The sequence below is a fragment of the Halorubrum miltondacostae genome (assembly GCF_041379815.1).
Taxonomy (GTDB): domain Archaea; phylum Halobacteriota; class Halobacteria; order Halobacteriales; family Haloferacaceae; genus Halorubrum; species Halorubrum miltondacostae.
The window spans coordinates 435,788-863,054 of the sequence record NZ_JBEDNY010000001.1 but is presented as its reverse complement, the minus strand read 5'-3'; the positions used below and the strand labels follow the sequence as shown (position 1 = coordinate 863,054).

Here is a 427,267-nt window from a genome sequence, read left to right as displayed (position 1 = left end):
CCGCGAGCCGCGTCCGCGACGTGAGCGAGGTGTTCGCCGACCCCCAGATCGAGGCGCGCGGGATGCTCGCCGAGGCCGAACACCCGACCGCGGGCACGGTGCGGTTCCCCGGCTCGCCGATGCACTTCTCGCGGACCCCGACGACCGTCCGCCGCCATCCGCCGGCGCTCGGCGAGCACACGGAGTCGGTGTTACGGGAGTACGGATACGACGCGGGCGACGTCGACGAACTCCGAGCGCGCGGCGCGATTCCGGAGCCGAAATAAAAAGCCGAGCGGCGGGGACGGCCCTTACAGGATGCCGGCCTGCTCGGCGCGCGCGACGATGCCGCGGGCCATCTTGTCCGTCGCCTCGTCGACCATCTCGCCGTCGACCGAGACGGCGCCCCTGCCCTGTTCTTTTGCCTCCGCGTAGGCGTCGACGATCCGGCGGGCCTTCTCGGCCTCCTCGGGAGAGGGTGCGAACGTCTCGTTCGCGGGCTCGATCTGGCTCGGGTGGATCGCCCACTTGCCGTCACAGCCCAGTTGGCTCGCCCACCGACAGGAGTCGCGGAACCCGTCCGTGTTCTCGATGTCGGCGTAGGGGCCGTCGATCACCTGGAGCCCCTGCGCCTTCGCCGCGTGGGCGATGCGCGCGAGCTGGTAGTGCCAGTAGTGACCGGGGTAGCCGCCGCCGGAGCCGATGGTGAGGCCGGCGGCGCCGACGTTCGCGGTGTAGTCGCCGGGGCCGAAGACGAGCGACTCTAACCGGTCGCTCGCGCGGGCGATGTCGGCGACCTTCGTCATCGCTTCCGGGGACTCGATCTGCGCCTGGAGGCCGATCTCGCCGACCCGCAGATCGTTGTTCGTCTCGACCTGCGTCAGCAGGTTGTCGACGGTGGCGACCGTCTCCGGGTTGTTCGCCATCGGCACCATGATCGTGTCGAGGTGTTCGCCGGCCCGTCCGACGACCTCGATCACGTCGTCGTAGAACCACCGGGTGTCGACGCCGTTCATCCGGTAACAGGGCCGGGTGTCGGACCAGTCGTACTCGATCAGGCCCTCGATGGCGTTCTCGCGGGCCTCGATCTTCTCGGACGGCGCCACCGAGTCCTCTAGGTCGATGAACGCCTCGTCGGCCCCGGAGTCGGGCGCCCGCTCGATCATCTTCGGGTCGGAGCCCGGCGTCGCCAGCTGGCTCCGCCGGAGCGTGACGTCGTCCGGCCCGCCCATCAGTCGTCACCTCCCTCGGAGGCGGTGATCGGGTCGTTCTCCTCCTCGGTGAAGCCGGCCGACTCCTCCTGGCGCTTCCGGGCCTCGGGGTCGAACTCGGCCTCGATGTCCTGATACCGCGGGACGAAGGAAAGCTCGTGGTGGCTCTCGGTCTCGTGGCCGATGTAGCGCTCCTCGAGGTCGAACTGCGCCGCCTCGTCGTTCTCGGCGATGTTCGCGAAGTCCTCGTAGGCGGCGTGCGCGCCGGAGTGGAGCCCGTACAGCGTGATGAAGATATACTGGTAGCCCAGGTCGCCGAGCTCCTCGAAGGTGAGCGGGTCCTCCTCGGCGCCCCACTCGAACGACGAGGAGTAATTGAACGCCAGATCGAGGTCCGGGTGGGTCTCGTGGATCGTCTCGGCGTACTCGACCGCGTCCTCGCGGGACGGGTCGGGCATCTCCGGCCAGACGAGGTCGACGCCGGCGTCGGCGTAGATCCGCCCGCGTTCGAGGTGCTCCTCCCAGTCGCCGTTGGCGGAGCCGTACGCGTCGGTGCGGGCGATGATCACCGTGTCCTCGCTCTGCTTGGCGTCGACGGCGGCCTCGAAGCGCGAGCGCGCCTGCTCGCGGGAGACGATCTGCTTACCGGCGATGTGCCCGCAGCGCTTCGGCGAGGTCTGGTCCTCGATGTGGACGGCGGCGACGCCGGCCTTCTCGTACTCGCGGACCGCGCGCCGGACGTTGTGGACGCCCCCGTAGCCGGTGTCGCAATCGGCGATGACGGGGAGGTTCGTCGCCTCGGCCATGCGTTTCGCGTTCTCGACCATCTCGGACATCGTGACCATCTCCAGGTCGGGGAAGCCGAACTGGCCGAGGACGGTGGAGTAGCCGCTCATGTAGGCCGCGTCGAGCCCGGCCATCTCGGCGAGGCGGGCGTCGAGCGCGTGGTAGATCCCGGGCGCGAACGTGTACTCCTGCTCGTCGAACAGCTCGCGGAGTCGGCGGCCGGCCGGGTTGTCGATATCTCTGGTGAAGACGTCGTCGTCGAGTTCGTTGGGATTCATCGAGTTACTGCGTGGCGTCGTCTGCGGTGCGGTTCGGCGCGGCGGAGCGCCCGCCGGCGCGGCGAGCGGCGGGCGCGAACGCGGTGGCGTCCGGGCGCGGGCCGTCGCCGGTCCCGCTCATCGGAACGGCGCGGCGTGGCGACTCCTCGGCGTTCGCGGAGCTGTCGCGGGGACGGCGCGTCGCGTTCGCCGTCATCGCGACCCCCCGTCGGTCCGCGTCCGCGAAGCAGGGCGCAGGTCGGGGACCAGCGGCGCGTCGCGCTCGTCGTCCGTCGGGCGGCGGGCGGGTCGAGGAGCGTCGGTCGTCTGCGGCGAGCCGGACGACCGCGTCTGCGTCGCTCGCCGGGTCGTGATCGTCGGGACCAGCGGCGCGCCGGCCTCCTCGGTCAGCGGGGTGCGGCCGGGGATGGTCCGCGGAGAAGTGGTCGGGTCGGACCGATCGGTCGCGCTCGTCCGGTCGGTCGAGTCCGAATCGGTCGGTCGGTCGGTCGTGGTGTCGGTGCGTCGGGTCGTGTCGTCGGGAGTGTCGTTAGGCGTCGTCATCGGGTCGTGTGGGCGGTTGCGGCGGTCGTCTGGTGATCACGTCTGTGCGGCGGCCGGCTGCGTGTCCGTGTACGGATACTGCCATTGCGACCGAAACAAATCGGAGGAAGATAATAAACATAATGATTGATAATGATAATATTCGTTATGTTGTTTTACTCGATTAAATGTTCCATGACAACACGCACCACGATAACCCCGGCCGCCCCCCGACGCGCCCGAGCCGAATCCCGCGAACGCGCCGGGGGCGCCGGTGAAATCGACGGCGGCAGCCGGGACCGATCGCTTATTGGCCTCGCCGCGCGGAGCGTAGGTAGTGAACGAGCGCGACGCCCTCCGGGCCCTCGCGGCCGACCTCCCGCACGCCGGCGACGACGCCGCCGTCCTCGACGAGACGGTGATCACGACGGACATGCTCCACGAGCGGACCGACTTCCCGCCCGGCACGACGCGGTACACCGCCGGCTGGCGCGCGGTCGGCGCGTCGCTCTCGGACGTGGCCGCGATGGGCGCGGCCGCACGGGCCGCAGTCGCCGTCTACGCCGACGCCGCGTTCGACCCCGAGGATCTGGACCGGTTCGTCGCCGGCGCGGTCGACGTCTGCGAGGCGGTCGACGCCGAATACGTGGGCGGGGACCTCGACGAGCACGTCGAGTTCACGACCGCGACCACCGCCGTCGGGCGCGTGACCGACGCCGGCCCCGTCACCCGAGACGGGGCGCGGCCGGGCGACGCCCTCTGCGTCACCGGCGAGTGGGGGCGGTCCGCGGCGGCGCTGCGGTTGTTCGAGCGCGGCGACGGAGAGTCGATCGAGCGCGCCAACGAGCTGTTCAGGTTCACGCCGCGGGTCGCGGACGGGCTGACGCTAGCGGGGACGGCGACCGCGATGATGGACTCTTCGGACGGGCTGGCGCGGTCGTGTCACCAGCTCGCCGAGGCGAGCGGCGTGGGGATTGAGTTGGAGCGCGAGGCGGTTCCGGTCCACCCCGCGGTCGACGAGGTCGCCGACGGGGAAGACGAGCGGTTCGAACTCGCGGCGCACTTCGGCGAGGACTTCGAGTTGCTCTGTGCGGTGCCGGAAGCGGAGGTGTCGGCGGTCAGCGAAGCGTGTCCGGCGGGGCTCACGCGGGTCGGTACGGTGAGAGAGGCGACGGACGACGAGGAGCGTCCGCGCGTCATCGCCGACGGCGACCCGCTGCCCGACCGCGGGTTCACGCACGGCGACGGGTAAGCCGTCGGCGGCTCGGCGTCTGGGCTGTCAGGCGGATGGCGTTATAAATAGTCGATCGACACTGCCACCGCCTCGCGGCTGCCCCTTCGACCCCCGCCCCGCAACGCACCGCAACCGCGGCCTCACACCTCCCCAACCTCGTCGGGCGCGTCCGTCGGACTCCCGACGGTCGTCCTCGTCGCGCCCGACTCCCTCGCACGCGCTCCTCCCGGCCGCCGTTGGCGGCCACTCGTCGGCGCGCGCCAGCGGAAAAAATTCGTCGCTTCTCGCGGTCCCTACCGCAGGAACTCGATCGCCGCGCCCTGCCCGAAGCCGACGCAGAGCGTCGCGAGCCCGCGGTCGGCGTCGCGCTTCTGCATCTCGTGGAGCAGCGTGACGGGGAGCCGCGCGCCGGACGCGCCGAGCGGGTGGCCGAGCGCGATGGCCCCGCCGTTGACGTTGTACTGGTCCTCGTCGATGCCCAGCTCCCGGCGCGAGTACTCGCACTGGGAGGCGAACGCCTCGTTCAGCTCGACGAGGTCGTAGTCGTCGATGTCGGTGCCGGCGCGCTCCAGCAGGCCGCGGGTGGCGGGCACCGGACCGATCCCCATGACGGTGGGGTCGACGCCGGCGACCGCGTTCGTGCCGACCTCGGCGAGCACGTCGAGGCCGTGCTCCTCGGCGAACGCCTTACTCGTGACCACGGTCAGCGACGCGCCGTCGGAGATCTGCGAGGAGTTGCCCGCGGTGACGCTGCCGTCGCCGGTGAAGGCGGGGGGCAGGTCGGCGAGCTTCTCGGCGGTCGTGTCGGGGCGGATCCCCTCGTCCGCCTCGACGAGGCCGTCCTCGGTCTCGACGGGGACGATCTCGTCGTCGAAGCGGCCCGACTCGGTCGCCTCGGCGGCGCGCTGGTGGCTGCGAGCGGCGTACTCGTCTTGCGCCTCGCGGCTCACGTCGTACTCCTCGGCGACCTTCTCGGCGGTCATCCCCATCTGGAGCTGGAAGATGTTGTACTGCTCCGACAGCTCGGGGTGGAGGTGCTCGTAGGAGTCGCCGTCCATCGGCACGCGGCTCATGTTCTCGACGCCGCCCGCGATGATACACTCGCGGTTCCCCGCCGCGATGGCGTCGGACGCCGAGATGACCGCCTGCATCGAGGAGGCGCACCAGCGGTTGATCGAGGTGGCGGGCACCGACTCGCCCAGGTCGGAGAGGAGCGCGATGACGCGCGCGACGTTGTTGTCCTGCTCGGTCCGCTGCTGTGCGACCCCCCACATCAGGTCGTCGACGTGGTCGCTCGTCAGCCCCGTCTCCGCGAGCGCGTGGTCGATGAGCGTCGTCGAGAGGTCCTCGCTGCGGACGTCTTCGTAGACGCCGCCGTCTTTCCCCTGCGGGGTTCGGTAGGCGGCCGCGATCACGGGCGTGGTCTCGTCTGTCATGAACGATCACAGGCCCGACGCCGTATTAAAACGCCGTGGAACGAGCGAGAATCGATCCGAAGTTTATCGTTTATCCGGACGGCCGCGACGCCGCGACAGGGCGCATCACTCCGTCAGCAGACTCTCGCCGGTCATCTCGGCGGGCGCCTCGCGGTCCATCAGGTCGAGCAGCGTGGGCGCGATGTCGCAGAGCGAGCCGCCCTCGCGGACCCGCTTCCCGCCGTCGTCGCCGTCGGGCGTCAGGTAGACGAACGGGACCGGGTTATACGTGTGAGCGGTGTGGGGGTCGTCCACCGTGCCCATGTCGTCGGCGTTGCCGTGGTCGGCGGTGACGAACGCGTGCGCGCCGGCGTCGGCGACCGCCGAGAGCAGCCGGTCGAGCTGGGCGTCGACGGCCTCGACCGCCTCGACGGCGGCGTCGAAGTCGCCCGTGTGGCCCACCATGTCCGGGTTCGCGTAGTTCAAAACGAGCAGGTCGGGATCGTCCGAGGCGATCGTCTCGACGGCCTCGTCGGTCACCCCGGGCGCGGACATCGCCGGTTGGAGGTCGTACGTCGGGACGTCCGGGCTCTCGACGATCGTCCGGATCTCGCCCGGGAACTCCACCTCGCGGCCGCCGTTGAGGAAGTAGGTGACGTGGGGGTACTTCTCCGACTCGGCGATCCGGAGTTGGGTGCCGTCGGCGTCCGCGACGACCTCGCCGATCGTGTTCGCGGGGATCTCCGGCGGGAACGCGACCGGGAAGTCGAACGTCTCGTCGTACTCGGTCATGGTCGTCAGCCGGACGTCGGGCTGGTCGAGGTCGAACGCCCAGTCGGGCCGGGTGCCGGTCAGCATCCGGACGAGCTGGCGGGCGCGGTCCGCGCGGAAGTTGAAGAAGATCACCGTGTCGCCGTCGGCGAGGGCGGGCTCGTCGGCGACGAGCGTCGGCTCGACGAACTCGTCGGTCTCGCCGCGGGCGTGCGCCTCGCGGGCGGCGGCGACCGCGCTCTCGGCCTCGTGTGGGGCCTCGCGGGCGACGACGGCGTCGTACGCCTTCTTCGTCCGCTCCCAGTTCTCGTCGCGGTCCATCGCGTGGTACCGGCCGGTGACGGTCGCGACGTGGCCGGTGCCGCGCTCGTCGGCCTTCTCGGTCACGTCGGCGAGGAACTCGTCGGCGATCTCCGGGGCGGTGTCGCGCCCGTCGGTGAACGCGTGGCTCGTCGCCGGGACGCCAGCGTCGGCCGCGGCGTCGATCAGCGCGAGCAGGTGCTCCACGTCCGAGTGGACGCCGCCGTCGGAGATGAGCCCCATGAAGTGGACGCGGCCGCCGGTCGACGCCGCGTGGTCGAGCGCGTCCGCGACCGCGTCGTTGTCGGCAAGCGACCCCTCCGCGAGCGCGTCGGTGATCCGGGTGTACGCCTGCTTGACCACGCGACCGGCGCCGATGTTGAGGTGGCCGACCTCCGAGTTCCCCATCTGTCCCTCCGGGAGTCCGACGCGGCGGCCGTGGACCACGAGGCGGCCGTCCGCCCCGCGCTCCGTCGCCGCGTCGAACGTGGGCGTCTCGGCCGCTTTCACGGCGTCGCGGCGGTCGTGGTCGCCGAGCCCCCAGCCGTCGAGGATGACGAGTGCCGTCTCCATACCCCAGCGTGCCGCCCGGCGGGTAATTACCCTTCGATGAGCGCAACCGCCCTCGCCGCCGGCGCGGCCGTTCCATCGGTCGATCGGCGGCGATGTCGTCCGGTCGCCGGAAGCCAGCCTTTTATACGCGGAACGCTAACCACACGTTAATGGACTCCGCGGTACTGCTCGATCTTCTCGGGAACGAGAACCGGCGGCGTATCCTCCGGCTTCTCGCCACCAAGCCGTGTTACGTCACGGAGATCTCGGAGTACCTCGACGTGAGCCCGAAGGCGGTGATCGACCACCTGCGGAAGCTGGAGCAGGCCGGTCTCGTCGAGTCGACGACGGACGACCAGCGGCGCAAGTACTTCCGGATCGCGCGCAGCCTCCGGCTGGAAGTGAGCGTCTCGCCGTACGGCTTTGGCGCGAAGAGCGCGTATCCGGCGAAGAACAGCCTTGACATGTCCGGGCGCTGCCCGCACCTCTCGATCGAGACCCCGGACGGCTCGGGGGAGACCGGCGACCTCGCCGACCTCGCCGAGGAGTACACGCGCCTCCAAGACCTCGACCGCGAACTCTCGCTCGCCCAGCGGTGGGTTCAGGGCCGAGTCGAGGACACGCTCGCCGAGATCGACGAGCGGCTCGGCGGACAGGCAGACAGCCGCTTCTTCGCGGCCGTCCTCGCCGCGGTGATCGAGACGGACGGCACCCCTACGGCGGTCGCCGACGAGGTCGGCGCGCGGCCGTCGACGGTCGAGGGGGCGCTCCGCCGGCTCTCCGACGTGGGCGTCGTCGCCCGCGACGCGGACGGGTATCGGCTCCGCTGACGGGAGCCCTCACCGCTGACGGCGGCCCGGTCGGCGCTTTCCGCGAACCGATCCAGCGAACACGGCCGTTTCCGGAACCTTTTGGCGCGCCGCGGGGAGAGGGCAGACGTGAGCCGTCTCAGAAACCTCTCGCTGTTCCTCGTCCTCGCCGCCGTCTGGGGATCCGCGTTCGTCGCGATCAAGGCGGGGCTGGCGTACTTCCCGCCGGTGCTGTTCGCGGCGTTCCGGTACGACGTGGCCGGCTTGGTGATGCTCGCGTACGCGGCGTACGCGGTCGACGAACCGCTCCCTCACGGCCGCGACCAATGGCTGGAAGTCGTCTCCGGCGCCGTCTTCATCATCGCCGCCTACCACGCGTTCCTCTTCGTCGGCGAGACCGACCCAGCGGTGACGAGCGGGGTCGCGGCGGTCATCGTCAGCCTCTCGCCGCTGTTGACCACGGTGTTCGCGCGCGCCTTCCTCCCCGCCGAGCGGCTGACCGCCGTCGGCGCGCTCGGGCTCGGGATCGGGCTCGTCGGCGCGGTCGTCCTCGCGAACCCGGACCCTGCGAACCTCACCGGCGGCGGCACGGTCGCGAAGCTCCTCGTGCTACTCGCGGCGGCCTCGTTCGCGCTCGGCTCCGTCCTCTCGCGGGCCTCCGAGGCCGACATCTCCATCGAGACGATGGAGGCGTGGTCGATGCTGCTCGGCGCGGGGATCATGCACGTCGTCGCGCTCGCGCTCGGCGAGTCGGTCGCCGACGCGGTCTGGACGACGGAGTCGCTGCTCGCCTTAGGCTACCTCTCGGTCGTCGCCAGCGGGATCGGGTTCCTCGTCTACTTCGACCTGCTCGACCGGCTCGGCCCGATCGAGATCAACCTCGTCTCCTACGTCGCGCCGGTGTTCGCCGCGCTCGTCGGCTGGCTCGTCCTCGACGAGGGGATCACCGTCACCACGGTCGCCGGCTTCCTGATCATCTGCGTCGGGTTCACGCTGGTGAAACGCGACGCGATCCGCGCGGAACTGCGCGCGACCGGCGCGTTCGGCTGACCGTCGCGACCGCAACGGAGCGAGAGACTCCGTCACGTCGCCCCCGCCGCAACAGCCTTTCCCCCGGGGCGACGACCTCTGTGCCGTGAGCGCCGACCAGATCGATCCGCAGGCGAAGCGCGTCGCCGCCCGCCAGTCGCGGATCCCCCTCCCGCACGGCCGCTACCGGCTGAAACTGCTCCGGCTGCTGATCCGCCCCCTGATGCGGCTCCGGAACCGCGACCCGCCGAGCGTCGGCGCGACAGAGTCGATCGCCCTCCCCGGCCCCGCGGGCGACCTCGACGCCCGGCTGTACCTCCCCGCCGGCGACCCGCCGTTTTCGACGGTCGTCTTCTTCCACGGCGGCGGGTTCGTCCTCGGGAGCGTCGAGACCCACGACTGGCTCTGCCGTCACCTCACCCGAGAGAGCGGCTGCGCGGTGCTGTCCGTCGAGTACCGGCTCGCGCCCGAACACCCGTTCCCGGCCGCGGTCGAGGACGCGTACGCCGCCGTCGAGTGGGCCGCGGAGTCGACGGACCGGCTCCGGGGGACGGGCGACCTCGCGGTCGCGGGCGACTCGGCCGGCGGGAACCTCGCCGCCGTGACCGCGCTGATGGCCGCCGAGCGGGACGATCCGGAGATAGCCCACCAGGCGCTCCTGTACCCCGGCATCGGCGTCGACCCCGAGCAGGCGTCGATCAGAGAGCACGGCGGGATCGTCCTCTCACGGGCGGACGTCGAGTGGTTCTCAGAGTCCTACTACGGGAGCGACGTCCACCGGCGAAACCCGTACGCCGACCCGATCAACGCCGGCGACCTCTGCGGCGTCGCGCCCGCGACAGTCGTCACCGCGGGCTTTGACCCCCTCCGCGACGGCGGGCGGGCGTACGCCGAGCGGCTGGTCGCGGACGGCGTCGCGACGCGGTACGAGAACTACCCGGCGATGGTTCACGGCTTCATGACGATGGAAGATCGTCGACCGGGCGCGCGAGGCGATCGCGGCCGTCGGCGACGACCTCGCCGACGCGCTCGACGCCTGAGCGTGCTCGCCCGCCGGCGCGACGCCCGGTGTGCGAACAGTTCCCGAGCCGGCGGTGGAGTTTATCCGGGCGGCGACGACTCGTCGCACGTGTTCCCCGAGACCATCGAGACGGAGCGACTCCGGTTGACGGTGCGGAGCCCCGAGACCGTCGATCTCGACGAGTGCTACCGGATCTGCTCGTCGGACCCCGGCATCGACGAGGTGACTGAGTACGTCACCTGGAGCCCCCACGAGACGAAGAAGGAGACGCTGGAGTTCCTCGAACGCGGTCGCGAGCGCTTCGACGACGGCGAGGCCGCGAGCTACGTGATCCGGCCGCGCGAGGGCGAGGACGGGGCGGGCGAGATCGCCGGCTTCGGTGGGTTCGGGGTCGACTGGGAGAAGCGGACCGCGACGCTCGGCACGTGGCTCCGCAAGCGGTTCTGGGGGCGCGGCTACTCCGGCGAGCGCGCCGCCGCGCTCGTCGAGGTCGCGTTCGAGGACCTCGATCTCGACGTGGTCGCCGTGAGCCACCACCCGGACAACGACCAGTCGCGGCGCGCCATCGAGAAGTACGTCGACCGACTCGGCGGCCGGCGCGAGGGCCTGCTTCGGAACCACCTGACCTTCTTCGACGGCAGCGTCCACGACGAGGTGCGATACACCATCTCGCAGTCGGAGTGGCGGGAGGCGACCGGCTGATCCGTCCGCGTCCCCGGCAGCGGCCCTAAGCGGCCGCGACCGCGATCGTTTCGCGTTCCGATCCGACCCAACAAACACTTATGACCGCCGAAACGACCCCAAGCGCATGTCATCACCAGCCAGCGGCGGAGCAAACGCGACAGGGGCGGAACGCGACCTCGGCCGCGGTGCGGTCGTCGGGGCGGCCGCAGGCGCGGTGTCGTACGTCCTCGGCTACCTCGTCGTCTACGTCACCCAGAGCGGGCGGGTCGAGGAGGGACTGTCCGGGATCAACTTCTTCGCCGACCTGTTCGGCGGCCACACCATCTCGGTGTGGCGCGGCGTCGGCTGGGTGTTCTACAACGCGCACTTCGTCGACGTCGACGTGCCGTCGCTCGTCGGCGCCCCCCGGTCGGTGAACTTCATCTCGCAGAGCGACGGCGGGTTCACCTACCTGTACGTCGTGTCGCCGCTGCTCCTCCTCGTCGCCGGAGTCGCGATAGCGCGCGCCGCCGGGGCGACGACGCCGGCCGACGGCGCGCAGTCCGGGGCGCTCGCCGTCGCCGGCTACTTCCCGCTCGCGGTGGTCGGGGCCTTCCTGTTTCGGTACGCCGTCGGCGACGGCGGGAGCGTCGCACCGACGCTCGTCACGGCGGCGCTGCTCGCGGGGCTCGTCTACCCGGTCGTCTTCGGCGCCATCGGCGGGGCCGCGGCCGGGGCCACGGGCGAGTGAGCGGCGCGCCGACCCGCCCTCAGTACGACTCGCCCTCGGGGTCGAAGCGGTCGCCGTACTCGCGGACCGGGTCGACGGGCTGGCCCCCGTCCGTCTCGGGCGCGACGTAGTCGACGAACGACTCGACGTCCGGCTCGCGGACGCGCACCTCGACGTCGATCTCGCCCAGTTCGTCCGGCTCGCCGACCGCGAAGTTGACGACGCCCTCGAGCGCCGCCTGCTTCTTCAGCGAGAAGGCGAACCCCTCCTCGGTGCGGTTCTGTAGGAACACCCGACGGGCGGTGTCGAGGATCTCCTGCTCGTGGAGGACGTCGGAGAAGGCGTCGAGGCTGTGGGTCTCGGAGACGAGGCGGCCCTCCTCGTGGACCGGGTCCGCGTCCGGGAAGACGTTCTCGACGGCGTCCGCGACCCGGTCGGTCACCTCGGTGTCGTGGACGGGCGTCTCGATCCGGACGTCGACGCTGTAGATCACGCGCCGTCACCTCCGGTGTCGATCGGGTCGGCAGCGTCGACGCCCAACACCTCGCGCATTCGGTCGCGGAACATCGCGAGGCTGTCGGTGTTGTCGATCTCGACGTCGGCCCGTTCGAGCGTCTCCCCGAGGCCGAGGCCGAGCTCACGCTCGTCGCGCTCGCGGAGCGCCTCCAAGTCGGAGTCGGAGTCGTCGCGGCCGCGCTCGCCCAGTCGCTCGGCGCGGAGTTCGAACGGCGCGCGGATCGCGACGAGCGTGAAGTCGTCGCCGAACGCCTCGCGGAAGCGTTCGAGCTCGACGGTGGAGCGGAGGCCGTCGACGAGGACGGTGTCGCCGCGGTCGCTCTCGGCCGCGGCCTCGCGGATCCGTGGGAGCGTCCGCGCGGCGATGGCGTCGTCGCCCTCCTCCTCGCGGAGCGTGCCGGCCATCCGCCCGTGGTGCTGCGCCGGGTCGAGCCCGCGGCGGCGACACTCGGCGCGGATCACGTCGCCCATGACGACGACGGGGATCCCGGCCGCCTCGGCCACGTTCGCCGCCTCCCCCTTCCCGCTGCCTGGGAGGCCGACGGTTCCAATAACGTTCATTACCGGTCGCTACTCCGCTCGCGGACTTAGGTCTGCTGTTGGGCTCCGAACCGGTGCGAACCACGGCCGTTTTTTAGATGGGGCGAATCAGAACTGAGTGAGGGCACGTAGCTCAGCCAGGATAGAGCGTCGGACTTCTAATCCGATGGCCGTGGGTTCGAATCCCACCGTGCTCGTCATCTGCGAAGAAGTTGTTTCAGTTCTCAGTCCGCCGCAGGCGGCGTCCCGAGATACTTCTCGTTCAGTTCGTACTCGCCGTCCTCGCCCTCGACGAGGTACTCGCCGTAGTAGGGGACGCGGTTCGCGACCACTTCCTCGAACGTCTCCGCGATCTCTGCGCGCGTCATCTCGCCCATCGACCGGAGGTCGTCGTTGCGGTTGAGACACCCCTTCAGGTACCCCTCGTGGGTGACGCGGACGCGGCCGCAGTTGGCGCAGAACTCCTCGTTCTCGACGGGGTCGACGATCTCGACCATCCCGCCCGTGTCGTCGTCGCTCGCCTCGCCGACGAAGTAGCGCTTCCGGTCGTGCATCTCGCGGTGTTCGACCCGGTCGGCCTTCTCGGCGAGCCAGTCGTGGACGCGCCCGATGTCGACGTTCCACTCCGGCCTGCCGGTCAGCTCCGGCATGTACTGGATGAGCTGGAGCTGGAGCCCGTCGTTGTCGGCGACATGCTCGACCATCTCCTCGACGTAGCCCGCGGTGTGCGTGAACACGACCATGTTGAGCTTCACCGGATCGAGCCCGGCGTCGACCGCGGCCCTGACGCCTTCGAGGACCTGCTCGTACGCGCCGGACTTCGTCACCTCGGCGAAGTCGTCCGGGTCGAGCGCGTCCTGCGAGACGTTGACGCGGTCGAGGCCCGCGGCCTTCAGGTCCGCGGCGCGCCCGGGGAGGAACGTGCCGTTCGTCGTCATCGACACCTCCATCGAGTCGGGCGTGCGCTCGATGATCTCCGCTAAGTCCTGACGGAGCATCGGCTCGCCGCCGGTGAACTTCACGGCGTCGACGCCGTACCCCTCGACGACCTCCAGGAAGCGGACCACGTCGTCGGCGCTCATCTCTGCGTCGCTCGGCTCCATCGGCCCGCGCGTGTCGCCTAACCCCTCGTTGTGACAGTAGACGCAGTCGAAGTTACACCGGTCGGTAAGCGAGATCCGCACCCCCGTCACCTCCCGTCCGAAGTCGTCCGCGAGTGGGCCGGCCATGGAAGACAGGAACGACCACGCGCGCTTAAATATCCGGGTCGTTCGTGCGGGTGCGTAACAGTCGGCGGTTACGTCGGAACTGTTCCCTGACCGATCGGTGGTTACGATTTCGGCGCCGCGCGCCGGTCACAGCGACAGGCGGAGCCCGTCGGCCGCGGTCCGCACCTCGCCGTCGAAGCCCGCCTCACGGACGCTCTCTTCCAGCTCGCGCTCACGACCGCCGGTGTGCGGGTAGAGGTGCGAGAGCAGGAGCGTCCCGACCTCGGCCCCCGCGAGTGACTCGCCGAGGCTCGTCGGCGTCGGGTGGTTCGACACGTCGACATCGTCCGGGAACGAGCAGTCGTGGACGAGGAGGTCGGCCCCGTCCGCGAACCGCCCCATCCCCGCGAACGCCTCGGTGTCGCCGGAGAGCGCGACCGGCCCGTCGGCGGGCGGGTCGTCGGAACTCGGCGGCGAGAAGCGGTAAGCGAGCCCGTCCATCGAGTGGCGCGTCTCGCGGGCCGCGACGTCGAATCCGCCCGCGGCGAACGGGCGCGCGGTCGACACCTCGCGGACGGCGAGGTCGATCCGCCCGTCAAGGTAGTCGTGGACGTCGAGCAGCCCGTCGACGAGCGACTTCGTCCCCGCCGGTCCGACGACCTCCAAGTGCTCCTCGCCCGCGAGCCAGCGGGCCTTCAACAGCGGGAGGAGCGCCGCGACGTGATCGAGATGGTGATGCGTGAGCAGGACCGTCGAGACGCCTTCGTAACCGACGTCCGTGCCCGCCAGCCGCTGGAGGACGCCGCTGCCACAGTCGACGAGGAGCGACCGGTCGCCGTCGGCGAGGAGGTAGCCGGCCTGCGCGCGGTCGGGGACCGACATCGCGCTGCCGGACCCGAGGACGGTGAGTTCCATGTCGACCGTTCTCGGCCGGACCTACCTAATTCGGTCGGAGCGGCGGCGGAGCGCGGCGCGGCCCCGCCCGCCCGGTCACTTGATGAGGAACACCGGGACCGACGCGTCGTCGGCGACGCGGTCGGAGACGCTCCCGAGCGACCGAATGCGCTCGCGCGGCGACTTCCCCTCCGGGCTCATCACGATCACGTCGACCCCCGCCTCGTCGGCGTAGGAGACGATCTCGGCGTCGGGCGTGCCGTGGACGACGTGCGTCTCGACCTCGAGCCCGGCCTCGGCGGCCGCGTCGGCGACAGCGCCGACCGCGGTCTCGCCCTGCGCCTCGAGGTCCGCGACGACCTCGTCGTGGAGCTCGCCGGAGTTTGCGGTCGTGACGCGTTGATCGACGACGTACAGCGCGTGGACCGTCGCGTCGTGGTCCGTCGCGAGCCGCACCGCGTGATCGAGCGCGCGGTCGACCGCCTCGCTCCCGTCCGTCGGCACCAGGATGTCGTCGTACATGGGTCGACGTTCGCCCGGCCGTGGCTTAACGATAGGGCCTCGGCGTCGGACTCCGGGAGCGCCGCGCAGGGAGAAAGAGGACCTGTCATGCGCGGCGGCGACGACGAGGGCGGCCCTGGAGGCGGGGACCGAGGCGCGCTACTCGCCGCGCCAGCGGCCGCCGATCGCCTCGCGCCGCATGCTGTTCGCCTCGCCGTCGCGGAAGACGCTGACGCGACCGGTCTCCTCGCTCAGGGTCACCGTCGCCACGACCTCCGGCCGGACGGAGGTCTCGATGGCGCTCATGTGTCGCGACCCCATCCACGGCTCGTAGCTCACGTCGTCGACCAGGTCGGCCTCCTCGTCGCGGGCGCCCAGGTCGCGGAAGCGGACCATCTGCGACTCGATCTCGCCGTCGACCGCGACGACGACGCCGCCGTCCTGCGCGACGCTCACCGACTCGGCCGCGGCTGCGAGCGTGTCCTCGTCGAAGACGGACAGGCAGGTATCGCGCGGCCAGCGGTTGTCCCCCATCGGGTCCGCGTACGCGCCGTAGTCGCTGTCGCCGATGACCGCGAAGTACAGCCCGGGCCCCTTCACGTGCGGTTCCTCCCACCCGTCGAAGGAGACGCTGACGTGTTCGGCGCAGTAGGTCAGCCGGTCGACGACCTCGCACACCCGCTCGTGGTCGCCGTACTCGATTGCGAGGTCGCTCATCGGCGTCGCTCCACCCGGTCCGGTCGTCCGCTGCGATTACCGCCGTCGGTCACGATCGGAAGGAGGACTCCCCGGTATATAAGCGCAGCCGAGTCGATCGGGACCCCGCCGAAGCCGAGCCGGCGAGGGCGGGCGGGGAACCGGCGCGCCCGCTCACGACCGTCGCCACTCGGTGAACAGCCGCGTGTCGAACCGGTCGGCGCGGACGAGACCGACGCCGAAGGCGGCCGCGACCGCGGCGGGCAGGAGGTTCCCGAACCAGAGGTTGATCCCGCCCCAGAGGATCACGAAGCTCACCATGTCGTCGAGCATGAACTCGCAGTCGCGGAGGCGCTCGCGGATCCCCGCCGTCGAGAAGGCCCGGTCGAGGGTGACGACGGCGACGACCGCCGACAGCACCCACCCGGCGTAGTTCGAGAGGGGGACGCCGTAGAACGCGCCGCCGCCGAAGTTCCAGAATCCCAGCGAGACCGCGCCGGGGTCCAACACGACGTCCATCGCGACGACGACCGGGATCACCGTCGCCAGCCGGACCCACACGCTGTCCGCGCGCGGCCCGAGCAGGAGCAGGCACAGCAGGTACGCGTTCATCACGAGCGGGATGAAGAACACGGGGAGCGCCACCGGCACGCCCCCGAGCATCGGCCCGAGGTCGACGGTGTACGCGAACTCGCCGTACGGCCACCCGGTTGCGACGCCGACCGACTCGATGAGGTACGTGTACGCCATCAGCACGCCGATCCAGCCGAGCGCGCGGCGGTCGATCGTCGGCAGCACGCCGATGACGAGCGGCGAGCGCATCACGATCACGCCGAACAGCACGAACCACGGGTGGAACGCGAACGGCTCGGGCACCCACCCCTCGGCGCTGCCGACGAGCGCGATCGCTCCCACGAGCGGGAAGACGACGGCGATGGTGAAGCGGTTCTCGCGGACGAGCCGGTCGAGCAGCGTCTCCGCCTCGTCTCGCGTGTTCGGCGCGCGTTCGCGGAGCGCGTCGAGCCGCGAGCCGGTCGTCGCGGCGGCGGTCGTCCCCGCCGACCCCGCCCGGTCGCCGTCGCTCACGGCAGCGCCTCCCAGAGCGGGTACACCCGCCAGAGGCCGCCCATCGACAGCAGCGTGCCGACGACGGTGTTCAGCGCCGGGAACCACCAGTACGCGCGGTCGACCGAGACGGAGGAGCGCGCGACCCACGCGACGAACACGGGGTACACGCCGAGCAGCGCCCCGAGGCGGGCGTCGACGAGCCAGAACGCGCCGGCGGCGGCGGTCCACGCCGCGAAGCAGTAGCCGTACGTCGGCCCCTCGCCGAGCAGCGTCGCGGTCGTGTCGATCCCCGCCGCGCGGTCCGGCTCGATGTCCGGGATCGCGGAGAACGTGTGCATCCCCATCGTCCAGAGCCACGCGCCGGCCAGCGCCGCGAACGGCGGGTGCGCCCCCGCGACCGTCGCGTACGCCGCGGCGCCCGGGAGGGCGTACAGCCCGTTCGACAGCGAGTCGAGCAACGGCGTCGTCTTGAACCGGGCCGGCGGCGCGCTGTACCCGACCGCGAGGACGAGGAAGCCGAGCAGGTACGGCCACGCGACGCGGGGCGTCATCGCGAGCGTCACGAGCCCCAGCGCGCCGGACGCGACGACGGCGCCGATCACTAGTCTGCTCCCCTGCCACCGCGCCTCGCGACCCTCCTTCTTCGGATTCAGCTCGTCGATGTCGGCGTCGAACACGTCGTTGACGCCGTAGAGGAAGACGTTTGCCGGCACGAGGAAGTACGCCGCGAGCGCGACCGTGACGGGCGTGAACAGCTCGCCCACGTCGCCGATGCCGTAGGTGACACCGACGGCGACCGGGCCGGCGAGGTAGAGCCAGAAGCGCGGCCGCGACAGCACCAGCAGGTAGCGGAGCCCCTCGCTCCCGCCACTGGCGGACCGGTTCCGGTCCTCCTCGACGGGGGGGCTCTGTCCGTCCTCGACGGATCGATTCTGGTCGCTCACGGCGGAGATCACACGTCGTCGTCGCGCATCGCTTCCGCGGTCAGCTGTCCGCTGATCAGGCACATCGGGACGCCAATGCCGGGCGTGGTCGTCGAGCCGGTGAAGTAGAGCCCGTCGACCGCGTCGGAGGTGTGCGACGGGCGCAGCAGCGACGTCTGCGTGAGGGTGTGCGCCAGCCCCAGCGCGCTGCCCGCGTAGCTGTTGTACCGGTCCGCGAAGTCGTCGACCGAGAACGTCTCCTCGACGACGACCCGGCCGCGGAGATCGGTCCCGGTGTTCTCCGCGATGTCGTCGATCACGAGGTCGCGGTAGCGGTTCCGGATCTCCGGCGTGTCGGTCAGCCCGGGCGCGATCGGCACCAACGCGAAGAGGTTGCTGTGGCCCTCCGGCGCGACCGTGTCGTCGGTCTTCGAGGGGACACAGAGGTAGTAAGCGGGGTCGTCGGGCCACTCGGGATCGTCGAAGATCTGCTCGAAGTGCTCGTCCCAGTCGGTCGGGAGAACGAGCGTGTGGTGTTCGAGGTCCGGCACGTCGCCCTCGACGCCGAGGTACAGCAGGAACGCCGAGGGCGCGTACGTCCGCGAGCCCCAGTACTCCTCGGTGTACTGGCGCTTCCGTTCGGGGAGGAGCTCCTGCTCGGTGTGCGCGTAGTCGGCGTCGGAGACGACGCGGTCGGCGAGGTAGCGCTCGCCGTCCTCGGTGTCGACCGCGAACGCGCCGTACCGGCCCTCGATCCCCGCCACCTCGGCGTCGGTGACGAACTCGACGCCGAGGTCCTCGGCGAGCTCGACGATGCCGTCGACGACCCCCCCGATCCCGCCCTCGGGGTAGTAGACGCCCATGTTGTAGTCGACGTGGCTCATCAGGTTGTACAGCGCCGGCGTGTTCGTCGGCGACCCGCCGAGGAACACCAGTGTGTACTGCATCAGCTGCTGGAGCTTCGGGTGGTCGAAGTAGTCCTCGACGTGTCCCTGCATCTTGCCCAGCAGCGAGAGCCCCCACGAGTAGCGCATCACGTCGGTGTCCACGTAGTCGCGGAGCCGCGGACGGTCCTCGTAGACGAAGTGCTCCATCCCGATCTCGTAGGTCCGCTCGGACTCCTCGAGGTACGCGTCGAACGCCTCGCCTGCGCCCGGCTCGTACGACTCGAATATCTCCCGGTTCGCGTCGCGGTCGGGCAGCACGTCGACCTTGTCCCCGTCCTTCCAGAACACGCGGTAGTGCGGGTCGAGCCGCTCCAGCTCGTAGAACTCGTCGGGCGACCGCCCGAAGTGGCCGAAGAATCGCTCGAAGACGTCCGGCATCAGGTACCACGACGGCCCCATGTCGAACCGAAAGCCGTTGACTTCGAGCCGGCTGGCGCGGCCGCCGAGCTGCTCGTTCTTCTCCAACAGGGTAACGTCCGCGCCGGCCTCCGCTAGGTAACAGGCCGTCGAGAGCCCGCCGAATCCGCCGCCGATAACGACGACGGACTCGTCGGCAACGCCGTCGATGTCCGGGACCACGTCCATACACGATCCTAGGGACGGCTCCGGTATAAATCCGGTCAGACGCGTCGCGGGACGGTCCCGGACACGTTCGGTCGGCGGGGTTGTGACGACGGCCGCGGGGCGATCGTAACGACGGCGACGGGGCGGTCGCGAGGGCGGCGACGGAACTCGTCGCGCGGCCCACCCGCGAGAGCGGAGGCGGCGGAGACGCCCGAAGTGGATACCACTAAGTCGCCGACGCGCGTAGTCGTCGTCACATGGATCTGACGGTCGCGATCACCGGAGCAACGAGCGGGATCGGGCGAGCCGTCGCCGAGGCGTTCGTCGACGAGGGGGCATTCGTCGCCGTCTCCGGACGCGACGGCGAGGCCGTCGATCGGACCGTCGCGGCACTGAACGGCGCGGGCGACGACCCGGACGCCGAGGCCGAGAGCGACGCGGACGCCGGAGACGGCTCGCCGGCCGACGACGCCGAGCGCGGCACAGCGTGGGGGGACCGCGTCGACGTGCGCGACGAGTTCGACCTCGAACGCTTCTTCGAGCGCGCCGCCCGCGAGGCCCGTCCGATAGACGTCGTGTTCGCGAACGCCGGCGTGTTCCACGGCGCGCCGGGCGAGCGGCCGACGACCGAGATCACCTACGCCGACTACGACGACACGATGCGGACGAACGCGCGCGGCGTGTTCGCCACCGTCACCGAGGCGGTCCCGCACCTCGCCGACGACGCGCGCGTCCTCGTGCCGTCGGGCGCGGTCGCGACCGAATCAAAGCCGGGGATGGGCGCGTACGCCGTCTCGAAGGCGGCCGCCGAGGCGGTCGCGCGCGGCTTCGCCGCCGACCTCGACGCGACCGTCGGCGTCGTCGACCCCGGCCTCGTCGCCACGGACCTCACCGGGAAGGAGCGCGCCCGCGACCCCGAGAGCGTCGCGCCGCTGTTCGTCTGGGCCGCCACCGAGGCCCCGGCCGAGGACCTGAACGGCGGCCGGATCGGGCTGCGCGAGTGGAAGACCGCGACGCGGTAGCGAGGGGACTGACCTCGCGGCCCGACCACCGAGAGTTATGCCGCGGTCGGTCGAACGGAAGGTATGCCACTCGCGGACCCCGACCTCACGGGCTCGACGGCCTTCGTCACCGGAACGACTCGCGGCATCGGCAAGCAGATCGCGCTCGCGCTCGCTGACCACGGCTGTAACGTCGTCTCGACGGGCAAGACGACCGACGCGGACGATTCCGAACTGGAGGGGTCGATCGAGCAGACGGCCCAGGAAGTGCGCGAGCGCGGTCCCGAGGCGCTGGCGCTCGAACTCGACCTCCGCGATGAGGACCGCGTCGAGGAAGTCGTCGAGGCGGCGATCGACCACTTCGGCGAAATCGATATCGTGATCAACAACGCGAGCGCCATCCAGCTGGCGAACGTCGCCGACTTGCCGGCGGACCGGTTCGATCTCCTGACGGACGTGAACGTCCGCGGGACCCACCTCGTCGCGCACGCCTTCGCCGACCACCTCGTGGACCAAGACGAGGCGTGGCTGCTGTCGAACTCGCCGCCGATCGTGACCGACCGTTCGCCGGGCAAGGCGCCGTACGCGTGGTCGAAGCTCGGCATGTCGTTCATTACGCTATCGCTCGCCGAGGAGCTGGCGAGCGACGACGTCGGCTGTAACACGTTCTGGCCGGTGACAACGATCGACACCCGCGCGACGCGCTACTTCGGGCTCGGGACTGAGGACGACTGGCGGACCCCCGAGGTCGTCTCCGACGCGGTCCTCGAGATCCTCGCGCGCGACCCCGCGGAGTGTACGGGCAACAGCTTCTACGACGAGTACCTGCTCCGCGAGGCGGGCGTCACCGACTTCTCGGCGTACAACGTCACCGAGGGCGACCCGGCCCCGATGTCGGCGCGGCTGTTCGCGCCCAAGTTCGAGCGCGAGGACTGATCGAGTCGACTCACTCCGCGACCGCCGCTCGCAGCGCCTCGGTCGCCGCCGCCGGGTCCGACGCGGCCGTGATCGCCGACAGCGCCGCCACGCCGGTCGCGCCCGCCTCGACAACGGGCGCAGCGTTGCTCGCGTCGACGCCGCCGATGCCGATCACCGGAATGTCGACCGCGTCCGCGACCGCGGCGATCCGCTCAGTTCCAATCCCGTCGCGGTCGCCGGAGACATCCTTCGAGTCGGTGCCGTAGACGGCCCCGACGCCGAGGTAGTCGGCCCCCGCGGCCGCGGCCTCGTGCGCCTGTTCGACCGTCGAGGCAGAGACGCCGACGACGGCCGAGTCGCCGAGCCGCTCGCGGGCGACCGACACCGGGAGGTCCGTCTGCCCGAGGTGGACCCCGTCCGCGTCTATCGCGGCGGCGAGGTCGATCCGGTCGTTCACGAGCAGGGGCACCTCCGCGTCCGCGGTCAGTTCCCGGAGCCGGAGCCCCGTCTCGTACCGCTCGCGGTCGCTCACACCCTTGTCGCGGAGCTGGACGACATCGACGCCGCCGTCGAGCGCGGCCGCGACGACCTCGGGGGTCGACCGGCCCGCGGACCGGTTCGCCGCCGTGACGAGGTACGCCCGCCACTCGGTGATATTCATTTGTAGTACAGTCGGATGGTCGGAGGAAAAACGGTTGCGCTCCGGGGGCGCCTCCCGCCGGGACGGACAGACACAAACCGGCTCGCCCCGTACCGATGCTCAATGCTATCTCGGCTCCGGGAGTTACTCGCCCGCGTCGTCGCGGCGGTCGCGGGCGCGCTCGACCGGGCCGGCGTCATCGATCGGTCGCGGCTCGACGAGACGATGGGGCTCGCGTGGCCCCGGATCGTGACCGGGTTCGCGATTATGTCGAAGAACACCGTCGACCTCGCGGTGATCGGCTACGCGGTCGGGGTGTCGGCGGTCGCGGGGATGGGGTTCGCGTTCGCGTACTGGCAGCTAGCGAAGTTCGTCTCCATCGGGCTCGCGGGCGGCACCGTCTCGCTCGTCTCGCAGAACTACGGCGGCGACGAGCGCGGCCGGGCGGGCCTCGTCGTCAAGCAGTCCCTGATCGTGGCCGCGCTGCTGGTCGCGCCCATCGTCGCCGGCTACGTCCTCGGCGCGGAGCGGCTGATCGCGCTCGTTGGCGGCGAGGGGGCGGCGCTGTCCGCCGGGACCACCTACCTCGCCGTCACCGCGCCGGCACTCGCCTTCGAGTTCTTCAACATGATCGCCAGCCGGACGTACGCCGGCGTCGGCGATACCCGCACGCCGATGGTCGCGCGCGCCGGCGGCGCGCTGTTGAACGTCGTCCTCACCGGGTGGCTCGTCCTCGGCGCGGGCCTCGGCGTGTTCGGCGCGGGGCTCGGCACCGCCATCTCCATCGCCGCCGTCGGCCTCGTCCTCGCGTGGGGGATGACCGGGCGGTCGTACTTCGGCCGCGGCGCGTCCCCGGTCCCGGTCGGGCGCGCCGGGCCGTGGTTCGACGCCGGGCTGAGCCGGCAGCTCCTCCGGGTGTCCGCGCCACTCATCGCGCGACGCGTCGCCGAGGGGGTCGTCGTCTTCCCGCTGCTGTGGATCGGGTCGTCCTTCGGCTCCGCGACGGTCGCCGCCCTTGAGGTCGGCCGCCGGGTCAGGGCGCTGCTCGGCAGCTTCAGCTGGGGGTTCTCCATCGCCGCGAGCACGCTCGTCGGCCAGCGGCTCGGCGCGGGCGAGGAGTCGCTCGCGACCGCGTACGGTCGCGACGTGATCGCGCTGTCGGCGGTCGTCTACGTCCTCGCGTCGGCCGCGGTGATCGCCGCCGCCACGCCGATCGCCGGCGTCTTCGTGGACGACCCGGCCGCGGTGAGCGCGACCGCGGCGTTCGTCGTCGCGGCGGCGATCTCGGCGGTGCCGCTCGGCGTCGACGGCTCGGTCACGGGGTCGCTTCGCGGCGCAGGCGATACGCGCTGGCCCTTCCTCGCGTCAATGGTCGGGCTGTACGTCTTCGCGCTCCCCGTCGCCCTGGTCGGCCTCGCGACGCCGCTCGGCGTCGGCGGGCTGTACGCGGCACTAGTGGCGGAGAAGCTCGTTCCCGCCGGCCTGAACGGCTACCGGTTCCGGTCGAACCGGTGGCAGGCGGTCAGCCGGCGGTACCGGCCCGACGCGGGCGAGGTAGAGGAGGAGGTCGGGTAGGGCTACTCGTTGGCGACGTCCTCGATCACTTCGACGCTCCCGGTGAGCTGGCGGTGGACGTACGGCATGTCGATGCCCGCGTCGTCGAACGCCTCCTTCACCGCGGTGACGTACTCGGAGCGCACGCGGACGAAGTCGCCGCGGTCGGGGTCGGCAATCCACCAGCGCGACTGGAGCCCGACGGCGGAGTCGCCGAGCTCGACGAGCCGGACCGAGACGCCCGGATCGTCGAGGATCTCCTCGTGGGCCTCGGCCTTCGCGACGATGATGTCGGTCGCCTCCTCGATGTCGTCGTCGTAGCCGATCCCGAAGACGAACTTCTGACGGAGCGTGTCGTAGGCGACGGGGTTCGTCACCGCGTTGTTCGCGAGGTCACCGTTCGGGACGGTGACGAGCTCGTTGTCGAAGGTCCGGACCCGCGAGACTCGGAGGTCGATCTCCTCGACGCGGCCGGACTCACCGTCCCACTGGATCCAGTCGCCGACCTCGAACGGCTTGTCCTTCAGGATGAACACGCCGGCGACGAAGTTGCCGAGGAGGTCCTGCGCCGCGAAGCCGACGGCGAGCGCGATGGCGCCGCCGAACACCGCGAACGCCGAGAGGAAGCCGCCGTAGCCGGCGACCGCGAAGCCGATGGCGATCGCCGCCACCCAGACCACGGCGTTGAGCACGTTCGTCCCGAGGCTCACCACCGCCTCGTCGAACCCGCGCGACCTGCCGATCCGCCGAAGCCCCGGAATGACGACGTACTTGCTGAGCAGCAGCACGGCCAGGAACCCGGCGACGAACCCGACCACCGACGTCGCTATCGCCGCGACGTCGACCGCGTTCGTGACCGCGTCGAGCTGTAAGAGATACATCACCCGCCCCTTCACGAGACTATATAAAGAAGCTACTGGCGGCGCGGTTGTTTACGCCTGGTGTGGCCGTCCGGTCGGCGTATTCTGTCGTCACGGCGTGACAGTTCGGTCGATGTGAGCCGCCGCGCCGATCCGGACACGCAGATCAGTCGCTCCGCACGGCGAGCGGGCCGTCGCCGCGAGCGACCGCGCGCAGCCGGCGCCCGTGGACGTCGTCCGCCGCGATCCGCTCGCGCACCGCGGGCGGGATCCACGCCTCGTGACCGTCTGATTCGGGTGCCGACTCGACCCCGGCCGGGCGGATCTCGTCGGGGAGGTACCGCGCGTACGTCGGGAGGCGCTCGCGGAGCGGGACGCCGCCGGCGTCGGCGACCGCTTCGAGCCCGCGGAGGTCGGGCCACTCGTAGGCCGGGTTGATGTAGTCGTCCGTCACCGGCGAGACGCCGCCGAGGTCGTCGATCCCGCAGTCGACGAGGTCCGCCGCCGGCGAGAGGTTCGGCGGCACCTGGACGGACACCTCCGGCGGGAGCGCCGCGCGGGCCATCGCCACGACCCGGCGCATCGTCGCGAGGTCGGGCTTCGGGAAGTCGGAGCGCTCGTTGGGGACGACGTTCTGGACGATCACCTCCTGGACGTGGCCGTACCGCTCGTGGAGCGCCCGGATCGCGAGCAGGCTCTCGGCGCGGTCGCGCCAGTCCTCGCCGATCCCGACCAGGATGCCGGTCGTGAACGGGACGCCCTGCCGGCCCGCCGCGCGGATCGTGTTGAGCCGCTGGCCGGGCGTCTTCCGCCGGCCGCCGCTGTGCGCGTCGACGTCGGCGGTCGTCTCCAGCATGACGCCCATCGAGGCGTTCACCTCGCGGAGGGCGGCGAACTGCGACTCGGTCAGGTCGCCGGGGTTCGAGTGCGGGAGCAGCCCCTCCTCCAAGGCGATCTCGCAGGCCCGGTAGAGATACTCGTGGATCGAGTCGAACCCCAACTCGGTGAGCGTCTCGTGGATCTCCGTGTACCGGTCGTCCGGCTCGTCGCCGAACGTGAACAGCGCCTCCGTACAGCCCGCGTCGGCGCCGACGCGGCACTGCTCGCGCACCTCCTCGGGCGACAGCAGCGACGCCTCCCCGGGGACGTCGTAGTAGGTACAGTACGTACACGTGTATCGACACGCCGTGGTGAGGGGAATGAAGACGTTCCGCGCGAAGGTGAGCCGGTCGGCGACGTCGACGTCGCTCGGGCGGACGGAGAGCAGCCGCTCGACCGCCCGCTCGTCGATCGCGACGTCGACCCCGTACTCGTCGGCCCCGGCGAACACGCTCGTCCCTCGCGGTCGGCGTTCAAAAAGGATCCCGGTTGCGGATCCCCCGGCGATACCTGATCTGGTTACGTCGGCTGTTGACTGTTCGCGGGGTCGGTTCCACCGTGATTACTCCCGGACCACCGTCACGCGGCCCTCGGACGCGTCGAGCGCGAAGCCGGCCTCGCGGAGCCACGCCGCCGACCGCCCCTCGCCGTGGATCAGGACCTCCGCGAGGTCCACGGGCTCGTCGACGTCGGTACCGAGCCGCTGCGAGTCGACCGCGGCGAACGCCGCGCCGATTTCGGCCGCGATCTCGCGGTGGTCGAGGTACGACGCGCCGTGGTAGTCCACGCGGAAGTCCGGGTGCGAGGCGACGAACGCGTTCGTCCCGCCGCCGCGTCCCGGGACGACGGCGACGTCGGCCTCGCGGCCGGCCGCGAAGAGCCGGCCGAGCGCCGCCGGGGTCGCGAGCGCGAGGTCCGCCATCACGACGGCGACAGGCTCGGGAGCCTCGTCTGGCCCTGTCTCGTCATCGTGTCCGAGCCGCGCGTCGAGCGCCGCGTTGACGGCGTCGGTGAGCGGGCGGTCGTCGACGGTAACCGGCCGGTCGACGTCGACCGGATCGGTGGCGAGGACTCGCGGTTCGCCGCCGGCGGCGGAGACGGCGTCAAGCACGTCGTCGAGCATCGCCCGGGCGAACCCCGCGCGTTCGTCAGGGGAGAGCGCGTCGGAGAGTCGCGACTTCGGGCGGTCGGTCGAAAAGGGAACGATGACCTCCATCGCGAGCGGCGGCGGCGCTTAGAACAGGGACTCCAGCTCGTCGCTGTCGTCGCTGACGAGGTCGTCGAGGTTGTCGTCGCTCTCCTCGCGGATCTCGTCTAAGTTGTCCTGCGCCTCGATGGCGACCTGCTGGAGCTCCTTGATCCGCGGGACGTTCGTGACGCCCGCGAGCAGGATGACCGTCGCGACGAAGCCGGCCCCGCGGTACGGGTAGTCCCCGCCGCGGACCTCCATCGATCCGGTCTGCTCTTCGAGCCACTTCCGCCCGCGCTCGATACCCTTCCGGTTGAGGTACTCCGGCGGCCCTGCGAGCACGAGCAGCGCGCGCTCCGCGCCCTCGATTTCGCAGGGGAGCGTAAGGCGGCCGAGCGCCGCCTTGCGGACGAGGCTGGTGATCCGGTTCGTGGTGTGTGCGCTGTCGAGCTCCTCGTCGTTGCCGTCGTTGCGGAGCCGCGAGAGCAGCCCGCCCGAGGAGCGCTCCTCGACCTCCTCCTCGGCGTAGCCGACCGTGGAGACGCCGCCGCCCGAGAGCGTGTTGATGATCTCCGAGGAGTCGACGACACTCTCCGCGACCTCCTGTCCTTGCCGGATCTCGCCGGCCCCGAAGAGGATGCCGAACCGCCGGACGATCTCCTCGTTGATCTCCTCGTAGCCGCCCTGGACGGACTCGCCCGTCTTCCGCCAGGCGTCGTTGTCGAACACCATCAGGTTGTCCACCTCGCGGACGAACGTCTGGAACGAGCGGGCTGCGTTGAGGGTGTAGATGCCCCCCTCGTCGCTGCCCGGCAGGATCCCGAGCCCGTACACCGGCTCGGTGTAGATCCGCTTGAGGTGTTTCGCGAGCACCGGCGCGCCGCCGGAGCCCGTGCCGCCGCCGAGCCCGGCGACGACGAGGAACGCGTCGACCTCGTGGACCGGGATCGAGTCGATCGCGCCCTGGACCTCGTCGATGTCCTCCTCCGCGATCTCCGCGCCGAGCTCGTTGTCTGCGCCCACGCCGTGGCCCTTCACGCGCGACTGGCCAATGAGGACGCGCTGGTCCTCGGCGATGTGTTCGAGCCCCATCAGGTCCGCCTTCGCCGTGTTGACGGCCGCGGCCGCTCGAACGATCTCGGAGCCCGTCCGCTTATCATACTCCAAGAACTTGTCAACTACTTTACCCCCCGCCTGGCCGAATCCGATCATTGCGAGTTTCATCGTGTGCTCCCTCCGCGTTTGAGATGAACAGAGCGTGATCTCGTATATAAGCCTTCGGTTGCCGTTACCAGCGTTGAGAGCAGGACCGTTGACACGTTCGCGATCCCGGTCATCGGATCCCGAGGTGTTCGCCGAGCGTGGTCAGGTCCGTCTGGTCAACGCCGAACGCTCCGACGTCGCTGTCGGCGGTCGTGTTGTCGAACTTCAGCGAGCGGTACTGGTCCGCCCCCATCGGAAACCCGGGCACCGCGCCGAGGACGGAGAGGCCGATCTTCGCGAGCGGCATCGGGAGCGGGACGATGGTGACGCCCTGCTGCTCGGCCTCGTAGACGAAGTCCGTCACCTGCCGGAGCGTGAGCACCTCCGGGCCCCCGATCTCGTAGGTCTCGCCGACGTGTTCGTCGTCGGTCACCGCGGCGGCGATCATCGGGACGAGGTCCTCCACGTGGATCGGCTGGAACCGCGTCTTCCCGCCGCCCGGGAGGGGGTACAGCGGGACGCCCGGCGCGAACATCCCTTTCAGGCGCTTGGTGAACGAGACGAACTCGCCGCCCTCGCCGAAGACGACGGAGGGGCGGAAGATGGTCCAGTCGAGGTCGCTGTCGCGGACGATCTCTTCTGCTTCGCCCTTGGCGCGGATGTAGGCGGTGTCGCCGTTCGGGTCCGCGCCGAGCGCGCTCAGCTGGACGAACCCGTCGACGCCGCCGTCCTCCGCCGCGCGGACGAGGTTCTCCGTGCCGCCGCGGTGGATCCGGTCGTGCATCCGGTTGCCGCCGTCAGGCTCGAACAGCGGCGAGAGCGCGACTAGGTTCACCACCGCGTCGTGGTCGTCGACGGCCGACTCCACGGAGTCGTAGTCGGTCACGTCACCGCTGACGCCCGTGACCCCGTCCGGCGTGTCGCCGGGCGAGCGGGAGAGAGCAGTCACCGCGTGGCCGTCGTCCGCGAGCGCGCGACAGAGATACGATCCGATGAAGCCGGTCCCCCCGGCTACCAACACGTTCATACGAACTGTGTCGCGTGGAAGGCCCGTAAACCTACCGCGGCGTCTGACGCGCCCCGAGATCGGCCGCGGAGACCGGCAGACTGCGGCGCGATCAGTCGGACGATTCCTCGTCGCCGATCGGGACCGTCAACACCGGCACAGGGGCCGTGCGGAGCGTCCGCTCGGCGACGCTCCCGAGCAGGTACCGGCCCGCGCCGGTCCGGCCGTGCGTCCCCATCGCGACGAGGTCCACGCCGGCGTCGTCGACGTACGCCCCGATGCCGCGAGGGGCCGAGGCGGCGACCTCGACGGCCCCGACCGCCTCCAGGCCGGCGTCCTCGACGCGCTCGACGTCCTCGGCGACCGCGTCGTCCGCGTACTCGGTGAGGACGTCCACCTCGACGTGGTCGCCGATGCCGATCCCGCCGGTGTCGACGACCGAGAGGACGTGGACGGTCGCGCCCGCACGCTTCGCGACCGGGATCGCTCGGTCGAGCGCGGCGGTCGCGGCCGGGCTGCCGTCGGTCGGCACCAAGACGTCCTCGTACGGGTACGGGACTTCTTCGTCGCCCGGGCGGAGGGCCAACACCGGCACCGGCGACTGCCGGACGACGCGCTCGGTCGTGCTGCCGACGATGCGTTCGACGCCCTGCCGGCCCCGCGTGGACATCGCGACGAGGTCGGCGTCGACCTCCGTGGCGAACGCGGCGACCGTCTCTGGGACGCCGCCCTGCCGGACCGCCGTCTCCGCCTCGACGCCGCGGTCGGCGGCGCGGGCGGCCGCGTCTGCGACGATCGATTCGCCCTCCCGTTCCAACACGTCGACCACGTCACCGCCGATCCGGGTCACGCTGTCGCGGGTGCTGTCCGCGACGTGGAGGAGGTGGACGGTCGCGTCGTGGTCGGCGGCGACCGCCAGGACGTGCTCGAACGCCGCTGCGGCCGCGCCGCTGCCGTCGGTGGGGACGCAGATCCGGTCGAACATGCGGGCACCGTCGCGGCCGCGGGTGAAAAGGGCTCGCGTCCGAACGGCGGCACGCACCGGTCGTGACGCGCGCGGCGCGGACTGCGGACAGAGGCGCGGTTACGCCGAGTCGTCAGGGGACTCCCCGGGGCCGTCGGGCCCGTCTCCGCCGGCGGCCGAGCCCCCCACGCCGTCGCGTCGCGTGACCCGCACGGTCGAGATACGCGCGCCGTCGACGGCGGTGACCTCGAAGGCGAACCCCGCCGCCTCGGCGATGTCGCCGACCTCCGGCGAGCGCCCGATTCGGTCGAGGACGTACCCGCCGAGGGTCTCGTAGCCGTCGCCGCTGAGATCGGTGCCGAGCGCGTCGTTGACGTCGACGAGCGCGACCGACCCGTCGGCCTCGTGCGTCCGGTCGTCGGTCCGCCGGATCGTGTGGCGGTCGTCGGCCACATCGAACTCGTCGCGGAGGTCGCCGACGAGCGCCTCGGCGACGTCCTCGACGGTGGCGATCCCCTCGAACGCGCCCCACTCGTCGATCACCGTCGCCATCTGCCGGCGCTCGTCGCGGAACTGGACGAGGAGGTCGCTCGCGCTCGTCGTCTCCGGGACCACGAGGATCTCCCGCGCCAGGTCGCTCGCGGTCGCGTCCTCGTCGCCGTCGGCGGTCGCGCGGAGCACGTCCTTCGCGTCGACGAAGCCGACGACGCGGTCGGCGTCGGCGCGGTCGACGACCGGGTACCGGGTGTGGCCGGCGCCGAGGACCGTCTCGCGGACCGCCGACAGCGACGCGTTCGCGGACAGCGAGACCACGTCGGGCCGGGGGACCATCAGCTCGCGGGCCGCGGTGTCGTCGAGCTCGAAGACGCCCTCGATCATCGCGACCTCCGACTCGTCGACATGGCCGGCCTCGCCGGCCCGCGCTAACACGCGCCGGATCTCGCGCTCCTCGAGCGTCTCGTCGCTCTCCGAGGCGGGCGGGACGCCGATCAGGCCGGTGAAGGCGTTCGCCGTGCCGTTGAACACCGCGATGCCGGGCGAAAAGATCAGGTACGCCAGCTTCATCGGCGGCGCGAGCAGTAGCGAGACCCGCTCCGCCTGCGCGATGGCGATGGTCTTCGGCGCGAGCTCACCGAAGACGACGTGGAGGAACGTGATGAAGGAGAACCCGATCCCGAACGCGACGAGGTGGACCAGTCCCTCCGGCAGGAGCGGCCCCAGAACGGGCTCGATGAGCGCCGCGACGGCGGGCTCGCCGATCCACCCGAGGCCGAGCGACGCGAGCGTGATGCCGAGCTGGGTCGCCGCGAGGTAGTCGTCGAGGTTGCGCATCACCTCGCCGAGCGTCTCCGCGCCCGCCTTCTCCTCCTCGGCCAGCTGTTCGACCGAGGTGACCCGGATCCTGACGAACGCGAACTCCGAGGCGACAAAGAAGCCGTTCAAGACGACCAGTATCATTGCGGCCGCCACCCGCGAGAGCGAGACGGCGACGGCTACCATCCGTGCCCCCCGGACGCGCGACGGATCGACTCGCCGGCGGTCCCGCGTGTGTCGACGGTCATGGCTGGCGTTCTCGGAGGGATCACTAAAAAGGGCGGGCGGACGCCTCGCCGAAAAACGGGCCGCCCGGCCGGACCCGGGTCGTTTATTCCTCGCCGTCGCGGAACGCCACCATGCTGATCACGCTGGAGGGGATCGACGGGAGCGGCAAGACGACGGTCTGGGAGGCGCTCCACGACGTGTACCCCGACGCGACGTTCACCCGGGAACCCACCGACAGTTGGTACGGGGAGGCGGTAGGGCGCTCGATGGCCGACGCGGACGCGGACCCGCTCGCGGAGCTGTTCCTGTACACCGCCGACCACGCGAACCACCTCTCCGAGACGGTCCGGCCGGCGCTCGCGGACGGGGACCTCGTGATCTCCGACCGCTACTCGGACTCGCGGTTCGCCTACCAGGGGGCGACGCTCGCGCGCGCCGACGCCGGAGTCCAACGGCCGCTGGAGTACGTCCGCGGGATCCACGCCGCGTTCTCGCGCCCGCCGGACGCGACGATCTACCTCGACTTAGACCCCGAGACCGCGGCCGAGCGATCCGGTCGCACCGACAAGTTCGAGCGGGACGGCTACCTCGCGGCCGTGCGCGACAACTACGAGCGCCTGATCGACGCCGACCCCGGTCGGTTCCACCGGGTCGACGCCACGCGCTCGCCGGAGGACGTGATCGCGCGAGTCGAGTCGCTCGTCGCGAATCTGATCGACCGCTGACGCGCCGCGCTCGGCGCCGTCAGCGCGTGTCCGGCAGCTCGTACTCGTCGGGCGAGGGGACGTAGAGGTAATCGATCGCGACGCCCAGCGCCAGCGGGAGGCCGACGGTCAGCGCCAGTAGGATGGTCGAACTGCCGACGTTGATGCCGGTGCCGACCCCGAGCGCGCCCGTGAAGACGATCGTGGAGACGAGGAGCAGGAGGGGCGTCAACACGAGCGTGTACACGACCGACCCCCACGAGGTCGAGAGTTGGATCCGGAAGAACCGGGTCGCGACCCCGGCGAGGAACGTGTGGAACGCGACCAGCGCGAGGAGGCTGCCGAACCCGAACAGCGCGAGCATGGTCGCCGTACGGGCCCCCGCCACTTCCCCCTATCGACCTCAGATGGGACCGCCGCCGCCCTGCTGCCGCGCGGCGGAGAGCAGGTCGGAGACGGGGGCGGTATACTCGTAGCCGGGGATCACGCCCTGGACGTACGTCCCTTCGACGAAGTCGATCAGCGCGCCCGCGTCGTCGACGCCGCGCCGCTCGTTGATGTCCGCGAGCGCGTAGGTGACCGTTATCTCGTCGCCCTCGCGCTCGACGGTCGGGTCGAAATCACGGTCCTTGCGCGTGACGCCGCCGACGTCGACGGCGCGGCGCTCGAACGTGTCTGCCCAGCCGTCCGCCACCACGTCCGCCACCTCGTCGGCGGTGACCGCGGAGAGCGTCGGCACGCGGACGGTGACGGTGAAGCGGATCCGCCCCTCGTCTGCGGGTTCGGCCCGGACGCGCCCGTCGAACGCGGTCGTCGTCGAGACCCAGCCGTCGCCGTCGCGCTCGAACGACCCGTGGTCGCCGAACGCGCGCCGGACTCGGCCGGGGAGTTCGTCGGCGGCGTCGTCGTCCTCGGTTTCGGTCATACCGATCGGAGGCGACGCGGCCTGAAAAGCCGCTCGCGTCGCCCGCGCGACCCGGACCTCGTGCCCCGTCATCGATACGGGCACTGCGAGCCGGTACGTTGGCCTCTTTTGTGCGTCGACCGACGAGACGAGGTATGGCAGATCGGTTTCGCTCCACGGAGGGACTGATCGACGCGCTCGCGGACGCCGAGTTCGACCGGCCGCCGGCGCTCGTGAGCAACGCGCACATCACCGGCCTCGGCGTCGCGCGCGCCCTCGACGCCCACGGCGTGCCAGTCATCGCGCTCGACCGGGCGGGGGGCGACGCGGGGTCGGGCGACGCCGTCGCCCACGACGGGCTCGCGCCCCCCTCGGACGCGGTCGACTATGCGGGGGCGGTGACGTACCCGCTCGACGACCTCGACGGGTTCCGCGAGGACGTGGAGGCGATCGTCGACGCCGCGGGCACCGAGGCCGTCGCGTTCGGCTGTATGGACGAGTGGGCGCTGTCGTACGCGGAGGCCGACCCCGACGGCGTCCGGCTCCCGTTCGCGGGGAGCGACACGCTCGACGACGTGTTGAACAAGTCGGAGCTGTACGCGACCTGCGAGGCGCTCGGGGTGCCCTACCCGGAGACGTACCGGCTCGAGGCGACGGCGGCGAGCGGGACCCGCGAGGCGGACGCCACGGTCGACGAGGCGGCCGACGCGCTCGGCTTCCCGCTGGTGGTGAAACCCGAGCTCAAGCGCGACTTCGAGGAGGCGTTCGGCACCAACGTGATCGAGGTCGCGGACCGCGGGGAGTTCGAGGACGTCGTCGCGGCCGCGGCAGACGAGGAGATCGCGGTGATGGCGCAGAAGCGCGTCGACATCGCGACCGGCCGAGACCACTCGCTGGCCTCTTACGTCCCCCCGTCCGGGAGCGACGACGCGCTCGCGGTGGTCGGCAACGCGGCGGTGCGGTACCCGCGCAACTTCGGCACCTCCTGTCTCGTCGAGACGGCCGACGAGCCGGCCATCGAGGAGCGCGCGCTCGCCGTGCTCGACGACGCCGGCTACCACGGGATCAGCGAGGCGGAGTTCGTCTACGACACCGACCGCGAGGAGTTCCTGCTGCTCGACGTCAACACCCGGCCGTGGAAGTGGATCTCGATGCCGGTCGCCGCGGGCGCGAACCTCCCGATGGCCGCCTACGCCGCCGTCACCGACGCGACCTACGAGTCCGACGGCGTCGAGCCGACTCGGTGGGTGTACCTCCGCGACTACCTCTCGCTGCTCGCGGGCGACGACGCGTTCTGGGACCAGCTCTCGGCCGCCGACTGGCGGCGGCTCGTCTCCGGCGCGTTCGAACGCGAAGGGAACCTGACGACCGGCGTCTACCACCCCTCCGACCCCGGGCCGGCGGCGAAGCTGTTCGAGACGGAGTTCGTCGACCGCGAGTACTACTGCTCCTGTTAGCCGACGGCGTTCTGAACGAGAGAGCGGGTCAGACTTGGTCGCCGACCGAGCCGTCCCCGACGGGGATTTCCCAGAGGAGGATAGCCGCGGCCCCGACGACGAGGACGACCCCGGCGACGCCCAGCGCGAACAGCGGAGAAGCGGCGTCGGACACGACGCCGCTCCCGAGTTGGAACGGCACGACCGCGAGGCCGCTGACCATCGCCATCGCGCTCAGGACGGTCGCGCGACCGAGCGACTCGACCCGGTCGTTGACGTACTGGCCGGCGAACGACCGCGTGACGTCTGACACGCCCCGAATCAGGAGGAACGTCGGAACGGCGAGCACCGGGACGAAGTACATGCCGACCAGCGCGCCGCCGACGGCGAACGGGAGGACGAGGAACCACGTCCGCAGCCCGATCCGCTCTCGGATCGCTCCCGTGTAGTAGGTGAGCACCGCGCCGACGAGGCTGTACGCCGCGTAGAACCACCCCAGCAGGGATTCGACCCGTGGCTGCGGGACCCCGAGGTCGAGAACGACGGTCTCGAAGATCGGCTGGAGGAAGACGAACACGAGGTACGTGACCGCGGCGTACAGGACGTAGTAGTACAGTAGCAGCGACCGCAGCCGACGGCGCGAGAGGACGTCCCGCACGATGCGGACCGTCCGTCGGAGGCTCAGGTTTTCCGAGGCGGTCTCCTCGTACGTCTCTGGCTCGTCGAGCGTGAGCAGCACTAGGGCGCCGAGGCTCGTCACGCCCGCCGCGACGAACCACGGGTACGAGAGGTCGACGCTCCCGAGATACCCGCCCGAGACCGCCGCGACGGCCCCGACGGCCAACGCGGCCGACTCCCCGCGCCCCCGGACGCGAGCGAACTCGTCCTCGGAGAGGTCGTCGGTGAGCGTGTCGTAGAGCCAGGCGTCCTCGCTCCCGGAGCGGAAATTGTACCCTAACGACCAGCAGACGTAGAGCCCGGCCAGCGGGAGGAACGAGCTCGACAGCCCGATACCGAGGAGCGTCACGGAGATGAGCGCGGTCCCGATGAGGAGGCTGTTGCGTCGCCCGATCCGGTCGCCGACGTAGCCGGTCGGGATCTCGCCGAACAGTGTCGTCAGGTTATACAGCGCCTCCAGAACGGCGATCTGTGTGAAAGAAATCCCCTGCGCTAAGAAGAAGAGGTACATGATCGGCCGGTAGAACTCGACCGCCTTCGTCGCCTTGTAGGCGTAGTACTTCAGGATCGGTCCGGAGAGCGACTCCCGAAGTCCACCGCCAGTGCGACCGGCCATGCGTGTGATGACCGACGAGGAGCCGAGAGGAGTATCCTGTTATTACGGGATCCCCCGGGCGGCACATATACCGGAGGAAATGGCCGGTACATCCGCTCGCCGATGGCTCGGGACACGGGAGCGTCGCCGCCGTTCCGTGACTGACACGCTGGCTGCGCGGCCGTCCGCGTCCGACGCGGTTCGGTTGCGCGGCGCGACGCGTCTCGAACCTCGACCGCGACCACAGAACACAACGATTAGTTCACCCCCCGACGCAGTGCGAGTATGGACTTCTTCGAGACGCTCGCGGACCGGATCGACGCCGTCGACAGCGTCGTCTCGGTCGGGCTCGACCCCGACCCGAGCCGCCTCCCCGACGCCGTGGCCGACGCCGACCTCCCGCGGTGGGCGTTCAACCGCCGGATCATTGACGCGACACACGAGCACGCCGCCTGCTACAAGCCGAACGCCGCCTTCTACGAGGACCCCGACGGCTGGCGCGCGCTCCGCGAGACCGCCGCGTACGCGGAGGGGAAGGGCGTCCCCGTCCTGCTCGACGCGAAGCGCGGCGACATCGGCAACACCGCGCGGCGCTACGCCGAGATCCTTGACCACGTCGACGCGATCACGGTGAACCCGTACCTCGGGCGCGACTCGCTCCAGCCGTTCCTCGACCGCGCGGACAAGGGCGTGTTCGCGCTCTGTCGGACCTCGAACCCGGGCGGCGCGGACCTCCAGGACCTCGAACTCGCCTCCGGCGAACCGCTCTACGAGCGCGTCGCTGCCCTCGCCGACGTGTGGAACGCGAACGGCAACGTCGGGCTCGTCGTGGGTGCGACGACGCCCGACGAGCTGGAGACGGTCCGCGAGATCGTCCCGGAGATCCCGTTCCTCGTGCCCGGCGTCGGCGCGCAGGGTGGCGACGCCGAGGCCGCGGTCGAGCACGGACTCGCGTCGCGACCGGACCTCCCGGTCGACGTCGGGCTCGTGAACTCCTCGCGCGGGATCATCTTCGCCGGCGAGGAGTCGAGCCGCCCCGACGACGAGGCGACGTACTTCGGCGCCGCGGGCGACGCGGCGAAGCGACTCAAGAAGCGGCTGAACCGACACCGCTGAGCCGCCCCGTCGTGGCGCGTTAGCTCCGCCCGGCGTCGCAGGCGGAACAGGCGCGGGCCGATCCGTTCCAGTGGTCGTCGCAGACGGCGCGCCCGCAGCGGTCGCAGGCGTGGTCCGCGGTCGCCGCCTCGCAGACCTGACAGAGTCCGGTGAGGCTCACGGCGGCCATTGTGTCGCACGGCTTATGACGGTCGGGGGTGACCCTCACCCATGCGCCAGTTCGTCGTCATCGGCCGCGACGTGCCCACCGACCCGGACGCAGTCTCGCTGTCGGACATTCCGGGAGCCGGCCGGCTCGACCTCTGCTGCCGGTGCGTGAGCGCCGGCGTCTTCCTCTCGCACGGCATCCGCGAGTCGGTCCGCGTCCACCTGGTAGTCGCCGACGAGTTCACCGTCACCTTCGACGCCGACAGCCTCCGCCACCTCCACCCCGACGAGCGCAACATTGCCGCCCGGGTCCGCGACGCGCTCGCCGCGCGCGACGAGGCGATCGGTCACATACCAGCCGACGTCTCTCCGGGCGTCGAACTCCGTCGGATGGGGCTCGACGCGACGCTCGATCGGCTCGTCCGCGACGGCGGACGGGGGCCCGACGGGACGCTCGTCCAACTCCACGAGGACGGCGACCCCCTCGTCGACGCCGCGCCCCTGACGGACCCCGTGTTCGTGCTCTCGGATCACCACGACTTCGCGCCGGACGAGGCGGCCGCCGTCGACGAGCGCGCCGATCGCCGGCTCCGCGTCGGTCCCGAACTCCTCCACGCTGACCACGCGATCACGGTCGTCCACAACTGGCTCGACACGGACGGGTACACCGACTACTGACCGCCATGCCGATACGAGACCCCGACCGAGAGACGACGACCGCGCCCGACACGGACCCGCGCTTCGACGTCCCACTGCGCGGGATCGCGGTCGACCCCGAAACGCGCTGCGCGCACTGGGACGCCCCCGTCGACGTGGTCGCGCTCCGGTTCGGCTGCTGTGAGGCGTACTACCCCTGCGACGCCTGCCACGACGCAGCTGCGGACCACGAGGCGGTCCCGTGGCCCCGCGAGCGCTTCGACGAGCCAGCGGTGCTGTGCGGCGTCTGCCGGACAACGCTCACCGCGAGGGGGTACCTCGACGGAGGTGACGCCTGTCCCGCGTGTGGTGCCGCATTCAATCCCGGCTGCCGGAAGCACCGCGATCGGTACTTCGAGGACTAACTCCGCGGACGGGGACGAGGGCGAACAGGGAGAGTCGGGTGACCATCCGCACGAAGATTCGTTCCTCGCGGTCGCTACTCTAGGACGCCCAGATCCTTCGCGTGACGCTCGAGGTGGCCGTTCGCTCGCACGTCGGCCTCGGAGAGTTCGAGCGTTCGGACCTCGTACTCGTTTTCCCGGTTGTCGTACCGGACGTAGCCGAAGTTCACGAACTCGCGGCGCAGGTGGATCGGCTCGGCGAAGTGCTCGCCGATGCGGCGGGTGAACGCCTCCTTTCCGTAGACCTCGCCGACCTCGAACTCCCGGTCGAGCAGTTCCTCCAAGACGAGGATCTTGAGCGCGCTGTTGCCCGGCATCGAGTCGTTCCGGCGGTGCTTCTCGAACACCGTCTCCCGGTCCCGATCGAAGTCGAGTGTCATGGAACCGAAACGCCCGATCGCGAGATAAGCGTTCGGTACGTGTGGGAGTCTACCCCGCGGACCGACTCGAACGGACGCACCCGACTGCCCCCCTTTCGGAAGGATTAAAAGAACGAACGGCCTTCTCCCGAGTGCGGGCCGGTGGGGTAGCTTGGTATCCTTCGGCCTTCGGGTGGCCGTAACCACGATTCAAATTCGTGCCGGCCCACTTCTCCCGCATTTTCCGTCGACTACCGTCACATACCGAGTTCCCGTGAGAGTCCGGGCCGTCCCGCTGCGGAGTGAGGTCCTCTGGCTGTCCCGAGACTACCCCGAAAGCCATCGCGTCGGATCCGATCGCCGTAGCGGTGGTTCCACCGTCGGTATCGCCGGGCAGTTCGCCAGCGACAACACCCGAGAACTTCGATCCGAGGCCCGTTGCGTCGGGGGCGCGGCGAAGCGTCCGAGACGGACGAGATCGGCGTCGCGTCGGCAGCGTCTTACTATATATCATTCTTGAACTAACGCACCAAGATTCGGTCCGATCGGTACCTCGAACCAACCCGCCGAATCCGGCTTTTTTTCCGTTTAGAGCCCCTCTAGATCGATAGTTAGAATGTCGATCGATAACCCGAATCGAGCCGCCGCCTCGTCGATCGAAGTCTTACATGTCGACGACGATCCGGCGCTTCTCGATCTGACCGAGTCGTTCTTAGAGCGGGAACTCGGCAACGTCGAGATCATCACCGTGGCCAGCCCCGATGAGGTGCTCGACACGCTTGACGAACAGTCCGTCCACTGCGTCGTGAGCGACTACGAGATGCCCCAAATGGACGGGCTCGAACTGCTCGACGCCGTCCGCGACCACTACGCCGACCTCCCGTTCATCCTCTACACGGGGAAAGGAAGCGAGGAGATCGCGGCGCAGGCGATCAACGCCGGCGTCACCGGGTACCTCCAGAAGGGCGGCCCGGACCAGCACCGCCGCCTAGCGAACCGCGTCAAGCACGCCGCGACGGAGTACCGCGCCCAGATCGAGTCGGAGCGGTACTCGACGGTACTCCGGGCGCTCGACTATCCGATCTACGTCGTGAACGATGAAGCGGAGTTCGAGTACGTCAACGAGGCGTTCCTCGACCTCGTCGGCTACGACCGAGACGAGGTCATCGGCAGCCTGCCGGGCAAGATCAAGACCGACGAAGGGGTCCGACGAGCGAACGACATGCTCGCGACGATCGTCTCCAGTACGGGACCGGAGACGCAGCAGTTCCGGGTGAACATCCACACGAAGGACGGCGACATAGTGCCGTGTTACGACCACATGGCGGCGCTCCCGTTCGACGACGAGTTCCGCGGGTCCGTGGGGATCCTCCGGGACGCGACGCGCGAACAGCAGCAGCGCGAAGAGCTCGTCAGGCAGAACGAGCGGCTCGACGAGTTCACCTCGATCGTGTCGCACGACCTCCGAACGCCGCTCCAGAACGCGAAGACTGCGGCGGAACTGGCTCGCGCCGAAGGCGACGCGACGCACTTCGAGTCCCTCGACCGGGAACACGAGCGGATGGAGCAGATGATCGACGAGCTCCGCACGCTCGCGAAGGAAGGCGAGTCGGTGTCGGAGACCGGGCCGGTCGACGTTGGGGCGCTCGCCGCGGAGGCGTGGAAGCCGTTCGGCTGTCCGGCCGACACGTTCGAAGTGGTCGACGACGAGATCACCGTCTCCGGTGAGCAGTCCCGAGTGCGTCGGCTCTTGGAGAATCTCCTCCGCAACGTCGACGAGCACTGCGGCTCGCCAGTCACCGTGACCGTCGGCGCGTCCGCAGACGGCTTCTACGTCGCCGACGACGGGCCGGGGCTCAGTGAGGCCGACCGGCAGCAGGTCTTTGAGGCGGGGTACACGACCGCCACGGACGGGACCGGGTTCGGACTGGCAATCGTCGAACGCATCGTCGACGCCCACGGGTGGGATATCTCGGTGGGCGACAGCGCGAGCGGCGGCGTCCGGTTCGACGTGACCGTCGACCCGGCGGCGCCCGTGACCGACGGCGCGGTCGTCTCGTCGTAGGGAGTCTCGGCAACCGCGCCGCATGGAACACCCTGCCGCCGGTGATCCGCCGACGGACCGACCCGATTGAAGGAGTTGGGCGACGACCGATCAATAGATGTCAACCGACACCGTCGCGGGCGTCGACTGGGCGGGCGGCGCGTGGCTGGCCGTCCTGCTGAGAGAGGACGGCCAGCCGGAGTGCTGTCTCGAACGCGACCTCGAAGCGCTGTGGAACGGCGACGCCGGCGTCGACCGAATCCTCGTCGACGTGCCGATCGGTCTGCCCCACGACGCGGAGACGTTGGCGGCCCGCGAGGCCGTCGACTCGGCCGCGCGCTCGGCGGCCGAGCGTCCGAGCAGCGTGTTCCCCGTCCCTTCGCGGGGCGCGTGCGAGGCGGCCAAGGACGGCGCGGATTACGAGACCGTGAGCGAGCAGAACCGGGCCGACCTCGGCAAGGGGCTCAGCCGCCAGTCGTACCACATCGCGCCGGCCGTCGGCGAGGTCGACGCGTTCCTCCGGCGCGATGAGGCGGCCAGCGAGCGGGTGATGGAGGCCCACCCCGAGGTGTGCTTCCGCGGGCTCAACGGCCGACGGCTCGACCGCTCGAAGACCACGGCCCCGGGCGTCGGCGAGCGGCTCGACGCGCTCGATGGTCACCTCGACGATCCGGGCGCCGCACTCGGGCGGATCTGTCGCCGGCTCGCGGACGTGCCCGACGACGTCGCGAACGAGTCGGATCCCACCGTCGACGACGCCGTCGACGCGCTCGGGCTGGCGGTCGTCGCGAACCGCCCGGCCGAGGAGCTCCGGTTCCTGCCGGGCGACGCGGACCACCAGGACGGCGAGGGAATCCCGATGCGGATGGCGTACTGGAGCCCGGAGCCGCTGGCGTGACGCGCCTGGCGTCGCCGCACTCGCCGGTGGCTCGCCCGACCTCCGCGTCGCTCCGACCGCGGCGTTGGTAAGGTTCAAGACCCTCTGTCACGCGCTACGACACGAATGAAACTCTTCTCCTCGCGGGCGGACCGCCGGCGGGGTATCGCGGCTGCGGTCGGCGTCGCGGTCCTCGCGGTCGGGCTCTACGTCCTCGTGAGCCGGTACGCCGGTTTCATCACCGACACGGCGGCCCTCCGGGCGTGGCTCGACCAGTTCGGGATCTTCGCCCCCATCGTCTTCATCGGTCTCCAAGCCCTCCAAGTGATCGTCGCCCCGATTCCAGGACAGGTCGTCGCGCTGGTCGCGGGCTACCTCTTCGGCCCGCTCGCCGGGACGATGTACAGCCTCACCGGCGTGCTCATCGGCAGCGCGGTCGCCTTCTCGCTCTCGAAGCGGTTTGGCCGGTCCTTCGTGGAGCGAGTCATCCATGAGGACGTGATCGCCCGCTTCGACGGCTTCGTCGACACCGTGGGCGTCCCCGGGCTGTTCGCGTTCGTCATCATCCCCGGACTCCCGGACGACGCCATCTGCTTCCTGAGCGGGCTCACCAAGTGGTCGCTGCCGACGTTCATGGCCGTCATCGCCGTCGGGCGACTGCCGGCGTACGTGTTGACCGTGTACGCCGGGGGCGAACTGGCGAGCGGCCGGTTCCTCTCGGCGATGGCGCTCATCGGGCTGGTTGTGGCCGCGTCCGCGATCGGCTACTACAAGCAGGACGCGGTGCGCGACCTCGTCGAGCGGTTCGAGCCGCGACTCCCCTTCTGAGGGGCTGGAACGGGCTCTCCGGGCTCAGCCCCACGTCCACTGCGCGTCGAGCACGAACCGGTAGAGCCCGCTAACGAGGATCGCGGCCACGTTCGCGATCAGGTACAGCACCCCGGCCCACTCGACGAGCGCAGCGAGCACGCCGAGCTGGATCGGGATCGCGGTGCCGCGGACGAGGTTCGTCTTCAGCAGTCCGGCGAGGTACTCCGAAGCGCCCGTGTTCCGGCTCGCGCGGAACGTCCAGGCGTTGTTGAGCACGTACGAGCAGACGATTGTGATTTCGATCGCGATCGCCGCGCCGACGATGTAGTTGAGCCCCGCGGTGTCGACGAACAGCCACAGGAGCGCCAGCTGGAGCCCCGCGGTGAGCGCGCCGACGACCACGAACCGGCGCATCTGGACCGCGATCGGCCCGCTGGCGAGGTCGCGGAGGACCGCTCGGATCATCACTTGTACCCGAGCGCTTCGAGGCGGGCTTCGAGGTCCTCGTCAACCTCGTCGTCGCCGCGCTCGGCGGCCGCGGCCTCCACCGCGTCGCCGCGTTCACGGAGCAGCTCCGCGTGGGCGTCGACGATCGGCGCAAACCGGTCGATGACCGACTGCGCCCGGTCGTCCGGGTCCGTCGCGAGGTTCTCCTGTTGGGTCGGGTCGGCGGGCCGGTGGTACAGCTCCCGTTCGTCGGCGGCGACGTTCTCGATGTACGTCCAGTCGTCGTCGCGCACGCTCACAAACAGGTCGCCGTCGGACAGCGACCGGGGGATCGGCTGCTGGGTCACGTCCTCGCCGCGGACGGTCACCGAGACGACTGGGTCCGTCTCCGACTCCTCGCCGTCTTCTTGGGCGCCCTCGTCACCGCGGAGCGCCGGCAGGACCGACTCGCCGTGCCACTCCGGCGACGGGTCGACGCCGAGCAGGTCCGCGACCGTGGGCGGGATCGCGTCGAGCCCCACGTGTCCGTCGACGCGGCCGCCGTCGAGTCCGGGGACGTCCGCCACGAAGGGGACGTGGATCAGCTCGTCGTACAGTTTCGGGTAGTGAGCGAGGTGGCCGTGTTCCTGGAACTCCTCGCCGTGGTCCCCGGCGAGCAGCACCGCGGTATCGTCGGCGACGCCGGCGTCGTCGAGGGCGTCGAGCAGCCGCCCGATGCTGGCGTCGACCTGTCGCACGGTCGCCTGGTACAGCGTCCGGAGCTCGCGGAGGGTCCGCTCGCCGACCTCGAGGCCGAGGCTGGTCCGAGCGTGCGCGTGAAGCATCTGGTGGGTGCCGACGATGCCGTCGGACACCTCGCGGATGTACCGCGGCGCGGGAACGTACGGCGTGTGCGTGTCCATGTAGTGGACCCACAGGAAGAACGGCTCGTCGGTGTCGTCGACGAATCCGGTCGCGGCGTCTTCGACGTCGAACATGCGCGAGGCGTCGAGAAACGGTCGGTCGTCGTCGTCGCCGCGGAGTTTCGACCCCAGCCGGCGGACCGGCGAGCTCGCAAGCTGGATCCACGCCTCCACGGTCGGGTGGGCGGCGAGGTACCGACTGTAGACGTTGGAGCCGACGCTCGTGACGAACGGCTCGAACTCGTCGAACCCGTCGGGGTACCCCCAGTGGTCGGTGAGGAACCCGTTCGCGGCGTTGAAACCGCCGGTCGCGATCCCGGCGTCCGAGAGCACCTCCGCGAGCGTGTCGCCCTCGTCGACGCCGATCTCCCCGCTCCGGGCGAACACCGGCTCCGAGGCGAGGATCGACGGGAACGAGAAGGGCGTCCAGTTCCCGGTCGCGAACGCGCGGTCGAACACGGTCCCGTCGGCGGCGAGCCCGTCGATCACCGGGGAATGCCGATCGACGTCATTCGGGGAGACCGCGTCCGCGCGCAGCGAGTCCACCGTCACGAGGACGACGTTGGAGACGAGGGCGCCGTCACTCGACGCGTTTGCGTCCGCCGCTGAAGTGTTCAACGAGTCGGAAATCATTGGATACGGTGCGAATCCGCGGAGAACGCGCTCGCCACGGGCGAACTTCGGGATCCGCCTATATACCAGAACTTGCGGTTGCCAGCGTCATGAGGATTTCGATCGCCCGCATCGGCGGGGAACGTACCTATTTGTCGAAGCCCGCGCACGGTATCGGTATGGACGACGCGCTCACGGGCCGGCCGGTCGGCGAGGCGACGCTGCCGGAACCGGTCCCCGACGACGAGGTCCCGGAGTCGATCCCCGCCGAGTCCCGGGCGATCGAGACGAACGGTGTGCCGCTTCACGTCGTCGAGGCCGGCCCCGAAGACGGGAAGCTCTTGATCCTACTCCACGGCTTCCCGGAGTTCTGGTACGGCTGGCACGAGGCGATCGCCCCCCTCGCGAACGCTGGCTACCGGGTCGTGGTCCCCGACCAACGCGGCTATAACTGCTCCGCGAAGCCGCCGGCGGTCGACGACTACCGGATCGACGAGCTCGCGCGCGACATTGTCGGCCTGATCGACGCCTACGACCGGGAGACGGCCGCCGTCGCCGGGCACGACTGGGGCGCGGCGGTGGCGTGGTGGCTCGCGCTCCACCACGAGGACCGCCTCTCGGAGCTGGTCGCGGTCAACGTCCCGCACCCGAGCGTCTTCGAGCGCGCGCTCCGCACCTCGTGGGACCAGCGGCTCAAGAGCTGGTACATGCTGGCGTTCCAGCTTCCCAAGCTCCCAGAGGCGGTCGCCAGCGCGGGGAACTGGCGGCTCGCGACGAACGCGCTGCGCGACACGAGCGCGCCCGGCAGCTTCACCGACGAGGACCTGCGGCGGTATCGCCGGGCGTGGAACCGCGACGGCGCGTTCGAGGCGATGGTGAACTGGTATCGCGCCATCGTCCGCGACCGGCCCGAGCCGGACAAGACGGAGGTGTCCGTCCCGACGCTCGTAATCTGGGGCGCGCAGGACCAGTTCCTCGCGCGCCGACTCGCCCACGAGAGCGTCGACCGCTGCGCCGACGGTCGCCTGCTCGCGATCGAGGAAGCGAGCCACTGGGTCGTCCACGAACACCCGCACCGCGTCGCCGAGGCCATCGCCGATCACGCGGACCCCCTGCCCCCGGGCGCGCGGGAGTGAGTCGAATCCGGGTCGCACAGCGACCGGACAGCGCCACACTTTCGATTCGGTCTCTCGCCCGTTTTGAGCACTCAGCGACCCGTGTCTCGAATACTGTCCTCAGCTTATCGCCACAAAGGTTATATTTGCCCTCCACCAAAGGACAGATATGAGTAAACACTTCGAAGACGCACGGTACTACCTCGGTCGAGCGGCGGAACACGCGAAGGCGGGCGTCGTGGAGGAGCTTGAGCCCGTCGAGACACGGGTGAAAGAGCTCGTCGGCCGCGAAGACGAGGAGCCGGAACCGGAGCCGTCGCGGCTGGACAAGCTCCAAGCGGACCTGAAGGACCTCGAAGAGCGCGCCGAGGGCGAGGCGCGCGAGGCGGTCGCGTCCGCCCGGAAGCGCGTCGCCGAGTACCGCGGCAAAGACACCGCCGCGGAGTAGTCGCGCCGCGGTCCCTACCGGATCGGCGGCTCCGGCCCAGTGGTCTCGTCGCCGCCGATCCGCTCCGCAGCGGGCACCACCGTGTACTCGATACCCGCTTCCTCGAACAGCGACCGCGCCCGCCGGATCCCCCGTTCGGCGTTGACGTCCATGGCGCGGTAGTGCCGGATCGGATGTCGGATCCACGACGGCTCCCAGTGGGCGTACACGTCCGTCGTCGAGCGGTCCGGCCCGGCGTACAGCGAGAGGTGGAGCTGATCGTCGCTGGCGAGCGCGCCCTTCGGGTACCACGCCCAGCTGGCGACGGTCGTCTCTGGCGGCATCTCGTAGTCGCGGTACTTCAGCGAGGAGACGAGATTCTGGACGAAACCGATCCGATGGAGCTGCGCCTTGACGATCGGGTACGGCTCGTGGAGCGTGAACGCGTACTGCTCGCGTGGCGTCTCCCGCTCGGCGTAGAGTCCGACGAGCGAAGGGGTGCGTGGAGGAGGCTCGCGACGTTCTGTCGGACGCGTTCGAGGAAGCGGAGTTCGTGTTTCATACCATGTCGTGCGGGCGACTCCGAAATGAAGCTTCGGCGTAAGGTAACTCTTAAGTCCGGAGGTCGGATACTCCGAAGCGAGCGGGTTGGTGGTCTAGCTAGGTTATGACGGCTCCTTCACACGGAGCAGGCCGGCGGTTCGAATCCGCCCCAACCCATACGTAGTACGCACGGATTATAACCGTGCGATTTGTTCTGTTTCAGACCTTCTAGTGCCCGGATAGTGATTTCAGGCCGTATTTTCGGGGGCCGGAAAGTTCCTAACTCAACCAGCTTCTGTAGCCTGGTCGCCTCCGTCTAAGGATCATGTTACATCATTCAGTTTGAGTGAGAAGTATCTGGTGGCGTCCCGGACCTCCGCGCGCGGGCCAGTGTATTACCCCCATGTAGGAAACGGACGTCTCTATCCAAATCTCGACACGCTCGTTGGGAAGGGGCTCGTCGAGAAGTTTGATATAAATCAAAAACGTACGATGGGATCCGGAATTACGGACGCGCTGTTTGCGTTGTTCTCAAAGAGCGGGTTCGCTGACCGCTTGGTTTGGGGGGCAGTCAATTCGTAGATGCTCGCAGAGTTAGATACTCTCAATAACATCAGAGATGGACTCCACGACTTCGGTCGGCTGGTACGCAAACTCGGTAATCTCGTCACGGTCGGTCGAGCCTGTGAGAACGAGATACGTGGTCAAACCGGCCTCGATACCGGCCACGACGTCTGTGTCCATGCGATCGCCGATCATCGCTGTCGACTCGGAGTGAGCGTTGATTCGGTTCAGGCCGCTTCGAATCATGATCGGGTTGGGCTTGCCAATGAAGTACGGTTCTTGGCCGGTCGCTTCCGTGAGGAACGCGGCGACTGACCCCGTCGCTGGAAGTGGTCCCTCCGGTGAGGGGGCAGTCGCATCTGGGTTCGTTGCGATGAACCGGGCCCCTTGGTCGATCAGTCGGAGCGCGGTTGTGAAGTCCTGAAACGAATACGTGCGGCTCTCGCCCAGAACCACAAAATCCGGGTCGGAATCGGTCAGTGTGTACCCAACGTCGTGAAGCGCTGTCTCCAGTCCCGCTTCGCCGATGACGTACGCCGAAGCGTTCGGCGCTTGGTTGGACAGAAACTGTGCCGTAGCCGTGGCCGAGGTCCAGATCCGCTCTTCGGGGATATCGAGCCCGACATCCGAGAGACGCGCCGATAAATCGCGCCGTGAATAGATTGAATTGTTAGTAAGCACCAGAAACTCTCGCTTCTCCGCTCGGAGGCGGGCGATGAACTCTTGAGCTCCGGGGAGAGCGACCTCTTCGCGTACTAGTACTCCGTCCATGTCGATCAGCCACGTTTCTGGCTGGTCCTCTGTGTTAGACATACTCTATGGAAGCGTATGTGAAGTGATGTCTGCGACTTACTTGAAACCTCTCAGCAGCGATTCTATCGTTCGACTTTCGTCGTGATACTCACGGCGGATCAGCGTCGACGATGGTCGATATCCGGGCGTTCTCCTTGAGGTTGATCCCGGCGCCGCCGACCGACAGTGGAACTCGCGGGAGCGACACGACATGGAGCGTGGGGTGAAAGGCCCCCCGCTCTAACAGAGCGGCCCGCGTCTGGACGGTGAATCGCAGGTCATCCCCGGGGATCGACTCGTTGTACTCGACGAGGTACGTGCCGGGGTCGAGCGACCACCACCCGTACTCGTCGTCCGGAGACTGCTTCTCGCACTCTCGGGGTTCGGAGGCGGCAGCCTCGAGTTCGCCGCCGCCGAAGTCGACACGACCCGGACCGGTGACCTCGTAGATTTCAGCGACTGTTAGATCAACCCCGTCCCCGCCGGTCTGGGTTGGTTCGTGGACGATACCGTCGAGATAATTCGTGTATTCCGGCATTGAAGAGTGATAGGGTGTGACGCACCTAAATGCCGGTGGCCCTCACAGGAGGCGTATTTGGATTACACAGTAACACACTCGCCGAAGACGGCCTCGGCGGGGCCCGTGCGGTGTTTCACCATCGACATCAGTATCGAGAGAAGTTCTTGTCTGGGTAGACCCGCCCATCCGCAAGGTCCACGACATCCAGAGTTGCCAACCGACTCAACCGCGCAGTTGCGTCCTCCTCGTCGACTCCTAGTTCGACCGCCCGTGAGAGCACTCACTCGCGCGTCGGGACCGATTCGATGAGACTGTCGTCATCTACCACCACCTCCTCGGCGATGATGGCTCTCAGAACTGCGCCGTGTTCGCGTTTTGAATTCGTGCGGTCCTGATCGGTCCACTCCACTGAGAGGGTCCCATCGGTATTGACGTGCGACACGACGAACCCGTCGGGAAGCGTTTCGGTCAACGCGGCGAACAGTGCCGCACGGTCAAATCGCGCTTTGAAGCGGTACCGGTGCCCGTCCGGCGACTGTTCCGTCACTTCGACGCTCGCCCCACGCTGCTCGGTGGCATCGGTTACTGCCGCTGCCAGCCGCCGATCTCCACGCCTGTTTTATCGCGCTTCTTTGCCGCCTCAGCCGCCTCGCTCGACAACGCTTCGTACGTCTCCATCTACTCGTGTAACGGCCTATCGTCCATACACGTCCACCCGAGGCCAGCGGATTACGTTTTGTGCCGTGGATTCGTCTCCCGTATCAACCAACGCAGCTATGACATATGACAGAACCGTTGGGATCTTCTCACGAAAGCTCCGTGCGTAGTTCTGGAGGCCTAACTGCTGGTGTTAGCATGTCCGGACCAGAGTGACCTCGTTGCCGTGGCCAAGCGACTCTCTCCACGCACGGGGGCATGTCGTGTTTGGTTAATGGAAGCCGATATTTGCGGGGTCGGTGTCACGATCCAACGATATCTCAAGAATACCGTTGTTGAGACTCCACTCTGTCGACTGGTCGTCGACGTACGACGGCAGGTCGACGCGTGTCACGACCGGCCGAGGCGTAACGGCGGCGTAGATCGCGACGGTACGCCCATCACATTGGATCTTGATGTCGTCTGCCGTAACGTCGGGGAGTTCAGCGACCACTCGGATCTCGTCGTCATACTCGTGGACGTCGACGGGTGCGTCGTCACCGCCGGCCATCCCAGCTAGCAGATCCTCGATTCCGCCAAACGAACGACCGAACGGATCCTCGTCATCGTCTGAGTTCCGTCTCATTACAGTATATACGAGAGGTACGCCGATAAGCCTTCGGCGCAGTGCTGTGACTGCGAGAGTCTCAATAGCTGGCTTCGTCTGTCTCGACGCCGCCACACCGTTTCTCCCCGTGGAGGAATGTTGCCACTAGTTCATTTACCTGTTGAGGCCCTAGCACCTGTATGGGATCCATTGACGCAGATACGGTGATGATCGGAGCCGGTGTGGTCCTCAGTCTGCTGGCGTTTATCGAGGTTTACACCACTTGGAGGCGGACCCAAGAACACGAGGATATCGAAGGTGGCGATGACTAGTTGTCGGAGAAGAAAAAAGCGCTATAGAGTGGCTGAGCGTGCCACTAACGCCACTGAGGGAAACTCCTATACCCCTTGGGGTACTTGTTAGTACGTGGACGAATCAGACGAAACTGCGACTGAACTGGTAGACGACATTGAGACCGGCGGTCTGGGGACAGCCGTGATCGCATCGATCGGGTCGGTCGCGCTCGCACTGTACTTCTACTACGTCCGTGGGGACAAACAGCGAGGCCAATTCGTCGGTCTTTGGCCAACAACGATCCTCGCCGTGGCGTCGTACTTCAAGCTCGAAGAGATCAAACAGAAGCTCGACGAACTCAGCGAGTAAGCCGCTTCACTGATACCGACACGTATTCAGTAGCGAGACGGTCTCAGGCCACTTCGCATTGATAATGACAGCAACAGAGTCCGATAGCGTCCTTAGTGATGGCCAGTGGTTCGCAATACTCATGATTGCACTCTCGGTTCTACTCTTTATTCTAATTCGCCGAGATGAAACGGACACCTGACTAGGACCGCTTCTTCAAACAGATTTCATCTAAAAAGCCGGCCGAAGAGAACTGCGAAGTGACTTGTTTTCGAGAGCGTCGTAGACTTCTTGACTTGAATTTTGGTACTACGAATTATGATATACTCAACTGCCGCTGGGCTGTCAGGTCGTTTGTCAGCGCGGGGACTACGACCACACTGGTCGAGACCGCACCCATTGGGGTCGCGACCGCAGCGAGACACAGTATGAGTGCGGACAGCTTTCGTCACAGATCAACGTCGTCAGATTCCCTCTGGCCGGAAATCGATACACAATTCCAAGTATAATATATCTAATCTATTCTTTTGATGCGGTACGTCGTATCTAATGTCACATCAAGATTCACCTGGTATCGGAGCAATGCTTTGATCGGCATGGATTGGAAATTGACGGGGTGGGGTTCGCTCTGAGTCTCGTCGGCATCGTGCTAGCGGCAGATCTGAGCTCTTCTGGGCCGACGTTTCCAACCAGTCCGCTGGGTCTGGTCGGCTGGGCTTTGCTGCTCGCCGGGCTTGTGGGGATGCGACTCAGTCTCGGCGACGGTCGGTGAGTGTCTCCGGCTGTGGCTAACACTCCTCAAAATGGGCCGTCAATTCGTCGGAAAGTTGATCTCAGGCTACTACCTCCATCCCGACCGGACAGGGGCCGAGAGAGTTCGGTAGTAAAGCGCGCATTATACATTATGCAATATTGGTACTTGACACGTAGCGAGCAGAAGTCCACCCCTTCAGGGTGGCTGTAAACGACAACACGGCCCTAGCAGTCTATGACTGTATTGAGCTCGTCAGATTCATAACATTTCCGAAGTCGTGAGCGTCCGGACTCTCGATCGACGAAGCGATCCATACTGTCGAGTGGCCAGAAAGTGTATAAACGCGGCAAATAACCGATTCCAGAATCGGCTCATCTGGAATTGACTGTTGTGAGATCATCTATTGCCGGACTACATTTTACCGACCAACGGAGAGTCGGTCTGGCGTCCAAACAGAACCCCCGGCCGAGAGTCAGTCGTCGGCAGGAGACGCCTCAGCCTGCCCCTGCCAGAGATTCGCATATGTACCGTTGCTCGCAACCAGTTCCGCGTGAACCCCCTGTTCGACGATCTGGCCCTGATCCATCACGACGATCTCATCGGCGTTTTGAATCGTCGACAGCCGGTGAGCAATGATGAACGCGGTCCGCTCCTCGACCAACCGTTCAAGGCTCTCTTGGATCAGTTCTTCGGTCTCCGTGTCAACGTCCGATGTGGCCTCGTCGAAAACGATGATCTCGGGATCGTTGAGCAGTGCGCGAGCGATGGCGAGGCGCTGCCGCTGGCCGCCAGAGAGTTTGACACCTCGCTCACCAACTTGGGTGTCGTACCCGTTGGGGAGGTCTGTGATGAACTCGTCGGCCGCGGCGGCCTCAGCCGCCCGCTCAACCTGGTCGCGGGCGCTCTCGTCGGGACCGTCCGACCACTCGGAGTCGAGTATCTCGCGGTCGCCGTATGCAATATTCTCCGCGACGGTTCCCGAGAATAGGTACGGATTCTGCTCGACAATGGCGATAGCGTCCCGTAACGACTGGAGGTCGTACTCCCGGACGTCGGTCCCGTCGACCCGGACTGTACCGTCATTGACATCGTGGAACCGGGGAATGAGTTTCAACAGTGTTGATTTCCCGGCTCCGGTTGCCCCGGCAAGCCCGATCGTCGTTCCCGACGGCACATCGAGTGAGACGTCTTGAAGGACCGGCTCGCGATCTCCGTAGGCGAAGGTAACGTCCTCGAACGTGACCTCTCCGTCGATCGAATCGAGGACGTGCGCTTCGTCGGGGCTGGTAATTGTGGGCTCGCGGTCGAGCAGCCCGAACACGCGCTCGGCGCTGGACTTCGCGAGCTGGTACTTGTTCGCTGACTTCCCGACCCGACGCATCGGCGAGTACAGCCGCCGCAACAGGAGGAAAAAGAGCGCGAATCCGCCGAGGGTGAGCGCCCCTGCCTCACCAGGAACGCCTGTAATGATGTCGGTCCCACCGATGTAGAGCACGAGGACGAACACGACGCCGGTCAACAGCCGTAATGTCGCGAAGAACCCGCGTCGAATTCGCAGCGCTGCGACCTTCTCGTCGTGGTACGCTTCGCTCTGCTCGGCGACCCGACCGTGCTCGAAGCTGTATCGGTCGAACGCCTTGATCACCGCGGCACCGCCGAGGTTATTCTCAAGCCGCGTGTTCAGCCGCGCGACGGTCTCGCGGATTGACTTGTACCGAGGCTCGATCCAGGTGAGAAACTGGCTGCTCGCCAGTCCGATGACCGGAACCGGTGCGAGCGCAATGAGCGCCAACTTCGGCGAGTACGTCCAGAGAATGATCGCAATGCCGCCGACCGTTGCGACGACGCGGATGAGTTGTCGAAACTCCGTGTTGAGGAACTGCTCGAGCCGATTGATGTCGCTGTTGAGAATCGACATCATTCCGCCGGTCTGATGATCAGCGAAGAAACCCATCGAGAGCTGCTGAAGGTGGTCGTACGTGTCGTTCCGCAGATCACGTTGGACCTTCTGCGCAGTCGCTTGAAGCAGATACCGGGAGACAAACCGAGCGACCGACCGGACCACGTACGCGAGCACCGCGATGAGCACGAGCTGTTCGAGTACCGCGAGGCGAGCTGCTTCGCCGGTGATCTCGCCCGGCGGCAGCAAGCCAACGTCAGTCAACAGCCCCGCGTCAGCCGACCCACGGATCGCTCGATCGATGGCAGCTGCGACAACAATCGGCGGCACTAGTCGGGCGAACCGAGTGAGGAACGCCGCAAGCACGCCGAGCGTGAGAGTCGGCCAGTAGCGTTTGGCGTAGCCGAGCAAACTCAGCATCGGGTGACCGTCTACGTTCTCGCGAACGTGTTCAAACCCACCGTGGTCGTCTGTCACTATCTGCGGTAACGCTCTCGCGTACAAGTATCCGATGACATGACGCTGTTACGCCGGCGTCTCGACTCGGTATCGTGAGCGATCTCTCTAAGAGGGCCAACCCTGTTACACCGATAACACTAAGTGGTAAGATGTAAAGTATACTTTACTGTAAAGCGTGGTTGACACCGCGTGTGTGACACCATGACCGATCGACTCAACCGCCCAGTCCGGGTCCCACTGCCCGTGGCTGGTCAGCGAGGTGAGCCCGCATGATCGAACTTGACACCGCCGCCGCCCTCGGCTACATACTGGTGCTGTTCGCCGTCGCGGTATACGCTGAGCGGCGGCTCGAGGCATTCGACCCGCTGTGGAGCGCTCCCGGGTGGATCCGCACCGTCATCGCCAGCCTCGCGATAGGTGGTCCCTGGCTGGTGTACTTCGCCGACCTACTGCCCGTCTCAGATGGTGCTGTCGCCTACGCGGTCGTGCTAACCGCCACGACGGTACTGTGGCTGGCCGCCGACCGGGCGGTCGGTGTCGCTACCCAGGGAGGTGCCGGTGCCTGCTGACGCTGCCGGCCAGTCAGGTGACGACTGGCTCGCGACTCGGACGCGCTACCGCCGGCTGTCGATGGGATCGCTGTTCGGCGGAATCGTCGGCTTACTTATCATCGACGCCATCGGGCCGCCCCTGGCTGCCGTCGTCGTCTACTGGCTGGGCTTTGTCGGGTTCTTTACAATCCGACGGCTGGCCCCAATGCCACTGTTTGACGAGCGTGACCAAGCCTTAGAGCGCCGCGCCAGCTACGACAGCCTCCGTGTGGTCGGGGCCGCGCTCATCATCGGGGCACCGTCGGCTGCCGCCCTCGAGCAGATGGGTCGGCTAACCGTCCCGCCGGTCGTCGACGGGGCACTGATTGGCATCGCAGCCACCTTCGGCGTCTTCGGGCTCACATACCTCGCCCGGCGGTACGCATGAGAAATGATGTCCGCGAGCACCGGGAGGCTGCGGGCCTTAGTCAGGGGGACCTCGCTGCCGCTTTAGCGGTGTCCCGGCAGACGGTCAACGCCATCGAGCGGGAACGCTACGATCCCTCGATCGAACTCGCGTTCAAACTCGCACGGTTCTTTGACTGCCATATCGATGAGCTGTTCGACCCCGATCTCGATTGGGAACCACCGGAGGGGTAACTCACCTCGCCGGTGGCCACCGTGACCGAGACACGCCCCATCTCTCGTGCGCAGTTTGATTCGCCAACAGCGGACACGTGGAACACGCCAGAGAGCCGTGGTTCAGACCACGGACACGATACAGAGCATCGCGTGTCGGAGGTCGCCGTTCCGAGCCGGGGGACATGGCGTATCGGCGAGGACGGCGGTCCAGATGGCCGACCGCGGTTCGCACAGCGGCTCGGCGATCACTCGAACTTGCTGAAGAGAACACCCCTCGAGGATCGGATCCGCGCGCCGCTATATTCCGCGCAGCGTCCGCCACTTCGCGGCGACGAACCCCGCCACGATGAACGCAAACCCGACGACGGTCGCGGGCGTCACTTCCTGCCCGAGCACGAGCCAGCCCGCCAGCGCCGCGAACACGGGAATCACGTACTCGATGAAACTCATCTCGATGGGGCCGAGGTCGTCCAGCAACATGAAGTAGAGCAGGAAGCCGCCGACGCCGGCGACCGCGGAGAGGTACGCGAGCGCGGCGAGCGCGGACGGCGTCCACGTGGCGGCCGCGAACGACTGGCCGGGGAGCGCGAGCACGGCGACGTGGAGGACGACGGCGCCGACGCCCATCATCCACGCCTGCGTCGAGAGGAACGGCATCGACGGCGAGCGGCTGTGCGTGACGACCGCGGCGACGGCGAACGCGAGCGCGGCCCCAAGCACGAGCGAGACGCCGAGGACGCTGTCCACGATGTTCGTGGGGTTGGGGTCGGCGATGACGACGACCCCCGCGAACCCGAGCGCGACGCCCAGCGCGGTGGCGGCGGTGAACTCCTCGTCCGTGGCGGCGAGCCGCGTGAGCGCAGGCGTCACCACGGGAACGAGGCCCAACAGCACGGCGGCGACCCCGCCCGCGACGTACCGCTGGCCTGCGAAGAGGAACGCGTGGTGCGCGCCGATGGTGAGCGCGCCGCCGACGAGCACGTAGACGAAGTCGTCTCGTGTCCGGGGGCGGACGTCCGCTCCGGAGGCGAACACGGCGGCGAACAGCAGCGCGGCGGCGACGTCGAAGCGCACCGCCGCGAACGGCACAGCAGGCAGATCGACCAGGCCGACGTCCGTCGCCATGAACGCCGTTCCCCAGACGGCACACAGGAGCAGGAACCGGCCGGCCGTCCCGTAGCGACTCATTCACGCGGAGGTCGCCGCCAACGGCGAAGTATGCGTCGAACCACTCCGACGCTCGGGGCGGTCCGCGTCTACGTCGTGCGATCGTATCGTCGCGCATTCTCTGCGTACAAGTGAACCACGCCGAGAAGCAACTAAAGTTGTATTAGGAAAATCTCAATTTGCTTCTGGGGCGCTGAGAACCGCACCTATCGCACGTATCGCGGCTGATCGACAACAAGACTTTATTTACGGCAGTTGAATGCCGGGTAATGGGAGACCCAGCGGGTGGCGGATCGCCGGACGTCCTCGAGAACAAGCGGAACGCGACCCGGTATCAGATCCTCGTGGAGATCGCGGCCCGCCAGCCGGCCGTGAGCCAGGGCGAGATCGCGGACGCGATCGGCGTGACCTCGCAGGCGGTCAGCGATTACGTCCGCGACCTCGCCGAGGCCGACTACGTGGAGAAGGGAGGGCGGGGTCGGTACGAGGTGACGAAGGAGGGGGTCGACTGGCTCATCTCTCGGACGGACGACCTAGAGGCGTACCTCGAGCGGGTGAACTCCGACGTCCTCGGCAGCGTCGAGGTCGACGCCGCCATCGCGCTCGACGACGTCGCGGAAGGCAGCGAAGTCGGGTTGGTGATGCGCGACGGCGTCCTCCACGCCAACCCCGCTGGTGGGACGGCGACCGCGGTCAGCGTCACGAGCGCCGCGGCGGGCGAGGCCGTCGGGGTCGCCGACTTCGAAGGCGTCGTCGACTACGAGACGGGGAGCGTCTCGGTGCTTCCCGTCCCGACCGTCACCGACGACGACCACCTGACTCCGGACGTGGTCTCGACGCACGTCCCGGACGAGGGGCTCGTCGCGGTCGCCGGCACGGAGGCGTACGCGCTCGTCTCGCGGAGCGACACCTCGCCGGACATCCGGTTCGGGACCGCGGAGGGCGTCGCCGAGGCGGGGATGCTCGGCCTCGACGTGCTCCTCGTCGCGGTGACCGACGAGATCCCGCGACACACCTCCAAGCTCCGCGATCGGAACGTCCCGCACCGGGTGCTGGACTCGGATGCGTTTTAGCCCCTCTACGAACATCGAAAGAAAGCGCCATCGAGGAGGACTCTCTCGGTCGCGATCACTCCTGTGTGACGCCGGCGACGGTCACGTACAGGCCGAACGTCGCGATTATCGTCCCGCCGAGCTGCGTGCCGGCGGTCGGAAGGACCCCGACGTCGGGGTAGAGCAGCGGCGCGAGCATGAACCAGCCCCCGAATATCGTCGTCAGCACGGCCGGCGGAAGGCTGGGCGTTCCCGCCGCCCGCAGGAGTTGGAGACTCCGCGCCGCGAACACGACCCCGAGCAGGCCGCTCGAACTGATGCTTCCGGCGAACGCGTTGGACGTCCCAAGCAGCAGCGGCAGGACGGCGACCCCGGCACACGCGAGGAGGCAGACGGCCGACGACGCCAACATGAACCGCGACGGGTGGTGTTCGCTCACGTCCGGACACTCGGCACCGGCCCAATTAATTCCACTGGCGAGGTCAGGCGCGCCCGCGGCGCGCGACGAATCCGTGGGCTTTCACCCGTCACGCGCGAACGGACTCGCGTGTCTCAGGACCAGTCCCGCCCGTCCGCTTCCGGGCTCGACGTGCTGATCTCCGGCGGCTCGATGGGTGGACTCTTCACCGGCATCGCGCTTGCGCGCTCGGGCCACAGCCCGACGATCTACGAGCGGTCGGCGGGAGCGCTCGAGAGCCGCGGCGGCGGTATCGTCGCCCAGCAGAACATCCGCCGGTTTCTCGCCGACCACGACGTCGTCGACCCGGACGCGATCACCACGCGGTCGCACGAGCGTCGGTTCCTCACGGAGAGCGGCGACGTCGAGCGCGCCGCGCCCGAGACGATGGTGTTCACGTCGTGGGACGCGCTCTATCGGCAGCTCCGCGACGCCTTCCCCGACGAGCGGTACCGAACCGGGGCGAAGATCACGAGCGTCTCGCCCGAGGCGGCCACCGCCACGATCGCCGACGAGGCGGAGCGGGCGGCGGACCTGGTCGTCGCCGCCGAGGGCGGTCAGTCGACGACGCGCGCGCAGCTGTATCCGGACGCGGAGCCGGAGTTCGCCTCCTACCTCGCGTGGCGCGGCGTCGTCGACGAAGCGGCCCTCTCGACCGCGTGCGTCGAGGCGTTCGACGGCACGTTCACCTTCTACCAAGGAGCCGACCACCTCATCCTCGCGTACTTCATTCCGGGCGCGGACGGCGAGACTGAGCCGGGGTCCCGCCGGCTCAATTGGGTATGGTACGATACCCTCGACGGCCGGGACCGCGAGGCGATATTCACCGACACGAGCGGCACCGAACGACGCCTCTCCGTCGCACCGGGCCGGCTGCGCGATCCGGTTCGCCGCCGACAGCGCGAGCGCGCGGCGACGCTGCCGCCCGTGTTCGAGACGCTCGTCGGTGAGACGCCGGACCTCTTCGTCCAGGCGATATACGACCTGACGGTGCCGTCGATGGTCGCGGATCGGGCGTGTCTGCTCGGCGACGCCGCGTTCGTCGCCCGTCCGCACACGGCCGCCGGGACGGCGAAGTCGGCGGGCGACGCGACCGCGCTCGCAGACGCCTTGGCGAGTCACGAGTCGGTCGACGATGCGCTCGCGGCGTGGAACCAGAGGCGCACCGAGTACGGCACTGCGCTCGTCGATCGGGGGAAGAAGATGGGAGACGAGCGGCTGAACCTACGCTGAATGGGACGCGACGCCGTGACCAGTGTGCCGGCGTCCGGATCGGTCGTTACCGGTCTCTGAACTCGACCGTGTAGCCGTTCTCGCGAAGTGCCTCGACGAGGTCGTCCCCTTGCTCGATCGTGAACTCGTGGAACGAGTTGGTGGGACTGTCCGCCGAGTACAGGTCCGAGTCGATGTTGTCCGGGACCTCGTTCTGGTGAGTATCTTCTTGGACGACGACCGGCTGGCTGGGAACGTGAGGAGAACCGCTATCTTCTGGCATTTGAACACCTATCCTTACGACTGTTCGGGCATTTGAATTCCGATCTCGGCCCGTCGGGCCGCGTCAGGCGAACGTCAGCGTCTCGTTCGTGATGTCGATGTCGTCTGGGTTGCCGTTGAAGATTCCGTACGAACCGGCGATACCGATCTGCTTTCGGTAGAGGATCGAGCCCGACGGCTCGTGGACCATCTGGAGGCGGATCCGGTCGGCGTCGGGGTAGTTACCGTCGTCGCCGGCCAGCCGACACGCCACGTTGACGTCGGTACAGTTGACGTCGCCCGGAATCGTGTTTCCGTCTTGGTTGTTGTGGACGACGGTCAGCCCGACGCTCTCGCCGGGGCGCAGCGACCGGTTGAGCGTTCCGGTGACCCGCTGGTTCCCGTGGTCGAGGGAGACGACGATCCCGTCGGCTTCGACGGTCTCGCCGGCGGTGTTCGTGAGCGTGATCTCCCACCGAAGCTCCTCGTAGTCCGGGGCCGAAGCGGGCGCTTCCTCGAACGTCAGACCGAGCGCGGCGAAGGTGGGCCGCTCTCCGAGGTCGTCCGTGATCCCGATCGCGAACACGCCGCCGACGGCCGCGAGGACGACGGTGATCGGGACGATCAACACGACGCCGACGACCGGGGTGGCCGTGCGGTCCTCGTTCGCTCCGGCCGGTTCGTCCATTGTACCGCATTTTGTCAATAGAACGATGACAATTGTGTTCTGACTCGCGCGGACTCAGCTCGGACCAATCGACGGCGGCGAGGTGGTGGGGCCGGACACACCAACTAACTTATAATCCAGCACGGAATGAATCACGGCACGGAGGACAGAGTGTGGCACAGGAGTTTCTGATCCCGCTCGTCGCCGGTATCATCGGACTCGGCGTCCTCGCGCAGATTCTCGCCGCCCGGCTCCGCGTCCCGAGCATCATCTTCTTCCTGCTCGTCGGGGTGACCATCGGCCGGCCGGGGCTCGGAATCGTGACGAGTGAGACCTTCGGCGACTCGCTCCCGGCGATCGTCGGGCTCGCGGTCGCGATCATCGTCTTCGAGGGGGCATTCCACCTCGAGTTCGAGCGCATCCAGCAGGCTCCGAGGGCCGCGGTCCGCCTCGTCACGGTCGGGGCCGGCATCGCGCTGGTCGGGACCGCCGTGGCCGTCCGGTTCCTCGAGGGGCTCCCGTGGGAGCTCTCGTTCGTGATCGGCGCGCTGCTCGTCGCCACCGGGCCGACAGTCATCTCGCCGATTCTGGAGGTCGTCCCCGTCAGAGACCAGGTCGCGGCCGTCTTGGAGACCGAGGGGATCGTCAACGACGTGACGGCGGCGATCACGGCGGTCGTGCTCTTCGAGACGGTGAACCCCACGGTCGCCGGCGAGGGGTTGATTCAGGGGTTCGCGCTCCGCCTCGGGGAAGGACTGCTCGTCGGCCTCGTCGTCGCGGGCATCCTCTACTACCTGCTCCGGTACGTCGACCTCTCGCCCGGGGCCGCGCCGCGGAACGCCCGGCTGCTCGCGCTCGCCGGCGCGCTCGCCGCGTACGCGGGGGCGAACCAACTTGCGAGCGAGGCCGGCGTCGCCGCCGCCGCCACCGCCGGCCTCGTCCTCGGGAACGTGGACATCCCGTACAAGGAGGAGATAACCGACTTCAAGGGCGACATCACGCTGCTCGTGCTGGCGTTCGTGTTCATCGCGCTCGCCGCGCAGCTCCCCCCCGCGGCGATATTCGACGTCGGGCTCGCGGGGCTCGGCGTGGTTGTCGTGGTCGCGGTGGTGATCCGGCCGCTGCTCGTGTTCGTCTCGACCGTCGGCGACCGGTTCACCTTCGCCGAGCGACTGTTCATCAGCGCGATCGGGCCGCGCGGGATCATCCCCGCGTCGGTCGCGACGCTGTTCGCCACCGAGCTCCGGGCGGCCGCCACGGAGCTCAACGACCCCGCGCTGGCACAGCAGGCGGACCTGCTGATCGGGACGGTGTTCCTCGTCATCTTCGTGACCGCCCTCGTCCAGGGCGGGCTGGCGCGGTACATCGCGCAGTACCTCAACGTGATACCCATGAGAGTCATCATCGTCGGAGGCGGACAGGTGGGCCGCGCGCTCGCCGAGCGCCTCGAAGACCGCGGCGAAAACGTCGTCATCGTCGAGGAGGACGAGGCGACGGTCGAATCGCTCCGCAACGACGGCTTCGCCGCCGTGATCGGCGACGGGACGGACACGGAGGTGTTGCGCAAGTCCGGCGCCGAGAACGCGAAGATCCTCGTCGCGGCCTCCGGAGATGACGACACGAACCTGCTCGTCGCGCAGCTCTCGAAGACGAACTTCGGCATCGAGAAGATCCTCGCGAAGGCGAACAACTCCGATAACGTCGACGCGTTCGAAGACCTCGGCGTGAGCACGATCTCCGCCGCGATGTCGGCCGCGTGGGCCCTCGACAACCAGATCGAGCGGCCGGACCTCGCCCACTGGATGACCGACATCGGGGAGACCGGCGACGTCCAGCAACTCAAAGTCACCAACGAGGAACTGATCGGCAAGAGCGTCCGCGAGGTCGGCCCGATGCTCCCGGACGGCTGCCTCATCGCCGTCCTCAGCGACGGTGACAGCGAGTCGGTCGCCGTGCCGAGCGCGGACACCGTCCTCAACCGCGGCGACCACGTCACGCTGCTCGGCCGACGCGAGGCCGTCCGAGAGGGGATGACGTTGGTCCAGTCCGACTGATCCGGGCCGCGCCCCGCACGACTGACGACGCCTTCGGACCGATTCGGACCTCGGCACGCGGCCGGGCCGTCGGCCCCCCTCGGTCGACCTACTGTACCTTCGAACTCGACGCCCGAGAGAGGAGAACGACCGCGACCGCCCCGAGGGCGAGCGCGAGGCCGAGCAACACCGCCACCCCGGGGACGAGCGTGTTCATCGCGCCCTCGAAGCGCGACACCTCGATCACCGTCATCACGTCGCGGTCGAGCATCAGTGCCCGCGCCGTATCGACGCCGTACGTGACGGGGTTGAACCGAGCGAACGTCTGAATCCAACTCGGGAGCGTCTCCAACGGGAGGAACGCGCTGGAGAGGAAGAGGAGCGGGAACTGGAGCAGGTTCGCGGCGATGATCGTCGACTCCTGGTCTTTGGTGATCACCGCGATCGAGTTCGACAGCGAGACGAACCACAGAGAGAAGAGGATGCCGACGCCGACGATGGCGACCGCGCCCGGGACTCCGGTCGCGATGTCGGCCCCGAGCGCGACGCCGAGTCCGAGGATGATGCTGACCTGAATCGCGATCCGGAACACCTCGGCGGCCGTCTTCCCGACGAACACCGCGGTCCGGTTCATCGGCGAGACGAGCACCTTCTCGAACATCCCGTTCTCGATGTCGTTGACCAGGCCGATACCCGAGGTGACCGCCGCCGCGAGCGACACTTGGACCGCGATGGCGGGCACGAGGTACGTCTCGTAGGAAATCCCCGGGATGCCGCGGTTGACCGCCCCGCCGGCCACCTGGCCGAACACCTCGGTGAAGAGGACGAGGAAGATGACCGGCTGCGCGAGCGACACCACGAGGACGAAGGGGTTCCGCACCGCCTTGAGGTTCCACCGCTTGAAGTTGACCCAGACGTCGCCGACGAAGCCGTTCGACGAGCGCCGGGGCGAGCCGTCCGCGGTCGCCGTTCCGTCAGCGTCTGGCGCGCTCATCGTCTGCCCCCCAGTTCGGTGTCGCTCTCGACCTCGACGTTCTCGCCGGTGATAGAGAGGAACACGTCGTCGAGCGTCGGCGATCGGACGTTGAACCCGATCACTCGGACGTCCGCGTCGCGCAGGGCCACGAGCAGGTCGGTCCCGCGTTCGCGGGCCTCGCGGCTCGTCACCGCGAGCCCGCCCTCGGTCGGCTCGACGCTCCCCGCCTCGAACAGTCCGGTCTCGCGTGCCAGTGAGGCGGCCCGTTCGGGATCGACGTCCTCGTCGAGGTCGACCTCCAGGATCTCGCCGCCGACGCGACGCTTGAGGTCGGCCGGCGACCCCTCGGAGACGATGTCGCCGTCGAGGATGACCGCGAGCCGATCGCAGAGCTGGTCGGCCTCCTCCAAGTACTGCGTCGTCAGGAAGATGGTCGTCCCGCGGTCGTTGATCCGCTCGAAGTAGTCCCACAGGCGGTTGCGCGCCTTCGGGTCCAGCCCGGTCGTCGGCTCGTCGAGGAACACGAGCGGCGGGCGGTGGACGAGCGCGGTGGCGGCGTCGAGGCGCTTTTTCATCCCCCCGGAGAACTCCTCGGCGCGCTTGTCGCGGACGTCAGACAGGTCGACGAGGTCGAGCAGTTCGTCGATCCGTTCGTCCCTGTCGCCGCGCGGGACGCCGTAGGCCTCGCAGGCGAACCGAATGTTCTCCTCGGCCGTGAGCTCGGGGTCGACGCTCGTCTCCTGAGCCATGTATCCGATGGACTGCCGGACTCGCGCGGGGTCGGCGGTGACGTCGAACCCGTTGACTCGTGCCTCGCCGCTGGTCGGCAACAGCAGCGTCGCGAACACCTTGATCGTCGTCGTCTTTCCGGCGCCGTTCGGGCCGAGGAACCCGAAGAACTCGCCCGCCGGAACCGTCAGGTCGACCCCGCGGACGGCCTCGGTGCCGTCGGCGTAGGTCAGTTGAAGCCCGTCGACATCGATGGCCGACGCCCCCGCCGCGTCGTCTCCATCTCCCGCCGCGTCGGAGGGCGCGTCCCGCGTTTCGGCCCCTCCGTCGGTTCGTGCTCCGGAAGGGGTCGATGGTGGTGCCATGGGGACCACTACGAGGAGCGGGGATTAATACTCTCGACCGCAGCGGAGACGGGCGGCCGGAGCATTCCGTCGCGAGTTCGAGTCCTCCGGCGACGCGCGGCTCCGTACCGGCCGCCGCGCTGCGTTCGCCGGCTCCGTGGCCGGTCGGCGGCTCACACCGAGGAGAAGTACGACTGCCCGAATCGAAGGAGGTCGCGGTCGAACTCCTCCGGGTCGTCGATCCGAAAGTGGAAGAGTCGGTTCCGCATGTCGCCGATCTCGAGTACGAGCTCGCGGATCACGTCCTGCTGGTCGTCGAAGATCGGCTCGAACTCCGCCCAGTGGATGGAGATGAACTGGGCGTAGTGCGCGTAGCTACAGTGGTCGACTGACGCCGGCGTCGGCAGCGGGTGGTCCTCGTCGAATGTCGCCGCCAGCTCGTCCGACAGCGCGTCACCCAACGCCCGCGCGAGGATCTCGCGCAGCCGCATCTCGATCGACTCGATCAGCAGGAACGGTTCGAGCATCCGCTTCAACCGCGTCAGGAGGTCGTAGTCCGTCAGGATGTGCCACCCCTCGCCCCTGTCGACGACGATGTACGTGTGCTCCGCGAGCGCGTCGAACACCGCGAGGACGGCTTCGTCCTCGCTGACCGTGTGCGCGTCCTCGACCGCCGCCCCGACCGAGACTTTGTCCAGCGTCTTGTGGCCCACGTCCAGCTGGTGGAACGCGAGCAGCGTGCGGACGACCGACCGGTAGGTGACGATCCCGACGAGCTCGCCGTCGCGTTCGACGCCGACCTGCGTGTACCCGTTCTCGAACATCCGGCGGAGCGCCGATTCGAGCGCGAGGTCGTACCGGACGGTGCGCAGTCGGTTGTCGATCGGGAGGTCTGCGATCGTGTACATGGATAGCTGTCGTGTCGTCGGGTGGAAAGTTACGCGCTTTCACGCGGCCGCGTCGTCGGTTCGCTAATCACGCCGGAGCTCTGAGTCGACGTACGAGGCGATGGAGACGCGCGTCGCCGCCGCGGCGCCCTCGCGGCCAGTCGTCGCGCGGGCGTACATCGCGCCGTTGACCGTCGCGAGGATGTGCTCCGCGACCCGCGACGGGTCGACGTCGCGGAACGTCCCCTCCTCGATGCCGCGCTCGACGATGTCTCGGATGGTGGCCGCCAACCGTTCGTCGATCCGCGTGAACTGCTCGCGGAACACCCCGTTCGTCACGGCCTGCGACCGGAGCCCGACCAGCACGGCTTGGAGCTGGCGCTGCTCCTCGTCGGGCTGGAGCGGCAGCAGCTTCTCGACGACGTGTTCGAGGTCGGCGGTCGGTTCATCGCCGGTCTCGGTCGCGACCGTCGCTTCGAACCGGTCGACGGCGAACTCGAGGAACGCGACCAAGAGGTCGTCCTTGGCGTCGTAGTGGTAGTAGATGGCGGCCTTGGACTTCCCGAGCTCCGCGGCGATCCGCGAGATCGACAGCCCGGCGTAGCCGTGTTCGAGCAGCGCCCGGTACGTCGCCTCCATGATCTCCTCTTCGGCGGCGCTCCAGTCACGCTCGGGCGCGTCGGTGACCATCGTCAGTCCGACCTCCGCTCGGTCGTCCGCCCGCCGTCGGCGGGGTCGACGGCCTCGAGTTCGGTCGTACACCAGTGACAGAACCCGATGTCCGGGTCGACCGGCTTCCCGCAGGCGGGACAGGCCGGCGATTCGTCGACAGCCGTCGCCGCCGTCGCTCCCGCCGCGTCGGCCGCCCGAGTGCCGGTCCGACGGCGCTCGGCGTTCGCGACGAGGTAAGCGTCGACGACGCTGGCGCCGCTGACGAAGACGATCGGGAGCAGCGAGAACGGGTCGGCGAGCGTTCCGGATCTCAGCGCGGACAGCGCCGACTCGGGGACGAACAGGACCGTCGCCGCGTAGGTGGCCGCGAGCCAGCCGATCGCGCGGACCCAGCGCCGGAGGTACAGGTGGCCGAGCCCGGTGGCCAACGTCCCCAACAGGGCGGCGAGCAGCGGATTCTTTCGGAGCGAGACGCGTGCCATGTCGTGTACTGAACGTTCGGTAGGTAAAAGCGCTTCGTCCGTGTCGCGACGCGTGAGTCGAAGCGCGGCCCCGGACACCACTTGATCGCCAAATAATCGCTTTTTGGGTCGTTAATAGCGCTAGATCCGAAATCGAGATGCCGGCGAGAACGCCTCGCGTTCGGTGACGGCCCCGGCCGAAAAGCTGTTACTTACCGAACGTTCAGTAAGGCCACGGGCGAACCGACGCCCTCGACCGAACCATGACCCGCGAAACCCGATCCGCCGACGAATCGACGGCACCGTGGCACGACCGCCAGCTCGCTCACTGGGACGACGAGTCGTCCCTCTACGAGGCCGTCACCGACGCCGTGTCGAGCGCCACCGGGACGGCCCGCTCGACGGTCGCATCTCAGTACGACCGGGCGCATGCGGTCGCCCTCAGCCGGCTGTTCGGCGAGAACGAGGGGACGGCGACGCCCTCGACCGGGGTCGTCAAGTTCGTCCTCTCCGAGTGCGTCGTGTCGGTCCACAGCAGCGGACAGGTCTCGGTCAGTCCCGTCGACGAGACGGCCGCCGCGGACGCCTGAGCGGCTGGCTACGCTACCCCGCGGCGATGCGCGACGCGCCGATGAACCGCATCGCCGACCCCGAGGGGATCGCCGGCGCGGTCGCGTTCCTCCGTTCGTCGGACGACTCCGCAATCACGAGGCACACGGTCCCGGTCGACGGCGGACAGGCCGCGGACTGGATCGGCGGCCCGCGGGCTCCGGAGCGGGCGGAAATCAAGAGTGACCGCGACGCCTCCTCAGAAGGTGATGACTTCGTAATCGTCATCGACGAGCGACCGGACGCTCGGGTGGCCGTCGTACTCGGCGAGGGTGGCTAGCCCGGCATCGGAGACCGCGTCCGCGACGTCGAACGCGCTCGCGCAGTAGTCACAGACCGCCGCGTCGTCGCGGACCGCCTGGAACAGCTCGTGGTAGTCGCTCTCCTCATCTTCCAACTCCGGGATCCACTGCGTCCCGGCCCCGTCGAAAATGAGCTTCAGCTCGTCGCCGTCGGTCTCGGCGAACTCCTTAGCAGCCTCCAAGGCGTTCGCGAGGCGACCGTAGTCGGCGTGCGACTCGTTCCCGGCGAGGATCACGATTGCGGCTTTTGCCATCGTGATTCCCCGTAACTCGCAGGCATAAAAGACCCGCTCGCGGCTGTGCGTTCGCGGCGTCGGAACGGCGACCGACTAAGCGGACGACGAGCGCGGGCCGTCTTCCGTCGCGCTCGGTGTCCACGCGTCTAGTGTCATCAGTCGCGAAGGACCGTCGGCCGCTCCCGCGTCACCAGTCCCGAGACACCGGCGTCTCGCTCGCGTCCACGTTCGACAGGAGCCACGCCGCGGCGTCGGCGAGCGCGTCGTCGTCGGTGGCGGTCACTTTCAGCCGGTTGTGGTCCGCCTCGCGGTCGGGGTAACAGCCGACGGCGACGTCGAACCGCTCCATCGCCTCCCGCAACGCGGAGACGATGTTGGACTCGGGCTCGACGGTGTAGAGGAAGCGTGAGCGGCGGTCCCCCGCGAACTCGTTGGCGACCGCCTCGAACGTCGCCTTCAGCTCGTCCGGGATGCCGGGCATGACGTAGACGTTCTCGACCACGCAGCCGGGCGCGAGCCCCGCGTCGGTCACGAGCGGGCGGCTCCCCTCGGGGACCGCCGCCTCCGCGTCGACGTCGACGTCGAACTCGCGGTCGGGGACCCGCTCGCGGATGGCGGCCAGCCGCCGCTCGACGGACTCGCGCGTGAGGTCGGTGGGGGCCATCTCGCGGTCGAACGCGTCCGCGACCGCCTCCATCGTCACGTCGTCGGGCGTGCTGCCGATGCCGCCCGTCACGATCACGGCGTCGAAGTCGGCAGCGTACTCCCGGACGCGGTCGGCGATCTCCCCCCTGTCGTCCGGGATCGAGAGGATCCGCGGCACGGCGACGCCGCGCTCGCTCAGCTCCGCGGCGAGCCAGTTGGCGTTCGTGTTCACCGTGTCGCCCGAGAGCAGTTCGTCCCCCACCGTGATCAGCGCGACCTCCATCGACGTGCCGTACGGTCGGGCGACGGATGTACGTTTCCCGCGACCGAGCGGGCGGTGCGAGGGCTCGCGTCGGCACCGACCAGAAAGGATAACCATTCGATCCGTATACCCCGATTCATGGCCCTCCACGCAGTCGAAGACCTCGAGGAAGCGTTCGGCGTCACCCGGGAGTTCCTGACGCCCGTCACCCCGCGCCGCTGGCTGACGCTCGCGGTCGTCACGCTCTTCGTCGGCGGCGGCGTGAGTTTCCCGACGACGCAGTTCGGCACGTCGACGACGTCCGGAGACATCCCGGTCGGTGAGGTTCCGTCAGCACTCCCGGCCGACCTGCTGACGGTCGCCGTCGCAGTCGTCGGCGTCGGACTGCTGCTCCTCGCCGCGGTCGCGCTGATCGGATCGGTCATGGAGTTCGTGCTGATCGAGTCGCTCCGCACCGGCGAGGTGACGCTCCGGCGCTACTGGCGCCGGCGGTGGCGGCAGGGGCTCCGCCTGTTCGGGTTCCGGCTCGCGATCGGACTCCCGACGCTCGCGCTGTTCGGCGGCTGGGCCGCGCTGCTCGTCGTGCCGGTCCTCACCGGGCGCGACCCCGGGTTCTCCGCCGCGGCGTTTTTGATCGGGATCCCCCTGTTGGGTCTCGTCAGCGTCGCCCACGCGTTGGTGTCGGGGTTCACGACCGTGTTCGTCGTGCCGCTCATGATCCAGTCGGACTCGGGCGTCCTCGCGGCGTGGCGTCGCCTCTGGCCGTCGGTCAGGCGTTCGTGGAAACAGTACGTGGCGTACGTCGTGGTCGCGTTCCTGTTGACGGTCGCGACCGGGATCGTCGTCTCGGTCGCCGTCGGTATCGTCGCGGTCGTGCTCCTCGTCCCCGTCCTCGTCGCGGCCGGGGTCGTCCACGCGACCGTCTCGGTGACGTCGCCGATCGGACTGGTCGTCCTCGTTCCGCTCGCAGTGCTGTTCGGCGTCGCGGTGCTCACCGCCGGAGCGCTCGCGCAAGTCCCGGTCGTGACGTACCTCCGGTCCCACGCGCTGCTCGTGCTCGGCGACGTCGAGGAGTCGTTCGACGTCCTCGCCGATCGGCGGCCGTCGGGCGCGAACCCGTGACGAGTCCGGCTCAGCGACACCACGCTACTCGGGGCCGAACGCTGCGGACGGGACGACCGTTCCCGCGGGCGGTCGTCTCGGGGCGTCGGAACGGGTCGCGACCGAGACAACTCGGCGAACCCTGCCGAACAGCCGCCCCGATCAAAACAGCGACTCCAACTCCCCGTCGCTGTCCATCAGATCCGCGAAGCGGTCCTCGCTCTCGTCGGTGATCTCTCCCATGTTCTGTTGGGCCTCGATCGCGACCTGCTGAAGCTCTTTGACCCGCGGGACGTTCGTTACCCCGCCGAGCAGGACGAGCGCCGCGACCGTTCCCTCGCCGCGCCGCGGGTAGTCGCCGCCGCGGACCTCCATCGAGCCGGTCTGCTCTTCGAGCCACTTGCGACCGTGTTCGATACCCTTCCGGTTGAGGTACGTCGGCGGCCCGGCGACGACGAGCAACGCGCGCTCCGTGCCGCTCACCTCGCAGGGCAGGGTGAGCCGACCGAGCGTCGCTTTCCGGACGAGACTCGTGACCCGATTGGTGGCCTCCGTGCTGTCGATCCCGGGGTTCGAATCGTCGCGGAGCCGCGACAGCAACCCCGACCGCTTCGGTTCGTCCACCTCGACGTCGGCGTACCCCAGCGACGAGATGCCGCCGCCTTTGAGCGTGTTGATTATCTCGGAGGAGTCGACCACGCTCTCGGCGACGTCGCTCCCCTCGGTGATTTCGCCGGCGCTGAACAGCACGCCGAACCGCTGGACCAGCTCCCGGTTGATCGCGTCGAACCCCTCCCCGACTGACTCGCCCGAACTGCGCCACGCGTCGTTGTCGAACAACATGAGGTTGTCCACCTCGTCGACGAACGTCTTGAGCGATCGGGCGGCGTTCAGGGTGTAGATCCCGCCCTCGTCGCGACCGGGCAGGATGCCGAGCCCGTACACGGGTTCGGTGTAGATCCGTTTGAGATTCTTCGCGATCACGGGTGCGCCGCCCGACCCCGTCCCGCCGCCGAGCCCGGCGACGACGAGGAACGCGTCGATCTCGTGGACCGGCACCGAGTCGAGCGCTCCTTGAATCTCGTCGATGTCCTCCTCGGCCACTTCCGCACCCAGTTCGTTGTCCGCACCCACGCCGTGGCCCTTGACCCGCGACTGCCCGATCAGGATCCGGCGGTCAGCCGGGAGGCGGTCGATACCGTCGAGATCCGCCTTCGCCGTGTTGACCGCGATCGCTCCCCGAACGATGTCCGCGCCCGTCTCCGCGTCGTAGGTCAGGAACTCGTCGACCACCTTCCCGCCCGCCTGTCCGACCCCGATCAGTGCGAGTTTCATGTGAACACACCACACGCATCTACGCGGCTCACACTGATAAAGCTTCGAAGCCCGATCCAATCCAAATTATAATGAAGGACGGCGGCATCGCTTGGGAGGTGACACGTGACACCACGCGCCGCGCGGTCCTCGCGAGCGTCCTCGCGGCTGGCAGCGCCGGGCTGGCGGCGAGCGACGCGGCCGACCTCCTCGATTCGTTCGCGCCGCTGTCGGGCGGGGCGTGGGACGCCGCCGACCGCTCCCTCCCGGAGACCGTCGAGAGCCCGCACGGGGCGGCGACGGTCGCCCGCGACGAGTTCGGCGTCCCGCAGATCGAGGCGGACGAGGAGCCGGCGGCGTACTTCGCGGTCGGCTACTGTCAGGCGTTCGACCGGCTGTTCGCGATGGACCTCCAGCGCCGGGTGATGCGGGGGCGCCTCTCGGAGGTGATCGGCGAGGCGACGCTCGACAGCGACGAGTTCAACGTCGCGATGGGGTTCGCCGACGCGGCCGCGGCCACGTGGGACGTCGTCGCGGAGACGCGCGCCGGCCCGCTCGTCGAGGCGTTCGCGGACGGCGTCAACGCCGCGATGGACGACCTGCCGCTCCCGCTGGAGTTCGAGCTCATCGGCTACGAGCCGGAGCCGTGGACGCCGGTCGACTCGATACTGATGGAGAAACAGATCTCATGGACGCTCACCGGCGACTTCGGCGAGCTGCGGCGGGCGCTGGTCGCCGAGCGGCTGGGCGCGGAGCACGCGGCGACGCTGTTCCCGACACGGTACGACCACGACGACACGATCCTCGACGGGACCGAGACGCGGTTGGGCGGGAGCGCCGAGCGCGTCCGCGGGGCGAGCGAGCGCGCCGTGAACGGCGGGTCGAGCGGCTCGGTCGACCCTGTCGACCCCGAGCTTGCCGGCTGGCTCTCCGGCTTCGAGTCGCCGACGGGCGTCGGCTCGAACAGCTGGGTTGTCTCCGGGGAGCGGACCGCGAGCGGGACGCCGATCGTCGCGTACGACCCGCACCTCTCGCTCCAAGCGCCGCCGCTGTGGTACGAGCAGTCGGTCGACACCCCCGAGCGCTCGGTGCGGGGCGCGACGTTCTCAGGGGTTCCATTCGTCATCGCGGGCGCGAACGACCGCGGTACGTGGTCGTTTACCAACCTCGGCGCCGACGTGCTGGACTGTTATCGGTACGACATCGACGACGCGGGCGACCGCTACCGGTACGACGGCGAGTGGCGGCCCTTCGAGACCGACGAGCGCGAGACGATCCCGGTCGCCGGCGGCGAGGACCGGGAGGTCCGCGTGCGACGCACCGTCCACGGCCCTCTGATCGAACGCGAGGGGGAGACGGTCGGCGTCGCGTGGACCGGCCACACCGCGACGCGGACCACGGTCGCCATCGAGGCGTACGGGCGAAGCGGGGGGATCGACGACCTGCTCGACGCGACGCGCGACTTCGACCTGCCGACCCAGAATCTCGTGTACGCGGACGCCGACGGTCGGACTCTCTACTTCGCGACCGGGCGGCTGCCGATCCGCCGCACCGACGGGGAGGTCGTCGACGGCGACCGGATCTTCGACGGCTCCGCGGGCGAGGGCGACTGGAGCGGCTTCGAACCCTTCGGCGAGTCCTCATGGGAGGGGTTCGTCCCCTTCGCGGAGAAGCCGCACGCGATCGACCCCGACGTCCTCTCGACCGCCAACCAGCGCCCGATCGACGACCCGACCCACTACGTCGGCGTCAGTTACGCGGCCCCGTACCGCGGGTCCCGGATCGCCGACCGGCTCGACGCGGCGGTCGACGGCGAGGGGTCGACCGACCCCGACTTCCACCGCGCCCTCCAGAACGACGTGCGCGACGGGCGCGGCCCGGAGCTGGTCCCCGAGCTGGTCGCCGCGGTCCGTGACCGCGACGACCCGGATCCGTCGCTCGTCGACGCCGCAGAGAACCTCGACGAGTGGGACTACCGGATGCGGCGCGATTCGCGCGCCGCGCTGCTGTTCGCCCGCTACCTCCCGCACTTCCGCGAGCGAGTCTTCGGCCCGAGATTCTCCGACGCCGACCTCGGCGAGGGGTACTACCCGAGCGACTGGACGCTCGCGCGGCTCCCCGACGGCGACCCACTCTTCGACGGGCGGTCGCGGGCCGCCCTCGCCGTGAGGGCGCTCCGCGACGCGCTCGACGAGGTCGGGGCGGAGGGGTGGGAGGCGTACGGCGACTACAACACCACGCGGGCGATGACTCACCCGGTCGGCGGCGAAGCGCCGTTCCTGAACTACGAGGAGCTGCCGGCGGACGGCTCGCCGGCGACCGTGAAGAACTACCGCGTCGGCTCCGCGGTCGGGTCGAGCTGGCGGATGGTCGTGCGCCCGGGAACGGACGCGAGGGCGGTCCTCCCGGGCGGGAACTCCGGCGACTACTTCTCCGATCACTACGACGATCAGCTCCGGCGGTGGCTCGGCAACGACCAGCGGCCGATGCCGCTCGGCGCGGGCGGCGAGCCAGCGGTGCGGTTCGAGCCGTCGACGGAGGGGTCGCAGTGAGCGACTCCTCGTCGCGTCCGGCCGACGCGCCGTCTGCGGGCGACCCGTCGTCTCCCGCGGACTCCCCGTCGCTCCTCGACCGCGTCCGGACGGAACCCCGACCGCACGCGGCCGCGCTCGTCGCCGCGGTCGGGGTCGGCGTCGCGCTCGCGCTCGTCCACTGGGTCGGGCTGATCGCCGCAGGGGCGCTCGCGTCGCTCGTCGCCCCGACGGTCCGCCGCGGGGTCGGCTACGCGCTCGGGGCGGGGGTGGTCGCCCTCGCGGCGTTCGCGGTCTCACTCGGGCCGTCGGCCGGTGCGGTGCCGGGGATGCGCCCGGTTGTCTACGTCGCGGTCGGCGCGGGGCTGGCGCTCCCCCTGTTCGGCTCGCTCGCGCGCGCTGTCGTCCCGTGAGCGAGCTCGCGGTGACCGAGTCATAGTCCAGGCGCTCTACCTCGGCGCTCTCGTCCGTCTCCACGTCCCCCGTGTTGCGGGTCCCGCTGGGCTCGAACAACATGATCTCGGCCTCGGGCTCGGCGACCGGACGGTGTTCGGTCCCGCGCGGAACGACCGTGAACTCCCCCGCCTCTAACACCGCGTCGTCCGCCTCACGGAACTCGATCCGGAGCCGCCCGGAGTGGACGAGGAACAGCTCGTCGGCCGCCTCGTGGCTGTGCCAGACGAACTCGCCGTCCGCCTTCGCGAGCTTGACCGCCTGCCCGTTGAGTTCGCCCGCGAGCCGCGGGGACCACGTCTCGTCGAACGAGTCGAACGCGTCGGTGAGAGAGACCGGCTTCATACCGTCGGTCGGCGACGGAGCGGTAAAATCGCTGTCCACCGACGCGACCGATCCCGCGGCCACAGTCGGCCGAGCCCCGGCGGTGATATATACCGCTCCGGAGCGGTGCCGTCCCTTCCGGACGGCAGCGGACGCCTCATATAAGCGTTTACGGGGGGCCTGAGCGTGCCGCGACGTATGCCAGCGACCCACGCGGACGGCGGCAGCGATCCGGTTCGGGCGGCGCGAGCGGCGCTCCGAGTCGAGCGGCGCCGGGTCGTCGACGAGCGGGAAGCGTTCCGCGCGTTCGGGGCCCGCGTGTCGTCGATCCCGGACGAGAGCGTGGACTCCGGCCCGGCCGACCCCGCCGCGGCCGACAGGTTCGCCGGCGTGGGCGGCGCGGCCGGTGGCGCAGTCGGCGGGTCGGGGGGCGGAGCCGCGTCGCCGGGCTCCCGGCTGGTCGCGGTGCGCGACGCGTACCGCGCCACGGTGATGTCGGTCCCGCACTACGAGACGGAGTACGATGACACATACGAGCGGAGCGTCGCCGAGGAGTTCGGCCCGGAGCTCGCCTACGCGCTCACCCGGACGAACCGTTTCCACGAGGAGTACAAAGAGTCGCTGCTGAGCGCCGTCGAGACCGCGGTCCGAGATCGCGAGGCGTTCCTCGACGCCGTCGAGTCGGAGATCGAGTCGGTCCAGCGCGCGGGCTCCCGGCTCGATCCGATCCGGAGCGAGGTCGGCGCGATCGAGGACGAGATCGGTCTCACCGGGAGTGAGGGAACCGACGGAGCGGGCGTCGACGACTACGGGTTCGGTGCGCTCGACGCCTGCCGGACCCGGACCGGGGCGCTTCGCGACGACTGCGACCGGATCGCCGCGCGCCGCCAGCGCGTCCTCGCCGAACACGAGCGCCGGCTCGCGACCGATCACCTCGACCTGCCAGCGTACTGCTATCAGGGCCTCGACGTCACCTACCCGGTGCTCGCCGCCGTCGGGGCGCTCGGCGACCGCCTGACGTCACTTCGGTCCCGGATCGAGCGGGCCATGGGTCGGGGGTGATGACGGAGCCGCCGAGGGGGAAGTAGCTGCGACATCTGTCGAGTAGAGGGCCAGAGAAACCAGAATACGTCCGGGCGTCAGGTTAATGATCGTTCACAATATATGGTACCATATGTCATGTAGAATCACCTGTAACGAGTGCGAGCTCGACCGGTGGCTCGACGACTGCGTGACCGCTCACAAGCTGGCGAAGGAACACGAGGCCCGCTACGCCGACCACTGGATCACGCTTCAGGATCCCCCCGAGGACGACGCCGTCCCCGGACACGTCCAGCAGTCGGGGTCGGGATAGTCGTGACCGAGACCGCCGACGGTGTGCCGTCCGTCCCCGATTCGACGGATCGGGTCAGCCGCGGCCACCCGCGCGCCCGAAGGCTTCATTCCCGACACCGCCGAGGAGTGACCGCCGAGCGGTCGAACAGTGATGTATGAAGCAGCCGGTGTTCTGCTTCGACAGAGACAAGACGGTGGACCTGCGGCCGCCGGAGCGCGGGCGGGCGGTGCCGCTGGCTTGGATCCAGTTCTACGCGCATCGCACGGACCACGACGTCTGGGCGACGGGGAACCCGCGGCTCTGCCGCGAGGCGGGGATCCCCTCACCGCGCGAGGCCCGAGAGCTGCTCGTCGCCGCCGGTCGGGAACCGGTCGCGCCGTACGACCGGATGAACAGCGGCCGGATCGACCGGCTCCGCCTCCTCGATCAACTGTACGCGGAGAGCTACGACCGGGAAGCGCGGTTCGTCGTCGTCGACGACACCGACGTCACCGAGTACACCGACGGTCGGCCCTGGACGTACTACGGCCCGACGGAGTTCGTCGAGGCCGTGGAGGGCGGAGCTTATCCAGAGCCGGACCCCGGAGCGGTTCGCGGGGACTCGTACGGCGACCCGGAGCGCGGCGACCGATACCGAGCGCAGCTGAACGAGTTCGAACGGCGCCTCTCGAAGTAAGGCGAACCGCGCGTGCCGCGCCCGGCCCGTCAGCGGACGTGAGTATAAATGCGGGACCGCCCTGTACCCGGCATGGAGTGGCAAGGGGATCCCCATTCGGACCTTCCCTTCGAGGAGTGGAAGCGGACGAAGCGCCTCCAACGGCCGACGGACCCGTTCACCGTACGGCGGGTCGACCCCGACCGGATCCAACACGTGACCGTCTACACCGACACGGTCGACAAGGCGCAGGACGGCGAGCGACACCCGGTCTTCACGCCGGCGGACGCTCGGTTCGCCGGCTTCTTTCGGACCGCCGAAGCGGGAGCGGTGCGCCGTGGCGAGTGGGACCGCCGTCTGCTCCCCTTCGACGAGTACCTTCCGTACGTTGGGCTCCGCCGACACTTCGTCGACGGCGTCGACTGGGAGGACACGCGGTACTACCGGAACATCGTCGACTGTATCACCGGCGGATCCCCGCTGTGGGGCTGTGAGACCGAGGCGGAGTTCCGCGACCGCTGCGGGGACATCGACCGGCTGTACGACCGCATCGACCGCGAGGGGTACCGACCAGCGAGCGAACTGCGCGAGGGCAAACTCCGGTACGACGAGATCGCGGTCAACGTCGGGCGCGACGGACACCTCCTGTTCAACGACGGCAAGCACCGCCTCTCGATGGCCAAGCTGTGCGACGTGGACGATGTCCCCGTCCGGGTGATCGTTCGCCACCAGGGGTGGGTCGCCGAATCGGACCGCGAGTTCCCGTCGGAGTGACGGCTTCGAGGCCGCGGTCGGGGCGGGGGCGGTCCCCGGAACCCGCGTGCGGTCCGGTGTAACGGGCCGGCGGCGGCTATCGGCCGGCAGGCGAGGAGCGGTCAGGCGTAGCCGAGTTCCTCCAGCCGCTCTCGGATTTCCGGATCGACGGGGCCGGTCTCGTCGCCGTCGCGGTTGTCGGGGACCTCCTCGCGGAGCGCGGCCAGCTCCTCCTGCGGGGTCTCGGTCGGCGACTCGCCGGTCTCGATCCATCCCTCGTCGCTCTGGAAGCCGTAGTAGCCGTCCGCGACCAGCCCCCGGTACTCGACGTCGACGGCGTCGATCGCGGCGGGCGCGTAGCCACGCTCGCGAAGCGCCTCGCGCCGCATCGACGCGATACCGTTGTACTCGGTGAGATACGTCACCCCCCGATCGCCGTTCGCCGTCCGGAGGTCGCGGCCGCGGCGGTTCGGCCCGGTACCGTCGGCGAGCGCCAGCACGGTGTGGTAGACGTCGAGGAGCGAGACCGGGGCATCGACGCGCTCATCCGAGAATTCCGGGCCGGTGACGACCAGCGGGACGTTCGTCACCTCGGAGTAGAGGCCGTACCCGTGTTCCCAGACGCCGTGTTCGCCGAACAGCTCGCCGTGGTCGCCGAGGGTGATGACGTAGTCGAACCGCGCCGACAGCGCCTCGAACGCCTCGCGGTAGACGTCGCTTAGATACCGCACGCAGTCCTCGTACGCGGCCCGCGCGCGCTCCGGATCCGGCCCCGTGTGCTCCCGGTCGACGCCGTCCGCCAGCGCCTCGTCGGGGTCGTCGAACCGGTTGCGAAGCGTCGCCTCGAACGCCGGGCCGAGATCGTACGTGCCGCTCGACCGATACGCCGGAGGGGCGCGGTACGGCTGATGCGCCTCCATGAGGTTCGCGAACAGGAACGTGGGCCCCGACGGGGAGAGCGACCGGGCCAGGTCGCGGAACCGACCGGCCCCGGCGTCGCTGTCGCCCAGCGGGGTCCCCGTGACCGCCTCCGCCAAGCCGAACCGAAGCGACCGTCCGGTGTCGTAGTCGCCGCGCAGCGCCGCGGCCGCGCCGGTCAGATACGCCAGTCGCGGGTGTTCGTTCTCCTCCAGGTGTCGGTACCAGTTGAACACCGACGCGGTCGGGTACTCGGTGTCCCGAGTCCCGTCGAACACGTCGAATCCGCGATCGTACCCGTACGCCGGCGAGACGTTGATGTTCGCCGAGAAGGCGCGCGTTCGGTAGCCCGCCGCCGAGAGCTGTTCGGCGAGGGTCCGCTCGGGCGTCGAGAGCGCCCAGTCAGCGACCGTCACGTCCGCCTCGCTGGGATACATGCCGGTGAACAGGGAGGCGTGTGCGCCGCCCGTCCAGTGACTCGTCGAGTACGCGGCGTCGAACCACGTCCCCGGGAGCCACTCGAACGCCTCCCCGAACGCGTCCGCCCGGACCGTATCCAGCACCACGACCGCGATGTTCGTCACGGGTGTCCTATCTGACCGGCGCGGATATATATGCCACGTCGGTCCCTCCAGACCGTCCGGACGGAACGGGTGATTACGATTCGGACTAACAACAGAACTGATCCCATATATGGGGGTATGTTTTATTTAATTCGATACACTATAACAGTTAGTAGTGACAAACACCAGAGGTACCGTCCGTATTTCAGTCATTCAGTTAGACGAGTACGGGCCGTGGACGGTCGAACCGTCGCCGCGACGGGAAACGGACCTACAGGCGCTCCAAGCGCGTCTGTACGCCGACTTCGCCGATTTTGTCGGCCGCAGCGACGGCTACGCGTTCTTCAATCGGTTCGACAACATGCTCGGCATCGCCAACGGTATCGATGTCGCGGAGTACGAGCGGTTCCAAGAGCGCGTCCGCAACCAATACCCGATCACCGTCAGCGTCGGCGTCGGAGAGGGGGAAACGCCGGTCCGCGCGGTGGAAGTGGCGAGCCAACAGCTCCAAGACGCGGGGAGCGCCCAAGACCCCGACCGGCGAGAGGTCCTCAGCGCCGGGGACACGAGCGACTCGGCCGGTCACGTCACCGTCGGACACTTCGACATCGTCGACGTGACGGAGTCGTTCACCGACACGGAACACGCGGCGACGGCCGGACTCACGATCCAGCAATCGATGATCGCGCTCAAACAGCGGCTCCTCTCCGAACACGATAGTATCGCCCAGTTCGTCGGGGGAGACAACATGATCGCCGTCTGTCCGCAGTTGAGCGAGGACGCGTTCGGCGACGTCGTCGACCACGTGAACGAGCAAACCGGCATCGAGTTCCAAGTTGGCATCGGCTCGGGACCGACGGCCCACAGCGCGGGCGACCGGGCGAAGGAGGCGCTCGAACACTGCCGAGAGACCGGGACGAGAGTCCACGAAGCCACGACGATACAGCAACAGGCGACGGATGACTGAACGGGCGCTCGTGTTCACCGACGAGCGAGAGGTCACCATCGAGGCGACCGAGACGGCGGAGCCGGCCGCGGACCAGGTGACCGTCGACGCGCACCTGTCGGCCATCAGTTCGGGGACCGAACTACTGGTCTACCGAGGCCAGGCCCCGTCGGGCATTACGGCCGACTCGTCGTTGAAGACGCTAGACGGCGACCTCTCGTTCCCGCTTCGGTACGGCTACTCGCTGGTCGGAAGCGTCGTCGACGCCGGGGAGGACGTCGACGACGCGTGGGTGGACCGGGAGGTCATCGCCTTCCACCCCCACCAGACGCGGTTCAACGCCACGACGGACTGTCTGATCCCCCTGCCGCCGGACCTCGAACGGCGAGCGGGCGCCCTGTTCCCGTCGGCGGAGACGGCCACGAACTTCCTGCTCGACGGCGCACCGAAGATCGGCGAACGGGTAGTCGTGTTCGGGGCCGGCGTTATCGGCCTCTGTACGATCCGCCTGCTCGCGGAGTTCCCCCTTGACTCGCTGGTCGTCGTCGAACCGCGCGCCTCGCGGCGCGACTTGGCGCGGGAGTTCGGCGCCGACGAGGTGGTCCCGCCGGGGAACGCCGGCGCCCCGTTCGAGTCCGTCGACGACGACCACGCGGGCGCAGACCTCGTGTACGAGCTCTCGGGGCGGCCGGACACGCTCAATGACGCGATAGATGTCGTCGGATACGACGGCCGGATCGTCGTCGGATCGTGGTACGGGTCCAAGCAGTCGGCGCTCCGACTCGGGGGGTCGTTCCACCGCGACCGCATCGACGTCATCTCGAGTCAAGTGAGCACGATCGACCCGACGTTGCGCGGTCGGTGGTCGAAGGACCGTCGCACGGATACCGCTCTCGACGCCCTCCGGACAGTCGACCACGAAGCGCTGATCACCGACGAGATACCCTTCGAGCGGGCCGGAGACGCCTACGAGCGACTCGACGAGGCGCCCGAGGGGACGGTCCAAGTGCTCCTCTCATACGACTAATACATGCCAGCAACCGATAGATCCGATACGCGCGACGGGACGCACGGACTGATGGTCAAGCGGGAGTTCATCGCACAGCACTACCTGACGGTCCCGGACCCGGAGCCGCCGGAGGGAGACGTCCACAGTCACCGATTCACCGTGGAGGTCGAGTTCGCGGCCGACTCGCTGGCCGAGTACGGCTACCTCGTGAACATTAACCAGGTAGAGTCGCTCCTCGACGATATCGAGGCGCGGTACCGCGATACGCTGCTCAACGACCTCTCGGAGTTTGATGGGCGGAACCCCAGCGTCGAGCACTTCGCTCGGATCGTCTGTGAGCGATTCTGTGAGGACCTCGACGACGACAATCCGGACGAGGTCACCGTCCGGATCTGGGAGGACGACCTCGCGTGGGCGAGCTACCGGGCGGCGATATGAACCACGCGCAGATCCGGTACCTAGAGGCCAAACACAGCGTCGACGAGCGATCGCGCTCGCGCAGGGTCGCGGACCGGTTGTTCGAGGCCCTCCCGGCGTCGCCGACGGTCGGCGAAGCCGGAGCGGGGACCGGAGCGGCGGTACCGTGGCTGCTCGAACGGGGGGTGGCCGCCGGGTCGTACAGAGGGGTCGACCTGTCGCCGACGGTGGTCGCTCACGCGCAGCGGACCCGACCGGCCGCGCTCCGGTATCGCGGGTACGACGCCGTCGACACCGAGAGCGGCGGGACCGTCGGCGACTTCCGGTTCGGATTCGAAGTGGGCGACGCGCTCGAGGTCCTCCGGGAGCAGAATCACGACCTCGTCGTCGCCCAGCAGTTCATGGATCTCGTCCCGCTGGAGTCGGCCGTCGACGCGTTGACAGCGGCGGCCGGGGACGGCGGCCTCGTGTACTGTCCGCTGACGTTCGACGGTGTGACCGTCTTCCAGCCGGACCACCCCGCCGACGACGAGATACAGCGGGCCTATCACGAGGCGATCGACGACGACGCCGACCGCGAGACGCAGGCGGGGCGGCACCTCCTCGAGGAGTTCCGCGACCGGGCCGGGTCGCTGCTCGCCGCCGACGCATCCGACGCCATCGTCCGTCCCCGAAACGGCGGGTATCCAGCCGACGAGCGCTACTTCCTGAGCTGCTTGCTCGGGTTCGTCGAGGAGTCGGTACAGCCGGACGCGGTTCCGGCGGTCGGCGACTGGCTGTCGGCGAGGCGCGACCAGCTGGCTGACGGGCGGCTCTCCTACGTCGGACACAGGTACGACTTCCTGTACAGAGCGTCGACCGAGAAGGAGTAAGACGGCGTTCTCCGACCGCGTCGTCGAGGCGTCCTCGCCGGCCCGTCGGTTAATGACGCGCGGGGTTCGGCGGATTTGGCGCGGGTGCCGTCCCGGACCCGGTCGGTCCTGTGTCGCCCCCAGAACCGGGCGTCCAGCGGTCGCAGCCGCGAGCGCATCGGCCGGCGCCGGAACGAAGCGCCGACGGTGTCGGGACAGGTCCCGAAGGGGGACCGGCGAAGGCCGCCGGCCACGATACCGACCGCCGCGGACCGATCCTTCTAATCGCGCGCGGCCGAACAGTCGCCCATGACCGAGGACCTCGGCACGCCGGTGTTGGATGACCACCTCCACCTCGACCCCCGACACGGCCGCGGGATCGAGGCCGTCGAGGAGTTCGTCCGGCTCGGTGGCACCCACCTGCTCGTGGTGAACAAACCCTCGTGGCTGCTGGGCGTCGAGCCGGACGAGCCGGAGGACTTCCGGGCTGTCTTCGAGGAGACGCTGGAGACCGTCGCAGCCGCGACGGACGTCCTCCCAGGACGCGCGTGGCCCGTCCTGGGGGTCCACCCCGGGCTGATCAGCCGGTTCGTCGACGAGCGCGACTTCGAGCCCGAGGCCGCCCGCGACCTCATGCGCGGCGGGCTGGAAGTCGCGAGCGAGTACGTCGCCGACGGCGACGCGCTCGCGCTTAAGTCCGGTCGCCCGCACTACGACGTGAGCGACGCGGTGTGGGCGGCGTCGAACGCGGTCACGCGGCGGGCGTTCGAACTGGGCGCGGAGGTCGACTGCGCGGTCCAGCTCCACACCGAGGCCACCGAGGACCTGACCGACTTGGCCGCGGTCGCGGAGGAGGCAGGCCTCGACCCCTCGCGCGTCGTCAAACACTACGCGGCCGGCGAACTGGCGGGCGTCACCCCGAGCGTGATGAGCGACAAGGAGCGGCTAGAACGCGCCGCCGCGGCGGGCGAGCCGTTCCTGATGGAGACCGACTTCGTCGACGACCCGGACCGGCCGGGGATGGTTCTCGGGCCGAAGACCGTCCCGCGCCGGGTGCGCTGGCTGCTGGAGGCGGGTCACGACGAGGCGGTCCGCCGGGCGCACGTCGAGACCCCCCGAGCCGTGTACGGGATCGACACCGAGGCGACGCTGGAGCGCGAGGCCTGAATCCGACGATTCACGCGAGTGAGACGCCCTCTCGGGCGGCGATCGATAGGAAAGGCATTTGAGTTGGCCGGGCGACGTACGGGACATGACCGACGACGACGCCGTTGAAACGTTCTATACCGACGAACGCTGGCAGAACTGGCTCGACAGGCTCGCCGAGGAGGACCTCGACCCCGAGAACGAGGACTCCGCGCGGCTCCTCTTAAACCTCCAAGACGACGCCGCGATCGCCGTGGCGAAGGTGCTCGCCGCGTTCGACGACGACCGCATCGACGAGGACCGCGCCGTCGAGGAGGTCCGCGACATCCGCGACATCGTCCTCGCCGACGTCGAGTTCGACGACGAGGACAAGGTGATGCTGATCGACGGCGTCCAGACCTCGCTCGTCCCCGTGTTCTACGCGGCCGAGGAGTACCTCGTCGGCGGCGTCGTCGAGGGCGACGTGAGCGAGTTCGTGCGCGCGGCCGCCGAGGCCGAGGGGGGCGACGACCTCGACGCCGCGCTCGGCTACGTCGTCCAGGCCGGGACGCGCGTCGTCGACGGCGAGGCCCTCGACATCGAGCTCGTCGAGGATCTGGAGTACGGGCTCGTCTCCGAGTGGGTCAACGGGCTCGACTCGCTCCAGTCGGCCATCCAGGACCCGGAAGTCGTCGAAGAAGAGGACTGACGGCGTCGGCCGACCGTCCCCGCGCCCCCGATCCGCCTCCCCGCCCTCCGCTCGTCCGAGGTAAACCGTTTTGCGCACGCGCCACGTCCGGACCGTATGGTCTCCCTCGCGGCCGGACTGGCGATCGCGCTGCTCGTCGCCTGGACGGCCAGCGCCTTCGTCCCGTTCGTGCCGAGCGGCGTCCTCGCCGCGCTCACCGTCGTCGGGTACGCGTACACCACCGGCTTCGTCGAGCCGGGCCTCGCCGCGCTCGTCGCGCTCGTTCTCGTCTCCCTTCTCGCCTCCGCCGTGGACCTCCTGTCCGGCATGGTCTCCGGGCGGCTTGGCGGCGCGTCGACCCGGACCGTCGTCGTCGGCACGCTGGTCGGTATCGCGTTGCTGATCCCGCTCGGCCCGATCGGACTCGTCGTCGGGCTGGCCGGGACCGTCTTCGCCGTCGCCCTCTACGGGAACGGCGACGACCCCGAGGCCGCCGCCCGGCAGGCGGCGTACGCCGCCGTCGGCGTCCTCGCCAGCGCGTTCGTCCAAGCGGTGATCCTGGCGAGCGTCGCGGTCGTGTTCGCGCTCGCCGTCTGGTGAGGGAAAGAGAGGGGGCGGAACGGCGGCGTTGCCGCCTCGTCAGGGCAGTGTTTAGATAAGCTGATTCCATGCGAAGGCGAACGCTTGTAACCAATTTTCGGCGGTGCTTGGTTCTGCGTGGCTAAACGTGTTTGAGAAATGGTGAGTTCGGCGTTTTACTTCGCGGAAGACACGTTCGACGGAATTCCGATTCCCATGTGTGACGTGTTGGAATCGGAGCCCGTGGCGATGGCAGGCCGTATGTAACCACGGCGCACCGTCGACGAGAAAGATCGCGTTGTCAACCTGATGTTTCTCACGCAGTTCTGAGAGAAACATCGAGGAAATTGCGCTGGTTCTCGTCGGATAGAGCTTCACATGGAGCAGCCGGTTCGTGTCGGGATCGACAGCAGCGTACAGCCAATACTGCTCAGAATTGAGCTGAATCACGGTCTCATCGACCGCAACGTGATTCGGATCGGCACCATCAGTCGGCTGTAGATCGGCTTTCTGTACCCACCGATGGACGGTGGTCCGATGGCGATCGACACCCAACCTCTCAAGAATTGAAACGGTATCCGAAAGTGATAGACCGGCTAAATGGAGTCGGATACCGAGCTTCATCGCCGGCTCGGGTGTCGCCTCTCGTTCCAGAAAATCTAATTCGATACAACCGCTATCGCCGCTGAGGCGGTCGAAACTGAGCATGAACCACTCGACCTTTTGACCGCCTCATCCTTCGACCTTATCTCAACACCGCCCGTCAGGCCGCCACGGAGAATAAGAGGAGATTGTGCGCCGCCGGCCCGAGCCCCATCGCCGCAACGAAGCCGAGGAGGAGGTACCCCTCCGCCGGCGTCTCCCGGACGTACGCCGCGAACAGCCAGACAACCGCGGTCGCGACCGCGAGCTTCACCAGGAGGAAGAGCCACCCCTCGCCCAGCACCGGCATCGACGGGAGCCCGCCGACTTCGAGCAGGATCCGCGAGACCGGCGTGCGCTCGCCGAAGCCGAGCTGCGTCGTGCCGACCGCGGTCGAGACGCCGTCGAGCGCGTGCCCGAACACGGCGAGGGCACCGACCCCGCCGGTGACCGCGGCCTCCGGTCGGAGGCGCGTCAGGCCGAGCCAGGCGAGGGCGGCGACCGGGAGGGTAAGCGCGAGCGCCGCCGCCGACCAGCGCGCGCCGGCCGGGGAGAGGCCGCTCCCGACCGCGGCCGCGACGACTGGGACGAGACAGAGCGCGCCGGCGGCCGCGAGGGTCGTCGGCACGCGGTCCGGCCGGGCGGCGTCGACGGCGAGCCACGCCGCGCCCGCGAGCGACCCGACCGTGAGGTAGACCGTCGGCGAGCCCGCGAACGGCGCGAGGAGCGACGGGAGCGCGTCGACGACGTAGAGGACGTGGGCCGCGGAGCCGAGCGCCATCCACGGGGCGAGCGCGAGCACGCGCCGCCCGGTGACGCGCGGGCGTCGACGGCGGAGCGCGGCGACGACCCCGCCGGTCGCGAGCAGGACGACGAGGAGGTGCGGGAGCGGCGGCAGGGTCGTGCCCGCCGGAAGGAGGCCGCCGACCATCAGACGGACAGGACCGGCTGGCTCGCGTACAGCAGGACGTACTCGGCGGCCTTCCCGAGCACCTCGCCGGGGTCGCCGGAGACCGGCTCGCGCGGGACGACGATGAAGTCCGACTCCAGCTCCTCGGCCGTGTCGAGGACGACACTGCCGGGGTGGACGGTCTTCACCGACGTGGAGAAGCCGTAGGCGATGGAGTTGCTGTGGCTCACCCCGGCCGACTCCGCGCGACGGGCGACGGAGTCGGTGAACGCCTCGGAGTCGTCGGCCACCTCGCTCTCGTCGACCACGCCGTGGTCGATCGCGCGGACGACATCCTCGTCTAAGACGTACAGCGCGTGGACGCTCGCCTCGTACTCGCTTGCGAGCGCGATGGCGTAATCGACCGCCTCGTGTGACTCCTCGCTGCCGTCGACGGGCACGAGGACGAGGTCGATGTCGAGATCGGTCATACGCGGGTCGTCGGCGGGGGAGGTCAAAAAGCCCGCCCAATACCCGCGGACGGTCCCGCCCGAACCGCCGGCGTCAGTCTCCCCCGCGGAACGGGTCCAGCGACGGCGTCCAGTCGTACTCGCGGTACCGGACGCGCGGGGCCGCGTCCTCGTCGATCACGCCGTATCGGCGGAGCCGCTCACGGATCCCGCTCGTCCCGCCGAAGTCGCCGCGGTACCACAGCATGAGCCGCGGCACCCGGGCGGTCCCGTCCGCGACGACCGTCTCGCTCCGCAGGTACGTCTCGGCGGCGTGGTCGAGCCGCTCGTCGATCGTCGCCGGCTCGTAGGCGAAGACGACGGGACAGGCGGCGGCCCCGCAGTTGAGCGCGAAGTGGATCCGGGGGTCCGGCTCGGCGACGCGGTGCCGGCGGACGAACGCCGACGGGAACGGGTCGGGCAGGTAGCCGAGGCCGTACTTCCACTTCGAGCGGCGCAGGATCCCGTGCTCGATCTCGTCGAGGCTCAGGTCGGTCCCGGCGACGGAGACGAGCGGCGCGCCGAAGAAGCGGCGTCGGTCCGACAGCCGCGTCGGGTCGTCGAGGAGGGCGTCGCCGGTGGCGGCGTTGTAGACGTTGATCCAGAACGAGAGTCGCTCCGGGGCGTCGAGGGCGTCCAGCGCGGCCGGCGGCAAGGCGTCGAGCCGTCGCCGAGCCGCGTCGACCTCCCCGTCCGTCCGAACGGCGCGAAGGAACTCCCGCGCGGCGTCGGCCGGAGCGGGGTCGGTGGCCGCGTCGCTCCGGCCTCCGACGGACGAGCTGGCGGTCTCCCTCTCGTCGGTCGCGCCGCGTTCGGCCATGCCGTGCGAACGTGCCCCACAGACCTATATGTGGCCCTGTTCCGCGCGCGGCGCGTCACACCGGCTGCCAGTTTATGCCGCGTGAGTGCGTAGCGGAGCGCATGAGCGACGCCCAGAAGTCCGCCAATGCGGTCCCCGACTTCGAGTTACCCAACGCGGGGGCGGGTCCCGACCCGTTCGCCCTCTCCGCCGCGGCCGCGGACCCCGACACCGACGCGGTCGTGCTCCTGTTCCAGCGGGACTACCACTGCGGGAACTGCCGCAAGCAGGTCCAAGCGATCGCCGACCGGTACGGAGAGTTCGAGGCCCTGAACGCAACGGTCGTCTCCGTGCTCCCCGAGCCGGTAGACAGAGCGCGGTCGTGGCAGGAGTCGTACGACCTGCCGTTCGCGCTGCTCGCCGACCCCGGGGCGGACGTGAGCGACGCGTACGACCAGCCCGTGCGGTTCGGGATCCTCGGGTCGCTCCACGACCTCGTGGGGCGGATGCCGGTGGCGTTGGTCCTCGACGTCCGCGCCGGCGAGCCGGTCGTCGCGTACACGTACGAGGGCCGGATGCCCGCCGACCGCGCCGAGGTCGAGGACCTGCTGGCCGAGGTCCGCGCGCTGGGCGACGACTGACCGATGGACCGGCGCGTGCCCGCCGCGCTCTGGCGGCTCTCGCGGCCGTCACAGCTCGCGCTGATCGCCCTCGTGTACGCGCTCGGCGTCGCGATGGCGTACGGCCGCGGCCACAGCGGGACTGCGGGCATGTCGCGGGTCTGGTTCGGCCTGGCCGCACTGCTGCCGATCGCGGCGAGCGTCCACTACGCGAACGAGTACGCCGACGTCGAGACCGACGCGCTGACTGACCGCACCCCGTTCTCTGGCGGGAGCGGCGCGCTGGTCGAGACCGGCCTCCCGCGGGGGCTTGCGCTGCGCGCCGGGGTCGTCGCCGGCGGAGTCGGGCTCGTCCTCGTGGGGTTCGGAATCGCGAGCGAAAGAACCGGACTCACTGGCGAGCCCGTCTTACCCCTGACGGCCGCGGCGCTCTTGATCGGGATCCTCGCGGTCGGCTGGCAGTACTCGGTCGGGCCGCTCCGCCTCACGTGGAACGGGCTGGGAGCCCCGACGAACGCGCTCCTCGGGGGCGTCGCGCTCCCGCTGTACGGGTTCGCGGTCGTCGCCGGCGAGGTCACGCTCCCTGCCGCGCTCGCGACACTCCCGTTCGGGATCGCGGTGTTCGTGAACCTCTTAGAGACGACGTGGCCCGACCGGCGGGCGGACGCCGCGGTCGGGAAGCGGACCCTCGCCACGCGCTGGTCGCCCCGGCGGCTCCGGGCCGCGTACGGGGTCGGTGGCGCCGCCGCCGCGGTCGTGACCGTCGCACTCGCCGGACGGGTGCTCCCGCCGGTCGTTACCGGGGCGACGCTGCTCCCGCTGGTCGGACTCGTCCCCGGCTATCGGCGCTTCACGCGGCGGGACGAGCCGCTGCCCGCGGTGGCGACGATGGTCGCGCTGGCGGCCGCGACGACGGTCGCGTGGGGACTCGTCGCGGTCGGGATCGGTCCGGGCGCGTAGCGTGGTCGTGAGCGCCGATCCCACCCCGCTCAGTACCGGGAGAGCTCCCGCTGATCGGCCTCCCGGCGCTCGGCGGGCGGGACGTTCGTCGCGACGATCTCGTCGACCGCGTCGCGGCTATCGGCGTCGCTGTTGATGGCGCGGGTCGCGTCCTCGCGGTCGACGCGGAAGCCCGCGTCGGCGTACGCGTCGTACATCACGCCGCTGTTCGAGAGCACGACCCACACGCCGGCGTCGTCGAGTTCGGCCGCGACGTCAAGCAGGCGGCGCTGGTCCTCGCGGTCGAACCCCGACGCGCTGTACTCGTTGAAGTTCGCCGTCGCGCTCATTGGCTCGTACGGTGGGTCAAAGTAGACCAGATCGCCCGACTCTGCGGCGTCGAGGACGTACGCGAAGTCGCCTTGGCGGAGCTCGGTGTCGATGAGGAGGTCGCTCGCTCGGCGGACGCGCTCGCGCTGGACCCAGTCTGGGTCGGCGTACCGACCGATCGGGACGTTGAACCCGCCGTCCGCGTTCTCCCGGTAGAGCCCGTTGTAACAGGTCCGGTTGAGGTAGCACAGCAGCGCCGCCTCCTCGAGCGGGTCGAACTCGCCCTCGTACGGGCGGCGGTTGAACCGCGCACGCTGCTGGTAGTAGTAGGCGTCCACCTCGCGCCCCCGGGCCGTCTCCTCGGCGTACGGGAGGGCGGGATCGGGGTCGCTCTCGGGGTCGTCGAACGAGGCGAGCCGGGCGATCAGCTCGTCGGGACGGTCGCAGACCTGCTCGTAAAAGTTCACGAGCCGCGGGTTCGCGTCGTTGATCGTGGCGCGTGGCGGCTCCAGGTCGAAGAAGACGGCGCCGCCGCCGACGAACGGCTCGTGGTACCGGCCGAACTCGGCCGGGAAGCGGGCGTACAGCTCGTCGAGCAGCTGCCGCTTCCCGCCGGCCCACTTCAGGATCGGTTCGGCCATCGCTGTCGGGTGTCGCCCGCGCCGAAGGATAAACGTCTCGGGCCGCGTCCGCGGCGGTCAGTCGTCGGAGGGCTCCGGGTCCGGCATCGGCAGGTCGGCGACGTGACTCGCCGCCTCCTCGAAGTTCGGCCCGGGCTCGATGGTGCCGGCCTCGCGGTCCCACTCGATGTAGCCCGCCTCCTCCAGCGCCGGGAGATGCGTCTCGCGGAGCTCGGCGGCGATCTCGTCGCCCCGTCCGCGGACGCGCAGGTCGGCGACCGTCTCTACGGTTCCGTCGGCGAGGCCGGCGAGCACGCGCCCGCGCTCCGGCGATCCGACGGCGGTCGCTGAATCGGTGGTGGGGGTGTCGAGTGTCATCGTGTCTGTCCGTATCTGCGGAATCGGTCGGAGCGAAATAAAAGCACCGGCGAACGCGGTCCGCACCGCCGTCCCGGCGCGGGATCGCTCGATCGAGCGTGAGAACCGCACCGTCGGGCCGCGGGACCCCCGCCGGCCCCGCGAGCGCGAACCACGACTGACACGTTCCGGTGACCGCGGGTTTTGCGGCAGCCCGTGCCGCAAATTCACAGATAGTTGAGAAGTGTACCAACGAGTAACATGGCACACCTTACACCCCATTAACAACCGTTTCAGATGATTTACGTGAGTGTACCATGGTAACACTTCTCAAAACTTATTTGGAAGGTGAAAGGTTTTAGTCGTCGGGGTGCGTACGATGAGATATGTACCAAGGCTCCATCACCGCCTCGGAGACGCACCGACCGATCGGCTCCGAGTCGCCGCCAGCCGGGCGCTCGCCCCTGGGGACCCTCGTGTTCCTCGCGCTTGTCATCGCCCCGTTCGTCGCGTTCGCGTACCCCGTCGCGACCGTCGCGCTGCTGACCGGGACCGTCGCGCTCGCCGTCCTCTCGCGGTCCATCCTGCGGACCCTGCGCCGGCGCAGCGGTCGGGTCCAGACGCTCACGCTCCCCGGCCTGGGGACCGTCGAGTACCGCATCACGACGAACTGATCGCCCCGGCCGCGGGCCGGCGGCTCGCCGAATCGCTTTTCGAAAAACTTCCGTTCTCACAGCGGCGACGCCGCGAGCAGACGCGACGTCGCCTGTCGTTCCTCTACAGCCCGTACGCCACGTGCTCGCCCACGTCGAGCCCGTTCGCGAGGGCGGCGTGGAGCCGCCCCTCGCCCGCGACCCAGTCCCCGAGCAGATAGAGCCCCGCGCCGCGCGCCGAGTCGACGGGGCCACGGTCGACGCCCTCGTCTGGGAGCGCGTAGCGCCACCCCTGGTGGTCAGTCCACGCGGGGTCCGCCAGCCGCTCGTCGCCGACGATGTCGGCGGCGTGGTCCGCGAGCGCGGCGACGTTCTCCGCGGGGTCGTCGTCGTAGTGCTCGGTCGACCACGCGCCGCTGGCTTGGACGACGAGCAGCGTCTCGCCGTCGGGGACGTGCCCGGCCTTACACTCCTCGCGCGAGATCCAGCCGACCGGGTGCTCCTTGTCGGTGTTGACGAGCGCGTAGTACGGCACGTCGAGCGCGAACGGGTAGCGCAACACCGCGGTCCAGACGCTGCCGTACGCGACGTCGCCGACCGCCTCGACGAGCGTCTCGCGGAGTGGGTCGTCCCACACGGCCGTCCGGAGGAGCTCCGCCGTCTGCGGGGCCGGCGGATTCAGGAGGAGGACGTCGAACGGGCCGTGGGTCTCGCCGTCCGCGTCGTCGAGCTCCCACCGGTCCTCGGAGCGCGTCCGCCGGACCGTCTCGACGCGGGTCCGCCGGTGGACGGTCGCGTCGGTGCGACCGAACAGGCGCTTCGCGATCTGGGTGAGCCCCCGTCGGTAGCTCCACTTGTGCTCGTCGGCGTCGCGGCCCGGCGACACCGTCTCGTCGGCGTCGAAGGTGTACACCGGCTCCGTCACGTCGACGAGCCCCTCGTCGTCGAGCGTCTCGGTGATCAGCTCGACGACGCGGTCGTTGTCGCTCTTCAGATAGTTCGCCCCGTAGTCGTACGTGAGGTCGTCGTGGCGGCGGGTCGCCGCGCGCCCGCAGAGCCCGCCCGACTTCTCTAACACGGTCACGTCCGCGTCGGGCACGGTCCTGTCGATGACGAACGCCGCCGCGGCCGCCCCCGCGCCCGCGCCGACGATGCCTACGTCTGTCACACCGATCGTTGGGGCCGGGACCACTTAACCGGTCGCGTGCGGCGGAAGGGACGAGACGCTCGCTGGGACAGCGACTCGAAGAGAGAGACGATCAGTCGTCGTCCGGACCGACGATCACGACCGGGGCGTCGACGCCGCGCCGGACGCGGCTCGGGACCGGCTCGGGGCGAAGCAGGCGGTCCAGCCCGGTGCGGTCGGCGGAGCCGACCACGACGAGGTCGGCGTCGTGGGCGGCGGCGAAGTCGATCGCCTCACGGTGGGGCGTGCCGTAGCGGAACCACTTCTCAACGGCGACGCCGGCCGCCGCGCCGGCGGCCTCGGCGCCCTCCACGATCCGCTCGCCGTCGCGCTCGCGCCGCTCGACGACTAGGTCCCAGTGCTCGGTGGTGTCGACGACGTAGAGCGCGTCAACCGTCGCCCCGTGGGCGGCCGCGAGGTCGACGGCGGTCGACACCGCCGCGTCGTCGCCCGGGCCGCCGGTCGTGACCGCGAGCACGCGTTCGAAGCGCCCCGTCTCGGCGGGCGAGGCGGTGCGGTCGGTGTCGCGGGGCGCGGTCGAGGGGTCGGCGGCGTCGATGTCGGTAGACATGGGATGGATGCGGGCCGTCACTTGGACGTCCGTGAAGTACGTATATTGGTTAGAGCGGGCTCCTCTTAACAATTTTCGACAGGATAGACGATTATCATAATTTATCCCCGGACCCGTCGGCCCGCGATCCAGTTGGGCCTCGCCTCCAACGACGCGTTTTAATCGGTCAGTCCAGACAGTACCGGTACGAACGCGACCGGCGGTCCCGGCGTCGCGGTCCGAGAGACACGACATGACACCGACCACCACCACGCGATCGACGGACGGGGACGATGGCTGAAAACGGGGCGGACGGCGGCGGCGCGGGTGACGAGTCGACCGGGGGGATGGACTACGCCGCGCGCGCGGCCGAGACCCTCGGCTTCTCGCGCTGGTGGCAGATCGCCGCCGCGGCCGGGATGATGGCCGCGGTGAGCCCGTACCAGTACGTCTGGTCGTCCATTTCCCCGGCGCTCTCGGAGAGCCTCGACATCGCGCTGCCGGCGCTGGGCGCGGTGTTCTCGTTTTATGTCGTGTTCCAGTCGCTCTCGCAGTTCCCCGCCGGCAAGTGGCGCGACAGCCGGGGTCCGGGGGCGCTCACATTCCTCGCCGCGCTGCTCGCGGGCGGCGGGTACATCGGACTCGCGTACGCGACGAGTCTCTGGCAGCTGTACCTGCTGTACTCGCTGGGCGCGATCGGCGTTGGCATCGTCTACACCGTCGCGGTTAACACCGCGGTCAAGTGGTTCCCGGACCGGACGGGGCTGACGACCGGTGTCGGGACGATGGCGTTCGCGGCCGGGAGCGCCCTCGTCGTCCCGTACGTGCGGGCGAACGACTCCGCGGCAGCGTACAGCAGCGTGCTCCGCAACATCGGGATCGGCATCCTCGTCGTAACGCTCGTCGGCTCGTTCCTCCTCCGGGACCCGCCGACCGACTGGCTGGACCGCGCGGACGACGACAGCGACGACGAGGGGCTCGCCGCCTCGATCCGCGGGCGGAACTACTCGACGCGCGAGATGCTCTCGACGTGGCAGTTCTGGCTGCTGTACGCGATGTTCATCGCGATGGCGAGCGCGGACCTCCTCGTCATCGCCAACGTGGTCCGGTTCGCGGAGAACTTCGGCCTCGCGGCGTTGATCGCGACGCTGTCGGCGACGCTTCTCCCGATCGCCGCGGGGGTCTCGCGGCTGATCCTCGGCGAGGCGACCGACCGGTTCGACCGCAAGCGCGTGATGGCCGGCTCGTTCCTCCTCGCCGGGCTGTTTCGGCTCGGCCTCGTCGCCGCCGGCGAGGTGGGCAACGGCGCCGTCTTCGTCGCGTGCGTCCTCGGCGCGATGTTCTTTTCCTCGCCGCTGTACGTGTTCTTCCCGTCGATGCTGGCCGACTACTACGGCGCGGCCAACTCCTCGGGCAACTACGCGGTCCTGTACACCGCAAAGGTCGGCGGCGGCGTGTTCTCCGGTACCGTCGCCGGCTACCTCGTCGCGACGCTCGGGTGGACGCCGACGTTCGCCCTCGGCGGCGCGCTGGCGGTCGCCGCGGGGCTGGCGGTGTTCGTCCTCCGGCCGCCGAGCGGCTCCGGTCTGCGCTCGACGGACCCGGCGGCGGCGGACTGACCGATGTCGTTTCGGGCGACTACGCGCTCGACCGCGCCGCCCGCCGGACTGCGACCGACCAGAGCCCGACTGCGACCCCGCCGGCCGCGAGCACCGCGTTGACGCCGGGCGGGCCGAGCGAGAACGGCGTGAACGCGGGCGCGATCGAGACGTGGAGCGCGACGCCAGCCGCGCCGGCGCCGACGACGGACCGCGGCCCCCAAGCCCGCGAGTCGGGCCGCCGCTCCGTCGCGGCGAGGCCTCGGTCGCCGGAGGCGACGAGGACGTGACCGGCGGCGAGCACGACCCCGAGGGCGACCGACCCGCCGAGGTCGACGGCGACGCTCGTCTCGAACGCGCGGTACCAGTAGACGTGCGCGAGCCGCGCGGCCGCGCCGAGCGCCAGGGCGAGCGCGAGGTCGACGACGACGGCCGCGACGCGGCGCGGCGTCACGGGAGCGTTCCGACCACGGCGTAAAAGGGGTCCCCGCCCGGGCGCTCTGCGATCCGGTCCGTCACGTCGAACCCGCTGGCCGCGAGGTAGCGCTCGACGAGGTCGGCCCGCTCGTCCATCGAAGCGGCCCGCCACGCGCGGACGGCCTTCGTCGGGAACATCCGGTTGGAGAAGCTGACGACGACCGTCCCGCCGGGCGAGAGGACCCGGGCGAGCTCCTCGAACACGGGGCCGGGATACTGGAGGTACTGGACCGACAGCGCACAGCAGACGGCATCGAAGGCGTCGTCGGCGAACGGGAGCGACTGATCTCGGTTGAAGTCGCGTACGACATACTCGTCGAGGCGGTCGTTCTCGGCCAACTCGGCCTCGTTGAGCCCGTGGCCGACGACCCGGTCGTAGTCGGTGTCGGGCAGGTGCGAGACCCAGCTACTCATCGCGTCGAGGACGCGGTCGCCGGGGTCGGTCACAGACGCGTACAGCGCGGTCAGCCGCTCTAAGAAGGCGTCGTCGGCGTGGGTGACGAACCGCGGCTCAGCGTAGAACGTCCCGTCGGGGCGGTCGTCCCGCTTGCGCCGGTCGCGGTCCGAGAGGACGGTGGTCACGATACCGGGATCAGGGGCGCCGGGAGTAAGAGGGCGTCGGCGCCGGGAGATGTCGTGGCTCCGTGGCTCGCCGCGGAACGCTCCCGCTGCGGTCCGCCGCGGTCGACCGCCCGCCTGCCCCCACCGGACGGCTTTTTTCGCCGAGCGGTTTACTGTCTGGTAATGGACTCCACCGCCGCGGCCGACGGCGACCTCTTTCCCGCGCCCCGCTCCGAGGTCTTTCGAGATCAGGGCAAGTTCCGCACGCGGTTCAACTTCCCTGGGCGGAACCTCCCGGACCACGACGACCACGGGTACGGCCCGCTCTCGACGGTCGTCGAGTCGTTCATGGACCCCGGCACGCTGATCCGGATACACCAGCACCGCGACGAGGAGATCGTCTCGTGGGTGCCCGCGGGCGTGATGCGCCACGACGACCGCGAGGGGAACGAACTCGTCACGGACGCCGAACACCTCCTCGTGATGAACGCCGGATCGGGCTTCTGGCACGCCGAGGAGACGCTCGCCGACGACCCACCGCTGCGGATGCTCCAGATATTCGTCCGCCCGCACGACCTCGGGTTGGAGCCCGGGATCCAGCACGGCCCGCTGCCGGACCCCGATCCCAGCGAGTGGCGGCGCGTGTTCGCGCCCGCGGGGTCTGACCACCCGTTCACCGTGCGCAACGCGGTCGACTGCTACGACGTCCGCCTCAACGCGGACGCGAGCGCGACGCTCCCCGAGATCGAGGGGCGCGACGCCTACGTGTACGTGTTCGAGGGGTCGGCCGAGGTCGGTGACGCCGCGCTCTCGGAGACGGAGAGCGCCCTGTGGACCGGCGACAGCGCGCCGCCGACCGTGACCGCGGGCGACGACGGGGCGACCGTCGTGGCGTTCCTCGTCGACCCAGACGCGCCGGTGACGCGACAGGGGACGATCGGGCGGTAGGGTCGGCGCCGGACCGGAACCGACCGCGTCGACCACGGTCCGCGTCGGTCGGAAAGCCTCAACTCCCGCCCCGCCGAACGCGGCGTATGCGCACCCCGCTCGCGGCCGTCGGGCTCGTCGCGCTCGGCGTCTGCCTGATGGCGAACCCGCTGTTCCTCCCGGTCGCGGTCGGCGAGCCCGACCCCGCCTACACGCACACGGTCCAGCCGGTCGGCGCGGACGCGGTCGCCGGCCTCGACTCGCCGGCGGCCGAGGCGCGGAACGGCTCCGACCTCGACGCGGTCGTCGCGTACGACGACCTCGACCCGGCTGCCCGAGCGGCGTTCGACCGCGCCCGCGACGCTCCCGAGGGCGGGTTCGGCGTCGAGGACCCCGACGAGCGCGTCGACTCGCTGGCGTACCCGACGGACCCGAGGCTGGGGGACGGGCTGCTGATCGTCGAGCGCGACGGCGAGCGGTACGAGCTCTGGACCCGAACGGTCGAGCGAGAGTCAGACGTCGTCCTAGTCCAGCGGGTCCTCGTCCAGCCGATCGCGTTCCTCGCCGGGTTCCTCGCGGTCGTCGCCGGGGCCGCGGTCGCGCTGCGGGGGCGGCTCGGCGGCGAGTGACGAGACGGGGTCGCGGCGGCGAGTGACAAATCGCGTCCGGCGCGAGGGCGACCCGCCGGACTGCGACCTCACTCTTCGGCCGTCGACGCGGGCGTCGGCTGACCCACCGGCTCGGGCGCGTCGCTCGCCTCGATCGCGCGGCGGGTCGGCTCGCCAATCTCGACGAGGTGACACAGGGGGTTGCCGGGGTAGACGACCGGGTTCTCCAGCAGGCCGATCAGGAGCCCCGTGAACGGGGCCTCCACCGCGACCGCGTCCTGCTTGAACGGGTTGGTGATCGTCGCGATGCGGTCGCCCTCGCGGACGAGCGAGCCGCTCTCGAAGTGGGTGTCGACGATGCCGCCGGAGTCGGCGCGCAGCCACGTCTTCTCGCCCGCGCCGGCGACGATGGTGCGCCAACCGGGCCAGCGCACCGTGTCGGTCTCCAAGAGGCCGTACTCCGCGAAGACGGAGCGCACGCCGGCGAGCGCGTCGTCGATCAGCGGGCGCTGGAACCGGTGGGCCTCGCCCATCTCGATCGTGATCGTGGGGATGTCGGCGGCGGTCGCCTCGCCGCGGAGCGTGCCGCTCGGCCCGTCGCTGTCGATCACCACCTTGGAGCCGAACGCCAGCGCGAGCCGGTGGACCGCCTCGTCGGTCATGTCGGCGCGGACGTGGAGCATGTTCGTCCGGCCGCGCGTGGAGGTGTGGAAGTCGAGTCCGAAGTCGCACGGCGCGATGAAGTTCTCGTAGATCTGGTGGGCCATCCGCTTCGAGCTCGTGGAGCCGGGCTTGCCGGGGAACGACCGGTTCAGGTCGCGGTCGTAGACGGGGAGGTACCGCTGTTGGGCGATGAAGCCGGGGACGTTGAGGACGGGGAGACAGACCAGGGTCCCGGCGAGGTCAGTCAGGTCCCACTCGTGGGCGACCTCGCGGACGACCTCGATCCCGTTGAGCTCGTCGCCGTGGGCCGCGGCGGTGAGGAAGGCGGTCGGCCCGTCGCGCTCGCCGTTGACGATGGTGACCGGGATCCGGACGGGGTCGCCGAGGTACGTCTCGCTGATCCCGTAGCGGATGTTCTGCGTTTCGCCGGGCGGCACCGCCCCGCCGTTGTACGTGAACGCCCGGTCGTCGCTCATGCCTCACCGCAGCGCGGCGTCGGGTATATATATGGCGACCGGCCGACCCGCGGTCTCACGGGCCAGAACCGATCGGCGCGACTTTTACGTCGGCCCGCGCAGGGACACGTATGAGTTCGGACTCGGTTCGGGTGGGAGTGCTGTCGCTACACAACAGCAAGGAGACGAAGGCGATCTGTAACGCCGTCGAGGACCTCGGCCACGAGCCCGTGTGGCTCCGCGAGGAGAACGCGGCGGTCAGCGTCGAGGACGGCGACGTCGCCGTCGAGCCCGCGGTCGACGTGATCGCGAACCGGCTGCTCCTGTCGAACACCGACCAGCCCGCGGAGCTGCTGGGGCTGGCGGCGACGTTCGAGCGCATCCGGCCGATGCTGAACGAGCCGAACGCAGTGCTGGCGTCGATCCACAAGTTCGCCACGGCCGCGACGCTCGCCGACTGGAACATCCGCGTGCCCGACGCGCTGCTCGCGCTGTCGAACGACCGCCTCAACGAGGGCCGCGAGCGGTTCGGCGACGTGGGCGTGTACAAGACCGCGATCGGCACCCACGGCGGCGGGACGTGGAAGGTCGACCTCACCGAGCGCGTGAACCCGAAGGTCGGCAACCGGCAGGCGTTCCTCCAGAAGCTCATCGACCGCGACGACGAGAAGCACCGCGACCTGCGGGTGTACGTCGTCGGCGACGAGATTGTCGGCTCGATGTACCGCTACGCGCCCGAGGGCGACTGGCGGACCAACGTCGCGCTGGGCGGCGCGGTGGAGGACGCCACGGACGACATGCCGCAGGAGGCCGCCGACACGGCCCTCTACGCGGCCGAGGTGATGGACCTCGACTACGCCGGCGTCGACCTCGTCGAGGGGTACGACGGCTGGTACGTCCTCGAGGTGAACCCCACGGCCGGGTTCAAAGGGCTGTTCGAGGCGACCGGCACCAGCCCGGCCCCGCACATCGCGAAGCTGGCGATCGAGACGGTCGGCGGCGAGGTCGACGACGAGGCGGTCGAACGCGTCGCTGCGACCCTCGACGACTCGCGGCCGTCCTGCGCCCCGGCCCCGAAGCCGACCCCCTCCGAACAGCCCGACATCGGCTACATCGAGGAGGTCGTCGTCACCGGCACCTCGGGCTCCACGCAGGCGCTCGCGAAGTCGGACACGGGCGCGACACGGACGAGCATCGACACCCAACTGGCCGCCGAGATCGGCGCCGGCCCGATCAAGAGCATGACGCGGGTCAAGTCGGGCAGCGTGAAGGGCGGCAAGGCCCGCCCCGTCGTCGACCTCGTCATCGGCATCGGCGGCAACCAGCACACCGTCACCGCGAGCGTCGAGGACCGCGGCCACATGGAGTACCCGCTGCTGCTCGGCCGCGACATCCTCACCGACTACCGGGTCGACGTGCGGCGGCGCGCCGACACCGACGAGACCGAGCGCGGCGAGGCGGGCGAGATCCTCGAAGAGGAGGAGTAGACCGTTCCAAAGCCGGCGAACCGGTTCTCGCGGTCGTCTGACAAAAGTATAAGACCGAGGCTGTCGAGGACTGGACACATGGTGAAGAGTACGGTTCGGTTCCCCGAGCCGGTCGTCGAGGAGATCGAATCGCTCGTCGAGGAGGGGCAGTTCGAGAGCAAATCGGAGTTCTACCGATTCTCCGCCGACTACGTGCTCTCCCGGACGCTCGACGAGTACGACCCGCAGACGATCGACTACGACGCGATCGAGGCGGAGGTGATCCCCGACACGGAGCGGGAGCTCGGCGGCGACGCCGACGCGGACGGACCGCCGTTCTTCGACTCCGTCGCGTTCGTCCGGAAGCTCGCGCTCCGCGGGAATTTCAGCGACGCCGAGGACTTCATCGACCACCAGTACGTGCCGGGCGACCGCCACGCCGTCCTCTTGGAGGAGCTCCTCCGGCTGTACCGCGAGGACGCGGCGAGTGACGAGCCGGCGCCGGCCGCCGACCCCGAGCCGGAGCCGCCGAGCCGGAACCGGTAACCCCGAACCACCGACCTGGAACGAACCCGGACCGCCTTCTCACCGAGCGACCTAACTCAGGACTCGTACTCCGCCCAGACGTACCGCGTCCCGTAGCTCCGGTACGGCCGCCACGCCTCGCCGATCTCCCGCATCTCCGCGCGCGACAGCGACTCGCCGTCGTTGTACACCCGCTCGATCCCCTTTCGAACCGCGAGGTCGCCGAGCGGGAGCACGTCCTCGCGCCCGAGCGCGAAGATTAGGTACATCCGTGCTGTCCACTCGCCGACGCCTTTGATCGCGGTGAGTCGGTCGACGACCACCTCGTCGCTTACGCCCGCCAGCGCCTCTCGGGTGAAGTCGCGCTCGTCGTCGTGGAACGCGACGGCGACGTTGCGCAGGTACTCGACCTTCGTGCCGCTGAGCCCGGCCTCGCGCAGGGCCGCCTCGTCGGCCGGGAGGACGCGGTCCGGGGTTGGGTCGCCGCCCAACACGCCCACGAACCGCTCGTGGATGGCCGCCGCGGAGGCGGTCGAGAGCTGCTGATTCACGATCGAGGTACAGAGCCGCGCGAACTCGTCGTCAGCGGCCGCGACGTCGAGCGGACCGTGCCGGTCGACCAGCGTCGCCATCGTCGGGTCCTCGCACAGGGTCGCCGCGACCGGACCGGTCGAGTCCGCGGGCGACTCGGCCTCGGTCGAGTCGGCAGCGCCGTCGACTCCGTCGTCCATGTCGACATCTGAGGACCGCAGGCACGAGTAGGATCCGGTCGGGCCGCCTCCGGGCACGCGGTCGTGAGCGCCCGTCCGCGTCGATAAACTTACAGTTCGTTTTACGTTTGGAAGATGAAAACGTTCAACCATGACGGTTCCGACTCTCCGGTATGCAGCTCGAAGACGTCCAGCGCGTGACGGTGCTCGGTGCCGGAAACATGGGCCACGGCATCGCGGAAGTGGCCGCGCTCGCCGGCTACGACGTGTCCCTCCGCGACATCAACGAGGAGCTCGTCCAGAAGGGGTACGACCAGATCGAGTGGTCGCTCGGGAAGCTCGCCGAGAAGGACCGGATCGGTGACGACGAGGCGGACGCCGCGCTCGACCGCGTCGACGCGTTCGTCGAACTCGAGGACGCGCTCGACGGCGCCGACGTCGTCGTCGAGGTTGTCCCGGAGAAGATGTCGATCAAGAAGGACGTGTACGACGACGTCGTCGCGCACGCGCCCGACGAGGCCGTCTTCGTCACCAACACCTCCAGCCTCTCTATCACCGAGCTGTCGGAGGTCACTGACCGCCCCGAGCGATTCTGCGGGATGCACTTCTTCAACCCGCCGGTGCGGATGGACCTCGTCGAGGTCATCTCCGGGAAGCACACGAGCGAGGAGACGCTCGAACTGATCGAGGGGCTCGCGGAGTCGATGGGGAAGACCCCCGTCCGGGTCCGGAAGGACAGCCCCGGCTTCATCGTCAACCGCATCCTCGTCCCGCTGATGAACGAGGCGGCGTGGATCGTCGAGTCCGGCGACGCGACGATGGAGGCGGTCGACTCCACGACCAAGTTCGACATGGGCCTGCCGATGGGCTCGTTCGAACTCGCCGACCAGGTCGGCATCGACGTGGGCTACCATGTGCTGGAGTACATGCACGAGGTCCTCGGCGACGCCTACCGGCCCTGCCCGCTGCTCGGCGAGAAGGTCGAGGCGGAAGACCTCGGCAAGAAGACCGGCAAGGGGTTCTACGACTACGAGGACGGCGACGGCGCGCAGATCCCGAGCGACGCGCTCGACGACGACGTGCGCCGCCGCCTGCTCGCGGTGATGGCCAACGAGACGGCCGGCCTGATCGGCAACGACGTGGCCGACGCCGACGACATCGACGAGGCGGTCAAGCTCGGCGCCGGCTTCCCCGACGGCCCGGCGAAGCTGGCAGACGAGGAGGGGCTCGACGCCCTCGTCGAGACGCTTGACGCGCTCGCCGAGGAGACCGGCGAGGCGCGCTACGAGGCGACCGACTACCTCCGCGAGGCCGCAGAGTCCGGGGGCTTCCGGGGCGACGCCGGGGGCGCCGGCGACGCGGAGCGCGGGCCAACGTTCGAGGTGCTGAACGTCGACGTCGACGCCGACGCGCGGGTCGGGCACGTCGAGATCGACCGCCCGCACCGGATGAACACGATCAGCGGCGACGTGCTCGACGAGCTCGCCGACGCGATCGACCTGCTCGACGGCGACGACGACGTCCGGGCGATCCTGCTCTCCGGCGCGGGCGACCGCGCCTTCTCCGCCGGCGCGGACGTCCAGAGCATGGCCGCCGGCGGTGCGGACCCGATCCACGCCGTCGAGCTCTCTCGACAGGGCCAGCAGACGTTCGGTAAGTTCGAGGAGTCGGACAAGCCCGTGATCGCCGCCATCGACGGCTACTGCCTCGGCGGCGGGATGGAACTCGCGACGGCGGCGGACATGCGGATCGCCTCCGAGCGCTCCGAACTCGGCCAGCCGGAGCTCGACCTCGGGCTGCTCCCGGGCTGGGGCGGCACGCAGCGGCTCGCGCGGGTCGTCGGCGAGGGGCGCGCGAAGGAGATCATCCTCACCGCCGACCGCTACGACGCCGAGACGATGGCCGATTACGGCTTCGTCAACGAGGTCGTCCCGGGCGACGAACTCGACGAGCGGGCGCAGGAGCTGGCCGAGCAGCTCGCGGGCGGCCCGCCGATCGCCCAGAAGTACATGAAGCGCGCGATCCACGCCGGCCGCACCGACAACGAGGCCGGCCTCGAAGTCGAGGCGATGGGCTTCGGCCACGTGATGAACACCGACGACCTCATCGAGGGCGTCACGGCGTTCATGGGCGACGGCGAGCCCGAGTTCGAAGGGAAGTAACGGCGCGACCCGGGCGGCTCACTCCGTGAGTCGCGCCGTGAATAACGTCCAGCGCGCGTCGTCGCCGTCGGCGAGCGAGTCGTCGACCGTCGACTCGCGTTCGACGACGAAGCCGGCGTTCCGGAGGTGTCGCCGGGTCGCCTCGGCACCCGCGATGTGCCACTGCATCTCGACGCCGGTGTCGAGCCAGTCCGGATTCTCGCCGTGCCACGGTTCCGGCCCCTCCGAGCAGAGGAGTCTGCCGCCCTCGCCGAGGACGCGGGCGAACTCGTCGACTGCGGTCTGGTGTTCGCCCTCCGGAACGTGGATCAGCGAGTGGTAGGCCGTCACCGCGTCGAAGGCGTCGTCGCGGAACGGAAGCCCAATCACATCACCCTGCGCGAGCGACGCCGCGGGAGCGTTCTCGGCGGCCAGCGTCAGCTGCGTGCGCGAGAGGTCGACGCCGACGGCGGTCGCAGCCTCACTCAGCGCCCGGAGGACGGGCGTTCCCTGCCCGCAGCCGGCGTCGAGGACGCGCGCGTCCGGCGACAGCGACGCGCGGAACCGATCGAGGACGGCTCGGCCGCGGCCGTCCTCGACGCGGTCGGCCGCGTACGTCGACGCGAGGTCGTCGTACCCGCGGCGGACGACGTTTTTGTCCACCATGTGCGGAGACACTCGCGGCGGTCGGTTGAACGCTTCGGTGGTCGGAGGGTCGCGGTCCGACCGTCTCGGGTGTTCGGTGCCGCTCAAGGCAGGTCACAGCGGCGTGTCGGCCGCCGCGGCTACCTGCCTGCCGACGCTGGCGATGAGGTAGGCGACGGCGGCGATGAAGAGGGCGACCCCGACGACGTCGGAGACGCCGGGAAGCGCGGACTCGACGAACGCGGGGAGCGTCGTCGCACCGGACAGCGGGACGAGGATCAGGGCGACGCCTCGGCGGAGGGAGCGGGTCGGCTCTGCCATGGTAGCGGTGAGCGCAACGCGGAGAGTAATGTGCGTGACGGTCGGGATCCGTCGCGACCCGTCGCGGTCGCCCCCGTTTCAGACGTAGCCTTCCTCGACGAGGAGTTCGCCGTTGAGCAGCGAGGCGCCGGCCGCGCCGCGGATCGTGTTGTGCGCGAGGCAGTTGTACTTCGCGCCGGCGTCGGTCGTCTGGACGCCGCCGGCGACGATCCCCATCCCGTCCGCGTACGTGCGGTCGAGGCGGGGCTGCGGGCGCTCGGGGTCGTCGTCGCCGAACACCTTGATCAGCTGGTCGGGCGAGCTGGGGAGGTCGCCGACGCCCTCGAACGAGCGCATCGCCTCCCGGAGGTCCGCCGGCGAGGGGTCGTCGGCGAACTCGGCGAAGACGTTCTCGAGGTGGCCGTCGAGCGTGGGGATCCGGTTACAGGAGGCGGCCACGTCGGCGTCATGGAGGGCGACTTCCGCGCCGTCGAACTCGCCGAGCAGCTTGCGCGACTCCGTCTCCATCTTGTCTTCCTCGCCGCCGATGTGGGGGATGGCGTTGTCGATGATCTCCATCGAGGTGACGCCGGAGTAGCCGGCGCCCGAGACCGCCTGGAGCGTCGAGACGCGGACGCTCTCCAGGCCGAACTCGTCGACCGCGGCCAGGGTGGGGACCATCGTGATCGTCGAGCAGTTGGGGTTCTTCACGAGGGCGCCGTCCCAGCCCCGCTCGTCGCGCTGGACCTCGATGAGGCCGAGGTGGTCCGGGTTGATCTCGGGGATCGTGAGCGGTACGTCCGCGGCCATGCGATCGTTCGAGGAGTTCGAGGAGACGACGTAGCCCTCCTCGAGGAAGGCGGGTTCGACCTCGGCCGCGACACCGGAGGGGAGCGACGAGAAGAGGAGGTCGATGTCGTCGCCCGCGACGCCGGCGGGGGTCGTCTCGGCGACCTCCATCTCGGCGACGTCGTCGGGGATGGGCGTGTCGACGCGCCACTTTGCGGCCTCGCGGTAGCTCTTCCCCGCGCTCTCTGCGCTCGCGGTGACCGCGGCGAGCTCGAAGGTCGGGTGGTCGTCGAGCAACTGGATGAACCGCTGGCCGACCGCGCCGGTCGCGCCGAGGATGCCGACTCGTACAGACATTGCGCGTGGGTCCGTGACAGGGACGTAAGTGCGTTCGGATAGGCGTCGATACCGCCGGTCGCGGCGCGTCGCCGCCCGAATCGAGTGAGGTGCGAGGGCCGCGCGCGGCGTCGCTCGCGGAGCAGGAGCGTTAAGCCGCTCGGGGCGGTACTTCCCGCCGCGCGCCATCAGTCCCCGCCCGAGTACTCCCCGATGGGAGCGATGACAGCGCGGAGAACCCAGGCGCGTCACACCGGTCGCTGACGCGACCCGCCCGTCGCCGCGCAGGCGACCGCCCGCCACGAGGGTTTCCCGGTCGACGCGGCACGCCGCCGGAGATGAGACCGGTCGTTAGTGTTGCGGGCGACACCGAACTCCCGAACAGCGACAGCGTCAGTCACTCCGAGTCCCGCAGCACCAGCGGTCCGATGGCGAGCGTCCGCTTCGCGAGGGTGAGCACCCGGAGCACGTACGCGACGAACAGCGAGAACGGGAGCAGGGCGACCGCGAACGCGCCCCCGACGACGAGCGTCACGTGGGCGATCCCGAGCGTGCTCCCGGGGAACGTACCGGCGTCGACGACCGTCACCATCGCCCCCGCGACGACCAGCGCCGGGACCGCGGCGTAGAGGATGAGCCGCGAGAGGTCGATCAGCGCCCACTGGAAGTACAGCGTCTTCACGTGTTCGCGGGCGGGGCCGAACAGCGACAGCGCCTCCCGGAGCCCGTCAAGTCGGTCGCGCTCCGCGTCGGTGAGGGCGTCGCCGTGCTCGTCCGCGATGCGCTCGACCCGGCCGAGCTTCCGGCCGTAGTCGAAGTCGAGGGCGGCGAACACCACGTCGAAGGAGCCGAACTCGGCCCCGTCGAGTCGGCCGCGCACAGCGTCCGCGTTGCCGACGACCCCCGCGGCGAACTCGTCGACGTCCGCCGCGACGCCCGTCTCGTCGGCGTCGCTCTCGTCGGCGCGCTCGCGGACCGACTCGCGGAGGGCGCGAGCGCGCCCCGTCGCGGCCGCGAGGAGCGCGTCGAGGAAGGCGGCGGGGTCGGTCGGCGGGGGCTCGCCGGTCAGATCGGCGACGGAGTCGCGGACTGCGAGCGTGTCGTCCATTCGCTCCTGCTGGTCTCCGAGCGGGCCGTTCTCCTGCGTGAGCACGAGCTGTCCGATCGTGACGACGAGCGTCGCACCCGTGACGATCGCTGTGATCGTCGAGGCGAACAGCGTCTCGATCGGGTCGCTCGCCCCGACTTTCCCGGCGAGCGACGGGGAGAGGGAGGTCGCCGCGGCGACGAACGCGACGAAGACGGCGAGCGTCAGGACGCCCGCGACGACGAGGCGGTTCGCGCGCAACAGCAGCCAGAGCTTCGCTCGGTTCTCGTCGGCGCGCTCGCGCATCGTGTCCGCGGTGTCCGCGCTCTCGCGGCGCTCGGGTCCGTCCGGGCTCGCCTCGGATCCCGCGGCTCCGCTCATCGCGCTCCGGCGGTCGGCGCGCGGTCGTCGTCGAGACCGGCCGCGTCGACCCCGCGGGTCGCGGCCGAACCGACACCTGCGCTCGCTCGGCGCGGACCGAGGCGCTCCACCGCGGACTCCGGGTACATGCTGCCGGACACGACAGGGCGCGGTGGAATAAATGTATGCGGCGGTCGATGACCCGCGCGTCCGCGGACGCCCTCGAGCCGTCGACAGTCCGGTTCGGTCCGAGCCGACCGTGAGGCCGGACGCAACCCACAACCCGCCACTCGCCGAAGGAGTGGTATGTCGACAGCCGCCGACCTCGACGTCACGCTGGTCCGCAACGCCACGCTCCTCGCGACCGTCAACGGGACGACGTTCCTCGTCGACCCGTTGCTCGCACCCGAGGGGGCGCTCCCGCCGATCGACGACACGCCGAACGACCGGAACAACCCGCTCGTCCCGCTGCCCGACGCCGACCTGTCGCACGACGCGGTGGTCGTCACGCACCGGCACCCCGACCACTTCGACGACGCGGCGAGAGAGCGACTCGACGCGGACGTGCCGCTGTTCTGCCAGCCCGCGGAGGCGGAGGCGTTCGCCGAGGACGGGTTCACCGACGTGCGACCCGTCGCGGACGAGGCGGCGTTCGATGGCGTCACGCTCCACCGGACGCCCGGTCGCCACGGGCACGGGAAACTGGCCGAGCAGATGGGGCCGGTCTCCGGGTTCGTCTTCGAGGGCGAAGAGACGCTGTACCTCGCCGGCGACACGGTCTGGTACGAGCCGGTCGCGGAGACGCTCGGGGAGTTCGATCCCGACGCAGTCGTCCTCAACGGGGGTGCGGCCCGGTTCAACCAAGGGGAGCCGATCACGATGGGAGTAGCGGACGTCGCGGCCGTGCGCGAGGCCACCGACGCCGCCGTCGCCGTGGTCCACATGGAGGCGATCAACCACTGTCTACTCTCGCGCGAGGAGCTGCGGGCGGCGACTGAGGACGTGCGCGTGCCGGAGGACGGCGAGCGGATCGAGTTCTGAGGCGGGCGGGGGAACCGTTTGGCCGCTCGTCGGAGACCTCTCTGCGTGAACGAACCACGTGGCGGAACCCGATGCCACGCCCGCTCGGAGGGTCGGCGGTGACACGAGCGCAGCCAGGAGAGCAACTGGTCGGGGCGTACCTTCGCGTCGTCGAAGAGTGCGATCTGGTCACGCACAACCAGCGCTCCATGGAGCGAGGCGACCAGATGGAGCTCGACGTGCTGGGGGTCAAGTCGACCCCCGAGGGACAGCGGATCGTCGCCTGCGAAGTCGTCACGCACCTCGACGGTCAGCTGTACTCCGGGACCCCCTCGACTGACGAGTGGGCCGAGTACGGCAACGCCAGCTACCAGTATAGCCTAGAGCAGATCTCCGAGAAGTTCGAGCGTGTCGTCGGTTACCTCGACGTCGTGTTCGACGACCTCTCGCTGGCTGAAATCCAATTGTAGTCCCCGTACGTCAGCGTGGGACACCAGACCGACGGGCTCGCCGAGGTCGTCGAACGCACCGAGTCGGCTCACGAACCCGCCGTCCGGCTGGTGATCGACGACGACTACACGGACCGAATCGCGGAGCTTCGCGACGCCGCAGGGTCGTCCTCGAAGGACTACAGCGAGACGGGGTTCCGGTACCTACAGACCCTCGAAGGGATGCGATAGCCCCGGCTGAGAGGAGGGAAGACGAGCGGTGAGATGCGAGCCGCGAGAAGGTCCGGGTGCGAGAATCGAACCCGCGTCTCAGCCTCCACAAGGCTGAAGGATAGTCCACTACCCTAACCCGGACACGCGTCGTCAACTACCCCGCTTCGATAAATAACGGTTACGACTCCCGGACGGGCGTGGCATCGAGTGGCGTCCGCAGCGGATCGCCCCGCCCACGGGATACGCCCCGAGGAATTGGTCACCGCGTCGCTTTTGAGGGCTGCGGGCGTACGAACTGCTAACTGTGGCCTTTACCGACAAGATCTACGTGAAGAACCACCGGCAGCTCGCCTCCCAGCTGGAGGCGAACATCCCGAAGGGGGCGTTCGCCGGCGCGACCCTCGACCTGCTGTTCACCGGCGACGGCCTCTCGAAGCTCGACGAGACGAGCCGCGACCGCGTCCTCGACTTCGCCGAGGACTTCCTCGACTGTAACTGCGACGCGAACCCCTACTGCGGCTGTCCCGAGGAGAAGTTCATGCGCTACGTCCTCGAACTGCGCGCCGAGGGGCTCGGCCCGCAGGCCATCGTCGACGTGATGACCGACGACTACATGGTGTACGCGTACACCGGCGACGTGCTCTCCTTCCTCGACGACTCCGTGCGAAAGCTGGAGGCCGTCGAGACCCTCGCGGACGTCGACGGGAACGAGGAGATGTCCGAGCGGGCCCGGAGGGCGAAGCGGGAGCTGTCCGGGTGAGCGTCCGCGCTCGTCGCACGACGCGCGAGTAATTCGACCGACCGTCGCCGTCCGACGACCCGCGGGTCCGCTTCCCGGTGGCGGGGAGCGGCCGAACGGTCTAAGTGCGCGCACGCCCGAATTCGGCTAATGAGTCTTCGGCCCGCGTGGCTAACGTTCAGGCGATACGCGGCGGCGACGACGGGGATGACGCTCGTCCTCTTCTCGCTCGGCGTCTACACCGCGGCGACCGGCTCGGGGCTGGCGTGTCAGGCCCAGTGGCCGCTGTGTTCCGACCAGCTGATCCCGGCGCTCACGATCAACCCCGACTTCATCGAGTGGTTCCACCGGGCGTGGGCGATGGTCACCGGCTTCCTCATCGTTGGGGTCGCCGGGTGGACCTGGCTCGGCTCCGGGTTCGACCGCCGGACTCGACTGGCCGCGACGCTGGCGGTCGCAATCCTCCCGGTACAGATCACGGTCGGCGCGATCACCGTCACCCTCAGCGGCCTCGTCCCCGGCGGGTATACGGTGTCGACCCACGCCGCACACCTGTCCGTGGCGCTGACGATCTTCACGCTGCTGGCGCTCGCGACCATCTGGGGCGGCGGGCGCGGGAACGCGCGGCTGCTCCGCGCGGCCGCGGGCATCGCACTCGCCGGGATCGTCGCCAGCGCGCTCTTCTCGCGGGCGGTCCCGTTCCTCACCTACGCGCCGCCGGCCCAGGCCGCCTTCTACGTCACCGGGCTCGCCGGCCACCTCGGGCTCGTCGCGACGATCGCTTACGCGACGGAGGCGGTCCGGTCGAGTTACGACGGGCTCGGCGCGGGCACCGCGAAGGCCGTCCGCGCGCTCGCGGTCGGGTCGATTGGCGCGCTCGTCGGCACGCTGCTGCTCGGCCGCGACCTCGTGTTGTACACCGCGACGTGGCAGCAGATCAACCTCGTCGCGCTGGGCGTCGCGGTCGCGCTCGCTGCGGGCGCGGCGTGGACGCTCCGCGGGGCAGACGAGGTGCGCGACGGCTCCGTGCCGATCGGCGGCGACTGATCGGGCCGCTCGCCGTCGCGTGGCGGCCGCGATCGAATCGGCGTCTCTCCTGAACGACCCTGTCAGACCCCCGCAGTTCGGCAAATATTGCTACCCCGCGGCCGAAACGTTGAAACCGTGATCAACCGACGGACGGTGTATGGACGAAAACCGTGCTGTGAACCGGCGACAGTACCTGACCGCGGTCGGTGCGAGTGGCCTGGCGGCCACCGCAGGCTGTATCGGCGGCGGCGGGGGCGGCGGCGAGACGATCACCATCGGCTCCGACATCCCGTACGCGCCCTTCGAGTACCGCAACGAAGCGGGCGACCTCATCGGATTCGACGTCGAGATCGCCGAGGCCGTGTTCGGCGAACAGCTCGACATGGACTACGAGTTCCAGGAGACCTCCTTCGACGGGATCATCGCGTCGCTGAACAACGCGAATTTCCGCGTGATCATGAGCGCGATGACGATCAACGAGTCGCGCGCCGAGCGGGTCGACTTCTCGGACCCGTACTTCACCGCGTACCAGACCGTCCTCCTCTTAGAGGGCAGCGACATCGGCTCCCGCGAGGACCTCCAAGGCACGGCCGTTGGCGTCCAGCGCGGGACGACCGGCGAGGCCGCCGCCGAGGACCTCCAGGAGGAGTTCGACGGCGACCTCCAGATCGAGAGCTACGACCAGATTAACGGCGCGTTCGACGCGCTGCTCAACAATCAGGTGGACGCAGTCATCAACGACAACACCGTGAGCGCCTCGTTCGCCGCAGAGAACGAGGAGGTCGTCTTCCTCGAGGGCGACGGCGTCGCGGCCGACCGCGACAACGCGCCGCCGTACCTCACGCTGACCATCGAGGAGTACGGGATCGCGTTCCGGCAGGACGACGACGACTTCCGAGAGGAGGTCAACGGAGCCCTCGCGACGATCCGCGAGAATGGCACGTACGAAGAGATCTACAACGAGTACTTCGACGGCTGAGTCTCCGGACCTCGCCGTTTCTACCTGACATCACATGGCAACACAGACAGAATCGGAGTCGAGCGGCGGCGGCGTACTGATGCGCGACCGGCTGGTGAAGCGGGTCGGCGAGGTGGCCGCCGGGGGGTTCGTGTTGGCCATCGGGGGGCTCTTAGCCTGGATCCTCTCGACGCAGGTCAACTACGACCTGCTCGCCTCGCCGCTCATTGCGCGGCGATTCGCGGAGGCGTTCTTCCTGGTCGTCCAGATCGTCGTGATCTCGAGTCTCCTCTCCGTGTCGCTCGGCGTCCTCGTTGGGCTCGGCCGGATCTCGACGTCGAACGTCACCGGACGGATCGCGAAGGGGTACGTCGAGTTCTTCCGCGGCACGCCCCTCCTGTTCCAGCTGTTCGTCATCTACTTCGGCGTCCCCCGACTCTGGGCGACCGGCGAGTTCCCCTTCTCGGACTGGGCGATCCCGGCCGCGATCATCGGACTCACGCTGAACCACGGGGCGTACGTCGGCGAGGCGATCCGCGGCGGGATCGACGCCGTCCCGAACGGCCAGATGGAGGCGGCGCGGTCGCTCGGGATGTCGCGCGTGATGGCGCTGCGGCAGGTCGTCCTCCCGCAGGCGTGGCGCAACGCGCTCGCGGCCATCGGCAACGACCAGATCATCCTCGTGAAAGACACCTCGCTGCTGACCGTTATCGCCGTCCCGGAGATCATGAGCGTGTTCCGAAATATCAACAGCAACCAACTGGACCCGTGGACCCCGCTCGTGTGGGTGTGCGTGCTCTACCTCGCGATCACGATGTCGATGAGCCAGCTCGTCAACGGACTGGAGCGCCGGTCGGACTGGGGGTCCGACAGCCGCATGTTCGGCCGGCTGTCGGGGCTCGGCTCCGGCGACGACGACGACGGAGGTGAGGAGGCGTGACCGGTCCGCTCGTCGAGTTCGACGGGGTCGACAAGTCGTTCGGCGACACGCAGGTGCTGTACGACGTCGACGTCGACGTCGACGAAGGCGAGGTCGTCGTCGTCATCGGACCGTCCGGGTCCGGGAAATCGACGCTGCTCCGATGTGCGAATCGGTTGGAGGAGATCCAGGGCGGCGACATCCGGCTCGACGGTCAGTCGGTGATCGAGACGGACGTCAACGAGATCCGACAGCAGATCGGGATGGTGTTCCAGTCGTTCAACCTCTTCCCGCACAAGACCGCGCTGGAGAACGTCGCGCTCGCGCCGGAAAAGGTGAAAGGCGAGCCGGAGGGCGAGGCGAAACGGGCGGCGGCCGACCTCCTCGACCGGGTCGGGCTCGCCGATCAGGCCGAGTCGTACCCGGGCGCGCTCTCGGGCGGCCAACAACAGCGCGTCGCCATCGCCCGCGCGCTCGCGATGGAGCCACGGGTGATGCTGTTCGACGAGGTCACGAGCGCCCTGGACCCCGAACTCGTCGGCGAGGTGCTCGACGTGATCGAGGGGCTCGCGGCCGACGGGATGACGATGGTCCTCGTCACCCACGAGATGGGGTTCGCCCGCGAGGTCGGCGACCGCATCGTCCTGATGGCCGACGGCCGGGTCGTCGAGCGGACGGAGACGCGGTCCTTCTTCGACGAGCCGTCGACGAATCGCGGCCAGCAGTTCCTCTCGCGGCTGCTGTAGGGTCGGGCCGCGCTCAGAACTCGGTCACGACCTCGACGCCCCGCACGTCGTACTCATCCATTGCGGCGAGTCGGTCAGAGATCTCCGACAGGGACAGCTCGCGGGCGACCAGCCCGCCGGGGTCGATCCCCGTCGCCTCGATCAGCGCGAACAGATCCGGGTAGCTCGTCGGCGGCATCCCCCGCGACCCGAGGAACGAGATCTCCCACCGGGTCATCCAGTCGGTCGGGAGCGACACCTCGCCGCGTTCGGCGTCAGTCGTGAGCCCGACCTGGACGTGTGTGCCCCGTGGACGCAGCGACCGGACGGAGTTGCGGCAGGTCTCCGCGATCCCGAGGGCGTCGAGCGAGACGTCCGCTCCCCCGTCGGTCAGGTCGCGAACGCGCTCGGGAACGGTTCCGGCCGTCCCGCCGTCCTCGGTCGCCGCGCCCGCGTCGGCCGCGGTCGGGTTCACGGTCTCGGCGGCGCCCAGATCGCGAGCGAGCGAGAGGGCCGCGTCGTCGACGTCGACGGCGATCACGCGCGCCCCGAGCGCCGCGGCGATCTGGACCGCGGAGAGGCCGACGCCCCCGCACCCGTGGACGGCGACGGCGTCGCCGCCGCCGACGGTCGTCCGCTCGGCGAGCGCGTGGTACGCGGTCATGTACCGACAGCCGAGCGCCGCGGCCGCGGTCGCGCCCAGCCACTCGGGGCGCTCGACGAGGTTGTAGTCGGCCGCCGGGACCGCCACGCGCTCCGCGAAGGCGCCCGGGGCGGCGGCCTCGAACCCCAGCGCGCGCCCGTCCTCGCAGACGTTGCCGGCTCCGCGGCGGCAGTGCGGACAGGTGCCGTCGCCGAGCGAGAAAGGGACGACCACGCGGTCGCCGGGGCGGAACCGGTCGACCTCGTCGCCGACGGCGACGACCTCGCCGGCCGGTTCGTGGCCGAGCACTTGGCCGCGCGAGACGCGGTCGTCCGCCCACTCGCCGTGGCCGGACCACGCGTGCCAGTCGCTGCGGCAGACGCCACAGGCGTCGACGCGGACGACGGCACCGTCGGACGCGGGTTCGGGGTCGGGAAGCTCGCGGACCGCAAGCGGCTCGCCGTAGTCTCGCAGGATCGCTGCGCGCATGCGTCGATCCACCGGGGGAACCGACAAAGGTCTCCCGGGAATCTCGACCGTATCCGGATTATTTCGCACTTTTTCGACTTGATCTCAGCGCATGACAAGTGATAGGCGAGTAAGGTTTATCATGTCCCAGTCGACTCGTTGACACGTGTCGCGACCGATGCAACGGCGCCCCGGGATCGCGTATCGACGGCCCGGGGCCGACCCCGCCCGGTTTGTGATCGAGGCCTCCGGGGAGCCGCGGCTGGACGCGCCGGAGCGCCCCGACGGCGGCTGGCTGGACTGCGTGGCCGAGGAGGACCGGGAGCGGCTGCGAGAGGCGCTGCGGAACGGCGGCCCGGTCGACGTCGTGTACCGAGTCGCCGCCGACGGGGAGCCGCAGTGGGTCCACGAGCGCGGGCGGCGGACGGAGAACGGCGACGTGGAGGGGTACCTCTTCCTCGCCGACGAGCGCGTCGAGCGCCGAAGGCGGCTGGAGCGACAGCGGGAACAGCTCGAGGAGTTCGCGAGCGTCGTGAGCCACGACCTCCGGAGCCCGCTCTCCGTGGCGGTCGGCAACGTCGAGTTGGCCGACGAGCTCGGCAACGACGCGTCGTCCGAGCGGCTGGACCGCGCGCTCGACGCGCTCAACCGCATGGACGACCTCATCAGCCACCTCCTGACGCTGGCCCGCGAGGGCAAGACGGTCCAGACCGCCGAGCCGACCGACCTCCGGTCGGTCGTCGATCGCGCGTGGGGGACCGTCGGCGAAGCGTCCGACGCCGCGCTCATCGTCGAGGGGTCCCTCGGGACGGTAACGTGCGACGCCGACAGGCTCCGGCAGGCACTCGAGAACCTCTTTCGGAACGCGATCGAACACGGGACCCCCGACGAGGCCGACCGCGCCGGCGGTGACGAGGCCGACGACCGCGTCGCGCCCGGGACGTTCGCCTCGCGAGAGGGGTCGCAGACCGACGAGGCTTCCGCCGACCCCGACGACGTCGCGGTCTGTATCCGGGTCGGCCGGACGGACGAAGGGCTCTACGTCGCGGACAACGGTCCGGGGATCCCCCCCGAGCAGCGAAACGACGTCTTCGAGCCGGGGCACACGACCGCGCCCGACGGGACGGGCTTCGGGCTCGCCATCGTCGAACGGATCGCGGAGGCGCACGAGTGGACCGTCTCGGTGACGGAAAGTCGCGAGGGCGGCGCGCGGTTCGAGTTCTGCTGCGCGGAGTCGATCGAGGCCGCGGGGGCGAGCGACGGCGGCTCGGGGCCGAGTTCGCCGTGCCTCAGTGGCGGCGGGAACCGGTGACCGACGCCCGCGGTCGGCTCACATGAAGTCCGTGAGCCCGGCCTGATCGTCGTCTTCCTCGTCGTCGGTCGGCTCGTCAGCGGCCGCGCCGTCCGCCGACGCGGGCTGCTCGGTTTCGGCCGCGGTTTCGCCGGCGCCGTCGCCCGCCAACTCGTCGGCCGCGACCGGGTCGACCTCGTCGTCCCCGCGGTCCGCCTGTCCGAGCGCGAACGCGCCGTCTGCGTGCTCCTCGATCAGTTCCTCGCGCCGGGCCTGCGCGTCCTCGACGATGGACGCTACCTTGTTCGTCGACTCGCCGGAACCGGTGACGAAGGCAACGCCTTCCTCGTCGAGGTCGTAGGCCGCCGCCATCGCGACGGTCAGCTCGCGCGGTTTACAGTGATGGGTGACCGCCTGAAGGAACGGCAACACCTCGCGTCTGGCGGTCGCGACGCTACACCCGCTCGCGGCCGCGATCTTCCCGACGACCTCGTCCGCGGTCGCGTCTGAGGACGACCAGAACTGTGGACGGCCGTACCGTGTCCACCCGCCCTTCTCACCGTCGCGGGCGGCCGCGACCCCGGCGGCCGCGTTGTCGGTCGCGTACCGCCAGTAGGAGTAGTTCTGCGTGGCGCGGACGCGGCCGAGCCACACGTCGGCGTTCGCGAGGAAGTCGTACGCGCGGACCGCCTCCGCCGGCTCGTACACGTCGAGGAGGTTGTTCTCGATCCACGCCGTCAGGTCGTCGGGCGTCTCGTCGACGGCGTACGCCGACTGGAGCGCCTCCTCGGCAGACTCCTCTTTCAGCACGGCGTCGAGGAACGGGAAGAGTCCGAGCGCCTTGTCTCGGTCGCCGGTGACGACGTCCGCGACCGTGATCGAGTCGCGACCCTGCGTGGCGGCCTGGAGGTCGTTGATCGCGCCGCGCAGGTCGCCGCGGTTCCCCTCAGCGATCCGCTGGAGGGCATCGGACTCGAACTCGATCCCCTCCTTGCGGCAGACGTCGCGGAGGACGGGAACGATGGAACGCGCGGAGACGTCGCGGAACTCGATCTCTTGGGTCGCGTTCCGGAGCCCGCGCGACATGTCGTAGTAGTCGTTGGCGATGAGCACGATGGGCTGGCCGGACTCCTTGACCAGCTTCGTGATCGCCGAGGCGCCGCCGCGGTCGTAGTTGCCGTGGATGTTGTCGGCCTCGTCCACGATGACGAGCTGCCGCGAGGCGGTGTCGCCGCCCGCCACGCCGCCGCCGGCCGCGCTCCCGCCCAGCGTGGCGTTGCGCGCCGCGCGCCCGGCGAACCGCTCGATGACGTCGGCGGTGCGCTGGTCGGAGGCGTTCAGCTCCACCGTCTCCCACTCCATGTCGTTCGCGAGCGCGTGCGCCGCGCTCGTCTTCCCGACGCCGGGGCTACCGTGGAGGACGACCGCCTCGCGGTGGTCGTCCCATGAGCGGGCCCACTCCGCGAACGCGTCCCGGGCCTTGTCGTTGCCGCGCACCTCCGAGAGCGTGCTCGGGCGGTACTTCTCCGTCCAGTCGGGCATTACCGAAGCAAGGAGCGAGCCGCGTTTAGTGGTTGCGGAGCGGTGGCCGAGCGGGCCGGCGGCGGCGGGGCTCGCCGATCGATTTTCGACTCTGGTATTCGCGTCAGCAAGTACATAAGGGCGGTCCGCGACGTCCCGGCCAACCAGCAGCCGACCGCACGGAGCCTATCCCTCGACGGTGAGTCCGGGCGCTCCGCCTCGCGTTCGTCGGTGACCCGCTGGATTCACTGTATGAAATCACGCACCCACTCCGACGCGGACGACCGCGCGGTGAGTCCCGTTATCGGCGTCATCCTGATGGTCGCGATCACTGTCATCCTCGCCGCCGTCATCGGGACGTTCGTGCTCGGTCTCGGCGACCAGCTTGGCCCCACCGCGCCGCAGGCGACGTTCACCGTCGACGGCAACAACTCGTCGGTTGTCAACGTCACGAAAAACGGCGGGGAGACGCTCGACACGAGCGATCTGACGCTCTCGATCGACGGCACGCGGGCGAGCAGTAGCATCAATGACGGCGACTGGCAGACGGGAGAACGGAAGTCGCTGAACTACAGCAGCATCAGCCCCGCCCCGAGCGGCGAGGCCACCGTCCGGATCGTCCACGACCCGAGCGGGAACTCCATCTTCGAAACCGCGTGGGACTTCAGCTGATCGCGTAGACTCCCCACTGTCGCTCTCGACATCGGTTTTTCGGCGCGCTACGGGAACGGACGGCGTCCGATAGCGGGTCGTCCGCGGTCGAACACCCCCGATCGAGCCGTCGCTCCAGAAGCGAGCCCTTCCGCGGGAACCGATTACGAATCCCCGTCGGAGGGCGGCCGCTCCGAGAGCCGATCGAACCGGTCCTGGGCCGCCTCCGCGCGGCGCTCCGTCCGTTCGGGCTCGTACGTGGCGGAGTCGAGACGTCCGCCGCTGACCGTCACCGAGAGGACCGCGTCCGCGTGGCGTCCGTCCGACGGGAGCTGCGCGGCGTCCACCACCGCGTTCCCCACCTCCTCGCCGTCGCGTTCGAAGAATGCGGTCGCCAGGCCGTCCTCGACGTTGTCGACGACCGCGGTGTACTCGCCGTCGGGGAGGTCGACGTCGGTCACTCGTAGCTCACCTCCAAGACGCGTTCCCCGTCGGCGTCCGAGAGTGTCACCGTGTCGCCGGCGTTGTTCCAGATCGGCGACCCCGACCCCCAATACAGTTCGGTGGTGGTGTCGATCCCGCCCCCCGTCCGGAGCGTCACCGTCGCGCCCGCGTCGAGCGTGAAGCCTGACGGGAACCCGTAGCTCCGGCTCGCCTCGTCCGCGACGGTCCACCCGGACAGGTCGACCGGATCGTCGCCCGCGTTCTCGAAGACGACGTACTCGCCGTTCAGGTTCTCGCCCTCGTCGCCCTCGGCGTCCGCGTTGATCGCCGCGACCTCGATGGTCGCGGTCGGATCGGTCGACGTCGTCTCGTTTTCGTCGTCGCTCTCGTCGGTCTCATCTCCGGAGCTGTCGTCGACCGGATCGCCGCCGAGCCGGTCGCGTTCGACGGCGTCGTCGCCCGCGTCCAGTTCGATCGGCTCGCCGTCGCGGAGCGTTAGCGGGTCCGTGAGCGCGTCGCGCTGCGTCCGCACGGAGACGCCGTTGCCGTCGCTCACGAGGACGATCGACCCGTGCGTGGCGGTCCAGTAGGTCGGGAGCGACCGATCCGCGAACCGCTGGAGCACCTCCTCCGTCGGGTGGCCGTAGCGCGAGTCGTACGCGCTCGAGACGACGATCGCCTCCGGCGCGACCGCGTCGATGAACGAGCCGCTCGACGAGCTCGACGATCCGTGATGGCCGGCCTTCAGCACGGTCGACCGCAGCTCCGACCCGTACGCGTCGACCAGATACGCCTCCTGATCGTCCTCGGCGTCACCGGACAGGAGGAAGCTCGTCTCCCCGTAGGTGAGCTTGAGGACGATGCTGTTCTCGTTGCGGGCTTCGCCCTCGAGGTACGGGTCGGGCGGACCGAGCACGTCGACATCGACCGCGCCGAACTGGATCGCGTCGCCCTCGCGTGTCTCGTACAGCGTCACGTCGTGTTCCTCGACGGCGTCGAGGTACTCGGCGTAGGTCTGCGTGCTGGCGGCGATACCGGGGTCGTAGACGGCACCGACCCCCTCCGCCTCCGTCTGGTAGTGTTCGATGATCGCCGCGTTGCCGCCGATGTGGTCCGCGTCGTTGTGCGAGACGACGAGGTGGTCGATCCGGTCGATCCCGTGCCGCCGGAGGTACGCCAACACGTACTCGCCGTCGTCGTTGTAGTGGCCCGTGTCGACGAGCATCGTCTCTCCGTCCGGCCCGAGGACAAGCGTGCTGACCGACTGCCCGACGTTGATGTAGTGGATCTCGACGGTGTCGTTCGCCGCCTCGACCGTCGCGTCGTCGCCCGCGTCCGGCCCCGTCGGCGCCTGCTCGCCGGGGACCGCGCCGGCGCAGCCCACGAGAAAGACGATCCCCACGACGAGGAGGACGGGGAACGCACCGCCCGTTCGTTTCATGTTTCGTTAACATGTTACGGGGGCAAAGAGGTACGCATCTGTTGGCGATCCACACGTGAACGAATCGGATACGGGCCGCGGGCTCCGTGACAGACGGTAATCGGCGGAAAGGGGGCTCCCGTTTCCCGATTGCCGCCATCGGTCGCACCGATTCTGTCGGAATCCGCCGTGTTTTCAGGCGCGACACGCCAGCGTTCGATCATGACCGCGAACGCGACGGTCGACTTCGATCTGCTGGCGCGGTTGACGGACGCCCCCGGTCCGGCCGGGTACGAGGACCGCGTGCGCGACGTCGTGCGCGACGAACTCCCGCCCGTCGACGCCGTGCGGACGGACGCGATGGGGAACGTCGTCGCGACCGTCCGCGGGAGCGCGGACCCCGACTACGAGGTGCTTGTCGCCGCGCACATGGACGAGATCGGGCTCATCGTGAGCGACGTCGACGACGACGGCTTCCTCTCCGTCGAGTCCCTCGGCGGCTGGAACCCGGACGCGCTCCGCGGGCACCCGGTCACCGTCCACACGCGGGAGGGCGACTACGACGGCGTGATCGGCATCACCGCCGCGCACACCGCCGCCGACGAGGCGCCGGACGACTGGACGCTCGACGACGCGCACGTCTTCACCGGGCTCGACCCCGAGGAGGCGAACCGCCGGTTCGGCGTCGGCGACGTCGTGACCTTCGACAGCGACCTGCGAGAGATCGGCGAGTGCGTCTCCGGTTCCTCACTGGACGACCGCGCGGGCGTGTACGTCATGTTGGAGACCGCGAGACGTGCGGACCCAGACGTGACCGTCCACTACGCCGCGACGGTCCAAGAGGAGGTCGGCCTACGCGGCGCGACCGCCCTGGGAGTGGACGTCGACCCCGACCTCGTGGTCGCGCTCGACGGGACGCTGGAGCAGTCGTATCCGGGGGTCGACCCGTCGAACGCGATCTCGGCGCTCGGCGACGGCGTCGGGATCAAGCGGAAAGACGCGACCGTCATTACGACCCCGAGCGTCGTGGAACGGTTCGAGTCCGTCGCCGAGAGCCGCGACATCCGCTTCCAGCGCGAGGTGTCCTGGAACATCGGGACCGACACCGGTGGGCTCCAGACCACCGGCGGCGCGCGGCCGGTCGGAGCGCTCTCGATCCCCGTTCGCTACCATCACTCCGCCGTCGAAACGGCGAACGTGAACGACATCGAGGCCGCCGTCGACCTCCTCACCGCCTTCCTCGACACCGAGAGCGGAACTCTCCGGTGAGCACAGAAGCGACGTGCCGGCGAGCGGAAGGGCCGGAGCGGCGTGCGACACGTCGCCGCCGTCGAAGTCTCGCGGTGTCGGCGGGTCTGCGGCCCGCGACCGACTACGGAGGATACGTCCGTCAGCCGCGATCGTCGGTGGTCTCGCAGGCGTTGGGATTCGTCGTGTACCAGACGGACACGTCACCCGTGCGGGACCGTTGGACGCCTCCGATGTGGACGTTCAGTCCGAGACACGACGCGTGCACCTCGCCGAAGTCGAACGCCTCCCACTCCGAAGTCGGTTGGTCGTCGCGCCACGCATAGAGCAGGCACCCCTCGACCTGGGTCGGGAACCCTTCGAAGGAGCCACTGCCGGCCGCCGCTACGCTCGAGGAATCGTCCGCTTCCGGTTCGGCCGCCGAGACGTCCATCTCCGTCCAGTACAGCGGCTCCTCGTCGTCGAGTATCGCGACCGAGACGGTGTGGGGTCGAAAGTCGAGGTTCTCCACTTCGATCTCGCCGAGCCTGAGGGCAGGGGACGCGCCACGGTCGAGCGTACTACACCCCGCGAGGCCGGCGACGATCGCGCTTCCGCCCGTTTGGAGGGCCTTCCGACGGGTCAGGCGGGCCATAATATTGAATGGATAAACGCGGAGAAAAAGTTCGTGGCTGACGAGGTAGGGCGAGGTAGCCGACGGTGCCTGAAGGTCCTGCGAGGCCCTCTCGGTGACGATTCGTGTCTGTGCGCACGGCCGTATCTACGCGACGAGTAGCCGATTCGTATATGTCCGCACGACCGACGACGAGCTGGTCGTTTTCGGACGGTCCGCGAAAAATTTCGTATGGGACCGCTGAGCGGCCGCTAGACGGGATATAAGCTTCGTTTATCGCTTTGTTTATCATTGTAAATCCTCGAATTGGCTGCGTCGGTTTTCCAGGCGCTTCATGTCCGCACTGAAGTCGTAGTGCTGCCGCACGGTCTCCGGCGTCGCGTCGACGCGCTCCGCCACGTCCTCAACCGAAATCCCCTGCTCCCGCATGTTGTAGATCGTCCCCGTCCGGATGCGGTGGGGCGAGTGGGTCGACGGACAACCGCTCTCGTAGCCGTGTTCCAAGAAATCGTAGTCGTCCGGATCACGGTCGTGGGGACAGTCGCCGATCAGGCAGGGCTGCGTCATCATGTACATCCACCGGCGGACACTCGCATCTGTCGGGCGACCCTGAACCGTCGTGACGAGCGGCTCGCGGTCCGCGTCGTCGGTCTTGTCGATCCGCTTCGTCTCGATGTAGTCGCGGAGTACCTCGACCTCCTCGGCCGTGAGCGAGACGACGCGCTGGCTCTTCAGGTGGTTTTTCAGTCGCGTCCCGGACTCCAGGCGGCTCACCATGTACAGGTGCGGGCCGATCTCATCGGGGAGGTACTCCGTCTCTGTGTAGCCCCACTGATCCGTCTCGTAGGCGTCCTCATCGTCGGGTTTGTAGTATGTGGTGGCCTTTACGAGGACGGTGTTGGATGTACCGCTGTGGGTCCTGCCAGATTTCTTGATCCTCAGAGGGACGTGCTGAACACAGAGCATAGAGTTAGCACCGAACTCGGAGTCGTGAGTCGGGGTTGACGGCAGAGACAGGGAGCGGCCATCGTTCTCGGTTGTTCACAGAGATTATGACTCCCGAATCCAGTTCACCGGATATGTCTCTTAGTACGGATACGCTCCTCTTCAGCATCGTGCTGATGCTGTTTGGCGTTCAGACCGCGTTACCGGTAACCGAAGGCGGGGCAAGCTTCCTGTTCGCCGGACTCGGCCTCGCTGTCCTGGCACTAGTTGGGAGTGTCGTTATGTCCATACGGGACGCAGACACCTGAGCAACGGGTGAGGAGAACGTAGAGCGGTAAGCTACTCTCTTGTGCCGTAGCCCGCGTGAAGGAGCGTCGACGGTTGCCGACTACAGCCTCTGTACTGACCATAGCAAGCCAACCGTGACATCTATTGAGGATTTCAACAGTGCCAGAAATCATACATTTTGGCTGGGTGTGGTCAGTACAGAGCACGTGGATAGCGGCTTTGCTTAGAGCGACACGGCGTCTCTCCTAATCATGGCAATATTTTTAGCCTATCCGGTGGGAAATGGCTCGTGTATGCCTTCTCGCGGGTCAATACTCCTTGAGGAGATGGTATGGCCAGAAGTTGAATCGGCGCTCAAAAACGGCACACGGACCGCGATAGTCTCCGTTGGCTCGATCGAACAGCACGGCCCCCATCTACCGCTGAATATGGACACACTGGATGGTGACGAACTCGCCCGACGTATCGCAGAGACACTGGGAGATGCGCTTGCTGCGCCGACAATTCGGCCCGGCTGCTCGGGTCACCACATGGAGTTCCCTGGGACAATTACAATCCCGCCTGAGACACTGATGGATGTGGTCCGGGGATACTGCCGATCACTCGATGAACACGGCTTCGAGGAGATCGTCTTAGTCCCGACGCACGGCGGAAACTTCGCCCCTGTCAAGACTGTCGCACCCGATATCGGTCGAGAAATTGACGCTACGGTGATTCCACTCGCCGACCTCGATGAACACATGCGATTACTGAACGACGGCCTGAGCGAGGCGGGGATCGATTACGATCAGGATGTGATTCACGCTGGGGCTGCCGAGACAGCGGTGGTGTTAGCGATAAACGAGGATCTCGTCAGAGTGGAGAACATCGCATCTGGTACTGAAGGGCCAATCTCTATGAGCCGGCTTCTCAGTGACGGATTCAAATCAATCACCGAAAACGGTGTACTCGGAGATCCGACTAAAGCGACCGCTGAGGCTGGTGAAACGATTATACAAAAAGTAGTGGACACCTACGTTAATCACATCGAGACCGAACGCCGGTCAGTCTAACCGGTGACCAATATTCAGAATTCGTTCGTCGGAGTCATGTGATAACGGGTTGTTCATCGGTCGGTGTTTAGTGTTGCCACAGTAGCCCGAGATCAGTATAATAGCTCACCCGGATCTGTACTGACGGCTGTTTCACACCAGAAAAACATATTAATTTCGTAGCTCCAAGTGCTGCCAGCCTGAGACTGAAACGATGTCTGGTGAGATTCGGAAGCTACGAGACCTCGGCAACGGAAGCGGCGGGATGGCCATCCCGAAGGAGACACCCCGGAGTTGGGGTCTCATCGACGACGATGATAACGTAGTTGACGCACACCTCCTCGTCTCTCAGTCCGACGAGACGATTACGGTCAAGCCGATCGGGGTCAATACCGGCGATTCCTCAGAGGAATCCCCAGTTCCAAAACGGTCCGGTGGGCGCTCGATCCCCGCTTCGAAGGCAGACCTGTAGCTCTTTTTCATTCGCATACTTGCCTGACGGACTACTGATACAGTAGTTGATCTAAACGGAGCAGGGAGCGGGCGTTATCGATCGCACGTCCGCTCCGGCTGCCACGAGAGCTACGAGAATCTATCCACCGCTTGACCACTCACTCGTCGCCACAAATGCGACCCTCCATCCCGCGGGGGGTGGGGGGCTGGCGTACACGCCCGCGCGCAATCTCCCCATCACCGCGGTTCGCCGAGATTCTTCGCGCTGATTGAAATCAAAATCTCAGCTCTGTTGAAATCGTTAACAGGAGACATGTTCTTGGAGACGTGCTGAATATGGGGCGCGAGTCGGCCACAATTAATACGTATCGGCGACTACGTCTTAGGTCACCGAGGTAGTTCACTCAGGTGGCTACCCAACAGGTATAACGGACCGCCGGAAACGAGAAGCAGCACAGACGCACCACCAGCTAGAAACGAGTACGAACTAGGTGGAATCGAGCCGCGGTTGAGGGTTATAAAAGCAAACACAGCAGCGAAGATGATACCACATTCTACCAGTAGAGTCAGCCACCGTCGCCGTCTCGGTTCGATTGTTCCCACAGCAAACTGTGTACTCATGCCGAGGCAGCCGATAAGCGTCCACCCCAGAGATCGAGGAAATTCAACTTCGCCGACTCGGAGTCGATAAGAGAGTATTGTCACTCCCAGTGCCATCGCAGAAGCGATGGTACCCATGCGGATAGCCCGTCCGCTCGTGAGTGTCTGTGGCTGCTCCTGTCGCCATAGCCACGCAGCGATGAGTGCTACCAGACTGCTCAGGAGCGCCCCAATTATCAGAGCGATGTACTGAACTATACCTGAGATTCCCCATCCAGCCGGCAGAAGGCGGACGATTACCCCAAAACCATATCCGAATACGGTGATCGATAGTACGAACACTGCGATGAGGAGTGTATAGGTACGTCTAAGAACCGCCTGACGTTGTGGCGGAGGGCCAGTTGAGTTCTCCATATCGCGCTCCACGATGCGCGGATATTGCCCGTTGTTAAGTGTCTTGTGAATAAAATGAACATCGTGATACATGTACCCTCTAATATTCAGCACGGCACATCTGTCAGGTCCTAATCAATCATATGAATCTACTTATTTGTAGATCGAGCTGTGTGGAACTTTACGCGAACCCCTTAATCAACTACATCGCAACTGACAGAGTTCTAGTAGTTAGCAACGTCACTGCTGAATACAGAGCGCGAGTCGGTCAGCGCCATCAGCACTGTTTCACGATCAGCTATACTTGTCTCAGCGGCGGGTACGCAAACACCGCAATTTTTGAGTGTTACCGGAGATAAGACACTTGATGCCTTCCATTATCGATGAGACTGTGTTCGACGAGCCTTCCAGAGGGCTTGGACTGGTTTTTCTCTGTGGCGCACTTCTGATAGCCGGGCAGCAAGCGTACTACGTCATTCTAAAAGGGGCAACGCTTTATTATGCCACACTATTTATTGGTGCTGGGATGGCCCTCTCCGGTATTGCCGAGTCCTTGCCGAGGTCTCGACGACGGGCTTCTGGTACTCTGCGACTCACAGCGATCGCTGTACTGGCGAGCATTCTCGTGATCGGCTTTGTCAGGCCCGAACTCCTCTTAGTGTGATTGAGCCGGTCAGGTTGAGTTCACCGCTCTTGTAAGGAGTTCATCCGCACGGAGGATTCATTAGGAGTGACCGAAAAGACAAGAGGTGAAGTTGCTACACGCACCCTCCATATCTCGTACAAGACTACTGACAGACTGTGGAGATCTGGCGTCTGACACCGTCACGCGATTCACTTCAACCTGACACCTCTACTTAACGGCTTACTCCTGTTCTCCACACCGATTCTGTTCCCACTCCTGACGGGCAATACTATAGTGGACAGTATCGTGCGATTCTCCGTCCATGAATCTCAGTATTCAGCACTACCTTGCTCAATTGTCGCTTTCAAATACAGTTCGACTATTTATATACGCTCTTAGGTAGTACAATGTTGATACGGTGTGGTCTTGCGGTTTTGCCAACTGATTACAGTGGCATGAGTGGAATTCAAACCACGCGTTCACCGGCTCAAACAGTGGTCTGTGGCTCTCGACGAAGCCCGGCCCCAGATATCAACAACCTGCTTCCCAGGAGCGATCAAACAAATTTGGCAGGCACAGATATCTGTGCATATCCAACTGGCTCAAAGAGTGCTATTCGTTCAGTACCTCAACATCAAACTTCGAGTGCCATTTGTACCGTCGGCCTCCCCAAACGAATGTGTCCCGAGCGAAAGCATACAGACCTAATGGGACAGCGGCTACGAGTGCTGGTACCGTTAGCAGTAGTGAGACTCGTCGAACCCCGAAGCTAGCCATTGTACCGGCTGTCAGTAGTGTTAGTACCACCGCGAGGAGCGGGAAGAGAACACAGCCGATGAGAGCGGCGACCAACACACCAAACGAGAACTTCGCTACCGTTGGATCATGCGTAGCGAAAATCTGATTGAACCGGATATGTCGTTCAAGTGTCTGTCGGAGACTTCCACCCATCGGTACCCTGCGCACGCGCTGAACTGAATTCACATCGGTGTGTTCCCCGAGGAGTCCATCGTCGCTGATCGTCTGACGGAGTTCCGAGAGGAACCTTGCCCCGTCAAGATCACTTCTGTCAAATATGACAGCCCCGCCCCAGGCGTGATCACCTATGTAGGTCCCGAGTGTGCCACCAAGGGCGTAAATAGGTTCTAATAGGACCGCAAGCGGATCCTGACCCACAAACGATGGCAGCTCCGTCGTCGGACCGTATTCAGCGTAGTCCTGGTGGAGTTGATTGAGCCAGTTGGACGGATGGTGAAAATCGTCGTCGGTCCAGACGAGACGGTCGTGATTGGCAGCCTCCATCCCAGCAGCGATGGCATTCGCCTTCCCGGAACACCTGACAGGGTCGCCAGCACAAATCAATCGAACGCTGTCCGGGAGCCCCTCTCTGCTCGAGACCGAGTCGTCCTCGTTGTCGTGGATGATTAGCAGTTCGTCTTTAGGCCTCAATTGTGCGGCGACTTCATCACAGGCGTCAGTCCAAGAAACGGTTGGGAGGAGTACGCTTGTAGGCGTGCGTGTCTCTCTGTTCGCCATCCTACTCGAAACTTGAGCGCGGATGTGCATGGTAGTTTCTTATGACTTCTCTGACTGAAGCTAGACAAAAAGCCCAGAGCAGCACAACTTATATTGACGAAACGAGGGATGGCCCACCTACAGTGTCCGACGTGCGAGATCCCGAAGCGCTCGCAGACCTACTCGGTGACGAGTGTGCACGCACGATTCTCATCGAGGCCAAGAAGGAGCCGTGCTCGGCGGCAGAGCTCAGCGACTGCGCCGGGGTCTCGGAGCCGACAGTCTACCGCCGACTCGAACGGCTCCGCGAGTATGACCTGGTGACAGAAGACATCCAACCAGTCACCGACGGAAAGAATTACAAGCTTTATCGGACAGAACTCGATGGCATTGAACTCGATCTCAGCGAGGATGGATTCGAGATTACCGTCTCACGTCGGGAGCGGATGGCCGAGCGTTTCACACGGTTCGTAGAGGGGAGCTGATATGCTCGAAGTACTACAGATCGATTTCGACACGCTGCGAACCATTCGTCAGGCGAGTGAACTAGTCCCGATGATCCTCGGACTGGCGATTAGTTATCTCGCCTACACTGCATATCAGCAAAACCAGAGTCGTCCGATGTTGTACGTCGCGATCGGCTTCATGCTGGTGTTGTTCGTTCAAGCCCCGCTTGGTTTGGTACTGATCTACCTGCTGGAGCTTCCAACGCCGGTTCTCAACATCATCGTTCAGGTACCCGAGTTCATCGGTCTAGGACTGATTCTATACGGGCTGTGGGTGCCGCGTCATGACTGACTTGCTGGCTCAGATCCGTGTCTGTGGCAACGGTCGAACGAGTACTGATCGTGTATTATCTTGGATGAATCCTTGCGTATCGCCCGTTTGAAGCTCAACCAGATCAGACGACCGCGGCGATGTCGACGCTGGCCACGGTTTTATACCGGATGGAGCGTCGTACAGAGACTCTACATGTGAGAGGGTATCGAAATTCTCCGACGAAGTCCGTCCAGCAGTTCCGGAAGTGCGTTGGCTTCAGCGAGTGAAGCCAGCAAAACCGCCCTTTTCCCATGTCTCCGTACATCCAAGTGTCGATGACCGAAGCAGATACCGACACCAACTTCGAACGAACTACGTCCCGGCCGGCCGATGACGACCGGCGAGTCAGTCGCGGTGGAATCACAGGACACGTTGTCTCCGTGCTGTGGAATCGAACCGAGAATCGCCCCCGTGCTCTTTGGCGCGTCCTCGGAGTGTACGTGGCCGCACTCGTAGGTATTTTTATACTCCCGGCGGTGGCGCTGGCGGGGACCGAACTCCCGCCGTCGGTGTCCTCAGTCGCGACTAACCTGATCGCTACCCTTACTGGACTCCTTGTGGCGGTTGGCGTCGCGAAGTATGTCGACCGGCGACCGTTGACCGACTACGGACTCGCGTTCGGCCGGTCGTGGCTGAAGGACTTCGGCGCTGGCAGCGTCATCGCCCTGGCGGGGATGGGGGTGGCACTCCCCGTGAGTCTGCTCGCCGGGTGGGCGACCATCTCCGAGCTGTTCTCGGGTGGCACTGGCGCGAACGTGCTGCCGTTCACCATCGCGTTCGGTGTGTACACCATCAACTGGGTGTTTGTGGCCTTCTGGGAAGAGCTGGTCTTTCGAGGCCTCATTCTGACAAGTGCCGTCGAAGGACTTCGGAGTCGGTGGCTCTCCGACCGTGGCGCGGTCGTGGCAGGGGTAGTGGCGTCCTCGTTGATCTTCACTACTGGGCACTTCCCGGGGTCGCTGGGAGCGTTCGGATTCCGGATGGTGCTGGGGGTCCTCCTCGGCGCCGCGTACGTGTGGACCGACTCGCTGGCACTGCCAATCGGTCTCCATTTCCTGATCAACTTCGGGATGAACAACATCTACGGCCTGTCAAACGTCGTTGGGGCTGCGGAAGCAGCGATGCTGATCCGTCCGGCGTTCACCGGGCCATCACAGTTCGTACAGGCGTACGGGGCAGTCAACGGCGCAGCGGTACTCTGCGTTGCTGCGCTCACCGTCGGATACGTTCTCCTCCGGAACGGCAACCTCAGCTCGCAGCTGTCGTCAACGTATCTGTGGGGTGAGTAATTTGGATATGTCTGGAGGAGGACGCTCGGACTCACCAGCGGTCAGGATTATCGGGGGTATTGTGGCACTGATTGCTGTCGCCGGCCACCTGTTTTTCGGGTGGTCTTGGGGGACGGGGGGCGCTGTTCCCACAGCGATTGGCACGATTGTTGCGGTCTCGGTAATCCGATGGTCATTGTACAAAATCGGGTCAGAGTGGGCTACATGAAGTAGTTCCGGCCTCACGAGTTTTGTTCAGATCCGAACAAACGTACTCGTCGTGTCGAACTCGGTTATAATCGTAGTGATGTTTTTCAGATAGCGCCGTCGCTAGGGTCAGCGCATACCGATAAATCGTTACGATCGACCGAATGAGACGTCTGGCTATGGAAGTTGATCCCCTCGACTTCGTTGAGCGGTGTCGGCAGCTAGTCAAACTCCTGCCCGGTAGAAACACGATACGAAGATCGGACCGCAGGTCGTCCGCCGGAATGCGGACGACCTGCCATCTGTCGCGGCTGACGAAGGGTTCCACAACTGAATCACGAAATGCGAGTTCTACCCCAGCCTCGGTCAGTACAGAGAATGGGTTGGTTATCTTGAAATTCGGTGGATACGATGCTCTGCCGGTTTGAGCGTCCAAACAGAGCGTATGTCCGAAATCGCCGTTCGACCCATCGGGTACGTCAGAGACGACCCTATCATTCGGCGGATCGGCGAGCGAAAGCTGTATTTGGGAAACAAGCACGCGGCAGACTCTGGGCAGTACGACCAGTCGTTTCGGTACGTGGTCTCAGTCTCAACGGATGACTATCCACTGACGACACACCATCATCCGCTGGACGATGGGCCGGGCAACGACTGGATAGTATTCGAGCGGGCTGTCGATACGGCTCGCAGGCTCTACCGGCAGGAAGGCTCGGTCCTAATTCACTGTACAGCAGGCATTTCCCGGAGCAGTACGATTATCGCGACAGTGCTCGCTGCTGAGGGAAGCAAATCCCTTCGCGAGTCACTTTCGGCTGTCCTACAAGCACGGCCAACTGCAACGCCCCATCCAGCACTCCACGAGTTGGCAGTTGTATATCTAGCAGCTCGAGCGTAACTCTGGTTTGCTGATTATAACCTCTATATTCAGTACGGCACATCTGTCAGGTCCTAATCAATCATATGAATCCATCTATTTGTAGATTGAGCCGTGTGGAACTGTACGCGAATCCGGTAATCAACTACACGGCTGATAATAGAGTTCTAGTAGTTCGCAAAGTTGCTGCTGAATACAGGGCGCGAGTCTTACAGATCTGTATGGCCGGAATCCGGCAGTAGGCAGGAGGCCGGAGTTACCGATGCGGGGTATTGAAATAGCCCGTGATAAGATATATACATATGATAGGGCGGCTGCCATTGGGGCCGCAGAAGTGGTTGGCGCGATTGCGCTCGTCGTTACGACGTTCACCGTGCCCGCGTTCGCTGATATGGCGCTTGTATGGCGGGTTCTCGCCGTCTTCACGGCTATCGAAGGCGGTAACAGACTATACAGCGACACCGGCTTCTGAGCGCTCTATGCGAATTAACAGAGTTCTAATCGCTTTTGACTACTGCGTAGAGAAGTACCACAACCGCTCCACCCATCAGCGCAAGCCCTCCTATCCCTGCCGTCGTATCGATGCCACCCTGTGATGACAAGCCCATTCCCACCACAGACAGCGCTAATCCGACGACGGTTAATTCTTCTACTCGGGTCGTTTCCTCTGTCATCGTATATTCGCTGATAAGGGTCGTTTCATAATAAGCATTGTCTCACCGTTACACACTCTGAAACGGGCGTGAGGCCGCAAACGTGCGTTGCTGAGCTTATCCTCTATATTCAGCACGCTACACATGTCAGATACTACTTAATCATTGGAATCTACCTATCTGTAAATCGAACTGTGTGGAACTACACGCGAAGCCCGTATTCGGCTACCGATAGCGTCCAAATCTCTCCCAAATCCACCCATCAGACCCCAATTTTACACGGTTTTTGGTAGCGTTGGCTTGTAATGCCTACTATGCGACTCGACGATTACCCCCAACGCGACGGGAAGCGGGTCTGGCTCAGCCAGAGCGACGAGAGTAACGAAGTCGCAGCTCTCATCGACGAGGCGAAGTCTCCAGAACAAGAGATAGCCTTTCGGCTCGGCGCGCAGGCCGGCCTCCGTCGCGAAGAGATCGCGAGCGTCACTCCGAATGATTTCAGACATGCTCCCGATGGCTTCCTGCGGGTGTGGAATGACTATGCGAAGCGGCGAAATACCGCGAGACACCAATCCCAGAGGAATTAGCCAGCTCCGTTCGAACTCTCTCGTATGAATGCGACCCCGACGAGTCTGTGGTCAGCGTCGAGCCGAACTCGATTTACCGCTGGGTGAAGCGAGCTGGCGAGCGCCGGTACGCCGCGACCGGCGACGAGGGATGGACTTATTTTGACGTTCACGACCTCCGTCGGACTTGGGGTGGTCACCTTCTATGGGACTGCGGTGTTCTCCCTGCCGTCGTGATGAGCTTCGGTGGGTGGGAGGATTGGGAGACGTTCCGCGACCACTATCTTGGAGAGATGTCTCCCGCGGCTGCGGAGCGTGAGCGTGAGAAGATCTCGTACATCTCAGGCAGTAGTAAGAGTGAGACGGATTCTGGTCCCGTCTTTGAGCCGACTGTACAGACACAATCCCCGTATTAGCTCCGCTTCAGTGTCGTCTCTAATTTTTACCAGATACCGTTGGGTTATCCGTCCTCCTGAGGTTCAGGGAAATCAGAAGCAGATAGCAGCGCACTTGCAATATCGGCATTTAATGTATCTAGTACTGCCACAGCTGGTCCGCTGACGAGAACCGCAGCAGACTGTTCATTGGTGTTTTCCACAGTAAATCCCTCAGCATCTGCTGCGTACGTTCGCACATCCTCAATTGCGGTCGAAACAATCTCTTCCCGAGTATCGCGGAACTCTGCCTGGCCGTCTTCTTGTGAGAGATTTCCCTCCTGAACACGCGCTCCAATCTCTTCTCGCGCTTCTTGTATCGCTTCCTGAACGGCAAGTGCGATCGTTATTCTTGTCCTGCCATTGTCGCTAGTTGCGCCTTCCCCATCGTCAGTCTGTTCGGTTGCGCTATTGTCTAACCCCGCAAGGTCACCGCACCCGGCGAGTCCAAGTGTGGACCCAGTCACAGCTGCTGCCAGCACCTCTCGTCTTGGAGTATCCATTACATTTCATTACTTTCTGGTTCACTTGTCGGTTTCGTTGATGCTCGAATCCAGCGTACAAATACTACCAGCTCAAAAACAGCGAGCTAAAGCTTGGATTCTATCCAAAGAACCCCAAACTCGTCTTAGAGGTTGTCACACCCCCGGTCAGGAGCACGAACCGCTCACTCACAATCGTAGACCTCCGGTTCGAGCCACGCCCGTGCGTCGCACAGTCGGTTCCAGCCGGCCACGGCGGTCTCCGCTCCGCGGAAGAGCCCATACATCAGGCTCGCTGCGACGAGGTAGAACGTCGCGAGGAACGGGTAGACCACCAGTAGCGGCGCGAGTCGAGCTCGGCCGTAGGCCGTACGCTCTCGCCACTCACTCCGCAGGTGCGCGATGTCTAGCCGGACGCCGTCGACGATAGCGACGAACGCGTCCTCGAGTTGCTCATTCTCCGACATCGGTCACCCCCACAAGAGTTCACGCTTGGTTGACTGCGACATTGTTCTGAGGAATCCGATGCTCAGTGCGTACCCGGCAAAGAGCGCCGCCAGCGCTCCGACGAGTACGATGTATCGGCCCGTTCCGATCGCGGAGATGTACCCGGCGAAGAGCCCGCCGACTGCCGCGAGCATCGGCCCCTGATGAAGCATCTGCTCGTCGATCACCCTCACGCCGTATCACCTCCGACAGCGTTCTCACCGTCTCCCGTACCGGCGAAGCGTCCAGTCGTCTTCGCGATGCTCTCCGGCGCGCCGTCGAGCGTCTCTTCCAGCTCCTCGGCGGAGATCCCCGCCGGCGCTTCCACAACTACCGAGACATCACCTTTCTCGACGATCGCTAGGGCCCGATCGCCGGTCACGTCGACGTCGAGGACTGCCGGATGTTCGGTCGCCGCTGTTTCCGGCGTCTTCCTCGTAGCAACTCTGCCGTCCATCGTGAGCCCGCTGCGGCTCTCCGCCGATGTGGAGTCCGGTTCAGTCATCGGTAGGCCCCACGGAGAAGCCACTCTCGCTTCCGGACTCGTAGATAGTTGCTTTGCTCTCTCCCTCTTCTGCCATGAACAGGAGTTCGTCGCCGCCTTCGAGCCCCCATTCGTTCGCGAGCGCCTTCGGGATCGTGACACTGTAGCTCCCGTCACCGTCCTGAACTCGCCGTCCTTCCGCTAGGAGGTGCGTGATACCGCCGTCCTTGTGGCCTTCTGTCTTACTCATCGTTGGATCCTCCACAGAGCGCTTTGCCAGCTGTACACCCGTTGTAGCGGCACTTCGAACAGAATCGCAACCCGCCGTTCCCCCCGTCGCACGCGGGGCACTCGCAGTCGCGCGACGAATGCCGCTCTCGCCGTTTCTGTCCAGTACGGTTGGTTAACCCGGGAGCAGTCCCGACGGCCGCACGAGCCGATTCTACCCGGCTCATGCTTCCCTCCAGTAGTCGACCACGTGACTCGGGTTCTTGTCGTCGTGTTCCCACGGGTCCGAGTCACCGACTTCCAGGAGCTGCGTCGCCGTCTCTTCACACGTACGGCAATACGTCGAGAGGATCCGCCGCTCGTCGACGTCGACCTCGTGGGGTTCGGGCGAGTAGTCACGCGACTTCTCGACATCTTCGATCGCCGGCGGTTCCGAGTCGTTCCTCCAGCCGTACGGCGCAGAGACCCGCGGCGTCATCGTTCCACCTCGGCGCTCGCCAGCTCGTCGAGCCGGTCGCGCGGGTCGCCTCCGTCCGTCGCCGCTTCCGACGGCGCCGACGATGTCTCAGGCGTTGGTCCTTGCTCGGGAGCGTTCAGCAGCTCTCCGTCCCGGCGCCCGACCACGAGCCAGACTTCCTCGTACTCCCAGTCCTTCCAGAGCAGGTTCTCGTTGACGAGTGGCTTGATAACCCGCGACAGCACGCCCGCCTTCGGGATGTTCAGCTTGTTCGCCAGCACCGACTCCGCGGTCCCGATCTCGATACGGCCGCCAACGTCGGTCCAGTCGACGAGTTCCCAGTAGCCTTCCAAGGCCTTCGTGGGGACGTCGACCGCGTCGAGGTCCGTCTCCGCTTCCGTCTCGCTCACATCGGCGAGCCTGTCGAGCGCGTACCGGACCGCGTCCGCCATCGAGCCGTGTTCTTGTTTAGCCTCTTGGAGCGCTTTGAGCCGCTTTTCATCGCGGATCGGCGCCTTCGCGACGCGTTCCTCTTCAGTCATCGAGCATCACCCCCGGTCTCCTCGTCGTCGTTCGGGAGCTGCGGCGCGACCGCGTACTCCACGCGATCCTCGAATTGTACCTTGATCGGCTTGTCCTGGCCGAACCGGATCACCACATCGTTCTTAACATGTATCCGGTCGCAGATGTCCGGCCAGAACCACGAACTGAACCGCGCGCTGTCGAGCGCCGTCTCGATCACAACGTCTTCGATCGTCGTCTTCCACGGCGTGTCCCGGCTCGACACCTCGATGTCGTTGAGGTCCGCGTCGAACACGAACCCGTGGTCAGTCGCACCGCAGGCACCGCCGACCGCACCGCAGAACTCCCAGCCCCGCATCCGGGCGGTCGTTCCATACTCGACGTCGATCCAGCGTTGCGACCGCGTCGCCGACACCGGTCGGATGTCCAGCGTCTCGGCGAGCGGCGGCTCTTTGAGCGTCAGTTCCTCGGCGGCCCGGTCGATCTCGATCTCGATGTCCTGACCGCTCACGAGGAACCCCGGCTGGAAGTCGTTGAGCGCGTCGACGCGGGCACCGACTTCGCAGTGCGCACCGGCCGTTTCGATCTTCTCTCCCGGAACGACGCTCCGGCCCATCGCGACGTGCGACTTGTCGAGTGCTCGCCCAACGATTCCAGACGGGTGGAACTCGATAACCGCCCAGTCGGCGAGCGTTTCGAGGTCCTCCAGTAGCATCCAGATGTCCTCGGCGGGAACCTCGTAGGTCGTGTTCCAGCCGTCGTCGCCGAAGGTCATCGCCTCGGGAGCGGCGGAGCGCTCGGACTCGTCGACGAGGCTCATGCCGCCACCCCGCTACGCCTGCGGACACCCGCGAGGCCGCATAATGCGCACCAGCGCGCGCGCCGCGTCTAAGTTTGCGCGCACATCCACGCCCACGCTGCGAGGACACCGATTTTCCGACACCCCCGTACGTCCGTACGGTTCGGCAGATTCGAGAGTAGAGGGGCCAGAGACGCCCATAAATTCCGAACCGCCACCGTACGGGTGGGTAGTCCGACCGTACGGTTCGTACGCTCCAGTTGATCCAGTTGAAACGGGGGTCATCGGTCACCACCTCGGCGGCCACCGTCGGCCATCGCACTCTCGATGTGGTAATCAGACCGAGCGGTCCCGATGTCATCGGCCGCGAAGATCGCGACCACGTCGCCGTAGAGATCCTCAATGCCGCCGAATACCGCCTTTCGGACCGTACACTGGTGAGCGCACGGCTCGTCGGAGTTGTTGTACTTGCGCGCCGGACACTGCTCTCCGTTCTGAGCAATCACACATTCGCCGACGAGGGCTCCGTGGTCTCGCTGGAGCGTGACGAGGTGCGCGTCTTCGCTGTCCGGCAGCGTGACGAGCCACGTGTTCCAAGCCCGCCGCTCGATCAGTGCCGCCTTCGGATCAGCGCGCTCCCAGCTCGCGCTCTCGGCGTCGCGCTGCCGTTTGAAGTCCAGCGGGGCGGTCCCGCTCGGCGCCGTCTCCTGCCGCTCTGTGTCGCTCTGCTCGCTGCTCTCACAGCGTGGACAGTACTCCCTCGGAACGTCGTAACTCGTGTCTTCGACGAGCGTGACTGACGGGTGAACCGGTCAGGTTCCCGTCATGATAGACCTCCGTAACAGCGGCCAAGCTGGCCGGTTTCGGGCAGTTCGTGTAAAATTTCGTATGGGACCGCTGAGAGTCGAACTCAGGTCATACGGACCCCATCCGCATAGGATACCACTACCCCACGGTCCCTGACTACACGCTGAGAAACGATGGTCCGGTAATTAAGGACTTCGCTTCACTTCTCGTCGGCCTCGCGCGGGACCACGAGGTCGCCGTCGTCGCGGACCGCGAGGCTCCCGATCGGGTCGCCCTCGTAGGCGGCCAACCCCTCGGCGCGACCGAGGACGTACCCGTCGTCGTCGGCGCGGACCGTGGCGCGCTCCGTCCCCGCGGCGTCGACCACGTCTGCGAGGACGTCGCCCTCGGCGAACGAGTCCCCGGCCGCGACGCGGTGGCGAACGAGACCGGCGGCGTCGGTCGTCGGCCCGCGGAAGCGGCGCACGGGGAACTCGACGGGAGCCGAGTCGACGCCGACCCCGGGCTCGCCGACCGGCTCGGGCACGGCGCTGCCGTTGAGGAGCCCCAGTTCGACCGCGACGCCGACCACGCCCGCGACGCCGGCGTCGAGGAGGCCGTCGTCAACGACGCTGTGCGCGCCCAGCTCCGCCGTGAACGCCGGGATCCCCGCCTCGTTGAGCACGGCTCCGGCTGTCGACCGCTGGAGGCTCTCCTCGACGTACTCGGCCGCGGGATACTCCCTGACCACCGGCAGCCCGAATGCGTCGACGATCCGGCCGAGCGTCTCGGAGAGGGCGGCCGCCTCGTCCTCGGTCCGGCGGTCGCCGTAGAGGACGCGGTCGCGGATCGCGAAGGGCTCGCTGCCGACGCCGGCGGTGTGACAGTCGATCAGCGCGTCCGCGGCGGCGTCGGTGCCGACCGTCTCGACGGCGAACTCGCTCGCGTCGTCCGGCCGCTCGCCCGTGATCGCGGCGTACAGTCGGGCGTCGATGCGCTCCTGGAGCTCGGCCGGACGGGCCGACTCCGCGTCGGCGTCCGGGAAGTGACGGTTCGGGTCCTCGTCGCCGTAGTACGTCTCCCTCGAGTTCCGACGCAGTCCGGCCGGGGAGACCACGGGGACCGCGACCACCGCGCCGGCGAGGTCCGCGAGGCACTCGCCGAGGGCCGCGATCGCGTCTTGGACGACCGCGACTCCAGTTGCCTCGTCACCGTGGACGCCGCCCGTGAGCCACAGCGTGGGTCCGTCCGCGGCGCCGTTCGCGACCGCGACCGGGAGTCGCTCCGCGCCGCCGGTCGGCAGGTCGGCGATCGTTAGCCACCCGCGGTCGAGCGTCCCGGGCTCGGCGCTCGCGCTCCCGACGGCTAGCACTTCGTCTCCGTCCGCGTCCGGCTCTTCCATGTCTACAACCGGGACGGCGGCGTCATAAAAGAACGCGCTCGAGGTCGACGACGGTCCCGCTCTCGGCGTCCGGGTCGCCGACCACGTGCCCGAGGCAGACCGCGGTGCCGTCCGGGGTGAAGCAGGCGACGAGCGAGGGGTCAGAGGCCGCGACGTCGCCGCTCGTTCCGTCGCCGTCCGCGTCGATCGGCGCGTCGCCGTCGGTCGGCGCGTCACCTCGGAGTCCCGCTGGGAGCGCCGCGTCGTCGACGTCGATCACTCCGGGCGCGTACACCGGCGCGCCGGTCGCGACGTTGCGGGCGGCGGAGCGCGCGACCGTCACCGCGGGGAGGTGCGTCAGCGCGTCCTCCGCCGGGCGGACCACATCGCGGAGCATCTCCTCGTCGCCGTCCTCGGCCCACGCGAGCGCGTCCACGAGGTCTTGGAGCGTGCGGAGGTCGCGGTCGTCGAACGGGTCGGTGGCGCTGCGTCGGAGGTGGCCCATGTGCGCGCCGATGCCCGCCGCGAGCCCGATATCGTGACACAGCTTCCGCACGTACGTCCCCGACTCACAGCGGATCCGGAGAAGCGCCCGCCGGTCGGCGACTTCTAACAGGTCCAGCTCGTGGACCGTGCGCGTGCGCAGCCGGCGGCTCACGGCGCTCTTCCGCGGCGGCTTCTGGTAGATCTCGTCCTCGAACTCCGCGACAACCTCGTGGAAGTCGGCAGGCGGCGGGCCGTGGATCTCCAGCACCGCGACGTACTCCTTCGCGCCCTCGAGGAACACCTGCGCCATGCGCGTCGCGTCGCCGGTCAGCGTGGGGAGACAGCCGGTGACCTTCGGGTCCAGCGTGCCCGAGTGAGCGACGCCGCCGGTCGGCGGCCCCTCGGGGTCGAGCGCGGCGAGCGTCCCGTCTATCGCGTCGCGCACCCACGCCGACACCTGGTGCGAGGATGGACCGGCGGGCTTGTCGAGGTTGACGACGCCGAACCGCAGCAGCTCCGGGACCGACCGCTCGCCGGGCGGGGCCCTGAGCGGGTCGGCGTCGGTGTCGGAAGCGTCTGTCATGCGGGAGTAGGGTGCGGGGTCAGAAGTCGTATGCGACGCCCTCGACCGGGGACTTCCCCTCGTCGTCGGCGGGGTCGTACGCCTCGACGGTGGCGACGAGGACGTCCAGGAAGCGTTCGGGGCCCCAGCGGGCGGTGTTGTACGCGGCGTCGTAGATCGAGAGGTCCTCGATGTCGATGTTGTAGTACTCCCGGTACCGCTTGCGTTCGGAGGCCTCGCGGCGCTTCGTTTCCGTCCGCGCGCGGTCAACGCCCTTCGCCTCGCGCTCGGCGATCCGTTCGGCGCGGACCGACAGCGGCGCGTCGAACCAGAACCGGAAGTCGGCGTGCTCGGCCGCGAGCCAGCCGGCGAGCCGCGATTCGAGGACCACGTCGTCGCGCTCGACGGCGATCTCGCGGAGTCGACGGTCGAGGTCACGGTCGATCTGCGGGTCCTCCTCGGCGAACTCGTTGAACTCGACCGGCGTCATGTCGCGTTCGGCCGCCATCTCACGGAAGATATCGCCGCCGGAGACGTGCCCGAGACCGAGCGCGTCCGCCAGTTGCACGGCGTTGGTGCTCTTCCCGCTCCCCGGCGGGCCAGAGACGGTGATCAACATATCACCAATCCGCGGGTGTCGTTCAAAACGGTTGTCGTTCCGCGCCGCGACGCCGCGGTCGGCGAGCCGGCGTCGACGCACCGCCGAACGCTTTCACCGATCGGAGTCCGCGGTCGCGGCCGTCATCGACCAGACCGCGACGAGGCCGAGCAGGAGCGCGGGGACGAGCGGGAGCGCCAGGTACGTCGCGAAGAAGGGGAGCCCGAACCAGCCCGCGACGTAAGGGTACGCGTAGATGATCCCAGGGATGACGAGGACGCAGGTGAAGAGGACGGCCGTCAGCGCCCACCCCTTGCGGCCGAAGCCGTCGGCCGCCGGTTCGTCGGTGGGGGCCGTCGGTCCCCGCGAGTCGTCGCCGTCGCTCGCGTCGGCGTCCTCGGTTCCGGGGACGTGGACGTACCCGCCGTCGGGGGTACCCTCGCCGGTCGCGTCCGCGTCGGCGTCGGTCTCAGAGCTCACTATCTGGTTTAACGACCACTTTGCCAAAGCCCTCACGGTTCTCTATCATCTCGTGTGCGCGCGCCGCCTCGCTCATCGGGAGCACCTCTTGGACGCGGGGCTCGAAGGTCCCGTCCCACACCAACTCCAAGACGTCGTCGACCTCGCCGGGCGTCGCCATCGTCGAACCGAGCACCGACAGCTGGTTCCAGAAGATGCGGTTGAGTCCGGCGCCTGGGTTCGGGCCGGTGGTCGCGCCGCAGGTGACGAGGCGGCCGCCCTTCGCCATCGACTTCAGCGAGTTCGGGTAGGTGGCCTCGCCGACGTGGTCGACGACGACGTCGACGCCGCGCTTGCCGGTGCGTGCGGCGATCTCGTCCGCGAAGTCGTTCGCCTCGTAGTCGATCACGTGGTCCGCGCCGCAGTCCTCGGCGTGCGAGAGCTTCGCCTCGGTGGAGGCGGTCGCGAACACCTCGCAGCCGGCGTGGTCGGCGATCTGGACCGCCGCGTGGCCGACGCCCCCGGACGCGCCGAGGACGAGCACTTTCTCGCCCGCCTCGATGTCGGCGCGCGTTTGGAGCATCCGCCACGCGGTCTGGAAGACGAGCGACGCGGAGCCGGCGACCTCCCAGTCGACGTCGTCGGGGACGGCGACGAGGTTCGCCGCCGGGACGGTCGCCTTCTCGGCGTGGACGCCGCGGACGTGCTCGCCGATGATGTGGAAGGAGACGCACAGGGACTCCTCGCCGTTGCGACAGAACTCGCAGTCGCCGCAGGAGACGCCCGCGCTGACAGCGACGTGGTCGCCCGGCTCGAAGCGCGTCACGTCCTCGCCGACGGCCTCGACGACGCCCGCCGCGTCGCTGCCGGGGATGTGCGGCATCTCGACGTCGATGCCGGGCACCCCGCGCCGCGTCCAGACGTCGAGGTGGTTCAACGCACCTGCCTTGATGTCGACGAGCACCTCGCCGCGGCCAGGGTCGGGGTCGGGGAACTCGCCGTACTCGATCACGTCGCGGTCGCCGTGGTCGGCGAACTGAACGGCCTTCATGTCCGGACCCTCCCCCGGGATCCACTAAACAGTACGCCTCACGGAAACGAGCGGTGCGCCGCGGGAACCGCCGACAGCTAGCGGGAACAGACAACGGCCAGCGGGAGCCGATGGTGGTCAGCAGGGGCTTCCGGCGGCTCGAGAGGAGCGGTTCACGGGACCGTGCGAACCGCCCACAGCGACCCGACCGTTCCGTGATGTTTAAGTACTGAAGGGCGGAGTTTACGAACGCACGAACTGTAGGGGCGTCGGGCCCCGAGTCCGAGAGGGCGATGATACAACGCGGGTTGCGGTAGCCAAGCCTGGCCCAAGGCGCAGGGTTGCTAACTCTGTGGCGTCACTGCCTCCGGGGTTCGAATCCCCGCCGCAACGCTCGAACGGACGAGTACCGCCGGATTCGCGCCGGTAGGACTCACCACAACCAACACATGAGCACGGAAGAATCACAGGACGACTCGCCGGAGGAGGAGGAGGAAGACCTCCAGTACTTCGTTCGGATCGGGGGCGCGGACCTCGACGGAACGAAGACGGTCGAGCGAAGCCTGTCCGAACTCGACGGCATCGGCACGCGCACGGCGCGGCTGGTCGCCGAGAAGGCCGACGTGGACAGAAACGCCACGTTCGGGCTCCTCGACGAGGATGACATCGACGCGGTGGTCGACATCGCCGAGAACCTCGAAGACCACGTCCCGTCGTGGATGACGAACCGACAGAACGACTTCTTCACCGGAGAGACGACGCACCTCGTCGGCACCGACGTCAACGAGAAGCGCCGTCACGACATCAACCGGATGAAGATCATCGAATCGTACAAGGGCGTGCGCCACAAGCGCGGGCAGAAGGTCCGCGGGCAGCGCACCAAGTCCACGGGTCGCTCGGAGGGGACCATCGGGGTCAACGTCGAGGAGATCCGCGAGGAGATGGCGGACGACGAGGGCGGTGACGACGAATGAGTACCGGAAAGAACACCAAGGGCTACGAGACGCCGAACCACCCGTACCAGGGCGAGCGCATCGCCGAGGAGTCCGACCTCCTCTCGCGGTACGGTCTGAAGAACAAAGAGGAGTTCTGGCGCGCCCAGTCCGAGCTGCGCAACATGCGCCGAGAGGCCCGACGGCTGCTCGGCGAGGCGCAGGGTGACGTCGAGGCCGCCCAGGACGCCGGCGCGGAGTTCGTTACGCGGCTCCGCCGGATCGGCATCCTCGGCGACAACGACAACATCTCGGCGGTCCTGTCGCTCGACGTGACCGACCTGCTGGAGCGTCGCCTCCAGACGGTCGTCTACCGACAGGGCTTCGCCTCCTCGACCCAGCAGGCCCGCCAGTTCATCGTCCACGGCCACATCACCGTCAACGGCGCCCGCGTCACGCGCCCGTCGGTGAAGGTGGACGTCGACGACGAGGGCGCCATCGCCTTCGACGAGACGAGCCCGCTCGCGGACGATCTCCACCCCGAGCGCGCGGAGTCACAGGAGTAACCAATCATGAGTGAATCCGAGGACGGAAAGTGGGGCATCGCCCACGTATACGCGTCGTTCAACAACACGCTCATTACGGTCACCGACGAGACGGGCGCCGAGACGATCGCTAAGTCGTCCGGCGGCACCGTGGTGAAGCAGAACCGCGACGAGGCGTCGCCGTACGCCGCCATGCAGATGGCGGAGGTCGTCGCCGAGCGCGTCAAGGACGCCGGTCTGGAGGGCGTGCACGTTCGCGTGCGCGGCCCCGGCGGCAACCTCAACAAGTCCACCGGCCCCGGTGCGCAGGCGACGATCCGCGCGCTCTCGCGTGCGGGCGTCGAGATCGGGCGCATCGAGGACGTCACGCCGATCCCGCACGACGGGACGAAGGCGCCGAAGAACAAGCGAGTCTGACATGACCGAAGACGAATTCGACGTCCAGTACGTCGAACGGGACGAACGCAGCGCGCGGGTGCTGATCCGCGGGCTCACGCCGGCGTTCGCCAACGGCATCCGCCGCGCGATGATCGCCGACGTCCCGACGTTCTCGATCGACACGGTCCAGTTCGTCGAGAACTCCTCGGTCATGTTCGACGAGATGATCGGACTCCGACTGGGGCTCGTGCCCCTGACGACGCCGCTCGACGACTTCGAAATCGGCGACGAGGTCACCCTCGCGCTCGACGTCGAAGGCCCGGCGACGGCGTACTCCGGCGACATCGAGAGCAGCGACCCGCTCGTCGAGGTCGCCGACGACAACGTCCCGATCATCGAGCTGAAGGAGGGACAGCGCCTCGAGTTCGAGGCCACGGCGGTGTTAGACACCGGTAAGGAGCACGCCAAACACCAGGGCGGCGTCTCCGTCGGCTACCGCCACCTCCAGCGCGTCACGGTCGAGGGCGACCGCGGCGAGTTCGACGACGACGAGCCGAACATCCTCCGCGGCGTCATCGAGACGCCGGACGGGGAGATCGAGCTCACCGACGAGTTCGACAACGACCTCTCGGAACGGTTCCCCGGGAAGGAGGTCGCGGTCGAGGACGTGCCGGGCGCGTTCGTCTTCCACATCGAGACGGACGGCTCGTTCAGCGTCGAGGAACTGCTGCTTCGCGCGATCGGCTCCATCGAGGAGCGCGCGGACGAACTACAGACGAAAGTCGCAGTATAAGGAAATGACGGCCCTTCGAACCAACCCCCTGACCGTCGCCCCCGCCGCCAGCCGCGGCGCCGCTCCGACCGGCGGAGCGCCCGCGGCCGACGCGGCGGACGGCGGGACCGAAAGTGGTTTGAAGGGAGCCGGAATATGGTGGAGTGTACGCAGGGATAGCCAAGTCAGGCCAACGGCGCAGCGTTCAGGGCGCTGTCCTGTAGAGGTCCGCAGGTTCAAATCCTGCTCCCTGCACTCCGTTTTCCACGAACTCTCCGTTCAGGAGGGACAGCTATGAGTAGCAAGACGAATCCGAAACTACAGAACCTCATCGCCGATCTGAAGTCGGTCTCGCGTGACTCCGGTGCCAACGTGTGGCAGGACGTCGCCGACCGACTGGAGAAGCCACGGCGCACGCACGCTGAGGTCAACCTGGGCCGCATCGAGCGGTACGCTCAGGAAGACGAGACGGTCGTCGTCCCCGGCAAGGTGCTGGGCAGCGGTGTGCTCGAAACGAACGTTACCGTCGCCGCCGTCGACTTCTCCGGGACCGCCCGGACGAAGATCGACCAGGCCGGCGAAGCGGTAACGCTTGAACAGTTCATCGAACAGAACCCCGAAGGAAGCAACGTGCGGGTGATCCGATGAGTCTCGCGAAGATCGACGCGGACGTCGTCGTCGACGCCCGCGACTGTATCCTCGGTCGCGTCTCCTCGGAGGTCGCCCAGCGCGTCCTCGCCGGGGAGACCGTCGCCGTCGTCAACGCCGAGCGCGCCGTCATCACCGGCAACGAGGAGGCGACGATGGAGACGTACCACAAGCGCGCGGAGCTCGGTTCGGACAGCGGTCCGTACTACCCCAAGCGCCCCGACCGCATCTTCAAGCGTGCCATCCGCGGCATGCTGCCGTACAAGTCGGAGGACGGTCGTGAGGCGTTCTCGAACGTGCGCGTGTACGTCGAGAACCCCTACGAGCGCGACGAGGACGTCGAGAGCGTCGTCCTCGACGGCACCTCGCTCGACCGCCTCTCGAACATCAAATTCACGACCCTCGGAGCGATCTCCGAGTCTCTGGGAGCCAACGTCACATGGTAACGAACACCTCAGGCAAGAAGAAGACGGCCGTCGCCCGCGCCACCGTGCGCGAGGGTGAGGGTCGCGTGCGTATCAACTCCCAGCCAGTCGAGCTGGTCGAACCGGAGCAGGCGCGGCTCAAGATGCTCGAGCCGTTCCGCATCGCGGGCGAGGAGCTCCGCGACGGCGTCGACATCGACATCGACGTCGAGGGCGGCGGCTTCAGCGGCCAGGCGGACGCGACGCGGACCGCCATCGCCCGCGGCCTCGTCCAGCACCTCGGCGACGCGGAGCTGCGCGACGCGTACATGAACTTCGACCGCACCCTGCTGGTCAACGACGTGCGCCAGTCCGAACCCAAGAAGTGGGGCGGACCCGGCGCTCGCGCTCGCTACCAGAAGTCCTACCGCTGAGGTGATCCAGTCATGATGATCCCCGTCCGGTGTTTCACGTGCGGCAACGTCGTGGGTGAACACTGGGAAGAGTTCAAAGAGCGGGCTCGCGAGGGCGACGAAGACCCCGGCGAGGTGCTCGACGACCTCGGGGTCGACCGGCACTGCTGCCGGCGCATGCTGGTGAGCCACCGCGACCTCGTAGACGTCGTCTCGCCGTACCAGTAACCATGTCAGGACAGCGATACAATCGATACGAGAAGGCCCGCATCCTCGGCGCGCGAGCGCTGCAGGTGTCCTACGGGGCGCCCGTGCTGATCGACACGGACCAGACGGAGCCGATTCTCGTCGCCGCGGAAGAGTACGACGCGGGCGCGCTCCCGTTCACGGTGCGGAGGGAATCCAACTAATGACCCGAATTACCAGCGTCTCGCTGCGTCGCGTGCTCGACTCGCGCGGAAACCCGACGGTCGAGGCCGACGTGCTCACCGAGTCCGGCGGCTTCGGCCGCGGGGCGGCGCCCAGCGGGGCCTCGACCGGCGAGTACGAAGCGATCGAACTCCCGGCGAGCGAGTCCATCGCGAAGGCCCGCGAACACGCGGTCCCGCGCCTCGAGGGCGTCTACGCCGGCGACCAGCGCGCGGTCGACAACGCCTTGCGCGGCGCCGACGGGACGGACGACTTCTCCGCCATCGGCGCGAACAGCGCCGTCGCCATCTCGATGGCGGCCGCGAAGGCCGCCGCCGACGTGCTCGGCGCGCCGCTGTACCAGCACCTCGGCGGCGCGTTCCGCGGCGAGAACTTCCCGATCCCGCTCGGCAACGTCGTCGGCGGCGGGGAGCACGCCAAGGAGGCGACCCACATCCAGGAGTTCCTCGCGGCACCCGTGGGCGCGCCGAGCGTCTCGGAGGCCGTCTTCGCGAACGCCGCGGTCCATGCGGCGGTCGCGGACGTCCTCGACGAGCGCGGCGTCCCCGCGGCGAAGGGCGACGAGGGCGCGTGGGCGCCCCCCATCTCGGACGCGGACGCGTTCGAGGTCGTCGACGAGGCGGTCGACCGGGTCGAGGACGAGGTGGGCTTCGAGATCCGCTTCGGCCTCGATATGGCCGCCGCCGAACTGTACGACGACGACGCCGAGGCGTACGTCTACGGCGACGAGACAAAGTCGGCCGACGAGCAGATCGAGTACGTCGCCGGCCTCGTCGACGAGTACGACCTCGCGTACGTCGAGGACCCGCTCGACGAGAACGACTACGAGGCGTTCGCGGAGCTGACCGACCGGGTCGGCGACCGGACGCTGATCTGCGGCGACGACCTGTTCGTCACCAACGTCGAGCGGCTTCAGGACGGCATCGACGCCGGCGCGGCAAACAGCATCCTCATCAAGCCGAACCAGATCGGGACGCTGTCGGACGCGTTCGACGCCGTCGAGCTCGCCGCCCGCAACGGGTACGAGACGGTCATCTCCCACCGTTCGGGCGAGACCGAGGACACCACCATCGCACACCTCGCCGTGGCGACCGACGCCGGCTACATCAAGACTGGCACGGTCGGCGGCGAGCGAACCGCCAAGCTGAACGAACTGGTCCGCATCGCGGACGACGCGGTATGACGGGCCCACACCACGCATGAGCGAAGACAACGACGCGGTCGAACTCGACGACGACGCGGAGACCGAGGCGGTCGACGCGGCGGTCGAGGAGGAGGCCGACACGACCGAGGAACCGACCGCCGACGCGGCTGCCGAGGGGGCGTCCGCCGACGCCGAGCCCGAAGCACCCGCCGACGCCGAGAGCGAGGCCGCCGACGAGGAGGAGGACGCCTCCCCGTTCGACGACGACGTCATGCCGGACGACGACGTCGACCTGCTGATCCCCGTCGAGGACTACCTCTCCGCTGGTGTCCACATCGGGACCCAGCAGAAGACGAAGGACATGGAGCGGTTCATCCACCGCGTCCGCGACGACGGGCTCTACGTCCTCGACGTGAGCCTCACTGACCAGCGGATCCGCACGGCCGCGGACTTCCTCGCGAACTACAACCCCGAGCAGATCCTCGTCACGTCCTCGCGGCAGTACGGTCGGTTCCCGGCCGAGAAGTTCGCGGACGCCATCGGCGCCCGCGCCCGCACCGGGCGCTTCATCCCGGGCACGCTGACGAACCCCGACTACGCCGGCTACATCGAGCCGGACGTCGTCGTGGTCACCGACCCGATCGGCGACGCGCAGGCCGTCAAGGAGGCCATCACCGTCGGCATCCCGGTGATCGCGATGTGCGACTCCAACAACCAGCTGTCGAACGTCGACCTCGTCATCCCGACGAACAACAAGGGTCGGCGCGCGCTGTCGGTCGTCTACTGGCTCCTCGCCAACGAGACGCTCGACCGGCGCGGCACCGACACCGTGTTCGCCCTCGAGGACTTCGAGGACGAGCTCTAAGCCGGTCGCTTTTTGCGTTCACGTTCCCGTTTCGTTCGGTCAACGCCCGCTAGCTACTGGTTTCCGCCTGGCAGCCGTCGGGAGCCGCACCGCCGGAAAAGTGTTATCGTCAGACGATGTCGGGCGTAAACGGATACGAGTACACCTTCCCGTCGTTGGCCTTCACCGTGCCGACGAGGACCAAGACCAGGTCGGCGACCGCGATGATCGGGAACAGCAGGAGGCCGACGAACACGAAGCTGAGGGCGCCGGCGATCATGAGCGCGACGAAGACGATGATCTGGAAGTTCAGCGAGTTCTTCGCGTTCTGTTCGACGAGCTCGTCGCCGTCGTCGGCGAGAATCAGGAAGAGTATCGGCCCGAGGAAGGAGGCGAAGAGGGCCGACGCGTGCGACAGCGCCGCCAGCGTCGTGTCGCCCTCGACGGTGTCGCCCTCGGCGGTCGCGTCGACGGTCTCGGTGGACTCGGTTGCCATAGCGATGGAGTTTCGCAGCGGATTGATAAGTGTTGGGAGAGTGTGACACGACCGCAGCCCGCGCTCAGTCGGCCGTCGATGCCTCGTCGCCGGCGGTCTCGTCCGCCGCCGGAACGTCGTGCGTCCACCGCGGCTCGATCTCTCGGTTCGCCATCACGACGCGGTCACCGCCGTCAGTGTCGATCCGCGTCTTCCGGAGCTCGATGACGGCGACGGTGCCGGTCACCCCCTTGGCGTCGACGCGCTAGCCGACGTTGAAGTCGGGGTCCCGCAGGAGGTAGACGCCCGCCACCGTGTCCTCGATCATCTCGGAGAGCGCGTACGAGACGCCCAGGGCGATGAACCCGACGGCGGTGCCGAGGCTCGCGGCGATGTCGTCCATGCCGACGACCTTCAGGAACGTGAGCGCGACGCCGAACCAGAGGAAGACGGCGACGAGCGTGACGATGAGGTCGCCGACCAGCTCGCGGTCGCCGACGTACAGTCGTTCGATCGACCGCCGGACGACGGAGAGGACGACCCTGACCGTCAGGTACGCCAGCGCGAGGAAGATCAGCCCCGAGAGCAGCCGCGGGGCCGCGACGACGAGCCCCTGGACGAAGTTCGAGAGCGACGGGGAGACGAGCGACGGGATCTGCGTCATGCCGAACCGCACACGGTCGGGGGTGGAAAAGGTAGGGGCGACCCGGCGGCGTTAGTCGGCGTCGCCCTCGTTTGGCGGGGACTCGAATCGCGCCGCCGAGACCGTTCTCGTCCACGCGCGCCCACGGCACGGGCGGCTCGACCGCGTCGAGTTCCGCGTCGAGCGCCTCGAGCCGCTCGCCGAACCGGTCGTCCCAGCCCGGGCCGTCGGCGAGCGCGTCGGCGCGGGCCGCCACCGCGGCCTCGAAGTCGTCGAGCCGCTCACCTCGGATCAGCGGCGCGTCGTCGAGCGGACCGCCCGCGACCGGGTCGGGATGTCAGTTGCCGCCGAGTCGGAGACGGCGACGACGGTTCGGATCATGCTGGACTCGGGAGAGGTCTCGGTGAGCCAGTCCCTCCGACAGCTGGCGTTCACCGTGCGATCGATACACTGCGACGCGGTCGAGGCCCTGGCGACGGCCCCCGACGCCTCGCCGATTGGCTCCCGCGACGGGCATGTCGACCGCCTCGCCGCGATGATCGATCGGTCGGTCTCCCGCGGTATGGCGGACCTGCGGGAGGTCGACGCGCTCGGGACGACGCGGCCGGCGCTGTTCGAGTCGTGGACGGCGATGCGCGAGCTGTGCCGCTTCCGCGAGGCGGCGGCGGAAGTCGGCCGCGCCGCGGCGTCGCTCGATGGCCCGCCGGCGGAGCCGCGCCTAAAGACGCGCCGCGACGTCGGCCGCGCGGTCCGGGAGGTGGTGGCCGACGGGGTGAGCGTCGCCCTCGGCGACGCGGGCGCCAACGTCGCCCGAGCCGCGCTCGAAGGCCTGCGTCGGATTCGCGACGAGCTCGACGCGCTCGACCGGGCGGGCGCGGACGCGGCCGAACTCCGGCGGGCTTCCCGCGCGCTGCGGCGGACCGCGGATCGCGGAGGGGACGTGACGGAGATCGGGCTGCGGCGGGCGGTGCGGCGTCGGGAGCCGATACGCGACCGCGAGCCGGGGCCGGCGAACCGGTAGGCGCGGGGCGCGCCAAGCGCAACGCCTGTAAGCGCGGGGAGAGAGGGGACTCGTATGACCGTTTGCGAGGCGCCGGGGAAGGTGTACCTCTTCGGCGAACACGCCGTCGTCTACGGCGAGCCGGCCGTACCGGCGGCGATCGAGCGACGCGCCACGGTGACCGCCGAGCCGCGCGACGACGACCACGTGCGCGTCGAGGCCGAGGACCTCTCCCTGGACGGGTTCACCGTCGAGTACGCAGGCGGGAGGGGCGAGCGGCCCGACATCGATGTGCCGACTCCGCTCGTCGAGGCCGCGATGGGCTACGTCGACGCCGCCGTCGAGCAGGCGCGCGAGGCCGCCGACGCGCCCGACGCCGGCTTCGACATCACCGTCCAGAGCGACATCCCGCTCGGCGCGGGGCTCGGTTCGTCCGCGGCCGTGGTCGTGGCCGGCATCGACGCCGCGACCCGCGCGCTCGGCGAGCCCCTCGACCGCCGCGAGCTGGCCGAGCGGGCGTATCGAGCCGAGTTCGAGGTCCAGGACGGGCAGGCGTCGCGCGCCGACACGTTCTGCTCGACGATGGGCGGCGCGGTGCGGGTCGCGGGCGACGACTGCGAGCCGATCGACGCGCCGAACCTCCCGTTCGTCGTCGGCTTCGACGGGGGCGCGGGCGACACCGGGGAGCTCGTCGCCGGCGTCCGCGAACTGCGGGCGGAACACGAGTTCGCCGCGGACACCGTGGAGTCCATCGGCGACCTCGTCCGGACGGGCGAAGCGTTGCTCGCCGAAGCCGACGCCGAGAGCGACCCGGAGCCGGCGCTGCTCGCGGAGCTGGGCGAGCTGATGGACTTCAACCACGGACTGTTGGCTGCGCTCGGCGTCTCCGCCCGCTCGCTCGACGCGATGGTGTGGGCCGCGCGGGACGCGGGGGCCCACGGCGCGAAGCTCACCGGCGCGGGCGGCGGCGGCTGTATCGTCGCCTTGGACGAGAGCGACGCGACCGAGACCGCGCTCTCGTTCACGCAGGGCTGCGAGGAGGCGTTCCGCGCGGAGCTGGCGACCGAGGGCGTCCGGGTGGTGGAGCCGTGACGGGGGGCGGCGCCAGCGAGTCCGCGCCCCCGGTCGTCCTCAAGCTCGGTGGGAGCCTGATCACGGAGAAGGACCGCCCTGAGACGGTAGACGAGTCGGCGCTCGCCGACGCCTGCGACGCCGTGGCCGACGCGCTCGAAGCGGGCGCGGTCGATCGGCTCGTCGTCGTCCACGGCGGCGGGAGCTTCGGCCATCACCACGCCAGCGAACACGGGGTGTCGACGACCGCCGGGACGCGCGATGTCGACGCGGTGGCCGCGATCCACGGGGCGATGAAGCAGCTGAACACGCGCGTCTTGGAGCGGCTCCGCGAGCGCGGCGTGCCCGCGGTCCCGGTCCACCCGCTGTCGCTCGCGGCGCGGGCCGAGGGCGTCGACGGTGGGCTCGACCTCCCGCTCGGGTCGACGGCGACGCTGCTGGCCGAGGGGTTCGTCCCGGTCCTCCACGGCGACGGCGTGGTGACGGCCGGCGACGGGGTGACGGTCGTCTCGGGCGACGAGCTGGTCGTCGAGCTGGCCGCGGGGCTCGGCGCGCGCCGCGTGGGCGTCTGCTCGACGGTCCCCGGCGTGCTCGACGGCGACCGGGAGGTGATCCCCGCGGTCGACGACTTCACCTCGGTCGCGGACGCGCTCGGCGCGAGCGACGCCACCGACGTCTCCGGCGGGATGGCCGCGAAGGTGCGGGAGCTGCTCGCGCTCGACGCGCCGGCGTACGTGTTCGGGGGCGACGGGCTGTCGCCGTTCCTGCGCGGCGAGGGCGCGGGAACCCGGATCGACTGAGCGCGCGACAGCGGGCGCGCCGCGGGCGCGTCGGGGAAGGCCGTTCGGCCCCGTACAGAACCCTTATTCGACCCACGGCCCTCCCATCGGGCATGAACGAATCGGACGTGCGGGAGCGCCTCGCGGACGTGCGCGACCCCGACCTCGGCGGCGACATCGTCTCGCTCGGACTGGTGAACGACGTCGCGGTCGACGAGGCGGACGGGACGGTCCACGTGTCGCTCGCGCTCGGCGCCCCCTTCTCGCCGAACGAGTCCGCCATCGCCGACGACGTGCGTGACGCGCTCGCGGACGCCGACCTCGACGTCGAGCTGTCGGCGTCGATCCCCGAGGACCTCTCCGCCGACGAGCAGGTTCTCCCGGGCGTCCAGAACGTGATCGCGGTCGCCTCCGGGAAGGGCGGCGTCGGGAAGTCGACCGTCGCGGTGAACCTCGCCGCGGGACTGTCGGCGCTCGGCGCCCGGGTCGGGCTGTTCGACGCCGACGTGTACGGCCCGAACGTGCCGCGGATGGTGTCGGCCGAGCAGCGGCCCGAGACCGACGGCGAGACGATCGTCCCGCCGGAGCGGTTCGGGGTGAAGCTGATGAGCATGGACTTCCTCACCGGCGAGGACGACCCGGTCATCTGGCGCGGGCCGATGGTCCACAAGATCATCACGCAGCTCGTCGAGGACGTGGAGTGGGGCGAGCTCGACTACCTCGTGATGGACCTCCCGCCGGGGACGGGCGACACCCAGCTCACCATCCTCCAGACGCTGCCGCTGACGGGGGCCGTGATCGTCACGACCCCGCAGGACGTGGCGCTCGACGACGCGGTGAAGGGGCTCCGCATGTTCGGCAAACACGATACGAACGTCCTCGGCATCGCGGAGAACATGGCCGGGTTCCGCTGTCCGGACTGCGGCGGGTTCCACGAGATATTCGGCTCCGGCGGCGGGAAGGGGCTCGCCGCGGACCACGACCTCCCGTTCCTCGGCGGGATCCCGCTCGACCCGGCGGTCAGGACCGGCGGCGACGACGGCGAGCCGGTCGTCTTGGAGGACGGCGAGACCGCGGACTCGTTCAAAGTGCTCGTCGAGAACGTCGCGAACAACGCCGGCGTCGTCCGTCGTCGCGGGGTGAGCGGCGGGCGATGACCGACGCGGACGACGACCGCGAGGACCCCCTCGCGGCCGCGGGCGTCGACCCGGTGGTCCCAGAGGACGCGTCGGGCACGGAGATCCCGGCCGACACGGAGGTGCGGGAGTTCCTCCGCGAGGTGGCGGCGGACGTACGCGGCGATAGCTCGGAGAGCAAGCAGCTCTCGGCGATCCTCTACCGGGTCTCGGACCTGTACGACGCCGAGGAAGAGACGTCGCCGGAAGAGATATACCTCAACGTCCGGCATATCATGCGTATCAAAGCAGAGGGCGGGCTGCGTCGCTGAGGCCGCCGCGCCAACCCCCCTCCCGACCGCCAGAGTGAGCTCGGCGGCGACTGAATGCCCCGGCATGGACCTGACGACCGCGCTCGACGCCCGCGACGCGACCGTCTGCGTCGTCGGTGCGGGCGGGAAGAGGTCGACGCTGTTCGCGCTCGCGGACCGCCTCAACCGACCGGTGGTGACCGCGACCGTCCGGATACCGATCTTCGACGACCGGGTCGCCGCGGTGCGCGTGACAGATGACCTGGTGACTGCGGTCGACGGGGCCGGCGACGGCGACTGGCCGCTGGGGCTGGTCTCGGAGCGCGAGCGGTCTGACCGCTACCTCGGGTACGACGCGGACACGGTCGCCGAGGTCGCCGACGCCGCGCCCGGCGCGACGCTGGTGAAGGCGGACGGGGCACGCCTCCGCGAGTTCAAGCCGCCGGCCGACCACGAGCCGCAGATCCCGGCGAACGTGGACGTCGTCGCGCCGGTCGCGAGCGCGCAGGTGGTCTGCGAACCGCTCACCGAGGAGCTGGTCCACCGGCCGGAGGAAGTCGCCGCGATCACCGGCCGCGAGGTCGGCGACGAGATACGCCCCGCCGACGTGGCGACCGTCCTCGCGAGCCCGGCCGGCGGGCTGAAGGGCGTCCCGGGCGGCGCGACCGCGATCCCGATCGTGAACAAAGTCGACGACGAGGCGGACGCCAATGCGGCGCGGGCGGTGGCCGGGGAGATCCTCATGCGTGCGAACGTCCCGCGCGTCCTCCTCACGCGGCTGACCGCGGACGACCCACTCGTCGAGGTCGTGGAGTAGCACCGGCGGTCGGGTCGGGATCGAGAAGTCCTCGTCAGATCTGCTCCGCCAGTATCGTCTCGCCCTCGTGGCGAACGACGACGCGCTCCGGGACGGCCGCCTCGACGAACGCGACGGCGATCTCGTAAGGATGCGGCTGAGCGATGTCCGGGCACACCTCCTCCTCCCAGTCGGGATCGTCCTCGGTGGTCAGCCGGAACAGTAGGCGGTCGGGCGTCAGGTCGGCCTCGATCAGGTCGACGCGGTAGCAGTCGCGCGAGCCGTCGAGCAGCCGGCCCCTGACGGTGAGCCGCAGCGGGTCGGCGTCGAGCGCCCGGAGCAGTACGGCGGCGCCCCACGGACTCGGCTCGTCGGACCCGAACTCGCCCGTGTGCTCCCGACGGAACGTCACCTCGGCGCCGTCGATCATCGTCGGGCCGTCGCCCCACAGCGGCGTGGGACAGCCCGCGAGCGAGGCAGTCGAGACGGCGGTCGCGGACGCGAGGAGGGCTCTGCGGCGCACGTCGGGCACAACAGCAAACGGCCTGAAGTGCTTTTTGCGGCCGACGCCCATTCGACTCCGCTCAGTCGTCGCCGGGGGCGGCCTCGCCCTCGCCCTCCGAGCCGCCGTCCGCCGAGGCCTCGGCGTCGGTCGGCCCGAACTCGAACTCGTCGACCGCGTCCTCGGCGCGCGTCTCGCCTCCGTCGCCGTCACCGACCGCATTCGCGTCGCCGCCGACCGGACCTTCACCGTCTGCGACCTCGGACCCGGACTCCGCGGCCGCCGCCTCGCGGGCCTCGAACTCGTCGGCCAGCGTCCGGAGCTCGTCGGCGCGCGACGACAGCGACTCCGCGCTCGCCGAGATCTGTCCGATCGCCGCGGTCTGCTCCTCCGCGGCGGCGGAGACGTTCTGCGCCTCGCTCGCGGTCTCGGCGCTCACCTCCGCGACCTCGTCGATCATCGAGACGGTCTCTTGCGTCGACTCCGCCTGCTGGTCGGTGGCCTCGTTGATGGACTGGACGCCCGCGTTGGCGTCGTCGATGCTGTCGACGATCGTCTCGAGCGTGGCGACGGTCTCCTCGACCACCGCCCGCCCCGCCTCAACGTCGTCCTCCATCGCAAACATCCCCTCCGCGACCGACTCCGTGGAGGCCTCGACGCCCGCGATCAGCTCCTCGACTTCGGTGGTCGCGTCCGCGGTCTCCTCCGCGAGATCCTTCACCTCGCGGGCGACGACCGCGAAGCCGGAGCCGGCCTCGCCGGCGCGGGCGGCCTCGATGGAGGCGTTCAGCGCGAGGATGTTCGTCTGCTCGGCGATGTCGTCGATGAGGTCGACCACCTCGCCGATGCGCTCGACCTCGTCGCGCAGCTCGCGCATTTCCTCGACGGTGTGGCCGACCTCGTCGTCGATCCGGTCCATCCGCTCGATCGCTTCGCCGGCGTCGTCGCGGCCCGCCGCGCCGGTCTCGGCGATCTCGGCCGACTGCTGTGCCAGCTCGTCGGTCGAGGAGGCGATCTCCTCGACGGTGGCCGAGAGGTCGTCCAGCTCGGCGACCGCGGTCGCGAGCGTCTCCTCCTGGCGCTCGGTCCCGACCGAGATCTCCTCGATGCTGTCGGCGACGTCGACGCTCGTCGACTCCACCTCCTCCGCGGAGGCGGTCACCTCGGAGCTCCGCTCGCCGACCGTCTCGGCGGCGTCCTGGATGCCGACGACGAGCGCCTCCAACTGCTCAAGCGTCTCGTTGAGCGACTCGGCGATCGCCGTCATCGCCTCGCTCTCGCTCTCGGGGTCGAGCCGGCGGGTGAGGTCGCCGTCGGCGACCGCGTCGATGGTCGCCTCGTACTCGTCCGCCTTCGTCTCCAGGTGCGTCGACAGCGACTCCGCCTCCTCGCGGGCCGTGGCGGCCTCCTCGGCGGACTCCTCGACGGCCGCGATCTGCTCGCGCATCGTCTCCCGGATGCGGTCGAACAGCGCCGAGAGCTGGCCGAACTCGTCGGTCCGGGTGCGTTCGATGTCTACGTCGAGGTCGCCGGCCTCGATCGCCTCGGCGTACCCCCGCAGGTCGTCGACGGAGCCGTTCACGTCGCGGACGACGAACCCGCCCACCGCGAGCAGCCCGACGACGGAGATGGCGATCAGGAGTAGGACGGTCCGCGTGACGTCGCCGACGGTCCCGTAGACCTGGCTTTCCGGGGCCGCGACGACGACGGCCCACGGCTTGGTGTCGATCGGCGCGGTCGCCGTGGCGACAGCCGACCCGTTCACGACCGTCTGCTCGTCGTCAGTGACGTCGACCGCGACCGTCTCGGTGACCTCGGTCTTCAGGTGCGAGAGCTCCTCGATGAGGAAGTAGTCGTTCAAGATCGCGTCGCTGTTCGACGCTAGGGCGACTTTCCCGGTCCGCGTGGAGACGACCTGCATGTTCCCGCCGTCGACGGGCGACGTCAGGAGCGCCCCGCGATCGGAGAGATCGACGGTGATGACGATCGCCTTCCCGGGCACGTTGTTGATCGGGCTGACGAAGCCGAGGTGGTTCTCGCCGTCCTGCTTGTACGGCTCGAACGATCGGACATCGTTCGCGTTGGCGAACGCCGCCGGCCCGACCGCCCACGGTCGCTCCGACTCGGTGTACGTCGTTCCCTCCGTGCTCGGCGACGTGCTCACGGTCACCTCGTTCGACACCATGTCGTAGTAGTGGACCTCGACCACGTACTCGGGGAGCATGTCGGCGTTAGCCCGAAGTTCGTCTCGTATCCGTCCCTCGCTGGACGACTGGACGCCCGAGGACGACGAGACCCGGCGAGTGTACCCGTTCATGTCCTCGACGAACCCGTCGATCCCCTGGGCCTCGCGCTCGGCGGAGCTCATCATCGCCTCGCGCGCGTCCGACTCGACGCTGCCCTGGACTTGGTCGACGGCAAGCGCGCCCGCGCCGAGCAACACCGCGGAGACGACGACGACTGCCGCCGCGATTTTGAACGCGTATCGGCCGCGGAGACGATCGAAGAGGCGCTGGAGGAGACGTGTTCCGTCGTCGGCTGGCATATCTCGCTGTTCCGACAGCCACACATAAACGCCAGCAGCAAAATATCAGTTCAGAGAATTAGAGATGAAACCTCGGACGGTCGTCACACTCGTTGGAGACAGTCCCGATCGAACTGGACGCGCGCCCGGCGACGAGTGGGCACCGCGGCGACCGGGGTCAGAGATCGACCGGCGCGGGCAGACATCGATCGGGGGTCGGAGACCGACCGCCGCATCCGAAACCACTATGCCCGATCCGGCGAATCCACCGGTATGGACTGGCCACACGACCCCGACGGCGAGCAGGGGAGCGAGGGCATGCGGCAGTACGGCCACGCCGTGCTCGCGAAGAAGATCGACGAGGAGGAGGACTTCCCGCTGACCGCGGCGGAGTACGTCGAGCAGTACGGCGACCACCCGATCCGGATCGACTTCGAGACGGTCGTCTCGGTCGAGGAGATCTTCGAGCACGTCGAGCAGGAGGAGTTCGCCGACTTCGTCGAGTTCCATCAGGAGCTGGGTCGCGCGATGCGCGAGAACGGGTACTGGTTCTACGAGGGGGCGGACCAGTTCGTCGACGGCAGCGCCTGAGTACTCGACCGCAAACGGAATCACCGGTGGAGCTGGACGTTCTTCTCGCTATTCGGACGTGTAATTGCGAATGGGTACCGACGTAGCGACAGCGACCACCTCCAAAGCCCCAGCCGGGAGGACTCGCGCGGCTTGCTGCGCGCCTCGCTCGCGGTGCTCGCTGCGGTGCTTGCTACGCCGTGCTTCGTCCTCCCGGCTGCCCCTTTGAGTCCCACCCCTCCGGAAGACGTTCCTGCTCGCTTCGCTGCGCGGGCTGCGACTTCCGTGCTCCCGCTCGCTTTGCTCGCGGGAACGCACAGCACCGCAGCCTCACGCCTCCCCAGCCTCGTCGCTCGCTTCGCTCGCGACTCCCTCGCGCGTGCGACTCGCGCCCTGCGGGCACTCGTCGGCACGCGCCGCCGCAGTTCGTTTTCGTCGCTCAACCGACCCTCGACCGTTTTAAGAACGCCCGGGGCAAGCGACCCACCATGGACCACGAGCGGATCGCCGTTCTCGCCCACGAGAAGTTCCCCGACCGCGCGAAGACCGCGCTCGGCGTGCTGCGCTACGGCGACCAGGACGTCCAGGCCGTCCTCGACCGCGACCGCGCCGGCGACCGCGTGAACGACCACGTCCCGGACGTCGCGGACGCGCCGATCGTCGCGTCGTTCGACGAGGCGCACGCGGCGGCCGACGGCGACCTGGACGCCCTCTACATCGGGATCGCCCCAATCGGCGGCGGCTTCGACGAGTCGTGGCGGTCGGACGTCGAGGCCGCGATCGAGGCGGGCTGCGACGTGGTGAGCGGCCTTCACTACTTCCTCAACGAGGATGACGAGCTGGCCGCGCTCGCCGCCGAACACGGCGTCGACCTCGTCGACGTGCGCGAGCCGGACGACGACCTCACGGTCGCGACGGGCGCGTCCGGCGACGTCGACGCCGACGTGCTGCTCACGGTCGGCACCGACTGCTCGGTCGGGAAGATGACCGCCTCGCTGGAGATCGTCGCGGCCGCCCGCGACCGGGGGATCGACGCCGCGTTCGTCCCCACGGGCCAGACCGGGATCATGATCGCCGGCTGGGGGAACCCGATCGACCGGGTCGTCTCGGACTTCACCGCCGGGGCTGTCGAAGAGATGCTCGTCGAGGTCGGCGACGACCGCGACCTGCTCGTCGTCGAGGGCCAGGGGAGCATCGTCCACCCCGCCTACTCGGCGGTCACCTGCGGCATCCTCCACGGGTCGATGGCGGACGGGCTCGTCCTCTGTCACGCCGCGGGCCGCGAGGTCGTCCACGGCTACGAGGAGTTCGCCCTTCCGCCGCTCGCGGACTACGTCGACCTCTGCGAGGACCTGGCGACGCCGGTTCACGAGACGAGCGTCGTCGCGGGCGCGGTCAACACGAAGGACATCGCCGACGACGACGCGGCCGCCGAGGCGGTCGCCGCGTTCGCCGCCGAGACCGGCGTCCCCGCGACCGACCCCGTGCGACACGGCGCGGGAGCCATCGTCGACGCCGCCGTCGACGCCGGACTGGGCGCGGGCGACGCCGCGGACGCCGAATCGGAGGTCGACGGGGAGGGAGCGACCGAATGAGCCTCGACGCCGAGTTCGAGCGGTCCTCGCTGCCACTTGAGAACGCGTTCACCATCTCGCGAGGGACCCAGACGACCGCCGAGAACGTGATCGTCCGGGTGACGGACGACGCGGGGATGACCGGGGTCGGCGGCGCGGCGCCGTCGACTCACTACGGCGAGACGGCCGACACGGTCGCGGCCGTCCTGCCGGACCTCCTCGACGCGGTCGAGCGCGTCGGCGACCCCCACGCAGTCCACGAGATCGAGGCGGAACTGCGGGGGGTCGTGAACGGCAACCCCGCCGCTCGCTGCGCCGTCTCGATAGCGGTCCACGACCTCGCGGCGAAGCGGCTCGGCGTCCCTCTCCACCGCCTGTGGGGGCTCGACCCGAGCGACGCGCCGAAGACGTCGTTCACGATCGGCTTAGACGAGACCGACCGCGTGCGCGAGAAGGCGGCCGACGCCGTCGCGGCGGGCCACGACGTGTTGAAGATCAAGCTCGGCACCGACCGCGACCGGGAGCTGATAGACGCGGTCCGCGAGGCGGCGCCCGACGCCCGGCTCCGCGTCGACGCGAACGAGGCGTGGACGCCGAAGGAGGCGGTCGCGAAGAGCGCGTGGCTCGCCGACTGCGACGTGGAGTTCGTCGAGCAGCCCGTCTCGGCCGACGACCCGGAGGGGCTCCGGTACGTCTACGAGCGCGCCGAACTGCCGATCGCCGCCGACGAGTCCTGCGTGACCGCGGCGGACCTGCCCGCGATCGCCGACCGCTGTGACATCGCGAACCTGAAGCTGATGAAGGCCGGGAGCCTCTCCGAGGCGCGGCGGGTGATCGCCGCCGCGCGAGCGCATGGCCTCGAGGTGATGTGCGGCTGTATGATCGAGTCGAACGCCTCCATCGCGGCGGCGGCGCAGCTCGCGCCTCTGCTGGACTACGCCGACCTCGACGGCTCGCTGCTGCTCGCCAAGGACCCGTACGAGGGCGTCGAACTCGCGGACGGCGAGATACGGCTCACCGAGCAGGACCGCGCGGGGACCGGCGCGCGTCCGGCGTCGGAGTAAGTCGGTTAGAAGCGAGGGAGGGGGAAACGCGGAGACCGCGGAGATCGCGAGGACCGAACGCGGGTCGGTCGCAGTCTCAGTTCCGTGGTTCGTCGGCCGTCGAGTCGGACTCCTCCACTTCGACGTCGAGCTCCTCGTCGAGGTTGGCGTCCGAATCGCCGCCGTCGAGGTCGCTCTCTAAGTCGTCAGAGTCGATCTCCGCCTCGATGTCCGAGAGCTCGGCGTCGACGTCCTCGTCGCTGACGGCGGTGTCGCCGTTCGACGACTCGCCCTTCCCGAGCTCGCCTTTCAGCGTCTCCAGCTCGGCGTCGACCTCGCTGTTCGTCGAGAGGCTCTCCAGCTCGCGGTCGATGCTGTCCTTGTCGGAGAGCGCGTCCTCGAACGCGCCGGAGTCCTCCAGCTCGTCCATCGCCTCGGAGCGCGCCTCCATCTCCTCGGTGCGCTCCTCGGCGCGTTCGATGGAGCGGCTCACGTCCTCCATCTCGTCGCCGACGCCCGTCATCGCTTCCGAGACGCGGGAGGACGCCTCGGCCGCCTCGTAGCGGGCCTTCATCGTCTCCTTCTTCGTGCGGAACTCCTCGATGCGGTTCTGGAGCTTGTTCTTCTTCTCGACCAGCTGCTCTTGGGTGTCGTTCAGCTCGGCGATCTGGCCCTCCAGCTCCTCGATCTGGGCCATCTTCGACTTCTTCTTCTCGAGCGCCTTCCGCGCGAGATCGTCGCGGTCCTGCTGGACCGCCTCGCGGGCCTGGCGGTTGTGCTTCTCGACGTTCTCTTCGAGCTTACGCTGCTGGATCTCCAAGCGCTTCTTTTGAGTCGTCAGGTCGGCGATGCCCTGTTTGACGTCTTGGAGCTCGTCGCGCATCTGTTCGTACGAGTAATCGAGCGACTCCGTCGGGTCCTCCGCCCGGTTGAGGAGGGAGTTCACCTTCGAGCGGATGACGTAGGAGGCGCGAGAGAGGATTCCCATGTCCCATTATACGCGTTCCACCCGTTAAAACCTCATGCGGTTCGCGGCGCAGCGCCGGCGTCCGCGGCGGGAACGCGTGGCGGTCCTCAGAGACGGGTGCCTCCGACACCCGAGCGCCGCGGCGACCGTCCTGAACACTTATTCCGAGCGTCGGTGTAGCCGTGCGCATGGACATCGGCGTGCTGACCGTTCCCCTCGGCGGCGAACCGATCGACGACGCGGCCGCGTACCTCGCCGACCTCGGGGTCGACGCCGTCGAGCTCGGCGTCGGCGGGTGGCCCGGCGAGGACCACGTCGACCGCGGAGCGCTCCTCGACGACGGGGCGGCGCGGGAGGAGCTGCTCGCGCTGCTCGACGACCGCGGGCTCCGGATCTCGGCGCTGGCGACGCACAATAACCCGCTCCACCCCGATGAAGACCGGGCCGCGACCGCCGACCGCGAGCTGCGCGAGGCGATCGAACTGGCCGACCTGCTCGGCGTCGACACGGTCACTTGCTTCTCCGGGCTCCCGGCGGGCGCGCCCGGCGACTCGACGCCGAACTGGGTGACCGCGCCGTGGCCGACCGAACACGCCGACGCGCTCGACTACCAGTGGGACGAGGCCGCGATCCCGTACTGGCGCGATGTGGCGGCCCACGCCGACCACCACGGCGTCGACGTGGCGATCGAGATGCACCCGAACATGCTGGTGTACGAGCCGACCGGACTGGTCGCGCTCCGCGAGGCGACCAACGACCGGATCGGGGCCAACTTCGACCCCTCGCACCTCTATTGGCAGGGGATCGACGCGACGGAGGCGATCCGGTTCCTCGGCGAGCGCGACGCGATCCACCACGTCCACGCGAAAGACACCAAGGTGTACGAGGCCCGGAGCCGCGTGAAGGGCGTCCTCGACACGACGGGCTACGCCGAGGAGGCCGACCGGTCGTGGCTGTTCCGGTCGATCGGCTACGGACACGGCGAAGGACACTGGAAGGACGTGGTCTCGACGCTCCGGATGGTCGGGTACGAGGGGGCGCTGTCGATCGAACACGAGGACTCGCTCACGTCGGCGCGAGAGGGGTTAGAGAAGGCCGTCGACATGTTGGACCGCGCGGTGTTCGAGACGGAACCGGGCGACGCGTACTGGACGGAGTGAGGCGGAGAACGATCCGATGACACGAGAACCACTGAATATCGGCGTGTTGGGGTATCGATTCATGGGCAAGGCGCACGCGAACGCGATGGCGCGGCTCGCGATGTTCTTCCCGGACGCACCAGACATCGAGCGGCACACGCTCGTCGGGCGCGACGAGGCGGCGCTCGCGGACGCGGCCGAGCGGTTCGGCTTCGCGCACACCGCGACCGACTGGGAGGCCGCGATCGACGAGGTGGACGTCTTCTACAACCTCGGCCCGAACCACGTCCACGCGGAGCCGTCGATCGCGGCCCTCGAAGCGGGGGTCCCCGTCCTCTGTGAGAAGCCGCTCGCGCCGACGCTGGAGGAGGCGGCGGCGATGCGCGACGCGGCTGCCGCGACGGGCGTCACCGCCGGCACGGCGTTCAACTACCGATTCGTCCCAGCGATCCGACACGCCAGAGAGCTGATCGCGGCCGGCGAGCTGGGCGAGATCCGACAGGTCCGCGGGCGCTACCTCCAGGACTGGCTCGTCGACCCCGAAGCGCCGTGGGCGTGGCGGATGGACGCCGAGATGGCCGGGTCCGGCGCGCTCGGCGACCTCGGCGCGCACACGATCGACCTCGCGAGGTTTCTCGTCGGGGACCGGGTCGGCGGGGTCGACCGCGTCTCGGGCCAGCTGACGACGTTCGTCGACGAGCGGCCTGTCTACGACGAGGAGGGGGCGGTCGTGGAGCATCGGGACGTCACCGTCGACGACGCGTACAGCGCGCAGGTCGAGTACGAGTCGGGTGCGACCGGGACCTTCGAGGCGAGTCGAGTCGCCGCGGGGCACAAGAACGACCACGCGATCGCGGTCCACGGGACCGAGGGGAGCTTGAAATTCTCCTTAGAGCGGCTCAACGAACTGGAAGTGCTACGCGCGGGGAACCGCGGCTACGAGACGGTGCTCGTCACCGAGGAGTCGGACCCGTACATCGACCGCTGGTGGCCCCCCGGCCACTTGATCGGGTGGGAGCACACGTTCGTCCACGAGAACTACGAGTTCCTCTCGGCGGTCGCCGACGGCGACGCGTTCGAACCGTCGTTCGAAGCCGGGTACGCGGTCCAACGGGTCCTCGCGGCGGTCGAGCGCGCCGCCGAGCGGGGCGAGTGGGTCGCGGTCGAATGAGCGCTTGGCGGCGGCGAAACCGGGGGACCACGACCTGCGCCGCGCCGTCGTCCCGGATTCAGACGCCGACCGCGCCGCCGGGCGTGCTCCCGCCGTTCTCCTCGCTCCACTCGTCGATCGCGGAGTCCTCGCCGTCGTAGCTCCCCAGCGTCTCTTGATTGTCGAACGCGACCGGCTCCCAGACGATGTCGAAGTTCTCGTTGCCCGTCGCGTTCGGGACGGGAACTTTGTCACCCGGCCTGACGACGCCGTCGCCGGGCCACGCGCCGAACTGGACGTTCCCGTCGGGGTCCTCGCCGCGGACGTACAGCTCCTCGGCCGGGACCGGCTCGGGGCCGAGCGCGACGACGACGATGGTGCCGTTCTCCTGCTGGCCCTCGAACTCGGCGTCCGGCGGGGCCACGCCGTCGATGAGACCGAACACCGCCGCGCCGACGATGGCGAGCAGCAGCACGACAACCCCGACGAGCAGCCCCGTCCCCGCCAGCGGGGTGAACCCGCGCTCGTCGTCTCGGAACGCAACCATTCAAGCGACACTCAGACTGGACCGGTATAAGCGTTTCCGGACCACGTATCAGCGCTGATAAGATTGGTCGCGTCGTGCCTGCCGACCCGGGACCGCGCCCGGGCCGAACCGGAAGCGGGTTATTCCGCGCGACCGAATTCCGACCGTGTCTGGGATGAGCGATTCGTCGGGCGGTCGCCCCCGCGGACTGCGCGGGGTCGCGCGGACCTGGGTCGAGGTGCTCGTTCGGCCGCGGCGCGCGTTCGTGAACGGGATCACGCCCGGCGACCAAGCGCCGGCGCTGACGTTCGCGGTCGCCGTCGCCGCCGCGTTCACGCTCGGGTGGATCGTCTCCGACCCCGGAGCGGTGCCGGGCGTCGTTCCCTCTTCGCCGGCGCTCTCGGGGCTCGTCACCCTGCTCGTCGTGATGGCGCTCGCGGCGCCGGTCGGCCTCCACCTGACGGCCGCGATCGCGACCGTCGGGGTCGTGGTGGCGAGCGTCGAGTTCGCGGACGGGCTCGGGTTCCGCGAGCGCGGCGGGGTGAGCGAGACGGTCCAGGTCGTCGCGTACGCGAGCTCGCCGATGGCGCTGGCCGGACCGGTGATACCCGAGCTCAGGCTCGTCTGCGGCGCGTACGCCGCGGTGCTGCTGTTCGTCGGGTTCCGCGCGGTCCACGGCCTCTCCCCGATCCGGACGATCGCGGCCGCCCTCCCGCCGGCGGCGCTCGGCTACGGCGTCGGCTACCGCGTCGTGGCCGCGGCGCGGACGCTGCTCGGCGCGTGACGTGAGGCCGGCGCTCGCCTCGCGCTCGTCGAGCGGCCAGCGGGGTTTCGACAACCGTTTTAGGCCCGAGACTCTCGGTGTATTCAAATGGGATCCTGTATCATTTGTGGCACCGACGTCGGGGGCGGTCGGGTCTGCGACTCGCATCAAGAAGACGTCGTGTTCGACTTCCGTGGCGACGCTCCCGACGATCTGGTTCCGAGCCGTTTCTACCGCGGCGTCGTCGACGGGTACGCCGAGTTCGGCGTGTTCGTCGACCTCGCGCCGGGCGTCACCGGACTGCTCCACCGCTCCGAGCTCGACCGTCGCCTCGACAGCCTCGATTGGGAGCCGGGCGACGACGTGTTCGTCCAGGTGAAGGGCGTCCGCGACAACGGCAACGTCGACCTCGGCTGGTCGATCCGGCAGGCCGACCGCGAGTTCCGCGGCGTCCTGATCCAGGAGTCGTCCGGCGAACACCTTCCCGACGAGGAGCTTGACGGCGACGACGATGCGGCCGCAGCAGACGACGATGGCGACGGCCCGGAGTCCGCCGACGCGGACGCGCCGGAAACCGACGCAGAACCCGACGCGCCGGTCGACGAGACCGACGACGCTACGGAGGTGGACGAGGCCGAAGAACTTGACGACGGCGCCGGCGAGACGGACGACGGCGACGAGGAGCCGGTCGAATCCAAGACGACGAACGCTCACGAATCGGACGCGACCGCGGACGAAGCGACGACCGCGGACGAAGAGGAGTTCGACGAGGTCGACGCGGACGAGTCTGACGCGGACGAGCCGGAGCCCGAACGCGTGTCGATCACAACGCTCGGCGACGCGGTCGGCGACGCGGTCCGGATCGAAGGCGAGGTCGTCGGCGTCCGCCAGACCGGCGGCCCGACCGTGTTCGAGGTCAGCGACGAGACGGGCGCGGTCGACGTGGCCGCGTTCGTCGAGCCGGGCGTCCGGGCGTACCCGGATGTCGAGGTCGGCGACGCGGTGCGGGTCGACGGCGAGGTCGAGAGCCACCGCGGCGACATCCAGGTCGAGTCCGACGCGCTCGTCCTCCTCGAGGGCGAGGACGCCGAGACGGTCCGCCGCCGCCTCGCAGAGGCGCTCACCGACGAGGCGCGCCCCGAGGGGCTCCAGCCGCTGGCCGGCGACGAGACGGTCGCCGAGCTCGCTGACGGGCTGCTCGACGCCGCCGAGGCGGTCCGCCGCGCGGTCCTCGAGTCCCGCCCGATCGTCGTGCGCCACCCGGCGACCGCCGACGGCTACGTCGCGGGCGCCGCGGTCGAGCGCGCCGTCCTCCCGCTGATTCGCGACGAGCACGCGAAGAGCGACGCGGAGTACCACTACTTCACCCGCCGCCCGCTCGACGAGCCGGTGTACGGGATGGACGCGGCCACCAACGACGCGACGCGGATGCTCCAGGACCGCGACCGCCACGACGAGAAGCTCCCGCTGTTCCTCCTCGTCGGGGCCGGCTCGACGACGGAGTCCGCCGACGGTATCGACCTGCTGTCGGTGTACGGGGTCGACGCGGTCGTCGTCGACGCCGCGGTCGCCGACCCCGAGACACGGGACGCGGTGGACACGCTGGTCTCGCCGGAGCTGGCCGACGTCGACGGCGACGAGACGCTCTCGACGGGCGCGCTCGTCACCTCGCTGGCGTCCGCGATCAACGACGAGGTCCGCGCCGACCTGCGCCACCTCCCGGCGGTGAGCTACTGGGCGGACGCCCCCGAGCGGTACGTCGACCTCGCGCGCGACGCGGGCTACGACGCCGAGCGCGTCGCCGAGCTCCGCGAGGCGGTCGCGCTGGAGGCGTACTACCAGTCGTACCAGGACAAGCGCGAGCTGATCGCCGACCTCCTGTTCTCGGACGGCGGCGACCTCGCGGCGCACGTCTCCGAGCAGTTCCGCGAGAAGCTGGAGACCGAGGTCGAGACGGCGGACGCGAACGTTGTGACCGAGGCGGTCGACGGCGTCGAGTTCGCGCTGCTGGACACCGACGGCTACACCCACCGGTACGATTTCCCGCCGACGCCGCTCCTCTTAGACGACCTCCACCGCCGCCGCGCCGACGGCGAGCCGTTCGCGACGGTCGGCGTCGGCACCGACGAGCTGTACGTCCGCACGACCGCTGACGTCTCCGTCCGCGACGTGGCCGCCCGCGCGGCCGAGCTCGCGCCGGCGGCGGACGTCGCCACCGCCGGCGTCCGCGAAGGGAAGATCGAGTTCCTCTCCGGCGAGCGCGACGCCGTCGAGGACGCCGTCGTCGCCGCCGTCGCCGAGTCGTTCTGAGGCGCTTCCCGGTCCGTTTTCTCGGCCGCAACCCGGTCAGCGGCGCGTGAACGGTCCCGGCGGGAGGATGAGGTCGTCGAGCTCCGGCCGCTGTTTCACGTTGAACACGACCGACAGCTCGTCGGTCAGCGGGTAGCCGTTACAGGAGAGCCGGAACCCCCGCTCGGCGAGGTCGTCGGGCATGATGTGGTCCGTCGGCTGCGAGAGGTCGCCCTCGGCGAGGTAGACGGCGCAGTTCGCGCAGGCGCCGCCGCGACACGAGAAGGGCCACGCGAAGCCGCTGCGCTCGGCCGCCTCCAGCAGGCTCTCACCGGGGTGGACGAGCAGCCGGCCGTGGGCGTCGGGGCCGAGGTCGGCGTGGGCGGCCTTCCGGAACAGCTCGTCGTCGTCGAGCGACCAGCCGTAGTCCACGACGGCCTCGTAGTCGAGGAACTCGACGCGGGTCGATCGCGGCTCGCGGGCGGCGTCATCTTCGGTGAGGTCGACGCCCGCCGGGTCGACCCCGTCGTCGCTGCCCTCGCCGTTCCCGTCGCGCTCCGACAGCTCCCGGTAGGCGCGGCGGACGAGCTGGAACTCCTCGGTCGACCCCCCCTGGTCCGGGTGCGCGCGCTTCACGCGCTCGCGGTAGGCCCGTTCGACCGCCTCGTCGTCGGCGTCCTCGTCGACGTCCAACACCTCGAACGGGGAGACCATTCAGACACCACTCCGTACGCGCGTGACGCACATAAACTGCCCAGAAGTCGGCAGGCGGAGCGGCGCGGCTCGGTGGACGCCGCCGCCCGGGCGCCGGCGGACCGCGGTTCTGGGGCGATCCGACCGGCACGGTCGGCAGTCAGTCCGGCCGCCTCCAGAGTCGGCGCAACCCGCCGACGCCGAGCAGGCGGTCCGCTCCGGAGCGGAGTAGGGCCTCCACCGCGCCGGCCCCCATCGCGAGCGCGAACAGCAGCGGCCAGACGGTTAGGTGCGAGGTGAGCGGGTGGAGATGCGTCCCGACGGCCCACCGGAAGGCGGTCGAGGCGAGCGACAGGGCGGTCACGAGGAGCGGCGACGCGACGGACGCCCGACCGAGCAGGTACAGCGGGACGGCCGCGGTCAGCCAGAGCCCGCCGAGCGCGTAACCGACCCCGGCAGCCGTCGAGCCCGGGTCGCCGTCGAAGTACACGCCGTTAGAGACCATCCACGAGAGGACGCCGACGGCGTAGACCGCGCCTCCGGCGGCGGCGACCGCGGGGAGGCCGAGGCGGCGGGAGCGCATGTGCGTGCCGTTCGGCCGGTCGGAACTTGAATCGTGTCGCCGTGCGGCGTGCGCCTCGTTCCCGTCGGGGAGGCCGCGCTCGCCCGTCCACGCCGACGGCTCCGCGAGTCGATCATTTAAGCGTCGCGGCGACGACCGATCGGTAATGGGAAACGCCGATCTGCGCGACCTCGCGTCGATCCGCGACGTCCCCTTCGCGGAGCTCGAAGGGTCGGTCGTCGCCGTCGACGCGCACAACTGGCTGTACCGGTACCTCACGACGACTGTCAAGTGGACGTCGGACGAGAAGTACACCACGGCCGACGGGGTCGAGGTCGCGAACCTCGTCGGGGTCGTCCAGGGGCTCCCGAAGTTCTTCGAGCATGACCTCATTCCGGTGATGGTGTTCGACGGCGCGGTCACCGACCTGAAGGCCGACGAGGTGGCCGAGCGGCGCGAGAAGCGCGAGGCGGCCGAGGAACGCAAGGCGGCCGCCGAGGAGCGCGGCGACGCGGTCGAGGCCGCGCGCCTCGAGGCCCGCACCCAGCGGCTCACCGACACGATACAGGAGACGACCCGCGAGCTCCTCGAGCGCCTCGACGTGCCGGTCGTCGAGGCGCCCGCGGAGGGGGAGGCGCAGTGCGCGCGGATGGCCGCGGCCGGGACCGTCGACCACGCCGGCAGCGAGGACTACGACACGCTGCTGTTCGGCGCGCCGACGACCCTCCGGCAGCTGACGAGCAAGGGCGACCCGGAGCTGATGGACCTCGCGGCGACCCTGGAGGACCTCGGTCTCGACCGGCAGGGGCTCGTCGACGTCGCGATGCTTTGTGGCACCGACTTCAACGAAGGTGTCCGCGGGATCGGGCCGAAGACGGCGGTGAAGGCCGTCACGGAGCACGGCGACCTCTGGGGCGTCCTCGACGCCCGCGACGCCGAGATCCCGAACGCCGAGGCGATCCGCGAGCTGTTCATGGACCCGCCGGCGACGAAGGTCGCGATCGATACGGACGTGAACCCGGACGTGCCCGCCGCCCGCGAGTACGTCGTCGACGAGTGGGGCGTCGCGGCCGACGAGGTCGAGCGGGGGTTCGAGCGCATCGCCGAGTCGCAGGTCCAGACCGGCCTCGACCGGTGGACGTGACGGGCCGCGGCGCGCGGATCTGACCGGACGGTCCGGGGCGGCGTGTAACGGCTCGACCGCCGCGAACACACCTTTTATTCCCTCGTCGTCAGTAGGGTGAAACACACGTGTCGCGGACCGCCTCCCGATCGCGGACGCCGGCGGTGGCCGGCCGTCGAGTCGTCGCCGTCGACGACTCTGTCGGCCCGGTGACCTCGCGGGCCGGCGTCCGAGCGGGCCGCGGCGACTCTGACCAATGAGCTTCGACGTTCCCGACGACAGACGGTACTTGGAATCGCACGAGTGGGCGACGACCGGAGACACGGTTCGGATCGGCGTCTCCGATTTCGCGCAGGACGAACTGGGCGACGTGGTGTTCGTCGAACTCCCCGCGGTCGGCGACGAGGTCGCTGCCGGCGAGGCGTTCGGCGTCGTCGAGTCGATCAAGGCCGTCTCGGACCTGTACGCGCCCGTCGCGGGCGAAGTCGTCGCGGTCAACGAGGAGCTGTTCGATCGCCCGGAGCTCGTCAACGAGGACCCGTACGACGAGGGCTGGATGCTCGAGGTCGCGCCCGCAGAGGGAGGCGACGCCGAGGGGCTCCTCGACGCCGACGAGTACGACGACCAGATCGCCTGACCGCCCCCGACGCGACCCCGGGGCGGGCGACGGCCCCGGTCGAACCACTACCCGGACACACGATCATGACCACGCCATCTTCCGACTCCACGCGACCCGTGGACCGACGACCCGCGACCCGAGGAGCCACCGACGACCGACCGACAGATTGCGGACGGAGCGGGACGAACCGATGAGCCGGGCCGACGGCACGCCGTACGCGCCCCACACCGACGCGGAGACCGCGGCGATGCTGGCGGCCATCGGTGTTGACGACGAGGAGGCGCTGTTCGACATCCCCGAGTCGGTCGCCTTCGACGGCGACTTCGGGATCGAGCCGCGGACGGAACGCGAGATCCGCGACGAGTGCGCGCGGATCTTCGAGCGCAACGACGACCTCACGGAGTTCCTCGGCCGGGGCCACTACGCCCACTACGTGCCGAGCGTCGTCGACCACCTCTCGGACCGCGCCGAGTTCCTCACGAGCTACACCCAGTACCAGCCGGAGGTGTCGCAGGGGTTCCTCCAAGCGCTGTTCGAGTACCAGTCGATGCTCGTCGAGCTCACCGGACTCGACGTCGCGAACTGCTCGATGTACGACGCCGCGACCGCGCTCGGCGAGGCCGCGACGCTCGCGGACCGCGTCCGGTCCACGTCGGGCGACACCGTCCTCGTGCCCGAGCAGCTCCGCGAGGGGAAGCGAGCGGTGCTGGAGAACTACTGCGACGGGGCCGACCTGACCGTCGAGACGTACCCGATGGCCGACGGCACCGCCGACGTCGACGCGATCGCCGACCGCGCGGGCGACGACGTCGTCATGCTGTACGCGGAGAGCCCGACCGTCCGCGGCTGCCTCGAGGAGCGGCTCGCGGCGATCGGCGACGTCGCCGACGAGACGGACGCGCTGTTCGCGCTCGGCTCCGACGTCGTCGCGCTGTCGGTCCTCGAGTCGCCTGCGGCGGTCGGCGCTGACGTCGTCGTCGGCGAGGCCGGCTCGCTCGGGCTGCCGACCAGCTACGGGATGGGGCTCGGTCTCTTCGCCTGCCGCGACGACTTCCTGCGGCAGGTCCCGGGCCGGCTCGTGGGCGCGAGCGAGGACGCGAACGGCGACCGCGCGTACACGCTGACGCTCCAGACGCGCGAGCAGCACATCCGCAAGGAGCGGGCCACCTCGAACATCTGTACGAACCAGGCGTGGGTCGCGCTCCGCGCGGCGATCCACGCGGCGACGCTCGGGCCGGACGGCCTCGTCGACCTCGCGAACGACTGCGTCCGCGAGGCCGAGGCGCTGGCGGCCCGGATCGACGACCTGTCGGGCGCGGCCGCGCCCGTCCACGAGCGACATCACTTCCGCGAGTTCGCGGTCCGCGTCGACCAGCCCGCCCCGGCCGTCGCCGAGGACCTGGAGGCCGAGGGGTTCGCGGTCCACGCGATCGACGACCACCTGCTCCAGGTGTGCGTCACGGACCTGAACGCCGGGCGGACGGACGGCCTCGTCGCGGCCTTCGAGGAGGTGCTCTGATGATCCACGACCAAGCGAACTACGAGCGAGGCGACGAGGACGTCCGGGAGCCGCTGCTCTCGGAGAAGGGCCAGGAGACGGTCGACGTGCGCGAGGACTCTCCGCTTCCGGACGACCTGACCCGCGAAGAGCTGACGCTGCCGAACCCCTCGGAACCCGAGACGGCCCGTCACTACACCCGGCTCTCGCAGATGAACTGGGCGATCGACGCGGGGCCGTACCCGCTGGGGAGCTGTACGATGAAGTACAACCCCAAGTTCACCGAGGACGTGGCGGCCGACCCGAACGCCGCCGTCCACCCCGACCGCTCCGCCCGCTCCGCGCAGGGGAACCTCGAACTCCAGTACCGGTTACAGGAGGCCCTCGCCGACATCGGCGGGATGGACGCCGTCACGCTCCAGCCGCCCGCGGGCGCGGCGGGGGAGCTGACCGGGATCCTCGTCACGAAGGCGTACCACGAGCACCTCGGGAACGACCGCTCGGAGGTGGTGATCCCGGCGTCGGCCCACGGGACGAACTTCGCCACCGCCGCGACCGCCGGCTACGACGTGGTCGAGCTGCCCTCCGGCGAGGACGGCCGGGTCGACCTCGAGGCGCTGGAGGCGGCCGTCGGCGAGGACACCGCCGCGCTCATGCTCACGAACCCGAACACGGTGGGGCTCTTCGAGCGCGATATCACCGAGATCGCCGACATCGTCCACGACGCCGGCGGTCTGCTCTACTACGACGGCGCGAACCTCAACGCGCTGCTCGGCCGCGGCCGGCCCGGCGACATGGGGTTCGACGTGATGCACTACAACGTCCACAAGACGTTCGCGACTCCCCACGGCGGCGGCGGTCCCGGGGCCGGCCCGGTCGGCGTCGTCGACGAGCTGGCCCCGTTCCTCCCGACGCCACGGGTGCGCGAGTCGACGGCGGGGTCGGGATACGAACGTTTCGAGCCGGCCCACACGATCGGGCGGGTCCACGGCTTCGCGGGCAACTGGCTCGTGCTGATCAAGGCGTACGCGTACATCGCTCGCCTCGGCGACGAGGGGCTCGCCGACGCGGCGGCGAAGGCCGTCCTCAACGCGAACTACCTCGCCGATCGGATCGACCTCGACGTGCCGCACGGTCCCTTCCACCACGAGTTCGCGGCGACCGCGGGCGACCGCGACGCCGCCGACGTCGCCAAGCGCATGCTCGACTTCGGCGTCCACCCGCCGACGACGAAGTGGCCGGAGATGGTGCCGGAGGCGATGCTGACCGAGCCGACGGAGATCGAGGGGCAGTCCTCGCTCGACGACCTCGCGGAGGCGTTCAACCTCGCGTACGCCGACACCGACGAGGCGCTCGACGCGGCCCCGAACCGCACGGCGGCGGCCCGGATCGACCAGGTCGGCGCCGCGCGGGACCCGCGGCTCTCTTGGCAGGCGCTCGACGGGGAGTAAGCCGCTCGAACGCCCGCGCCCGACTAGTCGGCGTCGAGCTTGTCGGCGTCGCCGTCGTCGGCGTCGAGCGCGACCGCGCCGGAGGGCGATCGGTTCACCGCCGCCCTCCCTTCGATGTCCGGGCCCGGGGCGAACGGCCCGTCGCCGTCGACGAACCGCCGCATCACGCGCCCCTCCGCGCGGTGGAGCGTCTCGCTACAGGTCGACTTCGCGATGTCGTTCGCCGCCGCCAGCTCCGTGAGCGTACAGCGGCGCGGCGTGTCGTAGTACCCCGCCCGGACCGCCTCGAAGACGAGCTCGCGCTGCGCCTCGGTGAGCGTCCGATCGGAGCCGTCGGTGCCGGTCGCGGCGACCCCCACCGTCACGCCGTCGCTCGCGAGCCGCCGGCCGAACGCCTCGATCCGATCCTGGTCCCCAACGACTGTCACGGTCGCGCGGCCGTCCGCGGCCTCTACCGCCGATTCGATCGGGAGGCCGACCGCCCGCGCCGCGGGGAGGTACGCGGGAGCCTCGCCGACGACCCGGAGCGTGCGGACGTCGCCGCGGCGCCGGACCGCCGTCACGCGTTCGACGCGGTCGTGGTCGGCGAGCGCGCGCTCGACGCGGTCCCTGTCGGTGCCGCCGACGAGCACGGTCGCGGCCGCGTTGCCGTTGGTCTCTACCCGGTCGTCGACGCCGGGGCCGCCCGCGTCGTCGACCGCGATCGTCTCCGCGACCCGGAGCGTCGCCGAGGGGACGGCCCGCGAGGCGTCCCCGAGCCACGAGCCGGTCGGGAGGTCCAGTCGCAGTTCCGTTCGGCTCATCGCTTCCACCTCGGCTCGGTCGACGGCTCGGCCGCGGTCGCTGGGTCGGGCATTTCGCGTAACCGTAGGACTGCGGGCCCCCTCGGCGTACCGCTTCATACGTTTCGGACGTAAGTACCCGCCGCGACCACAGCACCGAAGGTGCCGGCGTGCGAGCGCGTCGCCATGGAGACGACAGACGCGTTCGTCGGTCTCACCTGCGTCGACTGCGGGGCGACGTTCGACGCGGAGACGGCGACGCACCGGTGTCCCGACTGCGACGGCATCCTCGACCCCGACTACGACTACGATCGGATCGACCTGACGCCGGAGACGCTCGACGCCCGCCCCGAGGGGTCGATGTGGCGGTACGACGAACTCCTCCCGTTCCCGGCCGAGACCGCGGTGTCGCTCGGCGAGGGGGCGACGCCGCTCGTGGAGTGTCCGGGACTCGCGGACGCGATGGGCGTCGGTCGCGTGCTCCTGAAAGACGAGGGCGCGAACCCCACGGGGACGTTCAAGGACCGCGGGCAAGCGGCCGCCATGACGGCGGCGCGCGAGCACGGCGCGAGCGAGGTCGCCCTGAACAGCGCGGGCAACGCGGGGCAGGCGGCCGCGGCGTACGCGGCCCGCGCCGACCTCGACGCGCACGTGTTCCTCCCCTCGCGGGCGGGGTTCACGCAGAAGGCGATGACGGAGGTCCACGGCGCGGACCTGACCGTCACGGACCCGGTGGACGGCGGCTCCCAGATCGGCGACGCCGGGGCGGCCTACGCCGAGGCGATGGACGACCACCCCGAGTGGTACTCGACGAAGACGTTCGTCACGCCGTACCGCCACGAGGGGAAGAAGACGATGGCGCTGGAGTTCTTGGCGCAGCTCGACTGGGAGGCCCCGGACGCCGTCGTCTACCCGACCGGCGGTGGCGTCGGGCTGGTCGGGATACACAAGGCCGCCCAGGAGGCCAGAGATCTGGGGTGGACCGAGGAGCTGGTGCCGATGTACGCCGCGCAGGCCGCGGGCTGCGCCCCGGTCGTCCGCGCCTACGAGTCGGGTGCGGAGCGCCACGAGCCGCTCGCGAACGACAAGGTCGACACGGCGTGCAACGGCATCGCGATCCCGGACCCGGGGGCGAGCCACCTCATTTTGGAGGCGATCCGCGAGTCCGACGGCGGAGCCGTGGCGACGACGGACCGCGAGATCCTCGACGCCGCCATCGAGGTCGCGCGCGCCGAGGGGCTAGAGATGGGCGCGACCTGCGCCGCCGCCGCGTCCGGGGCGTTCGAACTGGCGGACCGGGGCGAGTTCGGCCCCGACGACACCGTCGTCCTCCTCAACACCGGCGCGGGCAACAAGGACGTGGACGCGCTGCGCGCGCACCTCGGCGAGCGGGAGGCCGAGGCGGACGAGGGCGACGGAGCCTGAGCTCGCGGGCAGCGTCGATTCCGGTCGCCCTACGTCTCCCAGTAGTCGACGTCGTCGTCGGCGTCGTAGTACCCGGACAGCGAGCGCTCTTCGCGGCCGCCGGGCGGCGACCCGACGAAGACGCCGAACGTCCCCGAGTCGGGATACACCGTCACGTCCGGCTCGGTCATCGTCGACAGCACGAGGTAGCGCACGGGTTCGTCGCCCTCGTTGACGACGCGGTGCGCGCCCGACTCGTCGGCCGCGAAGGAGACGTAGTCGCCGGCCGCGATCGACTCCGTCTCGCCCCCGCGACGGAGGGTGGCCTCGCCGGCGAGGACGTAGAGGGCCTCCTCGTTGGCGGTGTGATAGTGGTACGGCCACGACTTCGCTCCGGCGGGGAGCTCGTAGAGGCTACAGCCGATCGCCTCGCCGTCGGCCGCTTCGGCCAGCTGTTTCCGCCGGAATCGGGTCTCGCCGCGGTCCGTCTCGCTCCAGTCGAGGTCGGCTTCGTTGACGCGTCCCATGACCGCGCCACTCCGCCCGCCGGCAAAAGGTTCGGGGACGTGCCCGGCGTCTCGGCCGCGATATACGATGGTGTGACGACGATTGCGGGCGCGGCGGCGGCGTGACGACGCTCACTCGTGGACGAATCGGAGCCGAGGTCGCCCGGTGAACCGGAACCACTACGGCGGGCGGTCGCCACCCCTCGCGCATGGAACTCGGGGTCATCGGACTCGGACGGATGGGGCAGATCGTCGCGGACCGGTCGCTGGCGGCCGGCCACGACGTGGTCGCGTTCGACCTCTCGGCGGAGGCGACCGCGGAGGCGGCTGAGAACGGCGCGGAGCCCGCGGACAGCGTGGCGGACCTCTGCGAGCGGCTGGACGGCGGCGACGGGGGAGGCGGGGACGGTGGCAAGCGGATCTGGCTGATGGTCCCCGCGGGCGACGCGGTCGACGCCACGCTCGCCGACTTGGAGCCGCACCTCGACGCCGACGACGTCGTGGTCGACGGCGGCAACTCCCACTTCGAGGAGTCCACGCGGCGCGCCGCGGCGACCGACGCCGCGTACCTCGACTGCGGCACCTCCGGCGGCCCGGCGAGCGCGGAGGCGGGATTCTCGCTGATGATCGGCGGTCCGGCGTGGGCCTACGAGACGATGGTCCCCGTCTTCGACGCGGTGGCGACCGGGCCCGACGGCCACGACCGCATGGGCGAGTCCGGGTCGGGCCACTACGTGAAGATGGTCCACAACGGCGTCGAGTACGCGCTGATGCAGGCGTACGGCGAGGGGTTCGAGCTGCTCGCCGACGGGCGCTACGACCTCGACATGGAGTCGGTCGCGCGCACGTGGAACAACGGCGCGGTGATCCGGTCGTGGCTCTTGGAGCTCTGCGAGGAGGCGTTCCGCGAAGAGGGGTCGGACCTCGGCGACGTGGCGGACCGCGTCGCGGGCGGTTCGACGGGCACGTGGACCGTCGAGGAGGCGCTCGAACAGGAGGTCCCGGTGCCGATCATCTATCAGGCGCTCTCGGAGCGGTTCGACTCGCGCAACGAGGGCCGCTTCTCGCGGCGGCTCGCGAACCGCCTGCGGTACGGGTTCGGCCGCCACGAGGTCGCGCGGCGCGACGACGCGTAGCCCGTCCGGCGGCCACGACGGCGGCACCGACCCGGTCACACTCCCGTCGCGGCAAGAAGTCTTGCTCAAGCGACACGTATTACTGATAGCTGTCCGATATTTTGGATCGTGCTCGACCTCGCCTTCACGGGTCGACGGTACCTCGTCCGCCTCTCAGACGGTCCCGCACAGATCCGGGACCTCGTCGAGGAGTTCGAGCACTCCAGGTCGACGGTCAATCGCGCGGTCCGGGCCCTCGAAGAGGGCGGCCTCATCGAGCGCGGGACGGACGGCTACGAGGCGACGTACGCCGGCCGGATCCTCCTCGACACCGTCGACGAGGCGTCCGCGATCGCGGAGGTGGTCGAGGCGTCCGACGGCGTCTTCAACGAGCTCCCGTCGGCGCCGCGCAACCACCGGTTCTTCGCGGACGCCGAGCTGGTGACGATAGCCGACACCTCGCCGGCGACGGTGCTGACTCGGCTCCGCCGCGTCGCCGAGGCGGCCGACCGGTTCCGAGGGGCGTCGGTCGCCGCCAATGACGAGGGGTTCGTCTCGACGCTGTACCGACGCACCGTCGCTGAGGAGTCGCTCGAACTGTCGTTCGTCCTGACGGAGCGGGTCGCGGATTACCTAGCCGCCGAGAGCCCCGAGCGAGCGCGCTCCATCGTCGACGCCGGGGTGGAGATGAGCGTCGTCACCGACCTCCCGTTCGCGTGGTACCTGAGTACCGTCGAGGACCGCACGACGGCATACCTCGCGATCCACGGCGATAGGGGCAATTTCCTTGGGTACGCGGCCAACGACGACCCGGACGCGGTCGGCTGGCTCGCCGGCCTGTTCGACGCCCAACACGAACGCGGGACGCCGCTGGCGGCGTACTACCAGTCGGGCGACGGCGACGCGCTCGGGGGCTGACGGGCGTTCGAGCCGAATCTCAGCGCGCGTGAGCCACGGGAAACGCTTATATATAGCTATGGTAGAGACTAACACGCACAGAATGTTCGAGCGATTTTCGAGCGGTTACTACCTGGGGGAACTGTACGTGGAACCCCACGACGGCGAGCGCGCCGTCATCCGGCGGGCGGACCACGAACACGTCAACGAGCAGCTGTACGCGGACGGCGACGGCGTCGAGCGACTCGACGCCCCGCTCGTCATGAAAGTCGACGGCGGCCACATTCCGGTCGGCGGCGACGACGACGTACCGAGCGGCACGCTCGCGATTCCCCAAGGACTCGCCGACGAGACGCTCCCGGACCGGCGGAACGTGCTGTTGGCGGACGCCGACCGCGCCGAGACGCTCCTCCGCTGGGAGGGGTGGGAGCCGTTCGTGAACGCGTAGGACGACGACGCGTTTCTGGGGGAGTCACGAACGGCGAAGGCCGCGGCGGCAGCGCTCGGACATCGAGAGGAGCGGGCCCGTCCGTCGAGTCGAATTGCGCCTGGGACCGACCGCCATAGCGACCGCGTCGGCGGGAGAATGGTTCGAGCATCTGGTCGCGGACCCCTCCGGAGCCGCCTGGTCGGGCACTCGTGTTATTATGCCGGTTCGGCTCGTGTCAACGGTATGGCGCTCGCGCTCTCGGCCGAAGCGGTGGCGACTGTCGCGGTCGTCGTCGCAGTCGCGGGCGCCGTCAACGGGGTCGCGGGGTTCGGCTTCGCGGTCGTGGGGACGACGGTGCTCGCGTCGACGCTCGACCCGGCGGCCGCCGTCGCGTTCATGATCGTCCCGATGTTCGCCGTGAACGTCGCCCTCGTCGGAGAGCTCACGCTCGAGGAGCTGCGGACCTGCGGGGCCAGGTTCGCACCGCTGCTCGTGGCCGCGCTCGTCGGCACCCTCGCGGGGATGGCGCTGCTCGATCGCCTCCCGGTGGCTCCCCTGCGCGTCCTGCTCGGCGTCGTCTCGCTCGGGTTCGTAGCGACCGCACAGCGCGCGGTCCCGCTCCCGTCGCTGCCGACCTCGGCCGACCGCGGGCGCGCCGAAGGACCGCTCGTCATGGGGGCAGTGGGCGTCGTCTCCGGCGTCCTGTTCGGCGCGACGAACGTCGGCGTCCAACTGGTCGCGTTCGTCCGGAGCTTCGACCTCTCGCACGGGGTGTTCGTCGGGGTCGTGGCGCTGGTATTCGTCGGGATCAACGGCCTTCGCGTCGGGGCCGCGGGCGCGCTCGGACTCTACCCGGACGCCGCGTTCGCGCTCGCGTCGGCCGCCGCCGCGGTCCCCGCGGTCGCCGGCGTCGCCGTCGGGACTCGCCTCCGAGACCGCGTGAGTGAGCGGCTCCGGCGGGGGATCGTCCTCGGCCTCCTCACGATCATCGGGATCCGGCTGATGCTCGGCGGCGCGGGCGTCGCCTGACCGGTGTCATCGTCGCTCCGCCGGGGTCGTCGCCGGTCAGTCGACTGCGGCCTCGATGTCGCGGACGACGGACAGCACCGCCCGCCACTGCTCGACCGTTCCGGGTGGCTCGCGGTCGGCGGTCCCGATCCGATCGGTGATCGACCGTCGGACCGCCTGCGGGTCGTCGATCCGGCGGAGTTCGAGGTCCGGCCCGCCGGCGACTTCGACCGTGACCGTGCCGTACCCGAACGCCGAACCGGTCACCGACTGGCTGTACGCCGTGTTCTGTACCTGTGCCAGCCCGACGCGACGGACCGTTCGACCGAGCACACCCCGTTTCGACCAGATCGCTCGGGTCGTGACCACGTAGTCGGTCCGTGTGACGCGGAGCAGTTCCCAGCCGGCGATGCCGACGCCCAGCGGGCTCGCCGCGGCGATGCGCGGGTCGACCGCGGCCGCCGCGAGGAGCGCGACAGCGACGGTCGCGACGCCGACGACGCCCCCGCCGAGCGCCGCCGACAGCCGCGGGCGGCCCGTCCAGACGACTGTCTCGTCGTCGTGTCGAAACCACCAGTCGCCGGTCATCGGTCCTCGCGCGCCGTCTCCGACGCGGTCCGGTCGGTGCCGACGTCCTCGCCGGTCGCGATCGGCGTCTCCACGTCGCCGCCGGTACCGTCGTCGGTGACCGCGGAGCGGATCGCGCGGAGTTCGACGAGGATTTCGGCGAGCACGTCGTCGGCGTCGCCGTCGCCGTCGGCGCTGTCCCGCTTTCGGGCGTCGATCTCCCTGGCGATCAGCTCCTGGACCGACGCCGGATCCGGAATGCTCCGGAACCGGAGCTCGACGCCGGAGCCGCCGGCGGTGCTGACCTCGACCGACCCGTACCCGAGCGACGAACCGATGGCCGACTGCGAGTAGGAGATGTTCTGTACCTTCTCGAACCCGATCTGTTTCACGTCCCGCGAGAGGATGCCCCGCTTGCTGTAAAGCCCCTTGTTCGTGACGACGTAGTTCGTGTTCTTGTACTGGAGGTAGCTCGCGGCGACGATCGGGATCCCGATGAGGACGAGCGACAGGGGAATGCCGACGAGGAGCGCCGGGACGACGCTGTACTTGTGCGGCGTGCTCGCCCAACGGATCTCCTCGTCGTCCTCGAGCGACAGCCAGTCGAGGTCGAGGTCGGCGGTGACGCCGGTGCCGGTCTTCGGTTCTTCCTGGAGGGACGGAGACGACATGTCTCCCGAGGCGTCGGGAACCCTCAAAACGGTGGCGGAGACGCACCGAATGGGTCACGCGCGACGCGAGCGACGCGAACGCGGCGGCGAACGGCCGCGCTGGAGACGGCGTCGGACGGTGGCGCGACGCGCTGACGGCCCGGAGAGCGGCGTCCGTCTCCGCCGCAGACGCACCTTTTAGGTCGCGGGAGAGCGGCGTTCGGGTATGATCGACAGGCTGCTCGGGCGCGCCGAGTTGAAGGAGCGCATCGAGGAGTTAGAAGAGGAGAAGCGTCACCTCGAACGCCGCGCCGAGGCCGAGGAGGAGCGCCGGTCCGACGCGGTCGCCGACCGGCAGCGCGCCGAGGAGCGCGTGAACGATCTTGAACACCGGATCGAGTCGCTAGAGGAGCGGGTGGAGCGCGCCGAAGGGACGGAGGAGACGGTCGATTTTCGCCGCGTGAGCGACCGCAGCGGCGCGCGGCTGGCGGATGCCCTCGACCGCTTTCGAGCGGTCGAGAGCACCGACGAGGAGGGGCTGCTCACGGCGTATGTGCCGGACGGCGACTCCGTCCCGGCGAGCGTCGCCGACTGGTTCGGGGACCGCACCGCGCTCGTCCGGCGCGCGGCCCCGGCCGTCGTCCTCGCCGACGACACGGGCGCGGTGAGCGCCGCGCTGACGCCGCCGGTCGAGCCCGAGCCGTTCGATCGGTGGGACGACCGGTTCCGGCTCGACGACGCGTGGTTCCGCCCAACCGGCCGCTTCGCGTTCGCCGTCGTCCGGTCCGACACCTTCGCCGTCGGCACGTACGAGGGCGACGAACGGGTCGCCTTCGAGGGGTTCACCACCGACGTGAAGGAGGCGCACTCGAAGGGCGGCTTCTCGCAGGGGCGCTTCGAGCGCCGCCGGGAGGGGCAGATCGACGACCATCTCGGCCGGGCCGACGAGGCGCTCGCCGGGGTCGCGGCGGAGGGCGACCTCGACCGCGTGATCGTCGTCGGCGAGCGCAGCGTGTTGGGGCGCGTACGCGATCGCGCCGACGTCACCGACGTGTCGGACGCCACCGGGAAGCCGGAGGCGGCGCTCAACGACGCGTTCCGCGACTTCTGGCGGGTGCGGATCCGCGCGATCTGATCCGGTGGCGACCGCTTCGCGTCAGAACGGGCTCTCGGGCCCCTCGTCGGGGTCGCCGGCGGCCGGCTCGTCCGACGCGGGCAGGTCGCCGATCTCCTGCTCCCACGCCTCGATGCCGCCGCGGAGGCTCTCGACGCGCGCCTCCTGGGTCCCCTCGTAGCTACCGATGAGCTGGGCCGCCTGCTGGCTGGCGACGCCGTGGGGGCAGACGGTGACGATGCGGTCGCTGTCTTCGAGTTCGGCGACCCGGTTCGTCAGCTCCGGGAACGGGATACACTCGCTGTCGGGGAGGTGGCCCCGATCGAACGCGCGCTGGTCGCGGATGTCGACGATGCGGAGCGACTCGTCGGCGGAGCCGTCGTCGCGCGCGTCTAGCAGCGCCGACAGCTCCTCGGGATCGATTTCGCCGTCCATCAGTTGAGCGGCGCGATGCTGGCCGTCAAGACGGCTCGATCGTCGGTGTCGTTGCGTGCGCCGTGGACCGCGCCGCGCGCGTTCTCCACCACGGCCGGGGCCGCGAGCGACTCTTCCTCGCCGTCGCGGATCACGGTCGGCTCGCCCTCCACGACGTGGAACACGTTCGTGGCGTCGGCGTGTTCGTGCGGCTCGACCGTCGCGTCCGGGCCGAGGACGAACGCCTTCACGAGCACGTCGTCGGTGACGACGAGCTCGGCCGTCTCGACCGCGCCGCGATCCGGGTCGAGATCGGCGACCGCCGCCGCGTAACTGTCGAGTGTCATACCCGTACGTGGCGCGGGACGGGGAAAAATCGCGCGTTCGGCCGCGGGCGACGGGGCTCAGTATGTCGGCGACTCCTCGGGCTCGCCGTCGCGCGCGTTGACGGCCCGTCCGAGCGTGAAGAGGAGGTCCGAGAGTCGGTTGAGATAGGTGACGACCGCCTCGTTGATCGGTTCCGAGCGCGCCAGGTCGACGACGCGCCGCTCCGCGCGCCGGACCACGGCGCGCGCGTGGTGGAGCGCCGCCCCCGCCTCGCCGCCGCCCGGGAGGATGAACGACTGGAGCGGCTCCAGTTCCTCGTCGAACGCGTCGATGCGGTCCTCCAGCGTCGCGGTGTGGTCGCTCTCGACCTGGGGGTCGTCCGGGTCGGGGTCGGGGTTCGCGAGGTCCGCCTGGACGATGTGGAGGTGGTTCTGGATCGTCTCCAGCAGGTCGTCGACATCGTCGTGGCCCGTGGGCCGGACCGTCCCGAGCAGGGCGTTCGCCTCGTCGACGGAGCCGTACGCCTCGATGCGGTGGCTCGACTTCGACACCCGGCTCATGTCCCGGAGGTCGGTCTCCCCCTCGTCGCCGCGGCCGGTGTAGATGCTCATGCGAGGGTCCTCTCGACGTACTCGACGATGTTCGCGCTCTCCGCCATCGTCACGCCGTGTTCCTCGTCGACGAGGACGGGGACACCGCGCTGGCCGCTGACGCGCTTGACCTCGTTGCGGGCCGAGTGGAGCGCGTCGACCCACTCCGTCTCGTACGCGACGCCGGCGTCGTCGAGCGCGTCTGCCGCCTTCTCGCACCACGGACACCCGTCGAGGGCGTACAGTCGAACGGTCATACCGATCGATCCGTCCGCGGAGTCAAGAAGGTGTGCGTCCGTCGGCGGCCGCGGGGCGCGCTCTCGGCTCACCGTCTCGGCGCTCGTCGTCTCGGCGGTCGTCGGGTGAGCGCTCGCCGGCTCAGAGGTCGTGGTACGACTCCATCGCGGTGCGGTGCGACTCGGGGATCGGGGCGGGCTCACCCGTCTCCGGGTCCAGCGCGACGATCGTCGCCTCGGCCTCCGCGGCGACCGCGTCGCCGACGCGGATCTCGTGGGTCATCGTCGCGCTCGACCGACCCAGGTCGGCGAGCTCGACGGTCACGGTCACGTCGTCGTCGGGCAGTTCGATCGGCCGGCGGAAGTCGATCGACAGGGACGCCAGCACGTTCGATGACTGGGAGATGTCGACGTCGAGCACGTCGCGGAAGTACCGCGTCCGGGCCTGCTCGACGTACGTCGCGTAGACGGCGTTGTTGACGTGGCCCAGCGCGTCGATGTCGCGGAACCGCACGTCGATGTCCACGGTGTAAGGTGCCATGTCCGACCCACTGGCGGGGACCCTATGTAGCCATCGAGACCCGGCTCGCTTCGGTCTCGCCCGCGACCGCGGAGCGCCCGGACGATGTGTAATAATAAAGCGGCTGTACCACGACACGCCGGTATGAACGACGGAGCGATCGACGAGGTCGACAGCGCGATCCTGTACGCGCTCCAGGAGGACGCCCGAAACGCCTCGTCCGGGGACATCGCGGAGCGGACCGGCACCTCGGACAGCACCGTCCGCAAGCGCATCCAACGGCTGGAGTCGGAGGGCGTGATCAAGGGATACAGCGCCAGCGTCGACTACCAGCGCTCGGGGTACCCCCTCCGGATGCTGCTGTACTGTACCGCTTCCATCCCGGAGCGGGGCGAGCTCATCCCCGACATCCTCGACATCGACGGCGTCGTGTCGGTCCAAGAGCTGGTCACCGGCGAGCAGAACCTCCTCGTGACGGTCGTGGGCGAGTCGGACAGCGACATCACGCCCGTGGCGCAGGCGCTCCTCGACATGGGCGTCACCGTCGCCGACGAGGTGCTCGTGCGGACCCACGAGACGACGCCCTTCGGGAAGTTCGACGCCGAGCGTCACGGCGACGAGTGAGCGGGGCGAGGCGGTCGACGGAAGAGCGGAGAGGCGGTCGGGCGAGGGGCCCGGTCAGACGACGACGCGCTCGACGTCGAGCGCCGTCGCCCGCCGGACGACCGCGCGAACCGGGTCAACCGAGCCGGCGAGATTGTCCGAGTCGCCGTCGAGGACGAGCAGCGCCGCCCGCCGGTCGGGCTCGATGACGCCGCAGTCCAGCCCGGCGATCTCGGCCCCGGCGGCGGTCGCCATCCGCAGCACCTCCTCGGCGGTCACGTCGAACCGCATCTCGGCGTCCGCCATCTCCCGGAACATCGACGGCGGGTTCAGCATGACGTTGTCGGTGCCGAGCGCGACGGTCGTGTGGTCGAGCAGCTCGCGCAGCGGCGCTTTGCCGACGTCGAGCACCGCGTTCGCCCGCGGGCAGACCGCGACGGGGACCGACGCCTCCGCGACGCGTTCCAGGTGGTCCCCCTCGGCGTGGACCATGTGGACGAGCAGGTCCGGGTCCAAGTCGAGCGCGGGGTGGATGTCGGTCGCGTCCGGTTCGCCGGCGTGGATCGCGAAGGGGGCGTCGCGCTCCTCGCAGGCGGCCCGCTCTGCGGCGAAATCGTCGTCGTTCGCGCCGGAGGCCCCGTAGCCGTCGGTGACGTCGAGGACTGCGGGGTCGCCGCTCCCGAAGACGAACGGGTCGACGTCGACGCCCGCCGCCGCGTCGCGGAGCGCCCGCGCGCCGGCCGGGCCCGACTCGCGGAAGTCCAGACAGGACACCGTCCCGGTCTGCGCCATGAGCCGGAGCGTCCGCCGCATCGCGGACACGAGCTCGTCGCGGTCGGCGGCCGCCAGCCGGCGGTGTTTCAGGCTGTCCGGCGGCGCGACCGCCTCGTCGAGCGAGAGGCCGACGGCCGCATCCTTCGCGACGGAGTCGCCCAAGTGCGTGTGTGCGTTGACGAACGCCGGCACCACGATGGCCGAGGAGTCCGTTTCCGTCTCCTCGACCGCCTCGATCCGCCCCTCGTCGACGACGACGCGTCCCCGGACGGGATCGAACGACTCTCCGACGAGGACGGTCCCCGAGACTTCTTCCATACCCTCCCTCCGGTCCGAGGAACGATATGATTTCCTGAGTGGAGATCGCGAGCGATTCGGGAAGCGGGCCGGGGAGAGACGACTCCCTCGGCGGCCGCCCAGCCGACGCGGGATAACCATAACGTTCTATAATGCGCTTTATTCGAACGTTTTGTGAATAGAAGCAGATTTAATACACATAGTGTTCTCAAAGAGTAGTAGATGCGACCGAATCCGGATTCAGGCGCGTCGCCTGAGCCGGGAGCGGTCGCGTGACGGACTGAACGATGTCAGGACGCACCTCGAAACCGACGGTCGGAGCGCTCCGGGAGACGACGGACACATCGTCTGTCCCCGCCGCACTAACGTGGCTCGCGTGGTCGCTGTTCGCCGCGAGCCTCGCCGTGCTGGCGGTCCGACTCCGACTCGGCGGGCCGTGGGAGCTCCCCGGCGTGCTCGCCGTCGACGGCCTCACCGTCCTGTTGTGGCTGGTGGTGACGTTCTTCAGCGGCATCGTTCACAGCTACTCCCGGCGCTACATGGCCGGGGACGCCCACGAGACGAAGTTCTTCGGCACCGTCTTCGCGTTCACGCTCGCCGTGATGGCCCTCGTCGCGGCCGACCACCTCGCGCTGTTCTGGCTGTGCTGGCTGGCGATGGGACTCCTGATGGCGGGCCTCGTGGGGACCGCCGAGGGGTGGCCGCAGGCGCGCGCCGCCGCGAGCGTCGCCCGGCGGTCCTTCCTCGCCAGCAGCGCGCTCCTCGGCGTCGCCCTGACCGCGCTGTGGTGGGCCACCGGCGCGACGACGGTCTCCGGGATCGCCGCGAACGCCGACGCCCTCGGCGGGCCCGCGTGGCTCGTCGCCGCGGGCGCGCTGGTCCTCGCGGCGATGATCCAGTCGGCGCTCGTCCCGTTCCACGGCTGGCTCCTCTCCTCGATGACCGCGCCCACGCCCGCCTCGGCGCTGATGCACGCCGGGTTCGTCAACGCGGGCGGGATCCTGCTGACCCGCTTCGCGCCCGTCGTGACCGTCGAGACGTGGCTCATGCTCGGCATCGTGGTCGTCGGCGCGACGAGCGCCCTCGCGGGGAAGCTGCTCAAGACCGTCCGCTCGGACGTGAAGGGCGAACTCGGCTGCTCGACGATCGGACAGATGGGCTTCATGATCGTTCAGGCCGGGCTCGGCTTCTTCGCCGCCGCGGTCACGCACCTCGTGTTACACGGCTTCTACAAGGCGTATCACTTCCTCAGCGCGGGCGGCGAGGTGGAGCGCGCCGCGCCGACCGAGACCGAGTCGGCGGGAACGACAGTCGTCGGGGCCGCAGTCGCGCTGGTGACCGGGGTCGCCGGCGGCGCGACGTTCGCGGTGCTGACTGGGAAGGGGACGAGCCTCGACAGCGGCCTGCTGCTGGCCGGGTTCGTCGCGCTCACGACGCTCCACGCGGCCCGGAGCGCCGCCCGTCACGCCACCTCGTCGAGGCCGGCGCGCTACGCGGTGGTCCCGCTGGTCGCCCTCCCGGCCATCGCGGTGTACGCGCTCGCCTACCAGGCCGTCTCGGGGCTCCTCGCCGGGCTCCCACTGGTCTCCGCGCCGACCGAACTGACCGCGCTCCACGCGCTCGTCGCGGTCGCCTTCCTCGCGGCGTACCTCGCGATCGACACCGGCGTCTACGAGCGCAGCGAGCGCCTCTACGTCGCGCTGTTGAACGCCGGACGGCCCGCTCCGGACACTGTCGTGACCGCCACGGAGGAGTACGATGAGTACTGACAACGCGGTCGACGCCGCGGTCGACGAGGCGGCGAGCAGCGTCGGCTCGGTCTGGCCGATCCACTCGTTCGTCACCGCGAACCCCCTCTCCGGCTTCGAGGACCGCCCGTTCGAGGAGGCCGTGAGCCGGGCGGCCGACCGCTTCGGCGGCCGCGGCTATCCGCGCGCCGAGACGTTCCGGGCGGCGCTCGACGAGGGTCGGATCGACCGCGAGCGGCTCGACGCGGAACTGATCGAGCGCGGGTTCGACGCCGATACCGAACGCCTGCTGGAGCGGCTGGCGGCCGCGGAAGAGGCGGACGAGCCGGACGAAGCCGGCGAGAGAGCGCAAACGGACTCCGCGGCGGAGCGCGTCGACCGCGTGCTGACGAAGTGGCTGTCCGCCTTCCTCGACGAGGGGCGCGCGGAGTGGTCGATGCCGAACCGCGAGGCGGGCTTCTACGACGCGTTCCGGTCGGTGGCGGCGTACGACGACGAGGTCCCGGACGGAGGCCTCGTCGCCGACCTGCCGGACGCCCCCACCGAGGCGATCGAGGCCGCGCTGGACGCGTACCCGAGAGACCAGTGGGAGCCGATCTTCGAGGCGCAGTTCGCCGCGCTCCCCGGCTGGACCGGGCTGCTCAAGCGGCGCGCCGCCGACGACGGTGCGTGGCAGTCCGCGTACCCGATCACGCTGACCGGCTACCTCGCGGTGCGGCTCGCGCTGGCGGACGCCTTCGACACCGACCTCTCGCCGCCGCCCGAGGCGGACGCCGGGGAACTGGCTGCGAGCGACGAGATCGCCGCGGCGTTCCTGAGCGCGTGGGAGGCCGGCTACCGCGGCGAGCTCGTCGACCGCGTCGCCGCCGAGAGCGAGGGGCTCGACGGGAGCGACGCCCTCGACGAGGGCGACGACGCGGAGCGGCCGGCCGCCCAGCTCGTCTTCTGTATCGACACGCGCTCGGAGGTGATCCGCCGGCACGTCGAGGCGACCGGCGACTACGAAACGCACGGCTACGCCGGCTTCTTCGGCGTCCCGATCGAGTACCGCGGGTACGACGCCGCGGTGTCCGTCGACGCCTGTCCGCCCATCCTCGACCCGCAACATCGCGTCTCGGAGGTCCCGACGGACGGCGAGACGCGGGCGAGCCGCGACCGTCTCACGAGCATCCGCGAGACCGCCGAGTCGGTGATCGAGACGCTGCGCTCGAACCCCGCGACCGCGTTCAGCTTCGTCGAGGGGGCCGGGAGCGGGTACGGGCTCGCGCTCGCGGCGCGCACGCTCCTCCCCGGTCGGGTGTACGACTTCCTCGCGAGCGCGGACGACGCGGTGCCGGACGATCACGAGTTCTGCGAACCGGGCCTCCACGGGGAGGACGACGCCTCCGACGGGCTCCCCGTCGGGCTGACCCATGAGGAGCGGGTCGAGTACGCCGCGACCGCGTTCGAACTCATGGGATGGGAGGCGTTCGGCCGCCTCGTCGTCTTCACCGGCCACGCGGCCGAGACGGCGAACAACCCCCATGGGTCGAGCCTGGACTGCGGCGCGTGCGCCGGCAACCCCGGCGGGCCGAACGCCCGCGTCCTCGCGGCGATCTGTAACGACCCCGCGGTCAGGGACGGGCTGCGCGAGCGCGGCCACGACGTGCCCGACGACACCGTCTTCCTCGCCGCCGAGCACAACACGACGACCGACGAGGTCGAGCTGTACGACGGCGGCGTGCCCGACTCGCACGCGGGCGACGTGGAGCGGCTGCGCGCGGACCTCGACGTCGCCCGGAAGCGCGCGACAGCCGAGCGCGTCGGGCTCGGGTCGTCGACCGCCGACGCCACGAGCGTGCGGGAGGCCGAGCGCCGCGCCGGCGACTGGGCCGAGACGCGCCCCGAGTGGGGGTTGGCCGGCAACGCCGGGTTCGTGATCGGCCCCCGGGAGCTGACGAGCGACCTCGACCTCGACGGGCGCGCCTTCCTCCACTCGTACGACTGGGCGACCGACCCCGACGGCGACGCCCTCGAGGCGATCCTCGCCGGGCCGATGGTCGTCACGCAGTGGATCAACGCGCAGTACTACTTCTCGACGGTGGACAACGCGGCGTACGGGAGCGGCTCGAAGGTGACGCAAAACCCCGTCGGTAACGTCGGCGTCTACCAAGGGAACGGGGGCGACCTGATGACGGGCCTGCCGCTCCAGTCGGTCAAGGCCGCCGCCGACACGCCGTACCACCAGCCACTCCGCCTCTCGACGGTCGTCCACGCGCCCGTCGACCGCGTGATGGACGTGCTCGCCGACAACGGCGCGGTGGCCGAACTCCTGGACAACGACTGGCTCTCGCTGACGGTCGTCGACCCCACGCGGGACCACCGCGCGTTCCGCTACGACGAGGAACTGGCGTGGACGCCTGCGTCCGATGACGCCGAGCCGCGGTCGGCGCCGACGAAGCCCCCGGCCGCCGCCGACGACTGAGGGGGTCGGCCCCTTGCGAACCCGACGTTTCGTCGCGCGAACCCGTCCGCCATCGCGGGCGCGCGGCGAGCGGAGAGATCAGACGCCCGGCACGCCGAACGCGCTGATACCGAGCCCCAGCACGCCGTTCAGGACGGCGATGACGACCAGCGCCGCGGCCCACGCGACCAGCCCCATGATCGCCGCATCCATCCAGCCGCCCGGGTAGCGCCAGTTGATCACCCACACCCACGCGACCAGCGCGACCGCGGACCCGATCAGCGGGATCAGCGATCCGATTGCCCAGGCGACGGCGCCGAGCAGCGCGGTGACGACCGCGTGCGAGTAGTCGTCGACGTCCGCGACGATGCGACCGCTGACGTAGATGCCCAGTCCGCCGACCAGCAGCGCGACGACGAACGAGACGATCGCTCCGAGAACCATGCGGACGCCTCGCGGCTCGGGCGGAAATAACGGGGGGACAGCGTCAGTCTCGGTGATACGTTCCGCGCGGGTCACCGGAGCGGTGGCGCGGGTCGGCCGGCGCCGGTCAGTAGAGCAGTTCGTCGTCGTTCTCGATCATGTACAGCGACCGGGCGGCGATGTTGACCGCGTGGTCGCCGACGCGCTCGAGGTCGCGGATCGTGAGGAGCAGCCGCGAGACGTTCTGCATCGTTCCCTCGACGTCCGCGTCCTCACGGAGCTCGTCGCGCTCGATGAGGTCGCGGACGACGAGGTCGCTCGCTGCCTCGCAGGCGGCGTCGAGGTCGTCGTCCGACTCGGCGACGGCGTAGCAGCGCTCGGGGTCCGACTCCGCGTACGCGTCCATCGCGTCCTGGAGCATCGCCAGCGTGTCGTCGCCGATCCGCTGGACGTCGACGTCGGGGAACACCTCTCGGTCGGCCTGCTTGGCGTACTCGCCGAGGTTCGTCGCCAGGTCCGCGATCCGCTCAAGGTCGGTGATGATCTTGAACGAGGCCGCGATGAACCGCAGGTCCCCCGCGACCGGCTGCTGGAGCGCGATGAGGTCCGTACACTGCCCCTCCAGCTCGAGATAGAGGTCGTTGATCTCGGCGTCGCCGGCGATCACTTCTTCGCCCAGCTCCGCGTCCTGGCGTTCGAGGGCGTCGAGCCCCTTCCGAAGGCGCTCGGCGACGACCTCGCTCATGTAGAGGACGTCGTCGCGGAGGTTTTCGAGCTTCGTCTGGTACTGTTCGCGTGGCATCGTGTTGGCGTATCCGCCTCGCCGGACGCACAAAAACACGTCGGCGGGAGGCCTCCGCCGCCCCGGATCGGCCTCCCCGATCGCGTCAGTGACGCGTTCGCGAGCGCGACCTCGGTCGAAGCGTTCAAACCCTGCCGCGACGACGACCCGGATATGCGGAACTTGGAAGACTTCGTGGTCGACGAGAACGAGGAGGTGCTCGCGCCCGCCGTCGTGATATCGACGATCGCGCTCCTCGCGGTGTTCGTCGCCGGCGTGCTGGTCTTCGCGGTCGGTCTCGTCGCCTGACCGGTCCCACCGCCGCGACCTCCGGCGGCGGCGACCGACCGGCGAGAGACCGCCGCGTCCACGGCGTTTTTCACACCCCCGGGTGACGGTGCCCGTATGGCCCACCGGATCCTCGCCGACCTCCTCGACCGCAACGACGACCACGTCGCTGCGCTCTCCCCCGGCGCGTTCGACGGGCACCACGAGGGGCAGCGTCCCGGCGTCGTCTCCGTCTGCTGTTCCGACTCCCGCGTCTCGCAGGAGGGGATGTTTGCGGTCGAGGAGCCGGGCGTCCTCTTCACCTCCGGAGCCATCGGCAACGCCGTCAGCACGGTCGTCGACGGCGAGCGCGTCCTCGACGGGAGCGTGGCGTACCCGCTCCGGCACACCCACACCGAGGTCCTCGCGGTGGTCGGCCACACCGGGTGCGGCGCGGTCGAGGCCGGACTCGACGACCCCGCCGTGGTCGGCGAGTCGGAAGCAGAGGGGAGCGACGGCGAAGGGGGCGGCGACGAGGCGGACTCGGACGGCGACGCCCGTGCCTCGGTCCGTGACCGCCTCGTCGAGTACAACGTCCACGAGCAGGTCGCGTTCGCTCGCGACCGCGAGGAGGCGGCCGACGCGACGGTGTACGGGTTCGTCTACGACCTCCACGGGGTCTACGGCGACCGCGAGGGGACGGTCTACCTGGTGAACGCCGACGGCGAGCGGGACCCCGAAGCGCTGCGCGACCTCGTCGGCGATGCGCGCGCCGGCCACGTGGCGACGCTCCTGAAACGGTAGGCGGCGCGTTCCCCGCATTCGACAACCGTTTCACGGCGACGCCCGAAAGGGGTTCAAATGGACCGACGCGTCCTGTTCGCGACGCTGATCCTGCTGGCCGGCGGCGCGACCGGGGTCGGCGTGGCGCTGTTCGCGTTCGTCGGCGTCGACGACGCCGCGACGGAGGCCACGGTGGTCTGGGAGTCCGAACCGGCGGCCGGCGACGACGGCAGCGGGGCCGTGGTCGCGACCGTCGACGGCGACCCGCTCCTCCTCCGCCCCGCCGTCGAGAACGGGTCGCGGGTCGTCAGCGCGACGGTCGCCGGGACCGACGAGACGGCCTGGACCGCCCCGATCTCTGGCCCGGACGCGGAGCGCGGCGGCGGCGACGTCTCCGGGGACGCGGACGGCAACGACTCCGACGGGAGCGGTGACGGGCCCGTCGGGGTCAGCGGACTCACCGCGGCCACGCTCGGCGGCGACCCGGTGGTCGCGCTCACGACGGCACGCGGCGAACTGGTCGTCGTCGACGCGACGGACGGGACGGAGCGGTTCGCGGTCGAGCTCGGCGGTCCCTCCGGACTCCGACCCGCCGTCGGCGACCTCACCGGCGACGGGAGCCGCGAGGTCGCGGCGGTCACGACCGACGGAGGCGTCCGCGTCGTCGACGGCGAGGGCGGCGCGGTCGTCGAGGCCTCGCTGTCGGGCGAGATCGACCGGCGGCCGCTCCTCGTCGAGCCCGACGCCGGGGACGGCGAGCGGGGCGGGCTCGCGGTCCTGACGACCGCGGGAAGCCCCGCGACCGTCCACATGCTCGACGGGCGCGGGCAGACGCGCTGGACGGCCGCGCCGAGCGTGAACCCGCTGAGCTGGAACGCGGCGGACAGCCGTGACGGACCGGTACTCGCGCTCGGCGGGGCAAATGGGAACATCGAGACCCTCGAGACGAGCGACGGGTCGGACCGGTACGAGGTCAAGCTCCAAGACCGCCCGGTCGCGGTCGGGGACGCGGACCCCGGTCGAGTGTACGTCGGCGGCTCCGGGAGCGTGTGGGCGGTCGACCTGCTCGACGGCGAGGTGGTCTGGAAACAGCAGTACGGCGCGTCGACCCGGATCACGGAACCGCGCATGGGTGACGTCGACGGCGACGGCGAGATCACGCCGATCGTAGTCAACCGCGACGGCGAGGTGCTCGCGATGACCCAGACCGGCGAGGTGATCACGCGGTTCGACGCTGGGGACGTCGTCGTCTACGGCGGCCCCCTGTTCGCCGACGTCACGGGTGACGGGGACGACGAGGTGATCGTGGTCGCGGACGACGGGACCGCGATCGCGGTCGACGTCTGAGCCGGCGGCGTCGTTCGCGACCACTTATAAACGACCGTTCTTCGAGGATCGACCGACAGCGGCCGGCCTCGCCTCGGCGTTCACCGGAAACGCGGTGTGTCGACGGAGCGAGGGCTCGGCGGGGAAGCAAGCGGCGAAAAGTGAGATGTCCGAGAGCGGCGCGTCAGTGGTCCTCTTCCTCGTACACCCACGCGGCGGTGTCGAGGTCGTAGTCGACGAGTTCCTCGTCGTCGAAGAACAGGTCGATCTCGCGCTCGTTCGCGCCCTCGTCCTCGTGGTCCGACGCGTGGATCACGTTGTGGCCGAGGTCTAAGCCGAAGTCGCCGCGGATCGTGCCCGGGGCGGACTCGGCGGGGTCGGTCTCGCCGACCATCGCGCGGACCTGTCGGGTCGCGTCCGCGCCCTCCCACACCATCGCGAAGACGGGGCCGGAGGTGATGAACTCGACGAGGCCGTCGAAGAACGGCTTGTCCTCGTGTTCACCGTAGTGGTCCTTCGCGAGCTCCTCGTCGAGCTGGACGAACTTGCCGCCGACGAGCTTGAGCCCGCGGTCCTCGAAGCGGGAGACGATCTCGCCGATGAGACCGCGCTGGACGCCGTCGGGCTTCACCATCACGAAGGTGCGCTCGTCGTGGTGGCTCACTGCTCGTCGCCTCCGGCTCGGTGACCCTCCTCGGTCCACTCGACGTCGCGCGCCTCGCGGCCGAGGAAGTAGTTCTTCTCCGCCTTCGAGTCGACGAAGTGGAGCACGGTGCCGTCCTTCTTAACGAACATCGTCCCCGTGCCGGGTTCGATCTCCTCACCGCTGTAATCGCAGGTGCGTGTCTCGACCATTGGTTATCGGCCTCCGATGGAGTCGGCGTCGCGCTGGGTCTCCCGCAGCTGGAGCACGTCGCCCAGACGGACGGGACCCAGGACGTTCCGGGTGATGATCCGGCCCTGGTTCGATCCCTCCTGGATGCGGCACTTGACCTGCATGGCCTCGCCGTGCATCCCGGTCTTGCCGACGACCTCGATGACCTCCGCGGTCGTCGAGTCGCCGGTGCCCTCTTCTGCGCTCATGGGAGGTTATCGGAGCTCCGCGACCTTCTCGCCGATGTCCTCGACGTCGTCGGCGGCGTCGCCGGCGTCGACGACGGCGGCGGCGGCCGAGCCGACCTCGAGGCCGGCGGCCTGCCCGACCTCGTCCTGGGTGTCGACGAAGGCGACGGGGATCCCCTTCTCCTCGGCGAGCTCGGGGAGGTGCATCACGATCTCCTCGGGGGAGACGTCCTCGGCGACGATGACGAGGTCGGCGTTGCCGCGCTCGACGGCCTTGGTGGTCTCGTTGGTTCCTTTCTTCACGGTACCGGTGTCTCGGGCGACCTCGAGCGCTTCGAGGGATCGCTCCGCGAGGTCTGCTGGGGTGTCGTAGTCTACGTAAACGGGCATATGTTGTTCACCTGTCCTCCGTGCGGGCTCGCGTGCCCGTCCCGTGGTCGGTCCCTAACGGAACGGCACATCATCAACCCCACAGAGGCTGTGCCCCGTGGTAGTCAGGACATGCATAAAAGCGCTTTCAATGTCTCGTGCGTGTGCGAGCGGGAGTCACGGGGCGAGATCGCGGGCAGGACCGGCGGCGGCGCGGTCGCCGCCGCACCCCGCGCGACGGGCGCGGCGACACTCCGCGCTTTTTATGCGTCGCTCGGTCCTCAGTCCACACAACGAATGGTCCGTCTCGTTCACTACTCCGACATCGAGAACGTCTTCGACGCTCCGGAGCGGGCGGCGCGCCTCGCCGGCCGCGTCCGGTCGCTCTCGGGCCCCGACGCCGCGGTTGTCGGCACGGGCGACACGACCGCGCCGGGCGTCCTCTCGCTGGTCGCGACCGGCAGGCAGGTCCTCGACTTCTACGAGGCGACCGACACCGTCTTCGACACGTTCGGCAACCACGAGTTCGACTACGGCCCCGACGCGTGCCGCGACTTCGTCGCCGACGCGCCCGCGACATTCGTCTCCGCGAACGTCCGCGACGAGAAAGGCGATCCGTTCGGCCGCGACGAGGGTGTCGTCCCGTGGGCGACCCACGAGGTCGACGGCGAGACGATCGGGTTCGTCGGCGTCACCGACCCAGCGACGGACTCGCTGAACCCGATGGCCGCCGACCTCTCGTTCGACGACCCCGTTTCGGCCGCGCGCGACGCGCTCGCCGAGATGCGCGCCATGGTCGCGGAACGCGAAGAGACAGCGGGAGCGGGCGGCGACGCGCTCGATCACGTCGTCGTCCTCTCGCACCTCGGCGCGGGCGACGACAACCTCGCCCGCGAGCTCGATGTCGACGCGATCGCCGGCGGGCACGTCCACAGCCGCCGGAACGAGGTCGTCGCGGACACGCTGCTGGTCCGGCCCGGCGTCAACGGGGAGACGGTGGCCGAGATCGACCTCAGCGCCGACCCGCCGACCGCGACGCTCCACGAGCCCGACGGGGCCGACCCCGCGCCCGGCCTGGCGGACGCGCTCGCCGAGCGGATGGCCGCGGCGGACCTCGACGAGACCATCGACGTCGTCGACCGCCCGATCGAGCGGTCGGGCGACGTGGTCCACGGCGGGGAGTGCCGCGTCGGCAACTTCGTCGCGGACGCGTTCCGGTGGGTCCACGACGCCGACGTGGGGCTGTCGAACGCGGGCGGGCTCCGACAGGGAGACCCGTGGGCGGGCGACGTGACGAAGGCGGACCTGATCTCCCTGATCCCGTTCGAGGAGCCGGTGGCGCTCGCGTCGGTCAGCGGGGCGGAGCTCCAGGAGGTGTTCCGCGAGATGGCCGCGCCCGACGTGGACTTCGGCGAGGACGACTGGTGGCACGGGCACGTCTCGAACGCCCGCGTCGTCTGGGACGACGACGCGGAGCTGATCTTGGAGGCCACCGTCGACGGCGAGCCGGTCGATCCGGACGAACGCTACACGGTCGCCGTCTCGGAGTACCTGCTCCACTCCGAACACGAGTTCCCGACGCTCGCCCAGCGCCACCGGATCGACGAGGCGGACATCCAGTACGAAGTGCTGGCGGCGTTCGCCCGTGAGCACGGTATCGCCCCCGAGGTCGAGGGACGAATCGAGATCCGGAACCGCGCCGCCGCGGCGGACGACGACTGAAAGGGCGGCGCCGGCCCCGCGACCGCCACCGGCCGGGACGCCGGGCCGCAAACGGCGAGTCGGTTCTCGAACCGCTGAGAGGATTTAAACGGGGTTGGCCCGTGTGTACATATACCATATGGACGCGCTCGACGAGGTGCTCGAGAAGTACGCGACGAGCCAGCACCTCATGGATCACATCAGATACACCGCCGAGTCGCTGAGCATGGAGTTCGATAAGTGGGGCGAACAGTACGTGAGCGGCCCCAGTCTCTACATCCTTATCGTCGCGGACGTGAACTTCGCGGAGTACACAGACCCCCTCGGCGACAACGAGTGGCCGGTCGACCGCTGCCGGATCGTCACCGAGTCGCGCGACGTGTTCACGAACGTCGCTCGGGACGTGGCGTTCAGCCGGGACGGGGCCGTCATCGTGACCGGCGACGGCACCGTTCAGCGACAGATGGTGCGGGTCCGGAACCCCTCTCGGGGCGAGGTCGAGGAACTCGAGGCCCTCGAGTTCCCCGACTGGATGGGGACCAAACACATGAGCGCCCTAGAGACCTCGCTCCGCGACGACGTCCTCTGGGGAATCACGCTCAGCGAGGAGGACGGACGCGTTACGACGTTCCTGAACGGTACGTACCAGGACTACCCCCGCGACGAGATCGGGGGTCGGTGGCGACCCGAGACGTAGGCGGACACCGCACCGAGCGACGACCGCGAGGTTTCGGCGGGACCGTGCGCGTCCGTCGCCGCCCCGGCTACTCGAGGTCGACCTCGACGTCTCGCTGGAGGCCGGCCGCCTTCACCGTGTTGTACAGCAGCATCGCGCGCGTCATCGGCCCGACGCCGCCGGGGACCGGCGTGATCGCCCCCGCGACATCCTTCGCGGACTCGTAGTCCACGTCGCCGACCAGTTCGTACCCCTTCTCCGTGTCGGCGTCGACGCGGTTGATCCCGACGTCGAGCACGGTCGCGCCCGCCTTCAGCATCGAGCCGTCGACGAACTCCGGGAGGCCGGCGGCCGCGACGACGAGATCGGCGCCGGCCAGCTTCGCCTCAAGGTCCTCGGTCCGGGAATGGCAGACAGTCGTCGTCGCGTTCCCGGTCGGCGACTTCTGGATCAGCAGGTTCGCCATCGGCTTGCCGACGATGTCGGAGCGCCCGACGACGACGGCGTCCGCGCCCTCCGTCTCCACGTCGTAGGCGTCGAGCAGCTTCTGGACGCCGTGGGGCGTACAGGGCTTGAACCGCGCGTCGCCCGCGACGAGGCGGCCGACGTTCTCCGGGTGGAAGCCGTCGACGTCCTTCTCGGGGGCGACCCGCCGGAGGACGGTCCGCTTGTCGACGTGGTCCGGGAGCGGGAGCTGGACCAAGACCCCGTGGACGTCGTCGCGCTCGTTGAGGTCGTCGATCGTCTCGTACAACTCCGCGGCGGGGGCGTCCGCGTCGATCTCGACGTGGAAGCTCTCGATACCGACCTCCTCGCAGTCGCGCTGCTTCATCGAGACGTACGTCTCGCTCGCGGGGTCGTCGCTCATCAGCACCGTGGCGAGCCCCGGCTCGACGCCCGCGTCGGACAGCCGCGACACCTCGTCGGCGACCGCGCCGCGCACGTCCGCCGCGACCGACTCCCCGTCGATGATCTCCGTCATGGACGAATCTCGTCGCCCCCGAGGTAAAAGTGAACCGGGATCGTGCGTATCGAGTCCGAATCAAACACAATTTGATCCGTACATGTGGATCATCTACTCCGGGAACAGTTCCGCCTCGCGCTCGACCGCGTCGATGGCGGCGACCTCCGCGTCGGTCAGTTCGAGGTCCGCCGCGGCGAGGTTGGCGCGGAGGTGGGCCGCGCTCGACGCTTTCGGCACCGCGACCACCGGCTCCTTCGCGGTCGCCCACGCGATCGCGACCGCCTCGGGCGTCGCGTCGTGCGCCGCGGCGACCTCGGTGACGGCGTCGACCTCCCCGACCCGCCCGTCGGCGAGCGGCGAGTACGCGACGACCGTGTAGCCGTGTTCGCGGGCGTGATCGAGCAACTCCGGCCGGTAGAACAGCGGGTGGAGCTCCGTCTGGTGGGCCGCGGGCGGTCGTCCGAGGACGTCGATCGCGCGGTCGAGGTCAGCGACCTCGAAGTTCGAGACGCCGACGTTCCGCACGGGGCCCTCGTCGACCAGCCGGTCGAGCGCGGACAGCGTCGCCTCGGGGTCGTAGTCGCCGCGGGGTCGGTGGACGTACAGGAGGTCGATGGCGTCGATTCCGAGCCGGTCCGCGCTCTCACGGGCCGCGGGCGCGACGTCCGCGGCCGCGAGGTCGTCGATCCACAGCTTCGTCGCGACGGTCAGGTCCTCACGATCGACGTCGGCGTCGGCGAGGCCGGCGGCGAGCCCCTCGCCGACGACCGCCTCGTTCTCGTAGATGCGGGCGGTGTCGAGGTGGCGGTAGCCGACGGAGAGCGCCGTCGCGACCGCGTCCGGATCGTCGATCCCCATCGTCCCGAGACCGACCGGCGGGAGTTCCATGCGAACAGCTCGCGCGAGCCGAGACAAAAACGGTTCGAACCGCGCGCCGCCGTCACACCGTCACCGACACGGACCGCTCGAGGACCTCGTACCCCTGCGCGGCGAGCGCCTCGGCGTAGTACCGCTCGGCGACCCACCCCTGCGGGAGCCGCCGGAGGTCGAGCCGCCGCGTCGGCCGCAGTTCGAGGTCGACGACGGTCCCGCCGTCGGCCGTCTCGCGGACCGTCGCCGCGTACGAGGCCCACGGCCGGCCCTCCGCCGTCCCCTCGATCTCGACCGTCGCGACCGGCGTGCGGTCGGAGTCGCGCGCGCCGGCTCCCTCGCCCTCTGCCGCGACCCGCTCTCGCACGTCGGTAGAGAGGTCGAGTTCGACCGATTTGAGCCCGAGGAGGGAGGAGAACTCGTAGGTCGCGACCGTCCCGGAAGCGCTTCCGTCGGTAGCGGTGTCGGCTGAGTTCGGCGCGTCGTCGCTCCGAACCTCGTCGGCGACGCCCCACTGGAACGCGAGGATCGGCGGTTCCGCCGACGCGAACTGGCCGACGACAGCCGCGGGCGGCGCGTCCGTCCGGAGGCGTGCCGAGCCGCGCCGTCGAAACGCAGGCACGCGGAGGGCGACGACGAGGACGATGCCGACCGCCATCCCGGGCCAGAACGAGAGGGCGGCGACCGCTGCGAGGAACGCGGCGACGACGAGCAGGGCGAGGGTCCAGCTGACGGCGCGCTCCGCGCGGCGGTAGCGAGCCACGACGGACCGCACGTTCGACGCGTCTGTGTCCGAGGGCTGACTCGCGGAGGGAGAGGGCATCGTCCGCGTTTCGGCGACCGATCACATGTCCGTTTTGGTCGCGCGGCCGTCGGGCGGTCGCCGGCCGGTCAGACCTTTCCGTCCGGATCGGCCGGCGCTCGTCCACAGATGCTCACGAGGTCGTGGAGGTCGTCGATCTCGTAAGTCGGGTGACAGTCCAGCTCGGTCGACCGGCGATGGGGGCGACGGAGGAACGCGGAGTCGATGCCGGCGTTGTCGGCCGCGCGGACGTCGGACTCGTTGTCACCGACGAACAGCGCCGTCTCCGCGCCGAGGTCCTCGAGGGCGCGCTCGATGTAGTACGGGGAGGGCTTCTTCCGCGAGAGGCTCGCCACCGAGGGCTCGCGGCCGTACGCGACCTCGAAGTGACCCGCGAGCCCGAAGTGGTCGAGGAGGGCGTCGACGGTCGCCTGCTGGTTCGAGGAGACGACGCCGAGCGACGCGTCCAGCACGCGGACGGCGTCGACGTCGTCGTACGGTGTCTTCTGGCCCTTGCGGGCGGCGTCGATCTGCGCCGCGGCCGCGGTCTCGTCTCTGACCCGCCAGAACTCCGCCGGGTCCACCCCGTACCGCTCGCAGATGTCCGTCAGCGTCGCGGGGTCGACGCCGACGGCGACGTCGTCGACGTGGGCGAGGTCCGGGTCCTCGACGCCGAGGCTCACGAACGCGTCCCAAGCCGCCTCGCGGAGCGTGTCGAACGGCGTCCGCCCGATCAACACCCCGTCGTTGTCGAGGACGATGGCGTCGTACACGCATCCCTGTGGGTCGGTAACGGGCAAAAAGGTTTCACACGCCGAAAAGCCGGAGGAAGAGCCCGGCGAGCACCGCGAGCGCGCCGGCGATCGCCCCGACGAATGGGATCGGCACCGGGAGCGGGATCACGATCAGCGCGACGCCGAGCGCGATCAGCGCGGTCGAGAGCTTCGCGAGAACGCTTCGCCGTCGCCGCTCAAATACTTTCAGGCGGATTGCGACCGGTCGACGACGGCACCCGTCTCGTGCGACGCCTCCCGCACTTTCAATACCCGGCCCGTCGAACGTTCAGGCTGGACCATGAACATCTCTGATATCGCAGTGCCGGAATACGTCGAGGTCGACATCGACGAGCGACTCGCCAAGGTCCGTTCTATCTTCGAGCGAGAGAACCCGAAGGGGATCATCGTCGTCGAGGACGGCGATTACGCCGGCGTCGTCGGCGAGAAGCAGCTCATGCGCTCGCGCATGGAGGACGACACGAAGGTGTCGGCGGTGATGAAGCCGGCGCCCTCCGTCGACCGCCACGAGGACGTCCGCGAGACTGCTCGGCTCCTCGTCGAGGGCGACGTGAAGATCGCCCCCGTCTACGAGGGCGAGAAGCTCTTCGGCATCGTCACGGTCGACCAGATCCTCGAGGCCGTCCTCGACAGTCTCGACGCGATCACCGTCGGCCAGATCGCCACCGAAGACGTGATCGGCATCGGCGAGACCGAGAGCGTCGGGCGGGCGATCAACCGGCTCCGCGAGAACGGCGTCTCCCGGCTCCCGGTCCTCGACGAGGACGGCGACCTCGTCGGCGTCGTCACCACGAACGACATCGTCGAGTTCGTCGTCCGCGACCAGGAGCGACAGGGCAGCGGCGACCGCGCCGGCGACATCGATCGGATGCTCGACATCCCCGTCTACGACATCATGTCGAGCCCCGTCGTCACGGCGGCGAACGACGAGACCGCGCAGGCGGTCGTCCAGCGGATGTTCGACAACGATGTCTCTGGGCTCGTCATCACGCCCGAGGGCGCGGACACCGTCGCCGGGATGGTGACGAAGACCGACGTGCTGCGCGCGCTCACGTTCACCGAGCAGGACTCGATGGACGTCCAGATCACCAACGTCGACCTGCTGGAGGGGACCTCCCGCGAACACATCGTCGAGTCCATCGAGCAGGTCGCGGACAAGTACGCCGACATGCACGTCATCCACGCGCACGTCCGGCTCCACGCCCACAAGGAGAAGCTCCGCGGCACGCCCCTGATCCAGTGTCAGATCCGCCTCCGCACCAACGAGGGGCAGGTCGGCGGCTCCGGCGAGGGGTACGGCGCCGAACACGCCTTCCACGTCGCGCTCGACAAACTGGAGCGGAACGTCCTGGAGATCAAGGGCGTCAACGCCGACGAGGAGTACCGCGGCCAGCTCCTCCGGAAGCTCGGCGACCTGTGAGCCGGTAACGCGTCCGACGACGCTCGACGGTTCCGGCCGTATTTTTCGCGCGTCGTCTCTGCCGCGACAGCCGCGTGACCGCGCAGCGCTCAGAAGCCCGAGCGGAGCCGCGCGAACGGCGCCGTCGCGAGAGATGGCTCACCGGTCGGCCGGAGGAAAATGCGAATTCCCTCTCGGCAGGCGATCACGCGTCCGTGCCCTCGGCGAGCCCGTCGCCGACGATCCGGAAGGTCGCGGTGTCGCCGGCGGCCTTCGAGCGGTGCTTCTCGAGCGTCACCCGGCGGTTCCCGCCGCGGAACCGGTCGACGCGGACGATGGCCCCGGTCCAGTGGTTGAGGGTGTTGCCACCGAGCGCGCGGTCACGGTCGCCGTCCGGGTCGGTGAACACCTGGTTCGTGATGACGACGGCGACATCGTGCCGGCGGGCCAGAGAGAGGAGGTGCGTCACCTGCTTGGCGACCTTCCGGAGCGACTCGCCGCCCTCGGTGTCGCCGGCGCGTTCCAGCCGGTAGAAGCCGGTCGCGGAGTCTAACACGATCAGCTCAACCTCTTCGGCGAGCTCCTCGGCGTCGCGGACGGCCTCACGCTGGTCGTCGAAGTCGTACGCCTCCGAGATCACCAGTCGAGAGGCGATCGAATCGACCGTCTCGTCGGTGTCCGGGTCGTCGGCGCGCCCCGCGGCCAACTGCTCGAAGCGGTCGATGGAGAGCCCCTCGGTGTCGATGTAGAGGGCGCGGTCGCCGCCGGCCGCGACCTCCACCGCGGCCGCGAGCGCGAGGTTCGTCTTTCCGGCGGCCGGCGGCCCGTACACCTGGGTGACGACGCCCCGCTCGAAGCCGCCGCCCAACAGCTCGTCGACCGGCCGACAGCCGATCGGGATCGGATCGCTCACTGCGAGGCGCTTCGCCCGCGCTCGTATTTAAACGGTCGATCACACCGGCAGACGCGTCGCGGTGCGTCGTCCGCGACGCGCGGCCGTCGCTCGTCGAGGTGTAATAAGTGTGAGAGAAACGGAGATGGCGTCGATCACGTCGAGCGACCGCCGAAATCCGGTAGTGCGTGCGGACGCGCCGTCCGCGGTGTGGGGGTTAGTTGCGGACGAGGTTCGTCGCGCGCGGTCCCTTGGGGGACGACTCGATGTCGAACTCCACTTCCTGACCCTCCTCGAGGTCCGGGCCGCCGACGTCTTCCATGTGGAAGAACACGTCTTCGTCGTCGTCGAGGTCGCCGTCGTCAGTCGAGATGAAACCGTAGCCGCCAGTGTCGTTGAAGAAATCAACCTTACCGTTTGCCATTGCGAATAAACGTACAGCCGGTTAGGGCATAACCCTTGCGAGGGCCGCGTTACCACGGAGGTTCCGGACGTTCGTCAACCGCGAATACGCCGGAGACGTCCGCCTTTCGGCCGCATTGCTGGCGTTCGAGAGCGCGGTCATATTCAGCGCGTGCCAGCAGCCGCGGGGTTCATTTACGAGCGACCACGTAGGTCGGGCAACGACATGGACCGCCGCCACTTCCTCCGCTCGCTCGCCGCCACCGGGACCGCCGCCGGGGCGACCGCCACGGCCGGCTGCGCCGGCGTCCTCGGCGATTCGGGGCCGCTCGGTGACGACGACGGGACGGTCCTCGGCCCGCCGGAACAGACCCGCGGCGAGCCGGTCCACCCGATCCACGGCGACGAGATGCCCGAGTTCACCGTCCCGGACCCGATATCGGGCGAGGAGATATCCACGGCGGCGTTCGAGGGCGAGCGCGCGTTCCTGTGGACGTCCTTCTACACCAACTGCCCCGACGGCGTCTGTCCCGCTCTCATCCTCCGCCTCCGTCGCGTCCAGGAGGTCGCGGCCGAGGAGGGGTTCGGCGACGAGGCCGCCTTCCTCCCGCTGACGTTCGACCCCGAGCGCGACACGGCGGACATGCTCCGCGAGTACGCCGCCCAGCGCGGGGTCGACCTCGACGCCGGCAACTGGCACTTCCTCCGCCCCGAGTCCTACGAGGCGGGCGTGGAACTGATGGACGAGAACTTCGGGCTCAAGATCGAGAAGACCGACGCCGAGGGGTACGAGAACCTCGAGTACGCGTTCCCGCACTACGGGCTCATCCTGCTCGTGAACGAGCGGGGGATCGTCGAGCGGTCGTACCCGCGCGGGCCGGCCACCGACGTCGAACGGATCGTCGACGACTTCCGGCGGGTGGTCACGGCGTGAGGCGGCGGGACCTCGTCGCCGGGCTCGCGAGCGTCGCGGTGCTCGGCGGGGCGGGCGCGGTCGCGACCGGCGGGGTCCCGGGCTCGCTCGGCGGCGGTCCGAGCGACGGCGACGGCTCGACCGGCGGCGACGGTTCGGAACCGATCGAGCCGGTGACGCTCGACACCGTCGAGGCGCCCGGGAGCCGCGACGGCGAGGTGACGCTCCCCGCCCCCGACCGCCCCACGTTCGTCGACTTCTTCGGGACGTGGTGTCCGCCCTGCGCCGAGCAGATGCCGGCCCTCGCGGCGGCCAACGACCGGATCGGCGACGAGGTGCTGTTCGTCTCCGTGACGACGGAGCCCGTCGGCGACGCGGTCAGCGAGGAGACGGTTACGGACTGGTGGCGCGAGAACGGGGGCGACTGGCTCGTCGCCGCCGACGTCTCGGCCGAACTGGCGGCGCGCCTCGACGTCGGCAGCTACCCGAGCGCCCGCGCCGTCGACGCCTCCGGGCGCGTCAGGTGGGCCACCTCCGGGACGCACACCACCGAGGAGTTCGTCGCGGGCATCGAGCGCGCGCTCGACCGATGACGGGGCGTTCCGACCGATGACCCGACGGGGTAAGCGATGACCGACGTCTCGCTCGCGACGAACGTCCCGTTCGCCGTGACCGCGGGCGTGGCGACGTTCTTCTCGCCGTGCGCCTACCCGCTCTTGCCCGGCTACGTCGGCTTCTACGTGAACTCCGTCGACGCCGACTCGGCGTCGGTCGTCGGGGCGGGAGCCCGCGGCGTCGCGGCCGCGGTCGGCGTGTTGGCGACGTTCGCGCTGCTCGCCGGGGCCACCGTCCGGGTCGGCTACTCGACGCTGTCGAACATCACCGTCTTCGAGACGCTCGTCGGCGGGCTGCTGATCGCCTTCGGACTCCTCGTCGTCGCCGGGCGCTCGCCGTCGATCTCCGTGCCGCTGCCCGAGCGGCGGGCGAGCGTGTTCGGGTTCGGGCTCTTCGGCGCGGGGTACGCGCTGGCCGGCGCGGGCTGCGTCGCGCCGGTGTTCCTCGGCGTCGTGGCCCGCGCCATCGCGCTGCCCCCGGAGGCGGCGGCGCTCGTCCTCGGCACCTACGCCGGCACCGTCGCCGTCCTGATGGCAGCGACCACCGTCGCGACCGGCGTCGGCCTCCTCAGCAACGCCAACCGGGTGATGGCCCACGCCGGGCTGCTGAAGCGGATCGCCGGCGGCGTGATGGTGGTCGCGGGGATCGGACAGCTGTACCTCGCGCTGGTCGTGTACTGACGGCGCGGTCGGGATCTGGACCGCAGAAGGTCGGAGCCGCGGGAGACCCGTCGAGTCGTGCGGTTCCGTCCCACGTCTCCCGTAGATTCTTAACCGATTGCGCGGAAACTCCGGATAGCCGAACCGAGACGGTTCGGTCCCCGCACCATGGATCTCGATCAGTTCACCGCCGAGAACGCACCGACAGAGAGCGCGGAACCGTTCCAGCGCGAGAACAGCTACACCTTAGACGTCGAGGTCGCCGGCACCGTCATGGCGAAGGCGGGCTCGATGGTCGCGTACACGGGCGATGTCTCGTTCACCGGGAAGGCCTCCGCCGAGGGGGGAATCACCGGCTTCCTCAAGGAGGCCGCCACCGGCGAGGGGACGCCGATCATGGCCGTCGAGGGCGACGGGCACGTCTACTTCGCCGACGACGGCAAGAAAGTACAAGTGGTCGAGCTCGACGCCGGCGAGTCGATCACGGTCAACGGCGAGGACGTGCTCGCCTTCGAGGAGTCGCTCTCGTACGAGATCAACACCATCGACAGCCTCGCCGGCGCGCTCGCCGGCGGCTTCAGCAACGTCTACCTCGAGGGGCCGGGGTACGTCGCGATCACCACCCACGGCGACCCCATCGTCTTGGAACCGCCGGTCGCGACCGACCCGAGCGCGACCGTCGCGTGGGGCGGCACGTCCCCGGACGTCGAGGTCAACCGCAGCCTCTCGGACATGATCGGACAGGAGTCCGGCGAGCGCTACCAGATGCGCTTCGACGGCGACGGCGGCTTCGTCGTGGTCCAGCCGCGAGAAGAGCACGTCTGAGCCGGAGCCGAGTCGCCGACCGGCGGCTCCGTCTTACCGCGCCGCCAGCCAGTCGATGAAGTCGCCGGAGAGGAACCCGGCGTAGTCGACGATCCCGAGGTACAGCGAGACGATCACGACGACTACGATCGGGACCCGAACGGCCCAGATCCACGCGTCGTCGAGGCCCCCGATGTCCGCGATCCCTTTCCCGAGTTCGTCGCGGCCGAACTCCGGCACGACCCAGCCGACGAACACCGCGAGCAGCAGCGACCCGAGGACGAGCAGGATGCCGTCCGCGAACCCGTCGTACAGGCTGAGGAAGATGGAGTCGATGGTCACCGGGACCCCGAGCAGGAAGACCGCGGTTCCGACCGCGGCCGCCGCCGGGACCCGGGCGACGCCGACCTCGTCGATGAGGTAGGAGACGAGCACTTCGAGAATGCTGATCGCCGACGAGAGCGCGGCGATGCCCACCATGGCGAAGAAGAAAACGCCGAGGATACGACCCCCGGGGATGCCCGCGAACGCCGCGGTGAGGCTCACGAATATCGCGCCGGGGCCGCCCGTGCCCGGCTCGATGCCGACGGTGAAGAGGACCGGGAAGACGACGAAGCCGACGAGGACCGCGACGAGCGTGTCGAGCGTCGCGATGATGGCGGCGTCGGACGCGAGGTTGCGGTCCTCCCCGAGGTAGGAGGCGTAGGTGATCATCGCACCCATGCCGAGCGAGAGCGTAAAGAACGCCTGGCCCGCAGCAGCCGGCAGGATCTCGGTCCAGTTCGCCGCTATCGTGCCGAAGTCCGGCGAGAGGTAGTATGCGTACGCCGCGCTCGCGGCGTCGAGGGTGAAGCCGTAGGCGGCCAGCCCGAGGAGCAGCACGAGGATGGCGGGGACCATCACCTTCACGCTCAGTTCGATCCCGCGCCTGACGCCGGCGGCGATGATGCCGATAACGAGCAGCATGAAGAGAGCGTGGAAGACGAGCGTGTCGAGGCCGGTCGCCACCGTCCGGTACAGCGTCTCCGCCGCCGCCGGATCGGCGCGGGTGAATCCCTCGGTGATGCCGATGAGGGTGTATCGGAGGAACCAGCCCGCGACGACGCTGTAGTACGAGAGAATGACGAAGCCGGTGACGACGAACAGCCAGCCGGCGGACGACCACGCGCCGCTCCCCAGTTCACGCAGCGCGCCGACGGGGTTCCGCTCCGTGCGACGCCCGATGACGAACTCGACGAGGATCGCCGGGAAGCCGATCAGCGCGACGAACGCCAGATACGTGATCAGAAACGACGAGCCCCCGTACTGACCGGTGATGAACGGGAACCGCCAGATGTTACCCAGCCCGACCGCGCTCCCGACCGCGGCGAGGATGAACCCCGCCCGCGTCGCCCACGTCTCGCGTGCCATTGGTGTCGGAGAGAGACGCCCTCCCGTGTAAAAACGTGTCTCTCCGGGGCTGTTACTGCTGATCATCAAACATGATCAATCGGTCACCGTCGCGGCATCGGAGACCGCCGCCGTCGCCCGTCCGCGCCGGTTCGCCGGGCGGTCCGGCCACGCGTCGGGGACCGTGAATTTAATAGCCGGACAGGGACCTCACGAGGTATGGAACGCGTAGACGTCGCGATCGTGGGCGGCGGGCCGGCCGGGTCGTCCGCGGCGCACGCGGCCGCGACCGGCGGGGCGAACGCCCTGGTCGTCGAGAAGGGAGTCCCCCGGGCCGACCGCGACGGCCTCGGTCCCGACTCGACCGACGCGGCCGGCATCTTGGATTACTGGGTGGACATCATGGGGATCCACCCCGACGAGTTCGACGACGAGGTCGTCCAGCGCGAGCTGACCCGCGCCGAGTTCCGCGGGCCCGACGAGTCGGCGACGCTGACCTCGACCGGCATCGACTCCTCGTACGAAAAGTTCGGGTACACCTTCCAGCGCGCGCGGTTCGACGACTGGCTCCGCGACCGGGCCGAGGAGGCGGGGGCCGAGTACCGCGTCGGGACCTCCGTCCGCGGCGTCGACACGGACCTCTCGATGGCGCCCGGCGACGAAGACCCCCGTCACGCGATCGAGCTCGCCGACGGCGGCACCGTCGGCGCCGACTTCGTCGTCCTCGCCGACGGGCCGCAGCGGACGGTGACGAACCAAGTCCTCGACGAGTACCTGCCCGCGGACGCGCAGGCCTCCGAGCGGCTGGCCTCACGGACCGCGAACCACATCGCGTACCAGGAGTACCGGCGCGTCCCAGAGGAGGTGTTCGAGGAGGTCGAGGACGCGCTCGTCTTCTGGTGGGGCGTGATGCCGGGCGAGACCGCGTACCCGTGGATCTTCCCCAACGCGGACCGCGTCTGCCGGGTCGGGCTGACGATGCCGATCGGCCTCGACATCGACGAGGTAAACGCCTCGGAGTACGCCCTCCTCCGCGAGGACGACGGGTCGATCCCGCAGGGCGGCGAGTACATCCGGCGGCTGCTAGAGTGGCAGTACGGCGACGAGTACGACGTCGAGGAAGACTTCCCGCTCGTCGAGGAGGCCGGCAAGCGGGGCGGGACGGAGACGTACCCGATCTCCTCCACCCGGCCGATCGACTCGCCCGTCGGGGCCGGCGTCGCAGTCGTGGGCGGCGCGATGGGGACCACCTCGGCGTTCCACGAGGGCGGCGACCACGTGGCGGTGCGGACCGGTGCCATCGCGGGCGAGCTCGCCGCGGAGGGCGACATGGCCGCGTACAACCGCCGCTGGAAGGAGGCGATCGGCGACGAGGTCGTCCGCAACGTGACGATGGCGGACATGGTCGCCGACTACGAGCCGGCCGACTGGAACCGCGTCATCGGCGCGGCCGACGCGATGCTCGCCGCCGAGACCGGCGACGACCTCCTCTCGCAGCCGTACCGCTCCGGGTGGGAGTCGCTGAAGCTGCTGGTCGGGTACAAGTGGAACAAGCGACGGGTGAAGAAGGGGTACGTCGGCATCGACGAGACCGAGTACGTTTATTGACGCGTCGTCCAGCCGGCGCCGCGCAGTCGCGCGTGACCGACAGGGTGGTCGCGCGGACGCCGGAGCCGGTCGCTACCGGATGACGGGGGCCGACAGCTCGACCGGCTCGTCGTCGATCCCCGCCACGTCGACCGGCTCGGCCTCATGGGTCGGCCACCGGCCGGTCTTCGTGAGCCGTTCGGTCAGGTCCGGCGCGACGAGGTGCGTGTCCTCGCTCTTGGTTCCGCGAACGGTCGGATTCCACGCGTAGCCCATCGGCCGCCGGACCGGCTCGTCGCCGTCGGGCGTGGCGATCCACTCCCGGCCCGCGAACCCGGCGGCGCCGCCCTGGTGGTGCCGTTTCCACTCGTCCGGGAAGCCGACGGCGTCGTACGCCTCCTGGACGGCCGCGAAGACATCGCCCGCGGTGTCCGGCGCGTCGTCGCCGTCGTCCGAGAGCGTCCCGGCCGCGGCGGCCTCGGTGGCTCGGATCGCGGTCGCCTCGACGCGCGCGGCGGCGCGGTGGCGCTCCTCGAACCAGTCCGGGGCGTCGAAGGCGACGGTGCGCGTCAGTGAGGCGTACAGTCCCGCGCGCTCGCCGGTGACCGAGACGAGCGCGTAGTCGCCGAGCGTGGCGTCTGTCGGCGTGTAGTGGCGGTACGTCTGCGCCCGCTCCGCGCCGCCGACGAGCACGACCGGCGTGTCCACGTCGCGGGAGGCGAGCGAGATGTCGATGCCGGCCGCGACCTCGTACTCGGGATCCTCGGGTTCGAGGTTCCGGCAGACGGTCTCGACGGCGGCCGCGACCTCGCGGCCAAGCTCGCGGCATCGCTCGACGTCGTCATCGGTGAGCGGCTGCCGGAGGCGCCCTCCGTCGACTGCCTCGAACCCCGGAACGTCGAAGTCGGCGGCCGCCGGTGCGGGGGACTGCTCGGCGACCGCCTCCGCGAGCGAGTCGGCGTACCACGGGAACGACTCGACCGCGAACGCGTCCGGGAGCTCCTCGTCGACGAGCCGGTCCGCCTCGATCTCGTCGGTGATCACGCGGAGTTCGCCGTCGTAGCCGGCGGCCGCGACGCCGGTCGTCGCGTCGGCGTCGACGACGTTGTCGCCGCCGGTGAGCCACGCGAACCCGTTCGGGCGCGCGAACCAGACCGCTTCGAGCCCGCGCTCGTCGAGGTACGCGTCGAGCCTGTCCGTTCGGGCAGCGAGGTCGACCATACGACCAGACTCTCAGCGAGTCAGTAAAACCGGTCGGAACCCGGCCGGCGCGCGCACCCCGACCGGCGCGGATCGGTCGGGAGCCGGAGCGGATCGACCGCTCGACGACCGTCGGCTCCGCGATCGTCGCTCCGCCGTCTCCCGATCGATCGCGGCCGACGGGGCCGGCGGAGCGGCGCGAAACGAAAGGTTCAATTACGTCCCACGGAAACGACGAGATGCGTCAGTAAGCCCCTGCGGGTTGGTAGTCTAGTCCGGTTATGACACCTCCTTGACATGGAGGAGGCCGGCAGTTCAAATCTGCCCCAACCCACCTTCTTGCGGCCGAAACCACACGACTCCGAGCGAAATCTCTCCCGGCAGATCCCCGTTCGGTCCGCGGCGCATACCAAGCTATATTCCGGCAAGTGATAGTGTCTGATCATGACGGATCGAACCCGGAAGGACGTCGTCAAGATCGGGGCGACCGGAATCGTCACTGGCGTGGCCGGTTGTAGCGGGGCGATTCCGGAAGACGTCGCCCGACGGGCGGTCGATGGAAATACGCCGAGCGGCGAACCACCGGAACTGGACGACTTCTCTGACGCGGAGTTGGATCGGGCCAGATCGGTGGGTGAGGACGCCCGAGCGGCGGTCGCGGTGATCAGGGGAAATAACGGACAGGGCGGGACCGCGTGGTTCCTCGACGACGGACGGCTCATAACGAACAGCCACGTTGTCGCCGGCAGCGATTCGTTCGAGGCGTGGCCGATGGAGGGCGAGAAGTTCGAACCCGAACTCGTCGGCACGTCGGACCACATGAACCAGCCGTATCACGACGTGGCCGTCCTCGAAACCGATTTCTCGCCGGCGAACCGGCTCTCCCTCGGCGAGTCGGACTCGGTCGATGAGGGACAGCCGCTCGTTCAGGTCGGCCACCCGTTCGCGATCGGCAACTGGGTGGTGTCGATCGGGCGGTACGTCGAACCCGGCTTCGGGGAGACGCTGCTCACTTCTGTCCCCTCGCTCAGCGGCAACAGCGGCGGTCCGTTGCTGACGCTCGACGGCAGCGTCGTCGGGATCACGACCGGTGGGACCCCCCGCGATCAACTCGGCTCGACGCGGCCGGAGCCGGTCGACCTCACGGTCCACGAGGAGTTCACCGACTACGAGTGGACGACCCACGACCGCACCTCGGTGATCCGGCGGTACGTCGAGGAGTTCTGACCCGCCGCGAGCGGGGGAGCCTCACGGCGTCGGTCGGGGGTGGCTAATGAGAAGTTTCTTTTACTTCACCCCGGAGAATAGCGGTAGATGAGTGACCGAGGCGGTCGATCGCGGGACCGGGGCGAATCGCCGACTTCGAACGGTGACGCGGCGGATTCGCTCGCGCCGACGCCTCCGAGTTCGACCGCCGCGGCCGACGACGGCGAAGGGACGAGCGGGCGACTGGTCGTCGTCTGCGGGCTCCCCGGCGTCGGCAAGACGACCGTCGCCGAGCGGATCGCCGCCCACGTCGACGGGCGGGTCCGCCGGACGGACGTGATACGCAAGGAGCTGTTCGACGAGCCCGAGTACACCGACGACGAGACGGAGGCCGTCTACGCCGAACTCCTCGCGCGCGCCGGCGAGGACGTGGCCGGCGGGGAGGCGGTCGTCCTCGACGCCACCTTCGCGGACGCCCGATTCCGGGCGGACGCCCGCGAGGCGGCCGCCGCGGCCGCGGCCGAGTTCGACCTCGTGGAGGTGGCCTGCGACGAGGCGGTCGTCGAGCGCCGGATCGAGCGCCGGGACGGGATCAGCGACGCCGACTTCGAGATCCACCTCCACTTCAAGGAGTTGTTCGACGGCGTCGCGGCCGACCACGTCGTCGTGGACAACTCCGGCACGGAGGCGGAGACGTTCGCGCAGGTCGACGCGGCGTTCGGCGGGGCGGCGTCGAGCGGCGATGGACCGGAGGGGCGGGGGGACCGCTCCGCGACGCTCTCGGACGCCGAGTGAGCGCCGTCGGTCCCGCCCTAGTGGCGTGGGAACAGATCGCGTGACGGGGGCACACACGCGTCTCCCATCACTTATACGGGCGAGCGCACTACGGATGGTATGAGCGAAGAATCCGGGCGGAAGAACCTCCGCATGCCCAACGACGACGAAGTGTTCGCCGTGGTGACCGAGCACCTCGGCGGCAACCACGTTCAGCTGCGCTGCGCCGACGGCGAAGAGCGACTCGGTCGGATCCCCGGCCGAATGAAGTATCGAACGTGGATCAGCGAGGGCGACGTCGTCCTCGCCGAACCGTGGGACTGGCAGGACGAGAAGGCGAACGTCGAGTGGCGGTACTCGGACGAGGACGCCGACCAGCTCCGCCGCGAAGGCCACATCCAGTAATCGAGCGCGCCGGTCGACCTCAGCGTCGGCCGCCTGCGAACCGTCTCTTCTGTCTCTTTCGGACGCGAACTCGACGAGCGATTGCTCAGCCGGTCGCCGCGGAGCACCGGGCGCCGAGCGCGGCCGCGCCGGCTCGGGTCGCCGCGCGATCGCCCGCAGTTCGCGCAACGCTTCTTCGTAGTATTGTGTTTTCTATCCAAAACCGTTATTACGGCGAGGCGCGTAGTCGGTGGTATGAGTTCGACAGAAGCCGCCCCGGCGGAGCCGATTCAGCTGGCCGACACCGACGCGTTCGACGCGCACGTCGCGGACCACGACGTGGTCCTCGTCGACTTCTACGCCGACTGGTGCGGCCCGTGTCAGATGATGGAAACGGCCGTCGAGGCGGTCGCGAACGACACCGACGCGGCGGTGCTGAAGGTCGACGTCGACGTCCACCAGGGCCTCGCCGGCAAGTTCGGTGTCCAGGGGATCCCGACGCTGCTCGTGTTCGCCGACGGCGAACCGGTCGAGCGGATGGTCGGCGCACAGACCGAGCAGGCGCTGACCGACGCGGTCGCCGACGCCGACGCCTGAACCGAGAGGCGCAGCCCGCGGCCACGCGGAAACCGACATCATGAGAACGATCCAACTCGACGCCGACGGTATGACCCCGAGAGAGCTCCGCGCGGACGTCCCCGCCCTCAGCGACGCGGCGTACTTCAACTACGGTGCGCACGGACCGAGCCCCGAGTACGTCGTCGAGGCGGCCGCCTCGTTCATCGAGGACCACGAGTTCGGCTCGGCGACGACCGACCCGTACGAACACGCCTTCGGGACGTACGACCGGGTGCGCGAGCGGATCGCGGCGTTCGTCGGCGCCGAGCCCGCGGAGATCGCGCTGACGGAGAGCACGACGGACGGGATCAACCGCGTCGCCGACGCGATCGACTGGGAGCCGGGCGACGTGGTCGTTCGGACCGACCTCGAACACCCGGCCGGCGTCCTCCCGTGGAAGCGCCTCGAACGCGAGGGCGTCGAGGTCCGCGTCCTCGAGACGGAAGACGGCCGCCTCGGCCGCGACGAATACGCCGAGGCGGTGGCCGACGCCCGCCTCGTCTGCTTCAGCGCGATCACTTGGACGCACGGCACGCGCCTCCCCGTCGCCGACCTCGTGGCGGTCGCGAACGACGCCGGCGCGTTCACCCTCGTCGACGCGGTCCAGTCGCCCGGACAGATGCCGATGGACGTGACCGAGTGGGGGGCCGACGCGGTCGCGGCGGCCGGCCACAAGTGGACGCTCGGTCCGTGGGGGGCCGGCTTCCTCTACGTCGACCGCGACGCCGCCGAGGGGCTCGAACCGCGCGCGGTCGGCTACCGGAGCGTCGCGGACCCGACCGGCGGCGAGATCGAGTTCAAACCCGCCGCGGAGCGGTTCGAGATCGGGACGACGACGGCCGCGGCGCACGTCGGCCTCGTCGAGGCGCTCGACGCGATCGAGGCCGTCGGCGTCGACGCGATCCAGTCCCGGATCGCGTCGCTCACCGACCGGCTCAAGGCGGGCGTCCCCGAGGGGCGACTCCTCAGCCCGCGGGAGCACGAGTCGGGGCTCGTCACGGTCGACGTCGACGACCCCGAGGCGACCGTCGAGCGGCTCGCGGCCGACGACATCGTCGTCCGGTCGCTGCCGCATCCGGACGGGATCCGGGTGTCGGTCCACGCGGTCTCGACGGAGGCGGAGATCGACCGGCTCCTCGACGCGTTGGAGCCGGAGTGGTGAGCCGCGGCGGGCGGTCTCCCGGTCCCGGGTCGGCGACGGACGCCACTCGACCGGACGCGTTTTAGTGCTCGACGGGCAAGACTGCGCATGGGATTCCACACGTTCGACGCCGACCAGGCGGAGGGGCTGGAGCGACCCGGGCGCTACCGCTGGGTGTCCGCCGAAGAGCTGATCGGGCCGCTGGTCGAGGCCGACGCCGCGGACGTCGCCGACCTCGGCAGCGGCACCGGGTTCTACACCGACGACGTGGCGCCGCACGTCGAGACCCTCTACGGCGTCGACGTCCAGTCCGAGATGCACGAGTACTACCGCGAGAAGGGCGTCCCGGAGAACGTCGAGCTCGTCGCGAGCGACGTCTCGGACCTGCCGTTCGACGACGACGAGCTCGACGGGGCCGTCTCCACGATGACGTACCACGAGTTCGCGAGCGACGCGGCGCTGGCGGAGGTCGCCCGCGTCGTGCGGTCGGGCGGCGTCGTCGTCACGTTCGACTGGAGCGGCGACGGCCCGGGCGATCACGGGCCGCCGGTCGACGAGCGGTTCTCGCCCGCGGAGGCGACCGCGGCGTTCGAGGCGGCGGGGTTCGAGGTCGTCTCGGCCGCGGGCCGCACCGAGACGTTCGGCGTCGTCGCGCGAGCGCCGTAGTCGCCCCGGGTCGGATCCGCTAAACGACTGTCTCAGAGTCGGAGTCGAACGTTCGTGAAGAAATAGCGTTACGTGCGTCCGGCTCGTAGGCGAGGTATGTCCGTCCGTGTCCGACCGACCGTCGTCGCCGCGCTCGCCCTGCTCGCGACGCTCGCCGCGCGACCGGCCGCGGCCCACGTCGACTACGTCACCGAGGAGTCGGGCGAGCCCCTCGACGCGGTGGCGTTCACCGCGGAGGTCCTGTCCGACCCGTTCAACGCGGCGCTGTTCGCGGGGTCCGGAGTCCTCGCGCTCGCCGGGCTGGCGGTGTACCTCTGGGTGCGCCCCACCATCGTCGACATCGTCGTCCTCCGCGAGAAGCTCGCCGGCTACGGCGACCTCGTCCCGTGGATGCTGCGCCTCGCCGTCGGGCTCCCGCTCGTCGGCGCCGGCTTCGAGGGGTACCTCTTCGCGCCGACGCTCGCGTTCGACACCGGCTCGAGCTCGCTCCTCCGAGTGCTGTTCATCGGGCTCGGCTTCTTCATCCTCTTCGGGCTGGCGACGCGGATCACCGCGACGGTCGGCCTGCTGACGTACGCGTGGGTGTTCCTCGCGGTCGACCCCCTCGTCTTCCTCGCCGTGGAGTACGTCCCGGTGTTCCTCGCGCTGCTGATCCTCGGCGGCGGCCGGCCGAGTGCCGACGACATGCTGCTGGCGGTCGCGAGCACGCCCGGATCGTACTACGGTCGGGTCGACCCCGTCCAGTACCTGAAGTCGTTCCTCGACCGGACGACCGCCCCGCTGCGGCGCTACGTCCCGACGGTGCTCCGGGTCGGGATGGGCGTCTCGTTCGTCTACCTCGGGTTCATCCAGAAGCTGGCCGACCCCGGCAGCGCGCTTCAGGTCGTCGAGAAGTACGACCTCACGGCGGTCGTCCCGGTCGACCCGGGGCTGTGGGTCGTCGGCGCGGGCGTGACCGAGATCGCCGTGGGGATCGCGCTGATCGCCGGCTTCTTCACCCGCGGCGCGGCCGCGCTCTCGTTCGTGCTGTTCACGACGACGCTGTTCGGGCTCCCGGACGACCCGGTCCTCGCGCACGTGGCGCTGTTCGGCATGGCGTCGGCGGTGTTCACGCTCGGGTCCGGGCCGCTTGCGTTCGACTACTGGTTCGGACGCCCCGCGCTCGACGAGGACGAGTCGGCGGTCGCGGCCGACTGACCGCGTCGGCCCGCGACGGCGGTCGGGGACCGCCGCCCCCGCCTCGCCGGCGGTTTTTAAGTGACTCTCGCGCGGTCAGAGTAATATGCGAGTGGACCTCGGCAACGCCCTGGAGACGACCCCGGGGCTCACGACGGAGACGCTGGACCGGCTCGACGACCGCGTCGCGGCCGCGCACGAGGGGATCGCGGCCGGAATGGCCGACGACGAGTTCGGGTACGCCGCCCTCACCCTGCCCGAGACCGCGGACCCGGACGCGATTCGCTCCGCGGTCGACGGGTTCGACCGCCCCGAGGCGGTGCTGACGGTCGGGATCGGCGGCAGCGCGCTCGGCGCGGCGACGCTGTCGAACGCCTTGGAGAGCGACGTCGACGCGTACGTCCTCGACAACGTCGACCCCGACGAGACGCGGCGCCTGCTCGCGGACCTCCCGCTCGGCGACACGGTCGTCAACGTGGTCTCGAAGTCGGGAACGACCGCGGAGACGCTCGCGAACTTCCTCGTCGTCCGCGAGGCGATGGCCGACGCGGGCGTCGACTGGACCGAGCGCACCCTCGTCACCACGGGCGAGTCGGGGAACCTCCGCGAACTGGCCGACCGCCATGGCCTTCCGTCGCTCCCGGTCCCCGACGGCGTCCCCGGGCGCTTCTCGGCGCTGTCGACGGTGGGGCTCGCGGTCGCGGCGCTCCAGGGCCACGACATCGAGGCCGTCCTCGCGGGCGGCCGCGACGGGATGGACGCGCTCGCCGGGTCGCTGTACGACTCGCCCGCGTACGCCTACGGCGCGGCGACGTACGCGCTCGCGGAGCGCGGCGCGCTCACCAACGCCGTGATGCCGTACGCCGAGTCGCTGGAGACGTTCGCGGAGTGGTTCGCCCAGCTGTGGGCCGAGAGCCTCGGGAAGGACGGGCTCGGACAGACCCCGGCGCGCGCGCTCGGCGCGACCGACCAGCACTCCCAACTCCAGCTGTACCGCGCCGGCCCGCCGGACAAGCTGGTGACGCTCGTGCGCCCGACCGAGCGCGCCGACGCGCCGATCCCCGAGACGGACCTCGACGGGCTCGCGTACCTCGGCGGCTCGTCGCTCGGCGGCCTGCTCGACGCCGAGTTCGAGGCGACCGAGGCGAGCCTCGCGGCGGCCGGCGTCCCCAACGTGCGCGTCGAGATCGACCGCGTCGACGAGCGGGCGCTCGGCGAACTCCTGTTCGGGATGGAGGCGGCCTGCGTGCTGTACGGCGAGCTCGCGAGCGTTTCGACGTTCACGCAGCCCGCCGTCGAGTGGGGGAAGAAGGCGGCCCGCGGGCTGCTCGGCGGCGGCGACTTCGACGAGGCCGACGCGGTCGCGGAGAAGCGCGAGCTCCGGATCGACTGAGGGGGGCGACCGCCGGGCGAGAGACCGGCGACGCGGTCCCCTTCCGGTGCGTCTAAAGCCCCGCGAGCCGTGGCTCCGGCAATGAGCGACGACCCCTCTGGGAGCGCCGTCGGCGAGCGGGTGTTCCGCGTCGCGAGCGCGCTGTTCGCGATCGTGTTCGCGCTGCTCGTCGCCAGCGCGATCACCGCCCCGGGCGCGGACCTCGCCGCCTCCCTCGGCCTGGTGTCGGAGGACACGACCGGCTACCGACTGCTCCGGACGCTGCTCCAGTTCGCCGGGTTCGCGGTCGCCGCCGTCGGCTACCTCGCGATCACCGGCGAGTGGGAGATCGCCCGTGTCTCCCGGCCCGACGCCCGCGAAGCAGCGATCATCGTCGGCGGCGGCGTCCTCCTGTTCGCGTTCCAGTACGGGGCCCTCCTGCTGCTCGATCAGGTCGGGCTCTCGACCGGGCAGAACCAGGCGGTCGTCCCCGCCGGCGACCCGGTGGTCTACTACCTCGCGATGATCGCCGTGTCGCTCGCGGTGGTCGGCCCGGTCGAGGAGCTGCTGTTCCGCGGCGTCGTCCAGGGCGGCGTCCGGCGCGCGTTCGACGCCGTCCCCGCGGTGCTCATCGCGAGCCTCGCGTTCGGCCTGATCCACCTCCCCTCGGTCTCCGGGACGATGGTCGAGCAGTGGGCGTACGTCGGCGTCGTGATCGTGTTGGGGTCGGTCCTCGGCGCGCTCTACGAGTGGACGGACAACGTGGTGGTGCCGGGGCTGGTCCACGGCATCTACAACGCGATCACCTACGCGGTGCTGCTCGCGCAGGCGGTGTAGCCCGCCGGCGCGGGCCGTTCAGAAGTCGGCCTTCCCCCACCGGAGGTCGTCGTAGGTCGCCTGCTGGTCGCTGCCGAGCCGTTCCTCGAACTTCCGGCGGAGCGCCGCCTTCTCGCTGGCGGAGATGCGCGCCAGCGCGTCCGCCTTCGAGACCGGCTCCGGCGGCCCGCGGGTCGCCGCCACCTCCGCGACCACCTGCCGGGTGAGCCGCTCACGGGTCGCCACGTCGCGGGTGAAGGCGTACGGCGCCTCCAGCTTGTACGTCACGTCGGTCCGCGGGTCGTAGACGATCATGAACGTGGGCTCGTACAGCTCGGGGTCGAGCTCGCGGTCGACGCCGAGCGCGTCGCCGTCCGCGGCCATCGGCGCGTCCGCGCCGCCGCGGCTCCGGAACCACGTCGTGAACGTGAGGTCGTCGTCGAGGCGGGCGCCGCGGTCGGCGCCGCCGCGACCGTCGTCGCCGCCGATCCCCGCGTCGCCGCCCGGTTCGCGCCGCTCCAGCAGCCGGGTGAACAGCGCGGTGTCGTCGGGCCACGGCGACTCGACGCCGGCGCGCGAGAGCGCGCGGGTGGCGGTCGCGCTCGCGGGGTTCTTGACGAACCCGGCCAGCGGCACATCGCGTTCGACGAACCGCTCGACGAGCCGGACGTACTGCTCGACGACCGCGCGGGGCTTCGCCTCGCGAGCGAGCGCGCCGAGTTCGGGGTCGCGGTCGGCCCAGGTGAACAGCTCCTTCGGGTAGACTGGCCCGTCAAGGACGAGGAGGTCGTCGACGCGGTCGGCGTGGTCGAGCGCGTGGGTCCCCTCCGCGAGGTACAGGGCGAGCGCGTGGACGACCCGCTCCGCGTAGCGGTTCACCCGCGGGACGTGGAGCACGCGCTGTTTGGTGTGGCCCTCGTCGCGGCGGGTCCACTCGCTGTCGAAGCCCGCGGTCGAGTCGCCCGCGTGGACCGTGGCGACGATGGTCCGGTCGCGGTGGAGGTCGAGGTCCGTCGGCGAGCTCGCCATCGCCGCGTGCGCGACGTCGACGACGAGGCCGTTCTTGAACGTCGTGGGGTTGATCGTCCCCGAGTCGAGCCCGTGGACCGTCTCGAACGGGCGCTCCGCGAGCGCCACGTCGTCGATGGCGGCCCGGCGGCGCTCGTGGTCGCCGAACGCTTCGAGCACGACCCGGCCGTCGCGGCGCAGCTCGGGGAGCCACTCCCGCCAGACGCGCTCGGCGAGGTCGTCGTGGTCCGTCGCGTCCACGTCGCCGCCGATGCCGTACGCGAGCTGGGCGATGTTCTCGACGTGGATCGGATCGAGCGTCACGACCGTACGGCGGGCCGGGCCGATATAAAAGGCGTCGGCCGCCGCGGTCGGCGGTGTCGCCGGTCGAGCGCCCGCGGGTCGGCGGGTCGGATCGGCCGGATAGACGAACCAGTTCGACTATCATCGAAGAAGCAGCAAAGATAGCTGGTTGCGGTACGGCGCCCGGTACGAGATAGTTCAGGCGGTTATCACGTCTGAGAGCCGCCGAACAGGGGTATCAGCAATAATACTTAGAGACGATGGACTTTTATGCCATACGACAATCAGCGGGTATGGCAGAGACTGCGACCGGGGTCGACTCGGAGGGATCGGGCGGGCTGGCGGAGAGCGTGCGGGACGTGATCCGCTACATTCCGGACGGCACCTCGATGCCGGAAGAAATGTGGGAGCCGCGGCATCGGAACATCTTGATTCTGATCGCCGTACAGGTACCGTTGCTAGTCGGTCTCGGCCTCTACAACGGCACGGAGTCCGTCACGGGCGCACAGATCCCAGCGACGCCGCTGTGGATGCTCGGCGCGTTCGTCGCCGTCATCCTCGGCACCGGCGCGCTGGCGAACTGGTCGCGGCTCAGCCGCCGCCAGCGGTCGGTGCTCACGGCGTTCAGCCTGATAACCGTCTCGATGGCGCTGGTGAAGCTGTCGGGCGGGTACATCGAGGCGCACTTCAGCTTCTTCGTGTTCGTCGGGGTGCTCGCGCTGTACGAAGACTGGGTTCCGTTCGCCATCGGCGTCGGCTACGTGGCGGTCGGGCACGGCGCGTTCAGCCTCATCGACTCGAGCCTCGTCTACAACCACACCGCGGCGATCGAGAACCCGATCGTCTGGGGCGGCATTCACGCGTTCTTCGTGCTCGGGCTCGTCGGCGCGCTGATGGTCAACTGGTACTCGATCGAGAAGTCGCGCGAGGCGGCGCGCGAGCAGCTCGCGCTGGCGGAGCAGAAGCAGTCGGAGATCCAGGACGTCGAGGCCGCGAAGGCGGAGGTCGAGGAGCGTCGCGAGGAGGTCGAGCGGTTGAACAGCCACCTCGAGACGAAGGCCGACGCCTACAGCGCGGCGATGAACCGGGCCGCCGACGGCGACCTGACCGTTCGCCTCGACGCCGAAAGCGAGAGCGAGGCGATGGCGAAGATCGGCGCGGCGTTCAACGGCATGATTGACGACATCGACGACGCGATGGGGGAGGTCCGGTCGTTCGCCCAGCAGGTGTCGGACGCGAGCGAGAACACGGTCGACGGCGTCGAGACCGCGGCCGACCGAAGCGAGGCCGTGAGCCAGTCGGTCGGCGAGATCGCCGAGGGCGCCGACGAGCAGCGCGAGATGCTGCGGCAGGTGTCCGACGAGATGAACGACCTCTCGGCCACGATCGAGGAGGTGGCCTCCTCGACGCAGACCGTCGTCGAGGTCGCGGAACAGACCGCCGACATCGCCGACGAGGGCGAGGAGACCGCCGACGCCGCGATCGAGCGCGTCGAGGAGTCACGCGAGGCGCTCGACTCCGCCGCGGAGACCGTCCAGAAGCTGGACAACCGGATGGAGGACATCGGCGAGATCGTCGACCTCATCGGCGACATCGCCGAGCAGACGAACCTGCTCGCGCTCAACGCCAACATCGAGGCCGCCCGCGCGGGCGGGAGCGGCGGCGGGAGCGACGGGTTCGCGGTCGTCGCCGACGAGGTGAAACAGCTCGCCGAGGAGACCCAGGACGCGGCCACGGAGATCGAGGATCTCATCGGCGCGACGCAGTCGCAGACCGACGGGACGGTGAAGGCGGTCCGGAGCGCCGAAGAGAACATCGCCGCGGGCGCGGAGGCGGTCGACGACGCCGCGGACGCGTTCGCGCGGGTGTCCGATAACGCCGCGGAGGCCGGCGAGGGGATCCGGGAGATCAGCCGGGCGACCGACGACCAGGCGGCCAGCACGGAGGAGACCGTCTCGATGGCCGAGGAGGTCGCGGACATCAGCCAGTCGACGGCCGACGAGGCCGACGCGGTCGCCGAGGCGGCCGACGAGCAGCTGACCGCGATGAGCGCGGCGACGACCGAGGCTGGTTCGCTCGCGCAGCAGGCGGAGCGGCTCGGCGCGCTCGTGCGCGACTTCGACGTCTCCAGCGAGGGGGTCGACCCTGACGGCTCGCCCGGACCGAACGTCGCGGTCGGCGACGGCGGGCAGCCCGAGTAGTCACGGAGAACCGAGGCGGCTTTTTTTGGAGGCAGTCGTCAGGGGCGTCGCGGAGCGACGCGGCGCGTCAGTCGGTCGTCGACTCGCGTCGGAGCGTTTCGAGGACCGCCAGCGCGCGCTTCACCTGTGCGGCGTCCTCGACGAACACCAGCGTCCGGGGCGGTCGCACCGCCTTCGGGCGGACGCGGAGGTCGGCCTCCCTCGCCGCCGTCGCGACCGCGTCCGGGGCGGCCGTCGCCTCGATCCGGACGCGGTCCGGCTGGACGTACACTTCCGCGACGTGGTCGGCGCGCTCGTCTCCGCCGTCCGAGCCGCCGCGCTCGCGGGCGATCCGGTACGCCAGCGCGCCGTCGGCCGCGGGCTCGACGTCGCGGTCGGCGTCGACGACGGTCAGCCCGCGGAGCCGGCTCTCGTTGCCCGTCACCTCCGAGGCGAGCAGCTGGGCGAGCCTGACGCCGTCGGTGAGGCGGTCCGTCACCATCTCAGGCCGCCCCCGGGTCGTCGACGTCGGTCGGATCGGCCCCGTCGTCGGCGGTCTCCTCGTCGGTCGCCGCGCCGAGATCCTCGCGCACGTCGGCCGCGAGGCGGTCGACCGTCGCACCCTGCTCGCGGGCGTAGAGGACCGCTGCGGCCTCGATGGTGACCGCTAGCGCGCGCTGGCGCTCGTTGATCGCGGCGACCGCGCGCTGCTTCTCGACGCCCGCGGCGACGATGGCGTCGAGCGCGCTCTCGAAGGTGGACTGCTCTCGGAGGACCGACTCGTCCGGGACGAACCCCTCGGGGACGGTCACCTCGGCCGGGTCGAATTGGAGGACCAGGTCGCCGTCCTCGGACGCGAGCAGACCGCGGCCCACGGCGACGTCGACGAGCCGCTTCGCCTGGTCGGGCGAGAACCACTCCCGCTCCAGCGACAGCGCGACAACGAACTCCCCCTGTCCGAGCCGGTCCTGGGCCCGGGCCTTGAACGGGGCGGCGACGGCGACCTCCAGACTCATACGGAACGGACGGATCGGCGGGCCCGTAAACGTGTCGAACGCGGGGTCGATCCGGCCGGGCGCGCCTCAGTCGTCGCCGCCCGGAGTCGCGGCGGCGGTCTCGCTCGCCTCGCCGCCAGCGTCGGCGGGGGTCGGACTCGCGTCGATCGTGTAGCCGGTCGCGGCCATGGCGAACAGCACAAGCGGCGAGAGGAACGCGAACAGGTAGTACGGCGCGTACTCCAGGGTCGGCACGCCGGTGACGCTTGCCATGTACACCGCGCCCGCGTGCCACGGGAACAGCGCGCCGGTCGGCGTCCCAGCGGCCTCGACGGCGCGGGAGAGCTGGTCGGTGTCGAGGCCGAACTCGTCGTAGGTGTTCCGGAGCGTGACGCTCGGGAGGACGATGCTCATGTACTGCTGCGCGGTGAGTGCGTTGATGACGATCGCGGAGACGCCGGTGCCGGCGACGAGCGCGCCGGGGCTCCGCACGGCGGACGTGAACGCGTGGGCGATCACCGCGAGGACGCCCGTGCGCTCTAGGATGCCGCCGAGCGCGAGCGCGGCGACGACGACTGTGATGGTCCACGCGGAGCCCGTGAGCCCGCCGGTCGCGAGGAGGTCGTTGACGAGCGTCGACCCCGATTCCGGGGCGGTGCCGTACATGAACGTCTCCCACGCGGCGACGAAGCCGACTCCCTGGACGAGGATCGTCGTGAGCGCGCCGGCGAACACGCCGGCGACGAGCGTCGGGAGGGCGGCGTAGCCGCGCAGCGCCAGCCCGAAGGTGACGACCAGCGGAATGAACGCGACGACGGTGATCGCGTACGTCTCGCCGAGCGCGCCCTGTATCTCCGCGATCCGGCCAGCCGGGATGGACCCGCTCGCGCGGAGCCCGAGCGCCGTGAACCCGAGCACGGCGAGCCCGAAGGCGATCGCCGTGCCGGTCCGCATCCGGCGGATGTGCCCGTAGAGGTCGGTGTTCGCGACGCCCGCCGCGAGGTTCGTGGTGTCGGAGAGCGGTGACTGCTTGTCGCCCGCGTACGCGCCCGAGAGGACCGCGCCGACCGTCATCGGGGCGGGGACGCCGAGCCCCGCGCCGATGCCGACGAAGGCGACGCCGAGCGTCCCCACCGTCGTCCACGAGGAACCGATGGCGAACGCGACGACCGCGGCGACGACCGCCGCCGCCGGGAGGAACGTCGTCGGCGAGAGGATCTCCAGGCCGTAGTACATCAGGCCGGGGATCGTGCCGGCGCTGACCCACGTCGCGATCAGCCCGTAGATGGTGAAGATGATGAGGAGCGCCTGAAGCCCCATGACGAGGCCGTTCGCGATCCCGTCGAACAGTTCGTCCCAGTCGTAGCCGAGCCAGAGGCCGAACGCGCCGACGAAGGCGATACTCCACAGGAGCGGTGGGTGCGGGTCGAGGCCGAGGACGGCCGAGCCGATGCCGAGGAACGCCACGACGGCGAGGACCGGGACCAGCGCCGCCGCGAGGCTCGGGCGGCGGTCTGGGTCGAGGTCGTCGTACGCCGTCGGAGTGAACGAGCGTGCCATATCCGGCTGTATTCGTTTGAAGCATAAGTATGGCTCGAAATATGCGTGTGATAGATACGGATAGATCTTGCCGGTTGCGGTCGGCTGCTCACGCGGTTCCCGCGGCAGTCCCCGCGTCAGACCGTGTGCCGCCGTGTCGCGGGGGTCCGCGAACGGACGCTCTTATACGCGTCGGCGGCGAAGCCGGTGTAACATGATATTCGAGGGCCTCCCGACGACTCCGCGCTCCGAGGAGCTCGTCGACAAGGCGTTCTCGCGGGCGGCGCGGGCCGGCCGCGCGAAGCGCGGCCATGAGGCGCAGGAGTCGATGTTACGGACTGCCGGCAACGTGCTCTCGGACAACTTAGAGAACGTCGTCACCTCGTGGCCGGACTTCGGCTTCGACGTCGACCCGTTCTACTACGAGCTCGCGGACGCGCTCGTCGACGTCGACCGCCTCCGCCAGGCGCTCTCGCAGGTGATGTGGGCCAGCCGCCAGATCGAGGACCTCCGCGATGAGTACACCACGAAGGTCCGGAACTCCGACGTGGACACCGCGCGGAAACACCGCAAGCAGGCGTTCGCCCGCATGGCGGACGTCATGGACCAGATCGAAGACGACCTGCGCTACATCGGCGACTCCCGGGACCAGCTGAGGGTGCTGCCGGACGTCAAGCCCGACGAGCCGGCCGTCGTCGTCGCCGGCTACCCGAACGTCGGGAAGTCGTCGTTCGTCAACCGGGTCACCCGCGCGTCGAACCAGATCGCGGAGTACCCGTTCACGACGAAGGGCGTCCAGATCGGGCACTTCGAACGCGACCACGTCCGGTACCAGATCGTCGACACGCCCGGGCTCTTAGACCGCCCGGAGGACGAGCGCAACGACATCGAGCGGCAGGCGGTGAGCGCCCTCGAACACCTCGCGGACGCCGTGGTCTTCGTCATCGACCCCTCGGGCGACTGCGGCTACCCGCTCGAGGTCCAGCTCGAGCTCCGCGAGGAGGCCCGCGAGCTGTTCGGCGCGGACGTGCCGCTGCTCACGGTGGCGAACAAACACGACCGCTTCGAGGCGGTCAAGGCGGAGTCGGTCGACGCGACGATGAGCGTCACGGAGGACGAGAACGTCGAGGGCGTCCTCGACATGGCCGTCGACGCGGTCGGCTACGAGCCCGACCTCCCCACGCGCGACGGGGAGTAGTCGACAGGCTCGGCGACGACGGTCGAAAAACGAGGTTTTTTCGCGGCGTTACTCCGGAACCGCTTCGTACACGACGTTCACCGTGACGCGGACGCTCACGTCGCCGCTCTCGACGGCGGTCGAGGCGCCGCCGTCGCCGCCGGCCGCCGCGTCGTACGACTCGGCCACGTACGGGCTCGACCGCGACTGCGCCGTCGACACCTCGTAGACGCCGGAGACCTCCAGTCCGCTCGCGTTGGCGAGCGCGGCCGCGTCGTCGTCGGCGTTCGACATCGCCTGGTCGATCGCCTGCTCGCGGACCTCGCGCTCCGTCTCCTCGGTCAGCCCGAACTGGATCCGCTGGACCTGGTCCGCGCCCGCGTCGACCGCGACGTCGATCACCTCGCCGACGGCGTCGACGTCGTCGACCTCGATCGCGTACTGGTGGACGCCCTCGTACCGCGTCCGGTTCGGGTCGTCGCGGGTCTCGTAGCTCTCGCGGACGTCGTACTGCTCGGTCCGGATCGCGTCGTCGGCGAGCCCCCACTCCGTCAAGGCCGCCCGGAGCTCCTCGTCGCCGGCGGCCAACTCGTCGCGGACCGCCTGCGCGTCGGACCCGGTCGCGGTGACGCCGACCCGGAGCGTGGCGCGGTCCGGCGTCGACGTCGCCTCGCCGGCGGCCGTCACTTCGATACTCCGTTCCAGTTGCGCCTCGTCGCCGTCCGTCGGGGTCGCGGTCCCCGCGAACCCCGCGCAGCCGGCCAACGCGACGAGCGCCGCGATGCCGATGAGTGCCGTCAGTCGTCTGTCCATACGCGACCGTTCGTCGGCGGCCGGCTATAAGACGACGATAACGCAAAGAGCCGTTTTTCCTATCGCCCGTCGTCGCGGTCGGGGGCTTCGTCCGCCTCGGCCTCCTCGTCGGCGGCGTGGTGGTCCGCGATGAAGGCGTCGTCGAGGTGCGGCTGCTCGTCGGTGGGAGCGTCGGCCTCGTCGGGCGACGCTGCGGCGCGGGCGCCATCGGCCGCGTCGCGGGCGTCGTTCGAGTCGCCGCCGTCGCCGTGGGCGTCGCCGTCGGGGGCTGCATCGACCTCGCGGGGCTCGCCGGACCGCACGTCGGTCCCCTGGGAGCGCTCCGACTCGCGCTCGATGCCGCCGGACACGGCGACGTCGCGGCGACCCGACCCGAACAGTCGCTCGCGCAGCGACCGGCTGCTGGGTCGCTCGGTGAGCAGCACCGAGGCGTCGACGTCGTGGATCACGTCGAGGTGAAGCGAGTTCGAGACGAGCCGTGAGAGCAGCCCCTTCTCCGTGGCCCCGATGATGACCAGCGTCTTGTCGGCGGCCGCCCGGCAGATGCCGTCCTCCACGTCGCCGCCGTCGTCGACGACGAGCTCCGCGTCGTCGAGGTCGTGTTCCGCCGCCCACTCGGCGAGGAACGCCTCGCCGCGCGCCCTGCCGTCCGGGCCGTCCACCACGTGGAGCAGCGTCACCTCAGCCCCGGTGGTCTCGGCGAGCACCTTCGCCACCTCGGCGCTGAGGTCGGAGTCCGGCCCGCCGGAGGTCGGGATGAGGATCCGCGAGGTGTCGAGCTCGCGCTCGTTGAGGATGAGGAAGTCGCAGGGGAGCTGGTTGGTGAGCTCGTCGATGGGGCGCTCGGCGCGGGCGGCGCTCCAGAGCTGGTCGTCGCCCCAGCCCATCAGCACGGCGTCCGGGCGGGTCCGGCGCGCCATGTTGAACACCTCCTCGAACGAGCGGTGCGAGACGACCGTCGACGTCGACACCTCCACCTCGTGTTCGGCCGCCGTCGAGCGCAGGTTCGCCATCCCCTCGGCGGAGGCGTCCGCGATGCGCTGCCCGGCGTCGCCCGAAGACAGCGACATCCGCTCCGGCGCTTGGACGACGTGGACGATGTGGACGACGCCGTCCTCGTGGCTGCTCGCGAGCCGCGCCGCCAGCTCGACTATCGGGCCGTCGGTCCGGGGGTTCGTGATCGGCACCATGACGCGGTACCCCTCGCCCGCGAACAGCGTCGCCTCGGTGGCGTCGAGTATGGGGACGTACGAGCGCCCGGCCGCGCGGCCGAACACCCACTCGGGGACCGTCAGGCGACGGCTCACGCCCTCGAAGCGCGCCTCCTCGAGGCGCTCCTCGCTGGTCTGGAAGTAGTTGACGAGCGTGACCAACACGATCCCGCCGAGCGTGTTCCCGATCAGCACCGGAATCACGAACCCGACGATCCCGGAGTAGAGGCTGAGCTCCGCGCCGTACAGCGGGATGTCGTGCTGGAAGAACAGGTAGAGGACCTCGGTGAAGGAGACGACCACGTGGAACAGGTCGCCGAGCGGGATCGCGAGGAACGCGAGGTAGACGACCAGCATCCGGCTCACCGAGTCGGTGGAAGCGAAGCCGACCCAGACGACGCCGGCGACGATCAGCCCCGCCATCGCGGCCTTGAAGAACAGCGGTACGGTGCCGACTTTGAACCCACCTTCCGAGATGTACCGCGCCGCGTCGACGGTGTCGCCCGTGAAGACGCCGCCGTACGACAGCACGAGCGCGCCGATCCCGCCGCCGACGAAGTTGCCCGCGAGCACGATCGTCCAGTGGCGAAGGAGCGTCGGGAGGCTCGCGAGCCGTTCGAGCGTGAGCGCCACTGGCGGGAGGGTGTTCTCGGTGTACAGCTGGTAGCCGCCGATGATGATGTAGATGAACCCGAGCGGGTACAACAGGACGCTCAGGATGGGGTCGCGGCCGGTCGCCGCCGTCAGCGACGCGTACAGCATGAACGTGATCGTGATCGCCAGCCCGGCGGCGAGGCCGCTGAAGAACAGCTCGCGGCTCCCCGAGGTCACCTCCTCGTCCGCGGCCGCAATGATCCGCTGGAACACCTCGTCGGAGGAGAACCGGTCCCGGACGGCCTCGCCGACCGCGGGCGCGCCGCTCCGGGACCGCTCGACGACTTCCCGCATCGAGTCGTCGTCAGGTTGCGTGGAATCCGTCACTGGCCGAGGCCACGGCGGCCCAATAAAAAGCCCTTACTCTTCGGATCACGTCGCCGCGAGAGCGGACGACGGCGGCAGGAGCGGTGCGCCGCCCTCAGGCGCGCTCGACGGTCACCGTCCGGACCTCGACGCGGACCGACCTCCCGACGACCGCCTCGATCCGGCCGTCGAGCGCAGGCGCGATCCCCGCCACGGTGCCGTCGGGCGGCGCGCCGACCGTAACCACCACCCGGTCGGTCTCCAGGGGCGGCACCGTCCCGGAGCGCTCCATCGTGAGCTCGAGCAGCTCGAACTCCGAGTCCAGCGCCGTCAGCTCGTCGGTCGCGGCGGCGCGGATGTCGGCCTCGGTGGTCGAGGCGACGTAGGAGTCGTAGGTGACGCCGCCGAGGAACACCGACAACAGCGCGATGGCGACCACCAGCACGGCGGCGCGTTTGACGAACGCGGCGCGCGCGTCGTCCTCGCGGAACCACCGCTGCGGCCGGTAGCCCTCGTACCACAGCATCACCAGCGCGGAGAGGTTGATCGAGAGGACGTTCACCGCCACGATGATGCCCGCGCCGAGCACGAGCCGCGGGATCCGGAAGGCGATCCCGATGCCGACCGCGGCCGCCGGCGGAATGAGCGCCACCGCGATCATCACGCCGACGAGGGTCGCCGAGACGCCCGTCATCAGCGAGACGATGCCCGCGACGCCGGCCCCGACGGCGACGACCAACACGAGGGCGTTCGGGGCGAGCCGCTCGGACACCTCCGCGAGTTCGAGCGGGTCGAGTCCGGGCGGGACCAGGGCGAGCGAGCGCAGCGCGAACGCGAACAGCGTGGCGGCGAACACGGCCACGACGACGCCGAGCACCTGCATCCGCACGCCGCGGCGGAACAGCGCCTCGTCGTCGACGACGGTGCCGATGGCGGCCGACATCGCCGGCCCGATGAGCGGCGCGATCACCATCGAGCCGACCACGGTGGCGGGCGAGTCGAGCAGCAGCCCCGCCGTGGCGATCACGGCCGAGATGACGGTCATCAGCACGTACGTCCCCAGCCCGGAGGCGAGATCGTCCGCCTTCGCCTGAAGCTCCTCCCGAGAGATGCGGTCGCCGCTCCGCTCCGCGTCGGCCTCGTACTCCTCCTCGAGCGCGTCGAACCGGCGCGAGATGACCGTCTCGGCCGCGACGATGACCGTGTAGGTGCTCTCGTCGATCCCCGCCTCCCGCAGTCGGTCGAGGACCGGCTCGACGGCGGCGGTCGGCAGCGGGAACGTCGCGACCGCGGTGTACTCCCGACCGCTCGTCTCGTCGGTGACGACGTAGTCGACCCCCTCGTCGTCGAGCGCGCGGACGACCGCCGCCCGCTTGCCCGCCGGAATCATGACCTGAACGAGTCGCACGGTCGCCGGTCGCGCCGACGGTTCTTATAGGATCGGCACGCCGCGAGCCGCCCGGGCCACGAGAAACGGAACTTTAATGCGCGAATCGCTCGCACCTCCAGCCAAGAATGATCTCGCCGCTGGTCATCGACACGTTCCTGCTCGACTACCACCTCGGGCACGTCATACTGTTCGGGCTCGTCGTCTCGCTTCTGGGTGCCGCGCCGCTGAAGTCGCAGAAGGCCATCGCGTCGATCTTGGCGGTGTTCGGGGTCGTCTTCCTGATGGCGCCGTACACGACGATGCCGCCGACGTTCATCCTCCTCGGCATCCCGCTCGTCCTCATCGGTGCGCTGCTGTGGACGATGGCCCGCTGAGCCCGCCGGACGGAACGCCCGACTGAACCCTGCCCGACGCGCCCGCTCTCTCCTCTCCTCCCGCCGACCGTGTTCGGCGCCGTCGCGGTCCCACTATCTGTTCGATCCCGCTCCTTTTTGCCCCACCGGGGACACTGCCCGCCATGGTAACGGTACGGGCCCCCGCGACGAGCGCGAACCTCGGGAGCGGCTTCGACGTGTTCGGGGCGGCCCTCTCGCGGCCGGCCGACGTCGTCACGGTCGAGAAGGCGGCCGAGACGACGATCGAGGTCACGGGCGTCGGCGCGCAGTACATCCCGGAGGACCCCGAAAAGAACACGGTCGGCGCCGTCGTTGAGGCGCTCGACGCGCCGGCGCGAATCCACATCGATAAGGGCGTGCGCCCGGCATCCGGGCTCGGCTCCTCCGCCGCGAGCGCCGCGGGCGCGGCCGTCGCGCTCAACCGACTGTACGACCGCGGGCTCTCGCGGGAGGAGCTGGTCCCGATCGCCGCGGAGGGCGAGGCCGTCGTCTCCGGGGTCGCGCACGCGGACAACGTCGCCCCCTCGATCCTCGGCGGGTTCACCGTGACGACGGCCGAGGGGACCCACTCGGTCGACGCCGCCGTCCCGCTCGTCGTCTGCCTGCCCGACGTCGCGGTCTCGACCCGCGACGCGCGCCGCGTCGTCCCCGAGACCGCCTCGATAGAGGACCTCGTCGAGACGGTCGGCAACGCGGCGACACTGGCGGTCGGCATGTGTCGCTCGGACCCGGACCTCGTCGGCCTCGGGATGACGGACCCGGTAGTCACGCCCGAGCGCGCCCGCCTCATCACCGGCTACGACGACGTGCGCGAGCGCGCCTTCGACGCCGGCGCGACGGGCGTCACCGTCAGCGGCGCGGGCCCCGCGGTGATCGCGGCCTGCCGCGAGCGCGACCGCCGCGGCGTCGCCGCCGAGATGATCGACGCCTTCGCCGGCGCCGGGATCGAGGCGCGGGCGTACCAGACCCGGATCGGCCGCGGCTCGACGGTCATCGACGACTGACCGCCGCGCGCTCGTCGGCGACCGAACCGGCGGTTCTCCCCCCTGCCCGTATTTTGACCGAGCGACAGCGCCGGGTGCGGAAGAGATATATGAGTAAAAAAAGCATAGGTTTAGACGAGTCAAACAATTGGATGTGATCTCTATTCATGACACCTGAGAGCGACGACGGGCGATCGGTGACGCGGCGCGAGGCGGTACGCGCCGGGGCGGTGACGGCGCTGGCGGGCGTCGCCGGCTGTTCGTCGCTGCCCGGCGCGCCGGTGGGGACCGGGGGCGCGAGAAGCGACGACGAGGGACCGGTCGCCGTGGCCTCCTTCTTCAGCTTCTTTGACTTCGGGCGGCAGGTCGCCGAGGGGACCCCGCTGACCGTCGAGAACCTCGTTCCGACGGGGCTCCACGGTCACGGCTGGGACCCGAACTCGAGTATCACCCGACGGATCATCGAGGCGGACGCGTTCGTCCACGTCGGCGAGGATTTCCAGCCCTGGGCGGACCGCGCCATCGAGACGATGGAGGCCGACAGCGCGGACACTACACTGTTGAACGTCCGCGAAGGGATCGAGCTCGTCGACCTCGCGGCGTCGCTCGACCGCGACGAGGAGGGCGTCGGCGCACAGCGAGGCAAGGATCCGCACTTCTGGTTGGACCCGCGGCGCGCGAAGCGCTCGGTCGACAACATCGCGAACGGGTTCTCGGAGCTCGTCCCCGACCACGCAGATCAGATCCGACAGAACGCGGAGGCGTACAAGACCGACGTCCTCGACCGCATCGACGCGGACTACGAGGCCATCTTCGATCGGGCCGAGCGGGACGTCGTCCAGCTCGCCGCGCACAACGCCTTCCAGTACATCGGCGAGCGGTACGGCGTCCGGATGCGACCGCTCGTCACCAACCTCGCGGCGAGCGGCGACGTCAAGCCCGCGGACGTCCGCGAGGCGACGCGCGTCATCCGCGAGAACGACATCCGGTACATCGCGAACGGCGTCTTCGAGTCGCAGCGACCGGCCCAACAGCTCCTCCGTGAGACCGACGTCGAGGCGTACTTCCCGGTCACGCCGTACGCGGGAGTGCGCGAGGAGTGGGTCGCGGAGAACTGGGGGTACGAGGAGATCGCGTACAACGTCAACATGCCCACGTTCAAGATCGTCCTCGGTACCGAGACGCCCGAGGCCGCAGCGCCGACCGACGGGTGGGTCGAACAGTGGCGGAACTTCGAACCGGTATGAGCGCGAACGAGACGGACCCCGCGACCGGTGCGAGCGCGGCGTCCGACGCCGGGGCGAGCGGTCCGGTCATCGACCTCTCCGGCGTCACGTTCGGCTACACGGCGACGCCGGTCGTCGAGGACGTGTCGCTGACCGTCGACTCCGGCGAGTACGTCGCCGTCGTGGGGCCGAACGGCTCGGGGAAGTCGACCCTGATGCGACTGATGCTGGGCTTGCTGGGCCCCGACGCCGGAGCGGCGCGGCTGTTCGGCGAGGACGCGGCCCGGTTCGACGACGGCGAGCGCGTCGGCTACGTCGCACAGCAGGCCACCGCCGCGGAGGAGATGCCGATCACCGTCCGCGAGGTGGTGAAGATGGGTCGGTTCCCGTACGTCGCTGTGGGGAACCTCCCCGGCGGCGGGGCTGGGGTCGTCGACGAGCTGTTCGACGACCCGGTCGGTACGGCGCGCCGGACCGCCAACGCCGTCTCGGGACGGCTCACCGCCGCCGACTGGCGGATCGTCGACGACGCGCTCGCGACGGTCGGCATGAGCGCGTTCGCCGACCGCCGCATTGGGCAGCTCTCCGGCGGGCAGCGCCAGCGGGTGTTCATCGCCCGGGCGCTGGCCGGCGAGGCCGACCTGCTCGTGTTGGACGAGCCGACAGTCGGCGTCGACGCCGAGTCGGTCGACGCGTTCTACGACCTGCTCGACGCGCTCAACGCCGCGGGGATCACCGTGCTCCTCATCGAGCACGACCTCAGCGCGGTCGTCGAGCACGCCGACCGCGTCGTCTGTCTGAACCGCGAGATGTACTTCGACGGTCCGGCCGACGAGTTCGTGGAGAGCGACGCGCTGGCGCGGGCGTTCGGCGCCGGGGCGCGCTTCCTCGCGGGGGGCGGCGAATGAGCGACCCGGTGACCGCCGCGCTCGCGGCGTGGCTGCTCGCCGCGGTGAACCAGTCGGCGGCGCTGGCGCTTCAGGGCGGTCTCGCCGGCGTCGGCGAAACCGTTTTCGGCGCGCTCCTCTGGGTGTTAGACCAGTGGTACTGGCTGATGGACTGGGCGCACTACCTCACCGGGCTAGAGATGCTGAACCCCCGGTACCGGTACATGCAGCGGGCGGTGCTGGTCGGGCTCTGCGTCGGCGTGATGGCGCCGCTCATCGGCACCTTCCTCGTTCACCGACAGCTCGCGCTCATCGGCGACGCGCTGGCGCACACGGCGTTCGCGGGGGTCGCCGTGGGGCTGTTCCTCAACGCCGTCATCGACCTGGGGGTGTCGCCGTACCTCACCGCCGTCGTCGTGGCGATGATCGCGGCGCTGTTCATCGAGCTCATCTCCGAGACGACGGACGCGTACAACGACGTCTCGATGGCGATCGTCCTCTCGACGGGCTTCGCGCTGGGGACGACGCTCATCAGCATCAACGCCGGCGGGCTCGCGGTCGGGGTGAACCAGTTCCTCTTCGGAAGCCTCTCGACGGTGTCGCCCCAGAGCGCGGGGATCCTGCTCGCGCTGTTCGCCGTCATCGTCGGCACGGTGGCGCTGACGCGCAACCAGCTCCTCTACGTGACTTTCGACGAGACCGCGGCCGCCGTCTCCGGGATCTCCGTCAACTGGTACAACCGCGTGATGGTGATGCTGACGGCGATGGTCGTCGTGGGCGCGATGCAGATCATGGGCGTCATCCTCGTCGCGGCGATGCTCGTCGTGCCCGTGGCGGGCGCGACGCAGGTCTCGCGCAGCTTCACCGAGTCGATCGTCGTCTCGGTCGTGCTGGCGGAGCTCGCGGTCCTCCTCGGAATCGGCGTCGCCTACTACGGCGGCGTCACCGCGGGTGGGGTCATCGTCCTCGTCGCGGTCGCGATCTACGTCTGCGCGGTCGGAGTCGGGAAGCTCCAGTCCGTCCGCGGCGAGGCGGAGACCCCCGAGATGGGGAGCATCGAGACCGACGGCGTCGAGGCCGACGCCGGAGCGAGGGGTGACTGAGCCGTGACCGGGGACGGAGACCGCGGCGACGCCGACGCAGGCGACGAGACCCCCAAGCGGAGGGCGTCCTCGGAGGTGATCAGCGCGGTCATGGAGGACTACATAAAAGCGATCTACGCGATCGAGCGCGACACCGGCGAGCGGGTGTCGACCTCCGCGCTCGCCGACTACCTCGACGTCACCGCGCCGACCGTCTCCTCGATGATCAAGAAGTTGGCGGAGCGCGGGCTGGTGGACCGGGAGGAGTACAAGGGGGTGACGCTCACCGACGAGGGCGAGGTCGTGGCCCTCGAGATCCTCAGACACCACCGGCTCCTGGAGTCGTTCCTGACCGAGCAGCTCGACTACAGCTGGGTCGACGTCCACGACGAGGCCGACCGGCTCGAACACCACGTCTCCGAGAAGCTGAGCGACCGCATCGCCGAGGCGCTTGGCAACCCGCCGGTCGACCCGCACGGCGACCCGATCCCCGACGCCGACCTCTCGCTCCCCGAGGCGGGCGACGCCGTCCGACTCGTCGACGCGGAGGAGGGCGACCGGGTCGTCGTCCAGCGCGTCCGGCATCAGGGAGACGCCGAACTGCGCTACCTCGCTGACGCGGGGGTCTGGCCGGGCGCGGAGCTCGTGGTCGTCGACGTCGCGCCGTTCGACATGCTCACCGTCGAGACGCCGTCGGCCGAGCAGAGCCTCCCGGCCGACGTCGCGCGCCTCATCGAGGTCGAGCCGGCGACCGACGACAAGGCCGCCTGACGCGGGTCTCGCCGGGCTCGGTCGGCTCCGTCGGAGCGCCGGTCGGCGACCGGGCGACCGGAATCCTGAACAGCGCAGCGCCGCAAGGACGACACGAGATGGACCGGGAGATACCGGAGGACGCGGCCGTCGTGCTCTTCGACGGCGTCTGTAACCTCTGTAACGGGTTCGTCCAGTTCGTCCTCCCCCGCGACCCGGAGGGGAAGTACCGCTTCGCCTCGCTCCAGTCGGACGTCGGCCGGGCGTTGCTCGCGGAACACGACCTGCCGACCGACGAGCTGGAGTCTATCGTCCTGATCGAAGGCGGGGAGGCCTACGTGAAGTCGGCGGCGGTCCTCCGCATCGCGGCCGGGCTCGGCTGGCCGTACGGGCTGCTCTCGCCGTTCCGATACGTCCCGGCCGCGGTCCGGGACGGCGTGTACGACGTCGTCGCCGACCACCGGTACCAGTGGTTCGGGAAGAAGGACCGGTGTATGATGCCGTCAGGCGACGTCGAGTCGCGCTTTCTGGAGTAGCTCGCGCTCTCCGGAGCGAGCCGCAGGCCAGAAGACGAGCCGCGTCCCGGCCTCGGTCACTCCGTTCCGGTGCGCTCGTAGGTGACGAACGCGAGGTCGCCCTCCGTCTCTCGCGCGCGCTCGACCCAGGCGTCGGCGTCCCACTCCGGGAACCGCGTATCGCCCGCCGGCCGCTCGGGGATCTCGGTGATCACCATCCCGTCGGCGCGGCCGAGAAGCGCCTCGTAGACGGTCGCGCCGCCGATGACGTAGACGGTCTCGACGCCGCGGTCGGTCGCGTCCGCCGCGGCGCGGGAGACTGCCTCGTCGACGCCGCCCGCGACGACCGCGCCGTCGGGGAGGTCCGCGTCGTCGAGCGAGCGGTTCGTCAGCACGACGTTGGTCCGGTCGGGGAGGGGCCCGCCGATCCGGTCGGCGATGTCCTCGTACGTCTTCCGGCCGACGATCACCGGGTGGCCGGTCGTGAGCCGCTTGAAGTGCGCCAGGTCCGCGGGGTAGTGCCACGGCATCCCGTCGTCGCCGCCGATCACGCCGTTCTCGGCGACGGCGGCGACGAGGGCGAGGTCGGGGTCCGCCGAGCCGCGCTCGTCGTCGGGGGCGTCAGCAGCACCACTAGAAGCGGCGGTGTCGGTCGCACCGCCGGCCGCGTCGCCGTCCGTCATTACTCCGCGACCGCGAACGAGATGCCGTCCGCGGAGTCGTAATCGACGACCGCGACGTCCTCGTAGGTGAGTCCGTCGAGCGGCTTGTCCGCGATCTCGATCCGCGGGCGGTCGCGCGGCGTCCGCGAGAGCTGTTCGAGCAGGCCGGGGACGTGGTCGTACCCCTCCTGCCCGTTGGGCTCGTCCGGCGCGGTGCGCTCGACCCAGCTCTTCACGTCAAGGTAGTCGTCCTTGCTCTCGACGCTCGCGAGCCGCTCCTGGACGTAGCGGAGGTTGTTCGCGTACCACTTCCCGCGGTCGCCGCGGCCGCAGTAGACGTGAGCGTCGACGACCGTGTGGCCGAACTCGCCGACCTCGAAGCCGGTCCGCTGGGCGAGCGCGTTCGCGAGCAGCGCGTACGCCGCGATGTTGAACGGGACGCCGAGCGCGATGTCGCCCGAGCGCTGCGTCAGGTGGAGGTTGAGCCGGCCGCCTTGGACGTTCACGACGAAGGTGTAGTGGCAGGGCGGCAGCGTGGAGACGGCGGCGTTCGCCGGGTGCCAGGCGTTCACGACCATCCGGCGGGAGTGCGGGTTCTCCTCGAGGGTGTCGAGGACGTACTGGATCTGGTCGAACGTGCGGCGCGTCGTCCCGTCGGCGTCCTCCTCGACGGTGACCCAGCGGTCGGCGTCGTCGGGCCACGTCTCGCCCGGCAGTTCGGCGGCCGCCTCCGGGACCGGGTAGCGACGCCAGAACCGCCCGTAGGCGGTGTCGAGCTTCCCCTCCTCGTCGGCCCACGCGTCCCAGATCTTCGTCTCCTCGCGGAGGTTGCGGATGTGCTCCTCGCCGGAGAGGTACCACAGCACCTCGTGGATGAGCGAGTTCCACCGGTAGCCGTCCATCTTCTTCGTGGTGAGGAGCGGGAACCCCTCCGCGAGGTCGACGGTGTACTGTCCGCTGAACGTCGCGATGGTGTCGACGCCGGTTCGGTTCGGCTTGTACGTGCCCGTCGAGAGCGCGTCGTCGACGAGATCGAGGTACTGTTGCATTGTGGGTGCGCGCGCCGGGACGAGCGGTCGCCGGCGCGGACTGTTACCGAGTCAAACGAGACGCAGAAAGTAAGCGCATTGGTTCCCGGATCCCCCGACGCCTCATCGGTACCGTTCCGGCAGGTACGGGTCGACGACCGAGGGGAGCAGCGGGATCACGGCCGCCGCGATCTCCGCCAGGCGACGCCGGAGGACCGTGTACACGACCGCGACAGCCAGCGTGCCGATCACGATCTGCCGGAGCGGCGGGTCGACGAGGAGTAGCAGCGGGACCGCCAGCCCCACGGAGAGCGCGAGGTCCTCGACCGCCCCGTCGTACCGGACGCCGCGCCGTGGGGCGACCCAGTTCTCCCGGTAGTGGTCGTACACCGCGCGGTCGGAGTTCCCCTCCCACGGGCGGAGCTCCAGCCCGCCGCCGTACATGTCGGCGACGCTGTGGAGGGCCGCGCCGAGGAGCAGGAACGCGACGCCGACGGTGATCTGGGAGGGCGCCACGAGCGCTGCGAGGACCGCCGGGGCCGCGAGCGTGGCGTAGTAGACCGGGTAGTGGAGCGTCTTGCGGTGGCCGACGTACATGTCGAGGTCCGGAACCAGGCCGCCGAGGAAGCCGGCGGCGAACCCGACCGGGGCCAGTTCCGGCGCGACGCGCACCAGCGGGGCCGCGAGCAGCATCCCCGCCAGCACGTGGGTCGGAAGCATCATCGTACCGGAACGCAGGCGACAGGAACTTATGAGCGTGTCGGCGCACCGAACGCGGGCGACCCCCGCGGAGCGGCCCCCTGAGGCGGCGCGACGGTCGCGTTCGCGGTCCGTTTATATCCCGTCGGCCGAACCGAGGCGTATGCTCATGACGCCGGGACCGACCGCGGTCCCCGAGCCGGTGCGCGAGGCGATGTCACGCGAGCTGATCAACCCCGACGTGGACCCGGAGTTCCGAGCGATCTACGACCGCGTCACGGAGCGGCTGGCGACGGCGTACGGGATCGACCCCGACGCCTCGGGAGACAACGCCCGCGACGTGGTCGTCCTCGGCGGCGAGGGGATCCTCGGGCTGGAGGCGGCGGTCGCGTCCCTCATCGAGCCCGGGACCGAGGTGCTGTGCCTGGCGAACGGGCTCTACGGCGAGGGGTTCGCCGGCTTCGTGGAGTCGTACGGCGGCGACCCGACCGTCGTCGCCGCCGAGCACGACGAGCCGCTGCCGCTCGACGCGCTCGACGAGGCGCTGGCGGCCGACGACGCCGACTTCGACGTCGCGACGATGGTCCACTGCGAGACGCCGACCGGCGCGCTCAACGACGTCGACGCCGCGCTCGACCGGATCGAGGCCGCCGACGCGGAGATCCTCACGGTCGTCGACGCCGTCTCCTCGCTCGGCGGGGTCTCGGTGCCGACGGAACGGATCGACGTCTGTCTCGGCGCCTCCCAGAAGTGTTTCAGCGCCCCGCCGGGGCTCGCCACCGCCGCGGTGAGCGACCGCGCGTGGGCCGCGATGGAGGCGCGGGACCCCCACGCGCTGTACGCGAACTTCCTGCCGTTCCGCGACGTGAGCGATGGTTTCCCGTACACCCACCTGACGACCGAGGTCGTCGCGCTCGACGAGGCCCTTGGGCTCCTGCTCGACGAGGGGCTCAACGCGGTCCGGGAGCGACACCAGACGGCCGCGGCGCGGTGCCGCGAGCGCGGCGCGGAGTTGGGGCTCGAGACGGTGCCCGGCCCCGAGCGGAGTTCGCCGACAGTAACCGCTTTCGCGGTGCCCGGGCGGGCCGAGACGCTCCAGGAGCGGCTGCGCGAGGGGCACGACGTCCTGCTCGCGACGGGGCTGGGCGACGGCGCGAGCGACGTTCTCCGCGTCGGCCACATGGGCCACAACGCCCGGGTCGAGCGCGTCGACAAGGCGATGGACGCGCTCGCGGCCGCGCTCTGACGGAGAGTGTGAACGAGCCGCAGACCGCCGGAACGCTGAAGCGTCGCGCCGTGGGAGCCCTGGACATGCCGTCGCCGCGCGAGGCGATTCGAGAGCGAGGGTGGACGATCGAACACGTCCCGCACGAGGTGATCGCGGACTACAACGCCTGTTACCGGGTCGTCTACGAGGGGAAGCTCATCTACCCCCCGGCCGCGGACGTCTTGGGAATCCCCGAGAACGAGGTCTGGATCTCCGAGAAGTGGGCGAAGTACGACCGGTTCATCCTCTACCACGAACTCAGGGAGATCGAACACCGGGCGGCGGGCCACGACAAGACCGCGGCGCACGAGCGCGCCGAGCGGGACGAGCGCTCGCTCTGGCTGGACGACCCCCGCTGGCGGGTGATGAACGCCGAGTGGGACGAGGGGCGCGCGCACCTCCCGTTCCCGCACGAGCGGGGCGACCTCAGTCGACGGACCGCCGCAACAGCAGCGCGATCCCGGTGAGCGACACAGACAGTCCGAACAGGACCACGCCGAGGTAGCCGACCGCAATCGACCCGATATCTTGGATGTGCGAGTGGTACTCGTCGGTCACGTGCGCGTACAGCAGGAGGGTGCCGACCGCGCTGAGCAGGAATCCGACCGCATTCACGACCAGTCCGAACTTCGCCATGTCAGTCGGGTCGTCCAGGCCCTAGGTAAAAATGAGCAGTGGAACGGAACGTCGCGGCCTCGCCGCCTCCGGAACGCCCTTGCCCCCGCCGCGATCAGTAGATTACAGCCATGAATCACCGCGAACTCGGCGGCGTCGGCGCAGTCAGCGAGGTCGGTTACGGCGCGTGGGAGATCGGGAGCGACTGGGGCGATGTTACCGAGGCGGAGGCGGTCGCGGCCGTCGAGGCCGCCCGCGAGGCCGGGATCGACTTCTTCGACACCGCCGACGTGTACGGCGACGGCCGCTCCGAGCGGATCCTCGGCGAGACGCTCGCGGACGAGATCGCGGCCGACGACGTGACCGTCGCGACGAAGGCCGGCCGCCGGCTCGAGCCCCACGAGCCCGACGGGTACACGGAGGCGAACCTCCGTCGGTTCGTCGACCGCTCGCGGGAGAACCTCGGCGTGGAGACGCTCGACCTGGTCCAGCTCCACTGCCCGCCGACGGACGTCTACTACCGGCCGGAGACGTTCGACGCGCTCGCGACGCTCGAATCGGAGGGCCGGATCGACGCGTACGGCGTCAGCGTCGAGCGCGTCGAGGAGGGGCTGAAGGCGATGGATTTCCCCGGCGTCGAGAGCGTCCAGATCATCTTCAACCCGTTCCGGCAGCGGCCCGCGGAGCTGTTCCTCGACGAGGCCGCCGCGCGCGACGTGGGCGTCATCTGTCGGGTCCCGCTCGCCTCGGGGCTCCTGACGGGCGCGCTCTCGCGCGACGACGAGTTCCCCGAGGACGACCACCGGAACTACAACCGCGAGGGCGACGCCTTCGACGTGGGCGAGACGTTCGCCGGCGTCCCCTTCGAGGCGGGCCTCGACGCGGTCGACGCGCTCGACGTGCGCCTCCCGGACGGCCGGCCGCTGCCCGAGTTCGCGCTGCGCTGGATCCTCGACCACGACGCCGTCTCGACGGTGATCCCCGGCTCGACGACGCCGGCACACATCCGGGCGAACGCGGCCGCGAGCGAGGCCGCCCCGCTCGACGCCGCCGAGCGCGAGGCGGCAGCCGACGTCTACGACGAGCACGTCCGCGCCCACGTCCACCAGCGCTGGTAGGTCGTGGCCGCGCGACCGCGGGGCCGACCGGGTCGGCCGCGAAACGCGTCCCTTTTTTCGCGCGACCGCGAGCGGATCGCCAGAGACGACCGTGGAGAGCGAACGCGAGGGGAAGGCGCCGGAGTCCGACGAGGAGCCCGAGCGCGGCGAGATCCCCGACGACGAGCGCGAGGCGTTAGAGACCATCGCGCACGGCGCGGTGCTCACCTCCGGCGGGGTCGCCGGTCAGCGCGCGCTGATCGCGGCGGCCGAGTTCGCGCTGACCCGCGGGCTCGGGCCGACCGCCTACGGCGTGTACGCGCTCGCCTGGCGGATCGCGCAGCTGCTCTCGCGGCTCGTGACGTTCGGCAGCGTCCCCGCCATTCAGCGCTACCTTCCGGAGTACGCCGACGACGCGGGGCGACGGGGCGCGATCGCCGGCCTCGCGTACGCGACGACGATCGGCTTCGGGGTCGCGATCGCGGCCGGCGTCTGGCTCGCGGCCCCGGAAATAAACGCGCGCACCGTCACCGAGCCGGCGTTCGCGGGGACGATGCGCGCGTTCGGCGGGCTCGTCGGGCTGCTCGGGGTCGTGATGGTCGCGTCCGCGCTCTTCCGCGCGGTCGGGTCGGCCCGCGGTGAGATCCTGCTCAACAAGCTGCTCCGCCCGGCCGCCCGGCTCGTCGGCGCGCTCGCCGCGCTCGCGCTCGGCTACTCCGTCGTCGGCGTCGCCGGAGCGATCGTCGCCGCCGCCGGCCTGCTCGCCGCGGTCGCCGTCCCCCTCTCCGCCTCGGTCACCGGCGTCCGGCCGACGCTCCGCGGCGCGCGCGCCGAGGCGCGCCGCTTCTACGACCACGCGGTCCCGGTCGCGATGAGCAGTCTCGGAAAGGTGTTCCAGAACCGCGTCGACGTGCTGTTGGTCGGGGCGCTGCTGACGGCGACCGCGGCCGGCGTGTACAACGTCGTCCTCGTGGTGGTCGCGGTCGCGTGGATCCCGCTCCTCTCGTTCAACCAGCTGCTCCCGCCGGTCGCCTCGGAGCTGTACGCGGACGACCGGACGGCGACGCTCAATGCGGTGTACGGTTCCGTCACGCGACAGATCGTCACCGCGGTCGTCCCGATCCTCGCCGTGCTGGTCGTGTACGGCCGGGAGATACTCGCGCTGTTCGGCGAGACGTACGTCTCGGGGTACGGCCCGCTCGTCGTCTACCTCGGCGGCGTCTTCGTCGGGAGCGCCGTCGGCGCGACCGGCTGGCTCCTGATGATGACCGACCACCAGTACGCGCGGATGGCGCTCGACTGGCTGCTCGCGGTGCTCAACGTCGGGCTGACCTACGCGTTCGTCGTCCGGTACGGGCTCGTCGGCGCCGCGCTCGGCACGTCGCTCGCCATCGCCGTTCAGAACGGGATCCAGGTGGTCCTCCTCCGCCGCTTCGAGGGGCTGTGGCCGTTCGACCGGACCTTCCTCACGCCGCTGGCGGCCGGCGTCGTCGCCGTTGCCGCGATGTACGGGGTCCGGGCGCTCTTGCCGGGCGGCGCGGCGGTCCTCGTCGGTAGCGCGGTCGGGCTCGCAGCGTATGCGGGCGCGCTCCGCCTTCTCGGCGTGGACCCGCGCGACCGCTTCGTCGCGAAACGGCTGGCGCGGCGGTACCGGGCCGCGCTCGCGGAGCGGCTCGGTCGGTGAGACCCCGCGACGACGGATCGCGACGATTTATGGGATGACCGCGCCGTACCAACGATATGCAAACGATCGACCGCGAGTCGGCGGGGTCGGCTCGCGTCGCGATCGTCGGCGGGATCCACGGCGACGAGCCCGCCGGCGAACAGATAGTGCGGCGGATCGCGGACGAACTCCCGACGCTCAACGAGGGTGAAGAGCGCGGCGACGGCTCCGCGGGGCTCGTCCGGCTGATCGTCGCCAACGAGCGGGCGCTCGCGGCGGAGACCCGCTACACGGACGCGGACCTCAACCGCGCGTTCCCGGGCGACGCCGACAGCGACGAGTACGAGCGCGCGCTCGCGCCGCGGCTCACCGCCGCGTTAGAGGGGTTTGACGCCGTCCTCGCGCTCCACACCTCCCACAGCGCCCCGCCCCCGTTCGCCATCTTCAGCGACCTCACGGAGTCGGTCCGCCGCACCGTCACCGGGCTGCCGCTGGAGCACGTCGTGGACGCGAGCGGCCTGCGCTCGACCACGCTCGACTCCACGGTCCCGCACACCGTCTCGATCGAGGTGGGTCGACAGGGGAGCGAAGCCGCCGTTGAGTACGGCCACGAGGCGTGTCTCGCGTTCCTCCGCGTCCACGGCGCGCTCGCGGACGAGCCGCCGGCGTTCTCGGAGACGACCGTGGTGGAGGGCCGCGAGGAGGTGCCGAAAGGCGGCGGCGAGCCGCACGTCCACTACGCGAACTTCGAGGCGATTCCCGAGGGCGCGGTGTTCGCGGAGGACGACGTCCACACGCACCGCGTCGAGGAGCCGGGGCTGGTTCCGGTCCTCGCCAGCGAACACGGGTACGACGACATCTTCGGCATGTACGGCCGCGTCACCGGCGTGCTGAAGCCGCCGGGGGAGGGCGAGCTGCGGGTGTACCCGCGCGACGGCCGTGAGGAGGCCGGCGGGCGACGCGACTCGGCGGCGGACGAAGCGGGCGGGGAGAACTGAGAGCGTCGGTCGGAACGGTCGAACCGAGTGTGCTAGCCGGGAGTCACTTCGCGGTCGGCGTGATGTCGCCGACGGCGTCCATCACCTGGACCGCCGCGCTGGCGGCGAGGCCGCGGGCGACCTCGTCGGTGTCGGACTCGGCGATGCCGGCGTCCAAGTCCTCCGGGTCGGGGGTGAAGCCGGCCGAGACGGGGTGGCCGGCCGGGGGGTTGACCGCGACGGTCGCCTGCGGGCCGTTCGCGCCCACGGAGAGCTCGGAGCCGACGGCGTAGCTGTCGGGGAGATACGATTCCGTGCGCGATACGATGCCGGCGACCGCGCGCCGGAGCTGTTTTTCTTGGTCCGGAGAGAGGTCGACGGCTGCGGGCGAGCCCGCGTCCGTCACACCCGGTGCCCCGGCGTACGGGTTGTTGCCGTTCATTCGAAGGTACAACGTATACGCGGAGCCGATTAAAAAAGGCGTCGCCGCCGGCGACCGGCTCCCCGGACGCCGCTACAGGAGCGGCTCTGACTCCCCGTACGCGGCGATCACGACCGCGGTCGCGTAGCGGTCCGGCTCGGCGGCGACCGTCTCGACGCGCGTCTCGCGGTCCGGGAGGTCCCAGTCGCGGAGGTTGCTCCCGGCGCCGAGCCCCGCCTCGATCCGCTCGCGGACGTCCGCCGGGTCCTCGCCGGTCACCTCGTAGAAGAGCCCCGGCCCGGGGCCGGTCGCCCAGCCGAGCCCCGCCACCGCGTCGGGGTGGCGGCGGGGCGCGCGCTTCGACTCGGCGTCCTCGGCGCCCGAACGGCCGCCCTCGCGGAAGTCGACCTCGTCGTCGGGGCCGATCGTCCTGCGAGCCTCGACGACGGTGAGCCGGTTGCCCGCGGGGCCGAGGGGCGGCGCCTCCGCGACCGCCTCGACGGTCGCCTCGGCGGGGACGACGGAGGAGACCGCCACGAGGTTGTAGTTGTGGAGGTTCGCGTCCGCGAGCGCGGCGTCGTAGGAGGCCATCGCCGTGTCGGCGACCCCGACGCCCCCGGCGACGTGGATGGTGTTCATCGACGACAGATCGGCGACCCGAGAGGTAAGGGGTTACGAACCGGACCGCTCGGAGGACAACGACGGGAACGGGGGAGACGTTTCAGTACTGGTAGTTGATGACCTGTTCGTCTTCCTTGTCCGCGTCCTGGAGCTTGTCGCGGGCGCGCTCGAAGTCCTCCTGGGCCACCTCGGTGCGGCCGTCGCGGATGGCGAACATCCCGGCCTCCGTCGCCAGCGACGCGATGTCCGCGCCGCTGTACCCGTCGAGGTCGGCGGCGACGGTGCCGAGGTTGATGTCGGCCGCGACGTTCATGTCCTGCGTGTGGATCTCGAGGATGCGCCTGCGGCCCTCGGCGCCGGGCTCGGGCACCTCGATGAGGCGGTCGAAGCGGCCGGGGCGGAGGATCGCCTCGTCGAGCATGTCGAAGCGGTTGGTCGCGGCCATGATCCGGATCTCGCCGCGGTCGTCGAACCCGTCCATCTCGGAGAGCAGCTGCATCATCGTCCGCTGGACCTCGGCGTCGCCCGAGGTCTTCGAGTCCGTCCGCTTGGCGGCGACGGCGTCGATCTCGTCGATGAAGATGACGGCGGGCTCGCGCTCGGCGGCGAGTTCGAAGAGGTCGCGGACGAGCCGCGCGCCCTCGCCGATGAACTTCCGGACGAGCTCGGAGCCGGCCATCTTGATGAACGTCGCGTTCGACTCGTTAGCGACCGCCTTCGCGAGCATCGTCTTCCCGGTGCCCGGCGGGCCGTGAAGCAGGACGCCGCTCGGCGGTTCGACGCCGACCGTCTCGAACTGCTCGGGGTTCTCGAGGGGGTCCTCGACGGCCTCACGGACCTCCCGGATCTGGTCGTCGATCCCGCCGATGTCGGCGTAGGTGACGTTCGGGGACTCGGTGACCTCCATCGCCTGCGCCCGGGAGTCGGTCTCGTCGTCGAGCACCTGCTGGACCGCGAAGGAGTCGTTTATCGCGACGCGGTCGCCCGGGCGGAGGTCCTCGTCGAGCCGCGTGGCGGCCTGCGTCAGTACCTCTTGGTTGTTGCCGTGCTGTTTGATCACGACGCCGTCGTCGGTGATCTCCTCGACGGAGGCGATGTACAGCGAGGAGGTCTTCAGCACCTCATTCTCGCGTTTTAGCTGCTCGACATCGTCTTTTAGCTCGCCGCGGCGACCCTCGGCGTCCGCGAGCCGGGTTTCCAGTTCCTCGTTCACTTGGACGATCCGCCGGAAGTGCTGGCGGATCGCCTCCAGCCGCTCCGCGTCGCTCATCTCGGGGTCGAGCTCCAACCGCGGGCGGTCGGGCAGTGAGGGGCTGTGAGACATTCGTTATCCGGGATACGATGCGGGCGTAAATGTGCCTTTGGGTCACGGAGAGACCGTTGGGTCGGGGAGACGGCCGAGCGGCCGTCCGCTTTGCGAAGCGCCGGCGACCCCGCTCGGTACTTCGGTATCAGATATGATAAAGAGTGGTCAATGTTTAAAACTGCGGCGAGGGAACCACGACGTATGGACGCACGAACGGCGGGCGGCCGCGCCGGTCCGGCGCTCGCAGACCGCGAGACGAGGACCCGGAGGCCCCTCCGATGACCGGAACTTCGGACGCGACCGTACTCGCGGTCGACGACGAGCCGGATCTCGCGGAACTGTACCGGGTCTACCTCGACTCGGCCTACGACGTCCGGGTCGCGACGGGCGGCGACGAGGCGATCGAGCTGATGGACGACGAAGTCGACGTGGTCCTCTTGGACCGCCGGATGCCCGACATGTCGGGCCACGAGGTGTTAAACGAGATCCGCGGCGAGGGGTACGACGCCCGCGTGGCGATGCTGACCGCGGTCGAGCCAGACGTCGACATCGTCGAGATGCCGTTCGACGACTACAAGACGAAGCCCGTCAGCAAGGAGGACCTGCTCACGCTCGTCGAGGTGCTCCTCCACCGCGCCGCGTTCGACGAGCGGAGCCAGGAGTTCTTCGCGCTCGCCTCGAAGAAGGCCGCGCTGGAGGCCACCGGCACGACCGGCTCCGACGAGTACGAGGCGCTCATCGACCGGATGGAATCTGTCCGGCTCGAAGTCGACGATACCCTCGATCACCTCTCCGCCCGGGACGCGTTCGTCGAGGTCCCCGGGAACGTTCCGTAACGCGGGACGCAGCCGCAAAACCGGCCGCGACCGCCGACGCCCGCCCGCCGCCTACTCTATCTCCAGATCGCCGTCACCGCTTCCGTCGCCGGCGTCCTCGTCCCACTCCAGTTCGAACTCGACGCTGAGCTCGCCCGGCCCCTCGGCGGGCCCCTCGCGCTCCGCCTTCACTTCGAAGGTCGGTCGCGCGGGCGGCTCCAGCGTCGTCGACTCGTCGCCGCGCGTGAGGGTGATCGCGTTCCCGGCGTCCAGCGAGTCCGCGACCGTTCGCAGGTACGCGGCGATCTCCTCGCGGCTCCGGCGGCTCTCCGACTCGAACAGGACTGTTTCGACCATGCGTCGGTGTAGGGGCCCTCCGGATATAAACACCGTCGCGGGACCCACGACGCGGGACGGCGGCGCCGTCGCCCCCGATCGTTTTGTGCCGCGCCGCCGAACGCACACCCCGTGTCACTCCCCGACTCGCTCCGGACCGTCGTCGCCGTCGCCGTCTACTGGTCGGCGATCGCGCTCGGCGGGAGCGTCCTCCTCCCGGACCCGACGAGCCCCCTCGTCGCGGTCCCAATCGTGGGCGGCGGCGCGGTCGTCGCGCACGCCGCGCGCACCGACCGGCTGGTCCCGCTCGGGTACGCGGTGGGGACGATGTGGCTCGCCGTGCTCGCGCTGTCGGTCGGCACCGGCGTCGTCGACGTCGTCGCGCCGCCAGCCGAGGAGATCGCGCCGCTGGCCGACTACCCGGGGATCGCCGCGATCGGCACGGTCGGGCTGCTCGCTGTCCTCATCGCCGCGTACGCGGCGTTCATCCGGTGGACCGCGGCGCGCGACGGGGAGGTGGCGGCGTGAGCGCGGGCGTGACCGATCGGGTCGTCAGAACCCGTCCTCGAAGACGAAGGTGCCGTCGCGCTGGACGACCTCGCCGTCGACCTCGATGACCGAGTCCTCGCTCATGTCGACGATCATGTCGACGTGCTCGGCGGACTCGTTGACCGCGTTCTCCTCGCCGACCGTCTCCGGGTAGGCGGAGCCGACCGCCATGTGGACGGTGTCGCCCATCTTCTCGTCGAACAGCATGTTGTAGGTGAACCGGTCGATCTGGCGGTTCATCCCGATACCGAGCTCGCCGAGGTGACGCGAGCCCTCGTCCGTGTCGAGGATGCCGGTGAGGAGGTCCTCGTTGCGCTCGGCGGAGTGCGAGACGACCTCGCCGTCCTCGAACCGGAGCCTGACGCCGTCGATCTCGCGGCCGTAGCGGTACAGCGGGAGGTCGAAGTGGACCTCGCCGTTGACGCCGTCGCGCGTCGGCGCGGTGAACACCTCGCCGCCGGGGAGGTTCGCCTCGCCCTGGTCGTTGAGCGTGGCATTGCCCGACACGTCGAGCGTGAGATCGGTCTCGTCGCCCGACTTGATCCGCACTTCATCGGCCGCGTCGAGGATCTCGACCATGTTCGACTGGAACTCGCGCTGTTCGTCCCAGTCCAGCGAGACGGCGTCCCAGACGAAGTTCTCGTACGCCTCCGTGCTCATGCCGGCGAGCTGGGCGTGGCTCGCGGTCGGGTACTGCGTGAGACACCACGTCTTCGAGAGCCGCGTCCGCTTGACGTCCTCCATCGCGCGGTTGTACGCGGCGTTGGTCTCGGGGTCGACGTCGGCGTCCTCGGTGGCGTTCGCCCCGCCGCGCGCGATGACGAAGACGTCGGCCTCCTCGTAGAGCGCGCGCCGGTGGCTCGGCTCGGTGAACTCCTCCGAAGACCGCTTGAAGGCTCGCTGCGCGCGCTTCGAGTAGTTGAGGTAGACCGGGTTCGCCCCGCGGTCGCCGCAGACCTCGTGGAGCGCGACCGCCAGGTCCTCGGCCTCCTTCGGCATCTGGATGACCACGTCGTCGCCCGACTCGATGCCGGTGGAGTGGTCGGCGATGATCTCGGCGTGTTCGCGTACGCGTGCGTCCATAGCTACCGGTTTCGCGGCCGGGGAATTACCGCTTTTCCTTCCGGCGGGGCGGGCGGGGGAGCCCGGACCGCAAGAGCCGGAGCGACACCCCTCACGGACCGTTCGGGCGGTCGGCCGCAACGCGTTTGACCGGCCGCCACGTAAATCCGACTATGTCTCGGCTCGCGTTCCGCGCGGCCGCAGCGGCCGTTGGCGTCGGCCTACTCGCGGTCTACCTGGCCGCGGCGCTGTTCGTCGCCGACCTGCTGCGCGCGGTCTGGGCCGCCCGCCCGGACCTCCCGGTCCTCCTCGCGCTCCTCGCCGCGACCGCGCTCGCGTCGGCGTACCTCAGCTACCGGCTCGGGACCGCGCAGATCCTCGCGAACCTCGAGGGCGACCGCGTCCCCCGGGAGCGGGCCCCGGACCTCCACCGGCGGATCGACTCGCTCGCGGCGCGGATGGACGTCGAGCGCCCGGAGCTGTACGTCACCGACGCCCGCGCGCCGAATGCGTTCGCGGTCGGCGGCGGGAGCGACGGCGGCGCGCTGGTGATCGACCGGTCGCTGTTCCGGCTGCTCGCCCCCCGAGAGGTCGAAGCGATATTCGCGCACGAGCTGGCGCACCTGGAGGGGAACGACGGCCTCGCGATCGCGATGGCCGACGGGGTCGGCCGCTCGCTGGTCGGGTTCGCCACCGTGGCCGCGCTCCCGGCGCTGCTGGCGCTGTCGGGGCTCTCGGCCGCCTCGGCGTGGATCCGCGGGCGGCCGGGCGACCGGTCCGGCCCCTTCGCGCGGCTCCACCGAGCGCTCGCTGGCGCGCTGTTCGCCGGGTTCGTCCTCGCGACGCTCGTCGCGCGGTCGCGGTCGCGCAAGCGAGAGTTCGCGGCCGACGACCGCGCGGCGGAGGTGACCGGCGACCCGGTGGCGCTCGCGCGGGCGCTGCGCCGGATCGAGCGCGCGACCGACCCGACGTGGTCGTTCGCGCCGTTCTCGACGAACAAGCGGACCGAGGAGGCGGCCGAGCGCTGGCTGTCGACCCACCCGTCGACAGACGAGCGCGTCGAGCGGTTGCGTGAGACGGCCGAGGCGAAGGGTCCGACGCGGCGGATCCCGGCGGGGCCGTCGCGAGCGGCCGGCAGACCGGGACGGTCGCGGCGGTGAGCGAGCGCCCGCGACGTCCACCGGGCGCCGCAGGGCAGATCGGACGCCGCGAGGCGAATCGGACGGTTCGCCGTCGCTACAGGTCGTACTGTTCGCGAGTCACGTCGTCGAGGCCGGAGTCCGCCAGCACGTCCGCCGGCACGAGCATGTCGAGCTGGACGACGCCGGGGAGCCGGCCGATCTGGACCCCGCCGGTGAACGTACACCGGGCGCGAACCTCGCCCTCGCTCATGTCGAGGAGCGTCCCGGCGCGGTCGAAGGCGTTCTGCGTGGCGTCGTTGACCGTCGCGCCGGAGCCGATCACCTGGATCGGGGCGGCGTCGGTGTCGACGTCGACGCCGTGTTCCGCGCCGAGCGCCTCGCCCGCCGCGGCCTCCTCCCCGCTGTACGGGGCGCTGATGAACGGGAGGTCCTCCGCGTTCGGGAGGAGGACGGGGCCGTCGAGGTCGACGTCGTCGATCACCTCGACGTCCATCGTGACGGTCCCGCTCACGTCGGTAGTGTGTAAGGAGAGCTCGCCGTCGCCCTGGTTCGCGTGGAGGTCGCCGACGTAGATGCCGCCGCCGTCGACGACGACCGGGCAGATCAGCGTCGCCCCCGCCCGGACCTCGGGGACGTCCATGTGGCCGTCTGTGCGCAGGTCGAGGTCGGCCTCTGTCTCGACGCCGTAGTCGTGGTCGGCGCCGATGAGGTTCTGCCCGAAGTCGCCGGCGTTGTGCGAGTCGGGCATGGTGACCGGCGGCGTCGTGCCGATGTTCCCGATGAACGGTCGGAGGCGACCGAGGGTGCCGGGCATCTCGTCCGGCTCGTACAACAGGATCGGGTGTTGCCGGGCGTTCTCGGGGATGTCCATCACGCGCTCGGCGTCGGTCGCGAGCTCGTGGGCGCCGTCCTTGTCGAGGGTGATCCCGACCGCGTTCTCGTGGTCGAACGCGACGGTATAGCCGTACTCGAAGCCGAACGAGGAGGCGTTGGCCCCGCACTCGGCGCAGCGGATCGCATCCTCGCCGGTGCCCTCGACGACAGAGTCCGGCCACGTCGCGCCGCACTCGGGACAGCGGTGGTCGACGAACGGGTCGTCGCCGAACGCCTCGTCGCGCTCCGCCATCGACCCCGTACTGGTCGCCATGCTCGTCACCTCCACGTCGCGGATGTGGATCGCGACGGCGTCGCCGACCGTCGCGCCCTCGACGCGGATCGGTCGCGTCACCTCGTGGCCCCCGCGGAACGACGGCGTCACCATCGGTCCCCAACAGCCCGGCGGCGTGTACGTCGTCACCGTCCCGCCGTCGGCGACCGTGCCCGCCCACTCCTGGTCGGGCCCCACGAGGCCGAGCGTGTACTGATCGACGTACAGTTCCTCCTGAACGCCTTGCTGTGACATGTTGTGTGTTGGTACGGAGTGACACGGCATAATCGTGCCGCTCGCGGCCCCGAACGCCGGGACCGGCGGCCCGCGAGGAACTCGACCGGGGCGCTCAACCCCGACGTCCCCGCTTCAGGCTTCGAGACGACGGGGCCGCGATACCGAGGAGGGCCCGCTGCCCGGCGCGAAGAGGCCGACGAGCGGTGATACAGGCGATTCGATATGCGCCTGTAAGACAAGCCTCTCAATCACGGATGCTTGTTGAAGACAAAATTTTTTCAATACACGCTCATATAGATCGTAGTACGAGGATATTCGACTATGCCAGCAATGGAAACCGCTGAGTTCGATACCGATCTCAGTCTGTTCAAATACGACGATCTCGAACAGCTTCCGCCGGAATACCGAACGCTCGAAGAGGACGAGCGAACGGAGCGCATCGAGGCGGCCCTCGAGACGCTCGGTGACGACGTGGTGATCTTAGGGCACAACTACCAGCGGCGGGAGATCGTCGAGCACGCGGACTTCGTCGGCGACTCCTATCAGCTGAGCAAGGAGGCCGCGGACGCCGACGCGGAGTACGTGATCTTCGGTGGCGTGACGTTCATGGCCGAGTCCGCGGACATCATCACGGATCCCGACCAGCGCGTCATCCTCCCCAGCATGGAGGCGTCCTGTCCGATGGCCGGGATGGCCGAGGCGCTCCAGGTCGACGCGGCGTGGGCGGAGCTCACCGCGGCGACGGACGCGGACATCGTGCCGGTGACGTACATGAACAGCTACGCCGACCTCAAGGCGTTCTGCGCGGAGCAGGGCGGGCTCGTCTGTACGTCCTCGAACGCCCACGACGCGTTCGAGTACGCTCTCGACGAGGGCGACAAGGTGCTTTTCCTCCCCGACAAGCACCTCGGGGAAAACACTGCCCACCGGCTGGGGCTGGAAGACGAGATCGCCGAGTGGGACCCGTGGGACGCCGCGTCGGCTGACGCGGGCGAGGTCGTCGAGAGCGACGTGATCCTGTGGGACGGCTACTGTCAGGTCCACGAGCGCTTCCGCACATCGCACGTCGAGCAGGTCCGCGACGAGCACGACGACGTCAGCGTCGTCGTCCACCCAGAGTGTCGCCGCGAGGTCGTCGAAGCGGCCGACGTGGTCGGGTCGACGGCGACGATCTGCGAGACGGTCGCGAACGCCGACCCGGGCGACACGTGGGCCATCGGGACCGAGATCCACCTCGCGCAGCACCTCCAGCGGTGGCACCCGGAGGTCAACGTCGTGCCGCTCTGCGGCGACGCCTGTATGGACTGTAACGCGATGCGCCAGATCGACCCCAACTACCTGACGTGGGTCCTCGAAGAGCTGGTCGCGGGCCGCGAGCCGAACGTCGTCGAGGTCGCGCCCGAGGAGAAGGAGCTCGCGCGGGTCGCGCTCGACCGGATGCTGGAGATCTGACGATGACGGGACACGAAACCACCGACGTGCTCGTCGTCGGGGCCGGGATCGGCGGGCTGGCCGCCGCGCTCGCCGCGGCCCGCGAGGGCCGAGACGTCCTCGTCGCCACGAAGTCGACCCGCCCGGAGGGCGCGTCGTCGTGGTGGGCGCAGGGCGGGATCGCCGTCGCCCGCGACGACCCGGCGCAGTTCCGGCGGGACATCGTCGCGGCCTCCGACGGCACGGCCGAGCCCGACGCCGTCGAGACGCTCGTCGACAACGCGAACGAGGCCGTGTCCGACGTGCTCGTCGACACGCTGGACGTGTCGTTCGACGGCGACGCGGACCCGAGCGACGGCCCGGGCGGAACGCCGGCAGCGACCGGAGCGGGCCTGACCGGCGACGGCGACGGCGGCTTCGACTTCGGTCGCGAGGCCGCGCACAGCGAGGATCGGATCCTCCACGTCGGCGCGGCGACGGGCAAGCACGTCCACGTCCCCTTCCTGAACCACCTCGACGACCGGGACCGCGTGGAGATCCGGACCGACGCCGCGGCGCTGGAACTGATCCGCCACGAGGGGCGGGTCCACGGTGCCGTCGTCGAGTCCGACGGCGAACGCGAGCCCGTCTACGCCGGCGCGACGGTGCTGGCGACCGGCGGGATCGGCGACCTGTTCCCGCGCTCGACGAACCCCGCGGGAGCCACCGGCGACGGGATCGCGATGGCCGCGCTCGCCGGAGCGGACGTGACGGACATGGAGTACGTCCAGTACCACCCGACCGCGTACGCGGCCGACGACGACGAGGACGGCTTCCTCGTCAGCGAGGCAGTCCGGGGCGAGGGCGCGGTCCTGCGGAACGGCGACGGCGAGCGGTTCATGCCCGGCTACCACGAGGACGCCGAGCTGGCCCCCCGCGACGTGGTCTCGCGGGCGGTCGCCGCCGAGCGCCGGGCTACCGGCGAGGTGCTGCTGGACGTGAGCCCGCTGGACTTCGCCGACGAGTTCCCCGGGCTCGCCGAGAAGTGCGCGGACCGGGGCGTCGACCCAACCGACGGCATCCCGGTCGCGCCGGCCGAGCACTTCCTCTGCGGCGGCGTCGCCGTCGACGACCGCGGGCGGACGAGCCTCGACGGGCTCTACGCCGTCGGCGAGTGCGCCCGTACCGGGCTCCACGGCGCGAACCGGCTCGCGTCGACGAGCCTCCTCGAGGGGCTCGTCTGGGGACTGCGCGCCGGCGCGGACGCGTCCCGCGACGACGGCGACGACGTCGAACGCGTCGCGCCGCCGGAGCTCTCGGACCGCGACCCCGCCCTCCCGGACGACTTCGCCCGCCAGAAGTTCCGGCGGCTGCGGCGCGTGATGGACGAGTGTGTCGGCATCGAGCGCGACCCGGCCGAGCTGCGGCGCGCGCTCGGCGTCCTCCGACGACTGAAGGGCGAGGTCGACTCCTACGTCCGGACACGGACCTCTCGCTCGCTGTACGAGCTCCGCAACGCGACCGTGACGGGGCTGTTGGTGACCCGGCACGCGCTGGCGAACGACGAGAGCATCGGGACGCACTACCGGCTCGACGAGGGCGAGGCGACGGACCCTCGCCCGACGGCCGACGACTGATGCTCACCGACAGCGACATCGAACGGTGGCTGCGCGAGGACGTGGGGCACCACGACGTGACCAACGACGTGCCCGGCGAGACGACCGGCCGGCTCGTCGCCAAGGAGTCCGGCGTCGCGGCGGGACTCAACGCCGCGAGCGCGGTGTTCGACTACCTCGACGTCGACGTGACCGAGCGCGTCGTGGACGGGACCGCGATCGACCCCGGCGACGCCCTGTTGCGCGTCCGGGGTCCGGCGACGGCGGTCCTCCGCGGCGAGCGCGTCGCCGTGAACGTCGCGGCCCACGCCTCGGGCGTCGCGACGGCGACCGACGCCGCGGTCGCGGCCGCCCGGGAGGTCGACGACGACGTCCGGATCGCGGCGACCCGCAAGACGACGCCGGGGCTCCGCGGGGTCGAGAAGCGCGCCGTCGCGGCCGCCGGCGGAGACACCCACCGACTCGACCTCTCGCACATGGTCATGGTGAAGGACAACCACGTCGCCGAGATGGGGCTGACGGGCGCCATCGAGCGCTTCCGGGAGCGCGCCTCCTTCGCGACCGCGCTCGACGTGGAGGTCGAAGACCCGGCCGACGCGGCGCGCGCGGCCGAGGCCGGGGCGGACGTCGTCCTCCTCGACAACATGACGCCCGCCGAGACGGCGGAGGCGGTCGACCGCGTGGCCGCCGCCGACGCCGACGCGCTCACCGAGGCCTCGGGCGGGATCACCGTCGAGACCGTCCCCGAGTACGCTGCGACGGGCGTGGACGTGATCTCGATGGGCGGGCTCACGCACTCTGCGCCGGCGCTCGACCTCTCGTTCCGGACCGGGTGACGCCGGGCGGCGCTCCCGGCGGTCCCGACCGGCCGACGCTCGCGGAGAGTTCCCCCGCCAGCGGCGAGTTCGACAGAGCGTGGTTTTTATGACCGCCGCCACGTCGTCGGACGTATGCAGACCCACATCGTTCCGGTCGGGTTCGACTACGACCGGATGATCGCCCCCCTCATCCGGGACCAGTTCGACGTGGACCGGGTGATACTCCTAGAGGGGACGGTCGGGAGCGAGGCCAACGTCGAGTACTCGCGGAACATCGCGCGCAAGCTCGAACAGGACTTCCGGAACCTGCTCGGCGCGGAGACGGTCCGCGAGCGGCTGGACGACGTGTACGACTACGACGCCGCCTTCGAGCGTGCGTTCGACCTCATCAACGCCGAACTGGACCGGAACGGCGCAGATGCGGCCGACGGCGCCGACGACGGCCCGCCGGACGAGCGCGAGGTGTGGGTGAACCTTTGTTCGATGCCCCGCCCCGTCTCGTTCGCGTTCGCGACCGCGGCCCACTCGATCATGGTCGAGCGGCAGACCGACCGCGACCGTATCCACACCTACTACACGGCCCCCGAGAAGTACTTGGAGACCGAACTCGCCGAGGAGCTGCGCGCGACCCGAGACCTCCTGCGCGATCTCGACGACGGGAGCGACGCCGAGGCGCTGGCGGACGCGGGGGTCGACCCCGAACGCGTCGCGGACCGGCTGACGAGCACGACTGACCTCCTCGCGGAGTTCGACGAGCGCGGCACCACCATCGGCGCGAAGCGCATCGGCGACCGCCACGTCATCGAGCTCCCGGTGGCCTCCTTCCAGAACGTCAAGCCGTTCGAGGAGCTGGTGCTCTTCACCCTCGGCGAGCACGGTGAGTTCGAGTCCGTCTCGGAGTTGGCCGAGACGCTCGCGGCCGAGCTCAACGAGGAGTACACGGACTCGTTCCGCTCGAAGGTGATCTACAACGTCGACCGCCTCGGCCCCGGCGGCAAGGGATACATCGAGCGCGAGGAGCACGGGAAGTCCTACCGAACGAGCCTCTCAAGAATCGGGCAGCTGTGGGTTCGCGCGCACGCCGACGAGGACCGCGACGTGCGCTAGGCCGATCGGTCGCGCCGTCGACCGCTCTGTTCGATCGATCACTTCTCGCTCGCCGGCTGTCGCGACCCGCCCGTTTATCAGGATGGAACCGGGAGAGTTAGGGGATGAGTTCGGGCGGCGGTTCCGGCGCGAACGGGCCGGACGAGCGCGGAGACGGCGGACCGGAGAGCGGCGCGAACGAGTTCGACTTCGCGACGCCCGCGACCGACCAGTCGTTCGAGAACGCGCTCGCGAAGGCCCGCGACGGGGTCCGCCTCACCGTCGACGACGCGACCGAGCTGCTCGCGACCGGCACGGCGTCGTCGGGGATCGACCCCGTCCGCAAGGAGGCGGTGTTGGAGGCCGCCGACCGGCGGCGTCGCGAGGAGGTCGGCGACGAGGTCACCTTCGTCGCCAACCTGAACAACAACGTCACCACGGCGTGTAACACCGGCTGCCTGTTCTGTAACTTCAAGGACTCCGCGCACGCGTTCGAGGCCGACAGCGACGTCGAGCACGCGGGGTTCACCAAGCCGCCCGCAGAGTCGTGCGCGGTCGTCGAGGACGCCCTCGACATGGGGGTCTACGAGGTGTGCTCCGTCTCGGGGCTCCACCCCGCGTTCGCGCTGAACGAGGAGCACCACGAGGTCCTCGCGGCCCACGACGACCCCGCGAGCGAGGTGAACTACAAGCCGCCGGAGACGTACGCGACCGACCCGGGCACTTACGTCGAGCAGATGGAGGCGATGTCGGTCGGCGGCGTCCACCTCCACTCGATGACCCCGGAGGAGGCGTACCACGCCTCGCGCGGCACCGACTGGGAGTACGAGGCGGTGTATCACGAGCTGGCGGCCGCGGGGCTCGACTCCGCGCCGGGCACCGCGGCCGAGATCCTCGTCGACGAGGTCCGCGACGTGATCTGCCCGGGGAAAATCCGCACCGGCGACTGGGTGGCGGCGATGGAGGGCGCGGTCGCCGCCGGCCTCGACGTCACCTCGACGATGATGTACGGCCACGTCGAGACGGTGGCGCACCGCGCGCAGCACCTGAAGGTGATCCGCGACCTCCAGGACCGCACGGGCGGGATCACGGAGTTCGTCCCGCTCTCCTTCATCCACCAGAACACCCCGCTCTACCGACAGGGCGTCGTCGACTCCGGGCCCTCGCGCGCCGAGGACGAGCTCGTGGTCGCGGTCGCGCGGCTCTTCCTAGACAACGTCGACCACGTCCAGGCGTCGTGGGTGAAGTCGGGCGACGCCCACGGACTCAAGCTGCTCAACTGCGGCGCGGACGACTTCATGGGGACCATCCTCTCGGAGGAGATCACCAGCCGCGCGGGCGGCGAGTACGGCGAGTACCGCTCGTTCGAGGACTACGTCGAGATGATCACGGCGATCGGTCGGACCCCGGTCGAGCGGTCGACCGACTATCGGACCCACCGCCGGATCGACCCCGACGACGGCCCGCACGGTCCGCGGCTCGGGCCGCGCGCAGACGGGACCCCACTGCTGTCGAACCGCCGGGCTGGCGGCGGCGCGGCCGGGACGCCCCCGGCCGACGCCGACGACTGACTCCGCGTCGTCGCCCCAGTCCGCGTCGCCGACTGGTCGAACGGACCGTTCGGTGGTCGAACACGTTCAGCCCGCTCGTCGGCGACTCTCATCGAGTGAGAACCCCCGGTACGCCCTTTATTGTGTCACACGTCACCACGTGTGAGATGACCGCACCCGACGCACGGCCGGCCGACCGTTCGGGGGAACGCAACGGCGGCGACCGCGGGGAGCGCCCCGACGCGCCGTCGCTCACGCGCTCCGACGAGCGGCTGTTGGCGTACCTCGATGACGTGGGAACGGACTACCCGGCCTTCGTCGCGAGCAACACGGGACTGTACGCCGACCACGTCGAGTCGCGGCTGGAGGCGCTTGCGGCCGCGGGGCTCGTCGAGCGAGTGACCGGAGAAGCCGTCTATCGGCTCACCGACGCGGGGCGGTCGGCGCTCCGCGACGACTGTCCGCGCTGGTCGGACTGAGGGAATCGGCGACGCGGGGTGCGCCGTCCCGCTGCCCGCCTATCGACCGAGCTCCTCGTGGGCCGACGAGAGGTGCCGCGAGCCGAGCGCCGCGAGCAGGTTCAGCTCGCCCGCGAGCGCGCAGACGGCGATCGACTCCGCGAGCGCGTCGGCGTTGCTACCGGCGGGATCGCCGCCGCCCGCGACGCCGAGGATCTCCAGGCTCGCCTGCTGCGTCGGGAGCTTCGTCCCGCCGCCGACCGTGCCGACCTCCAAGCTCGCCAGCGAGACGGAGACGTAGAGGTCGCCGTCGTCGGTCGTCTCGGCGGTCGTGATCGCGTTCGCGCCCTCGACGACCTGCGCCTCGTCCTGTCCGGTGGCGAGGAACATCGCCGCGACCGCGTTGGCGACGTGGGCGTTGAAGCCGAGCGCGCCCGCCTTCGCTGAGCCGACGAGGTTCTTCCGGGTGTTGAGCTCCGCGACCGCTTCGGGGGTCGTGCGGAGGCGGTCCTCGACGACCTCGCGGGGGATCGTCGCGTCCGCGACGACCGAACGCCCGCGGCCCTCGACGGCGTTGATCGCGGCGGGCTTCTTGTCGGAACAGAGGTTGCCCGAGAGCGCGACGAGCGAGGCGTCCGTCTCCGCCTCGACGGCGTCACAGGCCTCCCGCGTCGCGATGGTGGCCATGTTCATCCCCATCGCGTCCTTCGTGTCGTAACGGAACCGCAGGAACACGTTGTTGCCGACGACGTACGGCGTCACGTCGAGCAACTCGCCGTGGCTCGTCGTGGACTCGGCCGCCTCGGCGAGCGCGGGCTCGTTGTCCTGGACCCAGGCGACGAGCGCCTCGGCCTCCGCGACGCCCGCGACCCGGAAGACGGGGGCCCGGGTCATCCCGCTCTTCGTCACCCGCGCGGTCGCGCCGCCGCCGGCCTCGATGGCGGAGCAGCCGCGGTTGATCGACGCGACCAAGGCCCCCTCGGTGGTCGCCAGCGGGAGGTAGCGCTCGGCCGAGTCCGCGCCGCCGTCGACGGTCACCGGGCCCGCGACGCCGACCGGTACCTGGACCCCGCCGAGGGTGTTCTCGATGTTCGAGCCGTGGACCGCCTCGGCGTCGAAGGCGTACTCGCCGAGCGGGTCGAGGTCGGCGTCGGTCGCCTCCGCGACGAGCAGCCGGCGCGCGGCGGTCGCGGCGTCGGCGTCGGCGTGGTCTTCCAGCTCGTGGAAGCGGAGGTCGCCGTCGCGGACCCGGGTCGCGAGGTCCGCAGGAGTCGGTTGCGACATGGCGCCCACTCCTCGCGGCGGGCGCTAATTACTGTCGGTTCCGGGGTCCTCGACGGTCGGATCCGCGGCCCCGGAGGCCGTGTCGTCGAGAGAATCGATCGCCTACCGACCGACGAAGCCGGAGAGCCGCTCGCGGAGCGACTCGCTGCCGAGCTTGAGGTAGTAGGCGTCGCCGCCGTCCTCGTAGTAGTCGTCGATGCGGCGGATCACCTCGAAGCCGAGGTGTTCGTAGAAGCCGAGTGCCTGCCGGTTGGTCGTGCGCGCGTGGCAGGTGACCGACCGGTGGTCCTCGGCGACGTCGGCGACGAGCCGCTCGGCGTAGCCGCGGCCGCGGTGGTCTGGGTGGACGGCGAGGAAGAGGATGTAGCCGTCGCGTCGGACCGAGGCGAACGCGACGAGCCGGTCGTTCTCGACGAGCAGGTGGGCGGTGGACCGGCGATACGCGTCGACGAAGAAGCCGCGCCGCTGTCGGAGGACGCCCTCCGCGGACCGAATCTGCTCTTTGAGCTCCCACGCGGCGGTCGAGTAGTCGGACTCGCCGGGCGGGTCGGTCCGCTTTTCGACGTTGACGCTCACTGCGATGACCTAACACGCCAGCGGAATATAACTCCACCGCCAGCGGGGCCGGCGCGGTCGGAAGCCCGCCTTCCGCGACCCGGCACGCGGCCGGCAGATCGACGCCGACGCGGGGCGAGCCTTCGACGGAAACGTTTTGTCGCGGTCGGGCGTGGTCGGGATCAATGACCGACGAGTCGTCGGGCGTCGAGCTGCTCCGACGGGCCTTCCTCACCGGCGTCGCCGTCATCGTTCCCGCGGTCATCACGCTGGCCGTCCTCGCGTTCGCGTTCAACGCGGTGTACGACTACCTCGACGCGTTCTCCACGGCGGTGGTCGCCGTGACGCCGGGGGACGGGCTCCCGGTGATCGGCGCGGTCTCGCGGGAGACCGCGATCGAGATCGCGACGCCGGTCGTGTTCGTGGCCACGATCCTCCTCTTGGGCGCCGGCGTCGAGTCCTCGCGGTACGGCGAGCGCGCGGTCGACTACGTCGACGACGCGGTCGAGCGGGTGCCGGGCGTCGGCTCCGTCTACCAGGGGTTCCGCCAGATGAGCGACGCGATGCTCGACTCGGAGGGCGGCAACTTCCGTGAGGTCGTCCTCGTGGAGTTCCCGACGGCGGACACCTACACGCTCGCGTTCGTGACGAGCGAGACGCCCGACGTGATCGCGGACCACGCGGACAGCGAGGGGGAGGGGATGCGGACGCTGTTCATGCCGATGGCCCCGAACCCAGTGATGGGCGGCCACGTCGTCTTCGTCCCCGACCGCCGGGTCGTCGACGTCGAACTGACCGTCGACGAGGGGATCCGCGCGCTGGTGACGAGCGGGGTCGCGTTAGAGGAGGTCGCGGCCGACCTCGACGACGTCGACCCGGAGGACCTCCGCGCCGAGGCGCCGGAGCGCACCATCGACGCCCGGTTCCCGGCCGACGAGCGATCGGAGAGCGCGGCGGAGCCCCGTGACGGGGCCGGCGACGACGCGAGGGGCGACGGGCGATGAGCTACGAGCTGCGCGACCACACCGCCGACGTCGCCGTCGAGGCGACGGCCGACACGCTCGCGGCGCTGTTCGCGGCGGTCGCGGAGGGGCTCACCGCCGCGAGCGCGCAGTCCGTGCCGGCGACGCCCGGGGACCGGTTCGAGGTCGAGGTCGCCGCCGAGAGCCGGGAGGCCCTGCTGTTCGACTACCTCGACCGGCTGATCTACGAGCGCGACGTGCGGCTCGTCCTCCCGGCCGACCACCGCTGTACGGTCGCCGAACCGAGCGAGACGGACCGGACGGACGAGTCCGACGACCCGGACGCGTGGCGACTGGCGGCCAGCGCGCGCGGCGTCCCGCTCGACGCGGTGGCCGCCCGTGAGATCAAGGCCGTCACGTACTCCGAAATGGCGCTCGAACGCCGCGGAGACGGGTGGCGCGCATACGTCGTGTTCGACGTGTGAGGCCGTGAGACCCGGCTCGGCGCCCATAATGAGGAACCATTATGTTTATCGAGTACGTTGCTAACGTATGTCACACTCAGAGCGGAGCGGCGGGGGCGAGCGGACGGTCGCGAAGCGGCGGTGGCGCGCCGGAGCGGTCGGCGGGCTCGTCGCCGGCGTGGCGATGGGCACCATCTTACACTTCGGGCTCGGACTCATGCCGACGATCGGCGCGCTGGTCGGCGTCGAGACGGTCGTCGCCGGCTGGGGTGTCCACCTGTTCAACAGCACCCTGTTCGGCGCGCTGTTCGTCGCCGTCTTCGACCGCCCCTTCTTCGCGGAGCTGCGCGGGGACGTCGGCGGGTGCCTCTCCTTGGGCGTCGTCCACTCCGCGCTGCTCGGCGTGCTCACCGGCGGCCTGCTGTTGCCGGCCGCCATCGCGATCGAGGGCGCGACTGCGCTGCCGGTGCCGACGCTCCCGGTCCCGGGCTTGACGGCCAGCTTCGAGTTCGGCGCGGTGATCGCGGTCGCACACGTGCTGTACGGGCTCGTCCTCGGCCGAGTCTTCGCCGCGTTCACGCTCGCCGAGGGCGCGATCGACTGGCTCCCGATCGACCCGCTCGACCAATGAGCGGTCGGGCGACCGGCATCGGCCTCGACGGACTCGCCCGCTGACGCAACGCCCTTGCCTCCCCGCGTCGAACGCCGGGTATGACCACGCGCGAGTTCGACGGGATCCGGCTGGAGAAGGTGCGCGAGCACGTCTGGGAGATCCCCCGCGAGGGCGAAATGAACGTCCCCGCGCGGGTCCTCGCCAGCGAGTCGCTGCTTGAGGCGATCGGCGACGACGACTCGCTCCAGCAGCTGAAAAACGCCACTCACCTCCCCGGGATGGTCGAGCCCGCGCTCTGTATGCCCGATGGCCACCAAGGGTACGGCTTCCCCGTCGGCGGCGTTGGGGCGATCGACGCTCGAACCGGCTGTATCTCGCCCGGTGCGGTCGGCTACGACATCAACTGCGGCGTCCGGATGGTGCGGACGAACCTCACCTACGACGACGTGCGCGGCCGGGAGGAAGAGCTCGTTGACGCGCTCTTCGAGGCGGTCCCCTCCGGGCTCGGCGGCGGCGGCGTCGTCAAGGGAACCGCCGACGCCGTCGAGGGCGCGCTCGAACGCGGCGTCGAGTGGGCGGTCGAGGCGGGCTACGGGATCGAGAGCGACCTCGCGCACTGCGAGGACGAGGGGCGACGCCCCGACGCGCGCCCGGAGTACGTCTCCCAGAAGGCGATGGACCGCGGGCGCAACCAGATGGGGTCGCTCGGCTCGGGCAACCACTTCCTGGAGGTCCAGCGCGTCACCGACGTGTTCCGCGGGGACGTCGCCGAGGCGTACGGCCTTGAGGAGGACGGCATCGTCGTTCTGATCCACTGCGGGAGCCGCGGGCTCGGCCACCAGACCTGTAACGACTACCTCCGGCGGATAGAACAGGAGCACGGCGACCTGCTCGCCGACCTGCCCGACAAGGAGCTCGCGGCCGCGCCCGCCGGCTCCGAGCTGGCCGAGGAGTACTACGGCGCGATGGGCGCCTGTATCAACTTCGCGTGGGTGAACCGCCAGCTGATCACCCACCAGGTCCGCGAGACGTTCGGCGACGTGTTCGACGCCGACCCGATCGACGACCTCGGGATGGAGCTGCTGTACGACGTGGCGCACAACATCGCGAAGAAGGAGACCCACGAGGTCGGCGTCGACGCCGAGGGGCGTCCCGCCGTCGGCGACGCGGCCGTCGACCGCGACGAGCGCGAGCTGTACGTCCACCGCAAGGGCGCGACGCGAGCGTTCCCGGCCGGCAACGAGGATGTGCCGGAGACGTACCGCGAGGTCGGCCAGCCCGTCATCATCCCGGGCAGCATGGGCGCAGGCTCGTACGTCCTGCGCGGCGGCGACGAGTCGATGGGCGTCTCGTTCGGCTCGACCGCCCACGGCGCGGGGCGGCTGATGAGCCGCACGCAGGCGAAACAGGAGTTCTGGGGCGGCGATGTCCAAGACGACCTCAAAGACGGCCAGCAGATCTACGTGAAGGCGCAGTCCGGGGCCACTATCGCGGAGGAGGCCCCCGGCGTCTACAAGGACATCGACGAGGTGATCCGGGTGAGCGACGAGCTCGGCATCGGCGACAAGGTCGCGCGCACGTTCCCCGTCTGTAACATCAAGGGGTGACGGTCGGGGCGGACCCGGGACGGCGAACCGCCGTCGCGCCTTTGTCTCCGTAGCCCCTCTGCCGACGCGATGTCAGATCCACCGGAGCCGCATCCCGTGGCGTCGCTGCGCGACCCCGAGGCGCTGCTCGACCGGGACGCGGTGCGGGCCGAGCGCGTCGCGAGAACGCTCGACGCCGACCGCTACGAGGCGCGACGCGAGCAGTACGACGACATCGACGGCGTCGTCCAGATCGGCCTGACCGACGGTGACGGCCGCGTGCTGCTACAGGACTGGAACGGGACGGGCGAGTGGGCGCCGCCGGGCGGGACCGTCGAGCCGGGCGGCGACTGGGCGGCGGCCGCGCGCCGGAGCGCCGAGCGGTTGACGGGCGTCTCCGTCGCCGTCGAGGGGGCGGTCCTCGTCGAGGACCTGCGGTTCGAGCGGCGGGACGGCTCTGCCTCGTTCTCCGCGTACGGCGTCTCCTTCGTCTGCTCGCTGGCGGAGCCCGCGCCGTCGTTCCGTGAGGACCCCGCCGTCGCGCCCGAGAGCCGGTTCGCCGACGGGGACGCCGAGCTCGCGTGGGTCTCGACGGCGCCCGACGCGACGAACGAGAACCACGTCGACCACGTCAACATGTTCCTCCGGTACGCTGGCCGAGACGGGAGCGACTGAGCGGCGACCGTCCCGCCGGTCCCTCAGCGCTCTCGCTTCGCCTCCCGGCCGAGGTGGTCCTCGACGGCGTCGACCTTCCGCGCCGCGGTCTCGTCGCTCGTCCGCTTGTCGTCGATCTTCAGCACCGTCGAGACGCGGTCGCCGTCGACCGCGTCGTGGGCGGCCGCGGCGGCCGCGAACAGCGTCTCGGCGTCGTCGGCCTCGATCACGGTCCCCATCGGATTCGTCTCGTAGCTCACGTCGAACTCGTTGAGCGCGGCGACGGCCTTCGCCACCTCCTCGGACATGCTCTCCTCGATCACCGGGGCGACGCTCAGCATCGCGATGGCTGTCATGGACGGAGGTGTGCCGCGGACTCACTTAAGCGGTTGCGAGCGGCGACTCCCGAAGTCGGCGCTCACCGGGGCGACCTACTCCAGCGCGTCGCGGAGGAAGGAGAGCTGGTGGCCGATCGCGCCCTCGAAGTCGTCGCCGAGCACGGAGAAGTGGTCCGCGGGCATCGTGACGACCGTCCCCCGTGAGAGGCGCTCGCCGGCGTCAACCACGGACTCCGCGTCGACGATGACGTCGTCGGTCCCCGCCAACAGCAGGGTCGGCGCACCGATGTCGTCGAGCCGCGTCACCGGGCGGTAGCCGACGAGCCCCAGCAGCGACCGCGCGGGCGTCTCGTTGCGCCACGCCGATTCGCGGTCGACGAGGTCGATGTACTTCCGCTTCGTCCCCGGCTCGGTGATCGCCGCGCGCTCGGCCGCGTCGCCCACGATGGGGACGGTCCGCCCGCGACCGATCCGGTGGCCGATCAGGTCGCGGAGCCCCGCCGCGCTGGCGCGGACGAGGTACCCGCCGCCGCGCCGCGTCGCGATGGCCCGCCCGTCGAGCATCGGGACCACGCCGACGACGGCGTCGACGTCGCGACGCTCGGCGGCGAGCGTGATCACGTGCGCGGCCGACAGCGACGCGCCCCACAACACGAGGTCGTCGCCCGCGTCGTTGAGGCGGTTCGCGCGGTCGATCGCGGCCTCGTACGCCGCGCGCTGGCGGCCGAGGTCGACCGCCTGCGAGTCGCCGTCGGAGTCGCCGAACTCCGGGTGGTCGAAGAGGAGGGCGGCGTACCCCGCGTCGGCGAACCGCTCCGCGACGGCGGGGTAGCCGAAGGTCCGTTCGGCGCCGAGCCCGGGTGCCATCACGACGACCGGGGGGTCGTCGACATCGCCGCCCGGGAGGTACAGCGTGCCGCGACAGGTCGCGCCGTCGGCGTCGAACGCGACCGCACGGGTAGCGAACCGCTCGCGGGCCGGCCGCGCAAGGCGGCGCTGCGCCCGGTTGACGGGGTTCCGACGGGTCACCGGTCGCCCTCCGAGTCAGGCTCGTCGGCGGCCGCGTCGTCGGGAACCTCCGGGTCAGGCCCCGCGTCCGGCTCGTGGCTGACGGTCGCTAATACCCGGCTCGAGAACTCGGTCTCGGAGATCTCGTAGCGCGCGAGCGCCTCAAACCACTCGGCCTCGGCGTGCCACGTGCCGAGGACGTCGCCGGGGGAGCGCACGACGGTCCCCTCGACGCGGACGGGCTCCCACTCGTCGGCCTCCGCGCGGTCGATGAGCGCGTTGAGCGCGCGTCCGATCTCCCCGCGGTGGATCTCGCGGCCGGGGAACGCGGTCATGTAGGTCAGCTCCAACGGGTCGTCCCCGTCGATCGACTCGACGCTGACGCCGTAGCTCCTGAGTTCCGGCTCCAGATCGGCCGTCCGCTCGTCGCCGGTCATACTCGATCCGTCGGCAGGGCGGGATAAATCGGTACCGGCACGCGGCGGCGCCGTGACTGGGCGAGTAACGATTTCACGAAAGCCGCGGACGGGGTGCGGCCGCCGTCTGGCGGCCGCCGATAGGTTGTCAGAGGCACACGATTAACCCGCGCGGCCGATTGACGATAATTCGCGGAGTGTCATAAACGCTCGGGCCGGCTATGATTTATGCTGCTTCCGTCCGTGAACGTGTATACATGCTCACCGCGGCCGCGGCGGCGCTGGCGCGAACCGACGACACCGTCGGCGTCGCCCTCGTCGGCGGCGCAGTGACCCTGCTCGCGTGGGTCCTGACGCCGCTGTGGCTGATCGGCGTCCTCTTCGTCAGCCCGCTCGTCGCCGTCGCGGCCCCCGTCGCGCTCGCGCCGTCGCTCGTCGCGCGCGGCTACTTCGTCCGCGTGACGCGCAGCGCGATCCAGTCCGGAGACGCGGGCGGCGCGCCGTCGCTCGTCGCTTGGGGCGAGCTGGTCCGGGACGGGGTCAAGTCGGCGTTGTTGTCCGCGGCGCTGCTCGCGCCGCTTGCGGGCGGCCTCGCGGTCGCAGTCGGCGTTGTCGCCGCGCTCGTCGCCGGCCCGGTCGACCCGGGAGCGGCCGCGGCGACGGTCGAGTCGGCGCTCGGACCGGCCGGGCCGGCCGCCGTCGCGGTCGCCGCCGCCGGCGTCGGGGTCGCTTTCGTGGGCGCGTACCTCCTCGCGTTCGCGTACGTCCGGCCGGCCGCGCTCGCCGCGTTCGCTGCGTCCGGGCGGCTCAGGGACGGACTGAACCCGCGACGGGTGGCCGACGTCGCCGCGACGGGCCCGTACGCCACGGGATGGACGCTCGCGGTGGGCGCGCTCGCGGTCGGATACGCCGTCGCGGCCCCCACCGCGCCGCTGGTCGTCGGGATCGCGCTCGCCTTCCTCGTCCGGGTCGTCGCTCACGGGCTCTACGGGCGGGGCGCGGCCCGAGCCATGGCCGCTGGGTCGGAGGACCGGGGCGAGACTGGTCCGACCGTCGGCGCGGGTCGCGTCGACAGGAGCGCCGAGACTCAGGCGACCCGCGTCGCGGGCGCGGCTCGCGGCACGGGACCGACACGGGGCGGGACGACGACTCGCGGCACGGTGGCTCCCGAGAGCGGTCACGCGCCAGAGAGCCCGCCGGTTCAGGTCGTCTCAGGCGACGGCGGGCGGCCGATGTACAGCGAGCCGCCGGCCGCGGTCCAGGTCGGCCGGGCCGTACCGGTCGGGGACGAGGGCGACGACGTCGAGGGCGACACCGGTGCCGTCGGCGACGTGGCCGACGCGATCGATGCGAGCGACGGTGGCGGCGTGGCCGACGCGACCGACACTGACGACGTGAGCGACACGAGCGACGCGGTCGCCGACTCGACCTCGGCCGCCGCCGCCCGGAACGACGGCTTCGAGTGGGGGCCGACGCTCGACGACGCGGAAGACAAGGGTTGATACGGTCCCGAGCGAACGCTCGGACATGCGCATCTCCGAGCGGGGGTACGGCGAGGAGGGCCGGGAACGGCTCACGCTGGTCCCCGAGAACGTGGACGACCTCTGGCACCTCGCGCACGTCCTCGAACCCGGGGACCTCGTCGAGGGCGACACCACCCGGCGGATCCAGCGGAACGACGACCAGATGCGGGACACCGGCGGCCAGCGCGAGCACATCTTCGTCACCCTCAAAGTGGAGGACGTGGAGTTCGCACGGTTCGCCAACCGGCTCCGCGTGTCAGGCGTCATCGTCGGCTGCTCGCGGGAGGACCAACTCAACGCCCACCACACGCTCAACGTCGAGGAGCACGACGAGATCACCGTCGAGAAGCACTTCAAGCCGGACCAAACGGAGCGGTTAGAGGAGGCGACGGAAGCGGCGGAGAACCCGGACGTGGCCATCGCGACCGTCGAGGAGGGCGCGGCGTACGTCCACACGGTCCAGCAGTACGGGACCGAGGAGTACGCCTCGTTCACGAAGCCGACCGGGAAAGGCGAGTTCTCGCGCCCCCGCGAGGAGCTGTTCGCGGAGTTGGGCGAGGCGCTCGCGCACCTCGACGCCGACGCCGTGATCCTCGCCGGCCCGGGGTTCACGAAGAGCGACGCGCGCGACTACATCGACGAGGAGTACCGCGACCTCTCCGACCGGATCACCACAGTCGACACCTCCGCGGCGGGCGACCGCGGCGTCCACGAGGTGCTCAAACGTGGCGCGGTCGACGAGGTTCAAAAGGAGACCCGCATCTCCAAGGAGGCGAGCCTCATCGACGACCTGACGGAGAACATCGCGACGGGCGCGAAGGCGACGTACGGCCCGGAAGACGTGGCCGAGGCCGCCGAGTTCGGGGCAATCGAGACGCTGCTCGTCGTCGATGAGCGACTCCGCACCGAGCGGCAGGGGGACGGCGACTGGGAGATCGACGTCAACGAGGTGATCGAATCGGTGGAGCGGCAGGGCGGCGACGTGGTCGTCTTCTCCTCGGAGTTCGCCCCCGGCGAGCAGCTGTCGAATCTCAGCGGCATCGGCGCGATCCTGCGCTACCGGCTCCAGTAGGCGGTCCGTCGAGGGCGAACGGTAGACGGCCCGGAGCGGCCGCGGCCGTGTGCTTATCCGAGCGCGCCGTCAACGTCAGATCGATGGGGGACCGATCCGGGGACGGCGGCGAGGCAACCGCGGCCGAGTCGGCGGGGGCGACCGCCGACGCCGCGGGCGACGCCGATCCGCTCCCCGACGACCTCGACGACGCGGGCGTCGACGACGAGGTGAAGCGCCGCCTGCGCGAGGCCTACCTCAACGACGAGGAGAACGCGCTGATCGTCACCCGGGTGCGCTCCGTCGGCGACCGCGTCGCCGTCGAGATGCGCCCGCCCCACGGCGACGCCACCCACACGGAGCGGTTCGACGCTCCCCGCGACGGCTCGCTCCGTGAGTCCGAGGCGTTCCTCGAGTTCCTGGAGGCCGTGGGCGTCTCGCCGCTCGATGTCGGCGAGCTGGTCGGAGCCCGCGTGCCCGCGACGTACGACCCCGAGACGGGCTGGGAGGTCGACGCCGCCTACCGCGCCGAGTCGAACGGTGCGCGGCGGCTCGCGGCCGCTCGCGACTGGCTGTGGACCTACCGGACGTGGCTGCTCGCGGCGCTGCTCGTCGGCGGAGAACTGGTGTTCGTCGCCCTGATAATCTTGGTGTACGGGTGATCGAGCGGACGTGGCGGTCGAGCGCAGTCGCCCGTCGTCGCCTACCGTCCGGAACATTACTCAGAATCGAGGCGGCGCTACCGGGCGATTGTCGATCGATCAATGTGTTCGGCGCGATGGCGTGTCCGGTTCGAACCACCGCCGTTGCCGGGACGAAGACGGACGCGTTCAGTCGTCACCCGGGGATTGCGAGGCGGTCGGTGGCGACGGCACGGCGTCGGCGTCCGGCCGCGTCTCGTCGCGACTCCCGAACGAGTCGATCTGTTGACGGAGCTGCGTCGCTTGTTCGGTGAGCGAGTCGATCCGCGTGGTCACTCGTGAGAGCTCGGCCGCCTGCGATTCCACGAGCTCGACCACTTCGTTCGCCTCATCGGTCGACTGGTCGCTCAGATCGGCCACTTCGTCGATCAGTGCGACGGTCTGTTCGGTCGAGCTCGCCTGGTCGTTGGTCGCGTCGCTGATCGACTGGATGCCGGTGTTCGCCTCCTCGATCTGTTCGACCATCTTGAGGAGCAACTCGGCGGATTCGTCGATAGTCTCGACGCCGCGGTCGACTCGGTCGCCCGTTTCACGCATCTCTTCGACGGTCTCGTTCGCCGTCGTCTGTAAGTCGTCGATCCGGCGCTCGATTTCGTCGGTCTTCTCGGCGGTCTCCTCGGCGAGGCCCTTGACCTCGTTCGCGACAACTTCGAACCCCTCGCTCGCGTCGCCGCCGCCACCCGCTCGCGCCGCTTCGATGTTGGCGTTGAGCGCGAGGATGTTGGTCTGTTCGGCGATGTCGTCGATCAGGGTGACGATCTCACCGATAGCGTCCATCTCCGATTCGAGCTGCTCGACCTGCTCGATCGACGTCTCCGTCTTCTCGCGGATGGCGTTCATCTCCTCGACTGCTTCGGTCGCCGCCTCGTTTCCGTCGCTGCCGAGCTGTGCCGCGGCCTCCGACTGTTCGGCGACCTCGTCCGAGGAGCTCGCTACCTCCTCGACCGACGCCGACAGGTCCGACAGCTCGTTAGACGCCCCCTGAATCGTGTCGTTCTGCGTCGTCGCGTTCTCGGCGATACTCTCGATCGCGTCGGCGACGTCGTCGCCCTGCGCCGCGAGGTCGGCCGCGGTGTCGTCGATCTGTTCGGACGCGTTTTCGACTTCCGTCGCGAACGTGCGGACGTTTTCGACCGTCGTCTCGACTTCGGCGATCATGTCGTTGAACGACGCTGCGATCGTGGCAAGCGCCGGCTCGTCGACGTCTTCGTCAGCGCGGACGGAGAGGTCGCCGTCGGCGGCCGCTTGGAAGCGTTCGCTCATCTCGTCCGCCTGGTCGGCCAGTCGCTCGGCGCGGGCCTCTGCCTCGCGCTGTGCCTCCTGTGCCTCCCGTTGGGCTGTTTCGACTTCTTCAAGTCGCGTAACGATCGAATTACGCATCATTCGGACCGGGTGATACACTTGCCCGGCCTCGTCGTCACGCGGCGACCCGAGGTCGACGTCGAAGTTTCCGTCCTCGATCTTCGCCGCCTTATCGATGAGGTATGACAGCGCGCCCGCCGTGTCGCGGACGAAGATGATCGAGAAGAGCGTCGCGCCGACGAGAGCCACGATAACCGTGGTCGCAAGCGCTGAGATCACGGCCGATTCGGCTGCCGGCGACACCGTGTCGCGGATCGCGAACCATCGTGTCGCGGCCGTTACGACCAGCAACGCGGCGAAGGCGACGAGGGCGACACCGGCCTGTCTGTCGAGACTACTCGCGAGCCAACCGTCCGGACTGTCTTGTGTCGACATTGTTGATGTGGCGTCTGTTTGGAGGGGCGTCGGTTACGCGGGGGTCTCTGACTGTTCGCTCGTATCGACGAGTTCGGTCACACGGACGAGACTGAACGCGATGATGAGATTGAATCCGATCTTGGCCGACATGTCGAGAATCGCGACGATGAAGTGGTAATCGACGGCAGATATCCATCCACCGGCGGATGGTCCGAACAGCCACGCCACCGGGTACACGAACCACAGGAAGATCGTCAGGTCCCGCAGGGTGCGGAACATTCCCTGTGCGGCGGCGCTGACCGATCCCAGCGCGTCGGTGAACGCGGTGAGGAAGAGGTACACCAGCGCGAGAAACGCGATCGACGAAATGCCGTAGCCGGCCCACCGGACGGCCGCAGTGCCGGTCGTGCTCGCCGCGAATCCGGTCACGATCATCACGGCGTCAGCGGCCATCGCGGCGGCGATCGTCCGGCGTCTCGCGCCGGCGACGAGCCCGAGGTACGCGACGATGAGCGGTGTCGTGACCAGCCAGTCCGCGTACCTCGCCTCCAAGATTATGTCCGCCGCGATGACACCCGAAGAACTCGCCGCCATTACCGTGTACGCTCCGGCGGCAAGGAACGTGATCACCGGCGGGATGAACAGGTAGTCGTTTTCGTACTCTCCAGTGGTAGTGAACCACAGGAACCCGACGGTTGCGATGATCAGTGCTCCCGCGGTAGCTGCGAACGTCGCTGTCTGTACGAACACAAATTTGCTATGTATCGCACACTTATGAAGCCGATCCAGATATTATCAGAACCGATAACCGAATCCAGAATACGGGGCGAAGCCACGGCGTCGGCCGTCGATGAGCCGATGAGCGAAGGAACCGAGCGCGTCGGTCGTTCTCTCTCGCTGGTAACGGCTCTTTTAATAGACGACTCATGGCCGGTGTGATCGCGAGCGACTCACGGTCAAGCCTGACTACCGTGTCACCCCGAGGGAAATCGGGCGGAGAGGTGTTCAACCCGCGGCTTACTCGTTCCGCACGGACTCAGATCCACCGTCGCCCGCCAACTGTGGGCCCGATTGAGTTGGCGAAGGCGTCTGATTCGCGGTGTCACCGTCGCTGGTTAGCTGCTCGGTCGCTGACGCAATGGTGTCGACTTGTTCGGTCTGTGACTGCGTCGCGAGCGCCATTTCGTCGATACCGTCCGCCATCGTTTCTAGCTCGCCGACCAGATCATTGATCGAACTGGCAATCTGTTCTGCTGTCTCGGCTTGCGTATCAGTCGTGTCAGACACCTCTTCGAAGTTGTGGCTGGTCTCTTGGACTGCCGAGACAATCTCATCAAGATCTGACTCGGTCTGTTCCACAGCAGCTATCCCGGTATCGACTCGCGTCATCGCTGTCCGGAGTCCGTCGGCTGCGTCAGTCGTCTCTGCCTGAACGTCTTCAACTAACGCTTCGATCTCGTTCACGCTCTCCTTCGATTCGGCAGCTAGCGACTTGACCTCATCGGCGACGACAGCGAACCCGTCGCCACTCGTGCTGCCACCGTCGGCTCTGGCGGCTTCGATGCTCGCGTTCAGTGCGAGAATTCTGGTTTGTTCCGCAATGTCGTTGATTAGGTCGGTCACCTCGCTGACCTGCTCGACCCCTTCCTCAACGCGGTCCATCTTCGAGGAGGCATCCGTTACCGCGGTTTCAATCGCTTCCATCGCTTCGAGTGCTTCGGACGACGACTCCCGACCACGTTTGGCCCGCTCTTCGGCCAATTCACTCGTGCGCGTGACCTCTGTCGTCGTTGATGCGACTTCCTCAACAGTGGCACTGAGTTCTGCAACCTCCCCAGACGTCCGCTCCATGGCGGACTGCTGCTCAGTGACGATCCTGTTCAAACTCGCCGCCTGATCTGCGACGTCCCGGGTAGATTGTGAGAGCTCAGAGATGGGGGCTTCAACGTCGGTTTCAACTTCACGCATCAGTTTCCGCCGCTCTCTTCTCGCGGTCTCCAGCTCTCCGATCATCTCGTTGAACGCCGTCGCGATCTCTGCCATCGCGTCGCTGCGACCGGGCGGATCGTATCGCTGATCGAGATCGCCCTCTGCGGCCGCACCCATCACCCGACTGAACTTCATTGCCTCTGACTGGAGATGTTCATTAAATTCCGTCGCCTCCTGTTTCGTCGACTCAATCTCATCCTTCGCTCGTTCAATCTCGGAGAGCTGAGTTTGGATGTCGGTCCGCATTTCGTCGATTGCGTTGTACAACTCTCCTATCTCGTCGGCACGGTCGGTCTCCAGGCTGACACTAAACTCGCCCTCACCAATTCGCTCGGCTCGACTACTGAGTTTATTGAGCGCTGTTGCGACGTTCCCACCCAACACAGCGCCAACGACGCCGAGATTGACGATGAAGACAATCGCCAGCGCAACCATCACCCCAACCGCCCGGTCCATGACCAAATCGGGTGGCGCAGCGAGGAGATACAACGTGAAGCCAAGCATGAACGCGAGCGTCGTGACCAGCGCGAACCCGACGACCATCCCTACTTGTGCGCTGTAACTCTGCCTGAACCGTGCCGTGAGACCGTATTCAGTACTCATTGCTGCGCCCCCGTTCCTGATCCCGTACGGTCGGTCGCCCGCTTCGCGTCTTTCGGACCAGTCCCGTCGGTACTGGATCCGGGGATCTGATCAAACACGACCGCGTTGCTGTACACGACGCCGACGAACGCACCGACGATAAGCAGTTCAACGTACATGATCGTAACCCAATCGGTGAACACTGTCGTCAGTCCGAGTGTACTGGGGTGAACGACCACCGTCGCGACCTGACCGAACCACCCGAGAAGCATGATATGCTTGAGTTTGCTGAACACTGACAGTCGACGTTCCGACCGTTTTTTTGCCGCCGCTACTACCGGTCCATACAGTAGATACCCGCCGCCGGCCAGTAGCAAGGGACTAATTAGGACGACCTGCTGCGGGACGAACGCCGTCTTCCACGCGAAGAATGTCATCCACAACTGACCCGCTATGGCCACAAAAAGCGCCAGCGAAAGCTGTCGGCTGGCCCCTGAGATGGCCGCAACGACGTAGACAATTCCTGCCCACATGATGGTATATCCGATGAACCGCGACAGTTCCATCAGCAATAGCGGGAGTCCGGTCTGCTCAAAGAAGAACTGAATTGTCGTCATCCCGACATATGCGAGGAACATCCCTGCCGCAGAGAGCGTCGTCGCCGCTCCGTATTTACTGACAGCGCTATCCAGCCGACGCCCTAATCGGTACGACACGACGGTGATTGCCCCGAGAATACACATCGCGACCGCTGAAAAGTACACCAGTTGGACCATATTTAATCACTCGGTGTGTCGGGAACTATCAGAATTGGCTGAATTTTGGCCTTTTCTAATCGGACTCAACTGAATATTCCTATTATTTCGGCTCATTTGATCTCTCTTGTATCTGCGTGAGAGATATCAACACACTTGATAGCAATGACCGAGTTATCGCAATCGATATTTTATATTCCTGTGAGTATCGTCGTTCTGACTGTCGATGCGTTCATGTTTCTCACCGATTAACACCCGATACAAGATTCGTTTAATTTCATATTCTACTGTCGTCAGACGTGGCGACCGGCTAGCAAGTCCATGCCGGGTACCGCGGCGACGCCGACAGGTCGGGGCAGGTGCACGTCGCCCGCGATTGGCTGTGAACCCACCTAGCGTGGCCGCTGGCGGGGCTCCTCGGTGGCAAAGATCTGGCGTTCGTCGCCACCGACCCCGTGTTCGCCCGATTCAGAGGACGCGAGGCGTCGCTCCTCAGAGCACGCGGAGCCGGTATCCCTCGGCGGCGGTCTCGTCGGTGACGCGCCCCGTTTCGAGCGCCGCGTCGAGGATCTCGGCGACGAACTCCTTCGGGACCTCGACGCCGATGAAGTCGGTTCCTTCCCGCGCCGTCGTCAGCCGTGCCATTGTTCGATTCGTCCCGTCGTCGTTGTAGACGCTGCCGACGCGGTCGCCGTCGCGGAGGAACCGGAGCGTCACGTCGGTCGGTTCGAGCGCGTCGAAGCGTACCTCGAACACTCTGTCGTCGCCCTCGAGTCGTGCGAGAATTGCGCCGTCGTGTTCGACCACGGTGGTCTCCATACCCGTGCTACGGGGTCGACACACATAACGTCGGCACGCGGTCGGGAGCTGCGGGCCACCGTCACTCCGAGGCGTCGGAGTCCAAGTAGCCGACGACCGGCTGCGGTGCGACGACGCCGACGAAGAGCACGACGCCGATCAGCGCGGTGTCGTCAGCTCCGTCGCGACGCGACCGCCGTACCCGAGCGCCAGTCCGACCGGCATGAACAGGAGGATGACCGCGTTCCCGCGGGAGACCATGTGACACCGACGACGACCGGTCAGAAAAGCGTTGTCGGGGTCACTTCCCCCAGAAGGGGTCGCGCTTCCGCCGCGTCTCGAGGTAGCCCTGGAGCGCCTCACGCTCGTCGGCGGTGATCTCCTCTTTCAGCTCCTGTTCGAGGATCTTCGCGTGCTTCTCGGGCACCTCGGTCCAGAGCGTGTCGCCCTCCTCGATGCCCCGGCCGACCGTCGGGCCGTCGATGGCGATGCTGACGCGCTCGCCGGCGCGCGCCTCGTCGACATCATCGCCCTGCTTCTGGATCCCGGAGAGGTCGCCGACGCGCTCGAACTCGTTGCCCTCGAAGAAGCCGACGTTGCGGTTGTTCTGGAGCGTGCCCGAGATGACCTCGACGCCGACGACCGCGGGGTCGTTCTGGCGGAACGTGTGGTCGGGGAGGATGCGGAAGCGGGCGGGCCGGACCACCTTGTCAAGCACCGTCTCCTGTTGCGCGCGCTGCTTCTCCTCGACGTAGCGCTCGTAGTCCTCGACCAGCTGGTAGATGACCTCGTTTTTGAACAGCTTCACGTCGGCGTTCTCCAAGTCCGACTCCGCGTTCTTGAGGAGGTCGACGTTGAACCCGAGGATCGCCTTGTGTTCGTCCTGGTTCGCCGTCTCCGCGACCGCGATATCGCGCGGCGCGATGTCGCCGACCTCGGCGCGCAGGATGGGGACCTCCGCCTCGCGCAGGGCGTTCGCCATCGCCTCCAGCGAGCCGAGGGTGTCGGCCTTGACGACGACGCCGTTCTCGGAGGTGTCGACCTCGATCTCGGCGAGCTCGGCTTTCACTTCCTCGACGACCTGGTCGACGGTGCGGTCGCGGACGACCCGGACGGGCGCCCCCGCCATCGCCTCGTCGAGGTCGGGCGCGGCGATCTTCACGCCGGCCGCGGCGCCGATCTCGCCGACCTTCTCGAACTCCTTCTCCGTGCGGATCTCCGCGAGCGGGCGCGGGCGGAGCAACGCGCGGATCTCGGTGACGATGGGCTCGTTCTGGCCGCCCACGACCACGGTGTCGCCGTTGCGGATCACACCGTCGTAGACGACGGTGTCGACGGTCGCGCCGAAGCCGCGCTCGTCTTTCACTTCGAGGACCGTCCCCTCGCCCGGCCCCGTGACGTCGATCGCCATCTCCTCTTTCATGAACCGCTGCGACAGCCCCATCAGGACGGTGAGGAGGTCGGGGACGCCCTCGCCGGTGAGCGCCGACAGCGGGACGACGCCGATGTTCTTCTGGAAGTCCTGGACGCGCCAGTAGAGGTCGGCGGAGAAGCCGGCGTCGGACAGCTGGCCGATGATCTCGTAGAGGTTCTCGTCGAGCATGGACTTCGCGCGCTCGGATTGGGCGTCCATGCTCTTCTGGATCGGCTCGCCGTCCTGCGGGTTCCACCCCGGCGTCGTGTCGACCTTGTTGGCCGCGACGACGAACGGGGTCCCGGTCCGCCGGAGGATGTCGATCGCCTCCTCCGTCTGCGGCTGGAAGCCGTCGTTGACGTCGACGACGAGTACCGCGATGTCGGCGAGCGCGCCGCCGCGGGCGCGCAGCGTCGAGAAGGAGTGGTGCCCCGGCGTGTCGATGAAGAGGAGCCCGGGGAGGTCGAAGTCGGACGGGTCGATGAGTTCGCCGGCCATCCCGGAGATTGTGTCGAGCGGGATGTCCGTCGCCCCGATGTGTTGGGTGATCGCGCCGGCCTCGCCCTCGCTGACGGCGGAGCCGCGGATCGTGTCGAGCAGGCTCGTCTTGCCGTGGTCGACGTGGCCCAGCACGGCGACGATTGGGGTTCGCAGGGTGTCCGCGTGTGTGTGGTCGGTCATATGTGATCGCCCCGAGAAGGTTATAGCATCTATTCGTCCCGGCCGTCAGTTAAGCCTTTCAAAACGCCGCCGCGAGCCGCGGCGAGCGCGGCCACCGGGTCCGTCGCCCGTCCGACGGCCCGTGGCGTTTAATACCGTTGCCCGGGACCGTGCGGGTATGGTCGACATCCTCGCGGAGAACCTCTCCGGGAAGGCGGTGATGAGCGCCGACGGAACCGAACTCGGGGACCTGTACAACATCACGATGAACCTCGAGTCCGGCGAGTTGAACCACCTCCTCGTCAGCCCGCACGAACAGCTGCGACACGAGCGCGTCGACTTCGAGTTCGACGAGACGGGGCGGCTCCGCGTACCGGTCGCGAACGTGCAGGCGGTGAAAGACTACATCGTCGTCGCCCGCTGATGCAGGTCCTCGACTCGTCCGCGTTCATCCACGAGTACACGACCGACGAGGACGTGGTCTCCATCCCGGCGGTCCACGACGAGCTGACCGGCGAGGTCGCGCTCCGCTTCGACGCGATGGAGGGCTCCGGCATGACCGTCCACGTGCCGGCCCCGGAGGCGGTCGACCGGGTCCGCCGCGCCGCGAAGGGCTCCGGCGACGCCGCGGAGTTGTCCGACACCGACATCCGGCTCATCGCGACCGCGCTGGAGCTCCACGGCGCGCTCGTCACCGACGACTACGCGATGCAGAACGTCGCCGAGCGGCTCGACCTCCCGGTCGAACCCATCGAGCGCGAGGGGATCACCGAGGAGCGCGAGTGGCGCTTCCAGTGCGTCGGCTGTAATCGCACCTTCGACGAGAACAAAGAGCGGTGTCCGATCTGCGGCAGCGACCTGACGCGGAAGAACCCGGCGTGAGCGGGCCACCGAGGCGGCGAGAGGCGATTCCATCCGGTGACCGCCCGGTCCGCACGCGAGCGGTTCGCACGCGACCGACCGATTGAACAGGCGTCGCGCCGACCGCCCGACGTGAACGCATTCGAGGAGCTGTCGCCGGACGCGCTCCGCGCCGGGCGAGCGGACGCGCTCGACGACGCGGTCGCGACAGCGCTGGCCGCCCACCCGCTCGACGGAGTCGAGACCGAGTACCCGCACTATCAGGGCGTCGTCGAGGGGCCGGACGCGCCGCCGCGCCCGTCGAAGGATCACCCCGTCTTCTACGGCTGCTTCGACTGGCACTCGGCGGTCCACAGCCACTGGGCGCTCGTCCGCGCGCTGCGGCTCGCGCCGGACCACCCGGACGAGGCCGCGATCGCGGCCGGCGTGGACGAGCGACTGACCCCCGAGCACGTCGCGAGCGAGGTCGCGTACCTCGACGAGAACCCTGGCTTCGAGGAGCCGTACGGCTGGTCGTGGCTGCTGCGGCTCGTCGCCGAGCTCGCCCTGTGGCACGACCCGCGCGCCGACGCGTGGCGCGAGACGCTCCGCCCGCTCGAAGACCGGGTCCGCCGCGGGACACGCGAGTCGTTCCTCGAGATCGACCGCCCCCACCACGTCGGCACGCACGGCAACACCGCGTTCGCGCTCGCCGGCGTGCTCGACTACGCCCGGGTCGTCGGCGACGCCGACCTCGGACGTGAGGCCGAGGCGACCGCCCGCCGCCTCTACGCAGACGACACCGCGGCGGTCGTCGGCGCGGAGCCGGTCGGCTGGGACTTCGTCTCGCCGGTGCTGACCGAGGCGGATCTTATGCGCCGCGTCCTCGACCCGGACCCGTTCGCGTCGTGGCTCGACGGCTTCCTCCCGGACCTGACCGCGCCGCCGCACGACGCGCTGCGGTCGCCCGTCGACGTCGAGCCGGACGAGGGCGACGGCGCGGCGATACACCTGATCGGCCTCAACGTCTCCCGCGCGTGGTGCCTCTCGGGGCTCGCCGAGGCGCTCGCGGGGAGGGACGGCCCCGCGGCGGTCCGGCTGCGCGAGCCGCTGGAAGACGCCGCGCGGCGCCACGCCGAGGCGGGGGCCGCGGACGTGCTCACCGACGACTACGCGGGGTCGCACTGGCTCTCGTCGTTCGCGCTGTACCTGCTGACGCGGAACGAGGGCGGGATCGCGCCGGGAACGGATTAGTCGGCGCCCGTCGACTCGGGCGCGTCGCCGTCGAGCCGGCCGGGGGCGTCGCCGTCGGCCGGGTCGGCCGCGTCACCCTCCGCGATGCCGAGGGCGTCCTCGGAGAGGTCGCTCCCGTCGAGCCGCGGGACCCGGTCCCGGAGCCGCGCGGCGGCGGCGCGGGCCTCGACGAACTCCACCTCGGCGAGCGCGCGCACCAGCGCGGCGGCCCGCTCGGCCCGGGCGCGCTGCCACGACTCCTCGCGGGACTCGTAGGTGCGGATCGCGCGCAGGAAGTCGGCCTCGGAGAACTCCGGCCAGTACGGCGCACAGAAGTAGACGGCGGCCTCGTTCCCGTTCGCGTGCCACGGGAGGAAGTTCGAGGTGCGCTCGTCGCCGCCGGTGCGGACGATCAGGTCCACGTCGCGGATCGGCCGGTCGTACAGCCGGGACTCGACGGCCTCGACGTCGACGTCCTCGGGCGCCATCTCGCCGGCGTCGACGTCGCGGGCGATGGCGCGCGCGGCGTCGAGCAGCTCGGTCCGGCCGCCGTACGCCAGCGCGACGTTGAGCGTGAACCGATCGTTGCCGGCGGTGCGCCGTTCCGCGTAGTCGACCGCGTCGCGGACGCGCGGCGGGAGTCGAGGGACGTCGCCGATCGCGCGGACGCGGACGCCCTGTTCGTGGACGCGGTCGGCGTCGGCGAACTCGCGCAGCTTGTGCTCCAGCAGGTCGAAAAGGGGCTCTAGCTCCTCGTCCGGGCGCTCGAAGTTCTCGGTGGAGAAGGCGTAGAGAGTGAGCTCCGAGACGCCGAGGTCGGCGCACCAGTCGAGGACGCGCTCGGTGGTGTCCGCGCCGGCGCGGTGGCCCTCGGGGGCGTCGTCGCCGCGCTCGCGGGCGTACCGCCGGTTCCCGTCCTGGATGACGGCGACGTGGTCGGGGACGTCGTCGATCTCGCGGCGGAGGTGTCGCCGGTACGCGCGCCCGGCGAGGCCGCGGAGTCGCTGCCACATGCTCGGGCTACACGACGCCGAGCGGTATACGTTTATGGATCGATCGGCCGAACCCCGGCGCATGGAGGCCGCCTACGTCTTTCGCGTCGCTGTCGGACTCGACCCGGCTGACGCGGCCGTCGAGCCCGACCGGTTCGAGACGACGATGGAGATCCCCGCGCCCGAGCCCGGAACGGACGGCTGGCGCTTCTTCCGCGACCGGCTGTGGCGCGGCGAGATCGGCGACGAACCGTCGTTCCGCCGCCTGGCCGCGGAGCGGTTGGGCGTCGCGTCCGCCCCGGGCGTCGAGGTGGTCGCCGCCGACTTCCGGGAGCTCCGCACCGACGAAGCCTACCGCAACGCGCTGACGGACGCGATCGCCGCGGACCTCGGCCCGTTCAACGCCGACTCGGTCGACGAGGTCCTCCGCAAGTACCTCGGGTCGTCGGTCCACGTCCGGGACTAAGCGAGCGCACGCCGTCGGGCGACCAGACGGCTCCCTCGGTGTGAGTCGCGGTCCCGCGGACCCACAACGCACTTGTCGGCCACCGGCGTAGAGGTTGATCCATGGCCATCGCCGACTACGACTTTCACCTGTTCGACCTCGACGGGACGCTCGTCGACGCCGAGTGGGAGTACACCCGAACGGTGTTCGACCGCGTCGGCGACCGGCTCGGCCGGGAGTTCTCCGACCGGGAGGCGCGGGTCCTCTGGCACGGGCTCGGCGGCTCGCGGGCCGAGACGCTGCGCGGGATCGGCGTCGACCCCGACGCGTTCTGGCCGGCGTTCCACGCGGTCGAGGACCCGGCTGCCCGCGCGGAGGCGACGTACCTCCACGACGACGCCGCGCGGCTGCTTGACCACGTGAACGAGGTCGGCGGCCCGACCGGGCTCGTCACCCACTGTCAGGAGTTCCTCGCCGACCCCGTCCTCGACCGGCTCGACCTCGGCGGGCGCTTCGACGCGGTCGTCTGCTGTACCGACGAGACGGGGTGGAAGCCGGCCCCCGACCCGATCGAGACCGCGATGGACGCGCTCGGCGTCGATCCGGGCCGCGGCCGCGGCTACTACGTCGGCGACGGCGAGAGCGACGTGGCGGCCGCCTGGAACGCGGGTCTCGACGCGGTCCACGTCGAGCGCGTCGGCCACGACGAGCGCGGCCGCTGCGTCCTCGGCGATCGGCGCGTGAGCCGCCTCGACGAACTGATCGACGGCGGCGGCCGAGGCGTCGCCGACCGGCGCGGCGAGGGACGCCCCGGCCCCAGCGACGCGTCGTGAGCGATTTATTTGGCCGCGGCGCAATCGAGGAGTCATGACAAAGTGGTTCCACAGCGGCCGCCGCCGCGACCTCTGCGCGCTGCTGTACGACCACGGCGAGCTGCGCGCGCAGTCGCTGAAGAGCCGGCTCGAGTCGCACTACGACGAGCGCATCGACCCCGGCTCCTTCTACGGGACGCTCTCGGCGCTCGTCGAGTCCGGGTACCTCGACCGCCGGACAGCGGGCATCGCCGACGTGTACGCGCTCACCGAGGCGGGCGAGACCGCCCTGCTCGACCACTACGCGTGGCTCGGCGATCGGATCAAAAGAGGCGACGACAGCGAAGGGACCGGAGGAAGCGGTGACAGCGAGGACTGAAGCGGACGGCGACCGGCCAGAACGGGACGTCCCGGATCTCAAAGATTAATAACTCTCGCGGTGTGATTTAATACATGACAGTCGTCAGCGTGTCCATGCCTGAGGAGCTGCTAGAGCGCATTGACAACTTTTCCGACGAACACGGGTACACCGGCCGCAGCGAGGTCGTCCGCGAGGCCTCGCGGAACCTCCTCGGCGAGTTCGAGGACGCGAAGCTCGAGGACCGCGACCTCATGGCCGTCGTGACGGTGCTTTTCAACTACGAGACGACGAACGTCGAGGAGCGGATGATGCGGCTGCGACACGAGGACGAGGGGATCGTCGCCTCGAACTTCCACAGCCACGTCGGCTCGCAGTACTGTATGGAGCTGTTCGTGCTGGAGGGCGAGTTAGAGGAGATATCGACGTTCGTGGGCAAGGTCCGCGCGACGAAGGACACGCTCACGGTCGATTACAGCGTCACCCCGGTCGACGAGTTCGGCCCCAGCGCGCTCGGAGACGCCGGCGCGCACGGCGGGCACGACCACGGCGAGTCCGCCGACAGGGAGGCAGAGAGTGACGAGGTGGAGAGCGGAGACGTGGAAGAGAAGGAGACGGAAGACGGCGCGGCCGCCGAGTCGAGCGGAGACGACTAGCCGAAGACGATTCGGCGGGAGCGGAGGCGAACCGTGCGACTCCGAGGCCCTCAGGCGGTCTCGGGGCGGACGGATTCGAGCGCCGCGTCGAAGTCTTCGCCGGTGATCCCGACCTCGTCGGCGTGATCGTTGGCGGCCTCGCCGTGCTCGTCGGCGACGCGCTCGATGGCGCGCATCGCCGCCGCCCGCGACAGCGAGGCGATCTCCGCGCCGGAGTACCCCTCGGTCTCGTCGGCGACGCGCTCTAAGTCGACTCCGTCCGTGAGTGGCTTCCCACGGGTGTGGACCTCGAGGATCTTGCGGCGCGCCTCGCGGTCCGGCTCCGGCACCTCGACGTGCGTCTCGAGGCGGCCAGGCCGGAGCAGCGCCGGATCGAGGGCGTCCCGCCGGTTCGTCGCCGCGAGGACGACGAGGTTCGGGTTGTCGCTGGCGCGGTCGAGCTCCGTCAGGAGCTGGGAGACGACGCGCTCGCTCACGCCGGAGCCGTCGCCGCCGGCCGCGTCGCGGTCGGTCGCGACGGCGTCGATCTCGTCGAAGAAGACGATCGCGGGGGCCGCCTGCCGCGCGCGGTCGAACAGCTCGCGGACCGCCTTCTCCGACTCCCCGACGTACCGGTCGAGGAGCTCCGGCCCGGCGACCTGGATGAAGTTCACGCCGCTCTCGCCGGCGATGGCGCGCGCGAGCAGCGTCTTTCCGGTCCCCGGCGGGCCGTACAGCAGGACGCCGGTCGGAGGGTCCGCGCCCGCGGCGTCGAACAGCGGCCCGTACGACAGCGGCCACGTCACGGCGCGCTCAAGCTCGTCTTTCGCGTCGTCGAGGCCGCCGACATCGGCGAACTCGGTGGTCGGCTGCTCGGCGACGTACTCGCGCATCGCGCTCGGCTCGACGTTCGCGTGCGCCGCCTCGAAGTCGGCCTTCCCGACCGTCACGTCGTTCAGCGCGCGCCCGTCGGCCTCGCGGGCGCGCCGGAGGGCGGTCATTGCCGCCTCCTGCGCGAGCCCCTCGATGTCGGCCCCGACAAACCCGTGCGTCCGGCCCGCGATCCGGTCGAGGTCGACGTCGTCCGCGAGGGGCATCCGGCGCGTGTGGACGTCGAGGATCTGCCGGCGCCCCGCCTCGCCGGGCACGCCGATCTCGATCTCGCGGTCGAACCGCCCGCCGCGCCGCAGCGCCGGGTCGATGGTGTCGACGCGGTTCGTCGCGCCGATGACGATCACGTCGCCCCGGGCGTCGAGCCCGTCCATCAGCGAGAGTAGCTGTCCAACGACGCGGTTCTCGACGTCGCCGCCGTCGTCGCGCTTCCCCGCGATCGAGTCGATCTCGTCGAAGAAGACGATCGCCGGGGCGGCGTCGCGCGCCTCCCGGAACTTCTCGCGGAGCTTCTCCTCGCTCTCGCCCTTGTACTTCGACATGATCTCCGGACCGTCGACGGTGATGAACGTCGCGTCGACCTCGTTGGCGACGGCGCGCGCGATGAGCGTCTTCCCGGTGCCCGGCGGGCCGTGGAGGAGGACCCCCTTCGGGGGGTCGATCCCGAGCCGGGTGAACACCTCCGGCTCCGAGAGCGGGAGCTCGATCGTCTCTCGGACGAGTTCCAGCTCCTCGTCTAACCCGCCGATGTCCTCGTAGGTCGCGCCCGCAGTGTGCTCGGCGGGCGAGGCGTCGCCGCCCTCGGGACGAGCGTCGCTCCCGGGCGGGGCGCTCCGCGAGTCGGTCGGCGCGTCGGGTCGGTCGCCGCCGGTCCCCGGTCGCGCGTCGGCGCCGTCGCTCCCGGACCCCGAATCGCCCTCATACTCGACCGAGACGTCCGTCGATGCGGTGATCCGCACGGTCCCCGCGGGAGCAGTCCGCGCGACGACGAAGCGGAGGCCGCCCAGCCGCTCGACGTGGACGGCCTCGCCCTCGGTGACGGGGCGGTCGCGGAGCTCGCGGGAGAGCGCTCGTTCGACGACCTCGCGGCTCACATCGACCTCGGCGAGGCGGCCCGGCGCGGCGATCGTCACGCGGTCGGCGTCAGCGACGTCGACGGGCGCGATCGTCACGGTGTCGCCGACCTTCACGCCGGCGTTCGCGCGGGTGTCCGCGTCGATGAGGACGGAGCCGTCGGCGGCGTCGGGACCGCCCGGCCACACCTTCGCGACGGCGGTGCGCTCGCCGCGCACCTCGACCGTGTCGCCGCTGAGGAGGGCGAGCCGCTTCCGGGCCGACTCGGGGAGCCTGGCGATGCCCCGGCCCGCGTCCCGCTTCTCGGCGGCACGCACCGTGAGCCGGAGCCCTGCGGTGTCGTTCATACCTCTCGTTCTCGCCGGCGGCTCTTTACGCTTGTCCGGCCGCGCGGCGGCCCGAAATCGTTTTGTCCGTCCCGTCGGACAGTTCCGCATCCCTGTCGCGGTCGTCGCGCCGGTCGCGGACGATCGATGACCGCTGCCCGCGTGGTGTCCCTCGATGGAAAGCGAAGTCGACGAACGGCTCGGCGCGCGGTTCGACCGTCACGAGGTCCGCCGCCGGCTCCACGACGTCCCGCCCCACGAGGTGTACGAGGTGTCGGTCGACGGCCGCCGCGCCGTCTACAAGGCGAACGTGGGGCCGACCGGGAGCGCGGGGGTCGAGGGGCGGGTGATGCGCGCCGTCGGCGACGGCACCTCGGTCCCGGTCCCGGAGCCGCTGGTCGTCGCGGACGACTATTTCGTCGCCGCCTGGCACCCCGACGCGCCCGCCCCGGAGGCGGACCACGAGGCCGACGAGGCGTGGGCGCGCGCGGCGGGGCGCGGGCTGGCGACGCTCCACGACGAGACGGCGTCAATGGTCGACGCGTACGGCGCGTTCCGCCCGGACGGGGCGCTCGCGGTCCGCGGCCGCGAGGAGTGGCGCGCCGCGGCGATCGAGTACGTCCGGGAGCGCCGCCCGGTCCTCGCCCGCTACGGACACGCCGACGTGGCCGACTGGGTGCTCGATCACCTCACGGAGCGCCCCGGCGCGTTCGACGGGGCCGGCGGACCGGTGTGCTGCCACGGGTGGGCCACGCCGGAGCACGTCGCCGTCGCCGACGGCGAGGTGAGTGTCTGGTCGACTTCGAACACGCGATCGCCGCGCCCGGCGAGTACGACTACTGGCGGACGGTGGTCCCGGCGTTCGGCCCCGGAGCGAGCAAGCCCCAGCGCGTGTTCCGGGCGGGCTACGAGTCGGTCCGCCCGCTTCCGGACGGGTTCGACCGGCGGCAGCCGCGCTACGCGCTGTTGAACGCGGTCTACTACTTCGAGTCGCTGTACGTCCAAGACCAGAGGGGGCCGGACGCGACTGCGGCGGCGGCCGAGCGGCTGCGGAGCCGCGTCGACGAACTGCTCGGCGAGCTGTCGTGACGGCGGCCGGGAGCGCGGCCGCCCGCCGACCGCAACCCCCTTCCCTCGGCCGGCCGGGGTGACTGGTATGCAACCGACGGGACACCTGCGGGGCGACGCGGTCCGCGTCGGCGGGGACGCCCGCCAGCGCTTCTACGACGCCCGGGGGTACGGGCGGCCGCTCGACGGCAACGAGATCGCGCTCTCGCGGGTCGAGGCCGCGCACCTGCTGTTCCGCGGCGACCTCTCCGGGATCGAGCTCGGGGGCGACGCCGCCGACGGGTCGGACGATCCCGTCGGCTTCGAGCGCTTCTTCGTCGCCAGCGCGGCCGCCGCCGACCGCTTCGCGGTGCGGTTCCTCGTCTACTCGGACCTCCGCGACCGCGGCTTCTACCTCTCACCCGCCCGCGAGCCGTGGCCCGGCGGGAGTGACGCGCCGAGCGACGCGGTCGACTTCGTCACCTACGAGCGCGGCCAGACGCCCGACACGGGGAAGGTGAAGTACCCGATCCAGGTCGTCGGTGAGCGCGAGTCCGTCGGGGCCGCGGGGCTCGCCGGGCGGACGCTCGCGGTCGTCGACGAGGAGTCCGACATCACCTACTTCGCGGCCGCGGCGGGCGGTGTCGAAGGGGCGACCGGCTACGAGCCCCCCGCCGACCTGACCGGCGTGCTCCTCGCCGACCGCGTCGTCCTCTGGGACGCCCCCGAGGGGCTCTACGAGCGCAGCTTCTACGGGCGGCCGCTCACCGGGCGGGCCGCCGACGTCGAGGGCGCGCTCCAGCTCTCGCTCGTCGAGGCCGCGTCGCTGGCCGCCGACAGTCGACTGTCGCTGTCGGCGTCGGTCGGAGGCGAGACCGCTGACGGCGGCGACACAGCCCGCAGCGACGTCGAGGCCGACGCCGCTGCCCGGATCGTCGCCCGCGGCCGCGACGTGGAGGGCGAGCGCTTCGACCGCCGGCTCGCCGTCTACCGGCGGCTCCGGGCGGCCGACGCGGTGCCCAAGACGGGTTTCAAGTTCGGCGCCGACTTCCGGACGTACCTCGACGTGGAGACTGTCGACGACCTGCCGCACTCCGAACACCTCGTGCGCGTCGTCGGGCCCGACCACGAGTTCTCGCCCCGGGAGCTGTCGCTCGACGTGCGCCTCGCCGGCGGCGTCCGCAAGGAGATGGTGTTCGCGCCGACCGCGATCGGGGACGGTCACCCCGCCGACGGCGACGCGCCGACCGACGCCGACGTGGCGTGGCTCTCCGTCGACCGCCTGACGCCGTAGCTCACCCCTCGACCTCGAAGGCGACGACGTACGTCCGGTTGTTCGCCCGCAGCGAGAAGACGTGGCGACCCGGGCGGGCGAGTGTCGCGTCCCGGCGGTTCGTCGGGTCCGCGTCGGGCGCGTAGCGGAGCTCCCACGTCATCCGGTCGCCCGGCTCCAGCATCGAGACGGTCAGGTTGTGCGTCCCCGCCGGGGCGTTCGCGACCGGCCGCCACGCGGCCTCGCCGGAGTTCGATCCCTCGGCTGCCTCCCGGAAGACGACCCACCGGTCCGGGTTGACCGCGACGGGCTCGTCGCCGACGTTCGTCGCGGTGACGCGCACAGCCTCGTCGGTCCGGTCGAGCGAGAGCGAGAGGCCGCCGGCGGCGTCGCCCTGACACACCGGCTCCGCGACACGGTCTCCGTCTGGTCCGATCGCAGGACAGCCTGGGGCCCCGCCGGCCAGATAGCCGGTGAGGAAGGCGAGACAGCAGACCACGGCGACGGCGTTCCGTGACATCGCTCACGCGTCGTCCCGCGAGAGACAAGCAGGTACCGAAGGCGACGAGGATCGTTTGACCCACCGGCTCGGCGCGCGGGAGCACAAAGCATTTCAGCCGCTGCCGCGCTTCCCCGGGCATGAACGACCCCTCCGCGTCCGGCGCCTACGACATCTCGACGGTCGACCTCGACGACGACCGCTACGAGGTGAAACAGTCGCTGGTCCGCAACAAGTACGCCGTCAGCGACAGTGCCGGCGACGTTGTCCTCCGCGGGAAACAGAAGCTGCTCAAGCTGAAAGAGGAGTTCCCGTTCGTCACCGGCGACGGCGAAGACGCCTTCTCGGTGAAGGCGGGCGGCATCGTGGACATCGGCGGCAACTACGCCATCGTCGACGCCGGCACCGGCGAGGAGGTCGTCGTCTTAGACGAGGACTACTCAATCTTCGTCGAGAACTGGACGGTCCGCGACCCAGACACCGGCGAGGCGCTGGCGACCATCCGGTCGAAGAACAAGCTGCTGTCCGCGCTCCGTCACGTCGTCGGCGCGGCGAACCTGATCCCGAACAAGTACGAGATATTCGACGCCGAGGGCGGCCACGTCGGCGACATCGAGGGGGATTTCTCGATGCGCGACACCTACGCGGTCACCATCGACGACGCGAGCGACGTGCCGAAGGAGGCGGTGATCGCGGCCGCGTGTATCCTCGACGCCTTGGAAAACAAGTAGCGGCCGAGAGAGAGGGACTGCGCCGGCTACTCTCCGCCCAGCTTCGACTCGCCGACCGCGTCGTGGCCCTCGATGACCTCCGTGCCGCCCATGTACGGGCGCAGCGCCTCGGGGACGGTGACAGTGCCGTCGTCGTTCTGGTAGTACTCCAGGATCGCGACGACGATCCGCGGGACCGCGAGCCCGGAGCCGTTCAGGGTGTGGAGGTACTCCGCGGACTCGTGGTGCTCCTCGCGGTACTGAATCCCGGCGCGGCGCGCCTGGAAGTCCTCGAAGTTGGAGACGGAGGAGACCTCGAGCCAGCGGCCGCCACGGTCGGGCCCCTCGTCCATGTCGTCCGCGGGGGCCCACACCTCGATGTCGTACTTCTTCGCCTGCGTGAATCCGAGGTCGCCGGTACACATCTCGAGGATGCGGTAGGGCAGTTCCAGGCGGCGGAGCACCTCCTCCGCCTCGTCGACGAGCCCCTCGAAGCGCTCGTCGCTCTCCTCGGGCCGGACGAAGTTCACCATCTCCACCTTGTTGAACTGGTGGACGCGGACGATGCCGCGCGTCTCGGTGCCGTGTTCGCCCGCCTCCTGCCGGAAGTTGGGCGTGTACGCCTGGTACTTCAGCGGGAGATCCTCGCCGAGGAGGATCTCGTCGCGGTGGAGGTTCGTGACGGGCACCTCCGCGGTCGGGAGCAGCCAGAGGTCGTCGTCGTCGTAGTCGTCCTCGTTCGACCCCTCGACGCGGTAGGCGTCCTCGGTGAACTTCGGGAGTTGCCCGGTGCCGCGCATCGACTCGGAGTTGACCGGGATCGGCGGGAACACGTCCTCGTACCCCTGCTCGCGGTGGACGTCGAGCATGAACTGGATCAGCGCGTGCTCGAGGCGCGCGCCGTCGCCCTTCGCGACGTAGAAGCCGCCGCCGGCGACCTTCGCGCCGCGCTCGAAGTCGAGGATTTCGAGGTCCTCGCCGAGGTCGTAGTGCGGCTCCACGTCGGCGGTGCCCTCGCGGAGGTTGTCAAACCCCTCGCGGCGTACCTCGACGTTCTCCGACTCGTCCGCGCCGACCGGCACGGAGTCTTGGGGGATCTGCGGCAGTTCGAGCAGCGATTCCTCCAGTTCGCTCTCCAGTTCGTCGGCGCGCGCCTCGACGTCTTGGAGCTCCGACTTGAGCTCCTGGGAGCGCTCGATCGCCTCCTTCGCCTCCGCCTCCTCGCCGGCGGCCTTCAGCTCGCCGATCTTCGAGGAGACCTCGTTGCGTTCGTGGCGCAGGTCGTCGCCGCGCTGTTTCAGCTCTCGCCACTCCTCGTCGACGTCGAGTATCCGGTCGAGGTCGACGTCGACTCCCTTGTTCGCGAGCGCCTCGCGGACGACCTCGGGGTTCTCCCGGACGAACTGTCGAGACAGCATTTGTCGAGGGTTCCGCGGGGCGACTCAAAACCGTATCGGAGCGGCGGCATCGGTTGCCACGGAGCCTCGTGGCGGGTCGACGTTAGACGCGCTCGCGGCGCGGCCGTCGCGCGTCACGGGTCAGGGGATGAACGTGAATGTGCCGAACGCCATCAGGACCGCGAGCGCGGCAACGACGGCGCCCATCACGCGCATCATGAGGATCCGGGTGTCGCTGGGCTCGATCCGCTGCGTCGAGCCGTCGGGCGATCGGGTCTGCCAGCTCGTCATCTTCCGCGGGAACGCCGCCATCGCCAGCGCGCCCGCCGCGACGAGGAGGGGGACGGCGACGAAGAACAGCCGGAAGGGTGCGGGGAACATTCGCGCGGGGGTTCTCTCGCGGGCCAACAAAGCGTTACGGAATCGAGGTGTCCGACGGATCTCCGCGACGGTTCGCGGAGGATCAACGCCCTCAGTACCCGCCCGGCAGCGCCATCCCGACGGCGAGCGCGACGAGCGGGACGGCGGCGACAACCGCGTACCACGCGCCGGCGGCGACGAGGAGCGCCCACGTGGAGGCGCCGTACCCGGCCGGGTCCCAGTCCACGCCAAACCGCGGCAGCCCGGCGACCGCGGCCGAGGGCGCGACGAGAGCAACGAGGACGGCACCGAAGAGCGCCGTCGAGAGGAACCCCTCGCTCCAGGCGGGCCCCGCTTCGCCGGCGCGCGCGACGGTGAGTCCGACGCCGGCGACGTACGGGACGGAGAGCCCGATCGCGACCGCGAGGTACGAGGGAAGGACCCGCCCCGTCGGGGGGAGCGTCCCGAACAGCGCTCGGAGGCGCGAGGCCGCGAGGAACGGCGCGCACAGCCCCGCGACGACGAGCCCGGGGAAGACCAGCAGCGTGAGCGCCCACAGCCATCCGACAGTCAAATCGACGACCGCGGGAACCGTGGAAGGCGGAACGGACGGAACGGAGGAGAGCGGAACCGACGGCGCGGGGGCGGGAGAGACCATGCGCGAGACGAGCCGCCGCGGGCGACAAACCTCTTGTGGTGACCCGCGAGGCGTCGCCGTCGCGGCCGGCCGCCGCCCGCCCGGAACCACCAGCGTTTATTCCGCTCGCCGCGACCGGCCGACAACGATGCTCATCACGGGCGCGACGCTGGCCGACGGCCGGGTTCGAGACGTGCGTATCGGCGACGACGGACGGATCGACGCGGTCGCCGAAGGGCTCGGGGCCGACGCCGGCGAGAGCGTCCTCGAGGCCCGCGGGAGACACCTGCTGCCGGGCGCGGTCGACGTCCACGTCCACTTCCGCGAGCCGGGCGGGAGCCACAAGGAGACGTGGGGCTCCGGCTCGCGGAGCGCCGCGGCCGGCGGCGTCACGACCGTCGTCGACCAGCCGAACACCTCGCCGCCGACGGTCGACGGCGAGGCGTTCGACGAGAAGGCCGCGCTCGCCGCCGAGTCGCTCGTCGACTACGGGATCAACGGCGGCGTGACCCCCGACTGGGACCCAAACGGGCTGTTCGACCGGTCCCTGTTCGCGCTCGGCGAGGTGTTCCTCGCGGACTCGACCGGCGACATGGGGATCGACGCCGACCTGTTCGCCGACGCGCTCGACGAGGCGAGCGCCCGCGACGTCCCCGTCACCGTCCACGCGGAGGACGCGACGCTGTTCGACGACGGGGCGCTCGACGGCGACCTCGGCGGGGTCGGGACGGCCGCGACCGCCGACGCGTGGTCCGCCTACCGGACGGCCGACGCCGAGGTCGCCGCGGTCGAGCGCGCGCTCGCGGCGGCCGCGGACCGCGACGCGCAGGTCCACGTCGCGCACACCTCGACGCCAGAGGCGGTCGACGCCGTCGTCGCGGCCCGCGAGGACGGGTCGGGGGAGGGTGACGCCGAGAGATTCGACGACTCCCCTCGCGTCACCTGCGAGGTGACGCCGCACCACCTCTACCTCTCCCGGGAGCGGGCGCGCTCGCTCGGCACGTTCGGGCGGATGAACCCGCCGCTCCGGTCGGAGGAGCGCCGCGAGGCGTTGTTCGCCCGGCTCGCCGCGGGCGACGTCGACGTGGTCGCGACCGACCACGCCCCACATACGGTGGAAGAGAAGCGCCGCGAACTCGTTGACGCGCCGAGCGGCGTACCGGGCGTGGAGACGCTGTACCCGCTCCTCTTGGAGTCGGCGCGGACGGGCGAACTGTCGCTCGAGCGCGTCCGCGACGTCGTCGCCGCGAACCCGGCCGAGATCTTCGGCCTCGACCGGAAAGGGAGGGTCGCGGCGGGGCGCGACGCGGACCTCGTCCTCGTGGACACCGCCGACCCCCGCGAGATCGAGGCCGCCGCGCTCCACAGCGCCTGCGCGTGGACGCCCTTCGAGGGGCTCCGCGGCGTCTTCCCCGAGGTGACGCTCGTTCGCGGCGAGGTCGTCTACGAGCGCGACCCGTCGACCGGGGCCTCGTCGTTCGGCGAGCCGGTCGGGCGGAACGTCAGGAAGTCGTAGTCGCGGGGTTCAGGGTCAGCGGCCCCGGAGGCAGGCGGATGACTCGCACCGAGATCGGCCGGCTAGCGGTCGGTGGAGGGGCCGAAACCCGCGATGCGAACGAACTACCGCCGGCGGAACGCATATGCCGTTGCTCGCCTTATCCGGGGTATATCGATGATCACGGGGAGCATTCGCACGGTCGCGTCCGGACGGGAAGCCGATCCGGACGCGGCCGGCCGAACATGACGGACCCCGGGGATCCGGCACCGATCGGAACCGGTCCGGCGGAGTCGGCCGACGCCGAGCCCGCGGGGGCGACGACCGAGGCCGCCGCGACGGACGCGCCCGAGACGCCAGCCGACGTCGCCGCGCTCGCGGACCGGATCGTCAGTGAGGTCGAGGAGGTGATCGTCGGCAAGCGCGAGGCGGTCGAGCACGTCCTCGTCACCGTGCTGGCGCGCGGCCACCTCCTCGTCGAGGACGTGCCCGGCGTCGGGAAGACGACGCTCGCGAAGTCGGTCGCGCGCTCGATTGACGGCTCGTTCAAGCGCGTCCAGTTCACCCCCGATCTGCTGCCCTCCGACGTCACCGGCGTGAACGTGTTCAACCGCCGCACCGACGAGTTCGACTTCCAGCCCGGCCCGGTGTTCGCCAACGTCGTCCTCGGCGACGAGATCAACCGAGCCCCGCCGAAGACGCAGTCGGCGCTTCTGGAGGCGATGGAGGAGAACCAAGTCACGACCGACGGGACCACCCGCAAGCTGCCGGACCCGTTCTGCGTGATCGCGACCCAGAACGACGTGGAGCCGGGGCAGACGTACGAGCTGCCGGTCGCGGAGGTGGACCGCTTCATGAAGAAGATCCGGCTCGGCTACCCCGACACCGAAGACGAGGCGGCGATCCTCGGCCGGCTCACGGGCGACCACCCGGTGGACTCGGTCGAGCCCGTGGCGACGATCGGCGACGTGCGGGCGGCCCGCCGGATCGTCGGGGAGATCGAGGCCTCCGAGGCGGTCCGGGAGTACGTGGCCCGGCTCGCGGTGTTCACTCGCCGGAACGCGCGACTCGGGGCGAGCCCGCGCGGGAGCCTCGCGCTGGTCCGCGCCTCGCAGGCGCGGGCCGCCCTCGAGGGGCGGGAGTACGTGATCCCCGACGATGTCCAGACGGAGGCCCCGACGGTGCTCTCCCACCGGATCCGGACCGAGTCGGGCGGGACCGACGGCGCGGACATCGTCAGCGACGCGCTCGACCGCATCCGGGTGGAGTGACACCACGATGACGCCGACGCCCCCCACGCACCGATGACGCCCGCACTCACCCGCCGGGGACGCGTCGCCGGCCTCGTGGGCCTCGTCGCGGCCGCCAGCGGGATCGCCGCCGGGGGGCGCGCGCTCGACGCGATCGTGATCCCGGTCGCCATCGCGCTCGCGGCCGGCTACGTCCAGGTGTCGCGCGTCGACGTCCCCGCCGTCCGCCACGTGACGCCCGCGGACGGGTTCGTCGGGGAGACGCGGGAGGTCCGCCTGGAGTTCGGGCCCGACGTGACCGGCGACACCAAATCCTCCCGCTCGTTCCTCGCCGACGTGTTCGTCCGCGTCGACGATGGGCTCGACGGGCCGACGGCGCCGATCCGGGCCTCCGTGGGCTCGGAGTCGGTGTCGTACCGGGTGACGTACCGCGAGCGCGGCGAGCGGACCCTCGGCCCGATCGAGCTCACCGTCACCGACGTGTTCGGGCTCTTCGAGCGCGAGCTGGTCGTCGACGAGACCGACGCGGTGACGGTGTACCCGCCCCGCGACCCGATCCCGGCCCGGTTTCGCCGGGCGCTCCATGCGGCTGACGCGGTCGACGTGAGCCGGCAGCGCGAGGAGTTCGACCGGCTCCGCGAGTACACCCGCGGGGACGCGGTCCGCGACGTCCACTGGGCGACGACCGCCAAGCGCGACGAGATCGTCGTCAAGCAATTCTCGGCCGAGACCGCGCGGAACCGCGTGACGATCGCGGGCGGGACGGAGGTCGGCGGCGGCGAGGAGCTGTCCGGGTTCGGCGCCGAGGACCGCTCTCCGAGCGCGGCGGCGGCCGACGAGCTCGCCCGGGCGACGGTGAGCCTCGTGCTGGCGCTGCTCGACGACGGGGTGCCGGTCGATGTCCGGCTCCCCGCCGGGCGCGTCTCGGCGTCGCCAGGCGACCGCGGCCGGCGCGAGGTGTTGGAGCTCGCGGCGCGGACCGGACCGGGGGCGGTGGCGGGCGACGAGGCCGACGTGACGATCATCGCCGAGGCCGACGGCGCCCGGTTCCGCACGGGCGACCGGTCGGCCTCCTTCGACGACCTGCGCCGGGAGGCCGAGGGCGAGCGTCCGGCTGACGGCGACGTCGGATGGAGCCGGACCGACGGAGCGGCGGACAGACAGGGGGTGGCGTCGCCGTGAGCCGCGACGCGCCCGCTCGGGAACCCCGCGCTCGTTCTGATCCGCCCGGAGACGACCGGCGGCTCGCCGACCCGGCGGCGGTCGGCGTCGCGGTCGTCGCCGCGGCGTACCTCGCTGTGTTCTTCGAGGTGGCGAACGTCGTCGGCGGGACGGCCCGGACCGCGGCGGTTGTCGCGGTCGCCGGACTCGGCGGGCTCGCGCTGGCGCGCGTCATCGGTGAGCGGGCCGCCATGATATTCTCCGGCGGGATCTTCGTCGCGGGACTGCTGGCGTACTTCTTCGCGGTCCCCGAGAGCCAGCGCGCGCTGTTCACGGTCCGGAGCGTCGCCCTGGACGTGCTCGCGCTGTCAACCGGGCTCTCCGTGCTGCGGCTGGCGCTCGCGGACGTCTGGGTGCTCGCGGTCGCGCCGGTGCCGACGTTCCTCGTCGGCTACTTCGCGGGGCGGGGCCGACACGTCGCGGCCGCGGCGGTCGCGGGCGGGACGCTCGGCTTCCTCGTGCTCACAGGCGACGCGGGCACGGGGGCGGCGGTCGCCGGCGTCGTCGGCCTCGCGCTCGCCGTCGGTCTCTCGACGCTCGCGACCCCGAGCCGGCTGCGGGGTCACGCGGGCACGTTCGCGCTGATCGTCGCGGCGATGGTCGTCGCGAGCGCGACCGTCACCGTGGTCCCGGGGGGCGCGGCGGTGCCGCTGGGGATCGACCGGGGCACGTCGACGCTGGAGTCGAGCCTGAGCGGCGACGACGAACTGGAGGTGGTCGGGTCGACGCGGCTCTCCCCGGAGGTCCGGTACACGATCGAGAGCCCGGTCGAGCGGAACTGGCACACCGGGGCGTACGACACCTACACCGGCGACGGCTGGGTGCGGACCGGCGAGCGGTCCGCGGTCAACGGCACGCTCGCTGGTCCGCCGGGCGAGAGCGAGCGCGTCGAAACGACGGTCACCGCCGAGGCCGAGTCCGGCGCGTTACCCGCGCCGTGGAAGCCGGTCGGCGCGTCGGGCGGCGGGACGGTGGAGGTCGACGAGCGGGGGAGCCTGCGGCTCGCGGAGCCGCTCGATCTGGGCGACGAGGTGACCGTCGAGAGCCGCGTGCTCGACGCCGACCCCGCGACGCTCCGCAACGCCAGCACCGACTACCCCGAGGCGATCGAGGAGCGGTACACGCAGCTCCCGGAGAGCACGCCGGAGCGGGTGGGCGACCGAACCGAGGAGATCGTTGCGGCCGCGGGCGCGGAGTCGCCGTACGAGCAGGCGGCCGCGGTCGAGGCGTACCTGCGTTCGGAGTACGCGTACTCGCTGACCGTCGAGCGGCCCGAGGGCGATGTCGCCGACACGTTCCTCTTCGAGATGGACGCCGGCTACTGCGTCTACTTCGCGACGACGATGGCGGCGATGCTGCGGTCGCAGGGGGTCCCGACTCGGTTCGAGAGCGGCTACACCACCGGCCAGCGGGTCGGCGAGGACGAGTACGTCGTGCGGGGGCAGAACGCCCACACGTGGGTGTCGATCTACGTGCCGGACCACGGCTGGGTCGCGTTCGACCCGACGCCGTCCGATCCCCGGGACGAGGCGCGGGACACCCGGCTCGCGGAGGCGCGTGCCGACGGCGCGGAGGACGTCGACACCGAGGCGTCGACGCCAAACCAGACGCTGGAGGTGGATCCCAGCACGGGCGGCCCGAACACCGCTGACGGCGGCTCGGGGGAGAACTCCATTGAGAACGGCACGGCCGATCCGGCAGCGGGAGGCGCGAACGCGACCAACGGCTCGCAGGGGTCCTCTTCCGCCGACATCGCGCGGCTCGAAGGCGGACCGGCGGGCGGCGTGTCGGCGAGCGACAGCCCGAACGTCGAGGCCGACGGCGGGTCGACACCGCTCCCTGACGGGGGGACCGCGCTCTACTGGCTGCTCGTGGCGGCGCTCGGCGTCGCGGGCGCGCGGCGGACCGGCTTCGGGGACGGGGTGAGCCGACGGGTCGGACCGGTGCTCCCCCGGCTGCGCCGCGATCCGGCGACGGACGCGAAGCGGGCGTTCGCCGACCTCGAACGGCTGCTCGCCGGGCGCTACCGCGAGCGGCGGCCGGGGGAGACGCCGCGGAGCTACGTCGACGCGATCCGGACGCTCGGCGCGGACGAGCGCGTCGAGACCGTCGCGGCGGCGTACGAGCGCGCCGCGTACGCCGGGTCGGTGACTCGCGACGAGGCCGACGAGGCGCGCCGCGCGGTGCGCCGGCTCGCCGTGGAACGACTGCCGCTCGTCGGGCGGTTCGTCCGCTGACGGGGGGCTTCCCGACACTATTTAATATGGGCATCCTGTAGACTCAGGCTGTAATGTCGGAAGTCTGCTCGACGTGCGGACTGCCCCAGGAACTCTGCGTCTGCGAGGACGTCGCGAAAGAGTCCCAGCAGATCAGCATCCGCATCGACGAGCGCAGGTACGGTAAGGAGGTAACGGTCATCGAAGGATTCGACCCGAAGGACGTGGACCTGAGTTCCCTCTCGTCGGATCTCAAGTCGAAGTTCGCCTGCGGCGGCACCGTCGAGGACGGCGCCATCGAGCTCCAGGGGAACCACTCGGGTCGTGTGGAGGACTTCCTCCGCGACAAGGGTTTCAACGTCGCGTGACCGTCACCTGACCGTCCGCCGTCGAGCGTCGGTTCGAACCGCTGTCGACTCCGTTTTTGTCGAGTCGCGTCCGCGAGCGACTGCTCTATCGACCCACGCGACCGTTCGGCGCGGCGCACGTGACCGCCGCGAGCCGTCTCACGCGACCACGACCGCCCGGCCAACAACGAACGCTGCCGCCGCGAGGAACGTGCCGTACTTGAAGTGGCGCTGCGCGGCGGCGGGGTCGGCGAAGCTCTCGTAGGTCGCGGACAGCATGACCGCGTCGGCGACCGCGACGATCGCGAGGTACGCCGCGCCGAGCGTCCCAGAGAGGTACGGCAGCGGGCTGACGGCGACCGCGACGACGAGCGCGGCCGCGCCGATCCACAGCGCGCGGCGCTCGCCGACCGCGATGGGCAGCGTGGAGAGCCCCTCCTCGCGGTCGCCGGCCACGTCCTCGACGTCTTTGATCACCTCGCGCGTGAACGTCGAGAGGCCCGCGAGCGCGGCGAGGACCACGACGGCCCGCGGGCTCCCGACGGCGGCACCGCCGAACAGGAACGTCGAGCCCACGAGGTACGCGACGAGGGCGTTGCCGAGCCCGGGCGTCCCCTTGAACAGGCTCGTGTACGTCACAAGGGCGACGAGGTTCACGGCGGCGATGCCGATCGCCAGCGGCGGGAGGGTGACCGCGGCCGCGACCGCGACGGCGAACCAAACGGTCGCGGTCGCGAGCGCGCCCCGGGGCGAGACCGCGCCGCGGGGGATGGGTCGGTCAGGGCGGTTGACCGCGTCGATCTCGCGGTCGAAGTAGTCGTTTATCGCGTTGCCGGCGGCGACCGCGAAGGCGGTCGTCAGGGCGGCGAGCGCTGTCGGGAGGCCCGCCCCGGCCGCGCCCGCGACGAACGCGCCGGTGGCGGTGAGCACCCCGGCCGCGACGCAGTTGCCGAGGCGGGCGAGTTCGACGATACCGCGGAGCGTGTCTCGCACGTCGTCCGCGTACTCCCGCCCCCGAGGAATAAACGGTGCGGGATCGGGTAGACGACGTACCGTCGGGGGCGCGCAGCGGTCGTCCCGTCGGCGTATCGTCCGCCGATCGCCGGGACTCCCGAAGGTGTTCGCCCGGACCCGCGAGAGCGCGGGGCGGACCCCCACGAACGTTTATCACGTGCGAAATGAAATACCCGCGTATGGCTAAGGGCCTAGACGTCGGTACGATGAACATCCTCTCCGGGCGACAGGAGGGCGCGGAGACGGTGTTCGTACAGCAGCGGAACTCGTTCGTCGAGATCGAGTACAGCGACATGGCCGAGCAAATGCTCTCGCGGAGCGAGGTCCTCCACATCCGCAAGGACGACAAGGTGTACGTCGTCGGCGACGACGCGCTGAACTTCGCGAACATCTTCAACAAGGAAACTCGACGGCCGATGCAACACGGCATCCTCTCAAGCGAGGAGGCGTCGGCGATCCCGATGATCAAGCTGATCACCGAGCAGGTGGTGGGCGAGCCTTCGAAGCCCAACGAGCGGCTGTTCTACTCCAGTCCCGCGGACCCGATCGATTCCGGGCTGACGACGCTGTACCACGAGAAGACCCTCGAGTCGATGCTCGGCGACATGGGGTACGACCCCGAGCCGATCAACGAGGGGATGGCGGTCATCTACTCCGAGCTCGCCGACAACAATTTCACCGGGCTCGGGATCAGCTTCGGCGCAGGGATGACGAACGTCTGTCTCGCCTACTACGCGGTGCCGGTCATGAAGTTCTCCATCGCCCGCGGGGGCGACTGGATCGACGAGCAGACCTCACAGGCGACCGGGACCCCGGTCGACAAGGTGACGAGCATCAAGGAAGACGACTTCGAGCTCGACTTCCGCACCGACGTGGGTGGCGTCGAGGGCGCGCTCGCAATCTACTACGAGAACCTGCTCGATTACGTCATCGAGAACATCACCCGCGAGGTCGACGAGGAGGACGTCGAGGAGGGGCTCGACGTGCCCGTCGTCGTCACCGGCGGCACCTCCAGCCCGAACGGCTTCGAGGACCTGTTCGCCGACCACCTCGCGGACGCGAACATCCCGTTCTCGATCAGCGGCGTGCGCTCGGCCGACGAGCCGATGTACAGCGTCGCCAGCGGGGCGCTCGTCGCCGCCCGCTCCGAGGAGGGCGAGGAGGCCGAGTCCGGCGGGACGAGCGAGCCGGCCACCGAGGAGGCCGCCCCCGAGTCCGAGGACTGAGCCGCCGCCGCGAGAACGCGTCGCCGCCGCGAAAGCGACCCCGACCGATTTTTCAGGCCCCCGCGACGTCGCGCCGGATCCCGGGAATCTGCCGAAAAGTAAAAACCGCGCCACCCGTACGGGCTGCCATGTCCGACGTCGCCGGTGCCGACGGGGGGCGTCGCCTGCGGGTCGACCTCGACGTCGACCCGACCGGCGACGGCGGCTGTCCGATCGTCTCCGAGGCGGAGTCGGCCGCCGAGGTCACGGTCAACGCCGTCGGCGACGAGTGCGTCGCCGACGTGACTACGCCGGGCGGCGACGTGCGCCGCGGGACCGGCGAGGTCGACGAGGACTGCCTCTGTCACGCGTTCGCGCGGCTCGGCTACGCGCCGCACTTCCGGCGCGTCGAGGACGAGACGATACTCGTGACCGCGTACGTCGACGACCGCGACGCCGTCCGCCGGCTGGTCGAGGAGCTCCGGGCCGTGGTCGACCGGGTGCGGCTCGTCCGGCTCGCGGTCGTGGAGGGCCCGGACGCAACGGAGCAGGTCACCTTCGACCTCTCCGCGCTGACGCCGAAACAGCGACGCGGGCTCGAGCTCGCGGTGGTCCGCGGCTACTTCGACGACGACCGCGACGTGCGCCTGAGCGAGCTGGCCGACGAGCTCGGCATCAGCAAGTCGGCGCTCTCACAGCGGCTCCGCACGGCGCAGGCGAAGCTGGTCACCGACGTCTTCGACGGCGCGGAGCGGCCAAACCCCTCTTGAAGCCGTCCACACGTGAAGCGAGGGACCGAGGGGGCGGCGACCCCATCGCTCGGCCATGAGCGACGACGATTCCCCGGTCGTCGAGCCGATCCGCGACGACGACGCCGCCGAGCTCGTGCGCGACGCCATCGGCGTCGCCCGCGGTGAGCTGCCCGCGGAGCGCTTCTCAGCGAAGTACGGGACGGGAGACGGCTCGGGAAGCGAACGGGAGTGAGTCGACGGCGGGGCGGCTCAGTCGTCGGCGGGGGCGGAGCGGTCGGCGGCGTCGATCCGCGCGAGCGCCTCCTCGCCGGCGCGCTCCGACTCGGTGAGGTAGCACTTCGGGTCGGGGGCGAACGGGTCGCCGTGCGCCGAGAGCGCGCGGAGCCGCGAGCCGCCCCGACAGACCGACTGGTACGCGCAGTCGGCGCACCGTCCGGAGAGGCGGTCCTCCCGCTCGCGGAGCCCGGCGAGGAGCGGGTTCGACTCGTCGGACCAGATCGCGCCGAACGAGCGGTCGCGGACGTTCCCGGGTGAGTACCCCTGCCAGAACTGCGTGAGATGGACGTTGCCGACGGGGTCGATGTCGGCGACGCGCTCGCCGGTCGGGTCGCCGCCGTTGCGCTCGAGGTACCGGTAGATGAGCCGCGCGCGGTCTTCGCCCATCTCGCGGTCGGCGTATTCGACGAGGTGGCCCGCGTCGGCGTAGTTGCCGACGAGGAGCGTCTCGATCTCCTCGCCGCGGTCGTGGTACTCGCGGGTGAGGTCACAGAGGTCGGTGACGGCCCGCCGGGTCGCCTCCGGAGAGAGGTCCACGTCCGCGATGTCCGCGCCGCGGCCGCCGTAGTCGAGGTGGTAGAAGCAAAAGCGATCGACGCCGACGTCGGCGAGTAAGTCGATGACGCCGGCGAGGTCGTCGACGTTGTGCTCGGTGATCGTGTACCGCAACCCCGTCTTGAGCCCCACGTCGAGGCAGGCCTCGATCCCGCGGACGGCGGCGTCGAACGCCCCCTCCTCGCCCCGGATGCGGTCGTTGCGCTCGGGGAGCCCGTCGACGGAGACGCCGCCGTACTTGAGCCCCGCCTCCTTCAGCTCGCGGGCCCGCTCCCGGGTGAGGAGGGTCCCGTTCGTCGAGAGCACCGGCCGGATCCCGCTGTCGGCGGCGTACGCGACGAGCTCCGTGAGGTCCTCGCGGACGAGGGGTTCGCCGCCGGAGAAGAGGAGCACTGGCACGCCGAACTCGGCGAGGTCGTCGATGAGCGCCTTCCCTTCGGCGGTGGAGAGCTCGTTCGGGGCGCCCGCCTCGTCCGCGCCGGCGTAGCAGTGCTCGCAGTAGAGGTTACACCGCTTCGTAGTGTTCCAGACGACGACCGGGCGCTGCTGTTTCTCCTCGGTGATCTGCGGCTTCTTCGAGCCGTCGGCCGCGTCGTAGCGGAGCCCGTCGCTCTCGGCGTCGAGCCCGCAGAGCAGCTTGCTGACGGAGATCATCGCTGCCCCCCCGCGTCGTCGGCGTCGACCGCGTCGGCCGGGGGCGCGCCGCCGCAGGAGACGGTCGGCGTCCCCTCCGTCTCTTCGTAGACGCGCGGCTCGTCGTCGTCCGCGTCCTCGGCGCTCGCGCCGCCCTCGGCGTCGTCCGCGAGCGCCTCCGCGGAGAATCGGGACACCTCGGCGGCCGGGCACACCCACACGTCGCGGGCGTACCACGCGAAGAGCTTGCTCGCCTCCTCGTGGGCGGCTTCCGGCGTCGGCGCGGCGACCGTGCCGACGTGCCGGAGCGGGTCCGACTCCGCCTCGCGGACGAACACCTCGAAGCGGCGACCGTCGGCCGACCGCGGCCCGTTCGCGTTCTCGCGTCGGTCCGTCTTCTCGACCATACCCTCCGTACGGACGGTTCCCCGAACGGGGTTTCGCGCGTTCCCACGGCCGCGAAATTCAGCCGAATGTATTCGGTTGGGACGGCGGCGCGGTCGACGCTCGAAGCGACGGACCGGTCGCTCTCGGCTCCGAGGGAAGTCGAGGACCGCGCACGCCGCGATCCCGTGTGAAAACGGCCGTTACCGAAGGAGAAACCCGATCAGATGACGCGGTTCTGCAGGTAGTCGAGGTGTTTCGCGTTGTAGACGATCTTGACCTCGTCGGTAGCCGGGCTCCCGATACAAGTGAGACGGACGTTCTTCTCTTCGACCTCCTCGTCGGAGAGGATCTGCTGCATGTCCATCTCAATGTCGCCTTCCTTGACGATGGAAGCGCAGTTCGCGCACGCGCCGGCGCGGCACGAGAAGGGCCAGTCGTAGCCCTGGGCCTCGGCCGATTCGAGGATGTACTCGCCCTGGTTCACTTCGAGGGTACCGTAGTCTTCGGCGTCGAGGCCGGCGTCAGCGGCCTCCTCGAAGAGGTCGTCGTCGTCCATCGACCAGCCGTGGTCGTCGAGCACTTCGTAGTTGAGGTATTCTACTGTGGGCATCATCAGACTGTTTGGTGCCCACGTCATTAGGCTTTGCTGTTCTCTGGTCGACGACCCCCGAAAACGCGCGTCGCGACCGAACACGTTCGTCTCGATTCGACGTCGAAATCGGCCGTCTGACGGGGTCTTTCTGCCGCGCTCCTCGGGCGGCGTCGTTCGCGTCGGTTCGGGTAATAAACCGTTATCACGACTGATACGCCATGAGTAACAATAAATACCGTACGGCGCTCAGCACGTACCGATGGGAGAGTCCGTCGTCGCCGACTTCGTCGGCCGCGTCCACGCGGCGAGCCTGGAGTCCGACGAGCCGGCGACCGGTCGCGTCCTGTTGAGCCAGCGACGGCTCGTCCTCGCGACGGACGACGGGAAGGAGACGGTCCCGCTCTCGCGGGTGTTCGACGTCGTCGTCGGGAGCGTCCCGGGCGAGCTGCGCTCGTTCTTCAACGACAGCGTCACGATCGCGTACGAACGCGACGGGTCGCGGCGGTCGGCGCTCGTGGAGGGCGAACCCGACGACATGGACAAGTTCGTCAGGCTCCTGTTCAAAACCCTGCTGCGGAACGTCACCGTCACCGTGCGGCACCCGGCGAAGGTCGGTGGACGCGTCACGGACGCGACCGACCACCGCGCCTCGGTGTCCGTGTCGCCGGGCGAGATCCGATTCGGCAACTGTCCGGAGCCGTTCACCGTCGACCTCTCCGCGGTGATCGACTACGAGCGCACCGACCGCACCGTCGGCGGGAAGAAGCGCCCGGCGCTCGTCTTCGAACACGTCGCCGACGACCGGACGGTCACGTCGATCACGACCGTCCCGAACGAGCGCGCGCTCAACATCCTCGGCCGGTACATCAAGATCGAGTACGACGAGGCGATGGAGGAGTTGGAGTCGTTCGACCCGACCGAAGAGCAGCTGGAGATCCTCGTCTCCATCTACTCCGCCGGCGGCGAGGCGAACATCGCCGACGTCGTCACCGGCGACGTCACGCAAACGTCGATGATCCTCGACACCCTCCGGGAGGAGCGCCTCGTCGCCGACGGGGACAGCGGGACCACGCTCACCCGCAAGGGGCAGATGATCGTGAGCTCGTACCTCGAGTCGGTCAACGCCTGAGGGCCGAACGCGCGGTTCGGGGCCCGACGCGACGCTTCCGCTCGGGGGGAAGTTTCATAGTCGTGTACCCGTAGGTATCTCTCATGCGAGACAGCAACCACCCCGGCGACGAGTCGGCGCTCGACGCCGCGGTCCGCGAACGGGGACTCGACGCGTCCGACGGGGCGGGGGAGGCCAGTTCGCCCGCGGGCGAGACGCCGGCGGACGACGCCGGCGGTTCGGGCCCGCGGGTCGCCCGCGTCCCGGAGCACCACGCCCACGACACGTTCTCCGTCGATGGGATCGACACCGACCGACGCGAGGGGCTACTGGAGGCGGTCCTGCGCGACGTCGACGGCGTCAGCGCCGCCTCGGCGACGCGGCGCAACGGGACGGTCGGCATCCACCACGACCCGTCGCTCTCGCGGGACGCGCTCCGCGAGGTGCTGACCGAGTGCGGGCTGGTCGTCGCGTCCGGCGACGACGCGTTCGAGTCGCGGCGCGCCTCGCAGTTCGCGTCGGCGCGCGTCGCGGTCGCGACCCTGTTCGGCCTGATGGTCGCGACGCCGTACATCGCGGTGCTGTACCCGACCCGCGTCGAGTGGCTGTTCTACGACCCCGTGACGGTTCAGTACCTCCAGTCGATCCTCGACTCGCAGATGACGACGCACTTCTTCATCAACCTCGGTGCGCTCTCGGGGCTCGCGTTCCTCGTCGCCTGCGGCCCGACGATCCGTAACGCGGCCGCAGCGGTGCGCGACGGCGAGTTCACCAACGAGGTCGCGTTCGTCGGGGGCGTCGCCGCCCTCTTCGGGTACAGCACGCTCACCGCGTTCACCGGCCTCGAGGGCGCGGTCCACTACGACCTGGTCGCGTACGCGGTCGTCGTCGCGACCTTCTGGACGCAGTTCGGCGTCACCGACACCGCGGTCGACCCCGCGTCGCGCGAGGAGTCCGCCGCGGAGCCGGCCGATGCCGACACGGACGACCCGGTCGCGATGACTGACGGCGGGCGCTGACGCGCTCGTCGAGTCCGCCGTCTCCGCGCTCGTTCGTCCCCGTTTCCCCGCGCTACCCCGTTCGCCTTCTCGTCGTTCGCTCGTCGCTCTCGGACAGTCACTCCGCCGCGTCCGCGCCGGCGACGGGCGTCCCGTTCTCGTCGACGGTCACGACCCCCTCGACGGTGACCTCGTCGCCGACGGCGAGGACGTCCCCCCACGAGCGCTCCGCGACGACGGTGTTGACCATCAGCCGGAAGTCGTGGTCGAAGCGGTCGCTCTCGGTCCAGTCGGGCAGCGTCTCGCGGCGCTTCCGGACGAACCGCTCGCGGAATCCGTCGATCGCCGCGCCGGTATCCGGGTCGCGGGAGGGGACGACGCAGCGCTGACACGGGTTGACGCCGATCAGCTCCGTGCCGCCGACCGCGACGCGGACCCCCTCGCCGCGGTCGGCGAACAGTCGGTCCTCGAAGAACGCGGGACAGTCGTCGAGGACGACGTTCGGGCGCAGCCGTCGTCGCATCTCCGTCGCGTCCGCCACGTCGTCGAACCACGACGCGACGGTCTCCAGCGTCGCCCGCGAGACCACCGTCGGCCCGCGGGCGGCGCGGTCGTCGGGGAAGCCCCCGGCGTCGTCGCGCACGAGATCGACCGCGTACCCGAGGTACTCGCCGACCCAGTCGGCCAGGGCGTCGCCCTCCTCGGGGAGCGCGAACGTGCGCTCGTCGGCCGGGGCGCGCTCGGTCGCCTGGCGCGCGAGCGTCACGGCCGTCGGCGTGGCGTCGGTCGGCCCGGCGAGGTCGTACTCGGCGCGGAGCCCGTGGACCGCCCGTTCGCTCTTCCCGTTGACGTAGCCGCCGCCACCGCCGACGGAGGCCGTCTCGGGGTCGACGCCGGCCTCGACGAGCGCGTACGAGCGGTCGCCGCGGAGCGCGCCTTCGGGACCGATCGCGGCGCGGTCGACGGCGACGCCGTCACAGGACTTCAGGGGGTACGCGAGGAGTTCCGCGACGCGTGTCATACCCGGGGTTCGACGGGCCGGAACAAAAGCGATCGGCCGACGGTCCGAGCGGACGGGATGTCGCGGTCGCTACTGCCGAGCTGCTGACCGCCATGACGAGCCTCTTGTACTCGCGGGATCCACGATGAGAGGATGCGAACGAGCGTCAACCTCCCCGACGAACTCGTCGACGAGTTCGATCGGGCGTGGCGGGAGGAGGGGATCGAGAACCGGTCGCGGGCGGTCCGCGAGGCGATGCGCGAGTTCGTGGAGTCGCACTCGCGACTCGAAGACACGACCGGCGAGGTCGTCGCGCTCGTCGGCTTTGACTACCGCCACCACGAGGTCATCCGGGAGCTCCACGGCGCGCAACACGAATACCAGGACGTCATCCTCAACACGAGCCACACGCACCAGGGCGAGTGGTGTCTCGAGTCGTTGTTCTGTCGCGGCGACGCCGAGCGCGTCCGACAGCTCACGTACCGGCTCCGCGACTTCGACGCCGTCCGCCGGGTGAAGGTGATGCTGATTCGAGACGGGACGGCGTAGGCCGGCGAGGCGCCCGGGGACAGTTTCCGGTTGATCGATCGCTACCGACTCTCCCGCTGCTCGACCTTGTTCAGACTTATGAGATCTACCATAGATCTCTTCGGAATTATCTACGTAGTGTCATGAAAATACGAACAGTGGGCGCCGTTGAAACTCACAGATACCGGTACTCTGTTGCGTACGTGCTGTATCCATAGCGCATATCGGTCAGCGGTCCCCCCGCTGAGAAACGGGATTAAGGATCGGTCAGTACAACCCAGTGATTGTGTTGACAGACCGACTTACGCTGCGTCTCTTGGTCACTCTGAACTGACACAATAGCACGGTATCAGACTAGATGTGACTAGTATGGAGATCACGGTCGTTTAGCGGGATCTCACAGACTGGTCTGCTAGAGGCGTGTACCACTTCTAGACTCATATACCAAACGACACTTTACGCGTAGTTCCCAATACTCGTAGTGAGGCCATGAAACCGATGAAATCAACCAGCCGAATAATAATCGCACTCGCTGTCGCTGGACTCACCCTACTCGCTGTTGCCAGCAGCGGAGCAGCAATCGCGGAAGTCACCGGGCCTTCACCCATCTCGGACGTCAGTGATGACGACTCGGTCTCGGAGAGTAACGTCACGCTCTCTGAGCAGGAAGCGATCGACATCGCCACTGACGAAATCGACGGAACCGTCAACGGGACTCAAGTTGAACTCGAGAATGAGGATGGTTCACCCGTTTATGAAGTCGAAGGCGTGACGACGGACGGCTCAGAAGTCGAAGTTGCTGTTCACGCAGACGACGGTACGGTCCTCGAAACTGAAACGGAAGACGATGAAGACGACGAAGACGAGCGGGAGAACGAACACGAAGACGACGAAAACGAGCAGGAGGACAACGAAGACGGCGATGGTGACCAGCAGGACGAACACGGAGACGACGAAGACGAACAGGAGGACAACGAAGACGATGAATAACTCGGAGTCTTAACTTCGAGACCGAATCTCAGAGTCAGCCGCCGCACGTGACGCACGAAGTACTTAGATAGCTTCCACACCCAACTGTATCAGATGGCGGAGATCGAATTGCTTGAACCGGAGACGCTCATTCGGGCCCTCACGCTTGTGGTGACGCTGGCTGTAGTCATCGTTACTGCGCTTGCCTACTACCGTACCCGGGTTAGTCGTGTTCTGGTCCTCGCACTGCTCGCAGCGCTGCTTGCAACCGATCTCTTGCTTGAGGTCGGCGACGATTTTCTCGAAGAAGGGATCCCGTACTTCGAGCTGCTCACGAGTCTGTTCGCACTCGGTATTTCCCTCCTTCTGTTATCGACCGTGGTGCGGCGTTTTGACCTGGAAGTCACGATGACGCGTCTACCTCCCACAACCGGGTCACGAAAGCAAAACTGAGATGGTTAGACGCCGCACCCATGACGCCGAAGAAGATATCCTCGAACTAGAGACGCGTAAAGAGATCTTCGAGTACGTCCAGACGAACCCTGGCGTCCACTTTAGCCAGGTGAAGCGCGATCTCGACATGGAGACGGGGCTCTTACAGCACCATCTAGACACCCTTGAACAATATGACGTACTCATGAGTCAGGAACATCAGGGGAAACGTCGATTGTTTGTCGCCGAGGAACTCACCAACGAAGAGCGCGAGATACTCTCGTCGCTCCGGTACGAAACGACTCGCCATATTCTGCTGTTCTTAATACAGGAGGAGGCAGCCCGGAATGGGTCAATCGCTGATGAACTAAGCGTGGCTCCGTCAACGGTTTCTTGGCACGTGTCACGCCTAGTTGAGGACGGGATCATTTCCCAGGTTCAGGACGGTCGAACAACGTTTTACACTGTTGCTGACGAGGAACTGACGATGTAATTACTTGTCAGATATAAAGAAAGTTTTGTCGACAGAGCGGTCGATAATGTTCTTGACTTCTGGGGGTAGGCTTGTGAGCTATGCAAAGAGCATTAAAAAGCCATTTTTATCGTATATATATGACACATTGGCTGGTATCTAGCAGAGTCATCGGAATGAGTACTAAAATGTTAAAATCACGATGACAATGCGTGGGCGATTTCTATCGGCTAGTTCAGAACCTCTTTGAAGAAGATAACATCGTTCCAGTGTTGACTACATCCTCTGTATCGGTCAACTATTCACTGACAGACACAGGGTAGATCGAAGCAATACCGCAGGATACAGCGCGCATATCGCTACTTGAAGTGGCTCTCACCTCGAATAGTCACGAGTAGAAACGAGTCCAAGTACTGTGGTCGAACACGTCTTTGAGGTATGGAACGAGTCACACCGGACGATCGGACAGAGGAGCCTGTTCATCCGGAACGCAGTTTCATCGGGGAGTTATCGACCGTGAGATGTGAAAGACCATCTTTCGAACGACACCGGACTCCGAGAGAGGCATAGCTGGTCATATCTTCCGGCTGCTGATCGACTTCAATAATCTGTACAGTGATGTGAGACCCGGCACCTATATCCACAGATATACAGATAAAGACCCTGTAACGGCTGTTCTATGATTACCTACTCTCGCGCTGCTCAACCTTGTTCAGCTCGATCAGCAGCCGGAAGATCGCCTTCACGAGGTTCGCGTCCACGTCGAAGCGCTCGGCGTTCTCGCCGGCGCGCTCCATCACGCGCTCCTCCTGTCCCTCGTCGGTGGTGGGGAGGTCGCGCTCATCTTTCACCGCCGCGACTGTGTCGGCGACGTACGTCCGGCGGGCGATCAGTTCGACTATCTCGCGGTCGATGTCCTCTATCTCGTGTCGCAGTTCGTCGAGGCTCCGGTCGTCCGCGTTGGGTGTGTCGCTCATTGGTGGTTGGTGGGTAGTGTGTCGCGGGCGCTCACTTGACGGTCGCGCCGTCGTCTCTCGTCGTCGTCCGCCGCAGCGTGCCGGGGCGGTCGGCCCACGCGTCCGCGACCGCGTCGAGGTCGGTCTCGGGGTCTCCTGGGTCCGCGACGGCGACGACGCTCGGGCCGGTCCCCGACAGCGACACCGCGGTCGCGTGCGACATCGCCTCGACCGCGGGGTCGGCGTCGAACCCGAGCGCGGCCGAGAACGCCAGCCCGTTCACCGTCATCGCCTCGCTGTACCGCCCGGCGAGCGCGAGGTCGGCGACGAGGTCCGCCATCGGCGCGATGGCCTCGCAACGGGCTACGTCGGCGTCCGCGCTGTAGGCGCGCTCGGGCGGCGTCCAGACCAAGACGTCCCAGTCGACTGCCTCGCGGGCGCGGAGTTCGTCGGCGTCGTTGTCGGTGACGGTGACGCCGCCGAGCATCGACGCGGTCGCGTCGTCGAAGGCCCCGGTGACCGTGACGCCGGCCTCGCGGGCGGCGCGCACGCCCAGCCGACAGGCCTCAAGACGGGTGACGTCGACCGCGGGGTCGGCCGGGTCGTCGCCCACGCCGAGCCCGAGCGCGTCGCAGGTCGCGAGGACGGTCGCGTTGGCGGCCGCGCTGGAGCTTTTCAACCCCGCGGCGAGCGGCACGTCGCTCTCGGTCCGGACGCGGCCGCCCTCGCCGTCGCCCCAGCGCTCGGTCGCGAGCGCGACGCAGCGCTCGATCAGGTCGGTGTCCGCGGCCGCGTCCTCGGCGATCTCGCCGTCGACGCCGTCGGCCGCCGGGTCGAGCGCGACCGTCGCGCGCGTCTCGACGTCGATGCCGAAGGCGGCGCCCGTCCCGGTCGCGAGCGCGTTCAACACGGTTCCGGCTCCGAGCGCCGCGGCCCGTCCCTCCATGCGGTCACGGCTCGCGAGCGCGGACAAAGAGGTAGCGATAACGGCGAGTCTCTCGGCGGGCGACCCGCGGCCGGTCCCCGGGATCGGAACCGCTGCGGAGACCCGAGGCGCCGGCGTCTCAGACCGGTTCGGCGCGCCTGACCGCCACGTTGACAGCGTACCGGTCCGAGTCAGCCCGGACGTTCGTCCGTCGGCTCGGGAACGTGATCTCGACGGTGAACCGTCGGGACCGCGAGCCGTCGAAGCGATCGTCGCGCGGGAACCGGCGCGAGACGTAGTCGTAGCCGACCGCCTCGCGCTCGTCCGACCCCGCCGGGGTCGCGTACGCGTCGACGCGGAACTCGACCGTCCCGTACTCGAACCGGCCGGCGTTCTCGACCGTCAGGCGGGCGGTGACCGTCGTTCGCCGCTCTCGCTCACGCGCAGCACCGAGGCGTCGGTGACGACGAGTCCCGAGCCGTCGGGACCGACCTCGTCCGGAGTCGTTTCGGCGCCGTCGCCCGACCCGTCGTCCTCTTCCGACCCGTCTCCGCCGTCGTCCGTCCCGTTGCCGCTCGTTCCGTCGTCCGTCTACCGAGTAGTCGGATCGCCTTCTTCGGACATCACGAGACAACCGGCGAGCAGCCCGGCGGTACCGACCGCGAGGACGCCGCGCCGCGTCGCCCGCCGGGCCGGACGGTCGCCGCCGCCTCGGTCGGCGGTCATCGCATCACCGTCCCGAGGACGCCGGTCGACGCGCCGACGGCGCCCGACACGAACGCCGTCGCGAGCGTCGGCACGAGCGCGTCGACGAGCCCGTGCGCCTGCGTGGCGGCGTCGCCCTGCGAGACGACGATCACCGTGACCGCGACCAGTCCGTACGCCAGCGCGCCGAGGCCGGTCCCGAGGCCGCAGGTCGTCGCCGCGGAGACGACGCCGCGGGCCCGCGAGCCGACGAGCACGCCCAAGACGCCGGAGAGCGGAACGGCGCCGACGAGGACGGTCGCGGTCGCGGCGAGGTAAGACTGCGCGACGAACACCGGACCGAACCGCGCCGTCTCGCCGGTCGCGGCGGTCGCCAGCGCCGCCTCGGCCCACCCCGTCGCGGCCGCGCCGACGATGCCAGCGCCGACGCCGACGAGCGCGAACGCCGCCGTCACGAGTCCGACCTGGTTCGCGTTCACGCGCCGGTCACCCACCCGTGCCGTAGTCGGCCGTGCCAGCCGGCCCGCTCCTCCCACGCGTCGCCGGAGAAGCCGGCCGCCAGCAGGAACTCGCCGGCTCGGACGACGTAGCCATACTGGACGCCGGCGTGCTCGTCGAAGCCGTACCGCTCGCCCTCGGCCTCGCGGTGATAGAAGCGGTGCCAAGGAGCCGGCCCGGGGTCGGTCTCGACGTCCGCGTCGGAGGAGTTCCCGTCACTGGACGCGTTCCCGTCGTCGGAGGCGTTCCCGCTGAAGTCGGACCCGGCGAGCGTCGCTTCGGGATCGATCGACGCGCGGCCGTCGGTCGAGCCGCCGTCGAGCGCCGTCGAGAGCCGCGCTTCGGCGGTCTCGGCGTCCGGGTACCGCTGGACGTACACCGGGACGCCGTCGAGTTCGCGGGCCCAGCCGCGGAACGTCTCGCTGGGTCGATTCCCCGCGGGCGGGCGCTCCACGAACGCGACGAACACCTCCTCGACGCGGTCCGCCGGCTGCGAGATCGGGCCGAGGCGAGCGCGGAGTTCGCGCCGGCGCTCGGGGGAGAAGGCGTCCCCGTAGATGCGCGGGATCCGCTCGCGGTCGATCGTGTCGCGGTCGTACGGCCGGTGCGCGAACGTCGCGAAGTTCCGGCTCGCGACGGCGAGTTCGACGAGCGTGCCGTTCGTGACGCGGCCGCGCTTGCGGTCGTCGGTCGGCAGGGGCGCGAGCAGCCGCCGGAACAGTCGGTTGTGGATCGGGTCCCCGGAGAACTCCGCCTCGACGTAGAGCGCGGTCCCGATGCTCGCGAGTTTGGTCCGGATCCGGTCGAGCTCCTCGAGGACGCGGTCGACGTCGCCGCGGGGCGCGAAGGTCCGCAGCGTCTCGACGTGGCGCTCGACGCGGCTGCGGATCCGCGGGCCGGGCGAAAAGTGGGGTTCGAGGGCGTCGCTCGCGCGGTCGCCCGCCGTCCGGATCGCGGCCGCGACGGAGTCGACCTGTGCGGCCGTGACCGCCGCCTCCTCGTCGACGGTCGCGCGGATCGAGCGGACCGTCGCGACCGCCTCGGCGATCGCGTCGCGGTAGGTCGCCACCGCCGCCGGGTACTCGGTCGCGAACCACACCGCGTCGTCGACTACTTCGCGGGTCGCGGCCGCCAGCGCGGCGTTCCTCACCAGCGGGTCGGCGTCGGTGTCCGGCGCATCGGGAGGGTCGTCTTTGTCGGGGTCGTCGCCGTCGCTCGGCGCGTCGGCGTCCGCGGCGGCGTCGGGGTACTCGACGCCCTGGACGCCGAGACACCCGGCGGTCCCGACGAGGGCCGCGCCGACGCCCAGCAGGGACCGTCGCGTCCGTTACATGACACGCATTCCCCGTGGCAGGAACTTAAATGTGGTACGCCGATTCTCGCGGTTGAATGCGCCCGAAAGCGCGGCGGTCCGGCCGCCGGCAGTCCGCGTCGCTCCGCGCGAGCCCCGAGCGCGTCCCTTTTGAGGCCGGCACCCCTAACCTCGCGTATGTCAGCGCCATCGCGCAGCGACGTGCCGCCGACCTCGATCGGCGTCGACCTCCGGGAGGAGGGCGTCGTCGTCGAGTACCTCGACGGCCGGACGACCCTCTACCGGGGCGTCCCAGAGTCGGCCGAGGGATCGGTGACCGCCGGCCCCGGCAAGGAGACCCACGTCCTCGTCACCGACCCCACCGAGACGGAGGGCGTGATGACGTACGTGAACGACTACAAGACCGACGACGAGATCCTCGAGGAGTCCGGCGTCGGCCGCGTCATCGTCGAGGACGGCGACCGCGACGAGGTGTTCCCCGGCGTGATCGTCGGCCGCGACGGCAAGCGCAACGAGGTCGTGGCCGACCCCGAGATCGCCGGCGGGCGCGTGTTCGTCTTCGTCGAGGACGGCTGGACCGAGGGGAGCTACGAGATCATCGAGGGGCCCGAAGACGGCCTCGACGCGCACCGGTGAGACCGACGCCGACGGAACCGCTCGGATGAGCCTCGCGAAACCCTGGCGCGACCTCGACCGGTCGACGGTCGGGAGCGCGCCCGACCGCTACGCGCTATACGAGCTCGGTGACGCCGACGGCGACACAGTCGGCTTCGGAGCGGGCGTCCTCCGCGACGAACTGAAGGAGGCGCTCGCGTACGGCGACGCGGCGAAGGTGCGGTGGGAGCTGGCCGACTCGCTCGACCACGCTGAGCGGCTGCTCGCGGAGCACACGGACGGCTGACGGCGCGTGGGGGAGCGCGACCGACTCGCCGCGGATCCGACTCTCGCGTCCCGACCGAGCGGGAACGACCGACAGAGGAAAGGCCGGCGGCCGCCGAGGGGGCGACATGAGCGACGAGGTCGAGACCGACGGCGGCGACGAGGTGCTTCGCGCCAGCGACATCGGCGGCGAGGGGCCGCCGATCGAGGAGAAGCCGTACAAGATCGTCTTCGAGGCCAACAAGTGCTTCGGGGCGGGGAAGTGCGCCGAGGTCGCGGACAACTGGGTGATGGACGTCATGAGCGGGATGGCGAAGCCGGACGCGTACTACATCGGCGAGGAAGACTTAGACGAGAACGTTCGCGCGGCCGAGGCGTGTCCCGCGAAGAAGGACGCGGGCGTGATCCACGTCGTCGACCGACGGACGGACGAGGAGATCGCGCCGGACCCGCACGGCGACGGGACGCTCTCGGTCGACTGGTGAGGGCGGGTCCGGATTTCCGAAAGGGGTTTCACCCCGCCGCGGATAGCCCGACTAGCGCGGGGGTGGCTGAGCCTGGCCAAAAGCGGCGGACTTAAGATCCGCTCCTGTAGAGGTTCGAGGGTTCGAATCCCTTCCCCCGCACTCCTGCGGCGAGCACTTCGCGAGCCGCAGGTGTAAATAAAGAGGGATTCGAACTGGGGAACGAAGCGAGCACAGCGGGTCGGCCTCGGGCGGCGTCGCATTACACCCCGCGACGCGGTTCGGGAAACCGGAGCCGAGGGCGTCGTAACGGATCTCACGTGTGAGAATCACATCCCCAGTATTTTGTGCTGAGAGCCGCACCGAACTGTATGAGAGCCCTACCCGCCGGACGGGAGCACGCAGGCGCGGCGTTGCTGGTCGGGATCGGCGGTGGGCTGTTCGCGACGCACGTGTTCCACGTCGTCAGCGAGGACGAGAACGTCGCGACGTTCCTGTTGGGGATCGTCGCGCCCATGCTCCTCGCCGCTGGCGTGGTGGCCGGCGCCGTCTGGCTGTGGCGGCTGGGCGTGGACGGCGAGTCCACGCTGCGGGTCGGGGGGTGGTCGGCGATCGGCGCCGGCCTCCTGGCCGCTGCGGGCGTCCTCGTGATACTGTACCAACAGCAGCACGGCGTGGTAATGGAGGAGCAGGTCTTCGTTGTCGTCGACGCGGCGTCGGCTGGGTCGCTCCTCGGATTCATCGTCGGCGTCTACGACATCCGGCAGCGGAAAGCGGAGGCGAGAGCCACCCGGCTCACCCGCCAGCTGACCGTTCTTAACCGCGTCCTCCGTCACGACATCCGCACCAACGCCAACGTCATTCAGGGGAACGCGAGCCTCCTGACAGAGGAGTCGGTCGACACGGAGGAGCGGGCCGAAACGATCAGGCGGCAGGCGACCGACCTGGTGAAGCTCGGGAAACAGGCGCGGAGCATCGAGCAGATCCTGACCACCGAAGAGGCCGATCGAGAGCCGCAGGATCTCACCGCGGCCGTCGAGACGAGCTGCGAGCGGGTCCGCCGCGACAATCCGTCGGCGGAGATCGACGTCTCGCTGCCGTCGACGCTGTCCGTCCTCGCTCATCACCTGATCGACTCGGCGCTGGCGAACGTGATCGAGAACGCGGTCGAACACAGCAACAAGGAGACGCCGCAAGTCCGCGTCGAATCTAGGTCGGTCTCGCGGAATGGGATCGACTACATCGAGCTGCGCGTCGCCGACAACGGACCGGGGATCGCCAAGAGCGAGATCGAGGTGTTGAAGCGGGGCTACGAGACGGACCTCGAACACACGAGCGGGCTCGGCCTCTGGCTCGTCAGTTGGATCGTGGCGAGCTCGGGCGGAGAGGTCCGGTTCGAGGAGAACGACCCCGAGGGCAGCGTCGTCTGCCTGCGGCTGCCGCGGCCGGAGGACGACGCACACTCCGCCACGGAATCGCAAACCGCCGCGCCCGCTCTGTAGCGCCCTCTAAGGCTGTCTTCCCGCTCGCCACGGACCCTCTCGGCGGTCATCGAGGAGGAGATCGTCGGGTACGACGACCCGTAAGCGACGGCGGCCGCTCCGGCTCACTCGCCGGCCTCACTCGTCGAACCGGTCGGAACGCTCCGACCACCCCGTGGCGTCCGTCGCGAGGTCGCGGACCTCCTTCCGGATCCCCGCGTAGTTGTCGACGACGTCCTGCGTGGTGACGATTCCCTCCGGCGACATCCCGTCGACGACGACGAGCTTCTTGACGCCCTCCGACCGCATCCGCTCGGTCGCCGTCCGGAGCGTCGCGTTCGGGCGGACCGTGACGAGCGGGGCGCTCGCCGCCTTCCGGACCGGAATCGTCGACAGCGGGTCGTCGGTGGCGTAGCCGGCGCGGAGCACGTCGCTCTCCGTGAGGATCCCCGCCGGCGTCCCGTCGTCGGTGACGACGACGCTGCCGACCCGGTTGCGGAGCATCCGCTCGGTGGCGTCGCGGACCGTGGCGTCGGCGTCGCAGGTCACGAGGTCCGTCGTCATCACCGCCTCCACGAGCATACCCTCGGATACCCCGCCGGCGCACTTGTAGGTGTCTCCGCCGCTCAGTAGTGCCAGGGGTAGTCGCGGAACTTCGGCTCGCGGCCCTCCAAGAACGCGTCGCGGCCCTCCTGAGCTTCTTCCGTCATGTACGCGAGCCGCGTCGCCTCGCCCGCGAACACCTGTTGGCCGACCATCCCGTCGTCGGCCATGTTGAACGCGTACTTCAGCATCCGCATCGCCGTCGGCGACTTCCGGGTCATCTCGTCGGCCCACTCTACGGCCACCTCCTCTAACTCCTCGTGCGGAACGACCTCGTTGACCATCCCCATGTCCGCCGCCTCCTCGGCGGAGTAGGTCTTCCCGCGGAAGAACACCTCGCGCGCCTTCTTCTGGCCGATCTGCTTCGCGAGGTAGGCGGAGCCGAACCCGCCGTCGAACGAGCCCACGTCGGGGTCGGTCTGGAGGAACTTCCCGTGCTCCTCGCTGGCGAGGGTCATGTCACAGACGACGTGGAGCGAGTGGCCGCCGCCGACCGCCCAGCCGGGGACGACCGCGACGACGGGCTTCGGCATGAACCGGATCAGCCGCTGGACCTCAAGGATGTGGAGCCGCCCCGCGCGCGCCTCGCGGACGAGGTCGTCGTCGTCGTCGCCCGCCTCGTCGTCGTCGCGGTACTCGTAGCCGGAGCCGCCTCGAACGGACTGGTCGCCGCCGGAGCAGAACGCCCAGCCGCCGTCCTTCTTGGAGGGGCCGTTCCCGGTGAGGAGGACGCAGCCGACATCGGCCTGCTTCCGCGCGTGGTCGAGCGCGGCGTACAGCTCGTCGACCGTGCCGGGCCGGAATGCGTTGCGGACCGCGGGGCGGTCGAAGGCGATCCGGACCGCGGGGACGTCGACGGCGCGGTGGTAGGTGATGTCGTCGAACTCGTCGGTAACGGGCTCCCACGCGTCGGGATCGAATATCTCCGAGACCATACCGACTCGTACGCCCGGGCCGTTGATAAACGGCGTCGGATCGAGAGGGGGAGGGGGTCGGCTCAGCGGGATTCGCGCTCGGTGCGTCGCGCGACGGAGACGGGGAGCCTGAGCGGGTCAGTCGTCCTGTGCGTACGCACCCTTCGGGTGGCCCTTGTGCTGGAGGTTGCGATTGTCGCGTTTCCGCGTCGTGGTGGCGGGGATGACATCGCGAGATGGGTCGATCTCCGAACGCGGCATTCCGGTGTATCCGTGGTCCGGATGCTCGGAGCAGTGTGCCATCGCGTCGTGCGAGCCCTGCCACGGGCCCTCGTCACAGCCGTCTGCGGTACAGACGAACACTATCTCCTCTGACATGCTAGCTAGAACTTTCCGACCGGTGTATAAAAATCTCACACCGCGATTATCAGAACCGATTCTCTACGTCAGGGTTTCCATCACCGGCGCCGTGAACCGGTCAGTCGCTCGCGGCGGGCGCGCCGAACATCTCGACGCTCGTCCCGGCGTGCCGGCAGTCCTCGAGGGCGTGTTTGGCGGCGAAGCCGGCCTCGTGGGCGGACGCGCCGCGACCGACGCCGACCTGGAGCTCGATGTCGACGTCGGACTCGACGTGCGAGACCGCCGAGGAGAACGCCGACTCTGGGAGATCGGGACAGACCGCCACGACGTTGTCGCCGCCGACGAAGAAGGAGAGCGCGCCGTGCGCCTCGCGGAGGTGGCGCATCAGCGAGCCGAACGCCTGTTCGATGTTAATGAACGTGTCGTACTCGTTGAGCTGGTCGGTGTACTTCCCGGTGGCGTTCACCACGTCGAAGTGCGCGATCTGGAGGTCCGAGCGGTCCGTCTCGGCGAGGTACTCGCCGGCGAGCACCTCGGTGCGGCTCTCGTCTTGGGCGCTCCCCGCCGTCTGGAGCCGCCCGTTCGCGGCTTCGAGGGCGTCGACGGGACGCTCGGCGACGGCGGTGCCGAGACTGACGCTGACCGGGTAGCGGTTGCCGATCGACTCCTGGAGAGTCGCGTGGGCCGCGCCGTCGACGCCGTTCGTCACCGCGATCATGTTGTCGAAGCGCGTGAAGAAGACGTATGCGTCGCGGTGCCCGAGAAACTGGGCCACGTCCGCGAAGAGCCGCGATTGGAGCGTCTGGAGGTCCATCTCTCGGCGCGGCTCCGGCGTCGTCGTCCACGGCCCGTAGTTGTCGATCTGGACGAGGGTCACCTGGGTCGTCGTCACAGTGAATGTCGGTACGGAGCGCTCCCGTTTTACCCTTCCGTTATCCCGAAGATGTGAACGGTACCGTGTTCGTGATACGGGGCGCGGTCGGGGACGGCACCTCACGCGGGCCCTCGCGCCCCCGGCGCAACCACTACAGCCGTGGCGCCCGCACGTCGGGTATGGACTTCAGCGGGGCCGTCATCGACGTCGACGGCACGGTCGTGCGCGGCGACGATCCGATCCCGGGCGCTCCGGCGGGCTACCGGCGGCTCCGGGAGGCCGGTATCGAGGCGCTGTTCGTCTCGAACAACCCGACCAAGGCGCCGCCGGCGTACGTCGACCGCCTCGGCGCGGCGGGGTACGACGTCGACGCCGACCGCGTCTTCACCGCCGGCAGCGTCACCACGCGGTACCTGCGGGAACACCACCGCGACGACGGCCTCCTCTGTATCGCCGAGACGGGGCTCCTCGACCAGTTCGCGGCCGCGGGGCTGTCGACGACCGACGACGTCGACGCGGCGGACGCGCTCGTCGCCTCTATCGACCGCGAGTTCGACTACGACGACCTCTGTACGGCGATGTGGGCCCTCGAACGCGACATCCCGTTCATCGGCACCGACCCTGACGTGGTGATCCCGGCCCCCGAGCGCGACGTGCCCGGGTCGGGCGCGGTCATCAACGCCGTCGCGGGCGTCGCGGAGCGCGAGCCAGACGCCGTCCTCGGCAAGCCGTCCGACACCGCGATCGAAATGGTGCGCGAGCGGCTCCCCTACTCGCCCGAGGAGTGCCTCGTGATCGGCGACCGGCTCGACACGGACATCGCGCTGGGCGAGCGCGCCGGGATGACTACCGTCCTCGTCCGCTCCGGGGTCACCGACGAGGCGACCCTCGAGGCGTCCGCGGTGACGCCCGATCACGTCCTCGACCACCTCGGCCAGATCGACCGCGTCATCGGCTGAGCGCCGCCGCGAGCGAGGGTCACAACGTTCACTGCGTGGAAAACAGTTATATGCGAGCGAGCGTATCGCACTCACATGAGAGAGGTTGACTCACACGAGGGCCGAACCGGAGACGACGAGGAGGATCCGGAGGAGTCGGTGCGCGTGCTGGAGGGGCACGCGGTCCAGTTCAACGAGTACCGGTACTGACGGGCGCGATCAGCGCTACTGTCGGGGTTGAGGCCCGGACTGACGGGCGGTAGCTTCTGCGGTTCCGACCGCGTTCGACTCCCCGCGACCACCCGACGGCTGTCGGGACCGTTAAGTGGGCGTCGCGGGTAGCCGAGGGTGTGATACGGAGGCTCCGACGCGCGGGTATCTTCGCCGCGGTCGCCGCCGTCGCGGTCCTCGCGCCGGCGCTCGACGAGGCCGCGGCGGTGCCGTTCTTCGCCGTCGCCGGGGCGGCGTTCTTCGGCGTCCGCGACGGCGAGTGGTTCGAGACGCTCGCGCTCCCCGGCGACCGCGAGGCCGAGCGACTCTACGGGTTGGTCTCCTTCGCGCTCGCCGGCGCGGGCCTCGCGCTGTTCGCGTCGCTGCCGCGCGCGCCGCTACCGTACGAGGCGTTCGCGGCCGCGGCGCTCGCCGTCGGTGTCGGCCGCCTCGGGCGGACGATCGTCTCCCGCCAAACGACCGACGAGTTCCCCCTCGTCGGCGGCTACGTCGCCGCCGGAACGGCCGGCGCGCTCGTCGGACAGATCGCCGTCCGGCTCCAGACTGGCGCGCCGGTCGACGGCGCGACGGTTCCCCTGCTCACGTTCCTCGCGGCCGCGGCCGCGCTGACGGCCGCGCTCGTCCGTTCGCTGGTGTTCTCCCGGGACGCGCACATCACGACGATACTCGTCGCGTTCGTGACCTGGGGGTTCATGACCCTCGAACCGACCGTCGACGCCCCCCTCATCGTCGTCGGGCTCGCGGTGACCGGGGCGCTCGGCTACGTCTCTTTCGCCATCGGGACCGCCTCGGTCGCCGGGATGCTCACCGGCGTGGTCTCGGCGTTGCTCGCGGTGGTCCTCGGCGGGGTGGGCTGGTTCCTCACCCTCATGTCCTTCTACGCGTTCGGGGGGCTCGCCTCGAAGTACCGGTTCGACGAGAAGGCGGCCCGCGGGGTCGCCCAAGAGAACGAGGGGGCCCGCGGCACGGGGAACGTGCTGGCGAACTCGGCGGTCGCGCTCGCGGCGGTGATTGGCTACGCGGTCGCGCCGCACCTCGCCGTCCCGGCCGCACCGCTCGGGTTCGCCTTCGCCGGCGCGACCGCGACCGCGATGGCCGACACGCTCTCCTCGGAGATCGGCGGCCTCTACGACGGGCCGCGGCTGGTGACCACCCTCCGGCGCGTCGAGCCGGGCACGGATGGCGCGATCACCTGGCAGGGCGAGCTTGCCGGCCTCTCCGGCGCGCTGCTCGTCGGCGCGCTGGCCGCGGGCGGCGCGCCGCTCCTCGATCCCGTGGTCCCCGGCGGCGTCGCCGCGGGTGGCGCGGTCGTCGCCGCGGGCGTCGCCGGCATGACCCTCGACAGCCTCCTCGGCGCGCTGATCGAGGGGGACCGGATCGGCAACCAGACCGTGAACTTCCTCGCGACGCTCGGCGGCGCGGTCGTGGCCGTCGCACTCTGGGCGGTGGTGTGAGATGGCCGGCGAAGGCGGCCCTGACGAACCGGACGCTCCCGACCCCCGAGTCCGTCCGGGGCGCACCGCCGACGCCGACCGGATCCGCGAGCTCCAGTCGCACCTCCGCCAGCCGAGTCCGGACCTCTTGGAGTACGGGCTGGCGGTGGGGGCGGCACGGGTGAGCGTCACCGAGGGGCGCGTCGTCGGCTACCTGCTTCCCGTGGACGCGCCGAACCGGCCGGGAGTTCACGTCGCGGAGCTCGTCGTCGCGCCCGATTTCCGGCGGGAGGGGCGGGCCCGTGGGCTCCTCCGGGCAGCGATCGCGGAGGCCGACGGGCCGGTGACGCTCCAGGCGCACCCGGAGAACGACGCCGCCCTCGCGCTGTACGAGTCGCTCGGCTTCGCGGTCGTCGAGCGCCGGCCGGACGCGTACGCCGACGGCGACGCGCTTGTGTTGCGGCGCGGGTAGCGCAGGCACAAGGACTATTCGAGCGCCACGCCTCCGGACAGCCATGAGTGACGCCGACGCGGAGACGGGGTCGATCGAGGTCGACTTCGGCGAGAGCGGGCTGGTGCCGGCGGTCGCCCAGGACGCCGACTCCGGCGAGGTGTTGATGCTCGCGTACGTCTCGCCCGAGGCGCTGGCGCGCACCCGCGAGACCGGCGAGGCGCACTACTACTCCCGGTCGCGCGAGGAGATATGGCACAAGGGGAGCACCTCGGGCCACACCCAGTCGGTCCGCGAGGTCCGCGTCGACTGCGACGCCGACACGCTCCTGTACCTCGTCGAGCAGGCGGGCGGGGCCTGCCACACCGGCCACCGGTCGTGTTTCCACCGGACCCTCGACGGCGAGAACGTCGGCGAGCGCGTCTTCGACCCCGACGAGGTGTACTGACCGATGGCCGAAGCCGTCGCCGAGGGCGAGGCGAACGACCCCGTTCACGAGGCCGGGGAGGCGGCCGCGCGGCTCCGCGAGCGCTACGACGAGCTGCGCCGGATCGAGTCGCGGATCGACGGCTACGGGCGCGACCGCGTCGAGGCGGCGGCCGACGCGTACCGCCGCGCGAACCGGATCCTCGACCGGTACGAGGAGGACGCGGTCGGCTCCGGCGACTTCGAGTCGTACGTCCGGTTCCGCGGCGAGTTCGGCGACGCGGTCGACGTCGACGACGACCTCCCCGCCGCCGAGGCGTTCGAGGCGGCCGACGAGGCGGTCGACAAGCGCCGGCTCTCCGACGAGGACTTCGCGGCCGCCCGCGAGGCGCTGGAGCCGGCGGGGGAGTTCGTCGACCTCCTTGAGGCGTACGACGACGCGGTCGACGACTACCGGGCGGGCCGGAAGGCGGCCAAGGAGGCCCAGAAGCGGCTGGAGTCGCGGCTGGACGAACTCCGAGAAGTCGCCGACATGGCCGACGCCGACCTCGACGCCGACCTCGACCGCCTCCACGGGCCCATCGACTCGTACGACGAGGCGGTGATGGAGGCGTTCCGAGAGTTCTTCAAATCGGCGTCCGCCCGCGAGGTGTTCGACTTCCTCGACCGCGCGGACGGGACCCCTTTCGTCGACGTCGACGTGCCGCCGACGGACCTCGCGGAGTACGTCGAGACGCACGCGGCCGGCGAGGAGCCGCCCGCGACGCTGCTCGAGTACGCCGACTACACGAACTCGAAGCTCGACCACTACGTCGACGACCCGGGCGCGCTCCGCACCGCGGTCGCGGTCCACCGGACGTATCTCGAACGCCTCGACGGCGAGCCGCTGACGCTCGACTGGCCGCCGAAACCCGGCGACGAGCTCGCCTACGAGATCGACGAGCTCGTTCCGCTGGTCGGGCGGATCGCGGACGACGACGCGGTCGCGACCCTCCGCTCGGTCCGCGAGCTCGCGCGGACCGACGAGTACGAGCGCCTCCGCCGCGCGGCGGAAGTGCGCCACGCGCTCGACGAAGAGGACCTCGCCCTGATCGAGCGCGGCGAGGCGGCCGAGCGGCTTGCCGAGGCCGAGCGGACCCGCTCTGTCGTCGGCGACGTGCTGAACGAGACGGAGCGGGAGTAGGACCGGCTCGGCCCGCCGACGGCCGCGGAGTGCGGATTTTTAAGCCTCGGCGCCGCCGAGCGGGTGTATGACTCGATTCGACGCCACGGGCGAGGACGAGCGGCTGAAGCTGTTCGCCGACGCCGCGGCCGCGCACCGCGCGCGTTCCGGCGACGTGATGACCGTCGACGTCGATCCCGACAGCGACGACACGGAGGGCGGCGAGATCCCGCCGTGGATCCAACTCGCGGGCACGGAGCTAATCCTCGACTGTACCGACGAGGAACTGGAGCGGCTGAAGGCCCTGCTCTCGGAGTTCCCGGAGTTCCGCATCGACGAGCTCGTCAGTCCGGAGGAGGCCGAGGGGACGAACGCGGTCGTCACCGCGCGGTCGGACGCGAACCGCGTCGCCGGGTTCGTCGAGCGCGCCTTCCGCGAGGTGTACGAGCTCGACGCGGAGTACCGGGCGTGGGTGACGGCGATCTGACGCGGCGAGGTCGCCGCCGACCACGGGTCACTTCGCGAAGTAGCTCGTGAAGTAGCCCGAGAGGAATGAGCTGATCGCGACCGCGAGGAGGAGGTCGGTCGTGTCGTGGTCGCCGTCGTCGGCCGCGAACCAAGTGACCGCGACGCCGATGCCGAGCGAGATCAGGCCGTTCGCCGTGTCTTCTTTGACTCCCATACGCCCCGTTGGCGGCGGAGCGACAAAACCGATGCGGCGGGTCCGACCTCGTTTGGCCTGTGACGGTGGGCGGGGAGCCCCACCGCCGCTCAGTGGAACCCGCGGTCGACGTCGTCGTCCTCGATCAGGTCGTCGAGCTCGCTGGTGAGCAGCTCCTCGGCCTCCTCGAAGGTGTCGGAGAGCTCGTCGAGCTCGTCGGGGCGGCCGTCGAACTCGTACTCCATCGGGCCGAACGCGGGCGACTCGACGGCCTCCATCACGTCCTCGAAGAGGTGGTCCGGGTCGGTCGGCGCCTCCGCGTGGACCCGCAGCGTCTCGGTGAGCCGGGTCGCCATCTCCTCGGCGTGGTCCTCGTCCTCCGGGGCGGACCGGACCGCGAACCGGCCGTCGCTCTCGGCGTCCGGGAGGAGCGGGTCGAGGTCGTCGTCGACCTTGCGGGCGACCTGCGCCCCCACCCCGCGGAGGTCGCGCGGGTTCTTCGCGTACGTCTTCAGGTGGTAGAGACCGACGCTCGGGTGGCCGAAGTAGAGGTCCTCCCCGAGGCCGCCGCGGCGGGAGCCGGCGACCGCGCGCCAGCCGTCGGGGTCGGTCGAGTCGCTCGCGACGTCCGCGAGGATGTCGTCCCAGTCTCGTACGCGCATGTCGATCGCTAGTTCGGGAACGCGAGCGCAAGAGCGTGTCGGTGGCGGCGGGGCCGACGGGCGTTCGCGCCGCGACCCGTCGGCGGCGTGCGTCGCCCGCCACCCCGCCCACCGACAGCGTTTTTCGGTGCCGCCGCCGAGCGGGGACGTGAACGTTCGGGGGCCAATCGTCTCCGTCGGGGAGGCGCGGACAGTGTCGACGTCGTACGGCGAGCGCGACCTCCGCGAGGTGCGGATCCGGCCCGACCGCGGCGCGGGCGACCCGGTCGACGTGACGCTGTGGGGGAAGTGGACGGAGACGGCCGAACACGCCGAGCCGGGGATGGAGCTCCTCGTCACCGACCCCGAGGAGGACGAGTACCGCGGGGAGACGGGGTACGCGACGACCGACGAGTCGTGGGTCGTCCTCGAACCCGACTTCCTCGTCGACGTGACGGGGATCCGCTCGTGGGTCCAGTGTCCCCGGATGTACTACCTGAACAAGCTCTCGGGGATCCCGCTGAACTACCCCGTCGTCAAGGGGACCATCGTCCACGAGGTGTTCGGCGACCTGCTCCGGGGGATGGAGCTGGAGGCCTCGGTCGAGGAGCGCGTCGCGGAGGCCGGCCTCGAGCTCGGCCTCCTCGGCTACGAGACCGCGGAAGTCGAAGACGAGGTGCGGCGAAACGCCGCCGCGGTCGAGGGATGGCTCGCGCAGGGGACGCTCGCCGACGAGGACACGTGGCGCTCGGAGTTCTCCCTCATCTCGCCGACGTTCGGGCTGAAGGGGCGCACGGACGCGCTCCGGCGCGGCACGCCGGTCGAGCTGAAGACGGGGAAGAACACGAAGCGGGAGCCGCGGTTCCACGACAAGGTCCAGGCGGCCTGCTACGCGCTCATGCTCGACGAGCGCGGCGTCGACCCGGACATCGGGACGCTGCTGTACACGAAGAACACCGCCCTCGACCGCAACGAGGAGTCGGGGGACCTCGCGCCCGCCAAGGAGTTCACGGTCGGGCGCGGCTTCCTGGAGTTCGTCGTCCGCGAGCGCAACGCCCTCGCCGCGATGGAGTGGCGCGCGCTCAACGACCCCGGCGAGCGCCCCACGGTGCCGACGGGGTACGAGGCCGACGCGACCTGTAGCTACTGCTTCGAGCAGGACGCCTGTATGGTCGTCTCCGGCCGGCTCGATCAGGAGTCGAAAGCGGGACAGATCGGGACGCCGACCCCGGACGAAGAGCGCGACTACTTCGACCGCTTCTACGTCGCCTTAGAGGAGGAGCGCCGCGAGACCCACGCGGAGTACCGGAAGCTGTGGGAGCAGACGCCCGAAGAGCGCGCGGCAGACGACCGCGCGCTGATCGGTCTGGAGCCGGTCGCACAGACCGAGATCGACGACGCCCGCTGGGAGCTCCGCGCCCGGAAACCGGGCGACGCTGTCTCGAAGCTCCGCGAGGGCGACGTGGCGCTCGCGAGCGACGGCGACCCCGTCTCCGGCCACGCGGAGCTCGGTCGGATCACCGCGCTCGGGAGCGACGAGGTCGTCGTCGAGACGGACGAGCCCGTCGAGCTGCGGCGGCTCGACGTTTACCCCTCCGAGATCTCCGTCGACCGCTCGCTGACCGCGCTCCACGACGCCGTGCTGAAGGGCGACCCCGACCGCAAGGACGTGATCTTCGGCCGGCGAGACCCCGATTTCCGGGAGCCGGCCGAGCGCCCCGCCGACGCGCCCGACGCCTACATCGACAACAACGCGGCGCAGAACGAGGCGGTCGAGCTCGCGGTCGACGCCGAGGACTGCGCGCTGATCCACGGCCCGCCGGGGACCGGGAAGACGTACACCATCGCCCGGGCGATCCGCGCGCTGGTCGCGGAGGGCAACCGCGTGCTGCTCTCCGCGTTCACCAACCGCGCGGTCGACAACGCGCTGGAGGCGCTCCGCGACCAGGGGTTCGACGACGTGCTTCGAGTGGGAACCGAGACCGGGGTGCGCGAGGACATGCGTGACGTGCGGCTCGTCCAGCGCGGCGAGCCGAACGCGAAGGCGGCCGAGCTGCGGGACGCGCCCGTCGTCGCCGCCACCACTGCCGCCTGCGGCTCCCGCGTCATGCGCGAGTGCGAGTTCGACGTGGCCCTCGTCGACGAGGCCTCCCAGCTCACGGAACCCGGGACCCACGCCGCGATCAACCTCACCGACCGGTTCGTCCTCGTCGGCGACCACGAGCAGCTCCCCCCCGTCGTCCGCGCGGAGAACGACCTCACGACTTCGCTCTTCCAGCGGCTCATCGAGGCGTTCCCCGACGCGAGCGTCATGCTCGACCGCCAGTACCGGATGAGCCAGCGGATCCAGGCGTTCGCCTCCGCGGAGTTCTACGACGGCGCGCTCCGCCCCGCGACCCCCGAGGTGGCCGGGCAGACGCTCGCCGACCTCGGCGTCGACCCCGACGCGCTCGCGCCCGACCTCACCGGCGGCGTCGGCTTCGTCGACCCGGACGGCGAGCGCGACGGCAACCGGAACGTCCGCGAGGCCGAGCGCGTCGCCGCGATCGTCGACGCCTACGTCGCCGCGGGCGTCGACCCCGACGACATCGGCGTGATCGCCCCCTTCCGGGCGCAGGTCGCGGAGATCGGCCGCCGGACCGACGTGACGGTCGACACCGTCGACCGCTTCCAAGGCTCCTCCGAGGCGGTGATCGTCGTCTCGCTGGTCGCGACCGGCGACCTCGACGGCCCGATCTTCGATGACCACCGGCGGATGAACGTGGCGCTGACCCGGGCAAAAAAGCAGCTGACGCTGGTGGGCGACGCCGACGCGCTCGGCACGGACTCCTTCTACGCCCGCATGCTCGACTGGGCGCGGCGGTGAGCGGGCGGCGGGCGGTCTACGACTCGTCCGCGTCCGTGACGATCCCCGGCTCCTTGCTCGCGATCACGACGATCCGGTCGGTGAGGTCCTCGATCGTGTTCGCGAGCTCGTCCAGCAGGATCGCGAGCTCGCGGTAGACGAGCGGCTGGTCGATCGCGTCGGCGGCGAACGCGGTCGCGATGGCGTCGTTGCGGAGGTCGTCGCACTCGCTCTCGAGCGCGCGGATCGACTCGATCCCCTCGGCGAGCGTCTCGGTGGCGTCGGCGCGCGCCAACCCCCTGACGAACCCCTCCACCACGTCGCCGAGGACGGCGGTCATCTCGGCGATCCGCGTCGCCATCTCCCGCATGTCGGCGAACGGTTCGACGCCCGCGTCGGGGCGCATCATCGCCACCTCCTGGACGATCCGCTCGGTGTGGTTCGCGACCACGTCGAGCTCGTTGTAGAAGTCGAGCAGCGCGGACTCGTTGAAGTTGATCCGCGTGTTCAGCAGGCCGATGTCGTCGGGTCCGGCGTCGGTGATGAGCGCCGTGAGCTCGCGGACGAGCTCGTCGCACTCGCTCTCGACGGCGGCTATCTCGTCAACCGTCTCGTCGTACGCGCCCCCGCTCGCGTACTCGTCGAGCGCCCGCGGGAGGAGCGCGGCGCAGTCGTCGATCCGGTCGAGGTACGCGACGGTCCGGGTCTCCAGCTGCTCCCCGAAGTCGGCGTCAGTGGACATGCGCGAATCCACGCGCGTCGACGGTAAAGAGGTTCCCTCGCGTGTCGTCGATCGTGAGGGTCCGGCGGTCGCTGGCCCGGTTCGCAGGACCGGCTTACAGCGCGTCGACCGCGTCGAGCGCCGCCCCGACGTCGGGGACGTCGAACCACTCGCGGTCGGTGTACGCGTTCGTGCCGGCCGCGTACAGCGCCGAGACCGCGTCGACGACCGCTGGCGGGAGCGGGTCGGGGTCGACTTCGCAGAGCTCGCGCCAGTCGTCGATGTCGCGGTCGGCGACCGCGCGCTTCGCCTCGGTGACGGCCTCGACCCACGCGGGGTCGTTCGCCTTGTACCACTGGCGGACGACCTCCTTCGAGATCCCGCGGCCGCCGTAGGAGAACCGGTTCTCGTCGAAGGTGCCGACCACGTCCGCAACCCGGAGCTCGCCGTCAGCGTAGAGACACTCGATCTTGCCGTCCTCGTGGACGAACCCGGCCGCCTCGGCGCGCTCGGTGACGACGCGGTTCACGTTGCGCGCGAGGGCTTCGAGCGCGTCGACGTCGGCGGCCCCGGCGATCGCGTCAGCCTCCGCGCGGGCGAGGTACCGGTCCTGCTGTTCGTACTTCGTCGAGAACTCCACGACCGGCTCCGGGAGGTCGACCGGCTCGTCGGGCCAGTCGCCGCCGAGGCCGTCGAGGCCGAGGTCGGCGGGCGCCGCGCGCTTCCGCAGGCTGGACCCGACCGGGACCCGGTTGCGGAAGACGACTTCCAGGGGGACGAGGTAGTTCTCCCCGCCCGCGGCGTGGAAGGCGTCGTAGTCGTAGCCGGCGTGGGGGCCCTCATACGGCAGGTCGGGGACCTGCGTCAGGTCGATGGCCATCTCCGTCGGCGGCGCGGTCGCCTCGGCGAGCGGGACGGGGTCGGGCTCGGGCCCGTCGTTCGCGGCGGCGCCCGGGTCCACGACCCCGCGGTAGTGGGTCGGAACGCCCGCGTCGTCCAGCAGTTCGAAGTTGAACGCGCCCATCGCGCAGAGGCTCGCCCCCTTGTGCGGGATCGCGTCGGGCATCTGCCCCCAGTCGAACACCGAGTAGGCGTCCGTGAAGACGAACCGCCCCCGACCGAGTCCGTCGGCGGTCGCCGGATCGTCGACGCGGAACTCCTTGACGCTCGTCATGCGTCACACCGCGACCGCCTCCCACATGAAGCTTTCAGTTATGTGGTCACCTCGCCCGATTTCGGATCGGTTCGATCCACGTCCGCGGATCAATTTGGCGGCTCCGGCGCGGACCCGAGGGGTCGACCGCGGGGCGCTCGCATCGAAAGCGACACCCGGGTCGGCCTCCCAGCCCGTGGCATGAACGATGCGCGCGAGGTCGTCGTCCTCCGGTACGGCCACCGGCCGGGGCGCGACGACCGCATGACGACGCACGTCGGCCTCACAGCGCGGGCGCTTGGGGCCGACCGGGTGATCTTCCCCGACAACGCCGGCCAGTCCGCCGAGACGGTCCGCGACATCACCGGTCGGTTCGGCGGGCCGTTCGCGGTCGAACTGCGCGAGGACCAGAAGGCGATCGTCCGAGACTTCGAGGGGGTCGTCGTCCACCTCACGATGTACGGCGAGCAGGTTCAGGACGTGGAGGGAGCGATCCGCGAGGCGGTCGGCCTCGACGAACCGGAGGTGCCCGGGGAGGCGTCGCCGCCGCGCGACCTCCTCGTCGTGGTCGGCGGCGAGAAGGTGCCGTGGGCGCTGTACGAGCGCGCCGACTTCAACGTCGGCGTGACGAACCAGCCGCACTCGGAGGTCGCGGGGCTCGCCGTCTTCCTCGACCGCCTGTTCAACGGGGAAGAGCTGGACCGCGAGTGGGCGGACGCCGACCGACGGGTGATGCCGGAGGCGACCGGCAAGACGGTAGTCGACGCGGACGGGGCGGGAGACGGTGAGCGCGACGACGACGGTCGCGGCGACGACCCCGTCACCGACGAGCGCGGTGACGACGACCCAGCCGAAGACGAGTGAGGTGACGGTCCGAGCGCTGCGGCGAGCCCGCGCTACTCGTCCGCGTCGTCCGGGCTCGCTGCTCCGTCCGCGTCGCGCTCGACGACCTCCGGCGTCCCGCTCAGGATGCCGCGGAGGCCAGACATCGGCTCGCCGACGCTGATCCCGTGTTCCGTGATCTTGAACTCGCGGATCGTCCGCTCGAAGTCGCTCGTCCGCTTCTTCAACACGCCGATCGCCTTGCGGAGCTCGCCGTCGACCTCCAAGTGCCGGAGGAAGACGATGTTGTCGGCGAGGTAGCTGATGTTCTCCATCGTCGCGTGGAACTCTCCGGTGACGTTCCGCGTCTCGTCGACGAAGACGCCGGTGACGCCCGCGTTCTTGAGGTAGCGGCCGAGCGCGTGCATCTGCTGGAGCATCTGCTCCCTCTCGCCGCGCAGCGTCAGCCGGTACCCAGAGATGCCGTCGATCATGACGATGTCGGCCTCTTCCTCCTCGACCTCGTCGCGGACCATCCGGGCGAACTCCTGCGGCGACCGCTCTAACGCCTCCACCTCCGTCACCTGGAGCGTCCCCTTCGCCAGCATCTCGTCGACCGGGATGTTGACGGCCCGCGAGCGGGCGAGGAACGTCTCCCGGTTCTCCTCGAACAGGTAGATCACGGAGCGTTCCCCGCGTCCCGCCGCCTCCTTCATGAACTGCGTGCTGAGGGTCGTCTTCCCGACGCCAGTCGGGCCGCTCACGATGGTGACCGTGCCGCGCTCGATCCCGCCGTGGAGCAGCTCGTCGATCTCGGGGATCCCCGACGAGACCTGCTCGAACGCGAGTTCCTCATCGCGCGTCCCAGGCTGGAGCGCAGGGAACACCGACATTCCCGCGTCGGTGATCCGGTAGGCGTGGTCGCCGCTCTGCGTCGCCGAGCCGCGGAACTTCGGGACGCTGACCGTCTTCCCGTACGCTCCCGCATTGAGCCGGATCGTCCCGTCCGTGATGAACTCGAGGTCGTCGGTCGGCAGCGAGTCCGTGTTCTGGACGGTGAAAAGCACCGTCGCCCCCCTGTCTTTCAGGAACCGCATGAACCCGACCACCTGCTTCCGGAACTGGTAGTCGTCGGAGAGGAGGAACCGGAGCTGCGTCAGTGGGTCGACCACCACCCGGTCGGGGTCGACCGTCGTCACACCCTCAACGATCCGATCGGTCAGGGGCTCGCGCTCAACCTCCGAGGGCGCGAACACCTCGTACGACTCGTCCTCGACGAAGGCGTCCGCGCCCGGGCTCAGGTCGAGGAACTCGATCGCGTCCGCGTCGAACCCCAGCGCGGCCGCGTTCGACTTCAGGTCGCGGAGGTCCTCCTCGAGATTGATGAACAGAGCCGTCTCCCCCTCGTCGACGCCCTGCTGGAGGAAGTGAAACCCCAGGATCGTCTTCCCGCTCCCGGCCTGGCCGCGGACCATGTAGCTCCGCGTCGGAACGAGTCCCCCCAACAGTACCTCGTCGAGGCCGGCGACGCCGGTCGACGCCCGCTCGGATAGCGACGGTGTCATACTCTGCTACTCGACCCCGACCGTGATATATATGGGGTAGTTCTTAGTGGCTCCCCGCCTCAGCTACGGTGAGATGGACTCGAAGTCGGACCCGGGCTCCGGGGTGGGCGACGGCGACGAGGCCGCGGGCCGTCCCGACGGGGACGCGCCCGCGGACCGCGCCGCGGACGACGACACCGCCTCCCCAATCGACCGAGCGCCCGACCGCGACCGCGAGACGGTCCTCCTCCTGATGGACGCCGACCGCGACCGTGGGCTCCTGTCCGAAGCGCTGTCCGAGCGGTACGCGGTCCGGACGGCCGAGTCACCGGACGCGCTGGCGGGCGAGTTCGACTGCTGTCTCCTCGACGCCGGGGCCTTCGAGGCCGCCGCGGACGCGGTCGACGTCCGACGCGAGCGCGCCGACCCCACGTTCCTCCCGTTCGTGTTGCTGGTGAGCACGGGGTCGCGGGCCGATCTCGGCCACGCCGCGTGGGAGCGCGTCGACGACGTCGTCGAGCTCCCGGTCGGACGCCGCGCGCTCGTGACGCGCGTCTCGAACCTGATCGAGCGGCGGCGGACGTCGCTCCGGTTCCGGCAGACCGTCGGGGACCTGCGGCGCAAGGAGCAGGCGATGGACGAGGCGCCGGTGGGGATCACCCTCGCTCGGGCGGGCGACGACAACAACCCCCTGATATACCACAACGAGCAGTTCGAGGAGCTGACCGGCTACGGCGACGAGGTGCTCGGTGAGGACTGCCGGTTCCTCCAGGGGCCGGACACGGGTGACGAGTCCCGGGCGAGGATACGGCGGGCGCTTGACGAGGACCGGCCGGTCGAGGTCGACATCCTCAACTACCGGGCGAACGGCCAGAAGTTCTGGAACCGGCTCTCCATCGCGCCGCTGCGCGACACGGCGGGCGAGGTGACGGGCTACGTTGGGTTCCAGTCGGATATCACGGAACGGAAGATCCGGGAGCGACGGCTGGAGGTGATGGCCAGGGTGCTCAACCACAACCTCCGGAACAAGATGAACCTCATCGAGGGGTACGCGGACCTCCTCCGCGACGACCCCGACGAGGAGTCGCGGCGGGAGTCGGTGGACGTCATCGCCGAGACGGCCGCGGACCTCACGGGGATCGCGAGCGCCGTCCAGACTGTCGACGAGACGGTCTCCGCGTCCGAGCTCGACGCCCCGATGGACCTCCGCGACGAGCTGGTCGAGCTCAGAGACCGGCTCCGCAGCCGCTACCCGGACGCGGAGGTGACCCTGTCGCTGCCCGGCGACGGACCGATCGAGACGACGGCCGTCGGCCTGTCCGTCGCCGTCTCCGAGGCGGCCGAGAACGCGGTGAAACACAACGAGAGAGCGACGCCTTCGGTCGAGGTCAGCGTCGAGCGCCGCCCGCAGGGGTGGATCGCGATCGAGGTCAAAGACGACGGCCCCGGGATCCCGGACCACGAGACGCAGGTGCTGGAGGCGGGCGAGACCTCGCTAACGCACGCGGACCGCCTCGGCATCTGGCTCATGTACTGGGTCGTCGCGAAGGCGGGCGGTGAGTTCGACATCGAGACGGGCGAAGACGGGACGGTAATCCGGCTGGAGGTCCCGGCACAGCCCTGACCGGAGCAGCGTCGGCCGAAGAGCTGCCCTACAGCGTCCGCTTCGAGCGGAGCCGCGCGAGCCGCGTCCGCGCCTCTTGCCGGCTCGTCCCCCGGACCCGACCCGTCTCGGCGTCGGCCATCGAGACGAGCGAGAGCCGGTCGAGGAGCGGCGGCCAGTCACCGGCACCGGCGGCGTCGCTGGCGAACGCGACCGCGTTTCCGAGCCCCGTCCGCTGCTCGGTTCCGCCGCGCGCGACCACGGCGTCCGCGGCGCGGCGGCCCCCGGCCACGCCGAGCCGGTCCCCGACTGTCGCGGGGACCCACGCCAGCAGGAGCACCGCCCAGAGCAGGACGCCGGCTGCCGCGTACGCCCACGACGGAACGCGCTCGCGGTCCGGCTCGTACCCGTGGATCCGGTTGACGCGGCGGTCAGCGGCGGTGCGGTCCCCGCGGCGTCCCACGAGCAGGGTCGCGAGCAGCGCCGCCGTCTCGACGGCCGCCAGCGCCGGAAGCGTCGCGGTCGCCAGCAGCGCCTGCCGCGACCGGAGCCTGACGAGCGCGTGCCGCAGCGCGGCGTCGCGGTCGGCCTTCGGCAGCGAGAGCAGCCGCGTCGACACCACCAGCCGCGAGCCGCGGTAGCCGTCCGCGACGGCGACGTTCGCGGCGTCGACGCGGACCGCGGTGACCGCCGGCGCGTCGACGCCGACCTCGGCCGCGAGCGTCTCGACGCGGTCGGCGACGAAGTCGGCGCGGCGGTCGTCCAGGTCGACGTTCGGGAGCCGCTCGATTCGTCGCTCGACGAGCACGGGGCCGAGCAGTGCGGAGAGCGCGGGGCCGACGATGACGGCCGCGAGCAGTCCGCCCGGCGCGCCGAGCGGGACGAGCCCGAGCCAGCCGGGACCGAGCAGCGCGGCGAGCGGGACCAGCGGGACCGCCGCCAGCACCGCCGGGACCGCGAGGAGCGCGAGGGCGCCGAGCCCGCGTCGCCCCCGGCCGTCGACCGAGTCAGTCATACGGGCGAGTGTGAGCCACGGCGCGTAAAGCTCTGCCGGACCCGCGGATCGATCGCGGGCGGGTCCGGCCCGGATTTTCGGGCGAACGGAACGCGTCGCGACCGCGCCTTTCGGAGGTTTTAACCCGATTCCACCACCAGATTCCTGTAATGGCTTTTGAGGATCTACTGAACGACCCCGTCATCCAGAAGTACCTCCACGAGCTGGTGGGGCCGACGGGGATGCCGGTCGCGGCCGCGCCGCCCGACGGCGAGGTCACCGACGAGGAGCTGGCCGAGGAGCTCGGCTTGGAGCTCAACGACGTGCGGCGCGCGCTGTTCATCCTGTACGAGAACGACCTGGCGACGTACCGCCGCGTCCGCGACGAGGACTCCGGGTGGCTCACGTACCTGTGGACGTTCCACTACGACAACATCCCGGAGAACCTCCAGGAGGAAATGTACCGGCTACTCGACGCCTTAGAAGAGCGCGAGGAGTACGAGCGCACCCACGAGTTCTACCTCTGTGAGGTGTGTTCCATCCGCTTCGAGTTCGGCGAGGCGATGGACTTCGGCTTCGAGTGCCCCGAGTGCGGCTCGCCGCTGGAGGCGATGGACAACGACCGGCTCCGCGAGGCGATGGACCAGCGCATCGCGGAGCTGCGCGACGAGCTCAACGCGGACGTGACCGCCTGATGGTCGTCCTCGCAACGAAGTGCTACGTCGAGGGCGACGCCCGCGACCGCGCGCTCGACGGCATGAACTCGCTCGTCGCCAACGACGTCGGCGAGCTCGACGTCGACTGGCAGGCCGGCGTCCGCGACGACGACGAGTTCGTCCAGGTGGACGTGAGCGGCGAGGACGCCCCGGTCGCACGCAACGTCCTCGCGGAGACGTGGGGGGAGATCGTCGCCCACGACGGCGGCCTCGAAGCCGGCGAGACGTACGTCGGTACCCTCGAGTCGTGGGACGACGTGGGGTTCACCCTCGACGCCGGCGTTGACGTGTTCATCCCGGCCGACGAGCTGGGGCTCGGCGTCGGCTCGCCGGAGCAGGTCGTCGAGCGGTTCGGCCTCGTCCAGCACCTCCCGCTGCGGTTCGTCTACGGCGGCGACCCCGGCGACCCGGACGCGGACCAGAGCCGGCTGGCCGACGCCGAGCGCGACCGCCTGTACGACTGGCAGCGCGGCGACGGCCGGGTGAACGTCAACTCGGCGACCCGCGGCGAGACGCGCGCGACGGTGAACCGCGCGGGCCACGCGCAGGACATCGTCACCGTCGACCGGCTCGGCCTGTTGGAACAGAGTATCGTCTGCGCGGAAGGGACCGACCCGCCGGGGCTGCTCGCGGCCATCGGATCGTACCTCCCGGCGGAGATGCGCTGCGTCGTTTGAACGGAGGACACACGTGAACAGACGCTTCGCGCTCGCGGTGGCGACGGTCGCGCTCCTCGCTGTCAGCGCCGGCTGTCTCGGCTACGCGACCGGCGGCGGCGAGGTGACCAACGAGACCCTCGACGCCGAGCCGCCCCACGCGTACGACTTCGACACGAACCGCGACGCCGCGTTCAACCTCACCACCGACGCGACGTACACCGTCGTGTACGCGGTGGGCGACCGGGAGGAGATCCGGCTGTACCGACAGACGCCGTACGCCGGCGACCAACCGCTGGAGTTCGAGTCGTTCCGCTACCAGTACCCCGACGGCGAGGTGATCACCGGCAGCGAGTTCCGCGAGCGCGGCGGCGAGATCGAGCGCACGACCGACGAGACGTGGATCCGCTTCGCCGACGACATGCGCGGCGGGAAGGCGGCGTTCTCCGGGGCCGGGTCACCCCGCCGGTTCAGCATGCGCGCCTACGTCGAGGGATCGTACGCGGTAACGCTGCCGCCGGAGTTCAGCACCGAGGTGCCGATCGTCGGGCACGTGTCGCCGCGCGACCACACGGTCGAGACGGTCGGCGACCGCGACCGGATCGTCTGGGACGAGGTGACGCGCGGGTCGATCGTCGTCCAGTCCTACCGCGAGGGCGACCTCGTGGTGTTCGGCGTCATCCTGATCGTCGCCGCGGTCGCCGCGGTCGCCGGGACGCTCTACTTCCGCCGTCAGCTCGAGGCACTCCGGCAGCGTCGGCGCGACCTCGGCCTCGGCGTCTACGACGACGACGACGACGACGGGCTGCTCTGACGGGCGCGACCGGCCGCCGTCGCCGGGACGTCGCCCCGCGGCGCGGTCCTTTTCTACCGCGCCCCGCTTGAGTCGGGTATGAACGCCGCCGTCGTCACCGTCGGGGACGAGCTCCTCGTCGGCGACACCGAGAACACGAACGCCACTTGGCTCTGCGACCGCCTCGACGCCCGCGGGGTCGACGTCCGGCGGGTGACCGTCCTTCCGGACGAGGTCGCCGAGATCGCGCGCGTCGTCAACGAGTACCACGCCGAGTACGACGCGGTGATCGTCACCGGCGGCCTCGGGCCGACGCACGACGACGTGACGATGGACGCGGTTGCGGCCGCGTTCGGCCGCGACTTGGCAGAGAACGAGGAGGCCGCGGCGTGGCTCGCAGAGCGCGGCTACAGCGGCGGCGACCTCGCGGCGGAGACGACGCACCTCCCCGTCGACTGCCGGCCGCTGCCGAACGAAGCCGGGGTCGCGCCCGGCGCGGTCGTCGAGTCCGTCTACGTCCTCCCCGGGGTTCCGGGGGAGATGAAGGCGATGTTCGAGCTGGTCGAAGACGAGTTCGCGGGGACGCTGACCCACGTGCTCACGGTCGACGTCGACGAGCCGGAGAGCGAGCTGCTCGACCGGTTCACGTCGCTCCGGGAGCGGTTCGACGTGCGGGTCGGCTCCTACCCGGGCGAGGTCGTCAGCGTGAAGATCACCGCCGAGAGCGAGGCGGAGGCGGAGCGGGCCGCGGCGTGGGTCCGCGAGAACACCGACGCAATCGAGGGGAAGGCGTTCGAAGGAGCCGGGAAAGAGGGAGACGAGGCCGAGTAGGGGGTGTCGGTCGGAGGAGGGGTTGGAGTCGGTCGCGGAACGGACCGAGGACGTCGGAGACGAGACCGCCAGACGGTCGCCGCCCGCCGGTCCGGTCAGCGGTACAGGTACGCGACCCACACGACGACGAGGGCGAGGCTCGCGAGCAGGACCGCGCCCGCGGTGGCGCTGATCGGCAGCGGCTCCGTCACGGCGGCTTCGAGTAGCATATCTCGGAGTTCTTCTGGGGGCGTCTTAAGCGTTGATTCTCGCACGGCCGGCGCGCTGCCGCGGTCGGGTCACGCGGACGGAAAAGCGGGACCGGAAGACGTGGGCGTGCGGCAGCTACCGCGGGAGGGATCCAGTCCCGACGAGACGAGCAGGTCACCGATGGCGGGCTCGTTCCATCGGCGTTTACTCCTATGGGGTGACACCGGTTGAGTCCCGTGTCTCGTTGTTGCGGGCCTTTATTTATCAGCCCACCGAGCCGCCGGCGTCGGGAACCGCCGCGCCGCGGGCGGACGCGTCTCGCTTAAGGGGCCGGCGCGGCGAACGTCTGACATGCACGTGGGGATCGCGGTGAACCCGGTCGCCGGGATGGGCGGCCGCGTCGGACTGAAGGGAACCGACGGCAAGGTGGCGGAGGCGGTCGAGCGCGGCGCGGAGCCGCGGGCACCGGACCGCGCGCGGCGGATGCTCGACCGGCTGGCCGCGGTCGCGCCCGACACCGCCGTCTCCGTGGTCGCGGACCCAATGGGCGAATCGACCGTCCGCGACGCCGGGTTCAACCCGGTCCGCGTCGTCGATCCGTTCGGTGGCGAGACGCCCCACTCGACGGCGACGACCGCGGCCCACACCGCGGCGGCCGTGCGGGCGTTCGCGGGGCTGAACGACGACGGGGCGGGCGACGGCGACGAGACCGGCCCCACAGACTCCGTCGACCTCGTCCTCTTCGTCGGCGGCGACGGGACCGCCGCCGACGTGGCGACGGCGCTGGAGGGCACTGAGGTGCCGATGCTCGGCGTCCCGGCCGGCGTGAAGGTGTACTCCTCGGTGTTCGCGGTGTCGCCGGAGGACGCCGCCGAGGTCGCCGCCTCGTTCTCGCGGACCGAGCGCCGCGAGGTGATGGATATCGACGAGGACGCCTACCGCGAGGGGGAGGTCCACCCGGAGCTGTGCGGTGTCGCGCACGTGCCCGTCGCCGACGACCTCCAGTCGTCGAAACAGACCGCGAGCGGGACCGTCGAGTCGCTCGCCGAGGGCGTCGCGGCCGACGTCCGCGAGCGCGACGGCGAGGGCGTCACCTTCGTCCTCGGACCGGGCTCGACGGTCGGCGCGATCAAAGACGAGCTCGACTTCGAGCCGTCGCCGATCGGCGTCGACATCTGGCGCGACGGGGGGTTGGTCGTCCGGGACGCGACGGAGGCGGAGATCCTCGACGCGCTCGGCGAGGAGAACGTGATCGTCGTCTCGCCCATCGGCGGGCAGGGGTTCGTCTTCGGCCGTGGCAATCCGCAGCTATCGCCGGCCGTGATCCGGCGCTGCGACCTGCGGATCGTCGCCTCGCGGGCGAAGCTCGACGACGTGCGCGCGCTCCGCGTCGACACCGACGACCCCGACCTCGACGCCGAGCTCGCAGGGTGGGTCCGCGTCCGGGTGGGGAAGTTCGAGACGCGGATGATGAAGATTGTCTGAGTCGCGACCCTCGCACGCCCTCTTCCGGTCTATCACGGTTGAAGGCTCCGACACGGACACACCTTTGTGCCTCGCCGCGTCGGGCAGCGTATGGGATGCGAGAAGGAGCAGATGCTGGCCGGCGAAGCGTACGACCCGTCCGCGCCCGAGCTAGTCGCCGACCGCCAGGAGGCACGGGACCGCTGCCGCCGGTACAACGACACCGCCCCGACGGAGACCGAACGCCGCGAGCGCCTGCTCCGGAAACTGTTCGGCGAGGTCGGCGACGACGCGACCGTCATCCCGTCGTTCCGCTGCGACTACGGGTACAACGTCGGAGTCGGCGACGACTTCTTCGCGAACTGCGGCTGCGTCGTCTTGGATGTCGCGCCGGTCGTGTTCGGCGAGAACTGCCTGCTCGGGCCGGGCGTCCACGTCTACACCGCGACGCACCCGATCGACCCCGCGGAGCGCGCGGCCGGTCGGGAGTTCGGCGACCCCGTCACCGTAGGCGACGACGTGTGGATCGGCGGGCGAGCGGTGATCGCGCCTGGGGTCTCGGTCGGCGATGGGGCGGTCGTCGCGGCCGGCGCCGTCGTGGTCGACGACGTGCCGGCCCGGACGGTGGTCGGCGGCAACCCAGCCGAGGTGATCCGGCGCAGCGACGACGAGAAGGAGAGCGGTAGGAAGGAGAGGGACGGGGAGCAGAGAGACGGAGCGGCGGCGCCAGGCGACGGGCCGTAGTCGGCGGCGTCAGTCCAGCGCGTCGGCCAGCGCGGGCGCGGCGCTGACGACGCTACAGCCGCGCTCGACGGTGTCGCTGCCGACGATCCGGTCGACGCCGGCGGCGCGGAGCTTCGTCACCGCGTTGGCCACGAGCACCGGGTGGACGCAGGCGGTCAGCACCCGGGCGGCGCCGCGGTCAGTGAGGACGGCGACCGACTCGCTCATCGTCGACCCGGTCGCGATGATGTCGTCGACGACGACCACGTCCCGGTCCGCGACGCTCGCGTCGGAGGGCGACACGGCGACGGCGCCGGTGTCGCGGTCGCGGTGTTTCTCGAAGAAGTCCGTCTCGCCGGCGCCGTACGCGTCGCGGACGGTCGCGGCCACGCCGATGGCCCCCTCGTCCGGGGAGAGGAAGAGCGGGTCGACGAGGTCCGTCGGGAGCGGGTCGGCGAGGGCGGCCGCGGCGTCGACCGCCCCGACGGGGACGTCGAAGAAGTCGGCGACGCTCGCCTCGTGGGGGTTGACGAGGCGGACGCGGTCTGTGCCGGTCGAGATGGCCCGCGCCATCGCGCGGGCGGAGACCGGCTCGCCGTCGCCGAACGACGCGTCCTGCCGCGCGTAGCCCATGTACGGGATCACGGTCGTCACGTCCGTCGCGCCGGCCTCCCGGACGGCGTCCTGGAGCTGGAGCAGTTCGACCCACGCCTCGTCGGAGTCAGTTGTGGCGACGATCACGGCCTCGTCGTCGTCGAAGTCGGGCACCGCCGCGAGCCGTTCCCCGTCCGGGAACCGGTCGTATGTCGGCGTCGCGAGCGCCCGGCCCGTCTCCGCCGCGAGCGCGGCCGCGAGCTGCTGTGAGCTGGACCCGGGTACGATCATGGGCGACCGTTCCGCGGACTCCGGTAAACCAGTTTCCTTACCGCGCCGGCCGCCGAGCGCCACGCGAGCGCGACCCACACCGGCCGCACAGGGGCGGATATTTACGGGCGCGGCGGATACGACCGCCCAATGAGCGACACCGAAGCCGGCGCGCGCGTCGGGCTCCCTTGCCCGTCGTGTTCGCCCGCCGAGCCGACCGTCCACGAGGTCCTCAGCCCGGGCGGGCAGGCCACCGTGCGCTGTACCGAATGCGACCACACCCACAAGACCGAGATCCCCGAGGAGGAGACCGTCGCCGTGACGATCGTCGTCTCGCAGGACGGCGACTCCTTCACGACGACGATGGACGTGCCCGCCGAGGGCGACGTCGGCACCGGCGAGGAGTTCGTCGTCGACACCGACGAGGCGTTGATGCAGGTGCGGATCACGGGGATCGAACTCGGCCCCGAGAACCGCGTCGAGGAGGCGGACATCACCGACGTGGAAACGCTGTGGACCCGCGCGGTCGACAACGTCGCGGTCCCCGTCACACTCCACCCGAAGGACGGCGACGCGGACCAGACCCGGTCGCTGCGCGTGAACGTCCCCGGCGACTACGAGTTCACCGTCGACGAGACGGTGGAGTTCGGCGAGGAGGAGTTCACGATCGAGGGGCTCCAGATCCGCGAGGACGCGCCCGAGTACCGGCACGAGAAGCTCGACCACCCCGGCGACCTCGCCTACGCGAAGGACCTCAAGCGGGTGTACGCCCGCGACGAGACGCTCACCGCGTGGTCGGCCTGGTAGGGCCGAGCGCCGGTCCGCGTCTCGACGCCTTCGGCGGCCCCGGTACGCTCCGCGGCGATCCTCATACTAACATAAACAATTATGAAGGATACGCGCCTTGCGCCTAGCGTGCCGCCCGTAGTACACGACTGACGCACGCTCGACGGCGGGGACGACCGGTCCCGGCGGTCCGAGCACGCGCGAGGCGACGCCGACCGAACAGGCCACCGACCGATCGGATCCATCCACGGAATCGACCGCGAGCGACGACCTTCCGACCGCCGCCGAGGCGGTCGCGCAGGCGGCGGCGACGTTCGACCCGTCCGACACCCGACGGATCGCGAACGGAACCGACTGCTGGAACGAGTACGCCGGCTCGTCGCACTGACGGCGCGGCCGGATCCTTTTATTCGCTGGCATGACTACCGACGAGCGGCCGATGACGAACCACCGCTCCGAGCCGGACTCGGCACCCGGCGACGACGAGCCCTATGAGTACCGAGGCCGGCTTCTACTCCCGCGTCCGCGAGGCGGAGTCTCCGTCCGTCGCCCGCGAGCGAGGGAATTCATCACGCCGATGACGGCCGGACGTCTATGTAGCTCCGGCCGTATCAACAGATAGAGAATGTCGGACCGGAGCGCGGTCGACGGGAGCGTGAGCGTCGTCCTCCCGACCCGGCGGTGGACGACGGCCTGCGACGAACTGGTCGAACAGGTCGCGCGGGACGACGAGTTCATTCTCGCGTGCGACGGGCCCGACGACCCGGTGGTCGAGGACGCGGCGGGCACGCCGGCTGAGGTGGTCGTCGCCGGCGAACCGGAGGGCTGCTCCGCGAAGTGTAACGCGCTCGCCGCGGGCCTCGAACGAGCGACGGGCGAGCACATCGTCTGTACGGACGCCGACTTCGAGCACGGGCCGGGGTGGCTCCCGCGGGTCCTGCGGCACCTCACCGACGCGCCGCCCGATCACGTCATCTCGACCGCTCCGATCCCGATCAGCGAGGGCCCGCTGTTGAAGCCGCTGGAGGGGCCGGGCGCGATCGGCGCGGCGCTGACGACGCTGCTGGACACGACCGCGTGGGGCGGAATGATGGCGTTTCGCCGCGAAGCGGTCGACGTGGACGAGTACGCCGCGGACCTCCGGCGGACCGTCAGCGACGACGCCCTGCTCACGGACCGCATCGAGGGCATCGAGTCCGTCCCGGACCTCGTTCGACAGATGCCGGTCTCCGGGACGCTCGAGGAGACGCTCAACCGACAGGTGCGCTGGACGCGGACAGCGCTGTACATCGATCCCGGCGGACTGGTCTTCGGCGCGCTGGTACAGCTCGCCGTCCTGGTCGGGACGCTGCTGGCCCCGCTCGCGACGGTGCCGCTCGTGACGGCCGCCGCCGGCCTCGCGTACGCCTACTTCGGGGTCAGGCGGTGGACGTTCCTGCTCGCCGTCCCGGCCTACGTCCTGACGCTCCCCATGCTCGCCTACGGGCTCGCGCGGACGGAGTTCGACTGGCAGGGCCGCCGCTACCGCTGGACGGGACTGTACGACGTGGAAGTCCTCGACCGCGACGCGGAGTGACGCCTCCCGCTCTCGCTCCGCAGTGGCCCCGAGACGCGACGATCGAGAAGTGATCGGCGACGGGCGTACCGGCGGTCGGACGACGCCGGTCGGTGCGTTGGCGTGCCCGTTTCTCGGTCGTGTCAAAAGAAGAAGTGCTTAAAGACATAAGCATCATTACGGGGAAGACCGCATAGATCGAATAGAATACCAGCATGGAGTTACCGTTCTCCGAATCTGACGGAGTGAACGTTATACACGTGGACGACGACTCCGGTCTGGTCGATCTCGCCGCGGAGTGCCTCACTCTGGAAGACGAGTCACTCACCGTCAAGACGGAGACGGATCCGGCGGCCGTCCCCGACCGGCTGGAAGAGGAGCGAGTGGACTGTATCATCAGCGACTACGAGATGCCGGAGATCGATGGGTTGGAGCTCGTCGGCCGCGTCCGGTCGGTCGACGACTCGATACCGTTCATTCTGTTCACCGGTCGGGGGAGCGAGGCCGTCGCGGCGGAGGCAATCGAGAGCGGCGTCGACGCGTACGTCCAGAAGGCGCCCGGGCGGTCGACGTACACCGTGTTGGCGAATCGCGTCCGCTCGCTCGTCGACAAGGCGCGGGCGACTCGGGAAGCGGAGAAACTGAGCGAGACGTATGAACTCGTCGCCCGCACGGCGACCGACGCCTTCTGGCTCCGGGACATGACGACGAGCGCGACGCTGTACAGCGACGGCATCCGGCAGTTCGGCTACCAGCCGGGCGTCCGCGAGGACGGCTTCGAGTGGTGGCTCGAACGCGTCCACCCCGACGACCGCGACGTCGCACGGGGGCTGAACGAACGCCAGGCGGCCGGCGAACCCTCGGCGTTCGACGACGTGGACGCGGAGTACGGCGAGTTCGCGCACGAGTACCGCTGGCGGACCGCCGACGGGGAGTACGTGCCGGTGCGCTCGCAGGCCATCGTCCGGTTCGAGGACGACGCGCCGGTGGAGATGGTCGGCGCGATGATCGACGTGCGCGCGTCAGGAGCCGAGGACCGGAACGACGAGGCCGGCGAGCGGTGAGTCCGCGGGGTCCGTCCCGGCCGCCGCAGACTGGGGTCGAGCCGCGGACTCGGGCGCTTGCCCCGGCGGTGGTGGACGCCGATCGTCGAGCGGATGAACCGTTTTCACGTCGCCGCCCGAGCCCGCGCTCATGGACCACCGCTGTCCCGACTGCGGCGTGACGATGGAGGAGGTCGAGTTCAGCATGAGTGACGCGTGGAACGCCCACGTCAGGACCGGCGAGAAGCGGTCCGGGCTCCTCGGCAAGCTCGGTATGAACGAGCGTAAGGAGCTGACGACGGTGATGTGTCCGGAGTGCGGGCTTGTCCGGCACGACGCCGAGTTCGACGAGTGACGGAGCGACGGGCCGCCGAAGTCGACGCTCGCCGCGCGTCCGGATCCCCGGTGCCACGGCAATTTTACGCCTCGCAGCCCTCGTTTCGACCGAAATGTCCGACTCCGAGTACGCGCTTCAGGCACGGCTCGAAGCGAAGCCGAAGAAGGCCGACGAGGTGGCCGAGTTCCTCGAAGGTGCGCTCCCCGCGGCCGAGGCGGAGGAGCAGACGACGACGTGGTTCGCGCTGCGCTTGGACGAGACCACGTTCGGCATCTTCGACACGTTCCCCGACGAGGCGGGCCGGCAGGCGCACCTCGACGGCGAGATCGCGGCGGAGCTGCTGGACCGCGCCGACGAACTGCTCGTCGAGGACCCGCAGATCGACGAGATCGAGGTGCTGGCCGCGAAGCACTCCTGAGCGGGACACAACGGTTCCCCCGAACGAGACAGGGCAAAGCTGGCGGAACCGCGTCTTTCACCGATTCTCTCCGATCGACCGTCGACTCACCGCCGCGTGCGGAACGCGTCGTCGCCCCACAGCCGGAAGTCAACGTCGAAGGTCCAGATGTCCCTGTCCTGTTCGACTAGTCGGCGAAACTCGTCGGCGATCCGGTCCGGGTCGACGCGTTTCGACTCGGGCACCTCGTCCGGGATCGTCTCGTCGTCGATCCGACCGTCGATGAAGGCGTGGACGACGTGAACGCCCTCCGGAGCGAGTTGTTCGGCCATCCGCCTAGAGATCCACTTGACCGCGTCACCGGTGTTGTGGATCACCGTTCCGCCGCCGCGGAGGTCCGAGAGGAGTTCGTCCACGACGAGCGCGAACCCGTAGCCGACGGTGTCGAGCATCGTCGCGAGCGCCTCCGGATCGTCCGCTGGCCCCGCCCAGCCGGAAACGGGGGTGTTGTGTACGTACACGTCGACGGGCCCGAACGCCTCGCGAACGGCCTCGGCCCCGGCCTCAACCGCGTCCGGGTCGGTCACGTCCACCTCGACGGCGAGCGCGTCCCCGTCGGTTTCGGCCCGGAGGTCGGTCGCCAGCGGCTCGGTGAAACCGTTGGTCCGCGCCCACAGGGCGACGCTGTCGCCGTCGCGCGCGAACCCTCTGGCCAGCGACTCGCCCAGCGTGGGCCCGACGCCCCCGAGAACGACCGTGCGTCCCATCGACAGTCGTAGGCCGCGGACACTGGTAGCTGTTTTCCCGGCCCCTCGGGCGCCGTCGAACCCGCGCCGCCGCCGAATCGGTGTGGCGGCGTCGATACCGAACACATCCGGTCGGTGGTTTATCCTCCCGCGCGCCGGACAAGAGACCATGGAGCCAGACTTAGATCGGTTCACCTCGCGGCGGTCGACCGTGTACGGGGAGCGAGGCGTGGTGGCGACCAGCCAGCCGCTCGCGAGCCAGGCGGGGATCGAGGTGTTGCGCGACGGGGGGAACGCGTTCGACGCCGCCGTGGCGACCGCGGCCGCGCTCAACGTCGTCGAGCCCACCTCGACCGGGCTCGGCGGCGACGTGTTCGCGCTGTACCGGACCGCCGACGGCGAGGTCGGCGCGATGCGCTCGTGCGGCGGCGCGCCGGCGGACGCGACGATCGAGAACGTCCGCGGGGCGCTCGCCGACGACGAGAACGCGGACTCGTACTACCCCGACGACGGCGGCTACGCGGTCGACGACGCCGGCGAGGCCGGGATGCCGTTCTACGGGCCCCACGCGGTCACGGTGCCCGGGACGGCCCGCGGCTGGGAGGCGACCGTCGAGGAACTGGGGCGGCTGACGCTCGCCGACGCGCTCGCCCCGGCGATCCGCTACGCGACCGAGGGCTACCCGGTGTCGGAGGTCATCGCCTCCTACTGGGCGAGCGCCGACGCGCTGTTCACCGACGACCACGCCCGCGAGGCGTTCCTGTTCGACGACGAGCCGCCGGCCGTCGGCCAGACGGTGACGCTCCCGCGGCTCGGCGAGTCGATGGAGAAGATCGCCGAGGAGGGGGCCGACGTCGTGTACGAGGGCGAGATCGCCGAGGCGATCGCCGACGAGGTCCAGTCGCAGGGCGGGTTCATGACCGTCGACGACCTCGCCGGCTTCGAGGTCGAGTGGCCCGACCCGGTGTCGACCACGTACAACGGGGCCGAGGTGTACGAGCTACCGCCGAACAACCAAGGGCTCATCGCCCTGGAGGCGCTCAACATCGCGGCCGAGCTGGGCGCGGGCGAGTACGACTACGACTCCCCCGAGCGCGTCCACTACTTCGCGGAGGCATTGAAGCGCGCCTTCCACGACGGTCACCGCTACATCACCGACCCCGAGTACGAGGAGGTCCCGCCGCTCGCGTCGGCGAAGTGGGCGACTGAGCGCGCCGCCGAGATCGGCGCGACCGCCTCGCACGACGTCTCTTTCGGCGTACCGAACGCGAACGCGGAGGACGCCGACACCGTGCTACTCACGGTCGCCGACGACGCCGGGAACGTCGTCTCCTACATCAACTCGCGGTTCGCCGGCTTCGGGTCGGGGCTCGTCGCCGGCGACACCGGCATCGCGCTACAGAACCGCGGCGCGTCCTTCTCGCTCGACCCGGACCACCCGAACGCCCTCGAACCGGGCAAACGCCCCTTTCACACGCTCATCCCGGGCGTCGTCCGGTTCGATGAGGACGACTGGGCGGCGTTCGGCGTGATGGGCGGGTACATGCAGCCGCAGGGCCACGTCCAGGTGATCTCGAACCTCGTCGACTACGACATGCCACTCCAGCGCGCGCTCGACGAGCCGCGGTGGCGCTACCGCGAGAGCGGCGAGCTGGCGCTCGAACCGCACTTCGACGACGACGCCGCGGCCAAGCTCGTCCGGAAGGACCACAACGTGCGGACGCTCTCGCCGGTGATGTTCGGCGGGGCGCAGATAGCCCGCAGCCGCGACGGCGTCCTCTCGGCCGCCACCGAGCCGCGGAAGGACGGCAACGCGCAAGGGTACTGAGACCGGGCGATCACGCTCGCGACGCCAAGCGAGTTCCTATCAGCGGACGCGCATAAGCTCGGATCGTCGCGCGAGGACGGTTCGGCCGACGGTCGATAGAGCGCATTTCGCACCGACGAACCCTGTCCGGTCCGTCGAATTCGGCGGCCGTCGTATTTGTGGTCGTGGATACACTTATAATGGCTCGTATGGTATACGCTCACAGGATGAAGCGAAGAATCCAGCGACGCGACGTACTCAAGGGTGCCGGCGCGGTCGGCATCGCGGGGCTCGCCGGCTGCTCGACGGAGAGCGGCGACGGCGGCGACGGCTCCGACGGCGGCGACGACGGAATGGACGGCGACGACGGCTCCGACGGTGGCGATGGAATGGACGGCGACGACGGCTCCGACGGCGGCGATCAGAACAACATCCCGGACGCCGTGATGGTCGTCGGCTTCCCGCAGTCGGGCATCCAGCTGTTCCGCGACTTCTACACGGAGTTCGCAGACAGCGCGCCGGACCTGGACATCATCGTTCCCGACGGGCTCATCGACGGCGACCTCCCCGGCGAGGTCGACAACGATATGAACAACGTCATCGGCACCGCGCCCTCGGCGGGCGGTCCCGGCGCGGAGTTCTTCACCTCGGCGTACGAGGAGGAGTACGGCGAAGCGCCCGGCGTGTTCACCGCGCAGGCGTACGACGCGATGGCGGTTCAGATCCTCGCGGCGACCGCGGCCGGCGAGAACAGCGGCGAGGCTATCCGCGACCGCGTCCGGACCGTCGCTAACCCCGGCGGCGACGAGTTCGGCCCCGCGGACCTCCCCGAGGCCGTCGAGACGGTCGCCGCCGGCGACCCGGTCCACTACGTGGGCGCGTCCTCCAGCGTCAACTTCGACGTCAACGGGGACATCTCCACCGCCGCGTACGACATCATCGACTTCCAAGACGGCGATCTCGTCACCCTCGACACCGTCGAGTTCGGCAACGAGCTCTCCGACGAGGACCAGAACGCGACGGCCGCGGACCCGGTCGGCGTCGACTCCTTCACCGCCCGGATCGGCGTACTGATGCCGGAGACCGGTGACCTCGGGCCGCTCGGCGTCCCGATCCGCGACGGCGCGCTGCTCGCGGCCACGCAGGTCAACGACGCGGGCATCAACGTCGACGTCGAGACTCGCGTGGAGGACACCCAGACGGACCCGCAGGCGGGCATCTCGGGCGCGAACGCCCTCGTCAACGCCGGCTTCGGAGCGGTCGTCGGCCCGGCGTCGTCGAACGTCAACCTCCAGGTCTCCGAGCAGGTGTTCATTCCCAACGGCGTCGTCGGCATCTCGCCGTCGTCGACCGACCCGAACGTGACCGACTTAGATGACAACGACTACATCTTCCGGACCGCGCCCTCCGACCTGCTCCAGGGGCCCGCAATGGCCGACCTCGCCGTCAGCGACACGGTCGGCGCGTCGAGCTCCGGGACGCTGTACCTCAACGACGCCTACGGCCAGTCGTTGGAGGAATCGTACGTCAACGCCTTCCAGGAGCGCGACGGGACGATAGACCAGCGCGTCTCCTTCGAGCCGAATCAGGCGACGTACACCAGCCAGTGGTCGAGCGTGCTGAATCAGTAACGAGTCGTCCAACCGCCGCCGAACCGGTTTTTTCGAGGTCGGTACCGCCGTTCGCGAGGCACCGCCCCGCTATCCACCGAGGAAGTCGCGCCGCACGTCCTCGTCGCTGAGCAGCACGTCGCCGCGGTCCGTGTAACGGTTCTCGCCGTTCACCAGCACGTAGCCGCGGTCGCAGCGGCGCAGCGCCTCCTTCGCGTTCTGCTCGACCATCAGCACCGCCGTCCCGCCCTCGTTGATCCGGTCGATCCGGTCGAACATGTCGGAGACGAGGTCGGGCGCGAGGCCGGCCGAGGGCTCGTCGAGCAGGAGGAGGTCGGGGTCGAGCATGAGCGCCCGCCCCATCGCGACCATCTGCCGCTGGCCGCCCGAGAGGGTCCCGGCCTTCTGGTCGCTGCGCTCCCGGAGGATCGGGAACCGGTCGTAGATCGTCTCGATCTGGTCTTCGGGCACCTCGTCAAGGATGTACGCGCCCATCTCGAGGTTTTCGCGGACGCTGAGTCCGGGGAATACGTTGTCGTTCTGCGGGACGAAGCCAATCCCCTCGCGGATGATCTGCTCGGGCGCGAGCCCCTGGATCGACCGCCCCTCGAACTCGACGGTGCCGTCCATGTGCGTCGTGAGCCCGAAGACGGTCTTCATCACGGTCGACTTGCCGGCCCCGTTGGGGCCGACGATGGTCACGTACTCCTCGTCTGCCACGTCGAGGACGACGTCGGAGAGGATCTGGAGGTCGCCGTACCCGGCGTCGAGGTCGCGGAGCCGCAGGATCGCGTCGCCGCCGATCGCGTGGTCGGTGCCGGCGGTGGCGGCCGCGTCGGTTCCGTCGGCGGCGGCCGACCCAGTCTCGTTGGCGGGGGTCGCTCCCGTCTCGCCGGAGTCGGTCGGGTCCGCGTCGTCCGCCGCGGCGTCGGTCGTCATAGGTCCTCACCCAGGTACGCCTCGATGACCCGCTCGTCGTTCCGTATCTCGTCGCCGGTCCCCTCGGCGAGAACGCTGCCCTGATGCATGACGATGACGTGTTCGCAGTTCTCCATGATGATGTCCATGTCGTGCTCGACCAGCAGGAACGTGTAGCCGTCGGCGCGCAGCTCGTGGATCCGGTCGAGGAGCTTCTCCTCCAGCGTGGGGTTGACCCCGGCGAGCGGCTCGTCGAGCAGCACCATCTCGGGGTCGGTCATCAGCGCACGGGCCATCTCCAGCAGCTTCCGCTGGCCGCCGGAGAGGTTCCCCGCGTGTTCGTGCGCGAGGTGATCGATCTCGAAGAACTCCAGCGTCTCCCACGCCCGCTGGCGGAGGTCGGTCTCCTCGTCGACGACCGCGCCGCGGAGCCCGGGCGTGACCGCGCGGATCGCGGACTCGCCGATCTGCCCCTGCGGCGCGAGCATGAGATTCTCCAGAACGGTCATCTCGGCGAGCTCCCGGGCGATCTGGAACGTGCGGACCAGCCCCTGTCGCGCGATCCGATGGGGCCTGAGCCCGGTGATGTCCTCGCCCTCGAAGTACACCGACCCGGCGGTCGGCTCGTGGACGCCGGTGATACAGTTGAACGTCGTCGACTTCCCGGCGCCGTTCGGTCCGATCAGGCCGGTCAGCGACCCGGACTCCACCTCGAATGAGGCCCCGTCGACGGCGGTGACGCCGCCGAACCGCTTCACGAGCCCCTCCACGCGGAGCGGAGGTGCCCCCGAGGGGGACCCCGACGGGACGCGTTTCGCCGCCTCCTCGACCGCGCTGTCGTTCGTCTCCGGGTCGGCGTCCGTGGCCTCCGCGGCGGAGACCGCGTCAGCCGCGACGCCGTCGGTCGGGTCGGGCGCGTCGCTACTCATCGGCGTCACCTCCGGCGGGCCGCTCGGAGAGGTCGACGGCCGCGGCCGTCTCGATCCGGTCGCCGAGGATCCCGTCAGGCCGCCGGTGGATGATGAACACCAGGACGATGCCGAGGAAGACGAACTGGAGCGGCGCGATGTTGTCGGTCGCGTACGCGAGGAACGTCACCGGGTCCAGCGACGCGACGGCGTCGGCGAACGACGCCGGCGTCTGCGCGTCGATGAGCCCCCGGACCGTCGCGCCCACGCGCCGGGGCCCCTCGAACAGCACCGCGGCGAAGACGATGCCGCCAAGGACGGAGCCGGTGTTCGAGCCGGAGCCGCCGATGATCACCGCGATGAACACGTAGAAGGTTAAGAGCGGCCGGAACTGCGGCGTCGGCGAGACGTTGCCCTGGCTGCCGAACCAGAGGATCCCGGCGAGCCCCATCAGCGCGCAGCCGATGACGAACACCTTGATCTTCACGAGGTTCACGTCCTTGCCGAGCGAGTCGGCGACGAGCTCGTCCTCGCGGATCGCCTTCATCACCCGGCCGAACGGCGACCGCCCGAGGCGTTCGAGGAGGAGGTAGAACCCGACGAGGAAGCCGCCGAGCACGGCGATGTACCCCCACCCGATGAGGATCGGGTGCGCGATCCCGAGGCCGTCGGTCCCGAAGACCCCGAAGACGAGGTCGCCGAACGCGGTCGGGGACCCCGCCTGTCCGTCGACGAGGAACAGGTCGCGGACCGGGTTGTCCGGCATCCCCATCCCGCGACCACCGCCGGTCCCGGCGCCGATCGTGTCGCGCAGGAAGTTGTCGAAGGTGCTCGACTGGAGCGACAGGCGGACGATCTCGGAGAGCCCCAGCGTCACGATCGCGAGGTAGTCCGCCTTGAGCCGCAGCGCCGGCAGGGCGGCGACGGCGCCGAGCAGCCCCGCCACCCCCATCCCGGCGAGGATCCCGACCGGGAGCGGGAGGCCCAGCCCGGGCGGGCCGAAGGCGGGGTCCGGCGACCGCACGACCATCCCCATGGTGTACACGCTGACGGCCATGAAGCCGGCGACGCCGATGTTGAACAGCCCGGTGTACCCCCACTGGAGGTTCAGCGCGAGCGCGGTGAGCGCGTAGACGAGCCCGAGGAACGTCAGCGTCTCCAAGAGGCCGACGACGCTGTTGAGCCCGTCGGAGAACGTCAGCAGCGTCGCGGCGGCGTACACCGCGAGCAGCGTGCCGGCCACGAGCCCGAGGTCGCTCTCGCGGGCGGCCTCGACCACCGCCGCGGTGGCGCTCCCCGGCGCGTCGGACGAGCCCTGCGGCCCGCCCGGGACGTCGGCGTCGCTCATGCCGTCGACACCCCCTTGAACAGCCCCTCTGGGCGCAAGAGGAGCATCAGGATCATCACGGCAAACGCCGCGGCCTGGTTGAAGTCGGACGGGATCCAGATCGTCGAGGTGGTGAACACGATGCCGATGACGAGGCCGCCGACGATGGCGCCGTACACCGACCCGATCCCGCCGAGGATCACGGCCGCGAAGATGAGGAGCAGGAGGAGCCAGCCGAAGTCGAACTGGATCGTCCCGCGGAGGAGGACGTAGAGGTACCCCGAGGCCCCCGCGAGCCCGCCGCCGATGATCCACGTGGCGGTGACGACGCGCTCGGCTGGGATACCGGTGATGAGCGCGAGGTCCTTGTTGTCGGCCATCGCCCGCATCGCGGTGCCGAGCTTCGTGTGCTGGAGCATGCCGTGCATCGCGAGCATCAGGCCGACCGCGGCCACGAGGATGGTGAGCTCGTGCGCGTTCACGGAGAGCCCGAGCGGGCCGAACGCCAGGTTCGACGCCTCGACGCTGGCGGTTATCCCACGCCGGTCGGACCCGTAGCCGAACTGGAGCAGGTAGCGGACGATGAGCGCCGCGCCGATGGAGGCGATGAGCAGGGAGATCCCGTCGCGGTCCCGCATCGGCTTGTAGAACGCGCGGTCGAGCGCCACCGCGAGGATCGCGGTGACGACGAACGACGCGAGCAGCCCGACGAGGATCGCGCCCGGCGTCGTGAGGATGTGCGCGCCGATGTCGCCCGGCGAGGCGCTCCCGGCGTCGCGGACCGTCAGGAGCGCGCGGGCCGGGATGTCGCCGAAGCCGGCGATCAGGAAGGCGATACCCCAGCCGGAGAACGCGCCCACGCTGACGAGGTCGCCATGCGAGAAGTTCGCGAACGAGAGGATGCTGTACGTCATCGAGAGCCCGATGCCGGCGAGCCCGATCACGAGGCCGATGACGATGCCGTTCCAGAGGTTCGAACCGAGCCGGTCGACCGAGAGGGACCCCCCGATCGGACCGAGGCCGACGCCCGCGAGTTTCGCCGCGAGGTCGACGAGGAGCAGGCCGCCGAGGAGGACGACGAAGAGAAGCCCCGGCCGGGCCCGCGCCGAGTCGACGATCGACGAGTCAGTTGTTCCCATGTGTGCGTGTCACTGACGCAGGGTGAGTCACCGAGAGGTAAATAACTCGCTGTTCGGACAAAGATCGAGACATCAAAACCGCCTGACAGCCGGCAATTTCGCTCGTGTTCGGGGGCACTCACCCCGAGACTCGGGGTTCGCCGGCGCTCAGTCGCCGCCCGCGGCCCGCGCGTGGCGGCGCGCGTCCTCGGGCGAGCGGCCCTCGCGGAGCAGCGCCTCGACGAACAGCTCGCCGGCCTTGTACGAGGACCTGACCATCGCGCCAGACGCGCAGTAGAGGAAGCCGAACTCCTCCTCGGCGACCTGCCGCCACGTCTCGAAGGCGTCGGGGTGAACGTACTCGAACACGTCGAGGTGCGAGCGAGAGGGCTGGAGGTATTGGCCGAAGGTGACCACGTCGACGCCGACCTCGCGGAGGTCGCCGAGGGTGCGGTACACCTCGTGGTCGTACTCGCCGACGCCCAGCATGAGGCTCGTCTTTGTGTGAATGTCGGACTCGCGGTCGACCTGGTCGAGGACGGCGAGCGACTGCTCGTAGTTCGCGCGGCGGTCCCGAACCGGCCACTGGAGGCGCTCGACCGTCTCGACGTTGTGCGCGATCACGTCCGGCCCGGCGTCGATTATCCGCCGGATCGCCTCGGGGTCGCCCTGGAAGTCCGGGATGAGCGTCTCGACGAGGATCTCGGGGTCGCGGCGCTTGATCTCGCGGATCGTCTCGGCAAAGTGCGCCGACCCGCCGTCCGCGAGGTCGTCGCGGTCGACGGACGTGAGGACGACGTAGTCCAGTCCGATCTCCGCGACCGCGTCGGCGACGTTGGCGGGCTCGTCCGAGTCGAGCGCCTCCATCCCGCCCGTCTCCACGTCGCAGAAGTTACAGCCGCGCGAGCAGCGGTCGCCCAGCAGCATGAACGTCGCCGTGCCGGGGCCGTCGTTGCCAGACCAACACTCGCCCATGTTCGGGCAGTTCGCCTCCTCGCAGACCGTGTGGAGGTCGTGCTCGCGGAGGGTGGACTTGATCTCCGTGAACCGACTCCCGGACGGCGGGCGGGACTTCAGCCAGTCCGGCTTCCGGCGGCCGCGTGACATATGCGATCCTTGGCGCCCGACCGCAAAAGCGTGCGGGTCGCCCGGACATCGACGACGGCCGCCTCCGGCCGCGGCCTCACGCCTCGGGGACGAAGACGTTCATCGACGGCGTCTGGATCCCCTGGAACTTGTTCTTCCAGTTGTACGCGACGTTCAGCACGCGCCGCCGGTCGTCCGGCGACCCCGTCACCACGCTCACCGAGGTCCCGTCCTCCGGGATCTCGACGCGGGTGTCCTGCCAGTCGAAGCCGGCGAGCAGTTCCGACGGGTTCTCGACCGACACGGTCCCGCTGTTCTTGTTCACTTCGTAGAGGCGATAGGCGTCGGCTTCGAGCAGCCGCTTGATCTCGTCGAGGTCGTCGTCGAAGTGCTCCTCAAGCGCGTCGGCAGTGTGGTAGCCGCAGACGATCAGGTGCGCGAACGTCTCGACGTTGCGCGGGTTCTGATCGGCCGCGCGAAGGTGATCGAAGTACGCCAGCTTCTCCTCCCTATCGAGATCGAGGATGGCGTTGACGATCCGCGCCGCCTCCCGTTCCGTCTCCGTCGCGTCCGGATCGGCGAGGACCTCGTCCGCCCGCGAGCCGGTGTTCTGGCCCCGCGAGACGTCGAGGACGTTCTTGAGGTGTTTCGCGCGGTCGTACACCGCCGACTTGTACGACCAGTCGCGGACGTCGTCCGGGTAGTCGTCGAACTCGCGAAGGAGCGCCTCGCGGTCCTCGGGGAACCCGATCTCCTCGCGGAAGTCGCTCCACGCCGTGGCGCCCTCGAACAGTTCGAACTGCGTCAACGTGTCCTGACCGAGGTTCGCCCGCGTGCCGCCGCTGGCGACGAACTTCGCCTCGACGAACGTCTCCCCGTCGGCCGATTCGACGATCAGGTCGCCCAGCGAGTCGTAGGAGTTGCCGGCGTGGCGCACCGCGGTCAGGTCGGGGAAGTCGCTCCGGAGCCGGTCGGCGAGGGCTTCGGCGAGATCCGGTCGGCCCTGTTCTTCGAGGTCAGCGTCCGGCTCCGCGCCGTTCGCGAGCTGCGCCGTCAGCTTCTCCGTGGCCTCGACCCAGCCGCGCTCGTGTTTGCCCATGTCGTGTGTCGGTCCGAGAGCGGGAGGGAAAAAGGCGCCTCCCCGGGCGGGAAGGCAGGGACCTGACCGGAATGTGGCGAGGGAGAACGCCGGAGCAAACGCTCACGGAGTGGCAGAGAGAGGAAGCCTAGGCCGAGATTTGAACTCGGGGTCTCGTCCTTACCAAGGACGCGCTTTACCGCTAAGCTACCCAGGCACGCAATCAGTCGTTGACCGGATTCGACTTTATGGGTTTCGATCCGCGGGCGCAGCGTCGGGGAATCGGGCCCGCTTCCGAAGTCGTCCCGGGCCGGTCAGCGGTCGGTCGCGCTGACGGCGCGGTCCGAGATGTCGGCGATGCGGTCAGCGGTCGCCTCCGGGAGCGCCCGGCCGGCCGGCGGGAACTCGCCGTCGCAGTCGGCAGCGAGGTCGCGGGCGTATTCGAGCAGTTCCTCCGGCGGGTCGCCGCCGACCGCGGTGGTGCCGGCGACGACCGCGAGTTCGAGCGCGTCGACCTCCAGGTTCCGGTCGAGCGCGGCCGCGGCGTCAGCGTCCGTCTCGTCGCGGTCGCGCAGCGTCTGGTCGCGGCCGAAGGCGCGAACCACGTCGACCGCGGGGCGGGCGGCGTCGGTACGCGCGAGAAGCGAGAAGCCGCGCGAGACGAGCACGTCGGCAGCGAGGATCTCCATGTCGGCGTCGATCTCGGCCGCGGCGGTCGGCGCGGTCACCCACGGCTCTTCGCGGGCCACCGTCCGGGTGAGTCGCAGCCCCTCGTAGATGAGCTGCACGCCCGCGGCGCGGTCGGCCACGTCGCCGAGGTCGACGTCGGGGTCGAGCGCGCGGGCGGTGACCAGCGCCAGCACGCCGGGGGTCACCGCCGCGTCGAGGATCCGGGCGTCGAGGGCCTCGCGGAGCTGTTCGGGTTCGACGTCCGCGAGCGCCTCGCGCGCAGCGTCACGCGCTCGCGCGGCATCGTCCATTGCCATCGGGTAGACGAGCGAAGGGCAAAGACCTTTGGAAACGAACGGGATTCCGTCCCGTGATCCGAACCCGAACCGACGGCGACGTGCGCGTCGTCACGATCGACCGCCCGGCGGCCCGCAACGCGCTCCGCCCCGCGGATCTGACCGACCTGCGCGAGGCGTTCGAAGCGCCGGAGACCGACGGTCGACCCCCAGTGACGTACCTCCGCGGCGCCGGCGAGGCCTTCTGCGCCGGCGCGGACCTCGACGCTGTCGCCGCGCTGGACGACCCGGAGGCGTTCGCACGTCGGGGGCAGCGCGTCGCCGCCGCGATAGCGGAGTCGCCGTCGGTCGTCGTCTGCGGGGTCGACGGGGCGGCCCGCGGCGGCGGCGTGGAGCTAGCCGTCGCCGCGGACGTCCGCGTCGCGACCCCGCGAGCGACGTTCGGCGAGCCCGGCGTCTCCCTCGGGCTATTCGGTGCGTGGGGCGGGACCGTCAGGCTTCCTCGGGTGATGGGCGAGGGCGAGGCACTCGACTTCGCGCTCTCCGGGCGGGTCCTCGACGCGGAAGCGGCGCTCCGGACCGGGCTCGTCTCGCGCGTAGTCGACGACCCCCGCTCGGTGGCCGACGAGATCGCGGCCGGCGCGCCCGACGCCCTCGCGGCGATCAAACGCCGGGTTCGCGACCGCCGCAGCGGTGAGGCGCAGGAGCGCGCGGAGGCCGCGGCGTTCGCCGACCTCCACGACGCCCACGCCGCGGAAATCAAGCAGCGACGCGAGCGGTGAAGCGGGTCGGCGCGGGGGCCGCACGGTCCCACCGTCCCGATGTGACAGACTTAAGTGAGTCTCCGAACAATTATCGGATGCGAAGCACGCACCGGTAGTGTAGTGGTATCACGCAACCTTGCCATGGTTGCAACCCGAGTTCAAATCTCGGCCGGTGCAGTTCTGTTAATCAGTATCCCCGACAGTGGCCACCTCCGATGGCGTTCACTGCGCTCTTTCGCAGACTCACGGACCGTTCGATCGGGGGCGCGTCGCACGAAGAAGCCGACGGGGACGGACCCCGTCCGTTTAACAGCGCGTGCGTCGTCTGCTTGTACATATGGTCGAAGCGCTTCTTCTCGTCGGCGTCGCGGTGGCGGCGTTCGTCGGATACAACATCGGCGGGGCGACGACGGGACCGGCGTTCGGGCCGGCCGTCGGCGCAAACGTGTTATCGAAGGCGGGCGCGGCGGGGCTGATGTCCGTGTTCTTTTTTATCGGCGCGGGGACGCTGGGGCAGCGCGTCGTCACGACGCTCGGTGAGGACCTCGTCACCGGCGCGAACGTGTTCACGCTGGAGACGAGCATCATCGTCCTCTTCTTCATCGGCGGCGCGCTGTTCGTCGGCAACTTCGCCGGCGTGCCGGCGTCGACGTCGATGACGGCAGTGGGGGCCATCGCCGGACTGGGCATCGCGACGAACACCCTCGACTGGGCGGTGATGGGCGAGATCGCGATCTGGTGGCTCGTCGCGCCGATCATTGGGTTCTGGGTGTCGGGCGTCGTCGGGCGCTATTTTTACTCCACGATCGACCGCTGGGTGGCGATCGAGAGCACCGACGGGGCGCTGTTCGAGCTCGACCGGTCGGGGACGATCCCGCGCCCGGTCCTCGGTCCGAACACGACGCGGCGCGAACTGACGGGCGGGATCGTCGTCATCGCCATCGGCTGCCTGATGGCGTTCTCCTCGGGGACCTCGAACATCGCGAACGCCATCGCGCCGCTCGTCGCGCTGGACTCCGTGGGGATGACGCCGATGATCCTCCTCGGCAGTGCCGCGGTCGCGGTCGGCGCGTTCACGATTGCCCGGCGGACGCTCGACACGCTCGGCAACGACATCACCGACCTCCCGCTGACGGCCGCCATCGTCGTCGCGGTCGTCTCCTCCGGGATCGTGATCAGCCTCTCCGCGGTCGGCATCCCCGCCTCGTTCGTGATCATCGCGACGATGTCGATCGTCGGGCTCGGCTGGGGCCGCGCGACGCGTACGGTGACGGTCAGGCAGGGGCTCAAAGGCGAGAAGGAGCCGACGGTCTCCGTCGGCGCGCTGACGGCCGACGAGATGCCGCCGATCGGCGAGGGGGACGCGAGCGATGTCCCGTCGGCGGCCGACCTGTTCAACCCGAGCACGAGCGCCCGCGTCGTGCTGATGCAAAACGTCGTGCCGATCCTCTCGACGGTCGGCGCGCTGGTGACGTTCGCGGCGCTGTTCGCCGGTATCTGGTAGCTTAGCCTCGGCCGGGCGCGCCCTTCACCGACCGAAGCGGCGCTGGCGGTCCTGGAAGTCCAACACGGCGCGGAGGTACTCGCGCCGGCGGAAGTCCCGCCAGTTCACGTCGGTGAAGTAGAGCTCGGCGTAGACGGACTGCCAGATGGCGAAGTCGGAGAGCCGTTCCGCGCCGGTCTTGATCACTAAGTCGGGCTCTTCGGGGAACAGCAGCCGCTCTGCGATGTCGGGCTCGTCGATGGCGTCGGGCGATATCTCCCCGGCGGCGACGTCGCTCGCAAGCTCGCGGACCGCGCCGGCGAACTCGGCTTTGCCGCCGAGGCCGACGAGGATGCGGACGGGCGCGTCGACGCCGGCGTCGGTCGTCGGCTCGTCCCCGTCAGGACCGCGGACCACGGTTTCGGCCGGCGCGTCGAGGCGGCGTAGCTCCCGGACGAGCGTCGGGGCGACTGCGCGGTCGAGGACGGAGACGGAGACCGTGACGCGGTCCGCGCCGTACTCGAACGCCCAGCCGATGGCTGACGACAGCGTGTCGAAGGCGCCGTCCGCGAGGAGGTCGCGCTCGGTGAGGACGAGCGCGACGTGCGCCGGCGGCTCGGCGTCGTGGAGGCGATGGCGCGTCGCGAGGTACGCGTCGTAGAGACCCACGTCTGAGGGATCCGGTCGGGCGTATAAATGGCTTCCCGACGACGAGGGGTTTAATTCGCCGACGCGCCTATCACGGTCGATGGCAGACGCCTACCGCGGAGTGTTCGGCGCGATCCCGTACGCGTTCCGCGCGACCGAGTCGCTGACGATGCGCGCGTACGCCGCTCTCGGGGCGCTCGCGGCCGCGTTCGTCGCGCTCGTTGTCACCCTCGCCCTCGTCGTCTGGATGGGCGAGACGGCCTCGGCGACGGGGGGGACGTTCCTCTTCTCGCGGTCGCTGTTCGTGGTCGCCGGCCTCGCCGCCGTCGGGCCGCTGCTCGCGCCGATCCTGTTCGTCGCCCGCCGCCACCGCCGCGGCGACCGGGTTGCGGCCACGTACGACCGGTGGATGGGGATCGCCGGGTTCCTGTTCCTCCTCTCGCTGTACCTCGGGCTGATCATCTCGGTCCCCGAGGACCTCCGCGACCCGAGCAGCTCCGCGGTGCTCGGCGCGCTGTACGCGCTCCCGCAGCTCGCCGGGTTCGTCCCACCGGTCGCAGCCGCGCTCGGCGTGTTCGCGACGCACTTCAGGCTCCGTGGGGGCTCGGACGACGCGGCGCTCGACGACGGGGTAGCCGGCGTCGAGGAGCCGGCCGACGACGGGGACCCGACCGACGCCGGCGGCTCGCGGTGAGGGACGCCGCCCGCTCGCGGCTCGAAAGCCGGAAGTCGTCAGAGCGACTAACCGGGCGCAATGACCGACGAGAAGGAGAGTACGTTCCTCGTCACGCACGTCGAGGGCGACTCGGCGGTGCTGAAAGACGTCCACGACGGACAGGTGCACACGCTGAGCTCGAACCCCGGCCTCGACGTCGACGACGCCGTCGAGGCGACGGTCGCCCCCGACCCGCCGATGGAGGTCACCTATCAGGTGATCGAGGTCGCGGAGCGCCGCGCGCTGTCGATCGAGGAGAGCCCGGAGCCGCCGACCGTCCACGAGCGTGAACTCGCCGCGGAGACGGCGACCGGTGAGCTCGCCAGGAAGGAGCGTGCGGGCGTCGGCGAGGTTCACGTGTTGACTCCGCCGGAGTCAGAGACGGCCGAGGCGGTCGAGGACGTGATAGACGACCGCAAGGCGACCCTCTCGCGAGCGGCCCGGTTGGGCGTGAACCGCGTCGAGGTGCGCTCGGAGCCGGGCGTCGTCGCCGTGCGATACCTCCCGTAACGCGGGCGGTTTCGGCCCCGTCGTCGCCGTCGGCCCAGTAGATAAGAAGGCTTATTCGCGCCCGCAGAGGAACCGGTATTTATGGTAGCGATCGAGGTGCCGGAGGTCGACTACACCGACTACTCGAACCGGCAGCTCGCGGCGGTGCCGCTCGCGTTCCTGGTCCTCGCGTTGGCGATCATCGGCGGGTGGGTCGTCGCCACCGGCGCGCCGGCGAACCTGGGACTGGAGTTCACGGGCGGCGTCGAGCTGCGAGTCGCAGACGACACGAGCGGCGACGTCGAACAGCAGATCCGGACCGCCTTCGACCGGGAGCCCGACGCGGTCCGGACGATCCCCGGCGACGACGTCGTGGTCGTCACGTTCCAAGCGGCCCAAGACGACCCGGAGGGACTCGCGAACGACCTCCAAGATCAGGCAGATGCGGCGGGGTTGACCACGACCGCGGTCGACCAGGTGTCGCCGAGCTTCGCGAGCGACACCGCACGCACCGCGGTGTTCGGCGTGGCGCTCGCGTTCCTCGGGATGAGCGTGCTCGTGTTCGCGCTGTTCCGCACGTTCGTCCCCTCGGTGGCGGTCGTCGCGTCCGCGTTCTCCGACCTCGTCATCCCGATCGCGGCGATGAACCTCCTCGGCATTCAGATGACGCTGGGGACGATCGCGGCGCTCCTGATGATCATCGGGTACAGCGTCGACTCGGACATCCTCCTGAACGACTCGGTGTTGCGGCGCACGGGCGAGTTCTACGAGTCGGTCAGCCGCGCGATGCGGACCGGGGTGACGATGACGCTCACCTCCATCGCGGCGATGGTCGTGATGGCGATCGTCGCCTCGGTGTTCGGGGTCGGACTCCTCCGTGACATCGGGATCATCCTCTCCGTCGGGCTCTGCGCCGACCTGATGAACACGTACCTGATGAACGTCTCGCTGCTTCGCTGGTACAAGTTCGAGGGGGTGGCCCGCTGATGCTCGAACCGATCAAGGAGAACTGGCGGATCCTGCTGCTCGTCGTCGTCGTGATCGGCTCGTCGGTCGCGCTGTTCGGCCCCGGCTTCGGCCCGGAGCCCGCGCCCGGCGAGGACGCGAGCGAGGCCCAACAGGGGATCACGAACCTCCAGTACGGCCTCGACCTGGCGGGCGGGACGCGGGTCCGCGCGCCGCTGTCGGGGTACACCGCGACCGACGTGGCGCTTGGGGGCGACACCCCCGGTGCGGCCGCGGAGGCGGTCGCCACCGAGCTAGACAACGCGTCGACGCGGAACGTCGGCGTCGTCCCCGAGGAGCGCGCGATCGAGGTCACCGATCCGGCGGTGACCGAGTCGGAGTTCCGCGCGGCGATGGACGCCGCGGGCTACGAGTACGCGGAAATTCGGTCGGGCGTCACTCAACAGACGCGTGACGAGACGATGAACGTCATTCAGGGGAAGATCAACGAGGCGGGCCTCTCCGGCGGGAGCGTCCAGCAGGTCCAGTCGATCACGGGCGAGTACTTCGTCCTCGTTGAGGTGCCGGGACAGGGCCGACAGGAGGTGATCGACCTCCTCGAGGAGCGCGGGACCGTGCGGATCGACATCGCGTACGCGGACGGGAACGGGACCGCAATCCAGGACGGGGCGCTGATCCAAGACGACTTCGAGGAGATCGGCACCGCGACCCAGAGCGACCGCGGCACGGGCGCGTACGTTCCCGTCACCGTGCGCAACACCGCCGCGGACGGATCCCAGTCGCCGGCGCACGCGTTCCAAGACGCCGTGGCACGGCGCGGGTTCGCCGACGCGTACCAGAACCAGGCCGACCGGTGCGGATACAACCCGGAGACGGGTGCGATCGAGGAGGTGAACGGGGACCGGAACCCGTGCCTCCTGCTTGTCGTCGACGGCGAGGTCGTCAACTCCTTCGGGATGGACCCCGGTCTCGCCGACAGCATGGCGGCCGGGTCGTGGGCGGACACCGGGAACTTCCGGCTCACGACCGGCGAGTTCACCGAGGCCCAGGCCATCTCGCTGAACCTCCGCGCCGGCGCGCTCCCGGCCAAGCTCGACATCAGCGGTGAGGGGACTTCCTCGTCCATCTCGGCCTCGCAGGGGGAGAACTTCCGGACGTACTCGCTTATCATCGGGGTGCTCTCGGTGTTCGCGGTCGCGGGCATGGTGTTCCTCCGGTACCGCGAGCCCCGCGTCGCGCTCCCGATGATCGTCACGGCGCTGGTCGAGGTGTACGCCCTCCTCGGCTTCGCGGCGCTGCTCGGTTATCCGCTCGAACTCGCGGTCATCGCCGGGTTCATCGCGGTGGTCGGGACCGGGGTCGACGACCTCGTCATCATCGCCGACCAGGTGATGAGCGAGGGCGAGGTGAACTCCCAGACGGTGTTCAACTCCCGGTTCCGCCAGGCGTTCTGGGTCATCGGCGCGGCCGCGGCCACGACGATCATCGCCATGTCGCCGCTGATGGTGCTGTCGCTCGGCGACCTCTCCGGGTTCGCCATCTTCACCATCCTCGGCGTGCTGGTCGGCGTGCTGATCACCCGCCCCGCGTACGGCGACATCCTTCGTCGCCTGCTGACGGTCAGGTAAGCGGAGTCGGATCGGCCGCCACGATACGCGCCCGTATTTGACGGTCGATCGGGTTTTCTCCGTCACGCGGCGACGTTTCGCCGTATTGCTGTCTCGACTCGGCTGCCGTCGGGGGTTCGACAAGAACTGACGGCCCATTCGACAAACTATTAATTTAGACTGGTCAAAACCGGCTATGCCGACCGACTCCGTCGAGGATTATCTCAAGACGATCTATCGGATCGAATCGCGAGGGGGACCGCCCGTCGCGACCTCGCAGATCGCGGAGGCGCTGGAGAAGACTCCTGCGACGGTGACGAGCATGGTCGAGACGCTCGCCGGCCGCGGACTGCTCTCCCGCGAGAAGTACAAGGGCGTTGACCGCTGCCGCAGACGGCCAGAAGGCGGGTGACACATGACCGGCTACGTCGAGATCGTCGCGATCGCGTTCGTGACGCAGCTCGCGGTGCTGCCGGGCGAGAAGGTCCAGCTGATGATCGCCGGCCTCTCAACGCGGTACGACCCCAAGGTCGTCGTCGCGGCCGCTGGCTCGGCGTTCGCCGGCTGGACCGCCGTAGAGATCGCGTTCGGCCAAGCCCTCCAGTCGGCGCTGCCGCCGGTCGTGTTGGACTCGATCACCGCCGTGCTGTTCTTCGTCTTCGCGGCCCTACTGTACCGGTCTGCGCCGAAGCGGGGAACGACCCCGGAGGCGGAGCGCACCGACGGCGGGCTGGCCGCGTTCGACGACCTCTCGCTCCCCGGACGGCTCGACAAGTACTCGGGGTCACTCGGCGGCTTCTTCCCCATCTTCCTGCTCACCGCGACCGGCGAGTTCGGCGACAAGACGCAGCTCGTCACCATCGGACTGGCGGTCCAGTACGGCGCGACCTCCGCCATCTGGGCCGGCGAGATGCTCGCGATCATCCCGGTGAGTCTCGCGAACGCCTACTTCTTCCATACGTTCGCCGGCCGGGTCGACATGCGGCTCGCGCACTTCGCCTCCGCGCTGCTGTTCGCCTTCTTCGGCGCGGACACCGTGCTGTCGATCGCGACCGACTTCTCGGTGTGGGAGACGATCGTCGGGACGCTCGGCGGGCTCATCTCCGGACTGTTCTGAGAGGTCGTCCCGCCGACGGTCGCGGACCGCGGTCAGAACTCGTCTAACGCCGACTGCTCGGCGGCCGCCAGCGCGTCCTCGCAGGTGCGCCACGACGTGCGCGCGCAGTCGGGCAGCGTCCCGTGGTCCCCGACGTACGCGGCGAGGAACGCCCGCGTGGCCGGGTCGCTCGGGTAGCCGCTCCCGAGGTCGTAGTCGGGATAGGCCGCGTCGAGGTCGGCCATCGCGGCGTCGCGGACCACCTTCGCGACGACGCTCGCCGCGCCGACGACCGGGTCGTCCTCGTCCGCGCCGTGCGCGGCCGTCACGTCGACCGCGGGGAGGGGTGCCTCGTCGTCGCCGGCTTCGACCGTGTCATCGCCATCCATGACGAACTCGCTGAGCCGCCGCGCGAACCGCTCCTCGCTGGTGTCCCCCGCGTCGGCGACGACACGGACCGGGCCGTCGGTCTCGGCGGGGAGAGCGGCGAGCGCGGTTCGGACCGCCCGCGCTTGGCCGCGGACGGTGAGGGTGTTCATGTCCGTGTCGGGGCGGTCGATCTCGCCGGGCTCGACGCGGGCGACGCCGACGGCGACGTCCGGTTCGCTCCGGAGGGCCGCGGCCATCTCCTCGCGGCGGTCCGGCGCGATCCGCTTCGAGTCGTCCACGTCGGCCGGGAGGCTCGCCGGGTCGGCGACCACCGCCGCCGCGACCATCGGTCCGAGCGCGGGCCCCTTGCCGGCCTCGTCGACGCCGAGATACACGCGTGGCTAGTGGACGTGCGGGGGGAAATACCTTCAGAAGGGCGGCGACCTCAGTCGAGCAGGACCGCGTTGACCTGGCCGGTCTGGCCGGGGCGGGAGGTGACGCGGGCGCGGCCGGCGGACGTCTTGATCACGGCGCCCTTCGTGATAATGTTCCGGCGGGCGTAGTTGACGTTCGCGGGGTTGTCGACGACGTTCTCGATCTCGGCCTCGCTGACCTCGCCGTCGGCGGCGACCTGCGCGACGTCCGTCGAGAGGGCGCGGACCTTCTGCTCCGTGCCGCGGGAGTCGATGTACTGGAGTCGGGTCTCGCCGACCGTCGTCTCGGCGGGCTCGCGGCCGAGCTGGTGGCGCTTCTTGTTCGAGGCGTGCTTGAGTCGGCCGCCGGTCCGCTTGCGCGTGGAGCGTCCCTGATCTTTCATACGGATACGAACAGCCAGCGAATACTTGAACCGTTCGACTCGTCCCGGCGGGTTCGGCGGTGCGAGCGGGATCAGCGCCGCGAGCCGGCTCAGGCGAACGCGCGCTCGAAGGCGCGGACGCCGTCGTCGGTGCCCGCGACGACGAGTTCGTCGCCGCGTTCGATCCGCGTCTCCTGGCCGACATCGGTGACGAGGTCCTCGCCGCGCTCGATCGCGATGACGGTACAGCCGGTCCGCCCGCGGACGGCCGCCTCGCCGACCGTGCGCCCGACCAGCGTCGGAGCCTCGGTCCTGACGACCTCGACGTGCGTGTCAAGCGAGATCACGTCCCGGTCCGTGAGCACGGCCGACGCCGACATCCGACTGGTCACCGTCGAGAGGGAGAGCACGTAGTCGGCCCCGGCCCGGTGCATCTTCGGCACGCTCTCGGGGTCCGCGACGCGCGCGAGGAGCTCCACGTTCGGTGCGAGGTCCCGGACCACGAGCGTCGCGAACTCGGCCGTCGTGTCGTCGGGGAGCGCGAGGACGACGGTCCGCGCGTCCGCGACGCCGGCGGTCCGCAGCGTCTCCGGCTCGGTCGCGTCGCCGACCACGTCGATCGCCGGCCCGTCATCGCGGTCGACGACGGTCACCGGGAGGTCCGCCCCTTCGAGCGCGTTCGCGACCGTCTTGCCGACCTGCCCGTGACCGATGACGACCGTCTCGCCCGCGCCGAACCGGCGGGCCGCCGAGTTGGTCAGGTCGACGAGCCGCTCCACCTGTCCCTCCGTCCCCGAGACGAGGAGGACCGTCCCGGCCGAGAGCGTCGCGTCCGGCGCCGGCGCCGCCTCGAACGACCCGTTGAACCACGCGCCGATCACGTCGACGCCGGTCCGTTCGCCGATCCGGCTCCCGGCGAGCGTCGACCCGGCGAGGCCGCTCCCGTGGTGGATCGACACCTCCGCGATCCGCAGCGAGTCGCCGATGGCGACCGCCTCGTCGAGGTCGGTCCGCACCGCCGTCGTCACCTTCGAGGCGAGGCTCTCGCCGAGCAGCGACCGCGGGGAGAGCACCTCGTCCGCGCCGGCGAGGCGGTGGTACCGCTCGCGGGTCGGGTCCTCGACGACGCTTATCGCGCGGACGTCGGTCGAGAGCTCCTTCGCGGCGAGGACGATGCTCGCGTCGACCCGGTCGGAGACGTCGGTGACGAGGGCGCGGGCGTCGCTGAGGCGGGCGCTCTCGAGGCCGTCCGTCGTCTCCGGGTCGGCCCGGACCACCACGTGGCCCGCCTCGTACAGCGCCAGCGCGCGGTCGGGGTCGGGTTCGACGACTACGTAGGGAACCTCCTCCGACTCGAACTCGTCTAAGAGCGCGTCGGAGCGCGTGGTGTCGGAGGCGACCACGACGTGTCCCGTCACGTCCGACTCAAGCGACCGAGGGACGGTTGTCGAGAACGCGGACTCGAGCAGTGGCGTCGCGACGACGGGGAGTGCCCCGATGAGCAGCGCCATCCCGACGAGGTCCATCACGGCGATGAACGCGTTCATCTCCTGGCTCTGCCACGGCGAGTCGCCGCCGAACCCGGTGGTCGAGAACATCTCGACCGCGAACCGGAACGACTCGATCAGGGTGATCGCGTCGCCCTCGTACACGCGCATGCCTCGGCGGTACGCGACGGCGGTGAACGTGAGCATGACGCCGAGGAACACCGCGTAGTACACGACTCGCCGCTTCCACGTATCCATCGATCCGCGATACGACGCGGCCGCACAAAAACGGGTGGTCTCGCACGGCCGGCGCGTGGATCGCGCCGGCGTCCGGCGGTCGGTCGCCTCGCCCGCCCCGGACCGAAGTTTGATGGTTTAAGTTCCGCGGGCCGAACCTCCACCCATGGTGCGGGACCCGTCGCGAGACCCGGAGCCGCCGTCGGTCGACGAGGTGCTCGACGCGCTGGCCGACGACGCGGCCCGTCGGATCGTCGCGGCGCTCACCGAGCCGAAGACCGCGAGCGAGCTCTCCGAGGAGTGCGACATCCCCCTGTCGACGACCTACCGGAAGCTGGAGAAGCTCACCGACGCCTCCCTGCTGGCGGAGTCGACCGACATCCGCCGGGACGGGCAGCACACGACGCGGTACTCGGTGTCGTTCGACGCCGTCACCGTCTCCGTCGACGAGGGCGCGGAGGGTGACGGGGACGGTCGCGAGTTCGACGTGGAGTTCTCTCGGCCCGAGCGGACCCGAGACGAGCGACTGGCCGACCTGTGGTCTGAGCTACGAGAGGAAACATGAACCCCTACATCGACCTGACTATCATCGCCGCAAAGACCGCCATCCTGGTACTCGGTGGCAGCATCACCTACTACGCGCTCCGCGCGTACGACCGGACCGGCGACCGGTCGCTGCGCGAGCTCGGCGTCGGCTTCGGCATCGTCACCGTCGGCGCGCTGTTGGGCGGGGTCTCCCACCAGATCATCGGCGCGGACCTCGCGGTCGGCATCGCCATCGACGGGCTCCTCACGGCGGTCGGGTTCGCCGTCATCGTCTACTCGCTGTACCTGGAGTGAGCGCGGGTTCGACGCGCGACGAACGGTACCCTTTTGCGGCGCTCGGCCGTCCGTTCACCCCATGAGCGACGCACGCGAGGAGCTCTCCCGCCGGATCGCCGGCGAGATAACGCTGAGCGACGACCCGGGGGCGACCCTCCGGAAGTGGCGGACCGACTTCGACGTCTCGCAGACGGAGCTGGCCGACCAGCTCGGCGTCTCCTCGTCGGTCATCTCCGACTACGAGAGCGGCCGCCGCGAGAGCCCCGGGATCGGCGTCGTCCGCCGGACCGTCGAGGGGCTGCTCGACATCGACGAGCGCCGCGGCGGCGGTCGCCTCCGCCAGCACGCGCGGGTGCTCTCGGCCGGGTTCGAGAGCGACATCGTCCACGACCTCCGCGAGTACTCCACGGCGGTCCCCCTGTCGGAGTTCTACGAGGCGATGGGCGCGACCGAGGTCGTCCGCGGCGACCACGACCACGTGAACGGCCACACTGTCATCGACTCGATCCAGGCGATCACGCGGCTCTCCAGCGAGGAGTTCTACCGGCTGTACGGCCAGTCGACGAACCGCGCGCTCGTGTTCACCCGGGTGACACGCGGCGAGTCGCCGCTCGTCGCCCTGCGCGTCGTGAGCCCGACGCCGAACGCGGTCGTGCTCCACGGGATCGAGGACGGCGACCTCTGGGACCACGCCGCCGACCTCGCGCGCGTCGACGGCGTGTCGCTGGCGACGTCGAACCGCGACCTTGACGACTGCCTCGCGGACCTCCAGGCGCTGTGACGGCCGCGCGGCGGCTCATCCGGGCAATCCCGGCACCGGAACCGCGAGCCTGAAACCGCCGGCGCTCGTCGGGCCGCCCATGAGCGAGGATTACGCCGAGCGGCTCCGCGCGAACCGCCGAGAGAAGGACGAGTTCTTCGACGACCACCCGCAGTCCCCGATCCCCCCGGAGCACCGCGACGACTTCGACGGGCTGGACTACTTCCCGCCGGACCCGGACTACCGCGTCGAGGCGACCGTCACCGTGCACGACGACCCGGACCCGGTCGAGATGGAGACGACCGCGAGCAACCCGGTGCGATACCTCCGGATCGTCACGTTCGCGTTCGAGATCGACGGAGCGGAGCACACGCTCGCGGGCTACCGACAGGAGGGCGACGACGGGGCCATCTTCGTCCCCTTCCGCGACAAGACGACCGGCCAGCAGACGTACCACCAGGGGCGGTACATGGAGCTGGCCCCCGAGCGGGACCTCGACGACGGGGACGCGGTCACGATCGATTTCAACCTCGCGTACAGTCCATTTTGCGCGTACAGCGAGACGTTCTCCTGTCCGCTGCCGCCGGAGGAGAACTGGCTGGAGATCGTCGTCCCCGCGGGCGAGCGGGCCCCGGACCTCGACTGATCGGCGACGCGATCGGAAGTACAGTCCGTGACGCGGTCGACGGCGCTGCCGCTCGGCGGCGAAAAAAGTCGGAGAATCGGACGTCGGGACGTGCCGGAAGCAGTCCGCCGTGGCCGGTCTACTCGAGCGTCTCGCTCGTGACGAGCGTGTCGTCTTCGAGGTAGTGCTCGAGGTGGTGGCCGTGTTCCTCGACGTCTTCGAGGATGTCGCGGAGCTGCTCTTCGGTGTTGTAGTCGCCGAGGTTGTTGGCGAGCTGGATGTGCTCACGGAGCTGCTCGGTGATGTCGCCGAACATCTCGAGGTCGTGCTCCAGCGACGTCCGGATGTCGTAGGCGTCGGCGTCCTCGGGGGTCACCGGCGCGTGCTCCTCGTAGTTCGCGCCGCCCGAGAGCGGCACGCCGCCGAGCGCCTGCGCGCGCTCCGCGAGGACGTCAGCGCCCTCTTCGAGGTCCGCCGCGACCTCGCCGAGGTACTCGTGGATGCCGAGGAACTCCGCACCCTCGACGAGCCAGTGGTGCTTCTTCACCTGGTGGTAGAGGACGTACGTCGCCGCGAGGTCGCTGTTGAGCGCGTCGACGAGCTGTTCGGCCTTCTCCTCGGGGACGCGGAGCGCTTCGCTCTCGTGAACGTCGCCGTACCGTTGACGGGCCTGCTTCTGGGTGCTCATTTCAATCATACATACGCGCGCTATCTACTTAATAGTTGCTACTGAGTGAACTACTCTTTCAGAATTCCAAAAATTATTTTCTACACGTCGTCGACGGCGCCGACGAGCTCCCGCTGTGCGGCGAGGGTGTCGCGGTCGAGCGTCGCCGTCAGCGTCGCCGGGTCCCGGTCGAGCTCGACGGCGACGCGCCCGTCCGGACGCGCCACGAGGGAGTTGCCGGCGTAGGTCGCCTCGTCCGCCGGGCGCTCGCCGCCCGCAGTCCCGGTGCGGCCCGCACCGACGGTCCACCTGACGCCGTCGAGCGCCCGCGCCCGGACGAGGAGCCGCCAGTTCGCGACGTGGGCGGCGGGCCACGCGCCGACGACGACGAGGGCGTCGACCGCGCGCTCCGCGAACCACGCGCTCTCCGCGACGAAGTTGAGGTCGTAGCAGGTCAACAGTCCGGTCGGCCCGGCGGGCGTCTCGACGACCACGCGGTCGCCGCCGGGCTCGACCCACTCCGCCTCCTCGTCCCAGAGGTGGCGCTTGCGGTACACCGAGAACGCTCCGACGCCGTCCGCCGAGGACCCGCCGGGCGGCGGGACGTACGCAGTCGCGTTGTACACGGCGTCGCCGTCGCGCTCGGCGTACCCCGTGACCACGGCCGCGCCGGCGGCCTCGGCGACGGATTCGAGCCGTTCGCGCGCCGCGTCTCGGAGCAGGGCGGCCTCCCGGAGCCGTTCGTCGGCCGCGAACCCCGTGAGCGCGTACTCGGGGAACGCGACGAGGTCGACAGTCGCCGGCAGGTCGGCCGCCCGACGGCGGATCCGATCGAAGTTCGCGTCGACGTCAAGGTCGTCGACGGGGATCTGCGGGACCGCGACGGTCGGGTTCTCGCGGGGTCGGTCGCTCACGCCACGGGCTTCGGCGGGGCGGATAATAACGTCCGGGCTCCGCCGTTCGGCCCGGGCCAGACGCGATCGGGAGCGGCGAGCGTCCGCGCGCCGGCCGCAAGGACGATACCCGCGGGGCACCGACCGGCACGTATGTCATTCGCCGACCTATTCGAGCGCGCGGCCGCGCTCGACGGCGACCCCGACGAGACGGACGTACGACGCGCGCTCGACGGCGTGCGCTCGACGGCGGACGGAGACGATGACGGTCCTGGGAGAGACGGCGACTCCGCCCGCGACGAGAACGCGGTCGCCGATCCACTCGACCCCAGTCCGGCCCGGGTCGTCGCCGGCGCCGACGCGCTCGCGGCCGACCTCCTCGTCGGCGGCGACGCCCGCGAGGCGCTCGACGCGCTCCGGTCGCACGCGTGGACGACGCTCGTCGCCAGCGACCCGCTCCTCGCCGACGCCGAGGCGGTGATCGCGTCGCTCGCGGACCCGGACCTGGCGGCCGACTGGCGCGCCACGGCCGAGTCCTGGCGCGAGTCGGTCGCGCAGCCCGCCGGCGATCACCCCGCGCTGGCGTCCGCCTACCGCGGCGGGGCGATGCAGGTGGTGAGCCTCGACGCCTCGCTGACCGGGCCGCGGGCGGCCGCCGGGCTCCGCGACCGCCTGCCCGTCAGCGTCCGGGAACCGCGGGCGTTCGCGACCGTGTTCGACCCGGCGAAGCTGTACCCGGACGCGGTCGGCGGGGAGTACCCCGGCCCCGACCGCGACCCGCGGACGATGGCCTCGGTCCGCGCCGACGGGGACCAGCACCGATAAACCGCCGCCGACCGGACCGGAGATATGACCGATTCGGACGGCGCGGGCGACCGCGCCGGGGGCGAGAGCGACGGCAGCGAGGACGACCGCGTCGAGGGCGCGCCGGAGCTCCCGGCCGACCGCGACGCGGTTCGCGACGCGCTCGTCGACTGGTACGAGGCGGACCACCGCGAGTTCCCGTGGCGGCGCACCGAGGACCCCTACGAGATCCTCGTCAGCGAGGTGATGAGCCAGCAGACCCAGCTCGACCGTGTCGTCTCGGCCTGGGAGGACTTCCTCGACGAGTGGCCGACCGCGGCGGCCCTCGCCGGCGCCGATCGCGCCGACGTGGTCGCCTTCTGGTCGGACCACTCGCTCGGGTACAACAACCGCGCGAAGTACCTCCACGAGGCGGCCGGACAGGTCGAGTCCGAGTACGGCGGGACGTTCCCGACGGAGCCGGACGAACTGAGCGAGCTGATGGGCGTCGGGCCGTACACCGCCAACGCGGTGGCGTCGTTCGCGTTCAATACCGGCGACGCCGTCGTCGACACCAACGTGAAGCGGGTGCTGTACCGCGCGTTCGACGTGCCGGACGACGACGACGCGTTCGAGCGGGTCGCCTCCCGGCTCATGCCGCCCGGCGAATCCCGCGTCTGGAACAACGCGATCATGGAGCTGGGCGGCGTCGCCTGCGGCAAGAAGCCCCGCTGCGACGAGGCGGGCTGTCCGTGGCGCGAGTGGTGTCACGCCTACCAGACGGGCGATTTCACTGCGCCCGACGTGCCCGAACAGCCGAGCTTCGAGGGGAGCCGCCGGCAGTTCCGCGGGCGGATCGTCCGGCTCCTCGGCGAGCACGACGAGATGGAGCTGGACGCCCTCGGCCACCGGATCCGCGTCGACTACGCGCCCGACGGCGAACACGGCCGCGAGTGGCTCCGCGGGCTCGTCGACGACCTCGCCGACGACGGACTAGTCCGACGCGAAGCGCGGAGCGATCGGACGGTTGTCCGACTCCGATAGGCGCTTTACCGGAGTATTCCGTGTAAGAAAGTTTTATTCCGCTTCTTATCGAAGGACGGCGTATGGACGACCCCAGTGACGAACTGAAAGCGAGCGAGGCGAAGCGCGCGAGCGCCCCCGACTTCGAGGGGTTGGTGCCGCCGGAAGAGGCGGTCTGCGCCGACCGGACGCGAGACGACTTCCTCGACGCCGTCCTCGCGCTCGACTCACCGGCGACGGCGAGCGATGTCGCCGACCTCGCGGGGCACGGCGTCGACGCCGCCCGGGAGTACTTGGCGTGGTTCGAGCGCATGGGAGTGGTGACGAAGGCGACGGACTCGCCAGCCACCTACGAACGGAATCAATCGTACTTCGACTGGCGGCGCGTCCAGCGACTCCGCCGGGAGTACGGGCCCGAAGAGCTCCTCGGCCTGCTGGAGGAGGCGTCCGAGCGCGTCGCGGCGCTGCGTGGGGAGTTCGACGCGGACGACCCGACCGACGTGGCGATCACGGCCCGCGCCGAGGAGACCGACCGGTCCGTCGAGGACGTCTGGGAGCGGCTCACCGCGTGGCAGACGGCCCGCCGGCGGGTGGCACTGCTCGAGCGGGCGCTCGCGGCCGAGTCCGGAGACGCCGCAGATCGACGATTCGCAGTATAAGCGGCGGGGCGGGAGACGAGCCCGGGTCGCCGAGCGGTGCGCCAGTCGATTTCGACCGACTCAGCACGATTCGCGAGCGGCTCGGGGGCAGCGGCCGGTTTAGTCGGATCGACGAGGAACCGGCCGTCGCGCCAGACCGGTTGGTCTGCGTTTACGAGGACCGGCTCTACCCGGGTCGAGTCCGCGGCGCTCGACTGGAGATCGTCTGGTTCGAGAACGGGGACTTCTCGATACACTACCACGAGGACCACGAGGCCGGGGAGTTCGACCATCGGTGGGACAGACACCCTTCCGACCACAACGCGCGCGACCACGTTCATCCGGGTCCGGACGCGCCGACGCCCGGCGACGACGCGTCACACCCGGCAGACTGGCGAGACGTCTTGTCGGCGGTGCTCTCGGAGGTCGAGGCCCGGCAACGGGCGTTCTGGGAGCGGTAGCGATCCGGCCGGTCCGCCCCGGGAACCGTCACCCGTTTATAACGCGAGCCGGAAGAGAGAGGTATGAGCGAGACCGTCGATTCGGACTTGTACACCCGCGCGAAAGCCCTCTTAGAGCCCGGCGACATCGAGCTACTGGGCTGTATCGTCCACACGAATCTCGAAGGCGAAGAGGATCTGGAGATGCACGAGCTGACGGTCGCCGCCAACGAGGTCATCGCCGACCACGCGGGCAAAGGCGAGACGTACATCGAGGCGGGCAACGACGATACGGACTTCTCGTCGAACCAGTTCCAGGGGCTGACGCTCGACGACGAGGCGTTCGTCTGGGAGTGCCAGCAGCTGCTCCGCGACGGCACGTTCGACATCGTGTTCTACTACGAGGCGAACGTCGATCAAGAGGCGCTCGCGGCCGACCTCGCCGACCTCGACGGCGTCGACCGCGTGACGCAGGTCCCCTGATCGAGACCGCTCCCCGCCCGTGAGCGACACCGTCCTAATCCCCGGCGGCCGCGACGTGCGCGCCACCCTCGACACCGCCGCGAGCGACCGCGACGACGGCGAGTCGGGCGGGGCCGCACGCGCCGAATCAGTCGTCGTCGCCTGTCCGCCGCATCCCCGGCAGCGCGGTCACCGCGGCGACGAGCGCCTGCTTGCCACGAGCGACGCCCTGACCGACCGCGGCGTCGACTGCCTCCGGTTCGACTACGGCGACTGGGACGAGGGGTACGGCGAGACCACGGACGCGGACGCGGCCGTCGGCTGGGCGCGAGAGCGCTACGACCGCGTCGGGCTGTTCGGCTTCTCGTTCGGCGGCACGGTCGCGCTCGTCGCGGCCGCCTCCCGGCCGTCGCTCGGCGGCGTCTGCGCGCTCGCACCGACCGCCCGGCTGAACCCAGACGTCGACGCGGTCGCCGCGCTCGATGACCTCGCCGAGCGCGGCGTGCCCACCCGCGTGCTGTACGGGACGCGGGACTCGACAGCGGAGTGGGAGCCCGTGGTCGAGCGCGCCGAAGAACTGGGCGTCGAGACAGTCGCGTTCGAGTCGGACCACTTCTTCGTCGGCCGGAGCGGGAAGGTCGGCGAGTCGGTCGCGGCGTTTCTCGGGTCGCGGCTCCGCGACCAGTAGTGAATAGCGGGGAATCGGCACGAGGACGCAGAGATAGGGGGAGTGACGAGTCACCGCGCTCGATCCAGTCTACTCGCTGCCGACCTTCGTCGTCACCCGGAACGTCTCGGGCGGCTTGAGGATGCCGGCGACCGTTCCCATCGAGTGGATGACGGTGATGACGGGGGCCAGCGGGACGGCGAGCGCCCACCGGTGGTGGTCGTCGCCGTAGTAGCCGACGCCGAGCAGGAACCAGCCGAGCGTACACACCGCCAGTCCCATCGACGCGACGAAGAACAGCCCGCTGTACGCGATCGTCACGCTCAACAGCGACAGCGGGACGACGATCAGGGTCACGATCGGCGAGAGCGCCCACGCGTAGTTGCGCACCCTGGTCAGCAGCTCGTAGCGGAACGGGAACATCGTCGAGGCCCGGACGTTCCCGGCCGCCCAGCGGCGGCGCTGCTGGAGGATCTCGTACAGCGACGGGGGCGCTTCGTTCCGACAGACCGCGTCCGACAGCGTGAACGTCACGTCCAGCTCCCGGAAGGCCGCCCAGACGAAGGCGGTGTCCTCGACGAGCGTCTCGCGGTCCCACGTGGTCTCGTCTTCCACCGAGCTACGGACCGCGATGCCGCCGCCCCACGCGAACAGGGGAATCGAGAGGCGCGCGAAGGCGCGCTGCTCGATCTGGACGCCCATCCGGTACATGTCGGCCAGGTAGCTGAGGTTCGATCCCGTGCGCCGGGGCTTCTCGCGGAGCTGGACGATGTCGGCGTCCGGGAGCCCGTCGAGCGACTCGACGACGCTGTCCTCGTCGAGGTAGAGGACGAACTCCTTCCCGCAGTCGAGCGACCGCCGCGCCCACTCCTGCGCGCGGCCCTTCCGGACCGCGTCACACGTGAAGTCGTCCGGGACTGCGTGGACCGTTGCCCCGCGCACGTCGATGGGCGACTCCGCGATCACGTGGACGTCGTCGAGCCCCTCCGGCAGGGAGTCAACAGTGTCCTGGACGACCTCGGCGGCGTCGACGGTCATGATGCGGACCTGGATCTCGTCGAGGCCGTACTCGTTCGGCGGCGACTCGTAGCCCGCGCCCACGACGCCAGTGAGCACGAACCAGATCAGCGCGGTCGCGCCGAAGAGGAGCGTCACGCCCCACAGCGCGACGCCGAGCAGCGACCCGAGGCCGCCGTCGGCGACGGCGGTGGTGACTGCCGCCTGCCCGGGAGCGCCACCCGGGCCGGAGACGACGGCCGGTGCGAACAGCGTCGCGAGCCCGCCGACGACGAGCGCCAGCGTCACCGCGACCAGTGCGATGCGTTCGGTGTTCATCGTGGCTCCACCTCCTGCCCCGAGCCGTATGAACGGTCCAAACGCTACAGCGGAATTCGGTCGTGTTTGGGCCGAGTTCACGGCGTTGAATCCGACTAACTCGAACAAATAGGTAGACTGCGACGCCGTTGTGTGTGTTAGTTCGAGACACACAAACGAGGAGTAAGAACGGCCGGTCCGTGCCCGCTCACACCCCACCGTCGCCGCGCGCGCACCGGAGGTCGTCGATCAGTTCGGCCGCCACCCGCTGGCCGCGGGCGGGGTCGTACCCCTCCATTCGGAGGTGCGCCAGCGGGGCCACGTACGGGTTCCGCTCCCAGTGGGCCCACACCTCGGTGGAACCGTCCGGCGCGGGGAACAGGCGGACGTGGACCTGCCAGTCGCCGGTGAGTCCCTCGGGGCGGTGGACGAAGCTCCCAACCTCGTGGACCGTCTCGCCGTCGCGGTCGTAGGCGTGGAAGTAGGCCCGGATCAGCTCCGAGAAGCCCTTCTCGGGGAGTCGCGCGCGAGTCTCCGCGGGGGTCGTCGGCAGGGTCCCGGCGTACTCGTCCGGCGGCGGCGGCAGCACCTGAACGTGGTCGGGCGCGCCGTCGTCGGGCAGCACCGCGAGGAGCTTGCCGACCGCGAGCCGCACGCGCCAGAAGCCGATCGTGCGGCCGACGAGGAGGGCGAGCGGAACGACGACCGCGAGCGCGGCGAGCGCGCGGACGAACCGAGTCCGTGGGCCTCCCCGCGGCATCGCGGTCAGTTGTACCCCCGCCAGCGGCGGCCGCACTCCTTACACTTGAAGAAGCGGGTCGGGGGCTCGTCGGCGGCCCCGGTCTGCTTGATCGTGTACCACGCCTCGCCGTGGCCGCACTCGTCGCAGACCACGTCGGTCGCGGTCGGCTTCCCCTCGAAGTTCGCGCCCTCCTCCGTCTCGATCACCTCGTCGCCGGTCTGCTCCGTCGTCGACTCGAACTCGGCGGCGAGCGCCTCGTCGCGCTCCGTCGTCGCGCCGCAGTCGTCGTTCTGACACACCATCTCCCCGTCGCGAGAGACCATCATCGAGCCGCAGTCGTCACAGAACTGCATGTACGTGGACAGGAGGGCGTCGGGCGGTTTAGGTCCGATGGGTGCGGACCGGGTCGGGTCGCGCCCGCCGGAGCCTCACGCGCCGAGCCGCTCCCACGCGAGGTGGACCGCGATCCCGGCGAGGAACGCGACGCCGAGGTTCGTCGCCAGCGCGAGGAGCCCGATCCCGACCGAGAGCGCGCGGTTCCCCGAGTGAGTGACGTTGCGCGCGAGCGAGACTGCGACGACGGCGAGGAGCGCGCCGAGCATCGCCAGCGGGAACGCCGCGATTAGCGCGGGCGTGGCGAAGAGCGCGGCGGCGAGATAGCCGACGCCGAGGACGACGTTCGCGCCGCCGGTCCGCGCGCCGAACGCGTACTTGCCGGCCACGCCGTCACAGCCGTGACACATGGGAATCCCGCCGAGCGGCACCGCGATCAGGTTCGTCACGCCCATGCTCGTCGACAGCTCGTCGGGCGTGACCTCGGCGTCCAGCAGATCGGAGAAGAGGAGTGAGGTCGCCAGCGCGGCGTTGCCGATGGTCATCGCCAGCTGCGCGACCACGCCGTCGAGGGTGGCGCGCGTCACGGCGGCGCCGAGCGAGAGCGTCGGCGGCGCGCCGGGCAGCCGCGGCGTCGGCACGCCCGCGACGACGACCGCGGTCGCGACGCCGACGACCGCCACGGCCAGCGCGCTCGCCTTCCCCCGCCCCGCGAGCGCGAACGCGCCGGCGATACCGACCCCGACGAGCGCGAGCGCCGGGTCGTCGACCGCGAGGCCGACGCCCGTCTCGAGGAGGACGAGCCCCACCGCGAACTGGACCCCGCGGATGACGGGCTCGCCGATCCAGCGCTCGACGGACGCGAGCGTCCCGGAGAGGCCGATCGCGAGGAGGAGGCCACCGAGGATCACCCCGGCGAGCGCGAGCTCGGCGTACGTGAGTGCGCCGGCGATGGCGAGCGCGGCCAGCGCCTTCATCGGCTCGACGGACACCGGGAGCCCGTACCGGACCCCCCAGACGATCTGGAACGCGCCGAAGGCGGCAAGCGCGTGCGGCAGCGACACCTCCGTCAGCAGCGCCAGCGCGACGACGAGGGGGACGACCGTAATCGAATCCCCTATCGCGCCGGTGAGCGCACCCGCTCGGAAGTCGACCGACCGACGCTCGCCTGAGACGGGCTCCATCGCGTGACGTGCGTCGTACCGGCCGCTCGCACTTGAACGCGTTCAGAAACGACGGAGGGGCACACGGGCGGGGTCGCGCGGTTGATTCCGGTTACTCTCGGTCGAAGGCGGGCCCCTCGGCGTCGACCATCGGGCAGTTGCGGACGCGGAACCGAGAGAAGTCGACCGACTCGACGATCGCGGTCCCCTCGTGGGAACACGCCGTCTCCGGGGGCGACGAGAAGTGCGGGCACTGCTGGCAGTAGCTCCGCTTGTCGATCACCTGCTCGTTGTCGGTCGATTGACCGATCGACCGCCCCGCCGCGTCGTCGAGCCCGCCACCGGCCTCGGGGTCGAACGCCGACGCCGACGAGTCGGGACCGACCGCCGTCCCCTCGTCGAGCGCCTCCCAGACGTCCTCGTCGCCGACCTCGCCGGTCCCCATCGACTCGAAGGGGTCCCCCTCGGCCGTCGCGCCGGTCGCGTCGGCGTCCAGCTCGGCGAACGGGTCGTCGGCCGGCGCGGCCGGTTCCGGGTCCGCAGACGACGCCTCGGCGTCCCCGACGGAACCGTCCGCCTCCGTCGCTCCCGCGTCCTCGTCGACGCCCTCGCCCAGCGCCGCGAAGGGGTCTTCGGCGCCGTCGCTCGGGTCGTCGTCAAAGGGGTCGCCGTCCGTGGGTTCGTCGTCGAAGGACCCGTCGTCGCCGCTCATCGCTCCTCCCCGCTGGCCCCGCCGTCGCTCACGGTCCGGTCCGGCGATCGGGTCCCTTCTGCGCGGTCGCCGTCCGCGCCGTCCGCGACATCGCCGTCGATGGCCGGGCGGTCGCCAACGAGGAGCCTGGACGTGCCGAGAAAGCCCGTGTTAGGCTCGATGTCCTCGAACCGCCGCCCGCAGTGGGGGCACTCCGGGGCCGACAGCAGCCCGAGTTCGACGCCGCCGCCGCAGTGGTCGCAGTCGGCGCTGCGCACGCCGTGTCGGTTCGCCGTCCGCGTCAGGGCGTCCAAGCGCTCGCGGTCGGCGCGGTCGCGCTCGGCCGCGTCGAGCCGCCGTCTGACCCTGACGACGGCGTTCGCGACCCGCGAGAGCTTGTCGTCGATCTCGGTCAGATCGTCCGCCGAGACATCTTCGAGGTCGGACTCGACCGCGGCGAGCCGGTCGTCGACGCCCTCGACTCGTTCGTCGACGTCGTCGAAGCGGCCGTCGAAATCGTCGATCCGCTCGTCGAAGGCGGCTAGCCGGTCGCGGACGGCGTCTAGCTCGTCGAGGCGGCCGTCGAGAGCGGTCAGCCGCTCGTCGAGGTCGGCGACCCGGTCCGACGAGGGCGCGTCGGCAACGGCCGCGTCGAGGCGGTCGAGCCGCGACGCGGTCTGCTCCAGTTCGGCGGCGAAGTCATCGAGCCGCGACGCGGACGCGCTCTCCGCGTCGTCGGCGTCTCCCGCCGCTTCGTCGAGCGCCTCCACCTCCCGGTAGAGGTCGATGAACCGCTCGCGGAGGTCGGCGATCTTCTCGTCTAGCTCCGCATCGAGATCGTCGAGGCGCGCCTCGACCGCCGCTAGCTCCTCGGCGTCGGGGACGTCGATCTCTTCGGACTCCGCGAGCGCGGCGAGCGCGCGCTTGAGGAACTCCTCGCGGCTCACGCCGGCCTCCGCGGCGGCGTCGTCGAGGGCGGCCGCCGGGTTGAGGTCACTCATCGCGGGTCCTCCGTCATCTACCTGACATTGAGCGGCGAGGGTTAAGTAACCTGCCGCGGCGTTCTCCGTATCGATACTCGGCGCGCGCTACCGGATCTTGCGCACGTCGCTGATGTCGAACCCGCCCTCGTGGATCTCGGTCTCGAAGCGGACGATGTTCTCCGCCTCCAGCCGCGAGAGCACGCCGCGGAACTCGCGGACGAACATCGTCCGGGCGCGCTGCGAACCGCCGCTCTCCCAGGAGAACTGGAGGGTGCCGCCGGCGGCGTCCATCAGCGTGCCGAACTCGCGGTCGCTTATCGAATCCGTGTTCACCAGCACGAGGACGAGGGCGCCCCACTCGTAGGCGGCCTTCTTCAATCCCTTCATCACCATGGCGACGTCGCTCCAGTCGGTATCGTCGGAGACCATGGAGACGAGGTCGGTGACGGAGTCGATACAGACGAGGCTCCCCTGCCCGTGCTCGGAGAGGTAGTCGCCGAACGCGGTGAGGACGTCCTCGTACTCGCCCCGGTCGCCGAGCTCGGTGATCGAGGCAGTCTCCGTCTCGTACCAGTCGCGCGGCACCGGCGACAGCTGGAAGTACTCCGGCGAGAGGTCCCGGAAGGAGATCTCCTCGACCGCGGCGTCGACGATCTCGTCGGCCATCGTGAACCCCATCTCCCGGGTGATCGCCTCGGTGTCGGCGGTGAAGGAGATGTAGTGGACCGAGTCGGGCAGCGCGGCGTCAGCGTCTACGTCACCGTAGTAGAGATCGAACAGCTTCTCGTCCGCCCGCGCGAGCGCGTTCATCGCCGCGCTGGTGTAGCCGAACTCCCGAGCGCCCGCGCCCGCCTCGCCCGCGAGCAACACGACGCTGCCGGGCGGCGCGCCGCCGCCGAGGATCGAGTCGAGGCGCGCGACCCCGAACGGAAGACTGGACATGGCTTACGCCCCGTCGCCCCGGGGCTTAGTGTTACCTCTCCCGGCCCGTGCCGCCCTCACTTGTCCGCGCCCGCGTCGACTCGCGCGCCCCCGTCGGCCGCCCGGACGACGGTCACCTCGCCGCCGACGCCGGCCACGTCGAGCGCGCGTCGCCCGGCGTCGCGCGCCGCGCCCGCGTGCGTCGCGTCAGTGACGCCGTAGACGGTCGGTCCCCACGAGGACTGCCCGGCCCCGAACACCGGCGCGGCCCCCGACAGGGAGTCGACGATCTCCCCCACCGGCGGCCGGTACACCCCGCCCTGCTCGTCGGTGTACCACGCGCCGTTGAGTCGGCCGATCTCCGCGACCGCGGCGCCGAACGCCTCCGCGTCCCCCGTCGCGACCGCGGGGAGAGCGCGCCGGGTGACGATGCCGCCGATGCGGTCGGCGAGCCCCGGCTCCGCGCGCTCGACCGCGGTCCGCATGGCGTCGTCCTCGGCGTCACCGTTGCGGCCGGCGGCCGCGTCGGGCGCGACGAGCAGGAAGCGCCAGTCGTCTGGGACGGCGTGGCGCGCGGCCACCGGCGGCACGGTCCACGCGCCGTCCGCGGGGCGGTCTGTAGTGAAGCGCGCGGTCGGGTGACCGGCGTCGAGGACGAAGCCGCCCGCCTCGAACGTCGCGACGCCGACGCCGGAACGCCCGCCGCGGCCGAGGGCAGGGGCGCGCTCGCGCACCCTGGCGGGTAGGTCGTGGGCGGCCGCGACCGCCGCGAGCGTCGCCGCCGCCAGCTGCGTCCCACTGCCGAGCCCGGCGTGACGCGGGAGCGACTCGCGGACCGCGACCCGGGCGCCGTCGACCCCGAGGAGGTCGACCGCCGCCGTCGCGTACTCGCGGACGTCGGCGCGCACGCTCGGGAACGAGTCGGCCGACTCCGACGACGCCTCTGCCCCCTCCTCGACCGTCACGCGCACCCCGGCGGCGCGCTCGGCGTCGACGACGACCCGGGGGCTGTCGAGCCCGACGCCGAGCGCGCCGTACAGGCGCTCGTGCGAGAGGCTGAGGTTACAGAAGCCGAAGTGGAGCCGCGCCCCGGCGCTCGCGCGTACCATCTCGCCTCCGAGTTTGGGGGCGACCAATAAAGGGCCCGTGACGGTGGCGGGAGTTGCCTCGGACGGCGCGTCGCTCCCGCCAGCGCGGCCCGGAGAGTCGCGGTCGGCCGCGGTTGCCGCGGCGCCCGAACTGGTGCGCTTTTGAACGCGGGGGACCTCGGTCCGGGTATGACCGAAACGCTCAGGCTCGCGACCCGCGGGTCGGACCTGGCCCTCCGGCAGGCCAAGACCGTCCGCGAGGCGCTGTCGAGCCGACGCCGCGACGTCGAACTCCGGCAGGTGGAGACGCGCGGCGACCAGATCCCCGACGAACTGATCCACCGCCTCGGGAAGACGGGGGCGTTCGTGCGCGCCTTGGACGAGGAGGTGCTCGCCGGGGACGCCGACCTCGCCGTCCACTCGCTGAAGGACCTCCCCACCGAGGAGATGGCGGATCTCGTCGTCGCCGGCGTCCCCGAACGCGCGCCCTCCGGCGACGTGGTCGTCCAGCCGGACGGCCTCGGCATCGAGGAGCTCCCGGCCGGTGCCGTCGTCGGAACCGGGTCGCTCCGCCGCGGCGCGCAGATCCGGGCGGCCCGCCCGGACCTCACCGTCGAGCCGATCCGCGGCAACGTCGACACGCGGCTGGAGAAGCTGCTCGCGCCCGGCCTCCAGGCCGAACACGAGCGCCGCCTGATCGCCGCCGGCGAGGGGGATGCGCTCGCCCCGGACGACGCGGAGGGCGACGGCGAGAGCGCCGACGACGCGGCTGACGGCGAGGACGACGGCGATGGCGACGAGGAGGTCGAGGCCGACTTCGAGCGGACCGTCGAGGAGTGGTTCGACTCGCTGTCCGACCTCGAGCGCGACGCGATGGAACGCAAGGTCGAGACGGAGTACGACGCGATCGTGCTCGCGGAGGCGGGGCTCCGCCGCTCGAACCTCTTCTACGAGGTGGAGACGACGCGGCTCCCGCGCGAGGAGTTCGTTCCCGCGGCGGGACAGGGTGCCATCGCGGTCACCGCGAGCGACCCGGACGTGGTCAAGGCGGTCCGCGACGCGGTCGACCACCCGCGGACCCGCGTCGCGGTCACGGTCGAGCGGACGGTCCTCGGCGAGCTCAACGGGGGCTGCGTCGCGCCGATCGGCGTCTCCGCGATGGTTCAGGGGGAGCACGTCCACGTCCGGGCGCGGGTCCTCTCGACCGACGGCACCGAGGAGGTGGCCGACACCCGCGACCTCCCGATCCGGTCGCACGCGACGGCCGCCGCCGAGTTCGCCGCGGACCTTGCCGACCGCGGCGCGGACGACCTGATCGCAGTGGCCCGCGAGGAGGCCGATGAGTGACGACGGCGTCGGGACGGGCCCGGAGACGGGCGGAGACGAGCCGCCGACCCGCCGGCGTGGCGACGGTACCGGGACCGTCTTTCTCGTCGGCTCGGGGCCGGGCGACCCGGATCTCCTCACGGTGAAAGCGAAGCGCCTGATCGAGTCGGCCGACGTGGTCCTCCACGACAAGCTCCCGGGCCCGGAGATCCTCGGCGAGATCCCGCCCGAGAAGCGCGAGGATGTCGGCAAGCGCGCCGGCGGCGAGTGGACGCCGCAGGAGTACACAAACCGGCGCATGGTGGAACTGGCCCGCGAGGGGAACCGCGTCGTCCGGCTGAAGGGCGGCGACCCGTTCGTCTTCGGCCGCGGCGGCGAGGAGGCCGAGCACCTCGCCGAGGCGGGGATCCCGTTCGAGGTCGTTCCGGGCGTCACCTCGGCCATCGCCGGGCCTGCCGTGGCCGGGATCCCGGTCACCCACCGCGACCACACCTCCTCGGTCTCGTTCGTCACGGGCCACGAGGACCCAACGAAAGACGAGTCCGCGGTCGACTGGGAGGCGCTCGCCGACACCGGCGGCACCATCGTCGTGCTGATGGGCGTCGGGAAGCTGCCGGCGTACACCGCCGAGCTCCGCGACGCGGGCCTCGGCGGCGACACGCCGGTCGCGCTCGTCGAGCGCGCCACCTGGCCCGACATGCGTGTCGCGACCGGGACGCTCGACACCATCGTCGACGTCCGCGACGAGGCGGGGATCGAACCGCCTGCGATCACCGTGATCGGCGACGTGGCGGCGACCCGCGACCGCGTCGTGACTCTCCTCGAGAACGCCGGCTCCGCGCCGGTCCGGTCGGCGAGCGAGGGCGACGGGTCCGGGGCGGACGGCGACGCCCCGGACGGGGGTGACGGGACGTGAGCGGCGCGGCGGGCGGGCCGCGCGTGGCCGTCTTCCGGCCAGGCGACGAGCGGATCGAGACGGCCGGCGAACTGCTCCGGTCGCTCGGCGCGGAGCCGGTCGCCGACCCGATGCTCGAGGTCGACCCGACGGGAGCCGTTCCCGCCGCCGCGCCGCTCGTCGTGTTCACGAGCAAGACCGGCGTGGAGCTGGCGGCCGAGGCGGGGTGGGACCCAAGAGACGCCGATCTCGCCGCCATCGGCCCGGCGACCGCGGCGGCCGCCCGCGAGGCGGGGTGGACAGTCGACGTCGTCCCGGAAGAGTACACTTCCGCGGGTCTCGTCGCGGCGCTCCGGTCCCGGGCGGCGAACGAGCGCGTGACGGTCGCCCGCTCCGATCACGGCAGCGACGTGCTGCTCGACGGGCTCCGCGACGCGGGCGCCGAGGTGACCGAGACCGTGCTGTACCGGCTCACGCGGCCGACCGGCGCGGGCGACGCCGCGGAGCTGGCCGCCGCGGGCGACCTCGACGCGGCCGCGTTCACCTCCTCGCTGACCGTCGAGAACTTCCTCGCGGCGGCCGCCGACCGCGGCGTCGAGGAGGCGGCGCGCGCCGGACTCGCGGACGCGGTCGTCGGCGTCATCGGCCCGCCGACCGCGGAGACGGCCGCGGACCACGGCGTCGACGTCGACGTCGTCCCCGACGAGGCGTCGTTCGAGGCGCTGGCGACAGCCGTCGTCGACGCGCTCGACGCGGCCACCGATCGGGAGCACTGAGCGGTCCGGTTCGTCGACGCGCTTCGAAACGGGTCGCCGCGTCCGGTTCGAATCTGTTTCCTGATAACGGATCCTGGCGGGGACGGCGTCGTCACTCCGGACCCACCGGTGCTGACGCGACGGCTCCGAGCGTCGCCATCCGACCGCGGCCGCAAAATATCAGACTGGATATTCGGGTGGGGTGATTTATTACTCGGGACACGAGAGAATGTGTCATGGAACCGAGCGAGCGCTGGCTGCTGCGGGTTGAGGACAACGTCCTCGTCGTCGAGTTCCCACACGGGACTGGACTGAGCCCCGCAGACGGCGAGGCGCTCCTCGATCGCTGGCGGAACGCGACCGACCCCGACGTGATAGACGCCGTCGTGATCGTCGTGCGGACGAGCCGACCGTGCTCCGACGCCGGGCGCCGGGCGCTCCGCGAGTCTGCGCAGATCGCGGTCGCCCGCGGCGTCGACCGGTTCGCCGTCGTCGGGCAGCGGTCGAAGCGCCGGTACCTCCGGCGGACCATCGACGTCGAGGGGGTCGACACCGAGGCGTTCAACGACGACGCCGCCGCGATGGAGTGGGCGAGGAGCCCGTCCGCGACCGCGTCGTCGCTCGGGCCCTCCTCGTAGTTAGCTTCCGGTCTTGGTCCCGTTCTCCGCGTCGTCCGTCTCGTTCCCAGCGGTGCTGTCACCGTCGTCGGAGTCGTCTGTCGTCTCCTCGTCGTCGCTCTCCTCGCCGTCGTCGCCCTCCGCACCGTCTTCATCCGCCTCTTCGGCGTCGTCGTCCCCGTCCTCGTCTTCGTCTTCGTCGATCTCGTTGACCTCGACGTCGCGGCCCGCGACCCCGCTGCCCGAGATCACGGGTTTGAGGATGTAGCCGTTGTTCTTGCCGCGCTTGACTACGTTGATGTCGAAGACGAAGCTGACCGGCTCGTCTGCGGTGACCTCGAACCCGTTCGTGATCTGGAGCTTCTCGCTCGGGAGCTTCACGTCGACCTCGCCGCTGTCGACGATCCCCTCGACGGCGGAGACCTCCAGTTCGATCTTCTCGTAGCTCCCGGCCGGGAGCTCGCCGTCGAAGACGGCGATCGCGTCCTCGTCGATCACCTGCGTGAGGTCGACGGTCGCGCCGTCGAGGTCGATGACCCGGAAGCCGCGGTCCTCCTCGCCGTCCGCGTCGTCTTCCTCTTCAGCGTCTTCTTTCTCGTCTTCCTCTTCAGTATCTTCCTCATCGTCGTCTGCTTCGGTGTCTTCCTCGTCGCCTTCGCTCTCCTCCCCCTCCACGTCGTCCTCGTCGTCCGCCGTGCCGTTGGGAGACCCGTCGTCACCGCCGGTCTCGGTGGCGTTCTCACCGGTGTCGTCGTCCTCTTCCTCGTTTTCTTCCCCGTCTTCGTCGGCTCCGTCCTCGAACACGCGGGCCCGGTCGAGGGTGACGTCCAGCCGGTCGAAGTCGCCGATGTCGGCCGGGGCGTCGCTGATGAGGAGCCGGAAGGCCCCGGTAGTCGTTCCCGAGCCGCCGTCCGAGCCGTCGGAGCCCTCCGAGTCCCCGGACGACGGGAGCGATCCCCCACCGGCGCAGCCGGCGAGCAGCGTCGCGCTCGCGCCGGCGCCGAGGGCCACGAACTTCCGTCGGCCGAGGCCGCCGGTGGCCCCGTCGGCCGACCGGCCCCCGTCTGTCCGCTGCGATCCGTCGTCGTCCGTCATCCGCGATCGGTCCGGCATAGTGAGTCGATCAACGGGCCGCGGACGGGAATAAGCCGCAGATACTCCGCCCGGATTTGCGCCGATAAAGCCGATTTTAGCGGGTATCGACGGGTTTCTCGGCAGGAAAGGCGCTCTCGACGATGGCGGGCTACGGTTCGACCGTATCGATGCCGGCCGCGTCGACCACGCGCTCGGCGTGACGCGTCGCGCGCTCGCGGACCGCGGCCGCGTCGATCCCGACGTGCTCGCCGTCCGCGTAGCGGACCGCTCCGTCGACCATGGTGAAGGTCACGTCGTCGCCGTGGGCCGCGTACACGAGGTGCGAGAGGGGGTCGTGGAGCGGCGTCGCGCGCGTCAGGTCGGTCGTGATCCCGATCACGTCGGCGCGGTGCCCCTCGCGCAGCGCGCCGAGGCGGTCGAAGCCGGCGGCGCGAGCGCCGTGCTCGGTCGCCATCTCCAGCACGGTCGACGCCGGGAGGTGGGTCGGGTCGCGTGCGTCGACCTTCCCGAGAAGGCTCGCCTGCCGCATCTCGGTGAAGGAGTCGAGCGTGTTGTTACACGGCGGGCCGTCATTGCCGAGCGCGACCGCCATCCCGCGGTCGAGGTAGTCCTGGACCGGGGCGATCCCCGAGGCGAGCTTCATGTTCGAGGAGGGGCAGTGGGTGACGACCGTGTCCGTCTCGGCGAGCACCTCGCGCTCGCGTTCGTCGGTGTGGACGCAGTGGGCGAGCGTCACGTCCGGGCCCGTCAGGCCGACCTCGTCGAGCCAGCGGATGTTCCGCTTCCCGGTGTCGGCCTCGACCGTCTCGATCTCGTCCTCGTTCTCGCTGGCGTGCGTGTGGATCGTCACGCCGTCGTACCGATCGGCCAGCTCGCGGCAGCCGCGCAGGCAGGCCTCGGTACAGGTGACGGCGAACCGGGGCGTGACCGCGTACCGGACGCGGCCGCCGGCGGCCCCGTGGTACTTCCGAATAAGCGCCTCGCTCTCCGCGAGCGCGGCGTCGGTCTCCTCTAAGAGCCCCTCCGGTGAGTCGCGGTCCATCAGCACCTTCCCGAGTCGCGCGCGGATCCCCGTCTCGATCGCGGCCTCGAACGCCTCCGCGGCGTGGTTCACCGAGAGGTGGTCGACGACGGTCGTCGTCCCCGATTCGAGGCACTCCAAGTACCCCAACTCGGCCGCGGCCCGGGTCGCCTCGGCGTCCATCGCGGCCTCCATCGGCAGCACGGCGTCGAAGAGCCAGTCGAGGAGCGCGGCGTCGTCCGCGATGCCCCGCCCCAGCGACTGGACGGAGTGGACGTGGCCGCCGACGAGGCCGGGCGCGACGAGGTCGAACTCGCGGCGCTCGTGGTCGGGGTAGCGGTCCCGCAGGGCGCTCTCGTCGCCGACTGCGGCGATCGTGTTCCCCTCGACGACGACGGCGCCGTCGGGGATGACGGTCTCGGAGTCGGCGACGACGGTTCCGGCGATCAGCATGTCCGTCCGTTCCTGACGGTCAGTCGGTAAGAGGCTGTCCGTTCTGTGGTCCCTGTCCTCTCGGCGTTCCGGGCCACTGAACGAACCCATGACCGCGATGGCGCGTGCCGGTGAGCGGCCGCGAGGCCGAGAACCGCACGCGCGAGGGAGTCAGTCGCCGGAGCGAAGCGGAGGCGACTGACGAGGCTGGGGAGGTGTGAGGTGCCGTGCGGTTGCGGGCGGGGTGGGAATCAAAGGAGCAGCCGCGAGGCGGGCGTAGGCGACGCGAGCACCGCAGGGAGTGAGCGAAGCGAACGATCGAGGAGCGCGGCAAGCGTGCGCCCGCCTCGCGGCTGGGGCTTTGGAGGTGTTCGCAGTCGATCCGTGGTCATCTACAGATAGATAACGGCAGTCTGCTCCGACCTATTCCAGTCGGCGGTCGCGGAACGCGCGGATCACGTCCTGCCGGGCGATGATCCCGACGATCCGGCCGTCGTCGTCGACCACGGGCACGCGGTTGATGTCGGGGTCGTCGCCGACGAGGAGGTCCAGCACGTCGTCGACGGGAGCGTCCGGCGTCACCGTCGCCACGTCGGCGCTCATCACGTCGGAGACGGGGCGGTCCGCGTTGCGGATCATGTCGACGCCGAGGTCGAGGTCGGCCCACGGGCGCTTCACCTGATACGAGAGCGTGTCGACGAACGGCGGGAGTCCGATGGGGATCCACAGCGTTTCGTCCTCCGGCTCGAACAGGTCGACGAGGTCGGACTCGGTGATGATCCCCACCACCCGCTCGTCGTCGTCGACGACCGGGAACCCGCTGAAGGCGTAGCGGGCGAAGCGCTTGAACACGGCTGCGACGTCGTCGTCCGGCGAGACCGTCTTCACGTCCGACTCCATCAGGTCGCGGGCGGTCAGTGACATACCGGACGGTCACGGGGGGAGGTCGTAGGCGTTTCGCCCCCGACGGAACGGACTTAGGGGCCCAGGACGCAGTCGATCACGTGTACCGCAACGGCCACGTCGGAGCGTCGCTGGTCGTCTACGCGCCGTTCGGCTTCCTCGTCACCGTCCTCGCCTCGATCGAGGTCGCCGCCGCCGGCGCGTTCGGCGTCGCCTCGCTGGCGATGGTCCCCGACCTCGACACGCGGATCCCGTTCGTCAAGCACCGGGGGATCACGCACACCGTCTGGTTCGCGCTGCTCGTCGGCGTCACCTTCGGAATTGTCGGGGCGGCGGTCGGCTTCCGGAGCGGGGGCGTCGAGGTGCTCCTGTTCGGCGGCACCGGATTCCTGTTCGGGGCGGTGACGATCGGCTCGCACATCCTCGCGGACGCGCTCACGCCGATGGGGATCCGGCCGTACGCGCCCGTGCGAGACGACGAGTACACCCTCGACCTGGTCAGGGCGGCGAACCCGCTCGCGAACTACGTGCTGTTGGGACTCGGCCTCGTGGCGGTCACGGTCGCGCTCGTCGCCGGCGAGGCGCTTCCGGCGTAGGCGAACGGTCGCGTGACGTGAGCGAAGCGATCGCGAGCGCCGACGCTCGGCGGTCGGGGAGTCGAGAAGATGGCCGGGGTGGGCTCCGAACCCACGATCTCCGCATGTCCCAGGTCCGAGGCTCGGCGGAGCCACGGGAAGGACGCGGACGCTTCCAAGGCGTCACCGCACCGAATCTCTGAACCCTATGAGTGCGGCGCTATGTCCAGCTAAGCCACCCGGCCTCACCTCTTCGTACCGCGATGAGACTCTTTAACCTTCCCATCCGTCGGAGGGTTGTGAACCGATCGCAGATCGCCGCGGGCGGCCGCTTCCGGCGGTGAGTCGCCGGCGGACGGAGCGTGGAGCCGCGAATCGAGAGTCGATGGGGACCGCGGCCCGCGAAATCGGGCCGCGCTCGCGGCCGACCCAGCGGATTTATGCCGGGCGCGGCGTATTCCGGGCGTATGAGCCTTCCCGAACTGCTCGCGGGGACCGTCGGCGACGAGGACGTCGTCGCCGAGGTGCCGCTGGGCGGCGACGATCGACTCGCGGTCACGCCCACCCGGACCCTCGTCTACCGCGGCGACGGACTCCTCTCCGACGAGTCCGTCGACGAGTACGGCCACGACGTCGAGCGGATCGACGTCTCCACGGGCCGCCGCAAGGCGAAGATCACCCTCGGTTACGGCCTCGACGGCGACGAGACGCTCTCGGTCCCGAGCAAGCGCGTCGACGATGTCCTCCACCCCGTCCTCGCCGGCGTCCTCTCGGCGAGCGGCGTCACCGGCGCCGGCGAGACGGTCGTCCGCACCTTCCGCTTCTCGGAGCTCACCCTGATCGTCACCAGTGAGCGGTTGGTCAAACACGTCGGCTCGGCCGTCTGGGACCCCGAGTTCGAGGAGTTCCACTACTCGGACCTCACCGGCCTCGACTTCGAGGAGGGGACCGTCGCCACCGCGGTCGTCCTCGTCCACGACGGCCGCTCCGAGCGGTTCAAGGCGCCGAACGAGTCCGCCAGAGCGCTCCGGGAGACGCTCGCCGACGTGGTGTGCTCGTTCCATGATGTCGCCAGCTTGGAGAAGTTCCGCGTCGCGGCCGCCGAGGCCGAGGAGCCGGAACCGGGGGCCGACCGGAGCAGCACGACCGACTTCGGCGAGGGTCCCGACCCGCTCTCGGCGTCGCCGGCCGCCGACGCGGAGGCCGACGCCGACAGACCGGGCGTCGAGTCCGACGGCGCGGCCGATCCGACCACTGGAGCTGGGTCGTCGTCGGAGACCGACCCGACCCCCGAGACCGACGTAGTCGGAAAATCGGCCGCCGAGTCGACGCAGCCGACCGAGACTAACGACGACCCGCTGGGCGGGGACCCGCTCGCGCCAGACCCGACCGTCGACGACGCGACGGCGGATCCCGCGGAGGACGCGACCGCGACGGAGTCCTCGGGGACGGACGCGGCGGCGGATCCGCTCGACGCGGAGACCGCCGGAACCGCACCGGCCGCGGGCGAGGTCGACCGGGAGCCGAGCGACGAGACCCCTGTCGAGGCCGATACGCTCGGGACGGACGCGACGACCGGCGATCCGATCGACGACGCCGTCGCGCCCGAAACCGACGCGGCCGTTCCGGAGGACGACGCGTTCGACGGGTCGCCGTTCGAGAGCGCCGGCGTCGAGGACGCGGACCTCGCGAGCGAGGTCGCCGCGCTGCGGCGGACCGTCGAGACCCAGTCGGAGCGCCTCGACCGGCAGTCGGCACTCATCGAACAGCTGATCGAGGAGCTCCGCCGCGGCCGGTGACCGGGACCGTGGCGACCGCGGCTCGGTCCCCGGCGGCCGGCGGTCCGATTCTCTCGGCTGAGACTCGCGTCGGATCCGTTAACCGACGGGCGGCGAACGTGTGACCGTGATAGGCGGACTGGGAACCCGGGTCGGCGCGGTGTTGAGCGACATCTCGACCACGGAGGGGCGGCTGGCGGTCACCGCCGCCATCGCGCTCGCGACGCTCGGCGTCGGGTGGTTGCTGTTGCCGCGGGCCGTCCGCGCCGGCGAGCAGACCGTCTCGGGCTGGATCGGCCGGCTCCTCGACGAGCGGCTGTCGGAATCGACCGAGGGCGCGGTGGAGACGCTGCGCGAGGGGATCCCCGCGTCGTTCCTCCTGCGGCTCGCGGTCGGCCTCCTCCAGCTCGCGCTGTTCGCGCTGGCGGGCGTCGCCGTCCTGACGCTATGGGGGCGGTTCGAACTCGTGGTCGCGGTGCTGCCGGTCGCGGAGAACGCGGTTCGGGTCGGCGGGCAGCTGGTCGCCTCGGCGGCGCTGCTCGGCGGCGCGTACGTCGTCAGCGACGTGGTGGAGACGTACGTCGGCGAGCTGTCGGCGGACAGCGACCGGATCACCGCCCACCAGGAACAGCTGCTCACGCGGCTCGTACAGGTCGGCCTGCTCGTCCTCGCGGCGATAACCGTCCTCGGGATCTGGGGCGTGAACCTCGGCGGCCTGCTCGTCGGGGCGGGCTTCCTCGGGATCGTCCTCGGCATGGCGGCCCGACAGACGCTGGGGTCGCTCATCGCCGGCTTCGTGCTGATGTTTGCGCGGCCGTTCGAGATCGGCGACTGGGTCGAGATCGGCGACGAGGAGGGGTTCGTCACCGACATCACGATCATGAACACCCACATGCGGAACTTCGACGGGGAGTACGTCGTGGTGCCGAACGACCTCGTCGCCAACCAGGCGATCACGAACCGGAGCCGCGAGGGGCGCCTCCGGATCCACATGGAGGTCGGGATCGGGTACGACGACGACCCAGACGAGGCCAGCGACATCGCCGAGGAGGTCCTCGAGGACGTCGGCGTCATCGCGAACAATCCGCGGCCGTACACGATCCCCTCCGGGTTCGGCGACTCGGCGATTCTGCTCGACTTGCGCTTCTGGATCGACCCGCCGACTCCGCAGGCGCGGTGGCGCTCGAAGGCGCTCGTCGTCGAGCGGATCCAGGACCGCTATGCCGACGCCGGCATCTCAATCCCCTACCCGCAGCGGACCGTCTCGTACCCCCCGGAGAAGGCGGCGGCAGACGAGACGGTCGAGCGCGTCGAACAAGCCGACGGGAACGGCGACGGACGCCGGCGAGACGGGCCCGTCTGAGGTCGCTTCGGTTGAAAATGAGCGTCCGCGAACCGTCCGCGGGGACTACCGGTCCGACGGGCCGGTGTAGCCGCTCGGGAGCTCCGTCCCCCGACCGGTGAACAGTCGCTCGAACCGCTCGATCTTCTCTAACACGTAGCTGAGCGCCGCGGTGAGCGAGTCCGCGCCGATCGACAGCAGGTGGCGCGCCCCCTTCGTGCGGTCGGCGTGGTAGAAGCTGATCTCCCCTTCCGGCTCGGTGTTCCGCTCCGGCATCACCACCAGGTCCTGTCTGGTGGGACCGTGCCGGAAGACGAGCACATCCGTGAGCGAGTCCGAGCCGTAGGTGACCACGTCGTGGAGGACGCTCCACTTCGGCGGCGTCTCCTCGGCGATCGCGTCCGCGTCGACGACGTTTCGCATCGTCGTGGCGGTCGAGACCCGCTCCAGGGCGGACCCGCGTCGGCTCCGGAGCCACGCGAGCAGCCGCTCGACGAGGTCGCGGAAACCGTCCGGTTTCGAGAACCGGCCGGCCGACCGCTCCTGCGGCAGCGACCCCCGCGTCACTTCGGTCCGCTCTCCCATGGGTGTACTCCGGGGCCCATCACGCTAATAGATACCGGTCGGATCCCCCGTCGATCGTCCCCAGTGCCCGGCGGACGGCGGCTCACCGGTCTCGACCGAACCCGGCCGCGAACGTCTCCTCGTCGACGGAGAGGACGGTCGGTCGGCCGTGCGGGCAGACGTACGGACGCTCGCACTCGCCCAAGCGGTCGAGCAGGTCGCGCAGGTCGCCGTCCGCGAGGTCGTCGAACTCGCCGCGCTTCAGCGACGGGTGACAGGCGAGGTCCGCGAGCAGGGCGTCGCGCACGTCTCGCGCCGCGCCGGCGTCGCCCCCAGAGACGGTCGCGAGGGCGTCGCGGAAGGCGTCGGCGTCCGCCGCGCGACCGAACGGCGCGGGGACGGTGCGCAGGCGGCGCGTCCCGCCGCCGAACGCCTCGGTCTCGAAGCCGAGCGCGGCGAGGTCGTCCGCGTGCGCCCTCGCGGCCGCCGCCTCGTCGGTCGACAGCGAGACGGCCACGGGCGGGTCGAGCGCCGCGGTCGGCACCGGCTCGCCGTCGAACGTGCGGGCCAGCCGCTCGTAGTTGACCCGCTCGTGGGCCGCGTGACCGTCGATCACGAGCAACTCGTCACCGGCCTCGACGAGGACGTACAGGTCGCGGAACACCCCGATCGGCTCGGCGTCCGCGAACGCGCCGGCCCGCGAGCCGTCGTCCGCGCCGACCGGACCGAGCGCGGCGTCGAGGTCGGTGGCGACGTCCGCGGACCGCCGGAGGTCCGCGCCCGTGAGCGCGTCCGCGACGACCGACGCCACCGCGTCGGCGACCGCGTCGGCGTCGCGGAGGCCAACCTCCCGCTTCGCCGGGTGAACGTTCGGGTCGACCCGGCCCGGGGGCAGCGACACGTCGACCGCGGCCACCGGTTCGCGGCCGTCGGGGAGCAGGCGTCCGTAACCGTCGCGGACCGCCGCGGCGAGCCGGTCGCTCCGGACCGGGCGGCCGTTCACCGAGACGCGGACGTGGTCGCGGGTCGATCGGGTGACCGAGGGGTACGCCAGCGTGCCGGCGACATCGACGTCGACGGCGTTCGCGCCGGAAGCGGCCTCGGCCGACAGGTCGACGCTCGCGGCGACCGTCGTCGAGCGGCTCGCGGTGTCCCGGTCGTACACGCCGAGGAGCGCGTCCGTGCGGTCGGTCCCGGGCGTCGACAGGGTCGTCGAGCCGTCGTGGTCGAGGGTGAACGCCACCGAGGGGTTCGCCAGCGCGTAGTCGGCGACGAGCGAGGAGATCCGCGCGAACTCGGCGTGCGCGCCCGCGAGCGACTCCCGGCGCGCCGGCCGGTTCGCGAACAGGTCCTCGACGACCACCGTCGTCCCGCGGGCCCGCCCCGCGGGCTCGGCGTCGACGCTCGGGTCCGAGGTCGGCGTTCCGCCGGCGCCCGCGCTCTCGCCGTCGACGACGACGCGGGTGCCGACGCCGTCGCCCGGGCTCGTCACGAGTTCGAGCCGGGCGGCCTCGGCGATCGCCGCGAGCGCCTCGCCGCGGAACCCCAGCGACTTGACCCCGACCGGATCGCCGTCGGGCGCGAGCTTGCTCGTCGCGTGGCGCTCGACGGCCCGGGTCGCGTCCGCGCGCCCCATCCCGCGGCCGTCGTCGGCGACGCGGATCCGGTCGGTGCCGTCCCCGTCGACGGCGACCTCGACGCGCGAAGCGCTGGCGTCGAGGGCGTTGTCAACGAGTTCGCCGACGACGCGGGCGGGACGGGTCACCACCTCGCCGGCCGCGACCCGGTCGATCGTCGCCCGGTCGAGCCGCCGCACGCGCTCCGCGTCGTCGGTCGGACCGTCGACTTCGGACGCGCCGCGACCGCGGTCTCGCTCACCCGTCATCGTCGAGCCGGGACTGGAGGTCGTGGAGCGCGTTCAGCGCCTCTATCGGTGTCATCCGTGCGAGATCGAGGTCTCGGAGCGCGGCGGCGAGGTCGGGAGACGCGCCGCCCGGTGCCCCCGGGTCCGCGTCAGTCGCCGGAGTCGAGCGGTTGCGCTCGGGCGACTGCTCGGCCGTGGGAGAGTCGGAATCGGGTTCGAACTCCGCGCCGTCCGCCGACGCCTCCTCGGCGAGGAACTCGCGCAGCGACGCGTCGCCGTCGCGGGCGTCTGGGTCGCCTTCGCGGTCGCCGGAGTCGCCGTCGCGGTCGTCGGCATCCGCGGCCGGTCCGCTCTCGCCGGATGGCTCCGCGGCGTCGGCCGCGTCCCCGCGTCCGTCTCCGCTCGCCCCGCGCGCCCGGTCCGCCTCCTCCGCGGCGACGAGGTCGCGGGCGCGGTCGACGACCGGCCCGGGGACGCCGGCGAGCTCCGCGACCTCGACGCCATACGACGACGAGGAGGCGCCGGGGACGACCCGGTGGAGGAAGGTCACGTCGCCGTCCTCGCGGGTGGCGGTGAAGTGGAGGTTGAAGACGCGTTCGCGCTCCTCGGCGAGGGCCGTGAGCCCGTGGTAGTGCGTCGCGAAGAGGGCGGTCGCGCCGAGCTCGTCGTGGAGGAACTCGGCCGCGGCGCGGGCGATTGCGCGGCCGTCCGTGGTGGCCGTCCCGCGGCCCACCTCGTCGAGGAGGACGAGGGAGTCGGCGTCGGCGTCGTGGAGGATCTCGGTCAGCTCGCTCATCTCCCGCATGAACGTCGACTGCCCGCCCGCGATGTCGTCGGAGGCCCCGACGCGGGTGAACACCCGGTCGAAGACGGGGAGCGCGGCGGCCTGCGCGGGGACGAACGAACCCGTCTGCGCGAGCACGGCGGCGAGCGCGACCGACCGCATGTACGTCGACTTCCCGCTCATGTTCGGGCCGGTGATCACGGCGACGGAGCCGCGCGGGAGGTCCGCGTCGTTCGGGACGAACGCGTCCTCGGTCCGCTCGACGACCGGGTGTCTGCCGCCCTCGATCTCGACGCCAGCGTCCGAGTCGTCGCGCAGGTCGGGGCGGACGTAATCGCGCTCGACCGCGACCGCGGCGAGCGACGCCAGCGCGTCGAGCTCGGCGAGCGCGTCGGCGAGCGCCTGGATCCGCTCGGTCTCGGCCGCGACGCGCTCACGGACGTCGACGAACAGCTCGTACTCCAGCGCGTCCGCCCGCTCGGCCGCCCCGACGATCTCCTCCTCGCGCTCCTTCAGCTCCGGCGTGACGTAGCGCTCGCTGTTCTTCAGGGTCTGCCGACGCCGGTAGTCGTCCGGGACGCGGTCGAGGTTCGCGTCCGTCACCTCGATGTAGTAGCCGTGGACCTGGTTGTGGCCGACGGACAGCGAGTCGATCCCGGTGCGCTCGCGCTCGCTCGCCTCGAGGTCGGCGACCCACTCGCGGCCCTCGCGCTCGGTGGCGCGCAGGGCGTCGAGGTCGCCGTCGAACCCCCCGCGGATCACCCCGCCCTCGGTGATCTCCTGTGGCGGATCGGTCGCGAGCGCGTCGTCGATCAGCTCGCGGACTTCGGTCAGCTCGTCGAGCCGGTCGCGGAGGTCGCGGAGGTGGTCGGTGCGGGGGAGGTCGTCGCCGTCCTCCCCGCCAGCCCGTTCGCCCTCGGCGCCCGCGAGCGTCGCTTTCAGGTCGGGAACGACCGCGAGCGTCCGGTGGAGCGACCGCAGGTCGCGGGCGTCGGCCCGCCCCCGCGAGACGCGACTCACCAGCCGTTCGAGGTCGTAGGCGGTCGCGAGCGCGTCGGCGATCCCCTCGCGGGCGAGACTCCGGTCCGCGAGCTCCCCGACCGCGTCGTGGCGGCTCCGGATCGCGTCGGCGTCGACGAGCGGGCGGCGGAGCCAGCGCTCCAGGCACCGTCGCCCGAGCGCGCAGCTCGTCTCGTCGAGGACGTCGAACAGAGTGTCGCTCGCGCCCAGCCCGCGGTTCTCGAACAGCTCCAAGCTCCGCTGGGCCGCCGCGTCGAGCCGGAGCCGGTCGCGGGGGTCGTACCGCCGGACCCGGGTCACGTACGAGAGCGGGCCGTCGTCGCCCTGCGTGTACTCGGCGTACGCGAGCACCGCGCCGGCCGCCCGCAGCTCCGCGTCGGCGTCGAAGCGCCGCTCGGGCGCGGGGAGGTACGGCTCCAGCCGCTCGGTCGCGGTCCGCCGGTCGAAGACGCCCGCGTCGTAGTCGTGGGTAGTCCACCCGCGCTCCGCGTCGCTCGGCTCGAACGCGGGAGCGTCCGGGCCGGCGATGAGCTCCGCCGGGGCGATCCGGTCGAGTTCGCCCGCGACCGCGTCCGCGTCGCCCGCCGTGACGAGGCACTCGCCGGTGGAGACGTCCACCGCGGCGAGCCCGACGGTCGTCCCGGCGGAGTCGTCGTTCCCGTCCGCCGCCACGGCCGCCACGTAGTTCGTCGTCCCCGACTCGAGGAGGTCGTCCTCGACGACGGTGCCGGGCGTGATCACCTCGGTGACCGCGCGGTCGACGAGCCCCGACGCCTGCTCGGCGTCCTCGACCTGGTCGCCGAGCGCGACGCGGTACCCCGCGTCGAGCAGCGACTCGAGGTAGGGGGCCGCGTTGTCGATGGGGATCCCCGCCATCGGGTAGTCGCCGGTCGAGTCGGACCGCTCCGTCAGCGTCACCTCGCAGACGCGCGCCACGGTCTCGGCCGCCTCGCAGAACGCCTCGTAGAAGTCGCCGACCTGAAACAGCACTAGGGCGTCTTCGTGGGCGGCACAGAGGTCGGCGTACTGCGAGAGCATCGGCGTGAGCTCCTCGCGGGCGGCGGCGATCCCGGGCGGGAGCCCCGTCACCGTCTCCCTGTCCGCCGGTTCCATACGCCGTACCCGGGCGGCCGCGGTGATAAACGGTGCGGAGGCGAGGGCGGCGATCCCACGAGGCCGGCGGCGCTCTCGGACGCGACCTCCGCTGCTCGCCGGGCGGCTCGCCAGCGGGACGCTTACGGTCCTCCGTCCCCGAGTAGGGCCGTGACGAACCGAACGGTCGTCGTGGTGCTCGCCGGGGCGTTCGTCGGCATGACGGCGCTGCTCGTGATCGCGGGGGTCGTCCTCCACCCGATCGCGCTGGCGCTCGCGCTGCCGTTCGCCGCCGTCTCGTACTTCCTCTGGTACCACGCCAGCGGACGCCTCGACGAACAGGCCCGGCGGTCCGCGGAGCGGGCGGGGCCGACGGAACGCGAGCGCGCCAGACAGCGCGCCCGCGCCGAGGCCAACCGCGAGCGGGCGTACCGCGCCGCCGGGACCGACGGCGGTCGGGGCGCGGGCGGCCGGCGGGCCGGCGCTCGCGGGGCGGCGGGAGGCGCGGGCCGCGACCCCCGCGACCGCGCGCCGCCGACCGACCGGATGAGCGAGCGCGAGGCGTACGAGACGCTCGGGCTCGACCGCACGGCGGACAGCGAGACGGTCCGGAGCCGCTACCGCGAGCGCGCGAAGCGGCTCCACCCGGACGGCGAGGACGGCGACGAGGAGCAGTTCAAGCGGCTCAACGAGGCGTACGAGGTCCTGAAGAACTGACCGACGACGTCGCGGGCGACTCCCTCCGAGTCAGTTCCCGCCGAGCGCCGCGGCGACCGCCCGCTCCGCGTCGGCGAGGTCGGACGCCGTGTCGACGTCCGCGAAGGTGTCCGCGGTCGTTATCGACCGGATCGTCTCGTCGTCGACGACGACTTCGTCCAGTCGCTCCAGCATCGCGAGTATCTTCCCGTCGCCGCGGTCGAGCGCGCGGGCGCAGGCGGCCGCGGCCGGGCCGGTCGCGTACACCGCCTGCGTGGTCTGATACCAGCGGTCGTCGAGCCGCGGGACCGCGGCCTCGGCGTCGGCCGTCGCGGCCGTCTCGCGCAGCGCCGCAAGGAATCCGGGGTCGACGAACGGCATGTCGCAGGCGACGACGGCGGCGTAGCGGTCGGACGCGACCCGGCAGGCGTTCCGGATCCCCGCGAGCGGCCCCCGGTCCGGCTCCTCGTCGAGCGCCCAGCGGACGGGCAGCGGAACTCCCCCCAGCGCCTCGGCGATCGCCTCGCGCTGGTCGGGGCGGCAGTTGACAACGAGTTCGTCGACGACCGGGTCGCCGCCGACGCGGTCGGCCCCGGGCGGGACCGGGTCGTCGGTCCCTGCGAGCCGGTCCGCGACCCGGCGGATCATCGGCACGCCGGCGAGCGGCGCGACAGCCTTGTCCGCGCCGCCGAAGCGCGTCGAGCGCCCGCCGGCGAGGATGGCTCCGGTGGTCACGCGCGGCGGTTGGACCGCGGGGGACTTCGCGGTTGGGGTGGCGGCGCGCGAGCGCGAGTCCGCGGCGAGCGAGGGCGGCGACGGTCCGGGCTCGCGCGGCGTCGGGAACCGGCCTCTCGCCCGTCCATCCACCCGAAAGCGACCCGTTAAGTGGCCGGCGACCCTACCCGGATTCATGCCAGAGGCCACGGATCTGGAGGAGCTGAAGCGGGGGACCGAGCTGGTCAAGCGCGGCTTCGCGCAAATGCAGAAGGGCGGCGTCATCATGGACGTCGTCAACCGCGAACAGGCCCGCATCGCGGAGGACGCCGGCGCGGTCGCCGTGATGGTCCTCGAACACGTCCCGGCCGACATCCGGAAGCGCGGCGGCGTCGCCCGGATGCCTGACCCCGAGCGCGTCCCGGAGATCATCGACGAGGTCTCGATCCCGGTGATGGGGAAGTCCCGGATCGGCCACCGCAAGGAGGCGGAGATCCTGGAGGCGCTCGGGATCGATATGATCGACGAGTCCGAGGTGCTCACGCCCGCCGACGACGAGTACCACACCGACAAGCGCGACTTCACGTCCCCGTTCGTCTGCGGGGCTCGGAACCTGCCGGAGGCGCTCCGCCGCATCAACGAGGGCGCGGCGATGATCCGGACGAAGGGCGAGGCCGGCACGGGCGACGTGAACCAGGCCGTCAAACACCAGCGCACGATCAAAAACCAGATCCGGACGCTCACCGGGCTCAACCACGAGGAGCGCGAGAAGTGGGCCCGCGAGCACGGCGCGCCCCGCGACCTGGTCCACGAGACCGCCGAGGCCGAGCGCCTCCCGGTCGTCAACTTCGCCGCTGGCGGCATTGCGACGCCCGCCGACGCCGCGCTGATGATGTACCACGGCTGCGACGGCATCTTCGTCGGCTCCGGCGTGTTCGGCGCGGAGGACCCCGAGGCGATGGGCACCTCGATCGTCGAGGCCGTCAACAACTGGGACGACCCCGAGGAGCTCGCCCGCATCGCGAGCGGCAGCGGCAAGGGGATGAAGGGCCAGTCCAACGAGGACATGAAAGAGGAAGAGAAGCTCCAGGGCCGCGGCGTCTAAGGGGCGTTTCGGACAACGAGACGATTTTTTGCGAACGAAACTGCGGTGACGCGTGCGACTCCCAGCCCGGCGGCCGCTCGGCCGTTAGCTCAGCTCCGCAGCGCCTCGACGGGGCGCTCGTTGGCCGCCTTCCACGCCGGGTATGCGCCGCTGACGATTCCCACGCCGACGCCGAACACGAGCGCCAGCAGGAGGTAGTAGGCGTTCGTGCGATCGATCACGAGCGCGGCGTCGACGGCCGACGTCGCGAGGACAAGCCCGGCGACGAGCAGGACCGTCAGCAGGGTGCCGGCCGCCGCGCCGGCCGCGCCGATCAGCCCGGCCTCGGCGAGGAGGACGCGCAACACGTCGCGGCGCGTGACGCCGACCGCGCGCATCACCCCGATCTCCTGGCGGCGCTCGACGGTGCTCATCAGCATCACGTTGAGGATCGAGACGCCGGCGACGACGAGCGAGATCGCGCCGAGCCCGAGCAGGAACGTCGACAGCAGGTCGAAGAACTCGTTGATCTCGTCGACGAGGGCGGCCAGCTCGAAGAGTTCCACCCGCTCCTCGCGGGCGTTCACCGCCTCGCGGATCGCGTCGGCGGCCGCGCGGGCCTCGGCCCCGGTGTCCGAGACGACGAGCGCCTGCGCGTAGCCGTCCGCCGAGAACGCCGACTCGGGGAGGAACACCGCGTCGTCGGGCGCGACCGGGCTGAACGTCTGACTTTCGACTAGCACGGCGATCACCCGCACCTGTGAGCCGGCGATCTCGACGGTGTCGCCCGCGCCGGCGTCCAAGTCCTCGGCGATACCCGCGCCGAGGATCGCCCCCTGCCGGTGGCGCTCGGGGAGCCGCCCCTCCGCGGCCTCGTACGCCAGCGCGGGCTCTTCGACCCCGTACACGGTGGCGAACGTCTGGTCGCCCTGTCTGGCGACGGTGGCGCTGTCGGAGTACAGCGGGACGACGGCGGGGCCGTCGACCGCGCGGCGGATCGAGGCGACGTCCGCGTCGGACAGCGACTCCACGCCGGCGTCGTTGTTCGGCGAGACGACCACCTGCGTCCCGATGTCGCCGATGGCGTCGTCCGCGCCCAGCGCCAGCACGTTCCCGAAGATGCCGAGCGCCGCGACCGCGAGGACGCCGATACAGACGCCGAGCACGGCGAGAACCGTCCGCACGCGGTTCCGTCGCAGGTTCCGCGACGCCATCGACACCGCGGGCCCCCAGCCGCGCAGCCAGCCGGCGAGCCCGTCCGACCGTCCGGCCGAACCGTCTCGACTCATCGCCCGCACCCCGTCATCGCTCGCCACCCGCGTCCGTCGCCGCCGTCTGACGGCCGCCGCGGCGAACACGGCCGCTGCGCCGGGCGTCGTCGCCCGCGTCGGGGTTCGGCCCCGGACTGTCGTCCGCGTCGTCCGCCGGGATCCCCCCGGTCAACATGCCGTCGGTGAGGTCCACGACGCGGTCGGCGTACTCCTCGACGAGCGGGTCGTGCGTGACCGCGATGACGGCGACCCCCTCGGACTTCACGCGCTCGAACTCGCCGAGGATCGACTCGCCGGTCTCCGTGTCGAGGTTCCCGGTCGGCTCGTCGGCCAGCAGGACCGCGGGCTCGTTGATCAGCGAGCGGGCGATGGCGACGCGCTGTTTCTGCCCGCCTGAGAGCTCGGTCGGCTCGTGGTCGAGTCGCTCGCCGAGGCCGAACCGTGCCAGCAGCTCGGCGGCCCGGTCGCTCGCGTCGCTCGGGTCGAACGCCGTCGGCAGCGCGACGTTCTCGACGGCCGTCAGCGTCGGGAGCAGGTGAAAGTCCTGGAAGACGAACCCGATCGACTCCTTCCGGGCCTGCGTGCGCTCGCCGACCGAGAGGCTCGTCACGTCGGTCCCGTCGAGCAGGCGCTGCCCGCTCGTGGGGTCGTCGAGCAGCCCCAACACGTTGAGCAGCGTCGACTTCCCCGAGCCGCTGGGGCCGACCACGGCGACGAACTCCCCCGGTCGCACCGCGAAGTCGACGCGGTCGAGCGCGACGACCGGCTCGTCGCCCCCACCCGGGTAGCGCTTGACCACGTCCCGGAGCTCGACGGCGTAGCCGGACGCGGTCGGTCCGTCCGGCGCGTCGGGGTCGCTCACGGCGCCGGGCCGTCGCGCCGCCGTCCGGTCGAGCCGCCGATCCGTCCGGTCCGGACCGCGACGCCGAGCGCGCCGACGAGGCCGACGAGCGCGAGGCCGCTGGCGGCCGCGCCCGCGGCTCCCAACCCGCCGGTTCCGATCCGTCCGAGCGTGCCGCCGGCTTCGTCGTCGTCGCCGTCCGACTCGGGGGCCGCGACGTTCAGCGTCTCCGTGTACCGGACCCCGCGCTCGGTGTAGGAGACCCGGACCGGGATCGTCTCGGCCGTCGAGGCGTTGACCGCGGTCGTCAGGTCGAAGCCGACGAAGTCGCTCGCGCCGAGGCTCCCGACGAAGTACTCGCCGCCGGCGGGCGTCGGCGCGACGCCCGGCGTGTCGCCGATCGAGACGATCGTCCCGGTCATCTCGCCGGTCCCGGCGTTGCCGAGGTTGGCGTCGACGACGACGCCGTCCGCGGTCTCGCGGAGCGTCACGTCGGTCACGGTCGGGTCGGCCTCGCTGACGGGGTACGTCACCGTCGACTCCGCGGTGCGGTCGGCGCCGTGGTCGTCGAGCCGATCGGTGTCGGCGCGGAACGCGGCGGTGACGGTGACCGCAGAGCGCCGGTCGAGCGGCCCGAGGTCGACGATCACGCGGCGCTCCTCGCCGGGCGCGACGTCCTCGACGACGAACGGGCCGACAGAGACAGTCCGCTCGTCGCCGTCGACGGCGGTGCCGACGGCGCGGAGGCTGACGCGGTCAGCGGTCGTCGTCCCGGTGTTGACCACGGTCACCTCGACCGGTGAGTCGGCGATCGGCGGCGACTCGCCGTCACTATCGCCCGCGTCGAGGCCGCCCCCGCCGCCGAAGATGCCCTGGATGCCGCCGACGCCGAGGTCGCCGGTCGCGCTCTCGCCGTCGTCGTCGCTCCGGAGGTCCTCGGGGTCGAGCGCGCGAGTCCGCAGGTCGAGCGCGACCTGCGTCGGCCGCACGTCGAGCACGGTGTCGCGGCTGACGGTCACGAACTCGCCGGTGGTCGACTGGTTCGCGACGGCCTCGACCGTGAGCCGCTTCTCCCCGGGCTCGTCGAACGTCGTCCAGAGCGTCGCGTCGAGCGAGTCGCCCGCCGAGAGGGCGCCGACGCCCGAGACGCTGTCGAGCACCTCGCCGTCGGCGTCGCGGACGCGGACCTCGGTGACGTTCGCCGCCGCGTCGCTGCCGCCGGAGTTCGAGACGGTGACGTTCAGTGCCGTCCGCTCGCCGACGGTCGGGTCGCTCGGGGACGCGCCCACCGCGCCGACGGTGATCCGCGCGTCCGGTACCGCCGTCGCCCCGCCGATCGCGAACGCGCCGCCGACGGTCGCCACGAGCAGGATCGCGGCCAGCAGCGCGGCTGGGTTTCGTATGGGAGTCAAAGTCAATATCATTAGACGACCTGCGTGGTTATATCCGTCGCCGACGGAAGCTGACGGCCGTTCTGTGCCGTTCGCGCCGAAGGCGAAACCGCTGGCCGGCGGTCGCCGCCGGTCGGAACCCGCGGCGCCGGCGGCGCTCCGAGACGTACCGGTTACGGTTGCTTTTTCAACGGCCCGACGTAAGTGAGGGTAATGAGTGAACGCGACACCGCGCGAGCGGGGGATCGACGATGATGGGTAACAACGACCAGCAGGCGTACGACCGCGGCACGTCGCTGTTCTCGCCCGACGGACGCATCTACCAGGTCGAGTACGCACGCGAGGCGGTCTCGCGCGGCGCGCCGAGCGTCGGGGTCCGGACGACGGACGGCGTCGTCTTCGTCGCGATGTCTCGGCCCTCCTCGTCGCTGATGGAGGCCGAGAGCATCGAGAAGCTGCACAAGCTCGACGACCACGTCGGCACCGCGAGCGCGGGCCACGTCGCCGACGCGCGCCAGCTGATCGACCTCGCGCGCCGACAGTCGCAGGGGAACCGCCTGCGCTACGGCGAGCCCGTCGGCGTCGAGACGCTGACGAAGTTCATCACCGACCACATCCAGGAGAACACCCAGCGGGGCGGCACGCGCCCGTACGGAGCGGCGCTCCTCATCGGCGGCATCGACGACGGCGAGCCGCGCCTGTTCGCGGCCGACCCGTCGGGCACGCCCAACGAGTGGAAGGCGACCGTCATCGGCGGCGGCCGGCAGGACATCCAGGGCCACCTCGAGGAGGAGTGGAGCGACGACCTCTCGCTGGAGGACGGCATCGAGCTGGCCGTCGCGGCGCTGGCCGCCCACGACGACGAGTTCGAGCCCTCGGACCTCGCGGTCGCGTCCGTGACCGAGGCGGACGGCTACCGCACGGTCCCGCTGGAGGAGGTCGAGACCGCGTTCGAGGCGGCCGGCCTCGACGCCGACGACGAGGACGGCGACGTCGGTGACGACGAGTCCGACGCGGACGAGTAGCGACCCAGCCTCGACCACCGCCGGCGTCGTCCGGCGGCCTGCGCGGAATTGTATATCCCACACACAATACTTTTAGCGACAGGACCCCATAGGGCAACTGTAAGATGCCCGATTCGATGTCCGAACAGCTCCAACGGGACATGGAGTGTGAGGGGTTACTCGAGTGTTTCCACGGCCTGAAGCAGTTGGACAAGGACTGCTACCGGTCGCTCGTGTCGGCCGAGGAAGCGCTCACGATAGACGAGGTCGCTGAACGCGTCGACCGCGAGCGCTCGACCGCCTACCGCGCGGTCCAGCGCCTCCTGAACGCCGGCTTCATCCAGAAAGAACAGATCAACTACGAACAGGGCGGCTACTACCACGTGTACAGCCCGACGGACCCGTCGCAGATCGCCGACGACATGCAGCGCATGCTCAACGACTGGTACGCGAAGATGGGCCAGCTCATCGGCGAGTTCGAGGAGAAGTACGACCGTCCGGAGCAGGTCGCCGTCACCGCCGAGAACTGACGCGCGGACCGCGACGCCGGTCGCCGCCGGCAGCCGGAGCGAATGCTGAGTTCCCATATCCCTTTCTGTTATCTGTATTGTACAATAACCCCAATAGTATATGTTTCAGTCGCGCGTACGGTCGGGCATGGACACGACCATCGCCGTCCTCGACGCGTCGGTCGGAGAGACCCCGGCCGAGTCGAACCTCCGCCGCGAACTCGGTGCCGACGTCACGGTGTACAAGATCAGTGACGGCGCGTTCCCGCCACCGGTGGCGTCGTCGAGCTGGCGGTTCGACGGCGTCGTCATAAGCGGCTCGCAGACCTCCGTGTACGACGACCGCGACTGGATCCACGAGGCGACCGAGCGGCTCCGCCGGATCGACGAGGCCGACGTGCCGATACTCGGAATCTGCTGGGGCCACCAGTTCCTCGCGCAGGCGCTCGGCGGGCGCGTCGTCGACATGGGCGAGTACGAACTGGGGTACGAGTCGATCACACGCCTCGGCGAGGACCCGCTGTTCGCCGGCGTTCCGGAGACGTTCACGAGCTTCGAAACCCACTCAGACCGGGTCGCCGAGGTGCCGCCCGGTGCGGTCACTCTCGCGGAGAACGAGGTGGGCGTTCAGGCGTTCCGGCTGGGGAGCGCCTACGGCGTCCAGTTCCACCCGGAGTACGACCGACAGACGGCAGAGTGGGTGACGGAGGGGAAGGACCTCCCGAACGCGCGGATCCGGTCCGTCATGGACGGCATCACGGACGAGCGCGTCGCCGAGGCCGAGGCGGTGACGGCCGTCTTCGACAACTTCCTCGACATCGCGGAGCGCCACCAACCCGTTCGACGCCAAGAGTAACCGGGCGAGCCGGGGTCCCGACGGTGCGAGCCGCGCCGAGCGGGCTCGGGATCGGCCGGCGGCGTTGTCTCTCCGACACAAGTGTGTCGCGCCCGTCGAGTGGGTGTTCGCCCGCTTGGCCGAAGCCTGGCGCGCGCGCGTCGCACCGCTCGGCGTGGGTTTTTGCGACCGGAACGCCGATCGCGGGTGATGGCACGAGAGTCGGTCACGCACCGCGACGGCCACGTGTACGAGTTCGGTCCGGAGATGGAGCCGGTGTACGAGGCCGCCGACGGCGAAGCGGTGACGATAACGACGATTGACAGCCTGAACGGCGCGATCCAGCGCGACGACGATCTGCTTGAGGAGATCCCCGAGGAGGTAAACGCCGCGACGGGTCCGATCGCGGTGGCCGGCGCGAGCCCGGGCGACGTCCTCACGGTCGATATCGAGGCCGTCCGCGTCGCGGAGGACCGCGGGCGCGTCGTCACCACGCCCGGGTTCGGCCTCCTCCACGACGACCCCGAGATCAAGCACCCGGCGACGCGGATCACCGAGGTCGACGGCGACGACCCCGCCGACGGCGCGGGCGACCGGATCGACTTCGAGGGGATCGACGTGCCGATCGAGCCCGTTATCGGGACGATCGGCGTCGCTACCGACGGCGAGACGATCTCGACGCTGTCGCCCGACGACCACGGCGGAAACCTCGATACGACCGACGTGACCGCCGGGACGACCGTCTACTTCCCCGTCTTCCAGTCGGGCGCGATGCTGGCGATGGGCGACGCGAAGGCGGCGATGGCCGACGGCGAGATGTGCGGGACCGGCGCGGAGATCGCGGTCGAGGTCGACGCGACGCTCTCCGTGATCGACGACCCGGCCGTACCGCTGGATCGGCCCCTCCTCGACACCGGCGACGCGGTGAAGACGGTCGCGAGCGCCGAGACGCTGGAGGAGGCGGTCGAACTAGCGAACCGCGACATGCTCGGGCTGCTGGCGCACCACCACGGCTTCTCACGCACCGAGGCGTACCTCTTCTCCAGCCTCGTCGGCGGCTTAGAGATCAGCCAGGTGGTCGACCCGCAGGTGACGGCGCGGAACGCCGTGCCGAGCGAGTACCTCTCGGTCCCGTTCTGAACCCGAGAGAAGCGGTCTCGCCGCCGAGTCGTCCACCGCGCCCGCGCTCGCCGCCGGGGCCCCTTCGCGTCCGTCGGGGGCGTCAGCGCTCCGACCGCTCGGCGAACCGACGCGCGGCGTCGCTCAGGCCGGCGTCGGCCGTCGCCTCGTCCTCGTCGGCATCGGCGGCGTGGGCGGCCGCCGCATCCCGATCGAGGTCCGCGGCGGTCCTGTCATCCGCGGCGAGCGAGTCGTCGCCGTCGGCCGCCGCCGTCCTCTCGGTGCGGTCCTCGCCGGATCGGTCAGCCGCCTCCCCAGCGGGCGGCTCGCCGACGTCGGCCGGGTCGGCGTCCGGCGGGTAGCTCAGCTCCGCGGGCGGGACGAAGACAGTCTCGACGGCGCGGACGATCTCGTCGACCTGCGCCTCATCGAGCCGGTCGGCGTACGCCTCGCGGACGAGGTCCGGGACCGCGTAGGCGTAGTGCCCGCGGCCGGCGTGGCGGATGAGCCCCGCGCGGCGAATCGGTCGGTGGCGGCTGTAGGCGTGGCCGGAGTCGCCGTCGCCGCCGGCGTCGATGTGGGCCGCGACGGGGTCGCTCGCGCCCTCGCGCCGGTAGTGGCGGAGCATCCCGCGGGAGAGCTCCGGGAGCGCCTCGATCCGCGAGCGGAGCTCCTCGATGACCGCCTCGCGGGTACCGAGCTCGATCGCGTCGTCGAACCGGAGCGCGCTCTCGGCGACGTCGTCGCGGGTGACCGGATCGACGTCGTCCGGCGGCCCCGACGCGGACTCGGCCGCGGCGTCGGGTGTTAGAGGTTCGGCGTCGCCGGAGACGGGAGCGTCGGAGTCGTTGTCGACGGCGTCGGGCGCTGACTCCGGACCCCTGGTTCCCGAGGCCGAGTCGGCCTCGGAGCCGCCGTCCGCGGCCGATTCCGCCGCGTCGCGCTCGGTCGCGGCGACCGCCTCGTCGTACGACTTGAGCACCGACTGGTCGGCGTCGTCGCCGTCGTCGCCGTCTCCCGCCGGCCGGCCGGCGCTCGCCGCGGGCGGCCCGCCGCCGCGGTACGGGGCCTCCGCCTTGCCCAGCAGCGCCTGCGCGAACTGGTCTGCCATGTTGCTCAGGTCGCGGGCCTCCTCCAGCTCGCGTTCGAGGTCGTCGATCCGCCGGTCCTTCTTCTCTAACTCCTGTTTGAGGTCGGCGATCTCGGACTCGCGGCGCTCCTTCTCCTCGGAGATCGACTCGAGCTCGCCGACGAGGTCGCTGGAGACGGACTTCAGTTCCGGGCGCTCGAAGTCGTCCAGCCCGGGCGTCGCACCCGCGTCGAACGTCTCCTTCCGGTGGAACTGGATCCGGCGGATCGACTCGTCCCAGTCGGTCATCAGGAACGCCTCGCCGTCGCCGAGGTCCTCCACCGCGCTCGCGTACTTCGAGCCGAGGATGCGCCCGACCACCTTCGTGTCGTTGTCCCAGGTGAGCCGATGCCAGCAGAGCCAGTCGCACTGGGTGATGAAGTCCTTTTTCACGTCGGCCGGGCGCTGGCTGATGCCGACGATGCCGAGCCCGTGTTTCCGGCCGCGCTTGCCCACCTTGATCAGCATCTTCCCCGTCTCGTCCATCCCGCCGCCCTCGGGGATGTACTCGTGACACTCCTCGATCACGAGCAGGAAGGGCTTCTTCATCCGCTTCTCCTTCGCGAACAGCTGTTTGACGACTTCCAAGAGGAGCTCGTTGGCGGTGTCCTCCTCGAGGTAGCCGGAGACGTCCAAGATGATCGGGACGTTCTGCTCTAAGGCCAGCGCCGCGATCTTTTCCGCGTGTTCGGGGGAGACGACGATATCGCACTCGTCGTCCGCGCCGGCGTGGAGGATCTCGTACTCCTCTTTCAGCCCGTAGTACTCGCCGTCCGTGTCGACGATGAGGACCGGGAAGCCGCTGTCGAGCAGGTTCTCGATCACGACCGAAGCGGTGTTGCTCTTCCCGGAGCCGCTCTTGCCCGTAATAAAGGACCGACCGGTGAGGACGTCGACGACCGGGAGTTCGACCGGCGACCCCGGCTCCGCCGTCGCGTCGCCGCCGATCCCCTCGCTGACGTCCGCGACGTGGATCGTCTCTGCCTCGCTCATACCCGTGAGAGGTGGCGCCCGCCTCATAAACCATCGCCTCGCTCACCGTCCGGGGTTGTCGGTCGCGGGCGGGCCGCGTCCCGCGGTCCGCAAGACGTATGCCGCCGCCGGGAGTGCGGCCGCGTATGGACACCGAAAACGCCCTCCTGAACGCGCTCATCGGCGCGATCGCGACGGCGGTGCTGTCGTTCACCGGCGTCTCGCCGCTGCTCGGCGGCGCGCTCGCCGGCTACTTGAACGAAGACGACGGGCTCCGGGTCGGCGCGATCTCCGGGGCGATCGCGTCGATCCCGGTCGTCGGACTGCTCCTGCTCGTGCTCGTGTTGTTGCCGTTCTTAGGCCTCTTCGGGTTCCTGCTCGAAGTCGGGATCGCGGCCGGCGGCGTCGTGGTCTTCGGCGCGATCGTCGTGATCGGCGGCGTCGCCTACACCGTGGTGTTGAGCGCGCTCGGCGGCCTGATCGGCGTGTACGCGAAAGAAGAACTGTAAGGGCCGCGCGTCGCGAAGTCAGTGCTCGCCGCCGGTGCCGCGCCGGTCGGAGTCGAGGTCGATGTCGAGGTCGTCGAGAAGCGCCTCGGCCTCGGCCCGCTTCTCCTGGTGGTCTTCGAGAAACTCGGCCATCAGCTCGGCCGCCTGCTCCTTACACCCGCCACAGAGGCGCTCACCGTTGACGCACTCGGCGTACACCTCCTTGGTGAGATCGTCGTCGTCGCCCGCGAGCAGGTAGGCGTACAGCTCGTAGACGGGGCACTCGTCGGCCTCCCCGCCGAGCTCGCGCTGCTCCTCGGCGGTGTCGCGCCCGCCGGTCGTCGCCGCCTTCACCTTGTCGTAGCCGTCTTCGGGGTCGTCGAGCAGCGAGATGTGGCTCGCCGGGATCGATGAGGACATCTTGCCGCCGGTGAGCCCGGTCATGAACCGGTGGTAGATCGAGGAGGGTTGCCGGAAGCCGAACCCGTCGTGGTCGATCTCGACCTCCCGCGCGACGGACTCGGCCTCGCCGCGGGTGAGGTCGAACGCGTCGACGTGGCCCTCGAACACGCGCTTTTCCCCCTCCACGGCCTCGATCAGCGCCTCGAACGCCTCGTCGGTGGCGTTGCGGTCGAAGAACCGCACGCGGGGGCGGAGCGGCTCCTTGCCGCCGGCGCGGAGCTTGTCGAGGACGGTCCCCTTCGCGGCCGCGAGGTCGACGCTCTCGCGGTCGCTCTCCGGCGGCTCGTAGTGGGCGAGCCACTCGGCGGCCGCCTCACAGCGCACGTCGGTCTCGGCGGTGTCGGCGTCTTCGGCGTCGCCGTCGCCGCTCGGGGCCGCGAGCGCGTCGTACGCCGCCCGAACCAACTGCCGCTCGTCGTCGTCGAGCTCGAAGGAGGCGAACGCCTCAGTCACCTTGAAGTAGCGCACGCGGGTCGCCAGGTCGCGGGTGAGCCGAACGTGCGGGTCTTGGTCGGGGCCGACCGGGATCACCGTCGGCTTCGGCTCGTCGACGAGCTGCGGGTAGAGGATGTCCGCGGTCTGGGTGATCACGCTCTGCATGTGCGAGATGTTCGTCTCGCCGTCGAAGCCGTAGATCGCCTCGAACTCCGAGAAGTTCGCCTTCGAGCCGAGTTCGAACCCCAGGTCCTGGACCTCGCGGTTGTCGGACTGGCGGTACAACTCACCGTCCTCGGCGTCGAAGCCGAGCGCGAGCAGCGAGAGGAGGTAGTTGCGGGCGTGCTCGTCGATCTCGTCCCACGACATCCCGCGCGCGGAGTGCGCCTCGAGGTCGGCGATGAGCCCGAAGGCGTCGCCGCCCATCCGCTGGTGGTAGATCAGCTCGTCGAACACGAGCTTGTGGCCGATGTGCGGGTCGCCGGTGGGCATGAACCCGGAGAGCGCCGCGAACGGTTCGTCGTTCGCCATCGCCTCCGCGACCGCGTCGTACTCGCGGTGGCCGAAGATGACGCCGCGGCGCATCAGGTAGTGCGGGTCCGGCACGTCATCGTCGACCTCGTCGAACGCCTCGATGCCGAACTCCGCGAAGAGGTCCGCGTAGTCCCCGACCGACGCCGACCCCCACGGGTCGAGCGCGACGTCCTCGGTCGGCTCGTCCGCGCGCTCGGTCCCGCCGTCCGTCCGAGGGGCGGCCGGGTCGGTCGCAGCGTCGCCGCCGCGCCTGTCGCCCGGCAGGGTCGCGCCCTCGGGGGTGTCCTCGTCCATACCAACCCTCCCGTCGGTCGACGCAAAAACCGTTCGCTTGCGCGGGACCGGTTGGCACAGTGTGTCGGCCGACCGCCGAGGTCACTCCGCGTGCGGCACCAGCCGCGTCGCGGTCGCCTTCCACCGGAGCGACACCGGATCGTCGGGAGCGAGACCGAGCCGATCGACGCTCTCGGCGGTGATCAGCGCCGCGACCTCGACGGCGGCGTCGTCCGTCGCTTCCCGGTCGACCGGTTCGACCGCGACCCGAACCGTCGACACCGTCTCGCCGGAGTCGATGCGGGAGACCCGGCCGGTCAGGCGGTTCCGGGCGCTCGTGGCGTCCGGGTCGACCGCGTTAGTCGCGTCGTTGACGGTGACCGCGTCCGCGCCGATCCGGACCTGAACCGGATCGCCCACGGCGACCGCGTCCCTCCCGCTCCCGCCGTCGGCCCCGTCGTCTCCCTCGCCCCCGCCGTCGTCCTTGCCGTCCCCGCCGTGAAGGCCGGAGAGCGCCCCGACCGCGGTGTCGACGACCGCGATCTCGCCGTCGATCGCCTCGACCGTCCCGCGGAGGACCGTCTCGGGCACCGACGCCGTCGCCGCGAGGACGGCCTGAAGCCGGTCGTAGCGGTCGAGGAGCTCTCGGGCCGACCCAGCGAGTCGGCTCCCGCCGCCCCCCTCACCGCCGCGGTGACGATCGACGAGGGTTCCGTAGGCCCCCTCCAGCGTCTCGATCCGCGAGAGGGCGCGTGCTCGGGACCGACCCAGCGCCGATGCGGCACCCGCGACCGACCCCGTGGCGTCGACGGCGCGTAAGAGCGCGGCGTCGCGGCCGTCGAACTCCACGCCGCCCTCGATGAGCGCGGCGCGCCCCCGACCCGCGGCCGCGTCCGGACCGGTCGTGTCGCTCATGCCTGGAGGGTGTGTCCGGGCCGTGTTGGGGGTTTCGACACGGCGGCAACCCCCAAGCCCGAGCGCCTCGATCCGGCGTTCGGGGCCGTGACGCAACTTATATGTCGTGTCGACCCACCGTTGTATCTATGCCGATACAACGACGGAAGTTCGTGGCCGCGCTCGGTGCGGGAACGATCGTGGGTACGGCGGGCTGCTCGTCGACCGGCGGGAGTGACGGCGGCGACGGGAGCGACGGCGGCGGCAGCGGCGGGAACGGGACCGCCGACGGGACGCCCTCGGTCGCCGGGGAGACGTTGACGCTCACGACGACGACGAGCACCTACGACACGGGGCTGCTCGACGAGATCCACACGGGCTTCGAGGAGATGTACGGCGTCACGGTCGACGCCGTCGCCCAGGGGACCGGCGCGGCCCTCGAGACCGCACGCAACGGCGACTCGGACATCGTGATGGTCCACGCCCGCGGGCTCGAGGACGAGTTCATGCGCAACGGGTACGGGATCAACCGTCGGGACCTGATGTTCAACGACTTCGTGATCGTCGGGCCGGCGGACGACCCGGCGGGGATCGAGGGGATGGGTTCCGCGACCGAGGCGCTGACGACCATCGCCGAGGCGGGGGCGTCGTTCGTCTCCCGCGGCGACAACTCGGGGACGCACACGAAGGAGCTGAATCTCTGGGACGCGGCGGGCACGGACCCCGGCGGCGACTGGTACCAGGAGACCGGCACCGGCATGGGCGAGGCGCTCAACGTCGCCAACCAGCAGGGCGCGTACACGCTCTCTGACCGCGGGACGTTCATCTCGCAGCGCTCCGAGATCGACCTCACGATCCTCGTTCAAGGCCCGATCGAGGGCGGGCCGGAGATCCTCGCGAACCCGTACGGCGTCATGGCGGTCAACCCCGGCGTCCACGAGAACGCCAACTACGACCTCGCGATGGCGTACATCGGGTGGATCACCAGCCCGGGCGTCCAGAGCGCCATCTCCGAGTACCAGGTGAACGGCGAACAGCTGTTCTTCCCGGAGGCCGTCTCCGAGGACCCCGACTTCGGGCAGTACGTTCCGGAAGGCTGGAGTAGCGACGACTCCGACGCGTAAGCGTGCCGCTCGAACCGGTCGCACAGCTGGCCCCCGCCCTCCTCGACGCGGGCGCGGGCCCCGCAACGTCCTTGTTCGGCGCCTCGTTCAGGGAAGGGTACGTCGGGAGCATCATCGCGGTCTCGCTGTACGTGAGCCTCACCGCGGTCACGCTGAGCACGCTCGTCAGCGTCCCGGCCGCCGTCGCGATCGGCCTCACGGAGTTCCCCGGGAAGGGGTTCGTGAAGTCGGTCGTCAACACGGGGATGGGGTTCCCGAGCGTGGTCGTCGGGCTCCTCGTCCTGTTCGCGGTCTCGAACCAGGGGCCGCTAGGGTCGTTGGAGCTCATCTTCACCCGCGAGGCGATGATCATGTCGCAGTTCGTCCTCGCGACGCCGCCGATCACGGCGATCAGCCTCGCGGCCGTGAGCGGCGTCGACGACGGGGTCCGGGACGCCGCCCGCGTCCTCGGCGGGACCCGCGTCGACGTGGCGCTGGTCGTGATCAAGGAGGCGCGCTACGGGATCGCGACCGCGGTGTTGGCCGGCTTCGGCCGCGCGATCAGCGAGGTCGGCTCCGTGCTGATCGTCGGCGGGAACATCACGAGCGCGGACGGCATCTCGAAGACGCGGACGCTGACGACGGCCATCCAGTTGGAGGCGCGGCAGGGTCGCTACGAGACCGCGATGGTCCTCGGCGCGGTGCTCGTCGCGCTCGTGTTGATTGTCAACGCCGTCGTCGTCCGCTTCGGCGACCGCGGGGTGGCCGGCTGATGCGGGGGGAGGTGACTGACTGATGCTCCGCGCGACGAACATGTCGCAGTCGTACGGCGACGAGACGGTGTTCCGCGACCTCACGGTCGATGTTGGCGCGGGCGAGGTCGTCGCCGTCATCGGCCCCTCCGGCGTCGGCAAGACGACGCTGCTGCGGACGCTCGCGCTCTCGCTGGAGCCGGACGAGGGCACGGTGACGCTCGACGGGACCGACCCGTGGGCGGCCGACGAGACGGAGCGGCTCGCGCTGCGCCGCCGGGTCGGCATGGTGTTCCAGGAGGCGAGCCTCTTCGACGGGACGGTCGCCCGCAACGTCGAGTACGGGCTCCGCGTCCGCCGCTCGTGGAGCGAGCGGCTCGCCTCGCTGGTCCGACTGAACGGGGCCGCCGACGCGGTCCGCGAGTCGCTGGACGTCGTGGGGTTGGCCGATAAGACCGACCAGCCGGCCGACTCGCTCTCGGGCGGCGAGGCCCAGCGGGTGTCGTTCGCCCGCGCGCTGGCGTACGAGCCGGACGTCCTGCTGCTCGACGAACCCACCTCCGACCTCGACCCGCGCAACACCGCGGTCATCGAGGACGCCGTCGGCGAGGCGAGCGACAGGGAGATCGGCGTCGTCGTCGCGACCCACGACATGCATCAGGCCGAGCGGGTCGCCGACCGCGTCGCGGTGCTGCTGGACGACGGGATCACGGAGGTCGGGCCGACCGAGGAGATCTTCGAGGACCCCGCAGACGAGCGAACCCGGAAGTTCATCTCGGGCGAACTGGTGTACTAATATCGCGAAAGCGGGGGAAGCCGGTCGGATTCCGGCGGCCTGACGTGGCTGACCGACGGACCTGCGGAGTACGCCTCCAAGGCCCCAGCCTCGTCGGCTTCCCTCGCGCGTGCGACTCGCCTCGCGCCACCGCGCTGGTTGGTTATAAATAATCAACAGCGCCGCTTCAGACGTCGAAGTCGAGTTCGACCGCCGCGCCCGCCTCGGCGTCGCCCGGGTCGACGGCGTGTTCGTCGGCCGCGAAGCCGTCGTGGAGGTGGTCGTAGGTGCGCTCTATCGCCTCCACGATCACCTTCGTCCCGCCGGTGACGGGCATGAAGTTCGTGTCGCCGCTCCAGCGCGGGACGACGTGGGTGTGGAGGTGGTCGATCGACCCGCCGGCGGCGTCGCCCCCGAGGTTCTGGCCGGTGTTGACGCCGTCGGGGTCCATGTCGCGGCGCAGCGCGGCGAGCGTCGCCGCCTTGAGCTTCGCGTGGTCGAGGAGGGTCGCGTCGTCGAGGGCGGTCGGGTCCTCGACGTGGTCGCGCGGGACCACCATCGCGTGGCCGGGGTTGTACGGCGCGTTGTTCAGCAGGACGTAGTTGCGCTCGCTGCGGGCGACCACGCGCGCCGCGCGGGCGTCCTCGCGCTCCGGGAGCACGCAGAACGGGCAGCCGTCGATCGGGTCCGCGTCGCGTTCGACCCACTCGATCCGCCACGGCGCGAAGATCTGGTCCATCAGTCGTCGAAGCCGTGGATGCCGGCAGTCGTCACCTCGACGCCGTCCTCGGTGACGAGGAGGGTGTGCTCCGCCTGGCTCACGAGCGCATCGTCGTCCTCCTTCAGGACGGGGTACCCCTTGATCGCGTTCGCCTGCTTCAGCCGGCGGAGCGCCATCGCCGCGCGGTCCGTCTCCAGCCATCGCGCCGCGAACGGGAGGTCGTCGAACGCCTCGATCTCCTCCAGCGCCTGCCGCGCCCGCCGGTCGCGCACGCTCGCGGAGCCCTGCTGTTCGAAGATCTGCTCGTCGGTCCCCTCACCGACCTTCCCGCGGCCGTCGGTGGCGAACGGCTCGATCGCGACCGCCTGCCCCGGCTCCAGCTCGACCGAGCGGTCGACGCCGCGGTTCGGCACCGTGGGCCCGGTGTGGGCGTCGTAGCGCTGGACGCCGTGGCCGGAGAGGTTGAGGACGGGCGTGTAGCCGTATCCGCGGATCACGTCCTCGATCGCCTGGCCGACGACGCCGACCTCGACGCCCGGGCCGGCCTCGTCGAGCGCGGCCTCCAGCGCCATCTCGGCGGCCTCGACGAGCTCCGGGGTCCCGCTGTGGTCGACCGTCACCGCGGCGTCGGCGATGTAGCCGTCGACCTGAACGCCGACGTCGAGACACACCATCTCCTCACCGAACTCGGTCTCGCCGTCGCGGTCCGGCGTCGCATGCGACGCCTCCGGGTCGACGCTGATGTTGACCGGAAAAGCGAGGCCGGCCCCCTGCTCGCGGACGAAGTCTTCCGTCCACTCGGCGACTTCGAGGTGACTCCGGCCCGGTTCGACCATCTCGCGGGCCTCGTTCATCGCCTCGACCAGCACCGCGCCGGCCTCGCGGTAGCTCTCGACCGCGTCCTCGTCCAGAGGTCCGTGGCTCATGACTTCGGCTTCGGCGAGGGCGCGCAAAGAGGTTGCGGAGGGCGTCGAACGGGTCGGGACCCGTGGTCCGACTAACAGTCCTCGGAGGTGCCTCCCGCGAAGGCGGTCGGCGCCTGCCCCGGACGCCGACGTTCGGCTCGAACATGTTCGCTCGAAGACCGAGGGGGCTCCGCGGCGTTTATTCGAATATGTCGAGCACACCGTCCGATCACGATCACGACGCGGACCCGGTCACCGACCGCGTCCACGAGAACTCCTGGTCCGCGACCCTCGAAGGGCCCGAACACGCCGCGGACCGCGACCTGCTCGTCCGACAGGCGATTGACGCGGTCGAGCACACGGCCGCGGGCAATCACGTCAACCTCGTCACCCACGGCGAGCACGGCCACCCCGAGGAGTACCTCGTCGGCGCCCTCGAGGCGGCGCTCGGGGAGGGACTCGACTGGGAGTACGTCGAGCAGTGCGGCTGCGGCGGCCACGTCGTGCGCGTCCACGTCTGAGCGGGCCGGCCGCCTGACCGCCGCTCACTCGGGCTCGCCGTCCGCCCGCGGGAGCCACATCCGCACCACCGTGCCGGTCGGCTCGCGGGTCGCGATCTCGATGTCACCGCCGGACTCCGTGATTATCCAGTGGACGAGCCAGAGGCCGAGGCCGCTCGCGTGTTCGAGCGCCGTCTCGCGCGCCTCCGAGAACACCGTGCGCTCGACCGGCGGGATGCCTGGCCCGTCGTCGGCGACGTCGACCCGGAGACGGTCGCCGTCCGAGGCGACAGTCGCCTCGACGTGCGGGTCGTCGCCGTCGTTGTGGACGATAGCGTTCTCCAACACGTTCCGGACCGCGGACTCCAACAGCTCGTCCGCGGCAACGACCGCCGACTCGGGGACGGTCACCGACACGGTCGCGTGGGGGTACGACGACTCCAGCGACTCACAGAGGCGGGCGACGAGCTCGGCCAGGTCGATCTCCGTCCGGGCCGCGTCGCTGTGGAGCGCCACGTCGATCTCGCGGGCCTGGTCGCTGAGGTGCGTCAGCGTCCGCACCTTCCGGTCGATGACGTCGAGGTACGGGTCGCCCTCCTCGTCGACGTGGTCGCGGAGCAGGTCCGCGTACCCGCCGATGACGTTGGTGTCGTTCTTCAGGTCGTGGCGCAACACGCGGTTCAACACTTGGAGCCGCTGTTCGTACCGCCAAGGCTCCGTAACGTCGGTGGCGGTGATGACGACCTCGCGGGCGTCCTCGAACAAGCGCTCGATCACCGTCTCGAATCGCCGGTAGCTCCCGTCGTCGCGGGCGATGCGGTGCGTGAGCGACTGTGGCTCGGCGCTGCCGAAGGCGCGCTCGAACGCGTGCTGCGCCTCGCGGCGGTCCTCGGGGTGGACCAGGTCGATGACCGGACGGCCCTCGATATCGTTCGGTCGGTGGCCGATCAGCCGCTCGATTGACGGGCTCACGTACCGGACGAGACCATCTTCGCCGCAGACCGCGATCACGTTCGGCGACTTCTCGATGAGCGCGCGGTACCGCCGCTGGAGCGTCTCGCGCTCGGTGACGTCCCGAAACAGCAGGACGGTCCCGCCGCGGGCCGTCCGCGGCCCCGTGATGTCGTGGATGTCGACCGTCAGGAACTGGGGCGCGCCGCCCCCGTCGAGCGTCACGCGGAACTCCTCGGCCGCGTCCTCGCCCGTCACCGCGTCGGCGACGGCCGGGACGTCGTCGAACGCCTCGCCGACGGCGACGCCGAGGTCGGCGTCAGGGAACAGCGCCTCGGCCGGGTCGTTCCGGTCGACGACCCGTCCGTCCGCGTCGCAGACGACGACGGCATCGGAGAGGTTCGCGAACACCGCGTCGCGCGCGATGGGAGAGACGTCGAGCAGTCGGTACCGGAACACGAGCCACGCGAGGAGCGCCGAGGTCGCGCCGAAGGCGATCGGCGTGAAGTCGACGACCCCGCGTTCCGGGCCGACGACCCCGAGGATGCCAGCCGCCCCGAGGGCCATCGGCGCGACGCCGGCCGCGAAGAGGACGACCGCCTGTCGCCGGAACACGCCGTCGCGGGAGACGGCGGCGGAGCCGAGGACGACGAACGTGAAGAGGTTGACCGCGTAGGTGTAGCCGACGAAGCCGAGCAGCGCGGGCGTCGGGGTGTACGACAGGACCCGGTAGCCGCCGGCGTCGACGAGGACCGGGTCGACGTAGAAGAGCGGCTCGGCGCCGACCGTCAAGACGGCGACCCCGACCGCGGCGGGGACCGCCAGGAGGAGCGGGAGCTGCCGGCGTCCGAGCCACGCCGCCCGGTCGACGTACGCGAAGGCGAAGGCAGGCCACGCGACCGCGAGGCCGGCGAAGCCGAGCCAGACGAACCGGTTGAAAAACAGCGTGGGGCCGAGCGCGGGGGCCGACAGCTGGGCCGCGTACCCGAGCGCCCAGACGCCCGCGGTGCCGGCGACGCCGACGAAGCTCCACAGGAGCGCGCGGCCGCCGCGCGACCGGTTTCCGACGGCGTACACGGTGAATGCGAAGGAGGCGGCGGCCGCGACGAGCAGCGGAACCGTGTACGGCGTCGGTTGCCACGCCATCGATACGGGTAGGATGTGGGAGCCCGGTAAAAATGGACCGAATCCTCTAACCCGATTGAGGAGAGCCGATCCGTATGCTTGAACCCGGCGACGCCGCCCCTGAGATCACGCTCACCGACCACCGCGGCGAGACGGTCACCGTCGACCCGGCCGCGGCCAGCCATACGGTGGTGTACTTCTACCCGCGCGCCGACACGCCGGGCTGTACCGCCGAGGCGTGTGGCTTCCGCGACGAGTGGGACGCGTTCGAGGACGCCGACGTCGCCGTCGTCGGGATCAGCGACGATCCGGTCGCGGACCTCGAGCCGTTCGCCGCGGAGTACGACCTCCCGTTCGCGCTCCTCTCGGACCCCGACGGCGCGGTCGCGAGCGCGTACGACTCCTACGGCGAGAAGTCGATGTTCGGGAACACCTTCGACGGGGTGTTCCGGAACACGTACGTCCTCGACGAGGCGGGGACCGTGGTGCTCGCCTACGAGGGCGTCTCGCCGGAGGACCACGCCGTCGAGATCCTCGAGGATGTCCGCGCGCTCGACGACTGAGCCCGCGGTGTCCGCGGCCGGCGCGCGGCGGCTCACGCGGGGAACCGAATCCCGGCGGCCGCGTCCGCGATCTCGCGGCGCTTCAGCAGCCCGAACCCGGCGACGATGACGACGAAGCCCGCGACAGTGAACGGCGTCACCGGCTCGGCGAGCAGGAGCGCGCCCGCGACGGTGGCGACGACCGGGACGACGTAGGAGACGAGGTTGATCTCGAAGGGGCCGAGCCGGTCGAGCAGCGTGAAGTAGATGGTGTACGCCACCGCCGAGGAGACGAGCCCGAGGAACAGCAGCGGGACGAGCGCGCGCGGCGCCGCGACCGGCAACTGTTGGGTCTCACCCAAGCTGAGGCTGAGCGCGTGGATGGCGAGGGCGCCGAACCCCATCGCCCAGCCGGTGAGCGCGACGCTGGAGAAGGACGTCTCGACGGTCCGGAGGCCGACGCTGCCGACCGCGACGGCCATCACCCCGATCGCGATCAGCCCGACGCCGACCGCGACGCCGCCGCCGAGGTTCGCGGGGTCCGGCTGCGCGACGAGCCCCACGCCGAGGAACGCGAGGACCACCCCGACCGCGCCGCGCGCGTCGAGGTCCGCCCCGCCGATCCACGCGGCCGCGACCGCCGCGGTGGCGATGGGGACGAGACTGTAGGTGATCGAGGCGATGCCGCTCGTCGTGTACTGCTGGCCGACGAACAGCAGCGCGTTGTTCGCGGCGACGGAGAGCCCGCCGCTGAACCCGATCGCGGCCAAGTCGCCGCGCGTCCGCGGGATCGGACCGTCCTGCGTGAGGAGGACGTACGATATCAGGGCCAGCGCGGCCACGTCGAACCGATAGGCGGCGTACAACACCGGCGGGTAGTAGTCGAGACCGACCTCGATGGCGACGAAGGAGCCGCCCCAGAACAGCGCGAGGAGGCAGAACAGCGCGGCGTTACGGTACCGTGACACGGTCGCCCCGACGGGGGCGGCAGGTAAAGCGGTGTCCGTCGCGGCCCGGACCGCCGGTGACTGAGCGTCCGGCGGGGACGCGCGGCGCGGTGGCCCACGAGACGCGCGGCCGGCTCAGTAGCCGCGGACGATGAGGTAGTCCGCGAGGTCTTCGAGCAGCCCACGAGAGCCGCTCTCGGGGAGGATTTCGAGGTGTTCCTTCGAGCGCGCGGTGAGGTCCTCGGCGGTCTCACGTGCGTACTCGATAGACCCGACCTCCTCTAACGCGGCGACCGCGTCGTCGATGGCCGCCTCGGTCACCTCCGCGGGCGTGTCGGCGTCGACGAGCCCGTCGACGTCGACCCCCTGCTGCCGGGCGTGGAGGGTGATGAGGGTCTCCTTCCCCTCGACGAGGTCGGAGCCGCGCTGCTTGCCGAGCTCCTCCGAGGGGACGGTGAGGTCGAGCACGTCGTCTTGGATCTGGAACGCGCGCCCGGAGTCGATCCCGTATTGGTAGAGCGCGTCGACGACGTCCTCGTCGGCGCCGAGCAGGAGGGCAGGCGTCGCGGCCGACGCGCCGTACAGCACCGCGGTCTTCAGCTCGACCATGTCCAGGTACTCGTCGGGGAGGATGTCGTCGCGGTTCTCGAAGGCGACGTCGAGCGCCTGTCCCTCGCAGATCTCGGTACAGGTCGACGCGAGCATCCGCATGGCCTCGAGGCCGTGCTGCGGGTCCGCGCCGGTCTCGGTCATGAACTCGAACGCCTTCGAGTAGAGCGTGTCGCCCGCGAGGATCGCCGTCGAGACGTCGTACGCCTCGTGGACCGCGGGGACGCCCCGCCGCAGGTCGTCCTCGTCCATGATGTCGTCGTGGATCAGCGTGAACGACTGGATCACCTCAATGGCGACCGCGGCGCGCATCACGTCGACGTCGTCGCCGCCGAGCGACGGGAACGCGCGGAAGTCGGCCCCCATCGGCTCCGTCTCGGTGACCGCCTCCGCGGCCAACGTCGCCACGGTCGGCCGGAGCCGCTTCCCGCCGGCTTCGAGGATGTACCGCGTCGCCTCGTACAGCCGCTCCGGCTCCTGGACCGGCAGCTCCTCGTCGATAGCGGCGTTGACGAGGTCACGCCGCTCGCGGATGGCGTCCAGCACCCGCGCCTCCTTCGTCTCGCTCGTCATTCGACGAGCTGGATCGTGGACCCGTTCTGCGTCACGTGAACGTCACGCCCGAGCTTGTACCCCTGCGTCTTCGCGAGGTCGACGTACGGCGAGCGGCCCTTGAGCGTCTGGTGGCCGGGGATGAGGTGCTGCGGCTGGAGCGCCTGGAGCATCTCGTAGTGCCCCTCCTCGCGGAGGTGGCCGGAGACGTGGATGTCGTCGTAGAGGCGCGCGCCCTGCATCCGGAGCAGCTGTTCGGACTGGTAGCGCTGCCCCTCGTTGGTGGGCTCCGGGATGACGCTCGCGCTGAAGACGACCTTGTCGCCGTCGTCGATCTCGTAGGGGGTCTCGCCGCGACCCATGCGGGTGAGCATTGCGCGCGGCTCGCCCTGGTGGCCCGTCACGATGGGGAGGAAGTTGCCCTTCCCCTCCTTCATGATCCGCTTGAACGCGCGGTCGACCGACTTGCGGTGGCCGTACATGCCGACATCGCCCTGGAAGTCGACGAAGTCGAGCCGCTCGGCCGTGCCGGAGTACTTCTCCATCGAGCGTCCGAGCAGGACCGGCTGGCGGCCGATCTCGCGGGCGTACTCGACGAGGGTCTTCACGCGGGCGATGTGCGAGGAGAACGTGGTGGCGATGATGCCGCCCGTGTAGTCCTCCATCGATTTCAGCGTGTCCTCGACGTGCTTCTTGGCGTACGACTCGGAGGGGGTCCGGCCCTTGCTCCCGGCGTTCGTACAGTCCTCGATGTACGCGAGGACGCCCTCGTCCTGACGGCCGATCTCGCGGAACCGGTCCATGTCGACCGGGTCGCCGATGACGGGGTCGTGGTCCAGGCGCTTGTCGAGACCGTAGACGACCGCGCCCTCGGGCGTGTGGAGGACCGGGTTGATCGCGTCGATGATCGAGTGGGTGACGTTGACGAACTCCAGTTCGACCTGCTCGGAGTCGCCGATCGCCATCGACGCGCCGGGCTTCATCTTCACGAGGTCGTTGTCGACCTGGAACTTGCCCTCGTCTTCGATCTGCTGGCGGACCAGCTCGATCGTGTACGGCGCGGAGACGATCGGCGCGTCGTAGCGGTGGGCGAGCTTCGGGATCCCCGCGATGTGGTCGAGGTGGCCGTGAGTGGGGACGATCGCCTGGACGTCGCCTTCCAGTTCGCTCATGACCCGGTCGTCCGGGATGGCGCCCATGTCGATCAGGTCGAGGCTGTGCATGCTCTCGGTCTCCACGTTGTCGTGGATGAGGACCTTACTGAGGTTCAGGCCCATGTCGAAGATGACGATGTCCTCGCCCGCGCGAACCGCCGTCATCTGTCGACCGACCTCTTCGTAACCGCCGAGTGTCGCAATTTCGATTTCCATAGTGTGTCCGTGTGTGACGCCGTGGTCGGCGTCGGTCACTGAACCCCGCAAGGAGCCGTCGGCGCTACGTCCTACCGCGCGTCGTTGAAGGCCCCGCTACGGCCGAGTCGTCGCGACTCACCGTGTCCCGCGGGAGTGTGGTACATCGGCGTACTCTCGCCCACGTTAAAAACTCCCGGGTTCGCCCCCGCGGCGCCGGTTCGCGTCCGAGCGGCTCCCACAAAGCGTTTCACGGCCTCGGTCGAAGCGTCGGCGATGGCAGACATTCCCCGCCGACGGGCCCTCCTTGCTGCCGCGTCAGGGATCGCCGCCTTGGCCGGCTGCGCCGGCAGCGAGACGGCGTCGAACAGCGTTCCGAGCAGAGAGCGGCCGATCGACGACTACGAGCTCGAGAAGGTGCGCGACGAGGCGGGCGACGCGCTCGTCGCCGCGGGCGAATCGCTCCCGTCGCCGTCCAGCGACGAGCCGGCGCGAGGGCGCCGAGGGGCGCGCCGAGTGTTGGTGGCAGACGACGACCTCGGGGAGCTCACCTTCGCCGAGACGGACCCGGGCGAGACGCTCCGGTCGTTCTGCGGCGCGACCGACTTCGACGCCGCGTCGGTGTACCTCCTCGCGATGCCCGTGCGGGCCTGCCGGGAGATCCGGTTCCGGTCGGTGTCCGTCGAGCCGGACGACCTCGCCGAGGGGGAACTCCACCCCTACGCGCAGTTCTGTGAGGCGTACCGCCCGGCCGACGCGGCGTGCGCCCCCGACGAGTTCCACACCGTCGGGTTCGCGATCCGGCTGCCCGTCGCGGCCGACGGCTCGACCGGAAGCGGGCGCGGCATGCGGGGCTCCTGTCGGCGGCGGGGTCGGCCCGCCGTGTTCAATTCGTCGGCGACCGAGTCGGGGGGTGACGGCGCGTGACCGCCGACTCCGGCTCCCGTCGCCGGTTCCTCGCCGGGCTCGCGACGGCGGGCGCGGCGGCCCTCGGCGGCTGTTCGGCGCTCCCGTTCACCGGCGAGGAGGAGCGTCCGGCGGCGCCAGCGTCGCTCCCGTCGGACGCCGTCGGCACCGTCGAGTGGCCGGCGTCCCCGTTCCCGGTGGCCGTCCCCGAGTCGCTCGCGGACGCCCACGAGACGCGGGCGCTCGAGATGCTCGCCGACGTGCCGGCCGACCCGGACGTCCCCAACGTCGCCGTCGCCGAGAAGATCGGGAGCGACCGGGAGCGTGCGATGGAGCGGTCGAATGCGGCCCCGCCCGACGGCTGGCCGGTCGACGCCCTCACCACGTGGCGCGGGCGGCGGGAGGACGCCGCGGCGGTCCGCGGCGCGCACCGCGCGGCTACCGGGACCAGCGACGCGGCAGAGCTGGCCGCCCGCCGACGCGCGGTCCGCGCCGACCGCAGTTCGCTCGCGGCCGACCTGACGTACCGCGCCGACTCCCCGACGGAGGCGGTCGTGGCGTACGAGCCGGTCGAGTCGCTGCTCGCGCGGTGCGCGGAGCACGTCGAGCCCAGTGTCAGCTACCCCGCAGATCCGGTCGCAGATCCGTTCCGGGCCGGCGAGGCGGTCGCTCGCGTCGAGCGCGCGCGAGCCGCCGCGGGCGACGCCGAGGGGCTCCGGGACGCGTTCCTCGGCGAACGCGACGACCCGGCCCCGCAGTGGGCGTCGCTGGTCGCGGCCGCCGACGAACTGCGAGCCTCGGTGAGTCGGACGCGCGCGACCGTCCGCGAGCGGCTGGGCGGTGAGGATCCGCTCAGCGGCGAGGACCTGAGCGGGACGGTGGCACAGGAGCTCGTCGCCACAAGCGACCAGCGGGTCGAGTCGGCCGTCGACGACGTGGAACGAGCGGTCGACAACGGCGACCACGCGACCGCGGTAGTCGAAGCCGGCACCGCGCTCGCCGAGGTCGACGCGTACCGGAGGCTCGTCGACGAGATCCGCGACGGGAGACACCGCGAAGTCCCGTCGGAGTCATCCGTCCGATCGGCCGCGGAGCGGGCGCGGACGGCGGTCGGCGAGGCGGGCGCGGGCGACGATCCGCTGGCGGCGCGGCTCGTCCGCCCCGGAGTGGAGCTGTTCGGGTACGTCGCCGACCGCGTCGGGGAGGGGTACGGCTCGGCGCGGCGGGCGGAGGCGAGTCTGGTGTACGCCGCCCGCTACGCGAGCGCGGTTCCGGCGGCGACCAACTTCGTCCGCGAGCGGCTGGAGTGACGGCCGATTCGTGTCAGATCGGGCGGGTCCGGCGGCCGCGTCCCGGTATTTTTATTATCGCGACGGGCGGCGATACGGACAATGAGTGGACGACCCCTCGACGTGCTCGAAGCGTCGCTCGAGGAGCCGGTGACGGTACACCTGAAGGACGGAACGACGTACTACGGCGTCCTCGGCGGGTACGATCAGCACATGAACGTGGTCATCGAGCCGGAGGACGGCGTGGACGACCGCGTCGACGGCGAGCTCGACGGGGAGTTCGCGGTCGCAATCGAAGACACAACGATTATACGCGGCGATAACGTCGTCACCATCAAAGCATGACCGGCGCAGGTACGCCCTCTCAGGGAAAGAAGAACAAGACGGTCCACGTGAAGTGTCGACGCTGCGGTGAGAAGTCCTACCACGTCAAGAAGGAGCGCTGCTCCTCGTGCGGCTTCGGCGAGTCCGCCTCCCGGCGCGACTACGCCTGGCAGTCGAAGACCGGCGACAACTGACGACGCGGTTCTTCTCTTCGCTTCGTTTTCACCGGCGACCAGGCGTAGCGCCCCGCTCGGAGAGCATCGGCGACACGTGACCCGCGTGCGGTTTCGGTCCCCCGACCGCTCCGCCGCCGAGCCAACCGTTAACCGGATCAGTCGCCGACCGGAGATATGGACCTCTCAGTCGTCGACCTCTCGCCGGTCCCCCGCGGCGGCACCGCGGCGGACGCGTTCGCGAACACGGTCGACGCCGCGCGCCACGCCGAGCGACTGGGTTACGAGCGGTTCTGGGTCGCCGAACACCACGGCATGGGCGACCGCCTCGCCGGCACCACGCCGGAGGTGCTGCTCGGCCGGCTCGCGGGCGCGACCGACTCGATCCGCATCGGCTCCGGTGCGGTGCTGTTGAACCACTACAGCCCGTTCAAAGTGGCCGAGTCGTTCGGCGTCCTCGACGGGCTGGCACCGGGCCGCGTCGACCTCGGGATGGGCCGCGCGAACGGCTCGCCCGCGTCGGACCGCGCGCTCGGGACCGACCGCCGCGTCGAGGACCCGAACGAGGACCACCGCGAGCGGATCACGGCGGTGGTGAACCACCTCGGCGACGCCTACCCCGACGAGCACCCGTACGGCGACCTGTCGGTTCCGGGGTCGGCGGCGGGGCCGGCGATCCCGTGGGTGCTGGGGTCGAGCCCGGCGAGCGGCGAGATAGCCGGCGAGCTGGGCCTCAGTTACTGCTTCGCCGGCTTCATTCGCCCCGGGTTCGGCGAGCGCGCGTTCGCCGAGTACCGCGAGGCGTTCGACCACGAGGCCGGGCCAGGCGGGCTCGACGAGCCGCGGGGGATGATCGCGGTCAACGCGGTCGCTGCCGAGACGGACGAGGCAGCGGCCCGGCGGCGCGCGCCCGCGGAGGCGACGTTCCGGCGGATGAAGCGCGGCGACCTCGGCGACGAGACGCCGACCGTCGCGGAGGCGGTCGACGAGCTGGGCGGCGCGCCCGACCCGACGCCGGCGACGCTGGACGACGACGAGTGGCCGCGGTCGATCTCCGGGAGCCCGGAGACGATTTCGGGGCTGCTGGAGCAGCTGGGCGACCGCGTCGGGGTCGACGAGGTGATGATCCAGCACACGGTGCCGGACCACGAGGCCGCGCTCGACTCGCACGCGCTGCTCGCCGAGGCGATGGACTTGGAGCCACGCGCCGACTGACGGGCGGACGACTGGCGCGCGGACGGCGAGCCGTAGCGACCGTGGCGACGACCGACCGTCGAAGTGAAGAGAGGTGACGGACGGCCCGCCTCGGTTCCGGTACGGACAGGCGTTTAGTCGTCGTGCCTAATACTCGCACACATGTCCGACGACGAGCCGACGGGGCGACCCTCGCTCGAGGCGGTGACCGAATGGGACGGCGGCATCAGCTGGGTCGCGCATCCGGAGGAAGACGCGATGCGCGGGAGCCACGCGCTCGCGACCGAGGGCGGGGTCTGGGTCGTCGACCCGCTCGACGCCGACGGGCTCGACGACCGGCTGAGCGACCTCGGCGAGGTCGCCGGCGTGGTCGTGACCCACGACCGGCACACGCGCGACGCCGAAGCGATCGCGGCGCGCCACGACGTCGCCGTGTCCGTCCCGGAGTGGACGGACCTGGCGCGAGAGAAACTCGACGGCGACCCGGAGCCGCTCGACGGTGAGCTCGCGGGGACGAACTACGAGGTCCACCGCCTCATCGACACGGACGAATGGGAGGAGGCGGTCCTCGTCGACGAGGCCGGCGGCACCCTCGTCGTCATGGAGACGCTGGGCACCCTCCCGGGATTCTGTGAGGGCGACGACGACATCGGCGTTCACCCGGCGCTCGACGAGGCGCCGGACGGTCTCGCCGACTACCGCCCGGAGCGAATCCTGGTCGGGCACGGCGAGAGCGTCTCCGAGGACGGTGCGACGAAGCTGGCGGCGGCGCTCGACGCCGACTGAACCGGCCCCGATGACGAGATCCGGTGGTGCCCCGATGTCTTTTGGAGCCGCGAGACGTAGCTGCTCGGGGTCGATCCGTCCGTTCCGTCTCGAGGGACAGGTCAATTGATTACCGTACAGTCCGTATCAGCGGTTCGTATGGGGCAGGGCTACGGAGTCGGGTTCCGATCGCTCACGACGGAAGTGACGGACCACCGCCCCCCGGTCGAAGGCGACATCCCGTCGTGGCTGTCGGGGACGCTCATTCGGAACGGTCCGGGGCTGTTCGACGTCGGCGGTGAGCGACTCGGGCACTGGTTCGACGGCCTCGCGATGCTTCGGCGATACGCGTTCGAGGACGGGACGCTGTCGTACTCGAATCGCTTCCTCCGCACGGACGCCTACGCGGACGCGATGGACGGCTCCGTCTCCGGGCAGTTCGGGACCGACCGGACGGGCGTGGGGAAGATCGCGTCGTGGCTGCGGGCGCTCGGCCCGCCGGAGATCACGGACAACGCGAACGTTCACGTCGCCCGCCTCGACGGCGAGTACGTCGCGCTCACCGAGGCGCCGCGTCGGGTCGCGTTCGATCCTGCGACGCTCGAGACCCGAGGCGCATTCGGCTTCGACGACGATCTCGGCGAACACGTCACCGCCGCGCACCTCGTGCGCGACCCCGAGACCGACGCGTGGTTCGGCTTCGTGACCGAGTTCGGTCGAACACCCGAGTATCACGTCTACCGGCTCGACCCGGATCGCCGCGCCAGGGAACGGGTCGCGTCGATCGCGGCGGACGGCCCGGGGTACATCCACGACTGTAGCATCACGACCGATCATGTCGTCCTCGTCGAGACGCCGCTCGTGATGCCGATCCGCCGCGCGCTGAGCCCGTTCTCCGAGGGCATTCTCGACGTCTTCGATTGGCAGCCGGAGCGCGGCACGCGCGTCCTCGTCGTCGATCGCGAGACCGGCGACCTTGTCGCAGATCCCGCGCTCCCGCCCGTCTTCGCCTTCCACCACGTCAACGCGTACGCGACGAGCGACGAGGTCGTCGTAGACCTCGTCGAGTTTCCCGACCCCGGCATCGTCGACGCGATGCGCCTCGACGCGCTCGACGATGCCCCGTCGGACGTCGACGTCCCCGACGGGCGGCCCGTCCGGTATCGGGTCGACCTGCGGTCCAACGACGTCGACCGGTCGACGATCCACCCGGTCGGCGTGGAGCTCCCCCGAGTCGCCCGCGACGTCGTCGGCCGCGAGTACCGGTACGCCTACGCGCAGGCGACGGACCGCGAGGGCGCGAACGGACTGGTGAAACTCGACGTCGAGACCGGTCGGACGCGCGAGTGGTGGGAGGACGGCGTCTTCGTGGAGGAGCCGATCCCCGTGCGGCGGCCGGACGCGACCGCCGAGGACGACGGCGTCGTCGTCGCGCCGGCGCTCGACAGCCGCGCGGAGGAGACCCGCCTGCTCGTCTTCGACGCCGACACGCTCGCACTCCTCGCCGACGCGTCACTCCCCCACGCGGAACCGTTCGGCTTCCACGGCCGGTTCTTCAGTGACAGCTGAGCGTCACCGCACCGTCCGTTGTCCGCTGTACCATTCCCGTTAGATGAACTCGGAGTTCCGCGGCCCGTTCGTGAGGTGAACCTCGAACGGCTGCGTGCCAACGTCGTCCCGTTCGACGAGGTGCCAGTACGTCTCCGCCATCTCGTCGGGGTCGAGGAACGTGTCGCCGTCTCGGTCGGGGGACCGTTCGCGAGCGCCCGGAGAGTCGATCTGTCCGTCGATGACGACGTGAGCGACGTGAACGCCCTCCGGCCCGAACTCCTGCGCGATGTCCATCGCCATCCCGCGGGCCGCGAACTTCGCGGCCGTGAACCCGATCGCGCCGCCGAGGCTCCGCACCGACGAGGTGGCGCCGGTGAAGACGACCGTCCCGCCGCCGGTCTCAAGCATGTCGCCGACCGCCTCCTGCGAGCAGGCGAACGCGCCGCGGCCGTTCACCGCCCAGGACTCTTCGAACTCCTCGACGCTCGTGTCCATGAGTCCCGTCCAAGAGGCGGCGCTCGCGTGGTTCACGAGAACGTCGACCGGCCCGAACGCCTCTCGGACCGTCTCGAACCCGTCCCGGATCTGCTCGACCGCCGTGAGGTCCGTCGGGACGGCGAGCCCCTCGCCCGGGTCCGGCAGGTCCGCGGCGAGATCCTCGAGGTAGTCCGCCGACCGGGCGAAAAGCGCGACTCGACAGCCCTCGGCTGCGAACGTTCTGGCGAGCGACTCGCCGAGTCCCGGACCGACGCCCGCGATGACCGCAGTTCGGGTCATACGTCGCGTACTCGTCCCTCCCGTGTAAACTGTGGCGGCGGCGTGGGGGAGATGCCCCCGCGTGCGGTTCAGGGAGCGGCGAGACGGACCGGTCGATGCGCACAGGACGTCAGCCGGACGTGCCGGCGCCGCTTCCGGCGGACGTCCCCGACGGCCGTCGGTGAACTGGGGGTAAGACGTCGTCGTCGTCGATCTCGTCCCAGTCGAAGGCGGGAACGAGGATGTCGAACTCGGGGGCGACGTCGACGGGGTCGATAGCGGTGGCCGCCCGCTGGCCGGGGGCGAATCGGTGCGGTTCGGCGACGTGGAGCGTCGGCGGCGACGCGAGGCCGAGTCCCTGCGGTGGCTCGTACGCGATCCCGGCCCCGGCCGTGAGGTAGATCTCGCGACGACCGTAATCGAGGACGACCACTCGCTCCTCGCTGTCGGCTCGCCGCACGGCCGCGTACAGCGTCTCGCGAGACCACGGACCGACCGGATCGAGGTCCGCCGCGCGAGTGACGTGGACGTTGTTCCGCGAGCGCGGATTGAGGACGTCGTCCGGCCTCCCGAGCATTTTCAGCCGGCCGCCGATCGAGCCCATGCGCGCACGTATCGGCGTCTTCACGCATATATCTCTCCCCGTGTCGCGTGCGGCGTCCCGTCCCCCTCGTGGACGAAATCGCCTGCGCGCTCGGCGGCGGCCGGCGGCGCGCCCCTACTCCACGCGGTCGCGGGCGGCGGCGA

At 69.8% G+C, this 427,267-nt stretch carries 473 protein-coding genes, 12 tRNA genes and 10 pseudogenes (2 of these 495 cut by a window edge); 268 read left to right on the top strand and 227 right to left on the bottom strand.

The genetic code is table 11. The features are described from left to right. Nucleotides 1–266, top strand: the 3' portion of a protein-coding gene (locus ABNG04_RS04805; RefSeq protein WP_371160492.1) for a CaiB/BaiF CoA transferase family protein. It extends 1,003 nt beyond the left edge of the window; 266 of the gene's 1,269 nt are visible here — the last part of the coding sequence; its start codon lies beyond the left edge, outside the window; it ends in the stop codon at nucleotides 264–266. Between the two features lie 24 nt (nucleotides 267–290). Here the strand turns inward: ABNG04_RS04805 and ABNG04_RS04800 are convergent, their stop codons facing one another. Genes ABNG04_RS04800 through ABNG04_RS04785 form a run of 4 tightly spaced genes read right to left on the bottom strand, consistent with a single transcriptional unit; the run spans nucleotide 291 to nucleotide 2,797 of the window. Then, on the bottom strand, nucleotides 291–1,211 hold the full coding sequence (locus ABNG04_RS04800; RefSeq protein ID WP_371160490.1) for an HpcH/HpaI aldolase/citrate lyase family protein: 921 nt from the start codon (nucleotides 1,209–1,211) through the stop codon (nucleotides 291–293). Continuing rightward, the gene (gene aceA, locus ABNG04_RS04795; protein WP_371160488.1) at nucleotides 1,211–2,254 is read right to left on the bottom strand and encodes an isocitrate lyase; all 1,044 of its coding nucleotides are present in this window, start codon (nucleotides 2,252–2,254) and stop codon (nucleotides 1,211–1,213) included. The genes ABNG04_RS04800 and aceA overlap by 1 nt, the downstream gene beginning before the upstream one ends. Before the next feature lie 4 nt (nucleotides 2,255–2,258). Then, a complete protein-coding gene (locus ABNG04_RS04790) occupies nucleotides 2,259–2,450 on the bottom strand; it encodes a hypothetical protein (protein WP_371160487.1) in 192 nt (63 codons plus the stop codon). Beyond that, complete coding sequence (locus ABNG04_RS04785; RefSeq protein ID WP_371160485.1) at nucleotides 2,447–2,797, bottom strand: hypothetical protein; 351 nt, start codon at nucleotides 2,795–2,797, stop codon at nucleotides 2,447–2,449. The genes ABNG04_RS04790 and ABNG04_RS04785 overlap by 4 nt, the downstream gene beginning before the upstream one ends. 316 nt (nucleotides 2,798–3,113) lie before the next feature. Between ABNG04_RS04785 and thiL the strand changes: the two genes are divergently transcribed. Further along, nucleotides 3,114–4,028 (top strand): thiamine-phosphate kinase, encoded by a 915-nt coding sequence (gene thiL / locus ABNG04_RS04780; RefSeq protein ID WP_371160484.1) that lies wholly within the window; start codon nucleotides 3,114–3,116, stop codon nucleotides 4,026–4,028. A gap of 275 nt (nucleotides 4,029–4,303) precedes the next feature. Here the strand turns inward: thiL and ABNG04_RS04775 are convergent, their stop codons facing one another. Beyond that, nucleotides 4,304–5,446, bottom strand: a complete 1,143-nt coding sequence (locus tag ABNG04_RS04775; protein WP_371160483.1) for a thiolase family protein — start codon at nucleotides 5,444–5,446, stop codon at nucleotides 4,304–4,306. Between the two features lie 105 nt (nucleotides 5,447–5,551). Next, a complete protein-coding gene (gpmI, locus tag ABNG04_RS04770; protein WP_371160481.1) occupies nucleotides 5,552–7,069 on the bottom strand; it encodes a 2,3-bisphosphoglycerate-independent phosphoglycerate mutase in 1,518 nt (505 codons plus the stop codon). 149 nt (nucleotides 7,070–7,218) lie between these two features. Here gpmI and ABNG04_RS04765 point away from each other — a divergent pair, with 149 nt between their 5' ends. The 5 genes and pseudogenes from ABNG04_RS04765 (at nucleotide 7,219) to ABNG04_RS04745 (ending at nucleotide 11,321) form a co-directional block, all read left to right on the top strand. After that, nucleotides 7,219–7,878: an ArsR/SmtB family transcription factor gene (locus tag ABNG04_RS04765; RefSeq protein WP_371160479.1), complete on the top strand. Its 660-nt coding sequence runs from the start codon at nucleotides 7,219–7,221 to the stop codon at nucleotides 7,876–7,878. A gap of 108 nt (nucleotides 7,879–7,986) precedes the next feature. Further along, complete coding sequence (locus ABNG04_RS04760) at nucleotides 7,987–8,907, top strand: DMT family transporter (RefSeq protein ID WP_371160477.1); 921 nt, start codon at nucleotides 7,987–7,989, stop codon at nucleotides 8,905–8,907. A gap of 85 nt (nucleotides 8,908–8,992) precedes the next feature. Further along, nucleotides 8,993–9,926, top strand: a pseudogene (lipP1, locus tag ABNG04_RS04755) (LipP1 family hormone-sensitive lipase). 89 nt (nucleotides 9,927–10,015) lie between these two features. Next, nucleotides 10,016–10,609: a GNAT family N-acetyltransferase gene (locus tag ABNG04_RS04750; protein ID WP_371160475.1), complete on the top strand. Its 594-nt coding sequence runs from the start codon at nucleotides 10,016–10,018 to the stop codon at nucleotides 10,607–10,609. Between the two features lie 106 nt (nucleotides 10,610–10,715). Beyond that, nucleotides 10,716–11,321 (top strand): DUF7978 family protein, encoded by a 606-nt coding sequence (locus ABNG04_RS04745; RefSeq protein WP_371160473.1) that lies wholly within the window; start codon nucleotides 10,716–10,718, stop codon nucleotides 11,319–11,321. A 19-nt stretch (nucleotides 11,322–11,340) separates the two neighbouring features. Here the strand turns inward: ABNG04_RS04745 and ABNG04_RS04740 are convergent, their stop codons facing one another. Together ABNG04_RS04740 and ABNG04_RS04735 are read right to left on the bottom strand one after the other, a co-directional pair. Then, a complete protein-coding gene (locus tag ABNG04_RS04740; RefSeq protein ID WP_371160471.1) occupies nucleotides 11,341–11,793 on the bottom strand; it encodes an RNA-binding domain-containing protein in 453 nt (150 codons plus the stop codon). Then, nucleotides 11,790–12,377, bottom strand: coding sequence for an AAA family ATPase (locus ABNG04_RS04735; RefSeq protein ID WP_371160470.1), 588 nt, complete (start codon nucleotides 12,375–12,377; stop codon nucleotides 11,790–11,792). The genes ABNG04_RS04740 and ABNG04_RS04735 overlap by 4 nt, the downstream gene beginning before the upstream one ends. A gap of 101 nt (nucleotides 12,378–12,478) precedes the next feature. Here ABNG04_RS04735 and ABNG04_RS04730 point away from each other — a divergent pair. Next, nucleotides 12,479–12,553: transfer RNA gene (locus ABNG04_RS04730), tRNA-Arg, on the top strand. 27 nt (nucleotides 12,554–12,580) lie between these two features. On the opposite strand, the gene moaA is transcribed toward ABNG04_RS04730, so the two are convergent. The 7 genes from moaA to crtID form a co-directional block, all read right to left on the bottom strand. After that, nucleotides 12,581–13,585, bottom strand: coding sequence for a GTP 3',8-cyclase MoaA (gene moaA / locus ABNG04_RS04725; RefSeq protein WP_371160468.1), 1,005 nt, complete (start codon nucleotides 13,583–13,585; stop codon nucleotides 12,581–12,583). Between the two features lie 126 nt (nucleotides 13,586–13,711). Next, a complete protein-coding gene (locus ABNG04_RS04720; RefSeq protein WP_371160466.1) occupies nucleotides 13,712–14,479 on the bottom strand; it encodes an MBL fold metallo-hydrolase in 768 nt (255 codons plus the stop codon). Nucleotides 14,480–14,554: 75 nt separating this feature from the next. Then, nucleotides 14,555–14,980, bottom strand: coding sequence for a universal stress protein (locus ABNG04_RS04715; protein WP_371160465.1), 426 nt, complete (start codon nucleotides 14,978–14,980; stop codon nucleotides 14,555–14,557). Between the two features lie 138 nt (nucleotides 14,981–15,118). Beyond that, complete coding sequence (locus ABNG04_RS04710) at nucleotides 15,119–15,676, bottom strand: hypothetical protein (RefSeq protein ID WP_371160463.1); 558 nt, start codon at nucleotides 15,674–15,676, stop codon at nucleotides 15,119–15,121. Between the two features lie 153 nt (nucleotides 15,677–15,829). Further along, a complete protein-coding gene (cruF, locus tag ABNG04_RS04705; protein ID WP_371160462.1) occupies nucleotides 15,830–16,741 on the bottom strand; it encodes a bisanhydrobacterioruberin hydratase in 912 nt (303 codons plus the stop codon). Next, the gene (locus ABNG04_RS04700) at nucleotides 16,738–17,679 is read right to left on the bottom strand and encodes a prenyltransferase (protein WP_371160460.1); all 942 of its coding nucleotides are present in this window, start codon (nucleotides 17,677–17,679) and stop codon (nucleotides 16,738–16,740) included. Before ABNG04_RS04700 ends, cruF begins: the two co-directional genes overlap by 4 nt. Next, nucleotides 17,676–19,178, bottom strand: a complete 1,503-nt coding sequence (crtID, locus tag ABNG04_RS04695; RefSeq protein WP_371160458.1) for a bifunctional phytoene desaturase/3,4-desaturase — start codon at nucleotides 19,176–19,178, stop codon at nucleotides 17,676–17,678. Before crtID ends, ABNG04_RS04700 begins: the two co-directional genes overlap by 4 nt. Before the next feature lie 236 nt (nucleotides 19,179–19,414). Here crtID and ABNG04_RS04690 point away from each other — a divergent pair, with 236 nt between their 5' ends. Together ABNG04_RS04690 and ABNG04_RS04685 are read left to right on the top strand one after the other, a co-directional pair. Further along, complete coding sequence (locus ABNG04_RS04690; RefSeq protein WP_371160456.1) at nucleotides 19,415–20,179, top strand: SDR family oxidoreductase; 765 nt, start codon at nucleotides 19,415–19,417, stop codon at nucleotides 20,177–20,179. A gap of 63 nt (nucleotides 20,180–20,242) precedes the next feature. After that, entirely contained in the window at nucleotides 20,243–21,094 is an 852-nt protein-coding gene (locus ABNG04_RS04685) for an SDR family oxidoreductase (protein WP_371160454.1), read from the top strand. A 10-nt stretch (nucleotides 21,095–21,104) separates the two neighbouring features. Here the strand turns inward: ABNG04_RS04685 and thiE are convergent, their stop codons facing one another. Beyond that, nucleotides 21,105–21,737, bottom strand: coding sequence for a thiamine phosphate synthase (gene thiE / locus ABNG04_RS04680; protein ID WP_371160452.1), 633 nt, complete (start codon nucleotides 21,735–21,737; stop codon nucleotides 21,105–21,107). Between the two features lie 102 nt (nucleotides 21,738–21,839). On the opposite strand from thiE, the gene ABNG04_RS04675 reads away from it, so the two are divergent. Then, nucleotides 21,840–23,291 carry an MATE family efflux transporter gene (locus ABNG04_RS04675; RefSeq protein WP_371160451.1) on the top strand — a complete coding sequence of 484 codons (1,452 nt, stop codon included), beginning with the start codon at nucleotides 21,840–21,842 and terminating at the stop codon, nucleotides 23,289–23,291. 2 nt (nucleotides 23,292–23,293) lie between these two features. On the opposite strand, the gene ABNG04_RS04670 is transcribed toward ABNG04_RS04675, so the two are convergent. The 7 genes from ABNG04_RS04670 to ABNG04_RS04640 form a co-directional block, all read right to left on the bottom strand. Then, nucleotides 23,294–24,151 (bottom strand): mechanosensitive ion channel family protein, encoded by an 858-nt coding sequence (locus tag ABNG04_RS04670; protein ID WP_371160449.1) that lies wholly within the window; start codon nucleotides 24,149–24,151, stop codon nucleotides 23,294–23,296. A gap of 145 nt (nucleotides 24,152–24,296) precedes the next feature. Further along, a complete protein-coding gene (gene cofG / locus ABNG04_RS04665) occupies nucleotides 24,297–25,460 on the bottom strand; it encodes a 7,8-didemethyl-8-hydroxy-5-deazariboflavin synthase subunit CofG (RefSeq protein WP_371160447.1) in 1,164 nt (387 codons plus the stop codon). A gap of 111 nt (nucleotides 25,461–25,571) precedes the next feature. After that, nucleotides 25,572–26,225, bottom strand: coding sequence for a 2-phospho-L-lactate guanylyltransferase (gene cofC, locus ABNG04_RS04660; protein ID WP_371160445.1), 654 nt, complete (start codon nucleotides 26,223–26,225; stop codon nucleotides 25,572–25,574). An 18-nt stretch (nucleotides 26,226–26,243) separates the two neighbouring features. Continuing rightward, a complete protein-coding gene (locus tag ABNG04_RS04655) occupies nucleotides 26,244–27,422 on the bottom strand; it encodes a tubulin/FtsZ family protein (RefSeq protein WP_371160443.1) in 1,179 nt (392 codons plus the stop codon). A 109-nt stretch (nucleotides 27,423–27,531) separates the two neighbouring features. Then, entirely contained in the window at nucleotides 27,532–28,428 is an 897-nt protein-coding gene (locus tag ABNG04_RS04650) for a complex I NDUFA9 subunit family protein (protein WP_371160441.1), read from the bottom strand. 91 nt (nucleotides 28,429–28,519) lie between these two features. Further along, nucleotides 28,520–29,392: a universal stress protein gene (locus tag ABNG04_RS04645; protein WP_371160440.1), complete on the bottom strand. Its 873-nt coding sequence runs from the start codon at nucleotides 29,390–29,392 to the stop codon at nucleotides 28,520–28,522. A gap of 99 nt (nucleotides 29,393–29,491) precedes the next feature. Further along, nucleotides 29,492–30,871 carry a hemolysin family protein gene (locus tag ABNG04_RS04640; RefSeq protein ID WP_371160438.1) on the bottom strand — a complete coding sequence of 460 codons (1,380 nt, stop codon included), beginning with the start codon at nucleotides 30,869–30,871 and terminating at the stop codon, nucleotides 29,492–29,494. A gap of 173 nt (nucleotides 30,872–31,044) precedes the next feature. Here ABNG04_RS04640 and tmk point away from each other — a divergent pair, with 173 nt between their 5' ends. Next, on the top strand, nucleotides 31,045–31,638 hold the full coding sequence (tmk, locus tag ABNG04_RS04635) for a dTMP kinase (RefSeq protein ID WP_371160436.1): 594 nt from the start codon (nucleotides 31,045–31,047) through the stop codon (nucleotides 31,636–31,638). A 19-nt stretch (nucleotides 31,639–31,657) separates the two neighbouring features. On the opposite strand, the gene ABNG04_RS04630 is transcribed toward tmk, so the two are convergent. Together ABNG04_RS04630 and ABNG04_RS04625 are read right to left on the bottom strand one after the other, a co-directional pair. Further along, nucleotides 31,658–31,981, bottom strand: coding sequence for a DUF7991 family protein (locus ABNG04_RS04630; protein WP_371160762.1), 324 nt, complete (start codon nucleotides 31,979–31,981; stop codon nucleotides 31,658–31,660). A gap of 39 nt (nucleotides 31,982–32,020) precedes the next feature. After that, entirely contained in the window at nucleotides 32,021–32,542 is a 522-nt protein-coding gene (locus ABNG04_RS04625) for a DUF5813 family protein (RefSeq protein ID WP_371160434.1), read from the bottom strand. 134 nt (nucleotides 32,543–32,676) lie between these two features. Between ABNG04_RS04625 and ABNG04_RS04620 the strand changes: the two genes are divergently transcribed. Next, a complete protein-coding gene (locus tag ABNG04_RS04620; RefSeq protein ID WP_371160432.1) occupies nucleotides 32,677–33,978 on the top strand; it encodes a carboxylate--amine ligase in 1,302 nt (433 codons plus the stop codon). A 28-nt stretch (nucleotides 33,979–34,006) separates the two neighbouring features. Here the strand turns inward: ABNG04_RS04620 and ABNG04_RS04615 are convergent, their stop codons facing one another. Next, complete coding sequence (locus ABNG04_RS04615) at nucleotides 34,007–35,251, bottom strand: MFS transporter (protein WP_371160430.1); 1,245 nt, start codon at nucleotides 35,249–35,251, stop codon at nucleotides 34,007–34,009. A 264-nt stretch (nucleotides 35,252–35,515) separates the two neighbouring features. Between ABNG04_RS04615 and pyrF the strand changes: the two genes are divergently transcribed. Next, the gene (gene pyrF / locus ABNG04_RS04610) at nucleotides 35,516–36,346 is read left to right on the top strand and encodes an orotidine-5'-phosphate decarboxylase (protein ID WP_371160429.1); all 831 of its coding nucleotides are present in this window, start codon (nucleotides 35,516–35,518) and stop codon (nucleotides 36,344–36,346) included. A gap of 19 nt (nucleotides 36,347–36,365) precedes the next feature. On the opposite strand, the gene ABNG04_RS04605 is transcribed toward pyrF, so the two are convergent. Continuing rightward, nucleotides 36,366–36,506: a hypothetical protein gene (locus ABNG04_RS04605; protein WP_371160769.1), complete on the bottom strand. Its 141-nt coding sequence runs from the start codon at nucleotides 36,504–36,506 to the stop codon at nucleotides 36,366–36,368. Nucleotides 36,507–36,556: 50 nt separating this feature from the next. On the opposite strand from ABNG04_RS04605, the gene trmY reads away from it, so the two are divergent. Together trmY and ABNG04_RS04595 are read left to right on the top strand one after the other, a co-directional pair. Next, nucleotides 36,557–37,171, top strand: a complete 615-nt coding sequence (gene trmY / locus ABNG04_RS04600; protein WP_371160427.1) for a tRNA (pseudouridine(54)-N(1))-methyltransferase TrmY — start codon at nucleotides 36,557–36,559, stop codon at nucleotides 37,169–37,171. Nucleotides 37,172–37,176: 5 nt separating this feature from the next. Next, nucleotides 37,177–37,554 (top strand): CHY zinc finger protein, encoded by a 378-nt coding sequence (locus ABNG04_RS04595; RefSeq protein ID WP_371160425.1) that lies wholly within the window; start codon nucleotides 37,177–37,179, stop codon nucleotides 37,552–37,554. A 74-nt stretch (nucleotides 37,555–37,628) separates the two neighbouring features. Here ABNG04_RS04595 and ABNG04_RS04590 read toward each other — a convergent pair whose 3' ends face one another. After that, on the bottom strand, nucleotides 37,629–37,973 hold the full coding sequence (locus ABNG04_RS04590; protein ID WP_371160424.1) for a DUF2087 domain-containing protein: 345 nt from the start codon (nucleotides 37,971–37,973) through the stop codon (nucleotides 37,629–37,631). Nucleotides 37,974–38,108: 135 nt separating this feature from the next. Here ABNG04_RS04590 and ABNG04_RS04585 point away from each other — a divergent pair. From ABNG04_RS04585 to ABNG04_RS04570, 4 genes are all read left to right on the top strand, one after another. Next, a tRNA-Pro gene (locus tag ABNG04_RS04585) sits at nucleotides 38,109–38,181 on the top strand. A gap of 387 nt (nucleotides 38,182–38,568) precedes the next feature. Next, nucleotides 38,569–40,017 (top strand): sensor histidine kinase, encoded by a 1,449-nt coding sequence (locus ABNG04_RS04580; RefSeq protein WP_371160422.1) that lies wholly within the window; start codon nucleotides 38,569–38,571, stop codon nucleotides 40,015–40,017. A 97-nt stretch (nucleotides 40,018–40,114) separates the two neighbouring features. Beyond that, nucleotides 40,115–40,894: a DUF429 domain-containing protein gene (locus ABNG04_RS04575; RefSeq protein WP_371160420.1), complete on the top strand. Its 780-nt coding sequence runs from the start codon at nucleotides 40,115–40,117 to the stop codon at nucleotides 40,892–40,894. A 105-nt stretch (nucleotides 40,895–40,999) separates the two neighbouring features. Next, the gene (locus ABNG04_RS04570; protein ID WP_371160418.1) at nucleotides 41,000–41,701 is read left to right on the top strand and encodes a TVP38/TMEM64 family protein; all 702 of its coding nucleotides are present in this window, start codon (nucleotides 41,000–41,002) and stop codon (nucleotides 41,699–41,701) included. Nucleotides 41,702–41,725: 24 nt separating this feature from the next. On the opposite strand, the gene ABNG04_RS04565 is transcribed toward ABNG04_RS04570, so the two are convergent. Both ABNG04_RS04565 and ABNG04_RS04560 read right to left on the bottom strand, forming a co-directional pair. Then, complete coding sequence (locus ABNG04_RS04565) at nucleotides 41,726–42,148, bottom strand: GtrA family protein (protein WP_371160416.1); 423 nt, start codon at nucleotides 42,146–42,148, stop codon at nucleotides 41,726–41,728. Further along, nucleotides 42,148–43,665 carry a sulfatase family protein gene (locus tag ABNG04_RS04560; protein WP_371160414.1) on the bottom strand — a complete coding sequence of 506 codons (1,518 nt, stop codon included), beginning with the start codon at nucleotides 43,663–43,665 and terminating at the stop codon, nucleotides 42,148–42,150. The genes ABNG04_RS04565 and ABNG04_RS04560 overlap by 1 nt, the downstream gene beginning before the upstream one ends. 158 nt (nucleotides 43,666–43,823) lie before the next feature. Here ABNG04_RS04560 and ABNG04_RS04555 point away from each other — a divergent pair, with 158 nt between their 5' ends. Beyond that, entirely contained in the window at nucleotides 43,824–44,780 is a 957-nt protein-coding gene (locus ABNG04_RS04555) for an alpha/beta fold hydrolase (protein ID WP_371160412.1), read from the top strand. 148 nt (nucleotides 44,781–44,928) lie between these two features. Then, complete coding sequence (locus tag ABNG04_RS04550; RefSeq protein WP_371160410.1) at nucleotides 44,929–45,207, top strand: DUF7553 family protein; 279 nt, start codon at nucleotides 44,929–44,931, stop codon at nucleotides 45,205–45,207. Between the two features lie 14 nt (nucleotides 45,208–45,221). Here the strand turns inward: ABNG04_RS04550 and ABNG04_RS04545 are convergent. Then, nucleotides 45,222–45,748: pseudogene (locus ABNG04_RS04545) on the bottom strand (hypothetical protein). Nucleotides 45,749–45,831: 83 nt separating this feature from the next. Here ABNG04_RS04545 and ABNG04_RS04540 point away from each other — a divergent pair. After that, nucleotides 45,832–45,906: transfer RNA gene (locus tag ABNG04_RS04540), tRNA-Val, on the top strand. A gap of 417 nt (nucleotides 45,907–46,323) precedes the next feature. Here the strand turns inward: ABNG04_RS04540 and ABNG04_RS04535 are convergent. The 4 genes and pseudogenes from ABNG04_RS04535 to ABNG04_RS04520 all read right to left on the bottom strand — a co-directional run bounded on the left by ABNG04_RS04535 (nucleotide 46,324) and on the right by ABNG04_RS04520 (nucleotide 48,983). Next, nucleotides 46,324–47,106, bottom strand: coding sequence for an HAD-IIA family hydrolase (locus ABNG04_RS04535; protein ID WP_371160408.1), 783 nt, complete (start codon nucleotides 47,104–47,106; stop codon nucleotides 46,324–46,326). 88 nt (nucleotides 47,107–47,194) lie between these two features. Next, complete coding sequence (locus ABNG04_RS04530; RefSeq protein WP_371160407.1) at nucleotides 47,195–47,623, bottom strand: dCTP deaminase/dUTPase family protein; 429 nt, start codon at nucleotides 47,621–47,623, stop codon at nucleotides 47,195–47,197. 127 nt (nucleotides 47,624–47,750) lie between these two features. Then, a pseudogene (locus ABNG04_RS04525) lies at nucleotides 47,751–48,283 on the bottom strand (hypothetical protein). A gap of 250 nt (nucleotides 48,284–48,533) precedes the next feature. Further along, nucleotides 48,534–48,983, bottom strand: a complete 450-nt coding sequence (locus tag ABNG04_RS04520; protein WP_371160405.1) for an Hsp20/alpha crystallin family protein — start codon at nucleotides 48,981–48,983, stop codon at nucleotides 48,534–48,536. 65 nt (nucleotides 48,984–49,048) lie between these two features. Here ABNG04_RS04520 and ABNG04_RS04515 point away from each other — a divergent pair, with 65 nt between their 5' ends. Further along, entirely contained in the window at nucleotides 49,049–49,180 is a 132-nt protein-coding gene (locus ABNG04_RS04515) for a hypothetical protein (RefSeq protein WP_371160404.1), read from the top strand. A gap of 94 nt (nucleotides 49,181–49,274) precedes the next feature. Beyond that, nucleotides 49,275–49,511 (top strand): hypothetical protein, encoded by a 237-nt coding sequence (locus ABNG04_RS04510; RefSeq protein ID WP_371160403.1) that lies wholly within the window; start codon nucleotides 49,275–49,277, stop codon nucleotides 49,509–49,511. Between the two features lie 1,205 nt (nucleotides 49,512–50,716). On the opposite strand, the gene ABNG04_RS04505 is transcribed toward ABNG04_RS04510, so the two are convergent. Beyond that, on the bottom strand, nucleotides 50,717–52,621 hold the full coding sequence (locus ABNG04_RS04505; RefSeq protein WP_371160402.1) for an ABC transporter ATP-binding protein: 1,905 nt from the start codon (nucleotides 52,619–52,621) through the stop codon (nucleotides 50,717–50,719). Nucleotides 52,622–52,872: 251 nt separating this feature from the next. Here ABNG04_RS04505 and ABNG04_RS04500 point away from each other — a divergent pair, with 251 nt between their 5' ends. Genes ABNG04_RS04500 through ABNG04_RS04490 form a run of 3 tightly spaced genes read left to right on the top strand, consistent with a single transcriptional unit; the run spans nucleotide 52,873 to nucleotide 53,793 of the window. Beyond that, nucleotides 52,873–53,172 (top strand): hypothetical protein, encoded by a 300-nt coding sequence (locus ABNG04_RS04500; protein WP_371160401.1) that lies wholly within the window; start codon nucleotides 52,873–52,875, stop codon nucleotides 53,170–53,172. Beyond that, nucleotides 53,162–53,581, top strand: a complete 420-nt coding sequence (locus tag ABNG04_RS04495) for a DUF2178 domain-containing protein (RefSeq protein WP_371160399.1) — start codon at nucleotides 53,162–53,164, stop codon at nucleotides 53,579–53,581. Before ABNG04_RS04500 ends, ABNG04_RS04495 begins: the two co-directional genes overlap by 11 nt. Then, nucleotides 53,578–53,793, top strand: coding sequence for a helix-turn-helix transcriptional regulator (locus ABNG04_RS04490; RefSeq protein ID WP_371160397.1), 216 nt, complete (start codon nucleotides 53,578–53,580; stop codon nucleotides 53,791–53,793). Before ABNG04_RS04495 ends, ABNG04_RS04490 begins: the two co-directional genes overlap by 4 nt. 279 nt (nucleotides 53,794–54,072) lie before the next feature. Here the strand turns inward: ABNG04_RS04490 and ABNG04_RS04485 are convergent, their stop codons facing one another. Further along, a complete protein-coding gene (locus ABNG04_RS04485; protein WP_371160395.1) occupies nucleotides 54,073–54,963 on the bottom strand; it encodes a DMT family transporter in 891 nt (296 codons plus the stop codon). Between the two features lie 248 nt (nucleotides 54,964–55,211). Here ABNG04_RS04485 and ABNG04_RS04480 point away from each other — a divergent pair, with 248 nt between their 5' ends. Continuing rightward, nucleotides 55,212–56,015, top strand: a complete 804-nt coding sequence (locus ABNG04_RS04480) for a DUF7839 domain-containing protein (protein ID WP_371160393.1) — start codon at nucleotides 55,212–55,214, stop codon at nucleotides 56,013–56,015. A 55-nt stretch (nucleotides 56,016–56,070) separates the two neighbouring features. Here the strand turns inward: ABNG04_RS04480 and ABNG04_RS04475 are convergent, their stop codons facing one another. Then, nucleotides 56,071–56,433 carry a hypothetical protein gene (locus ABNG04_RS04475; protein ID WP_371160391.1) on the bottom strand — a complete coding sequence of 121 codons (363 nt, stop codon included), beginning with the start codon at nucleotides 56,431–56,433 and terminating at the stop codon, nucleotides 56,071–56,073. Nucleotides 56,434–56,541: 108 nt separating this feature from the next. On the opposite strand from ABNG04_RS04475, the gene ABNG04_RS04470 reads away from it, so the two are divergent. Then, on the top strand, nucleotides 56,542–57,684 hold the full coding sequence (locus ABNG04_RS04470; protein ID WP_371160389.1) for an FAD binding domain-containing protein: 1,143 nt from the start codon (nucleotides 56,542–56,544) through the stop codon (nucleotides 57,682–57,684). Nucleotides 57,685–57,730: 46 nt separating this feature from the next. On the opposite strand, the gene ABNG04_RS04465 is transcribed toward ABNG04_RS04470, so the two are convergent. Together ABNG04_RS04465 and ABNG04_RS04460 are read right to left on the bottom strand one after the other, a co-directional pair. Further along, nucleotides 57,731–57,946: a hypothetical protein gene (locus ABNG04_RS04465; RefSeq protein WP_371160387.1), complete on the bottom strand. Its 216-nt coding sequence runs from the start codon at nucleotides 57,944–57,946 to the stop codon at nucleotides 57,731–57,733. A gap of 63 nt (nucleotides 57,947–58,009) precedes the next feature. Further along, a complete protein-coding gene (locus tag ABNG04_RS04460) occupies nucleotides 58,010–58,612 on the bottom strand; it encodes a type IV pilin domain-containing protein (protein WP_371160385.1) in 603 nt (200 codons plus the stop codon). A 152-nt stretch (nucleotides 58,613–58,764) separates the two neighbouring features. Between ABNG04_RS04460 and ABNG04_RS04455 the strand changes: the two genes are divergently transcribed. Beyond that, entirely contained in the window at nucleotides 58,765–60,645 is a 1,881-nt protein-coding gene (locus tag ABNG04_RS04455) for a cation:proton antiporter domain-containing protein (RefSeq protein ID WP_371160384.1), read from the top strand. An 88-nt stretch (nucleotides 60,646–60,733) separates the two neighbouring features. Here ABNG04_RS04455 and ABNG04_RS04450 read toward each other — a convergent pair whose 3' ends face one another. The 5 genes from ABNG04_RS04450 to ABNG04_RS04430 form a co-directional block, all read right to left on the bottom strand. After that, nucleotides 60,734–61,618 carry an ABC transporter permease gene (locus ABNG04_RS04450; RefSeq protein WP_371160383.1) on the bottom strand — a complete coding sequence of 295 codons (885 nt, stop codon included), beginning with the start codon at nucleotides 61,616–61,618 and terminating at the stop codon, nucleotides 60,734–60,736. Then, complete coding sequence (locus ABNG04_RS04445) at nucleotides 61,615–62,694, bottom strand: ABC transporter ATP-binding protein (protein ID WP_371160381.1); 1,080 nt, start codon at nucleotides 62,692–62,694, stop codon at nucleotides 61,615–61,617. The genes ABNG04_RS04450 and ABNG04_RS04445 overlap by 4 nt, the downstream gene beginning before the upstream one ends. Before the next feature lie 152 nt (nucleotides 62,695–62,846). Beyond that, nucleotides 62,847–63,581, bottom strand: a complete 735-nt coding sequence (locus ABNG04_RS04440; RefSeq protein ID WP_371160379.1) for a CBS domain-containing protein — start codon at nucleotides 63,579–63,581, stop codon at nucleotides 62,847–62,849. Between the two features lie 63 nt (nucleotides 63,582–63,644). Further along, nucleotides 63,645–64,250 carry a TetR/AcrR family transcriptional regulator gene (locus ABNG04_RS04435; RefSeq protein ID WP_371160377.1) on the bottom strand — a complete coding sequence of 202 codons (606 nt, stop codon included), beginning with the start codon at nucleotides 64,248–64,250 and terminating at the stop codon, nucleotides 63,645–63,647. A gap of 2 nt (nucleotides 64,251–64,252) precedes the next feature. Then, entirely contained in the window at nucleotides 64,253–64,714 is a 462-nt protein-coding gene (locus ABNG04_RS04430; RefSeq protein ID WP_371160376.1) for a DUF7575 domain-containing protein, read from the bottom strand. A gap of 242 nt (nucleotides 64,715–64,956) precedes the next feature. On the opposite strand from ABNG04_RS04430, the gene ABNG04_RS04425 reads away from it, so the two are divergent. After that, nucleotides 64,957–65,283: a HalOD1 output domain-containing protein gene (locus ABNG04_RS04425; RefSeq protein WP_371160374.1), complete on the top strand. Its 327-nt coding sequence runs from the start codon at nucleotides 64,957–64,959 to the stop codon at nucleotides 65,281–65,283. 20 nt (nucleotides 65,284–65,303) lie between these two features. Next, nucleotides 65,304–65,441, top strand: a pseudogene (locus ABNG04_RS04420) (SDR family oxidoreductase); the annotation flags it as partial. A 60-nt stretch (nucleotides 65,442–65,501) separates the two neighbouring features. On the opposite strand, the gene ABNG04_RS04415 reads toward ABNG04_RS04420, so the two are convergent. Together ABNG04_RS04415 and ABNG04_RS04410 are read right to left on the bottom strand one after the other, a co-directional pair. Continuing rightward, the gene (locus ABNG04_RS04415) at nucleotides 65,502–65,858 is read right to left on the bottom strand and encodes a hypothetical protein (protein WP_371160372.1); all 357 of its coding nucleotides are present in this window, start codon (nucleotides 65,856–65,858) and stop codon (nucleotides 65,502–65,504) included. A gap of 169 nt (nucleotides 65,859–66,027) precedes the next feature. Then, nucleotides 66,028–66,768, bottom strand: a complete 741-nt coding sequence (locus ABNG04_RS04410) for a competence/damage-inducible protein A (RefSeq protein WP_371160370.1) — start codon at nucleotides 66,766–66,768, stop codon at nucleotides 66,028–66,030. A gap of 117 nt (nucleotides 66,769–66,885) precedes the next feature. On the opposite strand from ABNG04_RS04410, the gene ABNG04_RS04405 reads away from it, so the two are divergent. Next, nucleotides 66,886–67,869, top strand: a complete 984-nt coding sequence (locus ABNG04_RS04405; RefSeq protein WP_371160368.1) for a DUF7544 domain-containing protein — start codon at nucleotides 66,886–66,888, stop codon at nucleotides 67,867–67,869. Nucleotides 67,870–68,010: 141 nt separating this feature from the next. Here the strand turns inward: ABNG04_RS04405 and ABNG04_RS04400 are convergent, their stop codons facing one another. Beyond that, nucleotides 68,011–69,183, bottom strand: coding sequence for a tubulin/FtsZ family protein (locus tag ABNG04_RS04400; RefSeq protein WP_371160366.1), 1,173 nt, complete (start codon nucleotides 69,181–69,183; stop codon nucleotides 68,011–68,013). Between the two features lie 98 nt (nucleotides 69,184–69,281). On the opposite strand from ABNG04_RS04400, the gene ABNG04_RS04395 reads away from it, so the two are divergent. Together ABNG04_RS04395 and ABNG04_RS04390 are read left to right on the top strand one after the other, a co-directional pair. Next, nucleotides 69,282–71,714, top strand: a complete 2,433-nt coding sequence (locus ABNG04_RS04395) for a penicillin acylase family protein (protein WP_371160761.1) — start codon at nucleotides 69,282–69,284, stop codon at nucleotides 71,712–71,714. After that, on the top strand, nucleotides 71,711–72,106 hold the full coding sequence (locus tag ABNG04_RS04390) for a hypothetical protein (protein ID WP_371160364.1): 396 nt from the start codon (nucleotides 71,711–71,713) through the stop codon (nucleotides 72,104–72,106). Before ABNG04_RS04395 ends, ABNG04_RS04390 begins: the two co-directional genes overlap by 4 nt. A 25-nt stretch (nucleotides 72,107–72,131) precedes the next feature. Here the strand turns inward: ABNG04_RS04390 and ABNG04_RS04385 are convergent. After that, nucleotides 72,132–72,491: pseudogene (locus ABNG04_RS04385) on the bottom strand (cupin domain-containing protein); the annotation flags it as partial. 177 nt (nucleotides 72,492–72,668) lie between these two features. Here ABNG04_RS04385 and ABNG04_RS04380 point away from each other — a divergent pair. From ABNG04_RS04380 to ABNG04_RS04365, 4 genes are all read left to right on the top strand, one after another. Beyond that, nucleotides 72,669–73,532: a DUF7260 family protein gene (locus ABNG04_RS04380; RefSeq protein ID WP_371160362.1), complete on the top strand. Its 864-nt coding sequence runs from the start codon at nucleotides 72,669–72,671 to the stop codon at nucleotides 73,530–73,532. Between the two features lie 112 nt (nucleotides 73,533–73,644). After that, nucleotides 73,645–73,824 (top strand): hypothetical protein, encoded by a 180-nt coding sequence (locus ABNG04_RS04375; RefSeq protein ID WP_371160360.1) that lies wholly within the window; start codon nucleotides 73,645–73,647, stop codon nucleotides 73,822–73,824. A 136-nt stretch (nucleotides 73,825–73,960) separates the two neighbouring features. Beyond that, nucleotides 73,961–74,482 (top strand): adaptin protein, encoded by a 522-nt coding sequence (locus tag ABNG04_RS04370; RefSeq protein WP_371160358.1) that lies wholly within the window; start codon nucleotides 73,961–73,963, stop codon nucleotides 74,480–74,482. 72 nt (nucleotides 74,483–74,554) lie between these two features. Next, on the top strand, nucleotides 74,555–75,235 hold the full coding sequence (locus tag ABNG04_RS04365; RefSeq protein WP_371160356.1) for a hypothetical protein: 681 nt from the start codon (nucleotides 74,555–74,557) through the stop codon (nucleotides 75,233–75,235). A gap of 101 nt (nucleotides 75,236–75,336) precedes the next feature. Here ABNG04_RS04365 and ABNG04_RS04360 read toward each other — a convergent pair whose 3' ends face one another. Next, the gene (locus ABNG04_RS04360) at nucleotides 75,337–76,716 is read right to left on the bottom strand and encodes a sulfatase-like hydrolase/transferase (protein ID WP_371160354.1); all 1,380 of its coding nucleotides are present in this window, start codon (nucleotides 76,714–76,716) and stop codon (nucleotides 75,337–75,339) included. 181 nt (nucleotides 76,717–76,897) lie between these two features. Here ABNG04_RS04360 and ABNG04_RS04355 point away from each other — a divergent pair, with 181 nt between their 5' ends. The 7 genes from ABNG04_RS04355 (at nucleotide 76,898) to ABNG04_RS04325 (ending at nucleotide 82,331) form a co-directional block, all read left to right on the top strand. Next, entirely contained in the window at nucleotides 76,898–77,662 is a 765-nt protein-coding gene (locus ABNG04_RS04355; protein WP_371160759.1) for a GTP cyclohydrolase IIa, read from the top strand. Continuing rightward, nucleotides 77,655–78,668 carry a zinc-dependent alcohol dehydrogenase gene (locus ABNG04_RS04350; RefSeq protein ID WP_371160353.1) on the top strand — a complete coding sequence of 338 codons (1,014 nt, stop codon included), beginning with the start codon at nucleotides 77,655–77,657 and terminating at the stop codon, nucleotides 78,666–78,668. The genes ABNG04_RS04355 and ABNG04_RS04350 overlap by 8 nt, the downstream gene beginning before the upstream one ends. Before the next feature lie 3 nt (nucleotides 78,669–78,671). Then, nucleotides 78,672–79,088 carry a 6-carboxytetrahydropterin synthase gene (locus ABNG04_RS04345; protein ID WP_371160351.1) on the top strand — a complete coding sequence of 139 codons (417 nt, stop codon included), beginning with the start codon at nucleotides 78,672–78,674 and terminating at the stop codon, nucleotides 79,086–79,088. Continuing rightward, nucleotides 79,061–79,939 carry an SAM-dependent methyltransferase gene (locus ABNG04_RS04340; protein WP_371160349.1) on the top strand — a complete coding sequence of 293 codons (879 nt, stop codon included), beginning with the start codon at nucleotides 79,061–79,063 and terminating at the stop codon, nucleotides 79,937–79,939. Before ABNG04_RS04345 ends, ABNG04_RS04340 begins: the two co-directional genes overlap by 28 nt. A 288-nt stretch (nucleotides 79,940–80,227) precedes the next feature. Continuing rightward, the gene (locus tag ABNG04_RS04335; protein ID WP_371160347.1) at nucleotides 80,228–81,085 is read left to right on the top strand and encodes a TatD family hydrolase; all 858 of its coding nucleotides are present in this window, start codon (nucleotides 80,228–80,230) and stop codon (nucleotides 81,083–81,085) included. 85 nt (nucleotides 81,086–81,170) lie between these two features. Beyond that, entirely contained in the window at nucleotides 81,171–81,752 is a 582-nt protein-coding gene (locus tag ABNG04_RS04330; protein WP_371160345.1) for a DUF2150 family protein, read from the top strand. Between the two features lie 96 nt (nucleotides 81,753–81,848). Then, a complete protein-coding gene (locus tag ABNG04_RS04325; RefSeq protein ID WP_371160343.1) occupies nucleotides 81,849–82,331 on the top strand; it encodes a DUF456 domain-containing protein in 483 nt (160 codons plus the stop codon). 51 nt (nucleotides 82,332–82,382) lie between these two features. Here ABNG04_RS04325 and ABNG04_RS04320 read toward each other — a convergent pair whose 3' ends face one another. From ABNG04_RS04320 to ABNG04_RS04305, 4 genes are all read right to left on the bottom strand, one after another. Further along, nucleotides 82,383–83,018: an IS6 family transposase gene (locus ABNG04_RS04320; protein WP_371160341.1), complete on the bottom strand. Its 636-nt coding sequence runs from the start codon at nucleotides 83,016–83,018 to the stop codon at nucleotides 82,383–82,385. A gap of 55 nt (nucleotides 83,019–83,073) precedes the next feature. Next, on the bottom strand, nucleotides 83,074–83,883 hold the full coding sequence (locus tag ABNG04_RS04315; protein ID WP_371160339.1) for a DUF63 family protein: 810 nt from the start codon (nucleotides 83,881–83,883) through the stop codon (nucleotides 83,074–83,076). Continuing rightward, nucleotides 83,883–84,332: a universal stress protein gene (locus ABNG04_RS04310; protein ID WP_371160337.1), complete on the bottom strand. Its 450-nt coding sequence runs from the start codon at nucleotides 84,330–84,332 to the stop codon at nucleotides 83,883–83,885. Before ABNG04_RS04310 ends, ABNG04_RS04315 begins: the two co-directional genes overlap by 1 nt. A 73-nt stretch (nucleotides 84,333–84,405) precedes the next feature. Beyond that, nucleotides 84,406–85,170 (bottom strand): DUF547 domain-containing protein, encoded by a 765-nt coding sequence (locus ABNG04_RS04305; protein ID WP_371160335.1) that lies wholly within the window; start codon nucleotides 85,168–85,170, stop codon nucleotides 84,406–84,408. A gap of 101 nt (nucleotides 85,171–85,271) precedes the next feature. Here ABNG04_RS04305 and ABNG04_RS04300 point away from each other — a divergent pair, with 101 nt between their 5' ends. Together ABNG04_RS04300 and ABNG04_RS04295 are read left to right on the top strand one after the other, a co-directional pair. Beyond that, nucleotides 85,272–85,790, top strand: a complete 519-nt coding sequence (locus ABNG04_RS04300; protein ID WP_371160333.1) for a peroxiredoxin family protein — start codon at nucleotides 85,272–85,274, stop codon at nucleotides 85,788–85,790. A gap of 3 nt (nucleotides 85,791–85,793) precedes the next feature. Next, nucleotides 85,794–86,729 carry a prenyltransferase gene (locus tag ABNG04_RS04295; RefSeq protein ID WP_371160331.1) on the top strand — a complete coding sequence of 312 codons (936 nt, stop codon included), beginning with the start codon at nucleotides 85,794–85,796 and terminating at the stop codon, nucleotides 86,727–86,729. Nucleotides 86,730–86,758: 29 nt separating this feature from the next. Here the strand turns inward: ABNG04_RS04295 and ABNG04_RS04290 are convergent, their stop codons facing one another. Beyond that, nucleotides 86,759–87,679, bottom strand: coding sequence for a DNA adenine methylase (locus tag ABNG04_RS04290; RefSeq protein WP_371160330.1), 921 nt, complete (start codon nucleotides 87,677–87,679; stop codon nucleotides 86,759–86,761). 57 nt (nucleotides 87,680–87,736) lie between these two features. After that, complete coding sequence (locus tag ABNG04_RS04285; RefSeq protein ID WP_371160328.1) at nucleotides 87,737–88,036, bottom strand: DUF7344 domain-containing protein; 300 nt, start codon at nucleotides 88,034–88,036, stop codon at nucleotides 87,737–87,739. 365 nt (nucleotides 88,037–88,401) lie between these two features. Between ABNG04_RS04285 and ABNG04_RS04280 the strand changes: the two genes are divergently transcribed. Further along, a complete protein-coding gene (locus tag ABNG04_RS04280; protein ID WP_371160326.1) occupies nucleotides 88,402–88,689 on the top strand; it encodes a hypothetical protein in 288 nt (95 codons plus the stop codon). 103 nt (nucleotides 88,690–88,792) lie between these two features. On the opposite strand, the gene ABNG04_RS04275 is transcribed toward ABNG04_RS04280, so the two are convergent. Next, nucleotides 88,793–89,836, bottom strand: a complete 1,044-nt coding sequence (locus tag ABNG04_RS04275; RefSeq protein ID WP_371160325.1) for an NAD(P)/FAD-dependent oxidoreductase — start codon at nucleotides 89,834–89,836, stop codon at nucleotides 88,793–88,795. Nucleotides 89,837–89,927: 91 nt separating this feature from the next. Then, complete coding sequence (locus ABNG04_RS04270; protein WP_371160323.1) at nucleotides 89,928–90,425, bottom strand: universal stress protein; 498 nt, start codon at nucleotides 90,423–90,425, stop codon at nucleotides 89,928–89,930. A 272-nt stretch (nucleotides 90,426–90,697) separates the two neighbouring features. On the opposite strand from ABNG04_RS04270, the gene ABNG04_RS04265 reads away from it, so the two are divergent. Further along, a complete protein-coding gene (locus ABNG04_RS04265; protein WP_371160321.1) occupies nucleotides 90,698–92,023 on the top strand; it encodes an OFA family MFS transporter in 1,326 nt (441 codons plus the stop codon). A 19-nt stretch (nucleotides 92,024–92,042) separates the two neighbouring features. Here ABNG04_RS04265 and ABNG04_RS04260 read toward each other — a convergent pair whose 3' ends face one another. Beyond that, entirely contained in the window at nucleotides 92,043–92,456 is a 414-nt protein-coding gene (locus ABNG04_RS04260) for a hypothetical protein (RefSeq protein WP_371160319.1), read from the bottom strand. Further along, nucleotides 92,453–93,061 (bottom strand): class I SAM-dependent methyltransferase, encoded by a 609-nt coding sequence (locus ABNG04_RS04255; protein WP_371160318.1) that lies wholly within the window; start codon nucleotides 93,059–93,061, stop codon nucleotides 92,453–92,455. The genes ABNG04_RS04260 and ABNG04_RS04255 overlap by 4 nt, the downstream gene beginning before the upstream one ends. Before the next feature lie 162 nt (nucleotides 93,062–93,223). Here ABNG04_RS04255 and ABNG04_RS04250 point away from each other — a divergent pair, with 162 nt between their 5' ends. Both ABNG04_RS04250 and ABNG04_RS04245 read left to right on the top strand, forming a co-directional pair. After that, on the top strand, nucleotides 93,224–93,988 hold the full coding sequence (locus ABNG04_RS04250; protein WP_371160317.1) for a pirin family protein: 765 nt from the start codon (nucleotides 93,224–93,226) through the stop codon (nucleotides 93,986–93,988). 86 nt (nucleotides 93,989–94,074) lie between these two features. Next, a complete protein-coding gene (locus ABNG04_RS04245) occupies nucleotides 94,075–94,596 on the top strand; it encodes a DUF7979 domain-containing protein (protein WP_371160316.1) in 522 nt (173 codons plus the stop codon). Nucleotides 94,597–94,664: 68 nt separating this feature from the next. Here ABNG04_RS04245 and ABNG04_RS04240 read toward each other — a convergent pair whose 3' ends face one another. Then, nucleotides 94,665–95,714 (bottom strand): succinylglutamate desuccinylase/aspartoacylase family protein, encoded by a 1,050-nt coding sequence (locus ABNG04_RS04240; RefSeq protein ID WP_371160314.1) that lies wholly within the window; start codon nucleotides 95,712–95,714, stop codon nucleotides 94,665–94,667. Nucleotides 95,715–95,824: 110 nt separating this feature from the next. Here ABNG04_RS04240 and ABNG04_RS04235 point away from each other — a divergent pair, with 110 nt between their 5' ends. Then, nucleotides 95,825–97,180, top strand: a complete 1,356-nt coding sequence (locus ABNG04_RS04235; RefSeq protein WP_371160313.1) for a putative ATP-dependent zinc protease — start codon at nucleotides 95,825–95,827, stop codon at nucleotides 97,178–97,180. Nucleotides 97,181–97,258: 78 nt separating this feature from the next. Further along, nucleotides 97,259–97,705 (top strand): ribbon-helix-helix domain-containing protein, encoded by a 447-nt coding sequence (locus ABNG04_RS04230; protein WP_371160311.1) that lies wholly within the window; start codon nucleotides 97,259–97,261, stop codon nucleotides 97,703–97,705. A 56-nt stretch (nucleotides 97,706–97,761) separates the two neighbouring features. Here ABNG04_RS04230 and ABNG04_RS04225 read toward each other — a convergent pair whose 3' ends face one another. Further along, a complete protein-coding gene (locus ABNG04_RS04225) occupies nucleotides 97,762–98,316 on the bottom strand; it encodes a DNA-3-methyladenine glycosylase family protein (RefSeq protein ID WP_371160757.1) in 555 nt (184 codons plus the stop codon). A gap of 251 nt (nucleotides 98,317–98,567) precedes the next feature. On the opposite strand from ABNG04_RS04225, the gene ABNG04_RS04220 reads away from it, so the two are divergent. Beyond that, nucleotides 98,568–100,556, top strand: a complete 1,989-nt coding sequence (locus ABNG04_RS04220) for a 3-hydroxyacyl-CoA dehydrogenase/enoyl-CoA hydratase family protein (protein ID WP_371160309.1) — start codon at nucleotides 98,568–98,570, stop codon at nucleotides 100,554–100,556. An 18-nt stretch (nucleotides 100,557–100,574) separates the two neighbouring features. On the opposite strand, the gene ABNG04_RS04215 is transcribed toward ABNG04_RS04220, so the two are convergent. The 5 genes from ABNG04_RS04215 to ABNG04_RS04195 form a co-directional block, all read right to left on the bottom strand. Then, nucleotides 100,575–101,201: a class I SAM-dependent methyltransferase gene (locus ABNG04_RS04215; RefSeq protein WP_371160307.1), complete on the bottom strand. Its 627-nt coding sequence runs from the start codon at nucleotides 101,199–101,201 to the stop codon at nucleotides 100,575–100,577. Nucleotides 101,202–101,294: 93 nt separating this feature from the next. After that, complete coding sequence (locus ABNG04_RS04210; RefSeq protein WP_371160305.1) at nucleotides 101,295–101,501, bottom strand: hypothetical protein; 207 nt, start codon at nucleotides 101,499–101,501, stop codon at nucleotides 101,295–101,297. Between the two features lie 78 nt (nucleotides 101,502–101,579). Further along, nucleotides 101,580–102,626 (bottom strand): aspartate-semialdehyde dehydrogenase, encoded by a 1,047-nt coding sequence (gene asd, locus ABNG04_RS04205; protein WP_371160304.1) that lies wholly within the window; start codon nucleotides 102,624–102,626, stop codon nucleotides 101,580–101,582. A 376-nt stretch (nucleotides 102,627–103,002) separates the two neighbouring features. Further along, nucleotides 103,003–104,073: a DUF7972 family membrane protein gene (locus tag ABNG04_RS04200; protein ID WP_371160303.1), complete on the bottom strand. Its 1,071-nt coding sequence runs from the start codon at nucleotides 104,071–104,073 to the stop codon at nucleotides 103,003–103,005. Beyond that, on the bottom strand, nucleotides 104,070–104,201 hold the full coding sequence (locus ABNG04_RS04195) for a hypothetical protein (protein ID WP_371160301.1): 132 nt from the start codon (nucleotides 104,199–104,201) through the stop codon (nucleotides 104,070–104,072). Before ABNG04_RS04195 ends, ABNG04_RS04200 begins: the two co-directional genes overlap by 4 nt. Before the next feature lie 157 nt (nucleotides 104,202–104,358). Here ABNG04_RS04195 and ABNG04_RS04190 point away from each other — a divergent pair, with 157 nt between their 5' ends. The 3 genes from ABNG04_RS04190 (at nucleotide 104,359) to ABNG04_RS04180 (ending at nucleotide 105,752) form a co-directional block, all read left to right on the top strand. Further along, the gene (locus ABNG04_RS04190) at nucleotides 104,359–105,093 is read left to right on the top strand and encodes an MBL fold metallo-hydrolase (RefSeq protein WP_371160299.1); all 735 of its coding nucleotides are present in this window, start codon (nucleotides 104,359–104,361) and stop codon (nucleotides 105,091–105,093) included. Nucleotides 105,094–105,191: 98 nt separating this feature from the next. Further along, the gene (locus tag ABNG04_RS04185; protein ID WP_371160297.1) at nucleotides 105,192–105,542 is read left to right on the top strand and encodes a hypothetical protein; all 351 of its coding nucleotides are present in this window, start codon (nucleotides 105,192–105,194) and stop codon (nucleotides 105,540–105,542) included. 15 nt (nucleotides 105,543–105,557) lie between these two features. Next, the gene (locus ABNG04_RS04180) at nucleotides 105,558–105,752 is read left to right on the top strand and encodes a hypothetical protein (protein ID WP_371160295.1); all 195 of its coding nucleotides are present in this window, start codon (nucleotides 105,558–105,560) and stop codon (nucleotides 105,750–105,752) included. Between the two features lie 50 nt (nucleotides 105,753–105,802). On the opposite strand, the gene ABNG04_RS04175 is transcribed toward ABNG04_RS04180, so the two are convergent. Beyond that, nucleotides 105,803–105,875: transfer RNA gene (locus ABNG04_RS04175), tRNA-His, on the bottom strand. Nucleotides 105,876–106,038: 163 nt separating this feature from the next. Between ABNG04_RS04175 and ABNG04_RS04170 the strand changes: the two genes are divergently transcribed. From ABNG04_RS04170 to ABNG04_RS04150, 5 genes are all read left to right on the top strand, one after another. After that, nucleotides 106,039–106,494 (top strand): DUF5814 domain-containing protein, encoded by a 456-nt coding sequence (locus tag ABNG04_RS04170; protein ID WP_371160293.1) that lies wholly within the window; start codon nucleotides 106,039–106,041, stop codon nucleotides 106,492–106,494. A 129-nt stretch (nucleotides 106,495–106,623) separates the two neighbouring features. Beyond that, a complete protein-coding gene (locus tag ABNG04_RS04165) occupies nucleotides 106,624–107,520 on the top strand; it encodes a COX15/CtaA family protein (RefSeq protein ID WP_371160291.1) in 897 nt (298 codons plus the stop codon). 139 nt (nucleotides 107,521–107,659) lie between these two features. Next, a complete protein-coding gene (locus tag ABNG04_RS04160; protein WP_371160289.1) occupies nucleotides 107,660–108,481 on the top strand; it encodes a basic amino acid ABC transporter substrate-binding protein in 822 nt (273 codons plus the stop codon). 79 nt (nucleotides 108,482–108,560) lie between these two features. Beyond that, entirely contained in the window at nucleotides 108,561–109,400 is an 840-nt protein-coding gene (locus tag ABNG04_RS04155; RefSeq protein WP_371160755.1) for an amino acid ABC transporter permease, read from the top strand. Then, nucleotides 109,397–110,125, top strand: coding sequence for an amino acid ABC transporter ATP-binding protein (locus ABNG04_RS04150; RefSeq protein WP_371160287.1), 729 nt, complete (start codon nucleotides 109,397–109,399; stop codon nucleotides 110,123–110,125). The genes ABNG04_RS04155 and ABNG04_RS04150 overlap by 4 nt, the downstream gene beginning before the upstream one ends. Before the next feature lie 13 nt (nucleotides 110,126–110,138). Here ABNG04_RS04150 and ABNG04_RS04145 read toward each other — a convergent pair whose 3' ends face one another. Next, nucleotides 110,139–111,236 (bottom strand): zinc-dependent alcohol dehydrogenase family protein, encoded by a 1,098-nt coding sequence (locus ABNG04_RS04145; protein WP_371160285.1) that lies wholly within the window; start codon nucleotides 111,234–111,236, stop codon nucleotides 110,139–110,141. 145 nt (nucleotides 111,237–111,381) lie between these two features. Between ABNG04_RS04145 and ABNG04_RS04140 the strand changes: the two genes are divergently transcribed. Next, nucleotides 111,382–112,527 carry a sensor histidine kinase gene (locus tag ABNG04_RS04140; RefSeq protein ID WP_371160283.1) on the top strand — a complete coding sequence of 382 codons (1,146 nt, stop codon included), beginning with the start codon at nucleotides 111,382–111,384 and terminating at the stop codon, nucleotides 112,525–112,527. A gap of 18 nt (nucleotides 112,528–112,545) precedes the next feature. Here the strand turns inward: ABNG04_RS04140 and ABNG04_RS04135 are convergent, their stop codons facing one another. Then, nucleotides 112,546–114,048, bottom strand: a complete 1,503-nt coding sequence (locus ABNG04_RS04135) for a replication factor C large subunit (RefSeq protein WP_371160281.1) — start codon at nucleotides 114,046–114,048, stop codon at nucleotides 112,546–112,548. A 231-nt stretch (nucleotides 114,049–114,279) separates the two neighbouring features. Here ABNG04_RS04135 and ABNG04_RS04130 point away from each other — a divergent pair, with 231 nt between their 5' ends. Continuing rightward, nucleotides 114,280–114,699, top strand: coding sequence for a type IV pilin domain-containing protein (locus ABNG04_RS04130; RefSeq protein WP_371160279.1), 420 nt, complete (start codon nucleotides 114,280–114,282; stop codon nucleotides 114,697–114,699). A 143-nt stretch (nucleotides 114,700–114,842) separates the two neighbouring features. Here the strand turns inward: ABNG04_RS04130 and ABNG04_RS04125 are convergent, their stop codons facing one another. Then, nucleotides 114,843–115,139: a DUF3006 domain-containing protein gene (locus tag ABNG04_RS04125; protein WP_371160277.1), complete on the bottom strand. Its 297-nt coding sequence runs from the start codon at nucleotides 115,137–115,139 to the stop codon at nucleotides 114,843–114,845. Continuing rightward, complete coding sequence (locus tag ABNG04_RS04120) at nucleotides 115,136–116,563, bottom strand: lamin tail domain-containing protein (RefSeq protein ID WP_371160276.1); 1,428 nt, start codon at nucleotides 116,561–116,563, stop codon at nucleotides 115,136–115,138. The genes ABNG04_RS04125 and ABNG04_RS04120 overlap by 4 nt, the downstream gene beginning before the upstream one ends. Nucleotides 116,564–116,764: 201 nt before the next feature. Between ABNG04_RS04120 and ABNG04_RS04115 the strand changes: the two genes are divergently transcribed. Next, entirely contained in the window at nucleotides 116,765–117,811 is a 1,047-nt protein-coding gene (locus ABNG04_RS04115; RefSeq protein ID WP_371160274.1) for a M42 family metallopeptidase, read from the top strand. A gap of 121 nt (nucleotides 117,812–117,932) precedes the next feature. Here the strand turns inward: ABNG04_RS04115 and ABNG04_RS04110 are convergent, their stop codons facing one another. Both ABNG04_RS04110 and ABNG04_RS04105 read right to left on the bottom strand, forming a co-directional pair. Next, on the bottom strand, nucleotides 117,933–118,424 hold the full coding sequence (locus tag ABNG04_RS04110; protein WP_371160272.1) for a hypothetical protein: 492 nt from the start codon (nucleotides 118,422–118,424) through the stop codon (nucleotides 117,933–117,935). A 267-nt stretch (nucleotides 118,425–118,691) separates the two neighbouring features. After that, entirely contained in the window at nucleotides 118,692–119,369 is a 678-nt protein-coding gene (locus tag ABNG04_RS04105; RefSeq protein ID WP_371160270.1) for a site-specific integrase, read from the bottom strand. A gap of 113 nt (nucleotides 119,370–119,482) precedes the next feature. On the opposite strand from ABNG04_RS04105, the gene ABNG04_RS04100 reads away from it, so the two are divergent. The 4 genes from ABNG04_RS04100 to ABNG04_RS04085 all read left to right on the top strand — a co-directional run bounded on the left by ABNG04_RS04100 (nucleotide 119,483) and on the right by ABNG04_RS04085 (nucleotide 122,777). Further along, a complete protein-coding gene (locus ABNG04_RS04100) occupies nucleotides 119,483–119,656 on the top strand; it encodes a hypothetical protein (protein WP_371160268.1) in 174 nt (57 codons plus the stop codon). Between the two features lie 273 nt (nucleotides 119,657–119,929). Further along, nucleotides 119,930–120,688 (top strand): creatininase family protein, encoded by a 759-nt coding sequence (locus ABNG04_RS04095; protein WP_371160266.1) that lies wholly within the window; start codon nucleotides 119,930–119,932, stop codon nucleotides 120,686–120,688. A 193-nt stretch (nucleotides 120,689–120,881) separates the two neighbouring features. Next, a complete protein-coding gene (locus ABNG04_RS04090; RefSeq protein WP_371160264.1) occupies nucleotides 120,882–121,139 on the top strand; it encodes a DUF8053 family protein in 258 nt (85 codons plus the stop codon). A 1,341-nt stretch (nucleotides 121,140–122,480) separates the two neighbouring features. Then, nucleotides 122,481–122,777, top strand: coding sequence for a DUF8011 family protein (locus tag ABNG04_RS04085; protein ID WP_371160262.1), 297 nt, complete (start codon nucleotides 122,481–122,483; stop codon nucleotides 122,775–122,777). 573 nt (nucleotides 122,778–123,350) lie between these two features. On the opposite strand, the gene ABNG04_RS04080 is transcribed toward ABNG04_RS04085, so the two are convergent. Then, nucleotides 123,351–124,274: a glycosyltransferase family 2 protein gene (locus ABNG04_RS04080; protein ID WP_371160260.1), complete on the bottom strand. Its 924-nt coding sequence runs from the start codon at nucleotides 124,272–124,274 to the stop codon at nucleotides 123,351–123,353. Between the two features lie 122 nt (nucleotides 124,275–124,396). Here ABNG04_RS04080 and ABNG04_RS04075 point away from each other — a divergent pair, with 122 nt between their 5' ends. The 6 genes and pseudogenes from ABNG04_RS04075 to ABNG04_RS04050 all read left to right on the top strand — a co-directional run bounded on the left by ABNG04_RS04075 (nucleotide 124,397) and on the right by ABNG04_RS04050 (nucleotide 127,896). After that, the gene (locus tag ABNG04_RS04075; protein ID WP_371160258.1) at nucleotides 124,397–124,738 is read left to right on the top strand and encodes an ArsR/SmtB family transcription factor; all 342 of its coding nucleotides are present in this window, start codon (nucleotides 124,397–124,399) and stop codon (nucleotides 124,736–124,738) included. A 1-nt stretch (nucleotide 124,739) separates the two neighbouring features. Further along, a complete protein-coding gene (locus ABNG04_RS04070) occupies nucleotides 124,740–125,051 on the top strand; it encodes a DUF7521 family protein (protein WP_371160256.1) in 312 nt (103 codons plus the stop codon). 296 nt (nucleotides 125,052–125,347) lie between these two features. Further along, on the top strand, nucleotides 125,348–126,361 hold the full coding sequence (locus tag ABNG04_RS04065; protein ID WP_371160255.1) for a CPBP family intramembrane glutamic endopeptidase: 1,014 nt from the start codon (nucleotides 125,348–125,350) through the stop codon (nucleotides 126,359–126,361). A 430-nt stretch (nucleotides 126,362–126,791) separates the two neighbouring features. Next, nucleotides 126,792–126,878 (top strand): annotated as a pseudogene (locus ABNG04_RS04060) (IS5/IS1182 family transposase); the annotation flags it as partial. 114 nt (nucleotides 126,879–126,992) lie between these two features. Further along, complete coding sequence (locus ABNG04_RS04055) at nucleotides 126,993–127,445, top strand: dual specificity protein phosphatase family protein (RefSeq protein WP_371160253.1); 453 nt, start codon at nucleotides 126,993–126,995, stop codon at nucleotides 127,443–127,445. A 241-nt stretch (nucleotides 127,446–127,686) separates the two neighbouring features. After that, nucleotides 127,687–127,896, top strand: coding sequence for a hypothetical protein (locus tag ABNG04_RS04050; protein WP_371160251.1), 210 nt, complete (start codon nucleotides 127,687–127,689; stop codon nucleotides 127,894–127,896). Between the two features lie 25 nt (nucleotides 127,897–127,921). Here ABNG04_RS04050 and ABNG04_RS04045 read toward each other — a convergent pair whose 3' ends face one another. Next, on the bottom strand, nucleotides 127,922–128,098 hold the full coding sequence (locus ABNG04_RS04045) for a hypothetical protein (protein WP_371160249.1): 177 nt from the start codon (nucleotides 128,096–128,098) through the stop codon (nucleotides 127,922–127,924). Between the two features lie 293 nt (nucleotides 128,099–128,391). Between ABNG04_RS04045 and ABNG04_RS04040 the strand changes: the two genes are divergently transcribed. Continuing rightward, a complete protein-coding gene (locus ABNG04_RS04040) occupies nucleotides 128,392–128,664 on the top strand; it encodes a hypothetical protein (protein WP_371160247.1) in 273 nt (90 codons plus the stop codon). A gap of 47 nt (nucleotides 128,665–128,711) precedes the next feature. Next, on the top strand, nucleotides 128,712–129,059 hold the full coding sequence (locus ABNG04_RS04035) for a site-specific integrase (RefSeq protein WP_371160245.1): 348 nt from the start codon (nucleotides 128,712–128,714) through the stop codon (nucleotides 129,057–129,059). 44 nt (nucleotides 129,060–129,103) lie between these two features. On the opposite strand, the gene ABNG04_RS04030 is transcribed toward ABNG04_RS04035, so the two are convergent. The 15 genes from ABNG04_RS04030 to ABNG04_RS03960 form a co-directional block, all read right to left on the bottom strand. Further along, on the bottom strand, nucleotides 129,104–129,580 hold the full coding sequence (locus ABNG04_RS04030) for a hypothetical protein (RefSeq protein ID WP_371160244.1): 477 nt from the start codon (nucleotides 129,578–129,580) through the stop codon (nucleotides 129,104–129,106). Between the two features lie 164 nt (nucleotides 129,581–129,744). Continuing rightward, entirely contained in the window at nucleotides 129,745–130,026 is a 282-nt protein-coding gene (locus ABNG04_RS04025; RefSeq protein WP_371160242.1) for a hypothetical protein, read from the bottom strand. Nucleotides 130,027–130,029: 3 nt separating this feature from the next. Beyond that, nucleotides 130,030–130,239, bottom strand: a complete 210-nt coding sequence (locus ABNG04_RS04020) for a hypothetical protein (protein WP_371160240.1) — start codon at nucleotides 130,237–130,239, stop codon at nucleotides 130,030–130,032. Continuing rightward, on the bottom strand, nucleotides 130,236–130,550 hold the full coding sequence (locus ABNG04_RS04015) for a hypothetical protein (RefSeq protein ID WP_371160238.1): 315 nt from the start codon (nucleotides 130,548–130,550) through the stop codon (nucleotides 130,236–130,238). The genes ABNG04_RS04020 and ABNG04_RS04015 overlap by 4 nt, the downstream gene beginning before the upstream one ends. Next, a complete protein-coding gene (locus ABNG04_RS04010) occupies nucleotides 130,543–130,779 on the bottom strand; it encodes an AbrB/MazE/SpoVT family DNA-binding domain-containing protein (RefSeq protein ID WP_371160237.1) in 237 nt (78 codons plus the stop codon). The genes ABNG04_RS04015 and ABNG04_RS04010 overlap by 8 nt, the downstream gene beginning before the upstream one ends. Before the next feature lie 201 nt (nucleotides 130,780–130,980). Beyond that, on the bottom strand, nucleotides 130,981–131,235 hold the full coding sequence (locus ABNG04_RS04005) for a hypothetical protein (protein WP_371160235.1): 255 nt from the start codon (nucleotides 131,233–131,235) through the stop codon (nucleotides 130,981–130,983). After that, complete coding sequence (locus ABNG04_RS04000; RefSeq protein WP_371160233.1) at nucleotides 131,232–131,756, bottom strand: hypothetical protein; 525 nt, start codon at nucleotides 131,754–131,756, stop codon at nucleotides 131,232–131,234. Before ABNG04_RS04000 ends, ABNG04_RS04005 begins: the two co-directional genes overlap by 4 nt. Further along, nucleotides 131,753–132,556: a hypothetical protein gene (locus ABNG04_RS03995; RefSeq protein ID WP_371160231.1), complete on the bottom strand. Its 804-nt coding sequence runs from the start codon at nucleotides 132,554–132,556 to the stop codon at nucleotides 131,753–131,755. Before ABNG04_RS03995 ends, ABNG04_RS04000 begins: the two co-directional genes overlap by 4 nt. A 260-nt stretch (nucleotides 132,557–132,816) precedes the next feature. Next, nucleotides 132,817–133,041: a hypothetical protein gene (locus ABNG04_RS03990; RefSeq protein WP_371160230.1), complete on the bottom strand. Its 225-nt coding sequence runs from the start codon at nucleotides 133,039–133,041 to the stop codon at nucleotides 132,817–132,819. Nucleotides 133,042–133,424: 383 nt separating this feature from the next. Continuing rightward, nucleotides 133,425–133,495 (bottom strand) — tRNA-Pro (locus ABNG04_RS03985). 46 nt (nucleotides 133,496–133,541) lie between these two features. Beyond that, on the bottom strand, nucleotides 133,542–134,723 hold the full coding sequence (locus ABNG04_RS03980; RefSeq protein ID WP_371160228.1) for a succinylglutamate desuccinylase/aspartoacylase family protein: 1,182 nt from the start codon (nucleotides 134,721–134,723) through the stop codon (nucleotides 133,542–133,544). A 22-nt stretch (nucleotides 134,724–134,745) separates the two neighbouring features. Then, the gene (locus ABNG04_RS03975) at nucleotides 134,746–135,771 is read right to left on the bottom strand and encodes an RNA-guided pseudouridylation complex pseudouridine synthase subunit Cbf5 (protein WP_371160227.1); all 1,026 of its coding nucleotides are present in this window, start codon (nucleotides 135,769–135,771) and stop codon (nucleotides 134,746–134,748) included. A 19-nt stretch (nucleotides 135,772–135,790) separates the two neighbouring features. Next, nucleotides 135,791–136,369: a (d)CMP kinase gene (gene cmk, locus ABNG04_RS03970; RefSeq protein WP_371160225.1), complete on the bottom strand. Its 579-nt coding sequence runs from the start codon at nucleotides 136,367–136,369 to the stop codon at nucleotides 135,791–135,793. Nucleotides 136,370–136,462: 93 nt separating this feature from the next. Continuing rightward, on the bottom strand, nucleotides 136,463–136,828 hold the full coding sequence (locus ABNG04_RS03965; RefSeq protein WP_371160223.1) for a DUF7977 family protein: 366 nt from the start codon (nucleotides 136,826–136,828) through the stop codon (nucleotides 136,463–136,465). After that, nucleotides 136,818–137,858, bottom strand: a complete 1,041-nt coding sequence (locus ABNG04_RS03960) for a zinc-binding dehydrogenase (protein ID WP_371160221.1) — start codon at nucleotides 137,856–137,858, stop codon at nucleotides 136,818–136,820. Before ABNG04_RS03960 ends, ABNG04_RS03965 begins: the two co-directional genes overlap by 11 nt. Before the next feature lie 286 nt (nucleotides 137,859–138,144). Between ABNG04_RS03960 and ABNG04_RS03955 the strand changes: the two genes are divergently transcribed. The 13 genes from ABNG04_RS03955 (at nucleotide 138,145) to rpsB (ending at nucleotide 144,367) form a co-directional block, all read left to right on the top strand. Further along, nucleotides 138,145–138,230 (top strand) — tRNA-Ser (locus tag ABNG04_RS03955). A 56-nt stretch (nucleotides 138,231–138,286) separates the two neighbouring features. Continuing rightward, nucleotides 138,287–138,811 carry a 30S ribosomal protein S13 gene (locus ABNG04_RS03950; protein WP_371160219.1) on the top strand — a complete coding sequence of 175 codons (525 nt, stop codon included), beginning with the start codon at nucleotides 138,287–138,289 and terminating at the stop codon, nucleotides 138,809–138,811. Then, nucleotides 138,808–139,335: a 30S ribosomal protein S4 gene (locus tag ABNG04_RS03945; RefSeq protein WP_371160217.1), complete on the top strand. Its 528-nt coding sequence runs from the start codon at nucleotides 138,808–138,810 to the stop codon at nucleotides 139,333–139,335. The genes ABNG04_RS03950 and ABNG04_RS03945 overlap by 4 nt, the downstream gene beginning before the upstream one ends. A 6-nt stretch (nucleotides 139,336–139,341) precedes the next feature. Beyond that, nucleotides 139,342–139,731 carry a 30S ribosomal protein S11 gene (locus ABNG04_RS03940; protein ID WP_004046448.1) on the top strand — a complete coding sequence of 130 codons (390 nt, stop codon included), beginning with the start codon at nucleotides 139,342–139,344 and terminating at the stop codon, nucleotides 139,729–139,731. Between the two features lies 1 nt (nucleotide 139,732). Further along, nucleotides 139,733–140,485 carry a DNA-directed RNA polymerase subunit D gene (locus ABNG04_RS03935; RefSeq protein ID WP_371160214.1) on the top strand — a complete coding sequence of 251 codons (753 nt, stop codon included), beginning with the start codon at nucleotides 139,733–139,735 and terminating at the stop codon, nucleotides 140,483–140,485. 149 nt (nucleotides 140,486–140,634) lie between these two features. Further along, nucleotides 140,635–140,719, top strand: a tRNA-Leu gene (locus ABNG04_RS03930). Nucleotides 140,720–140,758: 39 nt separating this feature from the next. Continuing rightward, nucleotides 140,759–141,112 (top strand): 50S ribosomal protein L18e, encoded by a 354-nt coding sequence (locus ABNG04_RS03925; RefSeq protein ID WP_371160212.1) that lies wholly within the window; start codon nucleotides 140,759–140,761, stop codon nucleotides 141,110–141,112. Continuing rightward, on the top strand, nucleotides 141,109–141,558 hold the full coding sequence (locus tag ABNG04_RS03920) for a 50S ribosomal protein L13 (RefSeq protein WP_371160210.1): 450 nt from the start codon (nucleotides 141,109–141,111) through the stop codon (nucleotides 141,556–141,558). Before ABNG04_RS03925 ends, ABNG04_RS03920 begins: the two co-directional genes overlap by 4 nt. Then, a complete protein-coding gene (locus ABNG04_RS03915) occupies nucleotides 141,552–141,950 on the top strand; it encodes a 30S ribosomal protein S9 (protein WP_004595258.1) in 399 nt (132 codons plus the stop codon). The genes ABNG04_RS03920 and ABNG04_RS03915 overlap by 7 nt, the downstream gene beginning before the upstream one ends. Nucleotides 141,951–141,962: 12 nt before the next feature. Beyond that, complete coding sequence (locus ABNG04_RS03910; RefSeq protein ID WP_006628058.1) at nucleotides 141,963–142,157, top strand: DNA-directed RNA polymerase subunit N; 195 nt, start codon at nucleotides 141,963–141,965, stop codon at nucleotides 142,155–142,157. A gap of 2 nt (nucleotides 142,158–142,159) precedes the next feature. Continuing rightward, nucleotides 142,160–142,339, top strand: a complete 180-nt coding sequence (locus tag ABNG04_RS03905; protein ID WP_049930742.1) for a DNA-directed RNA polymerase subunit K — start codon at nucleotides 142,160–142,162, stop codon at nucleotides 142,337–142,339. After that, the gene (gene eno / locus ABNG04_RS03900; protein WP_297885576.1) at nucleotides 142,339–143,541 is read left to right on the top strand and encodes a phosphopyruvate hydratase; all 1,203 of its coding nucleotides are present in this window, start codon (nucleotides 142,339–142,341) and stop codon (nucleotides 143,539–143,541) included. Before ABNG04_RS03905 ends, eno begins: the two co-directional genes overlap by 1 nt. Nucleotides 143,542–143,557: 16 nt before the next feature. Further along, a complete protein-coding gene (gene rpsB / locus ABNG04_RS03895) occupies nucleotides 143,558–144,367 on the top strand; it encodes a 30S ribosomal protein S2 (protein WP_371160207.1) in 810 nt (269 codons plus the stop codon). Between the two features lie 109 nt (nucleotides 144,368–144,476). Here rpsB and ABNG04_RS03890 read toward each other — a convergent pair whose 3' ends face one another. Together ABNG04_RS03890 and ABNG04_RS03885 are read right to left on the bottom strand one after the other, a co-directional pair. After that, a complete protein-coding gene (locus ABNG04_RS03890) occupies nucleotides 144,477–144,842 on the bottom strand; it encodes a DUF4870 domain-containing protein (RefSeq protein ID WP_371160205.1) in 366 nt (121 codons plus the stop codon). Nucleotides 144,843–144,906: 64 nt separating this feature from the next. Next, nucleotides 144,907–145,485, bottom strand: a pseudogene (locus ABNG04_RS03885) (mechanosensitive ion channel domain-containing protein). A 313-nt stretch (nucleotides 145,486–145,798) separates the two neighbouring features. On the opposite strand from ABNG04_RS03885, the gene ABNG04_RS03880 reads away from it, so the two are divergent. From ABNG04_RS03880 to yqeC, 6 genes are all read left to right on the top strand, one after another. Beyond that, nucleotides 145,799–146,485 carry a hypothetical protein gene (locus tag ABNG04_RS03880; protein WP_371160203.1) on the top strand — a complete coding sequence of 229 codons (687 nt, stop codon included), beginning with the start codon at nucleotides 145,799–145,801 and terminating at the stop codon, nucleotides 146,483–146,485. A 54-nt stretch (nucleotides 146,486–146,539) separates the two neighbouring features. After that, the gene (mvk, locus tag ABNG04_RS03875; RefSeq protein WP_371160201.1) at nucleotides 146,540–147,556 is read left to right on the top strand and encodes a mevalonate kinase; all 1,017 of its coding nucleotides are present in this window, start codon (nucleotides 146,540–146,542) and stop codon (nucleotides 147,554–147,556) included. Continuing rightward, nucleotides 147,553–148,335, top strand: coding sequence for an isopentenyl phosphate kinase (locus tag ABNG04_RS03870; protein WP_371160199.1), 783 nt, complete (start codon nucleotides 147,553–147,555; stop codon nucleotides 148,333–148,335). Before mvk ends, ABNG04_RS03870 begins: the two co-directional genes overlap by 4 nt. Before the next feature lie 92 nt (nucleotides 148,336–148,427). Next, on the top strand, nucleotides 148,428–149,471 hold the full coding sequence (locus tag ABNG04_RS03865; protein ID WP_371160197.1) for an Mrp/NBP35 family ATP-binding protein: 1,044 nt from the start codon (nucleotides 148,428–148,430) through the stop codon (nucleotides 149,469–149,471). Then, nucleotides 149,468–149,761 carry a DUF7976 family protein gene (locus tag ABNG04_RS03860; RefSeq protein WP_371160195.1) on the top strand — a complete coding sequence of 98 codons (294 nt, stop codon included), beginning with the start codon at nucleotides 149,468–149,470 and terminating at the stop codon, nucleotides 149,759–149,761. The genes ABNG04_RS03865 and ABNG04_RS03860 overlap by 4 nt, the downstream gene beginning before the upstream one ends. Before the next feature lie 64 nt (nucleotides 149,762–149,825). Then, a complete protein-coding gene (gene yqeC / locus ABNG04_RS03855) occupies nucleotides 149,826–150,557 on the top strand; it encodes a selenium cofactor biosynthesis protein YqeC (RefSeq protein ID WP_371160193.1) in 732 nt (243 codons plus the stop codon). A gap of 34 nt (nucleotides 150,558–150,591) precedes the next feature. Here the strand turns inward: yqeC and ABNG04_RS03850 are convergent, their stop codons facing one another. Both ABNG04_RS03850 and ABNG04_RS03845 read right to left on the bottom strand, forming a co-directional pair. After that, nucleotides 150,592–151,059 carry a hypothetical protein gene (locus ABNG04_RS03850; protein WP_371160191.1) on the bottom strand — a complete coding sequence of 156 codons (468 nt, stop codon included), beginning with the start codon at nucleotides 151,057–151,059 and terminating at the stop codon, nucleotides 150,592–150,594. A gap of 61 nt (nucleotides 151,060–151,120) precedes the next feature. Next, nucleotides 151,121–153,583, bottom strand: a complete 2,463-nt coding sequence (locus tag ABNG04_RS03845; protein ID WP_371160190.1) for a methyl-accepting chemotaxis protein — start codon at nucleotides 153,581–153,583, stop codon at nucleotides 151,121–151,123. 252 nt (nucleotides 153,584–153,835) lie between these two features. On the opposite strand from ABNG04_RS03845, the gene ABNG04_RS03840 reads away from it, so the two are divergent. From ABNG04_RS03840 to ABNG04_RS03830, 3 genes are all read left to right on the top strand, one after another. Continuing rightward, entirely contained in the window at nucleotides 153,836–154,153 is a 318-nt protein-coding gene (locus ABNG04_RS03840; protein WP_371160188.1) for a DUF5785 family protein, read from the top strand. Between the two features lie 467 nt (nucleotides 154,154–154,620). Further along, nucleotides 154,621–155,727 (top strand): N-acetyltransferase DgcN family protein, encoded by a 1,107-nt coding sequence (locus ABNG04_RS03835; RefSeq protein WP_371160186.1) that lies wholly within the window; start codon nucleotides 154,621–154,623, stop codon nucleotides 155,725–155,727. Continuing rightward, nucleotides 155,724–156,770 (top strand): dipeptide epimerase, encoded by a 1,047-nt coding sequence (locus tag ABNG04_RS03830; protein ID WP_371160184.1) that lies wholly within the window; start codon nucleotides 155,724–155,726, stop codon nucleotides 156,768–156,770. Before ABNG04_RS03835 ends, ABNG04_RS03830 begins: the two co-directional genes overlap by 4 nt. A 76-nt stretch (nucleotides 156,771–156,846) precedes the next feature. On the opposite strand, the gene ABNG04_RS03825 is transcribed toward ABNG04_RS03830, so the two are convergent. After that, nucleotides 156,847–157,737 carry a PspA/IM30 family protein gene (locus ABNG04_RS03825; RefSeq protein ID WP_371160183.1) on the bottom strand — a complete coding sequence of 297 codons (891 nt, stop codon included), beginning with the start codon at nucleotides 157,735–157,737 and terminating at the stop codon, nucleotides 156,847–156,849. A gap of 167 nt (nucleotides 157,738–157,904) precedes the next feature. Between ABNG04_RS03825 and ABNG04_RS03820 the strand changes: the two genes are divergently transcribed. Both ABNG04_RS03820 and ABNG04_RS03815 read left to right on the top strand, forming a co-directional pair. Beyond that, the gene (locus ABNG04_RS03820; RefSeq protein WP_371160181.1) at nucleotides 157,905–158,876 is read left to right on the top strand and encodes a sugar phosphate isomerase/epimerase family protein; all 972 of its coding nucleotides are present in this window, start codon (nucleotides 157,905–157,907) and stop codon (nucleotides 158,874–158,876) included. A gap of 16 nt (nucleotides 158,877–158,892) precedes the next feature. Next, complete coding sequence (locus tag ABNG04_RS03815; protein WP_371160179.1) at nucleotides 158,893–160,026, top strand: Gfo/Idh/MocA family protein; 1,134 nt, start codon at nucleotides 158,893–158,895, stop codon at nucleotides 160,024–160,026. A gap of 58 nt (nucleotides 160,027–160,084) precedes the next feature. Here ABNG04_RS03815 and ABNG04_RS03810 read toward each other — a convergent pair whose 3' ends face one another. Beyond that, a complete protein-coding gene (locus ABNG04_RS03810) occupies nucleotides 160,085–160,552 on the bottom strand; it encodes a type IV pilin domain-containing protein (protein ID WP_371160177.1) in 468 nt (155 codons plus the stop codon). Nucleotides 160,553–160,706: 154 nt separating this feature from the next. Between ABNG04_RS03810 and ABNG04_RS03805 the strand changes: the two genes are divergently transcribed. Beyond that, nucleotides 160,707–161,315, top strand: coding sequence for a YIP1 family protein (locus ABNG04_RS03805; RefSeq protein ID WP_371160175.1), 609 nt, complete (start codon nucleotides 160,707–160,709; stop codon nucleotides 161,313–161,315). 87 nt (nucleotides 161,316–161,402) lie between these two features. Further along, entirely contained in the window at nucleotides 161,403–163,604 is a 2,202-nt protein-coding gene (locus tag ABNG04_RS03800; protein WP_371160173.1) for an OB-fold nucleic acid binding domain-containing protein, read from the top strand. 36 nt (nucleotides 163,605–163,640) lie between these two features. On the opposite strand, the gene fer (ABNG04_RS03795) is transcribed toward ABNG04_RS03800, so the two are convergent. Beyond that, nucleotides 163,641–164,297 carry a ferredoxin Fer gene (gene fer, locus ABNG04_RS03795; protein ID WP_371160171.1) on the bottom strand — a complete coding sequence of 219 codons (657 nt, stop codon included), beginning with the start codon at nucleotides 164,295–164,297 and terminating at the stop codon, nucleotides 163,641–163,643. 139 nt (nucleotides 164,298–164,436) lie between these two features. Next, entirely contained in the window at nucleotides 164,437–164,859 is a 423-nt protein-coding gene (locus ABNG04_RS03790) for a hypothetical protein (protein WP_371160169.1), read from the bottom strand. Nucleotides 164,860–165,004: 145 nt separating this feature from the next. On the opposite strand from ABNG04_RS03790, the gene fen reads away from it, so the two are divergent. The 4 genes from fen to gcvPB all read left to right on the top strand — a co-directional run bounded on the left by fen (nucleotide 165,005) and on the right by gcvPB (nucleotide 169,529). Then, nucleotides 165,005–165,982 (top strand): flap endonuclease-1, encoded by a 978-nt coding sequence (gene fen, locus ABNG04_RS03785; protein WP_371160168.1) that lies wholly within the window; start codon nucleotides 165,005–165,007, stop codon nucleotides 165,980–165,982. A gap of 235 nt (nucleotides 165,983–166,217) precedes the next feature. Beyond that, the gene (gcvH, locus tag ABNG04_RS03780; RefSeq protein WP_371160167.1) at nucleotides 166,218–166,598 is read left to right on the top strand and encodes a glycine cleavage system protein GcvH; all 381 of its coding nucleotides are present in this window, start codon (nucleotides 166,218–166,220) and stop codon (nucleotides 166,596–166,598) included. 172 nt (nucleotides 166,599–166,770) lie between these two features. Next, nucleotides 166,771–168,099 carry an aminomethyl-transferring glycine dehydrogenase subunit GcvPA gene (gene gcvPA / locus ABNG04_RS03775; RefSeq protein WP_371160165.1) on the top strand — a complete coding sequence of 443 codons (1,329 nt, stop codon included), beginning with the start codon at nucleotides 166,771–166,773 and terminating at the stop codon, nucleotides 168,097–168,099. Then, the gene (gene gcvPB / locus ABNG04_RS03770) at nucleotides 168,099–169,529 is read left to right on the top strand and encodes an aminomethyl-transferring glycine dehydrogenase subunit GcvPB (RefSeq protein ID WP_371160164.1); all 1,431 of its coding nucleotides are present in this window, start codon (nucleotides 168,099–168,101) and stop codon (nucleotides 169,527–169,529) included. The genes gcvPA and gcvPB overlap by 1 nt, the downstream gene beginning before the upstream one ends. A gap of 23 nt (nucleotides 169,530–169,552) precedes the next feature. Here gcvPB and ABNG04_RS03765 read toward each other — a convergent pair whose 3' ends face one another. Further along, the gene (locus tag ABNG04_RS03765; protein ID WP_371160163.1) at nucleotides 169,553–170,332 is read right to left on the bottom strand and encodes a helix-turn-helix domain-containing protein; all 780 of its coding nucleotides are present in this window, start codon (nucleotides 170,330–170,332) and stop codon (nucleotides 169,553–169,555) included. A gap of 165 nt (nucleotides 170,333–170,497) precedes the next feature. On the opposite strand from ABNG04_RS03765, the gene ABNG04_RS03760 reads away from it, so the two are divergent. Next, nucleotides 170,498–171,736 carry a threonine synthase gene (locus ABNG04_RS03760; protein ID WP_371160161.1) on the top strand — a complete coding sequence of 413 codons (1,239 nt, stop codon included), beginning with the start codon at nucleotides 170,498–170,500 and terminating at the stop codon, nucleotides 171,734–171,736. A 29-nt stretch (nucleotides 171,737–171,765) separates the two neighbouring features. On the opposite strand, the gene ABNG04_RS03755 is transcribed toward ABNG04_RS03760, so the two are convergent. Further along, nucleotides 171,766–172,242 carry a cupin domain-containing protein gene (locus ABNG04_RS03755; protein ID WP_371160159.1) on the bottom strand — a complete coding sequence of 159 codons (477 nt, stop codon included), beginning with the start codon at nucleotides 172,240–172,242 and terminating at the stop codon, nucleotides 171,766–171,768. Nucleotides 172,243–172,424: 182 nt separating this feature from the next. Here ABNG04_RS03755 and ABNG04_RS03750 point away from each other — a divergent pair. The 4 genes and pseudogenes from ABNG04_RS03750 to ABNG04_RS03735 all read left to right on the top strand — a co-directional run. Continuing rightward, a pseudogene (locus tag ABNG04_RS03750) lies at nucleotides 172,425–173,357 on the top strand (NADP-dependent phosphogluconate dehydrogenase); the annotation flags it as partial. A 108-nt stretch (nucleotides 173,358–173,465) separates the two neighbouring features. Beyond that, nucleotides 173,466–174,254, top strand: coding sequence for a helix-turn-helix transcriptional regulator (locus tag ABNG04_RS03745; RefSeq protein ID WP_371160158.1), 789 nt, complete (start codon nucleotides 173,466–173,468; stop codon nucleotides 174,252–174,254). An 82-nt stretch (nucleotides 174,255–174,336) separates the two neighbouring features. Further along, the gene (locus ABNG04_RS03740) at nucleotides 174,337–174,681 is read left to right on the top strand and encodes a DUF5802 family protein (RefSeq protein ID WP_049930796.1); all 345 of its coding nucleotides are present in this window, start codon (nucleotides 174,337–174,339) and stop codon (nucleotides 174,679–174,681) included. A gap of 225 nt (nucleotides 174,682–174,906) precedes the next feature. Next, the gene (locus tag ABNG04_RS03735) at nucleotides 174,907–175,692 is read left to right on the top strand and encodes a TSUP family transporter (protein ID WP_371160156.1); all 786 of its coding nucleotides are present in this window, start codon (nucleotides 174,907–174,909) and stop codon (nucleotides 175,690–175,692) included. Between the two features lie 36 nt (nucleotides 175,693–175,728). Here ABNG04_RS03735 and ABNG04_RS03730 read toward each other — a convergent pair whose 3' ends face one another. Then, on the bottom strand, nucleotides 175,729–176,259 hold the full coding sequence (locus ABNG04_RS03730) for a PH domain-containing protein (RefSeq protein ID WP_371160154.1): 531 nt from the start codon (nucleotides 176,257–176,259) through the stop codon (nucleotides 175,729–175,731). Then, nucleotides 176,256–176,909: a PH domain-containing protein gene (locus tag ABNG04_RS03725; protein WP_371160152.1), complete on the bottom strand. Its 654-nt coding sequence runs from the start codon at nucleotides 176,907–176,909 to the stop codon at nucleotides 176,256–176,258. Before ABNG04_RS03725 ends, ABNG04_RS03730 begins: the two co-directional genes overlap by 4 nt. A 205-nt stretch (nucleotides 176,910–177,114) precedes the next feature. Between ABNG04_RS03725 and ABNG04_RS03720 the strand changes: the two genes are divergently transcribed. Then, a complete protein-coding gene (locus ABNG04_RS03720) occupies nucleotides 177,115–178,023 on the top strand; it encodes a Vms1/Ankzf1 family peptidyl-tRNA hydrolase (protein WP_371160150.1) in 909 nt (302 codons plus the stop codon). 21 nt (nucleotides 178,024–178,044) lie between these two features. Here ABNG04_RS03720 and ABNG04_RS03715 read toward each other — a convergent pair whose 3' ends face one another. The 5 genes from ABNG04_RS03715 to ABNG04_RS03695 form a co-directional block, all read right to left on the bottom strand. Continuing rightward, on the bottom strand, nucleotides 178,045–178,437 hold the full coding sequence (locus ABNG04_RS03715; protein WP_371160149.1) for a rhodanese-like domain-containing protein: 393 nt from the start codon (nucleotides 178,435–178,437) through the stop codon (nucleotides 178,045–178,047). Further along, nucleotides 178,437–178,763: a cupin domain-containing protein gene (locus ABNG04_RS03710; protein WP_371160148.1), complete on the bottom strand. Its 327-nt coding sequence runs from the start codon at nucleotides 178,761–178,763 to the stop codon at nucleotides 178,437–178,439. The genes ABNG04_RS03715 and ABNG04_RS03710 overlap by 1 nt, the downstream gene beginning before the upstream one ends. Nucleotides 178,764–178,820: 57 nt before the next feature. Continuing rightward, complete coding sequence (locus tag ABNG04_RS03705) at nucleotides 178,821–179,354, bottom strand: cob(I)yrinic acid a,c-diamide adenosyltransferase (RefSeq protein WP_371160146.1); 534 nt, start codon at nucleotides 179,352–179,354, stop codon at nucleotides 178,821–178,823. Further along, a complete protein-coding gene (locus tag ABNG04_RS03700) occupies nucleotides 179,351–179,590 on the bottom strand; it encodes a glutaredoxin family protein (RefSeq protein ID WP_371160145.1) in 240 nt (79 codons plus the stop codon). The genes ABNG04_RS03705 and ABNG04_RS03700 overlap by 4 nt, the downstream gene beginning before the upstream one ends. A 121-nt stretch (nucleotides 179,591–179,711) precedes the next feature. Further along, nucleotides 179,712–180,110 carry an acyl-CoA thioesterase gene (locus ABNG04_RS03695; protein ID WP_371160143.1) on the bottom strand — a complete coding sequence of 133 codons (399 nt, stop codon included), beginning with the start codon at nucleotides 180,108–180,110 and terminating at the stop codon, nucleotides 179,712–179,714. A 123-nt stretch (nucleotides 180,111–180,233) separates the two neighbouring features. Between ABNG04_RS03695 and ABNG04_RS03690 the strand changes: the two genes are divergently transcribed. Further along, on the top strand, nucleotides 180,234–180,713 hold the full coding sequence (locus ABNG04_RS03690) for an Lrp/AsnC family transcriptional regulator (protein WP_371160142.1): 480 nt from the start codon (nucleotides 180,234–180,236) through the stop codon (nucleotides 180,711–180,713). A 54-nt stretch (nucleotides 180,714–180,767) separates the two neighbouring features. Here ABNG04_RS03690 and ABNG04_RS03685 read toward each other — a convergent pair whose 3' ends face one another. After that, nucleotides 180,768–181,784, bottom strand: a complete 1,017-nt coding sequence (locus ABNG04_RS03685; protein ID WP_371160140.1) for an amidohydrolase family protein — start codon at nucleotides 181,782–181,784, stop codon at nucleotides 180,768–180,770. A gap of 266 nt (nucleotides 181,785–182,050) precedes the next feature. Here ABNG04_RS03685 and ABNG04_RS03680 point away from each other — a divergent pair, with 266 nt between their 5' ends. Next, complete coding sequence (locus ABNG04_RS03680; RefSeq protein WP_371160138.1) at nucleotides 182,051–183,532, top strand: proton-conducting transporter transmembrane domain-containing protein; 1,482 nt, start codon at nucleotides 182,051–182,053, stop codon at nucleotides 183,530–183,532. After that, nucleotides 183,522–185,975, top strand: coding sequence for a DUF2309 domain-containing protein (locus ABNG04_RS03675; protein WP_371160136.1), 2,454 nt, complete (start codon nucleotides 183,522–183,524; stop codon nucleotides 185,973–185,975). Before ABNG04_RS03680 ends, ABNG04_RS03675 begins: the two co-directional genes overlap by 11 nt. A gap of 78 nt (nucleotides 185,976–186,053) precedes the next feature. Here ABNG04_RS03675 and ABNG04_RS03670 read toward each other — a convergent pair whose 3' ends face one another. Both ABNG04_RS03670 and phoU read right to left on the bottom strand, forming a co-directional pair. Beyond that, a complete protein-coding gene (locus tag ABNG04_RS03670; protein ID WP_371160134.1) occupies nucleotides 186,054–186,398 on the bottom strand; it encodes a hypothetical protein in 345 nt (114 codons plus the stop codon). Between the two features lie 106 nt (nucleotides 186,399–186,504). Next, nucleotides 186,505–187,179, bottom strand: a complete 675-nt coding sequence (gene phoU, locus ABNG04_RS03665) for a phosphate signaling complex protein PhoU (protein ID WP_371160133.1) — start codon at nucleotides 187,177–187,179, stop codon at nucleotides 186,505–186,507. A 153-nt stretch (nucleotides 187,180–187,332) separates the two neighbouring features. Between phoU and ABNG04_RS03660 the strand changes: the two genes are divergently transcribed. The 3 genes from ABNG04_RS03660 (at nucleotide 187,333) to ABNG04_RS03650 (ending at nucleotide 189,555) form a co-directional block, all read left to right on the top strand. Then, nucleotides 187,333–187,467 (top strand): hypothetical protein, encoded by a 135-nt coding sequence (locus tag ABNG04_RS03660; protein ID WP_371160131.1) that lies wholly within the window; start codon nucleotides 187,333–187,335, stop codon nucleotides 187,465–187,467. A gap of 96 nt (nucleotides 187,468–187,563) precedes the next feature. Next, nucleotides 187,564–188,229 carry a carbonic anhydrase gene (locus tag ABNG04_RS03655; RefSeq protein ID WP_371160129.1) on the top strand — a complete coding sequence of 222 codons (666 nt, stop codon included), beginning with the start codon at nucleotides 187,564–187,566 and terminating at the stop codon, nucleotides 188,227–188,229. A 57-nt stretch (nucleotides 188,230–188,286) separates the two neighbouring features. Beyond that, nucleotides 188,287–189,555 carry an outer membrane protein assembly factor BamB family protein gene (locus tag ABNG04_RS03650; RefSeq protein WP_371160128.1) on the top strand — a complete coding sequence of 423 codons (1,269 nt, stop codon included), beginning with the start codon at nucleotides 188,287–188,289 and terminating at the stop codon, nucleotides 189,553–189,555. A 163-nt stretch (nucleotides 189,556–189,718) separates the two neighbouring features. Here ABNG04_RS03650 and ndk read toward each other — a convergent pair whose 3' ends face one another. Genes ndk through rpl7ae form a run of 4 tightly spaced genes read right to left on the bottom strand, consistent with a single transcriptional unit; the run spans nucleotide 189,719 to nucleotide 190,986 of the window. After that, a complete protein-coding gene (ndk, locus tag ABNG04_RS03645) occupies nucleotides 189,719–190,198 on the bottom strand; it encodes a nucleoside-diphosphate kinase (protein WP_371160126.1) in 480 nt (159 codons plus the stop codon). Continuing rightward, nucleotides 190,195–190,389 carry a 50S ribosomal protein L24e gene (locus ABNG04_RS03640; protein ID WP_004595320.1) on the bottom strand — a complete coding sequence of 65 codons (195 nt, stop codon included), beginning with the start codon at nucleotides 190,387–190,389 and terminating at the stop codon, nucleotides 190,195–190,197. Before ABNG04_RS03640 ends, ndk begins: the two co-directional genes overlap by 4 nt. A gap of 3 nt (nucleotides 190,390–190,392) precedes the next feature. Then, nucleotides 190,393–190,617 carry a 30S ribosomal protein S28e gene (locus tag ABNG04_RS03635; protein ID WP_004595321.1) on the bottom strand — a complete coding sequence of 75 codons (225 nt, stop codon included), beginning with the start codon at nucleotides 190,615–190,617 and terminating at the stop codon, nucleotides 190,393–190,395. Nucleotides 190,618–190,623: 6 nt separating this feature from the next. Further along, the gene (rpl7ae, locus tag ABNG04_RS03630) at nucleotides 190,624–190,986 is read right to left on the bottom strand and encodes a 50S ribosomal protein L7Ae (RefSeq protein ID WP_004595322.1); all 363 of its coding nucleotides are present in this window, start codon (nucleotides 190,984–190,986) and stop codon (nucleotides 190,624–190,626) included. Between the two features lie 276 nt (nucleotides 190,987–191,262). On the opposite strand from rpl7ae, the gene ABNG04_RS03625 reads away from it, so the two are divergent. Continuing rightward, nucleotides 191,263–192,687, top strand: coding sequence for a bifunctional metallophosphatase/5'-nucleotidase (locus ABNG04_RS03625; RefSeq protein WP_371160124.1), 1,425 nt, complete (start codon nucleotides 191,263–191,265; stop codon nucleotides 192,685–192,687). A 118-nt stretch (nucleotides 192,688–192,805) separates the two neighbouring features. Beyond that, nucleotides 192,806–193,363, top strand: a complete 558-nt coding sequence (locus ABNG04_RS03620) for a hypothetical protein (protein WP_371160123.1) — start codon at nucleotides 192,806–192,808, stop codon at nucleotides 193,361–193,363. Between the two features lie 67 nt (nucleotides 193,364–193,430). Here ABNG04_RS03620 and ABNG04_RS03615 read toward each other — a convergent pair whose 3' ends face one another. The 4 genes from ABNG04_RS03615 to ABNG04_RS03600 all read right to left on the bottom strand — a co-directional run bounded on the left by ABNG04_RS03615 (nucleotide 193,431) and on the right by ABNG04_RS03600 (nucleotide 196,751). After that, nucleotides 193,431–194,324, bottom strand: coding sequence for a bifunctional methylenetetrahydrofolate dehydrogenase/methenyltetrahydrofolate cyclohydrolase (locus tag ABNG04_RS03615; protein ID WP_371160121.1), 894 nt, complete (start codon nucleotides 194,322–194,324; stop codon nucleotides 193,431–193,433). Between the two features lie 93 nt (nucleotides 194,325–194,417). After that, nucleotides 194,418–195,194, bottom strand: a complete 777-nt coding sequence (locus ABNG04_RS03610) for an aldo/keto reductase (protein WP_371160120.1) — start codon at nucleotides 195,192–195,194, stop codon at nucleotides 194,418–194,420. A gap of 52 nt (nucleotides 195,195–195,246) precedes the next feature. Further along, nucleotides 195,247–195,999, bottom strand: a complete 753-nt coding sequence (locus ABNG04_RS03605) for a hypothetical protein (RefSeq protein WP_371160119.1) — start codon at nucleotides 195,997–195,999, stop codon at nucleotides 195,247–195,249. Between the two features lie 68 nt (nucleotides 196,000–196,067). Next, nucleotides 196,068–196,751, bottom strand: coding sequence for an HAD family hydrolase (locus tag ABNG04_RS03600; protein ID WP_371160117.1), 684 nt, complete (start codon nucleotides 196,749–196,751; stop codon nucleotides 196,068–196,070). 301 nt (nucleotides 196,752–197,052) lie between these two features. On the opposite strand from ABNG04_RS03600, the gene ABNG04_RS03595 reads away from it, so the two are divergent. Beyond that, nucleotides 197,053–198,192 (top strand): CBS domain-containing protein, encoded by a 1,140-nt coding sequence (locus ABNG04_RS03595; protein WP_371160115.1) that lies wholly within the window; start codon nucleotides 197,053–197,055, stop codon nucleotides 198,190–198,192. 184 nt (nucleotides 198,193–198,376) lie between these two features. Here ABNG04_RS03595 and radB read toward each other — a convergent pair whose 3' ends face one another. Together radB and ABNG04_RS03585 are read right to left on the bottom strand one after the other, a co-directional pair. Further along, entirely contained in the window at nucleotides 198,377–199,084 is a 708-nt protein-coding gene (radB, locus tag ABNG04_RS03590; protein WP_371160112.1) for a DNA repair and recombination protein RadB, read from the bottom strand. A gap of 196 nt (nucleotides 199,085–199,280) precedes the next feature. After that, on the bottom strand, nucleotides 199,281–199,487 hold the full coding sequence (locus ABNG04_RS03585) for a cold-shock protein (protein WP_004595330.1): 207 nt from the start codon (nucleotides 199,485–199,487) through the stop codon (nucleotides 199,281–199,283). Nucleotides 199,488–199,691: 204 nt separating this feature from the next. Here ABNG04_RS03585 and ABNG04_RS03580 point away from each other — a divergent pair, with 204 nt between their 5' ends. The 4 genes from ABNG04_RS03580 to ABNG04_RS03565 all read left to right on the top strand — a co-directional run bounded on the left by ABNG04_RS03580 (nucleotide 199,692) and on the right by ABNG04_RS03565 (nucleotide 202,477). After that, a complete protein-coding gene (locus ABNG04_RS03580) occupies nucleotides 199,692–200,399 on the top strand; it encodes an SCO family protein (protein ID WP_371160110.1) in 708 nt (235 codons plus the stop codon). Then, complete coding sequence (locus ABNG04_RS03575; RefSeq protein ID WP_371160108.1) at nucleotides 200,396–200,971, top strand: TlpA family protein disulfide reductase; 576 nt, start codon at nucleotides 200,396–200,398, stop codon at nucleotides 200,969–200,971. Before ABNG04_RS03580 ends, ABNG04_RS03575 begins: the two co-directional genes overlap by 4 nt. A 36-nt stretch (nucleotides 200,972–201,007) precedes the next feature. Continuing rightward, nucleotides 201,008–201,673, top strand: coding sequence for a cytochrome c biogenesis protein CcdA (locus ABNG04_RS03570; protein WP_371160106.1), 666 nt, complete (start codon nucleotides 201,008–201,010; stop codon nucleotides 201,671–201,673). A gap of 147 nt (nucleotides 201,674–201,820) precedes the next feature. Beyond that, nucleotides 201,821–202,477, top strand: a complete 657-nt coding sequence (locus ABNG04_RS03565; protein WP_371160104.1) for an AIM24 family protein — start codon at nucleotides 201,821–201,823, stop codon at nucleotides 202,475–202,477. A 33-nt stretch (nucleotides 202,478–202,510) separates the two neighbouring features. Here ABNG04_RS03565 and ABNG04_RS03560 read toward each other — a convergent pair whose 3' ends face one another. Then, nucleotides 202,511–203,866, bottom strand: a complete 1,356-nt coding sequence (locus ABNG04_RS03560) for a sodium-dependent transporter (RefSeq protein ID WP_371160102.1) — start codon at nucleotides 203,864–203,866, stop codon at nucleotides 202,511–202,513. Nucleotides 203,867–204,064: 198 nt separating this feature from the next. Here ABNG04_RS03560 and ABNG04_RS03555 point away from each other — a divergent pair, with 198 nt between their 5' ends. Further along, nucleotides 204,065–205,453: an NAD(P)/FAD-dependent oxidoreductase gene (locus tag ABNG04_RS03555; RefSeq protein WP_371160101.1), complete on the top strand. Its 1,389-nt coding sequence runs from the start codon at nucleotides 204,065–204,067 to the stop codon at nucleotides 205,451–205,453. Between the two features lie 72 nt (nucleotides 205,454–205,525). Here the strand turns inward: ABNG04_RS03555 and ABNG04_RS03550 are convergent, their stop codons facing one another. After that, complete coding sequence (locus ABNG04_RS03550) at nucleotides 205,526–206,653, bottom strand: M24 family metallopeptidase (RefSeq protein ID WP_371160099.1); 1,128 nt, start codon at nucleotides 206,651–206,653, stop codon at nucleotides 205,526–205,528. 238 nt (nucleotides 206,654–206,891) lie between these two features. Between ABNG04_RS03550 and ABNG04_RS03545 the strand changes: the two genes are divergently transcribed. The 10 genes from ABNG04_RS03545 (at nucleotide 206,892) to ABNG04_RS03500 (ending at nucleotide 214,806) form a co-directional block, all read left to right on the top strand. Beyond that, nucleotides 206,892–206,966: transfer RNA gene (locus ABNG04_RS03545), tRNA-Val, on the top strand. A gap of 110 nt (nucleotides 206,967–207,076) precedes the next feature. Beyond that, nucleotides 207,077–207,859 carry a trypsin-like peptidase domain-containing protein gene (locus ABNG04_RS03540; protein ID WP_371160097.1) on the top strand — a complete coding sequence of 261 codons (783 nt, stop codon included), beginning with the start codon at nucleotides 207,077–207,079 and terminating at the stop codon, nucleotides 207,857–207,859. An 87-nt stretch (nucleotides 207,860–207,946) separates the two neighbouring features. Further along, nucleotides 207,947–208,633 carry a P-loop nucleotide/nucleoside kinase family protein gene (locus ABNG04_RS03535; RefSeq protein WP_371160096.1) on the top strand — a complete coding sequence of 229 codons (687 nt, stop codon included), beginning with the start codon at nucleotides 207,947–207,949 and terminating at the stop codon, nucleotides 208,631–208,633. A 99-nt stretch (nucleotides 208,634–208,732) separates the two neighbouring features. Beyond that, entirely contained in the window at nucleotides 208,733–209,017 is a 285-nt protein-coding gene (locus tag ABNG04_RS03530) for a translation initiation factor eIF-1A (RefSeq protein ID WP_006112429.1), read from the top strand. 234 nt (nucleotides 209,018–209,251) lie between these two features. After that, the gene (trxA, locus tag ABNG04_RS03525) at nucleotides 209,252–209,593 is read left to right on the top strand and encodes a thioredoxin (RefSeq protein WP_371160094.1); all 342 of its coding nucleotides are present in this window, start codon (nucleotides 209,252–209,254) and stop codon (nucleotides 209,591–209,593) included. 40 nt (nucleotides 209,594–209,633) lie between these two features. Further along, complete coding sequence (locus tag ABNG04_RS03520) at nucleotides 209,634–210,776, top strand: aminotransferase class V-fold PLP-dependent enzyme (RefSeq protein ID WP_371160092.1); 1,143 nt, start codon at nucleotides 209,634–209,636, stop codon at nucleotides 210,774–210,776. Nucleotides 210,777–210,863: 87 nt separating this feature from the next. After that, nucleotides 210,864–211,421 carry a class I SAM-dependent methyltransferase gene (locus ABNG04_RS03515; protein ID WP_371160090.1) on the top strand — a complete coding sequence of 186 codons (558 nt, stop codon included), beginning with the start codon at nucleotides 210,864–210,866 and terminating at the stop codon, nucleotides 211,419–211,421. Between the two features lie 96 nt (nucleotides 211,422–211,517). Further along, complete coding sequence (locus tag ABNG04_RS03510) at nucleotides 211,518–212,618, top strand: DoxX family protein (RefSeq protein WP_371160088.1); 1,101 nt, start codon at nucleotides 211,518–211,520, stop codon at nucleotides 212,616–212,618. A gap of 85 nt (nucleotides 212,619–212,703) precedes the next feature. Next, a complete protein-coding gene (locus tag ABNG04_RS03505; protein ID WP_371160086.1) occupies nucleotides 212,704–213,990 on the top strand; it encodes a phosphoglucose isomerase-related protein in 1,287 nt (428 codons plus the stop codon). Nucleotides 213,991–214,071: 81 nt separating this feature from the next. Continuing rightward, the gene (locus ABNG04_RS03500) at nucleotides 214,072–214,806 is read left to right on the top strand and encodes a CPBP family intramembrane glutamic endopeptidase (RefSeq protein ID WP_371160084.1); all 735 of its coding nucleotides are present in this window, start codon (nucleotides 214,072–214,074) and stop codon (nucleotides 214,804–214,806) included. Between the two features lie 18 nt (nucleotides 214,807–214,824). On the opposite strand, the gene ABNG04_RS03495 is transcribed toward ABNG04_RS03500, so the two are convergent. Then, a complete protein-coding gene (locus ABNG04_RS03495) occupies nucleotides 214,825–216,117 on the bottom strand; it encodes a DNA double-strand break repair nuclease NurA (RefSeq protein WP_371160082.1) in 1,293 nt (430 codons plus the stop codon). 272 nt (nucleotides 216,118–216,389) lie between these two features. On the opposite strand from ABNG04_RS03495, the gene ABNG04_RS03490 reads away from it, so the two are divergent. Beyond that, on the top strand, nucleotides 216,390–218,297 hold the full coding sequence (locus ABNG04_RS03490) for a methyl-accepting chemotaxis protein (RefSeq protein ID WP_371160081.1): 1,908 nt from the start codon (nucleotides 216,390–216,392) through the stop codon (nucleotides 218,295–218,297). A 67-nt stretch (nucleotides 218,298–218,364) separates the two neighbouring features. Here the strand turns inward: ABNG04_RS03490 and ABNG04_RS03485 are convergent, their stop codons facing one another. The 3 genes from ABNG04_RS03485 to arcD all read right to left on the bottom strand — a co-directional run bounded on the left by ABNG04_RS03485 (nucleotide 218,365) and on the right by arcD (nucleotide 220,831). Further along, nucleotides 218,365–218,778: a DUF7993 family protein gene (locus ABNG04_RS03485; RefSeq protein ID WP_371160079.1), complete on the bottom strand. Its 414-nt coding sequence runs from the start codon at nucleotides 218,776–218,778 to the stop codon at nucleotides 218,365–218,367. Nucleotide 218,779: 1 nt separating this feature from the next. Then, entirely contained in the window at nucleotides 218,780–219,292 is a 513-nt protein-coding gene (locus tag ABNG04_RS03480; protein ID WP_371160077.1) for a DUF2240 family protein, read from the bottom strand. 66 nt (nucleotides 219,293–219,358) lie between these two features. Further along, nucleotides 219,359–220,831, bottom strand: a complete 1,473-nt coding sequence (gene arcD, locus ABNG04_RS03475) for an arginine/ornithine antiporter ArcD (RefSeq protein ID WP_371160075.1) — start codon at nucleotides 220,829–220,831, stop codon at nucleotides 219,359–219,361. 193 nt (nucleotides 220,832–221,024) lie between these two features. Between arcD and ABNG04_RS03470 the strand changes: the two genes are divergently transcribed. Then, nucleotides 221,025–222,008 carry an NOG1 family protein gene (locus ABNG04_RS03470; RefSeq protein ID WP_371160073.1) on the top strand — a complete coding sequence of 328 codons (984 nt, stop codon included), beginning with the start codon at nucleotides 221,025–221,027 and terminating at the stop codon, nucleotides 222,006–222,008. Nucleotides 222,009–222,056: 48 nt separating this feature from the next. Here ABNG04_RS03470 and ABNG04_RS03465 read toward each other — a convergent pair whose 3' ends face one another. The 3 genes from ABNG04_RS03465 to ABNG04_RS03455 all read right to left on the bottom strand — a co-directional run bounded on the left by ABNG04_RS03465 (nucleotide 222,057) and on the right by ABNG04_RS03455 (nucleotide 226,379). Continuing rightward, a complete protein-coding gene (locus ABNG04_RS03465) occupies nucleotides 222,057–222,800 on the bottom strand; it encodes an SIMPL domain-containing protein (RefSeq protein ID WP_371160071.1) in 744 nt (247 codons plus the stop codon). 59 nt (nucleotides 222,801–222,859) lie between these two features. Continuing rightward, nucleotides 222,860–224,992 (bottom strand): formate/nitrite transporter family protein, encoded by a 2,133-nt coding sequence (locus tag ABNG04_RS03460; protein ID WP_371160069.1) that lies wholly within the window; start codon nucleotides 224,990–224,992, stop codon nucleotides 222,860–222,862. A gap of 94 nt (nucleotides 224,993–225,086) precedes the next feature. Further along, entirely contained in the window at nucleotides 225,087–226,379 is a 1,293-nt protein-coding gene (locus ABNG04_RS03455; RefSeq protein ID WP_510952307.1) for a TIGR00341 family protein, read from the bottom strand. A 107-nt stretch (nucleotides 226,380–226,486) separates the two neighbouring features. On the opposite strand from ABNG04_RS03455, the gene ABNG04_RS03450 reads away from it, so the two are divergent. The 7 genes from ABNG04_RS03450 to ABNG04_RS03420 all read left to right on the top strand — a co-directional run bounded on the left by ABNG04_RS03450 (nucleotide 226,487) and on the right by ABNG04_RS03420 (nucleotide 232,220). Beyond that, complete coding sequence (locus ABNG04_RS03450) at nucleotides 226,487–226,735, top strand: DUF8006 family protein (protein ID WP_371160067.1); 249 nt, start codon at nucleotides 226,487–226,489, stop codon at nucleotides 226,733–226,735. Nucleotides 226,736–226,878: 143 nt separating this feature from the next. Further along, nucleotides 226,879–227,760, top strand: coding sequence for a homoserine kinase (locus tag ABNG04_RS03445; RefSeq protein ID WP_297885074.1), 882 nt, complete (start codon nucleotides 226,879–226,881; stop codon nucleotides 227,758–227,760). A gap of 146 nt (nucleotides 227,761–227,906) precedes the next feature. Next, entirely contained in the window at nucleotides 227,907–228,986 is a 1,080-nt protein-coding gene (locus ABNG04_RS03440) for a metal ABC transporter substrate-binding protein (RefSeq protein WP_371160065.1), read from the top strand. Further along, the gene (locus ABNG04_RS03435) at nucleotides 228,983–229,873 is read left to right on the top strand and encodes a metal ABC transporter ATP-binding protein (RefSeq protein WP_371160063.1); all 891 of its coding nucleotides are present in this window, start codon (nucleotides 228,983–228,985) and stop codon (nucleotides 229,871–229,873) included. Before ABNG04_RS03440 ends, ABNG04_RS03435 begins: the two co-directional genes overlap by 4 nt. Next, complete coding sequence (locus ABNG04_RS03430; RefSeq protein WP_371160061.1) at nucleotides 229,870–230,955, top strand: metal ABC transporter permease; 1,086 nt, start codon at nucleotides 229,870–229,872, stop codon at nucleotides 230,953–230,955. The genes ABNG04_RS03435 and ABNG04_RS03430 overlap by 4 nt, the downstream gene beginning before the upstream one ends. Before the next feature lie 75 nt (nucleotides 230,956–231,030). Next, complete coding sequence (locus ABNG04_RS03425) at nucleotides 231,031–231,705, top strand: metal-dependent transcriptional regulator (RefSeq protein ID WP_371160751.1); 675 nt, start codon at nucleotides 231,031–231,033, stop codon at nucleotides 231,703–231,705. A 98-nt stretch (nucleotides 231,706–231,803) separates the two neighbouring features. Beyond that, the gene (locus tag ABNG04_RS03420; RefSeq protein ID WP_371160059.1) at nucleotides 231,804–232,220 is read left to right on the top strand and encodes a thiol-disulfide oxidoreductase DCC family protein; all 417 of its coding nucleotides are present in this window, start codon (nucleotides 231,804–231,806) and stop codon (nucleotides 232,218–232,220) included. Between the two features lie 56 nt (nucleotides 232,221–232,276). Here ABNG04_RS03420 and ABNG04_RS03415 read toward each other — a convergent pair whose 3' ends face one another. The 3 genes from ABNG04_RS03415 to ABNG04_RS03405 all read right to left on the bottom strand — a co-directional run bounded on the left by ABNG04_RS03415 (nucleotide 232,277) and on the right by ABNG04_RS03405 (nucleotide 234,609). Beyond that, nucleotides 232,277–232,882: a dihydrofolate reductase gene (locus tag ABNG04_RS03415; RefSeq protein ID WP_371160057.1), complete on the bottom strand. Its 606-nt coding sequence runs from the start codon at nucleotides 232,880–232,882 to the stop codon at nucleotides 232,277–232,279. Further along, a complete protein-coding gene (gene thyA, locus ABNG04_RS03410) occupies nucleotides 232,882–233,910 on the bottom strand; it encodes a thymidylate synthase (protein WP_371160055.1) in 1,029 nt (342 codons plus the stop codon). The genes ABNG04_RS03415 and thyA overlap by 1 nt, the downstream gene beginning before the upstream one ends. A gap of 102 nt (nucleotides 233,911–234,012) precedes the next feature. Then, entirely contained in the window at nucleotides 234,013–234,609 is a 597-nt protein-coding gene (locus ABNG04_RS03405) for a metal-dependent hydrolase (RefSeq protein WP_371160750.1), read from the bottom strand. A gap of 142 nt (nucleotides 234,610–234,751) precedes the next feature. Here ABNG04_RS03405 and ABNG04_RS03400 point away from each other — a divergent pair, with 142 nt between their 5' ends. Both ABNG04_RS03400 and ABNG04_RS03395 read left to right on the top strand, forming a co-directional pair. Then, nucleotides 234,752–235,834 carry a pyridoxal-phosphate-dependent aminotransferase family protein gene (locus ABNG04_RS03400; protein ID WP_371160053.1) on the top strand — a complete coding sequence of 361 codons (1,083 nt, stop codon included), beginning with the start codon at nucleotides 234,752–234,754 and terminating at the stop codon, nucleotides 235,832–235,834. A 65-nt stretch (nucleotides 235,835–235,899) separates the two neighbouring features. Then, nucleotides 235,900–236,322, top strand: a complete 423-nt coding sequence (locus ABNG04_RS03395) for a hypothetical protein (protein ID WP_371160051.1) — start codon at nucleotides 235,900–235,902, stop codon at nucleotides 236,320–236,322. On the opposite strand, the gene ABNG04_RS03390 is transcribed toward ABNG04_RS03395, so the two are convergent. After that, nucleotides 236,282–236,491, bottom strand: coding sequence for a hypothetical protein (locus ABNG04_RS03390; protein WP_371160049.1), 210 nt, complete (start codon nucleotides 236,489–236,491; stop codon nucleotides 236,282–236,284). The genes ABNG04_RS03395 and ABNG04_RS03390 overlap by 41 nt on opposite strands. A 110-nt stretch (nucleotides 236,492–236,601) precedes the next feature. On the opposite strand from ABNG04_RS03390, the gene ABNG04_RS03385 reads away from it, so the two are divergent. The 3 genes from ABNG04_RS03385 to ABNG04_RS03375 all read left to right on the top strand — a co-directional run bounded on the left by ABNG04_RS03385 (nucleotide 236,602) and on the right by ABNG04_RS03375 (nucleotide 240,228). Beyond that, a complete protein-coding gene (locus ABNG04_RS03385; RefSeq protein ID WP_371160048.1) occupies nucleotides 236,602–237,588 on the top strand; it encodes an aldo/keto reductase in 987 nt (328 codons plus the stop codon). A gap of 91 nt (nucleotides 237,589–237,679) precedes the next feature. Further along, on the top strand, nucleotides 237,680–239,251 hold the full coding sequence (locus ABNG04_RS03380) for a lipopolysaccharide biosynthesis protein (protein ID WP_371160046.1): 1,572 nt from the start codon (nucleotides 237,680–237,682) through the stop codon (nucleotides 239,249–239,251). Nucleotides 239,252–239,307: 56 nt separating this feature from the next. Continuing rightward, the gene (locus tag ABNG04_RS03375; RefSeq protein ID WP_371160045.1) at nucleotides 239,308–240,228 is read left to right on the top strand and encodes a M14 family metallopeptidase; all 921 of its coding nucleotides are present in this window, start codon (nucleotides 239,308–239,310) and stop codon (nucleotides 240,226–240,228) included. 43 nt (nucleotides 240,229–240,271) lie between these two features. Here ABNG04_RS03375 and ABNG04_RS03370 read toward each other — a convergent pair whose 3' ends face one another. The 3 genes from ABNG04_RS03370 to pan2 all read right to left on the bottom strand — a co-directional run bounded on the left by ABNG04_RS03370 (nucleotide 240,272) and on the right by pan2 (nucleotide 242,573). Further along, a complete protein-coding gene (locus tag ABNG04_RS03370) occupies nucleotides 240,272–240,649 on the bottom strand; it encodes a DUF5811 family protein (protein WP_297885101.1) in 378 nt (125 codons plus the stop codon). A gap of 72 nt (nucleotides 240,650–240,721) precedes the next feature. Then, a complete protein-coding gene (locus ABNG04_RS03365) occupies nucleotides 240,722–241,267 on the bottom strand; it encodes a pyruvoyl-dependent arginine decarboxylase (protein ID WP_371160043.1) in 546 nt (181 codons plus the stop codon). Between the two features lie 82 nt (nucleotides 241,268–241,349). Next, on the bottom strand, nucleotides 241,350–242,573 hold the full coding sequence (gene pan2, locus ABNG04_RS03360) for a proteasome-activating nucleotidase Pan2 (RefSeq protein WP_371160041.1): 1,224 nt from the start codon (nucleotides 242,571–242,573) through the stop codon (nucleotides 241,350–241,352). A 260-nt stretch (nucleotides 242,574–242,833) separates the two neighbouring features. Between pan2 and ABNG04_RS03355 the strand changes: the two genes are divergently transcribed. After that, entirely contained in the window at nucleotides 242,834–243,391 is a 558-nt protein-coding gene (locus ABNG04_RS03355; RefSeq protein WP_371160040.1) for a response regulator, read from the top strand. Between the two features lie 51 nt (nucleotides 243,392–243,442). On the opposite strand, the gene ABNG04_RS03350 is transcribed toward ABNG04_RS03355, so the two are convergent. Next, nucleotides 243,443–243,727, bottom strand: a complete 285-nt coding sequence (locus ABNG04_RS03350; RefSeq protein WP_371160038.1) for an amphi-Trp domain-containing protein — start codon at nucleotides 243,725–243,727, stop codon at nucleotides 243,443–243,445. Nucleotides 243,728–243,838: 111 nt separating this feature from the next. On the opposite strand from ABNG04_RS03350, the gene ABNG04_RS03345 reads away from it, so the two are divergent. Then, nucleotides 243,839–244,234, top strand: coding sequence for a hypothetical protein (locus ABNG04_RS03345; RefSeq protein WP_371160036.1), 396 nt, complete (start codon nucleotides 243,839–243,841; stop codon nucleotides 244,232–244,234). Between the two features lie 24 nt (nucleotides 244,235–244,258). On the opposite strand, the gene ABNG04_RS03340 is transcribed toward ABNG04_RS03345, so the two are convergent. Continuing rightward, nucleotides 244,259–245,338: an aminopeptidase gene (locus tag ABNG04_RS03340; protein ID WP_371160034.1), complete on the bottom strand. Its 1,080-nt coding sequence runs from the start codon at nucleotides 245,336–245,338 to the stop codon at nucleotides 244,259–244,261. Between the two features lie 152 nt (nucleotides 245,339–245,490). Between ABNG04_RS03340 and ABNG04_RS03335 the strand changes: the two genes are divergently transcribed. Then, entirely contained in the window at nucleotides 245,491–246,477 is a 987-nt protein-coding gene (locus ABNG04_RS03335) for a M48 family metallopeptidase (protein WP_371160032.1), read from the top strand. 76 nt (nucleotides 246,478–246,553) lie between these two features. Here ABNG04_RS03335 and ABNG04_RS03330 read toward each other — a convergent pair whose 3' ends face one another. After that, nucleotides 246,554–247,861, bottom strand: coding sequence for an acetamidase/formamidase family protein (locus tag ABNG04_RS03330; protein ID WP_371160031.1), 1,308 nt, complete (start codon nucleotides 247,859–247,861; stop codon nucleotides 246,554–246,556). A 303-nt stretch (nucleotides 247,862–248,164) separates the two neighbouring features. On the opposite strand from ABNG04_RS03330, the gene nadA reads away from it, so the two are divergent. The 6 genes from nadA (at nucleotide 248,165) to ABNG04_RS03300 (ending at nucleotide 254,802) form a co-directional block, all read left to right on the top strand. After that, the gene (gene nadA, locus ABNG04_RS03325) at nucleotides 248,165–249,295 is read left to right on the top strand and encodes a quinolinate synthase NadA (protein ID WP_371160029.1); all 1,131 of its coding nucleotides are present in this window, start codon (nucleotides 248,165–248,167) and stop codon (nucleotides 249,293–249,295) included. A gap of 2 nt (nucleotides 249,296–249,297) precedes the next feature. After that, nucleotides 249,298–250,890 (top strand): L-aspartate oxidase, encoded by a 1,593-nt coding sequence (locus tag ABNG04_RS03320; RefSeq protein ID WP_371160027.1) that lies wholly within the window; start codon nucleotides 249,298–249,300, stop codon nucleotides 250,888–250,890. Then, nucleotides 250,890–251,705 carry a carboxylating nicotinate-nucleotide diphosphorylase gene (gene nadC, locus ABNG04_RS03315; protein WP_371160025.1) on the top strand — a complete coding sequence of 272 codons (816 nt, stop codon included), beginning with the start codon at nucleotides 250,890–250,892 and terminating at the stop codon, nucleotides 251,703–251,705. Before ABNG04_RS03320 ends, nadC begins: the two co-directional genes overlap by 1 nt. A gap of 114 nt (nucleotides 251,706–251,819) precedes the next feature. Further along, nucleotides 251,820–252,794 carry an HFX_2341 family transcriptional regulator gene (locus ABNG04_RS03310; protein WP_371160023.1) on the top strand — a complete coding sequence of 325 codons (975 nt, stop codon included), beginning with the start codon at nucleotides 251,820–251,822 and terminating at the stop codon, nucleotides 252,792–252,794. Nucleotides 252,795–252,898: 104 nt separating this feature from the next. Further along, a complete protein-coding gene (gene cofH / locus ABNG04_RS03305; protein WP_371160022.1) occupies nucleotides 252,899–254,344 on the top strand; it encodes a 7,8-didemethyl-8-hydroxy-5-deazariboflavin synthase subunit CofH in 1,446 nt (481 codons plus the stop codon). Nucleotides 254,345–254,490: 146 nt separating this feature from the next. Then, nucleotides 254,491–254,802 (top strand): DUF2250 domain-containing protein, encoded by a 312-nt coding sequence (locus ABNG04_RS03300; protein WP_371160021.1) that lies wholly within the window; start codon nucleotides 254,491–254,493, stop codon nucleotides 254,800–254,802. 39 nt (nucleotides 254,803–254,841) lie between these two features. Here ABNG04_RS03300 and hmgA read toward each other — a convergent pair whose 3' ends face one another. Both hmgA and ABNG04_RS03290 read right to left on the bottom strand, forming a co-directional pair. Further along, a complete protein-coding gene (gene hmgA, locus ABNG04_RS03295; RefSeq protein ID WP_371160020.1) occupies nucleotides 254,842–256,065 on the bottom strand; it encodes a hydroxymethylglutaryl-CoA reductase (NADPH) in 1,224 nt (407 codons plus the stop codon). A gap of 102 nt (nucleotides 256,066–256,167) precedes the next feature. After that, nucleotides 256,168–256,641, bottom strand: coding sequence for a GNAT family N-acetyltransferase (locus tag ABNG04_RS03290; RefSeq protein ID WP_371160018.1), 474 nt, complete (start codon nucleotides 256,639–256,641; stop codon nucleotides 256,168–256,170). 164 nt (nucleotides 256,642–256,805) lie between these two features. On the opposite strand from ABNG04_RS03290, the gene ABNG04_RS03285 reads away from it, so the two are divergent. The 5 genes from ABNG04_RS03285 to ABNG04_RS03265 all read left to right on the top strand — a co-directional run bounded on the left by ABNG04_RS03285 (nucleotide 256,806) and on the right by ABNG04_RS03265 (nucleotide 260,920). Then, nucleotides 256,806–257,624: a DUF502 domain-containing protein gene (locus ABNG04_RS03285; protein WP_371160016.1), complete on the top strand. Its 819-nt coding sequence runs from the start codon at nucleotides 256,806–256,808 to the stop codon at nucleotides 257,622–257,624. Next, nucleotides 257,621–258,067, top strand: coding sequence for an archease (locus ABNG04_RS03280; protein ID WP_371160014.1), 447 nt, complete (start codon nucleotides 257,621–257,623; stop codon nucleotides 258,065–258,067). The genes ABNG04_RS03285 and ABNG04_RS03280 overlap by 4 nt, the downstream gene beginning before the upstream one ends. A gap of 67 nt (nucleotides 258,068–258,134) precedes the next feature. Beyond that, nucleotides 258,135–258,677, top strand: a complete 543-nt coding sequence (locus ABNG04_RS03275; RefSeq protein ID WP_371160012.1) for a hypothetical protein — start codon at nucleotides 258,135–258,137, stop codon at nucleotides 258,675–258,677. Between the two features lie 80 nt (nucleotides 258,678–258,757). After that, nucleotides 258,758–260,266 (top strand): RtcB family protein, encoded by a 1,509-nt coding sequence (locus ABNG04_RS03270; protein ID WP_371160010.1) that lies wholly within the window; start codon nucleotides 258,758–258,760, stop codon nucleotides 260,264–260,266. A gap of 69 nt (nucleotides 260,267–260,335) precedes the next feature. After that, entirely contained in the window at nucleotides 260,336–260,920 is a 585-nt protein-coding gene (locus tag ABNG04_RS03265; protein ID WP_371160009.1) for an NUDIX domain-containing protein, read from the top strand. Between the two features lie 23 nt (nucleotides 260,921–260,943). Here the strand turns inward: ABNG04_RS03265 and ABNG04_RS03260 are convergent, their stop codons facing one another. From ABNG04_RS03260 to ABNG04_RS03250, 3 genes are all read right to left on the bottom strand, one after another. Next, a complete protein-coding gene (locus tag ABNG04_RS03260; RefSeq protein WP_371160007.1) occupies nucleotides 260,944–261,255 on the bottom strand; it encodes an MTH1187 family thiamine-binding protein in 312 nt (103 codons plus the stop codon). A 75-nt stretch (nucleotides 261,256–261,330) separates the two neighbouring features. Further along, nucleotides 261,331–262,266 (bottom strand): alpha/beta hydrolase, encoded by a 936-nt coding sequence (locus ABNG04_RS03255; protein WP_371160005.1) that lies wholly within the window; start codon nucleotides 262,264–262,266, stop codon nucleotides 261,331–261,333. Continuing rightward, complete coding sequence (locus tag ABNG04_RS03250; protein ID WP_371160003.1) at nucleotides 262,263–262,682, bottom strand: DUF8159 domain-containing protein; 420 nt, start codon at nucleotides 262,680–262,682, stop codon at nucleotides 262,263–262,265. The genes ABNG04_RS03255 and ABNG04_RS03250 overlap by 4 nt, the downstream gene beginning before the upstream one ends. Before the next feature lie 236 nt (nucleotides 262,683–262,918). On the opposite strand from ABNG04_RS03250, the gene ABNG04_RS03245 reads away from it, so the two are divergent. From ABNG04_RS03245 to ABNG04_RS03235, 3 genes are all read left to right on the top strand, one after another. Beyond that, on the top strand, nucleotides 262,919–264,163 hold the full coding sequence (locus ABNG04_RS03245) for a DUF4013 domain-containing protein (protein ID WP_371160001.1): 1,245 nt from the start codon (nucleotides 262,919–262,921) through the stop codon (nucleotides 264,161–264,163). Between the two features lie 25 nt (nucleotides 264,164–264,188). Then, entirely contained in the window at nucleotides 264,189–265,256 is a 1,068-nt protein-coding gene (locus tag ABNG04_RS03240) for an mRNA surveillance protein pelota (protein WP_371159998.1), read from the top strand. A gap of 83 nt (nucleotides 265,257–265,339) precedes the next feature. Next, the gene (locus ABNG04_RS03235; protein WP_371159996.1) at nucleotides 265,340–265,897 is read left to right on the top strand and encodes a hypothetical protein; all 558 of its coding nucleotides are present in this window, start codon (nucleotides 265,340–265,342) and stop codon (nucleotides 265,895–265,897) included. 168 nt (nucleotides 265,898–266,065) lie between these two features. Here the strand turns inward: ABNG04_RS03235 and ABNG04_RS03230 are convergent, their stop codons facing one another. After that, nucleotides 266,066–267,487: a methyl-accepting chemotaxis protein gene (locus tag ABNG04_RS03230; protein WP_371159994.1), complete on the bottom strand. Its 1,422-nt coding sequence runs from the start codon at nucleotides 267,485–267,487 to the stop codon at nucleotides 266,066–266,068. A gap of 219 nt (nucleotides 267,488–267,706) precedes the next feature. Next, nucleotides 267,707–268,405, bottom strand: a complete 699-nt coding sequence (locus tag ABNG04_RS03225) for a bacteriorhodopsin (RefSeq protein ID WP_371159992.1) — start codon at nucleotides 268,403–268,405, stop codon at nucleotides 267,707–267,709. A gap of 24 nt (nucleotides 268,406–268,429) precedes the next feature. Here ABNG04_RS03225 and ABNG04_RS03220 point away from each other — a divergent pair, with 24 nt between their 5' ends. After that, complete coding sequence (locus ABNG04_RS03220; protein WP_371159990.1) at nucleotides 268,430–268,594, top strand: hypothetical protein; 165 nt, start codon at nucleotides 268,430–268,432, stop codon at nucleotides 268,592–268,594. A 78-nt stretch (nucleotides 268,595–268,672) separates the two neighbouring features. Here the strand turns inward: ABNG04_RS03220 and ABNG04_RS03215 are convergent, their stop codons facing one another. The 6 genes from ABNG04_RS03215 to infB form a co-directional block, all read right to left on the bottom strand. Next, nucleotides 268,673–270,247 (bottom strand): methyl-accepting chemotaxis protein, encoded by a 1,575-nt coding sequence (locus tag ABNG04_RS03215; protein WP_371159989.1) that lies wholly within the window; start codon nucleotides 270,245–270,247, stop codon nucleotides 268,673–268,675. Further along, nucleotides 270,244–271,002, bottom strand: coding sequence for a hypothetical protein (locus ABNG04_RS03210; RefSeq protein ID WP_371159988.1), 759 nt, complete (start codon nucleotides 271,000–271,002; stop codon nucleotides 270,244–270,246). Before ABNG04_RS03210 ends, ABNG04_RS03215 begins: the two co-directional genes overlap by 4 nt. Before the next feature lie 471 nt (nucleotides 271,003–271,473). Next, on the bottom strand, nucleotides 271,474–271,800 hold the full coding sequence (locus ABNG04_RS03205; protein WP_371159986.1) for a hypothetical protein: 327 nt from the start codon (nucleotides 271,798–271,800) through the stop codon (nucleotides 271,474–271,476). 61 nt (nucleotides 271,801–271,861) lie between these two features. Further along, nucleotides 271,862–271,930 (bottom strand): hypothetical protein, encoded by a 69-nt coding sequence (locus ABNG04_RS18130; protein WP_510952308.1) that lies wholly within the window; start codon nucleotides 271,928–271,930, stop codon nucleotides 271,862–271,864. Between the two features lie 8 nt (nucleotides 271,931–271,938). Beyond that, on the bottom strand, nucleotides 271,939–272,040 hold the full coding sequence (locus ABNG04_RS18125; protein ID WP_510952309.1) for a DUF7987 family protein: 102 nt from the start codon (nucleotides 272,038–272,040) through the stop codon (nucleotides 271,939–271,941). 40 nt (nucleotides 272,041–272,080) lie between these two features. Then, nucleotides 272,081–273,874 (bottom strand): translation initiation factor IF-2, encoded by a 1,794-nt coding sequence (infB, locus tag ABNG04_RS03200; RefSeq protein WP_371159984.1) that lies wholly within the window; start codon nucleotides 273,872–273,874, stop codon nucleotides 272,081–272,083. Between the two features lie 157 nt (nucleotides 273,875–274,031). Here infB and ABNG04_RS03195 point away from each other — a divergent pair, with 157 nt between their 5' ends. From ABNG04_RS03195 to ABNG04_RS03185, 3 genes are all read left to right on the top strand, one after another. Continuing rightward, nucleotides 274,032–274,277, top strand: coding sequence for a PRC-barrel domain-containing protein (locus tag ABNG04_RS03195; RefSeq protein ID WP_371159982.1), 246 nt, complete (start codon nucleotides 274,032–274,034; stop codon nucleotides 274,275–274,277). Then, complete coding sequence (locus ABNG04_RS03190) at nucleotides 274,277–274,735, top strand: NOB1 family endonuclease (protein ID WP_297886833.1); 459 nt, start codon at nucleotides 274,277–274,279, stop codon at nucleotides 274,733–274,735. The genes ABNG04_RS03195 and ABNG04_RS03190 overlap by 1 nt, the downstream gene beginning before the upstream one ends. A gap of 111 nt (nucleotides 274,736–274,846) precedes the next feature. Continuing rightward, nucleotides 274,847–275,947 carry a DUF2891 domain-containing protein gene (locus ABNG04_RS03185; protein WP_371159979.1) on the top strand — a complete coding sequence of 367 codons (1,101 nt, stop codon included), beginning with the start codon at nucleotides 274,847–274,849 and terminating at the stop codon, nucleotides 275,945–275,947. Here ABNG04_RS03185 and uppS read toward each other — a convergent pair. Continuing rightward, nucleotides 275,944–276,939, bottom strand: a complete 996-nt coding sequence (gene uppS, locus ABNG04_RS03180; RefSeq protein ID WP_371159978.1) for a polyprenyl diphosphate synthase — start codon at nucleotides 276,937–276,939, stop codon at nucleotides 275,944–275,946. The genes ABNG04_RS03185 and uppS overlap by 4 nt on opposite strands. Before the next feature lie 61 nt (nucleotides 276,940–277,000). On the opposite strand from uppS, the gene lwrS reads away from it, so the two are divergent. The 4 genes from lwrS to ABNG04_RS03160 all read left to right on the top strand — a co-directional run bounded on the left by lwrS (nucleotide 277,001) and on the right by ABNG04_RS03160 (nucleotide 279,189). Then, on the top strand, nucleotides 277,001–277,384 hold the full coding sequence (gene lwrS, locus ABNG04_RS03175; protein WP_371159976.1) for an LWR-salt protein: 384 nt from the start codon (nucleotides 277,001–277,003) through the stop codon (nucleotides 277,382–277,384). Nucleotides 277,385–277,485: 101 nt separating this feature from the next. Then, nucleotides 277,486–278,196, top strand: coding sequence for an HAD family hydrolase (locus ABNG04_RS03170; RefSeq protein ID WP_371159974.1), 711 nt, complete (start codon nucleotides 277,486–277,488; stop codon nucleotides 278,194–278,196). 34 nt (nucleotides 278,197–278,230) lie between these two features. Beyond that, nucleotides 278,231–278,554: a PadR family transcriptional regulator gene (locus tag ABNG04_RS03165; RefSeq protein ID WP_371159972.1), complete on the top strand. Its 324-nt coding sequence runs from the start codon at nucleotides 278,231–278,233 to the stop codon at nucleotides 278,552–278,554. Nucleotides 278,555–278,628: 74 nt separating this feature from the next. Further along, a complete protein-coding gene (locus tag ABNG04_RS03160) occupies nucleotides 278,629–279,189 on the top strand; it encodes a CopG family ribbon-helix-helix protein (protein WP_371159971.1) in 561 nt (186 codons plus the stop codon). 50 nt (nucleotides 279,190–279,239) lie between these two features. Here ABNG04_RS03160 and ABNG04_RS03155 read toward each other — a convergent pair whose 3' ends face one another. Then, nucleotides 279,240–281,480 carry an AAA family ATPase gene (locus ABNG04_RS03155; RefSeq protein ID WP_371159969.1) on the bottom strand — a complete coding sequence of 747 codons (2,241 nt, stop codon included), beginning with the start codon at nucleotides 281,478–281,480 and terminating at the stop codon, nucleotides 279,240–279,242. A 154-nt stretch (nucleotides 281,481–281,634) separates the two neighbouring features. Between ABNG04_RS03155 and ABNG04_RS03150 the strand changes: the two genes are divergently transcribed. The 3 genes from ABNG04_RS03150 (at nucleotide 281,635) to endA (ending at nucleotide 283,800) form a co-directional block, all read left to right on the top strand. Continuing rightward, complete coding sequence (locus ABNG04_RS03150; RefSeq protein ID WP_371159967.1) at nucleotides 281,635–282,429, top strand: phosphotransferase family protein; 795 nt, start codon at nucleotides 281,635–281,637, stop codon at nucleotides 282,427–282,429. Then, complete coding sequence (locus tag ABNG04_RS03145) at nucleotides 282,426–282,548, top strand: hypothetical protein (protein ID WP_371159966.1); 123 nt, start codon at nucleotides 282,426–282,428, stop codon at nucleotides 282,546–282,548. The genes ABNG04_RS03150 and ABNG04_RS03145 overlap by 4 nt, the downstream gene beginning before the upstream one ends. A 67-nt stretch (nucleotides 282,549–282,615) precedes the next feature. Further along, nucleotides 282,616–283,800, top strand: a complete 1,185-nt coding sequence (endA, locus tag ABNG04_RS03140; RefSeq protein WP_371159965.1) for a tRNA-intron lyase — start codon at nucleotides 282,616–282,618, stop codon at nucleotides 283,798–283,800. 1 nt (nucleotide 283,801) lies between these two features. Here endA and ABNG04_RS03135 read toward each other — a convergent pair whose 3' ends face one another. Beyond that, complete coding sequence (locus ABNG04_RS03135) at nucleotides 283,802–284,299, bottom strand: hypothetical protein (RefSeq protein ID WP_371159963.1); 498 nt, start codon at nucleotides 284,297–284,299, stop codon at nucleotides 283,802–283,804. Between the two features lie 119 nt (nucleotides 284,300–284,418). Between ABNG04_RS03135 and ABNG04_RS03130 the strand changes: the two genes are divergently transcribed. Then, on the top strand, nucleotides 284,419–285,009 hold the full coding sequence (locus ABNG04_RS03130) for an LURP-one-related family protein (protein WP_371159961.1): 591 nt from the start codon (nucleotides 284,419–284,421) through the stop codon (nucleotides 285,007–285,009). Nucleotides 285,010–285,035: 26 nt separating this feature from the next. Here the strand turns inward: ABNG04_RS03130 and serS are convergent, their stop codons facing one another. The 3 genes from serS to ABNG04_RS03115 form a co-directional block, all read right to left on the bottom strand. Next, nucleotides 285,036–286,406, bottom strand: coding sequence for a serine--tRNA ligase (gene serS / locus ABNG04_RS03125; RefSeq protein WP_371159959.1), 1,371 nt, complete (start codon nucleotides 286,404–286,406; stop codon nucleotides 285,036–285,038). A 120-nt stretch (nucleotides 286,407–286,526) separates the two neighbouring features. After that, nucleotides 286,527–286,766 carry a DUF6199 family natural product biosynthesis protein gene (locus ABNG04_RS03120; protein WP_371159958.1) on the bottom strand — a complete coding sequence of 80 codons (240 nt, stop codon included), beginning with the start codon at nucleotides 286,764–286,766 and terminating at the stop codon, nucleotides 286,527–286,529. Nucleotides 286,767–286,857: 91 nt separating this feature from the next. Continuing rightward, on the bottom strand, nucleotides 286,858–287,403 hold the full coding sequence (locus ABNG04_RS03115; RefSeq protein ID WP_371159956.1) for a DUF8162 family protein: 546 nt from the start codon (nucleotides 287,401–287,403) through the stop codon (nucleotides 286,858–286,860). A 127-nt stretch (nucleotides 287,404–287,530) separates the two neighbouring features. Between ABNG04_RS03115 and ABNG04_RS03110 the strand changes: the two genes are divergently transcribed. The 5 genes from ABNG04_RS03110 to yciH all read left to right on the top strand — a co-directional run bounded on the left by ABNG04_RS03110 (nucleotide 287,531) and on the right by yciH (nucleotide 293,932). Next, nucleotides 287,531–288,898, top strand: coding sequence for a dihydroorotase (locus tag ABNG04_RS03110; RefSeq protein ID WP_371159954.1), 1,368 nt, complete (start codon nucleotides 287,531–287,533; stop codon nucleotides 288,896–288,898). A gap of 224 nt (nucleotides 288,899–289,122) precedes the next feature. Then, nucleotides 289,123–290,148 (top strand): AAA family ATPase, encoded by a 1,026-nt coding sequence (locus ABNG04_RS03105; protein ID WP_371159953.1) that lies wholly within the window; start codon nucleotides 289,123–289,125, stop codon nucleotides 290,146–290,148. A 33-nt stretch (nucleotides 290,149–290,181) separates the two neighbouring features. Next, nucleotides 290,182–291,309, top strand: a complete 1,128-nt coding sequence (locus ABNG04_RS03100; protein ID WP_371159951.1) for a DUF58 domain-containing protein — start codon at nucleotides 290,182–290,184, stop codon at nucleotides 291,307–291,309. Then, the gene (locus tag ABNG04_RS03095; RefSeq protein ID WP_371159950.1) at nucleotides 291,306–293,585 is read left to right on the top strand and encodes a transglutaminase TgpA family protein; all 2,280 of its coding nucleotides are present in this window, start codon (nucleotides 291,306–291,308) and stop codon (nucleotides 293,583–293,585) included. Before ABNG04_RS03100 ends, ABNG04_RS03095 begins: the two co-directional genes overlap by 4 nt. 53 nt (nucleotides 293,586–293,638) lie before the next feature. After that, nucleotides 293,639–293,932: a stress response translation initiation inhibitor YciH gene (yciH, locus tag ABNG04_RS03090; protein ID WP_004596695.1), complete on the top strand. Its 294-nt coding sequence runs from the start codon at nucleotides 293,639–293,641 to the stop codon at nucleotides 293,930–293,932. Nucleotides 293,933–294,070: 138 nt separating this feature from the next. Here the strand turns inward: yciH and ABNG04_RS03085 are convergent, their stop codons facing one another. Then, nucleotides 294,071–294,904 (bottom strand): geranylgeranylglycerol-phosphate geranylgeranyltransferase, encoded by an 834-nt coding sequence (locus ABNG04_RS03085; protein ID WP_371159948.1) that lies wholly within the window; start codon nucleotides 294,902–294,904, stop codon nucleotides 294,071–294,073. A 200-nt stretch (nucleotides 294,905–295,104) separates the two neighbouring features. Between ABNG04_RS03085 and ABNG04_RS03080 the strand changes: the two genes are divergently transcribed. The 3 genes from ABNG04_RS03080 to ABNG04_RS03070 all read left to right on the top strand — a co-directional run bounded on the left by ABNG04_RS03080 (nucleotide 295,105) and on the right by ABNG04_RS03070 (nucleotide 297,114). Then, the gene (locus tag ABNG04_RS03080) at nucleotides 295,105–296,151 is read left to right on the top strand and encodes a disk-shape morphogenesis protein volactin (protein WP_371159946.1); all 1,047 of its coding nucleotides are present in this window, start codon (nucleotides 295,105–295,107) and stop codon (nucleotides 296,149–296,151) included. Nucleotides 296,152–296,237: 86 nt separating this feature from the next. After that, nucleotides 296,238–296,900: a helix-turn-helix domain-containing protein gene (locus tag ABNG04_RS03075; RefSeq protein ID WP_445972115.1), complete on the top strand. Its 663-nt coding sequence runs from the start codon at nucleotides 296,238–296,240 to the stop codon at nucleotides 296,898–296,900. A gap of 55 nt (nucleotides 296,901–296,955) precedes the next feature. Then, the gene (locus ABNG04_RS03070) at nucleotides 296,956–297,114 is read left to right on the top strand and encodes a hypothetical protein (protein ID WP_371159944.1); all 159 of its coding nucleotides are present in this window, start codon (nucleotides 296,956–296,958) and stop codon (nucleotides 297,112–297,114) included. Between the two features lie 17 nt (nucleotides 297,115–297,131). Here the strand turns inward: ABNG04_RS03070 and ABNG04_RS03065 are convergent, their stop codons facing one another. The 3 genes from ABNG04_RS03065 to fer (ABNG04_RS03055) all read right to left on the bottom strand — a co-directional run bounded on the left by ABNG04_RS03065 (nucleotide 297,132) and on the right by fer (ABNG04_RS03055) (nucleotide 299,343). Further along, a complete protein-coding gene (locus ABNG04_RS03065) occupies nucleotides 297,132–298,367 on the bottom strand; it encodes a TIGR04347 family pseudo-SAM/SPASM protein (protein WP_371159942.1) in 1,236 nt (411 codons plus the stop codon). Beyond that, nucleotides 298,364–298,753 (bottom strand): Htur_1727 family rSAM-partnered candidate RiPP, encoded by a 390-nt coding sequence (locus ABNG04_RS03060; RefSeq protein WP_371159940.1) that lies wholly within the window; start codon nucleotides 298,751–298,753, stop codon nucleotides 298,364–298,366. Before ABNG04_RS03060 ends, ABNG04_RS03065 begins: the two co-directional genes overlap by 4 nt. 200 nt (nucleotides 298,754–298,953) lie before the next feature. Beyond that, complete coding sequence (fer, locus tag ABNG04_RS03055; RefSeq protein WP_297886178.1) at nucleotides 298,954–299,343, bottom strand: ferredoxin Fer; 390 nt, start codon at nucleotides 299,341–299,343, stop codon at nucleotides 298,954–298,956. A gap of 241 nt (nucleotides 299,344–299,584) precedes the next feature. Here fer (ABNG04_RS03055) and ABNG04_RS03050 point away from each other — a divergent pair, with 241 nt between their 5' ends. Next, a complete protein-coding gene (locus tag ABNG04_RS03050) occupies nucleotides 299,585–300,454 on the top strand; it encodes a CheF family chemotaxis protein (protein ID WP_371159938.1) in 870 nt (289 codons plus the stop codon). Nucleotides 300,455–300,537: 83 nt separating this feature from the next. Continuing rightward, entirely contained in the window at nucleotides 300,538–301,452 is a 915-nt protein-coding gene (locus ABNG04_RS03045) for a hypothetical protein (protein WP_371159936.1), read from the top strand. Nucleotides 301,453–301,549: 97 nt separating this feature from the next. On the opposite strand, the gene ABNG04_RS03040 is transcribed toward ABNG04_RS03045, so the two are convergent. Next, nucleotides 301,550–302,452: an MOSC domain-containing protein gene (locus ABNG04_RS03040; RefSeq protein ID WP_371159934.1), complete on the bottom strand. Its 903-nt coding sequence runs from the start codon at nucleotides 302,450–302,452 to the stop codon at nucleotides 301,550–301,552. Between the two features lie 132 nt (nucleotides 302,453–302,584). Here ABNG04_RS03040 and ABNG04_RS03035 point away from each other — a divergent pair, with 132 nt between their 5' ends. The 4 genes from ABNG04_RS03035 to ABNG04_RS03020 all read left to right on the top strand — a co-directional run bounded on the left by ABNG04_RS03035 (nucleotide 302,585) and on the right by ABNG04_RS03020 (nucleotide 304,853). Further along, nucleotides 302,585–302,980: a CopG family ribbon-helix-helix protein gene (locus tag ABNG04_RS03035; RefSeq protein WP_371159932.1), complete on the top strand. Its 396-nt coding sequence runs from the start codon at nucleotides 302,585–302,587 to the stop codon at nucleotides 302,978–302,980. A gap of 468 nt (nucleotides 302,981–303,448) precedes the next feature. Continuing rightward, on the top strand, nucleotides 303,449–303,949 hold the full coding sequence (locus tag ABNG04_RS03030) for a PepSY domain-containing protein (protein WP_371159930.1): 501 nt from the start codon (nucleotides 303,449–303,451) through the stop codon (nucleotides 303,947–303,949). Nucleotides 303,950–304,042: 93 nt separating this feature from the next. Then, nucleotides 304,043–304,381 carry a hypothetical protein gene (locus ABNG04_RS03025; RefSeq protein ID WP_371159928.1) on the top strand — a complete coding sequence of 113 codons (339 nt, stop codon included), beginning with the start codon at nucleotides 304,043–304,045 and terminating at the stop codon, nucleotides 304,379–304,381. A gap of 1 nt (nucleotide 304,382) precedes the next feature. Next, a complete protein-coding gene (locus ABNG04_RS03020) occupies nucleotides 304,383–304,853 on the top strand; it encodes a winged helix-turn-helix transcriptional regulator (protein ID WP_371159926.1) in 471 nt (156 codons plus the stop codon). A 662-nt stretch (nucleotides 304,854–305,515) separates the two neighbouring features. On the opposite strand, the gene ABNG04_RS03015 is transcribed toward ABNG04_RS03020, so the two are convergent. The 5 genes and pseudogenes from ABNG04_RS03015 to ABNG04_RS02995 all read right to left on the bottom strand — a co-directional run bounded on the left by ABNG04_RS03015 (nucleotide 305,516) and on the right by ABNG04_RS02995 (nucleotide 309,225). After that, entirely contained in the window at nucleotides 305,516–305,809 is a 294-nt protein-coding gene (locus ABNG04_RS03015; RefSeq protein WP_371159925.1) for a chorismate mutase, read from the bottom strand. Between the two features lie 31 nt (nucleotides 305,810–305,840). After that, a complete protein-coding gene (locus tag ABNG04_RS03010; protein ID WP_371159923.1) occupies nucleotides 305,841–306,734 on the bottom strand; it encodes a shikimate kinase in 894 nt (297 codons plus the stop codon). A gap of 118 nt (nucleotides 306,735–306,852) precedes the next feature. Further along, nucleotides 306,853–307,439 (bottom strand): annotated as a pseudogene (locus tag ABNG04_RS03005) (hypothetical protein). After that, nucleotides 307,436–307,897 (bottom strand): hypothetical protein, encoded by a 462-nt coding sequence (locus tag ABNG04_RS03000; protein WP_371159921.1) that lies wholly within the window; start codon nucleotides 307,895–307,897, stop codon nucleotides 307,436–307,438. Before ABNG04_RS03000 ends, ABNG04_RS03005 begins: the two are co-directional and overlap by 4 nt. Continuing rightward, nucleotides 307,894–309,225: a hypothetical protein gene (locus ABNG04_RS02995; RefSeq protein WP_371160748.1), complete on the bottom strand. Its 1,332-nt coding sequence runs from the start codon at nucleotides 309,223–309,225 to the stop codon at nucleotides 307,894–307,896. Before ABNG04_RS02995 ends, ABNG04_RS03000 begins: the two co-directional genes overlap by 4 nt. 180 nt (nucleotides 309,226–309,405) lie before the next feature. On the opposite strand from ABNG04_RS02995, the gene ABNG04_RS02990 reads away from it, so the two are divergent. From ABNG04_RS02990 to ABNG04_RS02970, 5 genes are all read left to right on the top strand, one after another. Beyond that, entirely contained in the window at nucleotides 309,406–309,864 is a 459-nt protein-coding gene (locus tag ABNG04_RS02990; protein WP_371159919.1) for a DUF5796 family protein, read from the top strand. Nucleotides 309,865–309,889: 25 nt separating this feature from the next. Continuing rightward, nucleotides 309,890–310,129, top strand: a complete 240-nt coding sequence (locus ABNG04_RS02985; RefSeq protein WP_371159917.1) for a DUF7508 domain-containing protein — start codon at nucleotides 309,890–309,892, stop codon at nucleotides 310,127–310,129. Between the two features lie 106 nt (nucleotides 310,130–310,235). Beyond that, nucleotides 310,236–310,592 carry a ferredoxin gene (locus ABNG04_RS02980; protein WP_371159915.1) on the top strand — a complete coding sequence of 119 codons (357 nt, stop codon included), beginning with the start codon at nucleotides 310,236–310,238 and terminating at the stop codon, nucleotides 310,590–310,592. A gap of 56 nt (nucleotides 310,593–310,648) precedes the next feature. Further along, nucleotides 310,649–310,733: transfer RNA gene (locus ABNG04_RS02975), tRNA-Leu, on the top strand. A 209-nt stretch (nucleotides 310,734–310,942) separates the two neighbouring features. Then, nucleotides 310,943–312,073 carry an ATP-binding protein gene (locus ABNG04_RS02970; protein ID WP_371159913.1) on the top strand — a complete coding sequence of 377 codons (1,131 nt, stop codon included), beginning with the start codon at nucleotides 310,943–310,945 and terminating at the stop codon, nucleotides 312,071–312,073. Nucleotides 312,074–312,190: 117 nt separating this feature from the next. On the opposite strand, the gene ABNG04_RS02965 is transcribed toward ABNG04_RS02970, so the two are convergent. From ABNG04_RS02965 to ABNG04_RS02950, 4 genes are all read right to left on the bottom strand, one after another. Beyond that, nucleotides 312,191–312,634 carry a CBS domain-containing protein gene (locus tag ABNG04_RS02965; protein WP_371159911.1) on the bottom strand — a complete coding sequence of 148 codons (444 nt, stop codon included), beginning with the start codon at nucleotides 312,632–312,634 and terminating at the stop codon, nucleotides 312,191–312,193. Between the two features lie 44 nt (nucleotides 312,635–312,678). Beyond that, complete coding sequence (locus ABNG04_RS02960; RefSeq protein ID WP_371159909.1) at nucleotides 312,679–313,590, bottom strand: 1,4-dihydroxy-2-naphthoyl-CoA synthase; 912 nt, start codon at nucleotides 313,588–313,590, stop codon at nucleotides 312,679–312,681. Between the two features lie 117 nt (nucleotides 313,591–313,707). Then, complete coding sequence (locus ABNG04_RS02955; protein WP_371159907.1) at nucleotides 313,708–313,947, bottom strand: hypothetical protein; 240 nt, start codon at nucleotides 313,945–313,947, stop codon at nucleotides 313,708–313,710. A 100-nt stretch (nucleotides 313,948–314,047) separates the two neighbouring features. Beyond that, on the bottom strand, nucleotides 314,048–314,821 hold the full coding sequence (locus ABNG04_RS02950; RefSeq protein WP_371159906.1) for a GTP cyclohydrolase III: 774 nt from the start codon (nucleotides 314,819–314,821) through the stop codon (nucleotides 314,048–314,050). 161 nt (nucleotides 314,822–314,982) lie between these two features. On the opposite strand from ABNG04_RS02950, the gene ABNG04_RS02945 reads away from it, so the two are divergent. The 6 genes from ABNG04_RS02945 to ABNG04_RS02920 all read left to right on the top strand — a co-directional run bounded on the left by ABNG04_RS02945 (nucleotide 314,983) and on the right by ABNG04_RS02920 (nucleotide 319,931). Further along, on the top strand, nucleotides 314,983–315,762 hold the full coding sequence (locus tag ABNG04_RS02945) for an HAD-IIA family hydrolase (protein WP_371159904.1): 780 nt from the start codon (nucleotides 314,983–314,985) through the stop codon (nucleotides 315,760–315,762). Nucleotides 315,763–316,091: 329 nt separating this feature from the next. Continuing rightward, complete coding sequence (locus ABNG04_RS02940) at nucleotides 316,092–317,426, top strand: DUF92 domain-containing protein (protein WP_371159902.1); 1,335 nt, start codon at nucleotides 316,092–316,094, stop codon at nucleotides 317,424–317,426. Nucleotide 317,427: 1 nt separating this feature from the next. After that, on the top strand, nucleotides 317,428–317,877 hold the full coding sequence (locus ABNG04_RS02935) for a GNAT family N-acetyltransferase (protein ID WP_371159900.1): 450 nt from the start codon (nucleotides 317,428–317,430) through the stop codon (nucleotides 317,875–317,877). Between the two features lie 43 nt (nucleotides 317,878–317,920). Then, the gene (hisI, locus tag ABNG04_RS02930) at nucleotides 317,921–318,304 is read left to right on the top strand and encodes a phosphoribosyl-AMP cyclohydrolase (protein WP_371159898.1); all 384 of its coding nucleotides are present in this window, start codon (nucleotides 317,921–317,923) and stop codon (nucleotides 318,302–318,304) included. 3 nt (nucleotides 318,305–318,307) lie between these two features. Then, a complete protein-coding gene (locus ABNG04_RS02925) occupies nucleotides 318,308–319,465 on the top strand; it encodes a DUF7118 family protein (protein ID WP_371159896.1) in 1,158 nt (385 codons plus the stop codon). Nucleotides 319,466–319,532: 67 nt separating this feature from the next. Beyond that, entirely contained in the window at nucleotides 319,533–319,931 is a 399-nt protein-coding gene (locus ABNG04_RS02920; protein ID WP_371159894.1) for a DUF7975 family protein, read from the top strand. Nucleotides 319,932–319,958: 27 nt separating this feature from the next. Here the strand turns inward: ABNG04_RS02920 and ABNG04_RS02915 are convergent, their stop codons facing one another. Beyond that, the gene (locus tag ABNG04_RS02915) at nucleotides 319,959–320,126 is read right to left on the bottom strand and encodes a hypothetical protein (RefSeq protein ID WP_167373073.1); all 168 of its coding nucleotides are present in this window, start codon (nucleotides 320,124–320,126) and stop codon (nucleotides 319,959–319,961) included. A gap of 89 nt (nucleotides 320,127–320,215) precedes the next feature. After that, nucleotides 320,216–320,767 carry a hypothetical protein gene (locus tag ABNG04_RS02910; protein WP_371159892.1) on the bottom strand — a complete coding sequence of 184 codons (552 nt, stop codon included), beginning with the start codon at nucleotides 320,765–320,767 and terminating at the stop codon, nucleotides 320,216–320,218. A gap of 148 nt (nucleotides 320,768–320,915) precedes the next feature. On the opposite strand from ABNG04_RS02910, the gene ABNG04_RS02905 reads away from it, so the two are divergent. Further along, the gene (locus tag ABNG04_RS02905) at nucleotides 320,916–323,612 is read left to right on the top strand and encodes an AAA domain-containing protein (protein WP_371159890.1); all 2,697 of its coding nucleotides are present in this window, start codon (nucleotides 320,916–320,918) and stop codon (nucleotides 323,610–323,612) included. Between the two features lie 16 nt (nucleotides 323,613–323,628). On the opposite strand, the gene ABNG04_RS02900 is transcribed toward ABNG04_RS02905, so the two are convergent. Beyond that, nucleotides 323,629–324,333, bottom strand: a complete 705-nt coding sequence (locus ABNG04_RS02900; RefSeq protein WP_371159889.1) for a DUF47 domain-containing protein — start codon at nucleotides 324,331–324,333, stop codon at nucleotides 323,629–323,631. Nucleotides 324,334–324,427: 94 nt separating this feature from the next. After that, entirely contained in the window at nucleotides 324,428–325,486 is a 1,059-nt protein-coding gene (locus ABNG04_RS02895) for a phosphoribosylaminoimidazolesuccinocarboxamide synthase (protein ID WP_371159887.1), read from the bottom strand. Nucleotides 325,487–325,666: 180 nt separating this feature from the next. Between ABNG04_RS02895 and ABNG04_RS02890 the strand changes: the two genes are divergently transcribed. After that, nucleotides 325,667–326,329 (top strand): tRNA (cytidine(56)-2'-O)-methyltransferase, encoded by a 663-nt coding sequence (locus tag ABNG04_RS02890; RefSeq protein ID WP_371159885.1) that lies wholly within the window; start codon nucleotides 325,667–325,669, stop codon nucleotides 326,327–326,329. A gap of 32 nt (nucleotides 326,330–326,361) precedes the next feature. Here the strand turns inward: ABNG04_RS02890 and ABNG04_RS02885 are convergent, their stop codons facing one another. Next, the gene (locus ABNG04_RS02885; protein ID WP_371159884.1) at nucleotides 326,362–327,852 is read right to left on the bottom strand and encodes an ATPase domain-containing protein; all 1,491 of its coding nucleotides are present in this window, start codon (nucleotides 327,850–327,852) and stop codon (nucleotides 326,362–326,364) included. Between the two features lie 73 nt (nucleotides 327,853–327,925). Between ABNG04_RS02885 and ABNG04_RS02880 the strand changes: the two genes are divergently transcribed. Next, the gene (locus ABNG04_RS02880) at nucleotides 327,926–329,455 is read left to right on the top strand and encodes a PAS domain-containing protein (RefSeq protein ID WP_371159882.1); all 1,530 of its coding nucleotides are present in this window, start codon (nucleotides 327,926–327,928) and stop codon (nucleotides 329,453–329,455) included. Between the two features lie 28 nt (nucleotides 329,456–329,483). On the opposite strand, the gene ABNG04_RS02875 is transcribed toward ABNG04_RS02880, so the two are convergent. After that, nucleotides 329,484–330,449, bottom strand: coding sequence for a hypothetical protein (locus ABNG04_RS02875; RefSeq protein WP_371159880.1), 966 nt, complete (start codon nucleotides 330,447–330,449; stop codon nucleotides 329,484–329,486). A 149-nt stretch (nucleotides 330,450–330,598) separates the two neighbouring features. Here ABNG04_RS02875 and ABNG04_RS02870 point away from each other — a divergent pair, with 149 nt between their 5' ends. From ABNG04_RS02870 to ABNG04_RS02845, 6 genes are all read left to right on the top strand, one after another. After that, nucleotides 330,599–331,123, top strand: a complete 525-nt coding sequence (locus tag ABNG04_RS02870; RefSeq protein WP_297885684.1) for a transcription factor — start codon at nucleotides 330,599–330,601, stop codon at nucleotides 331,121–331,123. After that, complete coding sequence (locus ABNG04_RS02865; RefSeq protein WP_371159877.1) at nucleotides 331,123–331,821, top strand: DUF2110 family protein; 699 nt, start codon at nucleotides 331,123–331,125, stop codon at nucleotides 331,819–331,821. The genes ABNG04_RS02870 and ABNG04_RS02865 overlap by 1 nt, the downstream gene beginning before the upstream one ends. Before the next feature lie 13 nt (nucleotides 331,822–331,834). Then, nucleotides 331,835–332,614, top strand: coding sequence for a DUF5803 family protein (locus ABNG04_RS02860; protein ID WP_371159875.1), 780 nt, complete (start codon nucleotides 331,835–331,837; stop codon nucleotides 332,612–332,614). Nucleotides 332,615–332,692: 78 nt separating this feature from the next. After that, nucleotides 332,693–333,424 carry a competence/damage-inducible protein A gene (locus ABNG04_RS02855; RefSeq protein WP_371159873.1) on the top strand — a complete coding sequence of 244 codons (732 nt, stop codon included), beginning with the start codon at nucleotides 332,693–332,695 and terminating at the stop codon, nucleotides 333,422–333,424. Nucleotides 333,425–333,964: 540 nt separating this feature from the next. Further along, the gene (locus ABNG04_RS02850) at nucleotides 333,965–335,098 is read left to right on the top strand and encodes an ATP-NAD kinase family protein (protein ID WP_371159872.1); all 1,134 of its coding nucleotides are present in this window, start codon (nucleotides 333,965–333,967) and stop codon (nucleotides 335,096–335,098) included. Nucleotides 335,099–335,188: 90 nt separating this feature from the next. Beyond that, a complete protein-coding gene (locus tag ABNG04_RS02845; protein WP_371159870.1) occupies nucleotides 335,189–335,821 on the top strand; it encodes a maltose acetyltransferase domain-containing protein in 633 nt (210 codons plus the stop codon). A gap of 9 nt (nucleotides 335,822–335,830) precedes the next feature. Here the strand turns inward: ABNG04_RS02845 and prs are convergent, their stop codons facing one another. Further along, nucleotides 335,831–336,685, bottom strand: coding sequence for a ribose-phosphate diphosphokinase (gene prs, locus ABNG04_RS02840; protein WP_371159868.1), 855 nt, complete (start codon nucleotides 336,683–336,685; stop codon nucleotides 335,831–335,833). A gap of 129 nt (nucleotides 336,686–336,814) precedes the next feature. Here prs and ABNG04_RS02835 point away from each other — a divergent pair, with 129 nt between their 5' ends. Next, complete coding sequence (locus ABNG04_RS02835) at nucleotides 336,815–337,471, top strand: HVO_0476 family zinc finger protein (protein ID WP_371159866.1); 657 nt, start codon at nucleotides 336,815–336,817, stop codon at nucleotides 337,469–337,471. Nucleotides 337,472–337,537: 66 nt separating this feature from the next. Here ABNG04_RS02835 and ABNG04_RS02830 read toward each other — a convergent pair whose 3' ends face one another. Beyond that, nucleotides 337,538–337,870 carry a hypothetical protein gene (locus ABNG04_RS02830; RefSeq protein ID WP_371159864.1) on the bottom strand — a complete coding sequence of 111 codons (333 nt, stop codon included), beginning with the start codon at nucleotides 337,868–337,870 and terminating at the stop codon, nucleotides 337,538–337,540. Nucleotides 337,871–338,075: 205 nt separating this feature from the next. On the opposite strand from ABNG04_RS02830, the gene ABNG04_RS02825 reads away from it, so the two are divergent. From ABNG04_RS02825 to ABNG04_RS02810, 4 genes are all read left to right on the top strand, one after another. Beyond that, complete coding sequence (locus ABNG04_RS02825) at nucleotides 338,076–339,026, top strand: glycosyltransferase family 2 protein (RefSeq protein WP_371159862.1); 951 nt, start codon at nucleotides 338,076–338,078, stop codon at nucleotides 339,024–339,026. 239 nt (nucleotides 339,027–339,265) lie between these two features. Next, on the top strand, nucleotides 339,266–340,069 hold the full coding sequence (locus ABNG04_RS02820) for a response regulator (protein ID WP_371159860.1): 804 nt from the start codon (nucleotides 339,266–339,268) through the stop codon (nucleotides 340,067–340,069). Nucleotides 340,070–340,199: 130 nt separating this feature from the next. Next, nucleotides 340,200–340,403, top strand: coding sequence for a hypothetical protein (locus tag ABNG04_RS02815; protein WP_371159858.1), 204 nt, complete (start codon nucleotides 340,200–340,202; stop codon nucleotides 340,401–340,403). Nucleotides 340,404–340,497: 94 nt separating this feature from the next. Beyond that, nucleotides 340,498–340,803, top strand: coding sequence for a putative quinol monooxygenase (locus tag ABNG04_RS02810; protein ID WP_371159856.1), 306 nt, complete (start codon nucleotides 340,498–340,500; stop codon nucleotides 340,801–340,803). Between the two features lie 86 nt (nucleotides 340,804–340,889). On the opposite strand, the gene ABNG04_RS02805 is transcribed toward ABNG04_RS02810, so the two are convergent. Continuing rightward, nucleotides 340,890–341,549: an SDR family oxidoreductase gene (locus tag ABNG04_RS02805; protein ID WP_371159854.1), complete on the bottom strand. Its 660-nt coding sequence runs from the start codon at nucleotides 341,547–341,549 to the stop codon at nucleotides 340,890–340,892. Between the two features lie 148 nt (nucleotides 341,550–341,697). On the opposite strand from ABNG04_RS02805, the gene ABNG04_RS02800 reads away from it, so the two are divergent. Further along, on the top strand, nucleotides 341,698–343,356 hold the full coding sequence (locus tag ABNG04_RS02800; RefSeq protein WP_371159852.1) for a gamma-glutamyltransferase family protein: 1,659 nt from the start codon (nucleotides 341,698–341,700) through the stop codon (nucleotides 343,354–343,356). Between the two features lie 206 nt (nucleotides 343,357–343,562). After that, a complete protein-coding gene (locus ABNG04_RS02795) occupies nucleotides 343,563–344,966 on the top strand; it encodes an ABC transporter substrate-binding protein (protein ID WP_371159851.1) in 1,404 nt (467 codons plus the stop codon). Between the two features lie 69 nt (nucleotides 344,967–345,035). Here the strand turns inward: ABNG04_RS02795 and ABNG04_RS02790 are convergent, their stop codons facing one another. The 8 genes from ABNG04_RS02790 to ABNG04_RS02755 all read right to left on the bottom strand — a co-directional run bounded on the left by ABNG04_RS02790 (nucleotide 345,036) and on the right by ABNG04_RS02755 (nucleotide 352,360). Continuing rightward, nucleotides 345,036–345,884 (bottom strand): ABC transporter ATP-binding protein, encoded by an 849-nt coding sequence (locus tag ABNG04_RS02790; protein ID WP_371159849.1) that lies wholly within the window; start codon nucleotides 345,882–345,884, stop codon nucleotides 345,036–345,038. Beyond that, nucleotides 345,881–346,792 carry an ABC transporter ATP-binding protein gene (locus ABNG04_RS02785; RefSeq protein WP_371159847.1) on the bottom strand — a complete coding sequence of 304 codons (912 nt, stop codon included), beginning with the start codon at nucleotides 346,790–346,792 and terminating at the stop codon, nucleotides 345,881–345,883. Before ABNG04_RS02785 ends, ABNG04_RS02790 begins: the two co-directional genes overlap by 4 nt. Further along, a complete protein-coding gene (locus ABNG04_RS02780) occupies nucleotides 346,785–348,119 on the bottom strand; it encodes a branched-chain amino acid ABC transporter permease (RefSeq protein WP_371159845.1) in 1,335 nt (444 codons plus the stop codon). Before ABNG04_RS02780 ends, ABNG04_RS02785 begins: the two co-directional genes overlap by 8 nt. Beyond that, nucleotides 348,116–349,237 (bottom strand): branched-chain amino acid ABC transporter permease, encoded by a 1,122-nt coding sequence (locus ABNG04_RS02775; RefSeq protein ID WP_371159843.1) that lies wholly within the window; start codon nucleotides 349,235–349,237, stop codon nucleotides 348,116–348,118. The genes ABNG04_RS02780 and ABNG04_RS02775 overlap by 4 nt, the downstream gene beginning before the upstream one ends. 147 nt (nucleotides 349,238–349,384) lie before the next feature. Continuing rightward, the gene (gene lipA, locus ABNG04_RS02770) at nucleotides 349,385–350,323 is read right to left on the bottom strand and encodes a lipoyl synthase (RefSeq protein ID WP_371159841.1); all 939 of its coding nucleotides are present in this window, start codon (nucleotides 350,321–350,323) and stop codon (nucleotides 349,385–349,387) included. 76 nt (nucleotides 350,324–350,399) lie between these two features. Further along, complete coding sequence (locus ABNG04_RS02765) at nucleotides 350,400–351,401, bottom strand: hypothetical protein (protein WP_371159839.1); 1,002 nt, start codon at nucleotides 351,399–351,401, stop codon at nucleotides 350,400–350,402. 124 nt (nucleotides 351,402–351,525) lie between these two features. Beyond that, nucleotides 351,526–351,597 (bottom strand) — tRNA-Thr (locus ABNG04_RS02760). A 97-nt stretch (nucleotides 351,598–351,694) separates the two neighbouring features. Beyond that, nucleotides 351,695–352,360: a DUF7114 family protein gene (locus ABNG04_RS02755; RefSeq protein WP_371159837.1), complete on the bottom strand. Its 666-nt coding sequence runs from the start codon at nucleotides 352,358–352,360 to the stop codon at nucleotides 351,695–351,697. 59 nt (nucleotides 352,361–352,419) lie between these two features. Here ABNG04_RS02755 and ABNG04_RS02750 point away from each other — a divergent pair, with 59 nt between their 5' ends. The 3 genes from ABNG04_RS02750 to ABNG04_RS02740 all read left to right on the top strand — a co-directional run bounded on the left by ABNG04_RS02750 (nucleotide 352,420) and on the right by ABNG04_RS02740 (nucleotide 354,613). Further along, nucleotides 352,420–353,127: an enoyl-CoA hydratase/isomerase family protein gene (locus tag ABNG04_RS02750; protein WP_371159835.1), complete on the top strand. Its 708-nt coding sequence runs from the start codon at nucleotides 352,420–352,422 to the stop codon at nucleotides 353,125–353,127. 88 nt (nucleotides 353,128–353,215) lie between these two features. Next, nucleotides 353,216–353,286: transfer RNA gene (locus ABNG04_RS02745), tRNA-Gly, on the top strand. Nucleotides 353,287–353,446: 160 nt separating this feature from the next. After that, complete coding sequence (locus ABNG04_RS02740) at nucleotides 353,447–354,613, top strand: inorganic phosphate transporter (RefSeq protein WP_371159833.1); 1,167 nt, start codon at nucleotides 353,447–353,449, stop codon at nucleotides 354,611–354,613. Nucleotides 354,614–354,637: 24 nt separating this feature from the next. Here the strand turns inward: ABNG04_RS02740 and ABNG04_RS02735 are convergent, their stop codons facing one another. Further along, a complete protein-coding gene (locus tag ABNG04_RS02735) occupies nucleotides 354,638–355,261 on the bottom strand; it encodes an undecaprenyl diphosphate synthase family protein (RefSeq protein WP_371159831.1) in 624 nt (207 codons plus the stop codon). Nucleotides 355,262–355,340: 79 nt separating this feature from the next. On the opposite strand from ABNG04_RS02735, the gene ABNG04_RS02730 reads away from it, so the two are divergent. The 6 genes and pseudogenes from ABNG04_RS02730 to ABNG04_RS02705 all read left to right on the top strand — a co-directional run bounded on the left by ABNG04_RS02730 (nucleotide 355,341) and on the right by ABNG04_RS02705 (nucleotide 360,134). Further along, nucleotides 355,341–355,934: a DUF8056 family protein gene (locus ABNG04_RS02730; protein WP_371159829.1), complete on the top strand. Its 594-nt coding sequence runs from the start codon at nucleotides 355,341–355,343 to the stop codon at nucleotides 355,932–355,934. A 60-nt stretch (nucleotides 355,935–355,994) separates the two neighbouring features. Beyond that, nucleotides 355,995–356,465: a DUF5812 family protein gene (locus ABNG04_RS02725; protein WP_371159827.1), complete on the top strand. Its 471-nt coding sequence runs from the start codon at nucleotides 355,995–355,997 to the stop codon at nucleotides 356,463–356,465. A gap of 81 nt (nucleotides 356,466–356,546) precedes the next feature. Continuing rightward, nucleotides 356,547–357,431: a protein translocase subunit SecF gene (secF, locus tag ABNG04_RS02720; protein ID WP_371159825.1), complete on the top strand. Its 885-nt coding sequence runs from the start codon at nucleotides 356,547–356,549 to the stop codon at nucleotides 357,429–357,431. After that, entirely contained in the window at nucleotides 357,431–359,038 is a 1,608-nt protein-coding gene (locus ABNG04_RS02715; protein WP_371159823.1) for a preprotein translocase subunit SecD, read from the top strand. Before secF ends, ABNG04_RS02715 begins: the two co-directional genes overlap by 1 nt. A 175-nt stretch (nucleotides 359,039–359,213) precedes the next feature. After that, nucleotides 359,214–359,399: pseudogene (locus ABNG04_RS02710) on the top strand (metal-dependent transcriptional regulator); the annotation flags it as partial. Nucleotides 359,400–359,432: 33 nt separating this feature from the next. Continuing rightward, nucleotides 359,433–360,134, top strand: coding sequence for a TMEM165/GDT1 family protein (locus tag ABNG04_RS02705; RefSeq protein WP_371159821.1), 702 nt, complete (start codon nucleotides 359,433–359,435; stop codon nucleotides 360,132–360,134). 32 nt (nucleotides 360,135–360,166) lie between these two features. Here the strand turns inward: ABNG04_RS02705 and rnhB are convergent, their stop codons facing one another. The 3 genes from rnhB to ABNG04_RS02690 form a co-directional block, all read right to left on the bottom strand. After that, the gene (gene rnhB / locus ABNG04_RS02700) at nucleotides 360,167–360,877 is read right to left on the bottom strand and encodes a ribonuclease HII (RefSeq protein ID WP_371159819.1); all 711 of its coding nucleotides are present in this window, start codon (nucleotides 360,875–360,877) and stop codon (nucleotides 360,167–360,169) included. Nucleotides 360,878–360,927: 50 nt separating this feature from the next. Next, a complete protein-coding gene (locus tag ABNG04_RS02695; protein ID WP_371159817.1) occupies nucleotides 360,928–361,299 on the bottom strand; it encodes a 30S ribosomal protein S8e in 372 nt (123 codons plus the stop codon). 89 nt (nucleotides 361,300–361,388) lie between these two features. Beyond that, entirely contained in the window at nucleotides 361,389–363,023 is a 1,635-nt protein-coding gene (locus tag ABNG04_RS02690; protein ID WP_371159815.1) for a potassium channel family protein, read from the bottom strand. Between the two features lie 145 nt (nucleotides 363,024–363,168). On the opposite strand from ABNG04_RS02690, the gene ABNG04_RS02685 reads away from it, so the two are divergent. The 4 genes from ABNG04_RS02685 to ABNG04_RS02670 all read left to right on the top strand — a co-directional run bounded on the left by ABNG04_RS02685 (nucleotide 363,169) and on the right by ABNG04_RS02670 (nucleotide 365,230). Then, entirely contained in the window at nucleotides 363,169–363,567 is a 399-nt protein-coding gene (locus ABNG04_RS02685) for an ArsR/SmtB family transcription factor (protein WP_006112688.1), read from the top strand. Then, nucleotides 363,564–363,842 carry a DUF7521 family protein gene (locus ABNG04_RS02680; RefSeq protein WP_008441606.1) on the top strand — a complete coding sequence of 93 codons (279 nt, stop codon included), beginning with the start codon at nucleotides 363,564–363,566 and terminating at the stop codon, nucleotides 363,840–363,842. The genes ABNG04_RS02685 and ABNG04_RS02680 overlap by 4 nt, the downstream gene beginning before the upstream one ends. A 61-nt stretch (nucleotides 363,843–363,903) precedes the next feature. Continuing rightward, nucleotides 363,904–364,605, top strand: coding sequence for a helix-turn-helix domain-containing protein (locus tag ABNG04_RS02675; RefSeq protein ID WP_297885387.1), 702 nt, complete (start codon nucleotides 363,904–363,906; stop codon nucleotides 364,603–364,605). A 79-nt stretch (nucleotides 364,606–364,684) separates the two neighbouring features. After that, nucleotides 364,685–365,230 (top strand): DUF1684 domain-containing protein, encoded by a 546-nt coding sequence (locus ABNG04_RS02670; protein ID WP_371159812.1) that lies wholly within the window; start codon nucleotides 364,685–364,687, stop codon nucleotides 365,228–365,230. Between the two features lie 118 nt (nucleotides 365,231–365,348). On the opposite strand, the gene dpsA is transcribed toward ABNG04_RS02670, so the two are convergent. Both dpsA and ABNG04_RS02660 read right to left on the bottom strand, forming a co-directional pair. Next, nucleotides 365,349–365,897 (bottom strand): DNA starvation/stationary phase protection protein DpsA, encoded by a 549-nt coding sequence (gene dpsA / locus ABNG04_RS02665; RefSeq protein ID WP_371159810.1) that lies wholly within the window; start codon nucleotides 365,895–365,897, stop codon nucleotides 365,349–365,351. Between the two features lie 80 nt (nucleotides 365,898–365,977). After that, on the bottom strand, nucleotides 365,978–366,790 hold the full coding sequence (locus ABNG04_RS02660; protein ID WP_371159808.1) for a carbon-nitrogen hydrolase family protein: 813 nt from the start codon (nucleotides 366,788–366,790) through the stop codon (nucleotides 365,978–365,980). Nucleotides 366,791–366,922: 132 nt separating this feature from the next. On the opposite strand from ABNG04_RS02660, the gene ABNG04_RS02655 reads away from it, so the two are divergent. From ABNG04_RS02655 to ABNG04_RS02630, 6 genes are all read left to right on the top strand, one after another. Further along, entirely contained in the window at nucleotides 366,923–367,594 is a 672-nt protein-coding gene (locus ABNG04_RS02655; RefSeq protein ID WP_371159806.1) for a DUF7384 family protein, read from the top strand. A 24-nt stretch (nucleotides 367,595–367,618) separates the two neighbouring features. Further along, the gene (locus tag ABNG04_RS02650) at nucleotides 367,619–368,596 is read left to right on the top strand and encodes an HhH-GPD family protein (RefSeq protein WP_371159804.1); all 978 of its coding nucleotides are present in this window, start codon (nucleotides 367,619–367,621) and stop codon (nucleotides 368,594–368,596) included. 62 nt (nucleotides 368,597–368,658) lie between these two features. After that, nucleotides 368,659–369,234, top strand: a complete 576-nt coding sequence (locus ABNG04_RS02645; protein WP_371159802.1) for a DUF7342 family protein — start codon at nucleotides 368,659–368,661, stop codon at nucleotides 369,232–369,234. After that, nucleotides 369,231–369,674, top strand: a complete 444-nt coding sequence (locus ABNG04_RS02640; RefSeq protein ID WP_371160746.1) for a toxin-antitoxin system TumE family protein — start codon at nucleotides 369,231–369,233, stop codon at nucleotides 369,672–369,674. The genes ABNG04_RS02645 and ABNG04_RS02640 overlap by 4 nt, the downstream gene beginning before the upstream one ends. Before the next feature lie 63 nt (nucleotides 369,675–369,737). Continuing rightward, nucleotides 369,738–370,136, top strand: coding sequence for a DUF5778 family protein (locus ABNG04_RS02635; protein ID WP_371159801.1), 399 nt, complete (start codon nucleotides 369,738–369,740; stop codon nucleotides 370,134–370,136). A gap of 19 nt (nucleotides 370,137–370,155) precedes the next feature. After that, the gene (locus tag ABNG04_RS02630; protein ID WP_371159799.1) at nucleotides 370,156–370,803 is read left to right on the top strand and encodes an alpha/beta hydrolase; all 648 of its coding nucleotides are present in this window, start codon (nucleotides 370,156–370,158) and stop codon (nucleotides 370,801–370,803) included. A gap of 69 nt (nucleotides 370,804–370,872) precedes the next feature. Here the strand turns inward: ABNG04_RS02630 and ABNG04_RS02625 are convergent, their stop codons facing one another. The 8 genes from ABNG04_RS02625 to ABNG04_RS02590 form a co-directional block, all read right to left on the bottom strand. After that, complete coding sequence (locus ABNG04_RS02625) at nucleotides 370,873–372,117, bottom strand: glycosyltransferase family 2 protein (RefSeq protein WP_371159798.1); 1,245 nt, start codon at nucleotides 372,115–372,117, stop codon at nucleotides 370,873–370,875. 187 nt (nucleotides 372,118–372,304) lie between these two features. Continuing rightward, entirely contained in the window at nucleotides 372,305–372,856 is a 552-nt protein-coding gene (locus ABNG04_RS02620) for a ferredoxin reductase domain-containing protein (protein ID WP_371159796.1), read from the bottom strand. A gap of 5 nt (nucleotides 372,857–372,861) precedes the next feature. Further along, the gene (locus ABNG04_RS02615) at nucleotides 372,862–373,191 is read right to left on the bottom strand and encodes a transcription factor S (RefSeq protein ID WP_006112701.1); all 330 of its coding nucleotides are present in this window, start codon (nucleotides 373,189–373,191) and stop codon (nucleotides 372,862–372,864) included. A gap of 75 nt (nucleotides 373,192–373,266) precedes the next feature. Beyond that, nucleotides 373,267–374,355: a putative sulfate/molybdate transporter gene (locus ABNG04_RS02610; RefSeq protein ID WP_371159795.1), complete on the bottom strand. Its 1,089-nt coding sequence runs from the start codon at nucleotides 374,353–374,355 to the stop codon at nucleotides 373,267–373,269. Between the two features lie 91 nt (nucleotides 374,356–374,446). Beyond that, nucleotides 374,447–375,046, bottom strand: coding sequence for a DUF8135 domain-containing protein (locus ABNG04_RS02605; protein WP_371159793.1), 600 nt, complete (start codon nucleotides 375,044–375,046; stop codon nucleotides 374,447–374,449). Beyond that, on the bottom strand, nucleotides 375,043–376,026 hold the full coding sequence (locus ABNG04_RS02600) for a hypothetical protein (RefSeq protein ID WP_371159792.1): 984 nt from the start codon (nucleotides 376,024–376,026) through the stop codon (nucleotides 375,043–375,045). Before ABNG04_RS02600 ends, ABNG04_RS02605 begins: the two co-directional genes overlap by 4 nt. Before the next feature lie 87 nt (nucleotides 376,027–376,113). Further along, entirely contained in the window at nucleotides 376,114–376,950 is an 837-nt protein-coding gene (locus tag ABNG04_RS02595; protein ID WP_371159790.1) for an RAD55 family ATPase, read from the bottom strand. 56 nt (nucleotides 376,951–377,006) lie between these two features. Next, a complete protein-coding gene (locus tag ABNG04_RS02590; RefSeq protein ID WP_371159788.1) occupies nucleotides 377,007–378,038 on the bottom strand; it encodes a beta-ribofuranosylaminobenzene 5'-phosphate synthase family protein in 1,032 nt (343 codons plus the stop codon). A 168-nt stretch (nucleotides 378,039–378,206) separates the two neighbouring features. Between ABNG04_RS02590 and hemC the strand changes: the two genes are divergently transcribed. The 4 genes from hemC (at nucleotide 378,207) to ABNG04_RS02570 (ending at nucleotide 381,631) form a co-directional block, all read left to right on the top strand. Beyond that, nucleotides 378,207–379,364, top strand: coding sequence for a hydroxymethylbilane synthase (gene hemC, locus ABNG04_RS02585; protein ID WP_371159787.1), 1,158 nt, complete (start codon nucleotides 378,207–378,209; stop codon nucleotides 379,362–379,364). After that, entirely contained in the window at nucleotides 379,357–380,259 is a 903-nt protein-coding gene (gene cobA, locus ABNG04_RS02580; protein WP_371159785.1) for a uroporphyrinogen-III C-methyltransferase, read from the top strand. The genes hemC and cobA overlap by 8 nt, the downstream gene beginning before the upstream one ends. Next, on the top strand, nucleotides 380,256–381,014 hold the full coding sequence (locus tag ABNG04_RS02575) for a uroporphyrinogen-III synthase (RefSeq protein ID WP_371159784.1): 759 nt from the start codon (nucleotides 380,256–380,258) through the stop codon (nucleotides 381,012–381,014). The genes cobA and ABNG04_RS02575 overlap by 4 nt, the downstream gene beginning before the upstream one ends. Before the next feature lie 215 nt (nucleotides 381,015–381,229). Continuing rightward, complete coding sequence (locus ABNG04_RS02570; protein ID WP_371159783.1) at nucleotides 381,230–381,631, top strand: hypothetical protein; 402 nt, start codon at nucleotides 381,230–381,232, stop codon at nucleotides 381,629–381,631. On the opposite strand, the gene ABNG04_RS02565 is transcribed toward ABNG04_RS02570, so the two are convergent. From ABNG04_RS02565 to ABNG04_RS02555, 3 genes are all read right to left on the bottom strand, one after another. Next, nucleotides 381,632–382,723, bottom strand: coding sequence for a DUF4382 domain-containing protein (locus ABNG04_RS02565; RefSeq protein ID WP_371159781.1), 1,092 nt, complete (start codon nucleotides 382,721–382,723; stop codon nucleotides 381,632–381,634). A 130-nt stretch (nucleotides 382,724–382,853) separates the two neighbouring features. After that, a complete protein-coding gene (locus tag ABNG04_RS02560) occupies nucleotides 382,854–384,179 on the bottom strand; it encodes a 5'-deoxyadenosine deaminase (RefSeq protein ID WP_371159779.1) in 1,326 nt (441 codons plus the stop codon). A gap of 402 nt (nucleotides 384,180–384,581) precedes the next feature. Then, complete coding sequence (locus ABNG04_RS02555; protein WP_371159777.1) at nucleotides 384,582–385,082, bottom strand: CBS domain-containing protein; 501 nt, start codon at nucleotides 385,080–385,082, stop codon at nucleotides 384,582–384,584. 80 nt (nucleotides 385,083–385,162) lie between these two features. Between ABNG04_RS02555 and ABNG04_RS02550 the strand changes: the two genes are divergently transcribed. After that, nucleotides 385,163–385,657, top strand: a complete 495-nt coding sequence (locus tag ABNG04_RS02550; protein WP_371159775.1) for a metal-dependent hydrolase — start codon at nucleotides 385,163–385,165, stop codon at nucleotides 385,655–385,657. A 70-nt stretch (nucleotides 385,658–385,727) separates the two neighbouring features. On the opposite strand, the gene ABNG04_RS02545 is transcribed toward ABNG04_RS02550, so the two are convergent. Further along, a tRNA-Met gene (locus tag ABNG04_RS02545) sits at nucleotides 385,728–385,881 on the bottom strand. A gap of 222 nt (nucleotides 385,882–386,103) precedes the next feature. On the opposite strand from ABNG04_RS02545, the gene ABNG04_RS02540 reads away from it, so the two are divergent. Further along, complete coding sequence (locus tag ABNG04_RS02540; RefSeq protein WP_371159773.1) at nucleotides 386,104–387,435, top strand: DUF7115 domain-containing protein; 1,332 nt, start codon at nucleotides 386,104–386,106, stop codon at nucleotides 387,433–387,435. 106 nt (nucleotides 387,436–387,541) lie between these two features. Then, nucleotides 387,542–388,777 (top strand): mechanosensitive ion channel family protein, encoded by a 1,236-nt coding sequence (locus ABNG04_RS02535; RefSeq protein WP_371159771.1) that lies wholly within the window; start codon nucleotides 387,542–387,544, stop codon nucleotides 388,775–388,777. 45 nt (nucleotides 388,778–388,822) lie between these two features. On the opposite strand, the gene ABNG04_RS02530 is transcribed toward ABNG04_RS02535, so the two are convergent. The 3 genes from ABNG04_RS02530 to mutS form a co-directional block, all read right to left on the bottom strand. Next, nucleotides 388,823–389,341, bottom strand: coding sequence for a hypothetical protein (locus ABNG04_RS02530; protein WP_371159769.1), 519 nt, complete (start codon nucleotides 389,339–389,341; stop codon nucleotides 388,823–388,825). Between the two features lie 82 nt (nucleotides 389,342–389,423). Next, nucleotides 389,424–391,205, bottom strand: coding sequence for a DNA mismatch repair endonuclease MutL (gene mutL, locus ABNG04_RS02525; RefSeq protein ID WP_371159767.1), 1,782 nt, complete (start codon nucleotides 391,203–391,205; stop codon nucleotides 389,424–389,426). Then, nucleotides 391,195–394,101, bottom strand: a complete 2,907-nt coding sequence (gene mutS / locus ABNG04_RS02520) for a DNA mismatch repair protein MutS (RefSeq protein ID WP_371159765.1) — start codon at nucleotides 394,099–394,101, stop codon at nucleotides 391,195–391,197. The genes mutL and mutS overlap by 11 nt, the downstream gene beginning before the upstream one ends. 150 nt (nucleotides 394,102–394,251) lie before the next feature. On the opposite strand from mutS, the gene ABNG04_RS02515 reads away from it, so the two are divergent. After that, nucleotides 394,252–394,797: a J domain-containing protein gene (locus ABNG04_RS02515; protein ID WP_371159763.1), complete on the top strand. Its 546-nt coding sequence runs from the start codon at nucleotides 394,252–394,254 to the stop codon at nucleotides 394,795–394,797. Nucleotides 394,798–394,827: 30 nt separating this feature from the next. Here the strand turns inward: ABNG04_RS02515 and mobA are convergent, their stop codons facing one another. Then, the gene (gene mobA / locus ABNG04_RS02510) at nucleotides 394,828–395,511 is read right to left on the bottom strand and encodes a molybdenum cofactor guanylyltransferase (RefSeq protein ID WP_371159762.1); all 684 of its coding nucleotides are present in this window, start codon (nucleotides 395,509–395,511) and stop codon (nucleotides 394,828–394,830) included. Between the two features lie 175 nt (nucleotides 395,512–395,686). Between mobA and pdxS the strand changes: the two genes are divergently transcribed. Then, a complete protein-coding gene (gene pdxS, locus ABNG04_RS02505) occupies nucleotides 395,687–396,595 on the top strand; it encodes a pyridoxal 5'-phosphate synthase lyase subunit PdxS (RefSeq protein ID WP_371159760.1) in 909 nt (302 codons plus the stop codon). An 89-nt stretch (nucleotides 396,596–396,684) separates the two neighbouring features. On the opposite strand, the gene ABNG04_RS02500 is transcribed toward pdxS, so the two are convergent. From ABNG04_RS02500 to ABNG04_RS02490, 3 genes are read right to left on the bottom strand one after another with little or no spacing between them, the layout of a single operon-like run. Continuing rightward, the gene (locus ABNG04_RS02500) at nucleotides 396,685–397,863 is read right to left on the bottom strand and encodes an ABC transporter permease (protein ID WP_371159758.1); all 1,179 of its coding nucleotides are present in this window, start codon (nucleotides 397,861–397,863) and stop codon (nucleotides 396,685–396,687) included. A gap of 13 nt (nucleotides 397,864–397,876) precedes the next feature. After that, on the bottom strand, nucleotides 397,877–398,707 hold the full coding sequence (locus ABNG04_RS02495; protein ID WP_371159756.1) for an ABC transporter ATP-binding protein: 831 nt from the start codon (nucleotides 398,705–398,707) through the stop codon (nucleotides 397,877–397,879). After that, nucleotides 398,704–400,110, bottom strand: a complete 1,407-nt coding sequence (locus ABNG04_RS02490; RefSeq protein ID WP_371159755.1) for a CARDB domain-containing protein — start codon at nucleotides 400,108–400,110, stop codon at nucleotides 398,704–398,706. The genes ABNG04_RS02495 and ABNG04_RS02490 overlap by 4 nt, the downstream gene beginning before the upstream one ends. A 218-nt stretch (nucleotides 400,111–400,328) precedes the next feature. Here ABNG04_RS02490 and psmA point away from each other — a divergent pair, with 218 nt between their 5' ends. From psmA to ABNG04_RS02470, 4 genes are all read left to right on the top strand, one after another. Further along, nucleotides 400,329–401,102: an archaeal proteasome endopeptidase complex subunit alpha gene (psmA, locus tag ABNG04_RS02485; RefSeq protein WP_371159753.1), complete on the top strand. Its 774-nt coding sequence runs from the start codon at nucleotides 400,329–400,331 to the stop codon at nucleotides 401,100–401,102. Nucleotides 401,103–401,206: 104 nt separating this feature from the next. Next, a complete protein-coding gene (locus ABNG04_RS02480; protein ID WP_297885473.1) occupies nucleotides 401,207–401,611 on the top strand; it encodes a helix-turn-helix domain-containing protein in 405 nt (134 codons plus the stop codon). Between the two features lie 127 nt (nucleotides 401,612–401,738). Continuing rightward, the gene (locus ABNG04_RS02475) at nucleotides 401,739–402,446 is read left to right on the top strand and encodes a type 1 glutamine amidotransferase (RefSeq protein ID WP_371159751.1); all 708 of its coding nucleotides are present in this window, start codon (nucleotides 401,739–401,741) and stop codon (nucleotides 402,444–402,446) included. 189 nt (nucleotides 402,447–402,635) lie between these two features. Further along, nucleotides 402,636–403,565, top strand: a complete 930-nt coding sequence (locus ABNG04_RS02470) for an acetamidase/formamidase family protein (protein WP_371159749.1) — start codon at nucleotides 402,636–402,638, stop codon at nucleotides 403,563–403,565. A gap of 82 nt (nucleotides 403,566–403,647) precedes the next feature. Here ABNG04_RS02470 and ABNG04_RS02465 read toward each other — a convergent pair whose 3' ends face one another. Continuing rightward, nucleotides 403,648–405,666 (bottom strand): helicase HerA domain-containing protein, encoded by a 2,019-nt coding sequence (locus tag ABNG04_RS02465; RefSeq protein WP_371159747.1) that lies wholly within the window; start codon nucleotides 405,664–405,666, stop codon nucleotides 403,648–403,650. Nucleotides 405,667–405,791: 125 nt separating this feature from the next. Here ABNG04_RS02465 and ABNG04_RS02460 point away from each other — a divergent pair, with 125 nt between their 5' ends. Next, entirely contained in the window at nucleotides 405,792–406,154 is a 363-nt protein-coding gene (locus tag ABNG04_RS02460; protein ID WP_371159745.1) for a DUF5518 domain-containing protein, read from the top strand. 18 nt (nucleotides 406,155–406,172) lie between these two features. Here the strand turns inward: ABNG04_RS02460 and ABNG04_RS02455 are convergent, their stop codons facing one another. Together ABNG04_RS02455 and ABNG04_RS02450 are read right to left on the bottom strand one after the other, a co-directional pair. Beyond that, nucleotides 406,173–407,858, bottom strand: coding sequence for a tryptophan--tRNA ligase (locus tag ABNG04_RS02455; protein ID WP_371159743.1), 1,686 nt, complete (start codon nucleotides 407,856–407,858; stop codon nucleotides 406,173–406,175). Nucleotides 407,859–407,939: 81 nt separating this feature from the next. Beyond that, nucleotides 407,940–408,752, bottom strand: a complete 813-nt coding sequence (locus ABNG04_RS02450; RefSeq protein ID WP_371159741.1) for a TOBE domain-containing protein — start codon at nucleotides 408,750–408,752, stop codon at nucleotides 407,940–407,942. Nucleotides 408,753–408,880: 128 nt separating this feature from the next. On the opposite strand from ABNG04_RS02450, the gene ABNG04_RS02445 reads away from it, so the two are divergent. The 3 genes from ABNG04_RS02445 to ABNG04_RS02435 are packed head-to-tail and all read left to right on the top strand — an operon-like array spanning nucleotide 408,881 to nucleotide 411,382. After that, entirely contained in the window at nucleotides 408,881–409,855 is a 975-nt protein-coding gene (locus ABNG04_RS02445; RefSeq protein ID WP_371159739.1) for an ABC transporter substrate-binding protein, read from the top strand. 2 nt (nucleotides 409,856–409,857) lie between these two features. Then, nucleotides 409,858–410,607: an ABC transporter permease gene (locus tag ABNG04_RS02440; RefSeq protein ID WP_371159737.1), complete on the top strand. Its 750-nt coding sequence runs from the start codon at nucleotides 409,858–409,860 to the stop codon at nucleotides 410,605–410,607. A 22-nt stretch (nucleotides 410,608–410,629) separates the two neighbouring features. Then, the gene (locus ABNG04_RS02435) at nucleotides 410,630–411,382 is read left to right on the top strand and encodes an amino acid ABC transporter ATP-binding protein (RefSeq protein ID WP_371159735.1); all 753 of its coding nucleotides are present in this window, start codon (nucleotides 410,630–410,632) and stop codon (nucleotides 411,380–411,382) included. Nucleotides 411,383–411,548: 166 nt separating this feature from the next. Here ABNG04_RS02435 and ABNG04_RS02430 read toward each other — a convergent pair whose 3' ends face one another. Together ABNG04_RS02430 and map are read right to left on the bottom strand one after the other, a co-directional pair. Beyond that, on the bottom strand, nucleotides 411,549–412,100 hold the full coding sequence (locus ABNG04_RS02430; protein WP_371159734.1) for an HIT family protein: 552 nt from the start codon (nucleotides 412,098–412,100) through the stop codon (nucleotides 411,549–411,551). Then, the gene (gene map, locus ABNG04_RS02425; RefSeq protein WP_371159732.1) at nucleotides 412,100–413,008 is read right to left on the bottom strand and encodes a type II methionyl aminopeptidase; all 909 of its coding nucleotides are present in this window, start codon (nucleotides 413,006–413,008) and stop codon (nucleotides 412,100–412,102) included. The genes ABNG04_RS02430 and map overlap by 1 nt, the downstream gene beginning before the upstream one ends. A 188-nt stretch (nucleotides 413,009–413,196) precedes the next feature. On the opposite strand from map, the gene ABNG04_RS02420 reads away from it, so the two are divergent. Continuing rightward, a complete protein-coding gene (locus tag ABNG04_RS02420) occupies nucleotides 413,197–413,508 on the top strand; it encodes a CGCGG family putative rSAM-modified RiPP protein (protein WP_371159730.1) in 312 nt (103 codons plus the stop codon). 24 nt (nucleotides 413,509–413,532) lie between these two features. On the opposite strand, the gene ABNG04_RS02415 is transcribed toward ABNG04_RS02420, so the two are convergent. Further along, on the bottom strand, nucleotides 413,533–415,584 hold the full coding sequence (locus ABNG04_RS02415; RefSeq protein ID WP_371159728.1) for a histidine kinase N-terminal 7TM domain-containing protein: 2,052 nt from the start codon (nucleotides 415,582–415,584) through the stop codon (nucleotides 413,533–413,535). A gap of 74 nt (nucleotides 415,585–415,658) precedes the next feature. Between ABNG04_RS02415 and ABNG04_RS02410 the strand changes: the two genes are divergently transcribed. Further along, a complete protein-coding gene (locus ABNG04_RS02410) occupies nucleotides 415,659–416,126 on the top strand; it encodes a peroxiredoxin (RefSeq protein ID WP_371159727.1) in 468 nt (155 codons plus the stop codon). A 32-nt stretch (nucleotides 416,127–416,158) separates the two neighbouring features. Here the strand turns inward: ABNG04_RS02410 and ABNG04_RS02405 are convergent, their stop codons facing one another. The 3 genes from ABNG04_RS02405 to ABNG04_RS02395 all read right to left on the bottom strand — a co-directional run bounded on the left by ABNG04_RS02405 (nucleotide 416,159) and on the right by ABNG04_RS02395 (nucleotide 419,583). Beyond that, on the bottom strand, nucleotides 416,159–417,073 hold the full coding sequence (locus ABNG04_RS02405; protein ID WP_371159725.1) for a DMT family transporter: 915 nt from the start codon (nucleotides 417,071–417,073) through the stop codon (nucleotides 416,159–416,161). A gap of 114 nt (nucleotides 417,074–417,187) precedes the next feature. Next, the gene (gene idsA3, locus ABNG04_RS02400) at nucleotides 417,188–418,234 is read right to left on the bottom strand and encodes a geranylfarnesyl diphosphate synthase (protein WP_371159724.1); all 1,047 of its coding nucleotides are present in this window, start codon (nucleotides 418,232–418,234) and stop codon (nucleotides 417,188–417,190) included. Continuing rightward, a complete protein-coding gene (locus tag ABNG04_RS02395) occupies nucleotides 418,231–419,583 on the bottom strand; it encodes an RNase J family beta-CASP ribonuclease (protein WP_371159722.1) in 1,353 nt (450 codons plus the stop codon). Before ABNG04_RS02395 ends, idsA3 begins: the two co-directional genes overlap by 4 nt. 255 nt (nucleotides 419,584–419,838) lie before the next feature. Here ABNG04_RS02395 and ABNG04_RS02390 point away from each other — a divergent pair, with 255 nt between their 5' ends. From ABNG04_RS02390 to ABNG04_RS02360, 7 genes are all read left to right on the top strand, one after another. After that, the gene (locus ABNG04_RS02390; RefSeq protein WP_371159720.1) at nucleotides 419,839–420,489 is read left to right on the top strand and encodes a hypothetical protein; all 651 of its coding nucleotides are present in this window, start codon (nucleotides 419,839–419,841) and stop codon (nucleotides 420,487–420,489) included. Further along, complete coding sequence (locus ABNG04_RS02385) at nucleotides 420,486–421,778, top strand: hypothetical protein (protein ID WP_371159718.1); 1,293 nt, start codon at nucleotides 420,486–420,488, stop codon at nucleotides 421,776–421,778. The genes ABNG04_RS02390 and ABNG04_RS02385 overlap by 4 nt, the downstream gene beginning before the upstream one ends. An 81-nt stretch (nucleotides 421,779–421,859) precedes the next feature. After that, the gene (locus ABNG04_RS02380; RefSeq protein WP_371159716.1) at nucleotides 421,860–422,102 is read left to right on the top strand and encodes an LSM domain-containing protein; all 243 of its coding nucleotides are present in this window, start codon (nucleotides 421,860–421,862) and stop codon (nucleotides 422,100–422,102) included. Beyond that, on the top strand, nucleotides 422,099–422,275 hold the full coding sequence (locus ABNG04_RS02375; RefSeq protein ID WP_006112801.1) for a 50S ribosomal protein L37e: 177 nt from the start codon (nucleotides 422,099–422,101) through the stop codon (nucleotides 422,273–422,275). Before ABNG04_RS02380 ends, ABNG04_RS02375 begins: the two co-directional genes overlap by 4 nt. A gap of 156 nt (nucleotides 422,276–422,431) precedes the next feature. Next, a complete protein-coding gene (locus ABNG04_RS02370; protein WP_371159713.1) occupies nucleotides 422,432–423,469 on the top strand; it encodes an LLM class flavin-dependent oxidoreductase in 1,038 nt (345 codons plus the stop codon). Nucleotides 423,470–423,610: 141 nt separating this feature from the next. Beyond that, a complete protein-coding gene (locus tag ABNG04_RS02365) occupies nucleotides 423,611–424,234 on the top strand; it encodes a hypothetical protein (protein WP_371159711.1) in 624 nt (207 codons plus the stop codon). Nucleotides 424,235–424,372: 138 nt separating this feature from the next. Next, complete coding sequence (locus ABNG04_RS02360) at nucleotides 424,373–425,782, top strand: carotenoid oxygenase family protein (protein WP_371159709.1); 1,410 nt, start codon at nucleotides 424,373–424,375, stop codon at nucleotides 425,780–425,782. A 39-nt stretch (nucleotides 425,783–425,821) separates the two neighbouring features. On the opposite strand, the gene ABNG04_RS02355 is transcribed toward ABNG04_RS02360, so the two are convergent. The 3 genes from ABNG04_RS02355 to ABNG04_RS02345 all read right to left on the bottom strand — a co-directional run. Further along, nucleotides 425,822–426,541, bottom strand: a complete 720-nt coding sequence (locus ABNG04_RS02355; protein ID WP_371159707.1) for an SDR family NAD(P)-dependent oxidoreductase — start codon at nucleotides 426,539–426,541, stop codon at nucleotides 425,822–425,824. 109 nt (nucleotides 426,542–426,650) lie between these two features. Beyond that, nucleotides 426,651–427,124 carry a hypothetical protein gene (locus ABNG04_RS02350; protein ID WP_371159705.1) on the bottom strand — a complete coding sequence of 158 codons (474 nt, stop codon included), beginning with the start codon at nucleotides 427,122–427,124 and terminating at the stop codon, nucleotides 426,651–426,653. Between the two features lie 114 nt (nucleotides 427,125–427,238). Continuing rightward, nucleotides 427,239–427,267, bottom strand: partial view of a deoxyhypusine synthase gene (locus ABNG04_RS02345; protein WP_371159704.1) — the 3' portion only. It continues 1,060 nt past the right edge of the window; only the last 29 of its 1,089 coding nucleotides appear in the window; its start codon lies off the right edge, out of view; the stop codon is at nucleotides 427,239–427,241.

What these genes read in the sequence shown, in the direction of transcription:
- ABNG04_RS03500 (WP_371160084.1), top strand. Translation starts at nt 214,072, where the DNA reads ATGAGCGACGACCCCTCTGGGAGCGCCGTCGGCGAGCGGGTGTTCCGC.
- ABNG04_RS03375 (WP_371160045.1), top strand. Translation starts at nt 239,308, where the DNA reads ATGCAAACGATCGACCGCGAGTCGGCGGGGTCGGCTCGCGTCGCGATC.
- ABNG04_RS04650 (WP_371160441.1), bottom strand. Translation starts at nt 28,428, where the DNA reads ATGAACGTGTTGGTAGCCGGGGGGACCGGCTTCATCGGATCGTATCTC.
- ABNG04_RS04110 (WP_371160272.1), bottom strand. Translation starts at nt 118,424, where the DNA reads ATGGCCCGCCTGACCCGTCGGAAGGCCCTCCAAACGGGCGGAAGCGCG.
- ABNG04_RS03100 (WP_371159951.1), top strand. Translation starts at nt 290,182, where the DNA reads ATGACGCCCGCACTCACCCGCCGGGGACGCGTCGCCGGCCTCGTGGGC.
- ABNG04_RS03905 (WP_049930742.1), top strand. Translation starts at nt 142,160, where the DNA reads ATGTCAGGACAGCGATACAATCGATACGAGAAGGCCCGCATCCTCGGC.
- ABNG04_RS03115 (WP_371159956.1), bottom strand. Translation starts at nt 287,403, where the DNA reads ATGGTCTCTCCCGCCCCCGCGCCGTCGGTTCCGCTCTCCTCCGTTCCG.
- fer (WP_297886178.1), bottom strand. Translation starts at nt 299,343, where the DNA reads ATGCCCACAGTAGAATACCTCAACTACGAAGTGCTCGACGACCACGGC.
- ABNG04_RS04565 (WP_371160416.1), bottom strand. Translation starts at nt 42,148, where the DNA reads ATGATCCGAGCGGTCCTCCGCGACCTCGCCAGCGGGCCGATCGCGGTC.
- ABNG04_RS03150 (WP_371159967.1), top strand. Translation starts at nt 281,635, where the DNA reads ATGGAAAGCGAAGTCGACGAACGGCTCGGCGCGCGGTTCGACCGTCAC.
- ABNG04_RS03740 (WP_049930796.1), top strand. Translation starts at nt 174,337, where the DNA reads ATGTTCGAGCGATTTTCGAGCGGTTACTACCTGGGGGAACTGTACGTG.
- ABNG04_RS02925 (WP_371159896.1), top strand. Translation starts at nt 318,308, where the DNA reads ATGGCCGAAGCCGTCGCCGAGGGCGAGGCGAACGACCCCGTTCACGAG.
- ABNG04_RS03865 (WP_371160197.1), top strand. Translation starts at nt 148,428, where the DNA reads ATGAACGAATCGGACGTGCGGGAGCGCCTCGCGGACGTGCGCGACCCC.
- ABNG04_RS02980 (WP_371159915.1), top strand. Translation starts at nt 310,236, where the DNA reads ATGAGCGACGAGGTCGAGACCGACGGCGGCGACGAGGTGCTTCGCGCC.
- ABNG04_RS03510 (WP_371160088.1), top strand. Translation starts at nt 211,518, where the DNA reads ATGTCCGTCCGTGTCCGACCGACCGTCGTCGCCGCGCTCGCCCTGCTC.
- trxA (WP_371160094.1), top strand. Translation starts at nt 209,252, where the DNA reads ATGAGTTCGACAGAAGCCGCCCCGGCGGAGCCGATTCAGCTGGCCGAC.
- ABNG04_RS04485 (WP_371160395.1), bottom strand. Translation starts at nt 54,963, where the DNA reads ATGAGTCGCTACGGGACGGCCGGCCGGTTCCTGCTCCTGTGTGCCGTC.
- ABNG04_RS02960 (WP_371159909.1), bottom strand. Translation starts at nt 313,590, where the DNA reads ATGGTCTCGGAGATATTCGATCCCGACGCGTGGGAGCCCGTTACCGAC.
- ABNG04_RS03135 (WP_371159963.1), bottom strand. Translation starts at nt 284,299, where the DNA reads ATGTCACGGAACGCCGTCGCCGTGGTCTGCTGTCTCGCCTTCCTCACC.
- ABNG04_RS03435 (WP_371160063.1), top strand. Translation starts at nt 228,983, where the DNA reads ATGAGCGCGAACGAGACGGACCCCGCGACCGGTGCGAGCGCGGCGTCC.
- ABNG04_RS04370 (WP_371160358.1), top strand. Translation starts at nt 73,961, where the DNA reads ATGAAGCAGCCGGTGTTCTGCTTCGACAGAGACAAGACGGTGGACCTG.
- ABNG04_RS04670 (WP_371160449.1), bottom strand. Translation starts at nt 24,151, where the DNA reads ATGTATCTCTTACAGCTCGACGCGGTCACGAACGCGGTCGACGTCGCG.
- ABNG04_RS02955 (WP_371159907.1), bottom strand. Translation starts at nt 313,947, where the DNA reads ATGTCAGAGGAGATAGTGTTCGTCTGTACCGCAGACGGCTGTGACGAG.
- ABNG04_RS04055 (WP_371160253.1), top strand. Translation starts at nt 126,993, where the DNA reads ATGTCCGAAATCGCCGTTCGACCCATCGGGTACGTCAGAGACGACCCT.
- map (WP_371159732.1), bottom strand. Translation starts at nt 413,008, where the DNA reads ATGAGCCACGGACCTCTGGACGAGGACGCGGTCGAGAGCTACCGCGAG.
- aceA (WP_371160488.1), bottom strand. Translation starts at nt 2,254, where the DNA reads ATGAATCCCAACGAACTCGACGACGACGTCTTCACCAGAGATATCGAC.
- ABNG04_RS03725 (WP_371160152.1), bottom strand. Translation starts at nt 176,909, where the DNA reads ATGTCGTCTCCGTCCCTCCAGGAAGAACCGAAGACCGGCACCGGCGTC.
- asd (WP_371160304.1), bottom strand. Translation starts at nt 102,626, where the DNA reads ATGTCTGTACGAGTCGGCATCCTCGGCGCGACCGGCGCGGTCGGCCAG.
- ABNG04_RS04270 (WP_371160323.1), bottom strand. Translation starts at nt 90,425, where the DNA reads ATGTCTACCGACATCGACGCCGCCGACCCCTCGACCGCGCCCCGCGAC.
- ABNG04_RS04790 (WP_371160487.1), bottom strand. Translation starts at nt 2,450, where the DNA reads ATGACGGCGAACGCGACGCGCCGTCCCCGCGACAGCTCCGCGAACGCC.
- pdxS (WP_371159760.1), top strand. Translation starts at nt 395,687, where the DNA reads ATGCCAGAGGCCACGGATCTGGAGGAGCTGAAGCGGGGGACCGAGCTG.
- ABNG04_RS03155 (WP_371159969.1), bottom strand. Translation starts at nt 281,480, where the DNA reads ATGAACGACACCGCAGGGCTCCGGCTCACGGTGCGTGCCGCCGAGAAG.
- ABNG04_RS03445 (WP_297885074.1), top strand. Translation starts at nt 226,879, where the DNA reads ATGGTAACGGTACGGGCCCCCGCGACGAGCGCGAACCTCGGGAGCGGC.
- ABNG04_RS04280 (WP_371160326.1), top strand. Translation starts at nt 88,402, where the DNA reads ATGTACCAAGGCTCCATCACCGCCTCGGAGACGCACCGACCGATCGGC.
- ABNG04_RS04210 (WP_371160305.1), bottom strand. Translation starts at nt 101,501, where the DNA reads ATGGCAGAGCCGACCCGCTCCCTCCGCCGAGGCGTCGCCCTGATCCTC.
- ABNG04_RS03705 (WP_371160146.1), bottom strand. Translation starts at nt 179,354, where the DNA reads ATGAGCATCTACACCGGCCGCGGCGACGAGGGGGAGACCGACCTCCGG.
- ABNG04_RS03330 (WP_371160031.1), bottom strand. Translation starts at nt 247,861, where the DNA reads ATGTCACAGCAAGGCGTTCAGGAGGAACTGTACGTCGATCAGTACACG.
- ABNG04_RS04460 (WP_371160385.1), bottom strand. Translation starts at nt 58,612, where the DNA reads ATGGACGAACCGGCCGGAGCGAACGAGGACCGCACGGCCACCCCGGTC.
- ABNG04_RS03805 (WP_371160175.1), top strand. Translation starts at nt 160,707, where the DNA reads ATGAGCGATTCGTCGGGCGGTCGCCCCCGCGGACTGCGCGGGGTCGCG.
- ABNG04_RS03340 (WP_371160034.1), bottom strand. Translation starts at nt 245,338, where the DNA reads ATGGACGCACGCGTACGCGAACACGCCGAGATCATCGCCGACCACTCC.
- pan2 (WP_371160041.1), bottom strand. Translation starts at nt 242,573, where the DNA reads ATGTCTCACAGCCCCTCACTGCCCGACCGCCCGCGGTTGGAGCTCGAC.
- ABNG04_RS02500 (WP_371159758.1), bottom strand. Translation starts at nt 397,863, where the DNA reads ATGAGTCGAGACGGTTCGGCCGGACGGTCGGACGGGCTCGCCGGCTGG.
- ABNG04_RS03570 (WP_371160106.1), top strand. Translation starts at nt 201,008, where the DNA reads ATGACCGACGTCTCGCTCGCGACGAACGTCCCGTTCGCCGTGACCGCG.
- ABNG04_RS03300 (WP_371160021.1), top strand. Translation starts at nt 254,491, where the DNA reads ATGACCGCACCCGACGCACGGCCGGCCGACCGTTCGGGGGAACGCAAC.
- ABNG04_RS02790 (WP_371159849.1), bottom strand. Translation starts at nt 345,884, where the DNA reads ATGACGACCGACGCCGCGGCGGACGACGCGGACCCGACCGACTCCGGC.
- ABNG04_RS03060 (WP_371159940.1), bottom strand. Translation starts at nt 298,753, where the DNA reads ATGGTCGAGAAGACGGACCGACGCGAGAACGCGAACGGGCCGCGGTCG.
- ABNG04_RS03565 (WP_371160104.1), top strand. Translation starts at nt 201,821, where the DNA reads ATGGATCTCGATCAGTTCACCGCCGAGAACGCACCGACAGAGAGCGCG.
- ABNG04_RS04050 (WP_371160251.1), top strand. Translation starts at nt 127,687, where the DNA reads ATGCGGGGTATTGAAATAGCCCGTGATAAGATATATACATATGATAGG.
- ABNG04_RS03065 (WP_371159942.1), bottom strand. Translation starts at nt 298,367, where the DNA reads ATGATCTCCGTCAGCAAGCTGCTCTGCGGGCTCGACGCCGAGAGCGAC.
- ABNG04_RS04405 (WP_371160368.1), top strand. Translation starts at nt 66,886, where the DNA reads ATGGCCCTCCACGCAGTCGAAGACCTCGAGGAAGCGTTCGGCGTCACC.
- ABNG04_RS03720 (WP_371160150.1), top strand. Translation starts at nt 177,115, where the DNA reads ATGATCGACAGGCTGCTCGGGCGCGCCGAGTTGAAGGAGCGCATCGAG.
- ABNG04_RS03035 (WP_371159932.1), top strand. Translation starts at nt 302,585, where the DNA reads ATGCGAACGAGCGTCAACCTCCCCGACGAACTCGTCGACGAGTTCGAT.
- ABNG04_RS02795 (WP_371159851.1), top strand. Translation starts at nt 343,563, where the DNA reads ATGAAGCGAAGAATCCAGCGACGCGACGTACTCAAGGGTGCCGGCGCG.
- ABNG04_RS02835 (WP_371159866.1), top strand. Translation starts at nt 336,815, where the DNA reads ATGAGCGACACCGAAGCCGGCGCGCGCGTCGGGCTCCCTTGCCCGTCG.
- ABNG04_RS04330 (WP_371160345.1), top strand. Translation starts at nt 81,171, where the DNA reads ATGACCGACGACGACGCCGTTGAAACGTTCTATACCGACGAACGCTGG.
- ABNG04_RS02830 (WP_371159864.1), bottom strand. Translation starts at nt 337,870, where the DNA reads ATGCCAGCGAATAAAAGGATCCGGCCGCGCCGTCAGTGCGACGAGCCG.
- ABNG04_RS04380 (WP_371160362.1), top strand. Translation starts at nt 72,669, where the DNA reads ATGCCAGCGACCCACGCGGACGGCGGCAGCGATCCGGTTCGGGCGGCG.
- ABNG04_RS03975 (WP_371160227.1), bottom strand. Translation starts at nt 135,771, where the DNA reads ATGACAGACGCTTCCGACACCGACGCCGACCCGCTCAGGGCCCCGCCC.
- ABNG04_RS02765 (WP_371159839.1), bottom strand. Translation starts at nt 351,401, where the DNA reads ATGGGCAAACACGAGCGCGGCTGGGTCGAGGCCACGGAGAAGCTGACG.
- ABNG04_RS03960 (WP_371160221.1), bottom strand. Translation starts at nt 137,858, where the DNA reads ATGAAGGCCGTTCAGTTCGCCGACCACGGCGACCGCGACGTGATCGAG.
- ABNG04_RS04675 (WP_371160451.1), top strand. Translation starts at nt 21,840, where the DNA reads ATGCTATCTCGGCTCCGGGAGTTACTCGCCCGCGTCGTCGCGGCGGTC.
- ABNG04_RS04030 (WP_371160244.1), bottom strand. Translation starts at nt 129,580, where the DNA reads ATGGATACTCCAAGACGAGAGGTGCTGGCAGCAGCTGTGACTGGGTCC.
- ABNG04_RS02755 (WP_371159837.1), bottom strand. Translation starts at nt 352,360, where the DNA reads ATGGACGATGCCGCGCGAGCGCGTGACGCTGCGCGCGAGGCGCTCGCG.
- ABNG04_RS03675 (WP_371160136.1), top strand. Translation starts at nt 183,522, where the DNA reads ATGAGTACTGACAACGCGGTCGACGCCGCGGTCGACGAGGCGGCGAGC.
- ABNG04_RS04095 (WP_371160266.1), top strand. Translation starts at nt 119,930, where the DNA reads ATGCCTTCTCGCGGGTCAATACTCCTTGAGGAGATGGTATGGCCAGAA.
- yciH (WP_004596695.1), top strand. Translation starts at nt 293,639, where the DNA reads ATGTCGGAAGTCTGCTCGACGTGCGGACTGCCCCAGGAACTCTGCGTC.
- ABNG04_RS04655 (WP_371160443.1), bottom strand. Translation starts at nt 27,422, where the DNA reads ATGAAACTCGCAATGATCGGATTCGGCCAGGCGGGGGGTAAAGTAGTT.
- ABNG04_RS02560 (WP_371159779.1), bottom strand. Translation starts at nt 384,179, where the DNA reads ATGCTGATCGCCGGAACCGTCGTCGCCGACTCCGAGACCGTCATCCCC.
- ABNG04_RS02965 (WP_371159911.1), bottom strand. Translation starts at nt 312,634, where the DNA reads ATGCTCGTGGAGGCGGTGATGACGACGGACCTCGTGACCTGCGACGCC.
- ABNG04_RS04135 (WP_371160281.1), bottom strand. Translation starts at nt 114,048, where the DNA reads ATGCCCGACTGGACGGAGAAGTACCGCCCGAGCACGCTCTCGGAGGTG.
- ABNG04_RS03880 (WP_371160203.1), top strand. Translation starts at nt 145,799, where the DNA reads ATGTCAGTTGCCGCCGAGTCGGAGACGGCGACGACGGTTCGGATCATG.
- ABNG04_RS02890 (WP_371159885.1), top strand. Translation starts at nt 325,667, where the DNA reads ATGAACGATGCGCGCGAGGTCGTCGTCCTCCGGTACGGCCACCGGCCG.
- endA (WP_371159965.1), top strand. Translation starts at nt 282,616, where the DNA reads ATGCAACCGACGGGACACCTGCGGGGCGACGCGGTCCGCGTCGGCGGG.
- ABNG04_RS02610 (WP_371159795.1), bottom strand. Translation starts at nt 374,355, where the DNA reads ATGGAGCCCGTCTCAGGCGAGCGTCGGTCGGTCGACTTCCGAGCGGGT.
- ABNG04_RS02370 (WP_371159713.1), top strand. Translation starts at nt 422,432, where the DNA reads ATGGACCTCTCAGTCGTCGACCTCTCGCCGGTCCCCCGCGGCGGCACC.
- dpsA (WP_371159810.1), bottom strand. Translation starts at nt 365,897, where the DNA reads ATGAGCACCCAGAAGCAGGCCCGTCAACGGTACGGCGACGTTCACGAG.
- ABNG04_RS03925 (WP_371160212.1), top strand. Translation starts at nt 140,759, where the DNA reads ATGAGTAGCAAGACGAATCCGAAACTACAGAACCTCATCGCCGATCTG.
- ABNG04_RS04040 (WP_371160247.1), top strand. Translation starts at nt 128,392, where the DNA reads ATGCGACTCGACGATTACCCCCAACGCGACGGGAAGCGGGTCTGGCTC.
- ABNG04_RS03450 (WP_371160067.1), top strand. Translation starts at nt 226,487, where the DNA reads ATGATCTCGCCGCTGGTCATCGACACGTTCCTGCTCGACTACCACCTC.
- ABNG04_RS03320 (WP_371160027.1), top strand. Translation starts at nt 249,298, where the DNA reads ATGACGGGACACGAAACCACCGACGTGCTCGTCGTCGGGGCCGGGATC.
- ABNG04_RS03530 (WP_006112429.1), top strand. Translation starts at nt 208,733, where the DNA reads ATGAGCGAAGAATCCGGGCGGAAGAACCTCCGCATGCCCAACGACGAC.
- ABNG04_RS02360 (WP_371159709.1), top strand. Translation starts at nt 424,373, where the DNA reads ATGGGGCAGGGCTACGGAGTCGGGTTCCGATCGCTCACGACGGAAGTG.
- ABNG04_RS04625 (WP_371160434.1), bottom strand. Translation starts at nt 32,542, where the DNA reads ATGACCGAAACCGAGGACGACGACGCCGCCGACGAACTCCCCGGCCGA.
- ABNG04_RS03415 (WP_371160057.1), bottom strand. Translation starts at nt 232,882, where the DNA reads ATGACGGACGGCGACGCGGCCGGCGGTGCGACCGACACCGCCGCTTCT.
- ABNG04_RS04290 (WP_371160330.1), bottom strand. Translation starts at nt 87,679, where the DNA reads ATGGCCGAACCGATCCTGAAGTGGGCCGGCGGGAAGCGGCAGCTGCTC.
- ABNG04_RS02805 (WP_371159854.1), bottom strand. Translation starts at nt 341,549, where the DNA reads ATGGGACGCACGGTCGTTCTCGGGGGCGTCGGGCCCACGCTGGGCGAG.
- ABNG04_RS02740 (WP_371159833.1), top strand. Translation starts at nt 353,447, where the DNA reads ATGGTCGAAGCGCTTCTTCTCGTCGGCGTCGCGGTGGCGGCGTTCGTC.
- ABNG04_RS04325 (WP_371160343.1), top strand. Translation starts at nt 81,849, where the DNA reads ATGGTCTCCCTCGCGGCCGGACTGGCGATCGCGCTGCTCGTCGCCTGG.
- ABNG04_RS03205 (WP_371159986.1), bottom strand. Translation starts at nt 271,800, where the DNA reads ATGGAGACCACCGTGGTCGAACACGACGGCGCAATTCTCGCACGACTC.
- phoU (WP_371160133.1), bottom strand. Translation starts at nt 187,179, where the DNA reads ATGCCACGCGAACAGTACCAGACGAAGCTCGAAAACCTCCGCGACGAC.
- hmgA (WP_371160020.1), bottom strand. Translation starts at nt 256,065, where the DNA reads ATGTCGCAACCGACTCCTGCGGACCTCGCGACCCGGGTCCGCGACGGC.
- ABNG04_RS03350 (WP_371160038.1), bottom strand. Translation starts at nt 243,727, where the DNA reads ATGGTCGAAACAGTCCTGTTCGAGTCGGAGAGCCGCCGGAGCCGCGAG.
- ABNG04_RS04345 (WP_371160351.1), top strand. Translation starts at nt 78,672, where the DNA reads ATGCCAGCAACCGATAGATCCGATACGCGCGACGGGACGCACGGACTG.
- gpmI (WP_371160481.1), bottom strand. Translation starts at nt 7,069, where the DNA reads ATGGAGACGGCACTCGTCATCCTCGACGGCTGGGGGCTCGGCGACCAC.
- ABNG04_RS02725 (WP_371159827.1), top strand. Translation starts at nt 355,995, where the DNA reads ATGACCGACGAGAAGGAGAGTACGTTCCTCGTCACGCACGTCGAGGGC.
- ABNG04_RS03820 (WP_371160181.1), top strand. Translation starts at nt 157,905, where the DNA reads ATGGACATCGGCGTGCTGACCGTTCCCCTCGGCGGCGAACCGATCGAC.
- ABNG04_RS03695 (WP_371160143.1), bottom strand. Translation starts at nt 180,110, where the DNA reads ATGGCACCTTACACCGTGGACATCGACGTGCGGTTCCGCGACATCGAC.
- ABNG04_RS04190 (WP_371160299.1), top strand. Translation starts at nt 104,359, where the DNA reads ATGTCGACAGCCGCCGACCTCGACGTCACGCTGGTCCGCAACGCCACG.
- lipA (WP_371159841.1), bottom strand. Translation starts at nt 350,323, where the DNA reads ATGTCACGCGGCCGCCGGAAGCCGGACTGGCTGAAGTCCCGCCCGCCG.
- ABNG04_RS03830 (WP_371160184.1), top strand. Translation starts at nt 155,724, where the DNA reads ATGAGCCTCGACGCCGAGTTCGAGCGGTCCTCGCTGCCACTTGAGAAC.
- ABNG04_RS03595 (WP_371160115.1), top strand. Translation starts at nt 197,053, where the DNA reads ATGAACATCTCTGATATCGCAGTGCCGGAATACGTCGAGGTCGACATC.
- ABNG04_RS02810 (WP_371159856.1), top strand. Translation starts at nt 340,498, where the DNA reads ATGTCCGACTCCGAGTACGCGCTTCAGGCACGGCTCGAAGCGAAGCCG.
- ABNG04_RS04350 (WP_371160353.1), top strand. Translation starts at nt 77,655, where the DNA reads ATGACTGAACGGGCGCTCGTGTTCACCGACGAGCGAGAGGTCACCATC.
- ABNG04_RS03520 (WP_371160092.1), top strand. Translation starts at nt 209,634, where the DNA reads ATGAGAACGATCCAACTCGACGCCGACGGTATGACCCCGAGAGAGCTC.
- ABNG04_RS04365 (WP_371160356.1), top strand. Translation starts at nt 74,555, where the DNA reads ATGGAGTGGCAAGGGGATCCCCATTCGGACCTTCCCTTCGAGGAGTGG.
- ABNG04_RS03260 (WP_371160007.1), bottom strand. Translation starts at nt 261,255, where the DNA reads ATGACAGCCATCGCGATGCTGAGCGTCGCCCCGGTGATCGAGGAGAGC.
- ABNG04_RS04490 (WP_371160397.1), top strand. Translation starts at nt 53,578, where the DNA reads ATGAGAAATGATGTCCGCGAGCACCGGGAGGCTGCGGGCCTTAGTCAG.
- ABNG04_RS03815 (WP_371160179.1), top strand. Translation starts at nt 158,893, where the DNA reads ATGACACGAGAACCACTGAATATCGGCGTGTTGGGGTATCGATTCATG.
- ABNG04_RS04000 (WP_371160233.1), bottom strand. Translation starts at nt 131,756, where the DNA reads ATGACTGAAGAGGAACGCGTCGCGAAGGCGCCGATCCGCGATGAAAAG.
- ABNG04_RS03480 (WP_371160077.1), bottom strand. Translation starts at nt 219,292, where the DNA reads ATGAGTCTGGAGGTCGCCGTCGCCGCCCCGTTCAAGGCCCGGGCCCAG.
- ABNG04_RS03840 (WP_371160188.1), top strand. Translation starts at nt 153,836, where the DNA reads ATGGACTGGCCACACGACCCCGACGGCGAGCAGGGGAGCGAGGGCATG.
- ABNG04_RS04800 (WP_371160490.1), bottom strand. Translation starts at nt 1,211, where the DNA reads ATGGGCGGGCCGGACGACGTCACGCTCCGGCGGAGCCAGCTGGCGACG.
- ABNG04_RS03470 (WP_371160073.1), top strand. Translation starts at nt 221,025, where the DNA reads ATGATATTCGAGGGCCTCCCGACGACTCCGCGCTCCGAGGAGCTCGTC.
- ABNG04_RS02985 (WP_371159917.1), top strand. Translation starts at nt 309,890, where the DNA reads ATGAGCCTCGCGAAACCCTGGCGCGACCTCGACCGGTCGACGGTCGGG.
- ABNG04_RS03535 (WP_371160096.1), top strand. Translation starts at nt 207,947, where the DNA reads ATGAGTGACCGAGGCGGTCGATCGCGGGACCGGGGCGAATCGCCGACT.
- ABNG04_RS03465 (WP_371160071.1), bottom strand. Translation starts at nt 222,800, where the DNA reads ATGGACAGACGACTGACGGCACTCATCGGCATCGCGGCGCTCGTCGCG.
- ABNG04_RS02530 (WP_371159769.1), bottom strand. Translation starts at nt 389,341, where the DNA reads ATGGGAGAGCGGACCGAAGTGACGCGGGGGTCGCTGCCGCAGGAGCGG.
- ABNG04_RS02435 (WP_371159735.1), top strand. Translation starts at nt 410,630, where the DNA reads ATGCTCCGCGCGACGAACATGTCGCAGTCGTACGGCGACGAGACGGTG.
- ABNG04_RS02460 (WP_371159745.1), top strand. Translation starts at nt 405,792, where the DNA reads ATGGACACCGAAAACGCCCTCCTGAACGCGCTCATCGGCGCGATCGCG.
- ABNG04_RS02605 (WP_371159793.1), bottom strand. Translation starts at nt 375,046, where the DNA reads ATGAGCGGCGACGACGGGTCCTTCGACGACGAACCCACGGACGGCGAC.
- ABNG04_RS02420 (WP_371159730.1), top strand. Translation starts at nt 413,197, where the DNA reads ATGTCGAGCACACCGTCCGATCACGATCACGACGCGGACCCGGTCACC.
- ABNG04_RS04530 (WP_371160407.1), bottom strand. Translation starts at nt 47,623, where the DNA reads ATGCCGGAATACACGAATTATCTCGACGGTATCGTCCACGAACCAACC.
- ABNG04_RS03920 (WP_371160210.1), top strand. Translation starts at nt 141,109, where the DNA reads ATGAGTCTCGCGAAGATCGACGCGGACGTCGTCGTCGACGCCCGCGAC.
- ABNG04_RS04200 (WP_371160303.1), bottom strand. Translation starts at nt 104,073, where the DNA reads ATGAGCGGAGCCGCGGGATCCGAGGCGAGCCCGGACGGACCCGAGCGC.
- ABNG04_RS03935 (WP_371160214.1), top strand. Translation starts at nt 139,733, where the DNA reads ATGACCGAAGACGAATTCGACGTCCAGTACGTCGAACGGGACGAACGC.
- ABNG04_RS02695 (WP_371159817.1), bottom strand. Translation starts at nt 361,299, where the DNA reads ATGAAAGATCAGGGACGCTCCACGCGCAAGCGGACCGGCGGCCGACTC.
- ABNG04_RS03020 (WP_371159926.1), top strand. Translation starts at nt 304,383, where the DNA reads ATGGTTAGACGCCGCACCCATGACGCCGAAGAAGATATCCTCGAACTA.
- ABNG04_RS02625 (WP_371159798.1), bottom strand. Translation starts at nt 372,117, where the DNA reads ATGAACACCGAACGCATCGCACTGGTCGCGGTGACGCTGGCGCTCGTC.
- ABNG04_RS03655 (WP_371160129.1), top strand. Translation starts at nt 187,564, where the DNA reads ATGGCCCACCGGATCCTCGCCGACCTCCTCGACCGCAACGACGACCAC.
- ABNG04_RS04335 (WP_371160347.1), top strand. Translation starts at nt 80,228, where the DNA reads ATGACCGAGGACCTCGGCACGCCGGTGTTGGATGACCACCTCCACCTC.
- ABNG04_RS02935 (WP_371159900.1), top strand. Translation starts at nt 317,428, where the DNA reads ATGGCCGGCGAAGGCGGCCCTGACGAACCGGACGCTCCCGACCCCCGA.
- ABNG04_RS04570 (WP_371160418.1), top strand. Translation starts at nt 41,000, where the DNA reads ATGAAACTCTTCTCCTCGCGGGCGGACCGCCGGCGGGGTATCGCGGCT.
- ABNG04_RS04070 (WP_371160256.1), top strand. Translation starts at nt 124,740, where the DNA reads ATGCTCGAAGTACTACAGATCGATTTCGACACGCTGCGAACCATTCGT.
- ABNG04_RS02880 (WP_371159882.1), top strand. Translation starts at nt 327,926, where the DNA reads ATGGACTCGAAGTCGGACCCGGGCTCCGGGGTGGGCGACGGCGACGAG.
- ABNG04_RS04240 (WP_371160314.1), bottom strand. Translation starts at nt 95,714, where the DNA reads ATGAGCGACGACCGGGCGTTCACGTACAACGGCGGGGCGGTGCCGCCC.
- ABNG04_RS04560 (WP_371160414.1), bottom strand. Translation starts at nt 43,665, where the DNA reads ATGATTTCCGACTCGTTGAACACTTCAGCGGCGGACGCAAACGCGTCG.
- ABNG04_RS04400 (WP_371160366.1), bottom strand. Translation starts at nt 69,183, where the DNA reads ATGAAACTCGCACTGATCGGGGTCGGACAGGCGGGCGGGAAGGTGGTC.
- eno (WP_297885576.1), top strand. Translation starts at nt 142,339, where the DNA reads ATGACCCGAATTACCAGCGTCTCGCTGCGTCGCGTGCTCGACTCGCGC.
- ABNG04_RS02615 (WP_006112701.1), bottom strand. Translation starts at nt 373,191, where the DNA reads ATGCAGTTCTGTGACGACTGCGGCTCGATGATGGTCTCTCGCGACGGG.
- ABNG04_RS02375 (WP_006112801.1), top strand. Translation starts at nt 422,099, where the DNA reads ATGACCGGCGCAGGTACGCCCTCTCAGGGAAAGAAGAACAAGACGGTC.
- ABNG04_RS03365 (WP_371160043.1), bottom strand. Translation starts at nt 241,267, where the DNA reads ATGAACACCATCCACGTCGCCGGGGGCGTCGGGGTCGCCGACACGGCG.
- ABNG04_RS03825 (WP_371160183.1), bottom strand. Translation starts at nt 157,737, where the DNA reads ATGGGAATCCTCTCTCGCGCCTCCTACGTCATCCGCTCGAAGGTGAAC.
- ABNG04_RS04425 (WP_371160374.1), top strand. Translation starts at nt 64,957, where the DNA reads ATGACCCGCGAAACCCGATCCGCCGACGAATCGACGGCACCGTGGCAC.
- ABNG04_RS03700 (WP_371160145.1), bottom strand. Translation starts at nt 179,590, where the DNA reads ATGACCGTTCGACTGTACGCCCTCGACGGGTGTCCGTGGTGCGAGAAG.
- trmY (WP_371160427.1), top strand. Translation starts at nt 36,557, where the DNA reads ATGCGCCAGTTCGTCGTCATCGGCCGCGACGTGCCCACCGACCCGGAC.
- ABNG04_RS04195 (WP_371160301.1), bottom strand. Translation starts at nt 104,201, where the DNA reads ATGTACCCGGAGTCCGCGGTGGAGCGCCTCGGTCCGCGCCGAGCGAGC.
- ABNG04_RS02445 (WP_371159739.1), top strand. Translation starts at nt 408,881, where the DNA reads ATGCCGATACAACGACGGAAGTTCGTGGCCGCGCTCGGTGCGGGAACG.
- nadA (WP_371160029.1), top strand. Translation starts at nt 248,165, where the DNA reads ATGCCAGCAATGGAAACCGCTGAGTTCGATACCGATCTCAGTCTGTTC.
- ABNG04_RS04065 (WP_371160255.1), top strand. Translation starts at nt 125,348, where the DNA reads ATGACCGAAGCAGATACCGACACCAACTTCGAACGAACTACGTCCCGG.
- ABNG04_RS02970 (WP_371159913.1), top strand. Translation starts at nt 310,943, where the DNA reads ATGAGAGCCCTACCCGCCGGACGGGAGCACGCAGGCGCGGCGTTGCTG.
- ABNG04_RS04615 (WP_371160430.1), bottom strand. Translation starts at nt 35,251, where the DNA reads ATGGCCGGTCGCACTGGCGGTGGACTTCGGGAGTCGCTCTCCGGACCG.
- ABNG04_RS04025 (WP_371160242.1), bottom strand. Translation starts at nt 130,026, where the DNA reads ATGTCGGAGAATGAGCAACTCGAGGACGCGTTCGTCGCTATCGTCGAC.
- ABNG04_RS03395 (WP_371160051.1), top strand. Translation starts at nt 235,900, where the DNA reads ATGCCGTCGCCGCGCGAGGCGATTCGAGAGCGAGGGTGGACGATCGAA.
- hemC (WP_371159787.1), top strand. Translation starts at nt 378,207, where the DNA reads ATGACCGAAACGCTCAGGCTCGCGACCCGCGGGTCGGACCTGGCCCTC.
- ABNG04_RS03555 (WP_371160101.1), top strand. Translation starts at nt 204,065, where the DNA reads ATGGAACGCGTAGACGTCGCGATCGTGGGCGGCGGGCCGGCCGGGTCG.
- ABNG04_RS04630 (WP_371160762.1), bottom strand. Translation starts at nt 31,981, where the DNA reads ATGCTCGCGCTGTTCGGGTTCGGCAGCCTCCTCGCGCTGGTCGCGTTC.
- ABNG04_RS02945 (WP_371159904.1), top strand. Translation starts at nt 314,983, where the DNA reads ATGGACTTCAGCGGGGCCGTCATCGACGTCGACGGCACGGTCGTGCGC.
- ABNG04_RS04620 (WP_371160432.1), top strand. Translation starts at nt 32,677, where the DNA reads ATGGCAGATCGGTTTCGCTCCACGGAGGGACTGATCGACGCGCTCGCG.
- ABNG04_RS04285 (WP_371160328.1), bottom strand. Translation starts at nt 88,036, where the DNA reads ATGACACTCGACACCCCCACCACCGATTCAGCGACCGCCGTCGGATCG.
- ABNG04_RS03160 (WP_371159971.1), top strand. Translation starts at nt 278,629, where the DNA reads ATGACAGTCGTCAGCGTGTCCATGCCTGAGGAGCTGCTAGAGCGCATT.
- ABNG04_RS03045 (WP_371159936.1), top strand. Translation starts at nt 300,538, where the DNA reads ATGCGAGACAGCAACCACCCCGGCGACGAGTCGGCGCTCGACGCCGCG.
- ABNG04_RS03550 (WP_371160099.1), bottom strand. Translation starts at nt 206,653, where the DNA reads ATGGTCGACCTCGCTGCCCGAACGGACAGGCTCGACGCGTACCTCGAC.
- ABNG04_RS02565 (WP_371159781.1), bottom strand. Translation starts at nt 382,723, where the DNA reads ATGCCGGACCGATCGCGGATGACGGACGACGACGGATCGCAGCGGACA.
- ABNG04_RS03755 (WP_371160159.1), bottom strand. Translation starts at nt 172,242, where the DNA reads ATGGGACGCGTCAACGAAGCCGACCTCGACTGGAGCGAGACGGACCGC.
- ABNG04_RS03610 (WP_371160120.1), bottom strand. Translation starts at nt 195,194, where the DNA reads ATGGAACTCCCGCCGGTCGGTCTCGGGACGATGGGGATCGACGATCCG.
- ABNG04_RS03010 (WP_371159923.1), bottom strand. Translation starts at nt 306,734, where the DNA reads ATGGAGGGACGGGCCGCGGCGCTCGGAGCCGGAACCGTGTTGAACGCG.
- ABNG04_RS02920 (WP_371159894.1), top strand. Translation starts at nt 319,533, where the DNA reads ATGACTCGATTCGACGCCACGGGCGAGGACGAGCGGCTGAAGCTGTTC.
- ABNG04_RS03515 (WP_371160090.1), top strand. Translation starts at nt 210,864, where the DNA reads ATGGGATTCCACACGTTCGACGCCGACCAGGCGGAGGGGCTGGAGCGA.
- ABNG04_RS02490 (WP_371159755.1), bottom strand. Translation starts at nt 400,110, where the DNA reads ATGATATTGACTTTGACTCCCATACGAAACCCAGCCGCGCTGCTGGCC.
- ABNG04_RS02895 (WP_371159887.1), bottom strand. Translation starts at nt 325,486, where the DNA reads ATGACGAGCGTCAAGGAGTTCCGCGTCGACGATCCGGCGACCGCCGAC.
- ABNG04_RS04145 (WP_371160285.1), bottom strand. Translation starts at nt 111,236, where the DNA reads ATGCGCGCAGCGATCCTGCGAGACTACGGCGAGCCGCTTGCGGTCCGC.
- ABNG04_RS04640 (WP_371160438.1), bottom strand. Translation starts at nt 30,871, where the DNA reads ATGGTAGCCGTCGCCGTCTCGCTCTCGCGGGTGGCGGCCGCAATGATA.
- ABNG04_RS04375 (WP_371160360.1), top strand. Translation starts at nt 73,645, where the DNA reads ATGTCATGTAGAATCACCTGTAACGAGTGCGAGCTCGACCGGTGGCTC.
- ABNG04_RS02655 (WP_371159806.1), top strand. Translation starts at nt 366,923, where the DNA reads ATGTCATTCGCCGACCTATTCGAGCGCGCGGCCGCGCTCGACGGCGAC.
- lwrS (WP_371159976.1), top strand. Translation starts at nt 277,001, where the DNA reads ATGGAGGCCGCCTACGTCTTTCGCGTCGCTGTCGGACTCGACCCGGCT.
- ABNG04_RS02470 (WP_371159749.1), top strand. Translation starts at nt 402,636, where the DNA reads ATGGCACGAGAGTCGGTCACGCACCGCGACGGCCACGTGTACGAGTTC.
- ABNG04_RS03835 (WP_371160186.1), top strand. Translation starts at nt 154,621, where the DNA reads ATGGACCACGAGCGGATCGCCGTTCTCGCCCACGAGAAGTTCCCCGAC.
- ABNG04_RS04690 (WP_371160456.1), top strand. Translation starts at nt 19,415, where the DNA reads ATGGATCTGACGGTCGCGATCACCGGAGCAACGAGCGGGATCGGGCGA.
- ABNG04_RS04445 (WP_371160381.1), bottom strand. Translation starts at nt 62,694, where the DNA reads ATGGCACCACCATCGACCCCTTCCGGAGCACGAACCGACGGAGGGGCC.
- ABNG04_RS03270 (WP_371160010.1), top strand. Translation starts at nt 258,758, where the DNA reads ATGACCACGCGCGAGTTCGACGGGATCCGGCTGGAGAAGGTGCGCGAG.
- ABNG04_RS02730 (WP_371159829.1), top strand. Translation starts at nt 355,341, where the DNA reads ATGGCAGACGCCTACCGCGGAGTGTTCGGCGCGATCCCGTACGCGTTC.
- ABNG04_RS02590 (WP_371159788.1), bottom strand. Translation starts at nt 378,038, where the DNA reads ATGGTACGCGCGAGCGCCGGGGCGCGGCTCCACTTCGGCTTCTGTAAC.
- ABNG04_RS03105 (WP_371159953.1), top strand. Translation starts at nt 289,123, where the DNA reads ATGACGGACCCCGGGGATCCGGCACCGATCGGAACCGGTCCGGCGGAG.
- ABNG04_RS02365 (WP_371159711.1), top strand. Translation starts at nt 423,611, where the DNA reads ATGTCCGACGACGAGCCGACGGGGCGACCCTCGCTCGAGGCGGTGACC.
- ABNG04_RS03430 (WP_371160061.1), top strand. Translation starts at nt 229,870, where the DNA reads ATGAGCGACCCGGTGACCGCCGCGCTCGCGGCGTGGCTGCTCGCCGCG.
- gcvPB (WP_371160164.1), top strand. Translation starts at nt 168,099, where the DNA reads ATGATCCACGACCAAGCGAACTACGAGCGAGGCGACGAGGACGTCCGG.
- ABNG04_RS04500 (WP_371160401.1), top strand. Translation starts at nt 52,873, where the DNA reads ATGATCGAACTTGACACCGCCGCCGCCCTCGGCTACATACTGGTGCTG.
- ABNG04_RS04220 (WP_371160309.1), top strand. Translation starts at nt 98,568, where the DNA reads ATGCAGCTCGAAGACGTCCAGCGCGTGACGGTGCTCGGTGCCGGAAAC.
- ABNG04_RS03790 (WP_371160169.1), bottom strand. Translation starts at nt 164,859, where the DNA reads ATGCGCTCCCGCCGCCTCGGCCTCCCCGCGGTCGCCGCCGCCGGAGGC.
- ABNG04_RS03735 (WP_371160156.1), top strand. Translation starts at nt 174,907, where the DNA reads ATGGCGCTCGCGCTCTCGGCCGAAGCGGTGGCGACTGTCGCGGTCGTC.
- ABNG04_RS04685 (WP_371160454.1), top strand. Translation starts at nt 20,243, where the DNA reads ATGCCACTCGCGGACCCCGACCTCACGGGCTCGACGGCCTTCGTCACC.
- cofH (WP_371160022.1), top strand. Translation starts at nt 252,899, where the DNA reads ATGAGTTCGGGCGGCGGTTCCGGCGCGAACGGGCCGGACGAGCGCGGA.
- ABNG04_RS02480 (WP_297885473.1), top strand. Translation starts at nt 401,207, where the DNA reads ATGCCCGATTCGATGTCCGAACAGCTCCAACGGGACATGGAGTGTGAG.
- mvk (WP_371160201.1), top strand. Translation starts at nt 146,540, where the DNA reads ATGACCGTTTGCGAGGCGCCGGGGAAGGTGTACCTCTTCGGCGAACAC.
- hisI (WP_371159898.1), top strand. Translation starts at nt 317,921, where the DNA reads ATGAGTGACGCCGACGCGGAGACGGGGTCGATCGAGGTCGACTTCGGC.
- uppS (WP_371159978.1), bottom strand. Translation starts at nt 276,939, where the DNA reads ATGTGGCAGCGACTCCGCGGCCTCGCCGGGCGCGCGTACCGGCGACAC.
- ABNG04_RS03025 (WP_371159928.1), top strand. Translation starts at nt 304,043, where the DNA reads ATGGCGGAGATCGAATTGCTTGAACCGGAGACGCTCATTCGGGCCCTC.
- ABNG04_RS03245 (WP_371160001.1), top strand. Translation starts at nt 262,919, where the DNA reads ATGCTCACCGCGGCCGCGGCGGCGCTGGCGCGAACCGACGACACCGTC.
- ABNG04_RS03980 (WP_371160228.1), bottom strand. Translation starts at nt 134,723, where the DNA reads ATGGAAGAGCCGGACGCGGACGGAGACGAAGTGCTAGCCGTCGGGAGC.
- ABNG04_RS02845 (WP_371159870.1), top strand. Translation starts at nt 335,189, where the DNA reads ATGGGATGCGAGAAGGAGCAGATGCTGGCCGGCGAAGCGTACGACCCG.
- ABNG04_RS02595 (WP_371159790.1), bottom strand. Translation starts at nt 376,950, where the DNA reads ATGTCCAGTCTTCCGTTCGGGGTCGCGCGCCTCGACTCGATCCTCGGC.
- ABNG04_RS04710 (WP_371160463.1), bottom strand. Translation starts at nt 15,676, where the DNA reads ATGAGCGACCTCGCAATCGAGTACGGCGACCACGAGCGGGTGTGCGAG.
- ABNG04_RS03240 (WP_371159998.1), top strand. Translation starts at nt 264,189, where the DNA reads ATGCGCATCTCCGAGCGGGGGTACGGCGAGGAGGGCCGGGAACGGCTC.
- ABNG04_RS03420 (WP_371160059.1), top strand. Translation starts at nt 231,804, where the DNA reads ATGGACCGGGAGATACCGGAGGACGCGGCCGTCGTGCTCTTCGACGGC.
- ABNG04_RS04265 (WP_371160321.1), top strand. Translation starts at nt 90,698, where the DNA reads ATGGCTGAAAACGGGGCGGACGGCGGCGGCGCGGGTGACGAGTCGACC.
- ABNG04_RS03650 (WP_371160128.1), top strand. Translation starts at nt 188,287, where the DNA reads ATGGACCGACGCGTCCTGTTCGCGACGCTGATCCTGCTGGCCGGCGGC.
- ABNG04_RS04250 (WP_371160317.1), top strand. Translation starts at nt 93,224, where the DNA reads ATGGACTCCACCGCCGCGGCCGACGGCGACCTCTTTCCCGCGCCCCGC.
- ABNG04_RS04130 (WP_371160279.1), top strand. Translation starts at nt 114,280, where the DNA reads ATGAAATCACGCACCCACTCCGACGCGGACGACCGCGCGGTGAGTCCC.
- ABNG04_RS04080 (WP_371160260.1), bottom strand. Translation starts at nt 124,274, where the DNA reads ATGGCGAACAGAGAGACACGCACGCCTACAAGCGTACTCCTCCCAACC.
- ABNG04_RS04720 (WP_371160466.1), bottom strand. Translation starts at nt 14,479, where the DNA reads ATGGAACTCACCGTCCTCGGGTCCGGCAGCGCGATGTCGGTCCCCGAC.
- ABNG04_RS03390 (WP_371160049.1), bottom strand. Translation starts at nt 236,491, where the DNA reads ATGGCGAAGTTCGGACTGGTCGTGAATGCGGTCGGATTCCTGCTCAGC.
- ABNG04_RS04005 (WP_371160235.1), bottom strand. Translation starts at nt 131,235, where the DNA reads ATGACGCCGCGGGTCTCTGCGCCGTACGGCTGGAGGAACGACTCGGAA.
- ABNG04_RS04715 (WP_371160465.1), bottom strand. Translation starts at nt 14,980, where the DNA reads ATGTACGACGACATCCTGGTGCCGACGGACGGGAGCGAGGCGGTCGAC.
- fer (WP_371160171.1), bottom strand. Translation starts at nt 164,297, where the DNA reads ATGGTCTCCCCGTTCGAGGTGTTGGACGTCGACGAGGACGCCGACGAC.
- ABNG04_RS02775 (WP_371159843.1), bottom strand. Translation starts at nt 349,237, where the DNA reads ATGGGAACAACTGACTCGTCGATCGTCGACTCGGCGCGGGCCCGGCCG.
- ABNG04_RS03285 (WP_371160016.1), top strand. Translation starts at nt 256,806, where the DNA reads ATGACCGACGAGTCGTCGGGCGTCGAGCTGCTCCGACGGGCCTTCCTC.
- ABNG04_RS02415 (WP_371159728.1), bottom strand. Translation starts at nt 415,584, where the DNA reads ATGGCGTGGCAACCGACGCCGTACACGGTTCCGCTGCTCGTCGCGGCC.
- ABNG04_RS04595 (WP_371160425.1), top strand. Translation starts at nt 37,177, where the DNA reads ATGCCGATACGAGACCCCGACCGAGAGACGACGACCGCGCCCGACACG.
- ABNG04_RS04480 (WP_371160393.1), top strand. Translation starts at nt 55,212, where the DNA reads ATGGGAGACCCAGCGGGTGGCGGATCGCCGGACGTCCTCGAGAACAAG.
- ABNG04_RS03355 (WP_371160040.1), top strand. Translation starts at nt 242,834, where the DNA reads ATGACCGGAACTTCGGACGCGACCGTACTCGCGGTCGACGACGAGCCG.
- cobA (WP_371159785.1), top strand. Translation starts at nt 379,357, where the DNA reads ATGAGTGACGACGGCGTCGGGACGGGCCCGGAGACGGGCGGAGACGAG.
- ABNG04_RS02900 (WP_371159889.1), bottom strand. Translation starts at nt 324,333, where the DNA reads ATGTCCACTGACGCCGACTTCGGGGAGCAGCTGGAGACCCGGACCGTC.
- gcvH (WP_371160167.1), top strand. Translation starts at nt 166,218, where the DNA reads ATGAGCTTCGACGTTCCCGACGACAGACGGTACTTGGAATCGCACGAG.
- ABNG04_RS04415 (WP_371160372.1), bottom strand. Translation starts at nt 65,858, where the DNA reads ATGGCAAAAGCCGCAATCGTGATCCTCGCCGGGAACGAGTCGCACGCC.
- ABNG04_RS03680 (WP_371160138.1), top strand. Translation starts at nt 182,051, where the DNA reads ATGTCAGGACGCACCTCGAAACCGACGGTCGGAGCGCTCCGGGAGACG.
- ABNG04_RS03890 (WP_371160205.1), bottom strand. Translation starts at nt 144,842, where the DNA reads ATGGCAACCGAGTCCACCGAGACCGTCGACGCGACCGCCGAGGGCGAC.
- cofC (WP_371160445.1), bottom strand. Translation starts at nt 26,225, where the DNA reads ATGGAGGTCATCGTTCCCTTTTCGACCGACCGCCCGAAGTCGCGACTC.
- ABNG04_RS03760 (WP_371160161.1), top strand. Translation starts at nt 170,498, where the DNA reads ATGGAGACGACAGACGCGTTCGTCGGTCTCACCTGCGTCGACTGCGGG.
- ABNG04_RS02680 (WP_008441606.1), top strand. Translation starts at nt 363,564, where the DNA reads ATGAACCCCTACATCGACCTGACTATCATCGCCGCAAAGACCGCCATC.
- ABNG04_RS04430 (WP_371160376.1), bottom strand. Translation starts at nt 64,714, where the DNA reads ATGGCACGCGTCTCGCTCCGAAAGAATCCGCTGCTCGCCGCCCTGTTG.
- ABNG04_RS03015 (WP_371159925.1), bottom strand. Translation starts at nt 305,809, where the DNA reads ATGAGCGACACACCCAACGCGGACGACCGGAGCCTCGACGAACTGCGA.
- ABNG04_RS18125 (WP_510952309.1), bottom strand. Translation starts at nt 272,040, where the DNA reads ATGGTCTCCCGCGGGAACGCGGTCATCCTCCTGTTCATGCCGGTCGGA.
- ABNG04_RS03615 (WP_371160121.1), bottom strand. Translation starts at nt 194,324, where the DNA reads ATGACGGAGATCATCGACGGGGAGTCGGTCGCGGCGGACGTGCGCGGC.
- ABNG04_RS03165 (WP_371159972.1), top strand. Translation starts at nt 278,231, where the DNA reads ATGACAAAGTGGTTCCACAGCGGCCGCCGCCGCGACCTCTGCGCGCTG.
- ABNG04_RS04165 (WP_371160291.1), top strand. Translation starts at nt 106,624, where the DNA reads ATGAGTCTTCGGCCCGCGTGGCTAACGTTCAGGCGATACGCGGCGGCG.
- tmk (WP_371160436.1), top strand. Translation starts at nt 31,045, where the DNA reads ATGCTGATCACGCTGGAGGGGATCGACGGGAGCGGCAAGACGACGGTC.
- ABNG04_RS04575 (WP_371160420.1), top strand. Translation starts at nt 40,115, where the DNA reads ATGTCAACCGACACCGTCGCGGGCGTCGACTGGGCGGGCGGCGCGTGG.
- ABNG04_RS03950 (WP_371160219.1), top strand. Translation starts at nt 138,287, where the DNA reads ATGAGCACGGAAGAATCACAGGACGACTCGCCGGAGGAGGAGGAGGAA.
- ABNG04_RS04465 (WP_371160387.1), bottom strand. Translation starts at nt 57,946, where the DNA reads ATGCCAGAAGATAGCGGTTCTCCTCACGTTCCCAGCCAGCCGGTCGTC.
- ABNG04_RS02555 (WP_371159777.1), bottom strand. Translation starts at nt 385,082, where the DNA reads ATGTCACTGACCGCCCGCGACCTGATGGAGTCGGACGTGAAGACGGTC.
- ABNG04_RS02870 (WP_297885684.1), top strand. Translation starts at nt 330,599, where the DNA reads ATGGCTTTTGAGGATCTACTGAACGACCCCGTCATCCAGAAGTACCTC.
- ABNG04_RS04045 (WP_371160249.1), bottom strand. Translation starts at nt 128,098, where the DNA reads ATGACAGAGGAAACGACCCGAGTAGAAGAATTAACCGTCGTCGGATTA.
- ABNG04_RS03110 (WP_371159954.1), top strand. Translation starts at nt 287,531, where the DNA reads ATGCTCATCACGGGCGCGACGCTGGCCGACGGCCGGGTTCGAGACGTG.
- ABNG04_RS02685 (WP_006112688.1), top strand. Translation starts at nt 363,169, where the DNA reads ATGGTGCGGGACCCGTCGCGAGACCCGGAGCCGCCGTCGGTCGACGAG.
- ABNG04_RS03625 (WP_371160124.1), top strand. Translation starts at nt 191,263, where the DNA reads ATGGTCCGTCTCGTTCACTACTCCGACATCGAGAACGTCTTCGACGCT.
- ABNG04_RS03275 (WP_371160012.1), top strand. Translation starts at nt 258,135, where the DNA reads ATGTCACACTCAGAGCGGAGCGGCGGGGGCGAGCGGACGGTCGCGAAG.
- ABNG04_RS03170 (WP_371159974.1), top strand. Translation starts at nt 277,486, where the DNA reads ATGGCCATCGCCGACTACGACTTTCACCTGTTCGACCTCGACGGGACG.
- fen (WP_371160168.1), top strand. Translation starts at nt 165,005, where the DNA reads ATGGGAAACGCCGATCTGCGCGACCTCGCGTCGATCCGCGACGTCCCC.
- ABNG04_RS04235 (WP_371160313.1), top strand. Translation starts at nt 95,825, where the DNA reads ATGAGTTCGGACTCGGTTCGGGTGGGAGTGCTGTCGCTACACAACAGC.
- ABNG04_RS04090 (WP_371160264.1), top strand. Translation starts at nt 120,882, where the DNA reads ATGTCTGGTGAGATTCGGAAGCTACGAGACCTCGGCAACGGAAGCGGC.
- ABNG04_RS03620 (WP_371160123.1), top strand. Translation starts at nt 192,806, where the DNA reads ATGGACGCGCTCGACGAGGTGCTCGAGAAGTACGCGACGAGCCAGCAC.
- ABNG04_RS04775 (WP_371160483.1), bottom strand. Translation starts at nt 5,446, where the DNA reads ATGACAGACGAGACCACGCCCGTGATCGCGGCCGCCTACCGAACCCCG.
- ABNG04_RS03265 (WP_371160009.1), top strand. Translation starts at nt 260,336, where the DNA reads ATGTCAGATCCACCGGAGCCGCATCCCGTGGCGTCGCTGCGCGACCCC.
- ABNG04_RS03505 (WP_371160086.1), top strand. Translation starts at nt 212,704, where the DNA reads ATGCGAGTGGACCTCGGCAACGCCCTGGAGACGACCCCGGGGCTCACG.
- ABNG04_RS04515 (WP_371160404.1), top strand. Translation starts at nt 49,049, where the DNA reads ATGGGATCCATTGACGCAGATACGGTGATGATCGGAGCCGGTGTGGTC.
- infB (WP_371159984.1), bottom strand. Translation starts at nt 273,874, where the DNA reads ATGACCGACCACACACACGCGGACACCCTGCGAACCCCAATCGTCGCC.
- ABNG04_RS03640 (WP_004595320.1), bottom strand. Translation starts at nt 190,389, where the DNA reads ATGGTCGAGACACGCACCTGCGATTACAGCGGTGAGGAGATCGAACCC.
- ABNG04_RS02455 (WP_371159743.1), bottom strand. Translation starts at nt 407,858, where the DNA reads ATGGACGAGGACACCCCCGAGGGCGCGACCCTGCCGGGCGACAGGCGC.
- ABNG04_RS02715 (WP_371159823.1), top strand. Translation starts at nt 357,431, where the DNA reads ATGCTCGAACCGATCAAGGAGAACTGGCGGATCCTGCTGCTCGTCGTC.
- ABNG04_RS04320 (WP_371160341.1), bottom strand. Translation starts at nt 83,018, where the DNA reads ATGCTCAGTTTCGACCGCCTCAGCGGCGATAGCGGTTGTATCGAATTA.
- ABNG04_RS02355 (WP_371159707.1), bottom strand. Translation starts at nt 426,541, where the DNA reads ATGACCCGAACTGCGGTCATCGCGGGCGTCGGTCCGGGACTCGGCGAG.
- ABNG04_RS03235 (WP_371159996.1), top strand. Translation starts at nt 265,340, where the DNA reads ATGGGGGACCGATCCGGGGACGGCGGCGAGGCAACCGCGGCCGAGTCG.
- ABNG04_RS04310 (WP_371160337.1), bottom strand. Translation starts at nt 84,332, where the DNA reads ATGACCGATCTCGACATCGACCTCGTCCTCGTGCCCGTCGACGGCAGC.
- ABNG04_RS03040 (WP_371159934.1), bottom strand. Translation starts at nt 302,452, where the DNA reads ATGACACGCGTCGCGGAACTCCTCGCGTACCCCCTGAAGTCCTGTGAC.
- ABNG04_RS02635 (WP_371159801.1), top strand. Translation starts at nt 369,738, where the DNA reads ATGAGCGAGACCGTCGATTCGGACTTGTACACCCGCGCGAAAGCCCTC.
- ABNG04_RS03385 (WP_371160048.1), top strand. Translation starts at nt 236,602, where the DNA reads ATGAATCACCGCGAACTCGGCGGCGTCGGCGCAGTCAGCGAGGTCGGT.
- ABNG04_RS04115 (WP_371160274.1), top strand. Translation starts at nt 116,765, where the DNA reads ATGACCGCGAACGCGACGGTCGACTTCGATCTGCTGGCGCGGTTGACG.
- ABNG04_RS03120 (WP_371159958.1), bottom strand. Translation starts at nt 286,766, where the DNA reads ATGTTCCCCGCACCCTTCCGGCTGTTCTTCGTCGCCGTCCCCCTCCTC.
- ABNG04_RS03440 (WP_371160065.1), top strand. Translation starts at nt 227,907, where the DNA reads ATGACACCTGAGAGCGACGACGGGCGATCGGTGACGCGGCGCGAGGCG.
- ABNG04_RS03660 (WP_371160131.1), top strand. Translation starts at nt 187,333, where the DNA reads ATGCGGAACTTGGAAGACTTCGTGGTCGACGAGAACGAGGAGGTGCTC.
- ABNG04_RS03945 (WP_371160217.1), top strand. Translation starts at nt 138,808, where the DNA reads ATGAGTACCGGAAAGAACACCAAGGGCTACGAGACGCCGAACCACCCG.
- ABNG04_RS02600 (WP_371159792.1), bottom strand. Translation starts at nt 376,026, where the DNA reads ATGAGTGACCTCAACCCGGCGGCCGCCCTCGACGACGCCGCCGCGGAG.
- cmk (WP_371160225.1), bottom strand. Translation starts at nt 136,369, where the DNA reads ATGTTGATCACCGTCTCTGGCCCGCCGGGGAGCGGGAAGAGCACCAAC.
- ABNG04_RS02875 (WP_371159880.1), bottom strand. Translation starts at nt 330,449, where the DNA reads ATGACTGACTCGGTCGACGGCCGGGGGCGACGCGGGCTCGGCGCCCTC.
- ABNG04_RS03915 (WP_004595258.1), top strand. Translation starts at nt 141,552, where the DNA reads ATGGTAACGAACACCTCAGGCAAGAAGAAGACGGCCGTCGCCCGCGCC.
- ABNG04_RS02855 (WP_371159873.1), top strand. Translation starts at nt 332,693, where the DNA reads ATGAACGCCGCCGTCGTCACCGTCGGGGACGAGCTCCTCGTCGGCGAC.
- ABNG04_RS02410 (WP_371159727.1), top strand. Translation starts at nt 415,659, where the DNA reads ATGCTTGAACCCGGCGACGCCGCCCCTGAGATCACGCTCACCGACCAC.
- ABNG04_RS04580 (WP_371160422.1), top strand. Translation starts at nt 38,569, where the DNA reads ATGTCGATCGATAACCCGAATCGAGCCGCCGCCTCGTCGATCGAAGTC.
- ABNG04_RS03485 (WP_371160079.1), bottom strand. Translation starts at nt 218,778, where the DNA reads ATGGTGACGGACCGCCTCACCGACGGCGTCAGGCTCGCCCAGCTGCTC.
- psmA (WP_371159753.1), top strand. Translation starts at nt 400,329, where the DNA reads ATGATGGGTAACAACGACCAGCAGGCGTACGACCGCGGCACGTCGCTG.
- ABNG04_RS02990 (WP_371159919.1), top strand. Translation starts at nt 309,406, where the DNA reads ATGTCAGCGCCATCGCGCAGCGACGTGCCGCCGACCTCGATCGGCGTC.
- ABNG04_RS03335 (WP_371160032.1), top strand. Translation starts at nt 245,491, where the DNA reads ATGTCTCGGCTCGCGTTCCGCGCGGCCGCAGCGGCCGTTGGCGTCGGC.
- ABNG04_RS02390 (WP_371159720.1), top strand. Translation starts at nt 419,839, where the DNA reads ATGGCAGACATTCCCCGCCGACGGGCCCTCCTTGCTGCCGCGTCAGGG.
- yqeC (WP_371160193.1), top strand. Translation starts at nt 149,826, where the DNA reads ATGGACCTGACGACCGCGCTCGACGCCCGCGACGCGACCGTCTGCGTC.
- gcvPA (WP_371160165.1), top strand. Translation starts at nt 166,771, where the DNA reads ATGAGCCGGGCCGACGGCACGCCGTACGCGCCCCACACCGACGCGGAG.
- moaA (WP_371160468.1), bottom strand. Translation starts at nt 13,585, where the DNA reads ATGGCCGGCCCACTCGCGGACGACTTCGGACGGGAGGTGACGGGGGTG.
- ABNG04_RS03130 (WP_371159961.1), top strand. Translation starts at nt 284,419, where the DNA reads ATGAACGACCCCTCCGCGTCCGGCGCCTACGACATCTCGACGGTCGAC.
- arcD (WP_371160075.1), bottom strand. Translation starts at nt 220,831, where the DNA reads ATGGCACGCTCGTTCACTCCGACGGCGTACGACGACCTCGACCCAGAC.
- serS (WP_371159959.1), bottom strand. Translation starts at nt 286,406, where the DNA reads ATGCTGTCTCGACAGTTCGTCCGGGAGAACCCCGAGGTCGTCCGCGAG.
- ABNG04_RS03190 (WP_297886833.1), top strand. Translation starts at nt 274,277, where the DNA reads ATGCAGGTCCTCGACTCGTCCGCGTTCATCCACGAGTACACGACCGAC.
- ABNG04_RS02865 (WP_371159877.1), top strand. Translation starts at nt 331,123, where the DNA reads ATGGTCGTCCTCGCAACGAAGTGCTACGTCGAGGGCGACGCCCGCGAC.
- crtID (WP_371160458.1), bottom strand. Translation starts at nt 19,178, where the DNA reads ATGGACGTGGTCCCGGACATCGACGGCGTTGCCGACGAGTCCGTCGTC.
- ABNG04_RS04645 (WP_371160440.1), bottom strand. Translation starts at nt 29,392, where the DNA reads ATGTTCGACCGGATCTGCGTCCCCACCGACGGCAGCGGCGCGGCCGCA.
- mutS (WP_371159765.1), bottom strand. Translation starts at nt 394,101, where the DNA reads ATGGAACCGGCGGACAGGGAGACGGTGACGGGGCTCCCGCCCGGGATC.
- ABNG04_RS04315 (WP_371160339.1), bottom strand. Translation starts at nt 83,883, where the DNA reads ATGGTCGGCGGCCTCCTTCCGGCGGGCACGACCCTGCCGCCGCTCCCG.
- ABNG04_RS04550 (WP_371160410.1), top strand. Translation starts at nt 44,929, where the DNA reads ATGAGTAAACACTTCGAAGACGCACGGTACTACCTCGGTCGAGCGGCG.
- ABNG04_RS04300 (WP_371160333.1), top strand. Translation starts at nt 85,272, where the DNA reads ATGAGCGACGCCCAGAAGTCCGCCAATGCGGTCCCCGACTTCGAGTTA.
- ABNG04_RS04535 (WP_371160408.1), bottom strand. Translation starts at nt 47,106, where the DNA reads ATGTCTAACACAGAGGACCAGCCAGAAACGTGGCTGATCGACATGGAC.
- ABNG04_RS02450 (WP_371159741.1), bottom strand. Translation starts at nt 408,752, where the DNA reads ATGAGCGACACGACCGGTCCGGACGCGGCCGCGGGTCGGGGGCGCGCC.
- ABNG04_RS03765 (WP_371160163.1), bottom strand. Translation starts at nt 170,332, where the DNA reads ATGAGCCGAACGGAACTGCGACTGGACCTCCCGACCGGCTCGTGGCTC.
- ABNG04_RS03995 (WP_371160231.1), bottom strand. Translation starts at nt 132,556, where the DNA reads ATGAGCCTCGTCGACGAGTCCGAGCGCTCCGCCGCTCCCGAGGCGATG.
- rpl7ae (WP_004595322.1), bottom strand. Translation starts at nt 190,986, where the DNA reads ATGCCCGTTTACGTAGACTACGACACCCCAGCAGACCTCGCGGAGCGA.
- ABNG04_RS03070 (WP_371159944.1), top strand. Translation starts at nt 296,956, where the DNA reads ATGAGCGACGACGATTCCCCGGTCGTCGAGCCGATCCGCGACGACGAC.
- ABNG04_RS02540 (WP_371159773.1), top strand. Translation starts at nt 386,104, where the DNA reads ATGAGCCTTCCCGAACTGCTCGCGGGGACCGTCGGCGACGAGGACGTC.
- ABNG04_RS04410 (WP_371160370.1), bottom strand. Translation starts at nt 66,768, where the DNA reads ATGGAGGTCGCGCTGATCACGGTGGGGGACGAACTGCTCTCGGGCGAC.
- ABNG04_RS03810 (WP_371160177.1), bottom strand. Translation starts at nt 160,552, where the DNA reads ATGGTTGCGTTCCGAGACGACGAGCGCGGGTTCACCCCGCTGGCGGGG.
- ABNG04_RS03370 (WP_297885101.1), bottom strand. Translation starts at nt 240,649, where the DNA reads ATGAACGGCAACAACCCGTACGCCGGGGCACCGGGTGTGACGGACGCG.
- ABNG04_RS02800 (WP_371159852.1), top strand. Translation starts at nt 341,698, where the DNA reads ATGGAGCCAGACTTAGATCGGTTCACCTCGCGGCGGTCGACCGTGTAC.
- ABNG04_RS02780 (WP_371159845.1), bottom strand. Translation starts at nt 348,119, where the DNA reads ATGAGCGACGCCGACGTCCCGGGCGGGCCGCAGGGCTCGTCCGACGCG.
- ABNG04_RS02825 (WP_371159862.1), top strand. Translation starts at nt 338,076, where the DNA reads ATGTCGGACCGGAGCGCGGTCGACGGGAGCGTGAGCGTCGTCCTCCCG.
- idsA3 (WP_371159724.1), bottom strand. Translation starts at nt 418,234, where the DNA reads ATGACGAGCGAGACGAAGGAGGCGCGGGTGCTGGACGCCATCCGCGAG.
- ABNG04_RS04295 (WP_371160331.1), top strand. Translation starts at nt 85,794, where the DNA reads ATGGACCGGCGCGTGCCCGCCGCGCTCTGGCGGCTCTCGCGGCCGTCA.
- ABNG04_RS03400 (WP_371160053.1), top strand. Translation starts at nt 234,752, where the DNA reads ATGCTCATGACGCCGGGACCGACCGCGGTCCCCGAGCCGGTGCGCGAG.
- ABNG04_RS03690 (WP_371160142.1), top strand. Translation starts at nt 180,234, where the DNA reads ATGAACGACGGAGCGATCGACGAGGTCGACAGCGCGATCCTGTACGCG.
- ABNG04_RS03030 (WP_371159930.1), top strand. Translation starts at nt 303,449, where the DNA reads ATGAAACCGATGAAATCAACCAGCCGAATAATAATCGCACTCGCTGTC.
- ABNG04_RS03220 (WP_371159990.1), top strand. Translation starts at nt 268,430, where the DNA reads ATGAAGCCGATCCAGATATTATCAGAACCGATAACCGAATCCAGAATA.
- ABNG04_RS02815 (WP_371159858.1), top strand. Translation starts at nt 340,200, where the DNA reads ATGGACCACCGCTGTCCCGACTGCGGCGTGACGATGGAGGAGGTCGAG.
- ABNG04_RS02915 (WP_167373073.1), bottom strand. Translation starts at nt 320,126, where the DNA reads ATGGGAGTCAAAGAAGACACGGCGAACGGCCTGATCTCGCTCGGCATC.
- ABNG04_RS04120 (WP_371160276.1), bottom strand. Translation starts at nt 116,563, where the DNA reads ATGAAACGAACGGGCGGTGCGTTCCCCGTCCTCCTCGTCGTGGGGATC.
- ABNG04_RS04450 (WP_371160383.1), bottom strand. Translation starts at nt 61,618, where the DNA reads ATGAGCGCGCCAGACGCTGACGGAACGGCGACCGCGGACGGCTCGCCC.
- prs (WP_371159868.1), bottom strand. Translation starts at nt 336,685, where the DNA reads ATGATCGTACCCGGGTCCAGCTCACAGCAGCTCGCGGCCGCGCTCGCG.
- ABNG04_RS02910 (WP_371159892.1), bottom strand. Translation starts at nt 320,767, where the DNA reads ATGCGCGTACGAGACTGGGACGACATCCTCGCGGACGTCGCGAGCGAC.
- ABNG04_RS03710 (WP_371160148.1), bottom strand. Translation starts at nt 178,763, where the DNA reads ATGACACTCGACAGTTACGCGGCGGCGGTCGCCGATCTCGACCCGGAT.
- ABNG04_RS03540 (WP_371160097.1), top strand. Translation starts at nt 207,077, where the DNA reads ATGACGGATCGAACCCGGAAGGACGTCGTCAAGATCGGGGCGACCGGA.
- rpsB (WP_371160207.1), top strand. Translation starts at nt 143,558, where the DNA reads ATGAGCGAAGACAACGACGCGGTCGAACTCGACGACGACGCGGAGACC.
- ABNG04_RS03580 (WP_371160110.1), top strand. Translation starts at nt 199,692, where the DNA reads ATGGACCGCCGCCACTTCCTCCGCTCGCTCGCCGCCACCGGGACCGCC.
- ABNG04_RS02465 (WP_371159747.1), bottom strand. Translation starts at nt 405,666, where the DNA reads ATGAGCGAGGCAGAGACGATCCACGTCGCGGACGTCAGCGAGGGGATC.
- ABNG04_RS03845 (WP_371160190.1), bottom strand. Translation starts at nt 153,583, where the DNA reads ATGCCAGCCGACGACGGAACACGTCTCCTCCAGCGCCTCTTCGATCGT.
- ABNG04_RS02850 (WP_371159872.1), top strand. Translation starts at nt 333,965, where the DNA reads ATGCACGTGGGGATCGCGGTGAACCCGGTCGCCGGGATGGGCGGCCGC.
- thyA (WP_371160055.1), bottom strand. Translation starts at nt 233,910, where the DNA reads ATGCAACAGTACCTCGATCTCGTCGACGACGCGCTCTCGACGGGCACG.
- ABNG04_RS04100 (WP_371160268.1), top strand. Translation starts at nt 119,483, where the DNA reads ATGTCTCTTAGTACGGATACGCTCCTCTTCAGCATCGTGCTGATGCTG.
- ABNG04_RS03195 (WP_371159982.1), top strand. Translation starts at nt 274,032, where the DNA reads ATGGTCGACATCCTCGCGGAGAACCTCTCCGGGAAGGCGGTGATGAGC.
- ABNG04_RS02350 (WP_371159705.1), bottom strand. Translation starts at nt 427,124, where the DNA reads ATGGGCTCGATCGGCGGCCGGCTGAAAATGCTCGGGAGGCCGGACGAC.
- ABNG04_RS03670 (WP_371160134.1), bottom strand. Translation starts at nt 186,398, where the DNA reads ATGGTTCTCGGAGCGATCGTCTCGTTCGTCGTCGCGCTGCTGGTCGGC.
- ABNG04_RS04230 (WP_371160311.1), top strand. Translation starts at nt 97,259, where the DNA reads ATGGTGAAGAGTACGGTTCGGTTCCCCGAGCCGGTCGTCGAGGAGATC.
- mutL (WP_371159767.1), bottom strand. Translation starts at nt 391,205, where the DNA reads ATGACGGGTGAGCGAGACCGCGGTCGCGGCGCGTCCGAAGTCGACGGT.
- ABNG04_RS04765 (WP_371160479.1), top strand. Translation starts at nt 7,219, where the DNA reads ATGGACTCCGCGGTACTGCTCGATCTTCTCGGGAACGAGAACCGGCGG.
- ABNG04_RS04440 (WP_371160379.1), bottom strand. Translation starts at nt 63,581, where the DNA reads ATGTACACGATCGCAGACCTCCCGATCGACAACCGACTGCGCACCGTC.
- ABNG04_RS02785 (WP_371159847.1), bottom strand. Translation starts at nt 346,792, where the DNA reads ATGAGTAGCGACGCGCCCGACCCGACCGACGGCGTCGCGGCTGACGCG.
- ABNG04_RS03800 (WP_371160173.1), top strand. Translation starts at nt 161,403, where the DNA reads ATGGGATCCTGTATCATTTGTGGCACCGACGTCGGGGGCGGTCGGGTC.
- ABNG04_RS04735 (WP_371160470.1), bottom strand. Translation starts at nt 12,377, where the DNA reads ATGAACGTTATTGGAACCGTCGGCCTCCCAGGCAGCGGGAAGGGGGAG.
- ABNG04_RS02705 (WP_371159821.1), top strand. Translation starts at nt 359,433, where the DNA reads ATGACCGGCTACGTCGAGATCGTCGCGATCGCGTTCGTGACGCAGCTC.
- ABNG04_RS04435 (WP_371160377.1), bottom strand. Translation starts at nt 64,250, where the DNA reads ATGGTCACCGACGCGCCCGAGCGTGACTGGAGCGCCGCCGAAGAGGAG.
- ABNG04_RS04245 (WP_371160316.1), top strand. Translation starts at nt 94,075, where the DNA reads ATGCGCACCCCGCTCGCGGCCGTCGGGCTCGTCGCGCTCGGCGTCTGC.
- ABNG04_RS02670 (WP_371159812.1), top strand. Translation starts at nt 364,685, where the DNA reads ATGAGCGAGGATTACGCCGAGCGGCTCCGCGCGAACCGCCGAGAGAAG.
- ABNG04_RS02380 (WP_371159716.1), top strand. Translation starts at nt 421,860, where the DNA reads ATGAGTGGACGACCCCTCGACGTGCTCGAAGCGTCGCTCGAGGAGCCG.
- ABNG04_RS03490 (WP_371160081.1), top strand. Translation starts at nt 216,390, where the DNA reads ATGGCAGAGACTGCGACCGGGGTCGACTCGGAGGGATCGGGCGGGCTG.
- ABNG04_RS03910 (WP_006628058.1), top strand. Translation starts at nt 141,963, where the DNA reads ATGATGATCCCCGTCCGGTGTTTCACGTGCGGCAACGTCGTGGGTGAA.
- ABNG04_RS03280 (WP_371160014.1), top strand. Translation starts at nt 257,621, where the DNA reads ATGAGCTACGAGCTGCGCGACCACACCGCCGACGTCGCCGTCGAGGCG.
- ABNG04_RS03940 (WP_004046448.1), top strand. Translation starts at nt 139,342, where the DNA reads ATGAGTGAATCCGAGGACGGAAAGTGGGGCATCGCCCACGTATACGCG.
- ABNG04_RS03080 (WP_371159946.1), top strand. Translation starts at nt 295,105, where the DNA reads ATGGCTAAGGGCCTAGACGTCGGTACGATGAACATCCTCTCCGGGCGA.
- ABNG04_RS02395 (WP_371159722.1), bottom strand. Translation starts at nt 419,583, where the DNA reads ATGGAAATCGAAATTGCGACACTCGGCGGTTACGAAGAGGTCGGTCGA.
- ABNG04_RS04085 (WP_371160262.1), top strand. Translation starts at nt 122,481, where the DNA reads ATGCCTTCCATTATCGATGAGACTGTGTTCGACGAGCCTTCCAGAGGG.
- ABNG04_RS04590 (WP_371160424.1), bottom strand. Translation starts at nt 37,973, where the DNA reads ATGACACTCGACTTCGATCGGGACCGGGAGACGGTGTTCGAGAAGCAC.
- nadC (WP_371160025.1), top strand. Translation starts at nt 250,890, where the DNA reads ATGCTCACCGACAGCGACATCGAACGGTGGCTGCGCGAGGACGTGGGG.
- ABNG04_RS04215 (WP_371160307.1), bottom strand. Translation starts at nt 101,201, where the DNA reads ATGGTGGACAAAAACGTCGTCCGCCGCGGGTACGACGACCTCGCGTCG.
- ABNG04_RS02645 (WP_371159802.1), top strand. Translation starts at nt 368,659, where the DNA reads ATGGACGACCCCAGTGACGAACTGAAAGCGAGCGAGGCGAAGCGCGCG.
- ABNG04_RS03860 (WP_371160195.1), top strand. Translation starts at nt 149,468, where the DNA reads ATGACCGACGCGGACGACGACCGCGAGGACCCCCTCGCGGCCGCGGGC.
- ABNG04_RS04785 (WP_371160485.1), bottom strand. Translation starts at nt 2,797, where the DNA reads ATGACGACGCCTAACGACACTCCCGACGACACGACCCGACGCACCGAC.
- ABNG04_RS04015 (WP_371160238.1), bottom strand. Translation starts at nt 130,550, where the DNA reads ATGACTGAACCGGACTCCACATCGGCGGAGAGCCGCAGCGGGCTCACG.
- ABNG04_RS03405 (WP_371160750.1), bottom strand. Translation starts at nt 234,609, where the DNA reads ATGCTTCCGACCCACGTGCTGGCGGGGATGCTGCTCGCGGCCCCGCTG.
- ABNG04_RS03605 (WP_371160119.1), bottom strand. Translation starts at nt 195,999, where the DNA reads ATGCCCTCTCCCTCCGCGAGTCAGCCCTCGGACACAGACGCGTCGAAC.
- ABNG04_RS03715 (WP_371160149.1), bottom strand. Translation starts at nt 178,437, where the DNA reads ATGGACGGCGAAATCGATCCCGAGGAGCTGTCGGCGCTGCTAGACGCG.
- ABNG04_RS03215 (WP_371159989.1), bottom strand. Translation starts at nt 270,247, where the DNA reads ATGAGTACTGAATACGGTCTCACGGCACGGTTCAGGCAGAGTTACAGC.
- ABNG04_RS04225 (WP_371160757.1), bottom strand. Translation starts at nt 98,316, where the DNA reads ATGGCGACGCTGGTCGACCGGCACGGTCCGCTCGACGTCGCGGCCGCT.
- ABNG04_RS03685 (WP_371160140.1), bottom strand. Translation starts at nt 181,784, where the DNA reads ATGGAAGAAGTCTCGGGGACCGTCCTCGTCGGAGAGTCGTTCGATCCC.
- ABNG04_RS02430 (WP_371159734.1), bottom strand. Translation starts at nt 412,100, where the DNA reads ATGGACCAGATCTTCGCGCCGTGGCGGATCGAGTGGGTCGAACGCGAC.
- ABNG04_RS04555 (WP_371160412.1), top strand. Translation starts at nt 43,824, where the DNA reads ATGGACGACGCGCTCACGGGCCGGCCGGTCGGCGAGGCGACGCTGCCG.
- ABNG04_RS03210 (WP_371159988.1), bottom strand. Translation starts at nt 271,002, where the DNA reads ATGGTCCAACTGGTGTACTTTTCAGCGGTCGCGATGTGTATTCTCGGG.
- ABNG04_RS02690 (WP_371159815.1), bottom strand. Translation starts at nt 363,023, where the DNA reads ATGGATACGTGGAAGCGGCGAGTCGTGTACTACGCGGTGTTCCTCGGC.
- ABNG04_RS04745 (WP_371160473.1), top strand. Translation starts at nt 10,716, where the DNA reads ATGTCATCACCAGCCAGCGGCGGAGCAAACGCGACAGGGGCGGAACGC.
- pyrF (WP_371160429.1), top strand. Translation starts at nt 35,516, where the DNA reads ATGGACTTCTTCGAGACGCTCGCGGACCGGATCGACGCCGTCGACAGC.
- ABNG04_RS03250 (WP_371160003.1), bottom strand. Translation starts at nt 262,682, where the DNA reads ATGACCGGCGACGAGCGGACGGCCGATCTGGAGCCGGAACTCAGGAGC.
- ABNG04_RS03310 (WP_371160023.1), top strand. Translation starts at nt 251,820, where the DNA reads ATGCAGACCCACATCGTTCCGGTCGGGTTCGACTACGACCGGATGATC.
- ABNG04_RS04155 (WP_371160755.1), top strand. Translation starts at nt 108,561, where the DNA reads ATGCGCGACCGGCTGGTGAAGCGGGTCGGCGAGGTGGCCGCCGGGGGG.
- ABNG04_RS04105 (WP_371160270.1), bottom strand. Translation starts at nt 119,369, where the DNA reads ATGCTCTGTGTTCAGCACGTCCCTCTGAGGATCAAGAAATCTGGCAGG.
- ABNG04_RS04160 (WP_371160289.1), top strand. Translation starts at nt 107,660, where the DNA reads ATGGACGAAAACCGTGCTGTGAACCGGCGACAGTACCTGACCGCGGTC.
- ABNG04_RS03050 (WP_371159938.1), top strand. Translation starts at nt 299,585, where the DNA reads ATGGGAGAGTCCGTCGTCGCCGACTTCGTCGGCCGCGTCCACGCGGCG.
- thiE (WP_371160452.1), bottom strand. Translation starts at nt 21,737, where the DNA reads ATGAATATCACCGAGTGGCGGGCGTACCTCGTCACGGCGGCGAACCGG.
- ABNG04_RS04305 (WP_371160335.1), bottom strand. Translation starts at nt 85,170, where the DNA reads ATGGCCGAACGCGGCGCGACCGACGAGAGGGAGACCGCCAGCTCGTCC.
- ABNG04_RS03635 (WP_004595321.1), bottom strand. Translation starts at nt 190,617, where the DNA reads ATGAGCGCAGAAGAGGGCACCGGCGACTCGACGACCGCGGAGGTCATC.
- secF (WP_371159825.1), top strand. Translation starts at nt 356,547, where the DNA reads ATGGTAGCGATCGAGGTGCCGGAGGTCGACTACACCGACTACTCGAAC.
- ABNG04_RS03585 (WP_004595330.1), bottom strand. Translation starts at nt 199,487, where the DNA reads ATGGCAAACGGTAAGGTTGATTTCTTCAACGACACTGGCGGCTACGGT.
- ABNG04_RS02675 (WP_297885387.1), top strand. Translation starts at nt 363,904, where the DNA reads ATGAGCGACGCACGCGAGGAGCTCTCCCGCCGGATCGCCGGCGAGATA.
- ABNG04_RS03560 (WP_371160102.1), bottom strand. Translation starts at nt 203,866, where the DNA reads ATGGCACGCGAGACGTGGGCGACGCGGGCGGGGTTCATCCTCGCCGCG.
- ABNG04_RS02650 (WP_371159804.1), top strand. Translation starts at nt 367,619, where the DNA reads ATGACCGATTCGGACGGCGCGGGCGACCGCGCCGGGGGCGAGAGCGAC.
- ABNG04_RS02885 (WP_371159884.1), bottom strand. Translation starts at nt 327,852, where the DNA reads ATGACACCGTCGCTATCCGAGCGGGCGTCGACCGGCGTCGCCGGCCTC.
- ABNG04_RS02475 (WP_371159751.1), top strand. Translation starts at nt 401,739, where the DNA reads ATGGACACGACCATCGCCGTCCTCGACGCGTCGGTCGGAGAGACCCCG.
- ABNG04_RS03730 (WP_371160154.1), bottom strand. Translation starts at nt 176,259, where the DNA reads ATGACCGGCGACTGGTGGTTTCGACACGACGACGAGACAGTCGTCTGG.
- ABNG04_RS02620 (WP_371159796.1), bottom strand. Translation starts at nt 372,856, where the DNA reads ATGCCGCGGGGAGGCCCACGGACTCGGTTCGTCCGCGCGCTCGCCGCG.
- ABNG04_RS04010 (WP_371160237.1), bottom strand. Translation starts at nt 130,779, where the DNA reads ATGAGTAAGACAGAAGGCCACAAGGACGGCGGTATCACGCACCTCCTA.
- ABNG04_RS02570 (WP_371159783.1), top strand. Translation starts at nt 381,230, where the DNA reads ATGGAACCGAGCGAGCGCTGGCTGCTGCGGGTTGAGGACAACGTCCTC.